The following is a 458,422-nucleotide window of genomic DNA, read 5'->3' on the forward strand; positions in this document are numbered from 1 at the left end:
TCCTGACTGCCGTGCCCTTCAGCCCGGTCAGCGGTCCGCGCTTGCTGGCGGCGAAGGTCGAGGACGGTTTCGAACTGCTGAAAAGCCTGCCGGGCTATTTGCAGATCGAAGAACTGTCCAGCGCGCACATCAATTTCACCGATCCGTTTACCGATGCTGCGATGGCCGAGCAACCGGGTTGGCTGCAGCGCATCGGCTGTCAATATCACTGGCAGAACCGTGGTTACCGCGACTTTAAGGACTTCCTCGACGCCCTCAGCTCACGCAAGCGCAAGCAGATGCGCAAGGAACGCGAGCAGGTGGCGGGGCAGGGCTTCGAGTTCGAGTGGCTGGAGGGGCGTGAGCTGGACGAGGCACAGTGGGATTTCGTGTACGCCTGCTATGCCAACACCTACGCGGTGCGGCGTCAGGCGCCGTACCTGACGCGGGAGTTCTTCAGCCTGCTGGCCGAACGTATGCCCGAAGCGATTCGCGTGGTCTTGGCCAACCAGGGCTCCCGGCCGGTGGCGATGGCGTTCAGTGTGGTCGGTGGCGACAGTTTCTACGGGCGTTATTGGGGCTGCCTGGCCGAGTTTGATCGGCTGCATTTCGAGACGTGTTTTTATCAGGGCATGGATTACGCGATTGCCCATGGCATCCAGCGTTTCGATGCCGGGGCGCAGGGCGAGCACAAGTTGATTCGCGGCTTCGAACCGGTGATCACCCATTCCTGGCATTACCTGCGCCATCCGGGGTTGAAGGCAGCGGTAAAAGATTTCCTGCAACAGGAACGCGCCGGCATCCTCGCCTATGCCGAAGAAGCGAAAACCGCCTTGCCCTATCGCCAAACCTGACCATGATCGTTCCCACGCTCTGCGTGGGAATGCAGGCCGTGACGCTCCGCATCACTGGACGCGGAGCGTCCCTTGAGGCGTTCCCACGCGGAGCGTGGGAACGATCATATCGCGCGATCAATCGATGCCGACAAAGCCTCCGGTCTGGTGTGCCCACAAGCGCGCATACAAGCCGCGATGGGCGAGCAGTTCGGCGTGGGTGCCGCTCTCGGCGATCTTGCCGTTTTCCAGCACCACGAGGCGATCCATGCGCGCGATGGTCGAGAGACGGTGGGCGATGGCGATCACGGTTTTGCCCTGCATCAAGGTCTCGAGGCTTTCCTGGATCGCCGCTTCGACTTCCGAATCCAGTGCAGAGGTGGCTTCGTCCATGATCAGGATCGGCGCGTCCTTGAGCAGCACCCGCGCGATCGCGATGCGCTGGCGCTGACCACCCGACAGTTTCACCCCGCGCTCACCGACATGCGCGTCGAAACCGGTGCGGCCTTCAGCGTCGGACAGCAGTGGAATGAACTCATCGGCGCGAGCCTTGTGCACCGCCTCCCACAGTTCAGCGTCGGTGGCGTCGGGTTTGCCGTAAAGCAAGTTGTCGCGGATCGAGCGGTGCAACAGCGAGGTGTCCTGAGTGATCATGCCGATCCGCGCACGCAGGCTTTCCTGGCCGACTTCGGCAATGTTCTGCCCATCGATCAGGATGCGCCCGCCCTCGACGTCGTACAGGCGCAGCAACAGGTTGACCAAGGTTGATTTGCCGGCGCCGGACGGGCCGATCAAGCCGATTTTTTCCCCCGGTTTTATCGTCAGATTGAGGTCGCCGATGATGCCTTTCTTCTTGCCGTAGTGAAAATCCACGTGCTCGAAACGCACTTCGCCCGAGGCCACGGCCAGCGGTTTGGCCTGCTCGCGGTCGGTGACGCTGACCGGTTGCGAAATGGTGCGCAGACCGTCCTGGACCATGCCGATGTTTTCGAAAATGCCGGTGACCACCCACATGATCCAGCCGGACATGTTGACGATACGAATCACCAGGCCGGTGGCCAGGGCAATCGCGCCGACGGTGATCAGCGACTGCGTCCACAGCCACAATGCCAGCGCGGTGGTGCCGACAATCAGCAGGCCGTTCATCGCGGTGATCGCCACGTCCATGCTGGTCACCACGCGACCGGCCATCTGCGCTTTGACGGTCTGTTCCTCGATCGCTTCCTTGGCGTAGTGCTGTTCGAAGTTGGTGTGAGCGAACAGTTTCAGCGTGGCGATGTTGGTGTAGCCGTCGACGATACGTCCCATCAATTTCGAGCGCGCGTCAGAGGCTTCCACCGAACGCTCTTTCACGCGCGGCACGAAGTAATACAGTGCGCCGATGTAGGCGACGATCCAGGTCAGCAACGGGATCATCAGGCGCCAGTCGGCCTCGGCGAACAGCACCAGCGAGCTGATCGCATAGATCACCACGTGCCACAGCGCGTCCACCGCTTGCACGGCGGAATCGCGCAGCGAGTTGCCGGTCTGCATGATGCGCTGGGCGATGCGCCCGGCGAAGTCGTTCTGGAAGAAATTCAGGCTCTGCTTGAGCACGTAGCTGTGGTTCTGCCAGCGGATCATGCTGGTCATGCCGGGGCTCAGGGTCTGATGCACCAGCAGGTCGTGCAGAGCAAAGAAGATCGGTCGCAGCACCAGAGCGACCACCAGCATCCAGGTCAATTCGAGGGCGTGGTCGCTGAAGAAGTTCGGGTTGGGCGTGCCTTGGGCCAGATCGATGATGCGGCTCAGGTAACTGAACAGCGCAACCTCAATCAATGAGGCAAACAGGCCGATGACGAGCAGGGCGGCGAAACTCGGCCAGACCTGCTTCAGGTAGTAGATATAGAAGGGCCAGACACGGTCCGGCGGGGACGCCGTCGGGGCGTCGCGGAAGATATCGATCAGTTGTTCGAAACGGCGATAGAGCATCAGATAACCGCCCGGAATCCGGGCTCTCCTTTTATCAGTGCGAGCGGCGCAGGCTCAGCCCGGCGCCGCTCTATATGCCCGGCGAAACTCAGTCGATGCGCTTGGCCGACTTGATGATCACAGGGTCGACAGGCACGTTTTGCATGCCGCTTTTGGTGGTGGTCTGCGAGTTGACGATGACGTCTACGACATCCATGCCCTTGACCACTTTGGCGAACACCGCGTAACCGGCGTCACGGCCCGGATCGAGGAATGCGTTGTCGGCAACGTTGATGAAGAACTGGCTGGTCGCCGAATCAGGGTTGGAAGTACGCGCCATCGACAGGGTGCCGCGAACGTTGTGCAGGCCATTGCTGGCTTCGTTCTTGATCGGCGCCTTGGTGTCTTTCTGTTGCATCTGCTGGGTGAAGCCGCCGCCCTGAGCCATGAAGCCCGGGATCACGCGGTGGAAAATGGTGTTGTTGTAGAAACCGCTGTCGACGTATTCAAGGAAGTTCTTCGTGCTGATCGGTGCCTTGACCGGGTCCAGTTCGATTTCGATCTGGCCGTTGGTGGTGTCCAGCAGCACGTGGGGCGCCTTGGCCGGGGTAGCAGCCATCAGGTTGGCGGCAAACAGTACGGAGCCGGCGGCGAGGGCGAGTTTTTTCAGCATGGGTCAGTGATCCTGAGAGTGAAGGTCGGCTGTGGCGAGAAAATCCAGCAGCGTTTGATTGAAGCGTTCGGGTTGATCGAGCGGGGTGGCATGGCGCGAGTCGTCAATGACCACCAGCCGCGCATCCGGCAGCAGTTTTACATAGGTTTCTTTTAACGCCACCGGTGTGTAATCACGGTCGGCGCTGATGACGAGCGTTGGACAGGACACCCGGGAAAGTCGTTCCTGAACGCCCCAGCCCACGATCGCATCGAAGCTGGCGAGATAAGCACGTTTGTCGTTTTTTGCCCAGCGTTCGGCCATTTTCCGTCGCAGATCGGCCTGTTCCGGCTTGGGGAAAAGTTTGCTGCCGAGGGCTTTGCCGATGGTTTCCAGGCTGAGCAGGCGCATCAGGCTCCAGCGTTTGAACCACTGCCAGTAGTCGTCGCGGCTGCGCAATTTGACTTGTGGCGCGCTGTTGACGATGGTCAGGCTCTTGAGCACCTGCGGCTGATCGACGGCCAGCTGAAAACCGATCATCCCGCCCATCGACAGCCCGACGTAGTGCACCGGGCCGAGGCGCAGGTGCTCGATCAAGGCCAGCAGGTCGGCGCTGAACCCGGCAATGCTGTAGCGCTCGCGGGGTTTGTCCGAGCGCCCGTGGCCGCGAATGTCCGGGACGATCACCCGGTAGTGCGCGGCCAGCGCCGGGATCTGCATTTCCCAGTCCAGGGTGCTCGAGCCGAGCCCGTGAACCAGCAGCAACGGCGCACCGTGGCCATATTCCTCGTAGTGCAGGTTGCAACCTTCGTGCTCGAAATACGCCATCGGTGAACTCCGTGTCAGGCTTGTTCAGGTGCGGCAAACGGTGCGTCCAGCGGCAAGGTGTCGAAGGTGCGCAGCAGTTCGATGAGGATCTGCGTGGCCGGGCCCAGGGGTTTGTCCTTGTTCGAATACAGATAAAAGCTCGAATTGCGGCTGCCGCCTCGATCCAACGGTAGCAGCTTGAGCGAACCATCCTTCAATTCGCGGTCGATCATGTGTCGCGGTAGCCAGGCAAAACCCAGGCCGCTGCTGACAAAGGTCGCGGCGGTGGCAAGGCTGCCGACGGTCCAGCGCTGCTCGGCGCCGAGCCAGCCGACATCGCGCGGCTGCTGGCGGCCGGAGTCGCGGATCACCACTTGCATCTGGGTTTCCAGATCCTGAAAGCTCAGCTCGCGATTGAGCCGATGCAGCGGGTGATCAGGATGGGCGACGGCGACGAACTCGACATCGCTCAACTCCGCACCCAGGTAGCCCGGAATGCTCAGGCCGGTGATCGCCAGGTCCGCCACGCCTTCGAGCAGCACTTCCTCGACCCCCGACAACACTTCCTCGCGCAAACGCACGCGGCAGCCGCGACTCTGCGGCATGAACGCGGTCAGCGCGCGGACGATCCGCGCGCTCGGGTAGGCCGCATCCACCACCAGCCGCACTTCCGCTTCCCAGCCTTGCTCCATGTGATGGGCGAGGTCTTCGAGTTGGCTGGCCTGTTTGACCAATTGCCGCGAACGGCGCAACAACACGCCGCCGGCCTCGGTGAGCACAGCTTTGCGCCCGTCGATGCGCAGCAACGGCACGCCGAGCTGATCCTGCATGCGGGCGACGGTGTAGCTGACCGACGATTGCGAACGGTGCAGGGCCTCGGCGGCCTGGGCGAATCCGCCGTGGTCGACCACGGCCTGCAATGTTCGCCATTGATCAAGGGTCACGCGGGGCGCTTTCATCAATAGCTCCTCTTGTCCTAAGCTGGCCGTCCCTCATGGAGACTGCCGAATGAAAAAATTCTGTTGTGTGGTGCTGGCGCTGCTGCCGTTGACCGCGTTTGCCTATCCGATCGATGTGCAAAAGGATCTCAACGGCATGAAGATCGACTACGAGACTTACGACACGGACAACGACATCGGCTCGATCCGCGTGGCCAACTACGGTGATGTCGACGCGACCTGCCGTGCGGTGTTCAGCAACGGCCCGGAAGCACCGCGCACGCGCAGCATCGATGTCCCGGCCGGCAAGCATAAAAACGCCACGGCCAAGTTCACCCGCGAGATCATCAAGCTGCGCATCAAACTGACCTGCACCCCGAAATAACGCTATTACCCTGTGGGAGCGAGCCTGCTCGCGAAGACGGAGTGTCATCCAGAGATGATGTGACTGACATTCCGCTTTCGCGAGCAGGCTCGCTCCCACAGGGGATATGGGTCTACCTTATAAACGAATTTATCGATGGATTACAGCGGATATTTGCGCTTTTTCATCGATTCAACTCTGTTTAACCTTCACTCCATCGACTTACAACATTCTCGGATGGAGGCTACACACCATGTCCCGCGTTCTGATCATCGAAAGCAGTGCCCGCCAGCAAGACTCGGTTTCCCGTCAACTGACCCAGACCTTCATCGCTCAGTGGAAAGCCGCGCACCCTGCCGATCAGATCACCGTGCGTGACCTCGCCGCCAACCCGGTGCCGCATCTGGACGCCAACTTGCTGGGCGGCTGGATGAAGCCCGCCGAACAGCGCAACGACAGCGAACAGGCGTCGCTGGACCGCTCCAACCAATTGACTGATGAGCTGCTCGCCGCCGACGTGCTGGTGATGGCTGCACCGATGTACAACTTTGCGATCCCGAGCACGCTCAAGGCCTGGCTTGACCATGTGCTGCGTGCCGGGGTGACCTTCAAGTACACCGAAACCGGCCCGCAAGGTCTGCTCAGCGGCAAGCGCGCCTTTGTTCTGACTGCTCGCGGTGGTGTGTATGCCGGTGGTCCTGCGGATCATCAGGAACCGTACCTGCGTCAGGTGATGGGTTTCATCGGGATCAACGACGTGACCTTTATCCATGCCGAGGGCATGAACCTGGGCGGTGACTTCCAGGAGAAGGGCCTGAATCAGGCCAACGCCAAATTGTCTCAGGTCGCTTGATCGGTTAATCGCCAGATAATCGCCGATTGTTTAAGTGACCTGGCGCAACCCCTTCAAGGTTCCACGCGCATCGAACCTCCCTTTGCACTTTTGCTCCTGAGTGCTGTAGCCCGATTGAACGCTTTAGCGAGATCGGGCTTTTTTTTGTCTGGGTTTTCTTGGCGGCCTTTGGGCCGACCAGGCTCTTGGGGTTTTGGGTGAATATCCGTTACTGCGGTGTTGCGGCTGGCGGTTCCGCTCTTACAGCGGGTTACTTTGGCAAACGCCCCAAAGTAACCAAAGGTCTGTGCCCCAACGTTCGGCCCGCTCGCTGGGGCTCGGGGTTCCTTCGCTGCGGGATCGATCCGGGCGCAGCGGCTCCGGTTTGCTTCGCTGCACCTCCTTCCGCTGTGTCTGGCTGCGCCAGACGGTCGCTGCGCTCCCACGCCCGGATCAATCCCTCCGCTCAGCCTGCCGACGGGGCGGGTGGATCAAGATCAAGAGCGGTACTCGAGCTTGCGCTCATTGTGTTGAGTGGTGGAGGGCCGGTTTTTGGCTTCTTTGGATTCGATGCGGTATTTCATGTCGGCGTAGCTTGTCCAACCACCTCGGTCAGTCCCCTCTCCCTCCGGGAGAGGGCCAGGGTGAGGGGCTTTTGATTCCGGCGCCGTTTGCTGTTGGAGCCCATCCGAAAAACCGCTATCGTCGCCGCCATTCGATTTTCGAGGCGAGCATGGGCTATCTACTTTTTGTCACGCTGATCCAGGCGTTTTCCTTCAGTCTGATCGGCGAATACCTGGCTGGGCATGTCGACAGTTACTTTGCGGTGCTGGTCCGTGTGGTGTTGGCCGGGCTGGTGTTTATTCCGTTGACGCGCTGGCGTTCGGTGGAGCCGGCGTTCATGCGTGGCATGTTGCTCATCGGCGCGTTGCAGTTCGGGGTGACTTACGTCTGCCTGTACCTGAGCTTCCGCGTGCTGACGGTGCCGGAGGTGTTGCTGTTCACCATTCTCACGCCGCTGCACGTGACGTTGATCGAAGACGCGCTGAACCGCCGCTTCAACCCGTGGGCGTTGATAGCTGCGCTGGTAGCAGTCGGGGGTGCGGCGGTGATTCGCTTCGACAGCATCAGTCCCGACTTCTTCATGGGCTTCCTGCTGCTGCAACTGGCCAACTTCACTTATGCCGCCGGGCAGGTCCTGTACAAGCATCTGGTGGCGAAGCATCCGAGTGACCTGCCGCATTACCGCCGCTTCGGTTATTTCTACTTGGGCGCATTGGCGGTTGTGCTGCCAGCGTTCCTGTTGTTCGGCAAGTCGAACTTCCTGCCGGAAGCGCCGCTGCAATGGGCGGTGTTGCTGTTTCTCGGACTGGTGTCGACGGCGCTGGGTCTGTACTGGTGGAACAAGGGCGCGTGCATGGTCAACGGCGGTACCCTGGCGGTGATGAACAACCTGCATGTGCCGGTGGGATTGTTGTTGAATCTGCTGATCTGGAATCAGCATGAGGAACTGGGGCGGTTGTTCCTTGGCGGGGGTGTGATTCTGGCAGCGGTGTGGATCAGTCGGTTGGGCATTAAACGCACTGCGTAACCCGTGTAGGAGCTGCCGAAGGCTGCGATCTTTTGATCTTGAACATCAGAAGATCGCAGCCTTCGGCAGCTCCTACATGTGATTAGTAAGTTACATCAGGTGTTTTTCCGGCTCGGGAATACTCGCCGAGCCCGACACCGCTGGCAGCAAGCCTGCGCGCAAATCCCCGCCACTCGGCTGTTGATACAGGCTCAACCCGAACTCCGGCAGCACCGCCAGCAGGTAATCGAAAATATCCCCCTGAATCCGCTCGTAATCGGCCCACACCGTGGTGCGGGTGAAGCAGTAGATTTCCAGCGGAATGCCCTGCGCGGTGGTTTGCATCTGCCGGACCATGCAGGTCATGTTCGGCTGAATCTCCGGATGACTCTTCAGATACGCCAGCGCATAGGCGCGGAAGGTGCCGATATTGGTCATGCGGCGGCGGTTGGCCGACATCGCCGCGACATTGCCCTGGGCCTCATTCCAGGCCTTGAGCTCGGCTTTCTTGCGGCCCATGTAGTCGGTCAGCAGGTGCACCTGCGAAAGCTTTTCTTCCTCGTCGTCGCGGATGAAGCGCACGCCGCTGGCATCGATGAACAGGCTGCGTTTGATCCGCCGACCGCCGGACTGCTGCATGCCGCGCCAGTTCTTGAATGACTCGGACATCAGGCGCCAGGTCGGGATCGAGACGATCGTCTTGTCGAAGTTCTGCACTTTGACCGTGTGCAACGTGATGTCGACCACGTCGCCATCGGCGCCGACTTGCGGCATCTCGATCCAGTCGCCGACCCGCAGCATGTCGTTGCTGGTCAGTTGCACGCTGGCAACGAACGACAGCAGGGTGTCCTTGTAGACCAACAGAATCACTGCCGACATCGCACCCAGACCGGACAATAGCAACAGCGGCGAGCGGTCGATCAGAGTGGCGACGATGATGATCGCGCCGAACACGTACAAAACCATTTTCGCCAGTTGCACGTAGCCTTTGATCGAGCGTGTACGCGCATGCTCGGTGCGCGCGTAGATGTCGAGCAGGGCGTTGAGCAGGGCGCTGACCGCCAGCAGCAGGAACAGAATGGTGAAGGCCAGCGCGACGTTGCCGAGGAAATTCATCGCGGTTTTGCTCAGCTCCGGCACCAGGTGCAGGCCGAACTGGATCACCAGCGACGGCGTCATCTGCGCCAGCCGTTGAAACACCTTGTTGTGGCGAAAGTCGTTGATCCAGTGCAACGCCGGTTGGCGGCCGAGCATGCGGCTGGCGTGCAGGATCAGGTAACGCGCCACTCGCCCGAGCACCAGCGCGATGACCAGCAGCACCAGCAGCGCCAGTCCCGATTGCAGAAGTGGGTGCTCTTCGAGCGTGCCCCAGAGGCCTTGGGCTTTGAGCCAGAGCTGTTTGATATCCATGAGCGAAACGTTTCTTCTGTAAGACGCGAGGGCCGATTAGAGCATTTAAGACGCTGTGTATTGCAGCGAGTGACAAATCGGGCAACAAAAAAACCACTGATTGTCGGCGTTTGCACAAAGAAACTCGGCCTGAGCGCTCGAAACCGGTAACCTATGCAGCTGTTTTTTTGCATATCTTCGAGGTAGCACCCGTGTTTTCCCAATTCGCCCTGCACGAACGCCTGCTCAAAGCCGTGGCCGAGCTGAAATTTGTCGAGCCAACGCCAGTGCAAGCCGCGGCCATCCCGCTGGCGCTCCAGGGGCGTGATCTGCGGGTGACGGCGCAAACCGGCAGCGGCAAAACCGCCGCTTTCGTCCTGCCGATCCTCAATCGCCTGATCGGCCCGGCGAAGATCCGCGTCAGCATCAAGACGCTGATCCTGCTGCCAACCCGTGAGCTGGCCCAGCAGACTTTGAAGGAAGTCGAACGCTTCTCGCAGTTCACCTTCATCAAGTCCGGCCTGATCACTGGCGGCGAAGACTTCAAAGTCCAGGCCGCCATGCTGCGCAAAGTGCCGGACATCCTCATCGGCACCCCGGGGCGGATGATCGAGCAGCTCAACGCCGGCAACCTCGACCTGAAAGAAGTTGAAGTGCTGGTCCTCGACGAAGCCGACCGCATGCTCGACATGGGTTTCGCCGAAGACGTGCAGCGTCTGGTCGATGAGTGCCCGAACCGTCAGCAGACCATGCTGTTCTCCGCCACCACCGGCGGTTCCGGCCTGCGCGAAATGATCGCCAAGGTCCTGAACAACCCTGAGCACCTGCAGCTCAACGCGGTCAGCCAGCTCAACTCGACGACTCGTCAGCAAATCATCACCGCCGACCACAATCAGCACAAAGAGCAGATTGTGAACTGGCTGTTGGCCAACGAGACCTACCAGAAGGCCATCGTCTTCACCAACACTCGCGCCATGGCCGACCGCATCTACGGCCGCCTCGTGGCCCAGGAATACAAGGCGTTCGTGCTGCACGGCGAGAAAGACCAGAAGGATCGCAAACTGGCGATCGATCGACTGAAACAGGGCGGCGTAAAGATCCTCGTCGCGACTGACGTTGCGGCCCGTGGTCTGGACGTCGACGGTCTGGATCTGGTGATCAACTTCGACATGCCACGCAGCGGCGACGAGTACGTACACCGCATCGGTCGTACCGGCCGCGCCGGCAACGATGGCCTGGCGATCTCGCTGATCTGCCACGGCGACTGGAACCTGATGTCGAGCATCGAGCGCTACCTGAAGCAAAGCTTCGAGCGCCGCACCATCAAGGAAGTCAAAGGCACCTACGGCGGGCCGAAAAAGGTCAAGGCCTCGGGCAAAGCCGTCGGCGTGAAGAAGAAAAAGACCGACGCCAAGGGCGACAAGAAGAAAACCGCCGCCAAGACGCCGACCAAGCGCAAGAGCGTCAACCGTCCAAAGCCGGATTCTCTGGTGAGCAGCGACGGCATGGCCCCGCTCAAGCGTCGCAAGCCAGCAGAACCTGCGGCTGAGTAAGCTTTAGAACGCGCATAAAAAAACCGGACAATGTCCGGTTTTTTTTCGTCCTCAACTGTCGGCTTTTTTCTCCGCCGATCCCAGTTCCTTCAGACGCTGATCGATCAACTGGCACTTGTCCGGCAGATCGGCGCTGGCCGTGCCCAGATCCATTTTCTGCAACTCGGCGTTAATCTCCTTGGCTTTTTCCGGATTCTGCTCGGTGAGCTTTGAGACTTCCTTGGCCAGTTGTTCGCGTTTGATCGTCGCCTCTTCCGGCGTGCAAGCCCAGACGGGCAGGGCGCAGGCGAGAGTGGCGGCGAGGGAGAGCTTGATCAGGATTTTCATGGGCAGGCCTCAGTTCCGGTTAAGGCGGGTTAACCGGTTGAGGGCTGAAGCGTGGCAAAAGTTCAGTAAGCTTCGCAGGAGGAATGCGGATCAAAGTCCACAGCTACGTTTCAGCTAATTGCAAGATAGCTTTCAACGCGGCCTCTCGCGTCGGCAGCTTGATCTCGCCTTCACAAGCAGACGGAACGAAACCTTCAAGACGCAAACTCGCTGCGAAGTTGGCTTTGCGATGCTTGGCAAACCAGATTTTTTTGGTTTCTAAACTGAGCTTTTGCATTGGCGCCTGTCCATGTCAGAACCTCGTATTATAGCGGACGCACATCCGCAGAGCCCTGTCGGCTTAATACGGCACAAACGATACAGCGTTGAACAACATTTCGACGTGCGTGCCAAATTCCCAACCAGACATTGTTCTCCTTGGGAGCGAGCCTGCTCGCGAAACAGGCGACACGTTAGCACCGCCTTGTCGTGTAATCGTTTTTCGCGAGCAGGCTCGCTCCCACAGGTCCTCGTGTGTTTTCTCCACAGTGAACTCAAGATCGCTGCTCACCATGACAGCAACCCGACTTCGGCACACCGTCATACCGATCATGATGTCGCACCCATTCCATGATCTCGTCTTCATTCCTGCCCTTGGGCGTCAGATCAAGGTAGTGGTAAGCGCCGACCAGCATGTCCAGACCGCGTGCGTACGTTGAATAGGTGTGAAAAATCTCGCTTTCGTCATTGCGATAAAACACGCTCAGCCCCGGCATTTCTTCCTCGGCGCTGTCGGTTTTTTCGTAATTGTAGGTAGCCTTGCCCTCGGCGACGTCTTCAGCCCGGGCGCAGACGCCGAAGTCGTAATTGAAATCGCAACCTTCTGACGAGACCCAGTCGAATTTCCAGTCCATGCGTTGTTTGAACGCCTGAAACTCGCGCAACGGCGCGTGGGAAACGGCGACAACTGCGACGTCGTGGTGGGCCAGGTGCTGGTTGGCGCCATCAATGTGGTCACTGAGGAACGAGCAGCCCTGGCAGCCTTGCTCCCAGTCTTTGGCAAACATGAAGTGATAGATGACCAACTGGCTGTTGTTGCCGAACAGGTCATTGAGCTTCAGTTCGCCGTTCGGACCTTGGAAGTGATAGTCCTTGTCGACTTTCACCCACGGCAGGGCGCGGCGCTCGGCGCTGAGGCGATCGCGTTCCCGGGTGAAGGCTTTTTCGCGGGCCAGATGCTGTTGACGGGCGGCGAGCCATTCTTCGCGTGATACCACCGGATGGTTTGCAACGTTCATGACCATGTCTCCTGCGGGTTGAACCGGCTGTTTCAGACTAGTCGTTTAACCAGCGAGAGAATCGACAGACCGCCGGTCGGTCGCCGCGAAGATATGCGGCTGAACGGCTGCGCAGCGCTTGGGTCACAACCTTTGAAAGCGGCACAAATCACCCGCACCGGAGGTTGAACCAGGATGACAACTTATAACTGGGATTTGATTGAACGTTTGCTGCATGAAGTGCAGAACAGTGCTGGACAGAGCTTCGCTCCCCGCGCTTATGCCGAAGCCTACGCGGCCGAGAAAGCCAGCGCCGGCGAGCCGATCGAGAATCTCGACCATTTGAAAACGCTGGCCTGTGAGTATGAAAGTCTGCTGCTTGACCGTGGTTATATCGAGCCGCGTCCGGATCATGAAGGCAGTACCGGCAACAATTTCATTCTGACGCAGCGCGGTTCCAGCCTGCTGAGCCTGATCGACAGCAGCATCCCCGGCAACGACCACCCGCGTCAGGTGCTGGATGAGCAGGAGGATGCGCTGGATGAGGTGACATTTGATGAAGTCGCTTCAAAGGCTCAAATCGCCTGAGCCAGCGAAATCTCCCTGTGGGAGCGAGCCTGCTCGCGAATACGGTCTGTCAGTGACATTGAACTGTCTGATACACCGCTTTCGCGAGCAGGCTCGCTCCCACATTGGATTTCAGTAATCTCAAGGTTTCTGAGCGGCCTTCAGGCATTTCAGGTCATTGAAGTCCTTGCGCACTCTCTCGATTTTCTTCAACAAGCGCTCACGCTGTTGCGGTGTGCTCTGCGCCATCAGATCGACAAACAGCGAGCGTGCCTGGGCTTCAGTGTTGGCGTAGGCCTTGCGGTAATCTGCTGTCCATAAGCGCTCGCGGTTGACCAGAAGCGTCTCGATGCGTTGTGGGAATTCGGGGCTTTGGCGTTGCGCAACGGCGGCACTGAACTGTTGCTGCCAGTGCGCGCGGTTGGCGATCCATTGGGTGTTCTGGTCGCCCAAGGCATTGGTCCAGGCCACGACGCGTTGTTTCTGTGAATCACTGAGCGGTCCTAGCCAATCGTTCAGGCGTTTTTCCATGCGCTCGCCGCGTTCCTTGATCTGTTGGGCCAACGGCGGTTTCACGTATTCCTGCTGACGTTTGCGCAAATCCTTGGCAAACGCGTCGTTCATTTCTGCCACCTGTCTATCGTCCAGACCTTCTAGCAACTCGATGGCCGAAGGGGTGATTTCCCGGGCGGTTTCGGCAATGGCCTGCTTGGCTTCGGCGGTGCGCTCCTGCAGGGCGGCGTCGCTGACCTGATTGCTCTCGACCATGGCCTGCAATCGGTCCAGCCAGTCGAGGTAACCCGGTAACTGCGTGGTGCAGTGCCAGCTCAGGTGTTCTTTGAGCCGGTCGTTGAACCAGTCTTTCTGCTCGCCGTTCATGTCCACGTAGTCACTCAGCGACCATGGAATAATCACGTCGAGGTTACGGTAGGCCAGGCCCACGCGGCTGCAAGCGCCGAGGGCGAGGGTGAAGATGAGCAGGGCGGCAATCTGTTTGAACCAGCGAGACATGGGCAAATCCTTGCGAGAGCCTGGCGTCGGAAATCTGATTCTTATGTGATGCAGGATGCGCGCGGCAGTTCAGCCGATCAATAGAACGTGCGTACAGCCTTGAGGGTGACGAGGCCGTCGCACTCGCTGTTGTGCCCGGAATAGGCCGAGCAATCGCTGCCGCTGAGGCTGGAATTGCTGTAGATCAGATCGAGATCGACACCCATGAATGGTCGCGACAGCTTCACCGACCAATCGGTGAAACTGCTGACATAACCACCGTCCACCGCCACCGGTGTGTTCAGTTGATGGGTGGTGTATTTCATGCTCACGCCGATGCCGAACGGCTGATTGCCAGTGAGGTCGGCAAACAAGGTGTTGTTCTGTTTATCCGGGTCGTTGCTCAATGCGATGCCGAAGCGACTGCCGAGCAGAGTCAGACCGCCGAACAGCTCCTGGCTGTCGAGGGTGTCCACGCGGGGGTAGCTGTAATGGATCATCCCGACTTCGTAGCCGAGCACCTGATCGAAAGGTTGCTTGAAGCCGACGTAGGAATCGATCTCGAGGTTCTTGCCGGGGCTGATGCCCATGCTCGGCGCGTACTGGCCGAAATACACGCCGCTGTCGTGGCTCAGGTCGAGGCCGCCGTGAAACGAGCCGACCGCCGCCGGCTTGACCAGTCCCTGGGCCATGCTGCGGCTGGGCGTGGTGCCGAGCTTGAGATCGAAGTCACCCAGTTCACCCTGAAAAACCTGCGCGTGCGCGGTCGCGCCTGACAGCAGGCTGACGAACAATAAACAGGGAAATGGGCGCATGCGTCACTCCATGAACCGCGAGCGCAGGACGATGGCCTGCTGAAACGCTTGATCTAGACGCGTGCAAGGATACCGGCGAATGCCCGGCATTGATGGCCGTTCGTCGATTTTCGGAGATTTTTGTTTAAAGCGAAGGGGTATTGCGCGGTGCCAGTCCAGGCGCTTCGAAGCTCAAAGCGCCTCTGGACGGGGTAAAACCGGTGTTACTTCTTGCCCAGGCTGATCTGCTTGGACGGGCCGAATGTCTGGCCACTGACGCCTTTGGCAATTTGCTGGATCTCGCCGCCGGACTTGAGGAATGCTGCGATCTGATCGTTGATCGATTCGCTGGTTTCAACGGCTGGAGCTGGCTTTGCTTTGCTGGTGGATGCTTTTACACGCATGGCGGCCATTAACCTTTAGAAAAGTAACTCGGCCAGGCATCGTACAGGAATAACTTGACAATAGCTTGGTAAATATCCCCCGGAATAACCAAGCCCAGCGCTGCATTATTGCCTGATCGACACTGTTAATTTTTAGCTAACTCCCTGTTTTAAATAAGAACATCGAATCGGCGTGAGGCAATTGTGCGCAGCCGTAAGCCGCCCGGCCGGACTGACGAGCGGCACCTCACCGGGCAGTGATCAAGCAAAATCAACAGGTTGACGCAGATTTTCCGCTGCGAGGATCTGTCGCCCGACGTTTGCGGCAAAAACGGGTAGAATGCCGCCCACGTATTGAGGGTTTCGGAAATGGCTTTAGTCGGGCGTTACAACAGTTTGCAAGTGGTTAAACACACTAACTTCGGTTTATATCTGGACGGCGGTGCCGACGGCGAAATTCTTTTGCCCAACCGTTATATCCCCAAAGATATTCCCAGCGAAGATGAAGACTGGCTCAACGTATTCATCTATCTGGACAGCGAAGACAAACTTCTCGCCACTACGGAAAAACCCAAAGTTCAGGTCGGCGAATTTGCCAGCCTGAAAGTGGTTGAAGTCAACAGCATCGGCGTGTTCCTCGACTGGGGGCTGCCGAAAGATCTGTTGCTGCCGTACTCGGAAGAAAAGCGCCAGATGACTGCTGGCGAATACTGCGTGGTGCACGTCTACCTCGACAAACACACGCGCCGCATCACCGCCACCGCGCGCCTCGATCGTTACCTGGACAAGACCCCGGCCACCTACAGCTCGGGCCAGGAAGTTGATCTGCTGGTGGCCGAAGCCACCGACATGGGCTTCAAGGCGATCATCAACAACAAGCACTGGGGCCTGATCCACAAGAACGAGATCTTCAAGTTCATGCGTTCGGGCATGCGCGAGAAAGGCTTCATCAAGGAAGTGCGTGCCGACGGCAAGATCAGCCTGAGCCTGCAACCGGTCGGCCAGGAAGCGGCGAGCAGTCTGAGTTCGAAGATCCTCGGTAAGTTGCGCGAAAACGACGGCACCCTGGCGGTCAGTGACAAGAGTGATCCGGCGTTGATCAGCAGCCTGTTCGGCGTCAGCAAGGGTAACTTCAAGAAAGCCATCGGCTCGCTGTACAAGGAAGGCAAGATCGTCATCCACGCCGATCGCATTGAACTAACCTGACTCACCGCAGGCCCATGGTAGGAGCTGCCGAAGGCTGCGATCTTTTGATCTTGATCTTGAAAATCGGCGGCTCCCACATCTAAAGGGGTGAGCCAATGAAAAAGGCGCTGATCGCATACGTCTCGACGCTACTGACGTTTCTGCTGCTCGATGGCATCTGGCTCGGGCTGCTGATGGCGCCGACCTATCGCGAACTTCTCGGTTCGCTGATGCTGGATAAACCGCTGCTGTTGCCCGCAGCGGTTTTTTATTGCCTGTACGTTATTGGCTGCGTGGTATTCGTGGTCTTGCCGGCGCTGAGCTGGCAGCGAGCGGCGAAGCTGGGTGCGCTGTTGGGGCTGGTGGCGTACGGCACTTATGACCTGACCAATTGGGCGACATTGCGCGACTGGTCGGTGCAGGTGAGTTTGATGGACTGGGCGTGGGGGACAGTGGCGACGGCGGTTGCCTGCACGGTGGGTTATCTGGTGGCGAAGCGGTTTGCCTGAGTTGATCCGGCAGTTGTGTTGGCAATGCTGCCTCTTCGCGAGCAGGCTCGCTCCCACATGTTCACCGAACCCTCTGTGGGAGCGGGCTTGCCCGCGAATGACGGCGCAGCCGTCAACCATTCAGCGCTGACGCCACTGACCAAATAAAGGTCTTTTCCAGACGGCTTTTTCCGCGCATCTGATTGATAATCCCCGACACTGTTTTCTGACCATTGGATGGCCTGCCATGTTGTGTGTGTTCGAGGTGTTGCGGTGAGTGCCGAGCGGCGCAATGCCGACGGTTTTGCCCTGCAAGTGATGATCGGCCTGTGCCTGATCTGGGGTGTGCAGCAAGTCCTGATCAAATGGGCGGCGACTGACATCGCGCCGGTGATGCAAGCGGCGGGGCGCTCGGGGATTTCTGCGTTGCTGGTCGGTTTGCTGATCTGCTGGAAGGGCGGTTGGGATCAGGTCGGCAGCACCTGGCGCGGCGGCTTGCTGGCCGGTGCGCTGTTTGGTCTGGAGTTCCTGTTCATCGCCGAAGGCCTGCAACTGACCACCGCCGCGCATATGTCGGTGTTCTTGTATACCGCGCCGATCTTCACCGCACTCGGCGTGCATTTCCTGCTCGCCAGCGAGCGGTTGCGCCCGTTGCAATGGCTGGGGATTCTCCTGGCTTTCATCGGCATTGCGATTGCCTTCGCCGGCGGTGTGTCGTGGGACAACCTTGATCGGCGCATGCTGCTGGGCGATGCCTTCGGCGTATTGGCCGGCGCTTGTTGGGGCGCGACCACCGTGGTGGTGCGCGCCTCGCGACTGTCGGAAGCGCCGGTGACGCTGACCCTGTTCTATCAGTTGCTGGTCGGTTTCCTCGGTCTGCTGTTGATCGCGCTGTTCAGCGGCCAGATCACCCACGTCAGCCTGACTACCGTGGCGGTGGCCAGTGTGCTGTTCCAAGGGCTGGTGGTGTCGTTCTTCAGCTACCTGGTGTGGTTCTGGCTGCTGCGCCGTTATCTGGCGGCCAACCTTGCGGTGTTCTCGTTCATGACGCCGTTGTTCGGCGTGACCTTCGGCGTGCTGCTGCTCGGCGAACAGTTGAGCCTGAACTTCGTCATCGGCGCCGTGCTGGTGCTGCTCGGCATCACTTTCGTCAGCGCCGAGCAGTGGCTGCGTCGGCGTTTGCGCAAGGCGCTGGGCCAGTAGCCTTGGCCTGCATCGCCAGCGCGCCGGCCAGCAACAGGCCGGCACCGGCGATCAGCAGCGCCGGCTGCAAACCGCCGCTGAAATGGCTGCTCAGCGCCGCCAGCAGCGGGCCGCTCAGTTGGCCGACAGCGAAGCACGCCGTGAGCATCCCGGCGTTGCGCTGAGTGGCGTGGGGCGCCAGCTCTCGCGAACGCTGCATGACCAGTTGCATGCACGCCAGAAACGGCGTGCCGCAGAGGATCACCCCCAACGCCAAGCCGACGCCGCTGCCCAGCAGACAGGCGAACACTCCGGCCGCTTGCAGCCACAGCGTCGCCATCAGCCAGTGCCGCGTGGTCTCGGGATCATGCCGACGCAAGCTCACCAGCCACACACCGATCGCCGCGCCGAGGCCAAAACACGGCCAGAACAGATCTGCCTGCCACTGGCCATGAAACTGCGCGTTGGCCATTTGCGCCAGAAACGTCGCCGGAATGATGTAGCCGATGCCGTACAGCGCATACACCAGCGCCAGTCGGCCAATGCCTCGATTCGCTGTTTTCACATGCATTGTCGCTGGCCTCGCTGCCGCCGTGGGCTGCGGTAACAACCGCCAGACGCCGAGCATCATCAGCAGCGCAGCCGCCGCGTAAATCAGCCACAGGGTTGCCGATGTCTGCTGCAATCGATGTGAGACCAGCGCCAGCAAGCCTGTGAGAAAAATCCCCAGACCCGGCCCGGCAAAAACCAGAGCACCCCAGCGCGGGCGACCCGCTGCCGCCGCCAGCGGCTGGCTGAGCGAAGTAATCATCACCAGCACCCAGGCACTCGCCACCCCGGTGCCAAAGCGCAACAGCAGGTGCGACCAGAAACCGCTGGCCCAGAACGACGCCAGTGTCAGCAGCACGCACAGCCACAGCCCGCCATGCAGCCGTCGCTGCACCTGCTGCGGCCGCTGCGCGAACATCGCATCCACAGCACCAAGCAGATAGCCGAGGTAGTTGGCCGCCGCGATCAGCCCGGCGGCGGTGAGGTCGATCTGCCCTTCGCTGAGCAGGTGCGGCATCTGTGGCGTCAGGGCGAAACGGCCGATGCCCATGGCCATCATCAGGGCAACGAAACAGGCGGATAAACGTATCAGCGGCGACATGGTCGGGCTTCCTTCAAGGCAGCAATGACCGTCAGGCTAGGATCGATTGACTTTCTTTAAAATTGAATAATAGTGAGTAACTTGTTCTGTTCAGGAGAAGATTGTGGAATTCAGCCAGCTGCGGATATTTCAGGCGGTCGCCGAGGAAGGCTCGATCACCCGCGCCGCCGAGCGCCTGCATCGGGTGCCATCAAATCTGTCAACGCGGCTGAAACAGCTTGAGGAGCAACTGGGCGTTGAGCTGTTCGTCCGCGAACGGCAGCGTTTGCAGTTGTCGCCGGCGGGCAAGGTGCTGCTCGACTACACCGGCAAACTGTTTGCCCTGCGCGATCAGGCCAGTGCGGCGGTGATGGGCGGGCAACCGGCCGGGGATTTCGTGCTGGGCACCATGTACAGCACGGCGGCGATCCATCTGCCGGCGCTGCTGGCGCGTTATCACAAGCAATACCCGACAGTGAATTTGCAGGTGCAATCGGCACCGACCGGCGAATTGCTCGAAGGTTTGCTCACCGGCCGCCTCGACGCGGCATTGGTCGACGGACCGCTGCAACTGGCCGGGCTTGATGGCGTGCCGTTGTGCGAGGAACGGCTGGTGCTGATCACTGAAATCGACCATCCACCGGTGCACAGCGCGCGCGACGTGGAAGGGCGTTCGGTATTCACCTTCCGTCAGGGCTGTTCCTATCGCATGCGCCTGGAGGCATGGTTCTCTCACTACCATGCAGCAATGGGTCGGCCGATGGAGATCGAGTCGTATCAGGGCATGCTCGCCTGTGTGATTGCCGGCAGTGGTGTGGCGTTGATGGCCGAGTCGATGTTGGCCAGCCTGCCGGGTCGCGAAAGCGTCGCCGTGCATCCGTTGGCCGAGCCGTTCGCGGGTGCGACAACGTGGCTCATGTGGCGCAAGGGTATGGCCGGGGCCAACCTGAATGCCTGGATTGACGTGCAGCAAGCGGTCTATCCCGTGGCTTTGCATGAAGTGCGGGAAACCGCGTGAACCAATCGCAACAGATTCTGTTCAATTCAGTAACAGATCATTGCGGATTTGGCCGAGCATTGCGTAGGACTTCGGACTATTATCAGTGCGAAGCGGCCTCAGAATTCCGGCCGCTCAGCACCACCCTGAAGGGGGCATGACGATGAAAGAGAAAATCCAGAACTGGCTGCACGATTTGGGAGTTGCCCTCGGTTTGATCGAACCGCCTCTGCAACCGGTACCGATTCGCACGGACGACGAACAGCGTCGGCGCCAGCCACGTCGCCGTTAATACCTCCGATCAGAGATTTCAAGATCGCAGCCGTCGGCAGTTTCTACAAATGGTAGGAGCTGCCGAAGGCTGCGATCTTTTGCTTTTCGCCAAGCGAAAAAAACGGGTGTGGCTACCGACGCCACACCCGCTGAAGAAAACATCACCTCGTTACAGTCGATTCACACCGCAGTGGCCACGGTCGCCGGGCGCGGCGAGAACAGGCTGACCAGTACAAAGCTAACCAGGCTGACACCCAGGCTGTAATAGATCGGCGTGTTCGCGTCCATGCCGTCCTTGACCATGAACACCAGCGCAGTGATAAAGCCCAGCGTCATGGCGCTGATCGCCCCGGCAGTAGTCGCACGCTTCCAGAAAATCGCCCCCATCAGCGGAATCAGCATGCCGCCGACCAAAAGGTTGTAAGCCAGGGTCAACGCGCTGATCACGTCATTGACGACCAGAGCAATGCCCAACACCGCGATCCCCGTCAGCAGAGTAAACAGACGGCTGACCGCGACATTGGACTGTTTGCCACCGCGCAGTTTCGGCAGCAGGTCTTCGGTCAGGGTGGTGGACGCGGCGAGCAGGCCGGCGCTGGCGGTGGACATCATCGCCGCCAGTGCGGCAGCGATCACCAGGCCACGGATGCCGTCGGGCAGCGAGACTTTGACGATGGCGGCGAACGCGTTGTTGACGTTGTCCAGATCCGGAATCAGCACATGCGCAGCCATGCCGATCAAGGCGCAGACCAGACCGTAAATGATGCAGTAGATCCCGGCCGAGGTGCCTGCGTACTTGGCGACCTTTTCGCTTTTGGCGGTGAACACCCGCTGCCAGATGTCCTGGCCGATCAGGATGCCGAAAAAGTAGATCATGAAGTAGGTAATGATCGTGTCCCAGCCGATGCTGGTGAAGTTGAAGCTGGCCGCTGGCAGTTGCGCGACCAGTTGGTCCCAGCCGCCTACGCGGTACAGGCAGATCGGCAACAACACGAACATCAGGCCCACCGTCTGGATGCCGAACTGGACGATGTCCGTCAGGGTCAGCGACCACATGCCGCCGATCGTTGAATAAGTCACCACGATACCGCCGCCCAGCAGTACGGAAATCCAGAAGGGCAGACCGAACAACACTTGCAGCACGGTGCCGATCGCCAGAATCGAGGTCACGCCGATCATCAGCGCGTAAGCGAGCATGATCGTCGCACTGGCGGTGCGCGCCATCGGGTTGTAGCGCTTCTCCAGGACCTGGGTGACGGTGAATACCTTGAGTTTCAGTAAGGGTTTGGCGAGGAACAGGTTCAGCGCGACGATGCCGCAGCCCAGTGCCGCGCACAGCCAGAAACCGGAAATACCATGCACGTAGCCCAGACGGACCGTGCCGACGGTGGACGCGCCGCCGAGTACGGTTGCTGCCATGGTGCCCATGTACAGCGACGGCCCCAGGTTACGCCCGGCAACCAGATAGTCTTCGTGGGTCTTGGCCTTGCGCATGCCGTAGTAGCCGAGAATCAGCATCGCAGCGGCATAAATGAGTACGACGAATAAATCCAAAGCCATGATGGCGTGTCTCCGATTGTCTTTTTTATGGTCAAGCAAATGGGGTCTGCAGGGCTTCCTGTGGGAGCGAGCCTGCTCGCGAAGGCGGTCTGTCAGTCACACCAATGTTGGATGTGCTGAAGTCTTCGCGAGCAGGCTCGCTCCCACAGGGTTTTGCGTTTATTCAGGCGGCCTGACGTAGTTCGGGTTTTATGGCGGCTTCACTGCGCACATCCGTTGGCCCAAACACCTCCCGAGGCTCAGGAAACAAGCGCAGCAGCGTCAGATACACCACCGACGCCAGGCCCAATGTCACCGGTAAGCTGATGTCGATGCCACCGGCCAGTTCGCCCAGCGGGCCAACGAACTGCCCCGGCAGGTTGACGAAGCACAGGCCGACCAGCGCACTCGGAATCCACGCCCCCAGACCGCGCCAGTTCCAGCCGTGGTTGAACCAGTAGCGTCCGCCCTGTTCGCCGCGGGTGAACACTTGCAGGTCATCCGGGCAGTAGAAGCCGCGCCGTACCACCAGGCCGATGATCATGATCACCATCCATGGGGTGGTGCAGGTGATGATCAGCACGGCGAAGGTCGACACGCTCTGCACCAGGTTCGCCGCAAAACGGCCGATGAAGATGAAGGCGATCGACAGCACGCCAATCAGCAAGGTCGCCTTGACCCGGGAGAGCACGCGCGGGAACACGCTGGACATGTCCAGCCCGGTGCCATACAGCGACGTGGTGCCGGTGGACATGCCGCCAATCACCGCAATCAGGCACACCGGCAGGAAGAACCAGCTCGGCGACACGGCCAGCAAGCCGCCGACATAGTTGTTCGCGGCGATGTAGTCCGGTGCCTTGATCGCGACGATGGTGGCGGTGGCGAGGCCGAACAGGAATGGGATCAACGTTGCCAGTTGCGCGGCGATCACCGCCAGCATGATCCGGCCCTTCGGCGTCTCACGCGGGATATAGCGCGACCAGTCGCCGAGGAACGCACCGAAGGAAATCGGGTTGCTCATCGCCACCAGCGCCGCGCCGATGAATGCCGCCCAGAACCCGGCCTGCCCCAGCGCCACGCTGCCGGCGTACTGGCTGTCGAAAGCGGGGGCGAAGGCGAAGATGCCGAGCAGGAACAACAGGCTCGCGGCCCACACGGCGATGCGGTTGACCCACAGCATGATGCGGAAACCGTAGATGCACACGGTCAGCACCAGCAGCGCGAACAGACCGTAGGCCAGGCCCAGGGTCAGGTCGGTTTCCGGCAAATCGACGAGGCGTTTGGCGCCGCCGACCAGCGCATCACCCGAGCTCCACACTGACAGCGAGAAGAACGCGATCGCCGTCAGCAACGACAGGAACGACCCGACAATCCGCCCGTGCACGCCGAAGTGCGCACCGGAAGACACGGCGTTGTTGGTGCCGTTGAGCGGGCCGAACAGACCCATCGGCGCGAGGATCAGCGCACCGACCACCACACCCAGGACAATCGCCCAGACACCGGCCTGAAACGACAGGCCGAAGAGCACCGGGAAACTGCCGAGCACAGCGGTGGCAAACGTATTGGCGCCGCCGAAGATCAAGCGAAACAGGTCGCTGGGTCGGGCGTCGCGCTCATGATCCGGGATCTGTTCGACCCCGTTTGTTTCGATGCTGCTAAGGCTTTTTTCGTTGTTGTTGTTATTCATGATCTGCTCCGATCATCAGGCGCGCTCATCGTGCGTGAGCGTCACCATTGGCTAAGGGGGTGGCAGCCCTTCCGGCATTGCGGACAAATGTTCGTGACAGGCCAGCCATAGGCCTTGTTGTTCTACGCTCGACGCTTGTCTTCTGAAAACAATCGTCTCGCGCTCCTGGCTGAAATGTTGCTCCCCTTGCATGCGCAGCTCGGTGGCCACGTCATGGATGAAAACCGCCACGTCACCCTGCAGGCTGACAAAGGCGTTGCTCGAGGTGCACGACAGCACCTCGAAACCCTCCTCGGCGCGCCAGCGGTCCCACAACGCCTGATAGGCATCGCGCGACAGCAACGGCTGGTCGAGGGTGTAGAAAACGAAGCTGGCATCGGTGCTGAATGCGCCGAAGTAAGCTTCGCGATCGTTACGCGCAAACGCGGCGACCAACTCGGCGGCCGCGTGCAAAACCTGATCACGTGCGTGCATGACCCGACCCTCAGCGATGAACCACGCCAGGCAGTACGCAGAGCATTTCGTACAGCAGGTTGGCGGCCAGCAGCGAGGTGTTGCCGGTGGTGTCGTAAGCGGGCGAGACTTCTACCAGATCGCAGCCGATCAGGTCGAGGCCCTGACAGCCACGGACGATTTCAATCGCTTGAATGGTGGTCAGGCCGCCGATTTCCGGGGTGCCGGTGCCGGGCGCCCAGGCCGGGTCGATGCCGTCGATGTCGAAACTCAGATACACCGGACCGCCACCGACCTTCTCGCGCACTTCGGCCATCAACGGCGCCAGCGACTTGTGCCAGCACTCTTCGGCTTGAACGACGCGGAAGCCCTGATCGCGGCTCCAGTTGAAGTCGTCAGCGGTGTAACCCTGGGCACGCAAACCGATCTGCACCACGCGATCGCAATCGAGCAGACCTTCTTCGACGGCACGACGGAACGTGGTGCCGTGGGCGATCTTCTCGCCGAACATGTGATCGTTGACGTCAGCGTGGGCATCGATGTGTACCAGGCCAACCTTGCCGTGCTTTTTATGAATCGCCCGCAGGATCGGCAGGGTGATGGTGTGGTCGCCACCCAGCGTCATCGGGATAACGTTGTGCTCGAGGATGTTGTCGTAGGCTTCTTCGATGATGCGCACGGCGTCGAGCAGGTTGAAGGTGTTGATCGCCACGTCACCGATGTCGGCAACCGACAGCGAGTCGAACGGCGCGGCGCCGGTGGCCATGTTGTACGGGCGGATCATCACCGATTCGGTGCGGATGTCGCGCGGCCCGAAGCGCGTGCCGGGGCGCAGCGAAGTGCCGATGTCCAGCGGCACGCCAACGAAGGCAGCGTCGAGGCCGGCTGCGGTCGGTACATGGGGAAGTCGGAGCATGGTGGCGATGCCGCCGAAGCGCGGCATTTCATTGCCGCCCAGTGGTTGGTGAAGAATCTTGTCCACGGGTAGGGCCTCATCGTCTTTGTTTTATTTATGCCGGCGCGCCGTTGAGCACAGGTTCGGACGCCGCTGTGGGGCCGATCATGCGAAATGTAGTGACGGGGAAGAATCGCTACGGGCAAAAACTTAGTTCAGATTTTTCTAAACTAATGGGAGAGGTGGGATTAGACTTTGGTGGGTTCGAATGAAGTGTAGGGCTGAAGATTGTTGCCCTCACCCCATCCCTCTCCCAGAGGGAGAGGGGGCCGACCGAGTTGTTGGCGGAATCTGCATCGACCTGAAAAATCGAGTCGAACTCAGGATTTGAAAGCCATGGAGATCGGCTCCCTCTCCCTCGGGGAGAGGGCTGGGGTGAGGGGCTTTTCCCACATACACACAGTTGCAAAGCCCGGAGTAGACATGGCCAACGCTTTACCCGACCTGAAACTCCTGCGCATCTTCGTCAGCGTCGTGCGCCATCAGGGTTTTGCCAACGCGCAGCAGGAACTCAACCTGTCGACCTCGGCGATCAGCACTTACATGAGCCAGCTCGAAACCGCGCTCGGTCTGGTGCTGTGCCATCGCGGGCGCGGTGGCTTCAGCCTGACCAGCAAGGGCGAGCTGTTCCATCAGGAAACCCTGCGCCTGCTCGCCGAGCTTGAAGGCTTCGAGCAATACGCCGCCGCGCTGAAGGGCGAACTGCGCGGCACGCTCAACCTTGGCGTGATCGATTCCACGGTCAGCGACAAGGCCCTGCCGTTTGCCGAAGCCATCGGCGCCTACAGCCAGGAACACCCGGCGGTGCATCTGCACCTGTCGGTGATGAGCCCTTATGAATTGCAACTCGGCGTGCAGGACAATCGCCTCGATCTGGCCATCGGTGCGTTTTCCACGCGCATGAGCGGTCTGGTCTACATGCCGCTGTACCGCGAGCAGCACTGGCTGTATTGCAGCAGTCGTCACCCGTTGTTCAACGAGCGGCGCATCCCCGAGCAGGTCATCACTCAGCAACGAATGGTCGGGCGCGGTTACTGGAGTCAGGCGGAACTGGCCCGGCACGGTTTCAAACACAGTGCCGCGACCGTGGAAAGTATGGAAGCGCAGCTGATTCTGGTGCTCTCCGGCGCCTACATCGGTTATCTGCCGGAGCACTACGCGCAGGCCTGGGCCGACAAGGGCGATCTGCGCGTTCTGCTGCCGGCGACCTTCGGTTATCAGGCGCCGTTTTCGATGATCATGCGCAGGGGCCGCAGCCGCGAGCCGCTGATCCAGACCTTCCGCGATTTGCTCAAAGCGCAGCTCAATCAGGCTTGAGAAAAAAATGTCCCGACCACAATGCCCGCGCTGCCTTCGCCCCCAGACCCATTGCCTGTGCCCATTGATTCCGCACCTCGATAGCCGCACCCGGGTGTTGCTGCTGCAGCATCCGAGCGAGGTCAGCCACGCGCTCAATACCGCGCGGCTCGCGGCGCTGGGGCTGAGCAATGCCGAGCTGATTGTCGGCGAGGTATTCGAAGATTTGCCGAAACTGTTGAACCAGCCGGGTTATCAGGCGCGTTTGCTGTTCCCGGCTGACGATGCGCAGTCGTTGCAGGTTTACGCGCCAAATGATCAGCCAATGTTGCTGGTCGTCCCGGACGGCACCTGGCGCAAAGCGCGCAAGATGCTTCACCTCAATCCGCTGCTGGCAGCACTGCCACGGGTGACCCTGGCCGAGGGCGGCGTGTCGCGCTATCGCCTGCGCAAGGCACCGGGGCCGGGGGCGTTATCGACTATCGAGGCGATCGTCCAGGCGCTGGAAACCCTCGAAGCACCGACGACGTTTGCGCCGTTACTGAAACCGTTTGAAGCGCTGATCGAAGGGCAGATTGCGGCGATGGGGGAGGAGACCTTTCAGCGTAACCATGGCGACAAATGATCATTGTCTGTGCGGGCCTCTTCGCGAGCAGGCTCGCTCCCACAGGGGAATGCATACCAATTGTGGGAGCGAGCCTGCTCGCGAAAGCGCCAGATCAATCACCGCAATTCAAAGATCACTAGCGCTCACGCATCGCCTCGGTCCGCGCTTTCAGCACGGGTTTGAGCAGGTAATCCAAAACGCTTTTCTCGCCGGTAATGATGTCCACCGTCGCCACCATCCCCGGGATGATCAGCAGCGGTTTGACATCGCCGCCCAGGTGATTCTTGTCGGTGCGCACCTGAATTAGATAGAAGCTGTTGCCCTTGTCATCGGTGATCGTATCGGCGCCGATCAGCTCGAGTTTGGCGCTCAGCCCGCCGTAAATCGTGTAGTCGTAAGCGCTGAACTTGACCATGGCTTTCTGGCCCGGATGCAGGAACGCGACGTCTTGCGGGCGGACCTTGGCTTCGATCAGCAGGTTGTCTTCCAGCGGCACGATTTCGACCATGTCGCTGCCCGGCTGAACTACGCCGCCGATGGTGTTGACCTTCATCTGCTTGATCACGCCACGCACCGGCGACGTCACCGTAGTGCGGCTGACGCGATCGTCGATGGCGATGCTCGACGCGGTGATTTTCGACAGGTCGGTGCGTTTCTCATTCAGCTCTTTGGCGGCCTCGGAACGGAAGGTCTGCTCGGATTCGTCGATCTTGCTGCGGATCTCGGCGATCGCCGATTCGGCGCGGGGAATCGCCAGCGTGGTGGCGTTCAGCGAACCACGGATCTCCACCGCGCTGCGCCTGAGCCGGAGGATTTCCACTGGTGACACGGCGCCGGTTTTTACCAGCGGTTCGGACATGTTCATCTCTTGTTGCAGCAGCGCCAGGCTCGAGCTGAACTGGCCTTGCTTGGAACGAAACTCGGCCAGTTCCTGGGTTTTCTGCCGCAATTGTTCGCTGAGGGTGCGCTGTTCGCTGGCCAAGCGGCGTTGGCGTTGCTCGTACAGCGAGCGCTCGTCCTCGGCGACTTGCGGCGCCTTGGCGATGACTTCAGCGGAGAGTTTGAAGGGGCGTCCCTCGGCCTCGGCTGACAGCCGTTCAACCTGTGCGGTCAGCGCGTAACGGTCGGCCTCGCTCTCGCCCTTGTTCGAGCGAAAGCGCGTGTCATCCAGACGCAGCAGGGTGTCGCCCTTGCCGACCATCTGGCCTTCGCGAACGAAAATCTCGGTGACGATACCGCCCTCAAGGTTCTGGATCACCTGGACCTTGCTCGACGGAATCGCTTTGCCTTCGCCCATGGTCACTTCTTCGAGCACGGCAAATTTGGCCCAGACCAGGGCGGCGATCAGCAGCGCTGCCGCCAGCCACACGGTGATCCGCGATTTGCGCGGCGAATCCTGCAACGCCGCGCCGGCGGTTTCCGGCATGAACTCGGCTTCGGCGCTTTTGCCGAAGCTGTCGAAGTAGCCGCGCTTGTTGCTATCGGAAGAAGCAGGCATGGCGTAACTCCTAGACCGCCGCCGAGCCGACACGGCCCTTGCGCAGCGCTTCGATGACTGCTTCTTTCGGGCCGTCAGCGACGACCCGGCCGTTGTCCAGCACCAGCAACCGGTCCACCAGGCTCAGCATTGAGGTGCGGTGGGTGACCAGCAGCAGGGTTTTGCCTTGCACCCAGCCATGCAGTTTCTGCCGCAGCGCATCTTCGCTGCTGTTGTCCATGGCGCTGGTGGGTTCGTCGAGCAGCATGATCGGTGGATCGAGCAGTAACGCGCGCGCCAGCAACACCGCCTGGCGTTGGCCGCCGGATAACAGTTGCCCGCGTTCGCCCACCGGTCGGTCGAAGCCTTGCGGGTGTTGCCGGGCCAGTTCGGTGACGCCAGTCAGTTCGGCGACTTCGAGCATGCGTGAGTCGCTGATGTAACGCGCGCCCAGGGTCAGGTTGTCGCGCAGGCTGCCAGCCAGCAGCGGCAGGTCGTGGGCGACATAACCGATCTGCTGGCGCAGGTCAGCTACGTCCAGTTGGCGCAGGTCGAGGCCGTCGAGCAGCAGTTGGCCTTCCTCAGCTTCATAAAAGCCCATGACCAGCCGCGCCAACGTGCTTTTGCCCGAACCGCTGCGGCCGATGATACCGACCCGCTCGCCGGCTTTCAGGCTGAAGCTGACCTCGCTCAGCGCCGGCGCATTCTGGCCGTTGTAGTGAAACGTCACGCCGCTGACGTCGAGGGCGCCTTGCAGCTGCGTGCGTTCCAGTGGCCGTTGTTTGCCGTCGCGTTCCTGCGGCAGGGCCATCAGCGCATCGGTGCTTTTCATGGTCAGTTGCGCTTGCTGGTAGCGGGTGATCAGCCCGGCGATCTGGCCGAGCGGGGCGAGCACGCGGCTGCCGAGCATGTAAGTGGCAACCAGCGCGCCGACGCTGAGGTTGCCGGCAATGATGCTGTAGACCCCGGCAACAATCGTCGCCATCCCGGAAAACTGCTGGATGAACAGCGTGCCGTTGGTGGCCAGCGCCGACAGGTTGCGCGCGTGGCTGTCGAGGCGGGTGAGGGCGCCGTGGGTGCTTTCCCATTTGTGCTGACGCTCGCTTTCGGCGCCGCAGGCCTTGAGGGTTTCCAGGCCGCCGAGGGTTTCGATCAGCACCGCCTGACGCTCCGCGCCGAGGCTCAGGCTTTTTTGCACGGTGTCACGCAGGCGCACCTGAATCACCATGGCGAAGATGATGGTGATCGGAAACGCCAGCAGTGGAATCACCACCAGCCAGCCGCCGAGCAGGCCGATCACCACCAGCATCAACACCACAAAGGGCAAGTCGATCAGGCTGGTCAGGGTCACGGCAGTGAGAAATTCACGCAGGCCCTGGAAGTCGTGAATGCTCTGGGCAAAGCCGCCAATGGTCGCCGGCCGCGCTTTCATCGACATGCCGGTGATGCGCTCGAACAACGTCGCCGAGAGGATCACGTCGGTTTTCTTGCCGGCGGTGTCGAGCAGATGCGCACGGACCACGCGCAGCACCAGTTCAAAACCGGTGCCGATCAGCAAACCGATCGACAGCACCCACAGCGTCGAGGTCGCCTGATTGGGCACCACGCGATCGTAGGTCTGCATGACGAACAGCGGCACCATCAGGCCGAGCAAATTGATCAGGAAACTGGCGAGGATCGCATCGCTGTACAGCCATTTCGACAGTTTGAGAGTGTCGCGAAACCACGCATTTACCCGTGGCACCAGCGGCGCGCGCAGGTCTTCGAGTTCGTGACGCGGACGGGCGAACAAGGCCTGGCCGCTGTAGTGTTCGCCAAGCTCTTCGCGGCTCACCCATTGCTCGCCGCCGTCGGCTTCGCTGGGCAGCAGCAGGGCTTTGCCATCCTCGCCAAACCGCCGCAGCACAGCGGTGCGGCCGTCGTTGAGCAGCAGCAGGATCGGCAGGTTCAGCGGTGAAATGTCTTTCAGGTCACGGCGCAACAACCGCGCCTGTAATCCGGCCCGCGCTGCTGCGCGGGGCAGCAGATCGAGGCTCAGGCGTTGTTTGTTCAGGGGCAGCCCGGCGCTCAGGCTGGCACGACTGACCGTGGCGCCATGCAGTTTGCAGAGGATCAGCAGACCGTCGAGTAACGGATCGTCGAAGCTCAGGCGCGGATCGACCCCGGTGGCGCCGGGTTCCATGCTGGTCATAGTGATTGCCTCTGTTGAACGGGCTCGGTTATCGGATCGTTCCCACGCTCTGCGTGGGAATGCAGCCCGTGACGCTCCGCGTCACTGGACGCGGAGCGTCCCTTGAGGCATTCCCACGCAGAGCGTGGGAACGATCAGGGCAAAGTCAGTTCCTGCACCGTTTATTTCAGTTCCGGCAGGCGCGCCTGGTTTTTCACTTCGGTCGTGGCAATCGCATCAGCCGGCAGCACCACGCGTTGCTTGCTCAGCAACTGGCCCATGTTCGCCAGCACGCGATACATCGAGTATTCCTCGGTGTAGCGGATTTCGGTGTAGCGACGGTTGGCGTTGTACAGCTCGTTTTCGCTGTCGAGCAGGTCGAGCAGGGTGCGTTGGCCGAGGCCGAACTGGTCCTGATAAGCGGCGCGCACGCGTTTGGTGGTTTCGGCGTATTCGCGGGCCGTCGGCGTCTGCTTCTTGGCGTTCTCCATGGCGTTCCAGGCCAGGCGAATGTTCTCGTTGAGCTGACGCAGGGCGTTGTTGCGGATGTCCATCGCCTGGTTGATGTCGTGGGCATTCGCGGCCAGACGTGCCTTGTCGCTGCCGCCACGGAACAGGTTGTAGTTCATCACCACACCGACACGCCATTCGTTGTCGTGGCCTTCGTCGCCCTGCACGTTGTTGTTCGCGCCCACTGCCGCTTCCGCGTCGAAGCGCGGGTAGAACGGCGACTTGGCCACTTCGTACTGGCTCTCTGCGGACTGCACGTCAGCCTGGGCCGATTTCAGGTACGGGTTGTTGTCGACCATGCTTTGCTGCGCTTCACGCAGGTCCGGCGGCATCTCACCGCGAGTCGAGGCCGGGGTTTCCAGTTCATCGGGCATGCGTCCGACCACGCTGTAGAAATTCGATTCGGCGTCGGCCAGATCGACTTCGGCGGTGTCGAGGTTGTTCTGCGCCAGTGCACGACGGGCAACCGATTGATCGGAGTCTGCAGTGCTGCCGATGCCGCGCTCGGTGCGCAGGCCGATCTGATCGTTGACGCGCAAGTGCGCCTGCAAATTGTTCTTCGCCAGCGTCACCAGTTCACGCCGCTTGAGCACTTCGAGGTAGACCTCGATGGTGCGCAGGGCCAGATCCTGCGCGGTGCCTTGCGCGTAGTAGGCGCGCGAGTTGGACACGCCCTTGGTGCGCTCGACCTCGTTGGCGGTGTTGAAACCGTCAAAGATCATCTGCCGCAAGCGCAGCTCCGACTGGGTGTAATTGAGGATTTCGGTGTTGTGGTTACCGAAAGCGCGGGTGTTGGTGTTGTCGCTGTAGCCGCGCCCGTAGGCGGCGTTCAGATCGACCGACGGATAAAACCCGCCCTTGGCCACTTTCACCTGTTCATCCGCTGACAGGCGGGCGTCCACGCGCGAAGCCAGTTCCGGGTGAGTGGCGATGGTGCTTTGAATCGCCTCGGTGAGGTTCATCGCCTGGGCTTGGGAAGTGCAAGCCATGGCCAGCAAAACCGCGCTGCAGAGGGGGGTTAAAACGCGCATGGGTGCATCTCCCTGGATCTCAATGTTGTGTTACCGTCGCCAAATATTTGACGTAAATTTTGGGTATAAGCGTTTCACTCTTGTAACAACAGAGCTAAGAACATCCTAGAGCGTAGCTAAGAAAAAATTTTCATAAGGTTTATTCCAAAAAAAACTTATGCGGTTTTTCAAAAGCAGCACATTGTTCAGCTCGAAAGCCTTTGTTTTATGCGCTTTAGGGAGCTCGAAAAGGCTTGAGGAAAGTTCCATTCACTTTGCGAGACACTGCGAAGTACTGCTGAAGGGGAGGGACGCGTAACGGCGAATGAGCGACAGATTTTTGTCACTCGGGTGATTCACCACCGTTACGTAGCGCTAGTGGGTCGGCGGATTGAACAGGGTTGGCAAGTGCTTGATAGCGCTGACAATTCACCTCAAGCCGGGCCTGCGAAACGAACTGTCGAGGGTGCGAGCGTCGCCCCCGGCAACCCGATTGAGCCATGGGCTGCTTCGCGAACCTGTGCCGACGGTGGTCGGCAGCGGAGGATTTCACATGGCAGCGCTCATCGGTACGGTCACAAAAGTCATTGGTCAGGTGTTCGCTCAAGCGAGCGACGGCATCAAGCGTCCGTTGTTCGAAGGCGATCGTTTGTACGCCGGCGATCAACTGATCACCGGCGCGGAAGGCGCGGTGGCAGTGAAACTGCAAAACGGCGAGGAATTGACCCTCGGTCGGGGCAGCAGCATCACCATGACCGAGCAATTGCTGGCCGACCAGGCTGTGCCGGTGAACGTCGACGAAGCGCAGACCCCAAGCCAGGCGCAACTGACCGATGTCGAGCAGATCCAGAAAGCCATTGCCGCCGGTGAAGACCCAAGCAAAACTGCCGAAGCCACTGCGGCCGGCCCCAACGCACCCACCGGCAATACCGGTGAACTGGGCGGCGGGCACAGTTTCGTTCTACTGACCGAAGTCGGCGGCCGGGTCGATCCGATCATCGGTTTCCCCACTGCCGGTTTCAATGGCATTCCCGAATTTCCCGAGTATCGTCGCGACGCGGACATCGACAATGGCGACGACACGCCAGCGCCGGTCGTGGTGCCACCGCCACCGGTGAACAACCCGGTCATCCTGAACGGCCTCGACGCGGCGGGCGGCGAGCTGAACCTCAATGAAGCCAATCTGCCTGACGGTACAGCGGCCAATCCAGGCGCGCTGACGCAAAGTGGCAACTTCACGGTCTCGGCAGCGGATGGTTTGAACAGCCTGAGCATCGGCGGCATCAACGTGATTGTTGGCGGCGTGCCGATTGGCTTTCCCCAGTCGATCACCACGCAACTGGGCAACACCCTGACCATTACCGGTTACAATGCGGCCACTGGCACAGTCAGCTACAGCTACACCCTCAACGGCAACGAGACCCACGCGGCCGGCGACGGCGTGAACAATCTCAGCGAACAGTTCACCGTAATCGCCACCGACAGCAATGGCGACAGCGCCACCGGCACCCTCGACGTGAACATCACCGACGACGTGCCCAAAGCGTTTGACGACGCCAACGGCATTGCCTCGGAAACCTTGCTGACCCTGACCGGCAATGTCCTCACCAATGACATACAAGGCGCCGACCGCGTACCCACCGGTCCAGTCACGCCCGGTACTTTCACCGGTACTTACGGCACCTTGGTTCTGAACGCCGACGGCACCTACACCTACACCCTGAACACCAGCGATGCCGATTTCAAAGCCTTGACCGGTGGCGGCAACGGCACAGAGACCTTCGCCTACACCATCACTGATGCCGACGGCGATTCCAGCACTGCCAATCTGGTTCTGCAGATCCACAACAACGACGATCCAGTCACCATCGACGGCCTGAACGTCGCCGGTGGCGAGTTGACGGTTTACGAGAAAAATCTCGGCGACGGCAGCGCCCCGGACACTGGCGCGCTGACGCAGAACGGCACCTTCACCATCACTGCACTGGACGGCGTCACCACGCTGACTGTCGGTGGAATTGCCGTGGTGACCAACGGCGTCGCCGCAGGCTTCCCGCAATCGATCACCACGCCACTGGGCAGCACGCTGACCATCACCGGTTTCAACGCTGCAACCGGCGTAGTCAGTTACAGCTACACCCTGGCCGACAACGAAGCGCATCCGAACGCCAACGGCGCGAATAATCTGCCTGAGCAGTTCGCGGTCACGGTAGTCGATGACAACGGCACGACAGCCAACGGCACGCTGGATGTGAACATCGTCGACGACCTGCCGAAAGCCAACGATGACAGCAATGGCACTGCCTCAGAAAGCCAACTGACGCTGACTGGCAATGTCCTCACCAACGACATACAAGGCGCCGACCGCGTACCCACCGGTCCAGTCACGGCCGGTACATTTACTGGTACTTACGGCACCTTGGTTCTAAACGCCGACGGCACTTACACCTACACCCTGAACACCAGCGATGCCGATTTCAAAGCCTTGACCGGCGGCGGTAACGGCACAGAGACCTTCGCCTACACCATCACTGATGCCGACGGCGATTCCAGCACTGCCAATCTGGTTCTGCAGATCCACAACAACGACGATCCAGTAATCATCGATGGCCTGAACGTCGCCGGCGGCGAGCTGACGGTTTACGAGAAATATCTCGGCGACGGCAGCGCCCCGGACACTGGCGCGCTGACGCAGAACGGCACGTTCACCATCACTGCACTGGACGGCGTCACCACGCTGACCGTTGGCGGCATCGCCGTAGTGACCAACGGCGTCGCCGCAGGCTTCCCGCAATCGATCACCACGCCACTGGGCAGCACGCTGACCATCACTGGTTTCAACGCTGCAACCGGCGTGGTCAGTTACAGCTATTCCCTGGCCGACAATGAAGCGCATCCGAACGCCAACGGCGCGAATAATCTGCCAGAGCAGTTCGCGGTTACGGTAGTCGATGACAACGGCACGACAGCCAACGGCACGCTGGATGTGAACATCGTCGACGACCTGCCGAAAGCCAACGATGACAGCAACGGTACCGCCTCGGAAAGCCAACTGACCCTGACCGGCAACGTCCTGACCAACGACGTGCAAGGCGCCGACCGCGTACCGACAGGCCCGGTTACGCCCGGCACGTTCACCGGTACTTATGGCACGTTGATGCTGAACGCCGACGGCACCTACACCTACACGCTCAATACCAGCGATGCCGATTTCAAAGCCTTGACCGGCGGCGGTAACGGCACGGAAACCTTCGCCTACACCATCACCGATGCCGACGGCGATACCAGCACTGCCAACCTCGTTCTGCAGATTCACAACAACGACGACCCGGTGCTGCTCAACGGCCTCGACGTCAACGGTGGCGAACTCACCGTCTACGAAAAAAACCTCAGCGACGGCACCAGCCCCAACACCCCGGCGCTGACCCAGAACGGCACTTTCACCGTCAGTGCTCTCGATGGTCTGCAGACCCTCACGGTTGGCGGCATCGCGGTGATCACCAACGGCATGGCCGCAGGTTTCCCGCAATCGGTGATCACACCGCTGGGCAGCACCTTGACCATCAGCGGTTATGATCCGGCGACCGGCGTGGTCAGCTACAGCTACACCCTGGCCGACAACGAAGCCCATCCAACCGCCAACGGCGCCAACAGCCTCACCGAGAACTTCGACGTCGTCGCGACGGACACCGATGGCAGTACCGCCAGCGGCCAGATCAACGTCAATATCGTCGATGATTTGCCGACCGCGCATGCGGACGCGGCTTCGGTGGCGGAGGGCGGTACCGTCAGCGGTAACGTACTCAACAACGATGTCGGCGGCGCGGATGGCCCGGCGGTTACCGGCGCAGTGGTCGGCGTGCGTGTCGGTGCCGACACTTCGACGTCGGCCATCGGCGGGCTCAATTCGCAGATCAACGGCACCTACGGTTACCTCACGCTTGATGCCAACGGCAACGCCGTTTATCACAGCAATCCGAACACGGTGAACGGCCCGGGCGCGGTGGATGTGTTCACCTACACCGTGCGCGATGCCGACGGTGACGAAAGCACCACGACCATCACCATCGATGTCTACAACAGCTGCCTGAAAGCGGTCAGCGACACCGATGTCACCGTCTACGAAAAAGCCCTCGACCTGAACCAGGATGGCCAGGATCTGGCAGCGGGCAGCGTGGTCGGCAGCGATCCGAACAGCACTGGCGAAACCGCTTCCGGCACCCTGGTCGGCTCGGTCACTGGTGCGGTCGGAGCGATCAGCTATGCACTGGTCGGCAGCGCCACCGGTAATTACGGGCAGATCGTCCTCAATGCCAATGGCACTTATACCTACACCCTGACTTCGCCTGCGACCACCACGCCGCACGCCGACGATGGCGCCAACAGCCTGAGCGAAACATTCACCTATCAGGCCACCGATTCGCTGGGCAATGTCGTCACCAGCACGATCTTTGTGAGCATCGTCGATGACGTGCCGAAGGCGCTGAATGACAGCAATGCCGACAACGTGACCGAAGCCCAGTTGACCCTGACCGGCAACGTCCTCGACAACGACGTGCAGGGCGCCGACCGCGTCGCCAGCGGCCCGGTAACCGCCGGTACTTTCACCGGCACTTACGGCACCCTGGTGCTCAATGCCAACGGCACTTATACCTACACGCTTGACGCCAACGACGCCGACTTCAAAAACCTCCATGGCGGCGGCAACGGCACGGAAAACTTCGCCTACACCATCACCGATGCCGACGGCGACACCAGCACCGCCAACCTGGTGCTGAACATCCACAACAATGACGATCCGGTGTGCCTCGACGGCCTCGATGTGAAGGGCGGCGAAATCACTGTTTACGAGAAAAACCTCAGCGACGGCAGCAACCCCGACACCTCGGCGCTGACCCGGAGCGGTAGCTTCACCGTGACCGCCCTCGATGGCCTGCAAACCCTCACGGTCGGCGGCATCGCCGTAATCAGCAATGGCGTCGCCGCCGGTTTGCCGCAATCGGTGGTCTCGCCACTGGGCAGCACCTTCACCATCACCGGTTACGATCCGGCCACCGGCGTGGTCAGTTACAGCTACACCCTGGTCGACAACGAAGCTCATCCGAACGCCAACGGTGCCAACAGCCTCAGCGAGAGCTTCGACGTGGTCGCCACTGATACCGATGGCAGTACCGCCAGCGGTCAGATCAACGTCAATATCGTCGACGATTTGCCGACTGCCAACGCCGATACCGGCTCGGTAGCGGAGGGCGGCACGGTCAATGTCAGTGTGCTCGGCAATGACCTCAGCGGCGCCGATGGTGCCGCAACGGTGGTCGGCGTGCGCGCCGGCAGCAACACCGCGACATCAGCCAGCGGCGGGCTCAACAGCAACATCAACGGCAACTACGGCTACCTGACCCTCGACGCGGCGGGCAATGCGGTTTACCACAGCAACCCGAACTCGGTGAGCCCGCCGGGCGCGACCGACACGTTCACCTACACCATCCGTGACAGCGATGGCGATGAAAGCACCACGACGCTGACCATCAACGTCGCCGACAGCAAACTGGTCGCCTCGGTCGATCAGGATGTGACGGTCTATGAAAAAGCCCTCGACCTGAACAAGGATGGCCAGGATCTCGCCCCCGGCACAGTCACCGGCAGCGAACCGGGCAATACCGGTGAAACCGCCAGCGGCACGCTGGTCGGTTCGGTCAGTGGCGGCAGCGGCGCGATCACTTACACCCTGGTCGGCAACGCCACCGGTAGCTACGGGCAACTGCTGCTCAACGCTGACGGCACCTACACCTACACGCTGACCTCGGCGCCGAAAACCGCGCCGAACGCCAACGACGGGCCGAACACCCTCAGCGAAACGTTCACCTACAAAGCCACCGATGCACTGGGCAACAGCACCACCAGCACCCTCGTGGTCAACATCGTCGACGACATACCGAAAGCCGTTGCCTCGGATCGCTCGGTAACCGCAGTGGAGATCGATTCGAACATTCTCATCGTCCTCGACATCTCCGGCAGTATGGCTGATGCCTCTGGCGTGCCGGGCCTGTCGCGGCTGGCACTGGCCAAGCAGGCCATTGGTGCCTTGCTCGACAAGTACGATGATCTGGGCGATGTGAAAGTGCAGCTGGTGACGTTCAGCAGCAATGCCGCCGACCGCACCACCGTGTGGGTGGATGTCGCCACCGCCAAGACACTCCTCGCCGGTCTCAACGCTGGCGGCGGCACCAACTACGATGCTGCCGTAGCAGTGATGCAGACCGCGTTCAACACCTCCGGCAAACTCACCGGGGCACAGAACGTCGGCTACTTCTTCTCTGACGGCAAGCCCAACGAGGGCGACATCGGCACGGCTGACGAAGCCGCGCTGAAAAACTTCCTCGACGCCAACAACATCAAGAACTACGCCATTGGTCTGGGCAGTGGCGTGAGCAACGCCAACCTCGATCCGCTGGCCTACGATGGCATCAACCACACCAATACCAATGCGGTGGTGGTCACCGATCTCAATCAGCTCAACTCGGTATTGTCCGGCACCGTGCAGGGCGCGCCGGTCACCGGTTCGCTGCTGGGCGAGGGCGGTTCGTTCGGCGCCGATGGCGGTTTCATCAAGTCGATCGTGGTCGACGGCACCACCTACACCTACGATCCGAAAGCCCTCAGTGGCCAGGGTTCGTTGACCGCGAGCGGCGGCGCCAATCACGGCACCTTCAACACCGCCAACAACAGCGTCAGCATTGCCACCAACAACAGCGGCACGCTGGTGGTCAATCTTGATACCGGCGAATACAGCTACACCTCGCAGAAAACCACCGCAGTGGTGATCACCGAAAACATCGGCTTCACCGTCAGCGACAACGACGGCGATCTGGCCAGCTCCACCCTGACGGTGAAAGTGATCCCCAACGCGCCACCGGTGGCGATGGACGATCACGTCATCACCAACGTGCTGTCGGGCAATATCGTGGTGCCGGGCGAGCTGTTGCTGGCCAATGACACCGATCCGAACGGCGACACCCTCAACGCCACACCCACCAGTTTCAATACCGGTTGGGTGTCGAAAGCGGCGGACTTCACCGGCAGCGGCCTGATCGGCTTCACTGGGCAGACCAATAACGCAGCCAACCAGAATCTGGCCAATGTGCGCAGCGCCTTCAGCGCCAATGCCGCGACCATGACCGCCGTGCTGGTGGTCAGCGGTTATCTGGGCATGGTGAGCAACAGCAATGCCAACGATGAAGACCGCATTACCGTCAATCTGCGTCAGGGCGAAACCCTCAATCTGGATCACAATCTGGGTGCCGGTAAGATCAGCATGGAGTATTCGCTCAATGGCGGTGCCTGGATGGCGCTGGCGGATGGCCAGACCCTCAGCGCCTCGGCGGACGGCGTCTACCAGATTCACATCACCAACATTGGTAATGGTGGCGGCAACCCGAATGCGGCGGAGAACTACCAGCTGACCATGACCCTCAACTACGCCGCGGCCCACGACATCACGCCGGACTACCACGGCACTTACGCCGCCAACGACAACCACGGCGGCAGCGACACGGCCAACGTCAGCATCAGCTATCAGGACGGCCACACCCTGACCGGCACTGCTGGCGACGATGTGTTGGTGGCGGGCAGCGGCAACAACGTGATCAATGCCGGCGACGGCAACGACGTACTCACGGCAGGCTCCGGCAATAACGAAATGCACGGCGACGCTGGCAACGACTTGCTCTACAGCGGCGCGGGCAACGATCTGCTCGACGGCGGCACTGGCAGCGACACCGCCAGCTACGCCCACGCCACAGCCGCCGTCACCGTCAATCTCGGCCTGCTGGGTGCGCAGAACACCCTCGGCGCCGGTACCGATACGCTGACCGGCATCGAAAACCTGCTCGGCTCCAACTTCAACGACAGCCTCACCGGCGACGGCAACAACAACGTGATCAACGGTGGCCTCGGCAACGACTTCCTCAATGGCGGCGCTGGCGATGACTTACTGATTGGTGGCATGGGCAACAATACGCTGACGGGCGGGGCAGGGGCCGACACCTTCCAGTGGCTCAAGGGCAACAGCGGCCATGACCTGATTACCGATTTCACCCCCGGCACCGACAGGCTCGATCTGTCGCAACTGCTGCAAGGCGAAAACGCCAGCACCGCGTCGCTGGACGACTATCTGCACTTCACCGTCAGCGGCAGCGGCGCCTCGGTGATGACCAGCATCGACGTCAGCGCCATGGCCGGCGCCGCGCCGAACCAGACCATCGACCTGGCCGGCGTCAACCTCGCCAGCCACTACGGGGTGACCCCGGGCGCCGGCGGCATGATTGCCAGCGGTCACGACACAGCGACGATCATCAGCGGCATGCTCAATGATCATTCGTTGAAGGTGGATACGGTCTGAGCTGAGGTCTGAAACAACAAAACCCGCCGCCCCGGTTGAATCGGGACGGCGGGTTTTGTCTTTCTGCAGAGAAGTGTTGTCTGTGAATCGGATTTCGCGAGCAGACTTACCCGTAAATGGGATAGATACACCATGGCGCCCATCGGGCATTCAGGTCCGGATGGCAAACAATTCCGCCATTGGCATGCGCATATATCGACCGCGAGTTGCTCGGGCAGCCGCCTTCATCGCACATCCGGTATATGCCCCCAGCGGCTATTGGCCAATAAGGATCGGGTCCATATACCACTTGCATTGTGTGCAGTGCACCACCCATGGGTAGTGAGCCCGGAATGCTGTATCGCCAGTTGAGCGCCTCTTGGTGTGTCATGCCGTAGCCGCCGATAGCCAACTGATAAACATTCGTCACACTGACGTAATAAGAAAATGAGCTGAATCGGTCCTGTACGGTAATGTACGTATTGCCGTTACGTATGCCCGTGACTTTCCCGTTGCCGTCGACATAAGCCACGTTCGGATTACTGCTTCTGTAGGTGATCGGGTGGACGCCTGTAGACGGGACGGCGGCGCGGATTTGGGTATTGTTTGGAAAATCTGCACTGTGAGTGTGGCGCCATGCATAAACTCTCAGTCCTGACAGGGCCATGGCGCTGTTGTTGACTTGCAGCGCTGTGCGCAGCGTGAACGAGCGTAAAGGAGAGAGAAGACCGTCGCCATAGAGTGCTCGAATCTGCACGACTGTCAGTACATCGACAACGAGCCCCTTCAATAGCGTCGAAAATTTCCCTTCCTTGTCTGTGGTCAATGTCTCTATCGACTTGCCATTCACCAGAACTTCAACCTGCTGTTCTACGCTCGCAGTTCCCTCGACCGTGACATTCGGATCAACCGTCAGGTCGGTATGCGGAATCTCCCTGTTCTGCGAGTCCTTAATCAGTGTGATGACCGGCTGCAGCTCAACCAGAGATTCGATCTGATAGGTCTGGTGGGGAAATTCCACTGGATTGCCGCGCAACCCCAGGCGCACGGAAAATATCAATGTCGCCGTACTGCCGCTTTTGAGATTTTTCAACACTTCCAGCGTCGGCGTTGACAGTTCCCGTATCAGCCCGGCGCTGGTGACGCTCGCCTCCGCGTTCATGATGACGTGGCGAACAGGGTTGTCTTTGCTGTCGATGCCGATCAGCACCAGCGTCATGCTCTGGCCCGGCCGTTGTCCGTGCCAGAGGTTGACCGCCAATTTGTCTGCGCTGGTCAGTTTTTTTACGTCCAGGATTGCGTTATCAATGCCAATGATTCGCGGTCTCGGAAACCTGGGATCCTGATCAGCGATCAGTTTGAAAGAAATCTCAGTTTCCGGAGAAGATCCGATTTTCTTGCCGTCCTGATTCAGGTTGAATTTGAATCGCACGGTTTCACCGTGAAGCGCCACGATCAGGCGCCTGTCGAACGGAAAGCGGGCTTGTTTGGCCGAATCAAGCTCTACCAGCGGGAAGCGATCAAATCCCAGAGGCAGTGGTGTGCATACCAGACGGACTTTTTCGGTCGTGGCATCGAGATACTCCACGAGCATGCTCGGCAGCGCTGCCAAGGGATCAAGCGGATTAGTGAAAGGCGATACCAGTGAGGGCGGCGTGAGGACAAGCTCCTTGGGATCGCCGATCTTCAACTGCGCGATATCGGAAAAGACTTCACTTTCGCCGGGATTGGTGATGGTGGCCTGCACGGCCAGTCTCGCGCTGGCGTAGGGCTTGATGTACTCGTTCTCGGCCTCGAAAACGATGGGCTTTGAAGGATCCGTTACAAGCTGTCCCCAAGTAAACCGTACCAACTTGCCGTTGATGTCTGTGGTCTGCCAATGCAGCTTGACCTCTGCCCCTTGTTTCAAGGGCCAGAAACTGGCGACATTTATAAAGGCTTTGGCAGTGTCGACTGCCAGCTCACCTTCCACCAGTGGGGTGACCTCCGGTGCTCCCAGTGGCAAGGATTTACCCGCAACGGTGACGTCAGCAGGTTTGGAAAGTTTGGACTGACCTGCTCTGGTCAGAATATAAGTTGCCCGTAAACTTCCACCTATCACATTTTGAATGCGGAAATTTTCCACGGGAAAGTTCAGTGTCTTGCTGTCTACGGTCACCGTTAAAGAATAGGTATGAGTGACTGGCACGTTGTTTCGGGTGAATCCTTCCAGTGTCAGGGCGATCACATCGTTGATCGCAAAACTGCCCGTCAGGAGAATGTTCGTCGGGCCGCCTGCAAGCCAGTCATGGTGTATTACGTCGTCGGCATCGGACTGCTCGAAAATCGGCGCGGTCAGCAGAGTTATTACGGGCTTGAACGGCAGAATGAGCGGTTCCGAAAAACCACTGGAGTTCTCGACAATGTCATAAACGCTCCAGCGCACCACCAGATTGCTGGTTTGTTGCAATTTGCCGAGCAAGTCAGGCGTCAGCTTGAAAACGATGTCGGCCGAGTCGTCGGTCACGACGAAGTCCAGCCGCAGCGAACCAAATGTCAGCACGACCGTATCGCCGATCTGCTGATTGAAGTAATGCTTGACCGTGACTTCCATGCCCTCTTTGATGACGTTCTGATCGACGATACTTTCCGATGCGATTGGCAGCTTGAGGCCCTGATTGGAAGGCTTGCCGCCGTCAATGTCCGCTTCGCCCGGAGCGGGATGTTTGAACCAGAGTTGTGAGTGTGGCGATTCCCCCGGGTTGCCGCTCAGTCTCGTGACCTTAATCCAGCAATCCAGCCTGACGTCGGTAAACGGCAGGAATTTCTCCTCGAGGGTTTCAGCTGTAATGTCAAAAAGTACGGTTTTAGGGGTCTTTCCATCGGCCTCAAAATCGTCCTCTGTAAGGGCGAAATCAATCACGGACGAAGGGGTGGTGACATCGGGTCTATCGAGGAAGACTTCGATACGGTCACCGAGGGCTTGAGACAGATACGCCGGGAGACTGAAGCCCAATCCGTTAATGTTCTGAGCAATCATGGCGATGTTGATACCGTAGCTCTGGTCAGTTTGCAGCTTGTGCAGAAGTGGTTGCGGCGGATAGAGGGCCAGCACACCGATACCGGAACGCGGCGCAGGAGGGAATATCAGGTATTGTGAGCTGGTCATGAATTTTCGCCTTCCATACGGGGCGCTTACCTGGGCTGTCAGCGCCGATACGGAAGAATTAAGCATGCGACGTTAAAGCGCGCACCTGTCAACTCTGACAGGTGCGGACGGATATCGGATGAACGGTTGTGCCGCCGACGGTGGAGCAATCAGCGTTTTTTCAAGGTCTTCTGCCGCACAATATAAACCGTCACCAACACCGCACTGGTCAGCATGAACCCACGCGCCCAAACCAACGGCACCAGATAACACGAGAACAGAATGCTCACCCACATCAGGCCGATCGCGTAGACCTTGCCTTTGAGCGGGATGCCGTTGCCTTCGAGGTAGTCGCGAATCCATGGCCCCAGCCGTGGATGTTCGACCAGCCAGCGATAGAAGCGCGGAGAGCTGCGCGCGAAGCAGGCCGCGGCGAGCAGGAGGAAGGGGGTGGTGGGCAGGACCGGCAGGAAGATGCCGATCACCCCCAATGCGACGCTGAGCCAGCCGATGGCCAGCAGGACGTAGCGCAACATCAGGGGGCGGTTGCCTATGGGGTTGTCCATAGGCCGGTTCTTAGTGATGACGAGGCTTGAGGATCGCCGGTTTTTCGTCGGGGGCCTGGCACAGCAGATACAGCGCGGTCAGGGCTTCCGGGATCTGAACGATCATGTCGTCCATCAGGTTGGCGTCCTTGGCGATGTCTTCGAACTCAGGCTGCTCGTCGAACAGGCCGGAACCGACCATGATCGGCAGGAGCATTTCGCTGACTTCTTCTTCGGCGGTTTCGAACCAGGCCGCTTCACGCAGGAACACGCCTTCCATGAAACCGATGCACCAGCCGCGCAGTTCGGAATCGTCCGGCTCTTCGCCCAGATCCAGTTCGCACGGCAATTCGAATTCTTCATCCGAGGCCAGTTGGCGAGCGATGTGTGCTTTGAGGCCGATCAGTGTGGCTTCGATTTCGGCACGCTGGGCTTCGTCGGCGTAATGCGGCTCTTCGGCGAACAGCGCGTCGATCCACTCGCGCTCCGGAACGTCTTCGCAGCAGATAGACAGCGCGGTCAGGTAACCGTGGGCGGCGACGTAATCCAGCGCCTCGTCGTGCAGCTCGTCGGCATCGAGGAAGACTTGCAGGCGGGTCAGTTGCTCAGCGAAGGACATTACGGGGCTACCTTGGGGAATAAACAATGCGGGAATTCTAGGCTTTCTTGCGCGCTCTAGCCAGCCGCTTGGCAGATTTGCCGTAATTGCCGGACGGTATACAAAGCCATGTGGGAGCGAGCCTGCTCGCGAAGGCGGCATGTCAGGCACTGTTACATTGACTGACCGATTGCTTTCGAGTGCAGGCTCGCTCCCACAAGGGCTTTTTGTGTGTCGGTCGGGCGGTGTCTTCTCAGCGGCACCCTGTGCGGCGAAGGCCTCGGGTATACTGCCGCGTTTTGCGATCCCTGCTGGCGCTGCGCTGGTCATGCAATGTGTTCTTACGTTTTGTTTAAGCAGCCGAAGCTGCTCTGAACCAGCCTGAGCAGGGATGTATCGGTAGATTTTTGGAGTTTTTATGCTCGAACAGGCTCAACGCGTCCTCAAGGACATCTTCGGCTACGACAGTTTCCGTGGCCGTCAGGGTGCGATCATTGAGCGCGTGGCCAGCGGCGGTGATGCGCTGGTGCTGATGCCTACCGGTGGCGGCAAGTCGTTGTGCTTCCAGGTGCCGGCACTGTTGCGCGAGGGCCTGGCGGTGGTCGTTTCGCCGTTGATCGCGCTGATGGACGATCAGGTCGCCACCCTTGAAGAACTGGGCGTCGCCGCCGCTGCGCTGAACTCCACGCTGAGTGCCGAGCAGCAGCGTGATCTCGCCCTGCGGATCAAGCGCGGCGAAGTGAAAATGCTCTATCTCGCGCCCGAGCGTCTGGTGCAGCCACGCATGCTGGCGTTCCTGCAAAGCCTGGAAATCGCCCTGTTCGCCATCGACGAAGCGCATTGCGTATCGCAATGGGGCCACGATTTCCGTCGCGAATACCTGCAACTGGGTCAATTGGCCGAGCTGTTCCCCAACGTTCCGCGCATTGCCCTCACCGCGACCGCCGACAAGCGCACCCGCGAAGAAATTGTCGATCGCCTGCACCTGCAGAACGCCGAGCGCTTTCTGTCGAGTTTCGACCGCCCGAACATCTTCTATCGCATCGTGCCCAAGGAGCAGCCGCGCAAACAGTTGCTGGCGTTCCTCGCCGAGCGGCGCAGCGATGCCGGCATCGTTTACTGCCTGTCGCGCAAGAAGGTCGAAGAAGTTGCGGCGTTCCTCAGCGAGCAGGGCTTCCCGGCGCTGCCGTATCACGCCGGTCTGCCCAACGATCTGCGCGCCTATCACCAGAAGCGCTTCCTCAACGAGGAAGGCCTGATCATGGTCGCCACCGTGGCGTTCGGCATGGGCATCGACAAGCCCAACGTACGCTTTGTCGCGCACCTCGATCTGCCGAAATCTCTCGAGGCGTATTACCAGGAAACCGGGCGCGGCGGCCGTGACGGGCTGCCGGCGGATGCGTGGATGGCCTACGGTCTGCAAGACGTGGTGATGCTCAAGCAGATGCTGCAGAACTCCGAAGGCGACGAGCGGCACAAGCGTCTGGAGCAGCACAAGCTCGACGCCATGCTCTCGCTGTGCGAAGAAACCCGCTGCCGCCGGCAGGCGTTGCTGGCCTATTTCGATGAAGACATGCCTGAGCCGTGCGGGCATTGCGACAACTGTGTCGACGGCGTGCAGACCTGGGACGCCACCGAACCTGCTCGTCAGGCCTTGTCGGCGATTTTCCGCACCGGCCAGCGCTATGGCGTCGGTCATCTGGTCGACGTGTTGCTGGGCAAGGACAACGAAAAGGTGCGCAGCTTCGGCCATCAGCATTTGTCGGTGTTCGGCGTTGGCAAGGCGTTGAGCGAGAGCGAGTGGCGCTCGCTGTTCCGCCAGCTGGTGGCGCGTGGGTTGGCCGATGTCGATCACGAGGGTTATGGCGGTCTGCGTCTTAATGACAGTTGCCGGCCGCTGCTGAAAGGCGAAGTGAAGCTGGAACTGCGCCGCGACCTGAAACCGCAAGTCACCGCGAAAACGGGCAGCAAGAGCCAGGCCAGCCAACTGGTGCGCGGCGAGGAACGCGAACAGTGGGAAGCCTTGCGCGCACTGCGGCGCAAATTGGCCGAAGAACACGGCGTGCCGCCGTACGTCATCTTCCCCGACTCGACGTTGTTGGAAATGCTCCGCAGCCAGCCGACGTCTCTGGCGGAAATGGCCCGGGTCAGCGGCGTCGGTGCACGCAAGCTGGAGCGCTATGGCGAAGCCTTCCTCGAAGTGCTCGGCGGCGAGGCGGAGGCGCCGAAGGTGGTCGCCGATGTCCGTCACGAGCTGATCACCCTGGCCCGCGCCGGCATGACCCCGCTGCAGATCGCCGGGCAGTTGCAGTGCTCGGAGAAGAACGTCTACGCCATGCTCGCCGAAGCCATCGGCAAGCAGCAGTTGTCGCTGGAGCAGGCGCTGGATTTGCCTGAGGAATTGATGGGCGAAGTGCAGGACGCGTTTCTCGATGGCGAGGGCGAGTTGCCGTCCGTCGCCGAAGTCGCCGAGTTGTTCGCCGGACGTGTTCCTGAAGGCGTGCTTTATTGCGTGCGGGCGGCGTTGCAGTCTGAATTCGAGATGTAATCTGGCCGTTCCCTAACCCCAGTCCTCTCCCACAGGGAGAGGGAGCCGACCGCGGTGTCTGGCGGCAGACTCGACCTGCAAAACCGAGTCGATTATGGATTCAGCGAGCGCTGTCGGGTCGGCGAATTTTCAAAGCATCCCCCGCTCAGTTCCCTCTCCCTCTGGGAGAGGGCTAGGGTGAGGGATGCTTTTGATCTTCGCGCAGTTGTAACGATTCAGTACAGAGCCACTCTTGCCTATAACTGCCGCCCATGCTTAGCTGACTAATAATTAGATTTTCCGTATTTTCAGTCTAACCGTGAGTGTTTTATGCCGTTAACCGATCAACATCGCTTTGGTATGCAACTGGCCCAGATGTCCCGTGGCTGGCGTGCCGAACTGGATCGTCGCCTCGCCGGGCTGGGCCTGTCGCAGGCGCGCTGGCTGGTGCTGCTGCATCTGGCGCGTTTTGAAGAGGCGCCGACCCAACGCGAACTGGCGCAGAGTGTCGGCGTCGAAGGCCCGACCCTGGCGCGCTTGCTCGATAGTCTGGAGAACCAGGGACTGGTGCAACGCCAGTCCGTGATGGAAGACCGCCGGGCGAAAAAAATCGTGCTCTGCGCACCTGCCTTGCCCTTGATCGAACAAATCGAAACCATTGCCACGCAACTGCGCCACGAATTGTTCGAGGGCGTCGATGAGGCGGATTTGAAGGTGTGCATGCGCGTACACGGTCACATCCTGGCCAACCTGGAAAAATCTTGAGGCACATCCCGGCAGCGATTTTTTGAGAGATCGCGCTGAGCGGACTATAAGAACTACTGGGCAATATCGTGTTCGTACCGGATGTGCGAACGCATAGAAACCGGTTTTGCTTATTTAAGGGATGCTCATGCTCGCAAGTCGGCACGTGCTGCGCGGGGGCGCCAAATGGCTGCTGCTCGCTGGCGTTTTCAGCTATTCGACCTGGTCGATGGCGTTGGGGTTGGGCGAAATCACTGTTCACTCAGCCCTCAATCAGCCGTTCAAGGCCGACATCGCGCTGGTCGATGTCGGCACGTTGACGCAAAACGATCTCTCGGCCAGCCTGGCTTCGGCGGATGAGTTCGGCCGGGCGGGCGTCGAGCGGGTGTTCTTTCTCAATGACCTCAAGTTCACTCCGATCCTGCGCGGCAGCCGCCAGATGATCCGGGTGACGTCCGGCAAACCGGTCAACGAACCTTTCCTGAATTTTCTCGTGCAGCTCGATCAGCCCAACGGCCGTCTGCTGCGCGAGTACACGGTGCTGATCGACCCGCCGGGTTCGCCGGGCATTGTGCCCGCCACCGACGAGCCGGATCCGCGCCCGCAATCTTCTGAGTTTCCAACCGTCGAACCGGTTACCGCACCGCCCCAGGCTGCCCAAGGCAAACGCCCTGCGACGCCTGTGCCGCCAACGCCGGCGCCGCCTGCCAATGATGCGCAGGCCGAGCAACTGGCCGCCAGCGTGCTGCTCACCCAGCAACTGCAAAAGACCCTCGACGAACAGAACCTCAGGCTGCAAGAGCAGCAAGTGCAAATAGCCGACGGCAAGAAGCAGATTGAAGATTTGCAAACCCGCTTGGCCGAAGTGCAGAAAGCACCGCCACCGCCCGTGGTCGCTCCGGTTCCGGCCGCTGTTTCAGCCCCGGTCGAGGCGGCAGACGATGGCGTGAACTGGCCGCTGCTCGGCGGACTTCTATTGCTGCTGGGCGTGCTGGCTGCGTTGCTCATACGTCGCCGTCAGCAAGGTTCGACCGCAGATGGCACGCCGATGCCGCTATTGCCTGTGAGCGCCGAAGACAACGTTGATGAGCCTGAACTTCAACAATCTGTCGGTGCGCACGCGGCCGCCGATCATCGCGACGAACCCGGTGCCGGCGACGTGCTGGAGGCTGTGGGCATCTATCTGGCCTACGGCCGGCTCAGCGAAGCCGCCGGGCTGCTGCGCGATGCCTTGCACAAGGAGCCTGAACGCACCGATCTCGGTTTGCAGTTGCTGGAGGTTCTTGGGCGCCAGGGTGACAGCGCCGCTTACGAACAGCAGGAAAACCGCCTGCGTGCGCTTGGCGTCGATGAGCGCGAACTGATTGAAACCCGCGCTCGCCATCCCAAACTGGCAGGCGCCGCACCGGCGGCATTTGCAGCAACGCCAATCGCGCCTGAGCTGCCCGTGGCCACGGCAGCGACCGCAGCTGCGCCGCTTGCATCGTCGCCCGGCGCTCTCGAGGATGATTTCGAATTGAATCTGGGCGAGCTGTCGATGGATTCAAATTGGGATCTGAACGACAGCCGCACCGATTCCGCCGCTCCGCCAATCGATGATCCAGAGCTGGGCACTAGCTTGTCAGTGCTGCCTGTCGATTTTGACCTGCCACAGGCTGCATCTGCTGAAGAAGCCGAACTTGAATGGATACCCGAACCCGACGCCCAGCCGCTCGACGATGACTTTCTCAATGAGTTCGGCGATCCCGAGCCGTCGCTGGTGCTGGAACCTTTGGATCTGCAACCACCCGAGTCCACCGACATCGAGTCCGCCGGCAAGCTCGAACAGGCACAAACCTGCATCGACGATGGCGACATCGACAGTGCGATCGCGCTGCTCAATGAATTGCTCAGGGAAGGGGATGAGCCGTTGAAGCAGACGGCAAGGACGTTGTTGGCGGGGATTCGCTGAGCGCCAACGGATTTCGCGTTCATCCGAGACCGCTTTCGCGAGCAGGCTCGCTCCCACAATGGAATGCGCTCTCCCTGTGGGAGCGAGCCTGCTCGCGAAGGCGTCAGATCGGCCAACACCGTCTCAGGTCAGAACGTCTGCCCCAGATTCAGATAAACCGCCTGCTCATCCGCATCATTCAACCCATACGTGAAGTTCAACGGCCCCAGCGGCGTGTCGAAGCCGATAAACACACTCGCGGCGTTGATGTAGCCGCTGTCGAACTCATTGTCATTGTTCCACGCCCGACCGCGCTCCAGCGAGGCGCCGGCGTACAGCGGGAAGTCCAGCGGCAGGTACGAGCGCGGCGTCAGGCGGCGGTAGTACACGGCGCGCATCAGGCTGACATTCTGCCCGGACAGCGCATCCTCACGGAATCCTGACAACTGCCGCGCGCCGCCGAGCAGGAAGCTTGAGGTCACCACATTGGCATCGTCCAGCGTCCGGCCGTAGCGCCCGCCGAGTATCAGCGTATCCGGCCCGTGGCTCATGGCCTTGTCGAAATTCAATTCCCACTGGCGATAGCGATTGTCTGAACCCAGGCCCGGTTCGAACTGGGCAAACGTCAGGCTGACGTCCTTGCCCTCGTGCGGAAAGTAGACGTTGTCCAGCGAGTCGTAGGAATACTTCACGGTATAGAAGCCTTCGTTGAAACTCTCGCTCGGCAGATCCTGATCGCCGATGCGTACGTCAGCTTTGCCCCAGGCCTGGCCGACGCCGAGTCGCACTTCACCGTTGTTGCCGATCTGCCGGCCGAGGTTGAGGCCGAAGCCGTAACGCTCGACGCGATACTGGGCGATCGGATCGTTATCCAGCACCGAGTCAACGTTCTGCGCCTCGAACGACCCGTAGGGCGCGACGAAGTAACGCGAGCCGACGTCCAGCGGCTGATAGAACTCGCTGTACAGCTCCTGCTTGTCGCCGATCTGCGCGCGGGTCAGCCATTCCGCACCGAGGCGGTTGATGCCGTTGACGCGATAACTGGCACCAAGGTTGAAAGCACTGTCGCCGCGCATGTCGTCCGACAGATTCAGGCCGACCCGCAAGTAATCGGTGCCGCTGCGCTTGCCGCTGGCACTGATGACCAAGGTGTGATCCTGGCCTTTGTGCACCACGCGGTAACGCACTTGATCGAAGTAATCGAGGCCGTACAGCGTGCCCATGTCCGAATGCAGGCGGCCCAGGTCCAGCGGCGCTCCGATCGGTTGGCGGATGTAATAGCGAATCACGTCATCGTCGACCTTCGAGTCATTTTCGACGCGGATCGCGGTGATGATCGGCGTGCGCTGGCCCGGCTGACGGGCGGCGTTCAGTTCCGCGTCCTGGGTTTGAGTCGGCTTGAGTTGCGCCAGCCGCGCATCGAGGATCCGCGTGGCGCGGTAACCGGCGTCGATCATCTCCTGAGCCTTGCCGAAATCGGTCACGCCGAACGCGGCCAGCGCAGGCTGGATCAACACGTCATTGGCATGCAGAGTCGCCAGTTGTTCCTCGGAATTGCGCCGGGTCATCAGAGTGATCGACTGATTGAGCACATCGACTACTGTGGTCAGTTGCTTGCGGTTGCGCAGCGGCGTGCCGATATCGACGACGATGGCGATGTCGACGCCCATTTCCCGCGCGACATCCAGCGGGATGTTGTCGGTCATGCCGCCGTCCACCAGCAGGCGCCCATCGAGCTCGACCGGGGCGAACACCGCCGGGATCGACATGCTCGCGCGGATCACTTGCGGCAGGTGGCCTTTGCGAAACACCACTTTTTCACCATTGGCGATGTCGGTGGTCACGGCCCGAAACGGGATCGGCAGTTTGTCGAAGTCGCGGGTGTCGCTGGTGTGCGCCAACAGGCTTTCCAGCAACAGTGCGAGGTTCTGGCCCTGAATTACCCCCAATGGCAGGCCGAGACTGCCGTCGTCGCGGAAGCTGAGTTTCTGCTTCACCAGAAAATCGCGGTCGTCCTGCTTGCGTCGAAATGGCACGTCCTCACGCGGCGGCGCGTCGGACAGCGCCGCTTGCCAGTCGATGCTCAGGGCGAGTTTTTCCAGTTCGTCGATCTTGTAGCCCGAGGCGTACAGGCCGCCGACTACCGCGCCCATGCTGGTGCCAGCAATGGCGTCGATCCTGATGCCTTGTTCTTCCAGCGCCTTGAGCACGCCGATGTGCGCCAGCCCGCGCGCAGCACCGCCGGACAGCACCAGGCCGACTTTCGGTCGTGGCGCTTCACTGGCGTGAACCAGCAGGGGAAGGAAACCAAGCAGCAGGCAAAACAGCAAACGGCGCATTGTGAGTCTCGGGGCAAGCGGTAAAGCCGGCTATTATAGCGGCGCCCTCTGTCTCAGGAGTTTCAGCGATCATGACCGTCGCCAAAGCCGAAGTTGTCATCACTTATTGCACTCAATGCCAGTGGCTGCTGCGCGCGGCGTGGCTGGCCCAGGAACTGCTCAGCACCTTCGCTGACGACCTGGGCAAAGTGTCGTTGGTGCCGGGCACCGGTGGGGTGTTTCACATCACTTGTGCGGGTGTGCAGATCTGGGAGCGCAAGGCCGACGGTGGTTTTCCCGAGGCCAAGGTATTGAAGCAGCGAGTGCGCGATCAGATCGATCCTGACCGCGACCTCGGCCACAACGACCGCACTCAGTGAGAGGCGGCCTCGGCGGCGACGGTTTTCTTGTCGGCATGGCCTGACATCCGCGCCGATACAACGATGGCAACAATGATCAGCGCGCCGCCAATCAACATCTTCGGCGTCGGGTTTTCATTGAACAGCAGCCAGGCGATGGTGATGCCGTAGACCGGTTCCATGGCGAACACCACCGCCGCCGTGCGCGCCTTGATCACCGCCAGACTGGCGACGAACAGGCTGTGGGCGACGCCGGTACAGAACACCCCGAGCAGGGCGATCCACAACCAGTCCAGCGCTTGAACCTGACTCAACTGCGGCGCCGCGACCGGCAACAGACACAAAGCCACGACGACGTTCTGGCACAACGCCGCCTGCACCGCCGGAATGCGCCCGGAGCTGGCGCGGTTGGTCAGCGACAGCAGGGAAAACAGCAGGCCGGACAACACTGCCCATAGCAAGCCGACGGTCGCGCCACTGCCCAGATCGAATGCGGGCGTCACCAGCACCAGACCGATGCTGACCAATACCACCAGGACGATTTCATTGGCACGGATGCGTTCGCGGAAGATCAGTCCTTCGAGAATCACCGTGAACGCCGGGAAACTGGCAAAGCCCAAGGTGGCGATGGCCACCCCGGCGATCTTCACCGATACGAAAAAACTCACCCAGTGCCCAGCCAGTAACACGCCGCTGAGGGCGAGGCGCCGCCAGTCCACGGCTTGAAGTTTCTGCCAACCATGCTGGCTGAAGAAACGGGCGAAAAATGCCAGTGCGAGCACGGCGAAAGCCGCACGTCCAAATACGATCACAGCAGGGGATGCGGCAGCGAGTTTGCCGAACACACCGGTCAGGCCAAACATCAAAGCGCCGATATGCAGAGCGCCGAGGGCGGTACGCGGAGTCATTGCATTCCTTTTTTCAGGTTCAACTTCATGGGGCCATTGAACCGCGTCTCGGCCTACAAGTCTGTCGGCAGGCTATCGTCTTTTGTCGTAGGAATCGCGCCGGAGATGTCCGGGCGACGAGCCGAACTCACGTAGGACTGCGGCCGAGAACGCACTTTGCGAGCTGTAACCGACGCGACTGGCTACTTCACCAATCGGTAATGCAGTGTCGCGCAGCAGTTGCACCGCGAGATGCAGGCGTCGACTGCGGATGTAATCCATCGGCGTCTGTCCGCATTCGGCCATGAACCGAGCGTGCAGGCGCGCACTGGACAACCCGGCCACGCGCGCCAGGTCGGCCACTTGCAGCGGATAGCCGGCGTATTGCTCGATGTGCGCATCCAGCGCGGCGTAGGGCAAGCGACGCGCGCGGAGTTCGGCAGGTTGCGCGTGATTGAGACTGGCCAGCAGCAACACTGCGCCTTGCTGCGCGATCAACGGATCGCTGACCGGACTGTTCGCCAGCCAGCTGACCAATTGACTCTGCCCCGAGTCCAGCGACAGCCGCCCCGGATGATCGAGCAAGCGCCGACTGGCCTCGGCATGCGCGCCCAGCGACTCCTGCACCCATTGCCCTTCAGGGATGTCGAGCACCAGGCAGCTGCTGCCTTGGGGACTGTCGCAGGCATGATGAGCGCCGGACGGAACCACCACAACACTCTGCTGACGCACTTGGCTGCCACAGCCCTCGACCTCGAAATCCAGCGCACCGGACAGCCCGAACACCAACTGCGGGTGCTCGTGGCTGTGCACAATCAAGTCGTGGGTGTACTGACGCAGGGTGAGGATCGGTCGCATGGCAGGTTGTCTCCGAAGTGGCCCTCAGTCTACACCGCCGTACGCCGGATGCGCTGTCACACGACTGACTCACGCTTGTCACGGTCGATTAACCCGGCGCGCGCAAGCTGGCGAAAACATCGCAGAGGGTTGCCCATGACCAGCGCCGAGCTCGCCCGACCCAGTCGCAAACAACGGGTGCGAACCCTGTGGATCTCCGATGTGCACCTGGGCACCCGGGATTGCCAGGCCGAGCACTTGTCGCAATTTCTCAAGGGCTACCACGCCGACAAGGTCTATCTGGTCGGTGACATCATCGACGGCTGGAAACTGCGCAGCGGCATGTACTGGCCGCAAGCCCACACCAACGTCATCCGCCGCCTGCTGACCATGAGCAAGCGCGGCACCGAGGTGATCTATGTCACCGGCAACCATGACGAATTCCTGCGGCGCTATTCGAAACTGATTCTGGGCAATATCCAGTTGGTCGACGAAGTGGTGCATGTCACCGCCGATGGCCGGCATTTGCTGGTGATTCACGGCGATCAGTTCGACGTGATCACCCGCTATCACCGCTGGCTGGCGTTTCTCGGCGACTCCGCCTACGAATTCACCCTGACCCTCAACCGCTGGCTCAATCACTGGCGCGCCCGCTATGGCTACGGTTACTGGTCGCTGTCGGCGTACCTGAAACACAAGGTCAAGACCGCCGTCAGTTTCATCAGCGACTTTGAAGAAGCCATCGCCCACGAGTGCGTGAAGCGCGAACTGCATGGCGTGGTTTGCGGGCATATACACCATGCCGAGATTCGTAAGGTGGGGGAGGTGGACTACCTCAATTGTGGCGACTGGGTCGAATCGTGCACCGCGTTGATCGAGCATTGGGACGGCACGATCGAGTTGTATCGACTGGCGGATGCGCAGGCGCGAGAGGCGGAGTTGAAAGCTGCCAAAGTTGCCGAGATCGCCTGAGCCAAAGATCACCCTGTGGGAGCGAGCCTGCTCGCGAAGGCGTAGTGTCAGACAAAGCTTATGTGCCTGATACAGCGCTTTCGCGAGCAGGCTCGCTCCCACATGTGTTCTCAGGCCGGGCTGTGTTCTTGCATCGCAGCCTGGTAGATCGAGTTCTTCGGCTGCGCAAACAGCCTTTCCATCATCGGCTCGAAGAAACTCAGCGGCAGCGTGTCATACGCCGGATCAAACGCCGCCGCGTCGTATTTGGCGCAGAATTCGGCCGTGGCCTGGAACTGCGGATGGTCCTTGAACTGCTCGCGCAAATGCCGATCCATGCCCAGATGATGAAAGAAGTAATAGCCCTGAAAGATGCCGTGCTTCTCCACCATCCACAGATTTTCCGCACTCACGAACGGCTTGAGAATCGCTGCGGCGATGTCCGGATGGTTGTACGAACCGAGGGTGTCGCCAATGTCGTGCAACAGTGCGCAGACCACGTATTCCTCGTCACGCCCGTCGCGAAAGGCGCGGGTCGCAGTTTGCAACGAGTGGGTCAGGCGATCCACCGGGAAACCGCCGAAGTCGCCCTCAAGCAGCTTCAGATGCGCGAGGATCCGCGACGGCAGTTGTCTGGCATAGGCACTGAAGTCGGCGGCGATGATCGCCCAGTCTTCCTCGGTGCCATCCTTCATATGGGTGAAGCGAGCATGGGCATTCATGGGTGGACCCTCATTCAGAACGCCACGCGACCGAGAATCATGTCGCGGTACATGACGAAATCGCCGAGCAGGCTGTACAACGGATGCTGAAACGTCGCCGGGCGGTTTTTTTCAAAAAAGAAGTGGCCGATCCAGGCAAAGCTGTAACCGGCCAGAGGCAGGGCCAGCAACAGCAGCCAGGCGCTTTTGGCGATGCTGAGCGCGAGAATGAAGATGACCAGAGACGTGCCGATGAAATGCAGACGACGGCAGGTGCTGTTGCTGTGCTCGGCGAGGTAATAGGGGTAGAACTCGGCGAAGCTGTTGAACCGCTTGATGTTTTCCACGACCGCGCTCTCTGTGGTGATTGTCCTGGCGACAAGTTGTTCGGCGGGGAGCTTATTTGAGTCTAGAGTGATCATTGGCGTGGGCCAGTGACAATCGGCGCCACTTTAGTATCCTTCGCAAATAGGGCGGTTATCTGCAGCCCGTCATGTAAAAGAATAACAACCATGAGCGAACGAACGACTTCTGCAAGCTGGGCGATGGGGATTGTCAAAGCACTGGAGATGGACGGCCTGGATTGCCGGGTTCTGTTCAGGCAACTGGGGCTGGATTTCAGCGCCCTTGAAGATCCGGATGCACGCTTCCCGCAAGACTCCATGACCCGGCTCTGGCAGCGCGCGGTCGAGGTGTCCGGCAACCCGGCGATCGGCCTGAACATGGGCAAAGTGGTGCGCCCGGCCTCGTTTCATGTCGCCGGCTACGCGCTGATGTCGAGCAATACCCTGGCTGAAGGCTTCCAGCGTCTGGTGCGCTATCAACGCATCATTGCCGAAAGCGCCGACTTGAGCTTTCGCTTGCTCGATGAAGGTTACGCGCTGATTCTCACCGTGCACGGCGATCATCTGCCGCCGACCCGGCAGAGTGCCGAAGCGTCACTGGCCTGTGCACTGGCGCTGTGCGGCTGGCTGACCGGGCGCCCGCTGCACCCGGTCAAAGTGTTGGTTCAGGGCAATCAGCCGACAAACCTGCAACCTTATAAAGAAGCCTTTCACGCACCGCTGGTGTTCAACGCGCCTTACGATGCGTTGATCTTCGAACGTGCCGATATGGAGGCGCCGCTGCCGACAGCCAACGAAGCCATGGCGCTGTTGCATGACCGTTTTGCCGGGGAATATCTGGCGCGGTTTTCCGAGAGTCGCGTGACGCACCGGGCACGCCAGGTGCTGTGTCGTTTGCTGCCCCAGGGCGAGCCCAAGCGCGACACCGTGGCGCAGACGCTGCACCTGTCGCAGCGCACTTTGCAGCGGCGCTTGCAGGAGGAGGGCACCAGTTTTCAGCAGTTGCTCGACGACACCCGCCGTGAACTGGCCGAACAATATCTGGCGCAACCGAGCATGACCTTGCTGGAAATCGCCTACCTGTTGGGCTTTGCCGACCCGAGCAACTTCTTCCGCGCTTTTCGCCGCTGGTTCGACACCACGCCCGGCGAGTACCGCTTGCGCCTGACGCGGGTGCCGGACGCGGTCAATGACGCCAGAAGGCCGGAATACACAGCACAAACACCGTAATGATCTCCAGTCGGCCGAGCAGCATGCCGAACGACAGAATCCATTTCGCCGCATCCGGCAGGGTCGCGAAGTTGCCGGCCGGGCCGATGGTTTCGCCCAGACCCGGGCCGACGCCGGACACGGTGCTGGCGGCGCCGGTCAGTGCGGTCATCCAGTCGACTCCGAGCAGCGACAGCAGCAGCGCGATCACGCAGATGGTGATGGCGAAGAAGAACGAGAAAGTCAGGATCGAACGGACGATCTCTTCGTCGAGGCGGTGACCGTTGTACTTCTGCTTGATCACCGCGCGCGGGTGGATCAGCTGATTGAGGTTGGCCTTGAGCAGGATGTAGGCGACCTGAAAACGGAAAATCTTGATCCCGCCCGCCGTCGAACCTGAGCAGCCGCCGACAAAACCCAGATAGAAAAACAGCATCAGCGAGAAGTTGCCCCACAGGCTGTAGTCACCTAGGGCAAAACCGGTGGTGGTGACTACCGAGGTCACGTTCAGCGCCACATGCCGCAGCGCTTCCAGCCAATGCAGCTTGGTGGTCCACCAATACCAGGTGCCGAGCACCAGCCAGGTCACCAGCAACATCGCCAGCAAACCCTGCACCTGTTGATCCCTGATCAACGCACGGCGGTTGCCGCGCAGCGTCGCCACGTAGAGGGTGAACGGCAGGCTGCCGAGGATCATGATGACAATCGCCACCCAATGAACTGCCGGTTGCGTCCACTTGGCCAGCGACTGGTCAGAGGTCGAGAAACCACCGGTGGAAATCGCCGACATCGCATGATTGATCGCATCGAACGGGCTCATCCCCGCCCACCAGAACGCCAGGCTGCCGAGAATGGTGATACCGACGTAGGCCGCCACAATCAACCGCGCCACCATGTGCGAGCGCGGCATGACCTTTTCCGAGCGGTCCGAGGATTCGGTCTGGAACAGGCGCATGCCACCGATGCGCAGCAGCGGCAGAATCGCCACCGCCATGCCGATAAAGCCGATGCCGCCGATCCAGTGCAGCAGCGACCGCCACATCAGAATCCCCGGCGACATGTTGTCCAGGCCGTTGAGCACCGTGGAACCGGTGGCGGTGATGCCGGACATGCTTTCGAAGAACGAGTCGGTGTAGCTGATGTGCTGGGTCAGCAGAAACGGCAGCGCGGCGAAAATGCACACTACCAGCCAGCTGCTGACCGTCAGCAGGTACATGTCGCGCGGGCGCAGGTGAATGTGTTCCGGTCTGCCGGGGATCACCAGAGCGAGGCCGGCGATAAAGGTGATCATGCTCGCCCAGAGGAACGACGGCAGGTCGCTGGTGCGCTCGAAAATCACCAGCGTGGCCATCGGCACGACCATGGCCACAGCCAGCGTGATCAGGAAGATGCCGATGATAAAACCAATGATCCGTAAGGTCGGCAACGCCATGAAATCCGCTCGGGCTGATTGAACAAGGGCGCCATTCTACCTGCGGGGCAAGGCATGTAAACCGGCAGGCGCTGCGCAGTTGCAGCTAGAATAGCTGCACATTTTTCAAAGGAGGTGGCCGATGCAGGCTCTCGACGCGTTGCTCAACCGTGTTTCCGTTCCCCGCCTGGTCGAACCGGCCCCTACTGCCGAGCAGCGCGAAGCCCTGTTCGGCGCGGCCTTGCGTGCCCCGGATCACGGGCATTTGCAGCCTTACCGCTTTTTGACCGTCGAAGGCGCGGCGCGTGAGCAAATGGGCGAGTTGCTGGCCGAGGCGGCCCGCCAGCAGGGCGGCGAAGTCACCGACGCGATGATCGACAAGGCGCGCAACGGCCCACTGCGCGCGCCGCTGGTGGTTGTGGTCATCGCGAAATTGCAGGAACACGTGAAATACCCGAAGGCCGAGCAACTGCTCACGGCCGGCTGTGCGGCCCACGGGATTTTGCTCGCGGCGTATGCGCAGGGGATTGGCGCGGTGTGGCGCACCGGGGATCTGGCGTACTCCAAGCATGTGGCCGAAGGCCTGGGGCTGGTGGAAGGCGAGGAGGTGATCGCGTTCCTCTATCTCGGCACGCCGCAGAAAGAGCCGCGCGTGGCGGAGAAGGTTGATCTGGCTGAGTTCGTCAGCGCCTGGCCAGGTAAGGTCTGAAGATCAAAAGCCCCTCACCCTAACCCTCTCCCAGAGGGAGAGGGGACTGATTGGGGGATGCTTTGGAATTACACCGACCTGAGCGTCCTTCGCTGAATCCAGCGTCGGGATACCGGACGTCTGGTTTCTGCGAATCCATAAGGTCGATGCACAACGGCAGACAACTCACCCCAACCCTCTCCCTCCGGGAGAGGGTTGGGGTGAGGGGCTTTTTCAGGGCTGGACCACGACTCCCGGTACCAGCGGCAATTCCAGACTCGCCACAAAGCCGCCCTGCGGATGATTGGCCAGCGTCAGCGTGCCGCCATGCCGTTCTGCCGCGCGTTTGGCGATCGCCAGCCCCAGGCCATGCCCGGCAGCGGTCTGCCCCGGCGCCCGGTAGAACGGCTCGCCCAACTGACTCAGATGTTCGGTCTGCACCCCCGGCCCGTGGTCGCGCACGCTGATGACAATCCGCTCTCCCTGCCGCGCAGCCTGCAATTCGATTGGCTGATCGCTCGGGTTGAAGCGCTGGGCGTTGCGCAGCAGATTATCCACGGCGCGCTCGATCATCGTCGGCCAGCCTTTGAGATTCAGTTGTGACTCAGCTTGCAGGCGTACGGTCTGCTCGGGAGAGCCCAACTGCGCATCCTTTTGCAGTGTGGCGAGCAACGCATTCAGGTCGACTTCTTCAGCGCTGGCATTGTCGGCATCGACTCGCGCCAGCACCAGAATTTCACTGATCAACGCCTCCAGCCGATCGCATTCGCGGGTCAGGCGTGGCCACAGTTTTTCGCGCTCTTCAGGGTTGGCGCGCTCGGCCAAAGCCAACGCGATGCGCAGGCGCGCCAGTGGTGAGCGCAGTTCATGGGAGACATCGCGCAGCAACTGGCGCTGACTGCCGATCAGGCTTTGCAGGCGCGCGCCCATCCGGTTGAAATCGGTGGCCAGCACGCCGAATTCGTCGCGGCGGTTGGCGAGTTTCGCCAGACTGTTCTGCTGATAAGTCGTCTGCCCCAGATCATGCACCGCGCCGCGCAAGCGACTGAGCGGGCGGGTGATGGAGAAAGTCACGAGCAAACTGAACAGGGTCAGCACCACCAGCGCAATACCCAGCGCACTCAGTGGCCAGAGCAGACTTTCGCGGTGCCAGGCGTCGAGTTCCGGGTGCGGGATGCGGTAGATGAACAGGTAGGTGTCACCGGTTTTTTCGCTGGTGATTTCGTCGGTCAGGCGCCGCCACGGCAGGCGGCGATCGTCGTTGTTCTGCCGCGCCTCGAATGCTGCGGCGCGGCGCGGGAAGGTGCCACGCACCACCGGATCGCCGGTTTCGTTGAGCACCTGAACGTCGATGTGATACTGGCGTTTACGTTGTTCGAGGATGTCCTGGGCGGCTTCTTCGCCTTGGGTTTCGTAAGTCTGCGTCCATTCCGCCGCCAGCGTGTTGAGGCCGGGATGGCGGCTGAGAATCCATGCGTCCTGATTGAGCATGTGCCCGAGCAGAATCGACAGCCCGGCTACCAGAGCGATGGCCAGCCAGAAGCTCGCAAGAATCCGCCAGAACAGTGAACGCACAGAAAATCCTCAAAAAACACACCGTTCAAATGTGGGAGCGAGCCTGCTCGCGAAGGCGTAGTGTCAGTCAATCCATCGCTGGCTGATACACCGCCTTCGCGAGCAGGCTCGCTCCCACATTCGATTTGAATGGAACAGGCCCGACGAGGTAAGTCGTCGGGCCCAGGGTCAAGCCATTATTGCGCCTTTGGTGCCTGCTGCGCTTTCCAGGCCTTGAACTCGGCCCATTCGGCGCGGCGTTCGGCGCGTTTCTTCTGGATTTCGTCGAACTGCTTCTGTTGCTCGGGTTTGAGCAGTGCGCGGACATCGGACTCGGCTTTCTTGTGGTTGGCCGCGATCTCGTCCTTCATGGCTTTCTGGTCGGCCGGCGAGAGTTTTTCCAGGTACTTGTCGACCACCTGCTTACGCTCGTGCATCTGCTCGCCCATGATCTTGCGAATCTGCTCGCGTTGTTCGCGGGTCAGGTCGAGCTGGCTGTACGGACCTTTGCCGTGCATGCCGCCGTGCATCTGACCGCCGTGGCGCGGGCCATCCAGCGGACCACCCAGCGGACCGCCATCCTGCGGCATGGCCATGGCCACGGTTGGCAGAGCGGCAGCGAACATCAGAGCGATAAGAGTCTTGCGCATGGTGTATCTCCTTGTCTCGTTCCCGGTACGTTCCGGATGAGTGCAGATTACGCAGATCAAGGTCAACGGCGGTCAGCGCAGCGTAAAGCTTCGGTAAAGACGTTTCGTGCCCGGCCTTACACATATCCAGTGCAGGAGGTGCTGAAGGCTGCGATCTGATCGTTCCCACGCTCTGCGTAGGAATGCAGCCGAGGACGCTCTGCGTCCTGCAGCCTGAAGATCGCCGCCTTGGGCAGCTCGTACACGGAACAAGATGGTTTTACAGGCTGTAGTAGTAACCACGGCTACGCAGCGCGACGATGCGTGGGCGGCCGTCGGGGTGGGGGCCGATTTTTTTGCGCAGGTTGCTGACGTGCATGTCGAGGCTGCGGTCGTACAGGGTCAGCTTGCGGCCGAGGGCCAGTTGCGCCAGTTCCTGTTTGTCCAGCGGCTCGCCCGGCTGTTTGAGCAGGGCTTCGAGCAGGCGGCTTTCGGAGACGGTCAGGGTCAGTTCTTTTTCGTCGATGCTGACCACGCCGCGCACCGGGCTGAAACTCAGGTCGCCCAGCTCGAGCTGCGTCGAAACGGCTGCCGGGTGGCTGCGGCGCAACACGGCACGCAGGCGCGCGGTCAGTTCGCGGGGGTCGCAGGGTTTGGCCAGGTAATCGTCGGCGCCCAGTTCGAGGCCGAGGATGCGGTCCAGCGGTTCGCCACGCGCTGATAGCATCAGCACCGGGAGGTCGGCGTGGTCGTTGCGCAATTGCTTGAGCAGTTCCAGACCGCTGCCGTCGGGCAGCATCACGTCCAGCACTACCGCCGCCGGGGCGGTTTCGGCCAACGCCTTGCGGGCGCTCTGGCCGTCGTGGCAGGCGCGCACCTGGAAGCCTTCCTGGCTCAACCAGCTACTCAGGAGTTCGCACAACTCCTGGTCATCATCAATCAATAACAGCTCGCTCATGACTCACTCAATTTAGCCATTGCCGACGTTTTCGGCTTGCACCGCTGGCAAAGATACCGCAGAGCAGCGCCAATAGCGCTACCCCGGCGCCAGTGACGAACCACTGCTGTTGATCGGTCAGCAAACGCGGCAGCGGGCTGGCCTGGGCTTCCTTGAGTTGCAGCTTCAGACGCTGGTTCTCCTGGCGCAGCCGGGCGAGCTGGGCGCTTTCGCGAGTGTTGTCGGCATTTTGCAGTTGTTTGTTCAGTTCTTCGCGCTGCTGTTCACTGGCCTTGAGCCGCTGCTGCAGCTCGGTGATCTGGCTGCCGGCGCTCAATGACAATGGCGTGGAGCTGCCGCCTTCGGTGGTTTCCTCACCATGGGCGGGGGCCATGATCGACAACGTGAGCAACATCAGACACAACGGACCCTTGCGCATCGCGACACCTGTTTCCAAATGGATATTGGGCAGGTTGTCGGCAGGCAAACGAGAATAATGAGCGATTGAGAGCGCGATGAACCGAGAAGGTTCATCGCGTGGCAGGACTTAAGGCAGGACTTGCTTGAACGGCTTGACGATCACATTGGCGTAAACGCCAGCGGCGATGTACGGGTCGGCATCGGCCCAGGCCTGAGCGGCGCTGAGGGAGTCGAACTCGGCGACGATCAGGCTGCCGGTGAACCCCGCTGCGCCCGGATCATTGCTGTCGACCGCCGGGTGCGGGCCGGCCAGCACGATGCGGCCTTCGCCCTTGAGCGCTTGCAGGCGTTCCAGATGCGCCGGGCGCGCGGACAGGCGAGCTTCGAGCGAGTTGGCAACGTCGGTGGCAATGATGGCGTAGAGCATGTCAGTCCTCGGTTTTTGGCGTTGTGGTATCGGTGTCATGCAGATGGCGCGACAGGTAAACGCCCTGTGCGACCAGGAACAGCACGGTCATGCCCAGGCTGCCGAACACCTTGAAGTCGACCCAGATGCTCTGAAAGGTGAAAGCGACGAACAGGTTGGCGGCGCCGCAGAACAGGAAGAACGCGATCCAGGCGATGTTCAGGCGGGTCCAGACCGGGTCGGGCAGGGTCAGCGCGTGACCCATGATGCGTTTGATCAGCAGGCGATCGCCGATGAAGTGGCTACCGATGAACGCCGCAGCGAACAGCCAGTTGACCACCGGCGCTTTCCATTTCAGGAAGGTTTCGCTGTGGAAGGCCAGCGTCAGGCTGCCGAATACCAGACAGGCGATCAGCGTCAGCCACTGGCTCTTTTCCAGCTTGCGCTGCTTGATGAACAGCGCGCCGTACACCACCAGGGAGCTGATGATCAGCATCGCCGTGGCGCTGTAGATACCGCCTACGGTCACTTGCTGGCCGGCAATGTCGACGACCCGTGGATCAAGTTTGTAGACGATGAAGAACAGCAGAAGCGGGATGAAATCGATGAATTGTTTCACAGTGAGAGCCAGAAGCTGGATGTGGCGGCATAATAACAAACATATGGGCGCGCGATAGCGCCAGCTGATTTGAGGTTACAACTCCCCGTGAATGTTGATTTGCACTGCCACAGCACGGCCTCCGACGGCGCCCTGGCGCCTGCGGTTCTGGTTGCGCGAGCGTTCGAAAACGGCGTGCGAGTCCTGGCGTTGACCGACCACGACACTCTTGAGGGGCTCGCCGAGGCGCGTACTGCCGCCACCGAGTTGGGCATGCAACTGGTCAATGGCGTCGAATTGTCCTGCACCTGGGGCGGGGCGACCATTCACGTATTGGGCTACGGTTTCGACGTCAACGCTGCGCCGTTGGTCGAAGCGATCGCCAAATTGCACGATGGCCGCTGGCTGCGGTCCGAAGAAATAAGCCGCAAGCTCGCACTCAAGGGGATGCCCGGTGCCCTCGACGGCGCCCGGCAGATCCAGCAGGAACTGGGCGACAGCGGCAATGCGCCGGCCCGGCCGCATTTCGCTGACTGGATGGTGCGTGAAGGTTATGTAAAGGATCGCGCCGAGGCGTTCCGCAAATGGCTCGGCGCCGGCAAACTCGGCGACGTCAAACTGCACTGGCCGACGCTGGAAGACACTGTCGGCACCCTGCGCGCCGCCGGTGCCTGGGTCAGCCTGGCGCATCCCTGGCACTACGATTTCACCCGTAGCAAGCGCCGAAAGCTGATTGCCGACTATATTCAAGCAGGCGGGCATGCTATCGAGGTGGTCAATGGCCATCAGCCCGCAGAACAGGTGGGCAGCCTGGCGATCCTTGCCCGTGAGTTCGGTCTGCTGGTCAGCGCCGGCAGTGACTTCCATGGCCCTGGCGGCTGGTCCGAGATCGGCCAGTACCGGCCGGTTCCCGAGGACCTTCCACCCCTGTGGTGTCGGTTCAAACATGACACAGATATTGCCGCCGTCTGAACAGGTAGAGAATGTGAGTCAATTTTTCCAGATACATCCGGAAAACCCGCAAGCGCGCCTGATCAAACAGGCGGTCGAGATCATCCGCAAAGGCGGGGTGGTGATTTATCCCACGGACTCGTCCTACGCCATTGGTTGCCAGATCGGCGACAAGACCGCCATCGAGCGTGTGCGACGCCTGCGTCAGCTCGATGAAAAGCACAACTTCGCGCTGATCTGCAGCGACCTGTCGCAACTGGGCAATTACGCCAAGATCGACACCGGCACCTTCCGCATTCTCAAGGCGCACCTGCCGGGGCCTTACACCTTTATTCTCAACGCCACCCGCGAAGTGCCGCGCCTGTTGCTGCATCCGAAAAAACGCACCATCGGTCTGCGCGTGCCGAGCCATCCGATCGCGCTGGCGCTGCTGGCCGAACTCGGCGAGCCGCTGATGAGCGTGACGCTGATCATGCCCGGCGATGAAGACCCGCTCAGCGATCCTTACGAAATGCGCCAGTTGCTTGAGCATCAGGTCGATCTGATCATCGACGGCGGTTTTGGCGGTATCAAGGCCTCGACGGTGATTGACCTGACTGGCGACGACCCGGAAGTGGTCCGCGTCGGTTGCGGCGATCCGACGCCGTTCATGGTCGAGGCCTGAATGTCCGCAGTGGAAACCGTGGTCGATCCCCAGGCCAGCGCTCAGCAGGAACTGCCGTTCGCGATGGTCTATGGCCAAGCGGTCATGGAAATGCCGCTGGACCTGTACATCCCGCCGGATGCGCTGGAAGTTTTTCTTGAAGCCTTCGAAGGCCCGCTCGACCTGCTGCTGTATCTGATCCGCAAACAGAACATCAACATCCTCGACATCCCGGTGGCGGAAATCACCCGCCAGTACATGGGCTATGTCGAGTTGATGCAATCGGTGCGCTTGGAACTGGCTGCCGAATATCTGGTGATGGCGGCGATGCTCGCCGAGATCAAGTCGCGCATGCTTCTGCCGCGCGCTGAAACCGTCGAAGATGAAGAAGACGACCCGCGTGCTGAACTGATCCGCCGCTTGCAGGAATACGAGCGCTTCAAGGCTGCTGCCGAAGGTATCGATGGGCTGAGTCGGGTGGGCCGCGATGTGATCGTGCCCAAGCTCGACGCCCCGGAAGCGCGGGCGCGCAAGCTGTTGCCCGACGTCGCGCTGGAAGAGATTCTGATGTGCATGGCCGAGGTGCTGCGCCGTGGCGACATGTTCGAAAGCCACCAGGTCAGTCGCGAAGCGCTGTCCACCCGCGAACGCATGAGCGATGTGCTGGAACGGCTCAAGGGCGGCGGCTTCGTGCCGTTTGTCGAGCTGTTCACCGCTGAAGAAGGCCGCCTGGGTGTGGTGGTGACCTTCATGGCGATCCTTGAACTGGTCAAGGAATCCTTGGTCGAGCTGGTGCAGAATGAGCCGTTCGCCGCGATCCACGTGCGAGCCCGAGCCGAATAACGAGTCCCTGTATGAACCTGACTGAACCCCGCGAGCTGGCGTCCCTGCTTGAAGCCTTTCTGTTGGCCTCGGGAAAGCCGCAATCCCTTGAGCGCCTGTATGAACTGTTTGAAGAAGGCGAGCGGCCGGAGCCGGCGGTCTTCAAGAAAGCCCTGACCCTGCTCGGCAAGTCCTGCGAGGGCCGCGCCTTTGAACTCAAGGAAGTCTCGTCGGGCTATCGTTTGCAGATCCGCGAGAAGTTTTCACCGTGGGTCGGCCGTCTCTGGGAAGAGCGCCCGCAGCGCTATTCCCGTGCGTTGCTGGAGACCATCGCGCTGATCGCCTATCGCCAGCCGATCACCCGTGGCGAGATCGAAGACGTGCGTGGCGTGGCGGTCAACAGCAACATCGTCAAGACCTTGCTCGAGCGTGAGTGGATCCGCGTCGTCGGCTATCGCGACGTGCCGGGCAAACCGGCTATGTTCGCCACGACCAAGGCGTTTCTCGACCACTTCAACCTGAAAAACCTTGAAGATCTGCCGCCGCTGGCCGAGCTGCGCGAGATGGAAGCCGAACCGGTGCTCGACTTCGACGACGCGCCGGTGCCGCAGAGTCTGCAGGAACTGGCCGACGCCAGCGCCGAGCCGGAGGAGGAGAAGGAAGAAACCAGTTTCCATTCCCTGCTGCTGGAGCTGGACAGCATGGAAGAGGGCATCAAAACCGATTTCGACGATTTGCTGCGCGATGCGGTGGATGGCGAAGCGCCGGTGTCTGAGCCTGAGATCATCGCGCCGGTTGTTGAAGCTGAAGTTGAACTTGAAGCGGCGCCTGACGCCGAACCGGAAGAAGACATTCTCGGTGTCGCCGAGGCCCGCGAGAAGCTCCTGGCCGCTGTCGCCGCCCTCGAACAGCCTGAACCGGAACTCAGCGAAGAAGAAGCCGAAGCCCGCGCACTGGCCGAGGCGATCGAAGCCGAACGGCGCGAGTTCGACGATTGATCCGGATCCTTGTGGGAGCGGGCTTGCCCGCGATAGCGGTGGGTCAGATCCAATGATGTTGACTGACACTCCGCTATCGCGGGCAAGCCCGCTCCCACAGGGTGAAATGTCGTTCTGGAGATTGCGATGAGCTCAACCAAAGACCCCTGCATCAGCCTCTGCAAATTCTCCGACGACATCTGCCTGGGTTGCGGTCGCAGCAAGCGCGAGATCAAGGCCTGGAAGAAGCTCGACAAGGACGACAAACGCACGGTGCTGGCCGAAGCCGCGCTGCGCCTGATCAAACTCGGTGGTGCCGGTCGGCGGAAAAAGAAATAACCGGCAATCGATCAGCTAGTCTCTGATGCGCGATGGCGCACATCCGCGTATGATTCGCGACCCTTCGCCGATCCCTTCGGCCTGGACCCAGTTTTCAATACTTCAGGCGCCGCCTGAACAGACCACACCGGGAGGTGCCCAGATGAGTGACATCAATCAGAAAGACGACCAGGAAATCGGCCCAGCAGGCGAAAAGCTGCAGAAGGTCCTCGCCCGTATCGGCGTCGGCTCGCGCCGTGACGTGGAATCCTGGATCAGCCAGGGCCGGATCAAGGTCAATGGCAAAGACGCCACCCTCGGCCTGCGCGTCGACATGCACGACGCTATCACCATCGATGGCAAAGTGATCAAGCGCGAAGAGGCCGCCGAATCGGTGCGCCGCGTGATCATGTACAACAAGCCCGACGGCGAAATCTGCACCCGTGATGACCCGGAAGGCCGTCCGACCGTGTTCGACAAGCTGCCGCGTCCGAAAGAAGGCCGCTGGATCAACATCGGCCGTCTCGACATCAACACCACCGGTCTGCTGATGTTCACCACTGACGGTGAGCTGGCCAACCGTCTGATGCACCCGTCCTACGAGATGGACCGCGAGTACGCCGTGCGTGTACGCGGTGAAGTCGACGACGAGATGATCGAACGCCTGAAGGCCGGCGTGGTGCTGGAAGACGGTCCGGCGCGTTTCACCGACATTCAACAGGCGCCGGGCGGTGAGGGTTTCAACCACTGGTACCACTGCGTGGTCATGGAAGGGCGCAACCGTGAAGTGCGTCGTCTGTGGGAATCGCAGGGTCTGGTGGTCAGCCGTCTGAAGCGCGTGCGTTTCGGTCCGGTGTTCCTCAACTCCGACCTGCCGATGGGCCGCTGGCGCGAAATGAGCCAGTACGAAGTCGACGTCCTCAGCGCCGAAGTCGGCCTGACGCCGGTGGCAATGCCGCAGCTGAACGCCAAGAGCAAGGACAAGCTCGAACGCATGCAGCGCAAATCGTCGCGGCCGATGGCCAAGACCGAGCGCGTGCGTACTCTGCGTCCGGCCGCTGGCGCACCGACCGCGCCGCGCCCGAGCCGTGAGCCGCAGATCGAAGGCGAGCGCCCAGGTCGCAAGCCGGTTGCCCGTGATGGCGAGCGCGCACCGCGTCCGGCCAATGGCCGTACTGAGCGTGGCGAACGCGGCGCTCCTGCCGGTCGCGGTACGCCAGTGGCGGATCGTCCAGCCGACACCACCAACAAGCGCCCGGCCAAACCGGCGCCGAAGCGTCCGGGGATCAAACTGGTCGACGGCGACAAGCCCTCGGGCAAGCGTCGCGGCGCACCGGCTGGTTCCGGTCAGCGCCCGGGTTTCGGTCGCAAAAAGCCGGAATAAGGCAGCTGTGAGTTACTAGCTGCAAGCTGCAAGTTGAAGCAAAAACGCCAACCTTAGGGTTGGCGTTTTTTTTCGTCTGGCGAAACTCATGTAGCGTCTGATTGGGCCTCTTCGCGAGCAGGCTCGCTCCCACATTGGAGTTGCGTCGAACATAAATCCCTGTGGGAGCGAGCCTGCTCGCGAAGGCGTCAGTCGCCTAAAACACAAATCGGCCATCGAAAACCGGCTTGTCATCCAGCGCCAACACCCCGCCAGAAAAGATCAGGTCCAGGTGATGACTGCCCTTGGCGCCACCGCCCAATCCGAGATGCAACCCACAATGCCGCTCCTCAAACCCGGCATTGCGCGCATACAGATCCTTCACGCCTTCGTTTGTGCCAATCCCCAACTCCTCAATCCGCCGGTTCGACGGGTTGGCATCCAGGTACTTGTTGAAGTCATGCTCAAGCCCCGGCACGTCGGTGGCGATGCGGCTGATGGTCGAGTTCTCGATCCACAGCTCCAGCGGTGATTCCAGCACGCCGTACTTGCGCGCGAACGGGATGGTGCTGAGGAAGGTGCCCTTGAACTTCACGTGGCCATTGATGGCTTCGCTATGGGTGGCGATTTCGCCGGGGGCGAGGTCGAAGTTGCCGACGCCATTGATGTCGGTCCACTTCTTGATGCTGCTCATCGGCGTTTCGAACCATGAGCCGTGGTCATCCTTGAAACTCAGCGTGGTCGCTTGGGACATGCGCTGGATCAGGTGACTGTTGAGCCCGGCGATGCGTTGCGGGGTGATGCTGAAGGTGTCGTAGAAATAGTCGCCGTAATCCTTGAACAGCAGCGACTTCTTCCAGTTTTCCGCCATCACCGCTTGCAGTGCGCGGACGAACTCCGGGCCGTCTGGGCGCGGGTTGGGCAGGGTGGAAGAGTCGTAGAAGAAAATGTACAGATCGCTGTCGGCAATTGCCTCGGACAGCGCTGTGGTGCTTTCCAGGTCCAGACGCCGGGCGCTGAACTCAAAGCGCGGATGCTCGCCGGCCTGTTCGGCAATGGCGCCGGTCAGGGCTTCGTAATCGGCGGTGTGGCCCAGCATGACCTTCGCCGAGTCGAGGCCGGCGAGGGCAGGGTGATGTTCGAGGTAGTAAAGGAAATGCGAGATGGCGCGGGGCTTGTCCATGAATCCTCCCTGACTGACCGGGGAATGAAGCGGCAGGCACGACCGGCCGGACCGTGCCTGCCCGGGATGTCTTACAGAGGCCACATCGCCGTGCCGAACGGAACCACCGCGTCGGCTTGCATCATTTCCACAGCGGCCTCATGGGTTGGCGCTTCAAACCATTCGTCCAGTTGCAGTTCGGTATCCAAGTCTTTTTCCAGTGCTTGCATGGTCGATCTCCTAGAGAATTTCACGGTTTATGACTGACCGGTCGACGTGGCCGGTGAGACGTGAAAAACCTAGTTGAGGCTTTTTCGTAATGCAAAATTTTATCCATTTAATTTTTAAATAGACTTTTTGTTCTGTTTTTCAGGATCGGTTTTCTTATTTGAAAACAAAAAACTAGGCAGGCGAAATTGATAGCCAGCTAGCTACCGTCAATATGCAGACGTCCTTCGGAAATTTCTGATTCGGAAAATATTCGTTACGCATTGTAAACAAAACGTGACGAAAAGACCCCGCCGGAGCGGTGATTTCCCGCTTCCGCATTGGTTGTAAGGAAAAGCTTCCGTAAGCCGGGAGAACAGCTGCCGCGCAAGGCTCTGGCGCGCTTGTTTCCAGTGTTCAGGCAGGGTGTGATGCGCCCCATGCCTGTCGTGCAGGCGAATAACAAGAAGGAGGCGCAATGAACGCCGCGACTGATTTCCACTTCTCCCCGTGGGACGGTTTTTTCCTCGTCCCCGTCGATGGCCTGCAAAGGCCTGACTCATATTTTGCAGCCGCTCGGCACTGTCGAGGCGGACACGTGCAATCCCGGCAACCGACACGCTGATCAGGCGGGTCTGGCAGCAGGGGGTTAGCGGTGTACAATGCGCCGCGTTTTAACTGTGACCCTCTGCGTAATCGCAAAAATCTCGAGGCTATCCGCCTTGTTCACTCCGCCGCGCCACAAGCGTGCCGGGTTCGATTTCGTCACAGATAAAAACAAACAGGTGACGCATGACCGTTGTAAATGAGCTGAACTCCTGGTGCCTGCGCTGGGGTTTGATCGGGGCTGCCTGAAATCGCAACCTTGCAGCAACGTCTACTGAACATCATCAAACCTTGCGTGAGACCTTTTTCATGAGTGGACAACCCTCGCAAACAGGCGAGCTTAAACGCGGCCTGAAAAATCGCCATATTCAACTGATCGCCCTCGGTGGCGCGATCGGTACCGGATTGTTCCTCGGTTCTGCCGGGGTACTGAAATCCGCCGGCCCGTCGATGATCCTCGGCTACGCCATTTGCGGCTTCATCGCCTTCATGATCATGCGCCAGCTCGGCGAAATGATCGTCGAAGAGCCGGTGGCCGGTTCCTTCAGCCACTTCGCCCACAAATACTGGGGCGGTTTCGCCGGTTTCCTCTCGGGCTGGAACTGCTGGATTCTGTACATTCTGGTGGGCATGTCCGAGCTGACAGCGGTCGGCAAGTACATCCATTACTGGGCGCCGGACATCCCGACCTGGGTCTCCGCTGCTGCATTCTTCGTGCTGATCAACGCGATCAACCTGGCCAACGTCAAAGTCTTCGGTGAAGCCGAATTCTGGTTTGCGATCATCAAGGTCGTGGCCATCGTCGGCATGATCGCCCTGGGCAGCTACCTGCTGGTCAGCGGCCATGGCGGCCCGCAAGCCTCGGTCTCCAACCTGTGGTCCCACGGCGGTTTCTTCCCCAATGGGGTGAGCGGTCTGGTGATGGCCATGGCGATCATCATGTTCTCCTTCGGCGGTCTGGAAATGCTCGGTTTCACCGCCGCTGAAGCCGACAAGCCGAAAACCGTGATTCCGAAAGCGATCAACCAGGTGATCTACCGCATCCTGATTTTCTACATCGGCGCGCTGGTGATCCTGCTGTCGCTGACTCCTTGGGACAGCCTGCTGGAAACGCTCAACGCCTCGGGCGATTCCTACAGCGGCAGCCCGTTCGTACAAGTGTTCTCGATGCTCGGCAGCAACACCGCCGCGCACATCCTCAACTTCGTCGTGCTGACCGCCGCGCTGTCGGTATACAACAGCGGCACCTACTGCAACAGCCGCATGCTGCTGGGCATGGCCGAGCAGGGCGATGCGCCGAAAGGTCTGGCGAAGATCGACAAGCGCGGCGTGCCGGTGCGTTCGATTCTGGCTTCGGCGGCAGTGACGCTGGTTGCCGTGTTGCTCAACTACCTGATTCCGCAGCACGCGCTGGAACTGCTGATGTCGCTGGTGGTTGCGACGCTGGTGATCAACTGGGCGATGATCAGCTACTCGCACTTCAAGTTCCGCCAGCACATGAACCAGACCAGACAGACGCCGCTGTTCAAGGCGCTGTGGTACCCGTACGGCAACTTCGTCTGCCTGGCGTTCGTGGTGTTCATCCTCGGCGTGATGCTGCTGATCCCGGGGATTCAGATCTCGGTGTACGCGATTCCGGTGTGGGTGGTGTTCATGTGGGTTTGCTACCTGATCAAGAACAAGCGCAGTGCCCAGCAGGCGCTGCCAGTGATCGCCAAGTAACCGCTCAAGCAGAAACAGCAAACCCGGCCAAGTGCCGGGTTTGTTGTTTTGAAATGGAAAAATCTGGCATCACACCGAACCCTGGTGGAGCGAGCCTGCTCGCGAAAGCGGTCCATCAGAAACATCTGCATCGACTGACACACCGCCTTCGCGAGCAGGCTCGCTCCCACAGAGGTTGAGTGAATCGGGTTATCCTGCACGCTCTGATTACGGACGCTTTTCCATGCTGGTGATTTCCAACAACGTGCATCTGCCGGATGCCGAGATCGAATTGACCGCCATCCGCGCGCAAGGCGCCGGTGGGCAGAATGTCAACAAGGTCTCCAGCGCCATGCACTTGCGCTTCGACATTCCCAACTCGTCTTTGCCGGAGTTCTACAAGGAACGCCTGCTGGCACTGCGTGACAGTCGTATCACCAGCGACGGCGTGCTGATCATCAAGGCGCAGCAATACCGAACCCAGGAAGCCAACCGCGCCGATGCGCTGGAGCGGCTGGTCGAGCTGATTCTCAGCGCCACCAAAGTGGAAAAGAAACGCCGCCCGACCAAGCCGACCCTCGGCTCGAAGAAGCGTCGGCTGGAGTCGAAAACCAAGCGCGGCAGTATCAAGGCCGGGCGCGGCAAAGTGGATTTTTAAGCCTCGCGGTATTTTGCCGTGTGCCTATACAGATAGACACTCAAGCCAAGTCCGCTCAACGCAGCGAAGGCTGCGAACAGGAAGATCGAAGCAAAACCGAATCCTGCTGCGATCGCCCCGGCCAGCGGCCCGGTGATCCCCAGCGACAAATCAATGAACAGTGAATAGGCACCGACCGCCGCGCCACGGCTCGAGGCCGGCACCAGATTCACCGCCTCCACGCCCAGCGCCGGGAACACCAGCGAGAAGCCGAAACCGCTCAGCGCCGCGCCCGCCAGTGCCCAATGCGCATCCGGCGCGATCCACAGCAACAACAAACCCAACGTTTCCACCGACAGGCAGGCAATCGCCACGCGGAATCCGCCGAGGCGGTTGATCAGGTTGCCGAACAGCAGCCGCGCGCCGATGAAGCTGGCGCCGAACAGGCTCAGGCACAGCACCGCGTTGTCCCAGTGCTGGGTCGCGTAGTACAGGGTGATGAAAGTGGCGATGGTGCCGAAGCCGATCGAGCCCAGCGCGAGCCCGCAGCCGTGGGGGAAGACTTTGCCCAGCACATGCATGAACGGCAGGCGTTCACCGGCGACGATCGGCGCAGCGGTCTTCGGCCATGCCAGCGCCAGACCGAGCAGGGCGAGGAGGATGATGCTCACGCCCATGCTCCACAGCCCCAATCTGCTTACCAGCCACACACCGAACGGCGCGCCGATCGCCAGGGCGCCGTAACTGGCGATGCCGTTCCAGGAAATCACTTTCGCCGTATTCGCCGCGCCGACCCGGCCGATGCCCCAGCCAATCGAACCGGAACCGACCAGGCTTTCCGCGCTGCCCAACACCAGACGGCCAATCAACAGACTGATCAGGCTCACCAGCGGCAGGTTCGGCGTCCACGCGGAAATCAGCATGAACACACCGCTCAAGCCGCAACCAGCGAGGCCAATCATCACTGCGCGTTTACTGCCCTGGTTGTCGATGATCTTGCCGGCATACGGGCGGCTGAGCAGGGTGGCAAGGTATTGCACGCTGATCACCAGCCCGGCGATCACGGCGCCGAAACCAAGGTCACTGTGGACATAGCCCGGCAACACGGCGAGCGGGATGCCGATGTTCAGGTAACCGATGAAGGTGAAAAGGACGATGGAGACTACTTGCAGCGTAACCGTCAGCGGACGCTGGGGCTCGGGTATAGACGACATGGGTAACGATCCACGGGAGCAGCAGATTAGATAGGCTGCTCATGATACCGGCGTGAACCGCTCAAGGGCGGGGAAAAGTAAAACTATTTGCCGGGTGGCGCTTTCAGGATTTCGCCGGGGCGACCAGTTGCGTGGTGACGAGGGCGGCGAGGGCGTTTTCTTCGCTGCCGAAACGTTCGAGCAGGGCAGCTTGTTTCTCGGGCGAGAGGCGATTCCAGATCTCGATCATTTTCTCGGTGGCGCCGATCAGCACGGCAGCTTGGCTTTCGGAGAATTCGTCGGTCATGGCGGGCTCGGGTTTCAGGCAGTGTGGAAAGCGCATGTTAGCGCTTTCCACACGGTCTGTACGGCGGGTCTTACTCTTCGCTGTCGGCTTTGCGGCTGTCAGCGGCTTCTTGCGGCTCGGGCTTTTCAGCACCGGCGTGTTGCGGGGTCGTCTGCTCAGGTACGTGCAGGCTTGGGAAGGGGAGATTGGGAATCTCGTGCATGGGTGCGCTCCTCGCTAAGTCTGTTGATAGATCAGGTGCTCCGCGCTTTACAAAGCCTGCGCAGGATACAGCAGGAAAAATGACAATCAGACTTTTAATTCAAATTAATGCGACAGATGGCCGCAGGGCGCGAGATCAACCGAAAACTAAATGTGGGAACGGGCCCTGTGGTGAGGGGATTTATCCCCGCTGGGCTGCGAAGCGGCCCCAGACCCTGCATACGCGGAATGTCTGACACTCCGCGAGCAACAGTGTACGACTGCTGCGCAGCCGGGCGGGGATAAATCCCCTCGCCACAAGGGCCCGCTCCGACCGGGTTGTGTACTGCAAAAACTATTTGCAGGCGTCAGCGATCGCGTCAGCGAGCATTGCGAGGCGGGTGGCGTCAATGCCGGCGACGTTCGCGCGGCCGGAGCTGACCATGTACACGCTGTGCCGCTCGCGCAGGGTTTTCACCTGTTCCGGCGACAGGCCGGTGTAGGAGAACATCCCGCGTTGCACCCCGATGTGTGCGAAACGCTCGCGCAAACCGTGGGGTTCCAGCGCTTCGACCAGACCGCTGCGCAGCTGGGCGATCCGCAGACGCATCGCTTCCACTTCATCGGCCCAGCGCGCTTTCAGCTCTGGATCGGCGAGGATGGTCGCGACTACCGCCGCGCCGTGATCCGGCGGCGTCGACCACAGGTTGCGGGCGATATTGGCCAGTTGGCTGCGGATGTCGATGAGCTTGTCGGCGCTGGTCGCGCAGACGATCAGCGTACCGGTACGGTCGCGATACAGGCCGAAGTTCTTCGAGCAGGAACTGGTGATCAGCAGCTCCGGCACTTGCGCCGCGAACAACCGGGTCGACCACGCGTCCTGCTCCAGGCCATCGCCAAAACCCTGATAAGCAAAGTCGATCAGCGGCAGCAGATCGCGGCTGCGCACCACTTCAAGCACGCGCTGCCAGTCGTCATGGCTCAGGTCGAAACCGGTCGGGTTGTGGCAGCACGCATGCAGCAGCACCACGTCGCCCTTCGGCACTTCCTTGAGCACGGCGAGCATCGCTTCGACGTCGAGGCGATTGTCACTGCCCACATAGGGGTAGTGGCTGACCTTGACCTTGGCGGCGGCGAAAATGGTTTCGTGAATCGGCCAGGTCGGGTTGCTCAACCACACGCCTTTGCCCGGCAGGCATTGCGCGATGAAGTCGGCAGCCAGACGCAGGGCGCCGGTGCCGCCCGGGGTCTGGGTGGCGCCGGCGCGTTGTTCGGTGATCAGTTGTGAGTCGGCACCGAGCACCAGCTCATTGATGACCTTGCCGAACAACGGGTTGCCGTGGCCACCAATGTAGGTTTTGGTGTCCTGGCTTTCGACCAGTCGCGCTTCGGCGATTTTCACCGCTTCGGGAATCGGCGTCAGGCCCTGGGCATCCTTGTAGACGCCAACGCCGAGGTCGAACTTGCGCGGATTGGCATCCTGCGCATAGGCCTCCATCAAACCGAGAATCGGGTCGCCGGGAACCCGGCCGATGGCGTCGAAGTGCATCACTTGCGTCCTTCTGCGGTCTTCGCTACTTCGTCAGTGCGCGCGGCCATGATGAAGTCGTTGCGGTGCAGGCCTTTGATCGAGTGGCTCCACCAGGTCACGGTGACTTTGCCCCACTCGGTCAGCAGGCCCGGGTGGTGACCTTCGGCCTCGGAGATCTCGCCGACGGCGTTGGTGAACGCCAGCGCGTGTTTGAAGTTCTTGAACAGGAAAACTTTCTCCAACTGCATGATGCCGTCGCGTACTTCGATGTTCCAGTCAGGGATCTGCTTGATCAGGATCGGCAGCTCTTCGTCGCTGACTTGTGGCGCATCGGCGCGGCAGGCTTCGCAGTGGGCTTGGTTCAAAGTCGACATGGTGTATTCCTGAAAACGAGTGTGTTTTTTATTAAAGCGCGTGTGCCGCCAATGCCGTCACGCTAAAGCAAAGTGGCGGCGACGGACAGACGCAATTGTCAGCAAAAGTCGCGGTTCAGGCGGCTTTGGGTTTCGGCGGAAATTTCGGCGCGTGCAAGCCCAGCTGCATGCCCTGACGGACCATGGCCATGATGTCTTCATGGGCCACATCGAACAGGCGCTTGAGATTGGGCAGGACGAAGTACAACGGTTGCAGAATGTCGATGCGATACGGCGTGCGCATGGCTTCCAGTGGATCGAAGAACTGATGCTCAGGCTCGTCCGACAGGCAGTAAACGGTTTCTTTCGGCGAGGACAGAATTCCGCCACCGTAGATGCGCTTGCCGTGCGGGGTGTCGACCAGGCCGAATTCGATGGTCATCCAGTACAACCGGGCCAGATACACGCGCTCTTCCTTGGTCGCCTGCAGGCCGAGCTTGCCGTAGGTGTGGGTGAATTCAGCGAAGTAGGGGTTGGTCAGTAGCGGGCAGTGGCCGAAGATCTCGTGAAAGATGTCGGGCTCTTGCAGATAGTCGAGTTCTTCGCGGGTACGTATGAAGGTGGCGACGGGGAATTGCTTGCTGGCAAGCAACTCGAAAAACGTCTGGAAGGGAATCAGCGCCGGCACCCGGGCAACCTGCCAGCCGGTGGTCTCGCCGAGGACTTTGTTGATCTCGGCCAGTTGCGGGATGCGGTCGTGGGGCAAACCGAGTTTTTCGATACCGTCCAGATATTCCTGGCACGCACGACCTTCAATCACCTTCAACTGGCGAGTGATCAGCGTGTTCCACACCGCATGTTCTTCGGCGGGGTAGTCGATAAAACCTTGCGCATCGGGCTCGCGAGCCACGTATTGCGTCTGCTTCATGCTGCTCTCCTGCTAGGAAATTCGTTTTTGTTATGTCCAGCGATGGCTAAAGGAATACCCGAGAGTGACAGGGCGTGCAGCATGTTGACCGGTGTGTGCGTAGGAAAATTCTGCGTATTTCGTAAAGTTATCGTTACGCTTTGTCGGGTAATGCGCATTTACGCTGATTGGCGGGTTTGAAAAGGGTCGGGGCTGTCACATAATCTTGACAACTATCTGCGTGCCTCGACAGAAACATCTGCCCCGGGCGCGCCACAGAACCCTGTGGGAGCGAGCCTGCTCGCGAAAGCGGTCTGTCTGACACATCGATACGGGATGTGCTGGCGCCTTCGCGAGCAGGCTCGCTCCCACAAGGACATGTGTTTACCTCTCAAACCTGTCGGGCCTTTTTCTATGCGCATCAAAGTCCACTGCCAGAACCGCATCGGCATCCTGCGCGACATTCTCAATCTGCTGGTGGCGTACGGGATCAACGTCGCTCGCGGCGAGGTGGGTGGTGAGCATGGCAATGCGATCTACCTGCACTGCCCGAACCTGATCAACATCCAGTTTCAGGCGTTGCGCCCCAAGTTCGAGGCAATCGGCGGGGTGTTCGGGGTCAAGCGCGTCGGGCTGATGCCCAGCGAGCGCCGGCACATGGAACTGAATGCGTTGCTCGGCGCGCTGGAGTTTCCGGTGCTGTCGATCGACATGGGCGGTTCGATCGTTGCGGCCAATCGCGCGGCGGCGCAGTTGCTCGGGGTGCGTGTCGATGAAGTGCCGGGGATTCCGCTGTCGCGCTACGCCGAGGATTTCGATTTGCCGGAATTGGTGCGCGCCAACAAATCGCGAATCAACGGCATGCGGGTCAAGGTCAAGGGCGACATCTTTCTCGCCGACATCGCGCCGCTGCAATCGGAACACGACGACAGCGAGGCCATGGCCGGCGCCGTGCTGACGCTGCACCGCGCCGATCGGGTCGGCGAGCGAATCTACAATGTGCGCAAGCAGGAACTGCGCGGGTTCGACAGCATCTTTCAAAGCTCGAAAGTCATGGCCGCTGTGGTCCGCGAAGCGCGGCGCATGGCGCCGCTGGATGCGCCGCTATTAATAGAAGGCGAAACCGGCACTGGCAAGGAATTGCTGGCGCGCGCCTGCCACCTCGCCAGCCCGCGCGGACAGTCACCGTTGATGGCGCTCAACTGCGCCGGACTGCCGGAGTCGATGGCCGAGACCGAGTTGTTCGGCTACGGCCCCGGCGCCTTCGAAGGTGCGCGGGCCGAAGGCAAGCTTGGCCTGCTCGAATTGACCGCTGGCGGCACGCTGTTTCTCGATGGCGTCGGCGAGATGAGTCCGCGTTTGCAGGTCAAATTGCTGCGCTTTCTTCAGGACGGTTGCTTCCGTCGCGTCGGCAGTGATGAAGAGGTGTATCTGGACGTGCGGGTGATCTGCGCGACGCAGGTGGACTTGTCCGAATTGTGCGCGCGCGGTGAGTTTCGTCAGGATCTCTATCACCGCTTGAACGTGCTGTCGCTGCACATCCCGCCGCTGCGCGAGTGCCTCGACGGTCTGACGCCGCTGGTTGAACACTTTCTCGACCAGGCCAGTCGGCAGATCGGTTGTCCGCTGCCGAAACTGGCCCCGGCGGCAATGGATCGCCTCAGCCATTACCACTGGCCGGGCAATGTGCGGCAACTGGAGAACGTACTGTTCCAGGCGGTTTCCCTGTGCGACGGCGGCACGGTCAAGGCCGAACATATTCGCCTGCCGGATTATGGCGTGCGTCAGCCGCTTGGCGATTTTTCCCTCGACGGAAGTCTGGACGAGATCGTCGGGCGCTTCGAGAAAGCGGTGCTGGAACGGCTGTATTCCGAGCATCCAAGCAGTCGGCAGTTGGGCAAGCGACTCGGTGTTTCGCACACCACCATTGCCAACAAGCTGCGTGAGTATGAGGTTGGCAAAACCTCCGAAAGCTAAATAGAGCCTTTGTGGCGAGGGGATTTATCCCCGATGGGCGGCGAAGCCGCCCCGCTTTTTCTTCCCGGCGACCTCATTTGCAGGCTTGGCGACTGCTGCGCAGCCGAACGGGGATAAATCCCCTCGCCACAGGATCTCCATCCCCCGCCGAACTCAGGATTGCCACTAACCGGCATGACACCGCCGGTTTTTCGTCTTCGACCCATTTCAGATTCCCCCTCCGATCCCCCCAAGTCCCCTGTTTACCGGGCCTTCGCCCGCCAATAAAAAGTTGGTCTGCAAATTGCTTATGGCTGAGCAGTACAGCGGTGGGCGGCAAACGTCCGGCATGCAGAGGAAACACTGTGGACAAGTACCTTTATGTGGCAATGACCGGCGCCAGCCAGAACGCACTGGCGCAGCGGGCGCATGCCAACAACCTGGCGAACATTTCCACCAACGGCTTTCAGCGCGACCTCGAGCAGGCGCGTTCGATGCCGGTATTCGGCGACAGCTTTCCGGCGCGCGCGTTTGCCATGAGCGAACGTCCCGCCACCGACTTCACGCCGGGCTCACTGGTGCAGACCGGACGTGAACTCGACGTCGCGGTATCCGGCAACGGTTTCATCGCCGTGCAAAACCCCAGCGGCGGCGAAAGCTACGTGCGTACCGGCAGCCTCAACATCGACGCCCTCGGCGTACTGCGCGCCGGCAACGGCATGCCGGTGATCGGTAACGGCGGCCCGATCGCCGTGCCGCCCGAGCAGCAGGTGGAAGTCGGCGAAGACGGCACCATCAGCATTCGCGCAATGGGCGAAGGCCCCCGCGTCATGGCCGAAGTCGACCGGATCAAGCTGGTCAACCCGGACATCAAGAACATGAACAAAGGTCTCGACGGTTCGATTTACACCAAGGACGGCCAGCCGGCGCAAGCCGACGCCAACGTCAAACTGGTCTCGGGTTTCCTTGAGTCGAGCAACGTCAATGCCGTGGAAGAAATGACTTCGGTGCTGGCCCTGGCCAAGCAGTTCGAGTTGCACGTCAAGATGATGAACACCGCCAAAGACGACGACCAGGCCATGGCTCGGGTCTTGCAGATCAGCTAATTATCAGAACGTCGCGCCGTAAAACAGGCGCACGAGGAGAATCGAATGCTTCCGGCTCTATGGGTTGCCAAAACCGGTCTGTCCGCCCAGGACACCAACCTGACCACCATTTCCAACAACCTGGCGAACGTTTCGACCACGGGTTTCAAGCGTGACCGTGCCGAGTTCCAGGACTTGCTCTATCAGATCAAGCGTCAGCCAGGCGCCCAGTCGACCCAGGACAGCGAACTGCCGTCGGGTCTGCAAGTGGGTACCGGTGTGCGCATTGTCGGCACCCAGAAAAACTTCACCGCCGGCAGCCTGCAAACCACCGAGCAGCCGCTGGACATGGCCATCGACGGTCGCGGTTTCTTCCAGATCCTGCAGCCGGACGGCACCACGTCCTACACCCGTGACGGTACTTTCCACCTCGACTCCAATGGCCAGATCGTCAACGCCAGCGGTTTCGCGCTGGAACCGGCGATCATCATCCCGAACGATGCGCAGACCTTCACTGTTGGCCGTGACGGCACCGTGTCGATCACCATCGCCGGCAACCCGGCCTCGCAAGTGATCGGCAACCTGCAGACCGCCGACTTCATCAACCCGGCCGGTCTGCAAGCAGTGGGCAACAACCTGTTCCTGGAAACCGCTGCTTCCGGCGCGCCGCAGATCGGCACCCCGGGCCTGAACGGTTTCGGTACCACGCTGCAGAACACCCTGGAAACCTCGAACGTCAGCACCGTTGAAGAGATGGTCAACATGATCACCACTCAACGCGCCTACGAGATGAACTCCAAGGTGATCTCCACCGCCGACCAGATGCTCTCGTTCGTAACGCAGAATCTGTAATCCAGTCTTTGGGGCGGCCTGAGGTCGCCAGCAACACCGTGAGGTAGGGTCATGAAGCGCTTTGTATCTGTTCTGGCATTGAGTGGGGTCGTCTCGCTCGCGGGCTGCGTCGCCCCGACGCCCAAGCCCAATGACCCTTACTACGCCCCGGTGTTGCCGCGCACACCGTTGCCGGCGGCTGCCAATAACGGCTCGATCTATCAGGCCGGCTTCGAGCAGAACCTGTACAGCGACCGCAAGGCGTTCCGGGTCGGTGACATCATCACCATCACCCTGAACGAGCGCACCCAGGCGAGCAAGAACGCCAACTCGCAGATGGACAAGAACAGCGATAACTCGATTGGTCTGACCTCGTTGTTCGGCTCCAGCCTGACCACCAACAACCCGATCGGTGGTGGCGACCTGAGCCTCAACGCCGGCTACAGCGCCGACCGTTCGACCAAGGGTGATGCCAAGTCCGGGCAGAGCAACAGCCTGACCGGCTCCATCACCGTGACCGTGGCCGACGTGCTGCCCAACGGCATCATCGCCGTGCGTGGCGAGAAGTGGCTGACGCTCAATACCGGTGATGAACTGGTGCGCATCGCCGGCATGGTCCGCGCCGATGACATCGCGACCGACAACACCGTGTCGTCGACCCGTGTCGCCGATGCACGCATCACCTACTCGGGTACCGGCGCGTTTGCCGATACGAGTCAGCCAGGCTGGTTCGACCGTTTCTTCCTCAGCCCGCTGTTCCCTTTCTAGGTGGCTACGTTGAATCTGAAAAGTCTTATGGTGGCCGCGTTGTTGATGTCTGCGGCGTTCACCGCACACGCCGAGCGGCTGAAAGACATCGCCAGCATTTCCGGCGTGCGCTCCAACCAGTTGATCGGTTACGGCCTGGTGGTCGGGCTTAACGGCACCGGTGACCAGACGACGCAGACCCCGTTCACCCTGCAGACCTTCAACAACATGCTCTCGCAGTTCGGCATCAAGGTGCCGCCGGGATCGGGCAACGTGCAGTTGAAGAACGTCGCGGCGGTGTCGGTGAGTGCCGATCTGCCAGCGTTTGCCAAGCCAGGTCAGCAGGTCGACATCACCGTGTCTTCGATCGGTAACTCCAAGAGCCTGCGTGGCGGCACCTTGCTGCTGACGCCGCTCAAGGGTATCGACGGCAACGTCTATGCGATCGCTCAGGGCAACCTCGTGGTTGGCGGTTTCGACGCTGAAGGCCGCGATGGTTCGAAGATCACCGTCAACGTTCCGTCGGCCGGTCGCATCCCTGGCGGTGCGTCGGTGGAACGTGCGGTGCCGAGCGGTTTCAACCAGGGCAACAGCCTGACGCTGAACCTCAACCGCTCCGACTTCACCACCGCCAAGCGCATCGTCGACAAGGTCAACGACATGCTCGGCCCTGGCGTCGCCCAAGCCATCGACGGCGGTTCGGTGCGGGTCACTGCGCCACTGGATCCGAGCCAGCGCGTCGACTACCTGTCGATCCTGGAGAACCTCGAAATCGATCCGGGGCAAGCGGTGGCAAAAGTCATCATCAACTCGCGTACCGGCACCATCGTCATCGGCCAGAACGTGAAAGTGTCGCCAGCCGCCGTGACCCACGGCAGCCTGACCGTGACCATCACCGAAGACCCGATCGTCAGCCAGCCTGGCCCGCTGTCCAACGGCCAGACTGCCGTGGTGCCGCGCTCGCGGGTGAATGCCGAACAGGAAGCCAAACCGATGTTCAAGTTCGGCCCGGGCACCACCCTCGACGAGATCGTCCGTGCGGTGAACCAGGTCGGCGCAGCACCGGGTGACCTGATGGCGATTCTCGAAGCTCTGAAGCAGGCCGGCGCATTGCAAGCCGACCTGATCGTGATCTGAGGCCGGCCACCATGGATATGCGCAAAAGCGGTCTGGTCAGCAGCAGCGATTCGGGTTCCTACTCCGACCTCAATCGTCTGAACCAGCTCAAGGTCGGCGACAAGAACAGCGACGAAAACATGCGCAAGGTTGCGCAGGAATTCGAGTCGCTGTTCCTCGGCGAAATGCTCAAGTCGATGCGCTCGGCCACCGAAGCGCTTGGTCAGGACAACCCGCTGAACACGCCGGCGGCCAAGCAGTATCAGGAAATGTACGACCAGCAACTGGCGGTTTCCATGTCCCGCGAGGGCGGTGGTATCGGTCTGGCCGATGTGCTGATCCGGCAGATGTCGAAGAACAAACCGATGGCGCCGGGCGAGGCTGCAGCCGCGTCCGCCGCCAAGCAGCAGGAAGCGCTGGCCAAGGCCGCCGCCGTACCGACGCCGATTGCCGCTGGCACCGTCGCCACCGGTCCGCTGTCCCGCGTCAACGGCGAGCGTCCGTTGTGGGCATCGCGCTCGGTGCATGCGCCGAACAACACCGATATTTCCCATCGCAACGACATGGCGCTGATCAACCAGCGGCGTCTGGCGCTGCCGCCGAAACTGGCCGACCGGTTGCTCGCCGGTCTGGTGCCGTCGGCGCCGAGCGCGGCCACTGCCAGCACTGCGGCGGCAGCGACCAACGCCTTGCCGCAACGGGCTGCGACTACCGCCGTCACAGGCTCCGGCGCGTTGTACAACGGTGACTGGCTGGCCCGTGCCGAAGAGCAGAAAGCTGCCGGCGGGCAGATGCAGGTTTACGGCCGCGCCATGGCGCAGATTCCGCTGGCACCGGCGAAGAAGGCCTTCAGTTCCGCCGACGAATTCGTCAACACCATGCTGCCGATGGCCAAGGAAGCCGCTGACCGCATCGGCGTCGATCCGCGTTATCTGGTGGCGCAAGCGGCACTGGAAACCGGCTGGGGCAAATCGGTCATGCGCGCTCAGGATGGCAGCAGCAGCCACAACCTGTTCGGCATCAAGGCGAGCAGCAACTGGAAGGGCGATTCGGCCCGCGCGATCACCAGCGAGTTCCGCAATGGCGCGATGGTCAAGGAGACGGCCGAGTTCCGTTCCTATGCCTCGTACAAGGACAGCTTCCACGATCTGGTGACGTTGCTGCAGAGCAACAATCGCTATCAAGAAGTGCTGAAGTCGGCCGATAACCCAGAACAGTTTGTACGCGAGTTGCAGAAGGCCGGTTACGCCACCGACCCGAACTACGCGACGAAGATTTCGCAAATTGCCAAGCAGATGAACAGTTTTGAAAACTACGCTGCGGCGGGTGTCTCCACCACGCCTTTATAAGGCACCAGGTAATAAGGTCTGAACCATGAGTTTGCTCAATATCGGGATGTCGGGACTGTCGGCCAGCCAGTCCTCTCTGGCTACGACAGGCAACAACATTGCCAACGTCGACACCGCCGGTTATTCACGTCAGCAAACCGTGCAGGGCACCAAGTCCTCGCAGCAGTACGGCAGCGTTTTCATCGGCACGGGCACGACCCTGGCCGACGTGCGCCGGGTGTACAACTCGTATCTGGAATCGCAGCTGCACACCGCGACGTCGCTGGACAGCGAATCGGCTGCCTTCCTCAAGCAGGCGACGCCGCTGGACGCGATGCTGTCGGACACCAACACTGGCCTGACCGGTGTACTGCAGAAATTCTTCACCTCGATGCAGGGCGTATCGACGTCGGCCACCGATGACACTTCGCGTCAGTCGGTGCTGACCGGTGCACAGGCGCTGACCAGCCGTTTCAATACCCTGGCCAAGCAGCTCAACGATCAGAACACCACGATCAACGGCAGCCTCGGCGACATGACTGCCCAGGTGAACAAGCTCGCCACGGCGATCGCCAATCTCAATCAGAAGATCGGCGAAATCTCCACCAGCGGCGGGGCGCCGAACGACCTGCTCGACAGCCGTAACGAAGCCGTGCGTCAGCTCTCCGAGCTGACCGGTGCGCAAGTCGTCGAGCGCGGCACCAGCTTCGACATTTATGTCGGCAGCGGCCAGCCGCTGGTCATCGGCAACACCACCAACAGCCTGAGCATGGTCGCGAGCAAGACCGACCCTTCGCGCATGTCGATCCAGATGGATCGCGGTTCGAGCACCATCGACATCACTTCGGTGATCAGCGGCGGCGAAATCGGCGGTCTGCTGACCTATCGCAAGGAAGTCCTCGACCCATCGCTCAACGAGCTCGGTCGCGTGGCCCTGGTGATTGCCGATCAGATCAACAGCCAGCAAGCCCAGGGCATCGACAAGAACGGTGACTTCGGTGCGGCGATTTTCAACAACATCAACAGTGCCGCCCTGATCAGTCAGCGCAGCATTGCGAAGGATGGCAACAGCGCCGGTTCGGGCAACCTCGATGTGACCATCAAGGACACCGGCAAGCTGACCACCAGCGATTATCAGGTGACCTTCACCAGCGCTACCGATTACACCGTCAAACGTTCCGACGGCACCGATCTGGGCGCATTCAGCACAACGACCAATCCGCCGCCAGTGATCGACGGTTTCACCCTGGCCTTGAATGGCGGCGCGCTGAGCGCGGGTGACTCGTTCAAAATCACGCCGACCCGCAACGCGGCGGCGAGCATTCAGACCGTGCTCAGTGATCCGAAGAAAATCGCTGCGGCAGGTCCGCTGACCGGCGTCGCCAGCGCCAACGGTCTGGGCACGTACACCCAGCCGACGCTCAGCAATAAGATCGACATCTACAACCCGACCGCCCAGGCTGACATGCAGGCGGCGCTGAAGAATTCGACACCGGTCAAACTGGTGTTCGGCGCAGCCAGCGGTGGCAGCCAGTCGTACAACCTGGTCGACGCCAAGGGCGCGACCATCGGCACCGGCACCATCGTGCCTGGCCAGTCGAACACGCTGAATTTGAAAGTCGGCATCGTCGATGCCAGCGGCAACCCGGTGATGGACACTACCGTCACGCCGAACGTGCAGAAGACCTTCACCGTGCAGACCACCGTGGGCGGCACGCCGAAAACCGGCGAGACCTTCACCATGAACCTGACCGGTGCGGCGTCTTCGGACAACCGCAACGCCCAGGCACTGGTCGCGTTGCAAACCAAACAGACCGTGGACACCGGTTCGGCGAGCAAGGGCATCAGCCTGACCGACGCCTACAACACCCTGGTGACCAACGTCGGTACCAAGACCGCCCAAGGCAAGTCCGACAGCGCCGCGACCACGGCGATTCTGGAGAACGCCAAGGGTGCCCGCGATTCGCTTTCCGGGGTCAACCTGGACGAAGAAACCGGCAACCTGGTCAAGTACCAGCAGTACTACACAGCGTCTTCGCAGATCATCAAAGCTGCGCAGGAAACTTTCGCCACGCTGATCAACAGCCTTTAAGGAGTCGTAATTCATGCGCATTTCCACCGCCCAGTATTACGGAACGCAAGCTTCGGATTATCAGCGTAACTTCAACAAGGCCGTTGCCACCGCGAGCGAGGCGAGCAGCCTGCAGCGCATCAACACCGCCGCCGATGATCCGATCGGTGCCGGGCGCTTGCTGCAATTGGGCCAGCAGGCGGCGATGCTCGATCAGTACAAGACCAACGTTAACACCACTAAAAGCGCCTTGACCGTGCAGGAGTCCACTCTGGATTCGATCACCACGGCGTTGGCGCGAGCCAAAGAGCTGGCCTTGGCCGCGAACAACGGCACCATCACCGACAAGGACCGCCAGGCATACGCCTCGGAACTGGGTGAGATCCAACAGCAAGTGCTGGGCCTGATGAACGCCAAGGATGCCAACGGCAACTACCTGTTCTCCGGTTCGAAAACCGATACCGCGCCGTATTCGAAGAATTCTGACGGCACGTTCAGCTACAACGGCGACCAGACCACCATCGATCTGGGCATCGGCGACGGCATGACCGTGGGTACCAACACCACCGGTTGGGACGCGTTCCAGCAGACCATCAACACCGGCCGCACCAACACCAAAATGACTGCGCCAGCTGTGGATGACGGCCGTGTCGTGCTGTCCAACGGCACCGTCGGCACTGCCGCCACCTACGACGCCAAGTTCACCGCCGGGCAGCCGTATACCATCGATTTCGTCAGCAGCACCCAGCTGAAAATCACCGATGCCTTGGGTAACGATGTGACTGCCGAGGCCAGCCAGAATGGCCTGATCAGCAACAGCACCGGCGCCAACCAGACTGTCAGCTTCCGTGGCGTCGACCTCAAGCTGAACGTCAACCTGAAGGCCGGCGATACCAATCCGGACGCCGTTATCGCAGGGCACAGTTTTCAGCTGTCGGCCTCGCCGGACTCGTTCACCACCACGCGTAATCCGGGTAACCCGTCGACCAGCGTGATCACCGGTTCGACCATCACCGATCAGGCAGCCTACACCGCAGCGTTCCCGCAGGGCGGCGCGGTGCTCAAGTTCACCAGCGCCACCGATTTCGATCTGTATGCCGCGCCGGTGACGGCCGACAGCAAGCCGGTTTCCTCGGGCACGGTTGCCGGCGGTAACGCCACCGCTGCCGGTGTGACTTTCGCCCTGGGCAGCGCGCCGGCCGCTGGTGATCAGTTCTCGATCCAGCCGAACAATCATCAGACCCAGAACGTGCTCGACACTCTGGGCCAGATGATCACCGCGCTGAATACGCCAGTCGACGGTGACCCGGTTGCCAAGCAGAAATTGCAGGGCGCGATGGAGGCAGGCCTCGGCAACATCGATGCCGCTTCCAACCAGATCGGCACCGCAGTCACCACCATTGGTGCGCGCGGCCAGGCGCTGGACATGCAGACCATCACCAACGACAGCCTGACCACGGCGAACAGCACCACCCAGGGTTCGATCCGTGATTCCGATCCGGCTGAAGTCATGACCCGTCTGACGCTGCAACAGACCATGCTGCAAGCCGCGCAACTGGCGTTCAGCAAGATCAGTCAGTTGGGTCTGTTCAACAAGATCTGATGGTTGGCGGGCGCGTGCGCGCCCGCTGACGTTGTCCCTCTGTTAATGATTTTTTGCGGTATCAAGGGCTCGTTTTTGCGAGCGGGCTCGTACCGCCTGTGAGCCCACCGTGAATTCACTCCCCCTCGTCAGCATTGCCATCCCTGCGTTCAATCCGCGCTTTTTCGAGCGGGCATTGAACAGCGCCGTCAGCCAGACATACGCGCCTCTTGAGATCATTGTCTGCGACGACAGTCGTGGTCATGAGATCGAAGGGATTGTCAGCGCTGTGGCCGAGCGCTCGGGTGTTGCCGTGCGCTATGTGCGCAACCCGCGCACACTGGGCCTGGTCGGCAATCTCAAGGCGTGCCTTGATCAGGCGCAGGGTGAATTCGTCAAGTTCATGTGTGACGACGACCATCTCTATGCCGCCTGCATCGAGCAGCAGGCGCACGAGATGTTGCGTGAGGAAGTCAGCCTGGTGCTGGCTCAGCGGCTGTTCTGGGACGCCGACGACATCATTCTGCCGGCGCGCCTGGAAAACACTTCGTTGTCACCGGCCAGCGGTCTGTTCAAGGGTGACGACCTGCTGGGCATCTTCGAAAAATTTCCGGTCAATGTGCTGGGCGGTTTCTCCAGCGCCTTGTTTCGTCGTTCGGACCTCGTCGACTTGTTGCCGGCGCTGACTCAGGACGGCCACTGCTTTGTCGCCACCCTGGATTTCGCCTTGTACGTATGCCTGCTGCGGCGCGGCAATCTGGCGATGTCGAACACCGTGCTCAGTGCCGAGCGGCTGTATCCGGAGCGCTTGAGTGCTCAGCAGCCGATGAAAGACGCGGTCGAGGTCGAGCGCGAGTGGATTCTGCAAATGCTCAAGGCGCGCAGCGGCGAGTCGGCGCCAGCGCCGGGTTGGGTGCGCTATGTCCCGCTGACCAAGGCTGACGTAATGCCGCGCGTCTGGGAAGAGCTGCCCCTGAGCCGTACGCTGGGTACCAAGCAGAGTCGCCAGGAGTGGTGCGTCGGCATCGATAGCTGGAGCTTCGCCGAACTCTACGCGCACTGGCTGCAGTGCCGCAGTCTCACTGAAGGGCAGCGCAAGTTACTGCCGGAAACTCTGGCCGCCTGGCCACAACAGCCGCGAATAGTGCCGATCGTCATTGATGCCCAGGGCAGTCGCGATGGAGTCGAGCGCACGCTTGAGGCGCTTGCTCGGCAGGACTATGCCCCTGAACTGATTCTGGTGCTGTCCGCTTCCTGTAACGAGGCGACGCTGGATGGCCGCGTATTCCACATGCCACTGGAAGGTGACGGGCTGGGTCAGATCAACGCGTTGTTGCCCCAACTGGAGGGCGCCGACTGGTTTTACCTGTTGCAGGCCGGTGACCGGCTGATGGTGCCGGCCTTGCTGGTCATGGCTGACCGGATTGCGCACTCGCCGTCGCTCGGTTGCGTGTACAGCGATGAAGGCGGTCTGCGCGATGGTGAGTCCGTGGAACCCGCCTTCAAACCCGATTTCAACCTTGATCTGATGCGCAGCTACCCGTATGTCGGGCGCGCCTTGGCGTTCAAGCGCGAACGCTTTCTGGCGCTGGGTGGTTTTGACACGACGTTCACCGAACTGGCTCCTCACGACATGCTGTGGCGCATGGTCGAAAGCGACGGCACCCAAGTGATCGGGCATGTCGCCGAAGTTCTGCTGGAGTCGCCATTCGATCTGTCGCGGTGGTTGGCCGAGCCAGGCGTCATCGAACAGAACCCTCGTGTGCTCGAAGCGCATCTGCAACGCATTGGCGTTGCCCATGAAATCCGCCGTGGCAGTTGCCAATTGCTCAATCGTGTCGACTATCGGCACGCGCGCCGTCCGCTTGTGTCGATCATCATCGTCACCCGGGATCAGACCGCTGCCTTGCAGCGGTGTGTCGAGACCGTGCTGGAAAAAACTGCCTACGCCGAATACGAACTGCTGCTGGTCGACAACGGCAGCGAAACCGCTGAGGCCAGAGCATGGCTGGACGGCATCGCGCAATTGGGTGGCGACCGGATCCGCGTGCTGACGTACCCGCAGCCGGACAACATGGCTGCCCTGCACAATTTTGCCGTGACCAAGGCTCGTGGCGAATATGTGCTGCTGCTCAATACCTTTGCGGTGATTACCCACGCCGACTGGCTGGACGAACTGCTCAATCATGCGCAGCGCCCGGAAGTCGGCGTGGTCGGCGCCAAGTTGTTCAACCCGGATGGTTATGTGCTGCATGCCGGCATGATTCTGGGGATGCAGGGCGCGGTCGGGCTGCCATTTTATGGACAGTCGCTGCAGTCGGACGGTTATATGTTCCGGCTCCAGGCCGCCCACGATCTGAGTGCGGTCGGCGGTGATTGCCTGATGGTACGCAAGACGGTTTTCGAGGCGGTGGCAGGGCTTGATGAAGAGGATTTGAAGCAGGCGCTGAACGTGGTGGATCTGTGCCTGCGCATCGGCCAGGAAGGCTACCTGGTAGTGTGGACGCCTTATGCCTTGCTGGCTCAGGGCGTGCGCCCGACTGTCGAGTCGACAGCTGAGCAAGGCCAGCAACATTTGCACGAGCAGGAGATCTTCTACAAGCGCTGGCTGCCGCGCATTGCCCGCGATCCGGCCTTCAATGTCAACCTGTCCTTGCAGGGCGTCGGCGCGACGAGTTTCAGCCTTGAGCCGGGCCTGCGTACGGGGTGGACTGCTTTTTCCAGGCCGCAATTGCCCAACGTACTCGCCGTGCCGATCAATGCCTCAGCGATTGGCCATTACCGCATGAGTCAGCCGCTGATAGAGCTGGAAGCGGCGAACCGGGCCGAAGGGTGTATTCGTTACGGCTTGCCGTCGATCATTGAAATCGAGCGTCAGTCGCCGGATGTCATCGTCCTGCAAGGGCGCTATTCCCAGGGCGCGATCGATGAAATCCCGCCGCTGAAAAAATTCTGCCATGCCCGGCGCATCTTCGAGCTGGATGACTATGTGATTGATGTTCCGCATCGCAATGCGCATATCCGCAACATGCCCAGCAAGCAGGAAATGGAACGGATGGTGCGCCAGGCGATCAGCCTGTGCGACCGCGTGGTGGTGTCGACTCAACCACTGGCCAACGCGTTGTCGGACATGCACCACGACATTCGCGTAGTCCCCAACATGCTTGCGCAAAACCTCTGGACCGGTTTGCGGGGTCAGCGCCGCACCTCGAAAAAACCTCGCGTGGGTTGGGGCGGAGGCACCAGCCACCATGGCGATCTGGCGGTGATTGCCGATGTCGTGCGTGAGCTGGCCAACGAAGTCGACTGGGTATTCTTTGGCATGTGCCCGGATGACCTGCGTCCGTACATGCACGAGTTCCACGGTGTGATTCCTCTGGACGTCTATCCGGCCAAGCTGGCCAGTCTGAACCTCGACCTGGCCCTGGCACCGCTGGAGTTTCACATTTTCAATGACTGCAAGAGCAATCTGCGTTTGCTGGAATACGGCGCCTGCGGTTACCCGGTCATCTGCACTGATACCGAAGCCTATCAGGGCTATCTGCCGTGCACGCGGGTGAAGACCAACAGCACTGATGAGTGGCTGCAGGCGATTCGCATGCATCTGGCCGACCCTGACGCCAGTTATCGCATGGGTGACGAGCTGCACGAGGTGGTCATGCGCGATTATGTGTTGCGTGGTGACAATCTGCGGTATTGGGAGAATGGCTGGCTGGCGGATTGATCGTTTATATAGGTGGCTTTTTGGGGTTGCCTTTTCTTTGGGGCCTTGGCGGCCTTTGGGCCGACCAGGCTGTTGGGGTTTTGGGTGTAGATCCGTTTCTGCGGGTGTTGCTGATTACGGTTCCGCCCTTACGGCGGGTCACCTTTTTCAAACGCCAAAAAGGTAACCCAAAAGGCTTGCTCCTGCGTTCGGCCCTCGCAGGCTCGGGTTCCTTCGCTGCGGGACTGATCCGGGCGCAGCGGCTCCGGTTTGCTTCGCTGCACCTCCTTCCGCTGTGTTCGACTTCGTCGAACGGTCGCTACGCTCCCACGCCCGGATCAATCCCTCCACTCAGCCTTCCGACGTCGCCAGTGGATCAAGATCAAAAGCGGTACTCGAGCTTGCGCTCATTGTTGAGTGGGGCGGCTTCGCCGCGGGCAGCTGCGCTGCTTTGATTTGATTTGCTTTGCTTTGCTTTGCTTTGCTTTGCTTTGCTTTGCTTTGCTTTGCTTTGCTTTGCTTTTGCACTTGCTTTTGCACTTGCTTTTGCACTTGCTTTTGTGGGAGCGAGCCTGCTCGCGAAGGCGGCCTGACCGCCGACCCATTTCTTGCTGGACGCACGCGATCCAACTGTTGGAATTGGCGAAGGCTCGGGCTGCGATCGGACGATCTTTTGCTTTGGCTTTTGATCTCTTGCCCCTCCACGCCCTCAGCCCGTCCGTCATTCTGTTGCCACTTCCATCGAAGCCTCTATCAGCTATCTCCCAAAACCCGGCTACGAGCTGGCGCGTTTCCTGCAAGTGCCCCGCAAATCGCCATAAAACGAGCGCTCGCGGTGTTTCCTCCTGCGCCCGTAGCGGCAGAAGGTTTGGCCAGAAGGCCTGCGACGCTCAAAAAAGCAGTGCGCAGCCCGGTGACGTACGAGAGGGGAGACGATGAAGGCAGTAATTTTGGCGGGTGGCCTCGGCACGCGCATCAGTGAAGAGTCGCACCTCAAGCCCAAGCCGATGATCGAGATTGGCGGCAAGCCAATTCTCTGGCACATCATGAAGCAGTATTCCGCCCACGGGATCCACGACTTCGTCATTTGCCTGGGCTACAAGGGCTACGCGATCAAGGACTTCTTCGCCAACTACTTCCTGCATACATCCGACGTCACTTTCGACATGCGCAACAACCGCATGGACGTCCATCAGAACTACAGCGAGCCGTGGAGTGTGACCCTCATCGATACCGGCGAGGAAACCATGACCGGTGGCCGTCTGTTGCGTGCCGCGCGTTATCTCAAGGATGAAGAGGCGTTCTGCTTCACCTATGGCGATGGCGTTTCCGACATCAATATTGCTGAGCTGGTCGACTATCACAAGGCTCACGGCCGCCTGGCGACCGTCACTGCGGTGCAGCCGCCAGGTCGTTACGGCGCGCTTGAACGGCAAGGTGACCAGGTGCTGGGTTTCACTGAAAAACCTCGTGGTGACGGTGGCTGGATCAATGGCGGTTTCTTCGTGCTGTCGCCAAAAGTGCTGCCCTACATCAGCGATGACAGCACCACCTGGGAAGCCGAGCCGTTGGCCCGTCTGGCTCAGGACGAACAACTGAAAGCCTTCGAGCACGAAGGTTTCTGGCATCCGATGGACACCCTGCGCGACAAGAACCATCTCGAAGCGCTGTGGCAGAGCGGGGAGGCCCCATGGAAGCAATGGGCCTGAGTGCGGAGTTCTGGCGTGGCAAGCGCGTCCTGGTCACCGGACACACTGGATTCAAAGGCAGTTGGCTGACCCTTTGGCTGCAAAGCCTCGGCGCGCAGGTCAGCGGTTTTTCGCTGGATCCGTCGACCGAGCCGAGCCTGTTCGAACTGGCGCGCGTGCACGAAGGCATCAATGATCAACGCGGCGATCTGCGTGACCTCGGCGCCTTGCTGGAAATCATCGCCGAGACCGAACCTGAAATCGTCCTGCATCTGGCGGCGCAGCCCTTGGTGCGCGAGGGCTATCGCGATCCGCTCGGCACCTATTCAAGCAATGTCATGGGCACGCTGAACCTGCTTGAAGCGATTCGTCAGGTCGGCGGCGTGCGCGCCTGCGTGCTGGTCACTACCGACAAGGTCTACGCCAACAAGGAATGGCTGTGGCCGTACCGCGAAGACGAAGCCCTCGGTGGCCACGATCCTTACAGCAGCAGCAAGGCCTGCTGCGAGTTGCTCGCGCAGTCGTATGCCGCGTCGTTCTTCCCGGCGGACAAACATGCCGAGCATGGTTTGGCCCTGGCGACCGCACGCGCCGGCAATGTGCTGGGCGGCGGTGACTTTGCCCCGGAGCGACTGATTCCCGACGTGCTCAAAGCCTGGAGTGCCGACGAGCCGGTGACCCTGCGTTACCCGCAAGCCGTGCGCCCATGGCAGCACGCCCTTGAACCGCTGGCGGGTTACCTGCAATTGGCCGCAGGCCTTTATGAGCGAGGTCCGGAGTATGCCGGCGCGTGGAACTTCGGCCCCGGTGAGGCGGACATGTGCAGCGTCGGCGAAGTCGTCGAATTGCTCGCCAGCCGCTGGCCGCAGGCACCTGGCTTGCGTATCGAAAAAAGCGAACTGCATGAAGCCGGCCTGCTGCGCCTGGACAGCAGCCGTGCGCGGCAGTTGCTGGGTTGGCAAGCGCGCTGGACCTTGCAGCAATGCCTGGCCCAGACCCTCGATTGGCACTTGGCGTGGCAGAACGGCGATGACATGCGCGCTGTAACTCTGGGCCAATTGAATCTGTACCGAGGCGCGCTGTGAGCGAGTTTTCCCTGAAAGCGTTGCCATTGGCCGGTCTGTTCAGCGTTCAGCACAAACGTTTCGAAGATCAGCGCGGGCACTTCGCCCGGTTGTTCTGCGAGGGCAGCCTGAGTGCGTTTGGCAGCGCTTTCCACATCCGCCAGATCAACCATTCCTGCACCCGCGAGAAGGGCAGTGTGCGTGGCCTGCATTATCAAAATGCCAACGCACCGGAAGCCAAACTGATCACGTGCCTGCGCGGTGAGGTCTGGGATGTGGCGGTGGATCTGCGCCCGGACTCGGAGACGTTTTTGCACTGGCACGCCGAGCACTTGAAGGCGGGCGATGGCCGCAGCCTGTTGATTCCGGCCGGTTTCGCTCATGGCTTTCAGACGCTCACCGACGACGCCGAATTGCTCTATCTGCACAGCGCCGATTACGCGCCGGAGCACGAGGGCGGCTTGTCGGTGAACGATCCTCGGCTGGCGATTGCCTGGCCGTTGCCTGTCAATAATTTGTCAGCGCGCGATTCCAGCCATCCCGCGCTCGATCAACACTTTGCTGGAGTGCGTCTATGAATTGCCGTGGGTGCGCCGCACCGCTGAATCTGCCGCTGATCGACCTCGGTACTTCGCCGCCGTCCAACGCCTACGTGCATGCCGATCGTCTGGAACAGGCCGAGCAATGGGTCCCGCTCAAAGTCGCGGTGTGCCAGCAATGCTGGCTGGTGCAGACCGAGGATTACACCAGTGCCGACAGCCTGTTCGATGCCGAGTACGCCTACTTCAGTTCGTTCTCCAGCACTTGGCTGAATCACGCCGAGCGTTATGTCGCCGAGATGAGTGAGCGCTTCGGGCTTAACGCCGACAGTCGTGTCGTCGAGGTCGCCGCCAACGACGGTTACCTGCTGCAATACGTCGCCGCGCGCGGGATCCCGTGCCTGGGCGTCGAGCCGACTCGCAGTACCGCACAGGCTGCACGCGAGAAAGGCCTGGAAATTCGCGAGCTGTTCTTCGGCCGCGACACCGCCACGCAATTGCGCAACGAAGGCTGGAGCGCCGACCTGATGGCGGCCAACAACGTGCTCGCCCATGTGCCGGACATCAACGATTTCCTCGCCGGCTTCGCGACGCTGCTCAAGCCGACCGGCGTCGCCACTTTCGAGTTTCCGCAACTGCTGACGCTGATGGCTGGCGCGCAGTTCGACACGCTGTATCACGAACATTATTCCTACCTGTCGCTGACCGCCGTGCAGACCCTGTGCGAGCGCAATGGCCTGGAAGTGTTCGACGTCAGCCAGTTGAGCACTCACGGCGGCTCGCTGCGCGTATTCGTGCAGCGCAAGGACGGCCAGCGCCGCGCTGTTCTCCCGGCAGTTCAGCAACAACTGCAGGCCGAACTCGCTGCCGGGATAAAAACCCCTGATTACTACGCGACCCTCGCGCCTGCTGCCGAACGCATCAAACATGACCTGCTGCGCTTCTTGTTGCAGGCCAAAGCCGACGGCAAACGTGTGGTCGGTTACGGCGCGGCGGCCAAGGGCAATACCTTGCTCAACTACGCCGGAGTCAAAGCGGATCTGCTGTCCTGGGTGGCCGATGCCAACCCGCACAAACAGGGCAAGTTCTTGCCGGGCAGTCGCATCCCGATTGTTGCGCCAGCGCAGATCGACATTGAGCAACCGGACTACGTGCTGGTGCTGCCCTGGAACCTGCTGCACGAAGTCAGTCAGCAACTGGCGCAGGTGCGTCAGTGGGACGGGCGCTTCGTCATCGCCGTGCCTGAGTTGAAAGTGCTGTGAAAGTTCTGGTCACTGGCGCCACAGGCTTTGTCGGTCGGCATCTGGTTGCTGCATTGCTTGAGCGCGGCTGCGAAGTCCGCGCGGTGGCGCGCAACGCAGAAACCGCGCAGGGCATGCCATGGATCAACCACGTCGAATTCGTCGCGGCAGACATTCACGCTGCCGACCTGAATGTCGTCGCGCTGACCGAAGGCATCGACGCGCTGGCGCATCTGGCCTGGCCGGGGTTGCCGAACTATCGGGCGCTGTTTCATTTCGAGCACAACCTGATGGCCGATTACCGCTTTATCAAAAACGCGATAGAGGCGGGCGTGTCGCAGGTGCTGGTGACCGGCACCTGCTTCGAATACGGCATGCAGAGCGGTCCGCTCAGCGAGTCAACCGAGCCACGGCCGAGCAATCCCTACGGTCTGGCCAAACATACGCTGCACCTGTTTCTGCAGAATTTGCAGCAGGAGCAACCGTTCACCCTGCAATGGGCGCGCTTGTTCTATCTGCACGGCGAAGGGCAGAACCCCAACAGCCTGTTGGCCGCGCTGGACCGGGCAATCGATAGCGGCGAGGCGTCGTTCAACATGTCGGCCGGTGAGCAGTTGCGAGATTTCCTCGCGATTGAAACCGCCGCGAGTCATCTCGCCGCGATCCTCCATCAGCGCGAGTTCGACGGCGTGATCAACTGCGCCAGCGGCCATCCGGTGTCGGTGCGTGCGCTGGTCGAACAGCGCTTGCGTGAGCGTGGCGCAACCCTGGCTCTGAACCTCGGCCATTACCCGTATCCGACCCACGAACCGCTGGCGTTCTGGGCCGTCACCGAGCGCTTGCAACAGTTATTGGGAGAGTCGCCATGAGGCACGAGTTGTACCGGGCCACCGGCCTGCCGGTATTGCAGAACCGCACTTTCGCCGATGCCGAATCGGCGCGGGCCTCGGCCAGCGCCGACATGCTGCTGGTTCAGGACGAGCGCAGCGGTCTGGTTTTCAACGCCGCGTTCGATGCCGACAAGCTCAGTTATGACGCCGACTATCAGAACGAGCAGGCGCACTCCGGCCAGTTCCAGCAACACCTGCGCGATGTCGAAGGCATCATCGGCAAGCACTTCAAGGGCCAGGAGCTGATCGAGGTCGGCTGCGGCAAGGGCTACTTTCTCGAGCTGCTCAAAAGCCTTGGCTATTCGATTACCGGCATCGACCCGGCTTATGAAGGCGAAAACCCCGAGGTGATCAAGGCCCCGTTTACGCGCGGCCTCGGCCTGGCGGCAGATGCCATTGTGCTGCGTCATGTGCTGGAGCACATCGAAGACCCGGTGAGCTTTCTGGCCGTGATCGCCGAGGCCAATCAGGGCGGGCAGATCTATATCGAAGTGCCGTGCCTGGACTGGATCCTCGAGCACAAGGCCTGGTTCGACCTGTTCTACGAACACGTCAATTATTTCCGCCTCGATGACCTGCGCCGGATGTTCGGCACGGTGCACGAGGCCGGGCATCTGTTCGGCGGCCAATATCTGTACATCGTCGCTGATCTGTCGACGTTGCGCCTGATACCCGAACAACCGGTGCCGCGCCTGACTCTGCCTGAAGATTTCAGCGCCAGCCTCGACCGCGCTGTGCAGATCATCCGCTCGGCGCCTGCGCAGGGTTCGGCGATCTGGGGTGCCTCGTCCAAAGGCGTGATCTATTCGCTGTACCTGCAACGCGCCGGCGTTGCGGTCGATCGCGTAGTCGATATCAACCCGGCCAAGCAGGGGCGTTATCTGCCGCTGAGCGGTGCGCGCGTGTCCTCGCCGCAAGAGGCCATGGATGCGCTGCCGGAAGGCGCGCACCTGTTTGTGATGAATTCCAATTACCTCGAAGAGATCAAGCGGATGACCGGTGGACGCTACGTCTATCACGCCGTCGACAGCGCTTCGTTTCAGTGACCCTTGAGATGACCAACATGACCGACAACAGCATCAACCAAGCCTTCGAAGCCGAGTGCCGCGAGCAGATCGCCCAGCAAGGTGACGACCCGAAACTGACCGGCCTGGCCCGGGATTTCTTCAACGAATCGGCCAAGCACAAATACAGCTACCACTTCTCGTGGATGGGCCGCCCGATCATCCAGCTGCCGCAAGACATGATGGCCATGCAGGAGATCATCTGGCAGGTCAAGCCGGACCTGGTTATCGAGTGCGGCATTGCCCACGGCGGTTCGATCATCTACTACGCCTCGCTGCTCGAGCTGCAAGGCCACGGCGAAGTGCTCGGCATCGACCTCGACATTCGTCCGCACAACCGTGAAGCCATCGAAAGCCACCCGATGGCCAAGCGCATCAAGATGATCGAAGGCTCAAGCATCGACCCGGCCATTGCCGCTCAGGTGCAGGCCGCCGCCAAAGGCAAGAAAGTCATTCTGGTCCTCGACTCCAATCACACCCACGATCACGTGCTCGAAGAGCTGCGCCTCTACGCGCCGCTGGTGTCGGTCGACAGCTATTGCGTGGTCATGGACACCGTGGTTGAAGACATGCCGGCCGATTTCTTCCCGGATCGTCCATGGGGCCCGGGCGACAACCCGAAAACCGCCGTGTGGAAGTACCTGGAAGAGAACCAGGACTTCGAAATCGACCAGCAATTGCAGAACAAACTGCTGATCACCGTGGCGCCGGACGGCTACCTGCGTCGCGTTCGTTAATTCGCAACATTTACCCAGAGTTGTTTCGGCGAGTCGCCGGTTGTGGAGAGAAGTTATGCAAGGCAAGTACAGTTCTGAACTGACGCTACCGCTAGATGAGCTGTTGACGGTGGTGCTCATTACCCACAACCGACCGGCGTTCCTGCGTCGGGCTGTGAAGTATTACAGCGACTTGCCCTGCAAGATCATGGTGCTCGACTCCTCGCCGGAACGTCCGGAAGGCGATTTTTCCGCCGTCGATTACCATCATGTGCCGCAATTCGCGTACTGGGGGATGCAGGCCAAACTGGCCTATGGTGTCGAGCAACTGACCACGCCGTACATGGTGCTGGCGGCCGATGACGACTTCATCCTGCATGATTCATTGGCCGAATCCGTGGGTTTCCTGCAGGTCAATCCGGATTACGGCATGTGCCACGGCTACTGCCTGATGTACCTGACGCTGGCCGGTGGCGTCAGCTACTACCGCCGCGACAAAAAGGTCCAGGAAGACTACTGCTCTGAACAGGCTCAGGAGCGGGTCATCGATTACATGAGCCAGTACATCCCGCCGTTCTATGCGGTGACCCGTACTGATCTGATGAAGACCTGGCACTCGGCATTGCCACCCGGCACCAGCTTCCAGTGGCAGGAAATCGGCCATGTCTATTTCCTGCTGGCCAGTGCCAAAGCACGGATTCTGCCGATCCCTTATGTGGTTCGGGAGATCAACTACGGTGCCTCCGAGCACAGCACCGAGGTGTATCACTCGCTGACTTACGTCGATGCCAAATCGGTCGCCGAGCGTGAAGCCTTTGCCGAGTTCCTTGCCGCGCTGCCAACCCAGATCAAAGGGCTGAACGCCGAGCAGGGCAAAGCGCTTGCCCTGCAAAGCTTCGAGGCAATGGTCGACAGCCTGCAATCGAATCGAGCGCTGACCGCGGAACTGATCATCCAGTCCACCTGGAATCAGGAGCTCAAGTACCCGGATCGTCGTTTCGGGCCTTTGCAGTACGTGGAAATGCCGTTCTACAACGAGGCATTTTTCGACCGCCTGGCGCAGTTCGAATTCATGCTGCACGCCATGCCGGCGGGGCGCATCCAGCTTGAAGGCCTGGAGGGCGTCTGGACCCGTCAGGCGCACTTGCTGCAAGCACGCAACAACGACACGCCGGAAAGCGTTCTCGACCGTTTGTGGCAGGCTCACGATCTCAATGCGTTCAATCGCACCGTGGTCAAGCGGCTGGCGGCTCAACTGACATCGATGGGCCAAGCCGAAGAGGCGCAAGCGATGCAGGCCTGGATCGAGCGTCTCGAAGCGTTGACCGTCGATGACCATCATGCGGTCATGGACAAGATGCAGTCCGGTCGCCTGCTCAACTGGCTGGCCGCACGTGCGCCCGGCGCTCACCTCGAGGCAATCGGCCAACATCTGGCGGTGAATGGCGGCGGGCCGCAGTTCGGCATTTTTCTGCTGGATCTGGACGACGACATCGACAAGCTTCAGGTGTCTCTCGACAGCTTGCTGGAAGGGCAGTGCAAGGCCTTCCGCATTGTCGTGTTCACCACCGGCGAAGCGCCCGCCGCGACCACGGCGCAGAACACCCTGCATTTTGTCCGAGTGACCGCGGGCAATCTGATCGACAAGCTCAATCAAAGCGCTCGTCAATCGCCGTGTGACTGGCTGCTGTTGGCTGAAGCCGGTGATGAGTTCACTGCCAGCGGATTGTTGCGCGCCAGCCTGGAGTTGATGAACGCCGGCGATTGCCGCGCGGTATCCACCGACGAAATCCAGCGTCAGGAAAACGGTGCCCTGACCGACGTATTCCGGCCGGGCTTCAACCTTGATCTGCTGCTGAGCCTGCCAACGCTGATGGCGCGGCACTGGCTGGTACGGCGCGATGCGCTGGTCGAAATCGGCGGCTATCGCGCTGATTTCAGTCAGGCACTGGAGCTCGATGTGCTGCTGCGTCTTATCGAAGAACACGGCCTCAACAGCCTGGCTCACCTCGACGAGCCGCTATTGATCAGCCAGGCACCAGAGCTGGTCGAGAATGCTGACGAGCGCCTGGCGCTGCTGCGCCATTTGGGCAATCGCGGTTACAAGGGCAAAGTGACGTCAGCGGTCCCGGGGGTTTACCAGATCGACTACCACCACAGTGATCGTCCGCTGGTGTCGATCATTATTCCGGCGGGCAGCGATCTGGCGGTGCTGCAACGTTGCCTTGAAGGTGTGTTGCTGCGTACCCGTTACCATCACTATGAAGTGCTGATCGCCGCCACTGCGGATCAGACGGCTGAGATCAATGACTGGCTCGGGACTTACAAGCACTCCAGAGTGCAGGTGCTGCGTACTGATCGGACGTTGAGCGCAGCAGGATTATTCAACGCGGGCAGTCGTCAGGCGCGTGGCGAGTACCTGGTGCTGCTCGCCGCCGATGCGGAAGTGGTCAATCCGAACTGGCTCGACTCTTTGCTCAACCATGCTCTGCGTCCGGAGGTCGGCGTGGTCGGGCCAAAACTGATCGACCGTGATCGCAAGATCAGCCAGGCGGGATTGATCCTGGGCATGAATGGCGGGGTCGATTCGCCCTTCGTCGGTGAAGATCACGATGCCGACGGTTACCTGCACCGCTTGGCGGTGGAACAGAACTACTCGGCGGTATCGAGCGTGTGCCTGATGGTCCGCAAAGAGTTGTACGAGGCGCTCGGCGGTCTGGACGAAAGCACATTTGCCGAAGGCTTCAGCGATGTCGATCTGTGCCTGAGCGCCGGGCAAGCCGGTTATCTGACGGTATGGACTCCGGCGGTGCAAGTCATCCATCAGGGCGGTATGCCTGACGCCCCGCAAGCGCTGCTGGCCCTGCGCGAAAAATGGCCGGCGGCATTCGTTCAGGATCAGGCCTACAACGCGAACCTGAGCCTGAAGGGCAAAGGCTTCGTGCTCGATGACAATGCTTCACTGGACTGGGCACAGTTGCTCGCTTAAGCCTGGCGACAGGGACGGAATTGAAAAAATGTTCAACGGTAAATCGATCTTCATCTCCGGCGGCACCGGCTCGTTCGGGCGCAACTTCATCCGTCGCTTGCTGGAGCAATACCAGCCCAAGCGTGTGGTGGTGTTCTCCCGCGACGAGCTGAAACAGTACGAGATGCAGCAGACCTTCAATGCGCCGTGCATGCGTTATTTCATCGGTGACGTGCGTGACGCCGACCGCTTGCGTCAGGCCATGCGCGGCATCGATTACGTGGTGCATGCCGCCGCGCTAAAGCAGGTGCCGGCGGCGGAATACAACCCGACCGAATGCATCCGCACCAACGTCAACGGCGCGGAAAACATCATCGCCGCTGCGATCGATAACGGCGTAAAGAAAGTCGTCGCGCTGTCCACCGACAAGGCGGCCAGCCCGATCAATCTGTACGGCGCGACCAAGTTGCTCTCGGACAAATTGTTCGTCGCCGCCAACAACATTGCCGGCGAGCAGCAGACCCGTTTCGCCGTGGTGCGCTACGGCAACGTCGCCGGTTCGCGCGGCTCGGTAGTGCCGTTCTTCAGCAAGCTGATCGCTGACGGCGCGCAAGAATTGCCGATCACCGACGAGCGCATGACGCGGTTCTGGATCACCCTCGACCACGGCGTACAGTTCGTGCTCGACAGCTTTGCGCGGATGCACGGCGGCGAAGTGTTCGTGCCGAAGATTCCGTCGATCCGCATCGTCGATCTGGCGCGCGGCATGGCTGAACATCTGCCGCACAAGAACGTCGGCATCCGTCCCGGCGAGAAGCTGCATGAGTTGATGGTGCCGCTGGACGATGCGCGCATGACTCTGGAGTTTGAAGACCATTACACGATTCAGCCGTCGATTCGTTTTACCAGCGTCGACGTCGATTTTGCCGTCGATAAACTTGGCGAACGTGGGCGTGCGGTGGGCGAGGATTTCGAGTATCGCTCGGACACCAACCCGCATTTCCTTTCAGTGGGGCAGATCGCCGATCTGCACGCGAAGCTGTCGGTATGATTCCTTACGGTCGGCAGAGCCTTGATCAGGCGGACATCGATGCGGTGGTCGAGGTGCTGCAATCGGACTGGCTGACCCAGGGGCCGACCATCGAGCGCTTCGAGCAGGCCATGGCCGCGCGCTGTCAGGCGGATTTCGCCGTGGCGGTGTGCAATGCAACGGCGGCGCTGCACATTGCTTGTCTGGCCGCTGACCTGGGGCCGGGCGATCGCTTGTGGACCTCGCCAAACACCTTTCTTGCCTCGGCCAATTGCGGGCGTTATTGCGGCGCTGATGTTGATTTCGTCGACATCGATCCGCTGACCTGGAACCTCGATGCCTTTGCCCTTGAAGCAAAGCTCGAACAGGCCGAACGCGATGGCACGCTGCCGAAAGTCCTCGTCGCCGTCGCGTTCTCCGGGCAGAGCTGCGATATGCGCAAGATTGCCGACCTGGCGGTGCGCTACAACTTCACCGTGATCGAAGACGCCTCGCACGCGGTGGGCGCCAGCTACGCCGGGCGTCCAGTCGGTTGTGGCGACTTCGCGGCGATGACGGTGTTCAGTTTTCACCCGGTGAAAATCATTACCAGCGCCGAAGGCGGCATGGTCCTGACCAATCGCCCGGTGCTGGCCGAACGTCTTCGACGCCTGCGCAGCCACGGCATGACCCGCGATCCCGAGCACATGACCGAGCCGAGCCACGGGGCGTGGTATTACCAGCAGATCGAGCTGGGTTTCAATTACCGGATCACCGATCTGCAGGCGGCGCTGGGTCTGTCGCAAATGCGCAAGCTGGATGAGTTTGTCGCACGTCGCCGGGAACTGGCCGCACGTTACGATCAGTTGCTTGCCTACCTGCCGCTGACCTTGCCGAGCGCGCAGCCCGAGGCCGAATCAGCGTGGCATTTGTACGTGGTGCGCTTGCAGACCGAGCGCTGCAACCTCAGTCATCGCCAGGTGTTCGAAGGTTTGCGCGCCGCCAGCATCGGCGTGAATCTGCACTATATTCCTGTGCATCTGCAGCCGTACTATCGCGAGCTGGGTTTTGCCGAGGGCGACTTTCCCGAGGCTGAGCGCTATTACGCCGAGGCGATCAGCTTGCCGCTGTTCCCTTTGCTCAGCGAGGCACAACAGGATCAGGTGGTCGAGCAACTGCGTCGGCTGCTGCTTGAGGAGTAAGGCACCGTGAGCTGCGTCGCGATCATCCCCGCCCGTGGTGGCAGCAAGCGCATCCCGCGCAAGAATCTCAAACCGTTCGACGGCGTACCGATGATCGTCCGCTCGATTCGCACGGCGCTGGAGTCAGGGCTGTTCGAGATGGTTGCAGTCAGCACTGACGATGAGGAAATTGCCGACGTAGCGCGGGCAAATGGCGCCGAGGTGCCGTTCATGCGACCGGCTGATCTTGCCGATGATTTCACCGGCACCGCTGCGGTGATCGTGCATGCCTTGCAGCAATTGCCGACGTTCGATTACGCCTGCTGCGTGTACGCGACCGCGCCGTTGTTGCAGGCGCGTTATCTGCGTCAGGGTCTGGATTTGCTCAAGCAGCATCCGCACAAGTCGTTTGCCTTTTCGGTGTGCGGCTTCGGTTTCCCGGTGCAGCGCGCACTGACCCTCGACGAGGAGGGCGCCTTGATGTCGCTTTATCCGGAATATCGCACCACCCGTTCGCAGGATCTGCCCGAAGCGTTTCAGGATGCCGGGCAGTTTTACTGGGGCCGCAGCGAAGCGTGGTTGCGCGGCGAGACGCTGTTCTCGCCAGCGAGTCTGCCGGTGATCCTGCCGCGTCATCTGGTCCAGGACATCGACACCCCCGAGGACTGGAAACGCGCCGAATACCTTTACGCGGCGCTCAAGGCCGGCGGAGAACTGCAATGAGGGTGCTGATCCGCGCCGACGCCTCGCCAACCATCGGCAGCGGCCACATTGCCCGCTGCGTGACTCTGGCGCGGGTGCTGCGCGGGCAGGGCAGTCATGTCGCATTCGCCTGTCGGCGTTTGCCCGGGCATCGACTCGAAGCCTTGAGTGCCGAGGGCTTCGAGACCTTTGCGCTGCCCGAGCGCTATCGTGACGAAGACCCGCTGCAGGCTATCGAATCGATGTTGCCGTGGCAGTTCGATATTGATGCACTGGGCCTGCTGCTGGACGGGCAGGCACCGTTCGACTGGATCATCACCGACCATTACGGCCTCGATCATCACTGGCAAACCGCCGCCCGGCGCTGGGCGCATCGAATCGCCGCCGTGGATGATCTGGCCACGCGGCGTTACAGCGTCGATCTGCTGCTCAATCAGAACCTCTCGGGCTTGAGTGAAAACTACGCGGCGCTGCTGCCGCCAGGCTGTCGCACCTTGCTCGGCCCGCGCTACGCCATGCTGCGCGAAGAATTCAACTGCGATGCCATCGAGATCAAACCGAAGGCCCGGCGTGTGCTGGTGAATTTCGGCGGTTTCGACGCGGCGAGGCAGACTCATCATGCGATGCTGGCGCTGGCTGATTTCACTGAGTTGCAGGTGGACTTCGTCGCTGGCGCCGACAACCCGGCGTGGACGCAGATGCAAGCGTTGGCCGAGACGCGACCGAACTGGCGCCTGCACAGTTTCGTCAGCGATTTCCATCAGCGCATGACTGAGGCCGATCTGTTTATCGGCGCCGGCGGTGGCACCAGTTGGGAGCGCGCGGCGTTGGGTTTGCCGACGATCTGCATCGCCGTGGCGAACAATCAGCAGGCCAACGGCGAAGTCATGGCCGCTGCCGGTGCGCATGTGTTCATGGGCGGCCGCGAGCAGGTCAGCGTCGAGCAGTTGCGTGATGCGGTCGGCTTCGTCGTGAACAATCATTTTCTACGCCGCAGCCTCGCCGAGCGCTCGCGGCAACTGGTCGACGGGCGCGGTGCCGCACGCGTCGCGGCGGCGCTGGCCGGCGCGGTGCTGAAACTGCGCCCGGCAACCCAGGACGATGCGCAGTTGCTGTTCGATGGACGCAATGCCGAAGCAGTGCGGCGCTGGTCGCTGGAAACCGGCGTTATCGATTGGGTGCAGCATCTGCACTGGCTGACGGCGAGTCTGCGCAATCCGCAGCGGCTGCTGCTGATTGCCGAGGCGGACGACGGCCCGGTCGGGGTGCTGCGTTACGACTTGCGCGGGTTTGAAGCCGAAGTCTCGATTTATCTGCTGGAGGGGCGCTTCGGCCTCGGTTGGGGCCGGGCAGTGCTCAGCCGTGGCGAAGCGTTTGTCGCTGCGCACTGGCCGCAATTGACACGCATCACTGCGCGAGTCATGCCCGCCAATCAGTCTTCATTGAAAGTTTTTCGCGACGCCGGATTCATCCAGGAAACCTGTGCGTTCAGCCGTGTTTTGAAGGATCACCCGCATGTCTAGTTTCAAGATTGGCCACCACACCATTGGTGCCGATGCGCCGCCGTTCATCATTGCCGAGATGAGCGGCAACCATAACCAGTCTCTCGACGTCGCTTTGCAAATCGTCGAGGCGGCGGCCAAGGCGGGAGCGCATGCCTTGAAGCTGCAAACCTACACCGCCGAAACCATGACCCTGGATTTGGCTGAAGGTGAATTCTTCATCAAGGATCCGGGCAGTCTGTGGGCCGGCACGTCGCTCTACGATCTCTACGAAAAAGCCCACACACCGTGGGAGTGGCACGCGCCGATTTTTGCTCGGGCCAAGGAGTTTGGGATGCTCGCGTTCTCGACGCCGTTCGATGACAGCGCGGTGGATTTTCTCGAAAGCCTTGAAGTGCCGGCGTACAAGATTGCCAGTTTTGAAAACACCGATCTGCCGTTGATCCGTCGAGTGGCAGCGACCGGCAAACCACTGATCATCTCCACCGGCATGGCCAGCATCGCCGAACTGGATGAAACCGTGCGTGCCGCCCGCGAGGCCGGCTGCAAGGATCTGGTGTTGCTCAAGTGCACCAGCACTTATCCGGCCACGCCACTCAACAGCAATGTGCGCACGATCCCGCATCTGCGCGAGCTGTTTGGTTGCGAGGTGGGGCTGTCAGATCATTCGATGGGCGTTGGCGTGTCGGTGGCGGCGGTGGCGCTGGGCGCGACGGTGGTGGAGAAACACTTCACCCTTGATCGTTCGGCCGGTGGTGTCGACGCGAGTTTTTCCCTTGAGCCTGCGGAGCTGGCCAGTCTGGTCGTCGAAACAGAGCGTGCCTGGCAGGCCATGGGCCAGGTGCATTACGGCGTCACCGAGGCCGAGCGCAAGTCGCTGGTCTATCGCCGTTCGCTGTATGTCACCGCTGACATGGCTGCCGGTGAAGCCTTTACCGGGGACAATCTGCGCGCCATTCGTCCCGGCCTCGGCCTGCCGCCCAAGCACACCGATGCCGTCCTCGGACGCCGCGCGCGCACCGCAATCAAGCGTGGCACGCCGTTGGATTGGTCGCTGATCGAATAAGCCAATCTGCCATCGATTCGGCAAAATAGCGTGACCTGCGAGTCATAACGCGCATCTTCACTGTATTGTATTGACCGGGGAGATGGCGCCTGGCCCGTTTTGCGGTTCCAGTGATAGCCCTTTGCGCTTCCCGTGGCTGCCCGTTGTGGCGGCCGTTTTCTGTTTGTCGGCGCCCCTCGAATCCTTGCGAGCGGTGGTTTTGGGCTGTTTTTTATTGGGAAGCCGTAATGATTGGCATAAAAAGCATTGCGAGCTACGTTCCTGTAGCCGGCGTGGACAATTACGCACAAGGTGCAAAATTCGAGAAGGATGAAGAGTTCATCCTGGGCAAGATTGGTTCGGCGTTCCTGCCGCGCAAAGACGCTGAGCAGGAAACTTCTGACCTGTGCGTGGAAGCGGCCAATGCGCTGTTTGCCAGCAATCCTGAACTGAAGCGTGAATCGATCGACGCGTTGATTGTCGTCACCCAGAACGGTGATGAAGAAGGCCTGCCGCACACAGCAGCAATCGTCCAGGACAAACTCGGCCTGCCGACCAATGTCGCAGCGTTCGATATCTCGTTGGGCTGCTCCGGTTATGTTTACGGCATCTACGCGATCAAGGGCTTCATGGAAGCCGCCGGCCTGAAGAATGGCCTGCTGATCACCGCTGACCCGTACTCGAAAATCGTTGACCCGGAAGACCGCAACACCACCATGTTGTTTGGCGATGCCGCCACCGCCACCTGGATGGGCGAAAACCCGACCTGGGCGCTGGGCAAGGCCAAGTTCGGCACCGACGGTTCCGGCGCACCGCATTTGAAAGTCAGCAACGGCGTGTTCTTCATGAATGGTCGTCAGGTCTTCAACTTCGCTCTGCTGAAAGTCCCGGCGCACTTGCACGAGTTGCTCGACGATTCCAATCTCAAGGCCGATGACATCGACGCATTCTGCATTCACCAGGGCAGCGCGGCGATTGTCGACGCCGTGGCGCGACGCTTCGAAGGCGAACCGGAGAAGTTCATCAAGGACATGGTCGAGACCGGCAACACCGTGTCGTCGAGCATTCCGCTGCTGCTGGAAAAACACGTCCTCGACTCTGACTGGCAGCGCGTTGCGCTGAGCGGTTTTGGTGTCGGTCTGTCGTGGGGCTCGGCGATCATCTATCGTCCGTAAGCCGCAGCAAAAACCTCTGATACAAAAATAGCGTTCAAGGTTAACCTTGAACGCTATTTTTTTGCCCGAGAAGGAGCGCGAGGCGCCATGAGCGAGTTTTTCCAAGCCAATGCCGAGGTGTTGCAACGGCGCTGGCCGGCGCTGTTCGAGCGATTGATGGCTGAAGACAGCGCGTCCGTGCAGGCCGAACTCGTGCAAGGACTGGGCTCGACGCTGAGCGTCGATGGCATTCAGCTCACCAGTCGCCATGATCGTCTGCATGAGGCGCAAATCCAGGCGGCGAGCCTGCCGGAAAAACCGCATGTTCACGTCTATGGCACTGGCCTCGGCGATTTGCCCGGTGTGCTGCTTGAGCGCGCAGGGCTGGAGCGTCTTTACGTGCACATTCTCAACGGCGCGCTGTTCGCGCTGGTACTGCAACTGCTCGATCAGCGCCAATGGCTGGAGGATCCTCGGGTCGAACTGTTTTACGCCGGTGATCACCCTGACTTCTTCACGCCATTCTTTGCCTTGCCGGCCGAGATGCTGCTGGCCGATGACTTCAATGCAAAGGTCCGCGACCGGCTGATCAATGAAGTACACCTGACATTCAACAATCGCGATTTCGATCCGCAGTCGCCAGAAATCCAGCAACGCTTGCAGGAATGTCTGCCGGTGCTGCTTGGCGATGACGATGTCGCGCAGTTATTCGGTAGCTGCGCCGGGCGCGAAGTCTACGTGATCGCCACCGGGCCGACACTGGAGCAGCATTTCGAACGTCTGGCGGCGATCCGTCAGCTTGCTGAGCGGCCGTTGTTCATCTGCGTTGATACGGCCTATCGGCCATTGCGTGAGCACGGCATCGAGCCTGATCTGGTGGTGAGCATCGATCAGCGCATCGGCTTTCGGCATCTGCCGTGCGAGGCGTCCGAGAACATTGCGCTGGTGTACTTGCCGATGAGCGATCCGCAGGTATTGAAGGCATGGAAGGGCAAGCGTTATGGCGGCTATTCGGCCAGCCCGATCTACAGCGACCTGCGAGAACAGTATCCACGTGGTGAGCTGCACGTCGGCGGTAGCGTGATCCATCCGGCGGTGGATCTCGCGGTAAAAATGGGCGCGAGCCGAATCACTCTGTTTGGCGCTGACTTCGCTTTCCCGATGAACAAGACCCACGCCGGTTGGGACGACGGCGATTTAGGCCCGCCGCTGGCCCAGGCGCGGCACTGGGTGCGCGATGGTCATGGTCAGCGCGTCAGCACTCAGCTGAATTTTCGCGGCTATCTATGTGTGCTTGAGCGTTATATCGCCGCGCATCCGCAGGTCGAGTTTCTCAACAGCAGCCGCGCCGGTGCATCGATTGCCGGGACCGCTTTCAATCCGGAGTTCGTGCAATGAGTGCGCTGAGTCAGTGTCAGGATCAGTGCCGCCAGTGTGCCGCTTTGTTTCGCCTTGGGCGCGATGTTGAAGCGGCGCTGACGATGGTCGATGTGTTCGAACAGGCCCAGCAATCTCTGTCGTCTGCCTCAGTGGATATCCAGCAAGCGTGGGCACAGGTGCTCACGCAAATGCTCGACTGTCAGGAGCGCCAGGACTGGTTGGGCCTGGCTGACTATATGGAATACGAACTGGTCGAATTGCTGGAAAGTGCCAGGCGCTGAACCGCTGCGCAGCGCTGGCCCGCGGCTTTGCGTTACAGGCGGTTTTATGACGTCATTTTTTCGCGCTGGATGTGCTGCTAAGTCTTTGTTTTCTCGGGGGTGGCGTGGTGATGGCAAAATTTTTTCAAAAAGCCCTCAAGCAACCTGCAAACCCGACGATAACTATTACGAAGGTTCTCTAGGCCATACCCGGCGGTTGCCAGGGCCGGAAGCCGCAGTACCCAACCAACGAGGAATTCGTCATGGCTTTAACAGTAAACACCAACACCACATCGTTGAACGTTCAGAAAAACCTGAACCGCGCTTCCGACGCTCTGTCCACCTCGATGCAGCGCCTGTCTTCCGGCCTGAAAATCAACAGCGCCAAAGACGACGCCGCTGGCCTGCAGATCTCCAACCGTATGTCCTCGCAGATCCGCGGTAACACCCAGGCCATCCAGAACGCCAACGACGGTATCTCCGTTGCCCAGACCGCTGAAGGCGCTCTGCAAGCTTCGACCGACATCCTGCAGCGTATGCGTGAACTGGCTGTTAAAGCTCGTAACGGTACCAACGGCACCGCTGACCAGACCGCTACCAACGCTGAATTCGCTCAGATGTCTGACGAAATCACCCGTATCTCGGCTGCTACCAACCTGAACGGCAAAAACCTGCTGGACGGTTCGGCTGGTACTGTGACCCTGCAAGTTGGCGCAAACACCGGTTCGGCTAACCACATCGACCTGGTACTGAGCTCCAAGTTCGACGCCGTCAGCCTGTCGGTAGGTAGCGGTACTGTAGTTCTGACCGGTACTTCGGGTACTGGTGCTGGTTCTGCTTCGCAGAACATCGACAACGCGATCACTGCAATCGACGCCGCTATCGCTGCAATCGGTGCAACCCGTGCCAGCCTGGGTGCTTCGCAAAACCGTCTGACCAGCACCATCTCCAACCTGCAGAACATCACTGAAAACACCACCGCTGCTCAGGGTCGTGTACAGGACACCGACTTCGCCGCAGAAACTGCTAACCTGACCAAGCAGCAGACTCTGCAGCAAGCTTCGACCTCCGTACTGGCTCAAGCCAACCAACTGCCTTCCGCTGTACTGAAGCTGCTTCAGTAATCCGGAACAAGTTTAGGCGGGGGAGTGCGCTTGTCGTGCTCTCTCGCTTTTTTACGTTAAGAGGTGATGGGCATGGACATGAGCGTAAAGCTTAACGTGTCTTATCCGGCTCCCAAGCCAGTGACACCGGTTGCTGACAAACCGTCAGAGCTGCCTAAAGTCCAAAAGACTGAAGCACCGGTCGCTGCCAAGGATCAGGATTCGGACGGCGCCAAGTTGAAGCTGGCGGTGCAAGAGATCGAAAAGTTCGTCCAGTCGATCAAGCGTAATCTGGAGTTCTCGATTGACGAGCATTCCGGCAAGGTCATCGTCAAGGTGATCGCGAGCGAGACGGGTGAAGTCGTTCGACAGATTCCTTCCGCCGAAGCCCTCAAACTGGCCGACAGCCTCGCCAATGCAAGTCATGTATTGTTCGACGCCAAGGTCTGATAAATGGCATGAATAGTGTTTGTTCGTTCTCAGGACGCGTGTAACGGTCAAAAGAATGGCAGCAATCTGAAGGGAGATGCACATGGCAAGTCCAATTTTACCGGGTTCCGGACTGGGTTCCGGCCTGGACATCGGCGCGATCGTGACCGCGCTGGTCAACGCCGACAAGTCTGCCAAGCAGACGCAGATCGATACCGCGACCAAAAGCAACAGCCTGAAGATTTCCGGCGTTGGTTCGCTGAAAAGTGCACTGGCGGCCTATCAGAAAGCGATGGGTGATCTGAACAAGGCAACAAGCCCGGCGTTTGCCGGTTTTACTGCAACCTCGGATACGCCAACTGTCGTCGGTGCCACTTCGGATAAAACCGCCGTGCCGGGTACTTACAGCGTAGTCGTGAAAAACCTGGCCACCGGCTCCAAAGTTGCCAGTGCCGCCTTTGCCGGCGGGGCCGCCAGTGCCATTCCGAGTGGTACTCTGAAAATCAGTCAGAATGGCATTGATTACAATGTCGCGATTCCGGCCAATGCCACCTTGCAGTCCACGCGCGATGCGATCAACACCGCGCAGTCCAGCAATGGCATTTCCGCGAACATCGTGACTGACAGTACCGGCGCCTCGCGTCTGGTACTGAGCTCCAACAAGACGGGCGCCGGCATGGACCTGCAGGTCAGCGGTATCGCCGGTCTCGAGATCGATGGCACCCAGAAGATGGGTGACAGTCCTGCGGCAGGGGCATCCGGTGCGGTCGGTGATGTGGCCAAGGACGCGAGCCTGACCATCGACGGACTGGCCGTTACCAGCAAGACCAACACCGTCACCGGTGCGATCAGCGGCATGACGCTGAATCTGGTCACTGCGAGTCCCGTCGTGGGCGGCGTGCCAACGCCGGCTACTGTATCGGTTGCGACCAATACCGCCGGCATCCAGACATCGCTGCAATCGTTCATCGATTCCTATAACACCCTGAAGAAAACCATCGACACCTTGTCCAAGGCAACGCCGGATGCCGATGGCAATCTGACCGTTTCGGCGGCGTTCACTGGTGACGCTCTGCCGCGTTCGTTGATGGCGGACGTGCGCGCTCAGTTGACAGATCCAGGGGCGGGCGGAGCAGGCCAATTGTCCGTGCTTTCACAGATGGGTGTGTTGACTGACAGTAAAACCGGTTTGCTGACGCTCGATACTGCAGTGTTCAACAAGCGTATGGAAATCCCAGGCATGGCTGGCCAGGTTCAGCAGCTCTTCAGCGGCACCGACGCCAAGAATGGTCTGTTGGCGCGTATGACTGCGGCGGTTGATCCGTACGTCAAGACCGGTGGGCTGCTGGATCAGCGCAGCTCCAACTTGGCGAGTCTGACGAGCGGCTTGCAGAAGCAGCAGGCGGCGCTGGATCTGCGGGTTGCCAACCTGACGTCGACATTGACCGCCAAGTACAACGCCATGGACTTGCTGGTAGGGCAGATGAAGGCAACGGCGAGCAACATCACGTCGTTCTTCAGCTCGCTGAACGCTCAGCAGTCGGCGAAGTAACAGTCAGTAACGACAAAAACCCGGCTACGCTTTATCGGCGTGCGCCGGGTTTTTGTCTTTTGATCTAAAGTTTTCGGGCCGGTTGGCGATACACTGGTTATACGAGTCAACGTGGCAATGAGGTAGAACATGAACCCGATGTTAGCCCTTCGGCAGTACCAGAAAGTCGGCGCCCATGCGCAGACGTCCGAAGCGAGCCCGCACCGCCTGGTGCAAATGTTGATGGAAGGTGGCCTGGCCCGGATTGCGCAGGCCAAGGGCGCCATTGAGCGCAAGGATATTCCCGGCAAGTGCACGGCGATCAGCAAGGCCATCGGCATTGTCAGTGGCCTGCGTGAAGGTCTCGACCTTGAAAACAATGCAGAGGCACTGGCCGATCTGGATGGCCTGTACATCTACATGATGAAGCGCCTCGCCGAGGCGAACATCAGCAGCGATCCCCGTGTACTCGACGAAGTCGCCGGCCTGCTGACCACGGTCAAAGAAGGTTGGGACGCCATCGCGCCCGTGCCGGCTCCGCAGTTCTGAAGGAGATCACCATGAGTCTTGTATTGCAGCGAATTGCCGATACCCGTGAAGCGTTGGTCGGAGCATTGGCCGAACGAAACTGGGAAGCCATCGGCGAGCTGGATCTGGCTTGCCGTTCCTGCATGGAAGACGTCATGGCGGAAGCTTCGCTGGACGAAGTTGCGTTGCGCGATAACCTTGAAGAGCTGCTATTCGTCTACAAAGAGCTTCTCGAGGTGGCAATGGGCGAGCGGCAGGCGATAGCCAACGAGATGTCGCAGATCACCCAAGCGCAAAAGGCTGCAAAGGTTTACCATCTGTTTGGTTGATTAACCGTCAGTTGAACCAGAGATGTGCGCCATAAATTTGACTGTGCACGGTTTTTTGACTTAACTAGTGGCTATTATCAGATTTAGGGCGTCTACAGGCACAAGGTGTCCTGCAAGCGTCTCGCTTGCCCCATTTTTCGGGCATTGAGTTGACTAGGGAAGTTGCTATTGCATGTGGCGTGAAACCAAAATTCTGCTGATCGATGACGATAGCGTCCGCCGCCGCGACCTGGCGGTGATTCTAAATTTTCTTGGCGAAGAAAATTTACCCTGCGGCAGCCATGACTGGCAGCAGGCAGTCGGCTCTTTGTCGTCTAGTCGTGAAGTCATTTGCGTACTGATCGGGACCGTTAATGCTCCTGGCGCGCTTTTGGGCTTGCTAAAGACACTCGCAACCTGGGATGAGTTCCTTCCGGTTTTGTTAATGGGCGATAATTCTTCCGTTGACCTGCCTGAAGACCAGCGTCGTCGCGTGCTGTCAACCCTGGAAATGCCGCCCAGCTACAGCAAATTGCTCGATTCGCTGCATCGCGCCCAGGTCTATCGCGAAATGTACGACCAGGCCCGCGAGCGCGGCCGTCATCGCGAACCCAATCTTTTCCGCAGTCTTGTCGGCACCAGCCGTGCGATTCAGCACGTCCGGCAGATGATGCAGCAAGTGGCCGACACCGACGCCAGCGTGCTGATCCTCGGCGAGTCCGGCACCGGCAAGGAAGTGGTCGCGCGCAACCTGCACTATCACTCCAAACGCCGCGACGCGCCATTCGTGCCGGTCAACTGCGGGGCGATCCCGGCAGAGCTGCTGGAAAGCGAACTGTTCGGCCACGAGAAGGGCGCCTTCACGGGCGCGATCACCAGCCGTGCCGGGCGCTTTGAGCTGGCCAATGGCGGCACGCTGTTTCTCGACGAAATCGGCGACATGCCGCTGCCGATGCAGGTCAAGCTGCTGCGCGTATTGCAAGAGCGCACCTTCGAACGCGTGGGCAGCAACAAGACCCAGAGCGTCGACGTGCGCATCATTGCCGCAACGCACAAGAATCTCGAAAGCATGATCGAGATCGGCTCGTTCCGCGAAGACCTCTACTATCGCCTGAACGTGTTCCCGATCGAAATGGCGCCACTGCGTGAGCGCGTCGAAGACATCCCGCTGCTGATGAACGAACTGATCTCGCGCATGGAGCACGAGAAGCGCGGTTCGATCCGTTTCAACTCGGCGGCGATCATGTCGCTGTGCCGTCACGGCTGGCCGGGCAACGTCCGCGAACTCGCCAACCTGGTCGAGCGCATGGCGATCATGCACCCGTACGGGGTGATCGGCGTGGTCGAGTTGCCGAAGAAATTCCGCTACGTCGACGACGAAGACGAGCAGATGGTCGACAGCCTGCGCAGCGATCTGGAAGAACGCGTGGCCATCAACGGCCATACGCCGGACTTCAGCGCCAACGCGTTGCTGCCGCCGGAAGGTCTCGACCTCAAAGACTACCTCGGTGGCCTGGAGCAGGGCCTGATTCAGCAAGCGCTGGACGATGCCAATGGCATTGTCGCCCGTGCCGCTGAGCGTCTGCGCATCCGTCGCACAACCTTGGTCGAGAAGATGCGCAAGTACGGCATGAGCCGGGCCGGAGGAGACGAACAGGCGGATGATTGACGCCTGTTTTTCAAGCGCTTCATTTATAAGCGGTTTTTTTTAGGCACGGGTATTGCTACAGCCCTCGCAACGTTCCGTTTCACTGACGGTCAGCCAAGCGAGAGAGCCCAATGCCCCAAGCCGCCCAGATCTCTTCTGCCTCCAATATCGTGGGGCAACCCTCGTCCGTAGAGCAGGCAAGTCGTCAGGGACTTGAGCAGGCCTTCCAGCTGTTCAACCAGATGTCGAGCCAGCTGACCGACTCCTACAGCCTGCTCGAAGCGCGGGTCACCGAACTCAAGGGTGAGCTGGCCGTGGTCAGCGCCCAGCGCATGCAGGAACTGGCGGAAAAAGAACGCCTGGCCAATCGCCTGCAAAACCTCCTCGACCTGTTGCCCGGCGGCGTCATCGTCATCGACGGCCACGGTCTGGTGCGCGAAGCCAATCCGGCCGCGATCGATCTGCTCGGCTCGCCACTCGAGGGCGAACTCTGGCGCCATGTGATTGCACGCTGCTTCGCTCCCCGTGAAGACGACGGTCATGAAATCTCCTTGAAAAACGGTCGACGCCTGTCGATTTCCACCCGCTCGCTGGATGCCGAGCCGGGGCAGTTGGTGCTGCTCAACGACTTGACGGAAACACGTCATCTGCAAGACCAGTTGGCGCGCCACGAACGTTTGTCATCGCTGGGGCGCATGGTTGCCTCGCTGGCCCACCAGATTCGAACACCGCTGTCCGCCGCTTTGCTCTACGCCAGTCATTTGACTGAACAGCAACTGCCAGTGGAAACCCAGCAACGCTTTGCCGGCCGCTTGAAAGAGCGTCTGCACGAACTCGAACATCAAGTGCGCGACATGCTGGTGTTCGCTCGCGGTGAATTGCCGCTGACCGACCGCCTCACGCCCGGTGCCTTGATGCAGTCGCTGCAGGCTGCGGCGCTGACCCATGTGCAGGACCTGCCGATCCGCTGGCAGTGCGACAGCCATGCCGGTGAGCTGCTGTGCAACCGCGACACACTGGTCGGGGCATTACTGAATCTGATTGAAAACGCCATTCAGGCCAGCGCCGGCGAAGCGCGCCTGAAAGTGCATTGCTACACCAGAGGCAACACCCTGCGTCTGTGTGTCAGCGACAGCGGCAGCGGCATTGAGCCGACAGTTTTGGCGCGCCTCGGCGAGCCTTTTTTTACTACCAAAGTCACCGGCACCGGCCTCGGCCTGACCGTGGTCAAAGCGGTGGCCCGTGCGCATCAGGGAGAATTGACCCTGCGCTCGCGAGTCGGGCGCGGCACCTGCGCGCAGTTCAGCCTGCCACTGTTTTCCGCTGCACAGGGAGTTGAATAAACGTCATGGGCATCAAGGTGTTGCTGGTCGAGGATGACCGTTCGTTGCGCGAAGCGCTGGCCGATACGCTGCTCCTCGCCGGCCACGACTATCACGCCGTCGGCAGCGCCGAAGAAGCGCTGACGGCGGTCGCGCAGCAAGCTTTCAGCCTGGTGGTCAGCGACGTCAACATGCCGGGCATGGACGGTCATCAATTGCTTGCGTTGCTGCGCGCACGCCAGCCGCAATTGCCGGTACTGCTGATGACCGCCCATGGCGCGGTCGAGCGTGCGGTCGATGCGATGCGCCAAGGCGCGGCGGATTATCTGGTCAAGCCGTTTGAGCCCAAGGCATTGCTCGATCTGGTGGCGCGGCATGCGCTGGGCTGCATTGATGCAGGCGAAGCGGAAGGCCCCGTCGCCGTTGAACCGGCCAGTGCGCAGTTGCTTGAGTTGGCCGCACGGGTTGCGCGCAGTGATTCGACTGTCCTCATTTCCGGCGAGTCCGGCACCGGTAAAGAAGTGCTGGCGCGCTATATCCACCAGCAATCGCGACGGGCGAGCCAGCCGTTTATTGCGATCAACTGCGCGGCGATCCCCGACAACATGCTCGAAGCAACACTGTTCGGCCATGAGAAGGGCTCGTTCACCGGCGCCATCGCCTCGCAGGCCGGCAAGTTCGAGCAAGCGGACGGCGGCACCATTCTGCTCGATGAAATTTCCGAAATGCCCCTGGGTCTGCAAGCCAAGTTGCTGCGCGTCCTGCAAGAGCGGGAAGTGGAGCGAGTGGGCGCGCGCAAGCCGATCAGTCTGGATATTCGCGTGGTCGCCACGACCAATCGTGATCTGGCCGGCGAGGTGGCGGCGGGGCGTTTTCGCGAAGACCTGTTTTACCGCTTGTCGGTTTTCCCCTTGGCCTGGCGTCCACTTCGCGAGCGCACTGCCGATATCCTGCCGCTGGCGGAAAAATTGTTGGCCAAACACGTCAATAAAATGAAGCACGCAGCAGCGAAGCTGTCCCCCGAAGCTCAAGCTTGCCTGACCGCGTACCCGTGGCCGGGCAACGTGCGGGAGCTGGACAACGCCATTCAGCGCGCGTTGATTCTGCAGCAGGGCGGTTTGATTCAGCCGCAGGATTTCTGCCTGAGCGGTGCGGTGACATTTGCGCCGTTGCCGATCACGGCACCGGTGATCCGCGAGGTGGAAATCGAGGCGGATTCTTCCGGCGCGCTGGGCGATGACCTGCGCCGCCGGGAGTTTCAGATGATCATCGACACCCTGCGCGCCGAGCGTGGCCGCCGTAAGGAAGCTGCCGAAAAGCTCGGCATCAGCCCGCGCACCCTGCGCTACAAACTGGCGCAAATGCGCGATGCCGGGATGGATGTCGAAGGTTATCTGTTCGCCACCTGATCGATGCTGCAAAACATTCCAGATGCTTTTCTCAGGAGGGTGCCCACTAGCTGGCACCCTTGTTGCTAATACCTGTGTACCCGCCGAGTGAGTGTCAAAAAATTGCGGGCCGCCCAAGAGAGTAGACCATGAGCCAAGGTATTGAATTTAATCGGTTGATGATGGACATGCAGGCCATGAAAGTGGATGCCATGTCTGCGCGTAAATCGACTGCCGCTGTCCCTGAAATCGCGGGCAGCAGCTTTTCCGACATGCTCGGTCAGGCGATCAATAAAGTCAGCGATACCCAGCAGGCGTCGACTCAACTGGCCAACGCGTTCGAGATCGGCAAGAGCGGTGTCGACCTGACTGACGTCATGATTGCGTCGCAAAAAGCCAGCGTGTCGTTCCAGGCTCTGACCCAGGTGCGCAACAAGCTGGTCCAGGCTTACCAAGACATCATGCAGATGCCGGTTTAAGGGCGAAATAAGTCATGGCAGAAGCAGTCGCTGATAACGTTCCGGCCAAGGCCACCCCGATCGACGGCAAACCGCCGCTGTTCGGCCTGTCCTTTCTGGAAAACCTTTCCCAGATGACCGTGCTGCGTCAGGTCGGCCTGTTGGTCGGTCTGGCAGCGAGCGTGGCGATTGGCTTTGCCGTGGTGCTGTGGTCGCAGCAGCCGGATTACCGTCCACTGTACGGCAGCCTTGCCGGCATGGACGCCAAGCAGGTCATGGAAACCCTGGCCGCCGCTGACATCCCTTACAACGTAGAACCCAATTCCGGCGCCTTGCTGGTCAAGGCCGACGACCTGTCCCGTGCGCGGATGAAACTCGCTGCCGCTGGTGTCACTCCCAGCGACGGCAACATCGGTTTCGAAATCCTCGACAAGGAACAGGGTCTGGGCACCAGCCAGTTCATGGAAGCGACCCGTTATCGTCGCGGCCTCGAAGGCGAACTGGCGCGGACCATCTCCAGCCTGAACAACGTCAAGGGTGCACGCGTGCACCTGGCGATTCCGAAGAGTTCGGTGTTCGTCCGTGACGAGCGCAAACCAAGCGCTTCGGTACTGGTCGAGCTGTACAGCGGGCGTTCGCTGGAGCCGGGTCAGGTGGTGGCGATCATCAACCTGGTGGCGACTTCCGTGCCCGAGTTGAGCAAATCGCAGATCACCGTCGTCGATCAGAAGGGCAACCTGCTCTCCGATCAGGCGGAGAACTCGGAAATGACCATGGCCGGCAAGCAGTTCGATTACAGCCGCCGCATGGAAAGCATGCTCACCCAGCGCGTGCACAACATTCTGCAACCGGTACTGGGCAACGATCGCTACAAGGCTGAAGTCTCCGCCGACGTCGATTTCAGTGCCGTCGAATCGACCGCCGAGCAGTTCAACCCGGACCAACCGGCGTTGCGCAGCGAGCAGTCGGTCAACGAACAACGCACCGCCAGCAATGGCCCGCAAGGTGTGCCGGGTGCCCTGAGCAACCAGCCGCCGGCGCCTGCCTCGGCGCCGCAGACCACCGGTGGCACCGCCGCACCGGCCGGGATGATCCAGCCGGGTCAGCCACTGGTTGACGCCAACGGTCAGCAGATCATGGACCCGGCCACCGGCCAGCCGATGCTCGCGCCGTACCCGGCGGACAAGCGTCAACAATCGACCAAGAACTTCGAACTCGACCGTTCGATCAGCCACACCAAGCAGCAGCAGGGCCGTCTCAATCGCCTGTCGGTGTCGGTGGTGGTCGACGATCAGGTCAAGATCAACCCGGCCAACGGCGAAACCAGCCGTGCGCCGTGGAGCGCCGACGAATTGGCGCGCTTCACCCGTCTGGTGCAGGACGCCGTCGGTTTCGACGCCAGCCGTGGCGACAGCGTCAGCGTGATCAACATGCCGTTCTCCGCCGAGCGCGGCGAAGTGATTGCCGATATTCCGTTCTACTCCCAGCCTTGGTTCTGGGACATCGTCAAACAAGTGCTGGGTGTGCTGTTCATCCTCGTACTGGTGTTTGGTGTGCTGCGTCCGGTGCTCAACAACATCACCGGCGGTGGCAAAGGCAAGGAGCTGGCCGGTCTGGGCAGCGACGTGGAACTCGGTGGCATGGGCGGCCTGGACGGCGAACTGGCCAACGACCGCGTGAGCCTCGGTGGTCCGCAGAGCATTCTGTTGCCGAGCCCGAGCGAGGGTTATGACGCGCAGCTGAATGCAATCAAGAGTCTGGTAGCTGAAGACCCGGGTCGCGTGGCTCAGGTCGTGAAAGAGTGGATTAACGCAGATGAGTGATAACAGAGCCGCCACCGTCAAACTGACCAAGGTCGACAAAGCCGCGATTCTGCTGCTGTCCCTGGGTTCGACCGATGCTGCGCAAGTGCTGCGCCACATGGGACCCAAAGAGGTTCAGCGCGTCGGCGTGGCCATGGCGCAGATGGGCAACGTCCATCGCGAACAGGTCGAGCAGGTGATGAGCGAGTTCGTCGACATCGTCGGCGATCAGACCAGCCTCGGCGTCGGATCCGACGACTACGTACGCAAGATGCTCACCCAGGCCCTGGGCGAAGACAAGGCCAACGGCCTGATCGACCGCATCCTGCTCGGTGGCAACACCAGCGGCCTCGACAGCCTGAAATGGATGGAGCCGCGCGCAGTCGCTGACGTCATCCGTTACGAACACCCGCAGATCCAGGCAATCGTGGTCGCGTACCTCGACCCGGATCAGGCCGGTGAAGTGCTCGGCAACTTCGACCATAAAGTGCGTCTGGACATCATCCTGCGCGTCTCGTCGTTGAACACCGTGCAACCGGCCGCCTTGAAAGAACTCAACCAGATTCTCGAGAAACAGTTCTCCGGCAACTCGAACGCCTCGCGCACCACCCTGGGTGGCATCAAGCGTGCGGCCGACATCATGAACTTCCTCGACAGCTCGATCGAAGGCCAGCTCATGGACTCGATCCGCGAAGTCGACGAAGACCTGTCCGGTCAGATCGAAGACCTCATGTTCGTGTTCAACAACCTTGCCGACGTCGACGACCGTGGCATTCAGGCGCTGTTGCGCGAAGTCTCTTCCGATGTGCTGGTGCTGGCCCTCAAGGGCTCGGACGAGGGCGTCAAGGAAAAGATCTTCAAGAACATGTCCAAGCGTGCCGCCGAACTGTTGCGCGACGACCTCGAGGCGAAAGGCCCGGTGCGCGTCAGCGATGTCGAAACCGCGCAGAAGGAAATTCTCACCATTGCCCGTCGCATGGCCGAAGCCGGCGAGATCGTGCTCGGTGGCAAGGGCGGCGAGGAAATGATCTAAGCCCATGGATAAGCCTGACGAGTCTGTGACGGATCTGATCCGCGCCCGCGATGTTCGTGGTTTCGAATCCTGGGCGCTGCCCAGCTTCGACCCGCCGAAACCGGAACCCGAGCCGGAGCCGGAACCCGAACCGCCGGAAATGGAAGAAGTGCCGCTGGAAGAAGTCCAGCCACTGACCCTGGAAGAACTCGAAAGCATCCGTCAGGAGGCTTACAACGAGGGCTTCGCCATTGGTGAAAAGGAAGGTTTTCACAGCACCACGCTGAAGGTGCGTCAGGAGGCTGAAACAGCGCTGGCGGCGAAAATCGCCAGCCTTGAGCTGCTGATGGCCAACCTGTTCGAACCGATCGCCGAGCAAGACACCCAGATTGAAAAGTCGCTGGTCGACCTCGTGCAGCACATCACCAAACAAGTGATCAAGCGCGAACTGGCCATCGACTCGACACAGATCGAACACGTCATGCGCGATGCCCTCAAGCTGTTGCCGCTGGGCGTGGAAAACGTGCGCCTGTACGTTAATCCGCAGGATTTCGCCCAGGTCAAAGCCCTGCGCGAACGCCACGAAGAAAGCTGGCGCATCGTCGAGGACGAGTCGCTGTTGCCGGGCGGTTGCCGGGTTGAAACCGAGCACAGCCGAATCGACGCCAGCGTCGAGTCACGGGTGACCCAGGTCATGGCCAAGCTGTTCGACCAATTGCATGAGCAGGCTCTGCATCCGGCAGCGCCTGACTTGAGTCTGGACATTCCTGAAGACACCCCAGCGGCTGTCGACTCTGACGAGCCGCGCGCGGACGCCAGCGATGCGCCTTGAACGCACCAGCTTCGCCAAGCGCCTGAGCACCTACGCCGAGGCCACCGAGATTGCCGGCGCGCCGATCCTTGAAGGTCGGCTGCTGCGCATGGTTGGCCTGACCCTCGAAGCCGAAGGCCTGCGCGCCGCCATGGGCACCCGCTGCATGGTGATCAATGACGACAGCTACCATCCGTCTCAGGTGGAAGCGGAAGTCATGGGTTTTTCCGGCAGCAAAGTCTTTCTGATGCCGGTCGGCAGCGTCGCCGGCATTGCCCCGGGCGCTCGTGTGGTGCCGCTGGCCGACACCGGTCGTTTGCCGATGGGCATGAGCATGCTCGGCCGTGTTCTTGACGGTGCCGGCCGCGCGCTGGACGGCAAGGGTGGCATGAAGGCCGAAGACTGGGTGCCGATGGACGGCCCGACCATCAACCCGCTCAACCGTGATCCGATCAGCGTACCGCTGGATGTCGGCATCCGTTGCATCAACGGTTTGCTGACGGTCGGCCGTGGCCAGCGTCTGGGTCTGTTCGCCGGTACCGGTGTCGGTAAATCGGTGCTGTTGGGCATGATGACCCGCTTCACCGAAGCCGACATCATCGTCGTCGGCCTGATCGGTGAGCGTGGCCGCGAAGTTAAGGAATTCATCGAGCACATCCTCGGTGAAGAGGGCCTCAAACGCTCGGTAGTGGTTGCCTCGCCAGCAGACGATGCACCGCTGATGCGTATGCGCGCGGCGATGTATTGCACGCGCATCGCCGAGTATTTCCGCGACAAGGGCAAGAACGTGCTGCTGCTGATGGACTCGCTGACCCGTTTCGCCCAGGCCCAGCGCGAAATCGCGCTGGCCATCGGCGAACCGCCAGCAACCAAGGGCTATCCGCCCTCGGTGTTCGCCAAGCTGCCGAAACTGGTGGAGCGCGCCGGTAACGCGGAGAAGGGCGGTGGCTCGATCACGGCGTTCTACACCGTACTGTCCGAAGGCGACGACCAGCAGGACCCGATTGCCGACTCGGCGCGTGGCGTGCTCGACGGCCACATCGTCCTGTCGCGGCGCCTGGCCGAGGAAGGCCACTATCCGGCGATCGACATCGAAGCGTCGATCAGCCGGGTGATGCCGGCGGTGGTTTCGCCGGATCACATGCAGCGCGCGCAGTATTTCAAGCAGCTTTGGTCGCGCTATCAGCAGAGCCGTGATTTGATCAGCGTCGGTGCCTATGTGGCCGGTGGTGATCGCGAGACCGATCTGGCGATTTCCCTGCAGCCGCAATTGGTCAGGTATCAGCGCCAGGGCCTCAACGACAAAATCAATCTGGGTGAAAGCCAGGCCTATCTGGAAACCCTGTTCGCCCCTGCGGCGGGCGGGTAACCGGCCATGGCCGTCAGCCGCGCTGCGCGCCTGGCACCGGTGGTGGACATGGCCGAGAAGGCCGAGAAAGCCGCCGTGCAGCGCCTCGCCTACTTTCAGGGCCAGGTCAAAGTTGCCGAAAGCAAACTGGCCGACCTCAATGCCTTTCGTCTGGATTACTCGCAGCAGTGGATCGTGCGCGGCAGCACCGGCGTGACCGGGCAATGGCTGCTGGGTTTTCAGGGCTTTCTGGCGCAACTCGACACCGCCGTCGACCAGCAACGGCAGAGCCTGGTCTGGCACCAGAACAAGCTCGACAAGGCGCGTGAAGAGTGGCAACAGGCATTCGCCCGCGTCGAGGGCTTGCGCAAACTGGTGCAGCGCTATCGTGATGAAGCGCAACGCCTGGAAGACAAGCGGGAGCAGAAGCTGCTCGATGAACTGTCGCAGCGGTTGCCAAGGCGTGATGCCTTCTAAACCTCACCGCCAAACCCTGTGGGAGCGAGCCTGCTCGCGAAAGCGCCGTGTCAGTCAATCCTGTAGTCAACTGACAGAATGCCTTCGCGAGCAGGCTCGCTCCCACACTTGTTCCACTGTTGCGCCTTGCCCCAACCCTATCCAGGTGCTAAACCTTGTACAGGTTCGTCAATGACAAGGAAGCCAGTCAATGTCAGTCGTTACAGAAGTCTCTCCAGACCAGAAAAAGCTCACGATCGCCGTCAAAGGCCGGTTCGATTTCGGTCGCCATCAGGAATTTCGCGAGTCGTATGAACGGCTCCCACACAAACCCGAATCCATCGTGGTCGATCTCAAAGAGGCCACTTACCTCGACAGCTCCGCGCTGGGCATGTTGCTTCTGCTGCGTGATCACGCCGGTGGCGACAATTCGGATATCCGCGTCGTCAACAGCAGCTCCGATGTGAAGAAAATCCTCGCGATTTCCAACTTCGACAAACTCTTCGACATCAGTTGACGCCCATGCAGGCGCAAGAGCCGCTGACTATTCTTATCGCCGAAGACAGTGCCGCCGACCGGCTGCTGCTGTCCACCATTGTCCGCCGTCAAGGTCATCAAGTGCTGACGGCGGCCAATGGTGCGGAGGCGGTCGAATGCTTCCAGCAGCAAGAACCCGATCTGGTGTTGATGGACGCGCTGATGCCGGTAATGGACGGCTTCGAAGCGGCGCGGCAGATCAAGGCGCTGGCGGGTGAAGCGTTGGTGCCGATCATCTTCCTCACCTCGCTGACCGAGAGTGAAGCGCTGGCCAGTTGTCTAGAGGCTGGCGGTGACGATTTTCTGGCGAAGCCGTACAACCAGGTGATCCTTGCCGCCAAAATCAAGGCGATGGATCGCTTGCGGCGCCTTCAGGCAACGGTCCTGCAGCAGCGTGATCTGATCGCAAAACATCATGACTATCTACTGAACGAACAACGCGTGGCCAAAGCGGTGTTCGACAAGGTCGCACATTCCGGTTGCCTGAGTGCGCCGAACATCCGTTACCTGCAATCGCCATATGCGCTGTTCAACGGTGACTTGTTGCTGGCGGCGTACACGCCTGCCGGTGACATGCACGTCATGCTCGGCGATTTCACCGGGCATGGCTTGCCGGCAGCGGTGGGGGCGATGCCGCTGGCCGAAGTGTTTTATGGGATGACCGCCAAGGGCTATGGCCTGGCCGAAACCCTGCGCGAGATGAACGCCAAGCTCAAGCGCATCCTGCCGGTGGACATGTTCTGCTGTGCCACCTTGCTCAGTCTGAGTTTCCAGAGCCGTTCGGTGGAGGTGTGGAACGGCGGCATGCCCGACGGTTACTTGCACCGCATGGCCAGCGGCGAGCGTGTGCCCTTGCCGGCGCGGCATTTGCCCCTTGGGATTCTCAGCGCGCAAGCCTTCGATGACCGTACGGATGTGTATCCGATGGCCGTCGATGATCGAGTGTTTCTGTTATCGGACGGCGTGATCGATACCTGCGATGCCAATGACCAGTTGTTCGGCGTCGAACGCTTGCAGCAGGTGTTTGCGGCGAACCGTGAGCCGGATCGGTTATTCGAGGATATCGAACAGGCGTTGCGCGATTTTCGCGGACAGGCCCGTGATGACGTAAGCATGGTCGAAGTCAGTCTGCTTGAGTCGGCGCAGGCCCACGGCGCAGCGCCGGTGTATTCCGACAGTGGCCAGTCGTGCCCGCTGGACTGGTCGGCCAGTTTCGAGTTTCGCGGCGCCACGCTCAGGCGCTTCAATCCATTGCCGTTCCTCTTGCAGTTGCTGCTTGAGGTGCATGGCCTGCGCGCGCAAAGCGGGGCGCTGTACAGCGTGCTCGCCGAGTTGTATTCCAATGGCCTGGAGCATGGCGTGCTCGGGCTGGACTCGAGCCTCAAACGCGATGCGGCAGGTTTCGCCCGCTACTATGAAATGCGCGCGGCGCGGATGGAGGCGCTGCAAGACGGTTTCGTGCGCGTGCATCTGCAGGTGCAACCGCAAGGCGAGGGTGGGCGGCTGGTCATTCGTGTCGATGACAGTGGCAAGGGGTTTGATGTGGCGCGGGTCATGGAAAGGCCCGTGGATAACGTCCGCTTGTCGGGACGCGGCATCGGTCTGGTCCGGCAACTGGGGCGCAACGCCAGTTGGTCGGACCAAGGTCGTAGTGCCAGCGTGGAGTTTTTCTGGGAGATTGAGGCATAATCCGCCCATTCTTGATCAAGGAGTGAGCAAGTGACAGACCCACATGTAAATCGCGAAGTCCTCGATACTTTGCGCGAGGTGATGGAGGACGGCTATACGGAATTGCTGGAGACTTTTCTGGCAGATTCGCAAAGCCGCCTGCACGAGTTGCAGGACAGCACCAGCGCCAAAGCGCTTTCCGATGTAGCGCATAGCTTCAAGGGCAGCGCCAGCAACATGGGCGCGGTTCGACTGGCCGAGTTGTGCCAGGACCTGGAGTCGAATGCGAAGGACAAAAGCCCGGAAGCGCTCGCTCAGCTAGTCGCCGATATCCATTCTGAATTCGCCGAAGTACGTCCGGTGTACGAAAGCGAAAAGCACCACGCCCACATCCACTAAAGCTGCCGTCCGGCGCTTTTCGCAAGTGTCTGGCCAAACTGGCCCGGCACTTGCAGTCAACTTGCTCAACTGTACCTACGATCCCAGTGCAGCGGAGACCGTGTCATGCCTGCGACCCCCAACATTCTTCTTCATACCGCCGCTCAGGCCAAGGCGCAAGCCGCCTCTGCCAAATCGTCGGCAATGGCCGCAGACGCCGGGGACAAGGCCTCCAGCTTCGCCAAAGTGTTTGCCGATCAGGCGCCGGCCAAGCCCGCCGTGAGCGCTGACAATTCAGTCAGGCCGGCACGCGATAAGGTCGCGGACAGCAGCGGCAAAAAGGATATCGGCAAAGATCAATCTGCCGCGCCCCAGCCAGCAGTTGCCGATAGCGGCAAAGCGTTGCCTGCCGACAAAGCGGCGGCGAGCGACGACGCGACTGCCACTGCCGATGACACCGCTGAAACCATACAACCCCCTGTGGCCGATGCCGCGCCTGTAGACCCGGCCCTTGATCCGGCCTTGGCGCAAGTCGTTCAGCCGTTGGTGGCAGCGCCTGTGGTGCAAACGCCAACAGTCGCCACGCCAGCCCAGCCGGAAACCGAAACGCCTGCACTGGCGGTCGTGTCGGGCATGGTCAAAGATCCGGCGGCAACCGACAGCGATTTCGATCCATCGGCCGACCCGCTCGACTCGATGCCGGCCGTGCGCATGGCGATGGAGCAGGGCGGGCATATTTCCGCCGCCAGTCAGGCGCAACCGAAAGCCACGCCTGCTCAAGCTCAGGCTGACGGTGAATTGACCGCCGCGCAGAACTTTGCCGCCGGCATGGCCAGCATGCTCGACGTGCAGGCCGACAAGGACAGCACCAGTCAGGGCGGCGAACAAGCTTTCAGCGGGCTGATCGACGATGGTCTGAAGGATCTGAAATCGGCTACCAGCGACACTCGCGTCGATGACTTCGCCAACCGTCTGGCGGCACTGACCCAGGCCGCTACGCCGAAAACCGCTAATGCGCTGCCGGTGAATCAGCCGATCGCCATGCACCAGAGCGGCTGGACCGAAGAAGTGGTCAACCGCGTCATGTACCTGTCCAGCGTCAACCTGAAGGCCGCCGACATTCAGTTGCAGCCGGCGGAGCTTGGGCGTCTGGATATCCGCGTGAACATGGTTCCCGATCAGCAGACCCAGGTCACCTTCATGAGCGCACACCCAAGCGTGCGTGAAGCGCTCGACAGCCAGATGCACCGCCTGCGCGACATGTTCAACCAGCAGGGCATGGGCCAGGTGGATGTCAATGTCGCCGACCAGAACCGTGGCTGGCAGGGGCAGCAAGGTCAGGAACAGGCGCAGCAGGGGCAGAGTGGCCGGACCAGCGCTGCGGGTGGCCGCTTGGATTCGGCGGATGAGGAATTGGCACCGGCTACTGTCGCTGAAGTGGCGGCGCAGACTACCAGCGTAATTGGCAGCAGCGCGGTCGACTATTACGCCTGAGCAAATCAAGAGCCCCCTCACCCTAGCCCTCTCCCAGAGGGAGAGGGGACCGATTGGGGAATCTTGAAGAACTACGCCGACCTGAACGAGCATCGCTGAATCCGTTCGACATTCGGCGACCTGTTGATTCCCGCCCTGAACTTGCAATCACCTCGGTTGTGCAGGTCGATGTCCAGCCCCATTACATCTCGGTCGGCCCCCTCTCCCTCAGGGAGAGGGCTGGGGTGAGGGTGCTTTTGACTTTAGCGTCGTTCTCGACCTCCGACACTTCTGGCATAACACTTGCTCTTGCCTTGCCGTACGACTGTGAAACCCCCGATTAGTGACGGATTATTGGCATGGCGAAGAGCGAAGCTGCAGCAGTAAAAGACCCCGCAACCAAAGGCAAACTCAAGCTGATCATCGTGATCGTGCTGGCGTTGCTGGTGGCCATTGGTGCATCCGTCGGGGCGACCTGGTTCTTCATGCACGGCGCGCAAAGCAAGCCTGCCGAGGCCGCTGAAGCAGCGCCGGTCGGCAAGCAGGCGGCGATTTTCGAGCCGATGGCGCCGGCCTTCGTGGCCAACTACAACCAGAACGGCCGTCAGCGCTACATGCAGGTGAGCATCACCATGCTGGCGCGGAATCAGGCCGATCTGGACGCGCTCAAAGTGCACATGCCGGTTATCCGCAACAACCTGGTAATGCTCTTCTCCGGTCAGGATTTCGCCACACTGGCGACCCCGGTCGGCCAGGAGATGTTGCGCCAGAAGGCCACCGCCAGCGTCCAGGAAGTGGCGCAGAAAGAACTGGGCAAAGTGGTCATCGAACAGTTGCTTTTCACTAATTTCGTACTGCAGTAGGAACACGACATGGCCGTGCAGGATCTGCTGTCCCAGGATGAAATCGATGCGCTGCTGCATGGCGTCGATGATGGTCTGGTACAGACCGATAATGCTGCCGAACCCGGCAGTGTCAAAAGCTACGACCTGACCAGCCAGGATCGCATCGTCCGTGGACGCATGCCGACGCTGGAAATGATCAACGAGCGCTTTGCCCGCTACACCCGCATCAGCATGTTCAACATGCTGCGCCGCTCGGCGGACGTGGCTGTCGGTGGCGTGCAGGTGATGAAGTTCGGCGAATACGTGCACTCGCTGTACGTGCCGACCAGCCTCAACCTGGTCAAGATCAAACCGCTGCGCGGCACCGCGCTGTTCATCCTCGACGCCAAACTGGTGTTCAAGCTGGTGGACAACTTCTTCGGTGGTGACGGCCGTCACGCCAAGATCGAAGGGCGTGAGTTCACCCCGACCGAGTTGCGCGTAGTGCGCATGGTGCTCGAGCAGGCTTTCGTCGATCTGAAAGAAGCCTGGCAGGCGATCATGGAAGTCAATTTCGAGTACATCAACTCGGAAGTGAACCCGGCCATGGCCAACATCGTCGGCCCGAGCGAAGCAATTGTGGTCTCCACCTTCCACATCGAACTCGATGGCGGTGGCGGCGATCTGCACGTGACCATGCCGTACTCGATGATCGAGCCAGTGCGCGAGATGCTCGACGCCGGTTTCCAGTCCGACCTCGACGATCAGGACGAGCGCTGGGTCAACGCCCTGCGCCAGGACGTGCTCGATGTCGACGTGCCGATCGGCGCCACCGTGGCCCGCCGCCAGTTGAAGCTGCGCGACATCCTGCACATGCAACCGGGGGATGTGATCCCGGTCGAGATGCCGGAAGACATGATCATGCGCGCCAACGGCGTGCCGGCCTTCAAGGTCAAGATGGGCTCGCACAAAGGCAACCTCGCGTTGCAGGTGATCGAGCCGATCGAGCGTCGCTGAGGCGGCGCTTTCCACCCCCGTATTTAACCGAATTGTTGCCCGCCGAGGACACATGATGAACGACGATATGAACGCGCAGGACGACCAGGCACTGGCCGATGAATGGGCTGCGGCCCTGGAAGAAACCGGTGATGCCGGCCAGGCTGACATCGATGCACTGCTGGCCGCCGACGCCGGCACTTCCAGCTCCAACCGTCTGCCGATGGAAGAGTTCGGCAGCGTGCCGAAGAACAACGATCCGGTGACCCTCGACGGTCCGAACCTGGACGTGATCCTCGACATTCCGGTGTCGATCTCGATGGAAGTCGGCAGTACCGACATCAACATCCGCAACCTGCTGCAACTCAACCAGGGTTCGGTGATCGAGCTTGATCGTCTGGCCGGTGAGCCGCTCGACGTGCTGGTCAACGGCACCTTGATCGCCCACGGCGAAGTAGTGGTGGTCAACGAGAAGTTCGGCATCCGTCTGACCGACGTGATCAGCCCAAGCGAACGCATCAAGAAGCTGCGCTGAGTGAAAAGGTTTCTTTGGGTGCTGCTGGCATGGCCGTTGAGCGTGCTGGCTGCCGAGCCGGGCGCAACCACTGCCGCGCCTGCCGCCACCGCGCCAATGGTCAACAGCGGCGTGGCCGGTCAGTTAACGCAACTGGTGTTCGGTTTGCTGCTGGTGCTGGGTTTGATCTTTTTCCTCGCCTGGCTGTTGCGCCGCGTGCAGCAGGCGGGGCCAGCGGGCAAGGGCCAGGTAATCGAGCTGATCGGCTCACGCGCGCTCGGTCCGCGTGACCGCTTGATGCTGGTGCAGGTCGGCAACGAGCAGATTCTGCTCGGCCTCAGCCCCGGCACCATCACCGCGCTGCACGTGCTCAAAGAGCCGGTCGAAGTCCCCACCGCCAGTGAAAAAGCGACGCCGGAATTTGCTCAGCATCTGCTGAAGATTCTTGGCAAGGACCAAAAGGATACGAAGTAATGGGTGCGCTCCGCATCGTCTTGACGCTGGTCTTGTTGCTGGCCGCGCCGCTGGCGTTCGCCGCCGATCCGTTGTCTATCCCGGCGATCACGCTGGGCACTAATGCCGACGGCGCGCAGGAATATTCGGTCAGTCTGCAGATCCTGCTGATCATGACCGCGCTGAGCTTTATTCCAGCGGCGGTCATCCTGATGACCAGCTTCACGCGGATCATCATCGTCTTCTCGATCCTGCGTCAGGCCCTCGGCCTGCAACAGACGCCGTCGAACCAGATCCTCACCGGCATGGCGCTGTTCCTGACGCTGTTCATCATGGCGCCGGTGTTCGACCGGGTGAACAACGACGCGCTGCAACCGTATCTGGCGGAAACCCTCACCGCCCAGCAAGCGGTGGAAAAGGCTCAGGTGCCGATCAAGGACTTCATGCTCGCGCAGACCCGCACCAGCGATCTGGAGCTGTTCATGCGCCTGTCCAAGCGCACCGACATTGCCAGCCCGGATCAGGCGCCGTTGACCATTCTGGTGCCGGCGTTCGTGACTTCCGAGCTTAAAACCGCCTTCCAGATCGGCTTCATGATCTTCATTCCGTTCCTGATCATCGACCTCGTCGTGGCGAGCGTGCTGATGGCCATGGGTATGATGATGCTCTCGCCGCTGATCATTTCGCTGCCGTTCAAGATCATGCTGTTCGTGCTGGTCGATGGCTGGGCGCTGATCATCGGTACTCTGGCCAGCAGTTTTGGAGGTGTTTCGCCATGACGCCGGAAGTCGCGGTCGATATCTTTCGTGAAGCCCTGTGGCTGACCACCATGATGGTCGCCATCCTGGTGGTGCCGAGCCTTCTGGTCGGCCTGCTGGTGTCGATGTTCCAGGCCGCCACGCAGATCAACGAACAGACCCTGAGCTTCCTGCCGCGTCTGCTGGTGATGCTGGTGACCCTGATCATCGGCGGTCCGTGGATCGTGCAGACGTTCATGGAATACATCATCCAGCTGTACAAAAACATTCCGATGGTCATCGGCTAAGCCATGCAATCGCTGCTTCAGCTGACCGACACCCAGATCAGCACCTGGGTGGCGTCGTTCATGTTGCCGCTGTTTCGCGTGGCGTCGATGCTGATGGTCATGCCGGTGTTCGGCACCACCCTGATTCCGCGCCGCGTGCGCCTGTATTTCGCCGTGGCGATCACCGTGGTCATCACCCCGGCGCTGCCGCCGATGCCCGCCGTCAGCCCGCTGGATCTCAGCGGCCTGCTGCTGATCGGCGAGCAGATTCTGGTCGGCGCCGTGCTCGGCTTTTCCCTGCAATTGTTCTTCCAAGCCTTCGCCGTCGCCGGGCAGATTGTCGCGGTGCAGATGGGCATGGGCTTCGCCTCGATGATCGACCCTACCAACGGCGTTTCGGTGGCGGTGATCGGGCAGTTTTTCACCATGCTGGTGACGCTGCTGTTCCTGTCAATGAACGGCCATCTGGTGGTATTCGAAGTCCTCACTGAAAGCTTCACCACGCTGCCGGTCGGCGGCGGTTTGATGGTCGCGCATTACTGGGAACTGGCCGGCAAACTCGGCTGGGTCCTCGGCGCCGCATTGCTGCTGGTGTTGCCGGCCGTCACCGCACTGTTGGTGGTCAACATCGCCTTCGGCGTGATGACCCGCGCCGCGCCGCAACTGAACATCTTCTCGATCGGTTTTCCGCTGACCCTGGTGCTCGGCCTGTTCATCGTCTGGGTCGGTCTTGCGGACATTCTCAACCAGTATCAACCGCTGGCCAGCGAGGCCTTGCAGTTGCTACGCGAACTGGCACGGGCGCGCTGAGTCATGGCAGAGAGCGAAAGCGGTCAGGACAAAACGGAAGACCCCACGGAGAAACGCAAAAAGGACTCCCGTGAGAAGGGTGAAATCGCCCGTTCCAAAGAGCTCAACACCCTGGCCGTGATGATGGCCGGCGCCTCTGCGCTGCTGATTTTCGGCGGCATGCTTGCGCAAGAAATGATGGACGTGATGCGCCTGAACTTCACCCTGTCCCGCGAAGTGGTCATGGATCAGGGCGCCATGGGCCGTTTTCTGTTGGAGTCAGGGTTGATCGCCTTGCTGGCGATTCAGCCGGTGATGATAACCCTGTTGCTCGCCGCCATCATCGGGCCAATCTCCCTTGGTGGCTGGCTGTTCGCGGCAAGTTCGCTGGCACCCAAATTCAGCCGGATGAACCCGGCCGCCGGCCTCAAACGGATGTTCTCGTTCAAGGCTGTGGTTGAACTGCTCAAGGCATTGGCGAAGTTTCTGATCACCTTGGGCGTGGCGCTGTTGGTGTTGTCCGCCGACGTCGACGACTTGCTGCGCATCGCCCACGAACCACTGGATATGGCGATCATTCACAGCGTCTTGCTGGTGGGCTGGAGCACGCTGTGGCTGGCCTGCGGTCTGATCATCATCGCCGCCGTCGACGTGCCGGTGCAGATCTGGGAGAGCATGAAGAAGCTCAAGATGACCAAGCAGGAAGTGCGCGACGAACACAAGGACCAGGAAGGCCGCCCCGAGGTCAAGCAACGCATTCGCCAGACCCAGCGCGAAATGTCCCAGCGACGGATGATGGCGGCGATTCCCGAAGCCGACGTGGTCATCACCAACCCGACCCACTACGCGGTCGCGCTCAAGTACGACTCGGAGAAGGGCGGCGCACCGGTGCTGCTGGCCAAGGGCAGCGACTTCATCGCCCTGAAAATCCGCGAAATCGCAGTGGCCAACAACGTCATGCTGCTCGAGTCGCCTGCGCTGGCGCGCTCGATCTATTACTCAACTGAGCTTGAGCAGGAAATTCCCGGTGGACTGTATCTGGCGGTGGCGCAGGTATTAGCCTACGTCTACCAGATCCGCCAACACCAGGCGGGCAAGGGCAAGCGGCCGGACCCGTTGAAGGATGATTTGCCGATTCCGCCTGATTTGCGTCGGGATTCCTGACGTTGCTGCGCAGCCTTTTGTCTGAGATTCCCCTTTACTGTCAACTCTGACAGGTGCAGTCGCCGTGATTTTGCAGTTTGATGCAAGATGCAGCTGCGTACTGGCGCGGTCAGGCGAGCGAGTGCAAGGGAGCACGACGATGAAAGGTATTTTCAGCAGCTACGATGAAAAAACCGGCAAAGGCACCATCACGCCGAAGCCGACTGGACGATGCCTTTCCTTTGCCGAAGCCACGGGTTTTTTTCTGACTGCCAAAGAGTACCGATTCAGCGTTCCATTGGCTGAGGCCTTGCAGGCGAAGATCAAAGTGGGCGGCGAAGTCGAGTTCGAATTGCCCAGAACCAAAAATGGGAAAGTGAAAATCCTTCGGTATTTAGCAACCGATCGCAAAGCCCCGAAACGAAAAAACGCCGCCCTTATTCAACGATGCGGCGTTTTCTTATGCCTGAAGACATGCATCGGCTACCGGGTCGCTTTCGCGAGCAGGCTCGCTCCCACAGGTCCGTCGTCTAGACAAAAGGTTTGTGATCGACGCCAATCTCTGTGGGAGCGAGCCTGCTCGCGAAGACGTCAGCCTCCACAGCGCTTTACTCAAGCTCGTCAAAAATCCCTGCTACTGCGGCAACTCCAGATTCTCCAGCACATGACTCACCGCCCGACTCACCGCCAGCTCGCCGAGCACAATTAGTTGCGCGATTCCCAGCAGGGTTCTGCGCTGTGATGCGGATTGAGGTTGGCGAAGTCATTGGTGATGGTTCTGGCCGAGGCAAGGCTGTCGCAGCCGTTGGCCAGCAGGTCTTCACTTTTGGCGTCGGCGGTAACGGCATACAAGGCGATCGCCGCTCCTGCGTCAAACTCATTCCGGTAACAAGCACCAACCATGTGCTTGGGAGTTGTTGCCGGTGAAGCAGGAAATTGTCCAGGCATTTGGATTATTGGTTACTACCGAAAGGTAGTGCCCAGCGCCGCATCCATCAGTTCGGCATAACCAGCCGCCTGCGCTGGACACCAGTGGCCTGAATTTGACTTTAAGAACATCGATGGCTGCATTCGAAACGGGTGATCCACCTATCGAATTCATCCAATTAATGGCTGCACCGATGCTGTAGGTATGGGTAGGTGTCATAACAAGGCGAGTAACATTCTGCACTCTGACGGGGAACGAAACTTCTCGTTGCGTGCTGTTTTCTCGTACCGTAATAGTCGCACTGCCGTTTTTGCAGCCGCTGACCAGTCCGTTGCTGTCGACTGTCGCTACATCTGTAGAACTGGAGAAATAGGCATAGTCACCATCGCCAGAGGTTGGTGAGCGCGTTTGGGTTGTTCCGGGTGCTGGAGTTCCGGTCAGAGCAAGAAAGTCAGCATTGATGTTCAGACCATTAAGCTCCATGAGGACGGTTTCTATGGTGAAAGGATGTAATGCCTTGACGGTATAAATACGCGACGGCAGAACTACCGCCTTAGCGGCATCGGCGACCCCATCAAGGTTTACTTTCACGGTTGTCGTCTGCTTCGTCCCGTCCTTGAGAGCCTTGAGCCATTCAATTGGCGCTTCCACTGACAAGCCGTTCGCTGATTCATTGAACTCTCCCGACCTCACATGCTTGCTGACGGCATTGCCATTCTTGTCAAAGCCGGCACACGTTACCCAAATCGGTTGTCTTGGTTCGAACAGCGGCCATCGCGCCGCAAGAATTCGTGCTTCTGGTGAGAGTTCTGTGGTGTTCAGTACGTCGCCGGTATTGCCGGCAATGTCAGGCGTCGGCAAACGCGGGTCTCCATCGGCGATTTTCATAACATCAAAATTGGCAGAAGGTGATTCGTAGGCCGGTACCCCAGCGCGAATCAAATCCCACCGAAACTCAATCGCCTTGCCATGCGAAGCCGCCAGAAACGCAGCGCTCAATGAAATCTCTGCAATCCCACCAACAAAATCCACCACCGGAAACGGCGGCGCACCGGCCGGCGCGTTCACCTGGACGAATTGAGCCTTATCGTCTTTCTCTGCTGCGAAGCCTGTTATCTGAAGCTTCACTCCATCCGGATTAGCCAAAACGTCAATCGGCACTGTGGGCGGGTTCAAGGTCGGGGGTGGCAGGTCAAGTTGCAGGCCAATGACGGTATACACCTGATCCGGAAACCGCGTGGCGCTAGCGAAGTCATTGCTCTTGTCCTCCGATACCCAGAATTCCAGTTTCAACAGCGATCCTTCTTTCAATTCTTTCAGAAAAGCTATGAGCAGCGGTTTATCCCAGAACCCCTGACTGACCCAGGTCGCATTCACCTTGTGGGTGTCACCATTCCAGAATTGCAGGACGTGCGCCGAGCCGTCGGGTTTCTGGCCGGTGAGCTTCAACCACACCTGCTGACCGACCTGGATTCCCGTCCAGTCGCGTGCTCGTAGCGTGGCGTCCTGGCCCCTCAGTGCGGCCACGTCGAGCATGCCGTCCACGGCCTCAGCGATTATCGGCGAGTTGTACACCTTCTGATTGGCGGTGATAGTGATCGGGGTCGTCGCCGACTCATTGTTGTTGGTCAATTGATCGCGCACCCTGGCGAAGACCGAATGGGTGCCGTCGCCAATCAACTGCAATTCGGCAGCCGTCAGGGTATGGGTGATCGGGCTTGTGGGGTTGGGAAATGTGATGCTCCAGGTGCCTATGGTGAGCGTGACCGTGTCGTGAGACCGTGGGTAACCGACGGTGATCGTGATGACTGCCGTCTGCCCCGGTGCGACGCTGGGTGGATGGCTGACGGTGACGGTAGGCGCCGGGTTGTTGTAGAGCAGCTTGAGTGTGGGTGAGTCAGCGTCGTTACCGCTGGCTCGGGTCACTCTGTAGTGGACATCGTTGACACCGTTTGTGAACCAGCTCGCCGGCACGCGCAAAAGAATGCGTTCCTGCTCCTCACCGGGATAGATGGTTTTGCTGATGCCGGTGCTGACTCCGTTGACAAAAATAGTCACGACGTCATAAGCCGCCATGACCCAGTTCCGCAAGCCGGTTATGGGGTCGATGACAAGTTCTACCCCAGATGGAGTGAATGCCGAGAGAGGAAGGCCACCATCGGCAGTACCTGGAGGCAGCACCGGTGTTATCCATTGCGGGGGGTACACGGGATACAAGGCCAGGGCAGCGTTGGCTTCGGTTGAATGGACTTGAACGCTCATTCTGTTCTCCAGGAACAATGGCAGGCAAGGTTCATCACAACGCAGAACGAGGCGCCCGTCACCTGTCAGATCTGACAGGTGGGGACGGTTTTCCGACCAATGGTATCGCTGAAGGGGTGGGCGCTCCTGCACCGCCGAGAGGCCTAGCTCGCGCAAGCTGCACTCGACAGGATCTTCAGCCGCTGCAAGATTTGCATCCAAGAAGATCAAAATGTGGGAGCGCGCTTGCTCGCCAAAAGGCCGGCTCTCTCACTCGAATCACTCAGCCGAACCGCATCATCCAGGCAACTCCAGATTATCCAGCACCCGATTTACCGCCAGTTCCCCGAGCATGATCAGTTGCGCAATCCCCATCAGCGTTCGGCGCTGCGATGGTTTGACCAGCCCGGCGAATTCCTGGGCGATGGTTTTGGCCGAGGCGAGGGTTTCGCAGGCGTTGGCCAGGAGGTCTTCGTTTTTGGTGTCGGCGGTGACGGCGTACATGGCGCGGGGGCTGAAGGGTGGTGGGGTCGAGCCGGGTGGGCAGAGGTAGTGGTCGAGGGCGCGATCGGCGGCTTCGTGGAGTTTTTTTGAATCGAGGGATTCGTAGGGGGAGGTGGGGTCGGATTCGGGCGGGTTGGGTGTTGGTTTGATCATGGTGAAGCTCCTTTGAAATGGAGCCGCGACAACCTGTCGCTAAACAGGGAGGGTGGCGGCTGTACGCGGGTTAGCGAACCGGTCAAAGGCACCCGGCAGACCCGAAGGTCTCCCGCATACAGCCACCATGACGAAATCGCGAAAATACAGATCCGCAACGAAGCCTGGAACGCTGATGCACCTTTGACTTGAGTTCGAGTCGCTAAACCCGATCGCTGATTCGTCAGCGACCGGACCACGATAGAACTCGACCCCAAAGCGCACAAGCCGGCGGATTCTGGCTTGGCTGTAGGCAATGGCGCAAGGATTTGTAGCCTTGAGACCGTGTCTGCAGGTGTCTTTTAAACAGCTTCGTTTAAATCGAAAAAAATGCGCCGCATTCGAAGGCCTCTTCGCGAGCAGGCTCGCTCCCACAGGGGCCGTATTCCAAATGTCCGATTGGGAATGCATGTCAAACTGTGGGAGCGAGCCTGCTCGCGAAGGGGCCAGCCCAATCAGCCGATAAATCCCAAGTAAAACCGCTCTATTTCATTCCCCGGCAAAAGTTGGAAAGCTTCTTGCAGTAGCCGCCCTGCGCCCGTTCGGGGCGTCAAAAGTTTGCTTTAAAGGAACGGGGAAAACCGGTGGATCGCACTCAGTTATTCAATACAGCACGCACCAACGTTGCCGACCTCAGTCGAGGCAATCTGGGCGTGCCGTTGTTGCTGCTGGTCATGCTGGCGATGATGATGTTGCCGGTGCCGCCGTTCCTGCTCGACGTCTTCTTTACCTTCAACATTGCCCTGTCCATCGTCGTCCTGCTGGTCTGCGTGTATGCGCTGCGGCCGCTGGATTTCGCCGTGTTCCCGACGATTCTGCTGGTGGCGACGCTGCTGCGACTGGCCTTGAACGTGGCCTCGACGCGGGTGGTGATGCTCCACGGTCAGGACGGCCACGCCGCTGCCGGTAAGGTGATTCAGGCCTTCGGTGAGGTGGTGATCGGCGGTAACTACGTGGTCGGTATCGTGGTCTTCGCGATCCTCATGATCATCAACTTCGTCGTGGTGACCAAGGGTGCCGGGCGGATTTCCGAGGTGAGCGCGCGTTTCACCCTCGATGCGATGCCCGGCAAACAAATGGCGATCGACGCCGACCTCAACGCCGGTTTGATTGACCAGAACCAGGCCAAATCGCGCCGTCAGGAAGTCGCCCAGGAGGCGGAGTTCTACGGTTCGATGGACGGTGCCAGCAAGTTCGTCCGTGGTGACGCCATCGCCGGCCTGCTGATTCTGTTCATCAACCTCATCGGCGGCATGGCCGTGGGTATCTTCCAGCACGGCATGAGCTTCGGCGATGCGGGCAAAGTTTACGCCTTGCTGACCATCGGTGACGGTTTAGTGGCGCAATTGCCATCACTGTTGTTATCTACAGCAGCGGCGATCATGGTGACCCGTGCTTCCGGCTCGGAAGACATGGGCAAGCAGATCAACCGCCAGATGTTCGCCTCGCCGAAAGCGCTGGCCGTGGCCGCTGGTTTGATGGCGGTGATGGGTCTGGTGCCGGGCATGCCGCACTTCTCCTTCCTGAGCATGGCCGCGCTGGCTGCGGGCGGCGCGTACCTGTTCTGGAAAAAGCAGAACGTTGCCAAGGTTGTCGCGCTGGAAGAGGTCAAGCGTCAGCAGGAACTGCTGCCGTCGCCAGCCCGCGCCATGGAAACCAAAGAGCTGGGCTGGGACGACGTGACGCCGATCGACATGATCGGCCTGGAAGTCGGCTATCGCCTGATTCCGCTGGTGGACCGCAATCAGGGTGGGCAATTGCTCGCGCGGATCAAGGGTGTGCGCAAGAAGCTCTCGCAGGATCTGGGCTTTTTGATGCCGACCGTGCACATCCGCGACAACCTCGATCTGGCGCCGAGCGCTTACCGCCTGACGCTGATGGGCGTGATTCTCGCCGAGGCCGAGATCTACCCGGACCGCGAACTGGCGATCAACCCCGGCCAGGTGTACGGCTCGCTCAACGGGATCAACGCCAAAGATCCGGCTTTCGGCCTGGAGGCGGTGTGGATCGAAATCAGCCAGCGCGCCCAGGCGCAATCGCTCGGCTACACCGTGGTTGACGCCAGCACCGTGGTCGCCACGCACTTGAACCAGATTCTGTACAAGCACTCCAGTGAGCTGATCGGCCACGAGGAAGTGCAGCAACTCATGCAATTGCTGGCCAAGAGCTCGCCGAAACTGGCGGAAGAGCTGGTGCCGGGCGTGGTTTCGCTGTCGCAGTTGCTCAAGGTCCTGCAAGCGCTGCTCGCCGAGCACGTGCCGGTGCGCGACATTCGCAGCATCGCCGAAGCGATCGCGAACAACGCTGCCAAGAGTCAAGATACCGCCGCGTTGGTCGCCGCTGTGCGGGTCGGCGTATCCCGTGCAATCGTCCAAAGCATTGTAGGCACTGAGTCCGAGCTGCCTGTAATCACATTGGAACCAAGGTTGGAACAGATATTGCTCAATAGTCTGCAGAAGGCAGGACAAGGCTCGGAAGAGGGCGTTCTGCTGGAGCCGAGCATGGCCGAGAAGCTGCAGCGTTCGTTGATCGAAGCGGCCCAGCGTCAGGAAATGCAAGGCCAACCGGTGATCCTGCTGGTAGCAGGCCCGATTCGCGCGATGCTCTCGCGTTTCGGCCGCCTCGCAGTGCCAGGGCTGCATGTACTGGCCTACCAGGAAGTACCGGACAACAAGCAAGTGACCATCGTTGCGACAGTAGGGCCCAACGGCTGAGGTAGTGGTTTATGCAAGTTAAGCGTTTTTTCGCCGCCGATATGCGTCAGGCCATGAAGCTGGTTCGCGATGAGCTGGGCGCTGATGCCGCCATCATCGGCAACCGCCGCATCGCCGGCGGCGTCGAGTTGACGGCGGCTCTGGATTACAAATTGTCGGCGCTGGCGCCACGGGTTCCGAACATGGAACTCGAAGACGAGCTGCGCAAGACCCAGTCGCGCATCGTCACTGCCCAGGCCGAGCTGAGCCTGCGTGGCGAAGCCGACGGCAACACCAATCAGCAATTGTTCGCCGGGCTACCATTGACCGCAGGCCTGCCGCTGACCGCTGCCGAACCGCTGAGCGAGCCGACCTACGCCGCACCGATGCGCCCGGCCGCAGCCCCTGCGCAGGCCTCCGCGGGTGTCGATCCGCGTGCACTGGATTCGATGCGTTTTGAATTGAACAGCCTGCGCGAGCTGATGGAAGTGCAGCTCGGCACCCTGGCCTGGAATCAGCTGCAAGGCAGCCGTCCGGCCCAGGCCAATCTGTATCGCCGTCTGCAGCGCATCGGCCTGTCCGGCCCGCTGTCGCGCGATCTGTTGGCGATGATCACCGATATCGAAGAACCCCGTCAGGCCTGGCGCATGCTGCTGGCGCACCTGGCGCGGATGATTGCCGTACCGGAAGTCGAGCCGCTGGAAGAGGGCGGTGTGATTGCCATGGTCGGCCCCGCCGGCATGGGCAAGACCACCACGCTGGCCAAGCTCGCCGCGCGTTATGTGCTCAAGTACGGCGCGCAGAACGTTGCACTGGTAAGCATGGACAGCTTCCGCATCGGCGCGCAGGAACAATTGAAAACCCTCGGGCGCATCCTCAACGTGCCGGTAACGCACGTCGATCCGGGTCAGTCGCTGGTGCAGGCATTGGATCCACTGCTACGCAAACGCGTGGTTTTGATCGATACTGCCGGCCTGCAAGCCAGTGATCCGGCGTTGCGCATGCAGCTTGAGAGCCTGGCCGGGCGTGGCATTCGCTCAAAAAATTATCTGGTCCTGGCAACCACCAGCCAGAAACAGGTTCTAACCGCCGCTTATCACAGTTACAAGCGTTGCGGGCTGGCCGGCTGCATCCTGACTAAACTGGATGAAACGGCCAGTCTCGGCGAAGTGTTGAGCCTGGCGATCAGTCATGAATTGCCGGTCGCGTACCTGACCGATGGCCCACGGATTCCGGATGATCTGCATCTGCCGCGTCGTCATCAATTGGTCAGCCGCGCCGTCAGCGTGCAAATGCAGGAAGAACCCAGCGAAGAAGCCATGGCTGACATGTTCGCTGATATCTATCACAGCCCGACCAAGCAGGTTGGCTGAGGTAATCATGAACAGTTTTTGTACCTACATCGATGGTCTGCCACGCATTGTTCCGATCAGGAACGCGCAGCCAGTAATGTGGCCTCCGTCTATGCAAGACAAGGTAAAGAAATAACATGGGCAGCATGCATCCCGTACAGGTGATCGCGGTGACCGGCGGCAAAGGTGGCGTCGGCAAGACTAACGTGTCAGTGAACTTGTCGCTGGCGCTGGCAGAGCTTGGCCGTCGGGTCATGCTGCTGGACGCCGACCTGGGCCTGGCGAACGTCGACGTTCTGCTGGGGCTGACACCCAAGCGCACACTGGCCGACGTTATCGAAGGCCGTTGCGAACTGCGCGACGTGCTGTTGCAAGGCCCGGGCGGGATTCGCATCGTGCCGGCGGCCTCCGGCACGCAGAGCATGGTGCACCTGAGCCCGGCGCAACACGCCGGCCTGATCCAGGCGTTCAGCGACATCGGCGACAATCTCGACGTGCTGGTGATCGACACCGCTGCGGGTATTGGTGACTCGGTAGTCAGTTTCGTACGCGCCGCGCAAGAGGTGTTGCTGGTGGTCTGCGACGAGCCGACTTCGATCACCGACGCTTACGCGCTGATCAAGTTGCTCAACCGCGATTACGGCATGAACCGCTTCCGCGTGCTGGCCAACATGGCGCAGAGCCCGCAGGAAGGGCGCAACCTGTTCGCCAAGTTGACCAAGGTCACGGATCGCTTCCTCGACGTCGCCCTACAATACGTCGGCGCCGTGCCATACGACGAAAGCGTGCGCAAGGCAGTGCAGAAGCAGCGCGCCGTCTACGAAGCCTTTCCCCGTTCCAAGTGCGCACTGGCCTTCAAGGCCATCGCCCAGAAGGTCGATACCTGGCCGCTGCCCGCCAACCCGCGCGGGCATCTGGAATTTTTCGTCGAGCGTCTCGTGCAGCAAACCGCAGGGCCTGTGATATGACCGCCAGTGGCATGAATCTTTACAAAAAGTCGGCGCGTGACGCGCAATACGAATTGATCGAGCGCTACGCGCCGCTGGTCAAGCGCATTGCCTATCACTTGCTGGCGCGCCTGCCGGCCAGCGTGCAGGTCGAAGACCTGATCCAGGCCGGGATGATCGGTTTGCTGGAAGTCTCGACCAAATACGACGCCAGCAAAGGCGCCAGTTTCGAAACGTACGCGGGCATTCGAATCCGCGGCGCGATGCTCGATGAAGTGCGCAAAGGGGATTGGGCACCACGCTCGGTTCACCGTAATACCAGGATGGTCAGCGACGCGATTCGCTCGATTGAAGCTAAAACCGGCCGTGACGCTAAAGATCACGAGGTTGCGGCCGAACTCCAATTGAGTCTCGACGATTACTACGGGATTCTGAATGACACCTTGGGCAGTCGCCTGTTCAGTTTCGACGACCTGTTGCAGGACGGCGAACACGAAGGGCTGCACGAGGATGGCGCCAGTGCTCATATGGAGCCGTCACGCGATCTGGAAGATGAACGCTTCCAGGCGGCGCTGGCGGACGCGATTGCCAATTTGCCGGAGCGTGAGCGACTGGTGTTGGCGCTGTACTACGACGAAGAGCTGAACCTCAAGGAAATCGGTGAAGTCCTTGGCGTCAGTGAATCGCGGGTCAGCCAGTTACACAGCCAGTGCGCGGCCCGTCTGCGGGGGCGTTTGGGGGAGTGGCGAGCGCGCTGAAGGCAGTGTGGGGACACTGCGAAACGAGGCTGGTGCGGTGATGAACGGCGCCGGTCTCGATCCGTTGTGCTCCAGACAAACTTTAAGTGCTGCGCCGATTGATTGAAGTGGCGCGTCCAGGTGCTGGGCGCGTTTAAGACTGCTTGGAGGTCGAATTGAACAAAGACATGAAAATCCTCATCGTTGATGACTTCTCAACGATGCGGCGGATCATCAAGAACCTGCTGCGCGATCTTGGGTTCACCAACACCGTCGAGGCCGACGATGGCACCACTGCCATTCCGGTGCTCAACAGCGGCAGCATCGACTTTCTGGTAACGGACTGGAACATGCCGGGCATGACCGGTATCGACCTGCTGCGTCACGTGCGCGCCGATGAAAAACTCAAGCACCTCCCGGTGTTGATGGTGACTGCTGAAGCCAAGCGCGAGCAGATCATCGAGGCCGCTCAGGCCGGTGTGAACGGTTACGTAGTCAAACCTTTCACGGCTCAAGCGTTGAAAGACAAAATCGAGAAGATTTTCGAACGCATCGGCTGATGAATGCGCGGGGGAGCTATGGAGCATAACGAATCATCACAGGGCGATTTCGAATCGACCCTGAAAAAACACGCGGTCGAACTGGTCGAGAGCCTTGAAAAAGGCAAGTTCGGCGACGCGGTGCAACTGATCCATGAGCTCAATCAGACCCGTGACCGCGGCCTGTATCAGGAAGTGGGCAAGCTCACACGTGAACTGCACAGTGCGATCGTCAATTTCCAGATCGATCCGCACATGCCGCAGGCCGAGGAAGTGTCGCAAATCACCGACGCCACCGAACGCCTGGGCTATGTGGTCAAGCTGACGGAAGCCGCGGCCAACCGCACCATGGATCTGGTGGAAAGCGCCACCCCGGTGGTCAACAGTCTGGCTGATGAAGCGCAGACGTTGAGCGCCGATTGGGGCCGCTTCATGCGTCGCGAGGTCGGGGCTGAAGAGTTCCGTGAACTGGCGCGCCGGGTCGACGGTTTTCTGTCACGCAGCAGCACGGACAACCGTGCGGTGTCGAGCAACCTCAACGACATCCTGCTGGCTCAGGATTACCAGGACCTCACAGGTCAAGTGATCAAGCGTGTGACCCAACTGGTCACCGAAGTCGAAAGCAATCTGCTCAAACTCGTGCTCATGGCCAGTCAGGTCGACCGCTTTGCGGGCATCGAACATGACCGCGCCGCAATGCTTGCTGAAAAAGATCCACAAAAACATCTCTCGCAGGGTGAAGGTCCGCAGATTCATGCCGATAAACGAGAAGACGTTGTGTCCGGTCAGGACGATGTGGACGATTTGTTATCCAGCCTTGGATTCTAGAGTTTCGGAATTCGGGTTTTTTGGGTTTTTAGACCTGTAGGAGCACCCCATTAATGAGCTTCGGCGCCGATGAAGAGATCCTTCAGGATTTCCTGGTTGAGGCCGGCGAGATTCTTGAGCAACTGTCCGAACAACTGGTCGAGCTGGAAAGCCGCCCGGATGATGCAGATCTGCTCAATGCAATTTTTCGCGGTTTCCACACTGTAAAAGGGGGCGCCGGCTTCCTTCAGCTCAATGAGCTGGTGGAGTGCTGTCACATCGCCGAAAACGTGTTCGACATCCTGCGCAAGGGTGAGCGTCGCGTTGATGCAGAACTGATGGACGTGGTGCTCGAAGCACTGGACGCAGTGAACAGCATGTTCAGCGAAGTCCGTGAGCGTGCACCGATCACCGCTGCCACGCCGGAACTGTTGGCCGCGCTGGCGCGTCTGGCCGAACCGCAATCGGCGGATGAAGCCCCGGCTTCGCCGGTTGCCGAGATGATCGAAGACCTGGTTGTTGAAAGCGACTCCTCGGAGGACATCACCGATAACGAATTCGAACAACTGCTGGACTCGCTGAATGCCGTCAAGGCCCAGGCTGAGGCTCCGGCCGCTGCTGTGGCGCCCGCGCCGGTTGCCGACACGGCGGCCAGCGATGAAATCACCGACGCCGAATTTGAATCGCTGCTCGATCAGCTGCACGGCAAGGGCCAGTTTGCTGTCGATGCGGTCGCTCCGGCGGCACCAGCAGCGCCGGCTGCTCCGGCCGCGCCTGCTGCTGGCGACAGCTCGGACATCACCGACGACGAATTCGAAGCCTTGCTCGATCAGTTGCACGGCAAGGGCAACTTCGCCGTTGACGCGCTGGAATCGGCCATCGCTTCGGCCCCGTCAGCACCTGCTGCACCGGCAGCCGCTGCGGCCGGCAGTGACCTGATCAGCGATCACGAATTCGAATCGCTGCTCGACGAACTGCACGGCAAAGGCAAGTTTGACGCCAGCGCTGCGACTGCCGGCTCCGTGTCGAGCGTCGCCACGCCAGCGGCGAAAGCTCCGGCTGCCGCTGCTGCGCCGAAGCCTGCCGCCAAGCCTGAACCGAAAGCCGAGGCGCCGAAACCGGCCGCCGCTGCTGCACCGGCTCCGGCCCGCGCGCCAGCTGCTGCCCCGGCAGAAAAGCCGGCCAGCGAAGCGGAAACCACCGTGCGCGTCGACACCGCGCGGCTCGACGAGATCATGAACATGGTCGGCGAGCTGGTGCTGGTGCGTAACCGTCTGGTGCGTCTGGGCCTCAACAGCGGCGACGAAGCCATGTCCAAGGCCGTGTCGAACCTCGACGTGGTCACCGCTGACCTGCAGACCGCCGTGATGAAAACGCGGATGCAGCCGATCAAGAAGGTCTTCGGGCGCTTCCCGCGTCTGGTTCGCGACCTCGCGCGTCAGCTCAAGAAAGAGATCAACCTGGAACTGGTGGGCGAAGAAACCGACCTCGACAAAAACCTTGTCGAGGCCCTCGCCGACCCGCTGGTCCACTTGGTGCGCAACGCCGTCGACCACGGCATCGAGTCGCCGGAAGAACGCGAAGCATCGGGCAAGGCCCGTGGCGGTCGCGTGGTGCTGGCGGCCGAGCAGGAAGGCGACCACATCCTGCTGTCGATCTCCGACGACGGCAAAGGCATGGACCCGAACGTCCTGCGTTCGATCGCGGTAAAACGCGGTGTGATGGACAAGGACGCCGCCGATCGCCTGAGCGATACCGAGTGCTACAACCTGATTTTCGCCCCGGGTTTCTCGACCAAGACCGAGATCTCCGACGTGTCCGGCCGTGGTGTCGGCATGGACGTGGTGAAGACCAAGATTTCCCAGCTCAACGGTTCGATCAACATCTACTCGACCAAGGGCCAAGGCTCGAAGATCGTCATCAAGGTGCCGCTGACCCTGGCGATCATGCCGACGCTGATGGTCATGCTGGGCAATCAGGCGTTTGCGTTCCCGCTGGTCAACGTCAACGAAATCTTCCACCTCGACCTGTCGACCACCAACGTCGTCGACGGTCAGGAAGTGGTGATCGTGCGCGACAAGGCGCTGCCATTGTTCTACCTCAAGCGCTGGCTGGTCAGCTCCGCCGCTCACGAAGAGCAGCGCGAAGGCCATGTGGTGATTCTTTCGGTGGGCACTCAGCGCATCGGCTTCGTCGTCGATCAACTGGTCGGCCAGGAAGAAGTGGTCATCAAGCCATTGGGCAAAATGCTCCAGGGAACTCCGGGCATGTCCGGCGCCACCATCACCGGTGACGGCCGCATTGCGCTGATTCTCGATGTTCCAAGCATGCTCAAGCGTTACGCCACAAAGCGTATTTGAATCCGGGGTGGCGGCGCGATGACGCGCCGCTGCACCTAATGGAGTGTTTATGGCAGTCAAAGTCCTGGTGGTGGACGATTCGGGTTTTTTCCGCCGCCGCGTCTCGGAAATTCTTTCGGCGGATCCGAGCATCCAGGTGGTCGGTACGGCCACCAACGGTAAAGAGGCGATCGATCAGGCCATGGCCCTCAAGCCTGACGTGATCACCATGGACTACGAGATGCCGATGATGGACGGCATCACGGCAGTGCGGCACATCATGCAGCGCTGCCCGACCCCGGTGTTGATGTTCTCCTCGCTTACGCATGAAGGCGCGCGGGTAACCCTCGATGCGCTGGACGCCGGCGCGGTGGATTTCCTGCCGAAGAATTTCGAAGACATCTCGCGCAACCCCGAGAAGGTCAAGCAGCTGCTGTGCGAGAAAGTCCACAGCATCTCGCGCAGCAATCGTCGTTTCAGTGCCTACAGCGCGCCGGCTCCCGCCGCTGCGCCAGCGCCGACGCCTGCTCCGGCAGCGTCGAGCTACGGCAGCCACACGAGCCACAGCAGCCCTGTCCCGGCACGTCCGGCACCTGCGCCTGCGCCTGCCCGTGCATCCGCTGCCAGCGCTTCGTCGCCGGCTCCGAAACGCAAAGCCTACAAACTGGTTGCCATCGGCACCTCGACGGGTGGCCCGGTCGCGCTGCAACGCGTACTGACGCAGTTGCCGGCGAACTTCCCGGCGCCGATCGTGCTGATCCAGCACATGCCGGCGGCGTTCACCAAAGCGTTTGCCGAACGTCTCGACAAGCTCTGCCGTATCAGCGTCAAGGAAGCCGAGGATGGCGACATCCTGCGTCCGGGCCTGGCGCTGCTGGCGCCGGGTGGCAAGCAGATGATGATCGACGGCCGTGGCGCGGTGAAGATTCTGCCGGGTGACGAGCGTCTGAATTACAAGCCGTGCGTGGATATCACTTTCGGTTCTGCAGCCAAGTCCTACGGCGACAAAGTTCTGGCAGTCGTGCTGACCGGCATGGGCGCCGACGGCCGCGAAGGCGCGCGTCTGCTCAAGCAGGGCGGCAGTTCGGTGTGGGCGCAGGACGAAGCTAGCTGCGTGATCTACGGCATGCCGATGGCCATCGTCAAAGCCGATCTGGCTGACGCGGTGTATGGTCTGGACGACATCGGCAAGCACATCGTCGAGGCGTGTATCTGATGGATGTTCTCAGCCTAATCGGCCTCATCATGGCGTTCGTCGCCATCATCGGCGGCAACTACCTTGAAGGCGGTCACCTTGGCGCGCTGGCCAACGGCCCGGCGGCGTTGATCGTACTGGGCGGCACGGTCGGTGCCGCGCTGCTGCAATCACCGATGAGCGCGTTCAAGCGCGCCATGCAGATTCTCGGCTGGATCTTCTTTCCGCCGCGTGTCGACCTGGCCGGCGGCATCGACCGCGTGGTCAATTGGAGCCTGACGGCGCGCAAGGAGGGCCTGCTCGGCCTCGAAGGCGTGGCCGACGCCGAACCTGACAGCTACTCGCGCAAAGGTCTGCAACTGCTGGTCGACGGCGCCGAGCCGGAAGCCATTCGCAGCATTCTCGAAGTGGATTTCTACACTCAGGAATCCCGCGACATCGAAGCGGCCAAGGTGTTCGAAAGCATGGGCGGCTACGCGCCGACCATCGGCATCATCGGTGCGGTGATGGGCCTGATCCACGTGATGGGCAACCTCGCCGATCCGTCGCAACTGGGTAACGGGATTGCCGTGGCGTTCGTCGCGACCATCTACGGCGTGGCCAGTGCCAACCTGATCCTCTTGCCGGTCGCGGCCAAGCTCAAGTCCATCGCGTTGCGGCAGTCGCGTTATCGCGAAATGTTGCTGGAAGGAATTCTGTCGATCGCCGAAGGTGAAAACCCTCGTTCCATTGAGTTGAAGCTGCAAGGCTTCATGGACTAAGGGAATAACCTCATGGCTCGTCGTCGCCACCAGGAAGAACACGTCAATCACGAGCGCTGGCTCGTGTCCTACGCGGATTTCATCACTTTGCTGTTCGCGTTTTTCGTGGTGATGTACTCGATCTCGTCGATCAACGAAGGCAAATACAAAGTCATTTCCGAAGCGCTGATCGGCGTGTTTACCGACTCCGATCGCTCGCTCAAGCCGATTCCGATCGGCGACGAACGACCGAAAACCGTGACCCCGGCCAAGCCGCTGGTCAAGGATGCCGAACAGGTCGACGCCGGTATTTCCGGGGCCAGCGATCCGCTGAAAAGCATCGCCGATGACATCAGTGCCGCCTTCGGTGACTTGATCAGCTCCAACCAGATGACCGTGCGCGGCAACGAGTTGTGGGTCGAGATCGAGCTCAATTCCAGCCTGTTGTTTGGCAGCGGCGATGCCATGCCGAGCGACATCGCGTTCAACATCATCGACAAGGTCGCGGCGATCCTCAAACCGTTCGATAACCCGATCCACGTCGAAGGCTTCACCGACGATCAACCGATCCGCACCGCGCAGTACCCGACCAACTGGGAACTGTCCTCGGCGCGCTCGGCGAGCATCGTGCGCATGCTCGCCATGCAGGGCGTAAACCCTGGGCGACTGGCGTCGGTGGGCTACGGCGAATTCCAGCCGGTGGCCAATAACGCCACGGTCGAAGGCCGGGCGAAGAACCGTCGAGTGGTGCTGGTGGTGTCGCGCAATCTCGATGTGCGCCGCAGCCTGACGGGCACCGGAACCGCCAATGCGCAACCGGACGCGGCGTTGAAGCGCGCTGGCACACAAACTGCACCGACCCCGGTCAAGACGCCGGGACGCGAGAGTGCCGTCAATTCTCCGTCGCCCGCATTAACACGCTGAAGCATGTCTCGGCCAATCAACCTGGCCGGGAGGAACGAACTGAATGAGAGTCTGGGCAGTCGCCAATCAAAAGGGTGGTGTTGGTAAAACCACATCCTCCATCGCTTTAGCCGGATTGCTGGCCGAGGCGGGCAAGCGCGTGGTTGTGGTCGATCTCGACCCGCACGGCTCGATGACCAGCTATTTCGGTTACGACCCCGACAGCCTGGAGCACAGCAACTACGATCTGTTTCTGCACAAGGGCAGCGTGCCGCAAGGCCTGCCGGGGCAGTTGCTGTTGTCGACCAGCGACGAACGCATTTCCCTGCTGCCATCGAGCACCGCACTGGCCACCCTTGAGCGGCAGTCGCCGGGGCAGAGTGGCCTGGGTCTGGTGATCGCCAAGAGTCTGGCGCAACTGTGGCAGGACTTCGATTACGCGATCATCGACAGCCCGCCGTTGCTCGGTGTGCTGATGGTCAACGCTCTCGCGGCGAGCCAGCAACTGGTGATCCCGGTGCAGACCGAGCACTTGGCCGTGAAAGGTCTGGAGCGCATGGTCAACACCCTGGCGATGATCAATCGCTCGCGCAAACAACCGCTGCCGTTCAGCATCGTGCCGACCCTGTTCGACCGCCGCACGCAGGCGTCGATGGGCACCTTGCGCGTGCTGCGTGACAAATTTCCCGACGACATCTGGCACGGCTACATCCCGGTCGATACCCGTCTGCGCGACGCCAGCCGGGCCGGCGTCACGCCTTCGCAATTCGACGGCAAGAGCCGTGGCGTGCTGGCCTACCGCGCACTGCTCAAGCACCTGCTCGCGCAGCAACTTGTTCCGCAGGTGGCCTGAGCATGATCTTTATTCGCTTGCCCGAACCCTGTGGGAGCGAGCCTGCTCGCGAAGCAGACGACGCGGTTTCCCTGCCTGGCGTTGATCACCGATGAACCGCCCAGTGAAACTCACGTCACGTCCGCAACAGGCCTTGCAGTCCTATCTGGAAGACCTGTTGCTCGACCTGCCCGAGGACTTGCCTGCGCCGGTCGAAGCGCCGCCGCCAGTCGTCGAACAGGCGCAGCCTGAAGTGGTGGAAAGCACCGAGGCCATGGACGAGTTCCAGGCAGCGGTGCTGGAGGAGCAGGCCCGCGATGCGCAGAAATCCGTCGCTCCGATTGCCGCGCCCGCTGCTGCCCCCGTGGCCAAAGCGCCAGTCGCGCTGATCGACGAACCGCGCGCGCCGCTGTCGACCTTGGCGCCGCTGCTGCAAACACAATTATTGACCGTGCCGGAACCCGAGCCGGAGCCAGAGCCCGCGCCGCCAGTGGCGGAACCGCAGGTGCTGGTCCCGCCGCTGGTCGAAGTGCACCTGCCACCGAACAACCCGCCGCCACCGGTCGAACCCGATGGCCGTCCGGCCTGGGCTGCCGATGCTTTCGAATGCTTGCTGTTCGACGTTGCCGGGCTGACCCTGGCGGTGCCGCTGGTGTGCCTCGGCTCGATCTATTCGCTGGCCGGCCACGAGCTGACGCCGCTGTTTGGTCAGCCGGAGTGGTTCCTCGGCATTCTGCCGAGCCAGGCTGGCAACCTGAAAGTTCTGGACACCGCGCGCTGGGTCATGCCGGATCGTTACCGCGATGACTTCCGTCAGGGCCTGCAATACGTGATTTCGGTACAAGGTTACGAGTGGGGGCTGGCAGTGCATCAGGTCAGCCGCTCGTTGCGCCTGGACCCGAATGAAATCAAATGGAGAAGTCACCGGGGTCAGCGGCCATGGCTCGCCGGCACCGTGATCGAGCACATGTGTGCATTGCTTGACGTATCCGCACTGGCCGAGTTGATCGCCAGCGGCGGGGCAAAGCACTTGAGTGGCAACAAGCCGCTACATAAACCGACATAGCAGCCGACATAACAATCAGGCGATGGCATTTTCCAATGCCACCACACAGAACACACACCGCCCGGGGCGGTTTTTTCGAGGGGTCAGGGTATGAGTAGTCAGGCGTCGAATGCAAAAGGTTCTGAAGATCCGATCCTGCAATGGGTGACCTTCAAACTGGATAACGAAACCTACGGCATCAACGTGATGCGCGTGCAGGAAGTGCTGCGCTACACCGAGATCGCGCCGGTACCGGGTGCGCCAAGCTACGTGCTGGGCATCATCAACCTGCGCGGTAACGTGGTCACCGTGATCGACACCCGTCAGCGCTTCGGCCTGCACAGCGGCGAGATCAGCGACAACACCCGTATCGTCATCATCGAAGCCGACAAGCAAGTCGTTGGCATCATGGTCGACAGCGTGGCCGAAGTGGTTTACCTGCGTCAGTCGGAAATCGAAACCGCGCCGAACGTCGGTAACGAAGAATCGGCCAAGTTCATTCAGGGCGTGTGCAACAAGAACAACGAACTGCTGATTCTGGTCGAGCTGGACAAGATGATGAGCGAAGAAGAATGGTCGGAACTGGAGAGCATCTGATTTGATTCTCGAGGTTGCGGTAATTGTTCTGTTCCTGTTCTGGGCCGGCACGCTGGCGATGTTCGTCTCGTACATCAAGGCGCAGCGAGTGATCGCTGCACAGCAGGCCCAGGGTGATGCGCTGCGTGATCAGCGCATCAAGGAACTGGCCAAACGCGTCGACGACTACCAGAACGGCAACGTGCGCATGGGCGAGGCCCTGCACGAGTTGCGCGCGGTGGTAAGCCCGTTGCCGGACAAGATCGTTGCACTGGAACAACGCGACCCGTCGAGCCTGTCATTCGCCCAGGCGGCGAAACTGGTGGGCATGGGCGCCAGCGTCGATGAACTGACTCAGTCGTGCGGCTTGACCCAGGCTGAGGCGGAGTTGATGCGCAAGTTGCACAAGGGCAGCTAGGGGCTTCAAGCTTCAAGCGGCAAGCAAGATCAAAAGATCGCATCGGAGGCAGCGCCTGCATAAATCTCGTGTAAGCGCTGTCGAAGGCTGCGATCTTTTTTCTCGATTGCATCGCAGGCATAGCGATCCGCAGTTGTCCGGATCAGCTCGCCGAAGTTTTTGTGTAACTGATCAGTTGATACAGGGCTTTCTGCTCACCGTTACCGCCGAAGTCGGCGTTGCCCCAGGCCACTACCCGACGATCTGCCCTGAGTGCCACGAAGGTATCGCCTCCTCCGTACACAGCACGCACGTCAGTGAGCAAATGGGCAACTGCGCTGGTATCGCCGCCGCCGTTCTCTCTTCCCCACGCAACTGCCACGCCGTTGCTGCGCAATGCTACGACCGCGTCTTGGTTGGCATTAATGGCGACAATGTCTCTCAACTGGCGAATGTCTGGCGGAATGTTAACGATATCGCTGGGGAGGGTAGCCCAAGCGTGCACTGAGCCATCCCCGCACAGCACGACAAATCCGGATCCGGAGCCTATGACGTGGACGATGTCGTTGCGACTGGCAATCTCTTCTGGAATGGCCGGCATATGTCCCCATACGACCAGTGCGCCATTGCTTCTGCGTGCTGCAAAAGCTGAGCTGTTACTGGCCAGGTCGACGATATCTCTCAGCGCTGCGATGTCCGACGGCACTTGGCCTCCAAGCGATTCATGCCCCCATGCGCGCACTTGGCCATTGTCGCTCAGTACTGCGAAAGCATGAGTCGAGCAAGCCAGTCTGGTTATGTCGGTGAGCAACGCGATATCGTCCGGCAGCTGCGCTGAATGGTCATGATAGCCCCAACAGACGACGTTGCCAGTGCTGCGCAGCGCGGCGAAACCATACTGGCCACCCGACGCTTGCATGATATCGGTCAAATCGGCGATTTCGGGCGGAAGTGCGCCTCCCATCTCGGGCATGCCCCATGCGACAAGCTTGCGCGATTCAAGAAGGGCTACGAAAACATAAGTGCTTCCCGACACCGCGACAACCGTATTCAGCTGTGCGATATCTTCGGGGACGGTCCCGCTGGGCTGAAGTCCCCAAGCGAGGACATTGCCTTGCGCGCGCCGAATCGCAAAGGCTCTCATCCCCGCCGACAACTCTACGACGTCGTGCGCTTCTCTTACCGGTTCCGGCAAAGTGCCGCCGCCATCGACGTGACCCCATGCATGGACTGCCCGGCTGTCCAAAACAGCGCACAGGGCGAATGATGTACCGATAATGTTTGACGGGTTCAGGGTTATCCGTTTCTTGCCCGACCAGACGACCAGTTCCTCATAAGGCCGGACATCGAAAAATTCGCTACCAGTGGCTGGCTGCTTGTCTCCAACATACTGCCACGTGACGTTCAACGGTTTGAGCGTTGAGGCGTCCAGCGCTACAAGTCGCCAGCTGCGCGTGTAGAAGTTGCCAAGACCACCCCGATTGCCGCGTGCGCCCATGACCAGCAGTCCGCCTTCAGCGTTTATCTTCAGGGGCAATTCATCTTTCTCGTTTGGCATGGAATCAATCCCTCAAGATTGTGGACCTGCGGGCAACCTGGTCAGGTCTGGTCCGTAATCAAGCGCTGCGGGATCGGGCATGCGCTACTGTCAGACCTGACAGTAGCGACAAACGGTATATGGCAGGGCGCAGAAGAGACTGCGACTGCGGCTCAGTAGTCATCCCCGCGCGCGGTGATGTCCTTCTCGACCATCGGCGCGTTCGGGTCTTGTCCTTCGGGGAATTTGCCCTTCAGATTCCAGGCAAACGCGATGATCTCGGCGATGGTGCGATAGAGCTCTTCGGGAATGCTGTCGCCCAGTTCCATCCGCGCCAGCAGGCGCACCAGTTCGGCGTTCTCGTAGATCGGCACTTCGTAATCGCGAGCGATACGCAGGATTTCTTCGGCCAGTTCTTCGTCGCCCTTGGCGGTGAGCGTCGGGGCGTGGTTGCCGTCATATTTGAGGGCGATAGCCTGGCGTGGAGCAGTGGAATCGTTCATGCGGTTTCGTCGACCCAGCGGTGTTCGAGGCGGGTTTGGTTGCCTTGCGGCGGGGTGCCGTGGTGGCAGTCGAGGTCGCCGACGTTGAGCCCGGAATCGAGCAAGCGCTGGCGCAAGGCAAACAGATTGTTTTCGATCAGGTCGGCGGTGTACGGCCGCTCAGCCCACAGCTGGCTGGACAGGCTGCCGGCGATCAGTTGCGCCTGAATCTGCATCGGCCCGAGCGGTTCCAGATCGAAGGCCAGATCGACGCGCCACAGTTGCTGTTTGGCTTCGCGTTCATCGCGGCGTTCATGCGGCTGCGGCTCCCGCTCCGGCGCTTCTTCACGCTGGAATTTGACCTGCAGCGGCACGATGTCCTGCAGGTTGCGCATCGGGATTTCCAGCTGCCAGGTGCTGAGCAGGCGGCCATCGTCGGTGACGCCGGTCTGTTCCAGGCTCGACAACTGATGGCTTTGCAGACGCGACACCGCTGCGGCGGCGAGGCGCAGCAGTTGTTCGAGATCACCTTCGCCTTCCAGTTTCGCCAGCAGTCGTTCGGGCAACGGGAAGCTGCTCGGCACCGGTTTGGCGCTGACCTGGCCGAGGGTGCCGAGGGCGTTCCGGACGAAACTCGGCAGTGCCTGGGCCAGGGTATTGGCGGCGATGATCGCATTGAAATTGGTGTTGCTCGGCAGGCCCGGAGTCAGTTGCGCGATCAGTTTTAGCAGGTCGGCTTTCATGTCCGGGGCGAGAGTCGGGTTTTGTCCGCCGAGCAATTTCGCTTCGAGGAACGCGCCGCTGTTGGCCAGGGCCAGCGCCACGCCTTTGGCGGTGCTCATTTGCTGTACGTCCGGCAGGCTGGCAAGCAGCTTGTCGACCACCGCGCGCAGATCGGCCGAAGTCTGATCGCTGGATGGCGGCAGGTTCTGCAACATCTTCAGCAGGCCATCGAGCGAGCCCTGACGACTTTGCTGACCGAGCAATTGCTGACTCACCGCCAGTTGTTCCTGGCGGCTGCTCAGCGGCACGAATTTGAGGGTTTGCGCATCCTGCACCTGCGCCGACAACAAGGTGCCGATGCGCAGCGGTTGCGGGCTGTCGACGGTCAAGGTGCTGCCGCTCAATGCGGTGTTGAGCAGAGTGACCATCGAGCGAAATACCGCCGCTTGCCCCGGCGTCTGCGGCAGGGCCTGCGAGGTCACGACTTTGCCTTGCAGCAGGGTGCCGGCGGGCAATTGCGCGGTATCGATGCGGGTCAGGGTGGCGACGCTGCTGGCAATCGCTTGTTGTACGGTGATCGCCAGATTGCCGGCCGAGGGCTGAGTGATCGCCAGGTTGGTGCCCTGTGGCAACGGCAGGTTGCTGCTGGCCTGCACGGTGGTCTGGCGACCGCTGTCGAGGGTCACTTTGAGCAGCAATTCAAAGGTCTGATCAGCCTGCTTGAGCGACAACACCTCGGCCTTGGCGCTTTGCCCCGCGCCGATCAAGCCCTCGACCGGCGTCAGCAGCTTGAGCAGTTCACCCGTCTGCGGGCGAGCGCTCGCCGGCACGGTGGGCGGCAGCGGGAGGATGTTCATTTCGCCTGTCATACGCGGACACAACCTGAGGAAATTGCGCTCTTGAGAGTAAGGCACGGCATGTATAATGCCGCGCGTCGTGCGCTTCGTTCAAAAAACCTGGCAATTGTTTGATCCAGCTCGCCAGATCGAGCGATCAAAGCATCTATGCTGCATCTCTTTAACGGCCGCTCTAGAGCCGACTTGAACCGTATAAGGCCCGTGATCCCTTGACCAGTCCTGTCCTGCAAACCGTTGCCCTGGCGTGTGAACGCGATCTGCGGCTGCTTTTCGAAAACCTCGAATTGCGCCTGGCCAGTGGTGACATGGTGCAGATCAGCGGCCCCAACGGCAGCGGCAAGACCAGTCTTTTACGTCTGCTCGCCGGTTTGATGCAACCCACCGACGGCCAGGTGCTGCTCAACGGTCAGCCGCTGACCGAGCAACGCAGCGAACTGGCGCGAAACCTGTTGTGGATCGGCCACGCTGCCGGGATCAAGGATCTGCTCACTCCCGAAGAAAACCTGTCGTGGCTGTGCGCCCTGCATCATCCCGCCGAACGCGAGGCGATCTGGCAGGCGCTGGCAGCGGTAGGATTGCGCGGTTTCGAAGACGTTCCCTGCCACAGCCTTTCCGCCGGTCAACAGCGCCGTGTGGCGCTGGCGCGGTTGTATCTGGACAGCCCGCCGTTGTGGATTCTCGATGAACCTTTCACCGCGCTGGACAAGCAGGGTGTCGCTCAGTTGGAAGAGCATCTGGCCGGCCACTGCGAACGCGGCGGTCTGGTGGTGCTGACCACCCACCACACCCTGAGCCGCATGCCGGCCGGTTATCGCGACATCGATCTGGGGAAATGGGCGGTATGAGTGTCTTCGGCCTGCTGCTTGCCCGCGAATCGCGCCTGCTGTTCCGCCGCCCGGCGGAGCTGGCCAATCCGCTGATTTTCTTTGCCATCGTCATTGCCCTTTTCCCGCTGGCCGTCGGCCCGGAAACTCAAGTCTTGCAAAACCTGTCCCCGGGGTTAGTCTGGGTGGCGGCGTTGTTGTCGGTCCTGCTTTCGCTGGACGGATTGTTTCGCAGTGACTTCGAAGACGGCTCGCTGGAACAGTGGGTCCTTTCGTCGCACCCGCTGCCGCTTCTGGTCCTGGCCAAGGTGCTGGCACACTGGCTGTTCTCCGGTCTGGCACTGGTGCTGCTGTCGCCGGTGCTGGCGTTGATGCTCGGTTTGCCGGCCGCGTGCCTGCCGGTGCTGCTGTTGTCGCTGCTGTTGGGCACGCCAGTGTTGAGCCTGCTCGGTGCAGTCGGTGCTGCGCTGACGGTCGGCCTGAAGCGCGGCGGGCTGTTGCTGGCGCTGCTGATTCTGCCGTTGTACATCCCGGTGTTGATCCTTGGCAGTGGCGCGTTGCAAGCGGCGTTGCAAGGCATGCCGGCGACCGGATACTTGTTGTGGATGGCCAGCCTCACAGCGCTGGCGATCACCCTGACACCCTTTGCAATAGCCGCTGGCCTGAAGATCAGCGTCGGCGAATAATAATGAGGCCTGGTCAAAAATTGACCACTTCTTCCAGAAGAAAGGCATGACCCTCTGCCAGCTCGCGATGATGAGCGGCAACCGTGACGGAAACAGTATGAACTGGACCTGGTTTCACAAGCTCGGCTCGCCCAAGTGGTTCTACGGCATCAGCGGCAAGTTCCTGCCGTGGTTGAGCATTGCAGCGTTGCTGCTGATCGGCGTTGGCGTGGTCTGGGGCCTGGCGTTCGCGCCGCCGGATTACCAGCAAGGCAACAGCTTTCGCATCATCTATATCCACGTGCCAGCGGCGATGCTCGCCCAGTCGATCTACGTGATGCTCGCGGTGTGCGGCGTAGTCGGGCTGGTGTGGAAGATGAAACTGGCCGACGTCGCTTTGCAATGCGCCGCACCGATCGGTGCGTGGATGACCGCCGTGGCGCTGGTCACCGGGGCCATCTGGGGCAAACCAACCTGGGGCTCGTGGTGGGTGTGGGATGCGCGCCTGACCTCAATGCTGATTCTGCTGTTTCTGTATTTCGGCGTGATCGCGCTGGGCAATGCCATCAGCAACCGCGACAGCGCCGCCAAGGCCTGCGCGGTGCTGGCGATCGTTGGCGTGATCAACATTCCGATCATCAAATACTCGGTGGAGTGGTGGAACACCCTGCACCAGGGCGCGACGTTCACCCTCACGGAAAAACCGGCGATGCCAGCGGAAATGTGGCTGCCGCTGCTGCTGACGGTGCTGGGTTTCTACTGCTTCTTCGGCGCCGTGCTGTTGCTGCGCATGCGGCTGGAAGTGCTCAAGCGCGAGGCCCGCGCCAGTTGGGTGAAGACCGAAGTGCAGCAGAGTCTGGAGGCGGCGCGATGAGTTTTGCTTCATTCGGCGATTTTCTCGCCATGGGCCATCACGGCCTGTATGTCTGGTCGGCCTACGGCATCTGCCTGACGGTGCTGGCCCTCAACGTGGTGGCGCCGATTGCGGCGCGTAAGCGTTATCTGCAACAAGAGGCGCGTCGGCTGCGCCGGGAGAACGGCAAGTGAATGCGCTGCGCAAAAAACGTCTGATCATCATTCTGGCGATTCTGGTCGGAGTGGGCGCTGCTGTCGGCCTGGCCCTGAGCGCGTTGCAGGAAAACATCAATCTGTTTTACACGCCGACGCAAATCGCCAACGGCGAAGCGCCGCAGGACACGCGCATCCGCGCCGGCGGCATGGTCGAGGCCGGTTCGCTGCAACGCTCCAAGGATTCGCTGGACGTCAAATTCGTCGTCACCGATTTCAACAAATCCGTGACCATCGCCTATCGCGGCATCCTCCCGGATCTGTTCCGCGAAGGGCAGGGCATCGTCGCTCTCGGCAAGCTCAACGCCGATGGCGTGGTGGTCGCCGATGAAGTGCTGGCCAAGCACGACGAGAAGTACATGCCGCCGGAAGTGACCAAAGCGCTGAAGGACAGCGGTCAATCCGCACCGACGCCTGTGAAGGAGGGTTGATCGATGGCTGCTGCACTGTTTATTCCCGAGCTGGGCCATTTGGCGATGATCCTCGCGCTGTGTTTTGCACTGGTCCAAGCGCTGGTGCCGATGCTCGGTGCGTGGCGCGGCGACCGCTTGTGGATGAGCCTGGCGCAACCGGCTGCGTGGGGCCAGTTTGCCTTTCTGCTGTTTGCCTTTGGCTGCCTGACCTATGCGTTCATGACCGACGATTTCTCGGTCGGCTACGTGGCGATGAACTCCAACAGCGCGCTGCCGTGGTACTACAAATTCAGTGCGGTGTGGGGCGCCCACGAAGGTTCCCTGCTGCTGTGGGCGTTGATCCTCGGCGGCTGGACCTTCGCCGTGTCGGTGTTCTCCCGACAGTTGCCACAAGTCATGCTCGCCCGGGTACTGGCGGTGATGGGCATGATCAGCACCGGTTTCCTGCTGTTCCTGATTCTTACCTCGAACCCGTTTTCGCGGATCCTGCCGCAGATTCCCGCCGACGGTCGCGACCTCAATCCTTTGCTGCAGGACATTGGCCTGATCGTGCATCCGCCGATGCTGTACATGGGCTATGTCGGTTTCTCCGTGGCGTTCGCGTTTGCCATCGCCGCGCTGCTCGGCGGGCGTCTCGATGCGGCGTGGGCGCGCTGGTCGCGGCCATGGACCATCGTCGCCTGGGCCTTCCTCGGCATCGGCATCACCCTCGGTTCGTGGTGGGCGTATTACGAACTCGGCTGGGGCGGCTGGTGGTTCTGGGACCCGGTGGAAAATGCCTCGTTCATGCCATGGCTGGTCGGCACCGCGTTGATTCACTCGTTGGCGGTCACCGAGAAACGCGGCGTGTTCAAGAGCTGGACGGTGTTGCTGGCGATTGCCGCTTTTTCGTTGAGCCTGCTCGGCACCTTCCTCGTCCGCTCGGGCGTGCTGACTTCGGTGCATGCCTTCGCTTCGGATCCCGAGCGCGGTGTGTTCATCCTGATTTTCCTGCTGTTCGTGGTGGGCGGTTCGCTGACCCTTTTCGCCCTGCGCGCGCCAGTGGTGAAAAGTCAGGTCGGGTTCAATCTTTGGTCACGGGAAACCTTGCTGCTGGGCAACAACCTGGTGCTGGTCGTCGCTGCATCGATGATCCTCCTTGGCACTTTGTATCCGCTGATTCTTGATGCCATCAGCGGCGCCAAACTGTCGGTCGGCCCACCATACTTCAATGCGTTGTTCATTCCGTTGATGGCGTTGCTGATGCTGGTCATGGCGATCGGCGTGATCGTGCGCTGGAAGGACACACCAGTGAAATGGCTGGCGAGCATGCTCACTCCGGTGCTGCTCGGCAGCGTCGCATTGGCCGTGGTGGCCGGCGTGGCTTATGGCGATTTCAACTGGGCAGTGATTGCGACGTTCCTGCTGGCGGCGTGGGTGTTGCTCGCCGGCGTGCGCGATCTGTTCGACAAGACTCGCCACAAAGGCCTGATCAAAGGTTTGCCGACGCTGACCCGCAGCTATTGGGGCATGCAGATCGCTCACCTCGGCATCGCGGTGTGCGCGCTGGGCGTAGTGTTGTCGAGCCAGAACAGTGCCGAGCGCGACCTGCGTCTGGCGCCGGGCGAGTCGATGGATCTGGCCGGCTATCAATTCGTCTTCGAGGGCGCGAAGCATTTCGAAGGGCCGAATTTCACCTCGGACAAAGGCACCATCCGCGTCATTCGTGACGGCGAGGAAATCAGCGTGCTGCACCCGGAAAAGCGTCTGTACACCGTGCAGAACTCGGTGATGACCGAAGCCGGGATCGATGCCGGTTTCACTCGCGATCTCTACGTCGCCCTCGGCGAGCCGCTGGATAACGGCGCCTGGGCCGTGCGCGTTCACGTCAAACCGTTCGTGCGCTGGATCTGGTTCGGCGGCTTGCTGACCGGATTGGGTGGTTTGCTGGCGGCGCTGGATCGGCGTTATCGGGTCAAGGTGAAAAGCAAAGTGCGCGAAGCGCTGGGCATGACGGGAGCGGCGGCATGAGGCGTTGGTTGATGTTGTTGCCGTTGGCGATTTTTCTGCTGGTGGCGGTGTTTCTCTATCGCGGCTTGTACCTGGATCCGGCGGAGCTGCCGTCGGCGATGATCAACAAGCCATTCCCGGAGTTTTCCCTGCCGAGTGTGCAGGGTGACAAGACGCTGACCAAGGCCGACATTCTCGGCAAACCGGCGCTGGTCAATGTCTGGGGCACCTGGTGCATTTCCTGCCGGGTCGAGCATCCGGTGCTGAACAAACTTGCCGAGCGCGGCGTGGTGATCTACGGCATCAACTACAAGGACACCAATGCCGACGCCTTGAAATGGCTGGCCGAGTTCCACAATCCGTATGCGCTGGATATTCGTGACGACGAGGGTTCGCTGGGCCTCAACCTCGGTGTCTACGGCGCGCCGGAAACCTTCTTTATCGACGCCAAAGGCATCATCCGCGACAAGTTCGTCGGGGTGATCGACGAGCAGGTCTGGCGCGAAAAACTCGCGGCCAAGTATCAGGCGCTGGTCGATGAGGCCAAGCCATGAAGCGTTTTCTCGCTGCGGTCGTGTTGGGTTTGAGCCTGGCCGGTGTCGCCCACGCGGCCATCGATACCTACGAATTTGCCAAAGAGGGCGACCGCGAGCGTTTTCGCGAACTGACCAAGGAACTGCGCTGCCCCAAGTGCCAGAACCAGGACATTGCCGACTCCAACGCGCCGATCGCCGCCGACCTGCGCAAGGAGATTTTCCGCATGCTCGGCGAGGGCAAGGACAATCAGCAGATCATCGACTTCATGGTCGATCGCTACGGTGATTTCGTCCGCTACAAACCGGCGCTCAATGCCAAGACCGCGCTGCTGTGGTTCGGCCCGGCCGCTCTGCTGCTCGGTGGTTTCGTGGTGATCGTGCTGATCGTGCGCAGGCGTCGCGGGCAACGCGCCGAAACGCCGTCATCGCTGTCTGCCGAAGAACGTCAGCGCCTCGACCAACTGTTGGATAAAAACCAAGAATGATTGATTTCTGGCTCGCCGCAGGGCTGTTGCTTCTGGTCGCCCTGAGTTTTCTGCTGATCCCGGTACTGCGCGAACGCCGCGCTCAGCGGGAAGAAGATCGCACCGCGTTGAACGTCGCGCTGTACCAGGAACGGGTTGCCGAGCTGCAAGCGCAGCAGGCCGAAGGCGTGCTCGACGCCGCGCAACTGGACAGCGGCCGCGCAGAAGCCGCGCGTGAATTGCTCGCTGACACCGAAGGCGTCACCGCACCGCGTGTCTCCCGCCTGGGCAAGCCGTTGCCGCTGCTGGCCGCCGTGTTGGTACCGGTGCTGGGTCTCGGTCTGTACCTGCATTTCGGCGCCGCCGACAAGGTCGAACTGACCCGCGAATTCGCTCAGGCACCGCAGTCGATGGAAGAGATGACCCAGCGTCTGGAACGTGCGGTCGCCGCACAACCGGATTCCGCTGAAGGTCTGTATTTCCTCGGCCGTACCTACATGGCTCAGGACCGTCCGGCAGACGCGGCGAAGATGTTCGAACGCGCCGCCAACCTCGCCGGTCGCCAGCCGGAACTGCTCGGCCAGTGGGCGCAGGCGCAGTATTTTGCTGACGGTAAAAAGTGGTCGGAGCAGATTCAGAAACTGACCGACGAAGCGCTGAAGGCCGATCCGAAGGAAGTTACCAGCCTCGGCCTGCTCGGCATCGCCGCGTTCGAAGGCGAGCGTTATCAGGAGGCCATCGACTACTGGAATCGCCTGCTCGCGCAACTGCCGCCGGATGACAACTCTCGCGCTGCGCTGCAAGGCGGCATCGAGCGTGCCGCCGAACGCCTGAAAGCCAGCGGCGGCAAAGTTGCCCAGGCACCGGCGCCGAAAGCGGCATTGCTGACAGTCAGCGTTGATCTGGCCAGCGAACTCAAGAGCAAGGTGCAACCGGGCGACAGCGTGTTCATCTTCGCCCGCGCCACTTCTGGCCCACCGGCGCCGCTGGCGGCCAAACGCCTGACCGTCGCCGACCTGCCGGTGACCGTCGAACTGGGCGATGCCGACGCGATGATGCCGCAGTTGAAACTGTCCAACTTCCCTGAAGTCCAACTGGTTGCGCGCATCTCACGAGCCGGTCAACCGACTGCCGGTGAGTGGATCGGTCGCAGCGGCCCAGTGGCCAGCAGCACCACCGCGCCACAAAAACTGACTATCGACAGCCCGGACAAGTAACCGGACCCAACAGGAAAGCACCGCCATGCACACCATCGCCCGCATCACAGTCCTCACACTGGCCCTGGGCTTGAGTGCATGTGCGGTACAACGCCCGGAACCGACCACCAGCCTGCCGCCAATCCCGCCCTCGCAGCCAAGCCCGACCCCGTCGACCTCGCCGAGCCCCGGCAAGAGCATCCCGGCCAAACCCGCCAAGCCCGTGCCCCGCACCTCGGCCAGCTTCGCCCCGCCACCGGGCGGCAACAGCCACTGGGACCAGAAGCTCGGCGTCTACGTGCTCGACGACCAGACCAACACCTTCTACCGCCAGCGCACCTACTACCGCTGGAACAACGGCTGGAGCCGCTCGGTCAGCCCCAACGGCCCGTGGGAAGACACCAACATCCACGGCGTCCCGCCGGGGTTGGGCAAGAAATTCGGGCAGTAAGAGAAACGGCGATCTTGGGATCGCCGTTTTTTTTGCGTCTGATTTTCAGAGAATCGCACGATAGTTACCTAACGCCTTTACCGACTCGACCAATCCTTGCCGTTGGAGAAAGCCGAGATATTTGTCCACCTCCACATTGGGCGTTTTCAATTGCCGTCGCTGGCTTTGAGCCGCAGCGACGACGGCAGCCGAATCAAGATGGAAAAGGTTTTCCACAAACTCATCCGGGTGCTGAGCTTCAATGCCGTATGGCGCGAGGTGACGGGTGGGGAAATCTTTCAGGTTGAACGTCACTATTACATCGGCACCGCATCGGATTGCGGCCGCTAGAACATGGCGATCGTTCTCATCAGGCAGTGTCAGGCCTGACACCAAGTCTTCATAGCCATCGATACACGCGTCTGGAATGGCCAGGTCCATCAATTGCGATGTGCGATCGAGTTGTTCGAGGGTCAGGTCGGACCTGTTCTTCAATAAGTTACGCTTCCATTCGTGGTGTATTTCCTGAGTCCAGCGAGCCCGATACAGCCCTGACAACGCGAGCCACATCAGGAAATCTTTTAAAGGGGCCGGATATAAAACGCATGCATCGTACACAGCAGTGAAAGAGGAATGCCTCACTCGTATCCTGTCCTTAGCGCCTGTGCCTGCTCCGCGAGAAGCATCATTGCCTGCTCGCTGGCGGTGTCTCGCCGGGTTTTATATTCCATCAGATCAGCAAAACGCACACGTCGGTGCTTGCCTGTTTTGTGGTAGGAAATCTCACCGCTCTCCAGCAGTTTGATCATGTGCGGACGTGAGACGTTGAGCAGATCGGCAGCTTCCTGCGTGGTCAGCTCCGCGTGGATCGGTACCACCTTCACAGCGTTGCCCTGCGCCAGCGCCGCCAGGATATCGCTCAGCAAGCGCAACGCCGATGTTGGCAGCTCGACGCTGTGGGCTTCGTTCTGTTCATCAAAAATCTGGATTCGCTGAGTTTCAAAAGCGGTTGTGAGGAAGGCGCTCAGGGCGCGCTGGCCTGCAATCGCGGCTTTGACCTCTCGTTCGACAGGCAGATTGATGGCAGATGGAGTAGCGGTGGTCATAAGACTGTTCCAGCATTCTATGGAAGGATGTGTCGACGTTATTCGAATTAAACGAAATTCGCAATAAACGAAACTGGTGCAGGAATACTTTGTAAAACTACCAACCATCACCCCGTCCCATTCTGTGCTTGAGTAAAGATAACTCTAGAGTTACTTTTAATGGGCCAGGCCAAGGAGGCGGTTGGTGCAGAGCAGGCTATTGATGAAGGAGCTGGAGGAGGCGGGCTGGACGCTGGATCGGGTTGCGGGCAGTCATTACATCTTCACTCATCGTTACAACCCGAACACGATTGCCGTCCCGCATCCTAAAAAGGATTTACCGTTGGGGACAGTCAAAAGCATTCGGCGGCGCGCGGGGTTATTCAGCCCGCCAACCCGTCATGAAGGAGATCCGTAATGCAATATCCCATCTGCATCGAGTGGGGTGACGAGAACACTGCCATCGGTATTCAGATCCCCGATATTCCCGGCGCAGTCACGGCCGGGGACAGCTTTGAGGAGGCCTACAACGCGGCCGTGGAAGTGGCTCACCTCATGCTGCAGGAGATCGCGGCGGCCGGTCAGGCGATTCCGATGCCGACCTCGGCAGCGGCGCATCGCAATCATCCGGATTTTGCCGAGATGGGCTGGGGCATGCTGGAGCTGGATATCTCGCCGTACTTGGGCAAGACCGAAAAGGTCAACGTTACGCTGCCCGGCTATGTGATTCAGCGTATTGATCGCTATGTACGCGAGCATAACGTCAAAAGCCGCTCCTCGTTTCTGGCGGATGCGGCGATGGAGAAACTGGTTCGGTATTGAAGGTACGTCCAATTGTGGGAGCGAGCCTGCTCGCGAAGGCGTCAGGTCAGGCACTGATCTATGGCTGACACACCGCCTTCGCGAGCAGGCTCGCTCCCACTATGACATCGCGTCAGGACGCGACTTTTCGCTGCGCCAGCGCAGCGTTTTGCGATGCACTCAAAAACCGCAACAACGCCAGCAACGGAAACACGCTGCCGACAATCACGATCCACAACCAGCCGCCATGCTCGTACACCGCGCTGGCCACCGACGAGCCGAAGGCGCCGCCGATGAAGATGCTGGTCATGTACAGCGCGTTCAAACGGCCACGACTTTTCGCGTCCAGCGAGTACACCGCGCGTTGGCCGAGGACCATGTTCATCTGCACGCAGAAGTCCAGCACCACGCCGGTCACGGCCAGGCCGATGACGCTATAGGCCGGGTGAATGAAGGCGGGCAGGAAGCTCAGGCTGGCGAAGAGCATGGCCAGTAGCGAGGCGATGCGTGTGTGACCGGCATCAGCGAGGCGGCCGCTGATTGGCGCGGCGATGGCACCGATGGCGCCGACCAGGGCGAAGATGGCGATTTCGCTTTGCGACAGGCCATGGTTGCGTGCAAGTTCCAGTGGCACGGCGGTCCAGAACAGGCTGAACGTGGCAAACATGCAGCCCTGATAAAACGCCCGCTGACGCAGCACCGGTTGCTGGCGCAGCAGCGTCCACAGCGAGCCGATCAATTGGCCATAAGTAGCGCTGTGATCTGGCTGGCGCTTGGGCACGGTCAGCGCCAGCACCACGCTGATAGCCGCCATCAATGCTGCGGCGATCATGAACATGGCGCGCCAGCCGAGGTGATCGGCGACCACGCTCGACACCGGTCGCGCCAACAGAATACCCAGCAGCAAACCGCCCATGATCCCGCCCACCACGCGACCACGGGACTCTTCCGGCGCCAGATGCGCGGCCAGCGGAATCAGGATCTGCACCGACACCGAGCTGAAGCCGACCAGCAGCGAGATCAGCAGAAATACGTTCGGCTGTTCAGTGAACGCGGCGCCAAGCAGACTGGCGATCGCCACGACCGTGGTGATGATCATCAGCCGACGGTTCTCCAGCAGATCCCCCAGCGGCACCAGAAAGAACAGGCCCAACGCATAGCCGATCTGCGTCAGCGAGACGATGAAACTGGCCATGGTGTCGGAGAGGCCGATGTCCGGCGCGATCAGGCCAATAATCGGTTGTGCGTAGTAGATGTTGGCAACGATGGCGCCGCAGCAGAACGCGAACAGCAGGACCATGCCTCGGGTCATTGCGTGAGGAGTGGTGGTCATAGGGGATCTCGGGTCGGGCACAGTAAGGCGGAGAGGCTAATGGACAAACCGAACTAGCAGAAGTGGCGTTCAGTTGATATCAGTTATCAGCTTGCGTAATGACGGCCACGGCCATTCAAGGCGAAACTTGCGTCCGACCGTTGGAGGTCGAGTATACGTTCACTTACATCCTGCGCCATAGCGTGCTTATTTTTGCATCGGCTGGTTCTACATTCATGACTGGAAGGTTGCGATGTTTAGTCAGCAGCTTCGCCACAATGCACGATTGTCTTAATCAGCCTGCTGGGTGCGAGCGAGCGTACACCGCGGGTAGCACGCTGGCAACGCAATCGATCTCGGCGGGGAAGGGGGAAGACCCCGCCGATGTGATGGGTTAAGACTCAATTGTTTAATTCGTCGTTTGTAGGTAACCAAAAGGTTTCATTTTGTATACGTTGTTATTGGAGGTCATTGATTTCAAAGTTATTAACTAGGGCTCGCCCTTCCTTGACGTTCTTTTCGTATTTGTCCTGTTCATCTTTTTGGTTTTTTAGAGCTGTAGCGAGGCGTTCGTGACCATAGGGCGCATTTTTCGATAGCATTATTCCACGGTTTAACCAATCTATTGATTCAGTGTAGAAACCCTTGTTGTTGAACATGTTTCCGACGTTGAATAGTATCCATGAGGTTTTTGATTGTGACACTTCTACTGCTTTTTTGCATGCTGACATGGCTTTGTCATACAGGTCTAGGTTCAAACAGGCATTACTAAGGTAACCCCAGTAGTTCGCGTTCGAATCCTCTCTGTTGACGAGCGCGCTAAATAAGCTAAGCGCTTCTTTTTTATAGTTGGTTTCTTGGAAGGCCAGCGCTAGTGAATAAGTTATTGAGGTGTCTGAAGGATTTTCCCTATATGATTTGTACAGTGTTTTAAGTGATTCTTTGTTGTTATCTGAGTTTTTTAGTAGGGCGGCGAGCTTGATTGCGAGATTTGGTGTTGTACTGAGCGTTGAGTTTGAGATTGTCGAAATTGCTTCTTCGTAGAGCCCTTCATTCTCATAGCAATGGGCTAAAGATTCTATAATGACTGCGTTTTCTGGAGCGCGCTCAAAAGCCTTCGACGCGAGTTCCGTCGCTATTTTTGAATACCCCGACCAGATAAAAATCTTAGGAATCAAACTCTGGATGCTATCGAAATTATGACTGGAGTTAAAGATTTTGATAAGTTCTTCTTTTGCGCCTTTTAATTCCAGGGATAGGTCGGCATAGGTGCTCCATGTCTTGTATTCTAATTGTTTTTCACCGCTACTTGTCTTTATTAGTTTTTCAAGTTTGTTTTTCGCTAGTTTGTAGTTTTCTATGGCGAAGTCAGCCACCCAGTCGTCTATAGTTTCTTCCTTGTTTTCAGTGTTAACGGTATTTTTTGTTGCATCGATTGGGTGAAGATTCCCAAGTTTTTTTATCTGTATTCGGATTTGATTACATGCAGCTCCGGTAGCGGCAGAAAGGTTTTTGTCTGAACGATTTGGTGAATATTTTCCTGGGGTTATACCAAGCAAGTCTGTTGGAATGTGTAGCTCTGTATCTTCCGGAGTTATAAAGAAAACTCGCTCCCTTCCGAGTTTTCCAATAAAAAGTCCAAGTTCGAAAATGACATTATCTCTTGCGGTTTTGTTTGTGTTTTCTCTTATTGTTGTAATGTCATCAGGTGTGAATAGGAATACACCGAAGTCAGCGCTGCTCATTGAATCAGACAGAGAGTCCATCGTGCTCTTTGAAAGCTCAAAAATACCTTGCGTCCAGACTGTTGCTTCTGCCTCATGATTGAGGTTTTGCTGGACTGCATAAGCGACTTCCAGTCCCTCCACTGAAGACCCTATAAATAGTTTGGGTTTCATCCTTGTTCGTCTCCTAAGTTTTTCCGTAAGCAGTACCACATCCGTCTATTCTTTGTGGTAAGCAACCATATTGGTTTTCTCTGGTTACAGCAATAACCTATTAGTCAAAAGCTCTCATTGGTTTCTAATTCGATAGTTGCTGCTTCACAAAAAAACGTCAAGTCTACGATGCTAGAACCTATTGTACGTGAGGGGGTCGAGTTATGAAGGGATCGGTAGGACCCCGAGAGGTTGTTGAGATATGTGTGATCTAGATAGATTGAACCGCTGCTCCGTAATGGAATTAGCCGCTTTGGGATGCGCACAGTGTGTTTACTCGACAGTGAGTGCATGACAATCGCTGAACAGGGGGCGGGCCACAGTCCCGAGGCAGGTGGCCCTTGCGATAGAAACTGTTTTCTATAAAAAAGACGACCTGCTCAGGTCGTCTTTTTCATTTCAGATCAAGACTTACTGCCCGCTGTAAATCTGATCGAACACGCCACCATCATTGAAGTGGGTTTTCTGCACCGTGCGCCAGTCACCAAAGGTCTTCTCCACCGAAAGGAAGTCGACTTTCGGGAAACGGTCGGTGTACTTCGCCAGCACCGCCGGGTCACGCGGACGCAGATAGTTGGCCGCCGCAATTTCCTGACCTTCCGGCGACCACAGGTACTTCAGATACTCATCAGCCGCAGCGCGCGAGCCTTTCTTGTCGACCACTTTATCGACCACCGAAACCGGTGGCTCGGCTTCTGCGGAGACGCTTGGGTAGATCACTTCGAACTGATCGCGACCGAACTCGCGAGCGATCATTTCCGCTTCGTTTTCGAAGGTCACCAGCACGTCGCCGATCTGGTTGGTCATGAACGTGGTGGTGGCGGCGCGGCCACCGGTATCGAGCACCGGCGCCTGCTTGAACAGCTTGCCGACGAAATCCTTGGCCTTGTTCTCGTCGCCACCGTTTTTCAGCACATAGCCCCAGGCCGACAGGTAGGTGTAGCGGCCGTTACCGGAAGTTTTCGGGTTCGGCACGATGACCTGAACGCCGTCCTTGAGCAGGTCCGGCCAGTCTTTCAAGGCTTTCGGGTTGCCCTTGCGGACGATGAACACCGTCGCCGAGGTAAACGGTGCGCTGTTGTTCGGCAGGCGCGTGACCCAGTTGTCCGGCACCAGTTTGCCGTTGTCGGCGAGGGCGTTGATGTCGGTGGCCATGTTCATGGTAATGACGTCAGCCGGCAGGCCGTCGATCACCGAACGCGCCTGCTTGCTCGAGCCGCCGAAGGACATCTGCACGGTGATGTTTTCGTTGTGCTCGGCTTGCCAGTGCTTCTGGAACGCAGTGTTGTAGTCCTTGTAGAAATCGCGCATCACGTCGTAGGAAACGTTGAGCAGCGTTGGTGCGGCCTGAGCGATGTTGGCCAAGGCCAGGCCAGCGGCGAGAAGTGAGGCGCCAAAGAGTTTTTTCACTGCGCATTCCTTGTTCTGTGGGGGTGTTATGCCAAAAATGAAGCCATTTGCCAGCGACTATAACGGGCAGCGCATAGTCGCTTAAAGATTAAAAAGCTCTGTGCTTATTCCACTTTCTTGAACAGCTGACTGCCGCAGCGCGAACAGAACGCTGCGCTCTGTTCATGGCTCTTTTTCTGACAGCCCGGGCAGTCATGTTGCAGCTGTTCGCCGCGCATGGCATTGGCCAGTTCTGCGGTAAAAATCCCCGTGGGTACGGCGATGATCGAGTAACCGGTGATCATCACCAGCGAGGAAATCACCTGGCCCAGCGGCGTCTTCGGCACGATGTCGCCGAAGCCCACAGTGGTCAAGGTCACGATTGCCCAATAGATGCCTTTGGGAATGCTGGTGAAGCCATGTTCCGGGCCTTCGATCACGTACATCAGCGTGCCGAACACTGTCACCAGCGTGCACACGCTGACCAGAAACACGACGATTTTCTGCTTGCTGCCACGCAGCGCCGACATCAGATAGTTGGCTTGCTTGAGATACGGGCTGAGCTTGAGCACACGGAAAATCCGCAGCATCCGAATGATGCGGATGATCAGCAGATACTGCGCATCGCTGTAATACAGGGCGAGGATGCCCGGCACGATCGCCAGCAGATCCACCAGGCCATAAAAGCTGAAGGCATAGCGCAGCGGCTTGGGCGAGCAGTACAGACGCAGGATGTATTCGCCGAGGAAGATCGCCGTGAAGCCCCACTCGATATAGGCCAGAACGTCGGCGTAATTACGGTGGATGCTGTCGATACTGTCGAGCATCACGATCACCAGACTGGCGAGGATGATCAACAGCAGGATGCCGTCGAAGCGACGCCCGGCCGGGGTGTCGCTCTGGAAAATCATGACGTAAAGCCGTTCGCGCCAATTGTTGCTGCTGTCCATGGATAACGCCTGAATCGAAGATCAGCGCAGCCTAGGGTGATTCTCCCCGTGAGCGCAAGACTCATGCGCGAGCGAAGCTTTGCCAAGCATTTGAATGCCAGCCCGGATCAACCAGCAGGCGAGGATGAACGGCGCGGTCAGCGTGGCCAGCCCGAGGGCGGCAAACAGCGGCGTCACCAGCAAGGCCAGGACAATGGCGAGCAGCGGCAGCCACGGATTTTGTCGCTGAGCGCTGAAGGCGAGGGCGGCGAGTACAGCGTTGTAGCCACCGAGCCCGAGCAGTGCGGCGGACGTGTCGTGGTGCAGCAGACTCGAGCCGAGGCCGATCGCCGACGCCAGCAGCGCCCAGCAGAACGCGCGGCGATCGGCGAGCAGCAAGCCGCTGGCGATCAAGGCCCCGGCCAATGGATGGTCGAGAAACATCACCTGGCCGAATCCGCGCAGTTCAGCGGCCAGCAGATTTGTCGTGTTCAGGTCGACCGATGCCGCCGGCGCGGACGGCTCGGCGAACATCAGCAGCACCCAGCTGAGCGCCACGAACGGCGAGGTATACGCCGGTATGGCGCGACTGCGGTACACGTGTTTGAGCCATTGCTGAGTAAGCATCGCGCTCAAGCCACCGGCTGCAAGAATCAACTGCGGCAGCAGTGGCGACCAAGGGAAATACAGGCTCAGCAGCAGGCCGAGCAGCACGCCGTTGTAGCTGAACAACCCGGCCTGGCGATCGGCCTTGGCGTAGTTGCGCCGCTGCGCGGTGAGCAGACCGGCAACGCCACCGAGCAGCGCCCCGGCGAACAGCACCGGCGCCGTCAGCAGAATCGCCAACAGACACAGCAGGCCGCACAGCGGATGGCGCTGGAAGAAAATCTGACTGAAACCGTTGAGCAAAGCCTCGGCCCAGTCGGGGCAGTGGGTGTTGAAGTGATTGGCAGGCATGTTGAGAAAATCTGGGCAGTTGGAACATCAAAAGGTCTTGCAAGTCACTGTGGCGAGGGGATTTAGCGAAACGTCGCACCGCCCCGTTCGGCTGCGCAGCAGTCGTCGCTTTTGAGGGTGTGACGGTTTCCACAGAGAAACCGCATTCTCCGATGGGGGGCCGCTTCGCAGCCCAACGGGAATAAATCCCCTCGCCACAAGGTTATGCACCCACTTTTAGGGTGGGTTAAATCAACGTCTCGATGCGCAGCGAATTGGTCGACCCCGGCTGCCCGAACGGCACGCCAGCGGTGATCAGCAGCGTATCGCCACGCTCGGCCATGCCTTGCGCCTGAGCAATCTCCAGTGCGGTCGAGCAGACTTCGTCGACCTGACGCAGGCGATCGTTGACCACCGAATGAATGCCCCACGCTACGCTCAAGCGCCGCGCCGTTTGCAGGTTCGGCGTCAGATTGAGGATCGGTGCTTTCGGCCGTTCCCGGGATGCGCGCAGCGTCGAGGCGCCGGACTCGCTGTAATTGACCAGCACCGCCACCGGCAGCACGTTGCTGATCCGGCGGATCGCACAGCTGATCGCATCGGAAACCGTCGCCTCGGCTTTCGGTCGGCTGACGTCAAGCTGGGTCTGATAATCCGGGCCGTTCTCAACTTGACGGATGATCTTGCTCATCATCTGCACGGCTTCCAGCGGGTATTCGCCGGACGCGGTCTCCGCCGAGAGCATCACCGCATCGGCGCCTTCGGCCACGGCGTTGGCGACGTCAGTCACCTCGGCACGGGTTGGGGCAGGGGAGAAGCGCATTGACTCGAGCATCTGCGTCGCCACCACCACCGGTTTGCCCAGCGCGCGGCAGGTGGTGATGATGTTTTTCTGAATCTGCGGCACGCTCTCCGCCGGCACTTCCACACCAAGATCGCCGCGCGCGACCATGATCGCGTCGCTCAACTCAGCAATCTCACGCAATTGCTCGACCGCCGAAGGCTTCTCGATTTTCGCCATCAGAAACGCCTTGTCGCCGATCAATGCGCGGGCTTCGACAATGTCCTGCGGGCGCTGTACGAACGACAGCGCGACCCAGTCCACACCCAATTCCAGGCCGAAGCTCAGATCGCGGCGATCCTTGGCGGTCAGCGGGCTCAGGTCGAGCACCGCTTGCGGCACATTCACGCCTTTGCGATCGGACAGTTCGCCGCCGTTGAGTACGGTGGTGTCGATCGCATCGGCGTACTTGGTGACCACGCGCAGACGCAGCTTGCCGTCGTCGAGCAGCAGATCCATGCCGGCTTCCAGCGCGGCAATGATTTCCGGATGCGGCAGGTTGACCCGGCGCTCATCGCCCGGTGTCGCATCGAGATCCAAGCGGAACGCCTGACCGCGATGCAACTGCACCTTGCCGTCAGCGAACTTGCCCACACGCAGTTTCGGCCCTTGCAGGTCCATCAGAATGCCCAGCGGATAGTTGAGCTGGCGCTCGACTTCGCGGATCCATTGATAGCGCTTGGCGTGGTCGGCGTGATCGCCATGGCTGAAATTCAGCCGGAAGATGTTGACCCCGGCCTCGACCAGCTCGCGGATGTCGTCGATACCGTCGACCGCAGGGCCGAGGGTGGCGAGGATTTTGACCTTTTTATCAGGCGTCATGATTTGCAGTTCTCAAGGATCAGAATGGCGCGGAAGTCGTTGACGTTAGTGCGGGTCGGCTCGGTGACGATCAGCGCATCGAGCGCCTGGAAGTAGCCATAGCCGTTGTTGTTATCCAGGTCGTCGCTGGCGCTCAGACCCAGTGCGGCGGCGCGGGCGTAGCTGTCCGGGGTCATGATCGCGCCGGCGTTGTCTTCCGAGCCGTCGATGCCATCGGTGTCGCCGGCCAGCGCGTAGACGCCGGGCTGGCCCTTGAGGCTGTCGGTCAGGCTGAGGAGGAATTCGGCGTTACGCCCGCCACGGCCATTGCCGCGCACGGTTACCGTGGTCTCACCGCCAGAAAGAATCACGCACGGCGCCGCCAGTGGCTGGCCGTGATTGATGATCTGTCGGGCGATGCCGGCGTGGACTTTCGCCACTTCGCGGGATTCGCCTTCGAGGTCGCCGAGAATCAAGGTGCTGAAACCGGCGTGACGGCACTTCACCGCCGCTGCGTCCAGCGACTGCTGCGGGCGGGCGATCAACTGGAAATGACTGCGCGCCAGACTCGGATCGCCGGGTTTGACGGTTTCCGATTCCGGGCTTTGCAGCCAGGTACGCACGGAGGCGGGAATGTCGATGCCGTAGCGTTTGATGATCGCCAGCGCCTCGGCCGAAGTGCTCGGGTCGGCCACGGTCGGCCCGGACGCGATGACGGTGGCGAGGTCGCCCGGCACATCGGAGATCGCGTAGGTGTAAACCGTCGCTGGCCAGCAAGCCTTGCCGAGGCGGCCGCCCTTGATCGCCGAGAGGTGCTTGCGCACGCAGTTCATCTCGCCGATGGTCGCGCCGGATTTGAGCAGGGCTTTGTTGATCGCCTGCTTGTCAGCGAGGGTAATGCCTTCGGCTGGCAGGGCGAGCAGGGCAGAGCCGCCGCCGGAGAGCAGGAAGATCACGCGGTCGTCTTCAGTGAGGTTGCTGACCAGCTCCAGCACGCGTTTGGCCACGGCCAGCCCGGCCGCATCCGGCACCGGGTGTGCGGCTTCGACCACTTCGATTTTTTCGCACGGGGCGCCGTGGCCGTAGCGGGTCACCACCAGGCCGGTGACTTCACCCTCCCAGCAGCGCTCGACCACTTGCGCCATGGCGGCAGCGGCTTTGCCGGCGCCGATGACGATCAACCGACCGGTGCGATCGGCAGGCAAATGGGCTTCGAGGACTTGGTTCGGATGGGCCGCGTCGATGGCTGTGGCAAACAGCTCGCGCAGCAGTTGTTGCGGATCGACCGACATGGCGGGCTCCCGGAATTCTTGTTATTCGAAAGGGCAACTCGGAACCCTTGTGGGAGCGAGCCTGCTCGCGAACGCGGCATGTCAGCCAACATGGATGTTGGATGTGAAGCCGCTTTCGCGAGCAGGCTCGCTCCCACAGGGTTTTGTGCAGGGTTTATTTATTGTCGCGAATCGAGAAATTGGCCATGTGTTCCAGGCCCTTGATCAGCGCCGAGTGGTCCCAGTTGCTGCCGCCGATGGCCGCGCAGGTGCTGAATACCTGCTGGGCATTGGCGGTGTTCGGCAGGTTGATGTTCAGCTCCTTGGCGCCTTGCAGGGCCAGGTTCAGGTCCTTCTGGTGCAGGCTGATGCGGAAGCCCGGGTCGAAGGTGCCTTTGATCATGCGCTCGCCGTGCACTTCGAGGATCTTCGAAGAAGCGAAACCGCCCATCAGCGCTTCACGCACCTTGGCCGGATCGGCACCGTTTTTCGAGGCGAACAGCAGGGCTTCGGCAACGGCCTGGATGTTCAGCGCAACGATGATCTGGTTCGCGACTTTGGCGGTCTGACCATCGCCATTGCCACCAACCAGGGTGATGTTCTTGCCCATGGCCTGGAACAGCGGCAGGGCGCGTTCGAAGGCATCGGCGTCGCCACCGACCATGATGCTCAGGGTTGCGGCCTTGGCGCCGACTTCACCGCCGGAAACCGGAGCGTCGAGGTACTGCGCGCCTTTTTCGTTGATCTTCGCCGCGAAAGCTTTGGTGGCGGTCGGCGAAATCGAGCTCATGTCGATGACTACTTTGCCCTTGCCGATACCGGCCGCGACGCCGTCGGCGCGGAACAGCACGTCATCGACCTGCGGGGTATCCGGAACCATGACGATGATGAATTCGGCTTCCTGCGCCACTTCGCGCGGATTGGCCAGGGCGACAGCGCCAGCGGCGACCAGATCGGCCGGGGCCGCGTCGTGGTGTTGCGACAGGAACAGGCTGTGACCGGCTTTCTGCAGGTTCGCCGCCATTGGGTGGCCCATGATGCCGGTGCCGATGAATCCGATTTTAGCCATGAGAAAATCCTCTTGTTTTTTTCGTGCTCAAGCAAATAGGGGAGCTGCTTTTCATGTGGGAGCGAGCCTGCTCGCGAATGCGGTGGAACATTCAATATCCGTGTTGACTGAACCACCGCATTCGCGAGCAGGCTCGCTCCCACTGGGGATTTGCTGTGTTTCTTAGATTGCGTTGTGTGATTTCAACCAACCCAGGCCCGCTTCGGTGGTGGTCAGCGGTTTGTATTCGCAACCCACCCAACCCTGATAACCGATGCGATCAAGGTGTTCGAACAGGAAGCGGTAGTTGATCTCACCAGTGCCCGGCTCGTTGCGCCCCGGGTTGTCCGCGAGTTGCACGTGGTTGATCTCGCCCAGGTGCGATTGCAGGGTGCGGGCCAGATCGCCTTCCATGATTTGCATGTGATAGATGTCGTATTGCAGGAACAGATTGGCGCTGCCGACCTGCTCGCGAATCGACAGGGCCTGCGCCGTGTTGTTCAGGTAGAAGCCGGGAATGTCGCGGGTGTTGATCGCTTCCATCACCAGTTTGATGCCCACCGCTTGCAGCTTGTCGGCGGCGTATTTGAGGTTGGCGACGAAGGTCTTTTCCACGGTGGCATCGTCAACGCCTTGCGGGCGGATGCCGGCCAAGCAGTTGACCTGGGTGTTGCCCAGCACTTGTGCGTAGGCGATCGCCAGATCGACCCCGGCGCGGAACTCTTCGACCCGATCCGGCAGGCAGGCGATGCCACGCTCGCCCTTGGCCCAGTCACCGGCCGGCAGGTTGAACAGCACTTGGGTCAGCCCGTTGGCCTCGAGTTTTGCCTTGATTTCAGCCGAGCTGAAGTCGTACGGGAACAGGTATTCCACGCCACTGAAACCGGCCTTGGCGGCGGCGTCGAATCGGGCAAGGAAATCCTGTTCGGTGAACAGCATGGACAGGTTGGCTGCGAAACGCGGCATGGTGGTCTCCCGTAAATCTTGTGAGGATCCCCTGGGGGAGCGAGCTGTGGCGAGGGGATTTATCCCCGTTCGGCTGCGAAGCAGTCGTAAACCATTGTATGCGGTGTACCTGATACGCCGCGGTTTCAGGTTTTGAGGCCGCTTCGCGCCCTAACGGGGATAAATCCCCTCACCACACAGGCTCGCTCCCGCAGGGAGAGCGGTCAGCAGTTAATCAAGCAACGAAATCGCCGTCGGCGCGTCATTGCCGACCAGTGCCAAGTCTTCGAACTCGTTGACCGCGTTGATCTCGGTACCCATGGAGATGTTGGTCACACGCTCCAGAATGATCTCGACGATCACCGGTACCTTGAACTCTTCGATCATTTGTTCGGCCTTGCGCAGGGCTGGGGCGATTTCCGACGGTTCGAACACACGCAGCGCCTTGCAGCCGAGACCCTCGGCGACTGCGATGTGGTCAACCCCGTAACCGTTGAGTTCCGGCGCATTCAGGTTATCGAAGGACAGCTGCACGCAGTAGTCCATTTCGAACCCGCGCTGGGCCTGACGGATCAGGCCCAGGTACGAGTTGTTCACCACGACGTGGATGTATGGCAGTTTGAACTGAGCGCCGACCGCCAGTTCTTCGATCATGAACTGGAAATCATAGTCCCCCGACAGGGCCACGACTTTGCGGTTCGGATCGGCTTTCACCACGCCCAGCGCCGCCGGAATGGTCCAGCCCAACGGGCCGGCCTGACCACAGTTGATCCAGTGACGCGGTTTGTAGACGTGCAGGAACTGCGCGCCGGCAATCTGCGACAGACCAATGGTGCTGACGTAGCAGGTGTCCTTGCCGAACACCTGGTTCATTTCTTCATAAACGCGCTGCGGTTTGACCGGCACGTTGTCGAAGTGGGTCTTGCGATGCAGGCTGGCCTTGCGCTGCTGGCAATCCTGCAGCCAGGCACTGCGGTTCTTCAGCTTGCCGGCGGCTTGCCATTCACGGGCCACTTCGATGAACACGGTCAGCGCTGCCGCGGCGTCGGAAACGATGCCCAAGTCCGGGGTGAACACACGACCGATCTGCGTGCCTTCGATGTCAACGTGAATGAACTTGCGACCTTCGGTGTACACGTCAACCGAACCGGTATGGCGGTTGGCCCAACGGTTACCAATGCCCAGCACCACGTCGGATTTGAGCATCGTCGCGTTGCCGTAACGGTGCGAAGTCTGCAGACCGACCATGCCGACCATCAGCGGGTGGTCGTCAGGGATGGTGCCCCAGCCCATCAGGGTCGGGATGACCGGGATGCCGGTCAGCTCGGCGAACTCGACCAGCAGATCGCTGGCGTCGGCGTTGATGATGCCGCCGCCGGCCACCAGCAATGGACGCTCGGCCTGATCCAGCAGCGCCAGCGCCTTCTCGACCTGCACGCGGGTTGCGGTCGGTTTGGCCAATGGCAGCGGTTGGTAAGCGTCGATGTCGAATTCGATCTCGGCCATCTGCACGTCGAACGGCAGGTCGATCAGTACAGGGCCTGGACGGCCGGAGCGCATTTCATAAAAGGCTTTCTGGAACGCGTAAGGCACCTGGCCCGGCTCCAGAACCGTGGTTGCCCACTTGGTCACTGGCTTGACGATGCTGGTGATGTCGACAGCCTGGAAATCTTCCTTGTGCATCCGGGCGCGGGGTGCTTGACCGGTGATGCAGAGGATTGGAATCGAGTCGGCCGAGGCGCTGTAGAGCCCGGTGACCATGTCGGTACCGGCCGGGCCGGACGTGCCGATGCACACGCCGATGTTGCCGGCCTTGGTGCGGGTGTAGCCCTCGGCCATGTGCGAGGCGCCTTCAACGTGGCGAGCAAGGACGTGATCGATGCCACCGACCTTCTGCAAGGCGGAGTACAGCGGGTTGATCGCTGCGCCCGGGATGCCAAAAGCGGTATCAACCCCTTCACGGCGCATCACCAGAACGGCGGCTTCGATTGCTCTCATTTTGCTCATGGTTTTGTGCCTCTTTACGTTTTGTAATTGTATACAAGTGGCTTTGCGCAGAGTGTATTCACGGCGGACGGCGCAGGTCAATCCATTTTCTCAAGCGCCTGTTTCATTCGTCGGAAGCCCGCTGCGCTGTGGCTTTTCGTCGCATGTGGCGCTTTTCGAGAATTATTGTATACAAAAAAATAACTCATTGTGTTCTATTTGTGTCATCGGACTGCGGCACAAACGCGCGGTCCCACGACTTTCCCTATAACAAAATGAGGACGGCACCATGAGCGCTTTAACCTTGAAAGTCGCAGTCAACCTGGTCAGCGAAGCCATCAACGCAGGACGCGGCATCAACGCCGCACCGTTGACCATCGCGGTACTCGATAACGGCGGCCACCTGATCGCCCTGCAACGTGAAGATGGCGCTAGCCTGCTGCGCCCGGACATCGCCATCGGCAAAGCCTGGGGCGCCATCGCCTTGGGTAAAGGCTCACGCCTGCTCGCCCAGGACGCCCAACAACGCCCGGCGTTTTTTTCTTCGTTGAACAGCATGGGGCAGGGCAGCGTAGTGCCGGCTCCGGGTGGGGTGTTGATTCGAAATCAGGCGGGTGAAGTGCTGGGCGCGATCGGGATCAGTGGGGATTTGTCGGATGTGGATGAGCAGGTGGCGATCAGAGCGGTGGAAGCGCTGGATTTGAGGGCAGATGGTGGGGTGGTTGGTTGAATGTCAGTGTCTGAATAACCGCTTTCGCGAGCAGGCTCGCTCCCCCATTGGATCAGGGTTGGACACAAAATGTCTGAACACCTGAAGCCCACTGTGGGAGCGAGCCTGCTCGCGAATACGATCTGCGCTACACATCTTGCTAAAAGTCTGACGCTCCCTTTGCCATCTCCACGGCTAGCCTTCTCATGATCAACATATGAGAAGGCAACGGAATGCCGGGTTTATCTGCTTCACATCGCTTGCGCATCGGACGCTATTCAGAACACAACCGCATTTACCTTCTGACCGCCAATACCGCCGGGAGAGAACCTGTATTCAGCGATTTCTTCCTCGGCAGATTGCTTGTAAGCCAATTCAGGGCAGCTGAGGAAGCGGGATTGGCCAATTCTCTGGCTTGGGTCGTAATGCCAGATCATTTTCACTGGCTGATTGAATTGAAGAGTGGCTCGCTCGGCGAATTGATGCAGCGAACTAAATCCCTCAGCACCAAAGCGGTAAAGCTTTCGACCGGTAGAAAGTCCAGCCTTTGGCAACCTGGCTTCCATGACCGGGCACTGCGTAAAGAGGAGAATCTGGTGAAGATGGCTCGGTATGTCATTGCCAACCCATTGCGGGCAGGGCTGGTCAAAAGCCTTGGCGACTATCCGTTGTGGGATTCGATCTGGTTATGAGTTGAGGTCTGCGGTGCAGCTATTCGCGAGCAGGCTCGCTCCCACAGTGGATCTGGGTTGGACACAAAATGTCTGGACACCACAACCCCTGTGGGAGCGAGCCTGCTCGCGAAGCGGTTCCCCCGATCTCACCGATCCGGCTCACACCCCTTCAACACCAACCGGATAATCGTCTGCGCCGCCGCTTCATAATCGGCTTCATCAAGCTTGTCTTTCCCGGTCACCGCGGAAATCTGCCAGTCGAAGTCGGCGTAGGTCTGGGTCGCGGCCCAGATGCTGAACATCAGGTGGTTGGGATCGATCGGGGCGATCTGGCCGCGGTCGATCCAGCTCTGGATGCAGGCGATGTTGTGTTTGGCCTGGGCGTTGAGCTGCTCGACAAGATCAGCGCTCAGGTGCGGGGCGCCGTGCATGATTTCGCTGGCGAACACCTTGGAGGCGTAGGGCAGGTCGCGGGAGATGCGGATCTTTGAGCGGATGTAGCCGCTCAGCACCTCGCTCGGCACACCGTCCGGGTTGAACGGGGTCGAGGCCTGCAGAATCGGCTCGATGATGCTTTCCAGCACCTCGCGATAGAGGTTTTCCTTGGATTTGAAGTAGTAGTAGACGTTGGGCTTGGGCAATCCCGCCTTGGCGGCGATGTCGCTGGTTTTGGTCGCCGCGAAGCCCTTGTCGGCAAACTCTTCGCTGGCGGCGCGCAGGATCAGTTCTTTGTTACGCTCGCGGATTGTGCTCATAAACCCGGTGGTTCCTTGCCTGTTCTGGCGGTGGCGCATGGTAGCACCGGCCTTGAGCGGCGCTCAACAATGCAGCCTGTGGCCGGCGGTCGCGTTATGCTTGGCAACATTCATACACAGAAGGAAACAGGATTCATGGCAGGAAGCAGTTTGCTGGTGCTGATCGATGACATCGCCACCGTTCTGGATGACGTTGCGTTGATGACCAAGATGGCCGCGAAGAAGACCGCCGGGGTGCTCGGTGATGATCTGGCGCTCAATGCCCAGCAGGTATCGGGCGTGCGCGCCGAGCGGGAAATTCCCGTGGTCTGGGCGGTGGCCAAGGGCTCGTTCGTCAACAAACTGATCCTCGTGCCGTCGGCGCTGGCAATCAGCGCCTTTGTGCCTTGGCTGGTGACGCCGCTGTTGATGGTCGGCGGCGCGTACCTGTGTTTCGAGGGTTTTGAAAAACTCGCGCACAAGTTTCTGCACAGCAAAGAGGAAGACGAGGCAGAACACGCACAGTTGACCGAAGCAGTGGCCGATCCGGCGACCGATCTGGTGGCGTACGAAAAGGACAAGATCAAAGGCGCGATCCGCACCGACTTCATTCTCTCGGCAGAAATCATTGCGATCACCCTCGGCACCGTGGCAGATGCCTCGCTGACTCAGCAAGTGGTCGTCATGTCCGGCATCGCCATTGTCATGACCGTGGGCGTTTACGGTTTGGTGGCGGGCATCGTCAAACTCGACGACCTGGGGCTGTGGCTGACGCAGAAACCCGGGCAGATGGCGAAAAAGATCGGCGGCGGCATTCTCAGCGCCGCGCCGTACATGATGAAAACCCTGTCGGTGGTTGGCACGGCAGCGATGTTCCTGGTCGGCGGCGGCATCCTGACCCATGGCGTGCCGGTGCTGCATCACTGGATCGAAGGTGTCGGCGCAGCGGCGGGCAGTGCCGGGTTTGCCGTACCGATGCTGCTCAATGGTGTTGCGGGGATTATTGCCGGTGCTGTGGTGTTGGCGGTGGTTTCGGTCGTAGGCAAGATCTGGAAAGCGCTGAAGGGTTAATCAGCAACACATAACAAATGTGGGAGCGAGCCTGCTCGCGAATGCGGTAGTTCAGTCAACATCGATGTTGACTGAAACTCCGCGTTCGCGAGCAGGCTCGCTCCCACAGTGTTTTGCGCCAGCCGATTTACTCGGCGATCTGCAACTTGCGCGCTTCGGTGTACACGTACCGCACTTTCTCGTACTCGAACGGCGAGTTCATCTGGCCGTAGCGGAAGCTGGTCTGGTAGCGCTTGTCGATCGCACGCAAGGCCCAGACTTCCGGGTGGTTGGAGCTGACTTCCGCGACGTTGAGGAAGTTGATCGCGGTGTCGGAGGTGTAATCCACGGCCAGACCTGCGGTGTCGCGGATGTTCGACGGGCCGAAGATCGGCAGTACGAAGTAGGCGCCGCCCGGTACGCCATAGAAGCCCAGAGTCTGCCCGAAGTCCTCGTTCTGGCGCGGCAGGCCCATGGCGGTTGCCGGATCCCACAGGCCGGCGATGCCGATCGTGGTGTTGAGCAGCAGGCGCGCGGTGGTTTCCATCGAGCGCTGGCCCTTGAACTGCAACAGGCTGTTGACCAGGTTCGGCACGTCACCAATGTTGTTGAAGAAGTTGCTCACCCCGGTACGCAGGAAGCTTGGGGTGATGTAGCGATAGCCATCGACTACCGGCAGGAACACCCACTGGTCGAAGCGGTAGTTGAAGTGATAGACCCGGCGGTTCCACGATTCCAGTGGGTCATAGACGTTCAGCGCATTGAGCGTGGAGCGTTCGAATTCGCGCTGATCCAGGCCCGGGTTGAACTTGAGTTTGGTCAGCGGCTGCTTGAAGCCGTCGCTGTCGACCACCACCGGTGCATCGGCTTTACTGTTGTCGGCCTGGGCCACGCCTGCACAGAGGAACGCTGCAATCAGCAGGAGATATTTAGCCACGGAAGAACTCCAGCATGGCGTCGCTGTTGACGCGGTAGTTAAGGTTGCCGCAGTGGCCGCCCAGTGGATAAACGGTCAGGCGATCACCGAAGGTTTTCCGCAGGAAGCCCAGGTCGCCAGGGCCGAGGATGACGTCGTCGGCGTTGTGCATGACGGCGATTTTCGGGCTGTCGTGCAGGTAGTCCTTGAGCGCATACAGGCTGACCTGGTCGATCAGTTGCAGCAGGCTGCCGCCGTCGGTGCGTGCGCGCCACATCGGAATAACCTGTTCGGTGATGTAGCAGTCGAAATCGCATTGCAGCGCACGCTTGAGGAACGGCGTGAGGCTGGTGCCTTCGGTGATCGGGAATTTCGGCGGGGTAATCAGACCGCGACGGTTGACCAGGTCCGAGGTGTAGGCAATGTCGGCTGCCGAGAAGCGGAACGACGTGCCGATGAGCATGGCCATCTGCTCGTTGGTCAGGTGCTGCTTGGACTGCTGGAAGTCATACAGCAGCGCATCGTTGAGATCGATGTAGCCTTTCTGCTGGAAGTAACGGGTCAGCTTGGTCAGTACCAGTTCATAGAACGTGGTGCTGTTGTTGATGCCCTTGACCTCGGTCTGTACCAGCTTGTCGAGGTTGGTCACCGAGGTGTAGAGGTTGACCGGCGGGTTGAGCAGCAGGACTTTCTTGAAGTTGAAGCTGCGGCGCGTTTCGTCCAGATGCGCGACGAACGCGGCATCGAGGGCGCCGAGGCTGTAGCCGGTCAGGTAATACTCGGTGACCGGCAGCTTCGGGTTCTGCGCCCGCACGGCCTGCATCACCCGGTACATGTCTTCGGCATCTTCCTTGGTCACGCCCGGCGTGGCGAAACGCGAGGCGGCGCTGATGAAGTCGAAGCTGGTCGGCGAGGACAACTGCACGACGTGGTAGCCGGCCTTGTAATACAGCTTTTTCAGGTATTCGTTGAGCGTGCTGTCAAAGCGCGCGCCGGTGCCGGCAATCAGGAAGATAAGCGGCGCCGGTTTGTCCTGCGTGGCGATGCGGTAAGTGAGTTTCTTCACTGCCCAGAAATTGTCCGGCAGTTGGAATTCACGCTCCGGGCGCAGGGTGAGGCTGCGGTCCGATTGATTGATGTCGTCGTCCAGCGGCAGCTCCGGACGCAGGTCCGGTGGTGTCGTGGCGATCGTCGCCTCGAACGGGTTGGTCAGCGGGTAGCCATAGCTGGCGGCGTCGATATCCACCGCCAGCGCGGACGCACTCAAGATAAGGCCGCTGAACAGCGCGGCGAAGCGCAAGGAACGGAGCATGACTAGATCCCTTAGAGGAAGGTGCCGATTGAAGTTCGCAGGCTATGACCACCGGCCGTGCGCCAAAGTGCCATGCTGCGGCACCAAACAGGCGGAATTCGGGGTAATAGTAGCTGGACGATACACGTTGCAAGGGCTCGCTGAACAGTTAACAGTTGTTAGTGCTTGCGAATGCCGGTCGGCAGATTAAGCTGGCCGCCGATTTCCGCAGATTGGAGTGCTCCATGTCCCGCCGCTTGCCCGTTATTGTGCTGCTCGTTTTGTTGCCGCTGTGGCTGGCCGGCAGTTATGCCGCGCGCTATGGCTTCATGGAAGACGGGCAGTGGGTGGGCATCTGTGTCGACGACGCCGGCCGTTGGGAATGCGTGGTGCGGTCGAACCTCGGGCTGATGATTCATTTCAAGGTGCTGGGCTGGGCGGCGGTGGGCGCGGCGGTATTGGCGTTTGTATTGCCTGGACGGGCAGGGTGGTGGCTGGGGGTGCTGGCGCTGGTGTTCGGCCTGCCGGCGCTGGCGTTGTACAACACCACATTAGCGGTATTTGCGGTGGTGATTGCCGGATTGCGCCTGGTCCGCGAGTCCCGCAGCGCCTGACAGTCAGTCATCGCGGGCAAGCCCGCTCCCACAGGGATTGAGGTGAACACAACATTTGTGTGCAGCAGAAATCCTGTGGGAGCTGGCTTGCCAGCGATGGCGATTTCGAAAGCGCTGAAATCAGGCCTTGCGAACCCGCAGACAGCGCCACAACGCCACCACCATCAATCCACTGACCAGCGCCCAGCCCCACGCCTGCTGATTCAGCATCCCTTCCTGATACAACTGCGGTGCAATCCCCGCGCCAACGATAAAGGTCAGCAGAGCAACCTCCCGACGCGGCACGCTTACCGGGCGGCACAGGTAGACCAGCGCCGGGAGGACGAACGCCATGCTGGCGAAACTGCGATAGCGCGGGTCGAAGACCATTTCCAGCATCATCACCGCCGCGGCAAAACCGGCCGCCGCGATCAGCCAGCCGGCGCGACGCTCGAGCAAATCGAAGGCTCGCGCGCGCCAACCGCTGCGTGCGCTCAACGTCAGCGCGGCATGCGCGAGCACCAACAGATTCAACCCGGTCAGCAAGCCGACCCACAGCCATTCACCGGCAAACCGTGTGGTCAATCGAGCCAGATCGCCCCAGGCGCCAATCGAGCACGCTGCGACCGCGCCCAGCAGCGGTAGCAGCAACGCCGAACGAGTGGTGCGCACGCGTCCACCAAGGATCAGCGTGCCGAGGAAAATCAAAGCACCGACTGCCAGCCATTCTTTCCAGTACGGCACATTGCTCACCGGTCCGGCGAGCACGCCTTTGTCCTGTCGATCCGCATCGAACAGCCCCCAGTAGCCGCCGACCGCGCCTTCACTGCCGCGCTTCCACGGTTGATCAAAGGCTTCGATCAGGTTGTAACGCCAGCCTTCCTGCTCGGCCATCGCCACGAATCCACGAATGAATTTCGCCTCGTTGACCCGGCTCGGCACGGCGGTTTCGCGCTGGCGGCCTTCGCTGGGCCAACCGGTTTCGCCGATCATCACGTCCTTGGGCGCGAACTTGTTGCCGAACACCTGACGTACATCCGCCACATGCCGCAGCGCCACGTCGATATTCGACGGATCGTCTTCCCAGTACGGCAGCAGGTGGATGGTCAGAAAATCCACAGCCGGCGCGACTTCCGGGTGCTTGAGCCAGAATTCCCAAACATCGGCGTAGGTCACCGGTTGCTTGACCTGGCTTTTTACCTTGTTGATCAGCCGGGCCAGTTGCGCGCCAGTGACCTCTTTGCGCAGCAGCGCTTCGTTGCCGACGATTACGGCGGTGACCACGTCGGGGTTGGCATTGGCCGATTTGATCAGCAGGTCGACTTCCTGCTCGGTATCGACGGGGTTGCTATTGACCCAGGCGCCGATCATCAACTTCAGACCGTGCTTGCGCGCCAGATCGGGCAGGGCGTCGAGGCCGGTCATCGAGTAGGTGCGGATGCATTCAAAGCGCGTCGCCAGCAGCGCGAGGTCGGCGTCCATGCGCTCGGGGCGCAATTTGAACGGCACGTCGAACGGCGATTGGTCTTTGTCGAACGGTGTGTAGGAGGCGCATTGCAACTTGTGCGTCGGCGTCGCGGCGTCCGGCAGGATCACCGGTTGGCCGAGGCCATACCAGAAACCGCTAAGGGCCAGGAGCCCGAGCAGGCAGGCGAACAGATAAGGCAGAAAAGGAAATCGGTACGTTGCGGACATGGTCAGGCCGAGTGGCTGCAAAGCGACGCATGTTACCTGCATTTATAGAAGGGCTGGTGGCTTGCAGGCGTTGTCCATGCAAAGTTCGGGCGGATTGTCTGGCGTCAATTAATCTCGCTTGATTAATGGCTTTCTGATGTCGTTTCTCGCTGCCTTGAGGTCGCTGACAGAGCAGGTCGCCGGCCGCTTGAGGTTGATGATCAAACCATCAGTACCCTTTTTGAAAAATCGGCTGATGTTCGGTGTGTGAGGTCCGGCGTGATGGGGGCGCTGTGCACCATAACAATACGTTGACGATGCCCGGCATCCGTCGGGCGCAGCATTTCGGGGAAGTAAACGATGAAGATGCGACGACTTTTAGGCGCAGGTGCCGCTTTGGCGCTTGCGATGAGTTCCACTTTCGCCAACGCTGAAAAACAGACCCTGAACATCGGTTACGTTGACGGCTGGTCCGACAGCGTCGCGACCACCCACGTGGCGGCCGAAGTGATCAAACAGAAGCTCGGTTATGACGTGAAGCTGCAAGCCGTCGCCACCGGGATCATGTGGCAGGGCGTGGCCACCGGCAAACTCGATGCGATGCTCTCGGCCTGGCTACCCGTGACCCACGGTGACTATTGGACGAAAAACAAGGATCAGGTCGTCGATTACGGCCCGAACTTCAAGGACGCGAAGATCGGCCTGATCGTGCCGGAGTACGTCAAAGCCAAATCGATCGAAGACCTGAAAACCGACGATACCTTCAAAAACCGCATTGTCGGCATCGACGCCGGTTCAGGCGTAATGCTCAAGACCGATCAGGCGATCAAGGATTACGGTCTGGACAAGTACAGCCTCAAGGCCAGTTCCGGCGCCGGCATGATTGCCGAGCTGACCCGCGCCGAGAAGAAAAACGAATCCATCGCTGTCACCGGTTGGGTGCCGCACTGGATGTTCGCCAAGTGGAAACTGCGCTTCCTCGACGACCCGAAAGGCGTGTATGGCCAGGCTGAAACCGTGAACAGCATCGGCAGCAAAGGCCTGGACGCCAAGGCGCCGGAAGTGGCCAAGTTCCTGAAAAACTTCCAGTGGGCGTCGAAAGACGAAATCGGCGAGGTCATGCTGGCGATCCAGGACGGCGCCAAGCCTGATGCAGCCGCCAAGGACTGGGTGGCCAAACACCCGGATCGTGTAGCTGACTGGACCAAATGATTTAAATCTCGCCACACCCCTGTGGGAGCGAGCCTGCTCGCGAATGCAATCTGTCAGTTGATGCAATATCGACTGATACGACGCCTTCGCGAGCAGGCTCGCTCCCACAGTTTTTTTCTGTGTACCGGAAAATGGCTAAAACATCATGGCCATCTACTACTAAGGTCGTCTGGAACCTCTCTCGCAGCCGCATACATTAGCTACGTTCCAACAATAATTTGTGCTGCGAGGATAAAAACAATGAACGACAGCATTTACCTCTCGATTCAAAACAGTCCCCGATTCAAGGAGCTGGTTCAGAAACGGGAACGATTCGCCTGGATTCTCTCGGCAATCATGCTTGGGCTCTACTCCGCATTCATCCTGCTGATCGCATACGGGCCGCACGTGCTCGGGGCGAAACTCAGTCCTGAATCCTCGATCACCTGGGGCATCCCGATCGGTGTCGGTCTGATCATTTCAGCCTTCGTCCTGACCGGCATCTACGTGCGCCGCGCCAATGGCGAGTTCGACGACCTGAACAATGCGATTCTCAAGGAGGCTCAGCAATGATCCGGCGTCTACTGGCTTTATTGAGTGTTGCGGCTTTCGCGCCGAGTGTCTGGGCGGCTGACGCATTGACGGGGGAGGTGGCCAAACAGCCGCTGAACATCCCGGCGATCCTGATGTTCGTGGCCTTCGTCGGCGCGACTTTATACATCACCTACTGGGCTTCAAAGAAAAACAACTCGGCCGCCGACTACTATGCGGCGGGCGGCAAGATCACCGGTTTCCAGAACGGCCTGGCGATTGCCGGCGACTACATGTCGGCGGCGTCTTTCCTGGGGATTTCCGCGCTGGTGTTCACCTCCGGCTATGACGGCCTGATCTACTCGATCGGCTTCCTGGTGGGCTGGCCGATCATTCTGTTCCTGATCGCCGAACGCCTGCGCAACCTGGGTAAATACACCTTTGCCGACGTGGCGTCGTACCGCCTCGGGCAAACCCAGATCCGCACCCTGTCCGCCTGCGGCTCGCTGGTGGTGGTGGCGTTCTACCTGATCGCGCAAATGGTCGGTGCCGGCAAGCTGATCCAGCTGCTGTTCGGCCTCGATTACCACGTTGCGGTGATCCTGGTCGGCGTGCTGATGTGCATGTACGTGCTGTTCGGCGGCATGCTCGCGACCACTTGGGTGCAGATCATCAAGGCAGTGCTGCTGCTGTCCGGTGCCTCGTTCATGGCGCTGATGGTGATGAAGCATGTGGGCTTCGACTTCAACACACTGTTCTCCGAAGCGATCAAGGTTCACGCCAAGGGCGAAGCGATCATGAGCCCCGGCGGTCTGGTGAAGGATCCGATCTCGGCATTCTCGCTGGGTCTGGCGCTGATGTTCGGCACCGCTGGCCTGCCGCATATTCTGATGCGCTTCTTCACCGTGAGTGACGCAAAAGAAGCGCGCAAGAGCGTGCTGTACGCTACCGGTTTCATTGGCTACTTCTACATCCTGACCTTCATCATCGGCTTCGGAGCGATCCTGCTGGTCAGCACCAACCCGGCCTTCAAAGATGCAGCGGGCGCCTTGCTCGGCGGCAACAACATGGCGGCGGTGCACCTGGCCAACGCGGTGGGCGGCAGCATCTTCCTAGGCTTCATCTCGGCAGTGGCGTTTGCAACCATTCTGGCTGTGGTAGCCGGTCTGACGCTGGCGGGTGCTTCGGCGGTTTCTCACGACCTGTACGCCAGTGTGATCAAGAAGGGCAAGGCCAACGAGAAAGATGAGATTCGCGTGTCGAAGATCACCACCATCGCCCTGGCGGTGCTGGCGATTGGTCTGGGCATTCTGTTCGAAAGCCAGAACATTGCGTTCATGGTCGGCCTGGCGTTCTCCATCGCGGCGAGCTGCAACTTCCCTGTGCTGCTGCTTTCGATGTACTGGAAGAAGCTGACCACTCGTGGCGCGATGATTGGTGGCTGGCTGGGTCTGGTCAGTGCTGTTGGTCTGATGATCCTCGGCCCGACCATCTGGGTGCAGATTCTGCATCACGAGAAGGCGATCTTCCCTTACGAATATCCGGCGCTGTTCTCGATGATGATTGCGTTCATCGGGATCTGGTTCTTCTCGATTACCGACAAGTCGGCGGCTGCGGATAACGAGCGGGCGCTGTTCTTCCCGCAGTTTGTGCGTTCGCAGACCGGGTTGGGGGCGAGTGGGGCGGTTTCGCACTAAGAGATCAGTTGTAAGCTGCAAGCTGCAAGAAAACGCCCTGATTGAGAGATTGGGGCGTTTTTTTTTGTGGGCGGTTATTGGTTGGTTTGGTGTGTATATCCGTTGCTGCGGTAACGGCTGCTTAGGGTTTCGCCCTTACGGCGAGTCACCTTTTTCAAACGCCAAAAAGGTAACCCAAAAGGCTTGCTCCTGCGTTCGGCCCTCGCAGGCTCGGGTCCCTTCGCTGCGGGATCGATCCGGGCGCAGCGGCTCCGGTTTGCTTCGCTGCACCTCCTTCCGCTGTGTCTGGCTGCGCCAGACGGTCGCTGCGCTCCCACGCCCGGATCAATCCCTCCACTCAGCCTTCCGACGTCGCCCGTGGATCAAGATCAAAAGCACTCGAGCTTGCGCTCATTGTTGAGTGGTTAGAAGCGTCGCATGGCTTGAGATTTTCGGTGGATTCGCCCCTCACCCCAGCCCTCTCCCGAGGGAGAGGGAGCCGATTTGTGTGGTGTTCAAAACCTGCATTCGACTCGGTATCGCAAGTCGGCGTGTTTCGCCCAAACACCTCGGTCAGTTCCCTCTCCCTCTGGGAGAGGGCTAGGGTGAGGGGCTCTTGATCTGGCTTTGGCTTTTGCTTTTGATCTTTTGCCCCTTCGGCAGGCTTCGTTACGGGATCGATCCGGGGGTGGGAGCGTAGCGACCGTACGACGTAGTCGTACACAGCGAGTGTAGGTGCAGCGAAGCCAACCGGAGCCGCTGCGCCCGGATCGGTCCCGTAACGAAGGTACCCCGAGCCCTAGCGAGCGGGCCGTACGCCGGGGCAAAGCCTTTTGGGTTACCTTTTCGGCGTTTGGAAAAGGTGACTCGCTGTAAGAGCGAAACCGCCAGCGGCAGCACCCGCAGCAACGGATATGCCCCCAAAATCCAAGAACCAGTCGGCCCGAAGGCCGCTGAAACCACAAACAAAAACGGCCTCTATATAAGAGGCCGTTCCTGACACACCACTAAACCATCACAAAAAAGAAAAACCCTTATTTGCGATCTTCCAGCTTGGTAATGTCACGCGACTCGTAACCGGTGTACAGCTGGCGCGGACGGCCAATCTTGTACGGGCTCGAAAGCATTTCTTTCCAGTGCGAAATCCAGCCCACAGTACGCGCCAGGGCGAAAATCACCGTGAACATGCTGGTTGGAATGCCGATCGCCTTGAGGATGATCCCCGAATAGAAGTCGACGTTCGGGTACAGCGAGCGCTCGATGAAGTACGGGTCGGTCAACGCGATCTCTTCCAGGCGCATGGCCAGTTCGAGTTGCGGATCGTTGTTGATGCCCAGTTCCTTCAGCACTTCGTCGCAGGTCTGCTTCATGACAGTCGCGCGAGGGTCGCGGTTCTTGTAGACGCGGTGACCGAAGCCCATCAACTTGAACGGATCGTTCTTGTCCTTGGCTTTGGCGATGAACTTGTCGATGTTCGACACATCGCCAATCTCGTCGAGCATGGTCAGCACGGCTTCGTTCGCACCGCCGTGGGCAGGACCCCACAGTGCGGCGATACCGGCGGCGATGCAGGCGAACGGGTTGGCACCCGAAGAGCCGGCCAGACGCACGGTGGAGGTCGAAGCGTTCTGCTCGTGGTCGGCGTGGAGGATGAAGATCCGGTCCATGGCCTTGGCGAGTACCGGGCTGATCGGTTTGATCTCGCACGGGGTGTTGAACATCATGTGCAGGAAGTTTTCCGCGTAAGTCAGATCGTTGCGCGGGTACATCATGGGTTGGCCCATGGAGTACTTGTAAACCATCGCTGCCAGGGTCGGCATCTTCGCAACCAGACGGATCGCGGAAATTTCGCGATGCTGCGGGTTATTGATGTCCAGGGAGTCGTGGTAGAAGGCCGAGAGGGCGCCGACTACACCGCACATGACGGCCATCGGGTGGGCGTCGCGACGGAAACCGTTGAAGAAGGTTTTCAGCTGCTCGTGAACCATGGTGTGGTTCTTCACGGTGCTGACGAACTGGGCCTTCTGTTCTGCGGTCGGCAATTCGCCGTTGAGCAGCAGGTAGCAGGTTTCCAGGTAGTCCGACTTTTCAGCCAGCTGTTCGATCGGGTAGCCGCGGTGCAACAAAATGCCGTTGTCGCCGTCGATATAGGTAATTTTCGATTCGCACGAAGCGGTCGACATGAAACCCGGGTCGAAAGTGAAGCGGCCCGTGGCCGTCAGGCCCCGAACATCGATTACATCGGGACCAACGGTGCCGGTTAAAATGGGCAGCTCGACGGGGGCTGCGCCCTCGATGATCAACTGCGCTTTTTTGTCAGCCATGTGGCCTCCTATTTATGCTTGAACCATCAGACAGACCCCCCACGCAGGGCCCGCACCACTATAGTGAGATAAATTCGAATGTCAATTTGCCTAAAGTCTTGCTCCAGAAGGCTTTAAGCCGACTTTTTCCTCGAAATTGCCTGCCATTTACGCCTTTTATGCAACTTGTGCAATCCGCTATTGGGGGTAGGTGAACGCGTTGTCATTAGTAGCCTAACTGTCTATACTCGGCCACCGACCGCCAAGGGCTTTTGGGCTTGCTTTCATTGGGGGTCGCATCCCTGGGTGGTGGTTACCTGACCAGTGCACTCCCCAACAACTTTGCCCTGATTGTTAGGGGCTCTTCAGTGTGAAAAAAAAGCCGTGAAAAGCCAACGACCTGTAAACCTAGACCTAAGGACCATCAAACTCCCAGTCACTGCTTACACGTCCATTCTTCACCGTATCTCCGGTGTCATCCTCTTCGTGTGCCTTGCCATCATGCTTTACGCATTGGACAAGTCGCTGAGCTCCGAGGAAGGCTTCGGTCAGGTGAAAGCGTGTCTGACCAGTCCGCTAGCCAAGCTAGTGATTTGGGGCATCCTGTCCGCTCTGCTGTATCACCTGGTAGCCGGTGTGCGCCACTTGATCATGGACATGGGCATCGGTGAGACGCTGGAAGGCGGCAAACTGGGCTCGAAAATCGTTATCGCCGTTTCCGTGGTGGTAATCGTTCTGGCAGGAGTCTGGATATGGTAACTAACGTCACTAACCTGTCGCGTTCGGGCCTCTATGACTGGATGGCACAGCGTGTGTCTGCGGTCGTTCTCGCGGCTTACTTCATCTTTCTGATCGGATACATCGTCGCCAACCCTGGCCTCGAGTATGCCCAGTGGCATGAACTGTTCGCTCACAACGGAATGCGTATTTTCAGCCTGCTGGCCCTTGTTGCTCTGGGCGCTCACGCCTGGGTCGGCATGTGGACCATCGCGACCGACTACCTGACGCCAATGGCGTTCGGCAAGTCCGCAACGGCGATACGTTTCCTTTTCCAGGCAGTATGCGGCGTTGCGATGTTCGCTTACTTCGTCTGGGGTGTGCAGATTCTCTGGGGTATCTGATTCATGGCTAACATTCCAACGATTTCTTTCGACGCCATCATTATTGGTGGTGGCGGTGCCGGCATGCGCGCTGCGCTGCAGCTGGCACAGGGCGGCCACAAGACTGCGGTGATCACCAAGGTTTTCCCGACCCGTTCGCACACTGTGTCCGCACAGGGCGGCATCACGTGCGCCATCGCTTCCGCCGACCCGAACGATGACTGGCGCTGGCACATGTACGATACCGTCAAGGGTTCCGACTACATCGGTGACCAGGACGCTATCGAATACATGTGTCAGGAAGGCCCTGCCGCTGTTTTCGAGCTGGACCACATGGGTCTGCCGTTCTCGCGTACCGAGCAAGGCCGCATCTACCAGCGTCCATTCGGTGGCCAGTCCAAGGATTACGGCAAGGGCGGTCAGGCTGCACGTACCTGCGCTGCATCCGACCGTACCGGTCACGCGCTGCTGCACACCCTTTATCAGGGCAACCTGAAAGCCGGCACTACGTTCCTCAACGAGTACTACGCTGTTGATCTGGTGAAAAACCAGGAAGGCGAATTCGTTGGTGTGATCGCGATCTGCATCGAAACCGGCGAAACCTCCTACATTCGTGCCAAGGCCACGGTTCTGGCCACTGGCGGTGCAGGCCGTATCTACGCGTCCACCACCAACGCCCTGATCAACACCGGTGACGGCGTCGGCATGGCTCTGCGTGCTGGCGTGCCGGTACAAGACATCGAAATGTGGCAGTTCCACCCGACCGGCATTGCCGGCGCCGGTGTACTGGTTACCGAAGGTTGCCGTGGTGAAGGTGGTTACCTGATCAACAAGCACGGTGAGCGTTTCATGGAGCGTTATGCTCCGAACGCGAAAGACCTTGCAGGTCGTGACGTGGTTGCCCGTTCGATGGTTAAGGAAATCATCGCCGGCAACGGTTGCGGTCCGAATGGCGACCACGTAATGCTCAAACTCGACCACCTGGGCGAGGAAGTGCTGCACAGCCGTCTGCCAGGCATCTGCGAACTGTCGAAGACCTTCGCCCACGTTGACCCGGTCGTTGCTCCGGTTCCGGTTGTGCCGACCTGCCACTACATGATGGGCGGCGTTGCCACCAACATTCATGGCCAGGCGATCACCCAGAACGCCGAAGGTCAGGACCAGATCATCCCTGGCCTGTTCGCGGTAGGCGAAGTGGCTTGCGTATCGGTACACGGTGCGAACCGTCTGGGCGGCAACTCGCTGCTCGACCTGGTGGTCTTCGGTCGCGCTGCCGGCCTGCACCTGGAAAAAGCGTTGACCGATGGCATCGAATACGACGACGCTACCGAGTCCGACATCGAAGCTGCACTGTCGCGTCTGAACGCGCTGAATAACCGTACCGACGGTGAAGACGTTGCCACCCTGCGTCGCGAGCTGCAAAGCTGCATGCAGAACTACTTCGGTGTATTCCGTACCGGCGAATACATGCAGAAGGGCATCGCTCAGCTGGCCGATCTGCGCAAGCGTATCGCCAACGTGAAGATCAACGACAAGTCGCAAGCGTTCAACACTGCACGTATCGAAGCGCTGGAACTGCAGAACCTGCTGGAAGTGGCTGAAGCTACCGCTATCGCGGCCGAAGTACGTAAAGAGTCCCGCGGCGCTCACGCCCGTGAAGACTTCGAAGACCGTGATGACGAAAACTGGCTGTGCCACACCCTGTACTTCCCGGGTGACAAGCGCGTCACCAAGCGTGCCGTGAACTTCTCGCCGAAGACTGTTCCGACTTTCGAACCTAAAGTCCGGACTTATTAAGGGTGACCGCCATGTTGCAAGTCAGTGTTTATCGCTACAACCCTGATCAGGACGCTGCGCCGTTCATGCAGGATTTCCAGGTCGATACCGGTGGTAAAGACCTGATGGTGCTGGACGTGCTGGCCCTGATCAAAGAGCAGGACGAAGGTTTCTCCTATCGTCGCTCCTGCCGTGAAGGCGTCTGCGGCTCCGACGGCATGAACATCAACGGCAAGAACGGTCTGGCCTGCATCACGCCGCTGTCTGCCGTTGTAAAAGGCAACAAGCTGATCGTTCGTCCGCTGCCAGGTTTGCCGGTTATCCGTGACCTGGTCGTCGATATGAGCATCTTCTACAAGCAATACGAGAAGGTGAAGCCTTACCTGCAGAACGACACGCCGGCTCCGGCCATCGAGCGTCTGCAGTCGCCAGAAGAGCGCGAAAAGCTCGACGGTCTGTACGAGTGCATCCTGTGCGCCTGCTGCTCGACCTCTTGCCCGTCCTTCTGGTGGAACCCGGACAAGTTCCTGGGTCCTGCTGCGCTGCTGCAAGCCTACCGCTTCCTGGCAGACAGTCGCGACACCAAGACCAGCGAGCGTCTGGCTTCACTTGACGACCCGTTCAGCGTTTTCCGCTGCCGGGGCATCATGAACTGCGTCAACGTATGTCCGAAAGGCCTGAACCCGACTAAGGCCATCGGTCACATCCGTAACATGCTGCTTTCGAGCGGCGTGTGATTCAGCTGCTGTAACCGTTGCACCGTAGAGGCTGTGGCGCGGGCTTCAACCCGCGTCATGGCTATAACCAGAGCAGTAGCCATAAGCTGCAGCTCTTCTTTTGAAGAAATGAGACAAGCAGGGGCATCCGGGCTGGTACCCGGACTATCAGTGTGATCCTAGGTGGCTTGTTTTAGTCGCTGCATTCGGACTTCTGCAAGTTTGCTCGGTGTCGACACCGATGGTGTTCCCCTAACCGAGGGTGACCAAGCATGCAAGAAAGCGTGATGCAGCGCATGTGGAACAGCGCCTACCTTTCAGGTGGAAACGCTGCCTATGTGGAAGAGCTTTATGAGCTCTACCTGCACGACCCTAACGCTGTGCCAGAAGAGTGGCGCACCTACTTTCAGAAGTTGCCAGCCGACGGCAACTCTGCCACTGATGTTTCGCACTCGACGATTCGCGATCATTTCGTGCTGCTGGCAAAGAACCAGCGCCGCGCCCAACCGGTTTCCGCCGGCAGCGTGAGCAGTGAGCACGAGAAGAAGCAAGTTGAAGTGCTGCGATTGATCCAGGCCTACCGTATGCGTGGCCACCAGGCAGCCCAGCTTGACCCGCTGGGGCTGTGGCAGCGTCCTGCACCTGCAGACCTGTCGATCAATCATTACGGCTTGACCAATGCCGATCTTGATACGACCTTCCGTGCCGGCGACCTGTTCATCGGCAAAGAGGAAGCGAGCCTACGCGAAATTCACGAAGCGTTGCAGCAGACATATTGCCGCACCATCGGCGCTGAATTCACGCACATCACCGATTCCGAGCAGCGCCAGTGGTTTCAGCAGCGTCTGGAAAGCGTGCGTGGCCGTCCGACGTACTCCGCCGACATCAAGAGCCACCTGCTTGAGCGCGTGACTGCCGGTGAAGGCCTGGAAAAATACCTCGGTACCAAATACCCGGGCACCAAGCGTTTCGGTCTGGAAGGCGGCGAAAGCCTGATTCCGATGCTCGACGAACTGATCCAGCGTTCCGGCTCGTACGGTACCAAGGAAGTCGTCATCGGCATGGCCCACCGTGGCCGTCTGAACGTTCTGGTCAACACCTTCGGCAAGAACCCGCGCGAGCTGTTCGACGAGTTCGAAGGCAAGAAGAAGGTCGAGCTGGGTTCCGGTGACGTTAAATACCACCAGGGCTTCTCGTCCAACGTGATGACCACCGGCGGTGAAGTTCACCTCGCCATGGCGTTCAACCCGTCCCACCTGGAAATCGTTTCCCCGGTGGTTGAAGGTTCGGTGCGCGCCCGTCAGGACCGTCGCAACGACCTGACCGGTGAGAAAGTTCTGCCGATCTCCATCCACGGTGACGCGGCATTCGCCGGTCAGGGCGTGGTCATGGAAACCTTCCAGATGTCGCAGACCCGCGGTTTCAAGACCGGCGGTACCGTGCACATCGTGATCAACAACCAGGTCGGTTTCACCATCAGCAACCCGCTGGACTCGCGTTCCACCGAGTACGCCACCGACGTCGCCAAGATGATCCAGGCGCCGATCCTCCATGTGAATGGCGATGATCCGGAAGCCGTGCTGTTCGTGACCCAACTGGCCATCGACTACCGCATGCAGTTCAAGCGTGACGTGGTGATCGATCTGGTCTGCTACCGTCGTCGCGGCCACAACGAGGCCGACGAACCAAGCGGCACCCAGCCACTGATGTATCAGCAGATCACCAAGCAGCGCACCACCCGTGAGCTGTACGCTGATCGCCTGACCCAGGCCGGTGTGCTCGACGCTGAACGTGTGCAGGCCAAGGTCGACGAATACCGCAACGCGCTGGACAACGGTCTGCACGTGGTGAAATCGCTGGTCAAAGAGCCGAACAAGGAACTGTTCGTCGACTGGCGTCCGTACCTGGGCCACGCCTGGACCGCGCGTCACGACACGCGTTTCGATCTCAAGACCCTGCAGGAACTGTCCGCCAAGCTGCTGGAAATTCCGGAAGGCTTCGTCGTTCAGCGCCAGGTCGCGAAGATCTACGAAGACCGTCAGAAGATGCAAGCCGGCGGCCTGCCGATCAACTGGGGTTACGCTGAAACCATGGCGTACGCGACCCTCGCGTTCGAAGGTCACCCGATCCGCATGACCGGTCAGGACATCGGCCGCGGTACGTTCTCGCACCGTCACGCTGTGTTGCACAACCAGAAAGACGCGGGCACCTACATTCCGCTGCAGAACCTGTACGAAGGTCAGCCACGTTTCGACCTGTACGACTCGTTCCTCTCGGAAGAAGCGGTACTGGCATTCGAATACGGTTACTCGACCACCACGCCAAACGCGCTGGTGATCTGGGAAGCCCAGTTCGGCGACTTCGCCAACGGTGCTCAGGTCGTGATCGACCAGTTCATCACCAGCGGCGAGCACAAGTGGGGCCGTCTCTGCGGTCTGACCATGCTGCTGCCACACGGTTACGAAGGCCAAGGCCCTGAGCACAGCTCGGCTCGTCTTGAGCGTTACCTGCAGCTGTGCGCCGAGCACAACATTCAGGTGTGCATGCCGACCACGCCAGCGCAGATCTACCACTTGCTGCGTCGTCAGGTGATCCGTCCGCTGCGCAAGCCGCTGGTCGTGCTGACGCCGAAGTCGCTGCTGCGCCACAAGCTGGCCATCTCGACGCTGGAAGATCTGGCCGAAGGTTCGTTCCAGACCGTGATCCCGGAAATCGATGCACTGGACCCGAAAAAGGTCGAGCGCGTGGTTCTGTGCAGCGGCAAGGTCTACTACGACCTGCTGGAAAAACGCCGTGCCGAAGGCCGCGAAGATATCGCCATCGTGCGTATCGAGCAGCTGTATCCGTTCCCTGAGGACGACTTGAAAGAAGTCCTGGCTCCGTACACCAACGTCAAACACGCCGTTTGGTGTCAGGAAGAGCCGATGAACCAGGGTGCCTGGTACTGCAGCCAGCATCACTTGCGTCGCAGCATCGCCAACCTCGACAAGACTCTCGTACTTGAGTACGCGGGCCGTGAGGCTTCGGCTGCGCCAGCTTGTGGTTACGCATCGATGCACGCCGAGCAGCAGGAAAAACTGCTGCAAGATGCTTTCACTGTTTAACGCCTTCGCGCTGACTGAAACCGAATTTTAAGGACCCACAGATAATGGCTATCGAAATCAAAGCCCCGTCATTCCCGGAATCGGTTGCCGATGGCACCGTTGCCACCTGGCACAAGAAACCAGGTGAGGCCGTCAAGCGTGACGACCTGATCGTCGACATCGAAACCGACAAAGTCGTGCTCGAAGTGTTGGCTGAAGCAGACGGCGTGCTGGGCGCAATCGTTGCCGAAGAGGGCGCTACCGTTCTGTCGAACCAGGTCCTGGGCTCGATCGAAGAGGGCGGCGCTGCTGCTGCCGCTCCTGCCGCCGCTGCCGCTCCTGCCGCCGCTGCCGCTCCGGCCGCTACTGCCGCTGCCGCACCAGCTGCTGCCGATGGCGAAGATGACCCGATCGCCGCTCCTGCCGCGCGCAAGCTGGCTGAAGAGAACGGCATCAACATCGCTTCCGTTGCCGGCACCGGCAAGGGCGGTCGTGTGACCAAGGAAGACGTGGTAGCAGCAGTTGCTGCCAAGAAAGCCGCTCCGGCTGCCGCACCTGCCAAGGCTGCTGCTCCTTCGGCTGCTGCGCCTGTGTTCGCTGCCGGCGACCGCATCGAGAAGCGCGTACCGATGACTCGCGTACGTGCCACCGTGGCCAAGCGTCTGGTTGAAGCCCAGTCGAACATGGCGATGCTGACCACGTTCAACGAAGTCGACATGACCGAAGTCATGGCGCTGCGTTCGAAGTACAAGGACCTGTTCGAGAAGTCCCACAACGGCGTACGCCTGGGCTTCATGTCGTTCTTCGTGAAAGCGGCCACTGAAGCGCTGAAACGCTTCCCGGCTGTCAACGCGTCGATCGACGGCGGCGACATCGTTTACCACGGCTACGCAGACATCGGCGTTGCCGTTTCCAGCGACCGTGGCCTGGTGGTACCGGTTCTGCGTAACGCCGAGCTGATGAGCCTGGCTGAAATCGAAGGCGGCATCGCAACATTTGGCAAGAAAGCCCGTGACGGCAAACTGTCGATGGACGAGATGACCGGTGGTACCTTCACCATCACCAACGGTGGTACCTTCGGTTCGATGATGTCGACGCCGATCGTCAACCCGCCGCAGGCAGCGATTCTGGGCATGCACAACATCATCCAGCGTCCGATGGCCATCAACGGTCAGGTCGTGATCCGTCCGATGATGTACCTGGCTCTGTCCTACGATCACCGCCTGATCGATGGCAAAGAAGCTGTGACCTTCCTGGTGACCATCAAGAACCTGCTGGAAGATCCGGCTCGTCTGTTGCTGGATATCTAAAAAGCAGCTGCAAGCTTTCAGCTACAAGCCTCAAGCTCAAGGCGAGCGGGTGGGCTTGCAGCTTGAAGCTTGCGGCTTGTAGCTTTATTGCTAAAGAGGATTTTTTGAATGTCGCAGAAATTTGACGTAGTAGTGATCGGTGCCGGCCCTGGTGGCTATGTAGCGGCCATCAAGGCTGCTCAGTTGGGCCTGACCACTGCCTGCATCGAGAAGTACACCGACGCAGAGGGCAAGCAAGCCCTGGGCGGTACCTGCCTGAACGTAGGTTGCATTCCTTCCAAGGCGCTGCTCGACAGCTCGTGGAAATACAAGGAAGCCAAAGAGAGCTTCAACGTTCACGGTATCTCGACCGGCGAAGTCAAAATGGACGTCGCTGCGATGGTTGGCCGCAAGGCTGGCATCGTCAAGAACCTGACCGGCGGCGTTGCCACCCTGTTCAAGGCCAACGGCGTTACTTCGATCCAGGGCCACGGCAAGCTGCTGGCCGGCAAGAAAGTCGAAGTCACCAAGCCGGACGGTTCGGTTGAAGTCATCGAAGCGGAAAACGTCATTCTCGCGCCAGGTTCGCGTCCGATCGACATTCCACCGGCTCCGGTTGACCAGAAAGTCATCGTCGATTCGACTGGCGCTCTGGAATTCCAGTCCGTACCTAAACGTCTGGGCGTGATCGGCGCTGGCGTGATCGGTCTGGAACTGGGTTCGGTATGGTCGCGTCTGGGGGCAGAAGTGACTGTGCTCGAAGCACTGGACACTTTCCTGATGGCAGCGGACACCGCTGTTTCCAAGGAAGCGCTGAAAACCCTGACCAAACAGGGTCTGGACATCAAGCTGGGCGCTCGCGTTACCGGTTCGAAAGTCAACGGCGAAGAAGTCGTCGTCAACTACACCGATGCCAACGGCGAACAGACCATCACTTTCGACAAGCTGATCGTAGCCGTTGGTCGCCGTCCGGTGACCACTGATCTGCTGTCTGCCGACTGCGGCGTGGAAATCGACGAGCGCGGTTTCATCGCGGTCGATGACCATTGCGTCACAGCTGTGCCGGGCGTCTTCGCCATCGGTGACGTGGTTCGCGGCATGATGCTGGCCCACAAGGCTTCGGAAGAAGGCATCATGGTTGTCGAGCGCATCAAGGGCCACAAGGCTCAGATGAACTATGATTTGATCCCTTCGGTTATTTATACTCACCCGGAAATCGCGTGGGTTGGCAAAACCGAGCAGGCGCTGAAGGCCGAAGGCGTTGAAGTCAACGTCGGCACCTTCCCGTTCGCCGCTTCCGGCCGTGCCATGGCTGCCAACGATACCGGTGGTTTCGTCAAGGTCATCGCCGATGCCAAGACCGACCGCGTATTGGGCGTGCACGTGATTGGCCCGAGCGCTGCAGAACTGGTTCAGCAGGGCGCGATCGGTATGGAATTCGGCACCAGCGCTGAAGACCTGGGCATGATGGTTTTCTCCCATCCGACCCTGTCCGAAGCCTTGCACGAAGCTGCTCTGGCAGTGAATGGCGGCGCCATTCACATTGCCAACCGCAAGAAGCGTTAAGACATAATAAGAAACCACGGCGGCAACGGCCCGTCGTGAGCCTTGCGAGCAAGACTCACCGCGGAATGTCCGCCGGACGCAGTCTTGCGTAGCCCAGCTACGCAAGCAGCAGTCACAGGTGGCGCGGCACTCAAACGAGCGCAGCGCCGAATGCGCAGTACCTAACGAAGACGGTAAAAAGCATGAATCTTCACGAGTATCAGGGTAAGCAGCTGTTCGCTGAATACGGCCTGCCAGTTTCCACTGGTTACGCAGTAGACACCCCGGAAGCAGCAGCAGAAGCTTGCGACAAAATCGGCGGCAACGAGTGGGTCGTCAAAGCCCAGGTTCACGCCGGTGGTCGCGGTAAAGCGGGCGGCGTAAAGCTGGTTCGCAGCAAAGAAGACGCCAAAGCCTTCGCACAGCAGTGGCTGGGCAAGCGTCTGGTGACTTACCAGACTGACGCCAATGGCCAGCCAGTCACCAAGATCCTGGTTGAATCGTGCACTGATATCGCTAAAGAGCTGTACCTGGGCGCTGTCGTTGACCGTTCGAGCCGTCGCATCGTGTTCATGGCTTCCACCGAAGGTGGCGTGGACATCGAGAAAATCGCTCACGACACTCCAGAAAAAATTCTCAAGGCCACTATCGATCCACTGGTTGGCGCTCAGCCATCCCAGGGTCGCGAGCTGGCATTCCAGCTGGGTCTGGAAGGCAAGCAGGTCACTCAGTTCGCCAAGATCTTCGTAGGTCTGGCCAAGCTGTTCAAAGACCACGACCTGGCTCTGCTGGAAGTAAACCCGCTGGTGATCAAGGCTGACGGCGATCTGCACTGCCTCGACGCGAAGATCAACATCGACGCCAACGCCATGTACCGTCAGCCTAAGCTGAAGGCTTTCCACGATCCGTCGCAGGACGATCCGCGCGAAGCGCACGCTGCCAAGTTCGAACTGAACTACGTAGCGCTGGAAGGCAACATCGGTTGCATGGTCAACGGTGCCGGTCTGGCCATGGGCACCATGGACATCGTCAACCTGCATGGCGGCAAGCCAGCCAACTTCCTCGACGTAGGTGGTGGCGCTACCAAGGAACGCGTTACTGAAGCGTTCAAGATCATCCTGTCCGACCAGAACGTCGCGGCAGTACTGGTCAACATCTTCGGCGGCATCGTTCGCTGCGACATGATTGCCGAAGGCATCATCGGCGCCGTGAAAGAAGTCGGCGTGAAAATCCCGGTTGTTGTTCGCCTTGAAGGCAACAACGCTGAGCTGGGCGCTAAAGTACTGGCAGAAAGCGGTTTGAACATCATCGCTGCTACCAGCCTGACCGACGCTGCTCAACAAGTTGTCAAAGCTGCGGAGGGCAAATAATGAGCGTCCTGATCAATAAAGACACCAAAGTTATCTGCCAGGGTATTACCGGTTCGCAAGGTAGTTTCCACACCCAGCAAGCCATCGAATACGGCACCAAGATGGTTGGTGGCGTAACTCCGGGCAAGGGCGGCACCGAGCACCTGGGTCTGCCAGTGTTCAACACCGTAAAAGACGCAGTAGCTGCCACTGGCGCTACCGCCAGCGTGATCTACGTTCCGGCTCCGTTCTGCAAGGACTCGATCCTGGAAGCGGCATTCGGCGGCATCAAGCTGATCGTCTGCATCACCGAAGGCATTCCTACCCTGGACATGCTGGACGCCAAAGTTAAGTGCGACGAGCTGGGCGTAGTCCTGATCGGCCCTAACTGCCCAGGCGTGATCACCCCAGGCGAATGCAAGATCGGCATCATGCCAGGTCACATTCACTTGCCAGGCAAGGTCGGTATCGTTTCGCGTTCCGGCACCCTGACCTACGAAGCTGTGAAGCAGACCACTGACGCCGGTTTCGGTCAGTCGACTTGCGTCGGCATCGGCGGTGACCCGATCCCGGGTTCGAACTTCATCGACATCCTGAAGCTGTTCCAGGAAGACCCGAAGACCGAGGCGATCGTGATGATCGGCGAGATCGGCGGTTCGGCTGAAGAAGAAGCGGCTGCCTACATCAAGGCTAACGTGACCAAGCCGGTTGTTTCCTACATCGCTGGTGTGACTGCTCCTCCGGGCAAGCGCATGGGCCATGCTGGCGCAATCATCTCTGGCGGCAAAGGCACTGCAGACGAGAAATTCGCTGCGCTGCAAGACGCAGGCGTAAAAACCGTGCGTTCGCTGGCAGACATCGGCAAGGCCCTGGCCGAGCTGACTGGCTGGGAAGTGAAGAAGTAAGCTTCGGCTGACTTTTTAGCTCCAGCAACAAAGGCCACCTTCGGGTGGCCTTTGTCGTTTCTGGCGTATGAGAATTTTGAGAGCTGTTGTGGCGAGGGGATTTATCCCCGCTGGGCTGCGAAGCGGCCCCCATGCTAGCGACCATGATCAGTCAGGCAGTTCCAGCTCGGATTCTTTGGGACTGCTGCGCAGTCCAACGGGGATAAATCCCCTCGCCACAGGTTCGTTGTGATGAATACAGGTTCTCTGTATGAAAAATAGATATGTAAACGCGACACTGAAACGTCGCGTATCGGATAGTTCGCCCTCTAACAGTGCGTTTGTCAGCCAAATTCGTTAGGCTGGCCGCCATTTTTGCGTCCGCCGCCCACAAGGCAGCTACGCGCTTTAAGGGTCAGTCCCATACGGATCGACAGCATTTCCCTAATCCAACAGGGCAATCCCCCTCTAAATTCCGATTTCAGTAGTGTGGTATTACCTTAATGAAAGTTTTGAAAGGTCAGGACATCCTGGCACTTGGTTTTATGACGTTTGCCCTGTTTGTCGGGGCCGGTAACATCATTTTCCCGCCGATCGTCGGCTTGCAGGCCGGACCTCACGTCTGGATGGCCGCACTGGGTTTCCTGATTACCGCCGTTGGTTTGCCGGTGGTCACCGTGGTGGCGCTGGCCAAGGTCGGCGGTGCGATGGATGCGTTGAGCAGCCCTATCGGCAAGATCGCTGGCGGTATCCTCGCGGCGGCATGCTACCTGGCCGTGGGTCCGCTGTTCGCCACCCCGCGTACCGCGACCGTATCCTTCGAGGTAGGTCTGGCGCCATTGACCGGCGAAAGCCCGCTGGCGCTGTTCCTCTACAGCTCGGTGTACTTCCTGCTGGTGTTCTTCATTTCGCTCTACCCTGGGCGGTTGCTGGATACCGTTGGCCGCTTCCTCGCACCGCTGAAAATCATTGCGCTGGCAGTACTGGGCATCGCCGCGTTCGCCTTGCCGGCGGGTGACATCGGTCACGGCACACCGGAATATGTGGCGGCACCGTTTTCTCAGGGCTTCATCAATGGTTACCTGACCATGGATACCCTCGGCGCACTGGTATTCGGCATCGTTATCGTCAACGCGATCCGCTCCCGTGGCGTCGAGTCGCCGGCGCTGATCACCCGTTACGCGATCATTGCCGGGCTGATTGCCGGCGTGGGTCTGGCACTGGTCTACGTCAGCCTGTTCCGCCTCGGTTCCGGCAGCCATGAAGTCGCGGTCGGCGCCACCAACGGCGCGGCGGTGTTGCATGCCTACGTGCAACACACCTTCGGTTCGCTGGGTAGCGGTTTCCTTGCGGTGCTGATCTCGCTGGCGTGTCTGGTCACGGCGGTCGGTCTGACCTGTGCCTGTGCTGAATACTTCAGCCGTGTGCTGCCACTGTCCTACAAGACGCTGGTGATTATCCTCGCGGCGTTCTCGCTGCTGGTCTCCAACCTCGGTCTGACCAAGCTCATTGCTTTCTCGATTCCGGTACTCACCGCGATCTACCCGCCGTGCATCGTTCTGGTCGCACTGAGCTTCTGCAAGGATTTCTGGCATGAGCACGGGCGCATTCTTGGCCCGGTGATGCTGGTTTCCTTCGTTTTCGGCACCATCGACGCCCTGAAAGGCGCTGGTCTGGCCGACTGGATGCCAACTCAGCTGACCCATCTGCCGCTGAGCGAGCAAGGGCTGGCATGGCTGGTGCCATGCGTGATGACCCTGGTGGTCGCCGTGGTCTGTGATCGCCTGCTGGGCAAGCGCAGCGAAGTCACTGCCTGACGTGATGTGACCCGCCACAAGCGGGTCAGGCACGGTTAAACAGAAATGCCCCGTATCAATCGATACGGGGCATTTTTTATCAGAGCTGATAATCCTCAACCCAGATAACGTACGACCAGAGCTCCCACATTGACGTTGTCGCTGTCACGGCTCAGGAGTATTCGCTTGTCGGGCTGCACTGCCACCGAGATCCATTGCATACCGGGCCCCATAGAGTGAGTAACGTATCCCTTGCCGTCCCCAAAGGTTGTGTCCAGTTCACCCGTTGCCAGATAGCGGCAGGCAAGCATTTGCTCCCTGGTTATTTGCCCTGTACTCCCCACCACAACCAAACCATCCTCAGGTTCCCCACTTAGATCGAACAAAGTGCAACCGTCGGTTAATCCAAGATCAGTGACAACAGGCTTACCCTGATTGAATGCGAGATTTGGTCTACCGTTCGGGTTGTACGCGGCCATCATTGCTTTGCGTCCTTTCCCCCAAACGTCGTTGGGGGATGTGTCGACCTGGCCAGCAACAAAGAAGCTGCCGTCAGCACGTAACATCAGGCTTCGTACGCTGACCGGGTAATCCGATGGAATGTAGACGGTCCCGGTGCCATCATCGCCGAAGTCTTTATGGGGCGTTCCATCGACGTTCAGGCGCACAATCTTCCCTTCTCCAGCCCTCGAACCTGCAACTGTGATTACTCCATCCTCTGCTACTGAAATCGAAGCAATGCCCATTGCAAGATCCAGCCAGCCTTTGTTGTTGAAAGCGGTATCGAAATCTCCATTCTGATCAAGTCTGAACAGTCGGTCGCTTTGACCGACGAGTATTTTTTCATCAGCAGTCAGTACTAACCTGGTTCTGGATTGCGACGTGATGGAAGCTTCCGGTTTTGGCAATTGCGATTCGGACTGTGGCAGGAAAGGGACGTAAACCGTCCCATCGGGACCGAAATCGCGATCTCTTTCACCATCAGCGAAGAATCTGGCAAGCGCAAATCGGGTTCCTTGGTCCTCATCATATTGATACCCAAAAAGCAGCGCCTTGCCGTCTTTATAAAGACAGGCGCCAGTTCCGCTGGCTTGTCCCGAACCTGTAAACGTACCTACGATCAAACCGTTTTCGTTGAAGCCAGTATCGTTAGTACCGTCCGCGAGTAATTGCGCCAAATGAAAACTGACTTTGCCCTCTACAACAGTTTGTCCCACGAGAAGGATCTTTCCATCCGGGCGCAAGCCTGCGATTTTCAAAGCCTGGCTTCCCGTAGCAAATGACTCGGCGTACCCCCGGTTGCCAAACGTTGTGTCAATGGGCAGCGCAGCGTTCAAAGGTCTCATGCTCAAATCCTTGTCTGATAGGGGAGCGGTCAGTGTTCCCGTTTGAGAAAACGACCTTATGCCTCGCCATACCCTCGGCGCTACTGTCAGAGTTGACAGGTATAAGCCTCTGAAAACTGATAGCTGCGGTCTATTTTGAATAAATTTGACTCTTCAATGAGCGTGTCTTTTTACGAGCCAACACGTCGAAACGAAGGGTTCCCTCCATCATTCCTCTTGCTCAGGACAACGAATGTCGTTCATCCAAGCCAATCTGATCCACTTGCTCGCCGCCGTCTGGTTTGTCGTCTGCTGGGGCGGTTACACCCGTTATGCCACCTGGAAGGCCCGTGATACGGCGTGTCTGGCCAGCGTGTTGCACCTGTACCGCGAAGACTGGATGCGCCGCATGCTGCTGCGTGACAACCGCATCGCCGATGCCAGCGTGATCGGCAATCTGGAACGCAACGCGTCGTTCTTCGCCTCCAGCACGCTGATCATCCTCGCCGGTATCCTCACCGTGCTCGGTGCGTCCGACCGAGCCGTGTCGTTGTTGGCGGATATTCCGATGGTGCAGCAGGCGTCGCAGGGCATGTCGGAGATCAAGTTGCTGTGTCTGGCACTGGTGTTCGTCTATGCGTTCTTTACTTTCAGCTGGTGCATGCGCCAATACAACTTCGCTGCGATTCTGGTCGGTTCAGCGCCGATGATCGGTGAGCGCCAAGTGACTGAACAAGAACGCAAGGCGTTCGCTTCGCGGGCGGCGCGGGTGATTTCGATGGCGGCCAACCAGTTCAACTTCGGCCTGCGTTCTTATTACTTCGGCATGAGTATGCTGGCGTGGTTCGTCAGCCCGTGGCTGTTCATGATCATGAGCGCGGGAGTCGTGGTGGTTTTGTATCGCCGCGAGTTTCATTCCGACGTTCTCGATGTCATGGTCTATACCCCTACAGAGGCGCCCGTCCCTGAGGCGAACAAAGAGGCTGTTTGATGAGTATTCCGTTCTGGTGTGTGTTTATCAGTGCTTTATTGATCTATGTGGCGCGTATGCCGGTGGCCAAGGCCATGAAAGAGCAGGGCGGGTATGACAATCACTTGCCGCGGCAGCAGCAGGCGCAGTTGACTGGCTTCGGTGCGAGGGCGCTGGCGGCCCATCAGAACAGCATCGAAGCCTTCATCCTCTTCGCCGTCGGCGTGCTGATGGCGCATACCACGCAAACCGCGGGTTGGCTGATCGATGCGCTGGCGATCATCTTCGTGATCTCGCGGATTTTCTATCTGTGGTTCTATCTGGCCGATCTGGCGAAGTTGCGCAGCCTGATGTGGCTAGTTGGCTTCATCTGTTCGTTGTTGCTGATGATTAGTCCGACTTTTAGAACCGTGTTGCTATAACCGGTAAATCGCAGGCAAAAGAAAACCCGCACTTGGCGGGTTTTCCTTTCACACCACAAAGCTTATTGCTTTTTGGCGGCTTCTTCTTGAGCAGCGGCGTTCGATTCAGCCTGAGCTTTGGCAGCTTCGGCGTTTTCCTTTGCTGCGTCGTTCACTTTATCCTGAGCTTTGTTCATGTCTTGCTGAGCTTGCTCAGCATGTTGGTTTGCATCTTGAGCTTTGTCCTCGGATTTTTTATCGCAGGCAGCGAGACCGAGGGAAGCGGTCAACATCAAGGCAATAGCTAAAGTCTTACGCATGGGGTGTATCTCCTTATGGAAAATAACTACTGGCCTTAAGAACTCGGCGCTACGGGTTAAGTTCCTCAATTGTTTCAGATATATAAGTTTGTTTTATCACGGAACTTTTGCCGCTTTTCTCACTACTGGCACAAGGCCCAAACGCGAGTAATTATCACATGGTCGAAAACCCCGTTTTTGAGCGCGCGACGCGCTTTTTATCGGCATTGCGCCACTGTCAGGTCCTCGGTCTGCAGGTGCACAGTGCCTCCAGCGAAGGGCTGACGGTGATCCTGCCGTACAGCGAAAAAATCGTCGGCAATCCCGAAACCGGAGTCATCCACGGCGGTGCCATCACTTCATTGATGGACACTGCATGCGGCATGTCGACCCTGTGCGTGCTGCCAGAGTTCGAAGTCTGTCCGACCCTCGATCTGCGCATCGACTACATGCACGCCGCTGAATCGAACAAAGCGGTGTACGGATTTGCCCAGTGCTACCGCGTCACCACCGACGTGATCTTTGCCCGTGGTTTTGCCTACCAGGACGATCCCGAGCAACCGATTGCCCACGTCGTCGGCACATTCATGCGCATGGGTATCGGTCTGAAGGGCAGCAAGGGGGTCGCGGGCGCGATCAAGGGAGCGAGCCAATGAGCAACGATCTCAGGGAGCAGCTGCAGCAGGCCCACGCGCAGGGCGATTACGCGCCGCTGCTGGCATTGATTCCCTATGCCGGGCTGATCGGTATCGAGTGCTCGCGAGTCGGCGATGAGTTGCTGTTCAAGCTGCCGGCGAACAAGGACAACATTGGTAACCCTTTATTGCCGGCGATCCATGGCGGGGTGATTGCCGGCTTCATGGAGCTGGCCGCGGCCCTGCATCTGCTGATTTTTACCGGCACGCCGGGCGTGCCGAAGATCATCGATTTTTCCCTCGATTACCTGCGCGCCGGGCAGTTTCGCGACACGTGGGCCAGGTGTCAGGTCTGCCGTCAGGGGCGTCGCGTGGCCAACGTTGCGGTCACGGCGTGGCAGAGTACCGAGGGCGAACCGATCGCCACCGCCCGCGCGCACTTCAAAATTGATGAGCCCTTGAAATCCTGAACAGCGCCCCCAACTCAGATGACAACCCGCCGCAGACCATTTCGGGTCGCGGCCACTGCCATCTGATTGGAGTTTGATGACCATGAGTGTGGAAACTCAAAAGGAAACCCTGGGCTTCCAGACCGAGGTAAAGCAGCTGCTGCACCTCATGATCCATTCGCTGTATTCGAATAAGGAAATTTTCCTTCGCGAATTGATCTCGAACGCCTCTGACGCTGTCGACAAGCTGCGCTTCGAAGCCCTGGCCAAGCCTGAGTTGCTCGAAGGTGGCGCTGACCTGAAAATCCGTGTGAGCTTCGACAAGGACGCCAAGACCGTCACCCTCGAAGACAACGGTATCGGTATGAACCGTGACGATGTGATCACCCACCTGGGTACCATCGCCAAATCCGGCACCGCCGATTTCATGAAAAACCTGTCCGGCGATCAGAAGAAAGATTCGCACCTGATCGGCCAGTTCGGTGTCGGCTTCTATTCGGCCTTTATCGTCGCCGACAAGGTTGATGTATACAGCCGTCGCGCCGGCACTGCCGCCAGCGAAGGCGTGCACTGGTCGTCGAAAGGCGAGGGCGAGTTCGAAGTCGCCACCATCGACAAGCCAGAGCGCGGTACCCGCATCGTCCTGCACCTGAAATCCGGTGAAGACGAATTCGCGGATGGCTGGCGTCTGCGCAACATCATCAAGAAGTACTCCGACCACATCGCTTTGCCGATCGAACTGCCGAAGGAAGTCACTCCGGCCGAAGGCGAAGAGGCTCCGGCCGTTGAATGGGAAACCGTCAACCGTGCCAGCGCCCTGTGGACCCGTCCGCGCACTGAAGTCAAAGACGAGGAATACCAGGAGTTCTACAAACACATCGCTCACGACTTTGAGAATCCGTTGTCGTGGAGCCACAACAAGGTTGAAGGCAAGCTTGAGTACAGCTCGCTGCTGTACGTGCCGGCCCGCGCGCCGTTCGACCTGTACCAGCGTGAAGCGCCGAAGGGCCTGAAGCTGTACGTGCAGCGTGTGTTTGTAATGGATCAGGCCGAGTCGTTCCTGCCGCTGTACCTGCGCTTCATCAAAGGCGTGGTCGATTCCAACGACCTGTCGCTGAACGTGTCGCGTGAGATCCTGCAGAAAGACCCGATCATCGATTCGATGAAAACCGCGCTGACCAAGCGTGTGCTCGACATGCTGGAAAAACTGGCGAAGAACGAACCTGAGCAATACAAGGGCTTCTGGAAAAACTTCGGTCAGGTCATGAAAGAAGGCCCGGCAGAAGATTTCGCCAACAAAGAGAAAATTGCCGGTCTGCTGCGTTTCGCATCGACCCAGGGCGACGACGGCGAGCAGGTTGTCGGTCTGGCTGACTACCTGGCCCGCGCCAAGGAAGGTCAGGACAAGATCTACTACCTCACCGGCGAAACCTACGCGCAGGTCAAGAACAGCCCGCACCTGGAAGTCTTCCGCAAGAAAGGCATCGAAGTGCTGCTGCTCACCGATCGCATCGACGAGTGGCTGATGAGCTACCTCAGCGAATTCGACGGCAAGACTTTTGTCGACGTGGCGCGCGGTGACCTCGATCTGGGCAATCTGGACTCGGAAGAGGACAAGAAAGCCGCTGAAGAAGTCGCCAAGTCCAAAGAGGGTCTGGTCGAGCGCCTGAAAACTGCGCTGGGTGATTCCGTGGCTGAAGTTCGCGTATCCCATCGTCTGACCGACTCGCCGGCCATTCTGGCTATCGGCGAACAGGACCTGGGTCTGCAAATGCGCCAGATTCTCGAGGCCAGCGGGCAGAAAGTCCCGGATTCGAAGCCGATTTTCGAATTCAACCCGAGCCACCCGCTGATCGAGAAACTTGATGGCGAGCAGAGCGAAGAGCGTTTTGGCGATCTGTCGCACATCCTCTTCGATCAGGCCGCCCTGGCGGCGGGCGACAGCTTGAAGGATCCGGCCGCTTATGTGCGCCGGCTGAACAAGCTGCTGGTTGAACTGTCGGTTTGATCACGTTGTAGGAAAAACCCGCTTCGGCGGGTTTTTTCATTCTGGTGTTTACACAATCAGGAGTCAGAAATGAGCCAAGTCACTGTACGTTCCGTGGTCTATCAGATTGACGGCCAGACCTACGAAGGTCGCCTGGCGTTCGACGCCGAGCACAAGGGCGCGCGCCCGGGTTTGCTGATGGCGCCGAACTGGATGGGCGTCAGCGCCGGTGCTGAAGACATTGCCAAAACGGTGGCGGCCGAGGGCTACGTGGTGCTGATCGCGGATGTCTACGGCCAGAGCGTACGTCCGCAGAACGCTGATGAGGCGCTGGCAGCAATGATGCCGCTCAAGGACGACCGCGCGCTGTTGCGCAAACGTCTGCAAGTGGCTTTCGAGCAATTGCAGAGCCAGGGCGAAGCCACGGTGGATACTTCGAAACTGGCGGTGTTCGGTTTCTGCTTCGGTGGTTGCTGTGCGCTGGACCTGGCCCGCACCGGCGCGCCGGTAAAAGCGGCGGTGTCGTTCCACGGCACGCTGGATTCGCCGAACCCGGCGGATGCGCAGAACATCAAGGGCTCGGTGCTGGTGCTGCATGGCGCGTCCGATCCATTGGTGCCGAAAGAGCAACTGCCAGCGTTCGAAGATGAAATGAACGCGGCGAAAGTCGACTGGCAACTGCTGAGCTACGGCGGCGCGGTGCACTCGTTTACCGATCCGCACGCCAATGTGCCGGGCAAGATGATGTACGACGAAAAGACCGCCAAGCGCGCGTTCAAGTCGATGCATGATTTGCTGGATGAAGTGTTCAACGGTTAAAAGCGAAAAGCCCCTCACCCTAGCCCTCTCCCGGAGGGAGAGGGGACTGATTGGGGGTTGCTCGGGAGTGGCGTCGACCTGAACGTGAATAGGCGAATCCATAATCGCCGAGACTTTTCAGGTCGATGTATAACGCAAGACGCCTCGGTCGGCTCCCTCTCCCTCTGGGATAGGCGACTGATTGAGGGTTGCTCGGGAGTGACGTCGACCTGAACTTGAATAGGCGAATCCATAATCGCCGGGATTTTTCAGGTCGATGTATAACGCAAGACGCCTCGGTCGGCTCCCTATCCCTCTGGGATAGGGGACTGATTGGGGGTTGCTCGGGAGTGGCGTCGACCTGAAGGTGAATAGGCGAATCCATAATCGCCGAGACTTTTCAGGTCGATGTATAACGCAAGACGCCTCGGTCGGCTCCCTCTCCCTCTGGGAGAGGGCTGGGGTGAGGGTAAGCGGCCTAGCGCGGTAGTTCGATCCGCTCGACTTCCCCCGGCACCGTCGGCCAATCCCCGGCCGCCCACTTGCGCCGTGCCTCATCAATCGCCGCCGGATCGCTTGCAACAAAATTCCAGTTGATCCGTCTCGGCCCATCCAGCGCCGCGCCGCCGAACACCACGGCGTGTACATCGGTTTCGGCAAACAGGCTCATCTCTTCGCCAACCGGCAACACCACCAGCGCATGCGGCTCGATCGCCTCGCCATTCAACTGCGCATCCCCGCTCAACACATACACCGCGCGTTCTTCATGCTCGGCCGGAATCAGCAATGTGGTCGCGGTCTGCATCTTCACTTCCGCATACAACGTAGGAGAAAGCACCGGGACCGGCGATTCCAGGCAAAAGCCTGACCCGGCAATCATGCGAATCTGCACGCCGAGGTTATCGCTGACCGGCAACGTCGCTGCCGGGTGATGACTGTAATGCCCCGGGCCTTCTTCGTGTGCCTTGGGCGAGGCCAGCCAGACTTGCAGGCCGTGCAGGGTGAAGGTCTCGGCAAGCAGTGGCGCAGGCGTACGCTCGACGTGGGCGATGGCGCTACCAGCGGTCATCCAGCTGACATCGCCGGCACCGACCACCTGATCGGAGCCCAGACTGTCCTTGTGCTGCAATTGCCCTTCGAACAGATAGGTAAGTGTCGACAGGCCAATGTGCGGATGCTGTCGGATATCCATGCCTTTACCCGTCGGATAAATCGTCTCGAGCATGTGGTCGAAAAACACGAAAGGTCCGACATTGCGGCATTTGGCTGACGGCAGCGGGCGCAGGATCGGCTGGCCTTCGACGTCTTCGGCGCGCGGGCGGATGATCAGGAGTGGCGTGTCCATGGTGCATTCCAGGCTGAGCGGGTGATGCCAGAAGCATAACCCGCCGCTGGCATCAGGAGGATTATTGGCTGTCGAAGCCTTGTGGTGCGTGAGTTTCGATGCTGACTTCACTGGTGGTCATCAGCTTGTGGATCGGGCAGCGATCGGCCACACGCAGCAGTTCCTCGCGCTGGGCGTCAGTCAGCACGCCTTTGAGCGTCAGGGTGACATGCAGGGTGTATTTGCCTTTCTGTTCCTGGCTGTTGTCGCGCTTCACTTCGACTCCCACGCCGGTCAGCGGGATGTCTTTTTTCTTCGCATACATCTTCACGGTCAGCGCTTTACAGGCGCCAAGGGCGGCGTCGAAGTAGTCGTGTGGCTCTGGCGCGGTGCCTTCACCCCCGGCGGCTTTCGGTACATCGGCAAACAATTCGTGGTCGTCGATCTGGACGGTGTGACGAAAACCTTCGGCAGAGACGGTATTGACGGTAACAGTCATGGAAACCTCACAGGCGGCAGGAAAAATCGTTCGATCAAAACAGACCTTGCAGTTATAGAGCATTCCCGGCAGTGGGCGTTCCGCTTTTCGGCAGGGATGAACCCTTGTCGTTCGGGCGCGGTCTAGGCTATGCCCATCTGCCGGAGATTACTTGTGTCCTTGTCTCGTCTGAGTCTTGCCTGTCTGCTGCTGTTCGCTGGCAGCGCCAGTGCCCGCGAATACACCTACAGCGATGCGCACCTGCATTACGTGGATTTTTTCCAGGAAAGCGCCGGCATGCAGAAATTGCTCACGGCCATGAAGGACAATTCCATCGAGCACGTCATGATTTCCGGCATTCCCGTGGCGAAGAAATGGCACGAAGACGAACCCAAGCGTCCGCGCTACTACGCCGGCGATGACGCCGATGCCTATTGGTACAGCGCCACTGACGTGATCGTTGCCGACGCGGTGGAAAAGCTCGCGCCGGAGCAGCGCCAGTACTTTCATCCGTTCCTGTCCGGCTTCAATCCCAATGACAAGAATTCCGCCGCGCACATCCAGCGCATGCTCGACCTGTATCCGGGGTTGTGGCAGGGCATCGGCGAGGTGTTCACCCGGCACGATGACCTGACGGCGCTGACCTCCGGCGACACGCCCCGAGCCAACAACGAGGCAATGACCAAGATCTATCACCTCGCTGCGGAAAACGATCTGCCGGTGATGCTGCATTCCAACATCACTTCCAAGCGTGAGAAAAATCCGCTGTACCTGAAGGAAGTCGAAGAGCCGCTGCGCAACCATCCGCACACGCGATTCATCTGGGCGCATGCCGGCACCAGCGCCGAGATCCATCGGCATCAGACCCAGTTGCCGTTTCTCCTGCCAACCCTGACGCGCATGCTTGAGGCTTATCCGAATCTGTTTATCGACCTGTCGTGGAGCATGCTCACGCCGTATCTGCTGGACGAGCAGGGCAAGCCGCGCGCCGAATGGCTGGCGCTGGTGGAAAAGTATCCCGAGCGCTTCATGCTCGGCTCTGACGTGGTAGGACGGTTCAACAAGCTTGGTCAGGAAATGCACAGCTACAAGCCGTTTCTCGATGCGCTGCCGGAAGGGGTGGCGCGCAAAGTCGCGCGCGATAACTTCCTGGCAATATTGCCGCGCAACACAGAAAAATCCGCTGCTCCGCGCTGAAACGTCAAAGCCATGAGTTCGGACTAGCCGCTCGTCTGCCTATCGCTTTTTCGTCTTACGCAATTTCACGGCAATGCCGATACCTTCTAAAGCAACCCGCTGCAGGCTGATGCAGCGCTTTTGGAAGGAGCCAGAGTGATGAATATCCGTAGTCTCAATATTGCCCCGCGCGCCGGTCTCGGTTTCGGCCTGCTGGCCCTGATGGTGTTTGCCCTCGGCGCGTTCGCCTTGCTGCAAATGTCGAACATGCGAGCGCAGTCCGATGAAGTCGACAACAACTGGCTGCCAAGCGTGATGGCGGTGGGGGAGATGAGTCAGGACATGCTGCGTCTGCGTGCGCTGACCATGCGCCTGTTGCTCAACCGTGACCCCAAGGCACTGGAGCAGAATGTCGCCAAGCTCGACGAACTGCGCAGTGGCTTGAGCGAAGCGCAGCAGCGTTATGATGGTCTGATCGTGCTGCCTGAAGAGCGCGTATTGTTCGAACGCTTCAAGGGCACCGAGCACAAATACCTTGAGCTTCAGGCACAAGTTCTACAGCTGTCGGCGCAGAATCGGGTCGCTGAGGCTGCGACGATTCTCAATGATCAGATGAGCCCGCTGGCCGATGAAATCGCCGCCACTTTGCGTGAGCTGGTCGAGTTGAATAAACAGAATGCCGGTCTGGCCACTGAGGCCGCGCGGCTGGTGTTCAAGCAATCGCGGCTATGGGTCGCAGTAATGATCGCCATGGCTGCGCTGATTACTGTCGGCCTGGCGTTGCTGCTGACGCGCAGCATTGTCGTGCCATTGTCGCAATCGCTCAGCGTGGCCGAGGTGGTGGCCGGTGGGGATTTGACCGGTGACATTCACATCACTGGCAAAGACGAGCCGGCGCGTCTGCTGCAAGCGTTGAAAAGCATGCAGCACAATCTGCGCGACACGATCCGGCGCATCTCCGAGTCGTCAACGCAGTTGGCCTCGGCAGCCGAAGAACTCAGCAGTGTCACCGAAGACGCCACTCGCGGCCTGCATCAGCAGAGCCAGGAAATCGAACAGGCCGCCACTGCGGTCAACCAGATGACAGCAGCGGTGGAAGAGGTGGCGAACAACGCCGTGGCCACGTCCGAAGCCTCCCGCGAGTCCGACCGCATCGCCCGGCAAGGGCGCGAGCAAGTGCAGCAGACGGTGACGTCGATCGAGTTTCTCGCTGGCGATGTCACCAATAATGCCGCGCAGGTCGAGGCGCTGGCGCAAAAGGTTCATGGCATCAGCAAAGTGCTGGACGTGATTCGCTCGATCGCTGAACAAACCAATCTGCTCGCCCTCAACGCCGCGATCGAAGCCGCGCGCGCCGGTGATGCCGGGCGTGGCTTTGCAGTAGTGGCAGATGAAGTGCGGGCGCTGGCGCATCGCACCCAGCAGTCGACCCAGGAAATCGAGCAAATGATCGGCGGGATCCAGCAGGGCACCGATTCAGCGGTCAGTTCGATGCAGCAAAGCAACTCAAGGGCGCGCTCGACCCTCGAGCTGGCGAAGAGCGCAGGCTCGGCCCTGGAGGAAATCGCCTCGGCGTTTACCTTGATCAACGAGCGCAATCTGGTCATCGCCAGCGCCTCGGAACAGCAGGCAGCGGTGGCGCGGGAGGTGGATCGCAACCTGATGAATATTCGTGATCTGGCGATGCAGACATCGGCTGGGGCCAATCAGACCAGTGCGGCGAGTCAGGAGTTGTCGAAGTTGGCGGTGGATCTGAACGGGATGGTGGCGCGGTTTTCGGTGTGAGTTTGACCTTCAAAAGCCCCTCACCCTAACCCTCTCCCGGAGGGAGAGGGGACTAATCGTGCGATGCTTTGGAATCCATATTCGACTCGGTTTCTCAGGTCGATGGTTAGCGGCAGACACCTCGGTCGGCTCCCTCTCCCTCGGGAGAGGGCTGGGGTGAGGGGTAGGGCCGCCGCGCAGTATCATCGAACAGATAAACAAAAGCCCCGCATTCGCGGGGCTCTCTGTTCTTGCGACGGATCAGCTGCCTTTGACAGTCTTACCGTTGACCGTACCGTCCTGGAGCATGATGTTGTACTCCTTGCCGTCAGTCTCGACCTGTTGCAGGCGCACCAACAGGTAATCCCAATCCTTGGCGAACCACAGCACGGTGATGCGCTTGCTTTGCGTCGGGTCGCGCACGCGCTCGACCTTGATCGCATCGATCTGGCCGGCCTTGGTGTCGACCTTTTCCGAACCCAGCACGCGGAAGTCGTAGGTATCGACTTCGCCATCATCAACCACCTGATAGCTCATGCTTTTCTTGCCGGCGGCAACGTCGTGCTGCAGCGCCAGTTGATAGGTCGACTTGTCGACCATGCCACGGTTCAGCGGGATCTTCACCGCGTCGCCACGGTCGGTGCCGGTCACCAGTTTATTGGCCCAGTCGAAGTCCAGATCAGCTTTTTTCGCTTTGCCCAGACCACCACGTTCAAAGTGGTAGGACTGCGGCAGCAGGGTGTCCTTGTCCAGCTTCAGGGTGCTTTCTTCAGTCAGGCTGGCGATCATCATCGAGGCCTTGAAGCTGAGCTTCCAGACGCCGTCGGCTTCCTTGGTCAGGCTGCGTTCGGCGGTGCCGCTCATGGGCAGCTGCTTCCAGTCGGCGGTGTAGCTGGCGGAGAACGGTTGAAGGTCCGCTGCCTGCGCGAAGGGCAGGGCGAGCAGAGCGCAAGCGAAGAGCAGGGCGCGACGCATAATATCTCCTAGTGTCGAATCAAGTGGCCGCTGGCGGCGAGTGGCTGACCGTCGAGTAAAGCACCCTGGTCACCGAGTGTCAGCCTGCCTTCGGCAAACCAGCGTACTGCCATCGGATAGATCAGGTGTTCCTGGGCGTGGACTCGTTGCGCCAGACTCTGCGGCGTGTCGTGCAACTCTACCGGTAATACTGCTTGTACGACCAGTGGTCCGCCATCGAGTTCCTCGGTGACGAAGTGCACGGAGCAGCCATGTTCCGTATCGCCGGCCTCCAGCGCGCGCTGATGAGTGTGTAACCCTTTGTATTTGGGCAGCAGCGACGGATGGATGTTGAGCAGGCGACCCTGGTAGTGACGCACGAAATCAGCGCTGAGAATGCGCATGAAGCCGGCCAGCACCACGAGTTCGGGGTTGAATTGGTCGATCAGTTCGATCAGCGCGGCATCGAAGGCCTCGCGGCCCTCGAATGCCTTGTGATCCAGCGAGCGGGTGGCGATACCCGCGTCGCGGGCGCGTTGCAGGCCGTAGGCGTCGGCGCGGTTGGAAATCACCGCAGCGATGCGGACCGGGCTGTCGCCGGTCCGCGTGCTGTCGATCAGAGCCTGCAAGTTACTGCCGGTGCCGGACAACAGCACCACGACATCACAGGGCTTTGGCATCAGTGAGCCTTGAGGTTCTTCAGCTCGACCTGCGCAGCGCCTTCGGCGGCCACGGCGATCTGACCGATGACCCAAGGCTGCTCGCCGGCGTCACGCAGGGTGTTCAGGGCCACTTCGACGTGCTCCTGAGCCACGCAGATGACCATGCCGACGCCGCAGTTGAGCACGCGGTGCATTTCGGTTTCATCAACGTTGCCTTTCTCTTGCAGCCAGTCGAATACGGCCGGGCGAGTCCAGCTGGCCACGTCAACCAATGCTTGCGCGCCTTTTGGCAACACGCGCGGGATGTTGTCGAGCAGGCCGCCACCAGTGATGTGGGCCATGGCCTTCACAGCGCCAGTGTCCTTGATCAGCTTGAGCAGTGGCTTGACGTAGATGCGGGTCGGGGCCATCAGCAGATCGGTCAGCGGTTTGCCGTCGAGCTGGGTGTTTTCGATGTCGGCGCCGGAGACTTCGATGATCTTGCGGATCAGCGAGTAGCCGTTGGAGTGCGGGCCGGACGATGGCAGGGCGATCAGGGCGTCACCGGTGGCGACTTTCGAGCCGTCGATGATTTCCGCTTTTTCCACGACGCCGACGCAGAAGCCGGCCAGGTCGTAGTCTTCGCCTTCGTACATGCCTGGCATTTCAGCGGTTTCGCCGCCGACCAGCGAGCAACCCGACAGTTCGCAGCCAGCGCCGATGCCAGTGACAACCTGGGCAGCGGTGTCGACATTCAGTTTGCCGGTGGCGTAGTAGTCGAGGAAGAACAGCGGCTCGGCGCCGCACACCACCAGATCGTTGACGCACATGGCGACCAGGTCGATGCCGATGCTGTCGTGCTTGTTCAGGTTCAGCGCCAGACGCAGCTTGGTGCCGACGCCGTCGGTGCCGGAGACCAGCACCGGCTGCTTGTAGCCGGCCGGGATTTCGCAGAGGGCGCCGAAACCGCCCAGGCCGCCCATGACTTCCGGGCGCGCAGTGCGCTTGGCGACGCTCTTGATGCGTTCGACCAATGCTTCACCGGCGTCGATGTCTACACCGGCGTCCTTGTAGCTCAGGGAGGGTTGCTTGCTCATGATCCAGGCCTTTAGGGGAGGGGATTCAGGGGGTAACGACCGAGTTCAGCGGGAACATCGAACTCGATGGGCGATCGCCTCACGCGAGTTTCGAGGGGCCCGGCTGTTGCCGGTCTGCGAAGGCGCGCGATTTTATCAGGCTTGAGGGGCAGCGGCCATCCTCGCACCGACGGGCAGGGCCATATCGGCGGAAATTTTTTGCAATCGCAGGGTATGACTGCCTGTATAAGGTGTGGCGATTAACCGTCTATCGTTAGGACTGTGCAAAAACTTACCGCCACCGTGTGAATGTTTTGCAAGAGGTGGGGGTCACAGCCTTGCTCAAACGGTTCACGCGGCGTGTTCCAGCCGCTCCTGTCGACGGGAATTTTCCATGCGTTTTTGTAAATTGTTATTTGTAGGCTGCCTGACGCTGGTCAGCCTGGCGAGCCATGCCGAAAACCTCAAAGGTCTGTATCAGGTGCGTCAGCCGGTCAACGGCCAGGCGCCGGAAGAGCGCGATCGCGCCACGCAGGCGGCGCTCGATACCTTGGTGCTGCGCCTGACCGGCGACCCGAAAGCCGCGCAGAGCCCGGGGCTGGCGCCGATCCGCAAGGATCCGCAGCAGATCATCAGCCAGTTCGGTTTCGATGCCGGGCCACCGGAAGTGCTGAAAGTCGATTTCGATCCGGCAACCACCGAGCAGGCCTTGCGCCGGGCCGGGTTGCCGGTGTGGGGCGCCAGTCGACCGTCGATCCTCGGCTGGTGGCTGAACGATTCAACTGAAGGTGCGAGCCTGGTCGGTGACGGTCAAACCGCAGCCTCAGCATTGCGCACGGCCGCACAACATCGCGGTTTGCCACTGCGCTTGCCGCTGGCTGATCTCAGCGAGCAATTGGTTGCCACCGCACCCGCGCTGGAAAGCGCTGACCCCGCGCCCTTGCGCAGTGCTTCGGAGCGCTACAACGCCGACGCCTTGCTGGCGGTGCATGCGCGCGAAGAGGGCGGACAGTGGCAGGCAAAATGGCGCTTGTGGCTCGGTGATCAGAAAGAGGCCGGCAGCGTGCAGGGCGCCGATCAGGCTGCGGTTGCCGATGCGGTGATGCTGGCGGTGGCCGAGCGTCTGGCGCCGCGATTCGTCGCCAAACCCGGCGCATCGGGTCAGCAGACCCTGGAAGTGCAGGGCATGAATCTGGAGCATTATGCGGCGCTGCTGCGGTTACTCGAACCCTTCGGCGTGCGTCTGCAAAGCGTGCAGGGCGATCGGATCGTCTATCGGGTCAATGGCAGCGCCGATCAGTTGCGCGCGCAATTGTCGCTGGCGAAGTTGCAGGAGCTGCCGGCCGAAGCGCCGGCCCCGGTGGCGCCTGCCCAGCCAGCGGCGGATGGTACGCCTGCGGTTGCAGCGCCAGCCCCGGCAGCGGCGGCACCGTCGTTGCGGTTTCGCTGGTAAGTCTTTCCTTATATAGAAGCATCAGGAGTGGTAAATGGCCGATACGCGGCGTTGGTTCTGGCTCGGTGGGGTAGTCCTGCTTTGCGCGTTTGTATGGTTGCTGCATCCGATCCTCACGCCGTTTCTGGTCGCGTTGTTGCTGGCTTATCTGTTCGATCCGCTGGTGGATCGTCTGGAGCGGCTCGGGCTGTCGCGAACTTGGGGCGTGATTGCCGTGTTTGCCTTGTTCACCTTGATCGTCACGGCGTTGCTGCTGGTGCTGGTACCAATGCTCGCCAAGCAGTTGCTGCGTTTGTACGAGCTGGCGCCGCAGATGCTCGACTGGTTGCAGCACACCGCTGTGCCGTGGGCGCAAGCGAAACTGGGGCTGTCGGACGGCTTCTGGAAGTTCGATAAAGTCAAAGCTGCGATCAGCGAGCACATGGGCCAGACCACCGACATCGTCGGCGTGGTGCTGAGTCAGGCGACGGCGTCGAGCCTGGCGCTGATCGGCTGGTTGGCGAATCTGGTGCTGATTCCGGTGGTGAGCTTCTATCTGTTGCGCGACTGGGACGTGATGATGGGCAAGATCCGCAGCCTGTTGCCCCGTGATCGCGAAGAGCGCGTGGTTGCGCTGGCGGGTGAGTGCCACGAAGTGCTCGGCGCGTTTGTGCGCGGGCAGTTGCTGGTGATGGTTGCGTTGGGGGTGATTTACGCGGCTGGCCTGATGATCGTCGGTCTGGAGCTGGGGCTGTTGATCGGCTTGATTGCCGGGCTCGCGGCGATTGTGCCGTACATGGGTTTTGTCATCGGCATCGGCGCGGCATTGATCGCCGGGTTGTTCCAGTTCGGTGGCGATCTGTACCCGATGGTCGGGATCGTCGCAGTGTTCATGGTCGGTCAGGCGCTGGAAGGCATGGTGCTGACGCCGCTGCTGGTCGGGGATCGGATCGGCCTGCACCCGGTGGCGGTGATCTTCGCGATCCTCGCGGGTGGCGAGCTGTTCGGTTTTACCGGCGTGCTGCTGGCGTTGCCAGTGGCGGCGGTGATCATGGTGCTGGTGCGTCATGTCCACGACTTGTATAAGGACTCCGGGATCTACAGCGGCGTTGACGAACCTGAGCTGTGATGGCGCGGGCGGCCCGGCGCTTGGCCGGGCTGCCGCGTTTCGTTCGAGCGAGGGCGCCAGAGAATCTGTCATCAAACCGCTGCGTCAACGCAAACCTTTGATTTTGCTTGGGGTCTGTCGCATTGTGCGCTCAGCCTCACGGGTATAAACTTCGCCAACTTTACACAGAGGCCACTAACGGTTCCTTTGAGAACTGTTCAGTCAGCATGAAACCGATTCAGCTGCCCCTAGGTGTGCGTCTGCGTGACGACGCCACCTTCATCAACTACTACCCAGGCGCCAATGCCGCTGCACTCGGCTATGTCGAGCGTCTCTGCGAAGCCGACGCCGGGTGGACGGAGAGCCTGATCTACCTGTGGGGCAAGCACGGCGTCGGGCGCACGCATCTGTTGCAGGCCGCGTGCCTGCGCTTCGAGCAGATGGGCGAACCGTCGGTGTATCTGCCGCTGGCCGAGTTGATGGACCGCGGCGTGGAAATCCTCGACAACCTTGAGCAGTACGAACTGGTCTGTCTGGATGACTTGCAGGTGATTGCCGGCAAGGCCGACTGGGAAGAGGCGATGTTTCATCTGTTCAATCGTCTGCGTGACAGCGGCCGGCGCCTGCTGATCGCCGCGTCCACTTCGCCGCGCGAATTGCCAGTGAAGCTGGCCGACCTGAAATCGCGCCTGACCCTGGCGCTGATCTTCCAGATGCGCCCACTCTCCGATGAAGACAAATTGCGTGCGCTGCAATTGCGCGCATCCCGTCGCGGTCTGCACCTGACCGATGAAGTCGGGCACTTCATTCTCACTCGCGGCACGCGGAGCATGAGCGCGCTGTTCGATCTCCTCGAGCAGCTTGATCAGGCGTCCCTGCAAGCGCAACGCAAGCTGACCATTCCCTTCCTCAAGGAAACTCTGGGCTGGTAGTAGTGGGCTTTTGCCAGCTTTCAGGCGCCAGAAAACCTCCGTGCCTGCGGCGATTGAGCGGCCTGGCGGATTAAGCGCTTAGATGTAAACGCGAAACCGGGAAGTCACATAAAGTTCGATTGAATTTGCAAATGAGGACGATAGCGGGCATAGTCTCGGCTTCTTTACAACTATCAGCCACGGTCGTGCCCATGCTAAAGCGCTTCGCACCCCTCGTGCCTCTCGCACTCGTTACCCTGTTATTCGGTTGTGCTGCTCATTCTCCGGTTCAAGAGCCGCCGCAACAGGTCAAGAATTCTGCTACCGCCCAGTCTTCCGTTATTTACCAGGAAGAGCTGGACACCGAAAAAGAACTCAACCAGTTCAACGGCAGCAAGCCTTATCAGCTTCCTGTACTGGCTGACAGCATCCTCGAACGCGGTATGTCCCTGATCGGTACTCGTTACCGTTTCGGCGGTACTTCTGAAGCCGGTTTCGATTGCAGCGGTTTCATCGGTTACCTGTTCCGCGAAGAGGCGGGCATGAACCTGCCGCGCTCCACTCGCGAAATGATCAACGTCGATGCGCCGCTGGTTTCGCGCAGCAACCTTGAGCCGGGTGATCTGCTGTTCTTCGCCACCAATGGTCGTCGCGGTCGTGTCAGTCACGCCGGCATCTACTTGGGTGACAACCAGTTCATTCACTCCAGCAGTCGTCGCAGCGGCGGTGTTCGCATCGACAGCCTGGGTGACAGCTACTGGAGCAAGACTTTCATCGAAGCCAAGCGTGCACTCGCCATGGCGCCGACCGTTGTCACCGCTCGCAAGTAACCTGCATGTCGCTGCGTTCGCGGCGACAAAACGGCACGGCAACGGAGTAGACCTAAACTTTACAAGGTGAAGTTAAAGTCTTACTTGAAGTTTGCCGCGTAGCCGCTAGAATCCTGAATCTATATTGATGGCAAACCGCCTGCGTGATGATGCAGGCGGTTTTGTTTCTGTCCATTCGGCAGAGAAAGCCGCAGCCAGATCAGGATGTTCTGCTTATGACGATGTCGGCCCGCCTCACCTTGATCCTTTGCGCCGCGCTGCTCAGCGCCTGCGCCAGCCGCACACCGCCGCCAGCCCCCGTGGTTCGCGCGCCGATCGTGTTCGCTCCCTCCCAGGCTTTTTCCCCCGTTGCTGAAGACGTGTTGTTCCGTGCCCTCGGCCTGGTCGGTACGCCGTATCGCTGGGGCGGCAACACGCCAGATTCCGGTTTCGATTGCAGTGGTCTGATCGGTTTCGTATACCGGGACGCGGCGGGAATTTCGCTGCCACGCTCGACCCGCGAAATGATCGTCATGCAGGCGCCGAATGTCGGCAAGGAAGGCCTGCAGACCGGCGACCTGATCTTCTTCGCCACCAATGGCGGCTCGCAGGTCAGTCACGCGGGGATTTACGTCGGCGAGGGGCGCTTCGTGCATGCGCCGGCCACGGGCGGCACGGTCAAGCTCGATAGCCTGTCGAAGGCGTATTGGCAGAAGGCGTATCTGAGCGCCAAGCGGGTGTTGCAGCCGGGGCAGCTGGCGCATAACCCCTAGTGCGTATGCATAACTAAATGTGGGAGCGAGCCTGCTCGCGAAGGCGGAGTGTCAGTCGACAATGATTTGACTGATAAACCGCTTTCGCGAGCAGGCTCGCTCCCACTTTTTTTGCGTTGCGCTTAGCTTATTTGCTGGCCGACACGCGCCACACTTTGTTCCCGACATCATCCGCCACCAGCAAGCCGCCTTGCTGATCGATGACCACGCCAACTGGGCGGCCCAGCGCGTTCTCGTCCTTGTCGAGGAAACCGGTCAGCACATCCACCGGCTGCCCGGTCGGCTTGCCGCCAGTAAACGGCACGAAAATCACCTTGTAGCCACTGTGCGGTTTGCGGTTCCACGAGCCGTGCTGGCCAATGAATGCGCCTTCCTTGAATTGCGCCGGCAAGCGGTTGCCATCGGCGAAGGTCAGGCCCAGCGAAGCGGTGTGCGGACCGACCGCGTAATCCGGAGCGATGGCCTTGGCCACCAGATCAGGATTCTGCGGTTTGACCCGCACATCGACGTGCTGGCCGTAGTAGCTGAACGGCCAGCCATAGAAGCCGCCGTCCTTGACCGAGGTGATGTAGTCCGGCACCAGATCGCTGCCGATTTCGTCACGCTCGTTGACTGCTGTCCACAATGCGCCGCTGGTAGGTTCCCAGGCGAGGCCGTTGGGGTTGCGGATACCCGAGGCGAAGATCCGGTGATTGCCGGTCGCACGATCCACTTCCCAGATCGCCGCGCGGCCTTCTTCCTGATCCAGGCCGTTTTCGCCGACGTTACTGTTCGAGCCGACGGTGACGTAGAGCTTGTTGCCGTCCTTGCTGGCGATGACGTTTTTGGTCCAGTGGTGATTCAGCGTGCCGCCGGGCAAGTCGACGACTTTGATCGGTTGGGTCTTGATCTCGGTGGCGCCCGGCTCGTAGTTGAAGCGCAGCAGGCGGTCGGTGTCGGCAACGTACAAATCGTTGCCGACCAGCGTCATGCCAAACGGCGAATTGAGGTTCTGCAGGAACACCGTGCGGGTTTCTGCGACGCCGTCGTGGTCGGCATCACGCAGCAGGGTGATGCGGTTCGGGCTGGGCACGCCGGCGCCGGCCTTGCCCATGACTTTCTTCATCACCCAGCCACGAATGCCTTTGCTGTCATCGGGCTTGGGCGGCGCGTTGGTTTCCGCCACCAACACATCGCCGTTGGGCAGTACATAGAGCCAGCGCGGGTGATCGAGGCCTTCGGCAAACGCCGCGACCTGGGTGCCGGCCGCTGCGGTCGGTTTCGCGCCGTCCGGCCAGCCCACCGCCGGGGCGATGTTCACTGTCGGGATCAGCGTCTTGTTCGGTTCGGGCAGTTTCGGTGACGGACCGGTGCCGTCGGAGACTTGCAGGCTGGAGGTTTCACCGCAGGCAGCGAGCCCGCCAGCGACGGCGATGATAAGAGCGAGTGGGGCCTTGCGCATTGCTGATCTTCCCTATGAATGCATTCCTAAACATAGAGGAGGGCGCAGGCCCGATGGTTCAACTGCTCAGCCGCGGGCTTCCTTGAACAGCACGGCGATGCCCGGATGATAGTTGCCCGCGTCGCTGTGCAATTTGCGATAGGCGTAGGGGAAATACCAGGCCACGGCGCAGGTGTGTTCCTTTTGCAGGTCGTCAACCATGTCCTGCAATTCTTCGGGGCTGGCGCTGTGCTGAGGTTTTTGCGGAGCAACAAAGAGGCAGCCGAGCTTGAGATCGCTGGCGTAGCTGATGCGCTTGGCATCAACGGTGATGTCGAGCAGGGCCTGGGTCAGGTTGAGGTTGTTGACCCGTGGCCAGCGTTGCGTGGCCTGAATGAACGCACGGTCTTCGGCGCCGGCAATCAGCAGGTCGGCGCGAGCATTGCGTTCGCCTTCTTCGTTCTGTTTGCGCGTGGCCGTGTCGTTCAGCGTGACCATTTCAGTCATCCACGCCGCTGCCGCGAGCAGGCCCAGATTGGCTTTCTCGTCGTGCCAATATGGCGTGTCGTTGTCGCCGCGAACGGTGTTGTAGCGATCGATACAGTCAAACCAGCGTTCCAGCAACGGGCGCAGGAATTCCAGGCGCGGGTTGCTGATGATCATGCCTTGCATCGTCGTCATCCTTATTGTTGTAGTGGGCTTTTTGGAAAAAAAGCATGGCTCTTTGATATCACTTGTCACAGTCTGGCACAAGATTGCCGCTGCACAATTGATCAGCGGCAGTTATTCGCGCGCAAAGCGCCTCTTCAATTGACGCTCCACCCCCAACCCTCTAACCTTCGCCGCTTGTTTCAGGTGCTCTGTGGCCCCGCGTCGACAGAGTGAAACAGGGAAGCCGGTGAGGGTGGTCTTCAAGCGAAGCCACGACGATCCCGGCGCTGCCCCCGCAACGGTAAATGAGTGAAAACTGCGCCTTGAGCCACTGCCTCGAAAGAAGCGGGAAGGCGCGCAGTCCGGCGAAACGCCGCTCATGAGCCCGGAGACCGGCCTGATCCATCTCAGCGGCATCACGGTGGGCGATGCCAGGCTTTTTGCCGTCTATTCTTGTGCCTGCCCGCCGTTATCCAGCCTCAACGGAGAGCTCCCCCCCATGACTGATTCCCCCGAGCGTGACGAGCGCCATCTGGCGCGCATGCAGCGCAAGAAAGCCGTGATCGACGAACGCATTGCCAACTCGCCCGACGAATGTGGCCTGGTGCTGGTGCTGACCGGCAACGGCAAAGGCAAGAGCAGCTCGGCATTCGGCATGCTCGCCCGCGCCATGGGCCACGGCATGCAGTGCGGCGTGGTGCAGTTCATCAAGGGCCGCAACAGCACTGGCGAAGAATTGTTTTTCCGCCGCTTTCCCGAGCAGGTGCGTTTCCACGTCATGGGCGAAGGCTTCACCTGGGAAACCCAGGATCGCCAACGTGACATCGCCGCGGCGACCGCCGCTTGGGAAGTCTCGCGCGAATTGTTGCGCGACCCTTCGATCGGTCTGGTGGTGCTCGACGAATTGAACATCGCCCTCAAGCACGGCTACCTCGATCTCGATCAGGTGCTCAGCGATTTGCAGGCGCGTCCGCCGATGCAGCACGTGGTGGTCACCGGTCGCGGCGCCAAGCCGGAAATGATCGAGATGGGCGACACGGTCACCGAGATGGGCATGCTCAAGCACGCCTTCCAGGCCGGGATCAAAGCGCAGAAAGGCGTCGAACTTTGAAGCAACCACGTCACTGCCCGGCGGTGTTGATCGCCGCTCCGGCCTCCGGTCAGGGCAAGACCACCGTCACCGCTGCACTCGCCCGTTTGCATCGCAATCAGGGGCGCAAGGTGCGCGTGTTCAAGTGCGGGCCGGACTTTCTCGACCCGATGATCCTCGAGCGCGCCAGCGGTGCGCCGGTGTATCAACTGGACATGTGGATGGTCGGCGAGCAGGAAAGTCGCCGCCTGTTGTGGGAAGCCGCCGCCGAGGCTGATCTGATTCTGATCGAGGGCGTGATGGGCCTGTTCGACGGCAAGCCATCCAGCGCTGATCTGGCGCGCCACTTCGGTGTGCCGGTGCTCGGCGTGATCGATGGCACCGCCATGGCGCAGACCTTTGGCGCCTTGGCGCTGGGCCTGGCGAAGTATCAGCCGGACTTGCCGTTCGCTGGCGTGCTGGCCAACCGCGTCGGCACCTTGCGCCATGCGCAATTGCTCGAAGGCAGCCTCACCGAAGGTCTGCGCTGGTACGGCGCGCTGTCCCGCGAGACCGGCATCGAATTGCCGAGCCGCCACCTCGGTCTGGTCCAGGCCAGCGAATTGAATGATCTGGATCTGCGTCTCGACGCGGCCGCCGATGCGCTGGCCAGCAGTTGCCAAGTCGCGCTGCCCCCCGCCGTTGAATTCGCCGCGCCTGACGTCATCGCCGCCGAGCCTCTATTAAAAGGTGTGCGCATCGCCGTCGCCCGTGATGAAGCCTTTGCCTTCACCTATGGCGCCAGTCTCGATCTGCTGCGGGCGATGGGCGCCGAGCTGCACTTTTTCTCGCCGATCCGCGACACCCGATTGCCCGAGGCGGACAGCCTGTATCTGCCGGGCGGCTATCCAGAGTTGCATCACGTCGCGCTGGCGCAAAACTCGTCAATGCTGGCGGCAATCCGCGCGCACCACGCGGCGGGCAAGCCGTTGCTCGCCGAGTGTGGCGGCATGCTTTATCTACTGGATTCGCTGACCGACGTGCAAGGCACCCGTGCTGAGCTGGTCGGTTTGCTCAGGGGCGAGGCGGTGATGCAGAAGCGTCTGGCGGCGCTGGCGTTGCAGGCGGTTGAGCTGCCGGAAGGGGAGTTGCGTGGGCATACCTATCATCATTCGCTGACCACCACCGAGCTGACGCCGATTGCCCGTGGGCTGAGTCCCAATGGCGGGCGCGGCGCTGAGGCGGTTTATCGAGAAGGGCGGATGACGGCGTCGTACGTGCACTTTTATTTCCCGTCGAATCCGACTGCGATTGCGGCATTGTTTGCGCCAGATCGTCAGGTCGCCTTCGCGAGCAGGCTTGCTCCCACAATGGATGACCTGAACCCTGTGGGAGCGAGCCTGCTCGCGAAAGGGCCATGACCGACAACACATTTTCCGAAGCCGAACGCGCAGCGGTCTACAAGGCCATCGCCGAACGCCGCGACATGCGCCACTTCACCGGCGGCAGCGTCGAACCGCAGCTGCTGCGCCGTCTGCTCGAGGCCGCTCATCAAGCGCCGAGCGTCGGCCTGATGCAGCCGTGGCGCTTCATCCGTATAAGCGATCGTGCTCTGCGCGGGCAGATCCGCGATCTGGTGGAAGAAGAGCGCATCCGCACCGCCGAAGCCCTTGGCGAGCGCAGCGATGAGTTCATGCAGCTCAAGGTCGAAGGCATCAACGATTGCGCTGAGGTGCTGGTCGCGGCGCTGATGGACGATCGCGAAAAGCACATTTTCGGTCGGCGCACGTTGCCGGAAATGGACATGGCCTCGTTGTCCTGCGCGATCCAGAATCTGTGGCTGGCCTCCCGCGCTGAAGGCCTGGGCATGGGCTGGGTCTCGCTGTTCGAACCGCAAGCGTTGGCGGATTTGCTCAAGTTGCCGGCCGGTGCCAAGCCGCTGGCGGTGTTGTGTCTCGGCCCGGTCAAGGAATTCTATCCGGCGCCGATGCTGGTGCTTGAAGGCTGGGCGCAGGCGCGACCGCTGAACGAGTTGCTTTACGAAAATTATTGGGGAGTGAGTCAATGAGTGTGGCGTTGCTGAGTGTCGCCGCGGTAGCGCTGGATGCGCTGCTCGGTGAACCGAAACGCTGGCATCCGCTGGTGGCGTTCGGCAATTTTGCCGGGCGCATCGAGCAACGCTTCAACGCCGGCGGTCGTGGCTGGCGCAGCCATGGCGTGACTGCGTGGGTTATCGCGGTACTGCCGCTGACCTTGCTCGCCACAGCATTCTCCTGGGCGCCCTATGTCGGCTGGATCGTCGAGATTCTCGCGCTGTATTGCGCCCTCGGCATGCGCAGCCTCGGCGAGCATGTCGCGCCGGTCGCGGCTGCGTTACGCGCCGATGATCTGGACGAGGCACGCAAGCGCGTCGGTTATCTGGTCAGCCGCCAGACCAATGAACTGGACAGCAACGCCGTGGCCCGCGCCGCCACCGAGTCGGTATTGGAGAACGGCAGCGATGCGGTGTTCGCTGCGCTGTTCTGGTTTGTCGTTGCCGGAGCGCCGGGCGTGGTCCTGTATCGCTTGAGCAATACCCTCGATGCGATGTGGGGTTATCGCAACGAACGCTTCGAGCGTTTCGGCTGGGCGGCGGCGAAAATCGACGACGTGTTGAACTACATTCCTGCGCGTCTGGTGGCGTTGACCTACGCGCTGCTCGGCAAAACCCGACTCGCGCTCAAATGCTGGCGCACCCAGGCGCCGCAGTGGGACAGCCCCAACGCCGGCCCGGTCATGGCGGCCGGTGCCGGTGCGCTGGGCGTCGAGTTGGGTGGTCCGGCGATCTATCACGGCGAACTGCATGAGCGCCCGCAACTGGGCGAAGGTGCGCCGGCCGATGCTGATTCCATCGAGCGTGGCTGGCAATTGGTCCAGCGCGGCGTATGGTTGTGGCTGCTGATGCTTTGCCTGGGGGCGGAATTTTATGCTTGAGCACGGTGGCCGGCTGCGCAAGGCTGCATTCGATTACGGGATTGCCGAAGCCGACTGGCTTGACCTGTCCAGCGGCCTCGCGCCATGGCCGTTCCCGATCCCGGAGATCCCGCTACGCGCCTGGGCGCGCTTGCCGGAAACCGATGACGGACTGGAACAGGCCGCCTGCGATTATTACGGCGCCGCGCAGGTGCTACCGGTCGCCGGCTCGCAAATGGCTATCCAGTTGCTGCCGCGTCTGCGCCGGGCCGGCAAGGTCGGCGTGTTGTCGCCGTGCTATGCCGAGCATGCCGAAGCCTGGCGGCGCAGCGGTTACATCGTCCGTGAAGTGCTCGAGCAGGAAGTCGAGTTCTTTCTCGACAGTCTCGATGTGCTGGTGGTAGTCAATCCGAACAATCCGACCGGCCTCAGCCTGACCCCGGCACGCCTGCTCGACTGGCATGCGCGGCTGGCGCAACGCGGCGGCTGGCTGGTGGTCGACGAAGCATTCATGGACAACACACCGCAACTGAGCCTGGCGCCCTATGCGCATCAGGTCGGGCTGGTGGTGTTGCGTTCGTTCGGCAAGTTTTTCGGTCTGGCCGGGGTGCGCCTCGGTTTCGTTCTGGCCGAACGCAAGTTGCTCAAACTGCTCGCCGAACAGGTCGGGCCGTGGGCGGTGAGCGGGCCGACGCGGGTACTCGGTACGGCGTGCCTGCAAGACACCGAGGGTCACACCCGTCAGCGGATTCGTAGCGATGAAGCGAGCGAACGGCTGGCGGCGCTGCTGACCCGTTGCGGTTTTGCACCGCAGGGTGGCTGCGCGCTGTTTCAGTGGCTGATCACCGAGCACGCCGAAGCGCTGCACGAATTCCTCGCCCGGCGCGGCATCCTCCTGCGCCTGTTCAGCCACAACAGCAGTGTGCGTTTCGGCCTGCCAGCGGATGCCGCGCAAGAGATGCGTCTCGAACAGGCTTTGCAAGCTTTCACCAAGGACAATCCATGACCACTCTGATGGTGCAAGGCACCACGTCCGATGCCGGCAAAAGCACTTTGGTAACGGCGTTGTGCCGCTGGGCCACCCGCCAGGGCGTGGCGGTGGTGCCGTTCAAGCCGCAGAACATGGCGCTCAACAGCGCAGTGACCGCTGACGGCGGCGAGATCGGCCGCGCGCAGGCAGTGCAGGCGCAAGCGGCCGGTCTTGAACCGCATACCGATATGAATCCGGTATTGCTCAAGCCCAACAGCGACACCGGCGCGCAAGTGATCATTCATGGCCGCGCGGTGACGACGATGAACGCCGTCGCCTATCACGATTACAAGGCCATCGCGATGCAAGCGGTGCTCGCTTCCCATGCGCGGCTCAGCGCGGCGTATCCGTTGGTGATGGTCGAAGGCGCCGGTTCGCCGGCGGAGATCAATCTGCGCGCCGGCGACATTGCCAACATGGGCTTTGCCGAAGCGGTGGATTGCCCGGTGCTGCTGATCGCCGACATCAATCGCGGCGGCGTGTTTGCGCATTTGGTCGGCACGCTGGAATTGCTTTCACCGAGCGAGCAGGCGCGGGTCAAAGGCTTCATCATCAACCGCTTTCGTGGCGATATCGCCTTGTTGCAACCGGGCCTCGACTGGCTGGAACAGCGCACCGGCAAACCGGTGGTCGGCGTCCTGCCCTACGTGATGGACCTGCACCTTGAAGCCGAGGACGGCATCGACCAACGCCAGACCGACAAGGCCGAACAGGTCTTGAAAGTGGTGGTGCCGGTGCTGCCGCGCATCAGCAATCACACCGATTTCGACCCGCTGCGTCTGCATCCGCAGGTGGATCTGCAATTTGTCGGCCCGGGGCAGGCGATTCCCGCCGCCGACCTGATCATCCTGCCGGGCTCGAAAAGCGTGCGCAGTGATCTGGCTTATCTGCGCGCCAACGGCTGGGACGCTGCGATCAATCGGCATCTGCGCTACGGCGGCAAGGTGCTGGGGATTTGCGGCGGTCTGCAGATGCTCGGTGAGCAAGTACACGATCCGCTTGGGCTGGAAGGCGCTGCCGGCTCCAGCGCCGGTCTGGGGCTGCTGGCGTTCGAAACCCAACTCGAAGCCGAGAAGCAATTGCGCAACGTGCGCGGGCGGCTGGCGTTGGAAAGCGCCGCAGTCAGCGGTTACGAAATACATGCTGGCGTAACCAGCGGGCCGGCGCTGGAGAATCCGGCGGTGCATTTGGACGACGGTCGTTGCGATGGTGCGCAAAGTGCCGATGGCCAGGTGTTCGGCACCTATCTGCATGGCTTGTTCGAATCCCCCGAGGCGAGCGCGGCGTTGCTGCGCTGGGCCGGGCTGAGTGATGTACAAGAGGTCGATTACCACGGCTTGCGCGAACGCGATATCGAACGGCTGGCAGATCTGGTGGCGAAGCATCTGGATACCGGGCTGTTGCGTCAGCTCTGCGGGATTTGAGTTGTCTGGACTGGCCTCTTCGCGAGCAGGCTCGCTCCCACAGGGAGACGCGATCAACGGTGGGAGCGAGCCTGCTCGCGAAGGGGCCGTTTGTCTCACCACACATTTTTGGATGAACCCATGCTCCAACTGATCCTCGGCGGCGCCCGCTCCGGCAAGAGTCGTCTGGCGGAAAAACTCGCCAGCGACAGCCATCTGGTGGTCACCTACATCGCCACCAGCCAACCGCTCGACGGCGAAATGAACCAGCGCGTCGCCCATCACCGCGCGCGCCGCCCGGTCGAATGGGCGTTGATCGAAGAGCCACTGGAACTGGCCCGCGTGCTGCGCGAATCCGCCGGCGCCGAGCGCTGCCTGCTGGTCGATTGCCTGACCCTGTGGCTGACCAATCTGCTCATGCTCGACGACACCGAACGTCTCGCCGCCGAGCGTGAAGCGCTGCTCGATTGCCTGGCGTCGTTGCCGGGCGAAATCATTTTTGTCAGCAACGAGACCGGAATGGGTGTCGTGCCGCTGGGCGAATTGACCCGCCGCTATGTCGATGAAGCCGGTTGGCTGCATCAAGCTCTGGCCGAGCGCTGTCAGCGAGTTGTCCTGACCGTCGCCGGCCTGCCCCTGACTTTGAAAGGACCTGCGTTATGAGCCCGACCTGGTGGCTGAACCCGTGCAAAACCGTGAACTCGGACATCATCGCGCAAGCGACCGAGCGCCAGCAGCAACTGACCAAACCGGCCGGTTCGTTGGGGCGCCTTGAATCGGTGGCCGTGCAACTGGCCGGTCTGCAAGGTCAGCTCAAGCCAACGCTGGATCAAGTCTGGATCGCGATTTTCGCTGGCGACCATGGCGTGGTAGCCGAAGGCGTATCGGCTTATCCGCAGGAAGTCACCGGGCAGATGCTGCTCAACTTTGTCAGCGGCGGCGCGGCGATCAGCGTGCTGGCGCGTCAGCTCGGCGCGCAGCTGGAAGTGGTCGATCTGGGTACGGTGAATCCGGCGCTGAATCTGCCCGGCGTTCGCCATCTGAACATTGGCGCGGGAACGGCGAACTTCGCTCAGAGCGCAGCGATGACTCGGGCGCAGGGCGAATCGGCCTTGCAGGCGGGTCGCGACAGCGTCTTGCGCGCGAAAGCCGCCGGCACCCAGTTGTTCATCGGCGGCGAGATGGGCATCGGCAATACCACGGCGGCCAGTGCGCTGGCCTGTGCCTTGCTCGATTGCCCGGTGGCGCACCTGACCGGCCCCGGTACCGGGCTGAATGCCGCTGGCGTCAGCCACAAGGCGCAAGTCATCGAACGCGCGCTGGCGCTGCATGCCGCACAGCGTGGCGATGCCTTGCAGACGTTGTTCAATCTTGGCGGTTTCGAGATTGCCGCGTTGGTTGGCGCCTATCTGGCCTGCGCGCAGGAAGGCATCGCGGTGCTGGTCGACGGTTTTATCTGCACGGTCGCCGCGCTGGTCGCGGTGCGCTTGAATCCGGCCTGTCGCGAGTGGCTGTTGTTCGGCCATCGCGGTGCCGAGCCGGGCCATCGCCATGTGCTGGAAACCTTGAGCGCCGAGCCGCTGCTCGAGCTCGGCCTGCGCCTGGGCGAGGGCAGTGGCGCAGCGTTGGCGGTGCCGTTGTTGCGCCTGGCGTGTGACCTGCACGGACAAATGGCGACGTTCGCCGAAGCGGCCGTGGCGGATCGCCCGGCATGAGCCTGCGCCTGGATCTGCTGCGCCACGGCGAAACGGAACTGGGCGGCGGCTTGCGCGGCAGCCTCGACGATGCGCTGACCGCAAACGGCTGGACGCAGATGCGTGCTGCGGTGGTCGAAGGCGGGCCGTGGGATCGCATTGTCAGTTCGCCATTGCAGCGCTGCGCGCGCTTCGCTGCTGAACTCGGCGAGCAACTGAACCTGTCCGTGCATCTGGACAAGGATCTGCAAGAGCTGCATTTCGGCGCGTGGGAAGGGCAGAGCGCGGCGGCGTTGATGGAAACGGACGCCGAAGCGCTGGGGCTGTTCTGGGCTGATCCCTATGGCTTCACGCCACCGCAAGGCGAGCCGGTCAGCGCGTTTTCCGCGCGGGTGTTGGCGGCGGTCGCGCGGTTGCAGGCGGCTTACGCCGGCGAACGGATTCTGCTGGTCAGCCACGGCGGCGTGATGCGTTTGTTGCTGGCGCAGGCCCGAGGTTTGCCCCGCGAGCAACTGCTCAATGTCGAAGTCGGCCACGGCGCGCTGTTTGCGCTGACGGTCGAGGCTGACGGCGCGCTCAAGGAAGGTCACTGAGATGTTACCGCTGTGGATCGCCTTGCAGTTTCTCAGCAGCCTGCCGATTCGCCTGCCGGGCATGCCCGAGCCGCAACAGCTTGGCCGTTCGCTGCTGTTTTATCCGCTGGTGGGATTGCTGTTCGGGTTGATCCTCTATGCGTTGAATCTGTTGTTGGCCAGCGCGCCGATGTTGCTCCATGCGGCGCTGTTGCTGACCGTGTGGGTATTGCTCAGCGGCGTGCTGCATCTCGATGGCTTGGCGGACAGCGCCGATGCCTGGCTCGGGGGTTTTGGTGATCGTGAACGTACGCTGACGATCATGAAAGATCCGCGCAGCGGGCCGATCGCGGTGGTCACGCTGGTGCTGGTGTTGTTGCTGAAATTCGCCGCGCTGCTGGCGCTGATCGAGCAAGCGCATACCCTGGCGCTGATCATCGTCCCGGTGCTCGGGCGGGCGGCGCTGTTGGTGTTGTTTCTGACTACGCCGTATGTGCGTGCGGGTGGCTTGGGTCAGGCGCTGGCCGATCATCTGCCGCGCAAAGCGGGGTGGTGGGTGCTGGGGTTGAGTGCGCTGGGCTGCGTGTTGATCGCGGGTATCGGCGCGGTGCTGATTTCGCTGGTTGGGTTTGTCTGGCTGCGGCGATTGATGATGCGGCGGTTGGGTGGGACTACCGGGGATACGGCAGGGGCGTTGCTGGAATTGCTGGAGATGGGGGTGTTGGTGGGGCTCGCTTTGGTCTGAAGGATTTGCGTAGATGATGCCGGCCCCTTCGCGAGCAGGCTCGCTCCCACCTTCGAAATGCAATCCCCTGTGGGAGCGAGCCTGCTCGCGAAGGCGGCCTCACCGGCAACAATGATGTTCAGAGTAAACTCATCTGTAACTTGATTTAACACACTCGCGGGTATATACACGCATCATGCTTCCTTCTCAGTGTTTGTGCACCAACCTGCGTCGCGCCGCGCGTGGCGTCAGCAGGCATTACGACGGCGCTCTCGATGGCTTCGGGATCAACGTTGCCCAGTATTCTCTGCTGTGCAATCTGCAGCGGCTGGAGCAACCGAGCATTTCCGAACTGGCTGAGGCCATGGGCCTGGATCGCAGCACGCTCGGACGCAATCTACGTGTGCTGGAGGGCGAAGGTCTGGTGGCGCTGGCCGAAGGCGAGGACATGCGCAACCGCATCGTGCGCCTCACTGAAACCGGCGTGCAGCGCCTGGCAGCGGCATTGCCGGCGTGGGAAGCGGCGCAACAGCGGCTGATCGACCGTCTCGGTGCCGAGAAGCGCGAAACCTTGCTCAAACTGCTCGACGAACTGGCCTGACGGCGGTTTTTTCGCGCTCAAGCGGGTATATACCCGTGACTGGAGAATAACAATGACATCGATGTGGCGTACGTGCGGTTGGGTGTTGCTGGGGAGTGCGCTGATCCTGGCGTTGTCATTGGGCGTGCGCCACGGGTTCGGTCTGTTCCTGTCGCCGATGAGCGCGCAGTTCGGCTGGGGTCGCGAAGTGTTTGCCTTCGCCATCGCCCTGCAAAACCTGATCTGGGGCCTGGCGCAGCCGTTCACCGGCGCCCTGGCCGACCGCTTCGGCGCGGCGAAAGTGGTGCTGGTCGGTGGGATCCTCTACGCGGCGGGCCTGGTGTGCATGGGCCTGTCTGATTCGGCAGTGACTCTGTCACTCAGTGCCGGTCTGCTGATCGGTATCGGTCTTTCGGGCACTTCGTTTTCGGTCATTCTTGGTGTTGTGGGTCGCGCTGTGCCGCCAGAGAAACGCAGCATGGGCATGGGTATCGCCAGTGCTGCCGGTTCGTTCGGCCAGTTCGCCATGTTGCCGGGCACGCTCGGGTTGATCGGCTGGCTCGGCTGGTCGGCGGCGCTGTTGGTGTTGGGCCTGCTGGTGGCGATGATTGTGCCGCTGGTGAGCATGCTCAAGGACAAACCACTGCCGGTTCTCGGCCATGAACAAACCCTCTCCGAAGCGCTGCGTGAGGCCTGCTCGCATTCGGGATTCTGGCTGCTGGCGTTCGGCTTTTTTGTCTGCGGGTTTCAAGTGGTGTTCATTGGCGTGCACTTGCCAGCGTATCTAGTGGATCAGCATCTGCCCGCCAGTGTCGGCACCACGGTGCTGGCATTGATCGGGCTGTTCAACATTTTCGGCACTTACACCGCTGGTTGGCTCGGTGGCCGCATGTCGAAACCGCGGCTGCTGACGGCGTTGTATCTGCTGCGCGCGGTGGTGATCGTGCTGTTCCTGTGGTTGCCGGTGACGACCACCACAGCGTATCTGTTCGGCATGGCCATGGGCTTCCTGTGGCTGTCGACGGTGCCGTTGACCAACGGTACGGTGGCAACCTTGTTCGGCGTGCGCAATTTGTCCATGCTCGGTGGCATCGTCTTTCTGTTCCATCAGCTCGGTTCGTTCCTTGGTGGCTGGCTGGGCGGGGTGGTGTACGACCGAACCGGGAGTTATGACTTGATCTGGCAAGTGGCGGTTCTCTTGAGCCTGCTCGCGGCGGCGCTGAACTGGCCGGTGCGCGAGCGTCCGGTGGCGCGCCTGCAAGCTGCGGCGAGCGCAGCATGAGCCGGATCTGCGCGCGATTCGCGCTGACCGCACTGGCTGCAGCGCTGTTGGCGCTGGTGTGGTGGGGCTGGCAACGCGGCGGTCTGGCGCTGATGCAGTTGGGCATGAGCATTTGCTAGATCGCAGCGTGGCGAGTAACGTCGAAGCCTGATGAATGCCCAAGGAAGTTCGACATGTTGATGCGCTGGTGTGCTGTTCCCGCGTTGCTGATGGCGTTGACTGGCCTGGCCCAGGCCGCCGATTGTCCTGAGCTGCTGCAAGGCTCGCTGCCCAAGCTGCGCGCCAAGGAATCCATCGATCTGTGCAAGCAGTACGCCGACAAACCGCTGGTGGTGGTCAATACCGCCAGCTTCTGCGGTTTCGCCCCGCAGTTCGAAGGCCTCGAGGCGCTGAACAAGCGCTATAAGGATCAGGGGCTGGAAATGCTTGGCGTGCCGTCGAATGACTTCAAGCAGGAGTCCAAGGACAGCGCGGAAACCGCCAAGGTCTGCTACGCCAACTATGGCGTGACCTTCAACATGACCGAGCCGCAGAAGGTCCGCGGCGATGACGCCACGCATCTGTTTCAGGTGCTGGCCGCGCAGAGCAATGCGCCGAAGTGGAACTTCTACAAGTATGTGGTCGACCGGCAGGGCAAGGTCGTGGCGAGTTTTTCCAGCTTGACCAAACCGGATGACCCCGAGTTTATCGCCGCGATCGAAAAGGCAATTGCCTCCAAACCGCTGAAGCCTTGATGGTCCTGTAGGAGCTGACGAGTGCAACGAGGCTGCGATCTTTTGTTCTTGAAATTCCAGGATCAAAAGATCGCAGCCTCGTTGCACTCGTCAGCTCCTACCGGTTTGTTCGATGCCCAGGCATGAAAAAGCCCCGCCTCTGTAAAGAGAGCGGGGCTTTTTCTTGGGCGAGGGGTTAGCCTCGCCACGGTGCATCAGAAGCGGTATGTCGCGCCGACACCGAAGCCGTTTGCCGAGTTTTCATACTTGGCATCGTAAGTCTGGCCACGCGCGTTTTCGTTGCGGATGTTGACCGACTCTTCTTTCAGGTACGAGTACGCGACGTCGATGGTCAGGTCGTCGGTCGGGCTCCAGCCGGCACCGATACTGAAGATGGTGCGGTCGCCAGTCGGGATACGCGGCGAGCGGTCTTCGTTATTGGTTGGCGACTGGTCGAAGGTCAGACCGGTACGCAGGACCCATTCCTTGTTCAACTGGTACGAGGTACCCACGGCATAGGCCCAGGAGTCATGCCAGTTCTGGTCTTCGTTGATCGAACCGAACTGACCGGCCAGCAGAGGCTGCACGCCGGAGTTCTTCACGGTGATCTTGTCCAGTTGGCTCCAGCGGGTCCAGGTGGTGCCGGCGTAGACGTTCCAGCGATCGTTGATCGCCTGGGTGACCGACAGGTCCACGGATTCCGGCGTGGTGATCTTCAACGAAGCGTCGTACTTCTGGTTGGCGCCAACGCCCACCAGCGCCAGAGCGTTGTAGTTGACCTTGGTGTCGCCTTCGAGCTTGTAGTCGACCTTGGAGTGATAGGTCAGGCCGACACGGGTGGTGTCGGTGGCCTGGACCAGCAAGCCGACGTTGTAGCCCAGCGCGGTGTCGTCACCCTTGATCTTGACCTTGCCGTCCGGCAGTGCCTGGGTGATCGACAGGTTGGATTCCAGCGAGCCGTCGATACGGTTGATGGTCGGGCCGAAACCGATCGACACCTTGTCGTTGAAGGCGTAGCTGACGGTTGGCTGGAAAGTGATGACTTGCACTTCGGACTTGCTGCCGAAGTAACGACCGGCGAAGCCGTTTTCGTAATCCGTGATCAGGCCGAACGGTACGTACACACCGAGGCCGAATGCCCAGTGATCATCGATCGGTTTTACATAGAAGCCCATCGGTACGGCAGTGAGGGGCACCATGTCGCCCTTGTTGCTGCCGCCATTAGGGCTGGAGCTGGTATCGCTGATATCGGTATGCGCGTCGACCAGGGCGACGCCGCCGGTGACTTGTTCGCGCTTGATGCGCGCCATGCCGGCCGGGTTGCCATAAACAGTGCTTGCGTCGTCGGCAGAAGAAGATCGCCCGGCAAAACCAGTCCCCATCCCACTGATGCTTTGTTCGTTGAGGGCAAAACCTGCCGCGAAGATTTGTGTGGAGGCAAGGGTAACGGCGAGGCTAAGGGTGGTTTTGAGCATGACTTTTTTCATTATTAGAACTCCTGGTGATCACCGGGGCGAAAATTACCAACATTTTCGTCCCAGCGCTATAGCTTGTAAGCCTTGAGTTAGAGCGGTTTTGTAGGACAATCCGACCAAAATGGCGACTTGTTGCGAGAACTTGTGAAACCGCCCGGTCAGCAAGCGACCTGATTCAACGGTGAAACACAGGTTTGCCAGGCATAGGTGAAGTCGCGCAAACGGCCTTGCGGTTGAAAGGTCTGGCGCCAGATGCGCGCCATGCCGAGCAGGTCGGTCGGAGCGGGGAGGATGGGGTTCTGTTCTTCTACCAGCAGCCAGGCGATGGCCGTGGCGTAACGCAGATTGACGGTCAGTTCCAGATGCGGGCCGCTAAGGAATGCATGCTGACTGGCGAGGCCGCGCACCAGGCTGGCGCGCTCCGGGTCGAGCGCCAGATAATCGTCCCAGAGCGCCTGATGGCGATGCTCGGCAATCCGGTAGAGGCCGTGGCCACGGCGGTCGTGCAGGGCAGAGCCGAGGGCGGATTGGCTGGCAGCGATACCCAGCAGCAGGGATTCGGCGGTTGCGCAGTGGCGTCCCAGATAGATCAATGTGGGACGGATCACATAGCGGCACAGTTCGCTGGCAGCGATACCCATAACACCCTCGGTTCTTATTGTTGAGGGCGAGTCCTGAAGGGGCTTTGGCAGCAGTGGATCGAATCAGGCTCGCCGCAAGCGGGTCAAGCCGCTTGAGTTGAAGTGTAGTGTCATATTCAGCTTGTAAAGGCCTGTTTTTAAAATATTTCCGCCATCGCATCCCGGGCGTTAGATCGGAACATGCTTAGAAGCGTTGCGCTGAAAGTGAAATATCAGGCAATAAAAAGCCCCGCTTTTCAGCAGGGCTTTGCTTTTGCAGCCTGTCCGGCTTTCAGGCAACCAGTGCCTGACGGGTACGCTCGATCACGGCCTGCAGCGGTTCGGCGCTGGAGTATTGATCGGGGTACAGACGCTCGCTGTGACGAGCGATACCGTGTTCATTGACTACGGTGAAGCTGAAGCAGCCTTTGCGAGCGGCCATGATCAGGCAGTTCATTGGAGCAAAAGCGTTGGTTAGGGTGCGAATGGCATCCTGAGTCTGGATTTGAGTAGACATAGTTATTAGGTGTTCCTACAAATGACACGGATAAGAACCGTGCAACGTTAAAACGTTCCAGTAACGTTGATCACCATTGATCGAACGAAGAACCCGACTGGAACAAAGCAGCCAGTTTGAAGCGCTGATAAGTGAGCGCGCTTGGGCTGGCAGGTAGGTACTTAGGAGGACAGGCATCACAGCGAGGGCAAAGGTTCTGGGCCCGGGGTGAAGATCCTGATCAATTTGCAGGTTGGTTCGGTCAGAGTAAGTGTTCTTGGCAACGCCCTTTGTTTTCGTTCAAAGGCAGCGTCGTCACAAGAGTTACCTGGAAACCATCGAGGGGTCGTTCCCGCTTTTTTCGGCAGTGTCTTCCTGTTGGAAGTTGACCGTGGGAGATGTTCGACCGGAATTGACTTTCAGCTTGGTACTAACGCCGCGGATAGTAACGGATTCGTTCGGGCGAAGCAAACCCCATGACGAAAAAAGCTTCGCACGGAATGTTCGTGTCACACCGTCCGTCGGCGTGCATGCTTTTCGCAGAGCCTTTCGGGCGTTCGCAGCTGCGCAAAATGACCCGAAAAAGCGCACGTATATAACCGGCGCACAGGTACTTGTGCACATTAGTTGCGCAGAGCGTAACGCAACTGTCACATCGATCCTGACTCCAGTCGCTGCCTGTATCAAAAGTTTAAGTCAATGAAAAATATCGTCTTTTTTTGTTGGTGAAAAAATCGTCAGTTTGACTGCGAGCCCCATTCCATAAGGCTTTGCGAGGATCACAGAGCGGTTGTCCACTGACTTATCCACAGCTTCTGTGGATTGTCCCTAGCGCTTGCTCTAGGACGGGCGTGCCGGGTTTTTTTTCGACTTTACCTGTAAGAAAAAGAGAGTAAAGTGGCGCGCCTTCCGATCTGTCCCGCAGTGCTTTATGAAGTTTCGCTCAGTATCAGACTCTGTTACCTCCAATCCGACCTCTGTTACCGCTCCCAAGCGTTTTTCCGTACGTGTGGCTGAGTGGCTGCTAGATGCGCCGCGCCTGAGCGACAGCCCCAGCGCCAAACACCTCGCGGGCCGCCTGCTCAAGCAACCGGCCCGTGAAGGTGTAGTCGCTGCGCAAAGCCGTCTCGGCCAATTGATCTGCCGTGAGTGCGGCAATGCCCGTGACCGGCGTATCGGCCAGGAGCTGCTGCGTCAGGCCGCCCGCGCCGGCGACCGTCGCGCACAGCAGGAACTCGGTCTGATCGAAGACTGAGCTGTCCAAGCCCAGACACCTTGGTTAACCTTCAGGCTTTATCCGATTGGCAGGAGTCGCTATGGCTATGGACTTGACCAGCATATTGCTTGGTCTTGCGGCAGCAGGGGTGCCGCTGCTGGCGCTGGCTTGGCAACTGCAACGCCGGGCCAGCAATGCCCAGGCCGATCTGGCCTTGCTCGAAGAGCGCCTGGCCATGGCGCAACTGGCCCAGGACGGCCTCACCGCGCAGCTTGAAGCGAGCCGCGACGAGATCGCCGACCTCGGCCAGGCCAACGCTGCCAAACAGGCAGACCTCGCCGCCCTGCGCCGCGAAGTTGAATTGCTGCAGATCGAGCGCGATGACGCCCGCGATGCCTCCCACGCCTGGAACCTCGAACGCGCCAACAAGGACGCTGAGTTGCGCCGCCTCGACGCCCACGCTGCCTCGCTGAGTGCCGAACTGCGAGAGCAACAGGAAAGCCATCAACAACGTCTCAACGACCTGCAAGGCTCGCGTGATGAGCTGCGTGCGCAGTTCGCCGAGCTGGCCGGCAAGATCTTCGATGAGCGTGAGCAGCGCTTTGCCGAAACCAGCCAGCAGCGGCTCGGGCAGTTGCTCGATCCGTTGAAAGAGCGCATTCAGTCCTTTGAAAAACGCGTGGAAGAAAGCTATCAGGCCGAAGCCCGCGAGCGCTTCTCGCTGGCCAAGGAGCTGGAGCGTTTGCAGGCATTGAATCTGCGTCTGAGCGACGAAGCGACCAACCTGACTCGCGCGCTCAAGGGCCAGAAAACCCAAGGCAATTGGGGCGAACTGATCCTCGAGCGCGTTCTTGAGCATGCAGGTCTGGAGAAGGGCCGCGAGTATCAGACTCAGGTCAATCTCAAAGGCCCGGACGGTGAGCGTTTCCAGCCCGATGTAATCATTTATCTGCCCGGCGACAAGCAAGTCGTGGTCGACTCGAAAGTCAGCCTCACCGCGTATCAACAGTATGTTGCGGCAGATGACGACACGTTGGGGCAGATCGCGATTAAGCAGCACGTGTTGTCGCTGCGCAATCATGTCAAAGGTTTGGCCGGCAAGGATTACAAGCGCCTGGAAGGCCTGCACAGCCTCGATTTCGTCTTGCTGTTCGTGCCGATCGAAGCGGCATTTTCCGCTGCGTTGCAGGCTGAGCCGTCGCTGTTTCAGGATGCTTTCGACCGCAATATCGTGATCGTCAGTCCGACTACGCTGTTGGCCACGCTGCGGGTGATCGACAGTCTGTGGAAGCAGGAGCGCCAGAGCCAGAACGCCCGGGAAATCGCCGAGCGCGCGGGTTGGCTGTATGACAAGTTCGTGTTGTTTATTCAGGATCTGGACGAAGTGGGCAATCGTCTGCAGCAACTGGACAAGGCTTACAGCTCAGCGCGCAACAAGCTGACAGAGGGGCGCGGTAATCTGGTCAGCCGCAGTGAGCAGTTGAAGTTGCTCGGTGCGCGGGCGAGCAAGAGCTTGCCGGCGGATTTGCTGGAGCGGGCGATGACTGATGTTGATGGGTTGGTTGAGTTGCCTGAGTAGGCGTCGTTTTTTGGGCTGATTTTGGGGGCATATCCGTTGCTGCGGTCGTGGCGGCTGGCGGTTTCGCCCTTACGGCGAGTCACCTTTTTCAAACGCCAAAAAGGTAACCCAAAAGGCTTGCTCCTACGTTCGGCCCTCGCAGGCTCGGGTCCCTTCGCTCCGGGATCGATCCGGGCGCAGCGGCTACGGTTTGCTTCGCTGCACCTCCTTCCGCTGTGTCTGGCTGCGCCAGACGGTCGCTGCGCTCCCTCGCCCGGATCAATCCCTCCACTCAGCCTTCCGACGTCGCCGGTGGATCAAGATCAAAAGCGTTACTCGAGCTTGCGCTCATTGTTGAGTGGGGCGGCTTCGCCGCGGGCAGCTGCGCTGCCTTGCTTTTGCTTTTGTGGGAGCGAGCCTGCTCGCGAAGGCAATCTGCCGACCAACCATTTCACTCAGATATCGACGGTCCAACTGTAGGAGCTGCCGAAGGCTGCGATCTTTTGCTCTTGCTCTTGCTCTTGCTCTTGCTCTTGCTCTTGCTCTTGCTCTTGCTCTTGCTCTTGCTCTTGCTCTTGCTCTTGCTGTTCTGTGGGAGCGAGCCTGCTCGCGAAGGCGTCTGCAAGGTCACCTTCTACAACGGCAAATACCGACTCAGCAGTGCCCGCAACGCTGCCGGCTTCACCGGTTTGGCCAGATAATCAAGCCCCGCCGCATGCACTTGCGCTACGGTCTCCGGGCGTCCATCCGCGCTGATTACCACGCCGGGTACCGGCTCGCCCAGGCGCGTGCGCAACCACGCCATCAGCTCTGTGCCGGTATCGCCGTGGTCGAGGTGATAGTCGACCAGCGCCAGTTGCGGCCGCACACCTTCATTCAATATCGCTGCGCATTCTTCGCGATTGCGCGCCGTCCACACCTGGCAGCCCCAGCGGCTCAACAGGCTGTTCATGCCGATCAGGATGCTGTCTTCGTTATCGATGCACAGCACCTGCGCGCCGCTGAGCATTTTGCTGTTCGGTTCGACCGAGGCGCTCGCCGCAGGTGTTTGCGTGCGCGCCAGCGGTACCGTCACGCTGAATACACTGCCGCGCCCCGGCCAGGAACGAACGCGCAAGGTATGCCCGAGCACGCGGCACAAGCCGTCAGCGATCGCCAGACCCAGGCCCAGACCTTTTTCGGCGCGGGTCTGGTGGCTGTCGAGGCGTTTGAATTCTTCGAAAATCACTTGTTGTTTGTCTTCCGGAATCCCCGGGCCGCGATCCCAGACTTCCAGACATAACTCGCCACTGCGCCGACGCACGCCCAGCAGCACCGGGCCTTTGGCATAGCGGAAAGCGTTGGTGAGGAAGTTTTGCAGGATTCGCCGCAGCAGTTTGATGTCGCTGTCGATGCGCAATTGACTGCCGCGCACCCGGAACGTGAGCTTTTGCTCTTGGGCCAGCGCCTTGAACTCCGCGCCTAGGGTGTCGAACAGTTCATTGACGACGAACGCTTTGCGGTCCGGGTTGATCTTGCCGTTTTCCAGGCGCGAGATGTCCAGTAGATCGCTGATCAGGTCTTCCGCCGAACGCAACGAGCTGTCGAGGTGTTGCACCAGCTGCTGCGCCTCTGCGCTCAAGCCTTCGTTCTGGTGGGAGAGGGCGGCGGAGAACAGTCGCGCGGCGTTCAGCGGTTGCATCAAGTCGTGGCTGACGGCGGCGAGGAAGCGGGTTTTCGACTGGTTGGCCGCCTCGGCATTGCCCTTGGCTTCGGTGAGCGCGACGTTGAGTTGCGACAGTTCCTGGGTGCGCTCGCTGACCCGTTGCTCGAGCCCTTCGTTCGCCTCGGTCAGCGCCTGTTCGGCTTCGCGGAACGCGGTAATGTCGGTGAAGCTCATGACAAATCCGCCGCCGGGCATCGGGTTGCCGATCAGCTCGATCACCCGGCCATTGGGAAACAGCCGTTCGGAAGTGTGCGCGCGGCCCTGACGCATCCAGTGCAAGCGTCGCGCGACGTGCACTTCCGCTTCGCCGGGGCCGCACAAACCGCGTTCGGCGTTGTAGCGAATGATGTCGGCAATCGGCCGGCCGACGCTGATCAGGCCGTCGGGGTAGTTGAACAGCTCCAGATAACGCCGGTTCCACGCCACCAGTTTCAGCGACTGGTCGACCACGCTGATGCCCTGGGTGATGTTCTCGATCGCGCCTTGCAGCAGCGCTCGGTTGAACTGCAGCACTTCCGAGGCTTCGTCAGCGATTCGGACTACGTCCTCCAGCTGCATTTCCCGACCTTCGATGGCGGCTTTTACTACAGCGCGCGTCGAAGAAGCGCCGAGGACACCGGCCAGCAAACGTTCGGTATGGGCGATCCATTCACTGTCGGCGTTCTGGTTGGGGTTGAAACCCTTGCCCTGACGGTAGGCGAAGCGAATGAAGCTCTGCCGCGCGCGTTCTTCGCCGACGAAACGCGCCGCCAGTTGCAGCAGATCGTCGATCTGCACCGCCAGCATTGAACGAGCATTAGGCCGCGCGCTGATTTCCTGACCGATAAAACGCCCGGCCTGCCAGTGTTCCGAAACCCGCGTGCGCGAGAGCACCGAGACCCAGGCGAACAGGGTGAAATTACCCGCCAGCGACAACACCACGCCTTGGGTCAGCGGCGTAATCGGCAGGTTCAGCGGATTACTATGCAGCCACGCCAACCCCGGAAAACTCGCCAGCGACCAGCCGAGACTGTGCGCGGCAATCGGCAGTACCAGCGTGTAAAACCACAGAAACGTGCCGGTGGCGAGGCCGGCGAACACGCCCCGGCGGTTGGCCTGTTTCCAGTACAGCGCGCCAAGCATCGCCGGCGCCAGTTGCGTTACCGCCGCGAAAGCGATCTGGCCGATGGTCGCCAGGCTCGCGGTCGAGCCAAGCAAGCGATAACTGACGTAGGCCAGCAGCAGAATCACCACGATGCTCACGCGGCGCACCGAGAGCATCCACTGGCGGAACACTTCGAACGGGCGCTCGGCGTTGTTGCGGCGCAACAGCCACGGCAACAGCATGTCGTTGGAAACCATGGTCGACAGTGCGACGCTGGCGACAATCACCATGCCGGTCGCTGCCGATGCGCCACCGATAAACGCCAGCATCGCCAGCGCCGGATGGGCCTGGGCCAGCGGCAGGCTGATCACGAACGAGTCGGGCAGTACATCGCTGGGCAGCATCATCTGACCGGCAAGGGCGATCGGTACTACAAACAATGCGGCCAAAGCCAGATAGGCGGGGAACACCCATTTCGCCAGACGCAGATCCTGCGGGTCGATGTTCTCCACCACGGTGACGTGAAATTGCCGGGGCAGGCAAATGATCGCCATCATCGCCACGCCGGTCTGCACCACCATCGATGGCCAATTAATCGTTTCCTTCCAGTACGCCTCAAGGCGCGGGGCGAGCATCGCCTGATTGAACAGGTCGTCGAAACCGTCATACAGGCCGTACGTGACGAAGGCGCCGACGGCGAGAAAGGCGAACAGCTTGACCAGCGATTCGAAGGCAATCGCCAGCACCATGCCACGGTGGTGTTCGGTGGCGTCGAGGTTGCGCGTACCGAAAACGATGGTGAACAGGGCTAGCACCAGCGACACGATCAGCGCCGTGTCCTGGGCGCGGGTGCCCATGGCATCGGCGCCGGCGCCGATCAGCAGGTTCACGCCAAGGACAATGCCTTTGAGTTGCAGGGCAATATAGGGCAACACGCCGACCAGACAGATCAGCGCCACAACCACCGCCAGCGATTGTGATTTGCCGTAGCGCGCGGCGATGAAGTCGGCGATGGAGGTGATGTTCTCCTGTTTGCTGATCATCACCATTTTCTGCAGGACCCACGGCGCGCCGACCAGCAGCAGGATCGGCCCGAGGTAGATCGGCAGGAATGACCACAGTTGTTCCGCCGCCTGACCGACCGCGCCGAAGAACGTCCAACTGGTGCAGTAAACCGCCAGCGACAGGCTGTACACCCAAGCGCGCACCCGTGGCGGCAACGGCGTGCTGCGACGGTCGCCGTAGAAGGCGATGGCGAACATGATGGCCATATAGGCCAGGGCAACGACGGCGATCAGCCCGGTGGACAACGACATGCAGCACTCCCGACAAAAGACTCCCCGGCACTCCTGCCCGGGCGGACAGTCTCGCACGCGCGCGGCGGTTAGTCAGTGTCGACCAAGGTCGTGGCGTGGCGGGGTGTCGCAGGCGGGGTACCGGGTGGTTTTTGTGGTGCCCGGGCGGGCCTCTTCGCGAGCAGGCTCGCTCCCACTTTCTGGAATGCATTCCCTTGTGGGAGCGAGCCTGCTCGCGAAGGCGTCAGTCCTGCCGCAATGCAATATCGATCAACCGATGCAACTCATCCACCTCCAGCGCCGTGGCCGAAAACAGAATCCGGAACACCACCGGCGCCACCATCAGATTGATCAAGCGATCGACACTCGGTGTGTTTTCATCCGGATAGCGATCGACAATGGTCTGCAACTGCGCACCAATGATCGCCACGCAATAGCCCGGCGTAGCGCTGGCCTGCACATCGCGCATCATGTTGCGCCCGACTTCCGAACTCATCTCGTCGAGATATTGCTCGGCCCAGGCGCGGATATCGCCGCGCAGGCTGCCAGTGTTCGCCGGTTCGCTGTCCGGGCGCATGCGGGCGAGGGCGACGTCGGCGAGTAATGCCGCCAGATCACCCCAGCGGCGGTAGATCGTCGACGGCGTAACCCCTGCGCGGGCGGCAATCTGCGGGACGGTCACGGTGGAACGTTCCTGCTCTTGCAGCAGCGCGTTGACAGCCGAATGAATCGACTCTTGTACCCGGGCACTGCGGCCCCCGGGGCGTAAACCTTCTTTAATAGCCATGCGGCAGACCTTAACACAAAGAATTTGCTTTAAGCGCTGGGCGGTAGCACACTGCGCAAAAGCAAAAAATTAGCTTTTGCGGAGTATGCCCATGACCAGCCCCTTAAATAGTGTCGCTTCCCACCAGTCGAGCTTGTGGTTTCTGGCGATCACCTTACTCAGTTTTCTCGCCGCTTCCACCGCGCCGACGCCGTTGTATCACTTGTATCAGGATCAGCTGCATTTCTCGGCAGCGATGTTGACGCTGATCTTCGCCGTTTACGCTTTCAGTCTGTTGGCGGCGTTGCTGACGGTTGGTTCGCTTTCCGACCATCTCGGACGCAAACCGGTGATCTTCAGTGCAGTGCTGCTCAATGCGCTGGCGATGCTGCTGTTCATTTATGCCGACAGCGTGTCGTGGTTGATCAGCGCACGGGTGCTGCAAGGTTTCGCCACCGGCATGGCCACTGCCGTATTGAGTGCAACGCTGCTCGACACCGATCGTCAGCAGGGGCCGCTGATCAACAGTGTCGCGCCGTTACTCGGGATGGCTTTGGGCGGTTTGGGCTGTGGCTTGCTGGCAGAATTCGCACCAGCGCCGTTGCAGCTGACCTATTGGTTACTGTTGGCACTGTTTGTGTTGCAAGGCGTGTATGTCTGGCGCCTGCCGGAAAGTGTCTCGCGGCAAGGTGGGGCGCTGGCGTCGTTGCGGCCGACCCTGCACGTGCCGGTGCAAGCGCGTTCAACGTTGTGGCGAGTGCTGCCGCTGAACACCGCAACCTGGGCGCTCGGAGGTTTTTATGCCTCGCTGGCACCGTCGTTGGTGCGCACGGCCACTGGCTCTACCTCCAATCTGATCGGCGGCGCTACGGTCGCGGCGCTCACCGTGACCGGTGCGTTGATGATTTTCATGATGCGCAATCGTCCGGCCGCTCAGGCGTTGCGGCTGGGTGCGAGCTTGCTGCCGATCGGGCTGGTCCTGATCCTCCTCGGCGTGCATGGCGCCAGTCTGTCGCTGTTTTTCTTCGGCACCCTGGTCGCCGGTTGCGGCTTCGGTTCCGGTTTCCTCGGTGCGGTGCGCAGTCTGGTGTCGCTGGCTTTGCCGCATGAACGAGCCGGGTTGATGTCGGCTTATTACGTGCTCAGTTATCTGGCGTTCTGTTTGCCGGCATTGCTTGCCGGGCACCTGGCGCGCAGTTTCGGGTTGCTGGCGACCACTGATGGTTACGGCGTTGTATTGATCGTGCTGGCCGTGGCTGCGCTGCTGCTCAGTCTGCGTCCGCAGACAGGCAGAGTTTGCAGCGCTCCTTAAGCGCGTGTAGATACTTATCTGCAAAACAGATAACAGTTAGAGATATTACCCGTTATATCGATATTCGATTCGGATCTACCATGGACTCAACCTCACCAGAGGACAGGAGTTCATGATGATCTGCCCCAACAGTGTCACCCCCGGCTATAGACCTTTCAGCCAGCTGCAGCATCCGCGCGAAGTGATCCGCCAGTTCACGCCGAACTGGTTCGCCGCGACCATGGGCACCGGTGTGCTGGCATTGGCGCTGGCCCAGTTGCCGCTGGCCATTCCCGGATTGCGCGCTGTGGCCGAAGGGCTGTGGTTGTTCAACATTCTGTTATTCACGCTGTTTACCATTGCCTACGCCGCGCGCTGGATTTTGTTCTTCGACGAGGCGCGGCGGATTTTCGGCCATTCGACTGTATCGATGTTCTTCGGCACCATTCCCATGGGCCTGGCGACGATCATCAACGGCTTTCTGTTGTTCGGGCTGCCGCGTTGGGGCGACGGTGTCATCCAGCTCGTTGAAGTGTTGTGGTGGATCGATGTAGCGATGTCGCTGGCCTGCGGTGTGTTGATTCCGTACATGATGTTTACCCGTCAGGAACACAGCATCGATCAGATGACTGCGGTCTGGTTGCTGCCGGTGGTGGCGGCGGAAGTGGCAGCGGCCAGCGGCGGTTTGCTCGCCCCGCATCTGACCGACGCCCATGCGCAACTCGTCGTACTGACCACCAGCTATGTGCTCTGGGCTTTCTCCCTGCCGGTGGCGTTCAGCATTCTGACCATCCTGTTGTTGCGTATGGCCTTGCACAAACTGCCCCACGAAAACATGGCCGCGTCGAGCTGGCTCGCCCTCGGTCCGATCGGCACCGGTGCGCTGGGCATGTTGCTGTTGGGCGGTGAGGCGCCAGCGATTTTTGCCGCCAATGGCCTGGCTGGCGTCGGTGAAATCGCTTCGGGCCTGGGCCTGGTGGCGGGGATCACCCTGTGGGGTTTTGGTCTGTGGTGGATGTTGATGGCACTGTTGATCACCGTGCGTTATCTGCGTGACGGCATTCCGTTCAACCTCGGCTGGTGGGGCTTCACCTTCCCATTGGGCGTGTATTCGCTGGCGACGCTGAAGCTGGCAAGCGTCCTCGGCCTCATGTTTTTCAGTGTGTTCGGTACGGCGCTGGTGATTTTGTTGGCGGCAATGTGGCTGATCGTCGGCAAGCGCACCGTGCAGGGCGCGTGGCGTGGCGAGCTGTTTGTCTCGCCGTGTATTGCAGGTTTGAAGAAATAATCCGAAAAGTTTAGGTAAGGTGTGGCCTGGATCGTGGTGCGGGATTCCAATAACAAGCACCCAGGCCTCACTACCTAACATCAGGAAACACGGAAGATGAGTCACCCCTCACAGTTCAACCTGTTGCGCACCCGGCGCTTTTTGCCCTTCTTTATTACCCAGTCGCTCGGCGCGTTTAACGACAACGTGTTCAAGCAGTCGTTGATCCTCGCCATCCTCTATCGGTTGACCATCGAGGGCGATCGCTCGATCTGGGTCAACCTCTGCGCGCTGCTGTTTATCCTGCCGTTTTTCCTGTTCTCGGCGCTGGCCGGGCAGTTCGGGGAAAAATTCGCCAAGGACGCGCTGATCCGTCTGATCAAACTCGCGGAAATCGCCATCATGGCCGTAGGATCGATCGGCTTTCTCTTCGATCATCTGTCGTTGATGCTGGTGGCGCTGTTCGCCATGGGCACGCACTCGGCGCTGTTCGGCCCGGTAAAGTATTCGATCCTGCCGCAGGCCTTGCGCGACGATGAACTGGTCGGCGGCAACGGTCTGGTGGAAATGGGCACGTTTCTGGCGATTCTCGCCGGGACCATCGGCGCCGGGATCATGATGTCGACCGAGCACTACGCGCCAGTAGTCTCCGCCGCGATCGTCGGCATTGCCGTGCTGGGTTATCTGGCCAGCCGCAGCATTCCGCGCGCGGCGGCCTCGTCGCCGGAAATGCGCCTGAACTGGAATATCTTCAGTCAGTCCTGGGCGACGTTGAAACTCGGTCTGGGCCAGACGCCTGCGGTGTCGCGCTCGATTGTCGGCAACTCGTGGTTCTGGTTCGTCGGGGCAATCTATCTGACGCAGATCCCGGCCTACGCCAAGGAATGGATGCACGGTGACGAAACCGTGGTCACGCTGATCCTGACCGTGTTCTCGGTGGGCATCGCGCTGGGTTCGATGCTCTGCGAGAAGCTCTCAGGGCGCAAAGTCGAGATCGGTCTGGTGCCGTTTGGCTCGTTTGGCCTGACCGTGTTCGGCCTGTTGCTGTGGTGGCATTCCGGTGGGATCCCGGACAGCGTCACCGGCCATAGCTGGATTGCGGTGCTGGGCTTCGTTCACACCTGGGCGGTGTTGATCGACATCCTTGGCCTCGGCATTTTCGGTGGCTTCTATATTGTCCCGCTGTACGCACTGATCCAGTCGCGTACGGCTGAAAACGAACGGGCGCGGGTGATTGCCGCCAACAACATTCTCAACGCGTTGTTCATGGTGGTGTCGGCGATTGTTTCGATTGTTTTGCTGAGCGTCGCCAAGCTGTCGATCCCGCAACTGTTCCTGGTGGTGTCGCTGCTGAACATCGGCGTCAACGCCTACATCTTCAAGATCGTTCCGGAATTCAGCATGCGCTTCATGATCTGGCTGCTCAGCCATTCCATGTACCGCGTCGAGCACCGCAACCTTGAAGCGATCCCGGACGAGGGCGCGGCGCTGCTGGTGTGCAACCATGTGTCGTTCGTCGACGCCTTGCTGATCGGCGGGGCGGTGCGTAGGCCGATTCGCTTTGTCATGTACTACAAGATCTACAACTTGCCGGTGCTGAACTTCATCTTTCGCACGGCGGGCGCTATTCCGATTGCCGGACGCCAGGAAGATATCCAGATCTACGAAAAAGCCTTTACCCGCATCGCTCAGTATTTGAGGGACGGTGAGCTGGTGTGTATTTTCCCGGAAGGCAAATTGACCGCCGATGGCGAGATCAACGAGTTTCGCGGCGGCGTGACGCGGATTCTCGAAGAGACCCCGGTGCCGGTGATTCCGCTGGCGCTGCAAGGATTGTGGGGGAGTTTCTTCAGTCGCGATCCGAACAAGGGCTTGTTCCATCGCTTGTGGTCGCGGGTGACGCTGGTGGCGGGGCCGGCTATTACCGAAGGGACCGAGCCGGCGAAGTTGCAGGTGTTGGTGGGGGAGTTGCGCGGATCCGTCAGATAGTTGTTGACTGGACGGCCCTCATCGCTGGCAAGCCAGCTCCCACAGGTTCGATGGTGTACACCAATCTTGTGGGAGCTGGCTTGCCAGCGATGGGGCTGGTGGCTTAAGCGCTGACCTTGAGCCCGATCAAACCGGTGACGATCAACGCCACACTGGCCAGCCGAATCAATGCCATCGACTCGCCGAACAAAATGATCCCGGCGATCACCGTGCCCACCGCACCTACGCCGGTCCAGATCGCATACGCCGTACCCAATGGCAATTCCTTCATCGCCAGACCGAGCAAACCAAGGCTGATGGCCATGGCGGCAACGGTGAGGGCGGTGGGAAGCGGGCGGGTGAAGCCGTCGGTGTATTTCAGGCCGACGGCCCAGCCGACTTCGAACAGGCCGGCGCAAAACAGAATGATCCAGGACATGCAGGACCTCCATCGATTGACGGGGTCGTCCCCAGATGAATGACTCGATCGAGCCGCAGGGTCGTCCCCGCGTTGCGCAATATAGTGACGAGCATTAACCCGGGGATCAAGTTTTCAGCCTCAGTCGACAGCCCGTTGCGCGAGGTTGTCGCGGTCTTCCTTCTCGCTCATGCGCCGGAAGTACGTCGACAGCAGCGCCCCGGAGATATTGTGCCAGACGCTGAACAGCGCGCTCGGCACCGCCGCCAGTGGCGAAAAGTGCGCACTGGCCAATGCCGCGCCCAGTCCCGAATTCTGCATGCCGACCTCCAGTGCCAGCGACTTGCGCTGAGCCAGAGGCAAGCCGAACAGGCGTCCGGTGAAGTAGCCGAGCAGATAACCGAAGCTGTTGTGCAGCATCACCACGGCCATGATCAGCAGGCCGGACTCGGCGATTTTCGCCTGACTGGCCGCCACCACGGCGGTGACGATAATCACGATGCTGACCACCGATACCAGCGGCAACACATCCACCGCATGCCGCACCTTGTCGCCGAGCAGACGCTGCGCGACCACGCCGAGAACGATCGGCAACAGCACCACTTGCAGGATCGACCAGAACAGCTCCATGAACGATACCGGCAGCCACGCCGAGGCCAACAGCCAGATCAGTGCCGGGGTCAGCAGTGGGGCGAGGAGGGTAGTGACCGCGGCAATCGCCACTGAAAGCGCCAGATCACCGCGTGCCAGCCAGGTCATCACGTTCGAAGAGGTGCCGCTCGGGCAGCAACCGACCAGAATCACCCCGACGGCGATTTCCGGCGGCAGGTGGAACACCTGGCAGAGCAACCACGCCACACCGGGCATGATCACGAAATGCGCAACCACGCCCAGCGCCACCCGCCACGGATGGCGAGCGACGGCAGCGAAGTCGTCGAGCTTGAGGGTCAGGCCCATGCCGAACATCACCAGACCCAGCAGCGGTACGATCGCGCTTTTCAGGCCGATGAACCACGCCGGTTGCAGGAAGGCCACGACGGCGAATATCAGAACCCAGTAAGCGAAGGTATTGCCGACAAAGCGGCTGAGTGCAGCCAGTGCGCGCATGGCTTGATCCTTATTATTGGTTACACCACAAAACATTGTGGGAGCGAGCCTGCTCGCGAAAGCGGTGAGCCAGATACATTAATGTTGCTGGCGCACCGCATTCGCGAGCAGGCTCGCTCCCACAGGTTAGATGCTCGTCAGAGTCAGATCCCCTGCGGCATCTCTTCCCCACCCAACGCTTCAACCAGCGCCGGCAGGAAGTCGCCGAAGGTCAGCATCATCAGGGTGAAGCTGGCATCCAGTTGGCCCAGGGCTTCATCACCACCGTCCTGTTCCGCCTGATCCTGCAGCAGATCCTCGAATTTCAGGCGCTTGACGGTCATCTTGTCGTCGAGCATGAACGACAGTTTGTCCTGCCAGGCCAGCGACAGCTGAGTGACGACTTTGCCGGTGCTCAGGTGCAGCTGGATTTCCTCGCTGGTCAGGTCCTGACGCTTGCAACGGACGATGCCGCCGTCTTCGTGGGTATCGCGCAGTTCGCACTCGTCCAGTACATAAAAATCGTCGGCGGCTTTCTGCGTGGTGACCCACTCGGTCATCACCGCAGTCGGTGCCATTTTCACGGTCAATGGACGCACGGGCAGGGTGCCGATCACTTCGCGCAGCGTCGACAGCAGGTCTTCGGCGCGTTTCGGGCTGGCCGAGTTGACCAGGATCAGGCCCTGTTTCGGCGCGATCGCGGCGAAGGTCGACGAACGACGGATGAACGCGCGCGGCAGAAACGCCTGGATAATTTCATCCTTGATCTGGTCGCGTTCCTTCTTATAGACCTTGCGCATCTGCTCGGCTTCGATCTCTTCGACCTTTTCCTTGACCGCGTCACGCACGACGCTGCCCGGCAGAATGCGTTCTTCCTTGCGCGCAGAGATCAGCAGGAAATCGCCGCTGACGTGCACCAGCGGCGCATCTTCGCCCTTGCCGAACGGTGCAACGAAACCGTAAGTGGTCAGCTCCTGGCTTGCACACGGCCGCGCCAGTTTGGTCGCCAGTGCAGTTTCCAGCGCCTCGGCATCGACAGGCAGGTCTTGGGTCAGGCGATAGATCAGCAGGTTCTTGAACCACATGGGGCGAGTCACTCCTTTATACAAAGGGGGGCATTATTGTCTTCGCCGGGGCATAGGCCAACCCTTCTCTAAGCCTTTGGAAGGCCTCGGAAAATTATTTAAAAAAGTGCTTGCCAGAGGTTGGGGTGCTCCGTAGAATGCGCGCCACACCGAAGCGAAGGGTGATTAGCTCAGCTGGGAGAGCGTCTGCCTTACAAGCAGAATGTCGGCGGTTCGATCCCGTCATCACCCACCATTCGTTTCAAGTGTTTAGCGCAGCGGTAGTTCAGTCGGTTAGAATACCGGCCTGTCACGCCGGGGGTCGCGGGTTCGAGTCCCGTCCGCTGCGCCATATTCGGTAACCTGGACCACTGAACGCCAGGTAACCACGGAAAAACCCGCTGAGGCGGGTTTTTTTCTGTCTCAAGGTTGTACCCGCGGGATGTATCGTTTCACCGGTTTTCAGATTTTTTTGAAAAATATTCAATTAAATCAACACTTTACGAAAACTTGTGGCATAATGCGCCCCGTAACGAAGCGAAGGGTGATTAGCTCAGCTGGGAGAGCGTCTGCCTTACAAGCAGAATGTCGGCGGTTCGATCCCGTCATCACCCACCATTCGTTTCAAGCGTTTCGCGCAGCGGTAGTTCAGTCGGTTAGAATACCGGCCTGTCACGCCGGGGGTCGCGGGTTCGAGTCCCGTCCGCTGCGCCATATTCGGTATCTGGAACTGAACGCCAGACACCACAAAAAGCCCGCCTTGTGCGGGCTTTTTGCTGTCTGCGATTTATGAAATCGCCGCGCTACTGCGCCGCATTGCGGGCATGCCGATAATCGCTCACCGCCTCGTACACTGCCTTGCGCAAGCGATTGATCCCGCCAATCGGCCGATGCGCGTCGATGCCGAACCACGGGTTGAACGACAGGTTGTCGCATTGCAGATTCAGCGCCGGCGTATCGAAGTCCTGCGCGGGCAGGGTGATCCGCGCCACCGTTGCAAACGGCGCATCCTGCTCACGCCACTCAATGCTGGTGTTTTCGATCGGCATGTACTTGTTCGCGTCCTGGCGCTGGATCTGCAGGGCAAAACACGCCGGCACCCGATCCGTGGATAACTGTTGATTCAGTGCACTGCGCAGAAAATTCGGCAAGTCGTGATTCTGTTTGGGCAAGGTATACGCCGGGCAACGCTCCGGATCCGGCACGACGCGGAATTTCGCATTGGCCTCACCGAACTTGTAGGGTGATACCGAGAAATATGTAGTCTCGGTCGGACTGTCCGGCGGCGCTGACAGGGTTGCCAACGCGATGAATAGATGACGGACCTGCCAGGTGCGCGGATCCCACGTCGGAAAAAACGCCATGACCTTCTTGCCGTCAGCCTGCGCCGCTACATTCTGACGATACTCGGCGACATCGCTGACAAAGAAATTCGGATGGCTGAACATCACGAAATCCTGTTCATGCTGGTCCTGGCGGTTGCCGAGCAGTTGCTTGCCAGGAACCTCGAACAGCTTGATTGCCATCCCGCGCGCGTCGCGAATGCTGTCGAATTGCGGGTAGGCATTACCGTTGGACAACCGGATCAGCGCCTGCCAGGTCTTGCCCGGCTCGCTGAACACCCCCTGCCGCAGCGATTGCGCCAGTTCCGGTAACACTTGCACTTGCGCCTTCACGCAGCCATGCGCCTTGGCGTGGGCATCGCGCAGATAACGCGTGCTTTCGCGATGCTGGTCGACGATGCGCACAGCGGTTTGAATGATGTCCTGGGTCATCGCCGCTTCGCCTGGTGGAATCTGTTCCTGCGCCGACACCGGCCCACGATGCTGCCAAGCGAACCACGCGGCGGCGATGGCCCAGCCGAGCAGGCCGATGATCAGCAGGATCAGCAGCGTCTTGCCAAGCAAACGCCCCAACCAGAGCCAGAAGCGCGCCAGTGGCGGCAGTTCTTTTTTGAATGTCGGCATGATCATGGCAACTGCGCCTCCAGTGGTCCGCCCAGTACTTTCAGATATTCGAGCAGCGCCCAGCGCTCCTCGGGTTGCAGGAGGCGGCCGATCACCCCGTTGCCGCGCGCGCCGGCGCGGAATTCGTGGCCGCTGTTGTGGTTGCCGCTGATGCGCGTGTCGAACAGAAAACCGTTGGTGAAAGGTTCGGTGCGATAGCCGAGGTGGCGCGGGTCGTATTCGAGCGTGCCTTTATAGAAGGTGGTGGCGCGCTCATCCTGCGGTGACAGCAACTGATAGATGCTTGGCACCGAACCGTTGTGCAGAAACGGCGCAGTCGCCCATACGCCGGCCAGCGGCCGGGCCTTGTAAGCGACTTTCTCGCGCACGCCGATCGGCAGGCCGAAACCATCCATGCGCGGTTTTTCTTCCGGCGTGATCTGCGCGTCGCGATAGGCACGGTTTTCCACGAACGCGGTGACGTAAGCCAGGCCCTTGGCCACCGACAATTGGCTCAGATCAAGCGGCGCTTTAGGTTCGGGGTGCAGTCTGACGTCCATTTTTTCCAACTCTTTGACATCCCATTGCAGCGCGCTCAGGTCGAAACGATGGCTGGCAACGTTGTTGGCCGCATTCGGATCGGTACCGATCACCTCCACGGGAATCATGTGCAAGTGCTGCACCCAACGTTCGCCTTCCTGCGATTGGCGCGGGACATGGCAGCCGGCGCAGTTTTCCGCGAACAGCGCGCGGCCTTTGGCGGCCAGCGGCTTGTCGATCGCACCGAACAGATCTTCCGGCCAGGTCGGCGGCTTCAACTGCTGCAAGGTTTCTTCGATGGCGTGCAGATCGCGCACGCGCACGCTGGAGGGGTAGCGCTCAGCACCTTGCAGCGGCTGGCCGTTGCCGTCGAAGAAATTCAATGTGGCTCCGACGCCGAGCGCTTCGCCGATATTGCGCGCCATCGGCTGCTGGGCCGAGCCATTCCACTGCACCCAGTCGAACGTCCACATGTCCCACAGCTGCGGATAATCCACCGGGGCATCGGCTACGCGGTAGTTGGCAGGGGAAATCGCATCGCCAAACGTCGCGTTGGCAATCCGGCCGAACGCATCGGTGCGCCCCGGGCCTTCCTCGGTCGGGTACAGGCCGCGATGGGTGTCGTTCCACGCCACTTTGATGAAGGTGTTCAGCGAGGTCTTGAACTCGCTGCGCAATTGTTCGCGGCGCGCTTCGTAATCATCTCCGAGCACCTGGCGGGCGAAGCGCTCGAACTTCCACGGGTTGTAGTAAGTCGAGGCGAGACTGGCGACCAGGGCCTGTCCGAAACTGCCACCGCGCAACGTAGGAACGCTGGAAGGCAGCACGTGCTGTGCGCTGCCGCCATCGATACGTACGGCCTGGCCTTTGATGCGCAACTCGCCGGTGTGGCAAGCGGCGCAGGTGATGTCCAGATAATGCTCCGAGGCGTTGCCGGGATTCTCGTGCCGGGCAAAACCGACGGGAAGGTTGCCGGGGTTGTTCGCGCTCGCTTTCTGCTGCGGGTCGACCAGGAAGCCGAAACGGGCGAGATATTCAGGGGAGGCGAAGCGCTGCTCGGAGAAGGGCAATTCCAATGCCTGGAACCACTCGTAACGCAGGCCTTTGACTTGCGTTCCTTGCGGCGTGAAGTAGTAGGTCTGCCGTTCCTCTTCGCTCCATTGATCCAGGTAACGTACCTGTTGCGGCGGGGTGTAGAAGGGCAATTTCGGGCTGGCGACGTAATAGACGATCACCGCGAGGGCGATTATCGCCAGCACGATCACCAGAGTGAGAACGCGGAATAGAAGGCGCAAGTTAAACATCCTTGTCGAATTGTTGCGCTGTTATGCCTGAGCCATGACTGCTGGGCAAGTGGCCATTACGCCAGACGCTGAGGCAAGCTCCGATGACGCTTGTCGTCCGTGGATGACAGAAGCTTCATCCAGCCGTTGCCCAAATGCGTTTTAATCCCTGAACTTATCGGAAGATTCCTGCTCTCATGCCGGTAGCCATTGGTCGTGGCGGCCTGATAAGCTCGCGGCTTTACTCGATTGCCCATTCGGCGCATGAACAAGGAAATAGCATGAAACAGCATCGGTTGGCGGCGGCGGTAGCCCTGGTTAGCCTGGTACTCGCGGGTTGTGACTCGCAGACCAGCGTAGAGCTGAAAACCCCGGCGCAAAAAGCTTCCTACGGCATCGGCCTGAACATGGGCAAAAGCCTTGCCCAGGAAGGCATGGATGATCTGGACTCCAAAGCGGTAGCCCAGGGCATCGAAGATGCCGTTGGCAAGAAAGAACAGAAGCTGAAAGATGAAGAACTGGTCGAAGCCTTCGCCTCGCTGCAAAAGCGTGCTGAAGAGCGTATGGCCAAGATGAGTGAAGAGTCGGCAGCCGCCGGCAAGAAATTCCTCGAAGAAAACGGCAAGAAAGCCGGTGTGACCACCACCGCTTCCGGCCTGCAGTACGAAGTAGTGAAGAAAGCCGACGGCCCACAGCCTAAGCCGACCGACGTCGTAACTGTTCACTACACCGGCAAGCTGACCAACGGCACCGTGTTCGACAGCTCCGTAGAGCGCGGCAGCCCGATCGATCTGCCAGTCAGTGGCGTGATCCCGGGTTGGGTTGAAGGTCTGCAACTGATGCACGTTGGCGAGAAGTACAAACTGTACATCCCTAGCGATCTGGCTTACGGCGCTCAGTCGCCAAGCCCGGCAATCCCGGCCAACTCGGTTCTGGTTTTCGACCTGGAACTGCTGGCCATCAAGGATCCAGCCAAAGAAGACGCCGCTGCCAAGTAACACGCAACGGCTCGAAAACAACGCCTCGCACATGCGGGGCGTTGTTGCATCTGCAGGTCAGGGAAGGTAAACAGAGCGAACTGACAGCGATCAGCACAGTCATAGCTTTGAGGCTGCCCGCGCTAGACGCCCTGAGCTGCCAAGTCAATGAAATATTGGGCTTTTTTATGTGAGTAAAAAACGCCCGATCTGAGCGCAGCCCTTATGAAACGGGGCTCTCAGCGCTGAAATGCAGCTCTGTTCACAAGGTTATCCACAATTTGTGTGGATAACATTTCAACGGGAAGAATAGATGAAAGCTCCGTGGAATTTCGCTCGATTCCTGCCGTTGGCCGGTCGCCTGCTGGCCCGTGGACGCTTGCCGACCCTGTTGTTTGCCGTGGCCAGCAAAGGCGCCGCGCAAGGCAATCGCCTGGGCAAACTCAAGGATGATCTGCGCTTGCTGCAGTCGCTGTGCCTGGCCTACTGGCGTGGCGAGTATCGCGCGATCAGTGCCAAGTCGCTGATTTCGGTGGTGGCCGGCCTGATGTATTTCCTCAGCCCGGTGGATGCCATTCCGGATTTCATTCCCATGTTCGGCATGCTCGATGACATCGCTGTCCTCGCCTGGCTGATGAAAACCCTCGATGATGAGCTCAACGCCTTTCGTCTGTGGCGCAAGCGCCAGCAACCGGAGAAGCTGGCGGTGGTTGAACGCCTCCCTGATACCCCTGAACAATTGCAGCTGCAAGGCCCGAAAAAGCCCTGACTGACGAAGACTGCCTACAGATAGATACCACTCGCGACCTTGGCCGCTGTTAGGATTACACTTCTAGGGAAAAGTGCCGACTCGCTAAGTGGTGTTGTCCTACGGGGTAGTCATGGATATTCAGATAATTGCACGCGATGGCGAACCCGAATACGCGGTTCTGCCGTGGGCTCAATATCAGGCTTTACTGAAAGCAGCAGGGATCAACGCAACACCGGTGCAGCAGCCAGCAGCGCCGCTCGCCGCCTCGCCGGAGCCGATTCTTCCGGGTCTGGATCAATTACGCAGTTTGCGCGAAGGGAAGGGCATCGCCATCGAGGCGCTGGCCCGCACGGTAGGTATCAGCCCGTCTTATCTGGCCATGATCGAAAGTGGTGAGCGTCAGCCCGACGCCGCGATTCGCCGCAGCCTGGCCTGGGAACTGACGGTGCCGGGTTGGAGGGACGAATCGTGAGCGTACGAATCAGCCGTCAACATTGGGACGGATTGCTGGGGGAACTGGACCAGGCGCGTCGTCAGCGCCATCTTCTCACTTATCGAGCCTTGCTTGAGCGTTTGCAGCTGCCGACGCCGGCGATGCAGACACTGACGGCTGCGCTGGAGCATCTGGCCGCACTGGACGCCAAAGCCGAGCAGCCGTTGCGCAGTTCGCTGGTCATCAGTCAGGGCGCCAGTCGTTTGCCGCGTACCGGTTTTTTTGAATGTGTCGAGCGTCTGGGGCGCTTTTCCGGGCCTTCGGATGGCGTTGCAGCGGCGTCCTGGCATGCGTCGGAAGTGGTGCGCGTCTTCGAATACGAATACCCGGAATCGGCGGAGGCCTGAGTGTTTCTGCGCCTCAAGGCGCGGGCCGGTTACTGGCTGGCCCGCAGGCTGTTTCATTGGTCGTGGTTCGTTCGCCAGCCGCGTGGCTGGCGCTGGCTCGAAGGCCAGTTTGCACGCATGGCCAACCTCGGCGATGTCGGTGCGCAAAGCTTTTATGGGCACATTCTGACTTTTCGCGGCGTCGGGTTAGGCGCGCGTGAAGAAGGCGTGCGCTTACTGCGTCTGGCGGCGTTGGCTGGTGATGGTAAAGCGGCGTATCAAGTCGGCGTGATCAGCCTCGCCGGTACCCCGAGCAAGGCGCCGGATCCCGCTGAGGCCGCTCGTTGGTGGAGCATGGCCGCCGAAGCCGGCCACCCGTTGGCCGAGCTTAAGCTGCAACAGCTGATGGCTGGTGATTCAACGCAGTAATTCCATGTATGTCTTCTAAGTAAACGCGGCGTGAGGTTTTCCTCACGCCGCGTTTACGTTTTTGCCTGCACGTTTTTCGCTGGATGTTGGATTGCAGATTAGTCCTACATCCTTTGCCTACTCGCCTGACTTCTTTCCTTTCTGATCCCCCGCACAGTTCCCGCGACTAATTTCTTGCGCGAGGGACCGCTCATGCTTCAGCCCGTTTTTCAGCCCACCTTGTCTGCCTGCGTGTGTTGATGGAAGCCATCGCTCGCATCGAGCAGGAACTCGACAGTTTCCCGCAAACGCTCAGCCTCTACCGCAAACAGCTCGATCACTGGCTCAGTCGCAGGGTGGACCAGATCAGCGAGGCAGCAGACCTGCCATCGCTGGTGGGCATGGAGCGGATCATCCGCTTCGGCGATAGCCGCACGGCGGTCAGTAGCAGCGACGAGGAGTTTTCTTCCAGCGTTGTCCAGTGCCCGCAGGGCGGGCTCATGCAGATCGAGAGCAAGTTCGAATCGGTCTACGACATCCCGCTGGGCAACATTTCCGTCGATGTGGTCGACGTGGATAGCGGCAAAACCAGCCCGGTCACCCTTGATCAGCAGGGCAAGGCTGAATTCAGAGGCGAAGAGGGCAAGTTCTACCGCGTTCTTGTGCACAGCGCTGTCACCTCCAATCAAGTCGCGAAGCTGTTCGAATCCTATGACGGTTTGACCGGCGAGCTGGACGGCTGGCTGCGTAGCGAGTGGCAAGGTTTCAAGCCGCAGTGGTCACAGTCGGTAGCGGCCGCAGCCAGCAACGGCATGCTCGCCGGCAGTTGGGCGGCCATCGAGGGGGTATGGGACAGCCTCGGACTGCTCTCGGAAATTCTTCAGGAACCCGGCAAGTTCGCCGAGCGTTTGGGCAGTGGCGCGGCTGAGCTGATCGAGCTGGCACAGACCGCGCCAAATCTCATGGAAAAGCTGCAGTTGCTGGTCAGTGACGAAGCGGCGATGTGCTTGCTGCTGCGGTCGGCAAGCCTGTGGCTGGACATGCTGCCGCCCAGCGAGATTGCCGGCAAATCTGCTGAAGTGGCGTCGATGATGATCGTGCAACTGATCATCGATGTGTTGATCAGCGTGGTGCTGACGTTTGTCGGAGCGGGGGCGGGGATCGCTTATCTGACGCTGCGTCTGGCTGACCGTGCAACGCAGCTGTTCAACGTCGCCAAGCGTCTGGTCAAGGCGCTGTTCAGCATCGTCAGCGCCTTCATTGAATACGTCGACCGCTACAAAGCCGTTGCCGCGCGGGGCATCGCCGCCGGGGTGAAAAAGGGCCGGATGCAATTGCGCTGGGATGCCAAGCGCAACGCCATGTTGAAGAAAGACGAGCCCCACGACGACGTCCCCGACCAGGCGAAAAACCCCAACGGCGATGCCGCCGACTGCGTCCCCAATACCTGCAAAAACGGCTGCCCGGTGTCGATGGTCACCGGCGAGGAACTGCTGACCCTGACCGACGCGGTGCTCGATGGCGTGCTGCCCTTCGAGTTCACCCGCTTGTACCGCAGCAGCGCGGTCGAGATCGACATCGGCCTGGGTTTTGGCTGGAGCCACACGCTGGCCCATCGCCTGTCCTTCGACGGCGATGGCGTGATCTGGATCGACCACGAAAACCGCCGCACTCGTTTTCCCCTGCCCAACGTCGCGCGCCCAGCGATTCACAACAGCCTGTCGCGGGCGGCGATCTTTCTCGGTGATGAACCGGAAGAACTGATCCTCGCCCTAGCCGGGGAAAACGCGCGCTTCTACCACTTTCGCGCCGGCCGGCTGACCGCAATCAGCGACGTCTACGGCAATCGTCTGACCCTGCAACGCGATCGCTCCGACCGCATTCAGCGTCTGGACAACGGCGCCGGCCGCGCCCTGCTGTTGCGTTATGACCGCGCGCAACTGGTGGCGATCGATTATCAGGTGTTCGTCCAAGGCGAGTGGACCACCGAGCAAACCCTCGCCACCTACAGCTTCGATGCCCGGCAACGCCTGCTGACCGCGACCAACGCGGTCGGCGACAGCGAACGCTACGACTACGACGACCATCACGTCATCCTCCAGCGCCAGCTGACCGGCGGCGCGAGCTTCTTCTGGGAGTGGCAGCGCGAGGGCAAAGCGGCGCGCTGCGTGAGGCACTGGGCTTCGTTCTCGCAGATGAACACCCGTTACGTCTGGAACGATGACGACGCCAGCGTGACCGTGCATTACGTCGACGGTACCGAAGAAGTCTACGTCCACGACGAGCGCGCGCGACTGGTGCGCCAGGTTGCGGCCGATGGCGGCGAGCAGCTCAAGGCTTATGACCAGCAGGGGCGATTGATCGCCGAGCAGGATGCGTTGGGCGCGGTCACCGAATATCGCTACGACGAACTCGGACGGCTGATCGCGCTGATTCCGCCGGACGATGCACCAACGTCCTACGAGTACCGCAACGGCTTTCTCTACAAGCGTTGCCGTGGTGATGCGGTGTGGATCTACCGGCGCAACGCTGAAGGCGCCGTTACCGAAGCGGTCGATCCCCACGGCCAGGTCACCCATTACTACTACAACCTGCGCGGGCAATTGCTGTCGCTGCGTTATCCGGACAGCAGCCGCCACCGTTGGGTGTGGAACGAGCTCGGCCAGCTCATCGAAGAAACCCTGCCCGATGGCGGCGTGCGGCGCTTTTCCTACGATGCGCTGGGACGGCGGATTACCACCCATGACGAATTTGGTGTTGTCAGTCGTCAGCAGTGGGACGCGGCCGGCCGACTGATCCTGACGACTTCTCCTACGGGAAGCACGCGCGCCTACAGCTACGGCGCCTACGGCCAGATCACCGCTGAGCGCGACGAGCTCGGGCGCATCACCCGCTACGAATATGACGACGACCTGCATCTGGTCTCGCGGCGGATCAACCCCGACGGCACCCGCGTGCAGTACCGCTATGACCATGCGCGGCTGTTGCTGACCGAAATTGAAAACGAATCGGGCGAAAAATACCGACTGGATTACACGCCGACCGGATTGATCCGACAGGAAACCGGGTTTGATGGGCGGCGCACGGCTTACGTCTACGACCTCAATGGTCATTTGCTGGAGAAGACCGAGTTTGGTGATTTCGGCCCCAGTCTGGTCACCCACTATGAGCGCGACAAGGCCGGGCGTTTGCTGGTCAAAACCCTGCCCGATGGGCTCAAAGTCCGCTACGACTATGATCGCCTCGGGCGCTTGGTTGCCGTTGATGACGGGCAAAACCATCCGCTGGCCTTCGAGTATGACCGTCAGGACCGGCTGATCACCGAGCATCAGGGCTGGGGCACCTTGCGCTACGCCTATGACGCCTGCGGTCAGCTCAAACGCCTGCGTCTGCCGGACAACAGCAAGCTCGATTATCACTACGCCAAGGGCGGTGCGCTGTCAGCCATCGACCTCAACGGCACGCCGCTGACCCGGCATGTGTATCAGTCCGGTCGCGAACAGCAACGCCAGCAAGGTCTGCTGCTCAGCGAATACTCCTACGACGATCAGGGCCGCTTGCTTGCCCACGCTGTAGGTCATCGCCACGCTTCGCTGTACCGCCGCGATTATGCCTACAGCGCCAACGGCAATCTCGAGCACATCGCCGACAGCCGCCACGGCCAGCGCACCTACGGCTACGACGCCCTCGACCGGTTGATCCGCGTACGTCACTCGCGCGACGAACTGCCCGAATCCTTCGCCCACGACCCGGCGGGCAACCTGCTGATGCAGGACCGCCCCGGTCCCGCGCAGATCAAGGGCAACCGCCTGCTGATGCAAGGCGACCGCCATTACGACTACGACGCCTTCGGCAACCTGATCCGCGAACGCCGAGGCCACGGCCAGACCCTGGTCACCGAATACCGCTACGACTGCCAGCACCGCCTGATCGGCCTGACCCGCCCCGACGGCCAGACCGCCACTTATCAATACGACGCCTTCGGTCGCCGCATCCGCAAAACAATCGACGGCGCCGTCACCGAGTTCTTCTGGCAAGGCGAACACCTCGTCGCCGAAAGCAGCGCCACGCAATACCGCAGCTTCCTCTACGAACCCGGCACCTTCCGCCCGTTGGCGATGCTCGACGGCAAAGGCCCGAAAAAAGCCTGCCCGTTCTACTACCAACTCGACCACCTCGGCACCCCGCAGGAACTCACCGACTACAGCGGCGAAATCGTCTGGTCCGCGCAATACGACGCCTACGGCAAAGTCGCCGCTGTGACCTTGGCCGGCGAAGACTACCTCGACCAACCGCTGCGTTTTCAGGGGCAGTACTTCGATGTTGAAAGTGGCCTGCATTACAACCGCCATCGGTATTACGACCCGAGATTGGGGCGGTATCTGACACCGGATCCGGTGAAGCTCGCGGGTGGGTTGAATCAGTACCAGTACGTGCCGAATCCGACGGGGTGGGTGGATCCGTTGGGGTTGACGTCCAATTGCCCGCCGCCGAAGAAGCCTGGGTGTGAGGTTCCGGGTGGGATTGGTGGGGCTAAAGTGGATGATGGTGAACCTGCGCTGCCGAAGATGACGGCTCAGGAGCGTCGGGCGAGGATTGATGAATTAGCTGAAGAAAACGCATACCGACGTTTGCATGAAATGGAGAATCCACAAAATGGAGAGCATTTTCTGGAAAAGCACGGCGCCCAAACAACACTACGGTCGCAATTTGAAAGGATCATGACAGGAAAAAATCCAACGACTGGCGTTATAGAGACCTACACCGGTGGATCACACCATGGAGAACCTAAAATTCCAAGCGCGGCTACTCATTTTTTCAGCCATAGAGATCAGCTGAACGCTATCTATAGAGCAAAACTTATATTCCGTCAGACTAATCTTCAAACATCTAGAAGGCCTATGGACATGGGAAAGATAATTGGGGAAGGTTATACCAGAGACGGCATTTATGGGCAGCAAAGGAAAGCCGTGGTTATTCTGAGAGCTAATGGCGATACCGTGACTTCATATGCGGATTTTGAATGATGAAAAAAACGTATGAAATTGTAGATATAAAAAACTTATTGTTTGTTTTTGATATAGAAAATACTACTGATGTCGAGAGGGAGCGATTAATAGTTGAAAAAAATGTAAACGATTCGCGTCAGTTAAAAGAGCTTTTCGATACTGTGTTAAGGCCTGAATTTTGTGAATACACAGATGCAGAACAAGAATCGCTAATAAATACTGTCGAACATTTTTTGGAGAGAAACGACAATTTCGACCGTGTATTTAACCGAATGACAACTTATTTTGACGAAGAAATTACCGATAGGTCTAGTTTTATGAGACTTCTATTGGAGTGCTTAACAAGGTATCGGGATGAAACGGGCTGTGGCTAAAAATCTGCATTCTGGAGTGGCGCCTGGCAAGTAAGCACGCACTCTACTACGTCGAGTTTAACCGACTAACTGTGATGCCTTTGGAGACGCAGTAGGATCGAGCAAATACACACTAAACCCCACAACCCCCTTCGCATGATGCTTAGCCTGCGAAGCCATCTCCGCAAGCTGGCTGGCATCAAGCGCTGCACAAGCTTCAGGTCGCAAATGCACCACCCCGATCGATAACGACAACAACGCAAACTCCTGCCGCACACCCTGGCGATTCGGCGCAATAAAACATCCCGCCTCAAGGTGTTCAGGCCGATAGAAGCGGCGGCATTGGCTTTGGAAATCGTCGAGCAGTTGGTTGAGGCGTTTGCGCCAGTCTTCGGGGCCGAGGACGAGGAGGAAGTCGTCGCCGCCTATGTGACCGACAAAGTCGCGGGTGGGGTCGATGCGTTCGTTGAGGCATTGCGCGAGGCAGAGCAGGACTTCGTCGCCGCGACCGTAGCCGTAGATGTCGTTGAAGGGTTTGAAGCTGTCAATGTCGACGTAGCAGATGATCGATTCGCGGGCCTGTTGCAGCAGGCGGGTGAGGCACTGCTGGATCGGTACGTTGCCCGGCAGCAGGGTGAGGGGATTGGCGTAGCGCGCCTGCTGGATTTTCAGTTCGGTGATCAGTTTCAGCACGTCGATCACTCGGCCGAGGCCTAGATAACCGCCGTTGAGGGTGATGATGAAGTCTTCTTCGATGCGCTGGCGGGCGCGGCTGGTGATCAGGCGGCTGACTTGCTGCAGCGACTGGCTGATTTCCACGGCGAGGAAATCATCGTTCATCAGGCGGCTGATCGGTTTGCGCGCGAACAGATCGGTGGCAAACGGTTTGAGCAGTGCGTCCGACAGCGAGTGGCGATGGACGATGCCGCAGGGCTGGCCTTGTTCGTCGAGCACCGCGAGCGAATTGAGGTTGGCCTGGCGGCGAAAGGCTTCCAGTACCGTCGCGGTGGGCGTATCGCGTTGCACGGCGGGCTGGTCGTTGAGCAGGGCGCTGAGGTCGCTGCCTTCGTCATTCAGTGCGACGGCGCTGCTGTCGTGTTTGGGCATCATCGCGCGAGCGTCGCGGGACGGATGTTCCTGAGGGCGGCCGAGCAGGTAGCCCTGCACCAGGTCGACGCCCATTTCAGTCAGCACCGCGAGTTCTTCCGGTAGCTCGATGCCCTCGGCGATGACTTGCGCGCGCGAGGCTTTGGCAATTTGCAGAATCGAACCGACAAACTCTCTTTTCAACGCATCCTGATGAATGCCATCAATGAAGTGCCGGTCGATCTTCACGTAATCCGGACGCAATTCCGACCACAGGCGCAGGCTCGAATACCCTGCGCCCAAGTCGTCCAGCGCAATGGAAAAACCCATCGCCCGGTAGTGATACAGGGCGGTTTGCAGCAACTGGAAGTCATCGATTGGCGTCTGCTCGGTGAGCTCGATGACCACTTGGCTCGGCGCAATGCCCAAGTCCTGCAGCAGTTGCAACGTACGCCCGGGTTGGTGCGCGGCTTCGAGCAAGGATTCTGGAGACACGTTAAGGAACAGCTTGCCCGGCAGTTGCTGCTCATTGAACCGTCGGCAGGCGCTTTGTCGGCAGGCGATTTCCAGTTCACTCAATCGACCAGCCTGTCGCGCCACGGCGAACAGGGCAATCGGAGAGTGAAGAGGGCTGTTGGACGGGCCACGGGTGAGGGCTTCGTAACCGAGAATGCGGCGTTCGGAAAGACAGATGATCGGCTGGAACAGGCTGTGTAAACCGCTTTGAGTCAGGATCGAGCTCAAGGCGCTCAGCTGTTCGGTCGTGGTCATGGCAGTCTCTGGCGATAAAAAAAGGACCGGGAGCGCTTGCTCCCGGTCCTTTATTGCACGACAGAATGATGACTGTTTGATGACGATCCGGGGATCGTCAGCACTAAATTGCCATCACTTACTTCTTGGCCACCTGATTGCTCAGTTTCAGGTAATCCAGCAGTACGCGCCCGGTTTCGCTCAGGTAGGCATCGTCTTCCGGTTTGACCTTGTCCGGCTCGGCAGCGGCCAGTGCGTCTTCGTCTTCTTTCTTCAGCTCTTTGAGCGGTTCTTCGCCTTTGGCCTTGCGACGGATGTTCTCCATCGCCAGTTGCTTGGCGTCGATGTCGGCGTGCTGGGCACGACGATCGGCTTCGTTGAGGCTGACGGTTTTTTCTTCCATCAGTTTCTGCGCCAGGGCCAGCTTGTCGCGGATGAACACGAACTCGGCATCCTTGTTGGTGCGCGAGTCATGTTCGGACTTCAACTGGGCGAGGAACGGCTTGAACGGATCGGCCGCCGGCTTGATCGCCGCGCGAATGGTGTCCCACGGCATGGCTTCCGGCAGGGCGCTTTCGCCAATTTCCTTGGTGTCGATCAGCGACGGGTAGTCGATGTCCGGCAGCACGCCCTGATGCTGGGTGCTCTGCCCGGAGACGCGGTAGAACTTGGCCAGGGTCAGTTTCAGTTCGCCATGGTTCAGCGGCTGAATGGTTTGCACGGTGCCTTTACCGAAAGTCTGGCCGCCGATGATCAGCGCGCGGTGGTAGTCCTGCATGGCGCCGGCGAAGATCTCCGAGGCCGAGGCGGACAGGCGGTTGACCAGCAGCGCCATCGGGCCTTTGTAGAACGCGCCCGGGTTTTCATCTTCGAGCACGTCGACACGGCCGTCGGCGTTACGCACGAGTACGGTCGGACCTTTGTCGATGAACAGGCTGGTCAGCTCGGTGGCTTCCTGCAGGGAGCCGCCGCCGTTGTTGCGCAGGTCGATCACCACGCCGTCGACTTTGTCCTTCTGCAGCTCGGTCAGCAGCTTCTTGACGTCGCGAGTGGTGCTCTTGTAGTCCGGATCGCCGGCACGGAATGCCTTGAAGTCGAGGTAGAAGGCCGGGATCTCGATCACGCCAAGTTTGTAGTCCTTGCCGTCCTGTTTCAGGCTGAGAATCGACTTCTTCACGGCCTGATCTTCGAGCTTCACCGCTTCACGGGTGATCGGCACGATCTTGGTGGTCTGGTCGTTCGGCGCATTGCTCGCCGGAATGACTTCCAGACGCACCACGGTGCCTTTAGGACCGCGAATCAATTTGACCACTTCGTCCAGACGCCAGCCGACCACGTCGACCATTTCCTTGTTGCCCTGGGCAACGCCGATGATCTTGTCGGCCGGAGCGACCTGCTTGGTCTTGTCCGCCGGGCCTGCCGGCACCAGACGCACGACCTTCACTTGATCGTTGTCGCTCTGCAACACGGCACCGATGCCCTCGAGGGACAGACTCATGTTGATGTCGAAGTTTTCCGCGTTATCCGGCGACAGATAGTTGGTGTGCGGGTCGTAGGACATGGCGAAGGTGTTGATGTACGCCTGGAAAATGTCCTCGGCACGGGTCTGGTCGAGGCGCGCCAGCTGATTCTTGTAGCGCTTGGTCAGGGTTTCCTGGATCTGCTTCGGGTCTTTGCCGGCGATCTTCTGGCGCAGCACTTCGTCCTTGACGCGTTTGCGCCAGAGGTCGTCGAGTTCCGCGGTGGACTTGAGCCAAGGCGCGTCCTTGCGATCGATCAGCAAGGTCTCCTTGGTGTTGAAGTCCATCTTGTCGACGCCTTTGTTCAGCTCGGCAAGGGCGAAGTCCAGACGCGCTTTGACGCGGTCCAGATAGCGCTTGTAGATGGTGAACCCGGCGTTGAGGTCGCCGCTTTTGAGGAAGTCGTCGAACTGGGTCTTCCACTTGTCGAATTCGGCGATGTCGCTGGCCATGAAATAGCTGCGCGACGGGTCGAGCAGCTTGATGTAGCTGTCGTAGATGATCACCGAGCGCGCATCATCGAGCGGCGGCTTGCTGTAGTGGTGACGCTTGAGCAACTCGACGACGTTCAGGCTGGCGATGACTTCATCGCGATCAGGCTGCAACTTGTCCCAGCTGTTGGCTGCGAATGTGGTGCCCGACACCGGCAACAGGCCGATACCGATGAAAAGAGCGAGGGCGGTGCTGGGGAGCAGATGCTTCATGCTGATTCGACGCGGGGACAATTGATAACGCATATTAGGCCGTCTTTGAAGTCGCCGGTTCTTTGAGAGCCGGTCGCATAATGCAAAAAGCCCGGCGCTACAGCTTCGGGCTCAGTCCAGACTCACTATGGAGGCAGTGTGAAGGCATTGCAAGGCGTTGAAGGTCAAGTGGCATGGGTTGAAGAGCCGAGTCCGACGTGCGATGTAGGACAAGTCCGCATCCGGGTGGCGGCAGCCGGCCTCAATCGCGCCGATTTATTACAGAAAGCAGGGCTTTATCCGCCACCACCCGGGGCCAGCCAAGTGCTTGGTCTTGAGTGCTCCGGGGTGATCAGCGAGGTCGGCGCGGGCTCGTCCTGGCAGGTTGGCGACCGGGTTTGCGCCTTGTTGGCCGGGGGCGGCATGGCTGAAGAGGTGGTCGTCGACGGACGGCATGTACTGCCCGTGCCCGAAGGTGTTTCGCTGATCGAGGCGGCGGCATTGCCCGAGGTGTACGCCACCGTCTGGCTGAATGTGTTTCAACTTGCAGCGCTGAAACCCGGTGAGAAAATTCTCCTGCACGCCGGCGCAAGTGGAATCGGTTCAGCCGCCATTCAGCTGTGCAAAGCCTTCGGTAACCCTTGCTGGGTCAGCGTCGGTTCCGCCGAACGCCTGGCTTACTGCGAAGCATTGGGTGCGCAGGGCGGCGTGGTGCGCACCGATGAAATTGAAAGTCTGCGCGACTTCGGGCCGTTCGATGTGATTCTCGACCCGGTGGGCGGCAATTATGCGGCGCTGAACCTCAAGCTGATGGCGCTGGACGGACGTTGGGTGCTGATCGGTTTGATGGGCGGGCGCGAGGCGAAGATGGATCTGGCGCAGGTGTTGGCCAAGCGTGTGCAACTGCTCGGTTCGACGTTGCGCAGCCGTAGCGATCAATTCAAGGCCGATCTGCTCAGTGATCTGGGCCAGCATGTGTGGCCGCTGTTTGCCGAGGGCCGCTTGCGTCCGCAATTGGCCAGAGCCTTTGCGGTGAAGGATGCCGAAGCAGCGTTTGCCGAACTGGCGAGCAATACGGTGGCGGGCAAGTTGGTGTTGGTGATCAATGAGGGTTTGAGCTGACAGCAAAGCAAGGTCAAAAGATCGCAGCCTTCGGCAGCTCCTACAGAGGCACGCATTCCAAAAGTAGGAGCTGCCGAAGGCTGCGATCTTTTGCTTTTATTTCCAGAGGTGGATCGGCCAGCCGGATTTTTCCGCGTGCTCGAGTAGCACCGGATCCGGATTGACCACGTGTGGAAAATCCACTTTCAACAGCAGCGGCAAGTCATTGCGCGAATCGGAATAGAAACTCGCGCCCTCGAGGTTTTCTTCTTCGGCGTCCAGCCATTCCAGCAGGCGAGTGATCTTGCCTTCGCGGTAGGTCAACGTGCCCACGGTATGGCCGCTGTAAACGCCGTGCGCGACTTCCAGTTCAATCCCTAGAATCTCGTCGATGCCGAGTCGATCGGCAATCGGTCTGACCAGGTGCGTGCCCGACGCCGAGATCACCAGAATCCGGTCGCCGGCCTTGCGGTGCGCGGCGATGGTTTTGGTCGCGTCGCTGAAGATGATCGGTTCGATAAAGTCTTCAACCCACGGCCCGACCAGGTGCTCGACTTCTTCTGGCGTACGGCCGATCAGCGGTTCGAGGCTGAACGCCATGTAATCTTCCATGCGTAATTTGCCATGGCTGTAGGCGTCCATCAGTTCGTTGTTCTTGCGCATGAACGACTCGGGATCGACCCAGCCCAGGCGCCCCATCTGCTCGCTCCAGAGGGTGGCGCAGTCGCCGTGGATCAACGTTTCGTCCAGATCAAAAATTGCCAGGGCCATCAGTGCAGTTCTCTCTTCAACGTCAGCAAAGTCATCAGGCTACCTCACACAGGGCCGTCGGATCGATGGAAAGTGCCAGGCGTTGTCCGTCGGGATGCAGATCGGCGGCGGAGCGGTTGAGTACGTCGACCACCAGTTCCACCCCGCGCGCTTCGACGCGATAGCGAATGACGTTGCCGAGCAGGCTGTGGCTGCGGATCTGCGCGTCGAGTTCGCCGTCAAGGCTCAGTTCGATGGCTTCCGGGCGGATGGCGATGCGATGGTTGACCGGCCGTTGCAACAGCTTCGAGGCGGCATCTGCGTCGAGCAGGTTGTAGTTGCCGATGAAGCCGGCGGCGAATACATCGACCGGAGCGGTGTAGAGGGTTTCGGCGTCGCCGCTCTGGACGATCTTTCCCTGGTTCATCAGGAAAATCCGGTCCGACATGGTCAGCGCTTCTTCCTGATCGTGGGTGACGAAGATCGTGGTCAGGCCGAGTTCGCGCTGGATCTGACGAATCTGTTCGCGCAGGTGTTTGCGAATCCGTGCGTCGAGCGCCGACAGCGGCTCATCCAGCAGCAACAAGCGCGGGCGGGTCACCAGCGACCGGGCGAGGGCGACACGTTGGCACTGCCCACCTGACAGTTGATGCGGATAGCGGCTGGCGAAGTCGTGCAGTTCAACCAGTTTCAACACTTCAGAGACGCGCTTGTGGCTGTCATCGGCGTTGACCTTTTGCATGCGCAGGCCGAAGGCGACGTTCTGTTCGACGGTCATGTTGGGGAATAGCGCGTAGCTTTGAAAGACCATACCGATGCCACGTTTCTGTGGGCTCAACGGCACGAGGTCGACACCGTCGAGGAGGATCTTGCCGCCATCCACCGGGGTCAGGCCGGCGATGCAACGCAGCAAAGTCGACTTGCCGCACCCGGACGGGCCGAGCAGGGTGACGAACTCGCCTTTGTTGATTTCGCAATCGATGTCGCTGAACACCGTGGTGCCGGCATAACTTTTCTGCAGGTGTTGGACGCTGACGTAGCTCATTCGCTTTTGTCCTTGTTCAAGATGTTGGCGATCCAGGTCAGGACCAGCACGAAAAAGAAATACGAAATGACCAGCGCACTGGTGAAGTGACCGCTGCTGTTGCGCATGTTGTTCAGGTACACCTGCAAGGTTTCGTAGCGGGTGCCGACGAGAATGTTGGCGAACACGAACTCACCGAAGAGGAACGAGAAAGACAGTAGCAGCGCCACCATCAGGCCTTTGCGCAAGTTCGGCAGCACCACCAGAAACGCCGCTTGAAAGGTGCTGGCGCCGAGCAGTTGCGCGGCGTCCATCAGGTCGCGCAGGTTGATCGCTTGCAGGTTGTTGGTGATCGCGCGGTACATGAACGGCAGCGCTACGGTGAAGTAGCAGCCGATCAGAATCCACGGTGTGCCGACCATCGCCATCGGCCCGGAACCGTAGAGCTGCAGCAGCCCCACCGAGGACACCACCGGCGGCACCGCGAAGGGCAGCAGGATGAGGATGTTCATCAGCGCATCGAGTTTCGGAAAGTAGTAATGCACGACAAACAGCAGCGGCAGGATCAGCACCACCGATAACACCAGCGCGCCGACACAGACGATCAGCGACTGCCCGAATGCGTGGAGAAAGCGCGGATCGCTCCACAACTGGATGTACCACTTGAAGGTGAAGCCGCTCGGCAGAATGGTCGCCGACCAACTGCTGGCGATCGAATAGACCAGCGTGCCCAGCAGCGGCAACAACAGGATGGCGAACAGCAGATAGACCACGACGCGGTGGTAGAGGCCGGCCGGGCCGGATTCAGCGCGAGACATGGTAGCTCCTCTTCAACAGCAATTGATGCACGACGGTGACAATGGTCATCAGCGCCACGAGCACCACCGCCAGCGCGCTGGCCAGGTTCGGGTCAAGGGAAATGTCGCCGGAGACCATCGCCGCAATACGGATCGGCAGAACGTTGAAGTTGCCGGTGGTCAGCGCATAAACCGTGGCGTAGGCGCCGAGGGCGTTGGCCAGCAGGATCACGAACGTGCCGAGCAACGCCGGGGTCAACACCGGCAGGCCGATGTGCCGCCAGAACTGCCAGCCGTTGGCGCCGAGCAGTGCGGCGGACTCGCGCCAGTCTTCACGCAGAGCGTCGAAAGCCGGATAGAGCAGCAGCACGCCGAGGGGAATCTGGAAATAGGTGTAGAGGATGATCAGGCCGGTTTTCGAATACAGGTTGAAGTCCTGAATGATCCCCGACTGCTTGAGCATGATGGTGATGCTGCCGTTGAAACCGAGCAGGATGATGAACGCGAACGCCAGCGGCACGCCGGCAAAATTGCTGGTCATGTTGGCGAAGGCATTCACGAAGTTGCGCAGCTTCGAATCGACGCGGCGTAGTGAATACGCACCAAGCACGGCGATGATGATGCCGAATACGCTCGACCAGAAACTGATCTCCAGGCTGTACTGGATTGCCTGCCGATAGAACTTCGAACCGAAGATCTTGCTGAAATTGGCCAGGCCCCAGCCGGACTCTTCCGATTGCAGGCTGTTGATCATCACCCAGACCAGCGGGGCGATTTCGAAAACGATAAAGAACAGCGCGAAGGGCACCAGACACAGCGCCGCGAGCCATTTGCCGCGATTCATGGCATTCACTTGAGCAGCTCCCGGCACACAGGTTTGTCGTGGGGCACGCCGAGCAGCTCGCAAACCGTGCCGCAGAGCTCGGTCTGCTTCGGTGTGACATCAGGGTTGAGGCTGAACGCCTCGCCGAGGACGAACAGCGGCACCTGACGTTCTTCCGCCAGCAGGCCGTTGTGCGAGCGATCGTTGTTCATGCCGTGGTCGGCGGTCACCAGCACCTGATAACCAGCGTCGAGCCAGCTCTGCAGATAGTCGGCGAGGATGACGTCAGCCGAGCGCGCGCTGTTGCGGTATTGCGCGCTGTCGAGGCCGTGCTTGTGCCCGGCGTCGTCGATGTTCATCGGGTGGATCAGGAGGAAATCCGGCGCATGACGCAGGCGCAGGTTCTCCGCGTCGGCGAACAGGTGCGAATCCGGATAATGGTCGTTCCAGTAGAAATGCCCGTGCTGGATCGGCAATGTCGGATCGTCGGTGTGGCGGTCGCGCGCGGCCACGAACGGTGAGCGGTTATACAACTCGCTGACCCAGTGATACGCCGCAGCGGCGGTTTTCAGCCCGGCATCGCGGGCGTAGTGATAGATGCTGCGCTGGTTGGACAAGCGCGAGACATTGTTGTGGACGATGCCGCTGCCGATCGGTGGCACGCCGGTGAGGATACATTCGTAAAGCGGTCGGGACAGGGCGGGCAATTCGCACTCCAGTTGATAGAGCGCCGCGCGTCCTGCGCCAACATAAGCCTGCAGATGCCCCATGGCGTGACACGCAACCTCGTAGTTGAGGCCGTCGAGCACGACAAGGATGACGTTGTGCTTCATAGGGGCAAGAACTCCGAAAACAAATCTGGAACCAATCTGTGTCGGAGCTGCCGGACGCTGCGATCTTTCGATGTTGCTTTTAAAGGGCAAGATCAAAAGATCGCAGCCTTCGGCAGCTCCTACAGATGAAGGATTACTTCATCTCTACGATGACTTCTTCGTTCCACTGCTGCGGCAGGGCTTTGGAGGTCTTTTCCCACGCGTCGGCGTCCTTGACTGGCGTAACGTTTTTGTATTGCTCGTTCGGCAGCAGTTTGGCTTTCACGTCTTCCGGCAGTTGCAGGTGTTCGGCGCGGATCGGCCGGGCGTTGCCGCGGGCGAGGTTGGTCTGGCCGGCGTCGCTGAAGATATATTCGCGCGTCAGCTTGGCGGCATTGGGGTTTTTCGCGTACTTGTTGATGATCGTGGTGTAGCCGGAAATCACCGAGCCGTCGGATGGAATCAGCACTACGTAATCATCCGGGTTGGCCATCTTGGCTTTGTAGCTCAGGCCATTGAAGTCCCAGACCACGCCGACTTCAATCTCGCCTTTTTCCATAGTGGCGATGGTCGGGTTGGCCATCGACAGACGACCCTGTTTGGCGAGGTCGGCGAACAACAGCAGTGCAGGCTTGATGTTTTTCTCGTCACCGCCATTGGCCAGTGCGGCAGCGAGGACACCGTTGGCGGCCTGGGCAGCAGTGCTCACGTCGCCGATGGAGACTTTGTATTTACCGGTTTTCAGGTCAGCCCATTTGGTCGGCACGTCGGAGCCGTTCAGCAGCTTCTTGTTGACGATGAAGGCGATGGTGCCGGTGTAGGCCAGTGCCCAGTTGCCGTCCTTGTCCTTGGCCCAGTCCGGAATCTGATCCCAAGTGCTTGGCTTGTACGGTTGCACCACGCCTTGCTTGACCGCGATCGGGCCGAAGGCAGCACCGACGTCGCCGATATCGGCGGTGGCGTTGTCTTTTTCAGCTGCGAATTTGGCGATTTCCTGGGCCGAGCTCATGTCGGTGTCGATGTGTTTCAGGCCGTATTTCTTGGCCAGGTCTTCCCAGGTGCCTTTCCAGTTGGCCCAGTCATCGGGCATGCCGACGCTGTTGACGGCGCCTTCCGCTTTCGCAGCGGCTTCGAGGGTTTTCAGATCGGTGTCGGCCGCCATGGCGGCGCTGCACATTGCAATGGTCGAGCCTAACAGTGTTGCCAGGAAAAGCTGTTTCATTCCGAAGCTCCTTGGTCGTGTTCAACGCTGCGATTGCGGTTGTGTTGGTCTAGGTCAGCAATACCTGAGCCAATTTAGGCGGGCTGGATGACATTTTGATGTCGATGGCCTTATGGCTGATCTTTTCTCCGCCCGGGATTGGCCGTTGCCAAACAAGCGTAGACCATGACGCAGGCCCGATAAGCAAGGGACTTGGCCGATGTATTGCAAGCCGTGAAAACGACCGTTGGGTAGTTTTGTCATCTGTCGGTCATCTGCACTGCCTAGGCTTGCAACACACGAAAGCGCTCTGAGCAGCGCCCGGATTTGCCCTGAAACAGTGCTGGTCTAGTCCAGATAGGTAACGTTGATGCGCGATGAGGCAACGAAAGCGGTGACAGCGATTGGCCAGGTGCTGCAGGAGCAGATCGATCATGGTTTGCTGGGGGCCGGGAGCAAGTTGCCCGCTGAACGCAAGCTCAGCGAGTTGTTCGGGACGACGCGGATCACTGTGCGTGAAGCGCTGTTGCAATTGGAGGCGCAAGGGCAGATTTATCGTGAGGAGCGGCGCGGCTGGTTCGTGTCGCCGCCGCGTCTGGCGTACAACCTGATGCAGCGCAGTCATTTTCACGCGATGGTCAGTGCGCAGGGGCGTGAGCCGTCGACCGAGGTGATTTCGGCGCGGTTGCAGCCGGCGTCGGCGGCGGTGTGTGCGTGGTTGCAGCTGCCGGCGTTGTCGAGCGTGATCCAGATTTGCCGCTCGCGGCGGATTGATGGCCGACTGGTGTTGTATGTCGAGCACTACCTGAATCCGCAGTTTTTTCCGGGGATTCTTGAGTTTGATTTGAATCAGTCGATCACTGAGTTGTATGCGCGGCATTTCGATTTGCACTATGGGCGGGTGCGGTTTGAGATTGTGCCTACGTCTTTATCTGTCGATGCGGCGGCGGCTTTGCGGGTGTCGGTGGGGAGTCCGGGATTGAGGATTGCTCGGGTCAATTATGATCAGCATGGGCGGCTGATTGATTGTGATCTGGAGTTTTGGCGGCATGATGCGATTCACGTAGGGGTTGATGTGGTTTGATCTTTTTTGACCTTGGCGGCCTTTGGGCCGACCAGGTTTTGGGGGTTTGGGTGAATATCCGTTGCTGCGGTAACGGCTTCTTATGGTTCCGCCCTTACGGCGGGTCACTTTTTCAAACGCCGGAATGCCGGCCCAGCAAAAAGTAACCAAAAGGCTGCGCCCTGACGTTCGGCCCGCTCGCTGGGGCTCGGGATTCCTTCGCTGCGGGATCGATCCTGGCGCAGCGGCTCCGGTTTGCTTCGCTGCACCTACACTCGCTGTGTACGACTGCGTCGTACGGTCGCTGCGCTCCCACGCCCGGATCAATCCCTCCACTCAGCCTGCCGACGGGCTCCGAGATCAAGATCAAAAGCGGTGCTCGAGCTAACGCTCATCGTGTGTAGGAGCTGCCGAAGGCTGCGATCTTTTGTTTTTGCTTTCGCTTTTCTGTGGGAAGCGAGCCTGCTCGCGAAGGCGGCCTGTCAGCCGACCAATCTCTGTCGGATGTACTTAATCCCTGTGGGAGCGAGTCTGCTCGCGAAAGCGCCCCCACAGTCACCCCTTCCTACTTGCCCACCGCCGCATTCCCATACAGATAATCCGTCGCCAACGACGCCAGTGTCCTCACCCCAACCACCAGCGCCGACTCATCCACAAAGAACCCCGGATTGTGATTCGGCGCGGCTTTGCTCATGTCCTGGTCCCTCGGGGTCACTCCAAGAAACACAAACAGTCCCGGCGCTTCCTTGGCGAAGAACGAGAAATCTTCCGCCCCACCCACCAGCGGTCCCTGCACCACATCATCCTTGGCCGCCCACTTCAATGTCGGCAGCATTTTCTCGGTTAGTGCAGGGTTGTTAATCGTCGGGTCGTATTTTTCGATGATGGTGACGTCGGCTTTGGCGCCGCCGCTTTCGGCGATTTTCTCGATGGTCTGGCGTACGTCGCTGTGCAGTTTCTGGCGGATGCCGTAGTCGTAGGAGCGGATGGTGCCGGTCATGTCGAGTGATTCGGGGATGATGTTGTAGCGGGTGCCGCCGTTGATGGTGCCGATGCTGACCACCGACGGGTAAGAGGAAATGTCGGTGCGGCGGCTCACCACGGTTTGCAGGCCGACGATGGTTTGCGCGCCGACGGTGATCGGATCGATGCCGTCCCAGGGGCGGCCGGCGTGGGTTTGTTTGCCGTGGATCTTGATGCGCAGGTCGTCGGAGCTGGCCAGGGTCGGGCCGGGGCGGTAGGCGATCTGGCCGGCGGGGACGCCGGCCCAGACGTGCAGCCCGAACACTGCGTCTGGTTTCAGCGATTTCATTACGCCTTCCTCGACCATCATCTTCGCGCCCCAGGTGTTTTTGCCGTCGGGAATGAAGTCGCTCGGGCCTTCCTCGGCGGGCTGGAAGTAGAACACCACGGTGCCGGGCAGGGTGTCGCGCATGCCGGTCAGAATTTTCGCTGCGCTGAGCAGGATTGCGGTGTGGGCGTCGTGGCCGCAGGCGTGCATGACGTCGACTTCCTTGTCGAGATACGTGCCTTTGGCTTTCGAAGCGAACGGCAAGTCGGAGATTTCCTTGACCGGCAGCGCGTCCATGTCGGCGCGCAGGGCCACGGTCGGGCCGGGCAGGGCGCCTTTGAGAATGGCGACCACGCCGGTGCGGGCGACGCCGGTTTTCACTTCCAGACCCATGGCTTGCAGCTGTTTGGCGACCAGTTCAGCGGTGCGTTTTTCGGTGTTGCCGAGCTCCGGATGAGCGTGAAGGTCGCGGCGGGTTTCCAGCAGCTCCGGTTCGAGCTTCTGCGCCTGCTCGGCGATGCGTGTGCGGGCGCTGTCCATCGTCTCGGCGCTGGCGTGGCTGGCGACCAGGGTGAGCAAAAGGGTCTGGGCAATGCGCGTCAGTTGCATGGGCTTCTCCTTGATTATTGTTGTTGGCTTCCTTGCCTGTGACAAAGGCTTTGCACGCAAGTGCGATCGGGTCCGGAAAGCGCTATGCGCTCCGACAGATTTACGTTTGAGCATAAGTTATCAGCGAAAACTCCTACCGCTTTATCAGTTCCGTCCGGCGTGACAGATAAAACGCGGGCGATAACCATGTACCGCACCGCACAACATCTATTTCCATAAATTTCTCCAGGTGCCGGTCACGTTATTGGCTGTTTGAGGGTAACGGGTCAGTGCGACAAAACTATTGTCCATGGAGGACTTATAAATGCAGCGTAATGGAATAACGCTTCCGCCGATTGTTGTGCGTCCGGATAAACAAGATGAATATTTACATTATTTAGGTGCAGGGGACGGCTCGGGACCAGGCATTAACTTTGCGCCGTTGGGTGAAATACTCGATATGGAAAGTATCTATAAAGATACTTCCAGGAATATTGCTCAGGTCATTGAAAATGAACTGGCAGAAGCGCGGGCAGCAGGTGATCAAAGTGTCTTGCCGCCTTTGGATGCGCTGGCGCGGGAGATGCAATTCAGGGATTCCCTGATCGCCAGGAAGTTTGGTGCGCTTTTGGTGGCCAAGGACGTGGCCATCGAACGTTTCGGCCACGCCCAGGTTGAAACCTTTTTCAACGGAGGCCGCTTACCGCAAGTCAATCGGCGAAGCGCCAGCGTCAGCGTACGGCAGGCTTATAGCGCTCTGTTCAACGCCAAGTTACTGGTTGAAGGCATTGGCGTGTTGAACAGCCAGTCGGCCACGGTCAAGGGCATGATTGCCGTGGTGCAAGCGCAGGAAGCCGAGCGGATCGCTCAGGAGCAGGCGCGGTTGGCGGCGGAATACGCCAGGCAGGTTGCACAGGAACAGGCCCGCGTCGCTCAAGAGCAGGCGCGGCGGCAGGCGGAGGAGCTGGCGCGGCAGGCCGCGGCCGATGAAATCAGGCGGCTCGAAGAGGAACAGGCCCGTTTGGCGGCTGAGGCACTAGAGCGCAAGCGTGCCGAGGAACAGGCAGCGCTTGAGGCTGAGGCCGAAGCACACAGGGTTGCTGAGGAAAAGCGCCGGCAGGACACCTCCGGTGGGCACAGTAGCCTGTTGCGCTTTCAGGGCAATACCAGCCACGCCCAACTGGTATTTGCGACGTCCGCTGGTGCGGTCGCGATTGCCGACAACCTGATGGCGGGTTTTACCGCTTCGATTCGCGCGGCGGTGGCCGGTTTATCGGAGGTGGCTGCCGGCACGGCGTCCGGTCTGATGGTGGGGGTAAGTGCGTTTGTCTACTCCCCGGTGTTGGGCAATGGAGAGTTGCCTGAACGCTTTCTGCTCAGCCTCCCACTGGCAGATCTGCTGCCCGGTCAACTGCCTGATCTGGACAGGCTGGCAAGCGAAAGAGCACGACTGAATCTGCCGGTACGTTTGAGCGCCCGGCCGCTGACGGGCTCTCTCGCCGAACTGCTTGTCGTTCCGGTAGCGGGGACAAAACGGCCTTCCGGCGTTCGCGTGGTTGCAGCTGGTTTCAACGCAGGGAACAACACTTACAGCGCGACCCTCACTGACATCCCGCCGACAACCGCGGTCTGGACTCCCGCAGTAACGCCGGCAGACAGTTCAACGCTGTTCCCCATCGAGAATCCGTCCCCACCGCGATATATCGGCGGCAACCTCGTGCCGATTGAAGGACGGATCGACGCTCACCCAGGGCGGGGCAGCATTCGTTTCGACGACTTCATTCTGGTCTTCCCGTCGGAATCGGGCCTGCCACCGCAGTACGTCATGTTCCGGGATCGACGCAATGATCCAGGGGTGGCGAGTGGTCATGGAGCGCCGGTTGCGGGTGGATGGCTGGAGGCGGCTACGCAAGGTGAGGGGGCGGCAATTCCCTCAAAAATTGCAGATCAATTGCGAGGCAAGAATTTCAAGGATTTCAGGGCATTCAGGGAGACTTTCTGGAAAGCGGTGAGCGCTGATGCGGAACTGGCGATGTCGTTTGATCCAGGTAGTCTCAGTGCAATGAGCAAAGGCCGATCACCGTATGTGAAAGCGGGCGATCGGGTTGGTAAACGAGTGAAGTTTGAGTTGCACCACGTCTCATCGTTATCGGATGGTGGGCAGTTGTACGATATTGACAACCTGCGGTTGCTAACTCCGAAACAGCATTTGGCAGTTCATAAGGGAGGCGAGTAATGAAAAAATTAATGATCAATGAAATGTCCGAAGAGCAATTCTTGCATTTCGTACAAAAGATATACCAATCGGATTACGCGACTGAGAAGGGGCAAACCTCAGCTGTAATGGAGTTTGAACGACTGAGCGAACATCCAGCGGGTTCCGATTTGATCTACTACCCTGAATCGGGGAAAAGCGGTCCGGAAAATATTGTGGCGGAAGTCAAAAGGTGGCGGGCCGCCGAAGGAAAACCTGGTTTCAAAGCCAGATAAAACTAGCTCCCTATTGGTATTACCTGCCAATAGGGGGCCATCTCTGTTCAGCTTTCCTTTTTGATTTCCACCCCAGGCGTAATCACCTGCACACTCATCCTTGGCGTCGCCAGATCCAGCCCCGCCTCATCCAGTTGCCTTTTCAGCGACAAATTGAACGCCCGGGAAACTTCCCACTGCTTGATCGGCGCAGTCTTGAACCGTGCGCGCAAAATCGCGCTGCCGGACTCGAAACTTTCCACACCCTGAATCTCCAGCGGCGACCAAATATTGCGGCGCTGCAACGGATCGCTGCGCATCTTCTGGCCGACGTCGCGCATCAGTTTGATCGCGTCGTCGATTTCCATGTTGTATGGCACGGCGACGCGGAAGATCGCGTAGCCGAATTCCCGCGAGTAGTTCTTGATGCTTTTGATTTCGCTGAACGGGATGGTGTGGACGATGCCGTCGATATCGCGCAGGCGTACGGTGCGGATGGTCAGGCCTTCGACGGTGCCGAGGTGGCCGCCAACGTCGACGTAGTCGTCGATGGCCAGCGAGTCTTCGATGATGATGAACAGGCCGGTGATCAGGTCAGCGACCAGCGACTGCGCGCCGAAGCCGATGGCCAGACCGATCACGCCGGCACCGGCCAGCAGCGGTGTGACGTTCATGCCCATGTTCGCCAACGCGACGATCAGCGCGATGATGAAAATCGCCACGAACAGCACGTTGCGGATCAGCGGCATCATCGTCTGCGCCCGTGCATTCGCCAGGCCTTTGCGCGAGCGGGTGAGGGCGTGGTGCACGGCGGTGTCGGCGAGGATCCAGATCAGCCAGGAGAAAATCAGCGTGCCGATCAGGCTGAACAGTTTGACGCTGATGTCATGGCCATCGCCTTCGGCGAACGCGATCAGCGAATGGCCCCAGACGCGCAGGCCCAGTTCGATGAAGATCAGCCACACCAGCAAATGCGTCAGGGTGTAGAAGAAGTTTTTCAGTCGCTCCGAATACAGCGCATGGCGTTTCGGCCCGCGTTGCGGTTTCAGCGAATGTCGGCGCACGAGGCCGTTGATAACCATGCACAACACCAGCAGCACCGTGCAGATCAGCGACTGGCGCAGCGCGGTGCTGGTGTCGCCGGCGGAGACAAACGTGGCGAACAGCGAGATGCCGACCAGCACCAGTGCCGGCACGTACCAGAAGGTGCCGAGGATCTCGATGGTGTCGCTGAGGGCGCGGCGGGTCAGGCGGCGTGACAGCGGTTGGTTGCGGATCAGGTGCGCGATCGGTCGGCGGAATCGCAGGATGAACAGGCCGGTCGACAGCGCAGCGAGGACATTGGCCGTGGTCGCGGCGGTGTGCGCCAGATGTACGCCCAGGCTCTCGACCAGACGCGGATCGCTCAGCGCTTCACCAAACGCGGCGAAGCTGCCGATCAGCCACAGCGGCCGAAACGCCTGATGACGCAGGATGTACAGCGCGCGATGGCGGTGCGGGCCGTCGAGCAGGGAGAAGGCGATCACGCAGATCGCCGAGAAACAGGTGCCGACCACCAAGGCATAGGCCAGCACCATCGCCAGGCTTTTGCCCAGGGAAGACGGCAGCACGTAGCTCATGTACACCGTCATTACCAACGCGATCAGCCACGGCCCGAGCTTGCGCAGGGCAAAGCGCAGCATGTCGAGGGCCTTGGGGTGTTGCGGCAGTTCTTCGGTGAGGCCGAAGCGCAGACGCACGCGGTGGCTGAGCCAGATCAGCGCGGCGGCGAGCAGGCTCCAGACCATCAGGATCACTGCGAAACCGAAGATGATCGGCAGCCATTCATTGGCCGGCAGCAGCTTGCTGGTCAGTTCGTCCTTGGCCAGATCGAATTCGTTGGACCAGCGGGTAATCGGGCTGTCGGCGCCGGAAAACTGCTTTTCGAAGTTGGCGAGGGTGCCGCCGATCAGGCCCAGCACGCCTTCTTCGGGGGTGGCCTGCGCTTTTTTCGTGGCGTCGCGCAGCTTCTTCAGATCGCTGAGCAACTGCGCGCGTTGCTTGTCGTTTTCCAGCGACTTGATCACTTCGTCCAGCGACTGGCCAAGGGGTTCTACGGCTTCAGGCTGCGGTTTGGAAGTGTTGAGCAGGCCGGGCAGACCGACCGCTTGGGCGGGCGCCAGCGGCAGCAGCGTCATCAGGCAGACAAGCAGCAGACCGGGCAAAGCAAAAAGACGAGCGAACACCAGAAGACAACCTCGCGATAGGCGGATGCGCTGGAGTGTACGAGGCCCTTTGGCTCAATGCGAGCCGGGCGCGGTCATTCGTTGAGTTTGGCGAGGATCTTGTAGACCACCGTGGCGAGGATCATCAGCATGCCGATCCACATGGCGAACACCCCGGCGTTCTTGTCGCGGAAGTTGAAGCCGATGGCCAGCAGGATCATTCCGCTGAGGATGGGAATGAGCATGGCGTGGAAGGAGGACATCGAGATCATGAAGACTGCCTTGTCTGTGGGGGATGTTTGCAGTCTAGGCGGGTTTTCGAGGCGGGGTGTGATGTGGCTCAGGAATGCATCAGGCCGGGAGGATTCTGCTGTCTGCACAGGCGATTTCGCGAGCAGGCTCGCTCCCACAGGTTGATTTGCATTCCAAGGGGAGATGACTGGCTCCCACAATGAAATGCAGTTCAATTGTGGGAGCGAGCCTGCTCGCGAAGCTTTTCAGCCTTTATGGCAATTCGCGACTGGCATAGAACGCACTGAGCACTTTGACCAGATGCGCCAGGTCATGGCTGCCGCACAGCTCGCGAATCGAATGCATGGCGAAGGTCGGCAGGCCGATGTCGACGGTGCGCACGCCCAGATGGCTGGCGGTGATCGGGCCGATGGTCGAGCCGCAGCCCATGTCGCTGCGCACCACGAAGCTTTGCACCGGGACTTCTTCGGCCATGCACAGGTGGCGGAAGAAACCGGCGGTTTCGCTGTTGGTGGCGTAGCGCTGGTTGCTGTTGACCTTGATCACCGGGCCGGCGTTGAGTTTCGGGCCGTGGTTGGCGTCGTGCTTGTCCGCGTAGTTGGGATGCACGCCGTGGGCGTTGTCGGCGGAGACCAGCAGGGATTTCTGAATAGTGCGCACGAACTCGTCGCCTTCTGGCAGCAGGCGGCGCAGAGTCTGTTCGAGCATCGGGCCGTCGGCACCGCACGCCGAGCACGAGCCGACTTCTTCGTGGTCGTTACAGACCAGCACGCAGGTCTCGTCGGTTTCGGCGGTGAGCAACGCTTGCAGGCCGGCGTAGCACGACAGCAGGTTGTCCAGACGCGCACCGGCAATGAAATCGCCGTTCAGGCCGATCACCGCAGCGCTTTGCGTGTCGTAGAAACTCAGCTCGTAATCCAGCACCACGTCGGCGTTCAAACCGTGTTCGCGGGCCAGTTGGTCGGTGAGCACGGCGCGGAAATCGACGCGCTCGTCACCGGCGAATTGCGCCAGGATCGGCGGTAGTTCGGTCTGCGCGTTGATCGCCCAGCCCTGGTTGGCTTCACGGTTGAGGTGAATGGCCAGGTTGGGAATGATCGCGATGGGTGCCTTGAAGTCGATCAACTGACTCTCGACCTTGCCGTCACGGCGGAAGGTCACGCGGCCGGCCAGCGACAGATCGCGGTCGAACCATGGCGCCAGCAGCGCGCCGCCGTAGACTTCGACGCCCAGTTGCCAGAAGCCCTGACGTTGCAGTTCCGGTTGCGGCTTGACCCGCAGGCACGGGCTGTCGGTGTGAGCGCCGACCAGACGGATACCGTCGTGCAGTGGCGAGTTGCGGCCCATTTTGATCGCGACGATGGAGGAGTCGTTACGGGTGACGTAATAGCGGCCGTTGGCCTCGGTGGACCATGGCTCGCGCTCGTCGAGGCGCACATAACCGGCGGCCTCCAGACGCTGAACGAGGCTGGCGGTGGCGTGGAACGGGGTAGGGGAGGCCTTGAGAAAGTCGATCAGGCCCTGGTTCAACTCTGCGCGCATAAGAAACTCCAGACAGCAATGGGCGGCAGTTTAACGCATCACTCAGCGCCATTGGGCAAGTGGTTTGCGCAAGCACGCTCAGGAGTGCTGATCGATGCGCTTGCGCAGGTAGGCAATGATGGCTTGTTGATCATCCTTTCTGGCGGGTTTCGGCAGGTGCTTCGGCCAGCCCTTGCCGCTGCCGAAGAAGGCCTTTTGCGTGACGCTGTCCCAACGCAGGATTTCCCGCGACGCCGATTCCCACCATTCGTGACGGCAGATCTCGTAATACGGATGGGCAGGTGCAGCACTGCCGAACAGCAACGCCCGGCCGACTTTCTTCATGCCGCCGCGCTTTTTGCGCAGCTTCCACTTGATGCGCAGGCGCTCCCAGGTTGAGGGAACGGGTTTGCTGCGCGGAACCTCGTTGCACAGCTCTGGCAGTTCGAGGTGGAAGGCCTCGCCGTAACGGGCGAAAAAATGTTTCTGCATGGCGTGGAAGAAGTTCTTGTCGGCGAAGTAGTGATAGATGAATTTCTTCGCTTCCTGGATCGGCTGGTCGCGCATGGCAAAAGACAGTGCAATCTGTTCGATCGTATGGATGTCGAACGGGTCCTGCGTCCACTCATCGATCAGCCGGATCGACTTGTCCAGCAGCGCTGAATCGCCATCGGTGATGCCGCACAAGCCGCTGTTGTAGAGCTTGAAGCTGTTCGTCGACGAGATGCCGTGGACTTGCAGGCAGCGCGCGAGTTTTTCGTAGTCCGCCCGGTTACAGACGTAACTCCAGTCATATTCGAAGCGGTCCATCACGTAACGGCCGGGCGTGATCATGCTGAACAGCCGGTGCGGCGAACCGAGAAACAGCGTATCGGTGTCGACAAACAGGGTTTTTTCGGCAAGCGTCAGGCCCAGCGCAATGGCGCACGCTTTGCGGCGGTGGTGGTAGCCGTTCTCGCCCTGCCACTGGATCAGGGTCTGCTCGCTCAAAGGGACGGTATCGACCGGCCAGCCGGCATAGTCCTGCGGACGATCGGTCAGCACTCGGATGCACAACGATTCATCTGGCTGCAGCTGTGCAAGGGCGGTGAGGATGCTGAATTTTGCCTCGCGCCGATAAACGTCTTTGTCGCCATAGATCAGGTAGAGCAGCTGGTGCGGTACTTTTTCCAGGGGGGGGAAGGCTTCGCGCATAAGCGGCTCCATACGGCGGGGGGCGCGAGTTTACCGTATTGCTCCGCTGATTTGCAGGCCGGACACTTGCTTCAAAGTGTTGCCAGGGAGGGCGTCAACCAGTGATCAATCTGCCAGAGAGGAAGACTTCACGGCGTTGCTTGCGACCGACGTATTCATGTTTGCTCAACTGATAGACAGCCTCGAACCTGTCTCTCGATAAGCCAGGCAGTGCACTGAGGTATTGATCTACCAGGCGATCGTAGGCGGCTTCGGTGATGAATTTGTAGATATCCCGACGATAGAAGAAGCCGAGTTGAAAACCGAGTGTTTCACTTGCGTGCGCGGTCGGGCCTGCGAAGCAGTTTTCAAAGTCGATGGCTTTGAGTGGCCTTTGCGTTTGCTCGGGCACCATGATGTTGCCCACCCAGAAATCCATGTGGGTGATGTTCTTGCTGGCGAGCGAGCTGAGCAGTTGAAACGCGTCGAGGATAAAGGCTTCGATGTTTTCGGGATTGCGTCTGATGCACTCGGCCCCATCCATATGGCCTTCGAGCAGGTGAGTCAGCAGGAAGAACTCCTCGGTCAGGCCGAGTCTGCTGCGGGTATAGCCATAGCCCTTCAGTGGAGGCATCTCCACGCCCCGGCGCTGAGCTTCGAGGGAATTCATCAGCTCTTCAAGAGGCCAGTCGAAGCGCCCGTTGCGTTGCGGTTTGTTCAGGCTCACCCGCACCTTTGCCTTGAACGTGTCCAATGGCTGGACCTTGGCAAATAGTGGTGTTTCACAGGACGATAACGGTGCGCTGGCTCGGGTCAGTTTGTGCGCGCGGCGTTTTTTAATGAGCTGCTCCAGGGCCTGGCGTGCCTGGATGCTGGGTGCTTCGCTCAAGTGCAGGGTCGTGTTACCGAATGCGTAGATGATCGGGTATTCGGATTGAAGTGTTTTGCTGCAGAACACGGAAAAGGCCTCCTGCCTGATATCGAAGTGCCATGATTTTATATTTGATTACAATTTTATGACAGTTCTTTACGTCAATCTATTGCCGGTGGATTTTTGGCAGGACAAAAAAAGCCCTTCACCAGGAAGGGCTTCCAAAGTATTCACGCAATTCAGAACGGAGCCGGGCACTCGAAGCGCAGGCGCTCGCCGGTCTGCGGATGAGTGAAGCTGAGCATGCTCGCGTGCAGGCACAGACGCGGCCAGGCCGCCAGCGCTTGCTCGTGGGCGTAGAGTCCGTCACCGAGCAACGGATGGCCGATCGACAACATGTGCACGCGCAATTGATGCGAGCGGCCGGTAATCGGTGTCAGTTCGACACGGCACCAGTCGCCGCAACGTTCCAGCACCTTCCAGAAGGTCAGCGCATGCTTGCCGAATTCGTGATCGACGACATGCCGTGGCTTGGTCGGTGGGTCGTAGCGCAGGGGCAGATCGATGCTGCCGCTGTCCAGCTCCGGCTGACCCCAGGCCAAAGCGGTGTAGGCTTTTTCGGTTTCGCGATCGTGAAACTGCCGCGACAGTTCGCGATGGGTGTCGGCGTCACGGGCCAGCAGGATGATCCCGGAGGTTTCCCAGTCCAGGCGATGAACGATGCGCGCTTCCGGGTAGCCGTTTTCCTGCAGGCGGGTAATCAGGCAATCCTTGTTGTCGTCTGCGCGGCCGGGCACCGAGAGCAGCAGGGTCGGTTTGTCGACCACCAGTACGGCGGCGTCCTCGTGGATGATGCGGATGTTGGACAGCGGCATTAAAACAGCCTCGTAACAAATGCCAACGGCGGCTCGGGACTGCTGATAACTCTGTAGGAGCTGCCGAAGGCTGCGATCTTTTGACTTTGAAGATCAAAAGATCGCAGCCTTCGGCAGCTCCTACACGAGCATCAACAGCCCGAGCCGCCGTAGCGACTGCCAAATCGACTCAGCGATCGGGCAGGGTGATGTTGAGTTCCAGAATCGAGCAACTGCCCTGGCTTTCCAGTGCAACATGTACGTCGTCGTTGCCGATGTTGACGTACTTGCGGATCACGTCGACCAGTTCCTTCTGCAAGGCTGGCAGGTAATCCGGCGTGCTGCGCTGGCCGCGCTCATGCGCCACGATGATCTGTAGACGCTCTTTCGCTACCGAGGCGGTACTTGGCTTTTTGTTGGCACGAAAGAAGTCAAAAAGGTTCATTACCTACCTCCAAACAGGCGCTCGAAGAATCCCTTCTTCTCGACATCGAGGAATCGGTGGGCTTTTTCTTTGCCCAGCAGGCGGTCGACGGTATCGCTGTAAGCCTGACCGGCATCGCTCTGGTCGTCGAGAATCACTGGCACGCCCTGGTTGGAAGCCTTGAGTACCGCCTGGGATTCCGGGATGACGCCGAGCAGGGTCACCGAGAGGATCTCCTTGACGTCTTCAACGCCAAGCATCTCGCCCTTTTCAACCCGCTCCGGGTGGTAGCGAGTGATCAGCAGGTGTTCCTTGATCGGGTCTTCGCCACGTTCGGCGCGGCGCGATTTGCTCGCCAGCAGGCCGAGCATGCGGTCCGAGTCACGTACCGAGGAGACTTCCGGGTTGGTCACGACGATCGCTTCATCGGCGAAATACATGGCCAGGTGCGCACCTTTCTCGATGCCCGCCGGGGAATCGCAGACGACGAACTCGAATTGTTCCTTGAGCTCCATCAGGACTTTTTCCACGCCTTCGACGGTCAGCGCGTCTTTGTCGCGGGTCTGGCTGGCCGCCAGTACGTAGAGGTTTTCCAGGCGCTTGTCTTTGATCAGTGCCTGTTGCAGGTTGGCTTCGCCGTTTACCACGTTGACGAAGTCATACACCACGCGGCGCTCGCAACCCATGATCAGGTCGAGGTTACGCAAGCCCACGTCGAAGTCGACGATCACTGTTTTGTGGCCGCGCAGAGCGAGACCGGTACCGATAGCGGCGCTGGTGGTGGTCTTACCCACACCACCCTTGCCGGATGTAACCACGAGAATCTTGGCCAAGGTGTTTCACCCCTAAGGAAGAAGGACTGTTCAGCCCCTGAAAAACATCTCTTGAAAACTACTGCAGTCGGACAGCCTTGGCTGGAATTTGGCTTTGGGCCTTTTTCCTACTTCGTTTGAGCCGTTTTCGCTACGTTTTAGAGATGCTTGGAAAATGCGGCAGTATCCGTTAAAGCCGAATGATGTTCAACACGTCGCCTGACAGGCTGACCTGGACGCCCGAGCCCCACATCGGATCGCGACGCAAATCCTCGGAGACCTTGTAATGACCGGCGATGGAGATCAGTTCAGCGCTCAATTGCTGACAGAAAATCCGTGCCTTGGTGTCACCTTTGACGCCGGCCAGCGCACGGCCGCGCATCGGGCCGTATACATGGATGTTGCCATCGGCGAGAAGTTCCGCCCCCGGACTGACCGATGAGACCACGACCAGATCGCCACCCTGGGCATATATCTGCTGGCCACCACGTACTGGCGTGGTGATTACGCGGGTCGGTTTGACGGTCGGCTCAGGCGGCTTTTCCGGCTTCTTTTTGACTTCGGCTTCCGGCGTCTCCAGCGGACGCTCGCGGGCGCCGGAGGGCGGTAGCACGGGGATGTCGATGGCGATGGCGGCGGCGATGTCTTCGATGCGGCTGGCGCGAATGGCCAGGGTACGCAGACCGTGCTGACGGCAGACGCGCATCAGCCCCGGCAGGTCAACCGCGCCCTGATTCGGCGGCAGTTTGTCCAGAGCCAGAACCAGCGGTGCATTGCTGAAAAAATTCGGCGCCTGGGCGACTTTGGCGGCCAATTGCCGATCGAGGCTTTCGAGGTCGTTACGGGCCAGTTCCAGCACAGTGATGGCCAGCATGCTGCCCTTGAGCTGGAATACGGGATCTTGGTCTAACGGGTCGGTTTGGCTCATGTCGGCATACAACGGCTTGTCACTAAAAGTGCCGAGACTTATAACGAGAACGCCCGCGAGCCGCAAGCCGGGTCGAACGATGTAGAATGCGCGGCCACTGTATTTACGGAAGCTTTAATGGATCGCCCGCGTTTTCGAAAAGCATATCTTGCTCCGCGCTTCTGGCCGCTCTGGTGCGGCCTGGGGCTTTTGTGGCTGATCGTGCAGTTGCCGTATCCGGCGCTGCTGACCATCGGTCGAGTTTTGGGCGCGTTGATGTATCGCGTCGCCAGCGACCGGCGAACCATCGCCCGGCGCAATCTTGAGTTGTGCTTCCCGGAAAAATCCGCCGCTGAGCGCAAACGCCTGCTCAAGGAAAACTTCGCCTCCACCGGCATCGCCTTCTTCGAGATGGCGATGAGCTGGTGGTGGTCGCGCGAGCGTCTGGCGAAACTGGCCCACGTCGAAGGCCTTGAACATCTGCAGAAAGCCCAGCGCGAAGGCAAAGGCGTGATCCTCATGGCCGCGCATTTCACCACCCTGGAAATCGGCGCGGCGCTGCTCGGCCAGCAGCACACCATAGACGGCATGTACCGCGAACACAAAAACCCCTTGTTCGACTTCGTCCAGCGCCGTGGCCGCGAGCGGCACAATCTCGATTCGCTGGCGGTGGAGCGCGATGACGTGCGCGGCATGCTCAAACTGCTGCGCTCGGGACGGGCGATCTGGTATGCGCCGGATCAGGATTACGGCGCCAAGCAGAGCATCTTCGTGCCGCTGTTCGGCATTCAGGCCGCCACCGTCACTGCGACGACCAAGTTTGCACGGCTGGGCAAAGCGCTGGTGGTGCCGTTCACTCAGGAACGTCTGGCCGACGGCAGTGGTTATCGCCTGGTGATCCATCCGCCGCTCGAAGATTTCCCCGGCGAAAGCGAGGAGGCCGATTGCATCCGCATCAATCAGTGGGTCGAGAGTGCTTTACGTGCCTGCCCCGAGCAGTATCTGTGGGCGCATCGGCGCTTCAAGAGTCGCCCACCGGGTGAGCCGAAACTTTATCCCAAGCGTCGTTGATTAGCCGATCTGACAAGCACCGTGGAGTGTTGCGATGAGTCCTGCTGAACCGGTCACAGGTTTGATTCTTTCCGGCGGCGGGGCCCGGGCGGCTTATCAGGTCGGGGTGCTGGCGGCGATTGCCGAGTTGCTGCCGGTCGGTGCGGACAATCCGTTTCCGGTGATCGTCGGCACCTCGGCCGGGGCGATCAATGCGGTCAGCCTGGCCAGTGGTGCCATGGATTTTCGCGCTGCCATCGAACGCCTGACCCAGTTCTGGCAGGGCTTTCGCAGCCACCGCGTGTTGCGCAGCGACTGGCCGGGCGTGATCCATCAGGCCAGCCGTTTCGTCAGCCACAGCCTGCTCGGCCTCGGTCGGCAGATGCCGGTGGCGTTGCTCAACAGTTCGCCGCTGCGCGAGCTGCTCGAGGAAAAACTGCACCTGCCCGGCATCGCCGAATCCATCGCGCGCAAGCAATTGCACGCGGTAGCGGTGACCGCGTTCGGCTACGAATCGGGGCAAGCGGTGACGTTCTATCAGGGCGGCGGCACCATCGACGCCTGGCTGCGGCACCGCCGTATTGGCGTGCCGACGCAATTGTCGGTCGATCACCTGTTGGCCAGTTCGGCGATTCCGCTGTTGTTCGCGCCAGTGAAAATCGGCGAGGAATATTTCGGTGACGGCGCAGTGCGCCAGTCGGCGCCGATCAGCCCGGCGCTGCATCTGGGGGCCAGTCGCGTGCTGGTGGTGGGCGTCAGCGGCAACCCGCGCGGCGTCGATCCGCAGCAGCCGCTGGAGCGCGCCTACAGCGGCCAGCAACCGACTCTGGCGCAGATTGGCGGGCACATGCTCAACAGCACGTTCATCGACAGTCTGGAGAGCGATATCGAGTTGCTGCAGCGTCTGAATCAGTTCAGTCATTTGCTCCCGGCCGGCACACCTACTCGTGCGCTGGGTGTGGCGCCGGTGGAAGTGCTGGTGATTGCGCCAAGTCAGCCGATCGACGAAATCGCCGCGCGGCATCGCCAGGAGTTACCGGCGGCGTTGCGCCTGTTTCTGCGCGGGCCGGGGGCGACGAAGACGAGCGGGGCGGGGGTGCTCAGTTATCTGCTGTTCGAGGCGGGGTATTGCAGCGAGTTGATCGAGTTGGGACGGCGGGATGCGTTGGCCAAGCGCGAGGAGCTGTGCCGGTTTTTGCGGATATCTGAAGCGGTGGCTCCTGCCTGAAATCTGCGGTGAGGCCTTCGCGAGCAGGCTCGCTCCCACATTGGAACTCGGTCTGAATGTGGGAGCGAGCCTGCTCGCGAAGCTTTTAGGGTCAGAAGTGGAACTTGACCAGGAAGCTCGTGGTGCTCTGATCGGTCTTGAAGTACTGGCTGTCCTTGATCCCGTACTTGTCCGACCAGTAGTCGTACTCGACACCGACATACAACTGCTTCTCGCCGAAATTCAGCGCCTTGCCCAGGTCGTATTTGACCTGCGGGTTGAAGTGCAGGTTGGCGTGGTAGTCGCCCTTGGAATTGGAGTCGTTGTCGACCACCCAGTCCATGAAGCCGTCGATGAGGATGTTCGATTTGCCCACCGGGATGGTGTAGGACCACACCGGGGTGATCTGCCAGACATTGTCACCGGCGCGTGCGCCCTGGGTGTGACGCTGGTAGAAGTTCAGCTGGAAGTAATCGAAGCCTGGAATCGCCAGGTCGAAGCCCGGACCGATCAGGTACGACTCGGTATCGCCTTCACCGAACTCGTAGGTCATGGCCAGCAGCACGTCAGTCACCGGACCAAAGGCCAGTTTCTGATCGAAGATCTTGCCGAATGACAGGCGCGGGCTGAGCTCGCCGTAGTAGGTGTTGGAGCCGACGCCGCCATCATCCTTGCCGTTGTAGAAGATCTTGTCGATGAACAGGAAGTTGTCCCCATACTTCCAGGCATCGGCGTGCTCGAAGGTCACGGTCTGCTGAATGCGCGGGTTGACCTGGAAGTCCTTGCCATACAGGTAGGTCAGGCTGTTGTTCTGCCACTGCAGCAGGCCTTCGGCCATCGCCTGGCCGCCGGCGAACATCGATCCGGCCAGCATCAGGCTGGTGCACATACGTTTCATTCGGTTGCTCCCAAAGTAGGTGTTCCACGTTATTTTTTTAAGATCGGCGCTCTGATGTGGCGCCTTTTTTCGTACCGCAAATTTCATCCGATCGGTCAGCTTTGAATGCTGGTAGCAAAAGCTGCGCCAAGGCTTTTGAAAAACCAAAAAACGCCCGTTCGGCTGCTGAAAAACAGTCGACGAGCGTGTTTTCGGGATGCCTCAGGACTGACCGCAGCCGGGATAAGTTGGCTTTTCGGTCAGAAATTGAATTCAGGCTTTTTTTTAGAGCGAATTCGGAAGGCCGCGGAGAATACTGACTCCTCGGCCAACGCTCAAGTGCCCCGCAACAGAGCACCGACGGCAGGCATGGCGCACGGTTGCGGGCCATCTCAGAAGTGCACCTTCAGCAGCAGGCTGGCGGTGTTCTGGTTGGTATCGAACGCGTGGCTGTTTTCAATGCCGTATTTGTTCTTCCAGTAGCTGTACTCGGTGCCGACGTATACCTGTTTCTGGCTCCAGCCCATGGCTTTGCCGAGGTCGTATTTGATCTGCGGATTGATGTGCAGGTTGGCGTGGTAGGTGCCGCGCGAGTTTTCGTCGTTGTCGACGACCCAGTCGAGGTAGCCGTCGATCAGCACATCGGAATTGCCCAGCGCAAAGCTGTAGGACCACGCGGGGGTGATCTGCCAGACACCATCGCCGGGCCGCGGGCCTTCGGTCTGGCGGCGGAAAATGTTCAGGGTGACGTAGTTGAAGCCGGGCACTTTCAGGTCGAAGCCGGGGCCGATCAGATAGGCCTCCGTTTCGCCTTCGCCGTACTCGTAGGTCATCGCCAACAGCACATCCTTGATCGGGCCGAACTCGATCTTGCGGTCGAGGATCTTGCCGAAGGACAGACGCGGGGTGAACTCGCCGTAGAAAGTATGCGGCCCTTTGTTCGGGTCTTCCTTGCCGTTGTAGAAGATCTTGTCGACGAACAGAAAGTTGTCGCCGTACTTCCACTTGTCGGCGTGCTCGAAGGTGACCGTCTGCTGATACGAGGGGTTGATCGCGAAATTCTTGCCGTATAGATAGCTGAGGCTGTTGCTCTGCCACAGCAGCAGATCGCCGGCCATGGCCTGACTCGCGGCCAGCAGGCCGCCACTCAACAGAACGTTGCTTTGCGTGCGGATCATCTGTTGCTCCCTGTTGTTTTTATTGTTTGAGGCACAAGCAGTTGCGTAGTCCCTGTGGGAGCGAGCCTGCTCGCGAAGCGGTTGTGTCAGTCGCCATCAATGTTGAATGACACAGCGCTTTCGCGAGCAGGCTCGCTCCCACAGGTGGTGTGGTGGTTTCAATCAGTGAGCATGGCAATCATTGATCGCCGCACGCTCCTTGCCGCCGAGGATGTTGAACAGCAGGTTCAGCGTCAGCGCGCTGAGGGTGGCCATGGCGATGCCGCTGTGGGTGATCGGGCTCATCCACATGGGCAAGTGGGCGAAGAATTCCGGACGCACCACCGGGATCAGGCCCATGCCGATGCTCACCGCGACCAGCAACTGATTGCGGCGGTCACCGATGTCCGCCTCTTGCAGGATCTTGATGCCAGTGGCGGCGACCATGCCGAACATCGCAATTGCCGCGCCGCCCAGCACCGCCGGTGGAATCGATGCCACCAGAAACGCCGCTTTCGGCAACAGGCTGAGGACGATCAGCAGGCCGCCGGCAACGATGGTCACCGAACGGCAGCGCACGCCGGTCATCTGCACCAGGCCGATGTTCTGCGCGAACGAGGAGTGGGTGAAGGTGTTGAAGAAACCGGCGAAAAACGACGCGCCGGCATCGCACAACAAGCCACGACGGAGCATGCGCGGGCAGACTTCCTGGCCGGTGATCTTGCCCAGCGCGAGAAACATCCCGGTGGACTCGACGAAGATGATCACCACCACCAGACACATCGACAGAATCGGCGCCAGCTCGAACTTGGGCATGCCGAAATGCAACGGGGTGACGAACTGAATCCACGGTGCGCTGGCCATGCCGCTGAGGTCGACCATGCCGATCACGCCGCACAATACATAGCCCAGGCACATGCCGATCAGTACCGAAATATTGACCCAGAATCCGCGCATGAAGCGGTGAACCAACAGAATGGTCGCCAGCACCAGCGCAGCGATGGCCAGATAAATCGGCGAACCGAATTGCGCGGCGTCGACACCGCCACCGGCCCAGTTCACGGCCACGGGGAACAGCGATAAACCGATCGAGGTGATGACCGTGCCGGTCACCAGTGGCGGGAAGAAACGCACGACCTTGGACATGAACGGCGCGATCAGCATGCCGAAGAAACCGGCAGCGATGGTTGCACCGAAGATGCCTTGCAGACCGATGCCGGGCATACCAGCCATGGCCACCATGCTGCCGACCGCAGCGAAACTGGCGCCCATCATCACCGGCATGCGAATGCCCATCGGGCCGATGCCGAGCGACTGCACGATAGTGGCGATGCCGGCGACGAGCAGGTCGGCGTTGATCAGGAAGGCGATTTCTTCACGACTCAGGCCAGCGGCCTGTCCAATGATCAGCGGCACCGCGATGGCACCGCCGTACATCAGCAGAACATGTTGCAGACCGACCAGGATCAGTTGCAAAAGGGGCAAACGCTGAATGGCGGGTGCGTCGGGGATGCGCGCTTTGGACAGCTCGGACATGCAACACCTCGGATCTTTTTTATTCTTGTGATTAACAGCTGCCGGGTTGCTTGCAGCTGTTTCTTTGCATCAGGCAGACCGCGGAGCGGCCATTCGCGGGCAAGCCCGCTCCCACACAGGCTATGCAAAACCCTGTGGGAGCTGGCTTGCCAGCGATGCTTTTAACGATTAATTGGTTTGCGCTCCCTGGGCAATCCAGGCACCGATCAGGTCACGTTCCTGCTGGGTCATCTGGGTGATGTTGCCCAGCGGCATGATCTGCGTGGTGATGGCTTGCGCCTGAATGCGCGCGGCGTTCTGGCGGATCTGCTCGGGGGTGTCGAACATCACACCGGCCGGGGCTGCGCTGAACAACGGGCTGGTCGGCTTGGACGAATGGCACACCGTGCAACGCTCTTGAATCACGTTGTGCACCTTGTCGAAACCGGGGCCGGCATTCGAGGCTTGCGCGGGTGCCGCCGCAGGGGCTGCGGGTGCCGCAGGTTGCGCCGCTTCGGCCGGTTTCGCGCCACCGCCCAGTGCCGTTTCCGGCAGCGGTTGGTACTCGATTTTCGCCGGTGCCTTGGCCACTTCAGGTGCGCTCGACATCGGCGCCGGGCCAGTGACGTAGGCCAGGCAGATCATGCCCACCGCTGCCACCGGCAGGGTCCAGGCAAACTTGTGGCTGTCGTGACGGGTGTTGAAGTAGTGACGCACCAATACCGCCAACACCGCGATCCCGGCGAGGATCAACCAGTTGTACTGGCTGCCGTAAGTGCTCGGGAAGTGGTTGCTGATCATGATGAACAGCACTGGCAGGGTGAAGTAGTTGTTGTGACGCGAACGCAGCAGACCCTTGGCCGGCAGGGCCGGATCCGGCGTGCGGTTCTCGGCGATCGCCGCGACCAGTGCCCGTTGCGCCGGCATGATGATGCGGAACACGTTGCCGACCATGATGGTGCCGATGATCGCGCCGACGTGCAGGTACGCACCCCGACCGCTGAACACTTTGCTGAAGCCATAGGCGGCGGCAATGATCAGCACGAACAGGATGAAGCCGAGCAGGGCGGGTTTCTTGCCCAGGGCCGAATCGCAGAGGAAGTCGTAGACAAACCAGCCGACGATCAGCGAGCCGATACCGATGGCCACGCCTTCAGGACCGCTGAGGCCACTGCCCGGTGCCACGAGGTAGAGCACCGGATTGGAGTAGAACACCACGCACAGCAGCGCGATCCCCGACATCCAGGTGAAGTAGGCTTCCCACTTGAACCAGTGCAGGTTGTCCGGCATGGACGGTGGGGCCAGTTTGTATTTTTCCAGGTGGTAGATGCCGCCGCCGTGGATCGCCCACAGATCACCGGCCAGACCGGTTTTCGGGTTGACGCGGTTGAGGTTGTTCTCCAGCCAGACGAAGTAGAACGACGCGCCGATCCAGGCCACGCCAGTGATCATGTGAACCCAGCGCACGCTCAGGTTCAGCCATTCCAACAGATGTGCTTCCACAGTCTTTACCTCTCGCCTGTCACTCTTGTTGTCGAGTGATCAGACCTTCTCTTATTGGTGGGGGGCGAGGATCAACCGCTCATCCTCTTTGAAAAAATGCTCATCGCAGTTATTGCCTGTGCCACTGCGATCAACCACCAGGAAGTCATCCCGCTTTTCGATCGTCAGCACCGGGTGGTGCCAAACGCCGCGATGGTAATTGATGCCCTGCCTGCCGTTGGTGACGAAGGCGCGGACCAAGCCTGATACAGGTTCATCGCCAACTGGCGCGACCACGATCAGAAAGGGGTTGCCGAGCAGCGGTATGAAAGCCTGGCTGCCCAGCGGATGGCGTTCCAGCATGCAAACGGTCAGCGGCATGTCCTGCGCGTCGGCGCGGAAAATGCTGATGATCGCGTTGTCCTCAGGCGTAGCGGTTTCGACCGTCGCCAGTTTGTGGAAGCGCATGGTCGAACCGTTGTTGATCATGAAGTGATCGCTGCCGTCGGTTTCGATCACGTCACCGAAAGGGGCGAAGGCTTCTTTGGTCAGCGGTTCAATCGTCAGTGTGCGCATGCTGTTCTTCTTATCCGAATTCTGTGTTGTTAGAACTATCGCCATCGCGGGCAAGCCCGCTCCCACTGTGATCTGTGGCATTCACAAAACCTGTGGGAGCTGGCTTGCCAGCGATTGGTTTCAACCTTGTTTAGCGACCTTGCCCAATACACGCAGGCGACTCACGCCACCATCCGGGAACACGTTCAGGCGGATGTGGGTGATCGGGCCGAGTGCCTTGATCTGCTCGACGAAGGTGTGTTCGGCGTGCATTTCAAGCTTCTGGCTTGGCAGCAGTTCGCGCCAGAACAGCGACTGGGTTTCGATCTGGCTGTCGGTGCCGCCCTTGACGAAGGCGCCCTGGATCGAGCAGGTGTCCGGGTAGTTGCCTTTGAAGTGCAGGGTGTCGACGACGATCTTCTCGATCTCGCCTGGATGACCCAGGGCGACGATTACCCAGTCATTGCCCGGCGTGCGACGACGTGCGGTTTCCCAGCCGTCGCCCATGTTGATGCCGCGGCCCGGGTTGAGGATGTTGCTCATGCGGCCGAAGTGTTCGTCGGAGCAGGCGAGGGCGCGGCCACCGTTAAGGGCTGCGGCCAGATCGACCTGCTCGTTGTCGCCCACAGCGGACCAGTCGCGGAACGGAATGCCGTATACGCGCAGACGGGCAACACCACCGTCCGGGTAGATGTTGAAGCGCAGGTGGCTGAACGCTTTGTCGTTGCTGATTTCGTGGTAGTGGTGGCTGTTGCCCTGCAACTCGACGGCCGACAGCACTTCGGTCCACTGGGTGTTTTCATCCGGCTCGCCCGAGGCCAGGAAGCACGCTTCCAGCGAGGCCGACGGCGGATAGTTGCCGGTGAAGAATGAAGTGTCGATGTCCACGCCTTTGATCGAGCCCGGTACGCCCAGACGGATCACCGCGCTGTCGTAACCTTCGAAGCGCTTGCGGCGCGACTCCCAGCCGTCCATCCACTTGCCGTTGTCATCGAACACGCCCTCCTTCCATACGGCCGGGGTCGGTTGGAACAGACGATTGGCGTCTGCGAACCAGTCATCGGTGACCGAAATGATCTTGGTGCCCAGACGGGCGTCGGCCAGGTTGACGTATTTTTCGAAAGGTACGGCGTAAGCTTTCATTCTTCTTGTCTGCCTTTGATAAGTTGGCTGGGGATGCTCGCAGGGCCCTGGGCGTTTGCGCGTTCATTCACGCTCGGGCCAGGCTTGCTAAAGAGTCAGTAAACGGAACAGGGCAATCTTGTTGATCTCCGCCAGCGCGCATTTGAACTCGGCTTCCACCGAATTGTTGATGCGCGTTTCGAACGCCGCGAGGATCTGATGCCGGTTGCTGCCTTTTACCGCCATGATGAAGGGAAACTTGAACTTGGCTTTGTAGGCGTCGTTCAGCTCGGTGAAGCGCTGGAACTCTTCGGCCGTGCATTGGTGAATACCGGCGCCAGCCTGTTCATTGGTGCTGGCTTCGGTCAGTTGGCCCTGGACGGCAGCTTTGCCGGCCAGGTCCGGGTGAGCGTTGATCAGGGCCAGCTGGCTGGCATGATCGGCGCTCAACAGGATATCGCTCATGCGCTGGTGCAGGGTTTCGATCTCGTCGATCGAAGCGTCCGCACCGAGGTCGTAGGCCTTTTCGGCCACCCATGGCGAATGTTCGTAGATGTCGGCGAAGGCTTTGACGAAAGCGTCGCGGCTCAGGGTCGACGGTTGCAGGGTTTGAAAGCGGCTCATTTTGCAGTCCCTTGGTACGGGTGGGTTTGCTGCCAGTGGCGTGCGATGTCGACGCGACGGCTGAACCACACCTGTTCATGACTTTTGGCGTATTCGATAAAGCGCTTGAGCGAAGCGAGGCGACCAGGACGGCCGATCAGGCGGCAGTGCAGACCGATCGAAAGCATTTTCGGTGCCTCGGCACCTTCGGCGTAAAGCACGTCGAATGCGTCTTTGAGGTATTCGAAGAAATCGTCACCCTTGTTGAAACCCTGCACTTGCGTGAAGCGCATGTCGTTGGTGTCGAGGGTGTAGGGGATCACCAGATGCGGCTTGCCGGTCGGGTTGTTCGGTTCCCAGTAGGGCAGGTCATCGTCGTAGGTATCGCAGTCGTAGAGGAAACCGCCTTCTTCCATGACCAGGCGACGGGTATTCGGCCCGGTACGGCCGGTGTACCAGCCCAGCGGACGCTCGCCGGTCAGTTCGGTGAGGATGCGGATCGCTTCGAGCATGTGCTCGCGTTCCTGCGCTTCGTCCATGTACTGGTAGTCGATCCAGCGGTAGCCGTGGCTGCAGATTTCGTGGCCGGCCTCGACCATCGCACGGATCACGTCCGGGTGACGCTGGGCGGCCATGGCCACGGCGAAGATGGTCAGCGGAATATCGAATTCCTTGAACAGCTTCAAAATGCGCCAGACGCCGGCACGGCTGCCATACTCGTAAAGCGATTCCATGCTCATGTTGCGCGCGCCCTGCAGCGGCTGGGCAGCGACCATTTCCGACAGGAAGGCTTCGGATTCCTTGTCGCCGTGCAGAACATTGCGCTCGCCACCTTCTTCGTAATTGAGCACGAAGGACAGGGCGATCCGGGCATTGCCCGGCCAGTGTGGGTGAGGAGGGTTACTGCCGTAACCGATCAGGTCGCGTGGGTAGTCAGCGCTCACTGCAGTCTTCCTTCTTGTACGTTGACAGATTGGTGTGGCGGCCTGGCAGGCTGGCGTCACAGCGATGGGCTGATTGTATACAACTTTATTTACATTTTGTAAGCCTGAATTTTCGCATTTTTCACCGGCTGTCATCTTTTGCTGTTAATGGTTCCGGCCTGCAAGAAACCTGCCTGACCAGTCAGCTAATGAATAGAAGGTTCAATGATCAGGCGCTTTGCCTGCGAATTGGCGATTAAGGCCCGGATGGCGGGGGGGAAGCGAAAAATGTCGTTTTTATTGTGTACAATTTTTTTGAAAAGTGTCTTAATCAGTCGCTCGCCGCAGCGTTTCGTGCTCCGAAACGGTGCGGTCTCCTTTTCAACTGACTTCGGGAGGCGCGAAGTCTGACCGCTTGTTGCGGCCGGGCGCGCAGAATCAATGGGACGTTTGACAACACACGTTTTGGACGCTGCACACGGTTGCCCGGGCAGCTCGATCAAGGTCGAGCTGTACCGCGTTGAAGGATCGCACCTGGAATTGGTCGCCAGTGCGACAACCAACAGCGATGGCCGGGTCGATGCGCCGTTGCTGCAAGGCGATGATTACCGCACCGGGGTTTATCAGGTGCAGTTCCATGCTGGCGATTACTACCGCGCCCGGGGCGTGCAACTGCCCGAGCCGGCGTTTCTCGATGTCGTCGTATTGCGTTTCGGCATCTCCGCCGAGCAGGACCACTATCACGTGCCCCTGCTGATTTCGCCTTACAGCTATTCCACGTATCGGGGCAGCTGACCCCCAAGCAGCTGCCCCCACCGGGAAGCGACTGCGCATATAGCTTCTTTGGTCTTTCGCCCGCTCACACTGCGGGCTTTTTTTATGCCTGTTTACAGCTCATCTGCCGGTGCAGGCGGGTAGCGGCTCAGCGCTCGCGGATAATGAATACCGAATCTGGCGTGGACGCGACCTTCAATACGCCCCCGATCAGCCATACCACTTTGTTCTGCGCGGCTGCATCGGTCAGTGCCTTGAAGGCGTCCTGACCGATTCTGGCGGGCAAGCCCGGTTCCGCCAGTTCGTTGCCAGGCACATGAGTCAGGCCGGCCTGACTGATCGCACCCAGTTTCAAAAAGAAGATCTGATCGTGACCGGCTCGTTTGAAGACCAGCGTCAGCATTCTGTGCTCATAAGTCAGTGGAAACAGCTCGTAACCACAGCCGACCAGCAACGCGCCGAGCAATCGCCGCAGATTCAGATCCGAGGGATAGGTCTTGTAATGATTCCAGGCAGAGGGGAAATGCTGCGGATCGAAGCTCAGGCGTTGCAATTCGCTGTCGGTCTGGGAAGGCATCGGAATAAGCCGTTTGCTTCCCAGGTCGATGTCCGGTGCAACGGCCAGCATGTTCAGCGGGTCGGCAAAATCTGGAGCTGTGGAAAACGGCAGTTGTTTCCACTGATGCAGAACGGCCTGGACATTGATCAATCCGGTGCCGGTAATCGTCTCGGAGTGATCGGCGAGTTCGAACAACCTGCGGGCGACGGCCCTTGCTGTTGCTTCAGAGAAATCGGGGAACGCGCGAGCGACGGACGTTGATATCGGCTCTTCAAAAAAGCGTTTGCCCGGATGGACCTCACCCGGATCACTGCCGATGCGAAAAGTCGCTACCGGCTGTCGCTCGGGCATGTTTATCAGCATGCTTTCGAAAGTATTGAAATCTGTCGGGACAAACTCGGGATGACATACGAAATACACTTTGGGTGTCGTGTTCGAGCCGACAGGGACGATTGGATAATGCAGCCAGCCAAGCTGTACAGATTCGATGTGCACAGGTTTGTTCAGGTGCCCCCAGGGCAGCCAGAAATACGGGGTCAGCTCCTCAGGCGCAGTCGTGGCTTTCGACGCGGTTAGCGTTTCTGTGGCCTCGGCAAGTCGTGGACGCTTGCTCGGGCCGGGTAATGCGTTGTCGGACTGGCTGGCTTCGGGCTTGGTACCTGATGGCTTCGTCCCGGGTGTTTTTCGCCGCCAGAACACGGTGCCGGGGATTTGCTCGAAGAAAACGTCGGGTGCATTGGTCGTTGAGGCAAACGCTTGTTGATATTCACCGTCCTGGTTTTTGCGCACCATGACGGTGCCGTCTACCGTGGTTACGAAGGTCTGCCTGAGTCTGTTGTAACGAAGGCCTTCTGTCGCCATTTCCGGCTTGGTCAACGTCATGGCGTCGGCCGGCGAGATGTATGAGGGCAAGTGTGGTGTGGAGGACGCAGGCCGGTTGGAGGGCCTCTCGGGCCGCTGGATTTGCCAGATCGCCTGACCCTCGGTTCGCGTCAGAGGCAGACCGGGCACGCCGGGCGCGAAGGTCAGTGGCACATGGTAGTTGCCTTGCCCGTCCTGCTCGACGACAAACTGGCCTTCATTGGCGATTTGAGCGTAGGTGCGCTGATCCGGTCCAGTGAACAAGCCATCGTTCTGCGTCACCGGCACCAATTCGTGGAAACGCTCTTGCGGCCAGGCGATTGCGTTCCGAGTGGCGCTGAAATCATGCGCTGCATCTGGCAACGCTTGAAGGCTGACCGTGGGCACTGCGTTGGCTGCGGCAGAGGTGGCTGGCGCTTGGCTGATCGCCGGCGAATCGATGCCCAGGAGCAGGGCGTCAGGCATGTCCAGGCCCACATTTTTGACGAGGGGCGGTGATCCGGGGTGTGTGGCATCGGGCGAATCGGGCGATTTTATGGTCGGGATTTTTTTGGGTGATTTGGCCATGGGAAATACTCGGAAAAAGAGCGCGCAGACGCGTGCGGGTGCCGCGTAGACAGTACGCTGATAAAAAAAGGGTGTTTGTTGACGGGTTACCGCGAATTACGCGGGAGGCACTTTCATCAGCGAAACAGGGCGGAAAATGTTGGTCTGGTGACTGCAGCGATTCACTACTCTTAACGCAGACTTTTCGATGCGGGATTTGTCGGCACGCAATACCCAGCCATGGGCGGCCAGGTTGTAGCCCACGCGTGCGGTTTCGTCGTTGACGCAGATAACGTTCCAGACTTTGACTTCGTCGTTGGCCAATGCGGCAAGATATGGCGGGAGCGCTTTTGAGGCGTCTGGCTCTTCGAAAAAACGTGCATCAAGCCCATCCAGATAAATGCGATCAAAGACCAGATCGACCGTGTGCACAACTCCACCGGTGGTAATAACGCGGATTTGATCTATCAGATCTTCGCTTCCATAGACCGGCAGATAAAAAGTGGTGGTGCCGATGGAGAGCCGGTTTTCTTCCAGCCTTATTTCGACCTTGCCGAGCTGCGTTGCATCAAGTTCCCAAGTGGATGAATAGGGCAGGCGAACTTTGGCATCGGCAAGTGCGCCGGGAGTCGAGAGTTTGATGGTCATGTCCGGGAGTACGTGGATGAGATAACTCGAACCCTCTCCTTCGTAGTTGTCCATGTCGGTTTGCACGGCCAGTCGAATCGGCGTTGCGCAAACTCTTGTACGGCCCATCGGTTCAGCTGCTTTTTCAGCCAGATTGTGAAAGTAACGCTGAGAGCGAACCTCGAGCGGCAGTTTCATCTGGGTCACCCAATCCCGCGATACCGTGAAATCCGTAAAGGCAGGTGCGATTTCGGTTTGCGCTGTAAGCTCGGCATCTGCAACGACACCGTCCTTGAAAATCAATACGTAACGGCTGAACGGACGAACAGCCATGGTGCGCAGGATTTTCGTAATATTGTCGTGATCGTCTTCGTTACGCGCAGCGGAGTAATAATTGAGCTTGATGCTTTTCGCGCCGAAGTGATAGACGAGATGGCAACCAACAGTCAGGTGATATGACTTGGGTTTGTCCGAGAAAAAATGCGCCTCCGCTTTTGTCAGCTCGTCGCTGCGGAAATCCAGATATATCCGGGTAATGACATCAGAACGTAAAACTGCGTAAAAAGTGGTTGTCTTGCCGGTTCTCGGGACGTAATAGGCAGCGGGTTTGCGGTGGCGGATCCAGCATTCCGCTGCATAAATAATGATCGGGTTTACCGGTTTTCCACGTTTGAGGAAAATTTCGGTTATTTCTACGGTGTGGCCGTCCGGGATTGTGTCTGGCAGATCAAGTCTGAAATGGAAATCATCGCTGGTTACGAAAACCAGGTTTTTGTTGCTCAACTTTCTAGTGTGTTCGGTGTTCGTATAAACGTCATGAATGGTCAACACGTTTTTGAGGTGGTCAGACGTTTCGAAACCTGAGCGGATGACCAGGTCGTTACCCTCGATATCAAAGGATTCAATCAACTCCTTGCGCCAGTTCATGACGATGTAGCTGGTCTGTTCACCATCATCGACAATGGAAAAACGGCCAGCCACATGCGCAATGTAATATTGATCGGTGCCGGCGCCTCCCGACGCTTTTGCTCTTTCGTGGGAGAGAAATATCTGGTCGTCCCCAGCGCCAGCTTCAATGCTGTCGCTGCCCCGGGATTTGATGATGTTGTTTTGCGCGGAGCCCGTTACCACGCTTGCCGCGCGATGGACTGTCTCAACGTTTTCGATGCTGTCCAGCAAACTGTGCAGGATAGATATCCGGTTATTGTCGGCATCGACATCGCTCGTGATGATCTGCAATGTTCCAGCCAGCAGATCTACGTCATAGCCAGTTCTGTTGGTATTTCGGGAGGAGTAGCTGCCGCCGAGTACCAGTGTGTCATTTCCTGCGCCGCCGCTCAGCGTCGAATGATCTGCGACATGGCGACCCCTTTCAAGGAAGTCCGCTGCGTTCTCAAACAGGAACTGGTCATTTTCTTCGCCCCCCGAAAGTTGTTTTTTTCCTGACTTGTAATGGAAGGTGTTGGGTTTTTTTTCTACCCCTTTGATCGAGTCGTTGCCCTCGCTGATGAACCAGAGAACGTTCTTGCCCTCTGCGGCGACCCCCAACTCCGCGCCGGGTGTATCTTTTGTAACCCCTGCGCGTGCATCAATGATGTCATCGGTGCCTACCACTTCAGGGACATTGACCGATTCCCACGCATCCTGTTTGGTCCACCAGTTTCGTTTCCAGACCCGCGTTGGTTTCAGACGCACATCGAACTTGCCGTTGACGATGGCTTCGGTGGTCTCTTTCAAGGGGCCATCGAGCAGCGTTCTGGCGGACTTTTTCAGTTGCAGAGAGTGCTGCAACAGCGTCTTTGCCTTGATATAGCGGTTTTGAACGCTTTGATCGACCTCCATCATGCAGAACGAAAACCAACCGCTACGCCACCGTTCATCGACAGTCAATTCAATGTAGTCATCTATATCGTCAACGATACGCACCGCACCGTAGACCTGTGAGCCGATGGCGAGGATCGCGCCGGCTGCAAGTCCGACAGGGCCGGCAAACGAGAACCCGGCCATCGCGGCGGACCCGAGGATGACAGTCATGGCTGCACTGGTAATGCTCAGGCCAGCGCTGACGTAATGATCCATCGCTTCTTTGCCGGTGGCATTCTGAGCGGCGTTCATCGACCTCACGGCGGTAAAGATGTCGAAGGGCAGCGTCAGCATGCCGCCGACCAACCCTCCCGATCGACCCAATCTGAGTGCAAAGCGGGTTTTGGCGAAGTCCCGATAAGCACTTTGCCCGGCTGTGAGCATCTGCGTGGCTATCTTGCTCACCGCGACATCGGCCGCGATGGAGCCCAGCTCCGATACAATGCCTGCGCTGTTTATCGCTATTTCAGCAGTGTTTTCGGCTTTGATCGCATCGACAACGCCGCGAATTCCCATAAAGATGCCGAAGCCCTGGATGCCCACGCTGGAGCCCAGCGTCGCGTAACTTTTGGTCAATGCGGCCCAGCGGGGATGATGTTTGGGGACGTGCACGTGTTGCAGATCAAGCGACTGTGCGGCACTCAGAAGTTTGACAAGTTTGTCGCGGTAATTGCCGGATACAGTATCTGCAGCACTCTCCCTCAGGAGCCGGGGAGCGGTGAGCGGGCGCTGGCTGGCCATTTCAAACAGGAGCGTGGGCAACAAGTAGCTATCGCTGCCCGTTGAAGTTTTCAGGTAGTGTTCAACTTTATTGGCGTCGAACTGCAGGCTATTGATAAAAGAGCGTTTGGGGCGGCGAAAGAAACTGTTCTCGCCATTCAACGGATGACCATCAATGGTCGCGCCTAATCCGTCGAGTGCAGTACGGGTAATCGAAATGTCGCCAATTTCGAAAGGGCCGAAAACTTCGTCCACCATTTGCAACTGACTCGATTTTTCGTTAGTTCGGCTCTGATCGATGGTTGAGGGCTTGTATTCGTTGGCTTCATAGCCCAGATCCATGATTATTACGGTATCGGAAACAGGTTGCAGGTCCGCATGTATTGAAGGGTCGGTTTGTGCTGTTGCTTCGCTTATCAGTGTGGCCATTAGAACTTCCTTGTTCCGGCAATTGTCGTTAAGGCGAAGAATATTACGTTGGCTTTTCCAGAGCTGTATATCGGGGGGTTGTTGCTATCTATTGCATATCAAAGATTGAATGTTGTTCGAGTTGAATTGATTCAAAACAACACATCATCCCGCCCGAGGTCCGTTCCGGCAGGATGATCAATAGTGGCGCTTTTCAGTGGCTGCCAAGCAACGACGCGGCGCCAGCACCACCAAATAGTCCGGCACTGACCCGATTGAACCAACTCTGGCCTTTGCCGCTGCGCAGATAACGTGCGGCGCCATGGGCGCCCAGGCCATAGGCCAGCTTGCAGCACAGATCGAGCACTACCCAGGTCGCGATCATGATCAGCAATTGCGGCAGAAAAGGTTGCTCAGCGCGGAGGAACTGCGGCAGAAACGCGGCGAAAAACAGGATGTCCTTCGGATTGCTCGCACCCAGTACAAAGGCGCGTCCGAACAATGTGCGAAAGCGCGGCACCGGTGCAGCCTCAGGTACTTCGGCGCCCGTCGATGGCTGCCGCGACTGCTGCCAGCTCTGCCAGGCGAGGTAGAACAGGTACAGCGCACCGACTATTTTCAGTGCGCTGAACAACTGCTCCGAAGCCATTAGCAATGCGCCGAGGCCAAGTGCCGACGCGCTGAGCAGGCAGATCGAGGCGATCACGCCACCCAGGAACGCGGGGTACGACCGGCGCAAACCGTAATTCAGACTGTTGCTGATCATCAGCAATGACAGCGGTCCCGGGATCAGGATCACCACCAGCGCAGCGCCACTGAACAGCAGCCAGGTTTCCAGACTCATCGTATTGCTCCTTTGTTGTTATCGAGATGTGCAAAAGCCCCACCGGTGAGGGTGAGGCTGGTTTGAAGCCTGAACCGCGCAACGTTTACAGGAAGATGAACTTGGCGATGAAGATCGCGCAGAGCACCCACAGGCTGACGGAAATTTCCTTGTACTTGCCGGTGCCAGCCTTCAACGCGACGTAAGTGATGAAGCCCAGCGCGATGCCGTCGGCGACCGAAAAGGTCAGCGGCATCATGATCGCCGTGACGATCGCCGGAATGGCGTCGGTCGCTTCGTCCCATTCGATGTGGGCCATACCGCCCATCATCAACATCGCCACGTAGATCAGTGCACCTGCCGTGGCATAAGCGGGAATCATGCCAGCCAGCGGTGCGAAAAACATGGCCGCTATAAATAGCACACCCACGGTAACTGCGATAAGACCAGTCCGACCACCAGCGGCCACGCCAGCGGCACTTTCCACGTAACTTGTCACAGGTGGAACCCCCACCACGGCGCCGAATACGCTGGATGCGCTGTCAGCCTTCATGGCTCGGGAAAGATTCTCGATGCGACCGTCAGCGGCGACAAGGTTGGCGCGCTGGGCCACGCCCATCAGCGTACCGGCGGTGTCGAACATGTGCACGAAGAGGAAGGCGAGCACCACGCTGATCATGCTGACGTTGAACACGCCGGCGACATTCATTGCCATCCAGGTCGGTGCCAGGCTCGGCGGCGCGGACATGATGCCCTCGTAGTGCACCAGACCCAGGCCCCAGCCGGCGAGCGTGACGGTGATGATGCTGATCAGGATCGCACCGAACACACGGTGGTAACTGAGGATCGCGATCATCAGGAAGCAGATCGCGGCGAGCAGCGGGCCAGGTTCACGCAGCGAACCCAGCTTGATCAGCGTCGCCGGGCTGTCGACGACGATACCGGCCGTCTTCAGACCGATCAGGCCCAGAAACAGACCGACACCGGCGCCCATCGCGAACCGCAGGCTGACCGGGATACTGTTGAGCAGCCACTCGCGGATCCGCGAAAAGGTCAGGAACATGAACAGCACGCCCGAGACAAACACCGCGCCGAGGGCGGTTTCCCAGTTGTAGCCCATGGTGCCGACCACGGTGTAGGTGAAGAAGGCGTTGAGGCCCATGCCCGGTGCAAGCCCTACCGGCCAATTGGCATAGAGCCCCATCAACAGGCAACCGAGCGCAGCGGCGATGCAGGTGGCGACGAAGGCCGCACCGTGGTCGATGCCGGCATCGGCCATGATGTTCGGGTTGACGAAAATGATGTAAGCCATGGTGATGAAGGTTGTCAGACCGGCAATCAGCTCGGTCTTCACCGTGGTGCCATGCAAGCTGAGTTTGAACAGACGCTCCAGCAGGCCATTGCGTAATGGCGGCGTGAGCTCGAGCGGCGGTGCTTCGGATTTGCGGCTTTCCACAGCGAGTACTCCTCAAGAGTTTTATTGTTATTTCCAGGGCCGGACCCATGAGGGGTGGCAGCGGCCCTTTGAGGCATACGCGAATTTGTTGACCGTATAGTCAGGAACTCGCACGCAGTGGATTATGCTTTTGTGTACAAATAAAGCAAATATTGTTTTGGTTTTTGTTGCCGATTTTTTTGCCGATAGGGATATATGACTATCAGGATGGCTTCGCGAGCAGGCTCGCTCACACAGGAGAATGCGTTCCAATGTGGGAGCGAGCCTGCTCGCGAAGAGGGCGGTCCTGTCAATCCAGATGCGGCTGATTCCCCCCAAGCGCCAGATTCACCGCCAACCACCCATTCACCGCCGCTTCCCCAGCCTCGGCAAATACCCGCTCGAGCAATTTCACCTGCTCACGGCGCAGCGCTTGCTCGAACTTCGCGCCTTCCGCCGTCAACTCAAGCAGGCGCTTACGCTTGTCCGTCTGCGAAGCGACGCTGTCGACCAGGTGCATCTCCTGCAACTGGCGCAGTGGCATGTTCAGCGCCTGTTTGCTCACGCCGAGTAAAGCGAGCAACTCTTTCACGCTGAGGTTCGGATAGCGCGCGATGAAAAACACGATGCGCTGATGCACCCGCGAGAGGCCGCGACGCTCGAGCATTTCATCAGCCTTGGCAGTGAATGCCTGATAGCCGAAGAAAAACGCTTCCATGGCCTGTTGCTGAGTAGAGGGGTTCTTAAGGTCAAGCATATTGACGTACTCGCTCAAGCTGTCGTAATTTCAGTCAACAAGTTTGACTCATTTCCTGCATGCCTTGCTACGGTGATCTCTATGGCTTTTTCCGAACGTGTCTCGCGCCTGAAAAGTTCTTTGATCCGAGAAATCCTCGCGGCGGCCCAGCGTCCGGAGGTCATGTCGTTCGCCGGCGGTTTGCCCGCTGAGGCGATGTTGCCGAAGGTGGAGTGGGACGAGATGCCGTTATCGCTGGGTCAGTACGGCATGAGCGAAGGCGAGCCGGCCTTGCGCGAAGCTTTGGCGGCAGAGGCGAGGGCGCTGGGCCTCGAGTGCGATGCGAGTCAGGTGCTGGTGGTCAGTGGTTCCCAGCAAACTCTGGATCTGGCGGCAAAACTGTATATCGACAAGGGCACGGAAATTTTGCTGGAGGCGCCGACTTATCTGGCCGCGCTGCAAATTTTCCAGCTGTTCGGCGCCGATTGCCTGACCGTGCCGCAGGAAGCGGACGGCCCCAACCTCGCGCAATTGCGTAATCGTTTAGAACAGCATCGCCCGGCGTTTATCTACCTGATCCCGACGTTCCAGAATCCATCCGCCGTGCGCTACAGCGAGGCCAAGCGCGCAGCGGTTGCGGCATTGCTCGATGAATTTGGCGTCACACTGATCGAAGACGAGCCATACCGCGAACTGACTTTCGATGGTGGCAGCGCAAAATCGATTGCGGCGCGCCTGAACAAAGCCAGCTGGATCTACACCGGCACCGTGTCGAAAACCTTGCTCCCGGGTTTACGTGTTGGCTACTTGATCGCCAGTGCGGATCTGTTCCCGCACCTGCTCAAGCTCAAGCAATCGGCGGATCTGCACACCAATCGCATCGGGCAGTGGCAGGCGCTGCAATGGATCGGCTCGCAGAAGTATCAACAGCATTTGAGCGAGTTGCGGGATTTCTATCGGCAGCGGCGAGATGCGTTTCAACTGGCGCTGGAAATGCATTTTACCGATCTGGCTGAGTGGAACATGCCCCAGGGCGGGCTGTTCTTCTGGCTGACGCTGAAGCAACCGCTGGATACGCGCACTTTGCTCAATGAGGCGTTGGCCAATGATGTGGCATTCATGCCCGGTGAACCGTTCTTTCCCGAGCCGGACAAGCATCATGGGCATTTGCGCTTGAACTTCAGCCACATTGATCCGTCGCGGCTGGATGAGGGGTTGAAGCGGTTGGCGGCGGTGGTGCGGCGGGCGCAGATGGAAAGGGCGGCCTAGCAAAAACGCCGGCTTAAGGGCCGGCGTTGTCAGTGCGGGCCTCTTCGCGAGCAGGCTCGCTCCCACAAAATGGAATGCGTTTCAAGGGTGGGAGCGAGCGCGCTCGCGAAGGCGGCTATCGCTCCAACCCGTTAACATCAGACCGCCGCAAACCGCTTATCCAAATAATCAATAATCACCTTGGATTCATACATCCAGGTTGTCTGCCCGTTCTCTTCAATTCGCAGGCAAGGCACTTTGATTCGGCCACCCTGTTCCAGCAGGGTCTGGCGATCCTGCTCGTTGTTCTTCGCGTCTTTCAGCGCCACCGGCACATTCAGGCGATGCAGGGCGCGGCGGGTTTTCACGCAGAACGGGCAGGCGTGAAATTGGTACAGGGTCAGATCTTTCGCGGCAGCGTCGACTTGTGCCTGAGCAGCAGCGGGGCGTTTTGTCTTGCCCGGGCGGGTGATGAAATCGATGAAGATAACCAGTTGGCCGAGGCCGACACGAAGCGCTTTGACGAACACGTTGAAAGCCTCACGGTGCAAATGAAGAAGGCGCGCAGCTTACCCGATTTTTCACGGGCGAAAAAAAACCGGCGATCAACGCCGGCTCTTTTCTGTTGCGAATTACTTGATGAGGCTGAGGAATTCGCTACGGGTTGCCGCGTTTTCACGGAATTCACCGAGCATCACCGAAGTGATCATCGACGAATTCTGCTTTTCGACGCCGCGCATCATCATGCACATGTGCTTGGCTTCGATCACCACGGCCACGCCCAGCGCGCCGGTGACTTGCTGCACCGCATCGGCGATCTGGCGGCTGAGGTTTTCCTGAATCTGCAGGCGGCGCGCGTACATATCGACGATCCGCGCAACCTTCGACAGGCCCAGCACTTTGCCGCTCGGGATATAGGCGACATGCGCCTTGCCGATGAACGGCAGCAAGTGGTGTTCGCACAACGAATACAGCTCGATGTCCTTGACCAGCACCATTTCGCTGTTGTCGGAGCTGAACAGGGCACCGTTGGTGACCTCTTCGAGCGTCTGTGCATAACCGCGGCAGAGGTACTGCATGGCTTTGGCGGCACGCTTTGGCGTGTCGAGCAGGCCCTCGCGGGAGACGTCCTCGCCCAATTGGCCGAGAATCGCGGTGTAATTCTGTTCCAGGGACATGAAACTACCTGTGGGGATTTTCGCAAAGGGCAAGGGTACGGTGGCGGACACAACCCTGCAAGTTCGGTGTGATGGCTTTATTCGTCGCGGCCTTCCATCATCGTCCGTTTCAGCATCACATAAACCGCGCCGGCGCCGCCGTGACGGGCCTGGCAGGAGCAAAAGCCGAGGACTTGGGCGTGCTGGCGCAGCCAGGTGTTGACATGGCTTTTGAGCATTGGCCGCTTGCCATCGAGGCGCACGGCCTTGCCGTGAGTCACGCGCACGCAGCGGATTTCGAACTTGGTCGCTTCGGCGAGAAAGGCCCAAAGCGTCTCCCGGGCCTTTTCCACGCTCATGCCGTGCAGGTCGAGGCTGCCTTCGAACGGGATCTGCCCGACCTTGAGCTTGCGCATCTGGCTTTCCTGCACGCCGTCGCGGGACCACATCAGTTCGTCTTCCGGGCCGACGTCGATCACGAACTGGTCGGACAAGCCATCAATGATAGTGGTGTCGCTGCGCACGGTGGCGGACTGACGCAGCTTGGCAATTTGCGCGCGGTCAGCCTTGGGTTTGCCGGTGTCGGCGCGGTCGTGCTTGATCGGCTTGACGCCCTGGATCGCACTTTTGAACAGAGAAAAATCGTCGTCTTGCATGTCAGCCTCCGCGAAGGGCGGCCAGTTTACCCAAGTCGACAGAAAACGGCCCGGCAAAAAGCCAGGCCGTTGGGTCAGTCGTGTTTTTTCATCAGATGCGGGGCCATGTTCAGTTCCCGCGATTGCCGTGCGCGACGGCGGCAGCGGCGCCACAGGGCAACGCCGAAATACAGAAACAGCAAGCCGACGGCGAGCATGATTGCCGAGCCCAGCGGTGACGCGTTCAGGTCACCCAGCGCCGGCGGGCGGCCGAGCAGGCTGGCTGCCCCGGCCATCGCCAGCAGCACGCCGAACGTAGCCAGAATGGCCGAGATCGCCGCGCCAAATCGAAAACGCCAGTTGCTTTGGCCTTTGGGCCGCAAACGGCGTGCGTCAAATCCATCGGATAACTTCATTCCGACCTTCCTCAATGGTATCGGCCCTTCGACCGGGAGTTGACCGGGTTGTTCCTGAGGCTATGGCATTTGCGGCAAATCAGCGGATATAGCGGATGAGCGGCGCCAACGCACCGCTCGCAAGGGCAGGATCAGATCAGGTCCTGAGTCTTGGCCAGCGTGGCGAAGTTGTCGGCCATGATCGCCATTTCCGCTTCCTGCACGCGTTCGGCGCTGAGTACACCGCCCTTGAACGGCAGATCGCGTGTCGCGCAGGCGTCTTCGACCAGGGTGCAGCGGAAACCGAGATTCTTCGCCGCGCGCACGGTGGTGCTGACGCTGGAGTGACTCATGAAACCGCAAACGATCAGGTCCAGCGAGCCGAGGTTCTGCAGGCGCTCGAGCAGTTCGGTGCCATGGAACGCGCTCGGCAGCAGTTTGCCGATAATGGTTTCATCACCCTGTGGTTCCAGACCAGGGATGAACTCGCCACGTTCGCCCTGCGGGTCGAACAGGCCACCCACGGTGCCGAGATGACGCACGTGCACGATCGGCCGACCGGCGGCACGGGCTGCGGCAACCACTTGTTTGATGTTCGCGACGGCCGCGTCCATGCCGCTCAGGGCCAGCGGGCCACTGAGGTATTCCTTCTGGGCATCGATGATGACCACGGTGGCATGGCTCAGTGTGGCCGCTGCGTAACCGCGGCCGCTGAGTTGAAACATCGTTTTTGGAACGGACATTCTGGGGCTCCTCGGGGTGGGGCTTTTGCGACATTGTCCTCTGGCTGAGCGGTTCTGTGAATCGCTACCATCGTAGGCGCCGTCGTTCTTGGCCTGCAGCCTTGTCAAGTTACACGTTCCGTTCAATGCCTGATGCAAAAAAAAGAAAACTCCTACCGGAACCGCGTGGTTTTTCCTGCGTCGTCGTCGCGCGTTTTGGCTGCTAGAATCGCCAGTCGTTTTTTCTGGAGTTCTACGCCGTGATCACTTCCCGACTTCGTACCCTGCGCGACCACATCCGTTGGGCCGTCAGCCGCTTCCATGGGGAGGATCTGTTTTTCGGTCATGGCACCGACAACGCCTGGGACGAGGCGCGCCAGCTGGTGCTGGGCGCTTTGCACCTGCCTTGGGAAATCGCCGACAGCTATCTTGATTGCGCGCTGGAAGATGACGAACTGGTGAATCTGCAGCGCTTGCTCAAGCGCCGCATCGAGGATCGCGTTCCCACCGCCTATCTGCTCGGCGAGGCGTGGTTCTGCGGCATGTCGTTCATCGTCGACCCGCGCGTGTTGATCCCGCGTTCGCCGATTGGTGAACTGATCGAAAACCGCTTTGCGCCATGGATCGGCAACGAACCGGCGCGGATTCTCGACCTGTGCACTGGCTCCGGCTGCATCGGCATTGCTTGCGCTTACGAATTCCAGAATGCCGAGGTAGTGCTCGCGGACCTGTCGTTCGAGGCGCTGGAAGTGGCCAATCAGAACATCGAGCGCCATGGCGTCGATGAGCGCGTCTACACGGTGCAGGGTGATGGCTTCGATGGCTTGCCGGGTCAGCGTTTCGACCTGATCGTGTCGAACCCGCCCTACGTCGATGCGGAAGATTTCGCCGACATGCCGGACGAGTATCAGCACGAGCCTGAACTCGGTCTGGCCTGCGGTGATGATGGTCTGAATCTGGTCCGGCGCATGCTCGCCGAAGCGGCGGATCACCTGACCGAGAAAGGTTTGTTGATTGTCGAGGTGGGCAACAGCCAGGTGCACGTCGAGGCGTTGTACCCGGAAGTCGATTTCGCCTGGCTGGAGTTCCAGCGTGGTGGGCATGGCGTGTTCATGCTCACAGCCGAGCAGTGCCGCGCGCATCAGGCCCTGTTCGCCTCCCGCGTCTAAGGTTGTGACAGATCGTTCCCACGCTCCGCGTGGGAATGCATCAATGGACGCTCTGCGTCCGCTTTTGGGACGCGGAGCGTCCCGGGCTGCATTCCCACGCAGAGCATGGGAACGATCAGTACGCGCTCAAGCCCTCAGCGGTGCGTAGCAATCCAGATCAACAACCCCGCCTGAAACACCGCAAATGCCACCAGGCACGTAATGGTGAAACGCAGCCCGGCGTCTTCACGCTTGAACTTGCTGACTTTTTCTTCCTGCTTCTTCAGTTTCACTTCCTGCTCGGCCAGGTTCTGTTCGGCCTGCTGGAGCATCTGCGCGGCTTCAAGAATTTCGACGATCTGCAGCTTTTCGCTGTTCCAGTCACCGAGCAGATCACCGACCTGCACGGCCTTGATGCTGCCTTTCAAATGCTGGGCATCGGCGTAAGCCACATCGAAACCGTGCACGCGCAGGAAATGGTCGCGGCGCAAGCGAGTGTCTTCGTTGAGCGCGTCCTTGTTGTTCAGGTCCATGCCGTCGACGGTGTAGCCGGGCCAGCGTTTTTTCGCCCAATTGATGCCTTGCGCAGCCATGAAGCGGCCGATACCGCGATTCAGCGGTTCAATCTGCAAGCCGCTATCGGGACCGAAGCTCACCCGTTTGCTCGCGTGGTCGACCCACACATCCAGATGATTCTGCTCTTTGCGCACGCGCTGGTTGGGCAGCTTGATCGCCATGCGCATCAGGCTGCGCTCTTTGCTGTTGCGCTCGGCGTAACCGAATTCGACAAAGCGCAACGGCCGGCCGCCGGTATTGCGGTCGGTCTGCAGCGGCGCCAGGCGGAGCATCTTGTGGTGCTCGGCCTGAACGTCCGCCCACGGCAGTTCGACCGCTGGCGATGCGTCTTTTTCAGCGCTGGTGTCGGGTGAAGTCTGGGTTTCAGTCATAACGGCGAGATCCTGTCCAAGCCCTGCTTGCCGCCAGACGTTGCGCTGGCGACAAAGGCTTATCGGCCGTTTTCTGTGAGGCTGGAGGGTAAAACGCAGTTAACTTGCACGAATTCCGTCAATAAATTCGATGACGGCGGCGCCCAGTTCGGCGGCCAGGGGCAAATTCGGGTCCTTGTAGGAGGCCAATTGCCGCTTCATGTCGTTGTGGACGATGCGCAGCACGTGATTCATACCGTCGATCACCGTCAGTTGCGCTTCCGGTTTCGCCGCCTTGAGCAGCTTCGCGTCCTCGGTGCCGACCTGAATGTCGTTGCTGCCCTGGACAATCAGCGCCGGCATTTTCAACTGGGCAAAGGCCTGCGCCGGGTCCTGACGGAACAGCGAAATCAGGTACGGCTGCACGCTCGGGCGAAAGATCACCTGCAACGGCTGCGGCACGTTGTCATCGGTATGGCCGGCCTTGAGGCTGTCGAGCAGTTCGTTGCTGCGCAGCATCAGTGGCGGCGGCAGGCTGCGCGCCAACTGTTCGCGGATTACCTGATCGACCGGGCGCGCGCTGCCGGACAGCGAGATCACCGCCGCTGCGTCCAGCTTCGGCGCGGCGAGGCTGGCAATCAGCGCGCCTTCGCTGTGGCCGAGCAGAATCAGTTTGCCGAAACGCGGATCGGCCTTGAGCTTCTGCCCCCACGCCACGGCGTCCGCCGCATAGCCTTCTACAGACAAATCACGTTCATCGGGAGCGGCCGCCAGGCTTGCCGCAACGCCACGCTTGTCGTAGCGCACGCTGGCGATGTTGTGTTTGGCCAGCACCCAGGCCAAGCGCTTGAGGCTGTCATTGCGTCCGCCGTCGGGGTTGTTTCCATCGCGATCTGTAGGACCTGAGCCAGAAATCATCAGAACAATCGGCACCGGGCTGTCGGACTTGGGCAGCAACAGCGAACCGAAAAGTTCGCCGCTGCCGGTGTCCAGAGTGACCGGGCGCTGTAGGACTGTCGCTTGGGCAAAGCCGGTAAAGAGGGTAAGACTCAAGATCAGAACTCGCAGCATCATCACGCCATCATTGGTCAAGGTGCCGGTTGGACTCGCCAGCACCACTAAGGTTCGAGGATGAACTACTCGGTTAGCCTGCGTATACTGGCGCGCATCAAGAATTCGGGTTTGATTTCACGGAGCGTCCTGCATGTCCGGCAATACCTACGGCAAGTTGTTCACTGTCACCACCGCTGGCGAAAGCCATGGTCCGGCGTTGGTCGCCATTGTCGACGGCTGCCCGCCGGGCCTGGAGATTTCCCTGGAAGATCTGCAGCGCGACCTCGATCGCCGCAAGCCTGGCACCAGCCGCCACACCACCCAGCGCCAGGAAGCCGATGAAGTCGAAATCCTCTCCGGCGTGTTCGAGGGTCGCACCACCGGTTGCTCGATCGGCCTGCTGATTCGCAATACCGACCAGAAGTCCAAGGACTACTCGGCGATCAAGGACCTGTTCCGCCCGGCTCACGCCGACTACACCTATCACCATAAATACGGCGAACGCGATTATCGCGGCGGTGGCCGCAGTTCCGCGCGGGAAACCGCCATGCGCGTGGCGGCCGGTGCGATCGCCAAGAAGTATCTGGCCAGTCAGGGCATCGTCATTCGCGGTTACATGAGCCAGCTCGGCCCGATCGAAATTCCGTTCAAGACCTGGGATTCGGTCGAAGAAAACGCCTTTTTCAGTCCTGACCCGGACAAGGTCCCGGAGCTGGAAGCGTACATGGACCAGTTGCGCCGCGATCAGGACTCGGTCGGGGCGAAGATCACCGTGGTCGCCGAAGGCGTGATGCCGGGTCTTGGCGAACCGATTTTCGACCGCCTCGACGCCGAACTGGCCCACGCGCTGATGAGCATCAACGCGGTCAAAGGCGTGGAGATCGGCGCCGGGTTCGCCTGTGTCGCCCAGCGTGGTACCGAACACCGCGATGAACTGACGCCGGAAGGATTCCTCAGCAACAACGCCGGCGGCATCCTCGGCGGTATCTCGTCCGGCCAGCCAATCGTTGCGCATCTGGCATTGAAACCGACCTCGAGCATCACCACCCCGGGCCGCTCGATCGACGTGAATGGCAACCCGGTCGATGTGATCACCAAGGGGCGTCACGACCCATGCGTCGGCATCCGCGCGACGCCGATCGCCGAAGCGATGATGGCCATCGTGCTGATGGATCACCTGCTGCGCCACCGTGGGCAGAACGCCGATGTGCGCGTGAGCACGCCGGTGCTGGGCCAGCTCTGATGGCCGCGCTCAAAGCCGTCGCGGCATAACCGGCGTGGCGGCGCTTCCTTACTGGCGGTTGTCCAGTTTCTATCTGTTCTATTTCGCCTTGCTCGGATCGACAGCGCCATTTCTGGCGCTGTACTTCGATCACCTCGGCTTCAGCGCCGCACGCATCGGCGAGCTGGTGGCGATTCCGATGCTGATGCGCTGCGTGGCGCCGAACATCTGGGGCTGGCTCGGCGATTACACCGGCAGGCGTCTGGCCATCGTGCGCTTCGGTGCGGTGTGCACGTTGCTGACCTTTTCGCTGATTCTCGTCAGCCAGACCTACGCCTGGCTGGCGATGGTCATGGCCCTGCATGCGTTCTTCTGGCACGCGGTGCTGCCGCAGTTCGAAGTCATCACCCTCGCGCATTTGCAGGGGCAGACCTCGCGTTACAGCCAGATTCGCCTGTGGGGCTCGATCGGTTTCATCATCACTGTGGTAGTGCTGGGGCGGCTGTTCGAATGGCTGAGTCTGGACATCTACCCGGCGGCACTGATGCTGATCATGGCCGGTATCGTTCTCAGCAGCCTGTGGGTGCCGAATGCGCAGCCCGCGCAAGGCAATCGGCCGACGGGTGAGGGCTTCCTCAAGCAATTGCGTCATCCCGGCGTGCTGGCGTTTTATGCTTGCGTCGCGCTGATGCAGGTCAGCCACGGGCCGTATTACACCTTTCTGACTTTGCACCTTGAACGCCTCGGTTACAGCCGTGGCGTCATCGGCATGCTCTGGGCCGTGGGTGTGGTGGCGGAAGTGCTGATGTTCATGGCCATGAGTCGCATTCTGGCGCGCTTTTCCCTGCGCCGGGTGCTGCTGGCGAGCTTCCTTCTGGCGGCGTTGCGTTGGGTGCTGCTCGGTTCGTTTGCGGAGTTTCTCTGGGTGTTGTTGTTTGCCCAGGTGTTGCATGCAGCGACATTCGGCAGCTTTCATGCGGCTGCCATCGCTTTCGTGCAACGTAGTTTCGGCGCCCGCCAGCAAGGCCAGGGCCAGGCGCTGTATGCGGCACTGGCCGGCACCGGCGGGGCGCTCGGCGCGCTGTATTCCGGCTACAGCTGGAATGCCCTCGGCGCAACATTGACCTTTAGTATTGCCAGTCTCGCAGCGCTTGCCGCTGCCGTTATCATTGCCACATGTATGCAAGAGGACAGGCCATGAGCCTTAGTCGTGAACAGCTCGCCCAGCAGATCGTTGACGCCGGGCGTTTTCTATATGGCCGTGGCTGGTCGCCAGCTACCAGCAGCAACTATTCGACACGCCTGTCGCCGAGCGAAGCGCTGTTGACCGTATCGGGCAAGCACAAGGGCCAGTTGGGTGTGGATGACGTGCTCGCTACCGATCTGTCCGGCAATAGCCTGGAGCCGGGCAAGCAACCCTCCGCCGAAACCTTGTTGCACACCCAGCTCTACAGTTGGCGCGCGGAAATCGGCGCGGTGTTGCACACCCACTCGGTGAACGCCACGGTGCTGTCGCGGCTGACCCCGGAAGATTTCATCGAGTTCGAAGACTACGAACTGCAAAAAGCCTTCAGCGGTATTTCCACCCATGAATCACGGGTGCGTGTGCCGATTTTCGACAACGATCAGGACATTGCGCGCCTCGCCGCCAAGGTGCAGCCTTGGCTCGACGCCCATCCCGATTGCGTCGGTTATCTGATTCGCGGCCATGGTCTCTACACATGGGGCGCGCAGATGAGCGACGCGCTGCGGCAGATCGAGGCTTTTGAATTCCTGTTTGAATGCGAGTTGAAAACCCGCAGCGTCATGAACCGCCAAGGCTGAGTTCATCTGAAACAGCCTGTTTGCCTGATGCCATGCGGCGCCCGACCGGTCTTCAAGAGCCGGACGGCGCCGCCGCTACCGAGGAATTGCCCATGAGCAGCCTGTCCGTTTATCACGTTTCCAGCCCTGAGATTCCCAATAAGGTGCTGACCCATTTCGAAGATATCGCCTCGACGCTGGCCGAGCAGGGCGTGCGTTTCGACCGCTGGCAGGCCGCCGCGAAGATTCAGCCCGGCGCCAGTCAGGAAGAGGTCATCAGCGCTTATAAAGAGCAGATCGACAAACTGATGACTGAGCGCGGTTACATTACGGTCGATGTGATCAGCCTCAACAGTGATCATCCGCAAAAAGCCGAGCTGCGCGCCAAGTTCCTCGAAGAGCACCGCCATGGCGAAGACGAAGTGCGATTTTTCGTCGCCGGTCGTGGCTTGTTTACCCTGCATATCGACGATTACGTCTATGCCGTGCTTTGCGAGAAAAATGATCTGATCTCGGTTCCCGCCGGCACCAAGCACTGGTTCGACATGGGCGAGCATCCGCATTTCGTAGCGATTCGTCTGTTCAACAACCCGGAAGGCTGGGTTGCCAATTTCACCGGCGAAGACATCGCCGGTCGTTTCCCGCGTCTGGAGGACTGAAACCGTGTCGATCAAAGCCATCCTCACCGACATCGAAGGCACCACCAGCGCGGTGAGTTTCGTCTTCGACGTACTGTTTCCCTACGCCGCCGAACACTTGCCCGACTTTGTGCGCCAGACCGCATCGCGTGCCGATGTCGCCGAACAGCTTGACGCCGTGCGCCGAGACAGCAATGAGCCGCAGGCCGATGTTGAACGGGTTGTTGAAATCCTCTTGAGCTGGATCGCTGAAGACCGCAAAGCCACGACGCTCAAGGCGTTGCAAGGCATGGTCTGGGCGCAGGGCTATCAGGCCGGGCAGTTGAAGGGGCATGTCTATCCTGATGCCGTTGAAGCGCTGCAACGTTGGCATGCGGCCGGTTATCAACTGTTTGTTTACTCGTCCGGCTCGATCCAGGCGCAGAAGCTGATCTTCGGTTGCTCCGAGGCGGGAGATCTGACACCGCTGTTCAGCGGCTATTTCGACACCACATCAGGGCCGAAGCGTGAGGCGCAGTCCTACCGCAACATTCAGCAGGCAGTGGGTGTTGAAGCCGATGAAATCCTGTTCTTGTCGGACATCGTCGAAGAGCTCGACGCTGCCCAGTCAGCCGGCATGAAAACCTGTGGCCTGGCGCGTGAAGGCGGAGAGTTGGCAGGACACGTGACGGTGGACAGCTTTACCGGGATCGAACCGGAAGCGTTCTGACCATTACACAAATCCCTGTAGGAGCTGTCGAGTGAAACGAGGCTGCGATCTTTCGATTTAGGCATGAAATCAAGATCAAAACATCGCAGCGTATCGCAGCTCCTACAAAAATCATGCGCACAAAAAACAGGCCGTGAAGCGCATGCTCCACGGCCTGTTTTTGTTTAAAGCCAATTACAGCGAGTGATAGGTCGGCAGAGCAAAACGCTGCTGGCTCTGCAGCATCGCAATTTGCGGCAGCTCGCTGGCTTGTTCGGCCAGGTCGCGGCGGATCGCGCTGATCGCCCACGACAGTTGGTCACCGGCATGCAGTTGCTGATACGAGAGGGCGCGTTTGAAGACTTTGCCGTCGCTGCTACGCAGAGTGAGCAGGATGCCACCGTCAGGACGCGGGGCAGTGCTGACTTCGTAGTTGGAGAACAGCGATGTAAATTTTTCTTGAATCAGGCTCATGTCATCAGCTCCGTATGTACTTGAATGGCAAGCATGCGGAGGTAGTTGCAGCGTTTGTGCCAGCATTGCTTCGAATAAAATCCCTTTTAAATCAACAAGTTGAAGACATTGCATTTTGCAGGCGTCGTGCAATCTGCATGAATGGCCATCGTGCATCCTGCATTTTGCGTGATTTTTCTCCGTACAACGGAACCAAACGTCCGTACCAGAATCCGCTCTTCCCCGTAGGCGCGGCGGGATACAAATCATTGCAAAAACCGCGTGTACAGCCCCGCGAGCACTGACGTACTTTCCTTCTCGACCCACGATGTAAACGCGTCGGTCGCAGTCATTACCCGATAACAAGAACAGCGGTCTGCACGTCAAGATCGAACGGGGAGCTTTCATGCGTCACGCACCAAGCGACACGATTACCTGGGGCATGATGCTCCGCAAACTGCCGATAATCGCCAAGGCCATCCCCCGGGTGGTCAAAGGCATGAAAGTGGCCAACGTTACGGATCCGACCCAAACGTGTGGCCTGGGCTGGACGTTCGAGCAGGCGACGCTGCGCAATCCCGATGGTGTGGCGTTATTGCAGGGCGACGTGGCGTTGACCTACACACAGGTCAACCAGTGGGCCAATCGCATTGCGCATTATCTGAGCGAGCAAGGTATCGGCAAAGGCGATGTGGTCGCGGTGTTCATCGAGAACCGTGCGGAATTACTGGTGACAATCCTGGCGCTGGCCAAGCTCGGCGCGGTCAGTGCGCTGCTCAACACCTCATTGATGCGCGACACGCTTGTTCACAGCATCAATCTGGTTGCGCCTGCGGCCATCGTGGTCGGGGAAGAACTGACCGCTGCCTATGCCGGCGTGCGTGATCAGGTAGCGATCGCAGCGCCCCGCACCTGGTTTGTCGCTGATCAGGACACATACAGCCACCCGGGCATCGCGCCCGAGGATTACGTCAATCTGATCAGCGCCAGTGCTGACGCCAGCAGCGATAACCCGCCGAGCAGCGCGCAAGTATTCTTCGACGATCCGTGTTTCTACATCTACACCTCCGGCACCACCGGTCTGCCCAAGGCCGGGGTTTTCAAGCACGGACGGTGGATGCGCAGTTCGGCGAGCTTCGGCATGATCGCCCTCGATATGCGCCCGGATGATGTCGTTTACTGCACCTTGCCGCTGTATCACGCCACAGGTCTGTGCGTGTGTTGGGGATCGGCGATCAACGGCGCCTCGGGTTTCGCCATCCGCCGCAAATTCAGCGCCAGCCAGTTCTGGAATGATGTGCGCCGCTATCGCGCGACCACCATCGGCTATGTTGGCGAATTGTGCCGCTACCTGGTCGAGCAACCGGTCAGCGTCGATGACAGCCGTCACGATGTGCGCAAGATGATCGGCAATGGCCTGCGTCCTGGTGCTTGGGCCGAGTTCAAATCACGTTTTGCGGTGGAGCATATCTGTGAGCTGTACGCGGCCAGCGACGGCAACATCGGTTTCACCAACATCCTCAATTTCGACAACACCGTCGGGTTTTCGCTGATGGCCTGGGAACTGGTCGCTTACGACCATGACAGTGGCGAACCGTTGCGCGGCGAAGATGGTTTCATGCGCAAGGTCGGCAAGGGCGAGCAAGGCCTGCTGCTGGCGCGGATCGACGACAAAGCGCCGCTGGACGGTTACACCGATCCGCAGAAAACCGCGCGCGTCGTCCTCCACGATGTGTTCAACAAGGGCGATCGCTTTTTCAACACCGGCGACCTGCTGCGCAACATCGGTTTCGGCCATGCTCAATTTGTTGATCGCCTCGGCGATACGTATCGCTGGAAGGGTGAAAACGTGTCGACCACCGAAGTCGAAAACCTGTTGCTGCAACATCCATTGATTGCTGAAGCTGTGGCCTACGGTGTCGAAATCCCCAACACCAACGGGCGCGCCGGAATGGCCGCCATCACTCCTGCGGAATCCTTGGCCACGCTGGATTTCGCTGAATTGCTGAGTTTCGTCCGGCAACGTATGCCGGCTTATGCCGTGCCGTTGTTCCTGCGGGTGAAAGTGAAAATGGAAACCACCGGGACCTTCAAATACCAGAAGACTCGCCTGAAAACGGAAGGCTTTGACCCCGGGCTTACGGGCGATGATCCGATCTTCGCCTGGTTGCCCGGCAGCGAAACTTACGTGCATGTCAGTGAGCAAATCCTCGCTGAAATTCAACAAGGCAAACATCGGTATTGAGCGTGGCTATCGGGACGCTCGGAAAAAACCGAGTGACAGGCACCGTCGCGCTCGGGAAACTGTCGGCTTTCCGATAGACCGAAATGGAGTGCCACATGTCTGACCAAAGCCGCCAGATGACCCCTGAGGAAGCTGCCGAATTCACCGAGCAGGTTTTCAACAAGGCGCGCGACGGTGATGCCGAGATGCTTGATCGCCTTGTCTCCGCCGGACTGCCGGTGAACCTGAAAAACAGCAAGGGCGACACCCTGTTGATGCTCGCCAGCTACTACGGCCATGTTGATGCGGTGAAGGTTCTGCTCAAACACAAAGCCGATCCGGAAATGCGTAATGGCAACGGCCAGAGCCCGATTGCCGGCGCTGCGTTCAAAGGCGATCTGGCGGTGGTCAAGGCGCTGGTCGAGGCGGGCGCCGAGATTGAAGGTTCTTCCTTCGACGGCCGCACGGCGCTGATGATGGCGGCGATGTTCAACCGCGTTGAAATCGTCGATTACCTGATCGGCCAGGGTGCTGACCCGAGAGCCAAGGACGCCAATGGCGTGACCGCGCTGGATGCGGCGCGGACCATGGGTGCAGTCGATACCACTGCGCAGCTGGAAAAGTTGTTGGCCTGATAAACGATCAAAAAATCGCAGCCTGCGGCAGCTCCTACACTTGATGCGTTCGCCAAGTGAACGCAGGACCTGTAGGAGCTGCCGAAGGCTGCGATCTTTTGCTTTTCTGCGCTATTCTTCGCGCCCGAAATTCTACTGTCACTACAGGATCCGCCCTCATGAAAGCCGCACTCGTCGAACTCATCAGCAAAATCAGCTCCGGCTGCATGGGCGAGGACGAGATCCTGAAAGTGGCCGACGAAGCCGCGCAGGCCTACGCCGATGCCAATGCTTTTCTGGCCGCCAATCCGGACATCAACTACGACGACACATTCCCGATCCCGCTGGGTGAGTGGGTAGTGGTCGGCAGCCTGCCGGAAACTGTGCTGTTCCAGGCCGATACCTATGTCGATCTGTTCGCACAAATCGTTGCTTCGTTTGGCCCCGGCGTGGATTTCAACCTCAAGCCCAAACAACTGGCCAAGACCGAAGCACTGACCGCACTCAACCGCATCCAGGTGCAGATGAGCAGCCTGAACAAGGAAAACGGCGGTTACACGTTGATGAACTTCAGCCAGTTGCTCGACGATGAATTGCAAATGGTCCTGGTCTACGGCAACGACGTGCCCCGCGTGCTGGAGTTGTGCGCCGAGGTCGGCATCGCCGCTGCGCCGGCACTGGAAGCCTTGAAGGTCGCTGTTCACGTCTGAACGCAATAAAAGGGAACCCTGCGCGCGACCGTCTATCCTAAAAGTGCATGCCACTATTCTGGAGCGACACCATGGGTTCCACGTTCAACGGTCTGATTGGCCTGATCATCCTTGCCCTCGATATCTGGGCCATCATCAATGTGCTCAAAAGCGGCGCCTCCACCGGGATGAAAATCGTCTGGGTGTTGCTGATTATCCTCCTGCCGGTGCTGGGCCTGATCATCTGGGCTATTGCCGGGCCACGGGGTAACGTCCGGATCTGAGCTGATTTTCGATCACACGGTCATCCCTGTGGGAGCGAGCCTGCTCGCGAAGACGTTGTGTCAGTCGCCATCACCGGCAACTGATACTCCGCTTTCGCGAGCAGGCTCGCTCCCACAGTGGTTTGCGCTGGTAAAAAACAACCGGAGGTTCGACCTGTCATCTTCGGCAACGTAGAATGCGCGCCTTTCCCGGGCAATCGTCCCCACGATGGCGCCCGCGCATTTATCGGAGCACTTGACCATGACCGTTACCAAGACCAGCGAGTACCTGGAAACCCTCTACGAAGGCTACGGCCAGCGTTTTCGCATGGAAAAACTGCTGCACGAAGTGCGCACCGAACACCAGCATCTGGTGATCTTCCAGAACCCGCGCATGGGCCGGGTGATGGCGCTGGACGGCGTGATCCAGACCACCGAAGCCGACGAATTCATCTACCACGAAATGCTCACCCACGTGCCGATCCTTGCCCACGGCACCGCCAAGCGCGTGCTGATCATTGGCGGCGGTGACGGCGGCATGTTGCGCGAAGTGACCAAGCACGCCGGCGTCGAACACATCACCATGGTCGAAATCGACGGCACCGTGGTCGACATGTGCAAGGAATTCCTGCCGAACCATTCCGCCGGTGCCTACGATGATCCGCGCCTGAACCTGGTGATCGATGACGGCATGCGTTTCGTCGCCACCACCACTGAAAAATTCGACGTGATCATCTCCGACTCCACCGACCCGATCGGCCCGGGCGAAGTGCTGTTCTCGGAGAACTTCTACCAGGCGTGCCACCGCTGCCTGAACGAAGGCGGCATCCTCGTGACTCAGAACGGCACGCCGTTCATGCAAATCGACGAAGTCAAAACCACCGCCGGTCGCCTGCGCAGCCTGTTCCCGGACTGGCACTTCTACCAGGCCGCCGTGCCGACCTACATCGGCGGCTCGATGACCTTCGCCTGGGGCTCGACCAACCCGGCCTACCGCAAGCTCAGCCGTGAAACCCTGCAACAGCGCTTCATCGGCAGCGGCATCGTCACCCGTTACTACAATCCGGAAATCCACATCGGCGCGTTCGCCTTGCCGCAATACGTGCTGCAAGCGGTCAACAAGCCAAGCAACGACTGATCACTCTGAAGTCGCTCTGCAAGGGAGCTTTTGTGGCGAGGGGATCTATCCCCGTTGGGATGCGCAGCATCCGTGAACCGGCCTGCGCGGTGTCTCCGTTAAACCGCAATGGACGGCATTACGACTGCTGCGCAGCCGAACGGGGATAAATCCCCTCGCCACAGAGTCCGCCCTATCGATCGGATGGTTATTTTCACCGTTGGCGGCTGTAATCCTTTTGAACCAACTATCGCGGAAAAAAGTCGAGATAGAGGTAAGCCCATTTACGGGTTGATCGAGGAGGCACTGATGCAAAAGTGGAAAGTCACTTTCGTGGATGATCACGGCGAAATTGTTGATGAAGTCTTCGAACGTGAGGAATGCCCGTCCGATGATGAAGCCGCGCGGCTGATCAAGGAGCGGCTTCTTCCGGTCGCCGCCCAGCTGGATCTCAACGATCTGGAAGGGCGCACCGCCGATGCCGGGGTGAAAAACCTCAAGACCCAGAACGGCATCGAAATCCTCAGCATCACCCCTGTCTGAACACTTCCTGTCATCTCGTAAACCAGGCCTTGGCAGCGGCGCTCTCTTGGGGCTACTCTGCAAGCGAGATCAGCGAATGGATCGCTAAGGTCTGGTCTTGTCAGCTACATGCTTGTTTCCCGCGCGCAACCACGTTGCCGTAGTACTTAGGCCAAAAGGCCCGGGGCGGGAATACGGAAAGTCTATCCATCAATCGAGGGGGACGATTCATGAGCACAGCCTATCAAGAAGACATCAGCAGCAACGTTCTGCGCCGCATGAAAGAAGGCGGCTTCGATTTTTCCCGGTTCCATCCCATCGAGTTCTACGCGATTTTCCCGGACGAGGAGCGGGCGCGCAGGGCAGCAGGCAAATTTCGCGGTGAATCCATCAATGCCCAGGTCAGTGCGCGCGACGACGGCGCCTGGTCGCTGGAATTGAGCAAAGTGATGTACGCAACCTATGACGACATCGGCGATTTCGAGCAAGGCTTTTCTGCCGTGGTCGAACCGCTGGGCGGCATTATCGAGGGTTGGGGCGTGAAGCAGGAGGTGCGCAATCGTTACCGGTTGAATTGATATTGCGCATTGTTTGTCGGGCAACGGCTGACCTTCGGGTCGGCCGTTGTCGTTTCTGGCTTCTGCACATCGCAGTGGCAAAACCCTGAAACAAGAATCCAGGGCAAAAAAAAGCCACCGGAGAGGGTGGCTAAAAGGGAAGACGCGTATGCAATAAAGTCCCGTCGGGACGGGGCTGCCAAGGCAGTTCAGATCAGTTGAGCTGTCTACTTCGCGGCGGCTTGCCGGGGAAGTTTTGCAGCGAATGCGCGGATTATCCGCAGTCGCGGCCGGGCAGTGAAATCAACTCTGACTATGCTGGTGATAGGCGATGCAGTGCGTCGCAATGAAGCGGGGGCAATCGGGCCGGGGCATTTGCCGCACAGGAATGGTGCGCAGCGTTCGGCGTGGATCTACAACCGATTGAAATCAAAGCGTTTATGCCGATGGCACGGGCCTTGCGAAGGCCTGTATGTCCGGAGTGACAAGGAGTACGGCATGATCCGCACCTATTTTGACGAGATGTACGATGCCGGCGGCCTGGTCCGCCCGCATTACCGGGAATTTGCCCGCTGGCTGGCCGAGACGCCCGACGAGCTGCTCGCGCAGCGCCGCCGCGAGGCCGATCTGTTGTTTCACCGGGCCGGGATCACCTTCACGCTCTATGGCGACGAGCAGGGCACCGAGCGCCTGATTCCGTTCGACACCATTCCCCGCAGCATTCCGGCCAGTGAATGGCGGATTGTCGAGCGCGGCTGCATCCAGCGGGTCAAGGCGTTGAATATGTTTCTCGCCGACCTCTACCACGAGCAGCGCATCATCAAGGCCGGGATTATTCCCGCCGAACAGGTGCTGGCCAACGAGCAATACCAATTGGCGATGCAAGGTCTGGATCTGCACCGCGATATCTATTCGCACATCTCCGGCGTCGATCTGGTGCGCGATGGCGATGGCACTTATTACGTTCTCGAAGACAACCTGCGCACACCCAGTGGCGTCAGCTACATGCTCGAAGACCGCAAGATGATGATGCGCCTGTTCCCCGAACTGTTCGCCGCCCAGCGCATTGCCCCGATCGATCACTATCCCAATCTGCTGCTCGACACTCTCAAAAGCTCGAGCCCGATCGACAATCCCAGCGTGGTGGTGCTGACGCCGGGACGCTTCAACAGCGCGTTCTTCGAACATGCGTTTCTGGCGCGGGAAATGGGCGTTGAACTGGTGGAAGGCGCAGATCTGTTCGTGCGTGACGACAAGGTGTTCATGCGCACCACCGATGGCCCGAAAGCGGTCGACGTGATCTATCGCCGCCTCGACGATGCCTTCCTCGATCCTCTGGCATTCAACCCGGACTCGATGCTCGGTGTGCCGGGGCTGCTGTCGTCCTATCGCTCCGGCAACGTGGTGCTGGCCAACGCCATCGGCACCGGTGTGGCCGACGATAAATCGGTGTACCCGTTTGTCACCGACATGATCCGTTTCTACCTCGACGAAGAACCGATTCTGAAAAACGTGCCGACCTGGCAATGCCGCAACCCGTCCGAACTGTCCCACGTGTTGGCCAATCTTGCGGATTTGGTCGTCAAGGAAACCCAGGGCTCCGGCGGTTACGGGATGCTGGTCGGACCGGCCGCGACGACGGCGGAAATCGATGCCTTTCGCGAGCGCATCAAAGCCAAACCCCATGCCTACATTGCGCAGCCGACGCTGTCGCTGTCGACCTGTCCGACCTTTGTCGAAAACGGCATCGCGCCGCGCCATATCGACTTGCGTCCGTTCGTGCTGTCCGGCCGCGAAACCCGTGTGGTGCCTGGCGGTTTGACCCGTGTCGCGTTGCGTGAAGGCTCCCTGGTGGTGAACTCCTCCCAGGGCGGCGGGACCAAGGACACCTGGGTAGTCGAGGATTGAAGGAAGCTTGCCATGTTAAGTAGAACTGCCTCGGATCTGTACTGGATGTCGCGTTACCTGGAGCGTGCGGAGAATCTCGCGCGCATGCTCGACATCAGTTATTCGCTGTCGCTGATGCCGCAGGACGGGCGCGGCGACGGTCTGCACGAACTCGCCATGCCGTTGCTGATCACCGGCACCTTGGACGATTACCTTGAACGCCACGGCGACCTGCACGCAGAGCGCCTGCTGCATTTCTTCGCACTGGATGCGGCCAACCCGGCCAGTATCTACAGCTGCCTTTTTGCAGCGCGGGCCAGTGCCCATGCCGTGCGCGGGCGAATCACTGCGGACATGTGGGAAAACATCAACGCGACCTGGCTGGAAATTCGTGGCATCGCCGAGCAGGGCCTGAGTCGTTATGGCATGAGCCGTTTCTGCGAATGGATCAAGGAGCGTTCGCACCTGTTTCGCGGCGCCTCTTACGGCACGATCATGCGCAACGACGCGTTTCGCTTTATTCGTCTGGGCACGTTTATCGAGCGCGCGGACAACACGCTGCGCCTGCTTGATGCCCGTTACGAAATGGCCGGCGATCAGGCCGAAGCAGTCAGCGACGGCACGGCGCACGCCTATTACCAATGGAGTGCGCTGCTGCGCGCCTTGTCCTCATTCGAGGCCTACACCGAAATCTACCGCGACGCGCCCGGCGCCCGGCATGTCGCCGAATTGCTGCTGTTGCGCGCCGATGTGCCGCGTTCGCTGCGTGCCTGTACAGAAGAGATTGACCAGATCCTCGCGCAACTGCCCGGCGCCAACGGCCGCCCGGCACAACGCCTGGCGGCGGAAATGGACGCGCGCCTGCGTTACACCGGCATCAACGAAATTCTCGAAGAAGGCCTGCACGCCTGGCTGACCGAATTCATCCCGCTGGTGCGCCAGTTGGGCAACGCCATTCACAGTTCCTATCTGGAGGCTGCATGAGACTTTCCATAAGCCACGAGACCACCTATCACTACGAAGATCAGGTGCGCGCGAGCATCCAGTACCTGCGCCTGACACCCCACGACAGCGAGCGTCAGCATGTCCTCAGTTGGCAACTCGACCTGCCGCGTCCGGTGCGTGCGCAGCTCGATCCGTTTGGCAACATCCTGCATGTGCTGACCATGGACGAGCCCCACGAAGCGATCATCATTGGCGCCCGGGGTCAGGTCGATATCGACGAATTGCGCGAGGCCGAACATGAGAGCCAGTCGGCGCTGCCGTTCCTGCGCTTCACGCGCCTGACCGAAGCCGACGAAGCCTTGCGCGAGTTTGCCGCGAAGAACTGCAAGCAACGGCGTGATCGCACCGCGCTGATCGACTTGATGCACGGTCTGAATCAGCACATGAGCTACACGCCGGGCTCCACCGAAGTCGACACCAGCGCCGCCGAAGCTTTCGCCGGTCGGGCCGGGGTCTGTCAGGATCATGCCCACGCCTTTCTAGCCTGCGCGCGCAGTCTCGGCGTGCCGTCGCGTTACGTGTCGGGTTATCTGTACAGCGAAGATTGCGAGCATCTCGCCAGTCATGCCTGGGCGGAAGCGTGGCTGGATGACGCTTGGTACAGCTTCGACGTGACCAACCAGCTGGCGCGCCCGGAGCGACACCTGAAGCTGGCGGTGGGCCTGGATTATCTCGATGCCTGCCCGGTCCGTGGCATGCGCCGGGGCGGTGGCTGCGAGCAGATGCATGCGAAGGTGTTCGTCTCGCCGACGCCGGTTATTTCCGTGCAGCAGCAATAGCTCGACGCACGCAAAAATCATGTGGGAGCGAGCCTGCTCGCGAAAGCGGTTCATCAGCCAGCCAATCAGCGTCTGACACTCAGCCTTCGCGAGCAGGCTCGCTCCCACAAGGGGACTGCATCAAGGCTTGGCTTTGCGCCCGGCCATATGCTTGAGATAGCCCACCAGCATTTCAAGATCTGTATCCGGCAATACCTCAGCAGAAAACCCCGGCATCTTCGCCTGCGGCCACTGACGCAAACTCTGCGGATCGCGGATGTAGCGCTTCAAGAAATTCGCCCCGAAATACTCGGTCGGGCTATACGGAATATTCAGATCCGGACCGAACTGCGCGTCTCCGGCACCATTCAACCGATGACAGGCCAGGCAATTTTTCTGAAACAGGGCAAAACCCTGGTTCACCGGATCATCGGCCTTCAAGGCAGGATCGGGCAGCAGGGCAGGAAAGCGTTGGGCCACCGGCGCCATCAGCTTGATACTGGCGACTTCGAACGGCCACTGCTCGGGGCTGATATTGCCCGCCTGCGGATCGGTCCAGACCAGATAGAACGGCCCGGCGCTGTGCTTGCCGGCTGACAGCGGTGGCCACGGCTGCGCCGGATCCTCGATCGCCAGCCATGCCCGCGCGCCGTCCTTGTTCAGCAATGGCGCAGCGGCCAGCTCTGCGGCAAAGCCGTCCAGCGCCACCGCTTGCAAGTGATCCTCCGGCTTGACCCCCTTCAGCAATGCGGCCAGAGGCACAGCCTGATAAGTCATGTCCTTCTTGTAGGAAACATCATTGTTGATCGTGAGAGTTTGCAGCTGAGGATGTTTGAGCAGCTCTTCGGTCTGCCAGGTGCGGCTGTTTGCGCCCAACTGCAGATCCAGTTGTGCGGCAGCCAAGGGCAAGCTCAGTAGCAAGGCACCGAGCGCAATGAGGGTTTTCAAATGATCGCCGTCCATGTCGTGGTAGTGCGCAAAGGTTGGCACAACCGCGCTGGCCCGGGTAGCGGGCCAGTCACATTTTCAACGGCGACATACAGCACGCGACGTTTGAATCAGCCGATGACCTTGGTCAGATTCGGCAAGATCAACAACAGCGTCGTGGCGAAAAGAATGAGTCCTGCTTGACGTACTTTCGGTTGTTTGAACATGGCTTGACCGCCTTTATTGTTATTTCCTGATGCGTGCCTGACTGCATTTCCCTGACGGCACGCGTTGCACTTCCTGTTGAAGCACGCCCGTCTCGGCAAAACCCGACGACGATGGCGTACATGTTCACCTTAGAGCCCGCGTCACTCTTCGCTTAGATCCATTTCATATGGGGATCTTGAAAAAAGCTTTTAAAACGGCATGAGGCGTATTGCCAGCTTCTTTGCCGCCCGCTGGCTAGACAACTCGACGACCTGAACCGGTTCACCTGAGGTCCGATGACCGTCCGTCTGAGCGTGTGCGTCAAGCGCTTTGAGCAATGTGGTCATTGCTTGCCAGTCGGCGCAGGGCGAAAGTGAAGTGACAATAAATCAGGTTCGAGGACGTCATGACTGAAGCTTTGATTTTCGATGCGTTACGCACTCCGCGTGGCAAAGGCAAGACCGATGGCGCGCTGCACAGCGTGAAGCCGGTCAACCTGGTGGCGGGTTTGCTGAGCGCTTTGCAGGCGCGCACCGCGCTGGATACCAGTCAGGTCGATGACGTCGTCCTCGGCTGCGTCACGCCGATCGGCGATCAAGGTTCGGACATCGCCAAGACGGCGGTGCAAGTGGCCGACTGGGACGTCAGCGTCGCCGGTGTGCAGATCAACCGTTTCTGCGCTTCGGGTCTGGAAGCGGTGAATCTTGGCGCGATGAAAGTGCGCTCGGGTTTCGAGGATCTGGTGGTGGTTGGCGGCGTCGAGTCGATGTCGCGGGTGCCAATGGGCAGCGATGGCGGCGCCTGGGCACTGGACCCGCAGACCAACCTGCACAGCCATTTCACCCCGCAAGGCGTCGGCGCCGATCTGATCGCCACCCTCGAAGGCTTCAGCCGGCAGGATGTCGATGCCTACGCACTGCACTCCCAGCAAAAAGCCGCACGAGCGCGGGCCGACGGCTCGTTCAACAAGTCGCTGGTGCCGGTGCAGGATCAGAACGGCATCATCCTGCTTGACCACGATGAGTTCATCCGCGCCGAGTCTACCCTCGAGGGCCTGGGCAAGCTCAAGCCGAGTTTCGAAATGATCGGGCAAATGGGCTTCGACGCCACGGCGTTGCGGGTCTACAGCCATGTCGAGCGGATCAACCACGTGCACACGCCGGGCAACAGTTCCGGGATTGTCGACGGTGCGGCGCTGATGCTCATCGGCTCCGAAGCCAAGGGCCGCGCGCTGGGGCTGCAGCCACGCGCGCGTATCGTCGCCACGGCCGTCACCAGCACAGATCCGACCATCATGCTCACCGGCCCAGCGCCGGCGACCCGCAAAGCCTTGGCCAAGGCCGGACTGCGCGTGGAGGACATCGATCTGTTCGAGGTCAACGAAGCGTTTGCTTCGGTGGTGTTGAAATTCATCAAGGACATGGCCGTCGACCCGGGCAAGGTCAACGTCAACGGCGGCTCGATCGCCATGGGCCACCCGCTGGGCGCCACCGGTTGCGCGATCCTCGGCACCCTGCTTGATGAACTGGAAGCGCGCAACTTGCGCTACGGCCTGGCGACGCTGTGTGTCGGCGGCGGCATGGGCATTGCCACCATCATCGAACGCCTCTGAGCCCCGACTTCAAGGAACCCTGTTATGAGCGAAGCCATTCGTTACGAAAAAGGCCAGGACGCTATCGTCGTGCTGACCATGGACATGCCGGGCCAGAGCGCCAACACCATGAACGCCGTGTATCGCGAGGCCATGGCCGCTTGCGTTGCTCGTTTGTCAGCGGAGAAGGACAGCATCGCCGGAGTGATCATCACCTCCGCGAAGAAAACCTTTTTTGCCGGCGGCGACCTCAATGAATTGATCAAGGTCGGCAAACCCGAAGCCAAAGCTTTCTACGACATGGTGCTGACCCTCAAGGCGCAATTGCGCAGCCTGGAAACCCTCGGCAAACCGGTGGTCGCGGCGATCAACGGCGCTGCGTTGGGCGGCGGCTGGGAGATCTGTCTGGCCTGCCACCACCGCATTGCTGTTGATGACGCCTCGGTGCAACTCGGTCTTCCGGAAGTGACCCTGGGCCTGTTGCCGGGCGGCGGCGGGGTGGTGCGCATGGTGCGCATGCTCGGTATCGAAAAAGCCCTGCCGTACTTGCTTGAAGGCAAGAAGGTGCGCCCGCAACAGGCGCTGCGGGCCGGGCTGATTGATGACCTGGCAGCGAATCGCGATGAGCTGCTGGCCAAGGCGCGCGCGTGGATTCTCGCCAATCCGACGGCAGTGCAGCGCTGGGACGTGAAGGGTTACCAGATTCCTGGCGGCACGCCATCGAGCCCGAAAGTGGCGCAGATGCTGGCGATTGCGCCGTCGATCCTGCGCGCGAAAACTCAAGGCACCCTGCCGGCGCCGGAGAAGATTCTATGCGCGGCGGTGGAGGGCGCTCAGGTCGATTTCGACACCGCGCACCTGATCGAAACCCGCTACTTCACCGAGCTGACGACCGGGCAGATTTCGAAAAACCTGATCGGCACGTTCTGGTTCCAGTTGAACGAAATCAACGCCGGCGGTTCCAGGCCGCAAGGTTTTGCGCCCTATAAAACCCGGAAAGTCGGTGTGCTCGGCGCCGGAATGATGGGCGCGGGCATCGCGTTTGTCAGCGCTTCGGCCGGTATCGAAGTCGTCCTCAAGGACATCAATCTCGCTGCTGCCGAGAAAGGTAAGGCGCATTCAGCTTCGCTGCTGGATAAAAAAGTTGCCCGTGGCCAGCTGACTGTCGAGCAGCGCGAGGCGGTGCTGGCGCGCATCGTTGCGAGCGAAAGCGATGCCGATCTGGCCGGTTGCGATCTGATCATCGAAGCGGTGTTCGAGGATCGCCAGCTCAAAGCCAAGGTATCTGCCGCCGCGCAACAGGTGGTGGGTGGCGACGCTGTCATCGCCTCCAACACATCGACCCTGCCGATCACCGGCCTGGCGACGGCCGTGCCCGATCAAAGCAAATTCATCGGCCTGCATTTCTTCAGTCCGGTGGAAAAAATGCCGCTGGTGGAAATCATCAAGGGCGCGCAGACCAGCGACGAAACTCTCGCTCGCGGTTTCGACTTCGTTCTGCAAATCAAGAAAACTCCGATCGTGGTCAATGACAGTCGCGGCTTCTTTACCTCGCGGGTTTTCGGCACATTCACCAACGAGGGCATCGCCATGCTCGGCGAGGGTGTCAGTGCGCCGATGATCGAGACCGAAGCGCGCAAGGCCGGGATGCCGGTCGGGCCGCTGGCAATCTCCGACGAAGTTTCCCTCAGCCTGATGAGCCATATCCGTCAACAGACGGCCAAGGACCTACAGGCTGAAGGGAAACCGCTGATTGAGCACCCGGCCTTCGCCGTGATTGACTTGATGCTCAATGAATTCAAGCGACCGGGCAAAGCTGCCGGAGGCGGTTTTTATGAGTATCCAGCGGGCTCGCAGAAGCATTTGTGGCCGGAGCTGAAAGCGCGCTTCGAGAAGGCCGACGGACAGATCTCTGCGAAGGATGTGCGTGATCGTCTGTTGTTTGTGCAGGCCATCGAAACCGTGCGTTGCGTGGAGGAGGGCGTGCTGACCTCGACGGCGGATGCCAACGTCGGTTCCATCTTCGGCATCGGTTTCGCCGCGTGGACCGGCGGGGCGCTGCAGTTCATCAACCAGTATGGCCTGGAGGACTTCATCGCCCGCGCGCAGTATCTGGCCGAGCAATACGGCGAGCGTTTTACCCCGCCAGCGCTGCTGCTGGACAAAGCGGCGAAAGGTGAAATGTTCTAGGGCTGGCGAGCATTTCGGGGCTTGCCTTGGCCGGGTGTTTCAGGGCAGGCTCTGGGGTGTTCATTATTCCCATCACGTGTCAGGTATTTTTTATGTCGCTGCGCATCTGCATTCTCGAAACCGACATCCTGCGGCCCGAATTGATTGACCAATATCAGGGCTATGGGCAGATGTTCCAGCGCCTGTTCTCGCAGCAACCGATCGCCGCTGATTTCACTGTCTATAACGTGGTGAAAGGGGATTACCCAAGTGACGACGAGACTTTCGATGCGTACCTGGTCACTGGCAGCAAGGCCGATTCGTTCGGCACGGATCCGTGGATCCAGACCCTCAAGACCTACCTTTTGAATCGCTACGAACGCGGCGACAAACTGCTCGGCGTGTGCTTCGGCCACCAATTGCTGGCGCTACTGCTTGGTGGCAAGAGTGAGCGTGCGTCCCAAGGCTGGGGCGTCGGCACTCACAGCTATCAGCTGGCAGCTAAGGCACCGTGGATGAGCCCGGCGCGCGAAGAGCTGACACTGCTGATCAGTCATCAGGATCAGGTAACCGAGCTTCCGGAAAACGCCACGGTCATCGCCTCCAGCGATTTCTGCCCGTTCGCGGCGTATCACATCAACGATCAAGTGCTGTGCTTCCAGGGTCACCCGGAATTCATTCACGATTACTCCCGCGCGCTGCTCGATCTGCGCCAGGAAGCGCTGGGCCCGCAGATTTACAGCAAAGGCATGGCCAGCCTTGAGCAGGAACATCATGGCGCTACGGTTGCGGAGTGGATGATGCGGTTCGTGGCGCACAAGCCAGAAGCTGCTCAACGCTAAAAGGCTCTGCTCCCACAATCCCTGTGGGAGCGAGCCTGCTCGCGAATCTCCGGGGCAACGCGGTCCCGGCTACAGCCACCCGGACCGCTTGAAGCTCGCCCACAAACTCACACACCCCACCGCAATAAACCCCAGCACTGCAAAATAACCGTAGTGCCAGGTCAACTCGGGCATGTTCTGGAAATTCATCCCGTAGATCCCCGCTACCGCAGTCGGGAACGCCAGAATCGCCGCCCACGCTGCAAACTTGCGCTGCACCACGCTCTGCCGTGATGCCTCAAGCAACACGCCAATCTCGATGGTCTGGCTGGCAATGTCCGCCAGCGTGGTCAGGTCTTCCATCTGCCGCGTTACATGAATCTGCACATCGCGAAAGTATGGGCGCATGTTCTTGTCGATGAACGGGAAACTGAGCTTTTGCAGCTCCTCGCCGATCTCCACCATCGGTGCCGCGTACCGACGCAAGCGCACCACATCGCGGCGCAGACCGTGCAGCTTCTGGATGTCGCGCTCGTTGAGCGCGCTGCACAGCACATTGCGCTCCAGCTCATCGATCTCGGCGTGGATCGCTTCGCCCACCGGCTGATAGTTTTCGATAACGAAATCGAGCAGCGCATACAGGACGAAATCTTCCCCGTGCTCGAGCAACAGCGGACGCGCCTCACAGCGTTGACGCACATAGGCGTACGACGCGGAATGGCCGTTGCGTGCGGTAATGATGTAACCCCTGCCGGCGAAGATATGCGTTTCGATGAATTGCAAAAAGCCGTTTTCGCGAACCGGTGAGTAGGTGACGATAAACAGAGCGTCACCAAAGGTTTCCAGTTTTGGTCGGCTGTGTTTTTCCAGCGCGTCTTCGATGGCCAGTTCATGCAGGTTGAACTGTCGTTGCAGGTTGGATAATTCCTGTGCGTCCGGTTCTTCCAGACCGATCCAGACGAAATGGCCGGGTTTGGCGGCCCAGGCAGCACCTTCGTCCAGCGCAATATTGGTGACTTTCTTACCCTCGCTGTACACCGCAGCAGCAACAACTCGACCCATGGTGGTGATTCACTTCTTCTTGGCAGATGGCAGGGAAACTAGGCTTCAGCTTAGCCGTGTCGCTGCTTGAGAGTCAGTGAAACTTCTACAGTTCACCCGGCAAAAGAAAACCCGCACGGGGCGGGTTTGGTTTCACGCGGCTTGCAGTTGCCGATCCATCGACTCGATGCACTCGCGCATCTGCTCGCGGCATCGCTCGATGAGCATGGGCATGTCGTCCATGGTCATTCCGACTGTAGGAATCGCCGGCAAGGAACGTATGAGAACGTTGCCGCTGCGCCAGCGATTCAGGCGCATGTGTTTGATATAGCTGCTCACGCACACCGGAACGATCGGCACGCCGGCGGCAATTGCCATCTGGAACGCGCCTTTCTTGAACGGCAACAAATCTTCACCGAGGTTGCGGGTGCCCTCCGGGAATACCCAGATCGAGGTGTCTTCGTTCTGCAAGGTGTGGGTCGTCGTCAGCATCGACTGCCGCGCCTTGTGCGCATTGCCACGGTCGATCAACACATTGCCGGCCAGCCAGAACAACTGGCCGAACAACGGCACCCACTTCAGGCTTTTCTTGCCGATACACACGGTGCGGCGGGGGACGACATTGCCGAACACGAACAGATCGTAGTTAGACTGATGGTTGGCAATGATCACGCAACTGTCGGGCTTGTTCATCAAGCCGTTGACCTCGGACCTGACCCGCAAACGCAAGATACACATCGCCGGCAAAGCGTAGAGGCGGGCGCACAGTCGACTGTTGTCCGGGTTGAACGGGCGGCACAATCCAAGGATCACGCCGAGCACGCCGGCCAGAATAAAGTGCAGGCCCATCAACAACATACGAAACACAAACAGCATTTTTGCAGGCCCACCGGGACAAAAGGTGGCGCAGTGTACGGATGTGCACTGTTTTCGGCAATTGCCGCTATAGAGTCCGGAGATGGCCGATGTTTAAGCGCATGTTTCAGCATTGCCTGTCAGGCGCGTCCTAGAGCTTTCAGCGAATCTTCAACGCTGAACGTAAGAAAAAGCCCGACCAAGGTCGGGCTATTCTCTTACCGGCAGATTTTGGACGAGTCAGCCCAGATGTTGCTGATCCTGCAGGATCGCGTCGTCGAGAGTGTCCAGCAGTTGCTTGCGCACTTTGAGCTTGGTGTTCTTGTGCGCCAGCATGTTGATCTTGTTCAACTGACGCGCGGCAGCCAGCGCGGCGCCCTGCAATTCTTCGGCAGTGACGACTTTGTCGAGGAAGCCCGCATCAACGGCACTTTGCGGATCGAACATCTCGCCATTGATTACCGAGCGATGGAAAGCCGAACGCCGCAAGCGGTCGCGTGCCAGCTCAATACCGGCGTGGTGCATGGTCATGCCAATCTGCACTTCGTTCAGGCCGATGCTGTACGGGCCATCGACACCGATGCGGTAATCGGCGGACAACAGCAGGAAAGCGCCCTTGGCCACGGCGTGCCCCGGGCAAGCAACGATCACCGGGAACGGGTGAGAGAGCAGGCGGCGGGCCAGGGTCGAACCGGCCGTCACCAGCGCAACGGCTTCTTTCGGGCCGGCGGTCATCACCTTGAGGTCATAACCACCGGAGAGAATCCCCGGCTGCCCGGTAATGATCACCACGGCGCGATCCGCCACCGCCTGATCCAGCGCCGCATTAAACGCCGCAATCACGTCCGGAGAAATCGCGTTGACCTTGCCATTGTTCAGGGTCAGGGTCGCGATACCGTCTTCGAGGTGGTAGGCAATCAACTCGCTCATGACGCTATTCCTTATTAGAAAGATGGGCAGACGTTACCCACCGCCGCAGGCCAGGTAAAGCGCCGTGACTGACCTGCCAGTCACCGTTTTGCGCTTCGGCCAGCGCGCCACGCGTGTTGCCCCCTATAAAGGAAGCGCGTCGATAACCTGAGATTGGCGGGTTTGCCATCGCTCCTCTCGGATGAAAGCATCGCGCTCTCTTAAGCGCATGAAAATTCTGAAAAAAAGTTTGCCATCGGAAAAGCTTTCGACTACATTAGCGCGCCTCGACAGACAGAACATGTCTGCAGAGATACGGTGAAGTGTCCGAGTGGCTTAAGGAGCACGCCTGGAAAGTGTGTATACAGGAAACTGTATCGAGAGTTCGAATCTCTCCTTCACCGCCAAATTTGAAACGACTAAACCCCTGAAAACTTAGAGTTTTCAGGGGTTTTGCGTTTCTGAAAGCCAAAAAAGTGAATATCAAAAATAACCCGACTCAGTGTCGGTTTGTTTGTGCCTTGGATGGATGCGCCAAGCGCACAGCTCCCTTGAGCCCTTCACCTTTTCTCGCCAAGAATATCCGTGCTGATATAGCGGTGTCCCAATTCTGGTACTCGGAAAAGAGCACTGACTGCTGGAAACGGAAAAGTCGCTCTTCCTCACACAACTCGCAGAATTCGCCTACAACCGTGCGTTGAGTCTCTCGTTATCCTGATGCAGTACCAGTCTGCAGCGATCCCATCAGGAAATACGTTTTCCGCAGAAAGCAGGCTTTCTCCTCGTAATTGCGGTTTGACCCAGTTGCCCTATTATCGCGGTATCATGATCTAATACCATGAACAACAAACAGCTCGGCACGCTTAAACTATTTTTTCAAGGCCGGTCCCAAATAACTTGGAGTGGGTTCGTATGGAATCCCTCTTCGGCGCAGTAGGCGCCCAGACCATCGAAGGCAGCGGTTCTATAGTGCGTTTTGAATTGAACGGTGTGGTCGTGACGTTTCACCGGCCCCACCCAGACAAAGAAGCGAAGCCCTATCAGGTGCGCGACGCTCGGGCTTTCCTTGAGCAAGCAGGAGTCATCCCGTGAATGTAATGAACTACAACGGCTATGCCGCCCGGATTGAATACAGCGACGAAGACGGCCTCTTTGTCGGCCACATCGCCGGTATCAAGGACGTCGTTGGATTCCATGGAGAGTCGGTGGCAGAACTGCGAAACGCGTTTCAGGAGGCCGTGACTGATTATCTCGAAACCTGCGCCAGGCTCGGTCGCGAACCGCAGAAACCCTATTCGGGAAATCTGAGCCTGCGTTTGGCACCAGCGCTGCATGCAACTGTCGCTGTAAAGGCGCAGCTTGCTCACAAGAGCATCAATCAATGGGTTGCAGACGTGCTCGATCGTGAAGTCCACGCGTAGCCGCGAAACCCAATTTCGGCAGCAGTTGTACAAAACCCTGTCACCCGTCGAAATCTCCTACACGTCTCATTGACCCCCGAACCGTCCCGAGTTTACTGTATGTGCATACAGTAAACTCACTATCAGGTTCGTATCATGAGCGTCACCATCCTCGGCCCTTTGTCAGGCGCGGGCGAACAGCTTGCGCTGTATTCGTTTCGGATTCCCGCCGGTTTTCCTTCGCCGGCGGCTGATCACATTGAAAAGCACATCTCTCTGGACGAGGTTTTTGATATTCGTGCACCGCACGTTTATCTGGCGAAGATCGAAGGCGAGAGCATGCAGGACGCCGGGATATTTTGCGGTGATCTGGTGATCGTCGACCGCAGCTTGAATGCCGAGCACGGCGATATCGTCATCGCCGGTCTCAACTCCGAACCTGTCTGCAAGCGCCTGCACATGCGCGATAACACGATCATTCTTCTTTCGGCCAACAGCAAATACCCGCCTCGCTATGTGATGGAAGGGGATGAGCTGGTGATCTGGGGCGTGGTGACTTACAGCGTGCGCGACCATGGCAAACCGTGAGCAGGTCTTCGCGCTGATCGATTGCAACAGCTTCTATGCCAGCTGTGAGCGAGTTTTCCGGCCCGATCTGGCGAAGACGCCGATTGTCGTGCTGAGCAATAACGATGGCTGCGTGATCGCGCGCAGCTACGATGCCAAACCTTTTGTGAAAATGGGCGCGCCGTACTTTCAGATTCGTGATGATCTGCGCCGCCACGGCATTCAGGTGTTCAGCAGTAATTACGCGTTGTACGGCGACATGAGCGAACGGGTGATGACGATCATCGAATCCATGGTGCCGGCGGTCGAGGTTTACAGCATTGATGAGGCGTTCGCCGATCTCAGCGGCATTCCTGGGGACCTGACAGGTTTTGGCCGAACCATTCGCTCTGCCGTTTATAAGCGCACCGGCATCCCGGTCGGCGTCGGCATCGCCCCCACGAAAACGCTGGCCAAGCTCGCCAACCACACCGCGAAACGCCTGCAAGCGCATACCGGCGGCGTGGTCGACATCTGCGATCCGTCCAAACGCGACTGGGTGCTGCGCAATACCGATGTCGGTGAAGTGTGGGGCGTCGGACGGCGGATGAAAGCTCATCTGGAAAGCATGCAAATCAGAAGTGCGATGGACCTGGCGAAGGCCGATCCGTGGACACTGCGGCGCAAGTTCAGCGTGGTGATCGAGAAGACCGCGCGCGAACTGGGCGGCACATCCTGTCTGGAACTGTCGGAAACAGAACCGCCGAAGCAGGAAATTTGCAGCAGCCGCATGTTTGGCAACCGTTTGACTACCATCGAGCCGATCAAGGAAGCCGTTGCTACTTATGTGCATCGAGCGGCGGAAAAGCTGCGTGCGCAGAGTTCGCTGTGCAAAAAGATCCGCGTGAGTATCCGCACCGGCATGTTCAATCCGGAAGAGGCGAAGTACGCCAATGGCGCGCTGATCGAGTTGCCTTATCCGACCAATGATGTGCGATTGCTGAGCAAGGTGGCGAGCGAGGCGGTTGATCGATTGTTCCGGCCGGGCTTCAAGTACAGCAAGGCTGAAGTGTTATTGATGGATCTTCGGCAGCCCGGAGAGTTTACCGAAGACTTGTTTGCCCAGTCGCAACCGCAGACGGCGGAGAAGGTGATGGGGGTGCTCGACCAGATCAATCAGCGCTGGGGGCATGGAACGTTGCGAGCGGGGAGTGTGCCGGCGGATCCGGCCTGGGGCATGCGGCGGGAGATGATGAGTTCGAGTTTTACGACGAAGCTGGATCAATTGTGGGTGGTTAAATCCAATTGAGGCACGGGCCAGATCTGGTGCCGCGTTACAATCGCCGCCTTCACTTTTGCAGTAAAAGGACGACTTTCATGATCATTTCCACCACTCATTCCGTCGAGGGGCGGCAGATCACGGCCTATCTGGACATCGTCAGCGCCGAGTCTGTGCAGGGCGTCAACGTGATCCGCGATATGTTTGCGGGCATGCGCGACTTTTTTGGCGGGCGTTCGCAGACGTTGGAGCGGGCTCTTAAAGAAGCACGTATTCAGGCCACCGACGAACTGAAGGATCGGGCGCGGGCATTGCAGGCTGACGCGGTGGTCGGCGTGGACTTCGAGATCAGCATGCCGGCAGGCAAGGGCGGCATGGTAGTGGTGTTCGTCACCGGAACTGCTGTCAAGCTGCGCTGATTATTGTGTTCAAGGCAAAGCCCACTCGCACAACGAGTGGGCTTTTTCGCGTCAATCAGCCTTGAGGTTTGAGCAACACAGCACCTCTTGCGTCATAGGTCAGCGGTGTCCCGTCAGTCTGCGCCGATGGCGCTGGCTCGCTGGGATGGTAGACGACGCCCGGCTGCAGAAGCGGTTTGTCCGGGTATTTGATGGTGATTTCACCCGAGGCGATCTTTTCCTTGAGTTTTTCCGCGCCGGCCTTGCCGGCAGCGATCTGCTCGTCCGTGAGTTTTACGACTGGCATGTTCGGGAATCCATTGATCTGCATGTTCTCTCCTTGAGAATCATTTGTAGGAATAAGGGCAGCGGCCGTTCGATGGAAATCTTTAGCGAATGATCGTTCACGACGCTTTTTTCCATTCGTCGGTGATCAGCCTTTCTGAACGGCAAGTCCAGTAGTGACCAGCTAGTCTCAAAAGCGCTGAGGGGCGATATTTTCCAGGCAAAACTGTTTTGTCGGTGTCGACCCGGTTGCGTAGGGGAGAGTCTATGTCAGGTCCATTTATCGAAGATGATGGCGCTGAGTTTTCATTCAACAACTGTGTGCGCTGCGGTCAATCGGAGTATCAGTCGGGGTTTGGCGAGGATCCGGTGAGCATCGGCAAAATCAAATCCACGGCCCCAAAAGGGCCGAAAGCGAAATTCCTGCCCAAGGTCACGGCAAGGACCAGAAAGTGATTTCATCCTGCACCCCGTCACTGAACGGGGTTTTTTATGTGCGCAAGAATAGGGGTTTGAAATCTCTGGCAGGCATTGACATTAATGTCGGTTTTTTTTCACAAACTTTTCACGTTGGCCAACGTAGTGTGAAGCCATCCGTTAGAAAGCAAGTCTCCAGCCCGTCTCCCCAGCGGGCTTTTTTTTGCCCGGCATAAAACCTTTTCCACGATTGCGGTCCAATCGACGCTGCCGCCCGCGTCTGGACTTTCCTGGGCCGAGCGCATTAAATCCCGCTCCTTTTCGTCATCCCGTTTATTTGAGGTTTTCGTCATGCGTTTAACACTGCCTGCTCTGGTTCTTGGCCTTCTGGTTGCTCAAGGTGCGATGGCTGCCGGTGATGGCACCGCGGCGCTGGGCGGTGGCCTGGGTGGCGCGCTGGGTAACGTGGTCGGTCAGAAAATGGGCGGCAGCACCGGCGCCGTAATTGGCGCTGGCGTTGCGGGCGCAGCGGGCAGCGCAGTCGCAGCACGCAAGGGTAGCCGCACCAAAGCGGCGATCGGCGGCGGTGTCGGTGCAGCCGGTGGTTCGGTGATCGGCAACAGCTTGGGCGGCCGCAACGGCGCCACCATCGGTGCAGGTCTGGGCGGCGCGGCCGGCGGCGCAGTCGGCAGCAACCTGGGCAAAGGTCACAAGCGCCACTGAGACTGATGGCCTGTCAGAAAAAGCCCGACTCGATGTCGGGCTTTTTCATGGCTGAACGTTTCGTCCGAAATCATCTCCAATCTGCATACGCCCCGCTTGGGCGGACTGTCCCGATTCGGGAACTGCGAGGTTCATATGCGATTGTCATTATCTGCACTGTTTTTTGGCTTGGTCGTGGCGCAGGGCGCGATGGCGGCCGGAGACGGCACCGCTGCCGTAGGCGGTGGTCTCGGCGGTGCGCTGGGTAATGTGGTTGGCGGACAACTTGGCGGCAGCACGGGCGCAGCGGTCGGCGCAGGTGTTGGCGGCGCGGCGGGCAGTGCCGTCGGCGCGAACAAACGCAACCGCACCGAAGCCGCGATTGGCGGCGGTCTTGGCGCAGCAGGCGGCTCGGTCGTCGGCAACAGCCTCGGCGGCTCCACCGGCTCCGCCATTGGCGCGGGCCTGGGCGGCGCAGCAGGCGGCGCGGTAGGTAACAATCTTGGCGACGACGACGGCGGATCTCATTCCGGCGGCCACAAGCACAAGAACAAACACAAAAATAAACATCGCTGATTGATCAACGAAAACCCGGCCTGGCGCCGGGTTTTTTGTGTCTGGCCGTCAGGCGGAGGAACGATTGGCGATAGGGCTTTTCGAAAGTGATACATCCCACACGCTCAAGAGGTGCGCCATGACTCCCGAAACCGAAGGCAAAGAAGAGAAGGGCCCGAGTGGATTGCCGTTTATCAATGATCCGGGGAATGAAGATCCCGGCTCGCTGATGGATGATGCGACGGTGCCGTTGAATGATGCGGATGAGGCGGATATGGAGTATGAGGAGGATGGGGATGAGCAGTGAGAGTGTTCTTGGTGAATGGAGATTTTGAATATTGGTTTAAAGGGCCTGAGTCCACAGGCCCTCTTTGTGGTCGTGTTTAGGTCGTTTCTTTCGAGTCGGCCCAGATATATAGATTACTTATGGCTGAAATTTTTTTGATTTTTTTTAGATTGATGTATTCGGCGAATTCTTTTTCGATAGTTTCTTCGTTGCAATACTTTCTATGCTTAGATGGTCGTTCACAAGCAAAGTTGTATAAGCGCCAAGTGTCGAATCCATTGATTTCACCATTAGGTCCATAGTCAAAATCTACGGTTCCTGTCGATAGATTGATGCGGCAGCCAATGCCGTGCAATTCATATTTAACGCCTCGAGTGACTCTCCCGCATCGCTTGATCGCCTTGGTATACCAGAGCTTTCGAATATCTCGAGTGCCAAATTTTCTTTCAAGTATCAACGTGCTGGAATCTACCATGGAGATAAAATCATTTATCAGGGTCTCCAGATTTTCACTTTGATCACTCATCTTCTTCTCCGGTGCTCCAATCTGTCGAAGCCTACATTATTTGCTGACTCTAATATATCTTCAATGCTTCTTAGAGATCCTTCGTACGCTTTCAGATTTGTTATGAGTTTAATCGTCACATTGGTCGAAGTTTGTCGTGCAGCTGCTGCGCGGTGGTGTCCATCCAGAATATATAAACTGCCGTTATGTTCTAGAACGTCAATGGGGCGTACTGAATTGAATCCGTCACGCATTTTGTCCTTATACCCATCTACTGTCCTAGTTGAGGTCTTACCCGCGATTGCATGTACTCGTTTCAGAGTGTTTGGATCTATATTGTGAGCAATGGCCGGTAGGTCCGGCTCCCCCTCATCAACCTTAACCCTATCACTCGCCCCCGGCACCTCACACCTAGGCTTATTCGGCGGAGGGCAGTTGGACGTCAACCCCAACGGATCCACCCACCCCGTCGGATTCGGCACGTACTGGTACTGATTCAACCCACCCGCGAGCTTCACCGGGTCCGGCGTCAAATACCGCCCCAATCTCGGGTCGTAATACCGATGGCGGTTGTAATGCAGCCCACTTTCAACATCGAAATACTGCCCCTGAAAACGCAGCGGTTGGTCGAGGTAGTCTTCGCCGGCGAGGGTGACGGCGGCGACTTTGCCGTAGGCGTCGTATTGCGCGGACCAGACGATTTCGCCGCTGTAGTCGGTGAGTTCCTGCGGGGTGCCGAGGTGGTCGAGTTGGTAGTAGAACGGGCAGGCTTTTTTCGGGCCTTTGCCGTCGAGCATCGCCAACGGGCGGAAGGTGCCGGGTTCGTAGAGGAAGCTGCGGTATTGCGTGGCGCTGCTTTCGGCGACGAGGTGTTCGCCTTGCCAGAAGAACTCGGTGACGGCGCCGTCGATTGTTTTGCGGATGCGGCGACCGAAGGCGTCGTATTGATAAGTGGCGGTCTGGCCGTCGGGGCGGGTCAGGCCGATCAGGCGGTGCTGGCAGTCGTAGCGGTATTCGGTGACCAGGGTCTGGCCGTGGCCTCGGCGTTCGCGGATCAGGTTGCCGAAGGCGTCGTAGTCGTAATGGCGGTCGCCTTGCATCAGCAGGCGGTTGCCCTTGATCTGCGCGGGACCGGGGCGGTCCTGCATCAGCAGGTTGCCCGCCGGGTCGTGGGCGAAGGATTCGGGCAGTTCGTCGCGTGAGTGACGTACGCGGATCAACCGGTCGAGGGCGTCGTAGCCATAAGTACGCTGGCCGTGGCGGCTGTCGGCAATGTGCTCGAGATTGCCGTTGGCGCTGTAGGCATAATCGCGGCGGTACAGCGAGGCGTGGCGATGGCCTACAGCGTGGGCGAGCAAGCGGCCCTGATCGTCGTAGGAGTATTCGCTGAGCAGCAAACCTTGCTGGCGTTGCTGTTCGCGACCGGACTGATACACATGCCGGGTCAGCGGCGTGCCGTTGAGGTCGATGGCTGACAGCGCACCGCCCTTGGCGTAGTGATAATCGAGCTTGCTGTTGTCCGGCAGACGCAGGCGTTTGAGCTGACCGCAGGCGTCATAGGCGTAGCGCAAGGTGCCCCAGCCCTGATGCTCGGTGATCAGCCGGTCCTGACGGTCATACTCGAAGGCCAGCGGATGGTTTTGCCCGTCATCAACGGCAACCAAGCGCCCGAGGCGATCATAGTCGTAGCGGACTTTGAGCCCATCGGGCAGGGTTTTGACCAGCAAACGCCCGGCCTTGTCGCGCTCATAGTGGGTGACCAGACTGGGGCCGAAATCACCAAACTCGGTCTTCTCCAGCAAATGACCATTGAGGTCGTAGACGTAAGCCGTGCGCCGCCCATCAAACCCGGTTTCCTGTCGGATCAATCCGGTCGGCGTGTAATCCAGTCGGTATTTTTCGCCCGATTCGTTTTCAATTTCGGTCAGCAACAGCCGCGCATGGTCATAGCGGTACTGCACGCGGGTGCCGTCGGGGTTGATCCGCCGCGAGACCAGATGCAGGTCGTCGTCATATTCGTAGCGGGTGATGCGCCCGAGCTCGTCGCGCTCAGCGGTGATCTGGCCGTAGGCGCCGTAGCTGTAGGCGCGCGTGCTTCCCGTAGGAGAAGTCGTCAGGATCAGTCGGCCGGCCGCGTCCCACTGCTGACGACTGACAACACCAAATTCGTCATGGGTGGTAATCCGCCGTCCCAGCGCATCGTAGGAAAAGCGCCGCACGCCGCCATCGGGCAGGGTTTCTTCGATGAGCTGGCCGAGCTCGTTCCACACCCAACGGTGGCGGCTGCTGTCCGGATAACGCAGCGACAGCAATTGCCCGCGCAGGTTGTAGTAGTAATGGGTGACCTGGCCGGCGGGATCGACCGCTTCGGTGACGGCGCCTTCAGCGTTGCGCCGATAGATCCACACCGCATCACCACGGCAACGCTTGTAGAGAAAGCCGTTGCGGTACTCGTAGGACGTTGGTGCATCGTCCGGCGGAATCAGCGCGATCAGCCGTCCGACCTCGTCGTAGCGGTATTCGGTAACCGCGCCCAACGCATCCTGCTCGGCGATCAAGCGCCCCTGCTGGTCATAGGCCTTGAGCTGCTCGCCACCATCGGCCGCGACCTGCCGTACCAGCCGCGCGCGCTCGTCGTGGACGTAGACTTCTTCGGTGCCGTCGACGTAATGCACGGTCACGCTGGCGTCTTCATCGTTCCAGACGTAACGGGTGTTCATCTGCGAGAACGACGCCCAGTGCCTCACACAGCGGGCGGCTTTGCCCTCGCGCTGCCACTCCCAGAAGAAGCTCGCACCGCCGGTCAACTGGCGCTGGAGGATGACGTGGTGGTCGTCGTAGTCGTAGCGCTCGCTGTCGCCGACCGCGTTGGTCGCGATCAGCAGGCGTTGCCGGGCATCGAAGCTGTAGGTGGCGAGGTTTTGCTCGGTGATCCACTCGCCCTGGACGAACACCTGATAATCGATCGCCACCAGTTGCGCGCGGTCATAACGCAACAGCAGGGCGCGGCCGGCGCCGTTGTCCAGACGCTGAATGCGGTCGGAGCGATCGCGTTGCAGGGTCAGACGATTGCCGTAGACATCGCTGATCGCCGTCAGCCGGCCGGCGCGAAAGTGGTAGAACCGCGCGCTGTCGCCGGCCAACGCCAGGATCAATTCTTCCGGCTCAGCACCGAGAAAAATCGCCGCCCGCGACAGGCTGTTGTGGATCGCCGGGCGCGCGACATTGGGCAGGGGAAAACGGGTGCGGCGGTTTTCGTGGTCGATCCAGATCACGCCATCGCCGTCGAAGGCCAGGCGATGGGCCAGCGTGTGGCTCCAGCCGAAACCCAGGCCGATGTCGATCTCGACTGCGCTGCTGCGGTACAAGCGGGTGAACTCGAAGGGCAGCACGCCATCAAGCACCGCGTCGGTCAGGGTCAGCAGTTCTTCGCCGGTGACCATCGACACCGGGCAGCCGTTTTTGCAGGTATTGGGGACGCAGTCGGCGGCATCGCCGTTGGGGTTTTTCGCTTGATCGGGGACGTCGTCGTGGGGCTCGTGGCGCTCAAGGCGCGCCATGCCCTGGGATTTTTCCCGCGCGAGCGGCGCCGGATTCGGCACGCGGAGCACCACCGCGTCGGCCTGACGAATGTTCAGCGGAATCGATGGCGTCGGCTTCAGCTCCACTTCGCGGGCATGGAACATCAGCGGCTTCAGCGTGCTCGCGTGCTGTTTGAGTTCCGGTGTCGAAGTCAGCTCAGCCAGACGCAAGGCTGAGGCGGCCAGCCACTCCCGCGCCCTTGGCGATTTGATCTTCGCCAGGACCTTGCTGCTCAAACGCAGCGATACGCCGGCACCGCCCGCCACGCGCATCAACAGGAAGCTGATCAGCAACTCGGTGCGAACTTCGGCCACCACCTCGGCGAGGTATTGCGGCGGCAGCATTTTTAGCCAACTGGTGAACGCGGCCAGATGAATGAACAACAACGGCTCGTCGCTGAGCATCAACAAGGCGTTGGCGATCGCTTCGTTTGAAGCGGCAAGCAGCGCCTCGAGTTCGACTTCGCTCAGGTATTCGAGGAGCTTTGCGCTGTGCTCCTGCAGATCGGCAAGTAGGGCGAACAGCTGTTGAATGTCATCCCAGACGCCATTCAGGGCTTTTTCCAGGCCGCGCCAATCGGCCCGCTGCAACTGCCCGTAACGATCAAGAAAACCGGCGCTGGAAAACTCCGTCCACTGCGGCTGGAAGCCTGTCCATTCGCTGCGCAGCCAGCCTTCAAGGCCGGCAATGACCCCTTCATATGAGGCATACAGGGCGCGGACATGGGCGGAGGAAACGTTGGGAAAGAAGGTGACGCGATAGCGCTGGCCGCGCATGCAATCGGTCACCTCGAGGATCCCGCTCGGGCCAATGGTGTAGCGCTTTGGTTCGCCGAAGGTCAGCACGCCGTCGACGTCGCTGAGCAGCGGTTCGAGGGTCACCGGGGTGTCGCCGATCGGCACGAAGCGCGCTGCTTCAAACAGATGCACCAGGGTCAGCGGCCCGCTGGCCGGACACATGACCACCGATGAGCTGACAGGTGCGCGCGAAGTGATCGGCGCGCTCAGTTGTACGTCATTGCCAACCTTGAACACCTGCTCGATGTCCAGCGCCGTCCCGGTCCAGAACTGCTCGGCCCAGGCGTCGTAGTTGTTCAGGCACAGGCGGAACTCGTCGATCAGCGCTTCAAAATCTGGCTGCTTCGGATTCAGGGCGGCCACCACCAGCAGTCCGATGCTGTTGTTCAGGGCCAGGAGCTGATCGGGTTGAAACATTCGCAGTCGCTCGCGCAGATGAAGAAACGGGAGCGCGGACTTTGCGGGGGATCAAAAAGGAAAGAAGTCGGGGAAGTAGGCAGTGTCTGTAGGAGTTTTCGCTAAATGCGAAAAGGCGTCGATGGCATTGCCCGTTGCTCAATGTCCATCGGCCTCGCTATGCTGCTGAACCCATTAATCAGATCCGCGTTGCGGCACGTTGCCTGTCGCCCGGGATGTCTTTGTTAACGGATCCGATGATGAATGCACCGCTGAAGACGTTCGGCCCGATCAAGGCCGTGATTTTCGATATGGACGGTTTGCTGCTCGACACCGAGGGCATTTACACCGAGGTCACCTCGCTGATTGCCGGGCGCTACGGGAAAACCTTCGACTGGAGCGTCAAGCAGAACATCATTGGTCGCGGTGCCAATGATCTGGCCAACTACGTGGTGCAGGCGTTGGAGTTACCGATCACTCCGGAAGAATTTCTGCAGATCCGCGAGCCGCTGATGCGCGAGCGTTTCCCCAAGGCGCAAGCGATGCCGGGGGCCGAAGCGCTGGTGCGTCACCTCAAGGCGCACAACATCCCGATCGCAGTCGGCACCAGTTCGTCGCGCCAGTCGTTCGGGCAGAAAACCACCTTGCACCGTGAGTGGTTTGCGCTGTTCGATTTCATCGTCACGGCGGACGATCCGGAAGTCGGCGCGGCCAAACCGGCGCCGGATATCTTCCTCACCGCCGCCCGGCGCCTGGGCATCGCGCCCGGGGATTGTCTGGTGTTCGAGGATTCGCCGTTCGGCGTCACCGCCGCGAAAGCGGCAGGCATGACCGCAATCGCCATCCCCGACGCAGCGATGGCTGATGAGAAATATGCTCACGCTGACGGCATTATCCGCTCGCTGAAAGCATTTATGCCCAGCGCCTTTGGCTTGCCGACGCTGGAACTGGCTTGACCGTCCGCACAAAAACGCCGTCCTTCTTGTAAAGAAGGGCGGCGTTTTTCTTGCCGGTCTGTCAGGCGCCGAAACCACCGTCGATGGTCAGGCTGGCACCGGTGATGTAACCGGCTTCCGGCCCGGCCAGGTAGGCGACGAAGCTGGCGATTTCATCGGCGGTGCCGTAACGACCGACGGCCATCAGCGGGATCAGGCTGTCGGCGAATTCGCCATGGGCCGGGTTCATATCGGTGTCGACCGGCCCAGGTTGCACGTTGTTGATGGTGATGCCGCGAGGGCCGAGATCGCGGGCAAGGCCTTTGGTCAGGCCGACCAGTGCCGATTTGCTCATCGCGTAGACACCGCCACCGCCGAAGGGCATGCGGTCGGCGTTGGTGCTGCCGATGTTGATGATCCGCGAGCCTTCGCCCATGTGTTTCGCCGCTTCCTGCGAAGCGATGAACACGCTGCGCACGTTGATGGCCAGGGTCTGATCGAAGTCTTCGAGTTTGAAGTCTTCCAGCGGCGCGATGGCCAGTACGCCGGCGTTGTTGACCAGAATGTCCAGGCGTCCAAACGCTTCGACGGTGGCGCTGACGGCGTGGCGAATCGCGCTGGCATCGGCGCTGTCTGCCTTGATCGCCAAGGCTTTACCGCCGTTGCCGGTGATGCTGTTCTGCAGTTCTTCAGCTTTGGCGGCGGAGCTGACGTAGGTGAAAGCGACAGCGGCGCCTTCAGCGGCCAGACGTTTGACGATGGCCGCGCCGATGCCGCGCGAACCGCCTTGAATCAGAGCGACTTTGCCGCTGAGGTGTTGAGTGGTCATGTTCGATCTCCAAGTGTTCAAGGCGGAATGCCTTGGTGTTGGTGCCGAGTATCGGCCTGGCATCGACAACCGTGTAGACCATGATTGCTATAGTCTGTGTAAACCAGAAGTTTATAGTGGCGATCATGGAAACGTTCAGCAGTATCGAATGCTTTGTGCGCAGCGCCGAAGTCGGCAGCTTTGCCGAAGCCGCGCGACGCTTGAGCCTGACCCCGGCGGCGGTGGGCAAGAGCGTGGCGAAACTGGAGGCGCGGCTTGGCGTGCGGCTGTTCCAGCGTAGTACCCGCAGCCTGACGTTGACCGAAGCGGGGCAGCTGTTTTTGAATGAAGTCGGCGCCAGCCTGACCACCATCCAGAATGCCGTGGCCAATCTGGCCAGTGCCGGCGGGCAACCGGCCGGCACGCTGAAAGTCAGCATGGGCACGGTGTTCGGTCGTCTGTATATCGTGCCGCTGCTCGGTGAGTTCTTGCGGCGCTATCCGGCGATCAACCCGGACTGGCATTTCGATAACCGCCAGGTCGACCTGATCGGGCAGGGCTTCGACGCAGCGATTGGCGGCGGCTTTGAACTGCCACAAGGCGTGGTTGCGCGCAGGCTGACACCGGCGCATCGGGTGTTGGTGGCATCAGAGGACTATCTGCAAAAACATGCGCCGATCAGCCATCCCGATGACCTTAGGCAACACGACGGCATTCTGATTCGCTCACCGCAGACCGGGCGCGTGCGTTCCTGGCAACTGACTCACCGCGATCAGCAACACAGTCCGCTGACATTGCGGACGCGGATGACCATGAGTGATTCCGAGGCGGCGTGCGCGACGGCGATGCAAGGTTTGGGCATTGCGCTGGTGAGCATGCCGTTTGCGGTGCCGTATCTTCAGGCAGGGACGTTACAGCGAGTGCTGCCGGACTGGTTTGTCGATGACGGCAACATTTCGATCTATTACGCCGAGCACAAATTGTTGCCGGGCAAGACCCGGGCGTTTGTGGATTTCGTGATTGAACAGTTTGCTGAGCAGGGGTTGGCGCGGCGGTTTAGTGCTAGTTGAGTAGGGCTTGGGACCGAGTCGTTTGCATTCGCGAGCAGGCTCGCTCCCACAGGGAGACGCGGTGCAAATGTGGGAGCGAGCCTGCTCGCGAAAAGGGCAACTCGGTCTATCGAGCAAAGCGCTCCGCCCAACCAACAATGTTCTTCGGCCGTGGCGTCGCATAAGTGCGCACCTTGGACGTCGACAACTTCAAACGCACCAGCGACTCGGCAATCGTCACCGCCGCTGTCACGCCATCCACCACCGGCACGCCGGTGCGCCGGCGGATCTGCTCGTCCAGCCCGGCCATACCGCCGCAGCCCAGGCAAATCACCTCTGCCTTGTCCTGGGTCACCGCCAGTTCGGCCTGCTGCACGATCGCTTCCAGTGCGCGCTGCGGTTCATGTTCCAGCTCCAGAACCGCCAGACCACTGGCGCGCACCGAGGCACAGCGATCCCACAAGCCGGACAATTTCAGCCGATCCTCGATCAGCGGCACGGTGCGATCCAGCGTGGTCACCACCGAGTAGGCATGGCCGAGAAACATCGCGGTGCTGGCCGCCGCGTCAGTGATATCTACCACTGGCACGTTGAGCAGTTCCTGCAAACCTTCGCGGCCATGTTCGCCGTAGCCGGCCTGGATCACCGCATCGAAGGGTTGATCGTAAGACATCACTCGATCCATAACGGCGATGGCGGCCAGGTAGCTTTCGAAATTGCCTTCAATCGATTCGGCGCCGAAGTACGGCGTCAGGCCGACGATTTCGGTACCGGGCGAAGCGACGGCCTGCGCCGAGCGGGCGATGGCGTCGGTGATGGATTCGGTGGTGTTGACGTTGACCACGAGAATACGCATGGAAAATCCTTATTGCGGGCAGTGGTGCGGCCCGAAAACCGGGCCGCGAAGGGATCAGTGGCTGACGTTATCCACAGCGATGCATTCACCGCTGACTTCGGCGTAATGGGTCTGGCGCTTGGCGATGATCAGGTAAAGCATGCCGGCGATGCCGGCACCGATCAGCCAGGAGAACGGCGAGACGCTGTGGAAACCGGGCACCAATGCCAGGACGATGGCGATCAGCGCCGCAGGAATAAACGCCGCCACCGCGCGGAAATTGATGCCGCGGCTGTAGTAATAAGCGCCGTTGGGGTCTTCGCTGTAGAGCTGCGGCACATTGATCCGGCCTTTGCGGATCAGCCAGTAGTCGACCATGATCACCCCGTACAGCGGGCCGAGCAGGGCGCCGAGGCCCGACAGGAAATACACGATCACCAGCGGGCTGTTGTAGAGGTTCCACGGCAGGATGAGCACGGCGATGGTCGCGCTGATCAATCCGGCGCGGCGGAAGGTCAGGTACTTCGGCGCCAGGTTGCTGAGGACGAACGCCGGGGCGACGAAGTTGGCCATGATGTTCACCGCAACGGTGACGATCAGAAAAGCCAGGCAGCCGAGCACCAGAAAGAACGTGTTGGGGATCGAAGCGATGATCTCGGTCGGGCTTTCGATGATCCGCCCGTTGATCTGGAACTGCGCGCCACAGAGCAGCACGGTAATCGCGGCGAATACCAGAATGTTCACCGGCAAGCCCCAGAAATTTCCTACCTTGATGGTTTTGCGGCACGGCGAAGAACGGGCGAAGTCGCAGAAATTGAGGATCAGCGTGCCGTAGATCGCCAGCCACAACGCGCCACCAGCAAAAATGTTGCGCCACATCTCGCCCCCGGTCAGCGGCTCGCGGATCGACCAGGCAATGGTCGCGTTGGCCTGGAAGTACATCCACCCGGCGAGCGCAGCTACGGTCAGCAGAATCACCGGCCCGGCAAATGCCTCGTAACGGCGCACCATCTCCATGCCGTAGGCGAGGATCGCCAGTTGCACCAGCCAGATTGCTACAAAGCACACCCAGCCCAGACTGGACAGGCCCAGAATTGAGTCGTGATCGTATTCGGCAAAGCCGGGATGGACGGCGGTCAGCAGGACGCGGAATACCACCGAGGCGAGGTACGTCTGAATACCGAACCAGGCGATGGCGATAACCGCCCTGATCAATGCAGGAATTTGCGCACCGTGGATGCCGAAACTGATCCGGCTGATCACCGGGAACGGCACCCCGGTTTTCTGTCCCATGTACCCGGACAGGTTCATGAAGAAGTACACCAGCGCCGCGCCGATCCCCAGCGACAACAGAATCTGCCAGCCGCCCAGACCCAGTGCATACAAGCCGATGGCGAACGAGTAGTTGGCGATGTTGTGCACGTCATTCGTCCACAGGGCGAAGATGCTGTACCGGCCCCAACGTCGGCCTTCGGCTTTGGTCGGCGCCAGATCGCTGTTGTGCAGACGCGGGCTCAGTTGCAGCGGCTCGCTCAGTCCGTCATCGGGTAACGGTTGATCGAGCGTGGAGGAGGGCAGATTCAGCGCGATGTTATTCGAAAGACTTGTACGCATTCCGGCAGGCTCCTGACGTTCACTCCCGCGATGACTGTGCATGAGCGCTCAGGCTCGACAAATCTTCGTCGCGACGGTGAAGGCATCACTGGTTACGGGGCATCTGCAGCCTGTACGGCATAGGGCGCTTCAGGCTTGCGGATCGAAAGTGAGCATGTTTTGCGGTTTTGTATACAAAACATGTATGCGATAAAGCCAGATTTATGCCAGTTATGAATCTATGGGCAGCCACGTTCATTTCGAATAGTTATCGATGCAGCATAAGTCGCTGAAAAACCGGCGATATAAATTGATCGATTGGACAGGAATTTTTTTCAGGGGAGGGAGTTTGCAGAGGGGCTAGCAGATGGGGATTCTGCTGGGGAGTGTAACTTTTCAGGGCGTCAGAACTGAAAGTGCACACATAAATGGCACCGATGGTGACAACCTTGTGTACACCTTTTGCGTGCCTGGCACATATCAATGTGGGAGCGAGCCTGCTCGCGAATGCGGTGGATCAGGCAACTGAAACGTTGACTGGAACTGCGCTTTCGCGAGCAGGCTCGCTCCCACAGGTCTTTCTATAAATGGGGGATCAGACCTTGCTCTTGCTGATGATATTCCCCGCATGCAACCCGCATTCTTTCTGCGTGGCTTCTTCCCACCACCAGCGGCCTTCACGCTCGTGCTGGTTCGGCAGCACCGGGCGGGTGCAGGGTTCGCAGCCGATGCTGATGAAGCCGCGTTCGTGCAGGCTGTTGTAGGGCAGTTCGAGCATGCGGATGTAACCCCAGATCTCCTCGCTGGTCATCTGCGCCAACGGGTTGAACTTGTACAGGGTGCGTTCCGGTGTCGAGAACGCCGTGTCGATTTCCAGCACCGCCACAGCGCTGCGGGTGCCCGGGCTCTGGTCGCGGCGCTGGCCGGTGGCCCAGGCTTTGACGTCGGACAGCTTACGGCGCAGCGGCTCGATCTTGCGGATACCGCAGCATTCGCCGTGGCCGTCCTTGTAGAAACTGAACAGGCCTTTTTCCTTCACGAACGGTTCGAGTTTCGTGTAGTCCGGCGAGACGATTTCAATATCGATCTTGTAGTGCTCGCGCACCTGCTCGATGAAACGGTAAGTCTCCGGATGCAGGCGGCCGGTGTCGAGGCTGAAGACTTTGACGTTCTTGTTCAGCTTCCACGCCATGTCCACCAGCACCACGTCCTCGGCGCCGCTGAAAGATATCCACAAGTCATCGCCGAACTCGGCGAAGGCGAGCTTGAGGATGTCCTGGGCGGATTTGTTGGCATAGGTCGTGGCGAGTTCCACGACGTCGAACGTTGGGCTCATCAGGTCGGCTTCCTACAGGTCAGTGGCGCTCGGGCGCTCTATAGGGGGCCGATGGTAACAAAAAGCTGCCGCGGCCGGGGCGTCCTCTGCGTTGCGCGCCTCGGGTGCAGACGCTAGAGTTCGGCCTCGCTTGACTCAAATAATCACTATAAACGGGAGTGTCTTGTGGAAATTGCTTGCCTGGATCTTGAAGGGGTACTGGTACCGGAAATCTGGATCGCCTTCGCCGAAAAAACCGGAATCGACGCCCTCAAGGCCACCACCCGGGACATTCCCGATTACGACGTATTGATGAAGCAGCGTTTGCGCATCCTCGACGAGCACGGCCTCAAGCTCTCGGATATTCAGGAAGTGATCGCCACGCTCAAACCGCTGGACGGCGCGGTGGAGTTCGTCAACTGGCTGCGCGAGCGCTTTCAGGTGGTGATTCTCTCGGACACCTTTTATGAGTTTTCACAGCCACTGATGCGCCAGCTGGGCTTCCCGACTCTGCTTTGCCATCGCTTGATCACTGACGAAAGCGGGCGGGTGACCAGCTATCAACTGCGTCAGAAAGATCCCAAGCGTCAGTCGGTGCTGGCGTTCAAGAGCCTGTACTACCGGGTGATCGCGGCGGGGGATTCGTACAACGACACGACCATGCTCGGCGAGGCGGATGCGGGGATTCTGTTTCATGCGCCGGACAACGTGATTCGCGAGTTTCCGCAGTTCCCGGCGGTGCATACGTTTGAAGAGCTGAAGCAGGAATTTCTCAAGGCCTCTAATAGAGAGCTGAGTTTGTAGTCGTCTAGAAGGACGTCTTCGCGAGCAGGCTCGCTCCCACAAGAAAATGCATTGATGATCGTTCCCACGCTCGGCGTGGGAATGCCTCAACGGACGCTCCGCGTTCGGCTTTGGATGGGACGCGGAGCGTCCCGGGCTGCATTCCCACGCGGAGCGTGGGAACGATCATTCCTCAGAGGTTTTGCAGGGTTTCCAAGAGAATTCTGACTTTGGTCATCGACTCCTGATATTCCGCCTGCCAGTCCGAATCGGCGACGATCCCGCCGCCGCCCCAGCAGCACACCTGGCCATCCTTGACCAACAGACTGCGAATAGCGATGGAGCTGTCCATCTCACCGCGCACGTCCAGGTACAGCAACGATCCGCAATACAAACCGCGCCGGGTCGGCTCCAGCTCGTCGATGATCTGCATCGCCCGTATCTTCGGTGCGCCGGTGATCGAGCCGCCGGGGAAACTGCCGGCGATCAGGTCGAGCGCATCACGATCCGCCGCCAGTTCACCGGTCACGCTGCTGACCAGATGATGCACATTCGGATAGCTCTCCAGACTGAATAGCTCCGGCACGCGCACCGAGCCGATGCGGCAGGTGCGCCCGAGGTCGTTGCGCAGCAGGTCGACGATCATCAGGTTTTCCGCGCGATCCTTGGGGCTGGCCAGCAGTTCGGCGGCATTGGCGGCGTCTTCGGCTGGAGTCACGCCGCGAGGGCGAGTGCCCTTGATCGGTCGGGTTTCGACCTGACGCTGGCTGACTCTGACGAAACGTTCCGGTGACAGACTCAGCACCGCACCGCCGTCGGGCAGGCTTTGGAACCCGGAGAACGGCGTCGGGCAGGCCTGACGCAAAGCGCAGTAAGCCAGCCACGGATCGCCCTGGCATTCAGCACGAAAGCGTTGCGCGAAGTTGACCTGATAACAGTCGCCAGCCTGGATATAGTCCTGAATGCGTTCGAACGCCTGACGGTAATCGTCGGCCGAAATATCAGCGGCCATCGGGGCGCTCAGTTTGAAGGGCGCCAGCGCGTCAACTTGAGGCTGAGTGAACAGCGCGACCAATCGCTGCCGTTCACTGTCGACAAGCGAGGGATGAAAGACCAGTTGGCTGGTTTGCGCGTGGTGATCACTGATCAGCGCCCAGTCGTACAGGCCAAAACGCGCATCGGGCAGTTGCAGGTCATCCAGCGCCTGACTCGGCAGGTTTTCCAGATGCCGGCCGAAGTCGTAGCTCAAATAACCGATCAGTCCGCCGGCGAACGGCAATTGGTACCCGGCAGGCAATTGTGCTTCGCCCAAGCGGCTGAGATTGTCACGCAGGCGCTGGAGGAAATGCGCGCCGCTCTCGTCCGGCAACACCGCCAGTTGTTCCAGCGGCCAAGCGCTGAGCAAGTCATAACGGCCGCGTTCAGCGCTCGGCCGGCCGCTGTCGAGCAGCACGGCGCCGGGTGCGTTGCGAATGGCCGCGAAATAGTCGGCCGGATTGGCGCGGTAGGGCAGTGGGTGTACGGAGCAGGTCAGCATGGGCGGGGCAGATCGGCCGTTGAGGCGGGGTGGGGATTGTAGTCCTCTGCGCTGCCAGATCAAAGTCAAAAGCCTCCCCCTCACCCCAACCCTCTCCCCCAAGGGGGCGAGGGGGAAAGGGAGCAGATCGGGGGCTTTTCAAAACTTGGGTTCGGCTCGATATCTTGGGGGAGGGAGCCGATCTTCATGCTTTTCAAAGCTTGAGTTCGACTCAAGACGTTCAGGTCGGCGTACCTCCAACATCCACCTCGGTCAGTCCCCTCTCCCTTTGGGAGAGGGTTAGGGTGAGGGGCTCTTGAGCTTTTAGCCTTCGACAGCTGGAATATGCCCAAACATCTCCTGGGTAAACGCCACCCGCTCTTCAACCGACTCCGTCACGCCCCGCGCCTTCAGCTCTTCCAGCCGCGCTTCAACCGCGTGGGTACGCAAGGTCAGGCCGCAATCGTTGGCGATCTGAATGTTCAGCCCCGGCCGCGCATTCAGCTCGAGGATCAGCGGGCCTTTTTCCTGATCGAGCACCATGTCCACGCCGATATAACCCAGCCCACACAACTCATAGCAGCCGGCGGCGAGTTTCATGAAACCGTCCCAGTAGGGCAGTTGCACGCCATCCACCGCGTTGGTGGTGTCAGGGTGTTTGGTGATGATGTTGTTCAGCCAGGTGCCGCGCAGCGTAAGGCCGGTGGCCAGATCGACGCCGACGCCAATGGCGCCCTGGTGCAGGTTGGCCTTGCCGCCGGACTGGCGGGTCGGCAGACGCAACATCGCCATCACCGGGTAACCCATCAGTACGATGATGCGGATGTCCGGCACGCCTTCGTAGCTGATGCTCTTGAAGATCTGATCCGGGGTCACGCGGTATTCGATCAGTGCGCGGTCGCGGTGGCCGCCCAGCGAGTACAGGCCGGTGAGGATGCTGGAGATGTGATGCTCCAGCTCTTCGTGGGCGAGGATCTTGCCCGACACCGTGCGATAACGGCCTTCGAAGCGGTCGGCGATGACGATGATGCCGTCGCCACCCGCGCCCTGCGCCGGTTTGATCACGAAGTCGCTGCGCCCGCCGATGATCTCGTCGAGCTTGTCGATTTCCTTCTCGGTGGAGATCACCCCGTACAGCTCCGGCACGTGAATGCCGGCGGCGATGGCGCGTTCCTTGGTGAGGATCTTGTCATCGACGATCGGGTACAGGCTGCGCTTGTTGTACTTGAGCACGTAGTCCGCGTTTCGGCGGTTGATGCCCATGATGCCGCGCGCCTCGAGGGCCTTCCACGTCTTCCAGAAACCGAACATCAGACGTCAGCCTTCTTCAGGAAGGCCTTGAAACGTACTAGTTCGGTCAGGCGGTAGCCGCGATAGCGACCCATCGCCAGCATGAAACCGACCAGAATCAGCAGGATCGCCGGGAAGGTAAATACGAAGTACACCAGCTCCGGCACGGTCATGATCAGGTGCGCCAGGGAGGCGGCGAACAGCGTGCCGATGGCGACTTTCAGCGCATGGTTGGCGCCGCGTTCTTCCCAGGTGATCGACAGACGTTCGATGGTCATGGTCAGAATCACCATCGGGAACAGCGCCACCGACAAGCCGCGCTCAAGGCCAAGCTTGTGGCTGAACAGACTGATCGCCGCAATCAACACCACCACGAACGTCAGCACCACCGACAGGCGCGGCAGCATTTGCAGCTTCAGATGTTCGAGATACGAGCGCAGCGACAGGCCCAGCGCGGTGATCACTGTGAACAGCAGGATGCCGAAGCCCAGCTGCGTTTCGCGGAAGGCGAGGGCGATCAGCACCGGGGTGAATGTGCCGAGGGTCTGCAGGCCGACCAGGTTGCGCAGGATCAGGATCACCAGCACACCGATCGGGATCATCACCATGATCATGAAGGTCTGCTGGGTCTGCAGCGGCAAGCCGTACAGCGAGTAATCGAGGAAGTTGGCGTCAGTGTTTTCGTCGGTCAGCTTGGCCAGACGAATCGCGTTCATCTCGCTGTTGTTCAAGCTGAAGGTCACGTTGGCTTTCTTGCCGCCGTCGACGGTGATCAGGTTTTCGTCGCCGGTCCACCACAGCAGGCGATCGGTCGGCAGGCCTTGCTCACCGGTTTCCGGGTTGAAGTACAGCCAGTCGTTGCCGTTGAAGCTGCGCAGCCACAGTTCGGGAGTCTGAGGCTGATCGGCGACGAGGCGGATGGTGTGGACTTTTTCTACCGGAACGTGGGCAATCGACAGCAGCAGTTCGACGATCTTGGCTTTGTGCGAAGTCGACGGATCGCCGGCCAGCAGCAATTTGACGTTGTCGTCGTTGACGTTGTTGACGCGCTTGATCGCCTCGCCAATAAAGGTTTCGACGTCGGCCGAATGTTGGCGGATCGGCGCGAGCAGGGCTTCGGCGGCGATTTTTTCCGGGCCTTCGATGACCATGCTGTCACGGAAGGTCGGGCCTTTGACCTTGGATTTTTCCGCGGTGTAGCGCTTGGTCAGCACCAGACGGTAATACAGCGTCTGGTTGCCCTTGGCGCGACGGGCCGACCAGGTCACCTTGCGGTTGCCGTCGATGCGGTTGACCGCGACGCCGTAGTTATTGGAGATGAAGCTTTCGTTGAGGCTCACGTAATCGCGGCTCAACGGCGGCACGAACATCTGGATCTTCACCGGATCCTTGGTGCTGGCGACGAACTCGACCTTGGCGTCGATGTTCCACAGGTCGTCGGTGGCGTCTTCGGTCACCGGGATGCCGAGCACGAAAATCTGATAGGCCGTAACCGAAACGCCCAGCAGCACCAGCACGGCGATCAGGATTTTCAGGTGGAAGGTTAGAGAACGCATGGAAATTACTCGGCGGTGTGAGCGGCGATGGTGCAGGCAGGTTTGCCGGCAGCGTATTTAAGACTGGGGTCGACCAGCGCGTCGAAGCGTTTCAGCGCCTCGGAGCCGATCAAAAGCGGGTATTGGAACGCACTTCGGTCGGTGAGGTTCACTTCGATGCTGCGCAATGCCGAACCCATGCAGATATCCAGTTCGATAACCGGGCGGGCGGTGTACTGCTTGCCTTCTTCCGGATCGTAATCGCCGGCGCGGCGCTTGATCTTGCTGACTCGCGCCAGTGGCCGTTCGATGGGGTGCGAATGCGCGGTGTCGATGGCCAGGTAGAAGCGTACCCAGGATTCACCGTTGCGTTTGAAGCGTTTGATGTCGCGGGCACTCAGCGAGGCGGTTTTCGCCCCGGTGTCGAGTTTGGCCGCAACTTCGAGATTGATGCCGTCAAGCGAAGCGTATTCGTTGAGGCCGTACACGGTTTTTTCCCCCGCGGCGGCGAGGCCGGGCAGGCAAAACAGAGCAAAAAAGGTGGGGAAAGGCTTGAGTCTCATAAATCCTGGTGCGCAGCGTTCCGTTATCGGTTCAGGTGCCCGCGCAACCGTGCGCAAGCCCCCGCGTGTGCCTGGCAGCTTTTTATGGCAAGCCGTACAAAAGACCCGCAAATGCGGGCGGCATTCTAGCACGGTGGTTTTATGGCGCCAGCGCTTGCGCCGACCCAAAACCTGCAAGGGGTGCCACCCTTGTGGGAGCGAGCCTGCTCGCGAATGCGCTGTGTCATTCGATGCAGAAGCCGACTGACCTGCCGCCTTCGCGAGCAGGCTCGCTCCCACAGTAATAGATGATCGATTGGCAGCGGTTATTAGACGATTGTCGACAATACCTATTTATCCTTTGACTCATCTGGCCAGATTGGCTAGTTTTTGCCGCATTGGATTTAAAGGTGTCGACAATCATGCTGGATCAACTCGATCCCCCGGTCATCAGTGGCGACGATTCCGAGACGCTGTCGGAAAACGTCTTCCGGCGTATCCAGGCCGCAATCGTCAAAGGCGAAATCGCCCCGGGCAGCAAGATCTCCGAGCCGGAGCTGGCGCGCACCTATGGCATCAGCCGGGGGCCGCTGCGTGAGGCGATCCATCGTCTGGAAGGGCAGCGCTTGCTGGTGCGCGTGCCGCACGTCGGTGCGCGGGTGGTCTCGCTCAGCCATGCCGAATTGATCGAACTCTATGAAATCCGTGAATCCCTTGAAGGCATGGCCTGCCGCCTCGCCGCCGAGCGCATGAGCGTCGAGGAAATCGACGAACTGCGCCGGGTCCTGGAAACCCACGAGCGCGATGCGGCGTTTCAGGCCGGCGTCGGTTACTACCAGCAGGAAGGCGATTTCGACTTTCATTACCGGATCATCCAGGGCAGCGGCAATCGCACGCTGACGCAGATGCTCTGCGGCGAGCTGTATCAATTGGTGCGCATGTACCGCATCCAGTTTTCCACCACGCCGAATCGCCCGCACCAGGCCTTCGCCGAACACCACCGCATTCTCGATGCCATCGCCGACCGTGACGGCGAACTCGCGGAATTGTTGATGCGCCGCCACATCGGCGCCTCGAAACGCAACATCGCCCGTCACTACGAGGACGGCGCCCACAACAAGACAGCCACTGAACGAGGTGATGCATGACTTCCAACCTGAACACGCCGGGCCAGCGCTTCCGCGATGCGGTCGCCAGCGAGCATCCTTTGCAAGTGGTCGGCGCGATCAACGCCAACCACGCGCTGCTGGCCAAACGCGCCGGTTTCAAGGCGATCTACCTGTCCGGTGGCGGTGTAGCCGCAGGTTCTCTGGGCGTGCCGGACCTGGGCATCACCGGGCTGGACGACGTGCTCACCGACGTGCGCCGCATCACTGATGTCTGCGACCTGCCGCTGCTGGTGGATGTCGACACCGGTTTCGGCTCGTCGGCGTTCAACGTCGCGCGTACGGTCAAGTCGATGATCAAGTTCGGCGCGGCGGCGATTCACATCGAGGACCAGGTTGGCGCCAAGCGCTGCGGCCATCGCCCCAATAAAGAAATTGTCAGCCAGCAGGAAATGGTCGATCGCATCAAAGCCGCCGTCGATGCCCGTACCGATGACAGCTTCGTGATCATGGCGCGTACCGACGCACTGGCGGTGGAAGGTCTGGAGTCGGCACTCGATCGTGCGGCGGCGTGCATCGAGGCCGGCGCTGACATGATTTTCCCTGAGGCGATTACCGAGCTGGACATGTACAAGCTGTTCGCCAACCGCGTGAAAGCGCCGATCCTGGCCAACATCACCGAGTTCGGCGCAACGCCGCTGTACACCACCGAACAACTGGCCGGCGCCGACGTTTCTCTGGTGCTGTATCCGCTGTCGGCATTCCGCGCGATGAACAAGGCGGCGGAAAATGTCTACACGGCGATCCGCCGCGATGGCACGCAACAGAATGTCATCGACACCATGCAGACTCGCATGGAGCTCTACGATCGTATTGATTACCACACGTTCGAGCAGAAGCTCGATGCGTTGTTTGCACAGAAAAAAGGCTGAACAAAACCCTGTGGGAGCGAGCCTGCTCGCGAAAGCGGTGGATCAGGCAATGTCAAAGTGACTGACACGACGCTTTCGCGAGCAGGCTCGCTCCCACAAGTTTCCCCATACAAATTCAAGAAGATTGGAGAACACAATGGCCGAAGCAAAAGTACTCAGTGGCGCCGGGCTCCGTGGCCAGGTTGCCGGGCAAACCGCACTGTCCACCGTGGGCCAGGCCGGTGCCGGGCTGACCTATCGCGGCTACGACGTGCGTGAACTGGCCGCCGACGCGCAATTTGAAGAAGTCGCGTATCTGCTGCTGTACGGCGAACTGCCGACCAAAGCGCAACTGGCCGACTATCAAAGCAAACTGAGCAAGCTGCGCGACCTGCCGCAAGCGCTCAAGGAAGTGCTTGAGCGCATCCCGGCTGACGCGCATCCGATGGACGTCATGCGTACCGGTTGCTCATTCCTCGGCAACATCGAACCGGAGAAGGACTTCGCCGAACAGCGCGACAAGACCGACCGCCTGCTCGCCGCTTTCCCGGCGATCATGTGCTACTGGTATCGCTTCAGCCACGACGGCAAGCGCATCGACTGCGTCAGCGACGAGCCGACCATTGGCGGCCACTTCCTGCATTTGCTGCATGGCAAGAAGCCGAGCGAACTGCACGTCAAAGTCATGAACGTGTCGCTGATCCTCTACGCCGAACACGAATTCAATGCCTCGACCTTCACCGCGCGGGTTTGCGCCTCGACCCTTTCCGATCTGTATTCCTGCGTAACAGCGGCAATCGGTTCGCTGCGCGGTCCATTGCACGGCGGCGCCAACGAAGCTGCGATGGAAATGATCGAGCGCTTCTCGTCGCCGGAAGAGGCGATCAAAGGCACCCTCGGCATGCTCGAGCGCAAGGACAAGATCATGGGCTTCGGCCACGCGATCTATAAGGACAGCGACCCGCGCAACGAGGTGATCAAGGGCTGGTCGAAAAAACTCGCGGACGAGGTCGGCGACAAGGTGTTGTTCCCCGTCTCCGAAGCCATCGACAAGACCATGTGGGAACAGAAGAAACTGTTCCCGAATGCCGACTTCTACCATGCCTCGGCGTACCACTTCATGGGCATCCCGACCAAGCTGTTCACGCCGATCTTCGTCTGCTCGCGCCTGACCGGCTGGGCCGCGCACGTGTTCGAACAACGCGCCAACAACCGCATCATCCGCCCAAGCGCCGAGTACACCGGCGTCGAACAGCGCAAGTTCGTGCCAATCGAACGTCGCTGAAATGGTGGGCTGACCCGGAACCAGAGAACACCGCTAGACCCTGTGGGAGCGAGCCTGCTCGCGAAGACGGACTGACATTCAACATTGATGTCGACTGATATACCGCTTTCGCGAGCAGGCTCGCTCCCACAGTGGACGGTGTGTAACTCAGGTTTCTGGCCCACCCTTTGCAATCACCGTGACCCGAGTCCTGACCCGATGAACACAGAATTCCGCAAGAACCTGCCCGGCACGCCGCTGGATTACTTCGACACCCGCGCGGCGGTCGAGGCGATTGCGCCTGGCAGCTACGACACCCTGCCGTACACCTCCCGCGTGCTGGCGGAAAACCTCGTGCGTCGCTGCGACCCGGCCACGCTTACCGATTCGCTCAAGCAACTGATCGAACGCAAGCGCGATCTCGATTTCCCGTGGTTCCCGGCGCGGGTGGTCTGCCATGACATCCTCGGCCAGACCGCGCTGGTCGACCTCGCCGGTCTGCGTGACGCCATCGCTTTGCAGGGTGGTGACCCGGCGCAGGTCAACCCGGTGGTGCCGACGCAACTGATCGTCGACCACTCGCTGGCCGTCGAGGCGGGCGGTTTCGATGCCCAGGCCTTCGAGAAGAACCGCGCCATCGAAGATCGCCGCAACGAAGACCGTTTCCACTTCATCAACTGGACCAAAAAGGCCTTCAAGAACGTCGATGTGATCCCGCCGGGCAACGGCATCATGCACCAGATCAACCTGGAGAAAATGTCCCCGGTGATTCAGGTGCGCGAAGGCGTGGCGTTCCCCGACACTTGCGTCGGCACCGACAGCCACACGCCACACGTCGATGCGCTGGGTGTGATTGCCATCGGCGTCGGCGGCCTCGAAGCCGAGAGCGTGATGCTCGGTCGCGCGTCGTGGATGCGCCTGCCGGAAAGCGTTGGCGTCGAACTGACCGGCAAGTTGCAACCGGGCATCACCGCCACCGACATGGTCCTGGCTTTGACCGAGTACCTGCGTAAACAGAAAGTCGTCGGCGCGTGGCTGGAATTCTTCGGTGAAGGTGCAGCAGCGCTGACCCTCGGCGACCGCGCGACCATTTCCAACATGGCCCCGGAATACGGCGCCACGGCAGCGATGTTCTACATCGATCAGCAGACCATCGATTACCTGAAACTGACCGGTCGTGAAGACCAGCAAGTGCAACTGGTCGAGCAATACGCCAAGTTGACCGGCCTGTGGGCTGACAGCCTGAAAGGCGCGCAATATGAGCGCGGCCTGACTTTTGATCTGTCCTCGGTGGTGCGCAATATGGCCGGCCCGAGCAACCCGCACGCCCGCGTTGCGGTATCGGATCTGGCGGCCAAAGGCATCTCCGGGCAGTGGGATGACGTACCGGGGCAAATGCCCGACGGCGCGGTGATCATCGCCGCGATCACCAGTTGCACCAACACCAGCAACCCGCGCAACGTCATCGCCGCTGGCCTGTTGGCGCGCAATGCCAACAAGCTCGGCCTGACCCGCAAGCCGTGGGTCAAATCTTCGCTGGCGCCGGGCTCGAAAACCGTGGCGCTGTACCTCGATGAAGCGGGGCTGACCACCGAACTGGAGCAGCTCGGTTTCGGCGTTGTGGCATTTGCCTGCACCACTTGCAACGGCATGTCCGGCGCCCTCGATCCGCTGATCCAGCAAGAGATCATCGACCGCGATCTGTACGCGACCGCGGTGCTTTCCGGCAACCGCAACTTCGACGGCCGCATTCACCCGTACGCCAAACAGGCATTCCTCGCCTCGCCGCCGCTGGTGGTTGCCTACGCGATCGCCGGGACCATCCGTTTCGATATCGAGAAGGATGTGCTGGGCGTGGTCGATGGCCGGGAAATCCGCCTCAAGGACATCTGGCCGAGCGATGAAGAAATCGATGCGGTGGTGAAGTCGTCGGTCAAGCCTGAGCAGTTCCGTCAGGTCTACATTCCGATGTTCGCCGTGCATGAAGACACCGGGCCGAAAGTCGCGCCGCTGTACGACTGGCGCGAGATGAGCACCTACATCCGCCGTCCGCCGTACTGGGAAGGCGCACTGGCCGGCGCCCGTCCGCTGAAGGGCATGCGCCCATTGGCGGTGCTGCCGGACAACATCACCACCGACCACCTGTCGCCATCGAACGCGATCATGCTCGACAGCGCCGCCGGCGAATACCTGGCAAAAATGGGCCTGCCGGAAGAGGACTTCAACTCCTACGCCACCCACCGTGGCGACCACCTGACCGCACAGCGCGCGACGTTCGCCAACCCGAAGCTGTTCAACGAAATGGTCGTGGAAAACGGCAAGGTCAAGCAGGGTTCGCTGGCGCGTGTCGAGCCGGAAGGCCAGGTCATGCGCATGTGGGAAGCCATCGAAATCTACATGCAGCGCAAGCAGCCGCTGATCATCATCGCTGGCGCTGACTACGGCCAGGGTTCGTCCCGCGACTGGGCGGCGAAAGGCGTGCGCCTGGCCGGCGTCGAGGCGATTGCCGCTGAAGGTTTCGAACGCATTCACCGCACCAACCTGGTGGGCATGGGCGTGTTGCCGCTGGAATTCAAACCCGGCACCAACCGCCACACCCTGGCCATTGATGGCAGCGAAACCTATGACGTGATCGGCGAGCGCAAACCGCGTGCGGATCTGACGCTGGTGATTCATCGCAAGAATGGCGAGCGTGTCGAAGTGCCGGTGACCTGCCGTCTCGATACCGCTGAAGAAGTGTCGATCTACGAGGCCGGCGGCGTGTTGCAGCGCTTCGCGCAGGACTTCCTCGAAGGCTCGGCGGTAGCCGTCTAAATCAACTTGTGGGCGTGGGATTCTCAAGTCCCATGCCTTCGGTAAGGAGCACCATGGCTCACGCACCACAAATAAAAATCCCTGCGACTTACATGCGCGGCGGCACCAGCAAAGGCGTGTTCTTCAGCCTCAAGGATCTGCCCGAAGCAGCGCAGGTCCCAGGACCGGCGCGCGACGCTTTGTTGCTGCGAGTGATCGGCAGCCCCGATCCCTACGACAAGCAAATCGACGGCATGGGCGGCGCGACGTCGAGCACCAGCAAAACCGTGATCCTGTCGAAAAGCACCCGCGCCGATCACGACGTCGATTACCTGTTCGGCCAAGTGTCGATCGACAAGCCGTTCGTCGACTGGAGCGGCAACTGCGGCAACCTTTCGGCGGCGGTCGGTTCGTTCGCCATCAGCAACGGTCTGGTCGACGTCAGCCGCATTCCGCACAACGGCGTGGCGGTGGTGCGCGTGTGGCAGGCCAACATCGGCAAGACAATCGTCGCCCACGTGCCGATCACCAACGGCGAAGTGAAGGAAACCGGTGATTTCGAACTCGACGGCGTGACCTTTCCGGCGGCGGAAGTGCAGGTTGAATTCATGGATCCGGCGGCGGAAGAAGAGGGCGGCGGTGGCTCGATGTTCCCCACCGGCAATCTGGTCGATGAGCTTGAGGTCCCGGGTGTCGGCACGTTCAAGGCGACCATGATCAACGCCGGGATCCCGACGATATTCGTCAACGCCGAAGACATTGGCTACACCGGCACCGAACTCCAGGGCGCGATCAACGGCGATCCAAAAGCGCTGCTGATGTTCGAGACGATTCGTGCTTACGGTGCGTTGCGCATGGGCCTGATCGCCAATCTGGAAGAAGCCGCCAAGCGGCAACACACGCCGAAAGTTGCGTTCGTCGCCAAGCCTGCGGATTACGTGGCGTCGAGTGGTAAAGCGATTGCCGCCAGTGACGTCGATCTGTTGGTGCGCGCGTTGTCGATGGGCAAACTGCACCACGCGATGATGGGCACGGCAGCGGTGGCGATCGGCACGGCGGCGGCGATTTCCGGCACGTTGGTCAATCTTGCGGCGGGTGGCATTGAACGCAACGCGGTGCGTTTCGGGCATCCGTCGGGGACATTGCGCGTGGGCGCTGAGGCGACGCTGGAGAACGGCGAGTGGGTGGTGAAGAAAGCCATCATGAGCCGCAGTGCACGCGTTCTCATGGAAGGTTACGTCCGCGTGCCCGGCGATTGCTTTTAAGCGACAGCAATATCCTTGTGGGAGCGAGCCTGCTCGCGAAAGCGATGCATCAGACATGCAAAGGTTGACTGACACTCAGCCTTCGCGAGCAGGCTCGCTCCCACAGTGGATTGCATTTCAATCATAAGAAATCGTTAGCCCTGAACCGAGGTCCCATCAACGAACCACTTTACGAGTGAATCGAACATGAGCGCCAACGTCGACCTGAACAACCGTCCCGATTACGACGCAGTCCTGCAGGACATCGCCGACTACGTCCTCACCTTCAAGCCCGAATCCGCCGAAGCGCTGAACACCGCGCGCAACTGCCTGATCGACACGCTGGGCTGCGGTCTGCTGGCCCTGCGTTTCCCCGAATGCACGAAACATCTCGGCCCGATCGTCGAAGGCACGGTTGTACCGTTCGGCGCACGAGTGCCGGGCACCAGTTATCGCCTCGATCCGGTCAAGGCCGCGTGGGACATCGGCTGCATCGTCCGTTGGCTCGATTACAACGACACCTGGCTTGCCGCCGAATGGGGGCATCCATCGGACAACCTCGGTGCCATCCTCGCCGTAGCCGATCACCTGTCGCAGAAACGCGTCGCCCACGGTGAGGCGCCGCTGACGGTTCGTGATGTGCTGGAAGCGATGATCATGGCCCACGAGATTCAAGGCGTGATCGCTCTGGAAAACTCCTTCAACCGGGTTGGACTCGACCACGTCATTCTGGTGAAAGTCGCCTCGACCGCCGTCAGCGCCAGACTGATGGGTGCCAATCGCGAGCAGATGCTGTCGGCGCTGTCCCATGCCTTCGCCGACGGTCAGGCGCTGCGCACCTATCGTCACGCGCCGAACGCCGGCTCGCGCAAATCCTGGGCGGCGGGGGATGCGGCGAGTCGCGGCGTAAGGCTGGCCGACATCGCCATGCGCGGCGAGATGGGCATTCCCGGAGTTTTGAGCGCGAAGCAGTGGGGCTTCTATGACGTTTCGTTCAGCCACACCAACAACGATCTGGCGCTGAAACCCGCGGACAAACGCGCTTTCAGCTTCTCCCGGCCGTTCGGCAGTTACGTGATGGAAAACGTGCTGTTCAAGATCAGTTTCCCCGCCGAATTCCATGCGCAGACGGCATGCGAGGCGGCGGTGACCTTGCATCCGCAGGTGCGCAATCGCCTGCATGAGATCGACCGCATCGTCATCACCACCCATGAATCGGCGATCCGCATCATTTCCAAGGTCGGCCCGCTGGCCAATGCCGCCGACCGCGACCACTGCCTGCAATACATGACCGCCGTGCCGCTGGCATTCGGCAATCTGGTGGCGGAGCACTACGAAGACGACTTCCACAAGGCGCACCCGATCATCGATGTGCTGCGCGAGAAAATGGTCATCGTCGAAGAACCGCGTTTCACTCGCGAATACCTTGAGCCCGACAAACGCTCGATTGCCAATGCCGTGCAGGTGTTTTTCAAGGACGGCAGCAGCACCGATAACGTGCTGGTGGAGTACCCGATCGGCCATCGCCGCCGCCGCGCCGAAGGTATTCCGTTGCTGGAGGACAAGTTCAAGGCCAATCTGGCCACGCGGTTTGCCGAGCAGCGTTGCGCGGAGATTTTTGCGCTCTGTGAGGATCAGGCGCGGCTTGAAGCCACAGCGGTGAATCGATTCATCGATCTGTTTGTGCTCTGACAGACCGCGTTATCGTTCTTCGCGGGCAAGCCCGCTCCCACAGGGAATTGTGATGAACACAGAAATTGTGAACGCCTTCAGAACCTGTGGGAGCGGGCTTGCCCGCGATAGCGTCAGATCAGGCACCGCAAACCTACTTGAACCGCCGCTCAACGCCTTTTTCCACGAGAATCTTCGCCGAAATCTCTTCCACCGAGAAATGCGTGGAATTGATATGCGGAATGTTCTCGCGGCGGAACAGGTTCTCCACTTCGCGCACTTCGAATTCGCACTGGGCGTAGCTCGAATAACGGCTGTTGGGCTTGCGCTCGTTGCGAATCGCAGTGAGGCGGTCCGGGTCGATGGTCAGGCCGAACAGCTTGTGCTGATGGGCGCGCAGGGCCGTCGGCAGGGTCAGGCGCTCCATGTCGTCTTCGGTCAGCGGATAGTTGGCCGCGCGGATACCGAACTGCATGGCCATGTACAGACACGTCGGCGTTTTGCCGCATCGCGACACGCCCACTAGTATCAGATCGGCTTTGTCGTAATAGTGGGTGCGCGCGCCGTCATCGTTGTCGAGGGCGAAGTTCACCGCCTCGATGCGCTCCATGTAATTGGAGTTGTGCCCAATGGAATGGGACTTGCCGACGGTGTAGGAAGAATGCTCGGTAAGCTCCTGTTCGAGCGGCGCGAGGAAGGTCGAGAAAATGTCGATCATGAAACCATTGGACGTTGCGAGAATCTCACGAATGTCCTGATTGACGATGGTGTCGAAGATGATCGGCCGAAAGCCGTCGGTTTCAGCGGCTTTGTTGATTTGTTGTACCATGGCCCGCGCTTTTTCCACGCTGTCGATGTAGGGCCGCGTGAATTTGCTGAAGGTAATGTTTTCGAACTGCGCCAACAGGCTTTGACCCAGGGTTTCGGCGGTAATGCCGGTGCCATCGGAGATGAAGAAAGCAGATCGTTTCATTTGCACCTTGGGCCTTAAGCTGATGAGCATTTCTGGATATGATAGGCGCGATTTGCCGGCCGCCATTGGCCCGCATTCTCACTTATTTTCCAGGTCCAGGCCATACAACCGGCCAAGGCTCCCCCGGGCCGCCGGTTTCTGAGCTTTTCCAACACAGTTAGTGGAGAGATCACCTTGGTAGAGTACGTAGTTTCCCTCGATAAGCTCGGCAAACACGATGTTGAGCATGTGGGGGGCAAGAACGCATCCCTGGGCGAGATGATCAGTAACCTGGCAGGCGCCGGTGTTTCGGTCCCCGGCGGCTTCGCCACGACGGCTCAGGCCTATCGTGACTTCCTCGAACTGAGCGGCCTGAACGAGCAGATCCACAAGGCCCTCGACGCGCTTGACGTCGACGACGTCAATGCCCTGGCCAAGACCGGCGCGCAGATCCGCCAATGGATCATGGACGCCGAATTCCCGGAAAAACTCAACACCGAGATCCGCACCGCGTTCGCCGCGCTGTCGGCGGGCAACCCTGACGTAGCCGTGGCCGTGCGTTCTTCTGCTACCGCCGAAGACCTGCCGGACGCCTCGTTCGCCGGTCAGCAGGAAACCTTCCTGAACATCCGTGGTGTGGAAAACGTAATCCGCGCCGCCAAAGAGGTGTTCGCTTCGCTGTTCAACGACCGTGCGATTTCCTACCGCGTGCACCAGGGCTTCGACCACAAACTGGTCGCCCTGTCGGCTGGCGTGCAGCGCATGGTGCGTTCGGAAACCGGCACCGCCGGCGTGATGTTCACCCTCGATACCGAATCGGGTTTCCGTGACGTGGTGTTCATCACCGGCGCTTACGGCCTGGGCGAAACCGTCGTACAAGGCGCGGTCAACCCGGATGAGTTCTACGTACACAAAGGCACGCTGGAGGCCGGTCGTCCGGCGATCCTGCGTCGCAATCTGGGCAGCAAAGCCATCAAGATGATCTACGGCGACGAGGCCAAGGCCGGTCGTTCGGTCAAGACCGTCGATGTCGACAAGGCCGAGCGCGCGCGTTTCTGCCTGACCGACGCCGAAGTCAGCGAGCTGGCCAAGCAGGCGATGATCATCGAGAAGCACTACGGCTGCCCGATGGACATCGAGTGGGCCAAGGACGGTGACGACGGCAAGCTGTACATCGTGCAAGCGCGTCCGGAAACCGTGAAAAGCCGCACCCAGGCCAACGTCATGGAACGTTACCTGCTGAAAGAAACCGGCACCGTGCTGGTGGAAGGCCGGGCGATCGGCCAGCGCATCGGCGCCGGCAAAGTACGGATCATCAAAGACGTCTCGGAAATGGACAAGGTCCAGCCGGGCGACGTGCTGGTTTCCGACATGACCGACCCGGACTGGGAACCGGTGATGAAGCGCGCCAGCGCCATCGTCACCAACCGTGGCGGGCGTACCTGCCACGCGGCGATCATCGCCCGTGAGCTGGGCATCCCGGCGGTGGTAGGTTGCGGCAACGCCACCCAGCTGCTGAAGGATGGCCAGGGCGTGACCGTATCCTGCGCCGAAGGCGACACCGGCTACATTTTCGAAGGCGAACTGGGCTTCGACATCAAGAAGAACTCCGTCGACGCCATGCCGGAGCTGCCGTTCAAGATCATGATGAACGTCGGCAACCCGGACCGCGCCTTCGACTTCGCCCAATTGCCGAACGCCGGCGTTGGTCTGGCGCGTCTGGAATTCATCATCAACCGCATGATCGGCGTGCACCCGAAAGCGCTGTTGAACTACGACGGCCTGCCGCAGGAAATCAAGGATAGCGTCGACAAGCGCATTGCCGGTTACAGCGACCCGGTCGACTTCTACGTCGACAAACTGGTGGAAGGCATCAGCACCCTGGCTGCAGCGTTCACGCCGAAAAAAGTCATCGTGCGTCTGTCGGACTTCAAGTCCAACGAATACGCCAACCTGATCGGCGGCAAGCTCTACGAGCCGGAAGAAGAAAACCCGATGCTGGGCTTCCGTGGCGCTTCGCGTTACATCAGCGAATCGTTCCGCGACTGCTTCGAACTCGAATGCCGCGCGCTGAAACGCGTGCGCAACGAGATGGGCCTGACCAACGTGGAAATCATGGTGCCGTTCGTCCGTACTCTCGGCGAAGCCAGCCAGGTGGTCGATCTGCTCGCCGAGAACGGCTTGAAGCGTGGCGAGAACGGTCTACGCGTAATCATGATGTGCGAACTGCCATCCAACGCGATTCTGGCTGAGGAATTCCTCGAATTCTTCGACGGTTTCTCGATCGGCTCCAACGACCTGACCCAACTGACGCTGGGTCTGGACCGTGACTCGGGGATCATCGCGCACCTGTTCGACGAACGTAATCCAGCGGTCAAGAAGCTGTTGGCCAACGCCATTCAGGCCTGCAACAAGGCTGGCAAGTACATCGGCATCTGCGGTCAGGGTCCTTCGGACCACCCGGATCTGGCCAAGTGGCTGATGGAACAGGGCATCGAGAGCGTGTCGCTGAACCCGGACACCGTGCTGGAAACCTGGTTCTTCCTCGCCGAAGGTCAGGCACAGGCTTGATCAACATGTGAACGGGCCGCGCCCCCTGTAGGAGCGAGCCTGCTCGCGAAGACGGAGCAACATTCACCATGGATGTTGATTGATACACCGCTTTCGCGAGCTGGCTCGCTCCCACAGGGGCCGGGCCTTGAGATTGAAGTAGGGCGGGCTCCATCGGATGCCGCCCTTTTTTGTGCAAGAGCATTATGCAAAGCAGCAGCAACCTGTTTCCTGTCGCGCTGATCAGCGCCGAGCGGCGCGGCGATCTGAGCGAAGACGTCTATCGATTGAAACCCGGCAACAGCCCGGACTGGTCCGTAGAGATCGCCGTCACCCGCCTGGGCATGGCCGATGACACGGCGCCACGCGGCGTGCCGGTGATTCTGTTGCACGGCAGCTTTTCCAATCGGCGCTTCTGGTTTTCCCCCAAAGGCCTCGGGCTCGGCGCGTATCTGACGCGGCTGGGCTTCGACGTGTGGATTCCGGAAATGCGCGGTCACGGCCTGTCCCAGCGCAACGAAGACTATCGGCGCAACCGCGTGGCCGATTATGCCCGTTACGATCTGCCGGCGATTGCCGCGTTCGTGCGTGAGCAAAGCGGACAGATCCCGCACTGGATCGGCCATTCGCTGGGCGGCATCACCCTGGCAGCAGCGCTCGGCGGCGAGTATCTCGGCGAACCGGCCGTGGCCTCGGCGGCGTTTTTCGGCACCCAGGTCAGCCGCACCTATTGGCCACTGAAGATTCCACCGGTGGAGTGGGGCGGGCGCTTTATTCTCAAGCGTTTCGCGCAGTTGTCCGGCTCACGCCTCAAACGCGGTCCGGAAGACGAACCGATCGGCCTGGCCATCGAAAGCATGCGCTGGTACGGCTTGTTCGGTCGCTTCGGCGACAAGGACAAGGACTGGTGGGCCGGACTTGCCGAGGTTCAGGTACCGGTGCTGGCGGTGACGGCAGCGGGCGATCATCAGGATCCGGCGTGGGCCTGCCGCAAGCTGTTCGAGCAGATCGGCTCAGAGTGCAAGCAGTTCATCAACCTGGGCCGCGAGCAGGGCTTCTCGGATAATTTCGGCCATGTCGAAATGCTGGTGAGCAAAGCTGCGCAGGCTGAAGTGTGGCCGCTGGTGGCGCGCTGGTTGAAGGATCAGCAGACACCGTTGCTTGCGCAGCCAGCGAATCTGGCCTCCGCAGTGTGAGGGGCGTTCCGTTCAGCCTGGCTTGCGGCTAAGATATGACGCATTGTGCGGTTCTGGTCATATTTCGTGACTGTTTAGCTATTACGTTTCAGGGTTTGTTCAGGTTGCGTCAGCGACCATGGCATGGACTAAGGTAAACAGCGACCGCCGGAACTCGTCTCATCAGAATGCGGCATCCCTTGATCGTCTTCCTTGTTACAGGAGTTTTTCGATGGAACATTACCTTACGCCTGACCTGTGCGACGCCTACCCGGAGCTGGTGCAGGTGCTGGAACCGATGTTCAGCAATTTCGGCGGCCGGGATTCCTTCGGCGGCGAAATCGTGACCATCAAGTGCTTCGAAGACAATTCGCTGGTCAAGGAGCAAGCCGAACTCAACGGCAAAGGCAAAGTGCTGGTGGTTGATGGCGGCGGTTCGCTGCGCCGCGCCCTGCTGGGCGACATGATCGCCGCCAAGGCCGCGCAGAACGGCTGGGAAGGGCTGGTGATCTACGGTTGCATCCGTGACGTCGACGTCATTGCCCAGACCGATCTCGGCGTGCAGGCGCTGGCCAGTCACCCGATGAAAACCGACAAGCGCGGCATTGGCGACCTCAACGTCCCGGTGACTTTCGCCGGTGTGACGTTTCACCCGGGCCAGTACATTTATGCGGACAACAACGGCGTGATCGTTTCGCCGACTCCGCTGAAAATGCCTGAATAAGGTTTTCGACAAGGGATGCGGATGTTCGAGGAAGAAAACGCGCAATGGGGGCTGGTACATGCCCTGGTACTGGACGGCAAGGGCGGTGCGCGTTCGATAGCCCGGACTGAGCTCGACGATTTGCAGCTGCAGGCCCATGAAAGCCTGTGGCTGCACTGGGATCGCAGCCATCCGCAGACCCAAACCTGGCTGCGCAAATCCAGCGGGCTCAACGAATTCACCTGCGATCTGCTGCTGGAAGAGAACACCCGCCCGCGTCTGTTGCCATTGCCCGACTCCGAGCTGCTGCTGTTTCTGCGCGGGGTCAATCTCAACCCGGGCGCCGAGCCGGAAGACATGGTCTCGGTGCGGATTTTTGCCTCCGCTCAGCGCGTGATTTCCCTGCGCTTGCGTCCGTTGCGCGCTACAGATGAGTTGCTGGCGCTGCTGGGGGAGGGCAAAGGTCCGAAAACGTCTTCTGAATTGATGCTGTATCTGGCGCAGTTCCTCACCAATAAAGTGCAGGATCTGGTCACGTGCCTGTCGGAAGTGGTCGATGAAGAGGAAGAAAAACTCGACGCCGACGAACGGTATACGCCCGAGCACGGGGCGATTTTGCACATCCGCCGTAGAGCGGCCGGGCTGAAGCGTTTTCTTGCGCCACAGCGGGATATTTTCGGACAGCTGACGCGGATAAAATTGCCGTGGTTCGTCGAAGACGACGCCGACTACTGGAACGAATTGAACAACAGCCTGACCCGTTATCTGGAAGAGCTCGAATTGACTCGAGAGCGTGTGGGGCTTGTGCTGGAGGCCGAAGACCGGCGTTTGAGCGTGCACATGAATCGCACCATGTACCGCTTCGGCATCATTACCTGCATCTTTTTGCCGATGAGTTTCATCACCGGTCTGCTGGGCATCAATGTCGGCGGTATTCCGTTTGCCGAAAGCCCGTATGGTTTCCTGATTGCCTGCCTGACGGTACTCGCCCTGGCGTTCGGTCAGTGGTGGTTGTTCCGTCGATTGCGCTGGGTGTGAACATGGCGTATGTGACCCGAGTAAAACTGCCCGCGTCTTTCACAGACATCACGAGAGGTGCGTATGCACGATCCGTTTGAACAGTCTTTGCGCGACATGCTCAACGCTTCGCCGTCCAGCCGCGACGACGATGCCTGCCTGGGCCGCGTACTCAAAACCGCCAACCGCCAGGTCGGCGCCGGTGATCTGTTCAGCCTGCTGGGCCGCTGGCTGCCCGCGCTGATGATCGCCCTGAACAATGGCTCGGCGCATGTCTCGCCGGTTTCCCGTCTTCGTAAAACCACTGCTCGCACTGCTGATAAGGCTGATTGAATATGGAACTTGATCTCTGGACTCAGAGCCTCGTCACTGCAATGACTGCGTTGTGGACCAAAGTCGCTAACTTCATTCCGAACCTGTTCGGCGCACTGGTTGTGCTGCTGTTGGGTTTCGTCGTGGCCAAGCTGCTCGACACCTTGCTCTCCAAATTGCTCGCAAAACTGGGCCTTGATCGCCTGATGGGCGGTACCGGGCTGACCAAGCTGATGTCGCGCGCCGGGCTGCAAGTGCCGATCTCGACGCTGATCGGTAAAATTGTCTACTGGTTCGTTCTGCTGATTTTTCTGGTTTCTGCGGCAGAATCCCTTGGCCTCGAGCGAGTTTCAGCTACGCTGGACATGCTGGCGTTGTATCTGCCGAAAGTATTCGGCGCCGCGCTGGTGCTGCTGGTCGGTGTCCTGCTGGCGCAACTGGCCAACGGGCTGGTGCGCGGCGCAGCAGAAGGCGTAGGGCTGGACTACGCTTCCGGGTTGGGACGGATCGCGCAGGGGCTGGTGATCATCATCAGCATCTCGGTGGCGATCAGCCAGCTCGAGGTCAAGACCGACCTGCTGAACCATGTAATTGTCATCGTTTTGATTACCGTTGGTCTGGCAGTTGCGCTGGCCATGGGTTTGGGAAGCCGGGAAATCGCCGGTCAGATTCTTGCGGGAATCTATGTGCGTGAGCTGTATGAGGTTGGGCAACAAGTGCGTGTTGGCGAGGTCGAAGGCCAGATCGAAGAGATCGGCACGGTTAAAACCACATTGCTGACCGATGAGGGTGAGCTAGTCTCTCTCTCCAATCGGATCCTGCTGGAACAGCATGTGAGTAGCCGCTAAACCGGCAAACCCTGCTAATGTATGCCGCCGCAAAATGCCAGCCAAGGCTGGTTGTGGCGGACATTGACCTGACTGTCGGCACGACTTGTTTTGAATAAAGCCCAACCGCTATCCACGCGCTACGACCCCCGCGAGCTCTCTGATGAGGAGTTGGTCGCGCGCTCGCATACCGAGCTGTTTCACGTAACGCGCGCCTACGAAGAGTTGATGCGGCGTTACCAGCGAACATTATTTAACGTCTGCGCGAGATATCTTGGGAACGATCGCGACGCAGACGATGTCTGTCAGGAAGTGATGCTGAAGGTGCTGTACGGCCTGAAGAACTTCGAGGGGAAATCGAAGTTCAAAACCTGGCTTTACAGCATCACTTACAACGAATGCATCACGCAGTATCGGAAGGAACGGCGTAAGCGTCGCTTGATGGACGCTCTCAGTCTGGACCCTCTTGAAGAAGCGTCTGAAGAAAAGGCGCCGAAGCCGGAGGAGAAGGGTGGGCTTGATCGCTGGCTGGTGTATGTGAATCCGATTGACCGCGAAATTCTGGTGCTACGATTTGTCGCAGAGCTGGAGTTTCAGGAGATCGCAGACATCATGCACATGGGTTTGAGTGCGACAAAAATGCGTTACAAACGCGCTCTAGATAAATTGCGTGAGAAATTTGCAGGCATTGCTGAAACTTAGTTCAGCGCAAATATCTCTTACGTGTAGGCAAGTTCTGATAGACTTGCCGCCGAGTTGTCCCCCGGTTTGCGGGACTGCTTCACAATCACCAGATGGGGATTTAACGGATGAAACTGAAAAACACCTTGGGCTTGGCCATTGGTTCTCTGATTGCCGCCACTTCGTTCGGCGCTCTGGCACAAGGCCAAGGCGCAGTTGAAATCGAAGGCTTCGCTAAGAAAGAACAATTCGACAGCGCTCGTAACTTCAAGAACAACGGCAACCTGTTCGGCGGTTCGATCGGTTACTTCCTGACCGACGACGTTGAACTGCGTCTGGGCTACGACGAAGTGCACAACGTACGTGCCGACGATGGCAAGAACGTCAAAGGCGCTAACACCGCTCTGGACGCTCTGTACCACTTCAACAACCCAGGCGACATGATTCGTCCATACGTTTCGGCCGGTTTCTCTGACCAGAGCATCGACCAGAACGGTTCGAACGGTCGTAACCGTTCCACCTTCGCCAACGTTGGCGGCGGTGCCAAGCTGTACTTCACCGAGAACTTCTACGCCCGTGCCGGCGTTGAAGCTCAGTACAACATCGACCAGGGCGACACCGAGTGGGCTCCTAGCGTCGGTATCGGTGTGAACTTCGGTGGCGGCTCCAAGCCAGCTGCTGCTCCAGTTCCAGCACCTGCTGAAGTCTGCTCCGACAGCGACAACGATGGCGTTTGCGACAACGTTGACAAGTGCCCGGACACCCCAGCCAACGTAACCGTTGACGCTGATGGCTGCCCAGCAGTTGCTGAAGTTGTTCGTGTTGAGCTGGACGTGAAATTCGACTTCGACAAGTCGGTAGTCAAGCCTAACAGCTACGGCGACATCAAAAACCTGGCTGACTTCATGAAGCAGTACCCATCCACCACCACTACTGTTGAAGGTCACACTGACTCCGTCGGTCCTGACGCTTACAACCAGAAACTGTCCGAGCGTCGTGCAAACGCCGTTAAGCAAGTTCTGACCAACCAGTACGGTGTTGAATCGTCCCGCGTTCAGTCTGTTGGCTACGGCGAATCCCGCCCAGTTGCTGACAACAAAACTGAAGCTGGCCGCGCTGTAAACCGTCGCGTAGAAGCGCAGGTTGAAGCTCAAGCTAAGTAATTAGCTGCCGCTGATGGAAAAGCCCGGCTCAGGCCGGGCTTTTCTTTGTCTGCGATTTGGCTTCGCCGCTTAAAGCGCCTGCGCGTTGTACGCCGTCCCGGAGCTACCGAAGGCTGCGATCTTTTGCTCTTGAGCAACAGCCGCCACCGCACCAATCACCAGAATCGCCGGACTTTTCAACTCAAACGCCGACGCATCCTCAGCCATCGCAGTCAGATCACTGCGACATTCACGCTGATGCGCCAAAGAAGCGTTTTCGATCATCGCCACCGGCGTATGCGCCGCCATCCCTCCCGCCAGCAGCTGATCACGAATCTCGCCCAGCTTGGCCACGCCCATGTAAACCACCAGCGTCGTTCCGCCTTGCGCCAACGCCTGCCAGTTCAACTGGCTGTCATCCTGAGTGTGCGCAGTCACCAGCGTTACCCCGCGCGCGACGCCACGCAACGTCAGCGGAATATCGCACTGCGTCGCCCCGGCCAGCCCGGCGGTAATGCCATTGACCAATTCCACTTCAACCCCGCGCTCGCGCAACCACTGCGCTTCTTCGCCACCGCGGCCGAAAATGCACGGATCGCCGCCCTTCAGGCGCACTACGCATTTGCCCTGGCGTGAATAACGCAGCATCAGCCGATGAATGAATGCCTGTGGCGTCGAACGGCAGCCGCCGCGCTTGCCAACGGGAATAACCCGCGCAGTCGGGCAGTGTTCCAGCACGGCGTCGTTGACCAGATCATCGATCATCACCACATCGGCCTCGCGCAATGCACGCACCGCTTTGAGCGTCAGCAACTCCGGATCGCCAGGGCCTGCGCCCACCAGCCAGACTTTCGCATTCATGGTGTTGTCCTCGTTAAATGACCGCGACCGGCCGCGCTTCGGCAGCCAGCAGACGCTTGATTTCCGGCACGCAGGAACCGCATTGCGTGCCGCATCGGAGATTGTTTTTCAGGCCTTGCAGATCCAGGCCCTGGCGAATGCCGGCGCAGACTGCGTTGAGGCTGACGTTTTCGCAATTGCACAAGGTCTTGTCGGTGGCGATCGCTCCGACAGTGCCCGGCGGCGCGCTCATCGGCGCGAGCAGCCAGCGCCGCAGTTGTTGGTCGGCACGGCCCTCCAGCCACAGGCTTTGCAGCCAGTGTTGCGCCAGGGTTTCGCCGGCGAGGCGAATCGCAGTGATACGGCCGTTTTCGATACGCACCCGCTTGCCGATGGCTCGGCGAGGGTCGTCGTAGGCCAGAACCGGGCCATCCAGCAGCGAGAGGCACTGGTCGATCTCGCCCAGCAGCTGTGGATCGGGCGCCTCAGCGTGTGCAGCACGTATCAGCAACGCTGGCCGCTCACGCCCGACAAGGCTGAGGCTGACGTAGGAAAACGCCTCGCACAGCGGTCGTAGCGTCTCGAAATGCCGCTGAACATCACCCTCGATCAAGGCGAACAGTTGCCACGGCAGGTTGACTGCCTCCAGACGCACGCCGCTGTGCTTGAGCTCCGGTTGTTTGGACAGCGGATCAAACGCCGACAAGGTCAGCGTGTTGACGCCGCCCTTGAGATAGCGATCGCCCCAGTGCATCGGCAGGAACGCCTGGCCCGGACGCACGCTGTCGTCGCTGCCGACCGCAACAATCACCGCGCCACGGCGGCTTTTCAGATTAACCAGATCACCGGGCTGCAAGCGGTGCCGACGCATTTCGTCAGGGTGCAGGCTCAGCACGGCTTCGCTGACGTGGCCGAACAATTGCGCGGCGGTGCCGGTGCGGCTCATGCCGTGCCACTGGTCACGCAGGCGACCGGTGATCAAAGTCAGCGGGAAGCGCGCGTCGCGTTGTTCCTTGGCGGCGCGGTACGGATCGGCAATGAATTGCGCGCGGCCGCTGGCCGTAGGAAAGACGCCGTCTTCGTAGAGTCGTGTGGTGCCTTGCCGGGCGCCGGCAGGGAAGGGCCATTGCTGCGGACCGATCTCGTCGATCAAGGCATGACTGATTCCGCACAGATCCAGGTCTCGCCCTTGGGTCAGCGCTTTGAATTCATCAAACAACTGCGAAGGCTGATCGAAAGCGAAAAGACTTGGCTGCCGAGGACGCAGACGTTTCTCCAGACGCTGTGCGAAATCCACCGTGATCGCCCAGTCCGGCCGCGCTTCGCCCGGTGCGACAACCGCTTTGCGCACGTGGGAAATGCGCCGTTCGGAGTTGGTCACCGAACCTTCTTTCTCGCCCCAACTGGCGGCGGGTAACAGCAGGTCGGCAAATGCAGCGGTTTCGGTGGTGCGAAAGGCTTCCTGCAACACTACAAAAGGGCAGGCCTCAAGCGCTGCGCGGACTGCGCTCTGATCAGGCATCGATTGCGCCGGGTTGGTACAGGCGATCCACAGTGCTTTGATTTTGCCGCTGCGCAGGTTTTCGAACAGTTCGATGGCGCTAAGGCCCGGCGTCTCGGGCAAGCTCTCCACGCCCCAGTACGCCGCCACTTCGGCGCGATGTTCCGGGTTGGCGGCATCGCGATGGCCCGGTAGCAGATTGGACAGACTGCCGGTTTCCCGCCCGCCCATGGCATTTGGCTGACCCGTCAGGGAGAAAGGTCCAGCACCTGGCCGGCCAATTTGCCCGGTGGCCAGGTGCAGATTGATCAGCGCACTGTTTTTTGCGCTGCCGGCGGTGGACTGATTCAGGCCCATGCACCACAGCGACAGGAAGCTCGGCGCAGTGCCGACCCATTCTGCGCATTGCTGCAGTTGCTCGATGCTGATGCCGCACAGTTGCGAAACCATTTGCGGCGTGTAATCGCGGACCAGGGTTTTAAGATCGGCGAGGCCTTCGGTGTGCGCCTTGATGAAATCGCGATCAATCCAGTCTTCCCACAACAGCAGATGCAAAATCCCATGGAACAAAGCGACATCGGTGCCCGGAAGAATCGCCAGATGCAGGTCAGCCAAATCGCAGGTATCGGTACGACGCGGGTCGATCACGATGACTTTCATCTGCGGGCGACGGGATTTGGCTTCCTCCAGTCGACGGAAAAGTACCGGATGTGCGTAGGCCATGCTACTGCCGACGATCATCACGCAGTCGCTCAGCTCCAGATCCTCATAACTGCACGGCGGGGCATCTGCGCCGAGGCTGCGTTTGTAGCCGACCACCGCCGAGGACATGCACAGCCGCGAATTGCTGTCGATGTTGTTGGTGCCGACCAGCGCCCGCGCCAGTTTGTTGAAGGCGTAGTAGTCCTCGGTGAGCAACTGTCCGGAGATGTAGAACGCCACGCTGTCCGGGCCGTGCTCGGCGATGGTTTCGGCGAACACGTTGGTCGCGTGGTCGAGGGCGGTATCCCAGTCAGTACGGCCGCGCGCCAGGCCTTTGCCCAGGCGCAGTTCCGGGTACAAGGCGCGGGCGGCGAGGTCGCCGGTCAGGTGCAGCGTCGAGCCTTTGCTGCACAGTTTGCCGAAGTTGGCCGGGTGCGCCGGATCGCCGCTGACGCCGAGGATGCGCTCGCCGTCATGCTCGATCAGTACGCCGCAGCCGACCCCGCAGTAACAGCAGGTCGAGGCGGTCGTCTGGCGGTTCATCAGATGGCGTCCCGCAGGGCCAGTTGCACCCGGCCATTCTCGACCCGCGCCGGATGATGGTGGGCGCAGCCGATGTCCGGCGCCTGGGCTTCGCCGGTTTCGAGGTCGATCTGCCAGTTATGCAGCGGGCAGGCCACGCGCTTGCCATAGATCAGGCCCTGCGACAGCGGCCCGCCCTTGTGCGGGCAGCGGTCATCGAGTGCGAAAACCTCGTCGTCGCTTGTACGAAAAATCGCGATGTCTCCTTTCGGCCCGGCAATGATCCGCGAACCGAGGGCGTTGATCTCTTCCAGCGCACAGATATCGAGCCAGTTCATGCCGGCACCTCCAGGTTTTTCACGGGGATCACGTCGAATTCTTTCTTCAGTTGCGGCTGCGCCAGGCGCTCTTTCCATGGGTCCTGTTCGAACGACAGGGAGAATTGCAGCCGCTCGTTGAGGGCCTTGCGCCGCTCGGCGTCTTCGAGCACGTTCTTCTTGATGTGCTCCATGCCGACCCGTTGCAGGTAATGCACGGTGCGTTCGAGGTAGAAGGCTTCCTCGCGGTAGAGCTGCAGGAACGCGCCGTTGTATTCGCGGACTTCCTCGGCAGTTTTCAGTTTGACGAAGAACTCGGCGACTTCGGTCTTGATCCCGCCGTTGCCACCGATGTACATCTCCCAGCCGGAGTCGACGCCGATAATTCCTACGTCCTTGATGCCCGCTTCCGAGCAGTTGCGTGGGCAACCGGACACCGCCAGCTTCACCTTGTGCGGCGACCACATGTTGAACAGGTCGTGCTCGAGCTCGATGCCCAGTTGCGTCGAGTTCTGCGTGCCGAAACGGCAGAACTCGCTGCCAACGCAGGTTTTCACCGTGCGGATGGATTTGCCGTAGGCGTGGCCGGACGGCATGTCGAGGTCTCTCCAGACGCCGGGCAGATCCTGCTTCTTGATCCCCAGCAAGTCGATGCGCTGACCGCCGGTGACCTTGACCATCGGCACGTTGTACTTGTCGGCCACATCGGCGATCCGCCGCAGTTCCGATGGGTTGGTCACGCCGCCCCACATGCGCGGCACCACCGAATAGGTGCCGTCCTTCTGAATGTTGGCGTGGGCGCGTTCGTTGATCAGACGCGATTGCGGGTCGTCCTTGGCCTCGCCCGGCCAGGTGGAAATCAGGTAGTAGTTGAGCGCCGGGCGACAGGTCGCGCAGCCATTCGGTGTGCGCCAGTTCAGGTAACTCATGGTCTCGGCGATGGTCAGCAGGTGTTCCTGACGGATCGCCTGACGAATCTGCCCGTGGTTGAGATCGCTGCAACCGCAGATGGCTTTTTCGCTTTTCGGTTTGACGTCCGCCGCGCCACCCACGGTGTTAATCAGGATCTGCTCGACCAGCCCGGCGCAGGAGCCGCAGGAGCTGGCAGCCTTGGTGTGTTTCTTCACTTCGTCGACGCTGAACAGGCCGTGTTCCTGAATCGCCTTGACGATGGTGCCCTTGCAGACACCGTTGCAGCCACACACTTCGGCGCTGTCGGCCATGACCATGGCTTTGTCCTGGCCCTGATGTCCTACGTCGCCTAGGGCGTTTTCGCCGAACATGAGGTGATCGCGGATCTCGCCGATGGCGTGATTCTCACGAATCTGCCGGAAATACCAACCGCCATCTGCCGTATCGCCGTACAGACAGGCGCCGACCAGCACGTCATCCTTGATCACCAGTTTTTTGTACACGCCGCCGATAGGGTCGGAGAGGGTGATGGTCTCGGTGCCTTCGCCGCCCATGAAATCGCCGGCGGAGAACAGGTCGATGCCGGTGACTTTCAATTTGGTTGAAGTCACCGAGCCCTGATAGCGAGCGAAACCCAGTTGCGCGAGGTGATTGGCGCAGACCTTGGCTTGTTCGAACAGCGGCGCAACGAGGCCGTAGGCAATGCCGCGATGGCTGGCGCATTCGCCGATTGCGTAGATGCGCGGGTCGTAGGTTTGCAGGGTGTCGTTGACCAGAATCCCGCGATTGCACGGAATGCCGGCCTTTTCTGCCAGTTCAGTGTTGGGACGGATGCCGGCGGCCATTACCACCAGATCGGCAGGGATGATGTCGCCGTTCTTGAACTGCACCGAGCCGACCCGGCCATTGCCGGCGTCGTGCAGGGCTTGGGTCTGTTCGCACAGGCGAAAATGCAGGCCACGGGATTCCAGCGCCGATTGCAGAAGCTGGCCGCTGGTCTTGTCCAGTTGCCGCTCCAGCAGCCATTCGCCGAGGTGCACCACGGTCACGTGCATGCCGCGCAGCATCAGGCCGTTGGCCGCTTCGAGGCCGAGCAGACCGCCGCCGATGACCACGGCGTGCTTGTGGGTCCTGGCGGTGTCGATCATGGCCTGGGTGTCGGCGATGTCGCGATAACCGATCACGCCCTGCAAGGTGTTGCCGGGGATTGGCAGAATGAATGGGGTCGAGCCGGTGGCGATCAATAGACGGTCATACTCGGCCTCGGTGCCGTCCTCGGCGATTACCCGGCGCTTGACCCGGTCGATCTCCACCACTTTGCGGTTGAGCAGCAACTTGATGTTGTTTTCCAGGTACCAGTCGAGGTCGTTCAGCACGATCTCTTCGAAGGTCTGCTCACCGGCCAGCACCGGCGACAGCAGGATGCGGTTGTAGTTGGTGTGCGGTTCGGCGCCGAAGACGGTGATGTCGTAGAGCTCGTCGCTCAGCTTGAGCAGTTCTTCCAGGGTTCGGACCCCGGCCATGCCATTGCCGATCATCACTAGTTTGAGTTTTTTCATCAGGTTCTCCGGGAGCTGCGGCTGGCCTCTGGTGGGCCGTCGGGCCTTGCTCGACAAATTTCGCGCAAACAAAAAAAGGCGTCCCGCTAGTTGCCTAGCGAGGACGCCTTTGTCCTGGTCCCGTTCTCTCGGGAAGCGCAGCCTTCGTCGTTGAAGGTTGGGCTTTATGTATGGTGAAAAGGGTAATGCAGTGGTTGTGCCAACTTGTTATGGCGCCGCAATTGCTGGTTTTTTTGCCCGATTGGAGCTGGCTCGATGCACTTTCTCGAGGCGTGTTGCGCTTTTTTGGAGCGCAGGATCAAAAGATCGCGGCCTTCGGCAGCTCCTACAGGTGTACGCAACCAACTGTAGGAGCTGCCGAAGGCTGCGATCTTTTCAGGGCTGATGAAACAACAGAACCAGCAGCACCACATTCCCCAGCAATGCCACCAAAGCCATGGTCCGCCAGACCTTCAACGGCTCCCGCTCCAACAAAGGCCGGGGCCGCACACTCAAACTTTGCCGCTCACCCTGTTCCAGCACCAGCAGCCACTCTTCAGCGGTTTCGAAGCGTTGCTGCGGATCGGCGGCAACGCCACGTTCCAGACTTTGCGCCAGCCATTCCGGCAAGTCCGGGCGATAGCGACTGGCACTCACCGGCACGCCGAATCGGGGCCGCTGGAATGCTTCTATTTCGCCGTAGGGAAAATGCCCGGTGAGCAGATAATAGAGAGTGACGCCGACAGAATACAAATCCTGCTGCGCACTTGGCGACTCGCCGCGAAACGCTTCCGGGGCGATGAAACTAGGCGTTCCCGGCAGGGTCGACGGCGCGTCCTCCGACAATCCCGGGCAATAAGCCAGGCCGAAATCTAGCAGGCGCAGTTCGCCGTCATCCCCCAGCAGCAGGTTTTCCGGTTTGATGTCGCGGTGCAGAATCTGCCGCCGATGCAGCAGCCCGACCGCGCGCAATAGCCGTTCGGCGATGTCCTGCCACTGCGCCAAAGGCAACGGGCCGCTGTGTTGAAACACGTCGGCCAGCGTCGTCCCCGCGTATTCGCGCATGACGTAATACAAATGCTGACGCTGAGTGCAGGCATGGATTTGTGGAAAATGCCGGCCGGCCACGCGCTTGAGGAACCATTCTTCCGACAGCAGCGCCTGCCCGGCTTGCGGATCGTCGGCCAGGCGCGCCGGTAAGGTCTTCAACAGCCAAGGCTGGCCCTGACTATCGAGCACGCGATACAGCAATGATTGCTGGCTCTGGCCGATGATGCCTTGCACCTGCCAGCCTTCAAACGCTTGCCCGGGTTTCAGCGTTGGCGGCAGTGGCCATTGCTGCAATTGCACCAGCGCATCGCCAATGCTCGCTTCGCCCAGCGCATCGACGCGCACCAGCAGGGCACTGGCGTTGTCCTGACTGCCGGCCAGATGCGCGGCGTTGACCAAGGTTTGCGCCGCGCTGTGCAGATCCACTTGATCGCGCAGAATCGCGGCGATCGCGGTATCGCCCAAGGTCGACCAGACGCCGTCGCTGAGCAGCACGAAGCTTTCGCCCTCACGCAGTTCGCCGTCGAGGAAATCCAGGACCAGATGCTGATCGAGCCCGAGCGCACGCTTGAGCACGTGTTGCATGCCCGGTTGCTCCCAGACGTGATCCTCGCTGATGCGCTGCAAGCGCTCGGCGTGCCAGCGATAGACCCGGCAATCGCCGACGTGGGCGAGGGTGAAGCGTCGACCGCGCATCACCAGCGCGCTGACTGTGGTCAGCAGCGGTTGCCCGCCGCCGTTGGCCTGCAGCCAGCGATTTTGCGCGAGCAGCAGGCGATCCAGCGCCTGGGCCACGCTCCAGGTTTCCGGCGTGGCAAAGTAGTCCAGCGCCAGGGCCTGCAAGGTCGAACGCGCGGCGAGGCCGCCATCGGCGCACTGGCTGACGCCGTCGGCGATGGCGAAAAGATAACCCTTGCTCACCGCCAGTGCCGGCGCCGGTGTCACTGAACGCAGGGCGTCCTGATTCTCCGCGCGCGGGCCGGTGGCGCTGGCTTCGGCGAAACTCAGCTGCAGGGCCATTGAGGCCTCAGACCCGCGCCGCTGTCACCGCCGCCGAGCCCCAGGTGGTTCTCCAGCGACGCTTGACGCCGTGCAGGCCAAACCATGCCAGCACGCCGAGGCTGGCGAACAACCACAGCGCCAATTGATAACTGCCGGTGCTTTGCTTGATCGCGCCCATACCGGCCGCGAGGGCGAAGCCGCCGATGCCGCCGGCCATGCCGATCAGCCCGGTCATCACGCCGATCTCCAGACGAAAACGCTGCGGCACCAATTGGAAAACCGCACCGTTGCCGGCGCCCAAGCCGAGCATGGTGCAGACGAAAAGCGCCAGCGCCGCGTAAGAGCTTGGCAGATTGAAGCCCACCGCTGCGATGCAGATGGCAGCGACGGTGTACATCGCCAGCAAGGTGCGGATGCCGCCGAAGCGATCGGCCAGCGCGCCACCCAGTGGCCGCATCAGGCTGCCGCCGAACACGCAGGCAGCGGTGTAGTAGCCGGCGGTCACCGGGCTCAGACCGTATTGATCGTTGAAGTAACCGGGCAGGGCGCTGGCCAGGCCGATGAAGCCGCCGAAGGTGACGCTGTAGAAAAACATGAACCACCAGCTGTCGCGATCACCGAGGGCCTTGAAGTAGTCGGCCATGGCTTTCGGTTTTGGCCGCTGCGGGGCGTTTTTTGCCAACAGGGCGAATAGCACCAAAGTCAGGACCAGCGGGATCAGGGCAAACCCGAAGACATTGCTCCAGCCGAACGCGGCGGCAATCACTGGCGCCAGCAGCGCGGCGAACACGGTGCCGGAGTTGCCGGCGCCGGCGATGCCCATGGCTTTGCCTTGATGTTCTGGTGGATACCACTGCGAGGCCAGCGGCAGGGCCACGGCAAACGACGCGCCGGCCATGCCGAGGAACAGGCCGAGGATCAGCGCCTGTTCATAACTGTGGATGCCCAGTTTCCAGGCGCCGAACAGCGCGCAGATGACGATGACCTGGCCGATCAGCCCGGCGGTCTTCGGCGACAAGCGATCAGCGAGCATGCCCATGGCGAAGCGCAACACCGCGCCGGCCAGAATCGGCGTGGCGACGACAAGTCCGCGTTGCTGGGTGGTCAGGTGCAGGTCGGCGGCAATCTGCACCGCCAGCGGGCCGAGCAGGTACCAGACCATGAAGCTCAGGTCGAAATACAGGAAGGCCGCGAACAGGGTCGGGGTATGGCCGGATTTCCAGAAGCTTGAATTCATCGCGCACCTCGGCTGAAAAGAGTCTCGAAAGGAGTCATGCACAGCAGGTGGAGCGCCTCACGGCCGCACCACCGGCCCCGTTCTGTGGGGCCAAAACGCAAAAACGCCGCTACCTGATTCGCCGGGGGGCGAACGGGGTGAGCGACGTCTTTGTCGTAGGTGGGGCAACCGCCGTTGGTTACCTGTGCGGTTTACTTAGCGAGATTTGTGCCAACAGCTGAAAAGCAAAAGCCCCTCACCCTAGCCCTCTCCCAGAGGGAGAGGGAACCGAGCGGGGGATGGCCGAATCATTTGCCGATCTGAACGATTTCGAGTGAATCCATAATCGACTCGGTCGTTCAGGTCGGCGGACAGCGCCAGACAACGCGGTCGGTCCCCTCTCCCTCCGGGAGAGGGCTAGGGTGAGGGGCTCTTGATTTGCAGCGAAAACTTCAGCCCAGCAACTCGCTCATGGCAATGATCTGCTCCGCCACCTGAATCAGCTTCTGCTGGCGGCTCATCGCCTGGCGGCGCATCAGCGTATAGGCCTCTTCCTCGTTGCAGTCCTTCATCTTCATCAGCAAACCCTTGGCCAGTTCAATGCGCTTGCGCTCGGCCAGTTGCTGATCGCGCGCCTGCAATTGCGCGCGCAAGGCCTGGTCACTCTCGAAGCGCGCCATCGCCACGTCGAGAATCGGCTGCAACCGTTGTGCGTGAATGCCTTCGACGATGTAGGCACTGACCCCGGACTTGATCGCCTGACGCATCACCCCCGGGTCATGTTCGTCGGTAAACATCACGATCGGCCGGGGCTGGTCGCGGCTGACCAGTACCACTTGCTCCATCACATCGCGGCTCGGTGACTCGGTATCGATCAGGATCACGTCCGGGCGCACCGTTTCGACGCGCGCCGGCAGGTCGATGGTCAGGCCGGACTCGTCGATTACCTCGAAGCCGGCCTCGGTCAGCGCCGCTTTCAGGCGTCCGACTTTTTTCGCGGTGTCGTTGATCAGCAGAATGCGCAACATGTTCGCGGTCTCCTGTCAGCGCTGGGCGAGAAGGGGGGCGGTGTCGCTCAGGGCATGCAGCTTGAAACTGCGCGCATAGCCCGCCGGGTCGCTGCCGTCCCAGACCTTGCCGTCGAGCAACTGGCTGCTGCGCAGGTCTGCGTACGAAGTCGCAACGCCGACCGCGCTGGCGGCCTCGCGATACAGATCCAGACGCTGAACCTGACGGGCGACGGCCAGATAATCCGGATCCTCGCGCAACAGACCCCAGCGACGAAACTGGGTCATGAACCACATGCCGTCGGAGAGGTACGGCAGATTGACCTCGCCACCGCCGTGAAAACGCAGCGCATGCGAGTCCTGCCAGCGATTGCCGAGGCCGTCGGCGTAATCCCCCATGAAACGCGGCTCGATGCACGGGGTGGGGGTGTCGAGGTATTCGGCGGCGCTGAGCAATTGCGCGGTGCTGCGGCGGTTCTCCGGGCTTTCTTCGATGAAGCGGCTGGCCTCAAGGATGGCCATGACCAGCGCCCGCGCGGTGTTGGGGTATTGCTCGACAAATTCCCGGGTGCAACCGAGGACTTTTTCCGGGTGGTCGGGCCAGATGCTCTGGCTGGTCGCCAGGGTGAAGCCGAAATCCTGCTGCACGGCGCTCGCCGCCCACGGTTCGCCGACGCAAAAACCGTCGATGCGCCCGGCTTGCAGGTGCGCAACCATTTGCGGTGGCGGCACCACCACGCTGTCGACGTCCTGCAACGGATGAATGCCCTGGCTCGCCAGCCAGTAATAAAGCCACATCGCATGGGTGCCGGTGGGGAAGGTCTGGGCGAAGGTCAGTTTTGCGCGGCTTTGGTGCACGTGCCGATCGAGCGCTTCAGGACTGTTCACGCCAGCCTGCTGCAAACCATGGGACAGGTTCAGGCTCTGGCCATTCTGGTTCAGGCCCATCAGCACTGCCATGTCGGTCGGGGCGACGCCGCCGATGCCCAGGTGCACCGCATAAATCAGCCCGTACAGACTGTGCGCGGCATCCAGTTCGCCGCTGACCAGTTTGTCGCGCAGGTTGGCCCATGACGCCTGACGCTTGAGGTTCAGGGTCAGGCCGTAGGGCTGGGCGAAGCCCTGGGTGGCGGCGACCACCACCGAGGCGCAGTCGCTCAGCGCCATGAAGCCGAGATTGATCGCGCTCTTTTCCGGCGCATCGCTGCCATTGACCCAGGCCAGAGGCCCCAAGGACGTTTCGTTCATACGCTACCTCAAAAAAAACGTCGTCCCGGATTCTGCACAGGCAAAACCCGGGGACGACGCCATTGTCCTGGCCTGCGCGCCGTCATTGGTCGGCAGACTGATGAGCGGGGTGGTGCAAGGCATATGCCAGTCGCCTGATTCGCGCAGGCGCCTCGCGCCGGGGGACGATGCCCGGCTATAATCGCCGCCTCTTTTCGCCGCCCGAGTCATTGCCGCCCATGTACACCCTGGCCCGTCAGCTGTTGTTCAAACTTTCCCCGGAAACCTCCCACGATCTGTCGCTGGATCTGATCGGCGCGGGTGGGCGTTTGGGCCTCAACGGCTTGCTGTGCAAGGCTCCGGCGAAAATGCCGGTGACCGTCATGGGCCTGCAGTTCCCGAACCCGGTAGGGCTGGCGGCAGGTCTGGACAAGAACGGCGCGGCCATCGACGGCTTTGCGCAACTGGGTTTCGGTTTTGTCGAGATCGGCACCGTGACCCCGCGTCCGCAGCCGGGCAACCCGAAACCACGCATCTTCCGCCTGCCGGAAGCCGAGGCGATCATCAACCGCATGGGCTTCAACAACCTCGGTGTGGACAACCTGCTGGCGCGGGTCGCTGCGGCGAAATACCAGGGCGTGCTGGGCATCAACATCGGCAAGAACTTCGATACCCCGGTCGAGCGCGCGGTGGATGATTACCTGATCTGCCTGGACAAGGTCTACGCCCACGCCAGTTACATCACGGTCAACGTCAGCTCGCCGAATACCCCGGGCCTGCGCAGCCTGCAGTTCGGCGACTCGCTCAAACAATTGCTCGCGGACTTGGCCACGCGCCGCGCCGAACTGGCCCTGCGTCACGGCAAGCATGTGCCGCTGGCGATCAAGATCGCGCCGGACATGACCGACGAAGAAACTGCGCAGGTTGCCCAAGCCTTGATCGAAACCGGCATGGATGCGGTGATCGCCACCAATACGACTTTGAGCCGTGTCGGCGTCGAAGGCATGGAGCATGGTGACGAGGCGGGCGGTCTGTCGGGTGCGCCGGTGCGTGAAAAGAGCACCCATACCGTGAAGGTGCTGGCGGGCGAATTGGCCGGGCGTTTGCCGATCATTGCTGCGGGCGGGATTACCGAGGGCAAACACGCGGCGGAGAAAATTACTGCTGGCGCGAGCCTGGTGCAGATCTATTCGGGCTTCATCTACAAAGGCCCGGCGCTGATTCGTGAATCGGTAGACGCCATCGCCGCGTTGCGCTGAGGATTGCCGAGGACTTGTCGGAGCCTTTGTGGCGAGGGGATTTATCCCCGCTGGGCTGCTCAGCAGCCCCAAAGCCTTGCACATTGATACGCCAGGTAAATTGAAATTCGGACTTCGCGACTGCTGCGCAGCCGAGCGGGGATAAATCCCCTCGCCACGTGGATCCCGGTTAACCCTTTTTGCAGGCATAAAAAAGGGCTCCTCGAAGGAGCCCCTGGGCCGTAGCCCGCCGTCCGGGAGGGACGTGCGTGGTTAATTCAATGCAAATTCAGATTGTCGTGTCGGAATAAATGCCCTGTGTCAGCCGACGGCGTGAAGTTCGTTGAGTCTGTGGATTCCCGCAGTGCCGGTCATACCGTCCCAGTTGTCGCCGCGTCCTTCTCGCCAGCCGTTGATCCAGGCTTGACGTACCGACGGTAGAGTAAATGGGCAAAGCTCACGGGATTTGCCACCAACGCCATATTGATATCCGCGCAAAAATGCTCTTTCCAACGGATCACGCTTAAGTCTTCTCATAGGGTGTTTCCCTCACTTGTTGACTGTAGTGTCGCGTTGACCTCAATTGAGGTCTGGCAGAAAAAACCTGCCATCGTGCGGCTCGCTGCCGGCGTGGCGAGCCAAGGTGTTGACGCCGTTGCGACGTCAACCTGTGTTCAGTTCTAACCAATGAGTCACACCGAGGGAATGATCGTTTTGTCATAAGCACGTAACGTAAAGGATGCTATGGCGATAAGTAACCGCGTATTTATTCAACGTTCATTGCGCAAACCCCGGTATGATCGGCGCCCCGCTGACTCAGGGGGTTAATCCTTTAGTGAGAATGACCCACGTTTGCGCTTGGGTAATATTCGACGAAGGGTCGCTTTCAGTCTTTTTGTTTCACCAACTTTTTTATCTGTCCCGGCATCTAAGCTCTTTTAACCCGAGCAGCGGGGATGGAACGGCACACTTTGTGCCACGCGGGCGCTCTTTCAGAAAAGCGCCTGATTGAAAACCGGGTCGGCAATGCGTTGCCCGCCCACTAGCCAAAGGCTCTGGAATTACCATGTCCGATCGTTTCGAACTCTTCCTCACTTGCCCCAAAGGCCTTGAAGGCCTGCTCATCGAGGAAGCCGTCGGGCTTGGCCTTGAAGAAGCGCGCGAGCACACCTCCGCCGTGCGTGGCATGGCGACCATGGAAACCGCTTATCGCCTGTGCCTCTGGTCGCGTTTGGCCAACCGTGTGTTGCTGGTGCTCAAGCGTTTCCCGATGAAGGACGCCGAAGACCTCTACCACGGCGTGCTCGACATCGACTGGCAGGATCACATGCTCAGCGACGGCACCCTGGCCGTCGAATTCAGCGGCCACGGCTCGGGCATCGACAACACCCACTTCGGCGCGCTGAAAGTCAAAGATGCCATCGTCGACAAACTGCGCACGCCACAGGGCGATCGTCCATCCATCGACAAACTCAACCCGGACCTGCGCATTCACCTGCGACTGGATCGCGGCGAAGCGATTCTGTCCCTCGACCTGTCCGGCCACAGCCTGCACCAGCGTGGCTATCGCTTGCAGCAGGGCGCGGCGCCGCTGAAGGAAAACCTCGCGGCGGCAATCCTCATCCGTTCCGGCTGGCCGCGAATTGCCGCCGAAGGTGGCGCACTGGCTGACCCGATGTGCGGTGTCGGTACGTTTCTCGTCGAAGCGGGGATGATTGCCGCCGACATGGCGCCGAACCTGCGTCGCGAGCAGTGGGGCTTTACTGCGTGGCTCGGTCATGTGCCGGCACTGTGGAAAAAACTCCACGAAGAAGCCGTCGAGCGTGCCGCCGCCGGTCTGGCCAAACCGCCGCTGTGGATTCGCGGTTACGAAGCCGATCCACGACTGATTCAGCCAGGCCGCAATAACGTTGAGCGCGCCGGCCTCAGCGAGTGGATCAAGATTTACCAGGGCGAAGTGGCGACCTTCGAGCCGCGCCCGGATCAGAATCAGAAAGGCCTGGTGATCTGCAACCCGCCGTACGGCGAGCGTCTCGGTGACGAAGCCAGCCTGCTGTATCTCTACCAGAACCTCGGCGAGCGTCTGCGTCAGGCCTGCCTGAACTGGGAAGCGGCGGTGTTCACCGGCGCCCCGGATCTGGGCAAGCGCATGGGCATTCGCAGCCATAAACAGTATTCGTTCTGGAACGGCGCGCTGCCGTGCAAACTGCTGCTGATCAAGGTTCTGCCGGATCAGTTCGTCACTGGCGAACGCCGCACTCCGGAACAGCGCCAGGCCGAGCGCGAGCAAGCGGCTTACGACCAGACCCCGGACGAGCCGCAAGAGCGCAAGTTCAACAAGAACGGCAACCCGATCAAGCCGACGCCAGCCCCGGCGCCAGTGATCGAACAGCCGCGCCTGAGCGAAGGCGGGCAGATGTTTGCCAATCGCTTGCAGAAAAATCTCAAGGCAATGGGCAAGTGGGTCAAGCGCGAAGGCATCGATTGCTACCGCGTTTACGATGCCGACATGCCGGAATACGCAATGGCCATCGACCTGTACCACGACTGGGTGCACGTTCAGGAATACGCCGCGCCGAAATCCATCGACCCGGAAAAAGCCTCGGCGCGCATGTTCGACGCTTTGGCGGCCATCCCGCAGGCATTGAACGTCGACAAGAACCGCGTGGTGGTCAAGCGCCGCGAGCGGCAGAGCGGCACCAAGCAGTACGAGCGTCAGGCTGCGCAGGGCAAGTTCGTCGAGGTCAATGAAGGTGGCGTGAAGTTGCTGGTCAACCTCACCGATTACCTCGACACCGGCCTGTTCCTCGATCACCGGCCGATGCGCATGCGCATTCAGAAAGAGGCGGCCGGCAAACGCTTCCTCAATCTGTTTTGCTACACCGCGACCGCCAGCGTGCACGCGGCCAAGGGCGGCGCGCGCAGCACCACCAGCGTCGACCTGTCGAAAACCTATCTGGACTGGGCGCGGCGCAACCTGTCGTTGAACGGTTTCTCGGACAAGAATCGTCTGGAGCAGGGTGATGTGATGTCGTGGCTGGAAAGCAGCCGTGACGAATACGACCTGATCTTCATCGACCCGCCGACGTTCTCCAACTCCAAGCGCATGGAAGGCATCTTCGACGTACAGCGCGATCAGGTGCAGTTGATCGACTTGGCGATGGCGCGGCTGGCACCGGGTGGCGTGCTGTATTTCTCCAACAACTTCCGCAAGTTCCAGTTGGAGGAAAACCTCGCCGAGCGTTATGCGGTCGAGGAAATCAGTGCGCAGACCATTGATCCGGATTTCGCCCGCAATACCAAGATCCACCGCGCCTGGAAAATCACGGCTCGTTGACGCTTTCACTGGTTGGATCCACAGAGCCTTGATTTTTAACGGCTCGGTGGATCCAGCGGTGCTGGCTAAATTAGTGGCTAATAGCTATAACTCACACACCGCCAATGGGGTTTTCCCGTGAATCTGGCGGAGTGAGTCGTGCTTATGCCGTTGCACCCCGTGCGCCCGAAAATCCTCGGTTTCATCAGTGAAGACGTCTCAGCCTGGCTGGTCGCTTTGCTGGTGTTGCTTGCCGGCGGGATTCTCACCGGGCTGCTCGCGTGGGGCACCTTCAACCAGTTTCAGCAACAATCGCGTCAGCGCTTTCAACTGCTGGCCAACGAACGCTACAGCCGTATCGCCGAACGTTTTCAGGACCAGGAGCAACGTCTCGATAGTCTGCGCCGGTTCTTCGCCAACTCCGAATCGGTGTCCCGCGCCGAATTCGACGGCTACTCCCGCCCTTTATTGCTGCGCACCCAAGCCTATACCTATGCCCCGAGAGTCAGTGGTGCCGAACGCGCCGCGTTCGAACAGCAGGTGCGTGACGAAGGCCTGAGCAACTTCACCATTCGCGAGCTCGACGCCAATGGCGAGCTGCAACTGGCGGCAGCGCGCGACGCATATGTGCCGGTGCTGTACACCCAGACCCAAAGCCGATTGGCGCCACCACTGGGTTATGACTTGCTCGCCCAACCCTTGCGCCGCGAAACCCTGCAACGCGCCGACCAGCTCGGCAGCATGGCGGTGTCGCAACCCATGCATCTTGTCGGGATTGAGCCGTCCTACGCGCGTGGGGTGTTGCTACTGGCGCCGGTCAGTCGCGCCGGAGAATCGCAGCCGTTCGGCTATGTGATGGCGGTGATCAGCATGCGCCAGTTGCTCGCCGACGGTTTGCCCGATGCCCTGCACGATTACCTGTCGGTGCGCATTCTCGACCTGTCGACCCAGGATCAGCACGAGGCGCTGTTCGAATCGAGCAACGAGGCGGTGCCCGGCGATCTGGCGGCGACGCGCTTGCTGCGCATGGCCGACCACGACTATCAGGTCGATATCCTTCCGAGCGAGGCGTTCATGCAGGCCAACCATTCGTCGGTGGGCAGCGTGATCATTCTTGGCGGCTTGCTCAGCGCATTGCTCAGCGCCTTGCTTTACGTGCTGGTCAGCCAGCGCCAGCGCGCGGTGCGGCTGGTCGAGGTGCGCACCCAGGAATTGCACGAGCGCGAGCAGGAACTGCGCGGCACCCACGGTCAGTTGCGCGGCGTGCTGAATGCCGCCACTCAGGTCGCGATCATCGCCACCGACCTGCGCGGCGTGATCAACACCTTCAACCCCGGCGCCGAGCAAATGCTCGGCTACAGCAGCGCCGAAGTGGTCGGGCGCATGACCCTGGAGAACCTGCATTTGCCACGGGAACTGGCGGCGCGTTCGGCCGAGTTGAGTGCGCGCTACGGCAAAAACATTCCGACTTGCCACGCGATGCTGGTCGAGGGCGGCGAAGTCGGCGGCCACGAGGCACGCGAATGGACACTGGTGCGCAGCGATGGCAGTCACCTGCCGGTGAACATGCTCGCCACCCCGGTGCTTGACGAGCAAGGCCTGTGGGTCGGTCATCTGGCGATCTGCATCGACATCACCGAACGCAAGCGAGTGCACGAGGTGCTGGCAGCACGCGACACATTGCTGAAGAAGCTCAGCGCCCATGTTCCCGGTGGCATCTACCAATTCAAGATGGAATTCGACGGACGCTTCAGCGTGATCTACGCCAGCGATGGCATCCGCGAAATCTACGAGCTGGAGCCGGATGTGCTGCTGCTCGACTCCGAGGCGATCTTCAGTCGTATCCACCCCCAGGATGCGATTCGCGTGCGCAGCTCGATCCGCGAATCGGCGGAAAACCTCAGCCCGTGGCGCGAGGAATACCGCGTGCAACTGCCTGAACGCGGCCTGCGCTGGGTGCGCGGCGAGGCGACGCCTGAAGAACTGCCGGGCGGCGGGGTGCTGTGGCACGGTTACATCTCGGATATCTCCGATCTCAAGCGCGTGGAAGAAGAATTGCGCGCGTTGTCGATCACCGATTCGCTGACCGGCATACACAACCGCCGCTATTTCCAGGAACGCCTGACCACCGAAATGGCCCGGGTCGAGCGTGGCGGCGGTGAGTTGTCGGTGATCATGCTCGACATCGACCACTTCAAACGCATCAACGATCAGTTCGGCCACGCTGTCGGCGACCGCGTGCTGCAAGCAGTTTGCGAACGGATCGGCCATCGCCTGCGCCGCACCGACGTGTTCTGCCGTCTGGGCGGCGAAGAGTTCATGGTGCTGTGCCCGGACATCGACGGCGAACACGCCTACATGCTGGCGAGGGAATTGTGGGAAGGTTTGCGCGGCGCGCCGGTGGACGTGGTCGGCGTAGTCACCGCCAGTTTCGGCATCGCCAGTTGGCGCCCGGGGGAGGGCGCGGATGCGCTGTTGCTGCGCGCTGACTCAGGGGTTTACGCAGCGAAGCAGAATGGCCGGGATCGGGTTGAGCGGGAGATGAGCTGAGCCGCTGATGCTCGATACACCACAAACCTGTGGGAGCTGGCTTGCCAGCGATAGGGTTATTCCAGTCAGCATATTCGGTGACTGACAGTCCGCTATCGCTGGCAAGCCAGCTCCCACAGGGTTTTGTGGTGTGGCTTGGATTGGGTTACAGCACCGAAGCGGTCTGCGGCAGTTTCGGCTGTTTGTACAGATCCAGCAGCACCTGATCGAGCACCGACGAGGCGCCGAACGGGGCCTTGTCGTTGAGGATCGCCACCACCGCCCAGGTATTGCCATTCACATCACGACTGAAACCGGCGATCGCGCGCACGGTGTTCAGGGTGCCGGTCTTGACGTGGGCTTCGCCGCGCATCGCCGTGGTTTTCAGACGTTTGCGCATGGTGCCGTCGGTGCCGGCAATCGGCAGCGAGCTGATGTATTCGGCGGCGTACGGGCTGTGCCAGGCGGCCTGCAGCATGTTGGCCATTTCCCGCGCACTGACCCGCTCGGCCCGCGACAGACCAGAACCATTCTCCATCACCAGATGCGGCGCGGTGATGCCTTTCTTCGCCAGCCACTGACGTACCACGCGCTGCGCTGCCCGGGCGTCGTCACCGTCGGCATCGTTGCGGAAACGCTGGCCAAGGCTGAGGAACAGCTGCTGGGCCATGGTGTTGTTACTGTATTTGTTGATGTCGCGGATGATCTCGGCCAGATCCGGCGAGTACGCACGGGCAAGCAGTTTGGCGCTGCTCGGCGTCGGCGCCAGACGATCCTTGCCCTGAATGCTGCCACCCAGTTCCTTCCAGATCGCCCGCACGGCGCCGGCGGTGTAGGTCGCGTGGTCGAGCAGCGACAGGTAAGTCTGCGAGCTGCAGCCTTCGCCCAACTGGCCGCCAACGGTCACGGTCACGCTGCCATCGGCCTGCGGCACCGGGTTGTAGCGCACGCCGCCGGTGCATTGCTTGGACGGCAGGGCTTTGACGGCGTTTTCGATGCGGATGTTCGCGATCGGCGGCTCCACGGAAATCAACACGCGGCCACCGTCATTGCGCGCAACAAAGCGCAGGGCCTTGAGGTTGACCAGCAGCGAGTCGGGCTTGACCAGGAACGGCTTGTTGTCGTCGTTGCCGTCATCGTTGAATTCCGGCAATTGCGGCTGCACGAAGAAGTTGCGGTCGAGGATCAGGTCGCCGGTGATCTGCGTCACGCCGTTGGCGCGCAGGTCGCGCATCAACAGCCAGAGTTTCTCCATGTTCAGCTTCGGGTCACCGCCACCCTTGAGGTAGAGGTTGCCGTTGAGAATGCCGCCGCTCAGGTCGCCGTCGGTGTAGAACTCGGTTTTCCACTGATGGTTGGGGCCGAGCATTTCCAGCGCCGCGTAAGTGGTGACCAGTTTCATCGTCGAGGCCGGGTTGACCGAGACGTCGGCGTTGAACACGGTCGGCGTGCCCGGACCGTCGAGCGGCACCATCACCAGCGACAGCGCGGTGGGCTGCAGCTTGCTGGCCTTGAGGGCTTTTTCGACGTTCGGGGTTAGGGAAGTGTTGATGGTGGCAGCGGAGACAGGCAAGGCCAGAGGCAGAAGAAGGCCGGCGAGAAACAGTGGACGCAACGATTTGATCATATGCAATAAAACCCTGCAAAAGAGGGGAAAAAAGAGGAGGACATGGATGAAAAGGCCCTCAGTGGTCATGAAAGTGTCGGCATTATGCCCCAAGCTGTAACAGCTTGTGCCGTGTCAGGCCCGGGCAATCGCTTATTTTTTTACGGGCGGTCGGCCGCAGCGGCCAGAGAGTCGGGCAATCGCTGGCTTAAACTGGTAAAGTGCCGGCCGTTATTACTTAAGAGGATTGTTCCAATGGCGACTAACCGTTCCCAGCGTCTGCGCAAAAAACTGTGCGTTGATGAATTTCAAGAGCTGGGTTTCGAACTGAACCTGGACTTCAAAGAAGACTTGTCCGAAGAAGCCATTGACGCTTTCCTCGAAGCATTCATCAAAGAAGCCATGGAAGCCAACGGTCTGGGTTATGTTGGCGGCGACGACTTCGGTCTGGTGTGCCTGCAGAAGCGTGGCTCGGTCAACGAAGAGCAGCGCGCTGCCGTTGAAGCCTGGCTGAAAAACCGCTCCGAGCTGACCAAGTACGAAGTCAGCCCGCTGCTGGATGTGTGGTATCCGGAAAAGCCGATCAACGCGGCTAAGTGATACTGAAAAAAACGGCGACCTGAGGGTCGCCGTTTTTTTTCGTCTGGTGTTTAGGTGATACGGCTTGGATTTGATGGTGGACTCGCCCCTCACCCCAGCCCTCTCCCGAGGGAGAGGGAGCCGATCTGTGGGCTTTTCGGGATGTGAGTTCGACTTGATATCCCTCGTCGGCGTATATCTTCCGAGCACCTTGGTCAGTCCCCTCTCCCTTTGGGAGAGGGTTAGGGTGAGGGGCTTTTGATCTTAAGCTCTGCGCCAATTCAAAATCACCAACGTCAAAACCCCCGCCACGATCCCCCAAAACGCCGAACCAATGGAAAACAGCGTCAGCCCGGACGCCGTGACCATAAAGGTGATCAACGCCGCTTCCCGTTCCTTCACCTCGCTCATGGCAATGCTCAAGCCATTGATGATCGAGCCGAACAACGCCAGCGCAGCAATCGACAGCACCAGTTCTTTCGGCAACGCCGCAAACAATGCCGCCAACGTCGCGCCGAACACCCCGGCAATCCCGTAGAACACCCCGCACCACACCGCGGCGGTGTAGCGCTTGTTGCGATCTTCGTGGGCATGCGGGCCGGTGCAGATCGCTGCGCTGATGGCCGCGAGGTTGATGCCGTGGGAGCCGAACGGCGCCAGCAACAGCGAGGCGATGCCGGTGGTAGTGATCAGCGGCGAGGCCGGGACGTTATAGCCATCGGCACGCAGCACGGCGATGCCGGGCATGTTCTGCGAGGTCATCGCCACCACGAACAGCGGAATGCCGATGCTGATGGTTGCGGCCAGGGAGAAGTGCGGCGTGGTCCACACCGGGGTGGCCACTTCCAGATGAAAGCCGCTGAAATCAAGCAGCCCCATGAAGCCCGACAGCGCGGTGCCGATCAGCAGCGCTGCGAGCACCGCATAGCGTGGCGACAGGCGCTTGACCACCAGATAAGTGAAGAACATTCCCAGCACCAGCCCGGTACGGTGTTGCGCGGCGACGAAGATTTCGCTGCCGATCTTGAACAGAATCCCTGCCAGCAAGGCCGCCGCCAAAGAGGCCGGGATCTTTTTTACCAGCCGTTCGAAGCTGCCGGTCAGGCCGCAGATCGTCACCAGCACCGCGCACGTGATGTAGGCGCCGATCGCCTCGCCGTAACTGACGCCGCCCAGGCTGGTGATCAGCAACGCCGCGCCGGGGGTCGACCAGGCGATGGTGATCGGTGTGCGATAGCGCAGCGACAGACCGATCGAACATACGGCCATGCCAATCGAAATCGCCCAGATCCACGAAGAAATCTGCCCGCTGCTCAGGCCGGCCGCTTGCCCGGCCTGGAACATCAGCACCAGCGAACTGGTGTAGCCGGTCATCATCGCGATGAAACCGGCGACGATGGCGGAAGGCGAGGTGTCGGCAAGAGGGCGCAGGCGGGCGTGGGTAGCGTCGGTCATGACGGCGGTGTTCCTTATACCAATGGAGATGTCCGCCACAACACAGAACCTCTGTGGGAGCGAGCCTGCTCGCGAAAGCGCTATGTCAGTCAACATTCATAGTGAATGTGAAATGGCTTTCGCGAGCAGGCTCGCTCCCACGGGGGATTGCGGTCATGCAGCGGATTCTGCGATCAAGCCTAAACTCAAACCTGACAAACCGTTGCAATACAGCCGCAGGCGCAAACAGCCGTACAGTCGTGTTGCCACCATTCATTGTGTACAATCGCGCTGTTTTTTACGCGATACTTGCCAGCGACCTACTGTGCCGTATTACAGTCACGGTCTATTCGCCGCAGTTTTCCCGACTCGAGTGCCCATGAACGAACAGTTGCAACCCCTCAAGAAACAACCGCGAGCAGGCAAAGCCGGTCGCAGCGGAACCCAGGACGATATTGTCTACGCGCATATCTTCGAGGCCATCCTCGAACAGCGTCTGGCGCCCGGTACCAAGTTGAGCGAAGAGGCGCTGGGGGAAATCTTCGGGGTCAGCCGCACCATCATTCGCCGCGCGCTGTCGCGTCTGGCCCATGAAGGCGTGGTGCTGTTGCGGCCGAATCGTGGCGCCGTCGTCGCCAGCCCGAGTGTTGAAGAAGCGCGTCAAGTGTTCCTCGCCCGCCGTCTGGTCGAGCGTGCGATCACTGAATTGGCCGTGCAGCACGCCACGGCCGAGCAGATCGCCGAATTGCGGCAGATGGTCAACGATGAGCGCGACAGTTTCTCGCGCGGCGATCGCGGTGCCGGTATTCGTCTGTCGGGCGAATTCCACCTGAAACTGGCGGAAGCGGCGATGAACGCACCGTTGATCAGCTTCCAGCGCAGCCTGGTTTCGCAGACCTCGCTGATCATCGCCCAGTATGAAAGCGGCAACCGCTCGCACTGCTCGTACGATGAACACACGCAGTTGATCGACGCCATTGAAAAGCGCGACGGTGAACTGGCGGTGAACCTGATGATGCATCACATGGATCACATCGACAGCAAGCTCAACCTCGACGAGGAAGGCGCGTCGGATGATCTGCATGCGGTGTTCTCGCACTTGTTGCAGACCAAGAAGCCGGGGCGTCCAGCGGCCAAGCTCTAAGCTGAAACCGAGTCGCGGCTTTCGCGAGCAGGCTCGCTCCCACAGGGGAATGCATTTCAAAGGTGGGAGCGAGCCTGCTCGCGAAGACAACCTGACCGGCAACAAAAATCCTCCGTGGTAAACACCACCGGGGATGATCGTTCCCACGCTCTGCGTGGGAACGCCTCTAGGGACGCTCCGCGTCCAGTGACGCGGAGCGTCACGGGCTGCATTCCCACGCAGAGCGTGGGAACGATCAGTGCGAAGAGGTTAGCGCTGATGCACCAGCGCCCCCGCCGCATACGTCTGCGCCACCGTGCGGTCATCCCCCAGCGTCATCAGTACAAACAACGTCTCGGCAATGTTATTCGACTGCTTCAAGCGATAACTCAGCAGCGGCGTGGCGTTGTAATCCAGTACCAGGAAGTCGGCATCGGAGCCCGGTTGCAGATTGCCGATCCTGTCTTCCAGACGCAGCGCCCGCGCACCACCCAGGGTTGCCAGATACAGCGACTTGAACGGGCTCAACCGCGCACCCTGTAACTGCATGACCTTGTAGGCTTCGTTGAGGGTTTGCAGCAGGGAGAAACTGGTGCCGCCGCCGACGTCGGTGCCGAGGCCGACATTGAGCTTGTGCTTCTCGGCCATCGGCAAATTGAACAGGCCGCTGCCGAGGAACAGGTTCGAGGTCGGGCAGAACGAGATCGCCGAGCCGGTTTCCGCCAGTCGCGCGCATTCTTCGTCACACAGGTGCACGCCGTGGGCGAATACCGAGCGTTCGCCGAGCAACTGGTAATGATCGTAGACGTCGAGGTAGCCCTTGCGCTCCGGGAACAGCTCCTTGACCCACTCGATTTCCTTGAGGTTTTCGCTGATGTGGGTCTGCATGTACAGATCCGGGTATTCAGTCAGCAGTTGCCCGGCGAGGGTCAGTTGTTCCGGGGTGCTGGTGGGGGCGAAGCGCGGTGTCACCGCATAGTGCAATCGGCCCTTGCCGTGCCAGCGCTCGATCAGCGCCTTGCTGTCGACGTAACTGGATTCGGCGGTATCGACCAGATAGTCCGGGGCATTGCGGTCCATCATCACCTTGCCGGCGATCATGCGCAGATCAAGCTTTTCCGCCGCTTCAAAAAACGAATTGACTGACTGCGGGTGCACGCTGCCGAACACCAGCGCCGTGGTGGTGCCGTTGCGCAGCAGTTCCTTGATGAAAATATCGGCCACTTCGTCGGCGTGAGCCTTGTCGCCAAACTGGCTTTCGCAGGGAAAGGTGTAGGTGTTCAGCCAGTCGAGCAGTTGCTCGCCGTAGGAGCCGACCATGCCGGTCTGCGGCAGGTGAATGTGTGTGTCGATAAAGCCCGGGGTGATCAGCGCATCCTGATAATGGTTGATCTCGATATCTGCCGGCAGGGTTGGCAGCAGTTCGCTGGCGTGGCCGAGGGCACTGATCTTGCCGTCGTCGACCACCAGCAGGCCGTCCTCGAAATATTCATAAGAGGCTTCGATGCCGACTTCGGCAGGGTCGGCAATGCTGTGCAGAATGGCGGCGCGGTAGGCTTTGCGAGTCAGAGGCATGAGGGTTCTCTAATCAGTTTGAGGCTTTGAGTTTGGCGGACTGGCTGCGGCGCGAGGCGGGCAGCAGTCGGGCAATCGGTTCGGCGCGGGCGCTGTGCTGGCCGAAATTGGCGTTGTAAGTGGCGATGATTTCGCCGGCGATGGAGATGGCGATTTCCACAGGCAGTTTGCCTTTGACTTCGCCGATGCCCATCGGGCAGCGCATGCGCTGCACCACGCTCGGGTCGAAACCACGATCACGCAGACGGTGTTCGAATTTGGCGCGTTTGGTTTTCGAGCCGATCAGGCCGAACCAAGTGAAATCGTTACGCTTGAGAATCGCCGCGGTCAGCTCCAGATCGAGCTGATGGTTGTGGGTCATGACGATGCAGTAGCTGCCGGCGGGCAGATCATCGACTTCGTCCACTGGCTCTTCGCTGACGATTTTACGCACGCCGTGAGGGATGTGTTCAGGGAACTCGGCCTCGCGCGAATCGATCCAGCGCACCCGGCAGGGCAGGCTGGCCAGCAGCGGCACGAGGGCGCGACCAACATGGCCGGCACCGAACACGGCAATCTGCGCCTGCACCTGGCCCATCGGTTCGAACAGCAACACCGTAGCGCCACCGCAGCACTGGCCGAGACTGGCACCGAGGCTGAAGCGCTCCAGATGGGTGTCCTGCTTGCCGCTGGCGAGCATTTCGCGGGCGATCTGCATGGCTTTGAATTCCAGATGCCCACCACCGATGGTGTCGAACAGGCGGTCGGCACTGACGACCATTTTCGAGCCGGCGTTGCGTGGCGTCGAGCCAAGTTCTTCGATGATCGTCACCAGCACACAGGGCTCGCCCTGATTCTGCAGGTCGGCGAGGGCGTCGATCCAGTTGTACATACACACCTCTCAGATCGTTCCCACGCTCTGCGTGGGAATGCATCACTGGACGCTCCGCGTCCGCTGTTCAGGATGCGACGCAGAGCGTCGCGGGCTGCATTCCCACGCAGAGCGTGGGAACGATCATCAAACAACCGCGGTTTCAGCTTCGACAGCCTTCACCGCTTTGAGCTGACGCATCTGCTCGCAACCCCACAACACCCGCTCCGGCGTGGCTGGCGCGTCGATTTTCGGCTGATGCTGATAATCACCGAGACTCGCCACCGCGTCCTTGATTGCGCACCACGCGGCGATCCCGAGCATGAACGGCGGTTCACCGACAGCTTTGGAATGGAACACCGTGTCTTCCGGGTTCTTGCGGTTTTCCACCAGTTTCACCCGCAGATCCAGCGGCATGTCGGCCACCGCCGGGATCTTGTAGCTGGCCGGGCCGTTGGTCATCAGCTTGCCCTTGTTGTTCCAGACCAGCTCTTCCATGGTCAGCCAGCCCATGCCCTGGACGAAACCGCCCTCGACCTGACCGATGTCGATCGACGGGTTCAGCGAGGCGCCGACGTCGTGCAGGATGTCGGTGCGCAGCATCTTGTACTCGCCGGTCAGGGTGTCGACGATCACTTCGCAGCAGGCTGCGCCGAAAGCGAAGTAATAGAACGGACGGCCCCGCGCCTGACTGCGGTCGTAGTAGATTTTCGGGGTCTTGTAGAAGCCAGTGCTCGACAGCGAGACCTGATTGAAATACGCCTGCTGGATCAGCGCTTCGAACGTCAGGATCTGCTCGCGCACCCGCACGTGGCCGTTGCGGAATTCGACGTCTTCTTCGCTGACCTTGTAGTGCCGCGCGGCGAATTCGACCAGGCGTTGCTTGATGGTCTGTGCTGCGTTCTGCGCGGCTTTGCCGTTCAGGTCCGCACCGCTGGAAGCAGCGGTCGGAGAGGTGTTGGGCACTTTGTCGGTGTTGGTTGCAGTGATCTGCACACGATCGATGTCGACCTGGAACACTTCCGCCACGACCTGAGCGACTTTGGTGTTCAGGCCCTGGCCCATTTCCGTACCGCCGTGGTTCAGGTGGATGCTGCCGTCGGTGTAGATGTGGATCAGCGCACCGGCCTGATTGAGGAAACTGGCGGTGAAGGAAATGCCGAATTTCACCGGCGTCAGCGCCAGGCCTTTTTTCAGGATCGGGCTGTTGGCGTTGTAGCGACGGATCGCTTCGCGGCGCTCGGCGTACTGGCTGCTTTCTTCCAGTTCGGCGGTCATCTCTTCGAGCATGTTGTGCTCGACGGTCTGGTAGTAGTGGGTGACGTTGCGCTCGGTTTTGCCGTAGTAGTTGGCCTTGCGCACCGCCAGCGGGTCGAGCTTCAGGTGCCGGGCAATCGCGTCCATCACTTCTTCGATGGCGACCATGCCTTGCGGGCCGCCGAAGCCGCGATAAGCGGTGTTCGACGCTGTGTTGGTTTTGCAACGGTGACCGTTGATGGTTGCATCGCCGAGATAGTAAGAGTTGTCCGAGTGGAACATCGCGCGGTCAACGATCGAGGCGGACAAGTCCGGCGAGCAGCCGCAGTTGCCGGCCAGCTCCATGTTGATCCCGTGCAGACGGCCGCTGCTGTCGAAGCCGACGTCGTATTCAACGTAGAACGGGTGGCGCTTGCCGGTCATCAGCATGTCTTCGACACGCGGCAGGCGCATCTTGGTCGGTTGGCCGGTGAGGTGCGCGACCACCGCGCACAGGCACGCCGGGCTCGCGGCCTGGGTTTCCTTGCCGCCGAAACCACCGCCCATGCGGCGCATGTCGACGACGATCTTGTTCATCGACACGTCGAGCACTTCGGCGACCAGTTTTTGCACTTCGGTCGGGTTCTGCGTCGAGCAGTAGACGATCATGCCGCCGTCTTCAGTAGGCATCACCGAGGAGATCTGTGTCTCCAGATAGAAGTGCTCCTGGCCGCCGATGTGCAGCGTGCCCTGAATGCGGTGTTCAGCCGTGGCTAGTGCAGAGGCCGAGTCGCCGCGCTGATGGGTGTGGCTGTCGAGCACGAAGTGGCGTTTGCGCAGGGCGTCGACCACGTCGAGCACCGGTTCGAGGTCTTCGTATTCGATGATTGCGGCCATCGCTGCTTTGCGCGCGGTCTCCAGATCTTTCGCTGCGACTGCCAGCACTGGCTGGCCGACGAACTGCACGTCATCGATGGCCAGCAGCGGGTCACCCGGCATCAGCGGGCCGATGTCCTTCAGGCCCGGCACGTCTTCGTGGGTGATGACAATGCGCACGCCTTCGAAGGCGTAGCACGGCGACGTGTCGATGCTGAGGATTTTCGCGTGGGCGCGGTCCGACAGGCGCGCATACAGGTGCAATTGGTTGGGGAATTCCAGGCGATCATCGATGTACTGCGCTTCACCGGATACATGCTTGGCGGCGCTGTCGTGCTTGACGCTGCGACCGACACCGGTGGTCAGGTCCTGGGCGAACAGTTCGGCCAATTCAGCTTGAGTCTTCTCTACGGCGTGATGGTTAGACATAAGCGGTCACCCGAGTCTCGATGTGCGGTGTTTGCAGTTCGATGAAGTATTTGCGCAGCAGATTCTGCGCGCTGAGCAGGCGATATTCCTTGCTGGCGCGGAAGTCCGAGAGTGGCGTGAAGTCTTCGGCCAGCGCGGCGCAGGCGCGTTCGATCACGGCGTTGTTGAACGGCTGACCGAGCAGCACGGCTTCGCAATGCGCGGCGCGTTTCGGAATCGCCGCCATGCCGCCGAAGGCCACCCGGGCGTCGCTGATCACGCCGTTTTCCACACGCAGATTGAACGCAGCACAGACGGCGGAGATGTCGTCGTCCAGACGCTTCGACACTTTATAGGCGCGGAACAGCTGCTCGGCGCTGGCGCGCGGGACGATGATTTTTTCGATGAACTCGCTTTCCTGCCGCGCCGTGACGCGATAGTCGATGAAGTAATCTTCCAGGTTCAAGGTGCGGCGGGTTTCGCCTTTGCACAGCACGATCTGCGCGCCGAGGGCGATCAGCAGCGGTGGCGAGTCACCGATCGGCGAGGCGTTGCCGATGTTGCCGCCGAGGGTGCCTTGGTTGCGGATCTGCAACGAGGCGAAGCGGTGCAGCAGTTCGCCGAAGTCCGGGTACTCGGCATTCAACGCCTCGTAGCAGTCGGAGAGGGCAGTGGCGGCGCCGATTTCGATGCGGTCATCGAAGGTTTCGATGCGCTTCATTTCGGCGACGTTGCCGACATAGATCATCACCGGCAGGGTGCGGTGGAACTGGGTGACTTCCAGCGCCAGATCGGTGCCGCCGGCGAGCAGCCGCGCTTGTGGATAAGCGTCGTAGAGGTCGGCCAGATCGGCCACGGTCAGCGGCACCAGGCAGCGTTTGTCGCCGCTGTTGAGTTCACCGATATCGGTCGGCGCGATAGCCTTGAGGCGGGCGATGGTTTCGGCTTCGCGGGCGTCGAACTGATCCGCTGGCTTGCCGAGGCAGGATTGTTCGGCTGCGGCGAGAATAGGCCGGTAGCCGGTGCAGCGGCAGAGGTTGCCGGCCAGTGCTTCGTGGGCCTTGGCCTGATCCGGCGCATCGCTGTTCTTTTGCAGGGCGAACAACGACATCACAAAACCGGGGGTGCAGAAGCCGCACTGCGAACCGTGGCACTCGACCATGGCTTTCTGCACGCTGTGCAGTTCGCCCTTGTGCTTGAGGTCTTCGACGCTGATCAGTTGTTTGCCGTGCAACGACGAAACGAAGGTCAGGCACGAGTTGAGGCTGCGATAGCGAATGTGTTCACGCCCGCTGTCATCGGTCTGCAACTCGCCAACCACCACGGTGCAGGCGCCGCAGTCGCCACTGGCGCAACCTTCTTTGGTGCCGGGCTTGCCCACGTGTTCGCGCAGGTAATTGAGCACAGTCAGATTCGGGTCCAGGGCGTGCTCGCTACGGAGTTCCTGGTTAAGTAAAAACTGGATCACGGAAGGCCTCGCAGACTCATTATTGTTGTTAACCGACGTGAACCGAATTTAGCAGGTCTGACTTTTCGGTCAATGGTTTTCTGACTTAAGGGTCAGGAAAATACGTTTCGTCGATCAGCAGCGTGTCTATTCAGTATTGACCTTCATCGGTCACCGCGCTTTTTTGCGGGATTCGTGCCAAAAACCGCTGAGTGGGCACTCCGCCATGACCGTGCATTTGCGCTACACTGCGCCGCTTGTGCAGATCGATAGAGTTTGAAGGACAACCATGACGTTCAAGGCGCCGGACAGCCTCGCCGAGCAAATCGCTCACCACCTCGCCGAACGCATCATTCGTGGCGAAATGAAGCCGGGAGAGCGCATCCAGGAACAGAAGGTCACGCTGGCGCTCAACGTCAGCCGCGGTTCGGTCCGCGAAGCCTTGCTGATCCTCGAGCGCCGTCACCTGATCGCGATCCTGCCGCGTCGTGGCGCCCACGTTACCGAGCTGACGCCGCACAAGGTGCAGAGCCTGTGCACGCTGATGAGCGAGCTGTACATCCTGCTCGGCAATTCCGTGGCCAACGGCTGGCAAGTGCAGTCGGACATGGCGCCGTTCGTGCAGATCCAGCAGCGCCTGACCGCCAATTACGAACGCGGCGATATCCGCAGCTTCGTCGATGACAGCTTCGCGGTGATGCGCGCCGCCTATCCGTTTGCCAACAATCCGTACCTGCAAGAAACCGTCGAGAACCTCCAGCCGGCGATGAGCCGTGCGTATTTCCTCGCCCTCGAACAGCGCAAGGCGGAAATGAGCGAATTCCTCGAACTGTTCGAACGCTTGCTCGCTGCCGTACTCGCCCGTGATTTGCCGCAGATCCGCATCGTGCTCACGGCGTATGCCCAGCGCAGCTGCGATCTAGTGGTGTCTGCGCTGACGGTTGCCTGAGCGTGCGGCTGAAGTGCATCAAACTGGCGGGGTTCAAATCCTTCGTCGACCCGACCACGGTGAACTTCCCCAGTAACATGGCGGCGGTCGTCGGGCCGAACGGTTGCGGCAAGTCGAACATCATCGACGCCGTGCGCTGGGTGATGGGCGAAAGTTCGGCGAAGAACCTCCGTGGCGAGTCGATGACCGATGTCATCTTCAACGGCTCGACCAGCCGCAAACCGGTGAGCCAGGCCAGCATCGAGCTGGTGTTCGACAACTCCGACGGCACGCTGCTCGGCGAATACGCCGCCTACGCGGAAATTTCCATCCGCCGCAAAGTCACCCGCGACAGCCAGACCACCTATTACCTCAACGGCACCAAATGCCGTCGGCGCGACATCACCGATATTTTCCTCGGCACCGGCCTCGGTCCGCGCAGCTACTCGATCATCGAACAGGGGATGATCTCCAAGCTGATCGAATCCAAGCCGGAAGACCTGCGCAATTTCATCGAAGAAGCGGCGGGCATCTCCAAGTACAAGGAGCGTCGCCGTGAGACTGAAAACCGCATCCGCCGTACCCACGAGAACCTCGCCCGTCTGACCGACCTGCGCGACGAGCTGGAGCGCCAGCTCGAACGTCTGCACCGTCAGGCCGAGGCGGCGAAAAAGTATCAGGAACTCAAGGCCGAAGAGCGTCAGCTCAAGGCGCAACTGTCGGCGCTGCGCTGGCAGGACCTCAACGAGCAGGTCGGCCAGCGCGAGTCGATCATCGGCAACCAGGAAGTCAGCTTCGAAGCGCTGGTCGCTGAACAGCGTAACGCTGACGCCGCCATCGAACGCCTGCGTGACGGTCACCACGACCTGTCCGAACGCTTCAATCTGGTGCAGGGCCGCTTCTATTCGGTCGGCGGCGACATCGCCCGGGTCGAGCAGAGCATCCAGCACGGCCAGCAGCGTTTGCGTCAGTTGCAGGACGATCTGAAAGAAGCCGAGCGCGCGCGTCTGGAAACCGAATCGCACCTGGGCCACGACCGCACGTTGCTGCTGACCCTCGGCGAAGAACTGGACATGCTCACCCCCGAGCAGGAAGTCACCAGCGCCGCCGCCGAGGAAGCCGCTGCGGCCCTCGAAGAAGCCGAAACCACTATGCACGGCTGGCAGGAGCAGTGGGACGCTTTCAACCTGACCGCTGCCGAACCGCGCCGTCAGGCTGAAGTCCAGCAATCGCGGATCCAGCAGCTGGAAAGCAGCATGGAGCGTCTGGCTGACCGACAGAAGCGCCTCGCTGAAGAGCGCGGGTTGCTGTCCGCCGACCCGGAAGACGCGGCGATCATGGCGCTCAATGAGCAGCTCGCCGAGTCCGAAGCGACTCTCGAAGATTTGCAGACCAGCGAAGAAGCGCAGGTCGAAAAGCTCGAACAACTGCGTCAGGAATTGCAGCAGGCGTTGACCGCCCAGCAGCAGGCGCAGGGCGATCTGCAGCGGCTCAACGGGCGTTTGGCATCGCTGGAAGCCTTGCAGCAGGCCGCGCTCGATCCCGGCACTGGCACTGCTGAATGGTTGAAGGAACACAACCTCGCCGAGCGTCCGCGTCTGGCCGAGGGCCTGAAGGTCGAGGCGGGTTGGGAGCTGGCGGTGGAAACCGTGCTTGGCGCCGATCTGCAAGCGGTGTTGGTCGACGACTTCAGCGGTTTTGATTTGTCCGGTTTCACCCAAGGCGACTTGCGTCTGCTCAGCCCGGCCAGCGATGGCGTGCGAGTGGCGGGCAGCCTGTTGGATAAAGTCGAGGCGCAGATCGATCTGTCGCCGTGGCTTGGTCAGGTCAAACCAGTCGACAGCCTTGAACAGGCACTGGCCTTGCGCGGTCAGTTGAGCGCCGGGCAGAGCCTGATCAGCCGCGATGGCTATTGGGTGGGTCGACACTTTTTACGCGTACGTCGCGCCAGCGAAGCGGAAAGCGGCATGCTCGCCCGTGGCCAGGAAATCGAAGACTTGCAGCTTGAACGCGAAGAGCGCGAAGCCACCGTCGAGGCCATGGAAACCCGCCTGCAAACCTTGCGCGCGCAACAGCGCCAGCAGGAAAACGGCCGCGAACATCTGCGCCGCTTGCTGCAGGACGAAGCGCGCCAGCAAGGCGAACTGAAAGCGCAGTTGTCCGCCGGTAAGGCCAAAGCCGAACAGCTGACATTGCGCCGCACCCGTCTCGATGAAGAACTGGTCGAACTCGCCGAACAGCGCGAGCTTGAGCACGAACAGGTCGGCGAAGCGCGCATGCAATTGCAGGAAGCGCTGGACGCCATGGCGCTCGACACCGAGCAGCGCGAGTTGCTGCTGGCCCAGCGCGACAGCCTGCGCGAGCGCCTTGATCGCGTGCGTCAGGAAGCCCGGCAGCACAAGGATCACGCCCATCAATTGGCCGTGCGTCTCGGCTCGCTGCGTGCCCAGCACGATTCCACCCGGCAGGCGCTGGAGCGTCTGGAAATGCAGGCCGAACGCCTGACTGAAAAGCGCGAACAGTTGAGTCTGAATCTGGAGGAGGGCGAGGCACCGCTGGAAGAGTTGCGCCTCAAGCTCGAAGAGTTGCTCGACAAGCGCATGACCGTCGATGAAGAACTCAAGACTGCGCAGATCGCCCTGGAAGACGCCGATCGTGAATTGCGCGACGCGGAAAAACGCCGCACCCAGGCCGAGCAGCAATCGCAGTTGATTCGCGGCCAGCTCGAACAACAGCGCATGGAATGGCAGGCGCTGACCGTACGGCGCAAGGCTTTGCAGGATCAACTGCTCGAAGATGGCTACGATCTCAACGGTGTGCTCGCCACATTGACGGCGCAAGCCAGTGAACGCGAGGCCGAAGAAGAACTCGAACGCATCAACGCGCGGATTCAGCGCCTGGGTGCGATCAACCTCGCGGCCATCGATGAATACACGCAACAATCGGAGCGTAAACGTTATCTGGATGCGCAGGACGCCGATCTGGTCGAGGCGCTGGAGACCCTGGAAAACGTCATCCGCAAGATCGACAAGGAAACCCGCAACCGTTTCAAAGATACCTTTGATCAGATCAACGGCGGTTTGCAGGCACTTTTCCCGAAAGTTTTCGGTGGCGGGCGCGCGTATTTGGAACTGACGGGCGAAGATCTACTCGATACAGGGGTGACGATCATGGCGCAGCCGCCCGGGAAGAAGAACAGCACCATCCATTTGCTCTCCGGCGGCGAAAAGGCCCTGACTGCACTGGCCCTGGTTTTTGCCATCTTCAAGTTGAACCCGGCGCCGTTCTGCATGCTCGATGAGGTTGACGCGCCACTGGATGACGCTAACGTTGGACGCTACGCACGCCTGGTCAAAGAGATGTCGCAGACCGTGCAGTTCATCTACATCACCCACAACAAGATCGCCATGGAAATGGCCGAACAGTTGATGGGCGTGACGATGCATGAGCCGGGCTGCTCGCGACTGGTGGCGGTGGATGTCGAGGAGGCGATGGCGATGGTGGATGCCTGAGTCGGTGTGATGTCGGAATAGTTTTGGAGGTCTGTAGGACTTTTTACTGACATCGGCTGGATGGCCAATCGACATATTCGCGCAAGCCAAATGAGACAGACGGTGTAAAGTTGTCTTTGGTCGTGCTAGTTTAATGTCAATTTTTCGTATACGTGGGCAAAACGCCTGTCAGAACATAGAGTTGGCGCCACGTTTTAAAGCGGTTTACGCAGTGTAAACCCCTTATTTTTCAGCATTTTTTATAGAGGCACGGGATTACATGGAAATCGGTCTGCGCGAGTGGCTGATCGTCATCGGCATCATTGTGATAGCCGGTATTCTTTTCGATGGCTGGCGCCGTATGCGCGGCGGCAAGGGAAAGCTGAAATTCCGTCTCGACCGGAGCCTGTCCAATCTGCCGGACGAGGACACCAGCGCCGAGCTGTTGGGCCCGGCCCGCGTCCTGGATACGCACAAAGAGCCGCAACTGGACGAGCACGATCTGCCGTCGGTGAGCATGCCCAACCGCGAAGCCCGCGAGCCGCGTGAATCCGGTTCGAAACGTGCCAAGCGCGGCAGCAACGGCCCGGCGCAGGGCGACTTGAACCTCGACCTCGATCTGGACGGCGGCCCGAGCTTCAGCAGCCGTGACGACGATTTCGCCGAAGACAGTAAGCCTGCAGCGGCCGTGGCGGAAAAAGATCAGCCGCAAGCCGAAGAAGTCCTGGTGATCAGCGTGATCTGCCGCGACCCGGCCGGCTTCAAAGGCCCGGCGCTGTTGCAGAACATTCTCGAAAGCGGCCTGCGTTTCGGCGAGATGGACATTTTTCACCGCCACGAAAGCATGGCCGGCAACGGCGAAGTGCTGTTCTCCATGGCCAACGCGGTCAAGCCGGGTATCTTCGATCTGGACGACATTGACCACTTCAGCACCCCGGCGGTGAGCTTCTTCCTCGGTCTGCCAGGCCCGCGTCATCCGAAGCAGGCCTTCGACGTGATGGTCGCGGCAGCCCGCAAGCTGTCCCAGGAATTGAACGGCGAATTGAAAGACGATCAGCGCAGCGTACTGACCGCGCAGACGATTGAGCATTACCGTCAGCGCATCGTCGAATTCGAACGCCGCGCATTGACCCAGAAGCGCTAAGGCCAGATCAAAAGATCGCAGCCTTCGGCAGCTCCTACAGAGGATCGCGATACTGTAGGAGCTGACGAGTGCAACGAGGCTGCGATCTTCTGGCCCCGCCGCCGATAATGGAATAAAACTGGAGCAGCCTCGGCTGCTCTTTTGCTTTATGAGAGAACACCCATGACCGCCGCCAAAACCCGCATTCTAGAGCTGCGCGCTGAGCTGGATCAGCACAACTATCGCTATCACGTTCTCGACGAGCCGAGCATTCCCGATGCCGAATACGACCGCTTGTTTCACGAGCTCAAGGCACTGGAAGCGGCCAACCCGGAACTGATCACCAGCGATTCGCCGACCCAGCGCGTCGGTAGCATGGCGTTGACTGCGTTCACTCAGGTGCGTCACGAAATCCCGATGCTCAGCCTCGGCAACGCCTTCGAAGAATCCGACATGCGCGAGTTCGATCGCCGCGTCAACGAAGGCCTCGACGTGCCGGCCGGCGATCTGTTTGGTGGCGGCGCGGCGGTGGAATACAGCTGCGAGCCGAAGCTTGATGGCCTGGCGGTCAGCCTGCTGTATCAGGATGGTCTGCTGGTGCGCGGCGCCACCCGTGGCGATGGCACCACCGGCGAAGACATCAGCGTCAACGTGCGCACTGTGCGCAATATTCCGCTGAAGCTGCATGGCGAAGGCTGGCCGGCGACGCTGGAAGTGCGCGGTGAAGTGTTCATGTCCAAGGCCGGTTTCGAGCGCCTCAATGCTTCGCAGCTGGAAATCGGCGGCAAGACCTTTGCCAACCCGCGCAACGCGGCAGCAGGCAGCCTGCGCCAGCTCGATTCGAAGATCACCGCCAATCGTCCGCTGGAATTCTGTTGCTACGGCATTGGCCAGGTGTCCCACGATATTGCCGACACCCACATCGGAAACCTCAAGCAGTTGCAGAAGTGGGGCATGCCGATCAGTCACGAACTGAAGCTGGCCAAGGGCATCGACGAGTGTCTTGAGTATTACCGCGACATCGGCGCGCGCCGTGACTCGCTGGCCTATGAAATCGACGGCGTGGTGTTCAAGGTCAACAGCATTGCCGACCAGCGTGAACTGGGCTTCCGCGCCCGCGAGCCGCGCTGGGCGATCGCACACAAATTCCCGGCGATGGAAGAACTCACCGAGCTGCTCGACGTGGAATTCCAGGTCGGCCGCACCGGTGCGGTAACTCCCGTGGCGCGCCTGAAACCGGTGAAAGTCGCCGGCGTCACCGTGGCCAACGCCACGTTGCACAACATGGACGAAGTCGCGCGGCTGGGCCTGATGATCGGCGACACGGTGATCATTCGCCGCGCCGGCGATGTGATTCCGCAAGTGGTGCAAGTGATCACCGAGCGTCGCCCCGATGACGCGCGCCCGGTGGCCATTCCTGAAAGTTGCCCGGTGTGCGGCTCCCACGTTGAACGCACGCAACTGGTCAAGCGCAGCAAGGGCAAGGAAACCTTCAGCGAAGGCGCGGTGTATCGCTGCGTCGGCCGACTGGCCTGCGGTGCGCAACTGAAACAGGCGATCATTCACTTCGTCTCGCGCCGGGCCATGGACATCGAAGGCTTGGGCGACAAGAGCGTCGAACAACTGGTCGACGAAGGCCTGGTCAGCTCGCCGGCCGATCTGTATGCGCTGAAGTTCGACGACATCGTCGATCTGGAAGGCTTCGCCGAGGTATCGAGCAACAAGCTTCTCAAAGCCATCGAAGACAGCAAGCAACCGAGCCTGGCACGTTTCATCTACGCCCTCGGCATTCCCGATGTCGGCGAAGAGACGGCGAAGGTGCTGGCGCGCTCGCTGGGTTCGCTGGAGCGCGTGCAACAGGCCTTGCCGCATGTGCTGACCTACCTGCCGGATGTCGGCCTGGAAGTGGCGCACGAGATTCACAGTTTCTTTGAGGATGCGCACAACCAGCAGGTCATCAGCGAATTGCTCGGCCATGGTTTGCAGATTCAGGATCAGGGCGAGTTGGGCGCCGAATTCGCCGCCAGTACCACGTTGGGCGGCTTGCTCGACAAACTGCACATTCCTTTCGTCGGCCCCGGTGGTGCGCAGAAACTCGCCGATCGCTTCGGTTCGCTGGAAGCGGTGATGAACGCTGACTGGCTGGACATGCGCCAGGCATTGCCGGAGAAGCAGGCCAACTCGGTACGCGAGTTCTTCGCCTCGCCTGAGCATCGGCAACTGGCCGAGCGGGCCGAGCAGCAGTTGCGCGATTTCGGCATGCATTGGCAGAGCGAGAAGAAAGTCGTCGAAGGTCTGCCGCTGTCCGGGGAAACCTGGGTGCTGACCGGCAAGGTCGAACTGATGAGCCGGGATGTGGCCAAGGATCATCTCGAAAGCCTGGGTGCCAAGGTCGCCGGTTCGGTGTCGGCGAAAACCCATTGCGTGGTCGCAGGCCCGGGTGCCGGCTCGAAACTGACCAAGGCCAACGAGCTGGGTGTGAAGGTCATGGACGAGGAAGCGTTTATCGCCTTCCTCAAAACCCACGGCGTCCCTGTCTGACCGGACGAACCCCTGTGGCGAGGGGATTTATTCCTGTCCCGATGGACACCTGTGGCGAGGGGATTTATCCCCGCTGGGTTGCGCAGCGACCCCAAAACCCTGCGACCGATCATTTCATTTGTATCGCGTGTACGGTTTTTTGCGACTGCTGCGCAGTCGAGCGGGGATAAATCCCCTCACCACAATGCTGCTATCACTCGGCTGCGCGGTTATGGGTGGGAACGATGTTGTCTTCAGGATGATCTAGTCTTGGCCAGTCCCAGGGAGAGATCGCCATGCACCGTTTTTTCGAGCAGCTCAGTTCCCGCATCATCGCGCCGTTCGTGGCCGGATCCTCGCGCAACAGCAAAGTCTGGCCGTGCCGTTGCGGCCAGTCGCTGTTCTTTCGCAACAGTCAGTGCCTGGCCTGTAACGCCTTGCTCGGCTATCAACCTGAACAAAGTCGCCTGACCTCGCTGCAGCCGGGGCCGGAAGAGGGCACCTGGGCGCTCGACGCCGATCCCGACGCCGGACTGTTCCGCCGTTGCGCCAACCTCGACATGCCCGCCGCGTGCAACTGGCTGCTGCCGGCCAACGATCACGACACCTTGTGCATCGCTTGCAGCCTCAACCGCACCATTCCCGACCTGTCCGTCGCGGAAAATCCCGAACGCTGGCGCAAGGTCGAAATCGCCAAGCGTCGACTGGTCGCGCAACTGATCACCCTCGGCTTGCCGGTCATCCCGAAAACCACGGATGAAGAAACTGGGCTGGCGTTCGACTTCATCGGCGTCGACCTGGAAGGCAACGCGCCGATGACCGGCCACGCCAATGGCCTGATCACCCTCGATATCAAAGAGGCCGACGACGCGCACCGTGAACAGGTCAGGGCGGCGATGCACGAACCTTACCGCACGCTGCTCGGGCATTTTCGCCATGAGGTCGGCCACTACTACTGGGATCGCCTCATCGCCAACGGCCCTTGGCTGGAGGCGTTCCGTAACCTGTTCGGCGACGAGCGCGCCAGTTACGCCGAGGCGCTGGACCGGCATTACCAGCAAGGCGCACCGCTGGACTGGCCGCAGCACTACGTCAGTGCCTACGCGACCATGCACCCGTGGGAAGACTGGGCGGAAACCTGGGCGCACTACCTGCACATGATGGACGCCGTGGATACTGCGCTGGGCTTCGGCATGAGCGCGCGGGAAATGGACTTTGACTATCAGCCGTTTCCGACCAGCACCCTGTACGACCCGGAGCACCCCGGCGGTGGCGCTTTCCTGTCATTCGTCAATGCGTGGATCGAGCTGGCGGGCATGCTCAACGAACTGTCGCGCAGCATGGGCCAGCCGGATTTCTATCCGTTCGTACTGCCGGCAGCGGCGATCGCCAAGCTGCACTTCATTCATCTGGTGATCCAGGATGCGGGCGGTCGCGCAGACGAAGTCCTGGCCCTGTAGAAGCTGGCGCAGGCTGCGATCTTTTGGCGTCACCGCATGTCCTTGAACCTGTTGGTATTTTTTATCTGCAACCAACGGTTGTAACTTCATCTCAGACAGGTACAATGGCGCGGCTCGCCGACAGGCAAGCGTCGTTATGGTGACCCCATCGGTCCCCCCGCAACGATTACCCGTGAACCTGGTCAGATCCGGAAGGAAGCAGCCACAGCGGGAACATTGTGTGCCGGGGTGTGGCTGGTGGGGGCACCACCTTAACGAACCAGCCAAGGCTTCAGAGAGAACTGCATGGGTTTCGCCCACTGCGGTTTTTTTATGCCTGCGATTTGGCTAGTGGCGTTGCTCCGCCATCAGAAACGCGCGGATCAGCAGCGCAGCGTCCCGGTGCCCGTGCGGCTGTCGACAGCGAACAGTGGCATACTCCCCCGCCTGGCAACGAGAGGTAAGGCAAGTGGGTGAAATTGACGATCTGACCCGGGAAAAGCTGCGCGAATGGCAGTTGCGTCGTCTGGAAGTCAAAGCACAGATGCAGGATCAGCCCGCGCGCACGCTGGAACTGTCGCGAGTGCTCGACCTGATGGATGAAGAACACGCTGCGATTCTGGCGGCATCTGCTGTTTTCAACGCGGCAGAAGAGCCTGAACAGTCGGTCCCGGTGGAGGCACAATCGGCGATCGTCGAGCACGCATCAGACTCGCTGACCGCAAAGTACGACCTGCAGCTGCAAGCCACCGCGCAAAACCCTGAACACCTGCGCAGACTGCTCGAAATGGCGCTCTACGAAGTGCAGGCGCAGATCGATGCGGCGGCGGTGGCCAGCGGCACTGAACGACGCGGCATGTCCGGCACGCTCGGCGGTTACTCCTTCGAGCTGCGCATCAGCCCCGAGGCCGGCAGTGAAGGAAACTTGCCGCAGTCCCATGAAATGCCCGACGAGAATGACCAGGACTGATCTGGTGTTGTATTAAGGCCCAGGCGGCGAGGTTGTATGCACCCGGAACATTTTGATTTGGCCACCCCGGTATTTCTGCCCATCACCCATGATGTGTGTACGGCGCTGTTGCAGCCCGAGGGTGACGCGACACTCGCCAACCTGAGCGACCCGGAACTGGCGGCGGTGCTGGTCATCCAGAACCTTGCCCAGGCCACGGAAAAGGACCTGAGTGCCAGCGCAGCGGAGAAAATTCTCGCCAGACTCATTGACTGGTCTGTCACCTCCCGGCGCTCCGGATCTGCGGGACTGCTTGCAGAGGCGCGGCGTCTTTTCGATTCGCGCAAATTGTATTTCGGCCTCAATGCGCTCAAAGGCCTGAACCTGCGCTTTCTCATGGCCGATGAAGTCGCCGCACAGGAATATCTGTTGCCCGGCGGGCAGTGGGATGTGGACTACAAAATTCGCCATCAGCAACAGAACAATCCGTTCAGCCAGCAAATGGTCACGCCACGCGAGCGCGAGCACTGGTTAAGCGCGGCGCAGGACAAGCTGCTGCGAACCTTCCGTGCCAACCTCGACGAAGACCTGCACGTGCAGGGTTATGCGGGCATCGGCAAGAGTTACATGCTCAGCGCGCTGATCGAATGCCTGCGCTCGAAACGCACCCTGGTACTGGCGCGCACCCCGGCGAAACTGGCGACGTTGCGCAAGCACATCGTGCAGGTGCACGACACGGAAATTGGCCAGACCTTCTACGATTTTGCCCAGGCCCAGTTGCTTGGCCCCCGATCGCACATGGCCAGGACGCCAGCGCGGATCCCGAGCAGGCAGGCGCTGGCGCAGGAACTGAATATGTTCGGCTTTCGCCACCACGATGGGCAGGGCACTCTGGAGGTTTGTCTGCGCGTGCTGGAGCTGTATTGCGCCTCAAGAGATCACACGCTATCCGCCAGGCACCTGCCGCATTTTCAGCAGCCGTTGACCGGCGCAGACTCACAGGCGCTGCTGGAATATTCCAGTCGCCTGTGGGTATATCTCGAGGCCAATCCGTCGTGGGCCAGCCAGAGCGGTTTTCCGACGTTGCTCATGATCAAGCGCGCCAGTCTGGCCGGTTGCCGCGTGCCGCCGCGCTACACCCATGTGATCATCGACGAAAGCCAGGACGTGCCGGCGTCGCTGCTGCAAATCATCGAGCGCGGGCAGCAGGTACTGATCACCCTCGGCGATGAGTATCAGCAGGCCACGGGCGAGGCGCCCAAGCGCAAGCGTGAAGTTCGTCAGAGCGATATCTGCTATTCGGTGCGTTCGGGGCGCAATGTCGAGCGCCTGGTCAATCCGCTGATCTCGCGCCACACGCACAAGAGCAAAGTGCCGTTCGAAGGCGCTCGTCACGCCGACGTCGATATCGAGTACTACCCGCAAGCCTTCGTGCCGCCCGAAGGTTGCGTGGTGCTGACCGCGTCACCCTGGGACACGATGATGTGGGCCATCCATCTGCACGACTCCAGTTGCGCCTTCAGTTTTCCCGACCGGGAAGCGCAGGACGACATCAAGCATTTCATGACCACCGCCATCGAGCTGTTCCGCCGCGATTTCTACAACGCCGGGTCCAGCGAGAAAGGACCGCACCCGTATTTCAGCGACATGGCTGATTGGCAGCAGGTGCGCGCCGCCAACCAGTTCGATGAAGCTTTCTTGTGGATCGAGGCGCAGTTGCAAAACGGCTTCATGATTGCCGACCTGACTCGCCTGAGCCAAAAGATCATCGAGCCAGGCAAAGCCTGCCTGTTGATGATGGCCGAGCGGGCTGGCGGCATGGAGTTCAAGCGCGTGCTGTTGACCCGGACGTTGCTCAGTAACGAGAAATTCAAGGATGCCTACGAGTTCGATCAGCGCATCTGTGCCGTGTACATCGCCGTGTCCCGTGCCCGGCAGCAGCTCTATCTGCCTTACGACGTGGTCGAGTGGATCGATTATCACCACAGCCGCGAGCCGAAATTCCGCGAGTCGCACGGTTATTGACCCGGCCAACCCTGTGGGAGCTAGGGTGTGGTTGAAGAGGCGCCGGTGTACAACCGGATAATGTCGTCGATCTCGCCGGACATTTTCATGCGCAGCAGCGTGCGCAGGATCCGCTGCACCGGCACGTTCGGGTCGTTCCTCACATAGCAGCCGATATTCTGTTCCTGCAGCACCGCGACCCCCTGCAACTGCTGCTCCGGCAGCAGGCGTTGATTGATCCAGTCCAGGGTCCACTGATTGCTCACCGCATAGCGGTATCGCCCGGCCAGCAGCTTTTCCAGTACCTGCTCCTGATTGCGCGCGTCTTCGCGTTGCAACTGATCAGCGTCGAACAGCGGTTGCAGGGTAGGGTAGCTGTAACCGAGGACGGTGCCGATGGCCTGGCGCGGCAGCCGGGCGGGATCGATCTGCGCCGGTTGTTCCTTGCGGCTGATCAGCAGGTCGCGCTGAAACCACAACGGCACGCTCCAGATGTAATCGCCGGACTGATTCGGCAGCCACGACTGTGCGGCATAGCAGCGCACGTCGATGTCGCCGTGCTCCATGGCGCTCTGTACCCGCGCGCGCGGCAGGACGACGAATTGCGCTGGCGCGCCAACCTGGGTCGCCAGGCTGAGCAGGGCGTCGTGCAGGATGCCCTGGGTCGGTCTGCCGCCTTGCAGTTGCACCATCGGCATCGCCCAACTGTCCGGCACGGCGAAGCGCAACGGCGCTTGCGCTGCCATCGCGTTGAGGCTGATACCCAGCAATGCCGCCACCGCCCACCGCATAGACGCTCCGGTAATTCCTCGTCCCGAGCTGATAAAAGCCTCTGCTGAAGCAGCTTAGCCATATTAGACGAGGACACCGGATGCAATTTTGCCCTTGCTCCGCTAGCATTAGCCGCTTCTGCTTCCTTCGCTGCGACGGTTTTCGATGAGTTATCAGGTTCTTGCACGTAAATGGCGTCCGCGCTCGTTCCGCGAAATGGTCGGCCAGACCCATGTGCTCAAGGCTCTGATCAATGCCTTGGACAGCCAACGGCTGCACCACGCCTACCTGTTCACCGGGACGCGCGGGGTCGGCAAGACCACCATCGCGCGGATTATTGCCAAGTGCCTGAACTGCGAGACAGGTATCACCTCCAGCCCCTGCGGCGAGTGTTCGGTATGCCGCGAGATCGATGAAGGCCGTTTTGTCGACCTCATCGAGATCGACGCCGCCAGCCGCACCAAGGTCGAAGATACCCGCGAACTGCTCGATAACGTGCAGTACGCGCCAAGCCGTGGGCGCTTCAAGGTCTACCTGATCGACGAAGTGCACATGCTTTCCAGCCATTCCTTCAATGCGCTGTTGAAAACCCTCGAAGAGCCGCCGCCCTACGTCAAGTTCATCCTGGCGACCACCGATCCGCAGAAACTTCCGGCAACGATTCTTTCGCGCTGCCTGCAGTTCTCCCTGAAGAACATGACGCCCGAGCGTGTGGTCGAGCATTTGACCCACGTGCTCACGGCGGAGAACGTACCGTTCGAAGACGATGCACTGTGGCTGCTCGGTCGCGCTGCTGACGGCTCGATGCGCGACGCCATGAGCCTGACCGATCAGGCCATCGCGTTCGGTGAAGGCAAGGTCCTCGCGACCGACGTGCGGGCCATGCTCGGCACGCTGGATCACGGTCAGGTCTATGACGTGCTGCATTCGCTGATCGAGGGCGATGCCAAGGCGCTGCTCGAAGCCGTGCGGCATCTGGCCGAGCAAGGTCCGGACTGGAACGGCGTGCTCTCGGAAATTCTCAACGTGCTGCACCGCGTGGCCATCGCTCAGGCGTTGCCGGAAGGCGTCGACAATGGCCACGGCGACCGTGATCGCGTATTGGCCCTGGCCCAGGCGTTGCCGGCCGAAGACGTGCAGTTCTATTACCAGATGGGCCTGATCGGTCGTCGCGATTTGCCGCTGGCGCCGGACCCGCGTGGCGGTTTCGAGATGGTCTTGCTGCGGATGCTCGCGTTCCGACCGGCGGATACGGCGGACGCGCCGAGGCAACCGCTAAAGCCAGTGGGGATCAGCCAGGCCACAGTTGATTCCGCAAACTCAGTGGCTGCCGCGCCGAAGCCTGCGCCGGTGGTCGCTGCGGCTGCTGCGCCAGCACCCGCGCCCGCGCCCGCACCAGTAGCAGCGCCGGCTGCCGAGCCAGAACCGGATGTGCCGGTTGTCGAAGCGCACCCGGAGCCTGAGCCAGTCGCCGTCGAAACCGTGGTCGATCTGCCATGGAACGACCCGGTGGAAGCCGAGGCCGAGCCGGCGCCAGTTCAGCAACCCGCCGTCGAACCGGTGCTGGAAACCGCCGGCGAGCAGCCTGAACTGCCGCCGATGCCGCTGCCGACCCCGGACAGCGTGGTCCCGGATGCGCCGGAGTGGGCCGCTGCGCCAATTCCCGAGCCGTCCGTCGCCGACGTCGATGCCGCTACGCCGGGCATGGACATGGACGACGAACCGCCGCTGGATGAAGACTACATCGAGCCGGACATGGATTCGGCCTACAGCTACCTCGACGAACTGGCCAGCGAACACGCCGCCGATCCGGAGCCTGAGCCCGAGCCGGAACCTGCCGCCGCGCCGGCCACCGGCCTGGCCCTGCAATGGCTGGAGCTGTTCCCGAAGCTGCCGATTTCCGGCATGACCGGCAGCATCGCCGCCAACTGCACATTGATTGCGGTCGATGGCGATCACTGGCTGATGCACCTCGATCCGGCTCACAGCGCCCTGTTCAACGCCACGCAACAGCGTCGTCTCAACGACGCGTTGAACCAGTTCCACGGGCGCACGCTGACCCTGACCATCGAGCTGATCAAGCCCGAGCAGGAAACCCCGGCCCAGGCCGCCTCGCGCCGCCGCGCCAATCGCCAGCGTGAGGCGGAGGAATCGATCCACGGTGATCCGTTCATCCAGCAGATGGTTCAGCAGTTCGGCGCGGTGGTGCGAAGCGATACTATTGAACCTGTCGACGCCTTGGTCACCCAAGGCTAATAACTGAAGGTGCTCGGCCAAGATGGCCGGGCGCTGTTTTATCCAAGTACGTTTGAGGTGATTCCCATGATGAAAGGTGGCATGGCCGGCCTGATGAAGCAGGCGCAGCAGATGCAGGAAAAAATGGCCAAGATGCAGGAAGAACTGGCCAACGCCGAAGTCACCGGCAAGGCCGGCGGCGACATGGTCACCGTGGTGATGACCGGTCGTCACGACGTTAAAAGCGTGAGCATCGACCCAAGCCTGGTCGAAGGCCTGAGCGAAGACGACAAAGAGATGCTGGAAGCCGTGGTCGCCGCCGCCGTCAACGACGCCGTGCGCAAGATCGAAGCCAACAGCCAGGAAAAAATGGGCAGCATGACCGCCGGCATGAACCTGCCGGCGGGTATGAAGCTGCCGTTCTGATTCGCCATTGCGCGGCAGATGAGCTACACAAAATGCCAGGCATTGTGCCTGGCATTTTTGTTTCTGCCTGATGGGCATGTGCCGCAGACTGACGCTTTCGCGAGCAGGCTCGCTCCCACAGGGATTGCATTTCCAAGTGTGGGAGCGAGCCTGCTCGCGAATGAAGTCACCTCGGCACAACTGAAGAAACATCGAACACACCACCGCTACCAAGGTCTGCTCCCTATACACCGAATTCCCCATTCACAGGAGACGCTGACATGTCCGACCCTCTCACCCTCAATCAACGCTTCGTCCTCGCCTCGCGCCCGAGCGGCGCGCCGACCCCGGAGAATTTCCGTCTGGAGCGCGAGGCGCTGCCGGACCTGCAGGACGGTCAGGTATTGCTGAAAACCCTGTACCTGTCGCTCGACCCTTACATGCGCGGGCGCATGAGCGACGCTCCGTCCTACGCTGCGCCAGTGCAAATCGGCGAAGTCATGACCGGTGGTGCGGTCAGCCGGGTCGAGCAGTCCAATCATCCGAAATTCCACGTAGGTGATCTGGTGGTTGGCGCCACCGGTTGGCAGAGCCACAGCATCAGCGACGGTCGCAACATCATGCCGATCCCGGCCGGCCTGCCGAGCCCGTCGATGGCCCTCGGCGTACTGGGCATGCCGGGCATGACCGCGTACATGGGCCTGATGGACATCGGCCAGCCGAAAGAGGGCGAAACCCTGGTAGTGGCTGCAGCGTCCGGTGCCGTCGGCTCGGTGGTCGGGCAAGTGGCGAAGATCAAAGGCCTGCGCGCGGTCGGCGTGGCTGGTGGTGCCGAGAAGTGCAAATACGTGGTCGAGGAGCTGGGTTTTGATGCCTGCATCGACCACAAGGCCGATGACTTTGCCGAGCAACTGGCCAAGGCCTGCCCCAACGGCATCGACATTTATTATGAGAACGTCGGCGGCCATGTCTTCGATGCCGTCGTGCCGTTGCTCAACCCCAAGGCGCGCATCCCGTTGTGCGGCCTGATCGCCGGCTACAACGCCGCCGAGGCGCCGACCGGCCCGGATCGTCTGCCGATGCTGCAACGCACTTTGCTCACCAAGCGTGTGCGGATTCAGGGCTTCATCGTCTTCGACGATTACGGTGATCGTCAGCCGGAATTCATCAGCCACATGGTGCCGTGGGTACGCGACGGCAAGGTGAAGTTCCGCGAGGACGTGGTCGAAGGCCTGGAGCAGGCACCCGAGGCGTTCATCGGTCTGCTGGAAGGGCGCAACTTCGGCAAACTGGTGGTCCGGGTCGCCCAGGACTGAGGATTTGACGCTGGCCAGAGGCGCGGGTATAAACCGCGTCTCGTTGTTTAGTCGGACTGTTTACCCATGAGCTTCAGCCCTTTGATTCGCCAACTGATCGACGCTCTGCGCACCTTGCCAGGCGTGGGTCAGAAAACCGCTCAGCGCATGGCGTTGCAGTTGCTCGAACGTGATCGCAGCGGCGGTACGCGTCTGGCCCAGGCCTTGAGCCAGGCCATGGAAGGCGTTGGCCATTGCCGCCAGTGCCGCACGCTGACCGAAGACGACCTCTGCCCGCAATGCGCCGACCCGCGCCGCGATGACACGCTGCTCTGCGTGGTCGAAGGGCCGATGGACGTTTATGCGGTGGAGCAGACCGGCTTCCGTGGCCGCTATTTCGTGCTCAAGGGGCACTTGTCGCCGCTGGATGGCCTGGGGCCGGAAGCGATCGGTATTCCGCAATTGATGGCGCGGATTGAAGAGGCGGGGACCTTTACCGAAGTCATCCTCGCCACCAACCCGACGGTGGAAGGCGAGGCGACGGCGCACTACATCGCGCAGTTGCTCAACAACAAAGGCCTGGTCGCCTCGCGGATTGCCCATGGCGTGCCGCTGGGCGGTGAGCTGGAGCTGGTCGATGGCGGCACGCTGGCGCATTCGTTTGCGGGGCGTAAACCTATCTCCCTGTAAGTCTCTATCGCCCTTTCGGGCCACATCGCTGGCAAGCCAGCTCCCACAGTGTTGGATGTGACCCACAGCATATGTGTCCACACCGAACCCTGTGGGAGCTGGCTTGCCAGCGATGGCCGCGCCGCGGTCCATCTGATTCGCACAATTTCATTGATAACCAAGCAAGCGCTCGGTTAACGTCGGCGAACCCTTCCGTGGAGCTCGCCCATGCCTGCCTTTCAGGAATACTTCGACCCCAGCCACCAATTGGTCCGCGACAGCGTCAGACGTTTTGTCGAACGTGAGATCCTGCCGGACATTGATCAGTGGGAAGAAGCCGAAAGCTTTCCCCGTGAGCTGTACCTCAAGGCCGGTGCGGCAGGCATTCTCGGCCTCGGTTATCCCGAAGCGCTTGGCGGCAGCCATGAAGGTGATCTGTTCGCCAAGGTCGCCGCCAGTGAAGAGCTGATGCGCTGCGGCTCTGGCGGCCTGGTAGCGGGGCTGGGTTCGCTGGATATCGGCCTGCCGCCTATCGTCAAATGGGCGCGGCCTGAAGTGCGAGAGCGGGTCGTCCCCCAAGTGCTCAGCGGCGAAAAGATCAGCGCCTTGGCGGTTACCGAACCCGGCGGCGGTTCCGACGTCGCCAACCTGCAAACCCGCGCCGTGCGTGACGGCGACTTCTACCGGGTCAGCGGCAGCAAGACCTTTATCACCAGCGGCGTTCGCGCGGATTTCTACACCGTCGCGGTGCGCACCGGTGCGCCGGGGTTTGGCGGCATCAGTTTGTTGCTGATCGAGAAGGGCGCGCCGGGGTTCAGTGTCGGTAGGCAGTTGAAGAAAATGGGCTGGTGGGCGTCGGACACGGCTGAATTGTTCTTCGACGATTGCCGCGTGCCTGTAGGAAACCTCATCGGCGCCGAGAACATGGGCTTCGCCTGCATCATGGGCAATTTTCAGAGCGAACGCCTGGCGCTGGCGCTGATGGCCAACATGACGGCGCAATTGGCGCTGGAGGAGAGCCTGAAGTGGGCGCGCGAGCGTGAGGCATTTGGCAAACCCATCGGCAAGTTTCAGGTGATCAAGCATCGCCTCGCCGAAATGGCCACGGCGCTGGAAGTGTCGCGGGAGTTCACTTACCGGCAAGCGGCAAAAATGGCGGCGGGGCAGAGCGTGATCAAGGAGATTTCCATGGCGAAGAACTTCGCCACCGACACCTCGGACCGGATCACCACCGAAGCCGTGCAGATCCTTGGCGGGCTCGGTTACATGCGTGAAAGCCTGGTGGAGCGGCTGTATCGGGATAATCGCATTCTGTCGATTGGCGGCGGAACGCGGGAAGTGATGAACGAAATCATCAGCAAGCAGATGGGGCTCTAAGTCCTGCGGTGTAGCTGCCGGCCCCTTCGCGAGCAGGCTCGCTCCCACAGTTGAAATGCATTCCCCTGTGGGAGCGAGCCTGCTCGCGAAAGCGGCCTGTCAGACGCTGCTTATTTATCAGTCAACGCAAACTGCGTCAGGCAGAACGTCGGAATGCCCATGTCCTGCAAGCGCTGCGAGCCTTGCAGCTCTGGCAGGTCAATGATCGCCGCCGCTTCATGTACCCGCGCGCCCATGCGGCGAATCAGGTTGGCTGCTGCGATCAGCGTGCCGCCGGTAGCGATCAGGTCATCGAACATCACCACCGAATCGCCTTCACACAGGCTGTCGGCGTGCACTTCCAGAAACGCTTCGCCGTACTCGGTCGCATAACCTTCGGCCAGTACGTCCGCCGGCAGTTTGCCTTGCTTGCGGAACAGCACCAGCGGCTTGTTCAACTGATAGGCCAGTACCGAACCGATCAGAAAACCACGGGCATCCATGGCGCCGATGTGGGTGAAGTCGGCTTCGACGTAGCGATGGGCGAAGCTGTCCATCACCAGGCGCAGGGCCGTCGGCGACTGGAACAGCGGGGTGATGTCGCGAAAGATCACGCCCGGTTTCGGGAAGTCGATCACGGGGCGGATCAGGGATTTGATGTCGAAGGAGTCGAAGACCATCGGGGTGTCCTGGCAGGGCTGCAAACGGCGCAGTATACCCGCGGCTGAAACGATTCGCTCAACCGCGGGTCGTGATCAGCCTTCGATCGAACCGCCGGCCAACGCGCACAGCTGGATCGGGTCGAGGATGTGGATTTCTTTGCCCTCGGCGGCGATCAATTCGTTCTGCTGAAAACGGGTGAACACCCGCGACACGGTTTCCACCGCCAGGCCCAGATAGTTACCGATTTCATTGCGCGACATGCTCAGGCGGAACTGGTTGGCCGAGAAGCCGCGAGCGCGGAAGCGTGCCGACAGGTTGACCAGGAAAGTAGCGATGCGCTCGTCAGCGGTTTTCTTCGACAGCAGCAGCATCATTTGCTGGTCGTCACGAATCTCGCGGCTCATCACCCGCATCAACTGGCGGCGCAGTTGCGGCAATTGCAGCGCGAGTTCATCAAGGCGCTCGAAGGGGATTTCGCAAACCGAAGTGGTTTCCAGCGCCTGGGCCGAGACCGGGTGTTTTTCGGTGTCCATGCCCGACAGTCCTACCAGTTCGCTCGGCAGGTGGAAACCGGTCAGTTGTTCTTCGCCGGCATCGCTCAGGCTGAAAGTCTTCAGGGCACCAGAGCGGACTGCATAAACGGAATCAAAGGTGTCGCCCTGGCGGAACAGGAATTCGCCTTTCTTCAGCGGGCGGCCGCGTTTAACGATTTCGTCGAGCGCATCCATGTCTTCCAGATTCAGAGAAAGTGGCAGGCAGAGCGGGGCCAGGCTGCAATCCTTGCAGTGGGCCTGGTTTTGAGCGCGCAGTTTGACTGGCTCGGACATTTCTTCAATCCTTGTGGGAAAACACACATAAGCCGTAAGGGTAACCCACGGGAGGACATTCAGGCCAGCACGTGGCGGCGTTGTCCTACAGACATAAAGCCGCAGCACCGGCGGCCGATAACCAAATATCAGTACTCATCCAAGGAAGGCCCCGATGACCGCCATTGGTACGCTAAGCCCCGGCAGCAGCGGCGTTGCTGCTTCGCCGGAGATGGCCAGCACCGACGCTGCAATCGATCGCGATGAAGACTTGGCGCACACGGCAACCCCGACCTTGGTCGAGGGCGTCAAAGTGTCGCTCTCCGGCGCGGCCATCGCCAAATCCGCCGCTGTCGGCGGCGAAAACAGTGACATCGACAACAGTGGCTTGCCGGAGAACATCCAGCAGTTGCTGAAGATGATTCGCAAGATCCAAAAAGAAATCATCGAGAAAAAAGCGCGCATGGCGGCGGTCATGTCAGACAGAACCCTATCCACCGAGGAAAAGATCAACAAGCTCGCCGCACTGCGGGGCGCCATCGCCGCCCTCAACAGTGGCCTGATCACCGCCAACCTCGCCCTGTCGAAAGTCATGAACCAGTCGGCGCTCAATCCTGACCAGAACCTCAAAGTCGGCTCGTTGCTGACCAAGCCTTAAATCACCCGCGAGAAACGCTGGCGGTTCTGCTGCTCCAGGTACGCATCGAAAACCATGCACACCGAGCGCACCAGCAATCGGCCCGCTGGCAACACCTCGATGCGCTCGCGCTCGAGTCTGATCAGGCCATCCTCGGCCATGCCTTGCAACTGCGGCCAGAGCGCGCCGAAATAGCCTTGAAAATCGATGTTGAACTGCTGCTCGATCTCGGCGAACTCGAGTTTGAAATTGCAGATCAGCTGCTGAATCACTGCGCGGCGCAAGCGGTCGTCGGCGTTGCACACCAGGCCGCGACTGGTCGCCAGCTGCGCGCTGGCCAGGCTGTTCTGATAGGCAGTGAGGTCGCTGCTGTTCTGGCAGTACAGATCGCCGATCTGGCTGATCGCCGACACGCCCAGGCCAATCAGGTCGCAATGGCCGTGGGTGGTGTAACCCTGGAAGTTGCGTTGCAGGGTGTGCTCTTCCTGGGCAATCGCCAGTTCGTCATCAGGCAGGGCGAAGTGGTCCATGCCGATGTAGCGGTAGCCGGCAGCGGTCAGTTGCTCGATGGTGCGCTGGAGCATTTCCAGCTTGTGCGCCGGGCTCGGCAGTTCGCTGCTGTTGATTCGCCGCTGGGGCATGAAGCGTTCCGGCAGGTGCGCATAGTTGAACACCGACAGGCGATCCGGTTGCAGGCTGATCACTTCCTCGACGGTGCGAGCGAAATTGTCGGGCGTCTGCTTGGGCAGGCCATAAATCAGATCGATGTTGATCGAGCGAAATTGCAGGGTTCGCGCCGCATCGATCACCGCGCGGGTTTCTTCCAGGCTTTGCAGGCGATTGACCGCGCGCTGCACCGCCGGGTCAAGATCCTGCAGGCCAATGCTGACCCGGTTGAAACCCAATTCACGCAACAGGCCCATGGTCGACCAGTCGGCTTCGCGCGGGTCGATTTCAATGCCGTAATCGCCCGAGTCATCGTTGAGCAAATTGAAATGCTTGCGCAGGTGCGCCATCAGCTGGCGCAATTCGTCGTGGCTGAGAAAGGTCGGTGTGCCGCCACCGAAATGCAGCTGCTCGACGGTTTGCGCCGGGTCGAGGTGGCAGGCAATCAACTGGATTTCCTGCTCAAGCCGTTGCAGATACGGCTGCGCGCGACCGCGATCCTTGGTGATGACCTTATTGCAGGCGCAGTAGTAGCAAATGTTCGCGCAGAACGGCACATGCACGTACAGCGACAACGGCCGCTGGGCCTTACGGCTGTCGCGCAGGGCGTGGAACAGGTCGAAAGTGCCGACCTGACCGTGAAATTGCACGGCGGTCGGATATGAGGTGTAGCGTGGCCCCGCCAGATCGTAGCGGCGGATCAGATCAGAGTCCCAACGAATGGCGTCGAGCATGCGGGCATTCCCCCGGATAGGCTGGCAGTGTGGCGAGTCTAGGGGAGGGCGTTACAGGGCATCTTGATTTGCATCAACGGCGAGGATTTGTGTTGTTCGTGCGGGCGTCTTCGCGAGCAGGCTCGCTCCCACATTGGATTTGCAGCGTACTCAAGACCTGTGGGAGCGAGCCTGCTCGCGAAGGCCGCGCCACACATTTAATGGCCCATAAGCCAATGCTGATGCGGGCCGGGAAGGGTCCACAGGCCAAACAGGATCACCAGCAAGCCACCCGCCATGCGCACGCTGCGTTTGCGCAGGATCGCCGTAACCCGCTCAGCCGCCAGCCCGGTGGCGAGCAGCACCGGCCAGGTGCCGAGGCCAAACGCAAGCATGAGCAATGCACTGTCCAGCGCATTACCCTGACTCGCGCTCCACAGCAAGGTGCTGTAAACCAGTCCGCACGGCAGCCAGCCCCACAGCGCACCGAGCAGCAAGGCACGCGGCAGGCTGGAAACCGGCAGCAAGCGATTCGCCACCGGTTGAATAAAGCGCCACAAACCACGCCCTACAGCTTCGATACGCGTCAACCCGCTCCACCAACCGGCCAGATACAAACCCATGGCGATCAGCAGCAACCCGGCCAGCACACGCATGAACAGCGCCGCCGGGCTGTTGGCGACGGCCCAGCCGGCGAGACCGATGAGCAATCCCGCCGTGGCATAACTGAGAATCCGCCCGAGGTTATACGCCAGCAACAGACGAAAGCGCCGGCTGCGCTGCTCTTTGGGAATCGCCAGGGTCAGCGCGCCCATCAGGCCGCCGCACATACCCAGACAGTGGCCGCCTCCGAGCAGGCCGAGGATCAGCGCCGAGACCAGCAGGGGCGCCAGTTCAAGCATGGGGCGGCGCCTTGTCGTCCGGTTTGCCGGCGTTGGCTTCGTCCACCGCAGCGGTGTGGTTGGGATCCTGATCGTCAAACAGGATGCTGTGCGCCGGGCCGTCGAGGTCGTCGTACTGGCCGCTGTCCACCGCCCAGAAGAAGATGTACACGGCGATGGCGACGATCAGCAAGGCAGCGGGAATCATCACGTAGAGAGCTGGCATGGGTAACTCCAGGCTCGCGCGGCTCAGGCCGGCAGCGGGCGGGTTTGGGTCGGGCTGCCGGCGGCCGGCGCGCTCGGCAGGCGAGTCAGGCGCAGGGCGTTGAGCACCACGGTCAGCGAACTGATCGACATACCGACCGCCGCCCACACCGGTGTGATCCAGCCGAGGGCGGCGAACGGCAACATGAGGCCATTGTACAGCGCCGCCCACAGCAGGTTTTCGATGATTACCCGGCGCGTGCGTCGCGCCAGCGTGAAGGCTTGCACCAGAGCGTCAAGGCGATTGGACAGCAACACTGCATCGGCGCTGGTTTTCGCCAGATCGGTGGCCGAGCCCATGGCCACGCTGATATCGGCCGCGGCCAGCACCGGCACGTCGTTGACGCCGTCGCCGAGCATCAGCACCTTGCGCCCTTCCTTGTGCAGTTGTTGCAGCACTTGCAGTTTGTCATCCGGGCGCAAGCCGCCACGGGCCTCGTCGATGCCCAGTTCGGCGGCGACACTGGCGACCATCGGCGAACTGTCGCCGGACAACAGCAAGGTGCGCCAGCCCCGCGCTTTGCAGGCCGCGAGCAGGGCGGGGGCATCGTCGCGCAGGCGATCGTCGAGGACGAACCATGCCAGCGGCCCCTGAGTGTCGGCGAGCAGCAACCATTGTCCGGCCTCATCAGGCATTGTTGGCAGTGCCGCGCCGCTCAGGGCACAGGCGAACGGCGCCTGACCGATGCGCAAGCGTTGCTCACCGACCACGCCTTCCAAGCCCAGGCCTGGTGTGCTGTGCACGTCCTCGGCGGCCAGCGGCGCACGCCCGAAAGCGCGGGCGATCGGGTGTTCCGAGCGGTTTTCCAGCGCAGCGGCAAGGCTCAGGCATTGTTCGCTGTCGAGCGCGCCGAGCGGGCGAATCGAGCGCAGCACCAAGCGACCTTCAGTGAGCGTGCCGGTCTTGTCGAAAATCACCGTGTCGATCTGGTTCAAGCCTTCCAGCACATGGCCGCGGGTCAGCAGCAGGCCGAGTTTGTGCAGGGTGCCGGTGGCGGCGGTGAGCGCGGTCGGCGTCGCCAGTGACAGCGCGCACGGGCAGGTCGCCACCAGCATGGCGAGGACGATCCAGAACGCCCGCGCTGAGTCCAGTTGCCACCACAGCACGCCGATCACTGCTGCGGCAATCAGCGACAGCAGCAGGAACCATTGCGCGGCGCGGTCGGCGATTTCTGCCAGACGCGGTTTCTCCGCCTGAGCGCGGTCGAGCAGGCGCACGATCGCGGAGAGACGCGTGTCCTGTCCCAGCGCCTGCACTTCGACGGTCAATGCGCCTTCGACATTGAGCGTGCCCGCAGTTACTGCATCGCCGAGCGTGCGTGGCTGTGGCAGGTATTCGCCAGTCAGCAGCGATTCGTCGATGCTCGACTGACCGTCGATGATCTTGCCGTCAGCCGGCAGAATCGAGCCCGGCTGCACCAGAATCCGCTCGCCCACGCGCAACTCGCTGAGCAGGATGCGTTCGCTCTGGCCATCGCTATCCAGGCGCAGGCACGAGGCCGGTAACAGATTGACCAGTTGCGCGGTGGCAGCAGCGGTGCGTTCGCGGGCGCGGCGTTCCAGATAGCGTCCGGCAAGCAGAAACAGCGCGAACATGCCGACAGCATCGAAGTACAGCTCGCCGACCCCGGTGATCGATGTCCAGATCCCGGCGATGTAAGCGCTGCCGATCGCCAGTGAAACAGAAACGTCCATGGTCAGGTGGCGCGTACGCAAATCGCGCATCGCGCCTTTGAAGAACGGCGCGCAGCTGTAGAACACGATGGGTGTGGTCAGAAACAGCGCGACCCAGCGCAGGATCGTGTGCAGCTCGGGACTGAGGTCGATGTTGAATTCCGGCCAGGTGGCCATGGTCGCCATCATCGCCTGAAACCACAGCAACCCGGCGACGCCGAGCTGGCGCAGGGCCAGGCGATTCTCGCTGGCCAGCTGTTCGCTGGCGCGGTCGGCCTGGTACGGGTGGGGGGCGTAACCGATGTGGCGCAGCTCGGCGAGGATCTGGCTCAGCGGCAATTGTGCGTCGGCCCAGCGCACATGCAGGCGATGGTTGGACAGGTTCAACCGCGCTTCGGCGACGGCGGGCAGGGTGCGCAGGTGTTTCTCGATCAGCCAGCCGCAGGCGGCGCAACTGATGCCTTCCATCAACAGCGTGGTTTCAGCCAGATCGCCTTCGTGGCGCACGAAGGGCTGCTGCACGTCGGCGCGGTCGTACAGCGCCAGTTCATCAGTCAGTTGCACCGGCAGCGCTTCGGGATTGGCCGACGCTTCGCTGCGATGCTGGTAATAGCTTTCCAGACCACCGGCGACGATGGCTTCGGCTACCGCCTGACAGCCCGGGCAGCAGAACTCGCGGGCCTGCCCGAGGACGACGGCGGTGAAGCGGCTGCCGGACGGGACGGGCAGGGCGCAGTGGTAGCAGGGGATTGGGGTGGTCATGGCATTGATGAGGGTGTGAGCCCTTGCATTGGGGGTGTTCGCTTGCCCTCACCCCAGCCCTCTCCCGGAGGGAGAGGGAGCCGATCGATGTGAGCCTGAAGAGCGGCTTCAGTCGCCGACATTGTCACTGTCATACGCCCCGCTTCCAAGCAACCGAGATCAGTCCCCTCTCCCTCCGGGAGAGGGCTAGGGTGAGGGGCTCTTGATTTTGATTCACTTCTTCAGATCTTCGGCACCCTGCAATGGCTCATCACCCAGCAGCAGTTCCTTGTCATGACTGACCAGCTCTTCTTCAAACATGCGCCACACGTGCTCGTCCTGGCTGCCAAGCAACTCGACAAACCGTCGCCCTTCAACCTTGTCGCTTAGCTGGCCGATGTAGCGCCCGCTCTCGCTGCCACTGCGGGTCAGAACGATCTTGCGATCCTTCTCCGGCTGGGTTGGCGAGATCAGGTTCAGCTCCAGCGTTTGCGGCTGGCTTTCACCGTTCAAGCGCAAGTCGACTTCCCCGGTCACATCATCCAGATGCACCGCTGCACGCAGCTTCAGGGTTTGCGCCAGCAGCTCGCGATCCAATGAACGGTTGATGCCTTTGCCCGCCTCGTAGTAGTTGTCGTTGACCAAGTTGTCCGGGTTGTTCACCGCGATGGTCACCATGGACAGGGTCAAGGCCACCGAGCAGGCCAGAATCGCGATGATGATCCACGGCCAGAGGTGCTTGTACCAGGGACTTGCGGCGTTTGCAGCGGGCATGTTCAAAATTCTCTCAACGGATTTGTGGGCCGATGAATCGGCTCTTGGCTTCAACGTGGACGCTGTCGTCATCGGCGTCCTTGAGGATGAATTTCACCTCGTTGGTGCTCGATGGCAGTTGTTCCGGTGCGCTGGACAATTCGACCGGCATGCTGACGATATCCCCGGCGGCAACCTTGATCTCGCGCTTGCCTTGCAGGCGCAGGTCCGGCAGACCCTCGGCTTGCAGCAGGTAAGTGTGGTCGCGCTGATCCTTGTTCATGATCTTCAGGCTGTAGACGTTCTCGATCCGGCCTTCGGCGTTTTCGCGGTACAGCACGCGGTCTTTGCTGACGTCGAAGCCGACCAGTGAACGCATGAAGAACGCAGCGACCAACAGGCTGATCATCGCCAGCAGCACCACGGCGTAGCCGATCAGGCGCGGTCGCAGTTTATGGGTTTTCTGCCCGGAGAGGTTGTGTTCGGTGGTGTAGCTGATCAGCCCGCGCGGGTAATCCATCTTGTCCATGATGCTGTCGCAAGCGTCGATGCACGCAGCGCAGCCGATGCACTCGATCTGCAGGCCATCGCGGATGTCGATGCCGGTCGGGCAGACCTGCACGCACATCGTGCAGTCGATGCAGTCACCCAGCCCCAGCGCCTTGTAGTCGATGCCTTTCTTGCGTGGGCCACGACTTTCGCCACGGCGCGGGTCGTAGGAAACGATCAGCGTGTCCTTGTCGAACATCACGCTCTGGAAGCGCGCATACGGGCACATGTAGATGCACACCTGCTCACGCAACCAACCGGCATTGCCGTACGTGGCGAGGGTGAAAAAACCGACCCAGAAATACGACCAGCCATCAGCCTGGCCGGTGAAGAACTCGATGACCAGTTCGCGGATCGGCGAGAAGTAGCCGACAAAGGTCATGCCGGTGACGAAACCGATCAGCAGCCACAGCGAGTGCTTGGCCAGCTTGCGCAAGAATTTGTTGGCGCTCATCGGCGCCTTGTCGAGCTTGATGCGCTGATTGCGGTCGCCTTCAGTGACCTTTTCACACCACATGAAAATCCACGTCCATACGCTCTGCGGGCAGGTGTAACCGCACCAGACGCGCCCGGCATAGACGGTGATGAAGAACAGGCCGAATGCAGCAATGATCAACAGGCCCGAAAGCAGAATGAAATCCTGTGGCCAGAAGGTCGCGCCAAAGATAAAGAACTTGCGCTCCGGCAGGTTCCACCAAACCGCCTGGTGACCGCCCCAGTTCAGCCACACCGTGCCGAAATACAGCAGAAACAACGCCGCACCGCCGAGCATCCGCAGATTGCGGAACAGGCCGGTGAAGGCGCGGGTGTAGATTTTTTCTCGTGAGGCATAAAGATCGACGCTGTTGTTCGCGTTCTTGCTCGGTGGCGTGACGTCGTGTACCGGAATCTGATTGCTCATCATTGCATCCCACGGCAGTGGAAAAATGCCTCGGTCGATACGTGCCAACCGAGGTCAAAAAGGCTGTTGCAGTAGCGCGATGATACGCCTGCCGCTCTGGCTCAAGGGTGCGACCTTTGGTCGCGTTGGGTAAAAAATGCGGATGGTGTAGCGATTGCGCAAAAGCCTGACGCAGATCAATTGACTTGTTGAGTATGGACGGTTTTGCCGAAGTGGCTAGTTCATCCTTTCAATTGCTTGTTCACTCACTGCCGTTGATTTCGCAAGTTGAATAACACCCGTGATTGTTTTCATTCTGGCGACAAGTAAGGCCGGACGCTACGGGTTTCTATTGATTGGTATGTTGTAAGTTGGTGGGTCTGAAATATATTCACTCGATTGTTGTTGGTGAAGGCTTTGAAGTTTTCGCTGTATTCGAATAAGTTCTGTTCGCGCGAAACTTCTTTTGCGTATCGAAAATTAATTGAAATGGAATTTCAAGCATGGCTTTGAATAAATTCATGAGCACCTTTATGGGTGCTTGTCTGGTAGCTTCGGCTATTACCGCTCAGGCTACAACTGGCATGCCGAAACATATGGTCTTTACTTCGGATACTCAATATCCATGGACAGACAAGACCGATATCCGCGAGCCCGAATCGGATTCAGAATTCACGGCGCGCTCGAAATGGCTGATTGAAACCCAACTTGCAAGCATTGCCGAATTCAGAAATCTACACGGCTCCCAAGCGCAGGTTCCTTTGATGATCAATGGCGATATAACCGCTTTTGGTCATGGCTGGCAGCGCTCGTTCATGAAGGATTCGCTGAACAGGCACTTCAAGGGTGAATATCTTTACGGCTTGGGCAATCACGACTATGAAAACAATGTTGATGATTGCTTTACCAATAACTGTGCTGCAGGAAGTATTGTCGAGTTCAAAGAACATCATGAGGGTAAAGTCGATAACTTTGATCTGAAAATCACGGACGGTTTTCTGAGCAAGACGTATGCCGGTAGTCTCGCCTATTCGAAAAATATCGGCGAAGTGCATATGGTTCAGCTCAATAACGAGCCGACCTACACTACCCGGATTGCTCATCCGTTGAACCCGACGACGTTCGAAATCAACGACGCACTGGACTGGCTCGAGACCGATCTGCGACTGGCGCGAGCGTCGGGCTACGCCATCATTATCAATATGCATAAACCCTTGCGGCATCAAGGCAGCCCCGAGCAAAAGAAGCGTTTCCATGACATGGTCAACAAGTACCAGGTGACGGCCATTTTCGCCGGCCACCTGCATACCGAGGGAGGAAGTTCCTACTGGGAGGGCAGCGTCCCCATGTATCTCAGCGGAAGCACCTCTCAGCAAACCTACCTGACTGCGAATTTCACCGAGGATCGCAAGCAGTTGCAGGTCTATCTGGTGAAGAACAACCAGTGGCGTGAGCGGACGCTGATCGATACCACGGTTGTGCATTCAATCTTTGCCCAACGCCCATGAAAAAAGCCCCGCCGGTGATAAGGCGGGGTGTTCAGCACTCAGTTATTGGCAGCGATCCATGGGTTGATCAGATTGACGCCGCTGAGTTGAAAGTCCGCAATGTTGCGAGTTACCAGCGTAAGCCCGTGCACAAGCGCGGTGGCGGCGATCAAGGCGTCGCATTCACTGCTGCGGTCGGGAACATGCAATCGTGCGCACCGGGTGGCGACGTTGGTATCGACCGGCAGGATTCTTCCAGAGAACGCCGGTTTGACGTGGTGTTCCAGCCAGTTGCGCAGCAGCTGGCCTTGTGAAGGGTCACGACGTTCGATACGCAGGACGCCCGTTTCCAGTTCCAGCACAGTGATTGCGGATAGATACAGGCTGGCTGGGGAAACGCTGTTTGCCCATTTCACCACATGCTTGTCGGCTTGGTTTTTCCGCAGCTCGGAAACTACATTAGTATCCAGTAGAAACATCAGGAAAGGTCCACGCTGCGAGGATTGATGACAGCGCGCTCGGGTTCGAATTCGATTTCAAGCGCTTTCGGCATCGCCAGCAGCTCAACGATGCTGGTCTCGCAACCGGTCAGTTTCTGGTACTCCTCGATGCTGAGCAATACGTGGGCAGGCCTGCCTCGGTCAGTAATGATTACTGGACCTTGACGAGTGGCTTTTTTGGCTGCACTGGTGTCCTGATTGAACTCGCGGCTGGAAATAGTGGTGATGGCCATCATGTTTGGCCTCCAGAAATTCTGATGTAGGAACGTTACTATTTTGAGATTTTCCCCGCAATCGGAAAGGCAGGTCGGGGACGATCGGTTTGTCAATTTCATAAGGCACCGGCGAAGGCGCCTCTCGCCAAGGCGCGAGGCGCTGGATACAGGGCGTAAATTCGGTGTTTTTGCTGCCCTTGTCAGAGCAATCTACCGCCGCCGAGGCCGTCGAGTCCGCCACCGTGGCCGGGGCTGTTCATGGTTTGCTGCGATACCTTGAGTAACGGTTTCACAGGTGTTCGTTCGAACCCTGCCCTGTGGGTAGAGCCGGGTTGAGGCTGATTTTGCAGTGTGCTTTGGTGATCTTTCGACATTGGGGCTTCATCCTTGAAGTGGACCCGATAGGCTTATCGGGCGAAAAAACCTACCGTGCATCGCAGCTCAGGTCCATTGAGCAAGCGTTTCGAATCATGAATGCGAGCATGCAAAAAGGCCCCGCCAATTCCCATTGGCGGGGCCTTTTTTGCTTCAAGCGTTGGCCTTAATCAGCCTTCGCCTCCGGTGTTTTTTCACCATGGGACAAACTGTAAACATACGCCGCCAGCAGGTGCACCTTGTCATTGCCCTGCAGTTGTTCCTGCGCAGGCATCTGGCCCTGACGACCGTAACGGATGGTCTGCTGCAGTTGCGCGAAGCTTGAGCCGTAGATGAATGCGCCCGGATGGGTCAGGTCAGGCGCACCCATGGCCGGCGTGCCTTTGCCGGCAGGGCCGTGGCAAGCCACGCAGTTGGCGGCGAAGAGTTTCTGGCCGTTGGCCGGGTCGGCCTTGGTGCCTTCCGGCAATTTACGGCCGTCGAGATTGGTCACCACGTAAGCAGCCACATCGGCCACGCCTTGCTCACCGATCACTTCCGCCCACGCCGGCATCACCGCGTGGCGGCCGCCCATGATGGTGGTCTTGATGGTTTCCGGCTCACCGCCCCAGCGCCAGTCGGCGTCGGTCAGGTTGGGGAAGCCGTAGGCGCCCTTGGCGTCGGAACCGTGGCACACCGAGCAGTTGGACGCGAACAGACGGCCGCCCATCTTCAGTGCTTGCGGATCCTTGGCGACTTCTTCGATCGGCATCGCCGCGAACTTGGCGAAAATCGGACCGAAGCGAGCGTCCGAACGGGCCATTTCCTTTTCCCACTCGTGGACGCCGGTCCAGCCGGTCTGGCCGTTAGCGAACGCGGTCTGTTTCTCGGTATCCAGATAGTTGTAGCCCGGCAGCAGACCTTTCCAGTTGCCCAGACCCGGGTACAGCACCAGATAACCCAGGGCAAAAATGATGGTGCCGACGAACAGCATGAACCACCATTTCGGCAGCGGGTTGTCGTACTCCTCGATCCCGTCGAAGGAGTGGCCGACCGTCTCGTCCGTCTGTTCGCTGCGCTGGCCCTTGCGGGTCGACAGCAGCAGCCAGGTCAGGGCGAAGATCGTACCGAGACTGAGGACTGTGACGTACAGACTCCAGAATGTAGTCATTCTTTGTTACTCCTAGAAGCTTGCTCGACGTGCTTGATGGCTTCGGGATCATCGGCAAAAGGCAGCATGGTCGCGTCGTCAAACTCTGACTTGCGCTTGGGGCTGAACACCCACAAGGCCAGACCGATGAAGGCCACCATCACGACAACGGTGCCCAGGCCTCGAATCATCCCGATATCCATCAGATTCACCGTTTGCTTTTGATGATGGTGCCCAGGCCTTGCAGATAGGCCACCAGCGCGTCCATTTCGGTTTTGCCCTTCACGGCATCCTGTGCACCGGCGATGTCTTCGTCGGTGTACGGCACGCCGAGGGTGCGCAAGACTTCCATTTTTTTCGCGGTTTCCTTGCCGTCGAGCTTGTTTTCCACGAGGAACGGGTAAGCCGGCATTTTCGACTCGGGGACCACGTTGCGCGGGTTGTACAAGTGCGCACGTTGCCAGTCATCGGAGTAACGACCGCCCACACGGGCCAGATCCGGGCCGGTACGTTTGGAACCCCACAGGAACGGGTGGTCCCAGACGCTTTCACCGGCGACCGAATAGTGGCCATAGCGTTCAGTTTCAGCGCGGAACGGGCGGATCATCTGCGAGTGGCAGCCGACACAACCGTTGGCGATGTACACGTCGCGGCCTTCCAGTTCCAGCGCCGAGCGCGGCTTCATGCCCTCGACCGGCTTGTTGGTGACGTCCTGGAAGAACAGCGGAACAATTTGGGTCAGGCCACCGACGCTGACGGCGATGACCATGAAGAAGGCCAGCAGGCCAATATTCTTCTCGACAGCTTCATGCTTCATCAGTGAGCTCCAACGACGGCAATCTTGGCGGCGGCTTCGGCTTCAACCGGATCCGACGCACGGACAGTGCGGTACACGTTGTAAGCCATCAGCAGCATGCCGCTGGCAAAGAAAGCACCGCCCAGCGCACGGACGATGAAGCCCGGGTGGCTGGCCTGCAGCGCTTCGACGAACGAGTAGGTGAGGGTGCCGTCATCGTTGATTGCACGCCACATCAGGCCCTGGGTGATGCCGTTGACCCACATCGAAGCGATGTAGAGCACGGTGCCGATGGTGGCGAGCCAGAAGTGCGCATTGATCAGCCCGGTGCTGTGCATCTGCGCCCGGCCGAACAGTTTCGGGATCATGTGGTAGATCGCGCCGATCGAGATCATCGCTACCCAACCGAGGGCGCCGGCGTGTACGTGGCCGATGGTCCAGTCGGTGTAGTGCGAGAGCGAGTTTACGGTCTTGATCGCCATCATCGGCCCTTCGAAGGTCGACATGCCGTAGAACGCCAGCGATACCACGAGGAAGCGCAGGATCGGGTCGGTGCGCAATTTATGCCAGGCGCCCGACAGGGTCATCATGCCGTTGATCATGCCGCCCCAGCTTGGCGCCAGGAGGATGATCGACATCGCCATGCCCAGCGATTGTGCCCAGTCCGGCAGGGCGGTGTAGTGCAGGTGGTGCGGGCCGGCCCAGATGTACAGGGTGATCAGCGCCCAGAAGTGCACGATCGACAGACGATAGGAGTAGATCGGGCGTTCGGCCTGTTTCGGCACAAAGTAGTACATCATCCCGAGGAAACCGGTGGTCAGGAAGAAGCCCACCGCGTTGTGGCCATACCACCACTGGATCATCGCGTCAGTGGCGCCGGAGTAGGCCGAGTACGACTTGAACAGGCTGACCGGCAGCGACATGTGGTTGACGATGTGCAGCATCGCGGTGACCACGATGAACGCGCCGTAGAACCAGTTGCCCACATAGATGTGCTTGGTTTTGCGCTTGGTGATGGTGCCGAAGAACACCAGACCGTAAGTGACCCAGACAATCGCCAGCAGAATCGCGATCGGCCATTCCAGTTCGGCGTATTCCTTGGTGGTGGTGTAACCCAGCGGCAAGGTGATGATGGCGCCGACGATGACCGCTTGCCAGCCCCAGAAGGTGAAGGCCGCGAGGCTGTCGGAAATCAGTCGCGTCTGGCAGGTTCGCTGCACGACATAGTAGGAAGTGGCAAACAGTGCACAACCGCCGAAGGCGAAAATCACCAGGTTTGTGTGCAACGGGCGCAAGCGTCCAAAGCTCGTCCACGGCAGACCGAAGTTCAGTTCCGGCCAGACCAGTTGCGAGGCGATGAAGACACCGAGCCCCATGCCAAGGATCCCCCAGACCACCGTCATGATGGCGAACTGGCGGACTACCTTATAGTTATAAGCAGTCGGACTGATTGCTGTGCTCATTCTAAGGTTCCACGGTTTGGGTATTTTTATAGGGATAAAATCGGCCGCAAGTATGTATAAAGCAGGGGGTCATTGCAACGCGCCATGACCTGGGTCAATGCTTTCCAACGCTGATTCTGCGGCCTTTCCATGCGCCGCGTAGGGTCAAAAATGGCCTCTGACAAAATGTCGCAGTGTGCGTAAAAAGCTCGCAATTCGGATCGCCGTCAACGGTGCCCGTTCACAGGTCGTGATCGGGAAATTGCGGGCAATCGGCGCAACAGCCGTTATCTACCTGCGTTTGCGGCGAATCCATCAACCGGTTCACGGCGCGCATCGTTCGGGATTGATCTGGAAACTGACTTCAGCCGGTCCGCTTCGATGAAGCGTAGACCCGAATCCGGGGTTCCGAAAGGAGAGGATCCAAGGGGTGCGACAATGCGTCGCAAAGGGGCGGGAAACTGCCGCAGCGAGAAAGCTGCGGCAGTGGTGTGCGCAATTGCTATTTCTTGTTGTCTTCAGTTATCAGTTTTTCTGTGTTCAATCCGTGGCTCAGGCTGTACACATAAGCGGCAAGCAATTGCACTTTATCGTTGCCCAGCAATTCGTTCTGCGCTGGCATATGCCCCTGACGACCATGGCGGATGGTCTGTTCCAGTTGGGTCAGGCTGGTGCCATAAATGAAGCCGGCCGGATGGGTCAGGTTTGGCGCGCCCATCGCCGCAGTGCCCTGGCCGGTGACGCCATGACAGGCAACGCAAGTGGTACTGAACGCTTGCTGCCCGGCTTGCAGATCTGCCTTGCTGTCGGCAGGTAGCGGCAGGCCCGCCAGTTCGTGGCGCACATACGCGGCAACGTTTTTCACCCCGGCCTCACCGAGCACTTCGCCCCAGGCCGGCATCGCCGCCATGCGGCCGCCCATGATGGTGGTCTTGATCGTCTCGGCATCGCCGCCCCAGCGCCAGTCGCTGTCGGCGAGGTTAGGGAAGCCGAACGCGCCCTTGGCATCTGAGCCGTGGCACACCGAGCAATTGGAGGCGAACAGACGACCGCCCATTTTCAGCGCCTGCGGATCCTTGGCCACTTCTTCCAGCGGCATCGCCGCGAATTTGGCGAAGATCGGTCCGAACCGGGCGTCCGCCTTGTTCATTTCCTTTTCCCATTCGTGCACGCCGGTCCAGCCATCCTCATAGCCGGGCAGGATGCCTTTCCAGTTGCCCAGGCCCGGATAGAGAATCAGATAACCCACCGAGAACACCAGCGTGCCGGCGAACAGCATGAACCACCACTGCGGCAGCGGGTTGTCGTACTCCTCGATGCCGTCGAAGCTGTGGCCCATGGTCTGGTCGACACTGCCCTTGGTCTCGCCCCGGCGGGTGCCGATCAGCAGCCAGGTCAGGCCGATCAGGCTGCCAATGGTCAGTACGCAGATCCACGTACTCCAGAAGGTGGTCATGGCCGGGTACTCCTTGTTTCAGGGGCTGAAATTGTTTCGGGTAGTGGTTCGTCGGCGAACGGCAGCAGGCGTGCTTCGGCGAATTCCGGGGTGCGCTTGCGGTTGAACACCCACAAGGTCAAACCGACGAAGGCGACGAACACCACGACCGTGCCGAGGCCGCGAATCAGGCCTGCACTCATTTCAATGACCATGGCTCACCTCTTGCTCTTGATTGCAGTGCCGAGCACTTGCAGATAGGAAACGAGGGCGTCCATTTCGGTTTTGCCCTTGAGGCTGGCGACTGCGCCGCTGATGTCGTCATCGGTATACGGCACGCCGAGGGTACGCATGGTTTTGAGCTTGGTTTCGGTGTGGCTGCTGTCGACCGCTTGGGTGACCAGCCACGGGTAGGCCGGCATCTTCGACTCCGGCACGACGTTGCGCGGGTTGTACAAGTGCGCGCGGTGCCAGTCATCCGAGTAACGCGCGCCGACCCGGGCCAGATCCGGACCGGTACGTTTCGAGCCCCACAGGAACGGGTGATCCCAAACGCTTTCGCCCGCAACCGAGTAGTGCCCGTAGCGTTCGGTTTCGGCGCGGAACGGACGGATCATCTGCGAGTGGCAACCGACGCAGCCTTCGCGGATGTAGATGTCGCGACCTTCCAGTTGCAGCGCGGTATAGGGCTTCATGCCCTCCACCGGTTTGTTGGTGACGTCCTGGAAGAACAGCGGGACGATCTGGGTCAGGCCGCCAATGCTCACGGCGAACACCATCAGCAGCATCAGCAGGCCGACGTTCTTTTCAATCGTTTCGTGTTTCATGGCGGACTCCTCAGGCCATCTGCGCGGCAGCGACGACGTCGGCAGGCTGCGAGGCCCGCACGGTGCGCCAGGTGTTGTAAGCCATCAGCAACATGCCGCTGAGGAAAATCGCCCCGCCGATCAGTCGCACGACAAAGCCCGGATGGCTGGCCACCAGGGTTTCGACGAAGGAATACGTCAGCGTGCCGTCCTCGTTGACCGCGCGCCACATCAGGCCCTGGGCGATGCCGTTGACCCACATCGAGGCGATGTAGAGCACGGTGCCAATGGTCGCCAGCCAGAAGTGCGCATTGATCAGGCCGACGCTGTGCATCTGCGCTTTGCCGAAGATTTTCGGGATCATGTGGTACAGCGCGCCGATCGAGATCATCGCCACCCAGCCGAGTGCGCCGGCGTGTACGTGGCCGATGGTCCAGTCGGTGTAGTGGGAGAGGGCGTTGACAGTCTTGATGGCCATCATCGGACCTTCGAAGGTCGACATGCCGTAGAACGCCAGCGACACCACGAGGAAGCGCAGGATCGGGTCGCTGCGCAACTTATGCCAGGCGCCGGAGAGGGTCATCATGCCGTTGATCATGCCGCCCCAGCTCGGTGCCAGCAGGATCAGCGACATCACCATGCCCAGTGACTGTGCCCAGTCCGGCAGCGCGGTGTAGTGCAAGTGGTGCGGGCCGGCCCAGATGTACAGGGTGATCAAGGCCCAGAAGTGTACGATCGACAGGCGATACGAATACACCGGACGTTCGGCCTGTTTCGGCACGAAGTAATACATCATCCCGAGGAAACCGGCGGTGAGGAAAAATCCCACAGCGTTGTGGCCGTACCACCACTGCACCATCGCGTCGGTTGCACCGGCGTACACCGAGTAGGACTTGGTGAAACTCACCGGCAACTCAAGGTTGTTGACGATGTGGAGGATCGCCACGGTGATGATGAACGCGCCGAAGAACCAGTTGCCCACATAAATGTGTTTGGTTTTGCGCTGCATGATCGTGCCGAAGAACACGATCGCGTAGGCGACCCAGACGATGGTGATCAGGATGTCGATCGGCCATTCCAGTTCGGCGTATTCCTTGGAGCTGGTGTAACCCAGCGGCAGGCTGATCGCCGCCAGCAGGATCACCAGTTGCCAGCCCCAGAAGCAGAACGCGGCGATTTGCGGCGCAAACAATTGCGTTTGGCAGGTGCGTTGCACCGAGTAGAAGGAGCTGGCGAACAGCGCGCAGCCACCAAAGGCGAAGATCACCGCGTTGGTGTGCAGCGGGCGCAGACGGCCGAAACTGGTCCAGGGCAAATTGAAGTTGAGTTCCGGCCAGACCAATTGCGCCGCGAGAAAAACCCCGAGGCCCATGCCGACGATGCCCCACACCACCGTCATAATGGCGAATTGGCGGACCACCTTGTAGTTGTAGGCGGTACTGATAGAAGTGTTCATGGTTCCCCATCCACGGTTCAGCCGAAGTGAGCGCGCAAACGGCGCGAATCCTTCGCCTGGAGTTATAGGCAGACTAAAAGCGAGGCAAGCATGGACAAACAGCACAAGGCCAGTATTGACGGGGATCAATGGGCGCAGTGTGTGCTCGATCATGGGTGGCTTTGGGATGCCGCTGTTGGTGAGGCTTCGGCAACGCTGATTCTGGCGCACGGGGCGGGGGCGCCGATGGATAGCGAGTGGATGAACGACATGGCTGGGCGCCTTGCCGGGCTTGGGGTCAACGTGTTGCGCTTTGAGTTTCCCTATATGGCGCAGCGGCGGGTGGATGGGGTTAAGCGGCCGCCGAATCCTGCTGGCAAGTTGCAGGAATGTTGGCGGGAGGTGTTTGCGGTTGTGCGGCGTCATGTCGCTGGGCCGTTGGCGATTGGCGGCAAGTCGATGGGCGGGCGGATGGCGAGTCTGGTGGCGGATGAGTTGGGGGTGGATGCGTTGGTATGTCTGGGGTATCCGTTTTATGCGGTGGGGAAGCCGGAGAAACCGCGGGTTGAGCATTTGGCTTCGTTGCGCACGCGGGCGTTGATTGTGCAGGGAGAGCGGGACGCTCTGGGGAATCGCGAGGCGGTTGAGGGCTATTCGTTAGCGCCGGGGATTGAGGTGTTTTGGTTGGTGGCGGGGGATCATGATTTGAAGCCGCTCAAGGCTTCTGGCTTTGCGCATTCCGATCATTTGGCGGGTGCTGCGCAGAAGGTGGCTGAATTTCTCGGTGACTGATTTTGAGCCGGGCCGGGATTTTGCGTTGCATGAAGACCTGCTCCCTTTCCCTTCGCCATCTTTGGGGTGAGGGGGTAGTTGTTGATCTTGCTTTTGGGGGCATATCCGTTGCTTCGGGAGCTGCGGCTGGCGGTTTCGCCTGACGGCGACTTACTTTTTTACAAGCGCCAAAAAAAGTAAGCAAAAAACGCTAGCTCCTGCGTTCGGCCCTCGCAAGCTCGGGTCCCTTCGCTCCGGGATCGATCCGGGCGCAGCGGCTCCGGTTTGCTTCGCTGCACCTCCTTCCGCTGTGTCTGGCTGCGCCAGACGGTCGCTGCGCTCCCACGCCCGGATCAATCCCTCCACTCAGCCTTCCGACGTCGCCGGTGGATCAAGATCAAGAGCACTCGAGCTTGCGCTCATTGTTGAGTGGGGCGGCTTCGCCGCGGGCAGCCGCGCTGCCTTGCTTTTCTGTGGGAGCGAGCCTGCTCGCGAAGGCGGCCTGACAGCCGACCTGATTCTTCCTGATGTACACCGCGCTCCTTGGAGAAGTGAGCCAGCTCGCGATGGCGGTCTCCCAGTCGACCAATCTCTACCGTTTGGACCAAATCCCTGTGGGAGCTGGCTTGCCAGCGATGGCAGCCTCCAAGCCGACCAATCCCCCACTGATGTACCCGATCCAAATGTGGGAGCGAGCCTGCTCGCGAAAGCTCCCTTCCAGACGACATCAAACCACCTGCCTGTCAGAGGCAATCTCTGAACTTAAACATCATCAAATACCAATGTTTAAACTACACGACCCGTTACGCCATCCCGGCTACAACTCCTTGCGCCATTGCCTACGCCTACGCCAGAATCCGCCGGCTTACGCGTCTAGGCGGCGGGCTATATCGTTTGTCTGTCACTGAGAAACAGTGATGGGGTTTGGTAGCCCGCGTCGAAACCGTTGTATAGCGTCACCGTATGCAGTCCCGTTTCGGGGCTCGACTTTTATGGTGGGCATGCGTGGGGCTCCTTTGTGAGCGCCGGGTTTCCTGTTTCGACCGGTCTACCAACCTGCGTATGACCACCACCTTTCGTTTGGTAGCGAGGGTGTTGGCTCCCAATATTCGAAACCGGAGTACGCCCATGTTCAAAGTCACCCCCAACCCGCCACCCCCCCACGACCGCGCTCTCGATCCGCAAAAAATCCAGGAAGCCACCGACCGCGCCCTCGATTACTACCTCAAACCCGAAGATCTGGCAGCTCCACCAAGCTCTCCAAAATATCGCCCGATCTATGTCGTGGACCCCACGCTGGATGACGAAACCCTGTTGATCGAAGCCTGCGAGTCGCTTTCATACGCGCATGCCATGGCCGGTAACATCGCCAACTCGATAGGCGGCCCGGAACGCAAACCACTGCTGGCGCTGCAACAGGTGATCATGCTCAACGAACTGTTGGTCAATCGACTGCTGGACAAGCTGAAGTTGCCTCAATAATTTCATTGGCTGTTATGGCCTCTTCGCGAGCAGGCTCGCTCCCACAGGGGATTGGTGTCTGGCACCTAATCTGTGATCAGCGCAGATCCAGTGTGGGAGTGAGCCTGTTCGCGAAGCGCCATACGGCTAAAAGGGCGGGGATGCAATCTGATCGAAACGTTGTCGCGAAAAATCACAAATCATCCCTAAGCAAGTTGAAAGTACCTATAGGCTGCGTTCGGTATCCATGGCTTTTGAACTTTGCTTCAAATGTACCTTTAGCAATCCCCTTGGTGGGATGGATGTCGATAGTGACCGTGGCTTCATCAGCATCAACATAAGTAAATCCATAAAACCCAGAGGGTCCAGGTGACGAGTGGCCGTGCTGGAATGTCAGCCCGTCTTCCAACGTATAAGTTTTATGGAACGGGGCGTCACTGGTATAGGGGATCGAGAAAGAGTAGAGAAAGATGTTCTTCTCCTCCAGCGTTCCTGTAGATCCTGAGATTGACCAGCTCTTTTCGCCCGTCGGAATAAAATGACGTAGCTCAAAAGAAATTATAGTGGCCGTGGTTTCAGGGTTGGTGCCGAATTGCCAAGTGAAGACATTAGACTGTTTTGCAATGGCACCTGGTTTTGGGATGAGGATGCTATGTTTGCTCATTTTTTTAGCTCCTTGGTCATATCGTGATAATGAAAACCATCTGTTCAACGATTTATAGATATGCCCCTGAAACTTGAATGTCTACTGTAAGACCTGACAGTAAACATACGCTGTGTTCTGTGGATTTCCGCCAGGATTTCCGAATGTGCAGCGCAAAACTTTCTGATGAAGTTCAATATTAGATGTTTCGGTTTGGCAGGCGGCGCAATGGATGACTGAACTACTCAAGCGCAGTCTCAACCTACTCAAATCCTATTGAGTAGTTCATTGACACAACAAAAAACCCGGAAAGCTCACGCCATCCGGGTTTTTTCATTCCAGCCTTCCAATCAGCGGTTAAACCGCGCCACCAACGAATACTGCGTGTTGGCCGTCTTCGTCAGTTCTTCACTGAGCAACGCCGAGTTGTGCGCTTGTTCCGAGGTCTGATCCGCCAACTCCGAGATATTGCTGATGTTACGGCTGATCTCTTCAGCCACGGCACTTTGCTCTTCGGTCGCGGCGGCGATCTGGGTGGTCATGTCGGTGATGTTGGCCACCGCTTCGCTGATGCCGACCAGTGCCTGATCCGCTTCCAGTACCCGTGCAACGCCTTCTTCAGCCTGGCGATGCCCGGCTTCCATGGTTTGCACGGCGCTGGAGGCAGTCTGCTGCAACTTGGCGATCAGGGCGTGAATCTGCCCGGTGGATTCGCTGGTGCGTTGCGCCAGT

412 protein-coding genes, 5 tRNA genes, 1 other RNA gene, 1 pseudogene and 1 riboswitch (2 of these 420 cut by a window edge) are annotated in these 458,422 nt (G+C 60.0%); of the genes and pseudogenes, 243 read left to right on the top strand and 176 right to left on the bottom strand.

All coding sequences use genetic code 11. The annotated features are described in order from the left end of the window. Positions 1–833: the 3' portion of a GNAT family N-acetyltransferase gene (locus tag AB9L16_RS06445; protein WP_375123258.1), read on the top strand. The gene continues 292 nt to the left of window position 1, outside the view; the window shows 833 of its 1,125 coding nt (coding positions 293–1,125); its start codon lies beyond the left edge, outside the window; its stop codon occupies positions 831–833. 117 nt (positions 834–950) lie between these two features. Here the strand turns inward: AB9L16_RS06445 and AB9L16_RS06450 are convergent, their stop codons facing one another. The 4 genes from AB9L16_RS06450 to AB9L16_RS06465 all read right to left on the bottom strand — a co-directional run bounded on the left by AB9L16_RS06450 (position 951) and on the right by AB9L16_RS06465 (position 5,180). Beyond that, positions 951–2,783 carry an ABC transporter ATP-binding protein gene (locus AB9L16_RS06450; protein WP_256809402.1) on the bottom strand — a complete coding sequence of 611 codons (1,833 nt, stop codon included), beginning with the start codon at positions 2,781–2,783 and terminating at the stop codon, positions 951–953. Between the two features lie 88 nt (positions 2,784–2,871). Continuing rightward, positions 2,872–3,435 (bottom strand): peptidylprolyl isomerase, encoded by a 564-nt coding sequence (locus tag AB9L16_RS06455; protein ID WP_095180667.1) that lies wholly within the window; start codon positions 3,433–3,435, stop codon positions 2,872–2,874. Between the two features lie 3 nt (positions 3,436–3,438). Continuing rightward, a complete protein-coding gene (locus tag AB9L16_RS06460; protein ID WP_375123259.1) occupies positions 3,439–4,242 on the bottom strand; it encodes an alpha/beta fold hydrolase in 804 nt (267 codons plus the stop codon). 14 nt (positions 4,243–4,256) lie between these two features. Further along, positions 4,257–5,180, bottom strand: a complete 924-nt coding sequence (locus tag AB9L16_RS06465; protein WP_016771199.1) for a LysR family transcriptional regulator — start codon at positions 5,178–5,180, stop codon at positions 4,257–4,259. 49 nt (positions 5,181–5,229) lie between these two features. Between AB9L16_RS06465 and AB9L16_RS06470 the strand changes: the two genes are divergently transcribed. The 3 genes from AB9L16_RS06470 to AB9L16_RS06480 all read left to right on the top strand — a co-directional run bounded on the left by AB9L16_RS06470 (position 5,230) and on the right by AB9L16_RS06480 (position 7,946). Then, entirely contained in the window at positions 5,230–5,544 is a 315-nt protein-coding gene (locus tag AB9L16_RS06470; RefSeq protein ID WP_016771198.1) for a hypothetical protein, read from the top strand. 232 nt (positions 5,545–5,776) lie between these two features. Next, positions 5,777–6,376: an FMN-dependent NADH-azoreductase gene (locus AB9L16_RS06475; protein ID WP_041478822.1), complete on the top strand. Its 600-nt coding sequence runs from the start codon at positions 5,777–5,779 to the stop codon at positions 6,374–6,376. 712 nt (positions 6,377–7,088) lie between these two features. Next, a complete protein-coding gene (locus AB9L16_RS06480) occupies positions 7,089–7,946 on the top strand; it encodes a carboxylate/amino acid/amine transporter (RefSeq protein ID WP_122882071.1) in 858 nt (285 codons plus the stop codon). 90 nt (positions 7,947–8,036) lie between these two features. Here the strand turns inward: AB9L16_RS06480 and AB9L16_RS06485 are convergent, their stop codons facing one another. Further along, positions 8,037–9,335 carry a mechanosensitive ion channel family protein gene (locus tag AB9L16_RS06485; protein ID WP_375123260.1) on the bottom strand — a complete coding sequence of 433 codons (1,299 nt, stop codon included), beginning with the start codon at positions 9,333–9,335 and terminating at the stop codon, positions 8,037–8,039. A gap of 191 nt (positions 9,336–9,526) precedes the next feature. On the opposite strand from AB9L16_RS06485, the gene AB9L16_RS06490 reads away from it, so the two are divergent. Continuing rightward, positions 9,527–10,867 (top strand): DEAD/DEAH box helicase, encoded by a 1,341-nt coding sequence (locus tag AB9L16_RS06490; protein ID WP_024012040.1) that lies wholly within the window; start codon positions 9,527–9,529, stop codon positions 10,865–10,867. Positions 10,868–10,918: 51 nt separating this feature from the next. On the opposite strand, the gene AB9L16_RS06495 is transcribed toward AB9L16_RS06490, so the two are convergent. From AB9L16_RS06495 to AB9L16_RS06505, 3 genes are all read right to left on the bottom strand, one after another. After that, positions 10,919–11,194: a hypothetical protein gene (locus tag AB9L16_RS06495; RefSeq protein ID WP_041478956.1), complete on the bottom strand. Its 276-nt coding sequence runs from the start codon at positions 11,192–11,194 to the stop codon at positions 10,919–10,921. A gap of 103 nt (positions 11,195–11,297) precedes the next feature. Further along, on the bottom strand, positions 11,298–11,471 hold the full coding sequence (locus AB9L16_RS06500; RefSeq protein WP_110645024.1) for a YhfG family protein: 174 nt from the start codon (positions 11,469–11,471) through the stop codon (positions 11,298–11,300). Between the two features lie 256 nt (positions 11,472–11,727). After that, positions 11,728–12,471: a thioredoxin family protein gene (locus tag AB9L16_RS06505; RefSeq protein WP_236167950.1), complete on the bottom strand. Its 744-nt coding sequence runs from the start codon at positions 12,469–12,471 to the stop codon at positions 11,728–11,730. A 174-nt stretch (positions 12,472–12,645) separates the two neighbouring features. Between AB9L16_RS06505 and AB9L16_RS06510 the strand changes: the two genes are divergently transcribed. Then, positions 12,646–13,038 (top strand): transcriptional regulator, encoded by a 393-nt coding sequence (locus AB9L16_RS06510; RefSeq protein ID WP_095180673.1) that lies wholly within the window; start codon positions 12,646–12,648, stop codon positions 13,036–13,038. 120 nt (positions 13,039–13,158) lie between these two features. Here AB9L16_RS06510 and AB9L16_RS06515 read toward each other — a convergent pair whose 3' ends face one another. From AB9L16_RS06515 to AB9L16_RS06525, 3 genes are all read right to left on the bottom strand, one after another. Beyond that, positions 13,159–14,028: a DUF6279 family lipoprotein gene (locus tag AB9L16_RS06515; protein ID WP_375123261.1), complete on the bottom strand. Its 870-nt coding sequence runs from the start codon at positions 14,026–14,028 to the stop codon at positions 13,159–13,161. A gap of 77 nt (positions 14,029–14,105) precedes the next feature. Continuing rightward, on the bottom strand, positions 14,106–14,822 hold the full coding sequence (locus AB9L16_RS06520) for a TorF family putative porin (protein ID WP_150742422.1): 717 nt from the start codon (positions 14,820–14,822) through the stop codon (positions 14,106–14,108). Between the two features lie 203 nt (positions 14,823–15,025). Next, entirely contained in the window at positions 15,026–15,214 is a 189-nt protein-coding gene (locus AB9L16_RS06525; RefSeq protein ID WP_016985943.1) for a hypothetical protein, read from the bottom strand. 339 nt (positions 15,215–15,553) lie between these two features. Between AB9L16_RS06525 and AB9L16_RS06530 the strand changes: the two genes are divergently transcribed. The 3 genes from AB9L16_RS06530 (at position 15,554) to AB9L16_RS06540 (ending at position 18,060) form a co-directional block, all read left to right on the top strand. Beyond that, entirely contained in the window at positions 15,554–16,390 is an 837-nt protein-coding gene (locus AB9L16_RS06530; protein ID WP_375123262.1) for a S1 RNA-binding domain-containing protein, read from the top strand. Positions 16,391–16,485: 95 nt separating this feature from the next. Further along, positions 16,486–16,878 carry a DUF2177 family protein gene (locus AB9L16_RS06535; RefSeq protein ID WP_150636587.1) on the top strand — a complete coding sequence of 131 codons (393 nt, stop codon included), beginning with the start codon at positions 16,486–16,488 and terminating at the stop codon, positions 16,876–16,878. A gap of 252 nt (positions 16,879–17,130) precedes the next feature. Further along, positions 17,131–18,060: a DMT family transporter gene (locus tag AB9L16_RS06540; RefSeq protein WP_024012047.1), complete on the top strand. Its 930-nt coding sequence runs from the start codon at positions 17,131–17,133 to the stop codon at positions 18,058–18,060. On the opposite strand, the gene AB9L16_RS06545 is transcribed toward AB9L16_RS06540, so the two are convergent. Continuing rightward, positions 18,008–19,189, bottom strand: a complete 1,182-nt coding sequence (locus AB9L16_RS06545) for an MFS transporter (protein WP_375123263.1) — start codon at positions 19,187–19,189, stop codon at positions 18,008–18,010. The genes AB9L16_RS06540 and AB9L16_RS06545 overlap by 53 nt on opposite strands. Before the next feature lie 103 nt (positions 19,190–19,292). Here AB9L16_RS06545 and AB9L16_RS06550 point away from each other — a divergent pair, with 103 nt between their 5' ends. After that, positions 19,293–20,186, top strand: a complete 894-nt coding sequence (locus AB9L16_RS06550) for a LysR family transcriptional regulator (RefSeq protein ID WP_041478964.1) — start codon at positions 19,293–19,295, stop codon at positions 20,184–20,186. A 142-nt stretch (positions 20,187–20,328) separates the two neighbouring features. Next, the gene (locus AB9L16_RS06555; RefSeq protein WP_003184145.1) at positions 20,329–20,457 is read left to right on the top strand and encodes a PA1414 family protein; all 129 of its coding nucleotides are present in this window, start codon (positions 20,329–20,331) and stop codon (positions 20,455–20,457) included. 161 nt (positions 20,458–20,618) lie between these two features. Here AB9L16_RS06555 and AB9L16_RS06560 read toward each other — a convergent pair whose 3' ends face one another. The 4 genes from AB9L16_RS06560 to speB all read right to left on the bottom strand — a co-directional run bounded on the left by AB9L16_RS06560 (position 20,619) and on the right by speB (position 25,099). Next, positions 20,619–21,998 carry a sodium:solute symporter gene (locus AB9L16_RS06560; protein ID WP_071174740.1) on the bottom strand — a complete coding sequence of 460 codons (1,380 nt, stop codon included), beginning with the start codon at positions 21,996–21,998 and terminating at the stop codon, positions 20,619–20,621. A gap of 163 nt (positions 21,999–22,161) precedes the next feature. Further along, positions 22,162–23,664 (bottom strand): cytosine permease, encoded by a 1,503-nt coding sequence (locus AB9L16_RS06565; RefSeq protein ID WP_073472863.1) that lies wholly within the window; start codon positions 23,662–23,664, stop codon positions 22,162–22,164. A 51-nt stretch (positions 23,665–23,715) separates the two neighbouring features. After that, on the bottom strand, positions 23,716–24,138 hold the full coding sequence (locus AB9L16_RS06570) for a YybH family protein (RefSeq protein ID WP_375123264.1): 423 nt from the start codon (positions 24,136–24,138) through the stop codon (positions 23,716–23,718). A 10-nt stretch (positions 24,139–24,148) separates the two neighbouring features. Next, positions 24,149–25,099, bottom strand: coding sequence for an agmatinase (speB, locus tag AB9L16_RS06575; RefSeq protein WP_003222717.1), 951 nt, complete (start codon positions 25,097–25,099; stop codon positions 24,149–24,151). A 396-nt stretch (positions 25,100–25,495) separates the two neighbouring features. Between speB and AB9L16_RS06580 the strand changes: the two genes are divergently transcribed. Together AB9L16_RS06580 and AB9L16_RS06585 are read left to right on the top strand one after the other, a co-directional pair. Beyond that, positions 25,496–26,389 (top strand): LysR family transcriptional regulator, encoded by an 894-nt coding sequence (locus AB9L16_RS06580; protein ID WP_095180681.1) that lies wholly within the window; start codon positions 25,496–25,498, stop codon positions 26,387–26,389. A 7-nt stretch (positions 26,390–26,396) separates the two neighbouring features. After that, positions 26,397–26,993, top strand: a complete 597-nt coding sequence (locus tag AB9L16_RS06585; RefSeq protein WP_375123265.1) for a tRNA-uridine aminocarboxypropyltransferase — start codon at positions 26,397–26,399, stop codon at positions 26,991–26,993. A 118-nt stretch (positions 26,994–27,111) separates the two neighbouring features. Here the strand turns inward: AB9L16_RS06585 and AB9L16_RS06590 are convergent, their stop codons facing one another. The 3 genes from AB9L16_RS06590 to AB9L16_RS06600 form a co-directional block, all read right to left on the bottom strand. Next, a complete protein-coding gene (locus tag AB9L16_RS06590) occupies positions 27,112–28,473 on the bottom strand; it encodes an HlyD family type I secretion periplasmic adaptor subunit (RefSeq protein ID WP_039761043.1) in 1,362 nt (453 codons plus the stop codon). A gap of 10 nt (positions 28,474–28,483) precedes the next feature. Beyond that, a complete protein-coding gene (locus tag AB9L16_RS06595; RefSeq protein ID WP_150742428.1) occupies positions 28,484–30,643 on the bottom strand; it encodes a type I secretion system permease/ATPase in 2,160 nt (719 codons plus the stop codon). A gap of 161 nt (positions 30,644–30,804) precedes the next feature. After that, complete coding sequence (locus AB9L16_RS06600; RefSeq protein ID WP_016771146.1) at positions 30,805–32,163, bottom strand: TolC family outer membrane protein; 1,359 nt, start codon at positions 32,161–32,163, stop codon at positions 30,805–30,807. A gap of 532 nt (positions 32,164–32,695) precedes the next feature. On the opposite strand from AB9L16_RS06600, the gene AB9L16_RS06605 reads away from it, so the two are divergent. Further along, positions 32,696–40,543 carry a retention module-containing protein gene (locus AB9L16_RS06605; protein ID WP_375123266.1) on the top strand — a complete coding sequence of 2,616 codons (7,848 nt, stop codon included), beginning with the start codon at positions 32,696–32,698 and terminating at the stop codon, positions 40,541–40,543. A gap of 106 nt (positions 40,544–40,649) precedes the next feature. Here AB9L16_RS06605 and AB9L16_RS06610 read toward each other — a convergent pair whose 3' ends face one another. The 3 genes from AB9L16_RS06610 to AB9L16_RS06620 form a co-directional block, all read right to left on the bottom strand. Continuing rightward, on the bottom strand, positions 40,650–43,670 hold the full coding sequence (locus AB9L16_RS06610; RefSeq protein WP_375123267.1) for an Ig domain-containing protein: 3,021 nt from the start codon (positions 43,668–43,670) through the stop codon (positions 40,650–40,652). 149 nt (positions 43,671–43,819) lie between these two features. Continuing rightward, positions 43,820–44,215: a YbaN family protein gene (locus AB9L16_RS06615; RefSeq protein ID WP_056783699.1), complete on the bottom strand. Its 396-nt coding sequence runs from the start codon at positions 44,213–44,215 to the stop codon at positions 43,820–43,822. A gap of 10 nt (positions 44,216–44,225) precedes the next feature. Then, positions 44,226–44,813: a YecA family protein gene (locus AB9L16_RS06620; RefSeq protein WP_150636607.1), complete on the bottom strand. Its 588-nt coding sequence runs from the start codon at positions 44,811–44,813 to the stop codon at positions 44,226–44,228. 397 nt (positions 44,814–45,210) lie between these two features. Here AB9L16_RS06620 and recQ point away from each other — a divergent pair, with 397 nt between their 5' ends. The 3 genes from recQ (at position 45,211) to AB9L16_RS06635 (ending at position 50,014) form a co-directional block, all read left to right on the top strand. Then, complete coding sequence (gene recQ / locus AB9L16_RS06625; RefSeq protein WP_024012058.1) at positions 45,211–47,340, top strand: DNA helicase RecQ; 2,130 nt, start codon at positions 45,211–45,213, stop codon at positions 47,338–47,340. A gap of 309 nt (positions 47,341–47,649) precedes the next feature. Then, the gene (locus tag AB9L16_RS06630; RefSeq protein WP_016771142.1) at positions 47,650–48,084 is read left to right on the top strand and encodes a MarR family transcriptional regulator; all 435 of its coding nucleotides are present in this window, start codon (positions 47,650–47,652) and stop codon (positions 48,082–48,084) included. A gap of 127 nt (positions 48,085–48,211) precedes the next feature. Beyond that, positions 48,212–50,014: a FimV/HubP family polar landmark protein gene (locus AB9L16_RS06635; protein WP_252868982.1), complete on the top strand. Its 1,803-nt coding sequence runs from the start codon at positions 48,212–48,214 to the stop codon at positions 50,012–50,014. 128 nt (positions 50,015–50,142) lie between these two features. Here the strand turns inward: AB9L16_RS06635 and AB9L16_RS06640 are convergent, their stop codons facing one another. Beyond that, on the bottom strand, positions 50,143–52,332 hold the full coding sequence (locus AB9L16_RS06640; protein WP_310214889.1) for a patatin-like phospholipase family protein: 2,190 nt from the start codon (positions 52,330–52,332) through the stop codon (positions 50,143–50,145). Positions 52,333–52,403: 71 nt separating this feature from the next. Here AB9L16_RS06640 and AB9L16_RS06645 point away from each other — a divergent pair, with 71 nt between their 5' ends. Then, on the top strand, positions 52,404–52,691 hold the full coding sequence (locus AB9L16_RS06645; protein WP_016771139.1) for a SelT/SelW/SelH family protein: 288 nt from the start codon (positions 52,404–52,406) through the stop codon (positions 52,689–52,691). Here the strand turns inward: AB9L16_RS06645 and AB9L16_RS06650 are convergent. After that, positions 52,685–53,578, bottom strand: coding sequence for a DMT family transporter (locus AB9L16_RS06650; RefSeq protein ID WP_375123268.1), 894 nt, complete (start codon positions 53,576–53,578; stop codon positions 52,685–52,687). The two genes, AB9L16_RS06645 and AB9L16_RS06650, sit on opposite strands and share 7 nt — an antisense overlap. A 72-nt stretch (positions 53,579–53,650) precedes the next feature. Beyond that, a complete protein-coding gene (locus AB9L16_RS06655) occupies positions 53,651–54,415 on the bottom strand; it encodes an AraC family transcriptional regulator (RefSeq protein ID WP_305382426.1) in 765 nt (254 codons plus the stop codon). A 135-nt stretch (positions 54,416–54,550) separates the two neighbouring features. On the opposite strand from AB9L16_RS06655, the gene AB9L16_RS06660 reads away from it, so the two are divergent. Beyond that, a complete protein-coding gene (locus tag AB9L16_RS06660) occupies positions 54,551–55,366 on the top strand; it encodes a UDP-2,3-diacylglucosamine diphosphatase (RefSeq protein WP_263218106.1) in 816 nt (271 codons plus the stop codon). Between the two features lie 110 nt (positions 55,367–55,476). Here the strand turns inward: AB9L16_RS06660 and AB9L16_RS06665 are convergent, their stop codons facing one another. Both AB9L16_RS06665 and AB9L16_RS06670 read right to left on the bottom strand, forming a co-directional pair. Then, positions 55,477–56,067: an HD domain-containing protein gene (locus tag AB9L16_RS06665; RefSeq protein ID WP_375123269.1), complete on the bottom strand. Its 591-nt coding sequence runs from the start codon at positions 56,065–56,067 to the stop codon at positions 55,477–55,479. A gap of 14 nt (positions 56,068–56,081) precedes the next feature. Continuing rightward, complete coding sequence (locus tag AB9L16_RS06670) at positions 56,082–56,393, bottom strand: Mpo1-like protein (RefSeq protein ID WP_375123270.1); 312 nt, start codon at positions 56,391–56,393, stop codon at positions 56,082–56,084. A 165-nt stretch (positions 56,394–56,558) separates the two neighbouring features. Here AB9L16_RS06670 and AB9L16_RS06675 point away from each other — a divergent pair, with 165 nt between their 5' ends. Continuing rightward, positions 56,559–57,620 carry an AraC family transcriptional regulator gene (locus AB9L16_RS06675; protein WP_315434967.1) on the top strand — a complete coding sequence of 354 codons (1,062 nt, stop codon included), beginning with the start codon at positions 56,559–56,561 and terminating at the stop codon, positions 57,618–57,620. Here AB9L16_RS06675 and AB9L16_RS06680 read toward each other — a convergent pair. Beyond that, positions 57,577–59,031, bottom strand: a complete 1,455-nt coding sequence (locus AB9L16_RS06680) for a TrkH family potassium uptake protein (protein WP_150636617.1) — start codon at positions 59,029–59,031, stop codon at positions 57,577–57,579. The genes AB9L16_RS06675 and AB9L16_RS06680 overlap by 44 nt on opposite strands. Before the next feature lie 121 nt (positions 59,032–59,152). Here AB9L16_RS06680 and AB9L16_RS06685 point away from each other — a divergent pair, with 121 nt between their 5' ends. Then, positions 59,153–59,719 carry a nitroreductase family protein gene (locus tag AB9L16_RS06685; RefSeq protein ID WP_056783730.1) on the top strand — a complete coding sequence of 189 codons (567 nt, stop codon included), beginning with the start codon at positions 59,153–59,155 and terminating at the stop codon, positions 59,717–59,719. Between the two features lie 213 nt (positions 59,720–59,932). On the opposite strand, the gene AB9L16_RS06690 is transcribed toward AB9L16_RS06685, so the two are convergent. The 6 genes from AB9L16_RS06690 to AB9L16_RS06715 form a co-directional block, all read right to left on the bottom strand. After that, a complete protein-coding gene (locus AB9L16_RS06690) occupies positions 59,933–61,273 on the bottom strand; it encodes a HAMP domain-containing sensor histidine kinase (protein WP_315434968.1) in 1,341 nt (446 codons plus the stop codon). A 176-nt stretch (positions 61,274–61,449) separates the two neighbouring features. Next, positions 61,450–61,902 (bottom strand): Spy/CpxP family protein refolding chaperone, encoded by a 453-nt coding sequence (locus AB9L16_RS06695; RefSeq protein ID WP_310214903.1) that lies wholly within the window; start codon positions 61,900–61,902, stop codon positions 61,450–61,452. Between the two features lie 259 nt (positions 61,903–62,161). Beyond that, positions 62,162–62,839 (bottom strand): response regulator transcription factor, encoded by a 678-nt coding sequence (locus tag AB9L16_RS06700; protein ID WP_016771129.1) that lies wholly within the window; start codon positions 62,837–62,839, stop codon positions 62,162–62,164. A gap of 7 nt (positions 62,840–62,846) precedes the next feature. Beyond that, entirely contained in the window at positions 62,847–63,257 is a 411-nt protein-coding gene (locus tag AB9L16_RS06705; protein WP_039761083.1) for a translation initiation factor 2, read from the bottom strand. 108 nt (positions 63,258–63,365) lie between these two features. Further along, complete coding sequence (locus tag AB9L16_RS06710; RefSeq protein ID WP_016771127.1) at positions 63,366–63,665, bottom strand: YciI family protein; 300 nt, start codon at positions 63,663–63,665, stop codon at positions 63,366–63,368. A 1-nt stretch (position 63,666) separates the two neighbouring features. Then, on the bottom strand, positions 63,667–64,263 hold the full coding sequence (locus tag AB9L16_RS06715; RefSeq protein WP_024012071.1) for a septation protein A: 597 nt from the start codon (positions 64,261–64,263) through the stop codon (positions 63,667–63,669). 87 nt (positions 64,264–64,350) lie between these two features. Here AB9L16_RS06715 and AB9L16_RS06720 point away from each other — a divergent pair, with 87 nt between their 5' ends. The 6 genes from AB9L16_RS06720 (at position 64,351) to rluB (ending at position 69,337) form a co-directional block, all read left to right on the top strand. Next, positions 64,351–65,214: a PHP domain-containing protein gene (locus AB9L16_RS06720; RefSeq protein ID WP_039761090.1), complete on the top strand. Its 864-nt coding sequence runs from the start codon at positions 64,351–64,353 to the stop codon at positions 65,212–65,214. Positions 65,215–65,227: 13 nt separating this feature from the next. Then, the gene (locus AB9L16_RS06725; protein WP_016771124.1) at positions 65,228–65,857 is read left to right on the top strand and encodes an L-threonylcarbamoyladenylate synthase; all 630 of its coding nucleotides are present in this window, start codon (positions 65,228–65,230) and stop codon (positions 65,855–65,857) included. Positions 65,858–65,980: 123 nt separating this feature from the next. Further along, a complete protein-coding gene (locus AB9L16_RS06730; protein ID WP_172828192.1) occupies positions 65,981–66,679 on the top strand; it encodes a ScpA family protein in 699 nt (232 codons plus the stop codon). A gap of 11 nt (positions 66,680–66,690) precedes the next feature. Further along, positions 66,691–67,656: an SMC-Scp complex subunit ScpB gene (scpB, locus tag AB9L16_RS06735; RefSeq protein WP_252879630.1), complete on the top strand. Its 966-nt coding sequence runs from the start codon at positions 66,691–66,693 to the stop codon at positions 67,654–67,656. 126 nt (positions 67,657–67,782) lie between these two features. Then, complete coding sequence (locus AB9L16_RS06740; protein ID WP_016771121.1) at positions 67,783–67,974, top strand: DUF1289 domain-containing protein; 192 nt, start codon at positions 67,783–67,785, stop codon at positions 67,972–67,974. Between the two features lie 142 nt (positions 67,975–68,116). After that, a complete protein-coding gene (rluB, locus tag AB9L16_RS06745) occupies positions 68,117–69,337 on the top strand; it encodes a 23S rRNA pseudouridine(2605) synthase RluB (RefSeq protein WP_041478987.1) in 1,221 nt (406 codons plus the stop codon). A gap of 196 nt (positions 69,338–69,533) precedes the next feature. Here the strand turns inward: rluB and AB9L16_RS06750 are convergent, their stop codons facing one another. Continuing rightward, positions 69,534–70,499 (bottom strand): leucyl aminopeptidase, encoded by a 966-nt coding sequence (locus AB9L16_RS06750; protein WP_252885551.1) that lies wholly within the window; start codon positions 70,497–70,499, stop codon positions 69,534–69,536. 71 nt (positions 70,500–70,570) lie between these two features. Beyond that, the gene (locus tag AB9L16_RS06755; protein ID WP_003222780.1) at positions 70,571–70,708 is read right to left on the bottom strand and encodes a hypothetical protein; all 138 of its coding nucleotides are present in this window, start codon (positions 70,706–70,708) and stop codon (positions 70,571–70,573) included. A gap of 892 nt (positions 70,709–71,600) precedes the next feature. Here AB9L16_RS06755 and AB9L16_RS06760 point away from each other — a divergent pair. Next, positions 71,601–73,013, top strand: coding sequence for an amino acid permease (locus AB9L16_RS06760; RefSeq protein WP_375123271.1), 1,413 nt, complete (start codon positions 71,601–71,603; stop codon positions 73,011–73,013). Between the two features lie 223 nt (positions 73,014–73,236). Then, on the top strand, positions 73,237–73,650 hold the full coding sequence (gene arfB, locus AB9L16_RS06765) for an alternative ribosome rescue aminoacyl-tRNA hydrolase ArfB (RefSeq protein ID WP_016771119.1): 414 nt from the start codon (positions 73,237–73,239) through the stop codon (positions 73,648–73,650). Here the strand turns inward: arfB and AB9L16_RS06770 are convergent. From AB9L16_RS06770 to phhA, 6 genes are all read right to left on the bottom strand, one after another. Further along, positions 73,647–74,834 carry an MFS transporter gene (locus AB9L16_RS06770; protein WP_375123757.1) on the bottom strand — a complete coding sequence of 396 codons (1,188 nt, stop codon included), beginning with the start codon at positions 74,832–74,834 and terminating at the stop codon, positions 73,647–73,649. The two genes, arfB and AB9L16_RS06770, sit on opposite strands and share 4 nt — an antisense overlap. Before the next feature lie 112 nt (positions 74,835–74,946). Next, positions 74,947–75,129, bottom strand: a complete 183-nt coding sequence (locus AB9L16_RS06775) for a hypothetical protein (protein ID WP_039761215.1) — start codon at positions 75,127–75,129, stop codon at positions 74,947–74,949. A gap of 70 nt (positions 75,130–75,199) precedes the next feature. After that, positions 75,200–75,331: a hypothetical protein gene (locus AB9L16_RS06780; protein WP_016771117.1), complete on the bottom strand. Its 132-nt coding sequence runs from the start codon at positions 75,329–75,331 to the stop codon at positions 75,200–75,202. Positions 75,332–75,664: 333 nt separating this feature from the next. Beyond that, complete coding sequence (locus AB9L16_RS06785) at positions 75,665–76,858, bottom strand: amino acid aminotransferase (RefSeq protein ID WP_375123272.1); 1,194 nt, start codon at positions 76,856–76,858, stop codon at positions 75,665–75,667. Further along, a complete protein-coding gene (locus tag AB9L16_RS06790) occupies positions 76,858–77,214 on the bottom strand; it encodes a 4a-hydroxytetrahydrobiopterin dehydratase (RefSeq protein ID WP_016771115.1) in 357 nt (118 codons plus the stop codon). Before AB9L16_RS06790 ends, AB9L16_RS06785 begins: the two co-directional genes overlap by 1 nt. A 115-nt stretch (positions 77,215–77,329) precedes the next feature. After that, positions 77,330–78,121, bottom strand: a complete 792-nt coding sequence (gene phhA, locus AB9L16_RS06795; RefSeq protein WP_130926714.1) for a phenylalanine 4-monooxygenase — start codon at positions 78,119–78,121, stop codon at positions 77,330–77,332. A 393-nt stretch (positions 78,122–78,514) separates the two neighbouring features. Here phhA and AB9L16_RS06800 point away from each other — a divergent pair, with 393 nt between their 5' ends. The 9 genes from AB9L16_RS06800 to AB9L16_RS06840 all read left to right on the top strand — a co-directional run bounded on the left by AB9L16_RS06800 (position 78,515) and on the right by AB9L16_RS06840 (position 92,540). Continuing rightward, positions 78,515–80,077, top strand: coding sequence for a sigma-54-dependent phenylalanine hydroxylase transcriptional regulator PhhR (locus tag AB9L16_RS06800; RefSeq protein WP_016771113.1), 1,563 nt, complete (start codon positions 78,515–78,517; stop codon positions 80,075–80,077). A 344-nt stretch (positions 80,078–80,421) separates the two neighbouring features. Then, complete coding sequence (locus tag AB9L16_RS06805; RefSeq protein WP_016771112.1) at positions 80,422–81,162, top strand: flagellar basal body rod protein FlgF; 741 nt, start codon at positions 80,422–80,424, stop codon at positions 81,160–81,162. A 45-nt stretch (positions 81,163–81,207) separates the two neighbouring features. Continuing rightward, a complete protein-coding gene (gene flgG, locus AB9L16_RS06810) occupies positions 81,208–81,993 on the top strand; it encodes a flagellar basal-body rod protein FlgG (protein WP_016771111.1) in 786 nt (261 codons plus the stop codon). Positions 81,994–82,044: 51 nt separating this feature from the next. Then, complete coding sequence (gene flgH / locus AB9L16_RS06815; RefSeq protein WP_016771110.1) at positions 82,045–82,740, top strand: flagellar basal body L-ring protein FlgH; 696 nt, start codon at positions 82,045–82,047, stop codon at positions 82,738–82,740. Between the two features lie 27 nt (positions 82,741–82,767). Then, the gene (locus AB9L16_RS06820) at positions 82,768–83,856 is read left to right on the top strand and encodes a flagellar basal body P-ring protein FlgI (RefSeq protein ID WP_024012083.1); all 1,089 of its coding nucleotides are present in this window, start codon (positions 82,768–82,770) and stop codon (positions 83,854–83,856) included. Between the two features lie 11 nt (positions 83,857–83,867). After that, positions 83,868–85,184, top strand: coding sequence for a flagellar assembly peptidoglycan hydrolase FlgJ (gene flgJ / locus AB9L16_RS06825; RefSeq protein ID WP_056783752.1), 1,317 nt, complete (start codon positions 83,868–83,870; stop codon positions 85,182–85,184). A gap of 25 nt (positions 85,185–85,209) precedes the next feature. Next, the gene (flgK, locus tag AB9L16_RS06830) at positions 85,210–87,255 is read left to right on the top strand and encodes a flagellar hook-associated protein FlgK (RefSeq protein ID WP_041478993.1); all 2,046 of its coding nucleotides are present in this window, start codon (positions 85,210–85,212) and stop codon (positions 87,253–87,255) included. A 13-nt stretch (positions 87,256–87,268) separates the two neighbouring features. Further along, positions 87,269–88,837 carry a flagellar hook-associated protein 3 gene (locus AB9L16_RS06835; RefSeq protein ID WP_150636629.1) on the top strand — a complete coding sequence of 523 codons (1,569 nt, stop codon included), beginning with the start codon at positions 87,269–87,271 and terminating at the stop codon, positions 88,835–88,837. A 109-nt stretch (positions 88,838–88,946) separates the two neighbouring features. Then, positions 88,947–92,540, top strand: a complete 3,594-nt coding sequence (locus AB9L16_RS06840; RefSeq protein ID WP_375123273.1) for a glycosyltransferase — start codon at positions 88,947–88,949, stop codon at positions 92,538–92,540. A gap of 330 nt (positions 92,541–92,870) precedes the next feature. On the opposite strand, the gene AB9L16_RS06845 is transcribed toward AB9L16_RS06840, so the two are convergent. Continuing rightward, entirely contained in the window at positions 92,871–93,059 is a 189-nt protein-coding gene (locus AB9L16_RS06845) for a hypothetical protein (protein WP_375123274.1), read from the bottom strand. Positions 93,060–93,454: 395 nt separating this feature from the next. Here AB9L16_RS06845 and rfbF point away from each other — a divergent pair, with 395 nt between their 5' ends. From rfbF to AB9L16_RS07060, 43 genes are all read left to right on the top strand, one after another. After that, positions 93,455–94,228, top strand: coding sequence for a glucose-1-phosphate cytidylyltransferase (rfbF, locus tag AB9L16_RS06850; RefSeq protein WP_041478997.1), 774 nt, complete (start codon positions 93,455–93,457; stop codon positions 94,226–94,228). Further along, positions 94,210–95,292, top strand: coding sequence for a CDP-glucose 4,6-dehydratase (gene rfbG, locus AB9L16_RS06855; RefSeq protein ID WP_150742453.1), 1,083 nt, complete (start codon positions 94,210–94,212; stop codon positions 95,290–95,292). The genes rfbF and rfbG overlap by 19 nt, the downstream gene beginning before the upstream one ends. Further along, on the top strand, positions 95,289–95,849 hold the full coding sequence (locus tag AB9L16_RS06860) for a dTDP-4-dehydrorhamnose 3,5-epimerase (protein WP_315435237.1): 561 nt from the start codon (positions 95,289–95,291) through the stop codon (positions 95,847–95,849). Before rfbG ends, AB9L16_RS06860 begins: the two co-directional genes overlap by 4 nt. Next, positions 95,846–97,072, top strand: coding sequence for a class I SAM-dependent methyltransferase (locus AB9L16_RS06865; RefSeq protein ID WP_315435238.1), 1,227 nt, complete (start codon positions 95,846–95,848; stop codon positions 97,070–97,072). Before AB9L16_RS06860 ends, AB9L16_RS06865 begins: the two co-directional genes overlap by 4 nt. Further along, positions 97,069–97,920 carry an NAD-dependent epimerase/dehydratase family protein gene (locus AB9L16_RS06870; protein ID WP_375123275.1) on the top strand — a complete coding sequence of 284 codons (852 nt, stop codon included), beginning with the start codon at positions 97,069–97,071 and terminating at the stop codon, positions 97,918–97,920. Before AB9L16_RS06865 ends, AB9L16_RS06870 begins: the two co-directional genes overlap by 4 nt. Then, entirely contained in the window at positions 97,917–98,987 is a 1,071-nt protein-coding gene (locus tag AB9L16_RS06875) for a class I SAM-dependent methyltransferase (protein ID WP_252887498.1), read from the top strand. The genes AB9L16_RS06870 and AB9L16_RS06875 overlap by 4 nt, the downstream gene beginning before the upstream one ends. A gap of 17 nt (positions 98,988–99,004) precedes the next feature. Further along, entirely contained in the window at positions 99,005–99,742 is a 738-nt protein-coding gene (locus AB9L16_RS06880) for a cephalosporin hydroxylase family protein (RefSeq protein ID WP_038860482.1), read from the top strand. 55 nt (positions 99,743–99,797) lie between these two features. Further along, the gene (locus tag AB9L16_RS06885; protein WP_375123276.1) at positions 99,798–102,710 is read left to right on the top strand and encodes a TIGR00180 family glycosyltransferase; all 2,913 of its coding nucleotides are present in this window, start codon (positions 99,798–99,800) and stop codon (positions 102,708–102,710) included. A gap of 28 nt (positions 102,711–102,738) precedes the next feature. Further along, a complete protein-coding gene (pseB, locus tag AB9L16_RS06890) occupies positions 102,739–103,740 on the top strand; it encodes a UDP-N-acetylglucosamine 4,6-dehydratase (inverting) (protein ID WP_041479004.1) in 1,002 nt (333 codons plus the stop codon). After that, a complete protein-coding gene (gene pseC, locus AB9L16_RS06895) occupies positions 103,737–104,900 on the top strand; it encodes a UDP-4-amino-4,6-dideoxy-N-acetyl-beta-L-altrosamine transaminase (RefSeq protein WP_375123277.1) in 1,164 nt (387 codons plus the stop codon). The genes pseB and pseC overlap by 4 nt, the downstream gene beginning before the upstream one ends. A 6-nt stretch (positions 104,901–104,906) precedes the next feature. Beyond that, complete coding sequence (gene pseF, locus AB9L16_RS06900; protein ID WP_375123278.1) at positions 104,907–105,602, top strand: pseudaminic acid cytidylyltransferase; 696 nt, start codon at positions 104,907–104,909, stop codon at positions 105,600–105,602. Continuing rightward, positions 105,599–107,104, top strand: coding sequence for a UDP-2,4-diacetamido-2,4,6-trideoxy-beta-L-altropyranose hydrolase (gene pseG / locus AB9L16_RS06905; protein ID WP_375123279.1), 1,506 nt, complete (start codon positions 105,599–105,601; stop codon positions 107,102–107,104). The genes pseF and pseG overlap by 4 nt, the downstream gene beginning before the upstream one ends. Continuing rightward, the gene (pseI, locus tag AB9L16_RS06910; RefSeq protein ID WP_375123280.1) at positions 107,097–108,149 is read left to right on the top strand and encodes a pseudaminic acid synthase; all 1,053 of its coding nucleotides are present in this window, start codon (positions 107,097–107,099) and stop codon (positions 108,147–108,149) included. Before pseG ends, pseI begins: the two co-directional genes overlap by 8 nt. 227 nt (positions 108,150–108,376) lie before the next feature. Next, complete coding sequence (locus tag AB9L16_RS06915) at positions 108,377–109,303, top strand: ketoacyl-ACP synthase III (protein WP_016771093.1); 927 nt, start codon at positions 108,377–108,379, stop codon at positions 109,301–109,303. Between the two features lie 87 nt (positions 109,304–109,390). After that, a complete protein-coding gene (locus AB9L16_RS06920) occupies positions 109,391–110,680 on the top strand; it encodes a motility associated factor glycosyltransferase family protein (RefSeq protein WP_375123281.1) in 1,290 nt (429 codons plus the stop codon). Then, entirely contained in the window at positions 110,677–110,943 is a 267-nt protein-coding gene (locus AB9L16_RS06925) for a hypothetical protein (protein WP_375123282.1), read from the top strand. Before AB9L16_RS06920 ends, AB9L16_RS06925 begins: the two co-directional genes overlap by 4 nt. Positions 110,944–111,185: 242 nt before the next feature. After that, positions 111,186–112,046, top strand: coding sequence for a flagellin domain-containing protein (locus AB9L16_RS06930; protein WP_016771090.1), 861 nt, complete (start codon positions 111,186–111,188; stop codon positions 112,044–112,046). Positions 112,047–112,118: 72 nt separating this feature from the next. Further along, on the top strand, positions 112,119–112,475 hold the full coding sequence (locus AB9L16_RS06935; protein ID WP_041479011.1) for a flagellar protein FlaG: 357 nt from the start codon (positions 112,119–112,121) through the stop codon (positions 112,473–112,475). An 82-nt stretch (positions 112,476–112,557) separates the two neighbouring features. Further along, entirely contained in the window at positions 112,558–114,006 is a 1,449-nt protein-coding gene (gene fliD / locus AB9L16_RS06940; protein ID WP_095180716.1) for a flagellar filament capping protein FliD, read from the top strand. A 129-nt stretch (positions 114,007–114,135) separates the two neighbouring features. Next, positions 114,136–114,534, top strand: coding sequence for a flagellar export chaperone FliS (gene fliS, locus AB9L16_RS06945; protein WP_041479013.1), 399 nt, complete (start codon positions 114,136–114,138; stop codon positions 114,532–114,534). Between the two features lie 11 nt (positions 114,535–114,545). After that, on the top strand, positions 114,546–114,842 hold the full coding sequence (locus AB9L16_RS06950) for a hypothetical protein (protein ID WP_016771085.1): 297 nt from the start codon (positions 114,546–114,548) through the stop codon (positions 114,840–114,842). A gap of 172 nt (positions 114,843–115,014) precedes the next feature. Beyond that, positions 115,015–116,490, top strand: a complete 1,476-nt coding sequence (locus tag AB9L16_RS06955; RefSeq protein WP_041479014.1) for a sigma-54 dependent transcriptional regulator — start codon at positions 115,015–115,017, stop codon at positions 116,488–116,490. 110 nt (positions 116,491–116,600) lie between these two features. Next, positions 116,601–117,812, top strand: coding sequence for a PAS domain-containing sensor histidine kinase (locus AB9L16_RS06960; RefSeq protein ID WP_375123283.1), 1,212 nt, complete (start codon positions 116,601–116,603; stop codon positions 117,810–117,812). 5 nt (positions 117,813–117,817) lie between these two features. Further along, positions 117,818–119,200 (top strand): sigma-54 dependent transcriptional regulator, encoded by a 1,383-nt coding sequence (locus tag AB9L16_RS06965; protein WP_252869006.1) that lies wholly within the window; start codon positions 117,818–117,820, stop codon positions 119,198–119,200. Positions 119,201–119,328: 128 nt separating this feature from the next. Then, a complete protein-coding gene (gene fliE / locus AB9L16_RS06970) occupies positions 119,329–119,658 on the top strand; it encodes a flagellar hook-basal body complex protein FliE (RefSeq protein ID WP_016771081.1) in 330 nt (109 codons plus the stop codon). A gap of 14 nt (positions 119,659–119,672) precedes the next feature. Continuing rightward, the gene (gene fliF / locus AB9L16_RS06975) at positions 119,673–121,460 is read left to right on the top strand and encodes a flagellar basal-body MS-ring/collar protein FliF (protein WP_071171439.1); all 1,788 of its coding nucleotides are present in this window, start codon (positions 119,673–119,675) and stop codon (positions 121,458–121,460) included. Continuing rightward, a complete protein-coding gene (fliG, locus tag AB9L16_RS06980; protein ID WP_016771079.1) occupies positions 121,453–122,472 on the top strand; it encodes a flagellar motor switch protein FliG in 1,020 nt (339 codons plus the stop codon). The genes fliF and fliG overlap by 8 nt, the downstream gene beginning before the upstream one ends. Positions 122,473–122,476: 4 nt before the next feature. Next, complete coding sequence (fliH, locus tag AB9L16_RS06985) at positions 122,477–123,283, top strand: flagellar assembly protein FliH (RefSeq protein ID WP_280035920.1); 807 nt, start codon at positions 122,477–122,479, stop codon at positions 123,281–123,283. Further along, positions 123,273–124,631: a flagellar protein export ATPase FliI gene (gene fliI / locus AB9L16_RS06990; RefSeq protein ID WP_016771077.1), complete on the top strand. Its 1,359-nt coding sequence runs from the start codon at positions 123,273–123,275 to the stop codon at positions 124,629–124,631. The genes fliH and fliI overlap by 11 nt, the downstream gene beginning before the upstream one ends. A gap of 6 nt (positions 124,632–124,637) precedes the next feature. Beyond that, entirely contained in the window at positions 124,638–125,087 is a 450-nt protein-coding gene (gene fliJ / locus AB9L16_RS06995; RefSeq protein WP_016771076.1) for a flagellar export protein FliJ, read from the top strand. A 190-nt stretch (positions 125,088–125,277) separates the two neighbouring features. Next, the gene (locus AB9L16_RS07000; RefSeq protein ID WP_056783805.1) at positions 125,278–125,583 is read left to right on the top strand and encodes an STAS domain-containing protein; all 306 of its coding nucleotides are present in this window, start codon (positions 125,278–125,280) and stop codon (positions 125,581–125,583) included. A gap of 5 nt (positions 125,584–125,588) precedes the next feature. Further along, positions 125,589–127,292 (top strand): SpoIIE family protein phosphatase, encoded by a 1,704-nt coding sequence (locus tag AB9L16_RS07005; protein WP_375123284.1) that lies wholly within the window; start codon positions 125,589–125,591, stop codon positions 127,290–127,292. Between the two features lie 30 nt (positions 127,293–127,322). Continuing rightward, positions 127,323–127,670, top strand: coding sequence for an Hpt domain-containing protein (locus tag AB9L16_RS07010; protein WP_041479021.1), 348 nt, complete (start codon positions 127,323–127,325; stop codon positions 127,668–127,670). Between the two features lie 105 nt (positions 127,671–127,775). After that, positions 127,776–129,143 (top strand): flagellar hook-length control protein FliK, encoded by a 1,368-nt coding sequence (locus AB9L16_RS07015; protein ID WP_375123285.1) that lies wholly within the window; start codon positions 127,776–127,778, stop codon positions 129,141–129,143. Between the two features lie 338 nt (positions 129,144–129,481). Next, on the top strand, positions 129,482–129,985 hold the full coding sequence (gene fliL / locus AB9L16_RS07020) for a flagellar basal body-associated protein FliL (RefSeq protein ID WP_016771071.1): 504 nt from the start codon (positions 129,482–129,484) through the stop codon (positions 129,983–129,985). A gap of 9 nt (positions 129,986–129,994) precedes the next feature. Beyond that, a complete protein-coding gene (gene fliM, locus AB9L16_RS07025) occupies positions 129,995–130,963 on the top strand; it encodes a flagellar motor switch protein FliM (RefSeq protein ID WP_003222890.1) in 969 nt (322 codons plus the stop codon). A gap of 55 nt (positions 130,964–131,018) precedes the next feature. After that, entirely contained in the window at positions 131,019–131,477 is a 459-nt protein-coding gene (gene fliN, locus AB9L16_RS07030; RefSeq protein ID WP_016771070.1) for a flagellar motor switch protein FliN, read from the top strand. Then, positions 131,478–131,930 carry a flagellar biosynthetic protein FliO gene (gene fliO, locus AB9L16_RS07035; protein WP_016771069.1) on the top strand — a complete coding sequence of 151 codons (453 nt, stop codon included), beginning with the start codon at positions 131,478–131,480 and terminating at the stop codon, positions 131,928–131,930. Then, positions 131,930–132,688 carry a flagellar type III secretion system pore protein FliP gene (fliP, locus tag AB9L16_RS07040; protein ID WP_016771068.1) on the top strand — a complete coding sequence of 253 codons (759 nt, stop codon included), beginning with the start codon at positions 131,930–131,932 and terminating at the stop codon, positions 132,686–132,688. Before fliO ends, fliP begins: the two co-directional genes overlap by 1 nt. Further along, positions 132,685–132,954, top strand: a complete 270-nt coding sequence (fliQ, locus tag AB9L16_RS07045; RefSeq protein ID WP_016771067.1) for a flagellar biosynthesis protein FliQ — start codon at positions 132,685–132,687, stop codon at positions 132,952–132,954. Before fliP ends, fliQ begins: the two co-directional genes overlap by 4 nt. A gap of 3 nt (positions 132,955–132,957) precedes the next feature. Then, positions 132,958–133,743, top strand: coding sequence for a flagellar biosynthetic protein FliR (gene fliR / locus AB9L16_RS07050; protein WP_073472764.1), 786 nt, complete (start codon positions 132,958–132,960; stop codon positions 133,741–133,743). Positions 133,744–133,746: 3 nt separating this feature from the next. Beyond that, positions 133,747–134,886, top strand: a complete 1,140-nt coding sequence (gene flhB / locus AB9L16_RS07055) for a flagellar biosynthesis protein FlhB (protein WP_016771065.1) — start codon at positions 133,747–133,749, stop codon at positions 134,884–134,886. A 139-nt stretch (positions 134,887–135,025) separates the two neighbouring features. After that, positions 135,026–135,574: a hypothetical protein gene (locus tag AB9L16_RS07060; RefSeq protein WP_375123788.1), complete on the top strand. Its 549-nt coding sequence runs from the start codon at positions 135,026–135,028 to the stop codon at positions 135,572–135,574. Here the strand turns inward: AB9L16_RS07060 and AB9L16_RS07065 are convergent. The 3 genes and pseudogenes from AB9L16_RS07065 to AB9L16_RS07075 all read right to left on the bottom strand — a co-directional run. Further along, positions 135,500–135,717 (bottom strand): annotated as a pseudogene (locus tag AB9L16_RS07065) (DUF6124 family protein); the annotation flags it as partial. The gene AB9L16_RS07060 and the pseudogene AB9L16_RS07065 overlap by 75 nt on opposite strands. Before the next feature lie 25 nt (positions 135,718–135,742). Further along, the gene (locus AB9L16_RS07070) at positions 135,743–138,055 is read right to left on the bottom strand and encodes an Ig-like domain-containing protein (protein WP_375123286.1); all 2,313 of its coding nucleotides are present in this window, start codon (positions 138,053–138,055) and stop codon (positions 135,743–135,745) included. A gap of 276 nt (positions 138,056–138,331) precedes the next feature. Then, on the bottom strand, positions 138,332–138,691 hold the full coding sequence (locus AB9L16_RS07075; protein WP_217850644.1) for a DUF6124 family protein: 360 nt from the start codon (positions 138,689–138,691) through the stop codon (positions 138,332–138,334). 623 nt (positions 138,692–139,314) lie between these two features. Between AB9L16_RS07075 and flhA the strand changes: the two genes are divergently transcribed. From flhA to AB9L16_RS07145, 14 genes are all read left to right on the top strand, one after another. Further along, positions 139,315–141,444, top strand: a complete 2,130-nt coding sequence (gene flhA, locus AB9L16_RS07080) for a flagellar biosynthesis protein FlhA (RefSeq protein ID WP_016771062.1) — start codon at positions 139,315–139,317, stop codon at positions 141,442–141,444. An 11-nt stretch (positions 141,445–141,455) separates the two neighbouring features. Beyond that, positions 141,456–142,796: a flagellar biosynthesis protein FlhF gene (gene flhF / locus AB9L16_RS07085; protein WP_323621760.1), complete on the top strand. Its 1,341-nt coding sequence runs from the start codon at positions 141,456–141,458 to the stop codon at positions 142,794–142,796. Between the two features lie 116 nt (positions 142,797–142,912). Then, positions 142,913–143,743 (top strand): flagellar synthesis regulator FleN, encoded by an 831-nt coding sequence (gene fleN / locus AB9L16_RS07090; RefSeq protein WP_016771060.1) that lies wholly within the window; start codon positions 142,913–142,915, stop codon positions 143,741–143,743. Beyond that, on the top strand, positions 143,740–144,480 hold the full coding sequence (fliA, locus tag AB9L16_RS07095; protein ID WP_016771059.1) for an RNA polymerase sigma factor FliA: 741 nt from the start codon (positions 143,740–143,742) through the stop codon (positions 144,478–144,480). Before fleN ends, fliA begins: the two co-directional genes overlap by 4 nt. Before the next feature lie 167 nt (positions 144,481–144,647). After that, positions 144,648–145,019: a chemotaxis response regulator CheY gene (locus tag AB9L16_RS07100; RefSeq protein ID WP_024012118.1), complete on the top strand. Its 372-nt coding sequence runs from the start codon at positions 144,648–144,650 to the stop codon at positions 145,017–145,019. An 18-nt stretch (positions 145,020–145,037) separates the two neighbouring features. Beyond that, on the top strand, positions 145,038–145,826 hold the full coding sequence (locus AB9L16_RS07105; protein ID WP_016771058.1) for a protein phosphatase CheZ: 789 nt from the start codon (positions 145,038–145,040) through the stop codon (positions 145,824–145,826). A 53-nt stretch (positions 145,827–145,879) separates the two neighbouring features. Beyond that, positions 145,880–148,165 carry a chemotaxis protein CheA gene (locus AB9L16_RS07110; RefSeq protein WP_353188656.1) on the top strand — a complete coding sequence of 762 codons (2,286 nt, stop codon included), beginning with the start codon at positions 145,880–145,882 and terminating at the stop codon, positions 148,163–148,165. Between the two features lie 49 nt (positions 148,166–148,214). Beyond that, on the top strand, positions 148,215–149,360 hold the full coding sequence (locus AB9L16_RS07115; RefSeq protein WP_056783833.1) for a chemotaxis response regulator protein-glutamate methylesterase: 1,146 nt from the start codon (positions 148,215–148,217) through the stop codon (positions 149,358–149,360). After that, the gene (locus tag AB9L16_RS07120) at positions 149,360–150,100 is read left to right on the top strand and encodes a flagellar motor protein (protein WP_016771055.1); all 741 of its coding nucleotides are present in this window, start codon (positions 149,360–149,362) and stop codon (positions 150,098–150,100) included. Before AB9L16_RS07115 ends, AB9L16_RS07120 begins: the two co-directional genes overlap by 1 nt. Before the next feature lie 12 nt (positions 150,101–150,112). After that, on the top strand, positions 150,113–151,003 hold the full coding sequence (motD, locus tag AB9L16_RS07125; RefSeq protein ID WP_016771054.1) for a flagellar motor protein MotD: 891 nt from the start codon (positions 150,113–150,115) through the stop codon (positions 151,001–151,003). A gap of 43 nt (positions 151,004–151,046) precedes the next feature. Further along, the gene (locus tag AB9L16_RS07130; protein WP_024012121.1) at positions 151,047–151,835 is read left to right on the top strand and encodes a ParA family protein; all 789 of its coding nucleotides are present in this window, start codon (positions 151,047–151,049) and stop codon (positions 151,833–151,835) included. Between the two features lie 91 nt (positions 151,836–151,926). Then, the gene (locus tag AB9L16_RS07135) at positions 151,927–152,880 is read left to right on the top strand and encodes a CheW domain-containing protein (RefSeq protein WP_056783836.1); all 954 of its coding nucleotides are present in this window, start codon (positions 151,927–151,929) and stop codon (positions 152,878–152,880) included. Between the two features lie 90 nt (positions 152,881–152,970). Then, positions 152,971–153,456 carry a chemotaxis protein CheW gene (locus AB9L16_RS07140; protein WP_016771050.1) on the top strand — a complete coding sequence of 162 codons (486 nt, stop codon included), beginning with the start codon at positions 152,971–152,973 and terminating at the stop codon, positions 153,454–153,456. Position 153,457: 1 nt separating this feature from the next. Next, positions 153,458–153,853, top strand: a complete 396-nt coding sequence (locus tag AB9L16_RS07145; RefSeq protein ID WP_016771049.1) for a DUF2802 domain-containing protein — start codon at positions 153,458–153,460, stop codon at positions 153,851–153,853. A 142-nt stretch (positions 153,854–153,995) separates the two neighbouring features. Here the strand turns inward: AB9L16_RS07145 and AB9L16_RS07150 are convergent, their stop codons facing one another. The 3 genes from AB9L16_RS07150 to AB9L16_RS07160 all read right to left on the bottom strand — a co-directional run bounded on the left by AB9L16_RS07150 (position 153,996) and on the right by AB9L16_RS07160 (position 157,443). After that, on the bottom strand, positions 153,996–155,390 hold the full coding sequence (locus AB9L16_RS07150) for an RCC1 domain-containing protein (protein ID WP_375123287.1): 1,395 nt from the start codon (positions 155,388–155,390) through the stop codon (positions 153,996–153,998). A gap of 152 nt (positions 155,391–155,542) precedes the next feature. Beyond that, complete coding sequence (locus AB9L16_RS07155) at positions 155,543–155,872, bottom strand: EscU/YscU/HrcU family type III secretion system export apparatus switch protein (protein WP_041479625.1); 330 nt, start codon at positions 155,870–155,872, stop codon at positions 155,543–155,545. Further along, complete coding sequence (locus AB9L16_RS07160; RefSeq protein WP_375123288.1) at positions 155,869–157,443, bottom strand: flagellar hook-length control protein FliK; 1,575 nt, start codon at positions 157,441–157,443, stop codon at positions 155,869–155,871. The genes AB9L16_RS07155 and AB9L16_RS07160 overlap by 4 nt, the downstream gene beginning before the upstream one ends. A 197-nt stretch (positions 157,444–157,640) precedes the next feature. Between AB9L16_RS07160 and ccmA the strand changes: the two genes are divergently transcribed. From ccmA to AB9L16_RS07210, 10 genes are all read left to right on the top strand, one after another. Beyond that, positions 157,641–158,276 carry a cytochrome c biogenesis heme-transporting ATPase CcmA gene (gene ccmA, locus AB9L16_RS07165; RefSeq protein WP_073472746.1) on the top strand — a complete coding sequence of 212 codons (636 nt, stop codon included), beginning with the start codon at positions 157,641–157,643 and terminating at the stop codon, positions 158,274–158,276. After that, on the top strand, positions 158,273–158,941 hold the full coding sequence (ccmB, locus tag AB9L16_RS07170; RefSeq protein ID WP_252869015.1) for a heme exporter protein CcmB: 669 nt from the start codon (positions 158,273–158,275) through the stop codon (positions 158,939–158,941). Before ccmA ends, ccmB begins: the two co-directional genes overlap by 4 nt. Positions 158,942–159,038: 97 nt before the next feature. Next, complete coding sequence (locus AB9L16_RS07175) at positions 159,039–159,794, top strand: heme ABC transporter permease (protein WP_038860475.1); 756 nt, start codon at positions 159,039–159,041, stop codon at positions 159,792–159,794. Continuing rightward, positions 159,791–159,967 carry a heme exporter protein CcmD gene (gene ccmD, locus AB9L16_RS07180; protein ID WP_071171457.1) on the top strand — a complete coding sequence of 59 codons (177 nt, stop codon included), beginning with the start codon at positions 159,791–159,793 and terminating at the stop codon, positions 159,965–159,967. Before AB9L16_RS07175 ends, ccmD begins: the two co-directional genes overlap by 4 nt. Further along, a complete protein-coding gene (ccmE, locus tag AB9L16_RS07185; protein WP_016771044.1) occupies positions 159,964–160,419 on the top strand; it encodes a cytochrome c maturation protein CcmE in 456 nt (151 codons plus the stop codon). The genes ccmD and ccmE overlap by 4 nt, the downstream gene beginning before the upstream one ends. 3 nt (positions 160,420–160,422) lie before the next feature. After that, the gene (locus AB9L16_RS07190) at positions 160,423–162,411 is read left to right on the top strand and encodes a heme lyase CcmF/NrfE family subunit (protein WP_056783848.1); all 1,989 of its coding nucleotides are present in this window, start codon (positions 160,423–160,425) and stop codon (positions 162,409–162,411) included. Further along, positions 162,408–162,944 (top strand): DsbE family thiol:disulfide interchange protein, encoded by a 537-nt coding sequence (locus tag AB9L16_RS07195; RefSeq protein ID WP_016771042.1) that lies wholly within the window; start codon positions 162,408–162,410, stop codon positions 162,942–162,944. The genes AB9L16_RS07190 and AB9L16_RS07195 overlap by 4 nt, the downstream gene beginning before the upstream one ends. Beyond that, on the top strand, positions 162,941–163,411 hold the full coding sequence (locus tag AB9L16_RS07200) for a cytochrome c-type biogenesis protein (protein ID WP_041479621.1): 471 nt from the start codon (positions 162,941–162,943) through the stop codon (positions 163,409–163,411). Before AB9L16_RS07195 ends, AB9L16_RS07200 begins: the two co-directional genes overlap by 4 nt. Then, entirely contained in the window at positions 163,408–164,607 is a 1,200-nt protein-coding gene (gene ccmI, locus AB9L16_RS07205; RefSeq protein WP_150741296.1) for a c-type cytochrome biogenesis protein CcmI, read from the top strand. Before AB9L16_RS07200 ends, ccmI begins: the two co-directional genes overlap by 4 nt. A 25-nt stretch (positions 164,608–164,632) precedes the next feature. Then, positions 164,633–165,037, top strand: a complete 405-nt coding sequence (locus AB9L16_RS07210) for a hypothetical protein (protein ID WP_016771039.1) — start codon at positions 164,633–164,635, stop codon at positions 165,035–165,037. 45 nt (positions 165,038–165,082) lie between these two features. Here AB9L16_RS07210 and AB9L16_RS07215 read toward each other — a convergent pair whose 3' ends face one another. Further along, positions 165,083–165,658, bottom strand: coding sequence for a PIN domain-containing protein (locus tag AB9L16_RS07215; protein ID WP_375123289.1), 576 nt, complete (start codon positions 165,656–165,658; stop codon positions 165,083–165,085). Continuing rightward, entirely contained in the window at positions 165,655–166,122 is a 468-nt protein-coding gene (locus AB9L16_RS07220) for a helix-turn-helix domain-containing protein (protein ID WP_056783858.1), read from the bottom strand. The genes AB9L16_RS07215 and AB9L16_RS07220 overlap by 4 nt, the downstream gene beginning before the upstream one ends. A 184-nt stretch (positions 166,123–166,306) precedes the next feature. Here AB9L16_RS07220 and AB9L16_RS07225 point away from each other — a divergent pair, with 184 nt between their 5' ends. Next, positions 166,307–166,519 carry a type II toxin-antitoxin system HicA family toxin gene (locus AB9L16_RS07225; protein ID WP_041479616.1) on the top strand — a complete coding sequence of 71 codons (213 nt, stop codon included), beginning with the start codon at positions 166,307–166,309 and terminating at the stop codon, positions 166,517–166,519. Beyond that, positions 166,519–166,923 (top strand): type II toxin-antitoxin system HicB family antitoxin, encoded by a 405-nt coding sequence (locus AB9L16_RS07230; protein WP_016771035.1) that lies wholly within the window; start codon positions 166,519–166,521, stop codon positions 166,921–166,923. The genes AB9L16_RS07225 and AB9L16_RS07230 overlap by 1 nt, the downstream gene beginning before the upstream one ends. A 112-nt stretch (positions 166,924–167,035) precedes the next feature. Here the strand turns inward: AB9L16_RS07230 and AB9L16_RS07235 are convergent, their stop codons facing one another. The 10 genes from AB9L16_RS07235 to gcl form a co-directional block, all read right to left on the bottom strand. Next, entirely contained in the window at positions 167,036–168,235 is a 1,200-nt protein-coding gene (locus tag AB9L16_RS07235) for an MFS transporter (RefSeq protein ID WP_122611605.1), read from the bottom strand. Between the two features lie 437 nt (positions 168,236–168,672). Continuing rightward, positions 168,673–170,112, bottom strand: coding sequence for a TIR domain-containing protein (locus AB9L16_RS07240; protein ID WP_375123290.1), 1,440 nt, complete (start codon positions 170,110–170,112; stop codon positions 168,673–168,675). 450 nt (positions 170,113–170,562) lie between these two features. Continuing rightward, on the bottom strand, positions 170,563–171,561 hold the full coding sequence (locus AB9L16_RS07245) for a sulfate ABC transporter substrate-binding protein (protein ID WP_016771033.1): 999 nt from the start codon (positions 171,559–171,561) through the stop codon (positions 170,563–170,565). 104 nt (positions 171,562–171,665) lie between these two features. Next, positions 171,666–172,490, bottom strand: coding sequence for an ion transporter (locus AB9L16_RS07250; RefSeq protein ID WP_041479613.1), 825 nt, complete (start codon positions 172,488–172,490; stop codon positions 171,666–171,668). A 21-nt stretch (positions 172,491–172,511) separates the two neighbouring features. Next, entirely contained in the window at positions 172,512–173,426 is a 915-nt protein-coding gene (locus tag AB9L16_RS07255) for an urea transporter (protein WP_375123291.1), read from the bottom strand. A gap of 226 nt (positions 173,427–173,652) precedes the next feature. Continuing rightward, a complete protein-coding gene (pyk, locus tag AB9L16_RS07260; protein WP_065615110.1) occupies positions 173,653–175,068 on the bottom strand; it encodes a pyruvate kinase in 1,416 nt (471 codons plus the stop codon). Then, positions 175,065–176,339, bottom strand: coding sequence for a glycerate kinase (locus AB9L16_RS07265; RefSeq protein WP_375123292.1), 1,275 nt, complete (start codon positions 176,337–176,339; stop codon positions 175,065–175,067). The genes pyk and AB9L16_RS07265 overlap by 4 nt, the downstream gene beginning before the upstream one ends. 154 nt (positions 176,340–176,493) lie before the next feature. Further along, complete coding sequence (locus AB9L16_RS07270) at positions 176,494–177,387, bottom strand: 2-hydroxy-3-oxopropionate reductase (protein WP_016771028.1); 894 nt, start codon at positions 177,385–177,387, stop codon at positions 176,494–176,496. A gap of 162 nt (positions 177,388–177,549) precedes the next feature. Next, positions 177,550–178,332, bottom strand: a complete 783-nt coding sequence (gene hyi / locus AB9L16_RS07275; RefSeq protein WP_056783872.1) for a hydroxypyruvate isomerase — start codon at positions 178,330–178,332, stop codon at positions 177,550–177,552. A gap of 210 nt (positions 178,333–178,542) precedes the next feature. Continuing rightward, a complete protein-coding gene (gcl, locus tag AB9L16_RS07280; protein ID WP_042607573.1) occupies positions 178,543–180,318 on the bottom strand; it encodes a glyoxylate carboligase in 1,776 nt (591 codons plus the stop codon). Positions 180,319–180,586: 268 nt separating this feature from the next. Between gcl and AB9L16_RS07285 the strand changes: the two genes are divergently transcribed. Beyond that, the gene (locus AB9L16_RS07285) at positions 180,587–181,027 is read left to right on the top strand and encodes a heme-binding protein (protein ID WP_041479606.1); all 441 of its coding nucleotides are present in this window, start codon (positions 180,587–180,589) and stop codon (positions 181,025–181,027) included. Positions 181,028–181,239: 212 nt separating this feature from the next. Beyond that, positions 181,240–181,698 (top strand): transposase, encoded by a 459-nt coding sequence (locus AB9L16_RS07290; RefSeq protein WP_310215022.1) that lies wholly within the window; start codon positions 181,240–181,242, stop codon positions 181,696–181,698. Positions 181,699–181,826: 128 nt separating this feature from the next. Here the strand turns inward: AB9L16_RS07290 and AB9L16_RS07295 are convergent, their stop codons facing one another. Further along, positions 181,827–182,435, bottom strand: a complete 609-nt coding sequence (locus tag AB9L16_RS07295; protein WP_041479604.1) for a TetR/AcrR family transcriptional regulator — start codon at positions 182,433–182,435, stop codon at positions 181,827–181,829. Positions 182,436–182,570: 135 nt separating this feature from the next. Here AB9L16_RS07295 and AB9L16_RS07300 point away from each other — a divergent pair, with 135 nt between their 5' ends. Next, the gene (locus tag AB9L16_RS07300) at positions 182,571–183,485 is read left to right on the top strand and encodes a DUF808 domain-containing protein (RefSeq protein WP_375123293.1); all 915 of its coding nucleotides are present in this window, start codon (positions 182,571–182,573) and stop codon (positions 183,483–183,485) included. Positions 183,486–183,612: 127 nt separating this feature from the next. On the opposite strand, the gene AB9L16_RS07305 is transcribed toward AB9L16_RS07300, so the two are convergent. Together AB9L16_RS07305 and AB9L16_RS07310 are read right to left on the bottom strand one after the other, a co-directional pair. Next, positions 183,613–184,401, bottom strand: a complete 789-nt coding sequence (locus tag AB9L16_RS07305) for a VacJ family lipoprotein (protein ID WP_375123294.1) — start codon at positions 184,399–184,401, stop codon at positions 183,613–183,615. Then, complete coding sequence (locus tag AB9L16_RS07310; RefSeq protein ID WP_258707793.1) at positions 184,394–185,692, bottom strand: serine/threonine protein kinase; 1,299 nt, start codon at positions 185,690–185,692, stop codon at positions 184,394–184,396. The genes AB9L16_RS07305 and AB9L16_RS07310 overlap by 8 nt, the downstream gene beginning before the upstream one ends. A 224-nt stretch (positions 185,693–185,916) precedes the next feature. Here AB9L16_RS07310 and AB9L16_RS07315 point away from each other — a divergent pair, with 224 nt between their 5' ends. Then, on the top strand, positions 185,917–186,285 hold the full coding sequence (locus AB9L16_RS07315; RefSeq protein ID WP_375123295.1) for a hypothetical protein: 369 nt from the start codon (positions 185,917–185,919) through the stop codon (positions 186,283–186,285). 120 nt (positions 186,286–186,405) lie between these two features. Here AB9L16_RS07315 and AB9L16_RS07320 read toward each other — a convergent pair whose 3' ends face one another. After that, positions 186,406–188,001, bottom strand: coding sequence for a beta (1-6) glucans synthase (locus tag AB9L16_RS07320; RefSeq protein ID WP_375123296.1), 1,596 nt, complete (start codon positions 187,999–188,001; stop codon positions 186,406–186,408). Between the two features lie 297 nt (positions 188,002–188,298). On the opposite strand from AB9L16_RS07320, the gene AB9L16_RS07325 reads away from it, so the two are divergent. The 3 genes from AB9L16_RS07325 (at position 188,299) to AB9L16_RS07335 (ending at position 191,357) form a co-directional block, all read left to right on the top strand. Then, entirely contained in the window at positions 188,299–189,150 is an 852-nt protein-coding gene (locus AB9L16_RS07325) for a glycine betaine ABC transporter substrate-binding protein (RefSeq protein WP_041479599.1), read from the top strand. A gap of 240 nt (positions 189,151–189,390) precedes the next feature. Further along, positions 189,391–189,702, top strand: a complete 312-nt coding sequence (locus tag AB9L16_RS07330; protein WP_016771016.1) for a DUF485 domain-containing protein — start codon at positions 189,391–189,393, stop codon at positions 189,700–189,702. After that, positions 189,699–191,357: a cation acetate symporter gene (locus AB9L16_RS07335; RefSeq protein ID WP_016771015.1), complete on the top strand. Its 1,659-nt coding sequence runs from the start codon at positions 189,699–189,701 to the stop codon at positions 191,355–191,357. Before AB9L16_RS07330 ends, AB9L16_RS07335 begins: the two co-directional genes overlap by 4 nt. A 1,013-nt stretch (positions 191,358–192,370) precedes the next feature. On the opposite strand, the gene gltA is transcribed toward AB9L16_RS07335, so the two are convergent. After that, a complete protein-coding gene (gene gltA, locus AB9L16_RS07340; protein ID WP_003222994.1) occupies positions 192,371–193,660 on the bottom strand; it encodes a citrate synthase in 1,290 nt (429 codons plus the stop codon). Positions 193,661–194,023: 363 nt separating this feature from the next. On the opposite strand from gltA, the gene sdhC reads away from it, so the two are divergent. From sdhC to brnQ, 10 genes are all read left to right on the top strand, one after another. Continuing rightward, a complete protein-coding gene (gene sdhC / locus AB9L16_RS07345; RefSeq protein WP_016773673.1) occupies positions 194,024–194,398 on the top strand; it encodes a succinate dehydrogenase, cytochrome b556 subunit in 375 nt (124 codons plus the stop codon). After that, the gene (gene sdhD, locus AB9L16_RS07350; RefSeq protein WP_008049683.1) at positions 194,392–194,760 is read left to right on the top strand and encodes a succinate dehydrogenase, hydrophobic membrane anchor protein; all 369 of its coding nucleotides are present in this window, start codon (positions 194,392–194,394) and stop codon (positions 194,758–194,760) included. The genes sdhC and sdhD overlap by 7 nt, the downstream gene beginning before the upstream one ends. A 3-nt stretch (positions 194,761–194,763) precedes the next feature. Continuing rightward, complete coding sequence (gene sdhA / locus AB9L16_RS07355; RefSeq protein WP_024012149.1) at positions 194,764–196,536, top strand: succinate dehydrogenase flavoprotein subunit; 1,773 nt, start codon at positions 194,764–194,766, stop codon at positions 196,534–196,536. 11 nt (positions 196,537–196,547) lie between these two features. Further along, complete coding sequence (locus tag AB9L16_RS07360) at positions 196,548–197,252, top strand: succinate dehydrogenase iron-sulfur subunit (RefSeq protein WP_016773675.1); 705 nt, start codon at positions 196,548–196,550, stop codon at positions 197,250–197,252. A 251-nt stretch (positions 197,253–197,503) separates the two neighbouring features. Beyond that, on the top strand, positions 197,504–200,335 hold the full coding sequence (locus AB9L16_RS07365) for a 2-oxoglutarate dehydrogenase E1 component (RefSeq protein WP_076566671.1): 2,832 nt from the start codon (positions 197,504–197,506) through the stop codon (positions 200,333–200,335). A gap of 44 nt (positions 200,336–200,379) precedes the next feature. Further along, entirely contained in the window at positions 200,380–201,624 is a 1,245-nt protein-coding gene (gene odhB / locus AB9L16_RS07370; RefSeq protein WP_071171473.1) for a 2-oxoglutarate dehydrogenase complex dihydrolipoyllysine-residue succinyltransferase, read from the top strand. Between the two features lie 108 nt (positions 201,625–201,732). Then, the gene (lpdA, locus tag AB9L16_RS07375; RefSeq protein ID WP_016773678.1) at positions 201,733–203,169 is read left to right on the top strand and encodes a dihydrolipoyl dehydrogenase; all 1,437 of its coding nucleotides are present in this window, start codon (positions 201,733–201,735) and stop codon (positions 203,167–203,169) included. A gap of 182 nt (positions 203,170–203,351) precedes the next feature. After that, positions 203,352–204,518 (top strand): ADP-forming succinate--CoA ligase subunit beta, encoded by a 1,167-nt coding sequence (sucC, locus tag AB9L16_RS07380; protein WP_016773679.1) that lies wholly within the window; start codon positions 203,352–203,354, stop codon positions 204,516–204,518. Then, complete coding sequence (gene sucD, locus AB9L16_RS07385; protein WP_016773680.1) at positions 204,518–205,402, top strand: succinate--CoA ligase subunit alpha; 885 nt, start codon at positions 204,518–204,520, stop codon at positions 205,400–205,402. The genes sucC and sucD overlap by 1 nt, the downstream gene beginning before the upstream one ends. 482 nt (positions 205,403–205,884) lie before the next feature. Next, the gene (brnQ, locus tag AB9L16_RS07390; RefSeq protein WP_016773681.1) at positions 205,885–207,198 is read left to right on the top strand and encodes a branched-chain amino acid transport system II carrier protein; all 1,314 of its coding nucleotides are present in this window, start codon (positions 205,885–205,887) and stop codon (positions 207,196–207,198) included. A gap of 95 nt (positions 207,199–207,293) precedes the next feature. Here brnQ and AB9L16_RS07395 read toward each other — a convergent pair whose 3' ends face one another. Continuing rightward, positions 207,294–208,523, bottom strand: a complete 1,230-nt coding sequence (locus tag AB9L16_RS07395) for a hypothetical protein (protein ID WP_236169133.1) — start codon at positions 208,521–208,523, stop codon at positions 207,294–207,296. Positions 208,524–208,755: 232 nt separating this feature from the next. Here AB9L16_RS07395 and AB9L16_RS07400 point away from each other — a divergent pair, with 232 nt between their 5' ends. Together AB9L16_RS07400 and AB9L16_RS07405 are read left to right on the top strand one after the other, a co-directional pair. Then, positions 208,756–209,493: a DUF599 domain-containing protein gene (locus tag AB9L16_RS07400; protein ID WP_016773682.1), complete on the top strand. Its 738-nt coding sequence runs from the start codon at positions 208,756–208,758 to the stop codon at positions 209,491–209,493. Continuing rightward, positions 209,493–209,894, top strand: coding sequence for an MAPEG family protein (locus tag AB9L16_RS07405; RefSeq protein WP_056783897.1), 402 nt, complete (start codon positions 209,493–209,495; stop codon positions 209,892–209,894). The genes AB9L16_RS07400 and AB9L16_RS07405 overlap by 1 nt, the downstream gene beginning before the upstream one ends. A gap of 62 nt (positions 209,895–209,956) precedes the next feature. On the opposite strand, the gene AB9L16_RS07410 is transcribed toward AB9L16_RS07405, so the two are convergent. Beyond that, positions 209,957–210,193 (bottom strand): hypothetical protein, encoded by a 237-nt coding sequence (locus AB9L16_RS07410; RefSeq protein ID WP_007959016.1) that lies wholly within the window; start codon positions 210,191–210,193, stop codon positions 209,957–209,959. 158 nt (positions 210,194–210,351) lie between these two features. On the opposite strand from AB9L16_RS07410, the gene AB9L16_RS07415 reads away from it, so the two are divergent. From AB9L16_RS07415 to AB9L16_RS07430, 4 genes are all read left to right on the top strand, one after another. Next, positions 210,352–210,828 carry a PaaI family thioesterase gene (locus AB9L16_RS07415; protein ID WP_375123297.1) on the top strand — a complete coding sequence of 159 codons (477 nt, stop codon included), beginning with the start codon at positions 210,352–210,354 and terminating at the stop codon, positions 210,826–210,828. Further along, positions 210,825–211,277, top strand: a complete 453-nt coding sequence (locus tag AB9L16_RS07420) for a PaaI family thioesterase (protein ID WP_042607592.1) — start codon at positions 210,825–210,827, stop codon at positions 211,275–211,277. Before AB9L16_RS07415 ends, AB9L16_RS07420 begins: the two co-directional genes overlap by 4 nt. A gap of 82 nt (positions 211,278–211,359) precedes the next feature. Continuing rightward, positions 211,360–213,264, top strand: coding sequence for a molecular chaperone HtpG (gene htpG / locus AB9L16_RS07425; RefSeq protein WP_071171478.1), 1,905 nt, complete (start codon positions 211,360–211,362; stop codon positions 213,262–213,264). Between the two features lie 69 nt (positions 213,265–213,333). Beyond that, positions 213,334–214,062: a dienelactone hydrolase family protein gene (locus AB9L16_RS07430; protein ID WP_375123298.1), complete on the top strand. Its 729-nt coding sequence runs from the start codon at positions 213,334–213,336 to the stop codon at positions 214,060–214,062. A gap of 457 nt (positions 214,063–214,519) precedes the next feature. On the opposite strand, the gene AB9L16_RS07435 is transcribed toward AB9L16_RS07430, so the two are convergent. Both AB9L16_RS07435 and AB9L16_RS07440 read right to left on the bottom strand, forming a co-directional pair. Further along, positions 214,520–215,386, bottom strand: coding sequence for a pirin family protein (locus AB9L16_RS07435; RefSeq protein ID WP_095180750.1), 867 nt, complete (start codon positions 215,384–215,386; stop codon positions 214,520–214,522). 61 nt (positions 215,387–215,447) lie between these two features. Continuing rightward, positions 215,448–215,864: an OsmC family protein gene (locus tag AB9L16_RS07440; RefSeq protein WP_252869027.1), complete on the bottom strand. Its 417-nt coding sequence runs from the start codon at positions 215,862–215,864 to the stop codon at positions 215,448–215,450. Positions 215,865–215,993: 129 nt separating this feature from the next. Between AB9L16_RS07440 and AB9L16_RS07445 the strand changes: the two genes are divergently transcribed. Continuing rightward, positions 215,994–217,040, top strand: coding sequence for an amidohydrolase family protein (locus AB9L16_RS07445; protein WP_375123299.1), 1,047 nt, complete (start codon positions 215,994–215,996; stop codon positions 217,038–217,040). Between the two features lie 138 nt (positions 217,041–217,178). After that, on the top strand, positions 217,179–218,804 hold the full coding sequence (locus tag AB9L16_RS07450) for a methyl-accepting chemotaxis protein (protein WP_150741313.1): 1,626 nt from the start codon (positions 217,179–217,181) through the stop codon (positions 218,802–218,804). Positions 218,805–219,044: 240 nt separating this feature from the next. Here AB9L16_RS07450 and AB9L16_RS07455 read toward each other — a convergent pair whose 3' ends face one another. Genes AB9L16_RS07455 through purM form a run of 3 tightly spaced genes read right to left on the bottom strand, consistent with a single transcriptional unit; the run spans position 219,045 to position 221,475 of the window. Continuing rightward, positions 219,045–219,758, bottom strand: a complete 714-nt coding sequence (locus tag AB9L16_RS07455) for a DUF3108 domain-containing protein (RefSeq protein ID WP_056783915.1) — start codon at positions 219,756–219,758, stop codon at positions 219,045–219,047. A gap of 8 nt (positions 219,759–219,766) precedes the next feature. After that, positions 219,767–220,417 carry a phosphoribosylglycinamide formyltransferase gene (gene purN, locus AB9L16_RS07460; protein WP_150741314.1) on the bottom strand — a complete coding sequence of 217 codons (651 nt, stop codon included), beginning with the start codon at positions 220,415–220,417 and terminating at the stop codon, positions 219,767–219,769. Beyond that, positions 220,417–221,475 (bottom strand): phosphoribosylformylglycinamidine cyclo-ligase, encoded by a 1,059-nt coding sequence (gene purM, locus AB9L16_RS07465; RefSeq protein ID WP_375123300.1) that lies wholly within the window; start codon positions 221,473–221,475, stop codon positions 220,417–220,419. The genes purN and purM overlap by 1 nt, the downstream gene beginning before the upstream one ends. A 373-nt stretch (positions 221,476–221,848) precedes the next feature. Here purM and AB9L16_RS07470 point away from each other — a divergent pair, with 373 nt between their 5' ends. From AB9L16_RS07470 to AB9L16_RS07490, 5 genes are all read left to right on the top strand, one after another. Further along, positions 221,849–222,907, top strand: a complete 1,059-nt coding sequence (locus AB9L16_RS07470) for a DUF2066 domain-containing protein (RefSeq protein ID WP_375123301.1) — start codon at positions 221,849–221,851, stop codon at positions 222,905–222,907. Between the two features lie 34 nt (positions 222,908–222,941). Beyond that, complete coding sequence (locus AB9L16_RS07475; RefSeq protein ID WP_016773697.1) at positions 222,942–224,015, top strand: AI-2E family transporter; 1,074 nt, start codon at positions 222,942–222,944, stop codon at positions 224,013–224,015. Between the two features lie 206 nt (positions 224,016–224,221). Then, positions 224,222–224,926: a DnaA regulatory inactivator Hda gene (gene hda / locus AB9L16_RS07480; RefSeq protein ID WP_375123302.1), complete on the top strand. Its 705-nt coding sequence runs from the start codon at positions 224,222–224,224 to the stop codon at positions 224,924–224,926. A gap of 191 nt (positions 224,927–225,117) precedes the next feature. After that, positions 225,118–225,735 (top strand): C40 family peptidase, encoded by a 618-nt coding sequence (locus AB9L16_RS07485; protein ID WP_016773699.1) that lies wholly within the window; start codon positions 225,118–225,120, stop codon positions 225,733–225,735. 215 nt (positions 225,736–225,950) lie between these two features. Beyond that, complete coding sequence (locus AB9L16_RS07490; protein WP_041479547.1) at positions 225,951–226,487, top strand: C40 family peptidase; 537 nt, start codon at positions 225,951–225,953, stop codon at positions 226,485–226,487. A gap of 127 nt (positions 226,488–226,614) precedes the next feature. Here the strand turns inward: AB9L16_RS07490 and AB9L16_RS07495 are convergent, their stop codons facing one another. Both AB9L16_RS07495 and AB9L16_RS07500 read right to left on the bottom strand, forming a co-directional pair. Further along, entirely contained in the window at positions 226,615–227,928 is a 1,314-nt protein-coding gene (locus AB9L16_RS07495) for a PQQ-dependent sugar dehydrogenase (protein ID WP_375123303.1), read from the bottom strand. A 66-nt stretch (positions 227,929–227,994) separates the two neighbouring features. Further along, positions 227,995–228,579, bottom strand: coding sequence for a hypothetical protein (locus AB9L16_RS07500; protein WP_122691592.1), 585 nt, complete (start codon positions 228,577–228,579; stop codon positions 227,995–227,997). A 164-nt stretch (positions 228,580–228,743) separates the two neighbouring features. Then, positions 228,744–228,974, top strand: a riboswitch (cobalamin riboswitch). 83 nt (positions 228,975–229,057) lie between these two features. On the opposite strand from AB9L16_RS07500, the gene cobO reads away from it, so the two are divergent. The 14 genes from cobO to AB9L16_RS07570 all read left to right on the top strand — a co-directional run bounded on the left by cobO (position 229,058) and on the right by AB9L16_RS07570 (position 240,598). Continuing rightward, positions 229,058–229,669: a cob(I)yrinic acid a,c-diamide adenosyltransferase gene (gene cobO / locus AB9L16_RS07505; protein WP_016773703.1), complete on the top strand. Its 612-nt coding sequence runs from the start codon at positions 229,058–229,060 to the stop codon at positions 229,667–229,669. Further along, entirely contained in the window at positions 229,666–231,048 is a 1,383-nt protein-coding gene (locus AB9L16_RS07510) for a cobyrinate a,c-diamide synthase (RefSeq protein WP_375123304.1), read from the top strand. The genes cobO and AB9L16_RS07510 overlap by 4 nt, the downstream gene beginning before the upstream one ends. After that, positions 231,045–231,695 (top strand): 5,6-dimethylbenzimidazole synthase, encoded by a 651-nt coding sequence (bluB, locus tag AB9L16_RS07515; protein ID WP_024012169.1) that lies wholly within the window; start codon positions 231,045–231,047, stop codon positions 231,693–231,695. The genes AB9L16_RS07510 and bluB overlap by 4 nt, the downstream gene beginning before the upstream one ends. Then, complete coding sequence (gene cbiB, locus AB9L16_RS07520; protein ID WP_375123305.1) at positions 231,692–232,600, top strand: adenosylcobinamide-phosphate synthase CbiB; 909 nt, start codon at positions 231,692–231,694, stop codon at positions 232,598–232,600. Before bluB ends, cbiB begins: the two co-directional genes overlap by 4 nt. Then, positions 232,593–233,585 carry a threonine-phosphate decarboxylase CobD gene (gene cobD, locus AB9L16_RS07525; protein ID WP_375123306.1) on the top strand — a complete coding sequence of 331 codons (993 nt, stop codon included), beginning with the start codon at positions 232,593–232,595 and terminating at the stop codon, positions 233,583–233,585. The genes cbiB and cobD overlap by 8 nt, the downstream gene beginning before the upstream one ends. Further along, the gene (locus AB9L16_RS07530; RefSeq protein ID WP_375123307.1) at positions 233,582–235,033 is read left to right on the top strand and encodes a cobyric acid synthase; all 1,452 of its coding nucleotides are present in this window, start codon (positions 233,582–233,584) and stop codon (positions 235,031–235,033) included. Before cobD ends, AB9L16_RS07530 begins: the two co-directional genes overlap by 4 nt. 120 nt (positions 235,034–235,153) lie before the next feature. After that, complete coding sequence (cobU, locus tag AB9L16_RS07535; RefSeq protein ID WP_375123308.1) at positions 235,154–235,675, top strand: bifunctional adenosylcobinamide kinase/adenosylcobinamide-phosphate guanylyltransferase; 522 nt, start codon at positions 235,154–235,156, stop codon at positions 235,673–235,675. Beyond that, entirely contained in the window at positions 235,672–236,727 is a 1,056-nt protein-coding gene (gene cobT / locus AB9L16_RS07540) for a nicotinate-nucleotide--dimethylbenzimidazole phosphoribosyltransferase (protein ID WP_375123309.1), read from the top strand. Before cobU ends, cobT begins: the two co-directional genes overlap by 4 nt. Further along, the gene (cobC, locus tag AB9L16_RS07545) at positions 236,724–237,299 is read left to right on the top strand and encodes an alpha-ribazole phosphatase family protein (protein WP_056783946.1); all 576 of its coding nucleotides are present in this window, start codon (positions 236,724–236,726) and stop codon (positions 237,297–237,299) included. Before cobT ends, cobC begins: the two co-directional genes overlap by 4 nt. Before the next feature lies 1 nt (position 237,300). Then, a complete protein-coding gene (locus tag AB9L16_RS07550) occupies positions 237,301–238,023 on the top strand; it encodes an adenosylcobinamide-GDP ribazoletransferase (protein WP_375123310.1) in 723 nt (240 codons plus the stop codon). 175 nt (positions 238,024–238,198) lie between these two features. Continuing rightward, positions 238,199–238,603: a MarR family winged helix-turn-helix transcriptional regulator gene (locus AB9L16_RS07555; RefSeq protein ID WP_016773714.1), complete on the top strand. Its 405-nt coding sequence runs from the start codon at positions 238,199–238,201 to the stop codon at positions 238,601–238,603. Between the two features lie 52 nt (positions 238,604–238,655). Continuing rightward, the gene (locus AB9L16_RS07560; protein WP_056783951.1) at positions 238,656–239,864 is read left to right on the top strand and encodes an MFS transporter; all 1,209 of its coding nucleotides are present in this window, start codon (positions 238,656–238,658) and stop codon (positions 239,862–239,864) included. After that, positions 239,861–239,983: a hypothetical protein gene (locus tag AB9L16_RS07565; RefSeq protein ID WP_256584315.1), complete on the top strand. Its 123-nt coding sequence runs from the start codon at positions 239,861–239,863 to the stop codon at positions 239,981–239,983. The genes AB9L16_RS07560 and AB9L16_RS07565 overlap by 4 nt, the downstream gene beginning before the upstream one ends. A 54-nt stretch (positions 239,984–240,037) precedes the next feature. Continuing rightward, positions 240,038–240,598: a glutathione peroxidase gene (locus tag AB9L16_RS07570; RefSeq protein WP_041479535.1), complete on the top strand. Its 561-nt coding sequence runs from the start codon at positions 240,038–240,040 to the stop codon at positions 240,596–240,598. 194 nt (positions 240,599–240,792) lie between these two features. Here AB9L16_RS07570 and AB9L16_RS07575 read toward each other — a convergent pair whose 3' ends face one another. The 3 genes from AB9L16_RS07575 to AB9L16_RS07585 all read right to left on the bottom strand — a co-directional run bounded on the left by AB9L16_RS07575 (position 240,793) and on the right by AB9L16_RS07585 (position 243,189). Next, the gene (locus AB9L16_RS07575; protein WP_056783953.1) at positions 240,793–242,064 is read right to left on the bottom strand and encodes an OmpP1/FadL family transporter; all 1,272 of its coding nucleotides are present in this window, start codon (positions 242,062–242,064) and stop codon (positions 240,793–240,795) included. 146 nt (positions 242,065–242,210) lie between these two features. Beyond that, a complete protein-coding gene (locus AB9L16_RS07580) occupies positions 242,211–242,693 on the bottom strand; it encodes a hypothetical protein (protein WP_073472662.1) in 483 nt (160 codons plus the stop codon). 271 nt (positions 242,694–242,964) lie between these two features. Next, positions 242,965–243,189, bottom strand: a complete 225-nt coding sequence (locus AB9L16_RS07585) for a hypothetical protein (RefSeq protein WP_016773719.1) — start codon at positions 243,187–243,189, stop codon at positions 242,965–242,967. A gap of 910 nt (positions 243,190–244,099) precedes the next feature. Here AB9L16_RS07585 and AB9L16_RS07590 point away from each other — a divergent pair. Next, entirely contained in the window at positions 244,100–244,423 is a 324-nt protein-coding gene (locus AB9L16_RS07590; RefSeq protein ID WP_024012181.1) for a hypothetical protein, read from the top strand. 175 nt (positions 244,424–244,598) lie between these two features. Then, positions 244,599–245,963 (top strand): DNA recombination protein RmuC, encoded by a 1,365-nt coding sequence (gene rmuC, locus AB9L16_RS07595; RefSeq protein WP_163012219.1) that lies wholly within the window; start codon positions 244,599–244,601, stop codon positions 245,961–245,963. Positions 245,964–246,576: 613 nt separating this feature from the next. Here the strand turns inward: rmuC and AB9L16_RS07600 are convergent. Together AB9L16_RS07600 and AB9L16_RS07605 are read right to left on the bottom strand one after the other, a co-directional pair. Next, a complete protein-coding gene (locus AB9L16_RS07600) occupies positions 246,577–250,047 on the bottom strand; it encodes a NahK/ErcS family hybrid sensor histidine kinase/response regulator (protein WP_375123311.1) in 3,471 nt (1,156 codons plus the stop codon). Positions 250,048–250,270: 223 nt separating this feature from the next. Further along, positions 250,271–250,813 carry a TetR/AcrR family transcriptional regulator C-terminal ligand-binding domain-containing protein gene (locus tag AB9L16_RS07605; RefSeq protein WP_375123312.1) on the bottom strand — a complete coding sequence of 181 codons (543 nt, stop codon included), beginning with the start codon at positions 250,811–250,813 and terminating at the stop codon, positions 250,271–250,273. A 91-nt stretch (positions 250,814–250,904) separates the two neighbouring features. Here AB9L16_RS07605 and AB9L16_RS07610 point away from each other — a divergent pair, with 91 nt between their 5' ends. The 3 genes from AB9L16_RS07610 to AB9L16_RS07620 all read left to right on the top strand — a co-directional run bounded on the left by AB9L16_RS07610 (position 250,905) and on the right by AB9L16_RS07620 (position 255,339). Then, the gene (locus AB9L16_RS07610; RefSeq protein ID WP_375123313.1) at positions 250,905–252,104 is read left to right on the top strand and encodes an MFS transporter; all 1,200 of its coding nucleotides are present in this window, start codon (positions 250,905–250,907) and stop codon (positions 252,102–252,104) included. Between the two features lie 115 nt (positions 252,105–252,219). Beyond that, positions 252,220–253,371, top strand: coding sequence for a TDT family transporter (locus AB9L16_RS07615; protein WP_375123314.1), 1,152 nt, complete (start codon positions 252,220–252,222; stop codon positions 253,369–253,371). Positions 253,372–253,467: 96 nt separating this feature from the next. Beyond that, a complete protein-coding gene (locus tag AB9L16_RS07620) occupies positions 253,468–255,339 on the top strand; it encodes an MFS transporter (RefSeq protein ID WP_252869040.1) in 1,872 nt (623 codons plus the stop codon). 103 nt (positions 255,340–255,442) lie between these two features. Here the strand turns inward: AB9L16_RS07620 and sugE are convergent, their stop codons facing one another. From sugE to rdgC, 3 genes are all read right to left on the bottom strand, one after another. Beyond that, entirely contained in the window at positions 255,443–255,757 is a 315-nt protein-coding gene (sugE, locus tag AB9L16_RS07625) for a quaternary ammonium compound efflux SMR transporter SugE (RefSeq protein ID WP_041479526.1), read from the bottom strand. Between the two features lie 120 nt (positions 255,758–255,877). Next, positions 255,878–256,843 (bottom strand): bile acid:sodium symporter family protein, encoded by a 966-nt coding sequence (locus AB9L16_RS07630; RefSeq protein ID WP_130900882.1) that lies wholly within the window; start codon positions 256,841–256,843, stop codon positions 255,878–255,880. A 143-nt stretch (positions 256,844–256,986) separates the two neighbouring features. Continuing rightward, on the bottom strand, positions 256,987–257,907 hold the full coding sequence (gene rdgC / locus AB9L16_RS07635; protein ID WP_024012190.1) for a recombination-associated protein RdgC: 921 nt from the start codon (positions 257,905–257,907) through the stop codon (positions 256,987–256,989). Between the two features lie 159 nt (positions 257,908–258,066). On the opposite strand from rdgC, the gene AB9L16_RS07640 reads away from it, so the two are divergent. From AB9L16_RS07640 to AB9L16_RS07655, 4 genes are all read left to right on the top strand, one after another. Beyond that, positions 258,067–258,142 (top strand) — tRNA-Val (locus tag AB9L16_RS07640). Positions 258,143–258,161: 19 nt separating this feature from the next. Then, a tRNA-Asp gene (locus tag AB9L16_RS07645) sits at positions 258,162–258,238 on the top strand. Positions 258,239–258,428: 190 nt separating this feature from the next. Next, positions 258,429–258,504 (top strand) — tRNA-Val (locus AB9L16_RS07650). 19 nt (positions 258,505–258,523) lie between these two features. Continuing rightward, positions 258,524–258,600: transfer RNA gene (locus AB9L16_RS07655), tRNA-Asp, on the top strand. A gap of 89 nt (positions 258,601–258,689) precedes the next feature. Here the strand turns inward: AB9L16_RS07655 and AB9L16_RS07660 are convergent. Both AB9L16_RS07660 and AB9L16_RS07665 read right to left on the bottom strand, forming a co-directional pair. After that, positions 258,690–259,859, bottom strand: a complete 1,170-nt coding sequence (locus AB9L16_RS07660; RefSeq protein WP_375123315.1) for a catalase family protein — start codon at positions 259,857–259,859, stop codon at positions 258,690–258,692. Next, positions 259,856–261,667 (bottom strand): di-heme-cytochrome C peroxidase, encoded by a 1,812-nt coding sequence (locus AB9L16_RS07665; RefSeq protein ID WP_150636749.1) that lies wholly within the window; start codon positions 261,665–261,667, stop codon positions 259,856–259,858. Before AB9L16_RS07665 ends, AB9L16_RS07660 begins: the two co-directional genes overlap by 4 nt. Positions 261,668–261,936: 269 nt before the next feature. On the opposite strand from AB9L16_RS07665, the gene AB9L16_RS07670 reads away from it, so the two are divergent. The 7 genes from AB9L16_RS07670 to AB9L16_RS07700 all read left to right on the top strand — a co-directional run bounded on the left by AB9L16_RS07670 (position 261,937) and on the right by AB9L16_RS07700 (position 269,993). Beyond that, entirely contained in the window at positions 261,937–262,653 is a 717-nt protein-coding gene (locus tag AB9L16_RS07670; protein WP_016773732.1) for an FKBP-type peptidyl-prolyl cis-trans isomerase, read from the top strand. Positions 262,654–262,945: 292 nt separating this feature from the next. Continuing rightward, the gene (locus tag AB9L16_RS07675; protein WP_016773733.1) at positions 262,946–263,401 is read left to right on the top strand and encodes a YkvA family protein; all 456 of its coding nucleotides are present in this window, start codon (positions 262,946–262,948) and stop codon (positions 263,399–263,401) included. Positions 263,402–263,513: 112 nt separating this feature from the next. After that, positions 263,514–263,855: a helix-turn-helix domain-containing protein gene (locus AB9L16_RS07680; protein ID WP_056783977.1), complete on the top strand. Its 342-nt coding sequence runs from the start codon at positions 263,514–263,516 to the stop codon at positions 263,853–263,855. Then, positions 263,852–264,223 (top strand): hypothetical protein, encoded by a 372-nt coding sequence (locus tag AB9L16_RS07685; RefSeq protein WP_003223109.1) that lies wholly within the window; start codon positions 263,852–263,854, stop codon positions 264,221–264,223. Before AB9L16_RS07680 ends, AB9L16_RS07685 begins: the two co-directional genes overlap by 4 nt. After that, positions 264,224–264,631, top strand: a complete 408-nt coding sequence (locus tag AB9L16_RS07690; protein WP_076566754.1) for a sel1 repeat family protein — start codon at positions 264,224–264,226, stop codon at positions 264,629–264,631. It begins immediately after the preceding gene. Positions 264,632–264,870: 239 nt separating this feature from the next. Next, positions 264,871–269,637: an RHS repeat-associated core domain-containing protein gene (locus AB9L16_RS07695; RefSeq protein WP_375123316.1), complete on the top strand. Its 4,767-nt coding sequence runs from the start codon at positions 264,871–264,873 to the stop codon at positions 269,635–269,637. Continuing rightward, positions 269,637–269,993 (top strand): hypothetical protein, encoded by a 357-nt coding sequence (locus AB9L16_RS07700; protein WP_252887537.1) that lies wholly within the window; start codon positions 269,637–269,639, stop codon positions 269,991–269,993. Before AB9L16_RS07695 ends, AB9L16_RS07700 begins: the two co-directional genes overlap by 1 nt. A gap of 57 nt (positions 269,994–270,050) precedes the next feature. Here the strand turns inward: AB9L16_RS07700 and AB9L16_RS07705 are convergent, their stop codons facing one another. Together AB9L16_RS07705 and AB9L16_RS07710 are read right to left on the bottom strand one after the other, a co-directional pair. Then, on the bottom strand, positions 270,051–271,829 hold the full coding sequence (locus AB9L16_RS07705) for a bifunctional diguanylate cyclase/phosphodiesterase (protein ID WP_375123317.1): 1,779 nt from the start codon (positions 271,827–271,829) through the stop codon (positions 270,051–270,053). Positions 271,830–271,947: 118 nt separating this feature from the next. Further along, positions 271,948–274,032: a carboxy terminal-processing peptidase gene (locus AB9L16_RS07710; protein ID WP_177434207.1), complete on the bottom strand. Its 2,085-nt coding sequence runs from the start codon at positions 274,030–274,032 to the stop codon at positions 271,948–271,950. Positions 274,033–274,170: 138 nt separating this feature from the next. On the opposite strand from AB9L16_RS07710, the gene AB9L16_RS07715 reads away from it, so the two are divergent. Continuing rightward, the gene (locus AB9L16_RS07715; RefSeq protein WP_150638745.1) at positions 274,171–275,133 is read left to right on the top strand and encodes a zinc-binding dehydrogenase; all 963 of its coding nucleotides are present in this window, start codon (positions 274,171–274,173) and stop codon (positions 275,131–275,133) included. A 96-nt stretch (positions 275,134–275,229) separates the two neighbouring features. On the opposite strand, the gene AB9L16_RS07720 is transcribed toward AB9L16_RS07715, so the two are convergent. The 6 genes from AB9L16_RS07720 to AB9L16_RS07745 form a co-directional block, all read right to left on the bottom strand. Next, positions 275,230–275,883: an HAD family phosphatase gene (locus tag AB9L16_RS07720; protein ID WP_095180777.1), complete on the bottom strand. Its 654-nt coding sequence runs from the start codon at positions 275,881–275,883 to the stop codon at positions 275,230–275,232. A gap of 34 nt (positions 275,884–275,917) precedes the next feature. After that, on the bottom strand, positions 275,918–276,907 hold the full coding sequence (locus AB9L16_RS07725) for an ABC transporter ATP-binding protein (RefSeq protein WP_073472631.1): 990 nt from the start codon (positions 276,905–276,907) through the stop codon (positions 275,918–275,920). Further along, entirely contained in the window at positions 276,904–277,704 is an 801-nt protein-coding gene (locus AB9L16_RS07730; RefSeq protein ID WP_016773742.1) for an ABC transporter permease, read from the bottom strand. Before AB9L16_RS07730 ends, AB9L16_RS07725 begins: the two co-directional genes overlap by 4 nt. Beyond that, positions 277,691–278,527 (bottom strand): ABC transporter permease subunit, encoded by an 837-nt coding sequence (locus AB9L16_RS07735; RefSeq protein ID WP_161984092.1) that lies wholly within the window; start codon positions 278,525–278,527, stop codon positions 277,691–277,693. The genes AB9L16_RS07730 and AB9L16_RS07735 overlap by 14 nt, the downstream gene beginning before the upstream one ends. Before the next feature lie 5 nt (positions 278,528–278,532). Then, a complete protein-coding gene (locus tag AB9L16_RS07740; protein WP_243241646.1) occupies positions 278,533–279,339 on the bottom strand; it encodes an alkaline phosphatase family protein in 807 nt (268 codons plus the stop codon). Positions 279,340–279,472: 133 nt separating this feature from the next. Next, a complete protein-coding gene (locus tag AB9L16_RS07745) occupies positions 279,473–280,540 on the bottom strand; it encodes an ABC transporter substrate-binding protein (protein ID WP_150638735.1) in 1,068 nt (355 codons plus the stop codon). Positions 280,541–280,889: 349 nt separating this feature from the next. On the opposite strand from AB9L16_RS07745, the gene phnR reads away from it, so the two are divergent. Beyond that, positions 280,890–281,603 carry a phosphonate utilization transcriptional regulator PhnR gene (gene phnR / locus AB9L16_RS07750; RefSeq protein WP_236169468.1) on the top strand — a complete coding sequence of 238 codons (714 nt, stop codon included), beginning with the start codon at positions 280,890–280,892 and terminating at the stop codon, positions 281,601–281,603. Positions 281,604–282,147: 544 nt separating this feature from the next. Here phnR and AB9L16_RS07755 read toward each other — a convergent pair. Next, positions 282,148–283,482: an amidohydrolase gene (locus AB9L16_RS07755; protein WP_375123318.1), complete on the bottom strand. Its 1,335-nt coding sequence runs from the start codon at positions 283,480–283,482 to the stop codon at positions 282,148–282,150. Between the two features lie 304 nt (positions 283,483–283,786). Here AB9L16_RS07755 and AB9L16_RS07760 point away from each other — a divergent pair, with 304 nt between their 5' ends. Next, entirely contained in the window at positions 283,787–285,697 is a 1,911-nt protein-coding gene (locus AB9L16_RS07760) for an S-type pyocin domain-containing protein (protein WP_375123319.1), read from the top strand. Next, entirely contained in the window at positions 285,697–285,951 is a 255-nt protein-coding gene (locus tag AB9L16_RS07765) for a bacteriocin immunity protein (protein ID WP_076566779.1), read from the top strand. Before AB9L16_RS07760 ends, AB9L16_RS07765 begins: the two co-directional genes overlap by 1 nt. 47 nt (positions 285,952–285,998) lie before the next feature. On the opposite strand, the gene AB9L16_RS07770 is transcribed toward AB9L16_RS07765, so the two are convergent. From AB9L16_RS07770 to minC, 9 genes are all read right to left on the bottom strand, one after another. Beyond that, positions 285,999–288,155, bottom strand: a complete 2,157-nt coding sequence (locus tag AB9L16_RS07770) for a mechanosensitive ion channel family protein (RefSeq protein ID WP_375123320.1) — start codon at positions 288,153–288,155, stop codon at positions 285,999–286,001. A 74-nt stretch (positions 288,156–288,229) separates the two neighbouring features. Next, positions 288,230–288,406, bottom strand: a complete 177-nt coding sequence (locus AB9L16_RS07775; protein WP_016773747.1) for a hypothetical protein — start codon at positions 288,404–288,406, stop codon at positions 288,230–288,232. 232 nt (positions 288,407–288,638) lie between these two features. After that, on the bottom strand, positions 288,639–289,928 hold the full coding sequence (locus tag AB9L16_RS07780) for a M18 family aminopeptidase (protein ID WP_016773748.1): 1,290 nt from the start codon (positions 289,926–289,928) through the stop codon (positions 288,639–288,641). 78 nt (positions 289,929–290,006) lie between these two features. Then, the gene (locus AB9L16_RS07785; RefSeq protein WP_375123321.1) at positions 290,007–291,101 is read right to left on the bottom strand and encodes a hypothetical protein; all 1,095 of its coding nucleotides are present in this window, start codon (positions 291,099–291,101) and stop codon (positions 290,007–290,009) included. Between the two features lie 94 nt (positions 291,102–291,195). After that, complete coding sequence (locus AB9L16_RS07790) at positions 291,196–292,038, bottom strand: hypothetical protein (RefSeq protein WP_056784015.1); 843 nt, start codon at positions 292,036–292,038, stop codon at positions 291,196–291,198. Between the two features lie 152 nt (positions 292,039–292,190). Continuing rightward, entirely contained in the window at positions 292,191–292,826 is a 636-nt protein-coding gene (locus AB9L16_RS07795) for an RluA family pseudouridine synthase (protein WP_024012204.1), read from the bottom strand. A 169-nt stretch (positions 292,827–292,995) separates the two neighbouring features. Beyond that, positions 292,996–293,250 (bottom strand): cell division topological specificity factor MinE, encoded by a 255-nt coding sequence (gene minE, locus AB9L16_RS07800; RefSeq protein ID WP_003223146.1) that lies wholly within the window; start codon positions 293,248–293,250, stop codon positions 292,996–292,998. After that, complete coding sequence (minD, locus tag AB9L16_RS07805) at positions 293,250–294,062, bottom strand: septum site-determining protein MinD (protein ID WP_007913953.1); 813 nt, start codon at positions 294,060–294,062, stop codon at positions 293,250–293,252. Before minD ends, minE begins: the two co-directional genes overlap by 1 nt. A 169-nt stretch (positions 294,063–294,231) precedes the next feature. Beyond that, entirely contained in the window at positions 294,232–294,969 is a 738-nt protein-coding gene (gene minC, locus AB9L16_RS07810) for a septum site-determining protein MinC (protein WP_041479318.1), read from the bottom strand. A gap of 117 nt (positions 294,970–295,086) precedes the next feature. On the opposite strand from minC, the gene AB9L16_RS07815 reads away from it, so the two are divergent. Continuing rightward, positions 295,087–296,019 (top strand): lipid A biosynthesis lauroyl acyltransferase, encoded by a 933-nt coding sequence (locus tag AB9L16_RS07815; RefSeq protein WP_041479319.1) that lies wholly within the window; start codon positions 295,087–295,089, stop codon positions 296,017–296,019. Between the two features lie 34 nt (positions 296,020–296,053). After that, positions 296,054–297,226 carry a patatin-like phospholipase family protein gene (locus AB9L16_RS07820; protein WP_041479321.1) on the top strand — a complete coding sequence of 391 codons (1,173 nt, stop codon included), beginning with the start codon at positions 296,054–296,056 and terminating at the stop codon, positions 297,224–297,226. Between the two features lie 91 nt (positions 297,227–297,317). Here AB9L16_RS07820 and AB9L16_RS07825 read toward each other — a convergent pair whose 3' ends face one another. From AB9L16_RS07825 to puuE, 8 genes are all read right to left on the bottom strand, one after another. After that, positions 297,318–298,103, bottom strand: a complete 786-nt coding sequence (locus AB9L16_RS07825; protein WP_056784020.1) for an outer membrane protein OmpK — start codon at positions 298,101–298,103, stop codon at positions 297,318–297,320. Positions 298,104–298,474: 371 nt separating this feature from the next. Beyond that, positions 298,475–299,260: an outer membrane protein OmpK gene (locus AB9L16_RS07830; protein ID WP_041479324.1), complete on the bottom strand. Its 786-nt coding sequence runs from the start codon at positions 299,258–299,260 to the stop codon at positions 298,475–298,477. A 162-nt stretch (positions 299,261–299,422) separates the two neighbouring features. Then, entirely contained in the window at positions 299,423–300,775 is a 1,353-nt protein-coding gene (locus AB9L16_RS07835; protein WP_042608508.1) for a nucleobase:cation symporter-2 family protein, read from the bottom strand. Between the two features lie 168 nt (positions 300,776–300,943). After that, positions 300,944–302,257, bottom strand: coding sequence for a urate hydroxylase PuuD (locus tag AB9L16_RS07840; RefSeq protein WP_236169474.1), 1,314 nt, complete (start codon positions 302,255–302,257; stop codon positions 300,944–300,946). 51 nt (positions 302,258–302,308) lie between these two features. Next, on the bottom strand, positions 302,309–302,812 hold the full coding sequence (locus tag AB9L16_RS07845; protein WP_016773758.1) for an ureidoglycolate lyase: 504 nt from the start codon (positions 302,810–302,812) through the stop codon (positions 302,309–302,311). A 120-nt stretch (positions 302,813–302,932) separates the two neighbouring features. After that, the gene (gene alc / locus AB9L16_RS07850) at positions 302,933–303,934 is read right to left on the bottom strand and encodes an allantoicase (protein ID WP_122611965.1); all 1,002 of its coding nucleotides are present in this window, start codon (positions 303,932–303,934) and stop codon (positions 302,933–302,935) included. Positions 303,935–304,021: 87 nt separating this feature from the next. Continuing rightward, positions 304,022–304,537, bottom strand: a complete 516-nt coding sequence (uraD, locus tag AB9L16_RS07855; RefSeq protein WP_016773760.1) for a 2-oxo-4-hydroxy-4-carboxy-5-ureidoimidazoline decarboxylase — start codon at positions 304,535–304,537, stop codon at positions 304,022–304,024. Next, positions 304,534–305,460: an allantoinase PuuE gene (puuE, locus tag AB9L16_RS07860; RefSeq protein WP_150638729.1), complete on the bottom strand. Its 927-nt coding sequence runs from the start codon at positions 305,458–305,460 to the stop codon at positions 304,534–304,536. Before puuE ends, uraD begins: the two co-directional genes overlap by 4 nt. A 420-nt stretch (positions 305,461–305,880) precedes the next feature. On the opposite strand from puuE, the gene uraH reads away from it, so the two are divergent. Next, positions 305,881–306,234 (top strand): hydroxyisourate hydrolase, encoded by a 354-nt coding sequence (gene uraH / locus AB9L16_RS07865; protein WP_007944445.1) that lies wholly within the window; start codon positions 305,881–305,883, stop codon positions 306,232–306,234. 127 nt (positions 306,235–306,361) lie between these two features. On the opposite strand, the gene AB9L16_RS07870 is transcribed toward uraH, so the two are convergent. From AB9L16_RS07870 to AB9L16_RS07890, 5 genes are all read right to left on the bottom strand, one after another. After that, positions 306,362–308,200 (bottom strand): hypothetical protein, encoded by a 1,839-nt coding sequence (locus AB9L16_RS07870; protein ID WP_375123322.1) that lies wholly within the window; start codon positions 308,198–308,200, stop codon positions 306,362–306,364. A gap of 96 nt (positions 308,201–308,296) precedes the next feature. Then, positions 308,297–311,818, bottom strand: a complete 3,522-nt coding sequence (locus AB9L16_RS07875) for a calcium-binding protein (RefSeq protein WP_375123323.1) — start codon at positions 311,816–311,818, stop codon at positions 308,297–308,299. Positions 311,819–312,011: 193 nt separating this feature from the next. Next, on the bottom strand, positions 312,012–312,641 hold the full coding sequence (locus tag AB9L16_RS07880; RefSeq protein WP_041479336.1) for a LysE family translocator: 630 nt from the start codon (positions 312,639–312,641) through the stop codon (positions 312,012–312,014). 85 nt (positions 312,642–312,726) lie between these two features. Then, positions 312,727–314,076 carry an NCS2 family permease gene (locus AB9L16_RS07885; RefSeq protein WP_375123324.1) on the bottom strand — a complete coding sequence of 450 codons (1,350 nt, stop codon included), beginning with the start codon at positions 314,074–314,076 and terminating at the stop codon, positions 312,727–312,729. 289 nt (positions 314,077–314,365) lie between these two features. Beyond that, complete coding sequence (locus AB9L16_RS07890; protein ID WP_041479388.1) at positions 314,366–314,812, bottom strand: MarR family winged helix-turn-helix transcriptional regulator; 447 nt, start codon at positions 314,810–314,812, stop codon at positions 314,366–314,368. Positions 314,813–314,893: 81 nt separating this feature from the next. Between AB9L16_RS07890 and AB9L16_RS07895 the strand changes: the two genes are divergently transcribed. Continuing rightward, a complete protein-coding gene (locus tag AB9L16_RS07895) occupies positions 314,894–316,060 on the top strand; it encodes a PLP-dependent aminotransferase family protein (protein WP_375123325.1) in 1,167 nt (388 codons plus the stop codon). Between the two features lie 137 nt (positions 316,061–316,197). Here the strand turns inward: AB9L16_RS07895 and AB9L16_RS07900 are convergent, their stop codons facing one another. From AB9L16_RS07900 to AB9L16_RS07920, 5 genes are all read right to left on the bottom strand, one after another. After that, positions 316,198–316,569, bottom strand: a complete 372-nt coding sequence (locus AB9L16_RS07900) for a glutathione S-transferase N-terminal domain-containing protein (RefSeq protein ID WP_041479340.1) — start codon at positions 316,567–316,569, stop codon at positions 316,198–316,200. A gap of 102 nt (positions 316,570–316,671) precedes the next feature. Then, positions 316,672–317,217 carry a GTP cyclohydrolase I FolE gene (folE, locus tag AB9L16_RS07905; RefSeq protein ID WP_011062625.1) on the bottom strand — a complete coding sequence of 182 codons (546 nt, stop codon included), beginning with the start codon at positions 317,215–317,217 and terminating at the stop codon, positions 316,672–316,674. Between the two features lie 77 nt (positions 317,218–317,294). After that, entirely contained in the window at positions 317,295–317,852 is a 558-nt protein-coding gene (locus AB9L16_RS07910) for a Smr/MutS family protein (protein ID WP_375123326.1), read from the bottom strand. Positions 317,853–317,926: 74 nt separating this feature from the next. Continuing rightward, positions 317,927–318,247, bottom strand: coding sequence for a hypothetical protein (locus AB9L16_RS07915; protein ID WP_041479344.1), 321 nt, complete (start codon positions 318,245–318,247; stop codon positions 317,927–317,929). Positions 318,248–318,378: 131 nt separating this feature from the next. Then, entirely contained in the window at positions 318,379–318,969 is a 591-nt protein-coding gene (locus AB9L16_RS07920) for a cysteine hydrolase family protein (protein WP_016773772.1), read from the bottom strand. A gap of 239 nt (positions 318,970–319,208) precedes the next feature. On the opposite strand from AB9L16_RS07920, the gene prmB reads away from it, so the two are divergent. Then, complete coding sequence (gene prmB / locus AB9L16_RS07925; RefSeq protein ID WP_016773773.1) at positions 319,209–320,117, top strand: 50S ribosomal protein L3 N(5)-glutamine methyltransferase; 909 nt, start codon at positions 319,209–319,211, stop codon at positions 320,115–320,117. A 134-nt stretch (positions 320,118–320,251) separates the two neighbouring features. Here prmB and AB9L16_RS07930 read toward each other — a convergent pair whose 3' ends face one another. Then, entirely contained in the window at positions 320,252–321,043 is a 792-nt protein-coding gene (locus AB9L16_RS07930) for a hypothetical protein (RefSeq protein WP_056784049.1), read from the bottom strand. 99 nt (positions 321,044–321,142) lie between these two features. After that, a complete protein-coding gene (locus tag AB9L16_RS07935; RefSeq protein ID WP_056786766.1) occupies positions 321,143–322,096 on the bottom strand; it encodes an alpha/beta hydrolase in 954 nt (317 codons plus the stop codon). A 130-nt stretch (positions 322,097–322,226) separates the two neighbouring features. Here AB9L16_RS07935 and aroC point away from each other — a divergent pair, with 130 nt between their 5' ends. The 5 genes from aroC (at position 322,227) to mtnC (ending at position 326,447) form a co-directional block, all read left to right on the top strand. After that, positions 322,227–323,318 (top strand): chorismate synthase, encoded by a 1,092-nt coding sequence (gene aroC, locus AB9L16_RS07940; RefSeq protein WP_024012223.1) that lies wholly within the window; start codon positions 322,227–322,229, stop codon positions 323,316–323,318. A 34-nt stretch (positions 323,319–323,352) separates the two neighbouring features. Beyond that, positions 323,353–324,498: an MFS transporter gene (locus AB9L16_RS07945; protein WP_375123327.1), complete on the top strand. Its 1,146-nt coding sequence runs from the start codon at positions 323,353–323,355 to the stop codon at positions 324,496–324,498. After that, the gene (locus AB9L16_RS07950; protein WP_323621567.1) at positions 324,495–325,121 is read left to right on the top strand and encodes a methylthioribulose 1-phosphate dehydratase; all 627 of its coding nucleotides are present in this window, start codon (positions 324,495–324,497) and stop codon (positions 325,119–325,121) included. Before AB9L16_RS07945 ends, AB9L16_RS07950 begins: the two co-directional genes overlap by 4 nt. Before the next feature lie 92 nt (positions 325,122–325,213). Then, positions 325,214–325,759 carry an acireductone dioxygenase gene (locus AB9L16_RS07955; protein WP_038861971.1) on the top strand — a complete coding sequence of 182 codons (546 nt, stop codon included), beginning with the start codon at positions 325,214–325,216 and terminating at the stop codon, positions 325,757–325,759. 4 nt (positions 325,760–325,763) lie between these two features. Continuing rightward, positions 325,764–326,447, top strand: a complete 684-nt coding sequence (gene mtnC / locus AB9L16_RS07960; RefSeq protein ID WP_375123328.1) for an acireductone synthase — start codon at positions 325,764–325,766, stop codon at positions 326,445–326,447. Between the two features lie 174 nt (positions 326,448–326,621). Here mtnC and AB9L16_RS07965 read toward each other — a convergent pair whose 3' ends face one another. Beyond that, entirely contained in the window at positions 326,622–326,900 is a 279-nt protein-coding gene (locus tag AB9L16_RS07965; RefSeq protein ID WP_016773780.1) for a DUF3509 domain-containing protein, read from the bottom strand. A gap of 385 nt (positions 326,901–327,285) precedes the next feature. Between AB9L16_RS07965 and AB9L16_RS07970 the strand changes: the two genes are divergently transcribed. From AB9L16_RS07970 to AB9L16_RS08015, 10 genes are all read left to right on the top strand, one after another. Beyond that, positions 327,286–329,124: a long-chain-acyl-CoA synthetase gene (locus tag AB9L16_RS07970; RefSeq protein ID WP_375123329.1), complete on the top strand. Its 1,839-nt coding sequence runs from the start codon at positions 327,286–327,288 to the stop codon at positions 329,122–329,124. 95 nt (positions 329,125–329,219) lie between these two features. Next, on the top strand, positions 329,220–329,738 hold the full coding sequence (locus AB9L16_RS07975; RefSeq protein WP_150741359.1) for an ankyrin repeat domain-containing protein: 519 nt from the start codon (positions 329,220–329,222) through the stop codon (positions 329,736–329,738). Positions 329,739–329,896: 158 nt separating this feature from the next. Next, a complete protein-coding gene (locus AB9L16_RS07980) occupies positions 329,897–330,427 on the top strand; it encodes a hypothetical protein (protein WP_056784060.1) in 531 nt (176 codons plus the stop codon). 71 nt (positions 330,428–330,498) lie between these two features. Then, a complete protein-coding gene (locus AB9L16_RS07985; RefSeq protein ID WP_016773784.1) occupies positions 330,499–330,690 on the top strand; it encodes a PLDc N-terminal domain-containing protein in 192 nt (63 codons plus the stop codon). 241 nt (positions 330,691–330,931) lie between these two features. Continuing rightward, positions 330,932–331,807 (top strand): polyamine aminopropyltransferase, encoded by an 876-nt coding sequence (gene speE / locus AB9L16_RS07990; RefSeq protein ID WP_016773785.1) that lies wholly within the window; start codon positions 330,932–330,934, stop codon positions 331,805–331,807. A gap of 288 nt (positions 331,808–332,095) precedes the next feature. Beyond that, positions 332,096–332,329, top strand: coding sequence for a hypothetical protein (locus AB9L16_RS07995; RefSeq protein WP_236169486.1), 234 nt, complete (start codon positions 332,096–332,098; stop codon positions 332,327–332,329). A 209-nt stretch (positions 332,330–332,538) separates the two neighbouring features. Then, the gene (locus AB9L16_RS08000; protein WP_003223226.1) at positions 332,539–332,886 is read left to right on the top strand and encodes a ribonuclease E inhibitor RraB; all 348 of its coding nucleotides are present in this window, start codon (positions 332,539–332,541) and stop codon (positions 332,884–332,886) included. 477 nt (positions 332,887–333,363) lie between these two features. Further along, on the top strand, positions 333,364–334,773 hold the full coding sequence (locus AB9L16_RS08005; protein WP_041479359.1) for a circularly permuted type 2 ATP-grasp protein: 1,410 nt from the start codon (positions 333,364–333,366) through the stop codon (positions 334,771–334,773). A 12-nt stretch (positions 334,774–334,785) separates the two neighbouring features. Continuing rightward, complete coding sequence (locus AB9L16_RS08010; RefSeq protein WP_375123330.1) at positions 334,786–335,736, top strand: alpha-E domain-containing protein; 951 nt, start codon at positions 334,786–334,788, stop codon at positions 335,734–335,736. Then, positions 335,733–336,536: a transglutaminase family protein gene (locus tag AB9L16_RS08015; protein ID WP_056784068.1), complete on the top strand. Its 804-nt coding sequence runs from the start codon at positions 335,733–335,735 to the stop codon at positions 336,534–336,536. Before AB9L16_RS08010 ends, AB9L16_RS08015 begins: the two co-directional genes overlap by 4 nt. Positions 336,537–336,656: 120 nt before the next feature. Here AB9L16_RS08015 and AB9L16_RS08020 read toward each other — a convergent pair whose 3' ends face one another. Continuing rightward, the gene (locus AB9L16_RS08020; RefSeq protein WP_375123758.1) at positions 336,657–337,478 is read right to left on the bottom strand and encodes a c-type cytochrome; all 822 of its coding nucleotides are present in this window, start codon (positions 337,476–337,478) and stop codon (positions 336,657–336,659) included. 577 nt (positions 337,479–338,055) lie between these two features. Between AB9L16_RS08020 and AB9L16_RS08025 the strand changes: the two genes are divergently transcribed. The 3 genes from AB9L16_RS08025 (at position 338,056) to AB9L16_RS08035 (ending at position 342,251) form a co-directional block, all read left to right on the top strand. Further along, positions 338,056–339,261 (top strand): acetyl-CoA C-acetyltransferase, encoded by a 1,206-nt coding sequence (locus AB9L16_RS08025; RefSeq protein WP_375123331.1) that lies wholly within the window; start codon positions 338,056–338,058, stop codon positions 339,259–339,261. A 24-nt stretch (positions 339,262–339,285) separates the two neighbouring features. Continuing rightward, positions 339,286–341,430: a 3-hydroxyacyl-CoA dehydrogenase NAD-binding domain-containing protein gene (locus tag AB9L16_RS08030; protein WP_375123332.1), complete on the top strand. Its 2,145-nt coding sequence runs from the start codon at positions 339,286–339,288 to the stop codon at positions 341,428–341,430. 92 nt (positions 341,431–341,522) lie between these two features. Beyond that, positions 341,523–342,251, top strand: coding sequence for an amidotransferase (locus AB9L16_RS08035; protein ID WP_375123333.1), 729 nt, complete (start codon positions 341,523–341,525; stop codon positions 342,249–342,251). A 69-nt stretch (positions 342,252–342,320) separates the two neighbouring features. Here AB9L16_RS08035 and AB9L16_RS08040 read toward each other — a convergent pair whose 3' ends face one another. The 3 genes from AB9L16_RS08040 to AB9L16_RS08050 all read right to left on the bottom strand — a co-directional run bounded on the left by AB9L16_RS08040 (position 342,321) and on the right by AB9L16_RS08050 (position 345,056). After that, positions 342,321–343,292, bottom strand: a complete 972-nt coding sequence (locus AB9L16_RS08040) for a magnesium and cobalt transport protein CorA (protein WP_375123334.1) — start codon at positions 343,290–343,292, stop codon at positions 342,321–342,323. A 132-nt stretch (positions 343,293–343,424) separates the two neighbouring features. Then, the gene (locus tag AB9L16_RS08045; protein WP_252869066.1) at positions 343,425–344,147 is read right to left on the bottom strand and encodes a 1-acylglycerol-3-phosphate O-acyltransferase; all 723 of its coding nucleotides are present in this window, start codon (positions 344,145–344,147) and stop codon (positions 343,425–343,427) included. Between the two features lie 219 nt (positions 344,148–344,366). After that, positions 344,367–345,056 (bottom strand): crotonase/enoyl-CoA hydratase family protein, encoded by a 690-nt coding sequence (locus AB9L16_RS08050; RefSeq protein ID WP_122087889.1) that lies wholly within the window; start codon positions 345,054–345,056, stop codon positions 344,367–344,369. Between the two features lie 296 nt (positions 345,057–345,352). On the opposite strand from AB9L16_RS08050, the gene AB9L16_RS08055 reads away from it, so the two are divergent. From AB9L16_RS08055 to AB9L16_RS08080, 6 genes are all read left to right on the top strand, one after another. Beyond that, positions 345,353–345,442 (top strand) — tRNA-Ser (locus AB9L16_RS08055). Positions 345,443–345,947: 505 nt separating this feature from the next. Then, positions 345,948–346,127 carry a type II toxin-antitoxin system HicA family toxin gene (locus AB9L16_RS08060; protein WP_375123335.1) on the top strand — a complete coding sequence of 60 codons (180 nt, stop codon included), beginning with the start codon at positions 345,948–345,950 and terminating at the stop codon, positions 346,125–346,127. After that, positions 346,124–346,456: a type II toxin-antitoxin system HicB family antitoxin gene (locus tag AB9L16_RS08065; RefSeq protein ID WP_256811932.1), complete on the top strand. Its 333-nt coding sequence runs from the start codon at positions 346,124–346,126 to the stop codon at positions 346,454–346,456. The genes AB9L16_RS08060 and AB9L16_RS08065 overlap by 4 nt, the downstream gene beginning before the upstream one ends. A gap of 135 nt (positions 346,457–346,591) precedes the next feature. Next, positions 346,592–347,023: a LexA family transcriptional regulator gene (locus AB9L16_RS08070; RefSeq protein WP_256811933.1), complete on the top strand. Its 432-nt coding sequence runs from the start codon at positions 346,592–346,594 to the stop codon at positions 347,021–347,023. Further along, positions 347,010–348,290 carry a Y-family DNA polymerase gene (locus AB9L16_RS08075; protein WP_056784092.1) on the top strand — a complete coding sequence of 427 codons (1,281 nt, stop codon included), beginning with the start codon at positions 347,010–347,012 and terminating at the stop codon, positions 348,288–348,290. Before AB9L16_RS08070 ends, AB9L16_RS08075 begins: the two co-directional genes overlap by 14 nt. A 68-nt stretch (positions 348,291–348,358) precedes the next feature. Continuing rightward, positions 348,359–348,679, top strand: a complete 321-nt coding sequence (locus AB9L16_RS08080; RefSeq protein WP_016773801.1) for a YbjQ family protein — start codon at positions 348,359–348,361, stop codon at positions 348,677–348,679. A gap of 55 nt (positions 348,680–348,734) precedes the next feature. Here AB9L16_RS08080 and AB9L16_RS08085 read toward each other — a convergent pair whose 3' ends face one another. After that, positions 348,735–348,989 carry a hypothetical protein gene (locus AB9L16_RS08085; protein ID WP_256811939.1) on the bottom strand — a complete coding sequence of 85 codons (255 nt, stop codon included), beginning with the start codon at positions 348,987–348,989 and terminating at the stop codon, positions 348,735–348,737. A 221-nt stretch (positions 348,990–349,210) separates the two neighbouring features. Here AB9L16_RS08085 and AB9L16_RS08090 point away from each other — a divergent pair, with 221 nt between their 5' ends. The 4 genes from AB9L16_RS08090 to AB9L16_RS08105 all read left to right on the top strand — a co-directional run bounded on the left by AB9L16_RS08090 (position 349,211) and on the right by AB9L16_RS08105 (position 350,924). Beyond that, the gene (locus tag AB9L16_RS08090) at positions 349,211–349,399 is read left to right on the top strand and encodes a hypothetical protein (RefSeq protein ID WP_024012286.1); all 189 of its coding nucleotides are present in this window, start codon (positions 349,211–349,213) and stop codon (positions 349,397–349,399) included. Between the two features lie 312 nt (positions 349,400–349,711). Continuing rightward, complete coding sequence (locus AB9L16_RS08095; protein WP_123418714.1) at positions 349,712–350,083, top strand: bacteriocin; 372 nt, start codon at positions 349,712–349,714, stop codon at positions 350,081–350,083. A gap of 135 nt (positions 350,084–350,218) precedes the next feature. Continuing rightward, entirely contained in the window at positions 350,219–350,638 is a 420-nt protein-coding gene (locus tag AB9L16_RS08100; protein WP_024012287.1) for a YMGG-like glycine zipper-containing protein, read from the top strand. 118 nt (positions 350,639–350,756) lie between these two features. Then, complete coding sequence (locus AB9L16_RS08105) at positions 350,757–350,924, top strand: hypothetical protein (RefSeq protein ID WP_016773805.1); 168 nt, start codon at positions 350,757–350,759, stop codon at positions 350,922–350,924. Positions 350,925–351,000: 76 nt separating this feature from the next. Here the strand turns inward: AB9L16_RS08105 and AB9L16_RS08110 are convergent, their stop codons facing one another. Both AB9L16_RS08110 and AB9L16_RS08115 read right to left on the bottom strand, forming a co-directional pair. Continuing rightward, positions 351,001–351,429: a DUF6896 domain-containing protein gene (locus tag AB9L16_RS08110; protein WP_056784098.1), complete on the bottom strand. Its 429-nt coding sequence runs from the start codon at positions 351,427–351,429 to the stop codon at positions 351,001–351,003. After that, entirely contained in the window at positions 351,426–356,204 is a 4,779-nt protein-coding gene (locus tag AB9L16_RS08115) for an RHS repeat-associated core domain-containing protein (protein WP_375123336.1), read from the bottom strand. The genes AB9L16_RS08110 and AB9L16_RS08115 overlap by 4 nt, the downstream gene beginning before the upstream one ends. A gap of 239 nt (positions 356,205–356,443) precedes the next feature. On the opposite strand from AB9L16_RS08115, the gene AB9L16_RS08120 reads away from it, so the two are divergent. Continuing rightward, on the top strand, positions 356,444–357,139 hold the full coding sequence (locus tag AB9L16_RS08120) for an HAD-IA family hydrolase (protein WP_056784114.1): 696 nt from the start codon (positions 356,444–356,446) through the stop codon (positions 357,137–357,139). A 61-nt stretch (positions 357,140–357,200) separates the two neighbouring features. Here the strand turns inward: AB9L16_RS08120 and AB9L16_RS08125 are convergent, their stop codons facing one another. Beyond that, positions 357,201–357,947 carry a 3-oxoacyl-ACP reductase family protein gene (locus AB9L16_RS08125; protein ID WP_056784118.1) on the bottom strand — a complete coding sequence of 249 codons (747 nt, stop codon included), beginning with the start codon at positions 357,945–357,947 and terminating at the stop codon, positions 357,201–357,203. Positions 357,948–358,072: 125 nt separating this feature from the next. On the opposite strand from AB9L16_RS08125, the gene AB9L16_RS08130 reads away from it, so the two are divergent. After that, on the top strand, positions 358,073–358,996 hold the full coding sequence (locus tag AB9L16_RS08130) for a LysR family transcriptional regulator (RefSeq protein WP_375123337.1): 924 nt from the start codon (positions 358,073–358,075) through the stop codon (positions 358,994–358,996). A 106-nt stretch (positions 358,997–359,102) separates the two neighbouring features. Here AB9L16_RS08130 and AB9L16_RS08135 read toward each other — a convergent pair whose 3' ends face one another. The 3 genes from AB9L16_RS08135 to AB9L16_RS08145 all read right to left on the bottom strand — a co-directional run bounded on the left by AB9L16_RS08135 (position 359,103) and on the right by AB9L16_RS08145 (position 362,739). Beyond that, positions 359,103–359,831: an aspartate/glutamate racemase family protein gene (locus AB9L16_RS08135; protein WP_041479158.1), complete on the bottom strand. Its 729-nt coding sequence runs from the start codon at positions 359,829–359,831 to the stop codon at positions 359,103–359,105. 54 nt (positions 359,832–359,885) lie between these two features. Next, entirely contained in the window at positions 359,886–361,424 is a 1,539-nt protein-coding gene (locus tag AB9L16_RS08140; RefSeq protein WP_375123338.1) for an NCS1 family nucleobase:cation symporter-1, read from the bottom strand. Between the two features lie 574 nt (positions 361,425–361,998). Next, complete coding sequence (locus AB9L16_RS08145) at positions 361,999–362,739, bottom strand: phosphoadenylyl-sulfate reductase (protein WP_041479156.1); 741 nt, start codon at positions 362,737–362,739, stop codon at positions 361,999–362,001. A 165-nt stretch (positions 362,740–362,904) separates the two neighbouring features. On the opposite strand from AB9L16_RS08145, the gene thrH reads away from it, so the two are divergent. After that, positions 362,905–363,522: a bifunctional phosphoserine phosphatase/homoserine phosphotransferase ThrH gene (gene thrH / locus AB9L16_RS08150; RefSeq protein WP_252869072.1), complete on the top strand. Its 618-nt coding sequence runs from the start codon at positions 362,905–362,907 to the stop codon at positions 363,520–363,522. A 172-nt stretch (positions 363,523–363,694) separates the two neighbouring features. On the opposite strand, the gene pabB is transcribed toward thrH, so the two are convergent. The 4 genes from pabB to AB9L16_RS08170 all read right to left on the bottom strand — a co-directional run bounded on the left by pabB (position 363,695) and on the right by AB9L16_RS08170 (position 368,405). Further along, entirely contained in the window at positions 363,695–365,038 is a 1,344-nt protein-coding gene (gene pabB / locus AB9L16_RS08155) for an aminodeoxychorismate synthase component I (protein ID WP_375123339.1), read from the bottom strand. A 303-nt stretch (positions 365,039–365,341) separates the two neighbouring features. Then, the gene (locus AB9L16_RS08160; RefSeq protein WP_056784132.1) at positions 365,342–366,328 is read right to left on the bottom strand and encodes an alpha-L-glutamate ligase-like protein; all 987 of its coding nucleotides are present in this window, start codon (positions 366,326–366,328) and stop codon (positions 365,342–365,344) included. Beyond that, on the bottom strand, positions 366,328–367,863 hold the full coding sequence (locus tag AB9L16_RS08165; RefSeq protein WP_125927626.1) for an inactive transglutaminase family protein: 1,536 nt from the start codon (positions 367,861–367,863) through the stop codon (positions 366,328–366,330). Before AB9L16_RS08165 ends, AB9L16_RS08160 begins: the two co-directional genes overlap by 1 nt. A 5-nt stretch (positions 367,864–367,868) precedes the next feature. After that, positions 367,869–368,405 (bottom strand): ATP-dependent zinc protease, encoded by a 537-nt coding sequence (locus tag AB9L16_RS08170; RefSeq protein WP_041479149.1) that lies wholly within the window; start codon positions 368,403–368,405, stop codon positions 367,869–367,871. A gap of 404 nt (positions 368,406–368,809) precedes the next feature. Here AB9L16_RS08170 and AB9L16_RS08175 point away from each other — a divergent pair, with 404 nt between their 5' ends. From AB9L16_RS08175 to prpD, 6 genes are all read left to right on the top strand, one after another. Continuing rightward, on the top strand, positions 368,810–369,532 hold the full coding sequence (locus tag AB9L16_RS08175) for a GntR family transcriptional regulator (protein WP_177180867.1): 723 nt from the start codon (positions 368,810–368,812) through the stop codon (positions 369,530–369,532). Continuing rightward, positions 369,529–370,422, top strand: a complete 894-nt coding sequence (gene prpB, locus AB9L16_RS08180) for a methylisocitrate lyase (RefSeq protein WP_024012298.1) — start codon at positions 369,529–369,531, stop codon at positions 370,420–370,422. The genes AB9L16_RS08175 and prpB overlap by 4 nt, the downstream gene beginning before the upstream one ends. Positions 370,423–370,558: 136 nt before the next feature. Further along, positions 370,559–371,686, top strand: a complete 1,128-nt coding sequence (gene prpC / locus AB9L16_RS08185) for a 2-methylcitrate synthase (protein WP_122750984.1) — start codon at positions 370,559–370,561, stop codon at positions 371,684–371,686. A 198-nt stretch (positions 371,687–371,884) separates the two neighbouring features. Continuing rightward, the gene (gene acnD / locus AB9L16_RS08190; RefSeq protein ID WP_375123340.1) at positions 371,885–374,479 is read left to right on the top strand and encodes a Fe/S-dependent 2-methylisocitrate dehydratase AcnD; all 2,595 of its coding nucleotides are present in this window, start codon (positions 371,885–371,887) and stop codon (positions 374,477–374,479) included. Positions 374,480–374,532: 53 nt separating this feature from the next. Continuing rightward, on the top strand, positions 374,533–375,723 hold the full coding sequence (gene prpF / locus AB9L16_RS08195; protein WP_375123341.1) for a 2-methylaconitate cis-trans isomerase PrpF: 1,191 nt from the start codon (positions 374,533–374,535) through the stop codon (positions 375,721–375,723). 186 nt (positions 375,724–375,909) lie between these two features. Beyond that, positions 375,910–377,394 carry a 2-methylcitrate dehydratase gene (prpD, locus tag AB9L16_RS08200; protein ID WP_095180839.1) on the top strand — a complete coding sequence of 495 codons (1,485 nt, stop codon included), beginning with the start codon at positions 375,910–375,912 and terminating at the stop codon, positions 377,392–377,394. A 133-nt stretch (positions 377,395–377,527) separates the two neighbouring features. Here prpD and AB9L16_RS08205 read toward each other — a convergent pair whose 3' ends face one another. Then, positions 377,528–378,346, bottom strand: a complete 819-nt coding sequence (locus tag AB9L16_RS08205) for a pyruvate, water dikinase regulatory protein (RefSeq protein ID WP_016773826.1) — start codon at positions 378,344–378,346, stop codon at positions 377,528–377,530. A 174-nt stretch (positions 378,347–378,520) separates the two neighbouring features. Between AB9L16_RS08205 and ppsA the strand changes: the two genes are divergently transcribed. The 8 genes from ppsA to AB9L16_RS08245 all read left to right on the top strand — a co-directional run bounded on the left by ppsA (position 378,521) and on the right by AB9L16_RS08245 (position 386,753). Further along, a complete protein-coding gene (gene ppsA / locus AB9L16_RS08210) occupies positions 378,521–380,896 on the top strand; it encodes a phosphoenolpyruvate synthase (protein WP_056784146.1) in 2,376 nt (791 codons plus the stop codon). Between the two features lie 185 nt (positions 380,897–381,081). Continuing rightward, entirely contained in the window at positions 381,082–382,071 is a 990-nt protein-coding gene (locus tag AB9L16_RS08215; RefSeq protein ID WP_252877761.1) for an alpha/beta fold hydrolase, read from the top strand. Between the two features lie 211 nt (positions 382,072–382,282). Further along, positions 382,283–382,774: a ribonuclease E activity regulator RraA gene (rraA, locus tag AB9L16_RS08220; RefSeq protein WP_039762996.1), complete on the top strand. Its 492-nt coding sequence runs from the start codon at positions 382,283–382,285 to the stop codon at positions 382,772–382,774. 21 nt (positions 382,775–382,795) lie between these two features. After that, positions 382,796–383,791: a zinc transporter ZntB gene (locus tag AB9L16_RS08225; RefSeq protein WP_016773830.1), complete on the top strand. Its 996-nt coding sequence runs from the start codon at positions 382,796–382,798 to the stop codon at positions 383,789–383,791. Positions 383,792–383,854: 63 nt separating this feature from the next. Next, positions 383,855–384,103, top strand: a complete 249-nt coding sequence (locus tag AB9L16_RS08230) for a hypothetical protein (protein WP_003223293.1) — start codon at positions 383,855–383,857, stop codon at positions 384,101–384,103. Positions 384,104–384,105: 2 nt separating this feature from the next. Further along, positions 384,106–384,930 carry a mechanosensitive ion channel domain-containing protein gene (locus AB9L16_RS08235; protein ID WP_016773831.1) on the top strand — a complete coding sequence of 275 codons (825 nt, stop codon included), beginning with the start codon at positions 384,106–384,108 and terminating at the stop codon, positions 384,928–384,930. Between the two features lie 90 nt (positions 384,931–385,020). After that, positions 385,021–385,611 carry an RNA polymerase sigma factor SigX gene (gene sigX, locus AB9L16_RS08240; RefSeq protein WP_016773832.1) on the top strand — a complete coding sequence of 197 codons (591 nt, stop codon included), beginning with the start codon at positions 385,021–385,023 and terminating at the stop codon, positions 385,609–385,611. Between the two features lie 107 nt (positions 385,612–385,718). Further along, the gene (locus AB9L16_RS08245) at positions 385,719–386,753 is read left to right on the top strand and encodes an OmpA family protein (RefSeq protein ID WP_039762998.1); all 1,035 of its coding nucleotides are present in this window, start codon (positions 385,719–385,721) and stop codon (positions 386,751–386,753) included. Positions 386,754–386,822: 69 nt separating this feature from the next. On the opposite strand, the gene cobA is transcribed toward AB9L16_RS08245, so the two are convergent. The 8 genes from cobA to AB9L16_RS08285 all read right to left on the bottom strand — a co-directional run bounded on the left by cobA (position 386,823) and on the right by AB9L16_RS08285 (position 398,587). After that, positions 386,823–387,593, bottom strand: coding sequence for a uroporphyrinogen-III C-methyltransferase (gene cobA / locus AB9L16_RS08250; protein ID WP_056784150.1), 771 nt, complete (start codon positions 387,591–387,593; stop codon positions 386,823–386,825). A gap of 13 nt (positions 387,594–387,606) precedes the next feature. After that, positions 387,607–390,318 (bottom strand): molybdopterin-dependent oxidoreductase, encoded by a 2,712-nt coding sequence (locus tag AB9L16_RS08255; protein ID WP_375123342.1) that lies wholly within the window; start codon positions 390,316–390,318, stop codon positions 387,607–387,609. Then, a complete protein-coding gene (gene nirD, locus AB9L16_RS08260; RefSeq protein WP_016773836.1) occupies positions 390,318–390,635 on the bottom strand; it encodes a nitrite reductase small subunit NirD in 318 nt (105 codons plus the stop codon). Before nirD ends, AB9L16_RS08255 begins: the two co-directional genes overlap by 1 nt. Then, a complete protein-coding gene (gene nirB, locus AB9L16_RS08265) occupies positions 390,632–393,085 on the bottom strand; it encodes a nitrite reductase large subunit NirB (RefSeq protein ID WP_056784156.1) in 2,454 nt (817 codons plus the stop codon). Before nirB ends, nirD begins: the two co-directional genes overlap by 4 nt. Positions 393,086–393,460: 375 nt before the next feature. Next, the gene (locus AB9L16_RS08270) at positions 393,461–395,134 is read right to left on the bottom strand and encodes a protein kinase (protein WP_375123343.1); all 1,674 of its coding nucleotides are present in this window, start codon (positions 395,132–395,134) and stop codon (positions 393,461–393,463) included. Positions 395,135–395,141: 7 nt separating this feature from the next. Continuing rightward, positions 395,142–396,353: a NarK/NasA family nitrate transporter gene (locus AB9L16_RS08275; RefSeq protein WP_016773839.1), complete on the bottom strand. Its 1,212-nt coding sequence runs from the start codon at positions 396,351–396,353 to the stop codon at positions 395,142–395,144. 431 nt (positions 396,354–396,784) lie between these two features. Then, on the bottom strand, positions 396,785–397,360 hold the full coding sequence (locus AB9L16_RS08280; RefSeq protein ID WP_007916390.1) for an ANTAR domain-containing response regulator: 576 nt from the start codon (positions 397,358–397,360) through the stop codon (positions 396,785–396,787). 15 nt (positions 397,361–397,375) lie between these two features. After that, on the bottom strand, positions 397,376–398,587 hold the full coding sequence (locus tag AB9L16_RS08285) for a CmpA/NrtA family ABC transporter substrate-binding protein (protein WP_375123344.1): 1,212 nt from the start codon (positions 398,585–398,587) through the stop codon (positions 397,376–397,378). 218 nt (positions 398,588–398,805) lie between these two features. On the opposite strand from AB9L16_RS08285, the gene AB9L16_RS08290 reads away from it, so the two are divergent. Then, the gene (locus tag AB9L16_RS08290; RefSeq protein ID WP_375123345.1) at positions 398,806–399,825 is read left to right on the top strand and encodes a quinone-dependent dihydroorotate dehydrogenase; all 1,020 of its coding nucleotides are present in this window, start codon (positions 398,806–398,808) and stop codon (positions 399,823–399,825) included. 300 nt (positions 399,826–400,125) lie between these two features. Here the strand turns inward: AB9L16_RS08290 and rmf are convergent, their stop codons facing one another. After that, positions 400,126–400,341, bottom strand: a complete 216-nt coding sequence (gene rmf / locus AB9L16_RS08295; protein ID WP_003223300.1) for a ribosome modulation factor — start codon at positions 400,339–400,341, stop codon at positions 400,126–400,128. A 529-nt stretch (positions 400,342–400,870) separates the two neighbouring features. Between rmf and rlmKL the strand changes: the two genes are divergently transcribed. Both rlmKL and AB9L16_RS08305 read left to right on the top strand, forming a co-directional pair. After that, the gene (rlmKL, locus tag AB9L16_RS08300) at positions 400,871–403,141 is read left to right on the top strand and encodes a bifunctional 23S rRNA (guanine(2069)-N(7))-methyltransferase RlmK/23S rRNA (guanine(2445)-N(2))-methyltransferase RlmL (RefSeq protein ID WP_150741382.1); all 2,271 of its coding nucleotides are present in this window, start codon (positions 400,871–400,873) and stop codon (positions 403,139–403,141) included. 144 nt (positions 403,142–403,285) lie between these two features. After that, positions 403,286–405,670, top strand: a complete 2,385-nt coding sequence (locus AB9L16_RS08305) for a diguanylate cyclase (RefSeq protein WP_375123346.1) — start codon at positions 403,286–403,288, stop codon at positions 405,668–405,670. A gap of 145 nt (positions 405,671–405,815) precedes the next feature. On the opposite strand, the gene dacB is transcribed toward AB9L16_RS08305, so the two are convergent. Next, the gene (dacB, locus tag AB9L16_RS08310; RefSeq protein WP_375123347.1) at positions 405,816–407,276 is read right to left on the bottom strand and encodes a D-alanyl-D-alanine carboxypeptidase/D-alanyl-D-alanine-endopeptidase; all 1,461 of its coding nucleotides are present in this window, start codon (positions 407,274–407,276) and stop codon (positions 405,816–405,818) included. A 234-nt stretch (positions 407,277–407,510) separates the two neighbouring features. Between dacB and AB9L16_RS08315 the strand changes: the two genes are divergently transcribed. Continuing rightward, positions 407,511–407,855, top strand: a complete 345-nt coding sequence (locus tag AB9L16_RS08315) for a YggL family protein (RefSeq protein ID WP_016773843.1) — start codon at positions 407,511–407,513, stop codon at positions 407,853–407,855. 243 nt (positions 407,856–408,098) lie between these two features. Here the strand turns inward: AB9L16_RS08315 and AB9L16_RS08320 are convergent, their stop codons facing one another. Further along, a complete protein-coding gene (locus AB9L16_RS08320; protein WP_150635848.1) occupies positions 408,099–409,289 on the bottom strand; it encodes a benzoate/H(+) symporter BenE family transporter in 1,191 nt (396 codons plus the stop codon). 358 nt (positions 409,290–409,647) lie between these two features. Here AB9L16_RS08320 and AB9L16_RS08325 point away from each other — a divergent pair, with 358 nt between their 5' ends. Beyond that, positions 409,648–410,412 (top strand): GntR family transcriptional regulator, encoded by a 765-nt coding sequence (locus AB9L16_RS08325; protein ID WP_007918375.1) that lies wholly within the window; start codon positions 409,648–409,650, stop codon positions 410,410–410,412. A gap of 249 nt (positions 410,413–410,661) precedes the next feature. On the opposite strand, the gene guaD is transcribed toward AB9L16_RS08325, so the two are convergent. From guaD to xdhA, 4 genes are all read right to left on the bottom strand, one after another. After that, positions 410,662–411,966, bottom strand: coding sequence for a guanine deaminase (gene guaD / locus AB9L16_RS08330; RefSeq protein WP_039763011.1), 1,305 nt, complete (start codon positions 411,964–411,966; stop codon positions 410,662–410,664). A gap of 13 nt (positions 411,967–411,979) precedes the next feature. Further along, positions 411,980–412,837 carry a xanthine dehydrogenase accessory protein XdhC gene (gene xdhC / locus AB9L16_RS08335; RefSeq protein ID WP_073473987.1) on the bottom strand — a complete coding sequence of 286 codons (858 nt, stop codon included), beginning with the start codon at positions 412,835–412,837 and terminating at the stop codon, positions 411,980–411,982. Positions 412,838–412,963: 126 nt separating this feature from the next. Continuing rightward, positions 412,964–415,357 carry a xanthine dehydrogenase molybdopterin binding subunit gene (gene xdhB / locus AB9L16_RS08340; protein WP_375123348.1) on the bottom strand — a complete coding sequence of 798 codons (2,394 nt, stop codon included), beginning with the start codon at positions 415,355–415,357 and terminating at the stop codon, positions 412,964–412,966. Further along, positions 415,350–416,804, bottom strand: a complete 1,455-nt coding sequence (gene xdhA / locus AB9L16_RS08345; protein ID WP_150635842.1) for a xanthine dehydrogenase small subunit — start codon at positions 416,802–416,804, stop codon at positions 415,350–415,352. Before xdhA ends, xdhB begins: the two co-directional genes overlap by 8 nt. A 268-nt stretch (positions 416,805–417,072) precedes the next feature. On the opposite strand from xdhA, the gene AB9L16_RS08350 reads away from it, so the two are divergent. The 8 genes from AB9L16_RS08350 to AB9L16_RS08385 all read left to right on the top strand — a co-directional run bounded on the left by AB9L16_RS08350 (position 417,073) and on the right by AB9L16_RS08385 (position 429,258). Beyond that, on the top strand, positions 417,073–417,732 hold the full coding sequence (locus AB9L16_RS08350; protein ID WP_039763015.1) for a GntR family transcriptional regulator: 660 nt from the start codon (positions 417,073–417,075) through the stop codon (positions 417,730–417,732). Between the two features lie 2 nt (positions 417,733–417,734). Continuing rightward, a complete protein-coding gene (gene smc, locus AB9L16_RS08355) occupies positions 417,735–421,223 on the top strand; it encodes a chromosome segregation protein SMC (RefSeq protein ID WP_375123349.1) in 3,489 nt (1,162 codons plus the stop codon). 259 nt (positions 421,224–421,482) lie between these two features. Next, positions 421,483–422,346: a cell division protein ZipA gene (gene zipA, locus AB9L16_RS08360; RefSeq protein ID WP_305382552.1), complete on the top strand. Its 864-nt coding sequence runs from the start codon at positions 421,483–421,485 to the stop codon at positions 422,344–422,346. A 162-nt stretch (positions 422,347–422,508) separates the two neighbouring features. Further along, positions 422,509–424,866 (top strand): NAD-dependent DNA ligase LigA, encoded by a 2,358-nt coding sequence (ligA, locus tag AB9L16_RS08365; RefSeq protein ID WP_375123350.1) that lies wholly within the window; start codon positions 422,509–422,511, stop codon positions 424,864–424,866. Positions 424,867–425,141: 275 nt separating this feature from the next. Beyond that, positions 425,142–426,305, top strand: coding sequence for a putative zinc-binding metallopeptidase (locus tag AB9L16_RS08370; protein ID WP_375123351.1), 1,164 nt, complete (start codon positions 425,142–425,144; stop codon positions 426,303–426,305). Between the two features lie 146 nt (positions 426,306–426,451). Next, an RNA gene (gene ffs, locus AB9L16_RS08375) (signal recognition particle sRNA small type) lies at positions 426,452–426,548 on the top strand. A 205-nt stretch (positions 426,549–426,753) separates the two neighbouring features. Next, positions 426,754–427,254, top strand: a complete 501-nt coding sequence (locus tag AB9L16_RS08380; protein ID WP_315435804.1) for a hypothetical protein — start codon at positions 426,754–426,756, stop codon at positions 427,252–427,254. Positions 427,255–427,290: 36 nt separating this feature from the next. After that, complete coding sequence (locus tag AB9L16_RS08385; RefSeq protein ID WP_375123352.1) at positions 427,291–429,258, top strand: hypothetical protein; 1,968 nt, start codon at positions 427,291–427,293, stop codon at positions 429,256–429,258. A gap of 20 nt (positions 429,259–429,278) precedes the next feature. Here the strand turns inward: AB9L16_RS08385 and AB9L16_RS08390 are convergent, their stop codons facing one another. Then, complete coding sequence (locus AB9L16_RS08390) at positions 429,279–430,028, bottom strand: substrate-binding periplasmic protein (RefSeq protein ID WP_375123353.1); 750 nt, start codon at positions 430,026–430,028, stop codon at positions 429,279–429,281. Between the two features lie 145 nt (positions 430,029–430,173). On the opposite strand from AB9L16_RS08390, the gene dnaX reads away from it, so the two are divergent. From dnaX to AB9L16_RS08415, 5 genes are all read left to right on the top strand, one after another. Further along, the gene (gene dnaX / locus AB9L16_RS08395) at positions 430,174–432,264 is read left to right on the top strand and encodes a DNA polymerase III subunit gamma/tau (protein WP_375123354.1); all 2,091 of its coding nucleotides are present in this window, start codon (positions 430,174–430,176) and stop codon (positions 432,262–432,264) included. Positions 432,265–432,330: 66 nt separating this feature from the next. Further along, the gene (locus AB9L16_RS08400) at positions 432,331–432,669 is read left to right on the top strand and encodes a YbaB/EbfC family nucleoid-associated protein (RefSeq protein ID WP_003223337.1); all 339 of its coding nucleotides are present in this window, start codon (positions 432,331–432,333) and stop codon (positions 432,667–432,669) included. 260 nt (positions 432,670–432,929) lie between these two features. Continuing rightward, positions 432,930–433,964, top strand: a complete 1,035-nt coding sequence (locus tag AB9L16_RS08405) for an NADP-dependent oxidoreductase (RefSeq protein WP_095180857.1) — start codon at positions 432,930–432,932, stop codon at positions 433,962–433,964. 66 nt (positions 433,965–434,030) lie between these two features. Further along, positions 434,031–434,633, top strand: coding sequence for a recombination mediator RecR (gene recR / locus AB9L16_RS08410; RefSeq protein WP_016773861.1), 603 nt, complete (start codon positions 434,031–434,033; stop codon positions 434,631–434,633). A 207-nt stretch (positions 434,634–434,840) separates the two neighbouring features. Then, positions 434,841–435,989 carry an acyl-CoA dehydrogenase family protein gene (locus AB9L16_RS08415; protein ID WP_315435800.1) on the top strand — a complete coding sequence of 383 codons (1,149 nt, stop codon included), beginning with the start codon at positions 434,841–434,843 and terminating at the stop codon, positions 435,987–435,989. Between the two features lie 110 nt (positions 435,990–436,099). Here AB9L16_RS08415 and AB9L16_RS08420 read toward each other — a convergent pair whose 3' ends face one another. Together AB9L16_RS08420 and fnr are read right to left on the bottom strand one after the other, a co-directional pair. Further along, on the bottom strand, positions 436,100–436,648 hold the full coding sequence (locus AB9L16_RS08420; RefSeq protein ID WP_024012326.1) for an adenine phosphoribosyltransferase: 549 nt from the start codon (positions 436,646–436,648) through the stop codon (positions 436,100–436,102). Positions 436,649–436,723: 75 nt separating this feature from the next. Continuing rightward, positions 436,724–437,458, bottom strand: a complete 735-nt coding sequence (gene fnr, locus AB9L16_RS08425) for a fumarate/nitrate reduction transcriptional regulator Fnr (RefSeq protein WP_375123355.1) — start codon at positions 437,456–437,458, stop codon at positions 436,724–436,726. 154 nt (positions 437,459–437,612) lie between these two features. Between fnr and AB9L16_RS08430 the strand changes: the two genes are divergently transcribed. Further along, positions 437,613–438,095 (top strand): hypothetical protein, encoded by a 483-nt coding sequence (locus tag AB9L16_RS08430; RefSeq protein ID WP_375123356.1) that lies wholly within the window; start codon positions 437,613–437,615, stop codon positions 438,093–438,095. On the opposite strand, the gene hemN is transcribed toward AB9L16_RS08430, so the two are convergent. The 6 genes from hemN to ccoG form a co-directional block, all read right to left on the bottom strand. Continuing rightward, on the bottom strand, positions 438,092–439,474 hold the full coding sequence (gene hemN, locus AB9L16_RS08435; protein ID WP_252887620.1) for an oxygen-independent coproporphyrinogen III oxidase: 1,383 nt from the start codon (positions 439,472–439,474) through the stop codon (positions 438,092–438,094). The genes AB9L16_RS08430 and hemN overlap by 4 nt on opposite strands. 197 nt (positions 439,475–439,671) lie before the next feature. Continuing rightward, on the bottom strand, positions 439,672–440,355 hold the full coding sequence (locus AB9L16_RS08440; RefSeq protein WP_150635821.1) for a sulfite exporter TauE/SafE family protein: 684 nt from the start codon (positions 440,353–440,355) through the stop codon (positions 439,672–439,674). Next, the gene (gene ccoS / locus AB9L16_RS08445) at positions 440,348–440,560 is read right to left on the bottom strand and encodes a cbb3-type cytochrome oxidase assembly protein CcoS (RefSeq protein ID WP_039763029.1); all 213 of its coding nucleotides are present in this window, start codon (positions 440,558–440,560) and stop codon (positions 440,348–440,350) included. The genes AB9L16_RS08440 and ccoS overlap by 8 nt, the downstream gene beginning before the upstream one ends. 23 nt (positions 440,561–440,583) lie before the next feature. Next, positions 440,584–443,034: a heavy metal translocating P-type ATPase gene (locus tag AB9L16_RS08450; protein WP_375123357.1), complete on the bottom strand. Its 2,451-nt coding sequence runs from the start codon at positions 443,032–443,034 to the stop codon at positions 440,584–440,586. A gap of 213 nt (positions 443,035–443,247) precedes the next feature. Next, on the bottom strand, positions 443,248–443,787 hold the full coding sequence (locus AB9L16_RS08455; RefSeq protein ID WP_375123358.1) for a FixH family protein: 540 nt from the start codon (positions 443,785–443,787) through the stop codon (positions 443,248–443,250). Positions 443,788–443,800: 13 nt separating this feature from the next. Next, complete coding sequence (gene ccoG, locus AB9L16_RS08460; RefSeq protein WP_073474016.1) at positions 443,801–445,216, bottom strand: cytochrome c oxidase accessory protein CcoG; 1,416 nt, start codon at positions 445,214–445,216, stop codon at positions 443,801–443,803. 482 nt (positions 445,217–445,698) lie between these two features. On the opposite strand from ccoG, the gene AB9L16_RS08465 reads away from it, so the two are divergent. Beyond that, entirely contained in the window at positions 445,699–446,703 is a 1,005-nt protein-coding gene (locus AB9L16_RS08465) for a metallophosphoesterase family protein (protein WP_375123359.1), read from the top strand. A 38-nt stretch (positions 446,704–446,741) separates the two neighbouring features. On the opposite strand, the gene AB9L16_RS08470 is transcribed toward AB9L16_RS08465, so the two are convergent. The 10 genes from AB9L16_RS08470 to ccoN (AB9L16_RS08515) all read right to left on the bottom strand — a co-directional run bounded on the left by AB9L16_RS08470 (position 446,742) and on the right by ccoN (AB9L16_RS08515) (position 454,836). Beyond that, a complete protein-coding gene (locus AB9L16_RS08470) occupies positions 446,742–447,161 on the bottom strand; it encodes a type II toxin-antitoxin system VapC family toxin (protein ID WP_375123360.1) in 420 nt (139 codons plus the stop codon). Then, on the bottom strand, positions 447,161–447,415 hold the full coding sequence (locus AB9L16_RS08475; RefSeq protein ID WP_375123759.1) for a type II toxin-antitoxin system Phd/YefM family antitoxin: 255 nt from the start codon (positions 447,413–447,415) through the stop codon (positions 447,161–447,163). The genes AB9L16_RS08470 and AB9L16_RS08475 overlap by 1 nt, the downstream gene beginning before the upstream one ends. Before the next feature lie 523 nt (positions 447,416–447,938). After that, positions 447,939–448,922 carry a cytochrome-c oxidase, cbb3-type subunit III gene (gene ccoP / locus AB9L16_RS08480; protein WP_375123361.1) on the bottom strand — a complete coding sequence of 328 codons (984 nt, stop codon included), beginning with the start codon at positions 448,920–448,922 and terminating at the stop codon, positions 447,939–447,941. Beyond that, a complete protein-coding gene (locus AB9L16_RS08485) occupies positions 448,919–449,104 on the bottom strand; it encodes a CcoQ/FixQ family Cbb3-type cytochrome c oxidase assembly chaperone (protein WP_016775513.1) in 186 nt (61 codons plus the stop codon). The genes ccoP (AB9L16_RS08480) and AB9L16_RS08485 overlap by 4 nt, the downstream gene beginning before the upstream one ends. 5 nt (positions 449,105–449,109) lie before the next feature. Next, on the bottom strand, positions 449,110–449,718 hold the full coding sequence (gene ccoO, locus AB9L16_RS08490) for a cytochrome-c oxidase, cbb3-type subunit II (RefSeq protein ID WP_007917161.1): 609 nt from the start codon (positions 449,716–449,718) through the stop codon (positions 449,110–449,112). Next, the gene (gene ccoN / locus AB9L16_RS08495; RefSeq protein ID WP_024012334.1) at positions 449,718–451,160 is read right to left on the bottom strand and encodes a cytochrome-c oxidase, cbb3-type subunit I; all 1,443 of its coding nucleotides are present in this window, start codon (positions 451,158–451,160) and stop codon (positions 449,718–449,720) included. Before ccoN (AB9L16_RS08495) ends, ccoO (AB9L16_RS08490) begins: the two co-directional genes overlap by 1 nt. A gap of 481 nt (positions 451,161–451,641) precedes the next feature. Further along, positions 451,642–452,595, bottom strand: coding sequence for a cytochrome-c oxidase, cbb3-type subunit III (gene ccoP, locus AB9L16_RS08500; protein ID WP_375123362.1), 954 nt, complete (start codon positions 452,593–452,595; stop codon positions 451,642–451,644). Continuing rightward, entirely contained in the window at positions 452,592–452,789 is a 198-nt protein-coding gene (locus AB9L16_RS08505) for a cbb3-type cytochrome c oxidase subunit 3 (RefSeq protein ID WP_016773878.1), read from the bottom strand. Before AB9L16_RS08505 ends, ccoP (AB9L16_RS08500) begins: the two co-directional genes overlap by 4 nt. 3 nt (positions 452,790–452,792) lie before the next feature. Continuing rightward, positions 452,793–453,401, bottom strand: coding sequence for a cytochrome-c oxidase, cbb3-type subunit II (gene ccoO / locus AB9L16_RS08510; protein WP_003223389.1), 609 nt, complete (start codon positions 453,399–453,401; stop codon positions 452,793–452,795). Positions 453,402–453,411: 10 nt separating this feature from the next. Continuing rightward, positions 453,412–454,836 (bottom strand): cytochrome-c oxidase, cbb3-type subunit I, encoded by a 1,425-nt coding sequence (ccoN, locus tag AB9L16_RS08515; protein ID WP_024012337.1) that lies wholly within the window; start codon positions 454,834–454,836, stop codon positions 453,412–453,414. Between the two features lie 90 nt (positions 454,837–454,926). Between ccoN (AB9L16_RS08515) and AB9L16_RS08520 the strand changes: the two genes are divergently transcribed. Further along, positions 454,927–455,607 (top strand): alpha/beta family hydrolase, encoded by a 681-nt coding sequence (locus AB9L16_RS08520; RefSeq protein ID WP_375123363.1) that lies wholly within the window; start codon positions 454,927–454,929, stop codon positions 455,605–455,607. A 1,107-nt stretch (positions 455,608–456,714) separates the two neighbouring features. Beyond that, a complete protein-coding gene (locus AB9L16_RS08525; RefSeq protein WP_150635805.1) occupies positions 456,715–457,068 on the top strand; it encodes a DUF6124 family protein in 354 nt (117 codons plus the stop codon). A gap of 172 nt (positions 457,069–457,240) precedes the next feature. On the opposite strand, the gene AB9L16_RS08530 is transcribed toward AB9L16_RS08525, so the two are convergent. Then, a complete protein-coding gene (locus tag AB9L16_RS08530; RefSeq protein WP_052392185.1) occupies positions 457,241–457,711 on the bottom strand; it encodes a hypothetical protein in 471 nt (156 codons plus the stop codon). A gap of 329 nt (positions 457,712–458,040) precedes the next feature. After that, a protein-coding gene (locus AB9L16_RS08535; RefSeq protein WP_056784262.1) for a PAS domain-containing methyl-accepting chemotaxis protein crosses the window boundary here: on the bottom strand, positions 458,041–458,422 show its 3' end. 1,184 nt of this gene lie beyond the right edge of the window; the window shows 382 of its 1,566 coding nt (coding positions 1,185–1,566); its start codon lies beyond the right edge, outside the window; the stop codon is at positions 458,041–458,043.

This window comes from Pseudomonas sp. LW8 (assembly GCF_041956865.1).
GTDB lineage: Bacteria > Pseudomonadota > Gammaproteobacteria > Pseudomonadales > Pseudomonadaceae > Aquipseudomonas > Aquipseudomonas siliginis.

Excerpts from the sequence above, each read along its gene's own strand:
- AB9L16_RS06450 (WP_256809402.1), bottom strand. The coding sequence starts at position 2,783 with ATGCTCTATCGCCGTTTCGAACAACTGATCGATATCTTCCGCGACGCC.
- AB9L16_RS06455 (WP_095180667.1), bottom strand. The coding sequence starts at position 3,435 with ATGCTGAAAAAACTCGCCCTCGCCGCCGGCTCCGTACTGTTTGCCGCC.
- AB9L16_RS06460 (WP_375123259.1), bottom strand. The coding sequence starts at position 4,242 with ATGGCGTATTTCGAGCACGAAGGTTGCAACCTGCACTACGAGGAATAT.
- AB9L16_RS06465 (WP_016771199.1), bottom strand. The coding sequence starts at position 5,180 with ATGAAAGCGCCCCGCGTGACCCTTGATCAATGGCGAACATTGCAGGCC.
- AB9L16_RS06470 (WP_016771198.1), top strand. The coding sequence starts at position 5,230 with ATGAAAAAATTCTGTTGTGTGGTGCTGGCGCTGCTGCCGTTGACCGCG.
- AB9L16_RS06475 (WP_041478822.1), top strand. The coding sequence starts at position 5,777 with ATGTCCCGCGTTCTGATCATCGAAAGCAGTGCCCGCCAGCAAGACTCG.
- AB9L16_RS06480 (WP_122882071.1), top strand. The coding sequence starts at position 7,089 with ATGGGCTATCTACTTTTTGTCACGCTGATCCAGGCGTTTTCCTTCAGT.
- AB9L16_RS06485 (WP_375123260.1), bottom strand. The coding sequence starts at position 9,335 with ATGGATATCAAACAGCTCTGGCTCAAAGCCCAAGGCCTCTGGGGCACG.
- AB9L16_RS06495 (WP_041478956.1), bottom strand. The coding sequence starts at position 11,194 with ATGAAAATCCTGATCAAGCTCTCCCTCGCCGCCACTCTCGCCTGCGCC.
- AB9L16_RS06500 (WP_110645024.1), bottom strand. The coding sequence starts at position 11,471 with ATGCAAAAGCTCAGTTTAGAAACCAAAAAAATCTGGTTTGCCAAGCAT.
- AB9L16_RS06505 (WP_236167950.1), bottom strand. The coding sequence starts at position 12,471 with ATGAACGTTGCAAACCATCCGGTGGTATCACGCGAAGAATGGCTCGCC.
- AB9L16_RS06510 (WP_095180673.1), top strand. The coding sequence starts at position 12,646 with ATGACAACTTATAACTGGGATTTGATTGAACGTTTGCTGCATGAAGTG.
- AB9L16_RS06515 (WP_375123261.1), bottom strand. The coding sequence starts at position 14,028 with ATGTCTCGCTGGTTCAAACAGATTGCCGCCCTGCTCATCTTCACCCTC.
- AB9L16_RS06520 (WP_150742422.1), bottom strand. The coding sequence starts at position 14,822 with ATGCGCCCATTTCCCTGTTTATTGTTCGTCAGCCTGCTGTCAGGCGCG.
- AB9L16_RS06525 (WP_016985943.1), bottom strand. The coding sequence starts at position 15,214 with ATGGCCGCCATGCGTGTAAAAGCATCCACCAGCAAAGCAAAGCCAGCT.
- AB9L16_RS06530 (WP_375123262.1), top strand. The coding sequence starts at position 15,554 with ATGGCTTTAGTCGGGCGTTACAACAGTTTGCAAGTGGTTAAACACACT.
- AB9L16_RS06535 (WP_150636587.1), top strand. The coding sequence starts at position 16,486 with ATGAAAAAGGCGCTGATCGCATACGTCTCGACGCTACTGACGTTTCTG.
- AB9L16_RS06545 (WP_375123263.1), bottom strand. The coding sequence starts at position 19,189 with ATGTCGCCGCTGATACGTTTATCCGCCTGTTTCGTTGCCCTGATGATG.
- AB9L16_RS06555 (WP_003184145.1), top strand. The coding sequence starts at position 20,329 with ATGAAAGAGAAAATCCAGAACTGGCTGCACGATTTGGGAGTTGCCCTC.
- AB9L16_RS06560 (WP_071174740.1), bottom strand. The coding sequence starts at position 21,998 with ATGGCTTTGGATTTATTCGTCGTACTCATTTATGCCGCTGCGATGCTG.
- AB9L16_RS06565 (WP_073472863.1), bottom strand. The coding sequence starts at position 23,664 with ATGAATAACAACAACAACGAAAAAAGCCTTAGCAGCATCGAAACAAAC.
- AB9L16_RS06570 (WP_375123264.1), bottom strand. The coding sequence starts at position 24,138 with ATGCACGCACGTGATCAGGTTTTGCACGCGGCCGCCGAGTTGGTCGCC.
- AB9L16_RS06580 (WP_095180681.1), top strand. The coding sequence starts at position 25,496 with ATGGCCAACGCTTTACCCGACCTGAAACTCCTGCGCATCTTCGTCAGC.
- AB9L16_RS06585 (WP_375123265.1), top strand. The coding sequence starts at position 26,397 with ATGTCCCGACCACAATGCCCGCGCTGCCTTCGCCCCCAGACCCATTGC.
- AB9L16_RS06590 (WP_039761043.1), bottom strand. The coding sequence starts at position 28,473 with ATGCCTGCTTCTTCCGATAGCAACAAGCGCGGCTACTTCGACAGCTTC.
- AB9L16_RS06595 (WP_150742428.1), bottom strand. The coding sequence starts at position 30,643 with ATGACCAGCATGGAACCCGGCGCCACCGGGGTCGATCCGCGCCTGAGC.
- AB9L16_RS06600 (WP_016771146.1), bottom strand. The coding sequence starts at position 32,163 with ATGCGCGTTTTAACCCCCCTCTGCAGCGCGGTTTTGCTGGCCATGGCT.
- AB9L16_RS06605 (WP_375123266.1), top strand. The coding sequence starts at position 32,696 with ATGGCAGCGCTCATCGGTACGGTCACAAAAGTCATTGGTCAGGTGTTC.
- AB9L16_RS06610 (WP_375123267.1), bottom strand. The coding sequence starts at position 43,670 with ATGACCAGCTCACAATACCTGATATTCCCTCCTGCGCCGCGTTCCGGT.
- AB9L16_RS06615 (WP_056783699.1), bottom strand. The coding sequence starts at position 44,215 with ATGGACAACCCCATAGGCAACCGCCCCCTGATGTTGCGCTACGTCCTG.
- AB9L16_RS06620 (WP_150636607.1), bottom strand. The coding sequence starts at position 44,813 with ATGTCCTTCGCTGAGCAACTGACCCGCCTGCAAGTCTTCCTCGATGCC.
- recQ (WP_024012058.1), top strand. The coding sequence starts at position 45,211 with ATGCTCGAACAGGCTCAACGCGTCCTCAAGGACATCTTCGGCTACGAC.
- AB9L16_RS06630 (WP_016771142.1), top strand. The coding sequence starts at position 47,650 with ATGCCGTTAACCGATCAACATCGCTTTGGTATGCAACTGGCCCAGATG.
- AB9L16_RS06635 (WP_252868982.1), top strand. The coding sequence starts at position 48,212 with ATGCTCGCAAGTCGGCACGTGCTGCGCGGGGGCGCCAAATGGCTGCTG.
- AB9L16_RS06640 (WP_310214889.1), bottom strand. The coding sequence starts at position 52,332 with ATGCGCCGTTTGCTGTTTTGCCTGCTGCTTGGTTTCCTTCCCCTGCTG.
- AB9L16_RS06645 (WP_016771139.1), top strand. The coding sequence starts at position 52,404 with ATGACCGTCGCCAAAGCCGAAGTTGTCATCACTTATTGCACTCAATGC.
- AB9L16_RS06650 (WP_375123268.1), bottom strand. The coding sequence starts at position 53,578 with ATGACTCCGCGTACCGCCCTCGGCGCTCTGCATATCGGCGCTTTGATG.
- AB9L16_RS06655 (WP_305382426.1), bottom strand. The coding sequence starts at position 54,415 with ATGCGACCGATCCTCACCCTGCGTCAGTACACCCACGACTTGATTGTG.
- AB9L16_RS06660 (WP_263218106.1), top strand. The coding sequence starts at position 54,551 with ATGACCAGCGCCGAGCTCGCCCGACCCAGTCGCAAACAACGGGTGCGA.
- AB9L16_RS06665 (WP_375123269.1), bottom strand. The coding sequence starts at position 56,067 with ATGAATGCCCATGCTCGCTTCACCCATATGAAGGATGGCACCGAGGAA.
- AB9L16_RS06675 (WP_315434967.1), top strand. The coding sequence starts at position 56,559 with ATGAGCGAACGAACGACTTCTGCAAGCTGGGCGATGGGGATTGTCAAA.
- AB9L16_RS06680 (WP_150636617.1), bottom strand. The coding sequence starts at position 59,031 with ATGGCGTTGCCGACCTTACGGATCATTGGTTTTATCATCGGCATCTTC.
- AB9L16_RS06685 (WP_056783730.1), top strand. The coding sequence starts at position 59,153 with ATGCAGGCTCTCGACGCGTTGCTCAACCGTGTTTCCGTTCCCCGCCTG.
- AB9L16_RS06695 (WP_310214903.1), bottom strand. The coding sequence starts at position 61,902 with ATGCGCAAGACTCTTATCGCTCTGATGTTCGCTGCCGCTCTGCCAACC.
- AB9L16_RS06700 (WP_016771129.1), bottom strand. The coding sequence starts at position 62,839 with ATGAGCGAGCTGTTATTGATTGATGATGACCAGGAGTTGTGCGAACTC.
- AB9L16_RS06705 (WP_039761083.1), bottom strand. The coding sequence starts at position 63,257 with ATGCGCAAGGGTCCGTTGTGTCTGATGTTGCTCACGTTGTCGATCATG.
- AB9L16_RS06710 (WP_016771127.1), bottom strand. The coding sequence starts at position 63,665 with ATGCTCTACGCCATCATTGCCACCGACGTTGCCAACTCGCTCGAAGCT.
- scpB (WP_252879630.1), top strand. The coding sequence starts at position 66,691 with ATGAACCTGACTGAACCCCGCGAGCTGGCGTCCCTGCTTGAAGCCTTT.
- AB9L16_RS06740 (WP_016771121.1), top strand. The coding sequence starts at position 67,783 with ATGAGCTCAACCAAAGACCCCTGCATCAGCCTCTGCAAATTCTCCGAC.
- rluB (WP_041478987.1), top strand. The coding sequence starts at position 68,117 with ATGAGTGACATCAATCAGAAAGACGACCAGGAAATCGGCCCAGCAGGC.
- AB9L16_RS06750 (WP_252885551.1), bottom strand. The coding sequence starts at position 70,499 with ATGGACAAGCCCCGCGCCATCTCGCATTTCCTTTACTACCTCGAACAT.
- AB9L16_RS06755 (WP_003222780.1), bottom strand. The coding sequence starts at position 70,708 with ATGCAAGCACTGGAAAAAGACTTGGATACCGAACTGCAACTGGACGAA.
- AB9L16_RS06760 (WP_375123271.1), top strand. The coding sequence starts at position 71,601 with ATGAGTGGACAACCCTCGCAAACAGGCGAGCTTAAACGCGGCCTGAAA.
- arfB (WP_016771119.1), top strand. The coding sequence starts at position 73,237 with ATGCTGGTGATTTCCAACAACGTGCATCTGCCGGATGCCGAGATCGAA.
- AB9L16_RS06775 (WP_039761215.1), bottom strand. The coding sequence starts at position 75,129 with ATGACCGACGAATTCTCCGAAAGCCAAGCTGCCGTGCTGATCGGCGCC.
- AB9L16_RS06780 (WP_016771117.1), bottom strand. The coding sequence starts at position 75,331 with ATGCACGAGATTCCCAATCTCCCCTTCCCAAGCCTGCACGTACCTGAG.
- AB9L16_RS06785 (WP_375123272.1), bottom strand. The coding sequence starts at position 76,858 with ATGCACTTCGACGCCATCGGCCGGGTTCCCGGCGACCCGATTCTCGGT.
- AB9L16_RS06790 (WP_016771115.1), bottom strand. The coding sequence starts at position 77,214 with ATGTCGACTTTGAACCAAGCCCACTGCGAAGCCTGCCGCGCCGATGCG.
- phhA (WP_130926714.1), bottom strand. The coding sequence starts at position 78,121 with ATGAAGCAGACGCAATACGTGGCTCGCGAGCCCGATGCGCAAGGTTTT.
- AB9L16_RS06800 (WP_016771113.1), top strand. The coding sequence starts at position 78,515 with ATGCGCATCAAAGTCCACTGCCAGAACCGCATCGGCATCCTGCGCGAC.
- flgG (WP_016771111.1), top strand. The coding sequence starts at position 81,208 with ATGCTTCCGGCTCTATGGGTTGCCAAAACCGGTCTGTCCGCCCAGGAC.
- flgH (WP_016771110.1), top strand. The coding sequence starts at position 82,045 with ATGAAGCGCTTTGTATCTGTTCTGGCATTGAGTGGGGTCGTCTCGCTC.
- AB9L16_RS06820 (WP_024012083.1), top strand. The coding sequence starts at position 82,768 with ATGGTGGCCGCGTTGTTGATGTCTGCGGCGTTCACCGCACACGCCGAG.
- flgJ (WP_056783752.1), top strand. The coding sequence starts at position 83,868 with ATGGATATGCGCAAAAGCGGTCTGGTCAGCAGCAGCGATTCGGGTTCC.
- flgK (WP_041478993.1), top strand. The coding sequence starts at position 85,210 with ATGAGTTTGCTCAATATCGGGATGTCGGGACTGTCGGCCAGCCAGTCC.
- AB9L16_RS06835 (WP_150636629.1), top strand. The coding sequence starts at position 87,269 with ATGCGCATTTCCACCGCCCAGTATTACGGAACGCAAGCTTCGGATTAT.
- rfbF (WP_041478997.1), top strand. The coding sequence starts at position 93,455 with ATGAAGGCAGTAATTTTGGCGGGTGGCCTCGGCACGCGCATCAGTGAA.
- rfbG (WP_150742453.1), top strand. The coding sequence starts at position 94,210 with ATGGAAGCAATGGGCCTGAGTGCGGAGTTCTGGCGTGGCAAGCGCGTC.
- AB9L16_RS06865 (WP_315435238.1), top strand. The coding sequence starts at position 95,846 with ATGAATTGCCGTGGGTGCGCCGCACCGCTGAATCTGCCGCTGATCGAC.
- AB9L16_RS06875 (WP_252887498.1), top strand. The coding sequence starts at position 97,917 with ATGAGGCACGAGTTGTACCGGGCCACCGGCCTGCCGGTATTGCAGAAC.
- AB9L16_RS06880 (WP_038860482.1), top strand. The coding sequence starts at position 99,005 with ATGACCGACAACAGCATCAACCAAGCCTTCGAAGCCGAGTGCCGCGAG.
- AB9L16_RS06885 (WP_375123276.1), top strand. The coding sequence starts at position 99,798 with ATGCAAGGCAAGTACAGTTCTGAACTGACGCTACCGCTAGATGAGCTG.
- pseB (WP_041479004.1), top strand. The coding sequence starts at position 102,739 with ATGTTCAACGGTAAATCGATCTTCATCTCCGGCGGCACCGGCTCGTTC.
- pseC (WP_375123277.1), top strand. The coding sequence starts at position 103,737 with ATGATTCCTTACGGTCGGCAGAGCCTTGATCAGGCGGACATCGATGCG.
- pseG (WP_375123279.1), top strand. The coding sequence starts at position 105,599 with ATGAGGGTGCTGATCCGCGCCGACGCCTCGCCAACCATCGGCAGCGGC.
- pseI (WP_375123280.1), top strand. The coding sequence starts at position 107,097 with ATGTCTAGTTTCAAGATTGGCCACCACACCATTGGTGCCGATGCGCCG.
- AB9L16_RS06915 (WP_016771093.1), top strand. The coding sequence starts at position 108,377 with ATGATTGGCATAAAAAGCATTGCGAGCTACGTTCCTGTAGCCGGCGTG.
- AB9L16_RS06920 (WP_375123281.1), top strand. The coding sequence starts at position 109,391 with ATGAGCGAGTTTTTCCAAGCCAATGCCGAGGTGTTGCAACGGCGCTGG.
- AB9L16_RS06925 (WP_375123282.1), top strand. The coding sequence starts at position 110,677 with ATGAGTGCGCTGAGTCAGTGTCAGGATCAGTGCCGCCAGTGTGCCGCT.
- AB9L16_RS06930 (WP_016771090.1), top strand. The coding sequence starts at position 111,186 with ATGGCTTTAACAGTAAACACCAACACCACATCGTTGAACGTTCAGAAA.
- AB9L16_RS06935 (WP_041479011.1), top strand. The coding sequence starts at position 112,119 with ATGGACATGAGCGTAAAGCTTAACGTGTCTTATCCGGCTCCCAAGCCA.
- fliD (WP_095180716.1), top strand. The coding sequence starts at position 112,558 with ATGGCAAGTCCAATTTTACCGGGTTCCGGACTGGGTTCCGGCCTGGAC.
- fliS (WP_041479013.1), top strand. The coding sequence starts at position 114,136 with ATGAACCCGATGTTAGCCCTTCGGCAGTACCAGAAAGTCGGCGCCCAT.
- AB9L16_RS06950 (WP_016771085.1), top strand. The coding sequence starts at position 114,546 with ATGAGTCTTGTATTGCAGCGAATTGCCGATACCCGTGAAGCGTTGGTC.
- AB9L16_RS06955 (WP_041479014.1), top strand. The coding sequence starts at position 115,015 with ATGTGGCGTGAAACCAAAATTCTGCTGATCGATGACGATAGCGTCCGC.
- AB9L16_RS06960 (WP_375123283.1), top strand. The coding sequence starts at position 116,601 with ATGCCCCAAGCCGCCCAGATCTCTTCTGCCTCCAATATCGTGGGGCAA.
- AB9L16_RS06965 (WP_252869006.1), top strand. The coding sequence starts at position 117,818 with ATGGGCATCAAGGTGTTGCTGGTCGAGGATGACCGTTCGTTGCGCGAA.
- fliE (WP_016771081.1), top strand. The coding sequence starts at position 119,329 with ATGAGCCAAGGTATTGAATTTAATCGGTTGATGATGGACATGCAGGCC.
- fliF (WP_071171439.1), top strand. The coding sequence starts at position 119,673 with ATGGCAGAAGCAGTCGCTGATAACGTTCCGGCCAAGGCCACCCCGATC.
- fliG (WP_016771079.1), top strand. The coding sequence starts at position 121,453 with ATGAGTGATAACAGAGCCGCCACCGTCAAACTGACCAAGGTCGACAAA.
- fliH (WP_280035920.1), top strand. The coding sequence starts at position 122,477 with ATGGATAAGCCTGACGAGTCTGTGACGGATCTGATCCGCGCCCGCGAT.
- fliI (WP_016771077.1), top strand. The coding sequence starts at position 123,273 with ATGCGCCTTGAACGCACCAGCTTCGCCAAGCGCCTGAGCACCTACGCC.
- fliJ (WP_016771076.1), top strand. The coding sequence starts at position 124,638 with ATGGCCGTCAGCCGCGCTGCGCGCCTGGCACCGGTGGTGGACATGGCC.
- AB9L16_RS07000 (WP_056783805.1), top strand. The coding sequence starts at position 125,278 with ATGTCAGTCGTTACAGAAGTCTCTCCAGACCAGAAAAAGCTCACGATC.
- AB9L16_RS07005 (WP_375123284.1), top strand. The coding sequence starts at position 125,589 with ATGCAGGCGCAAGAGCCGCTGACTATTCTTATCGCCGAAGACAGTGCC.
- AB9L16_RS07015 (WP_375123285.1), top strand. The coding sequence starts at position 127,776 with ATGCCTGCGACCCCCAACATTCTTCTTCATACCGCCGCTCAGGCCAAG.
- fliL (WP_016771071.1), top strand. The coding sequence starts at position 129,482 with ATGGCGAAGAGCGAAGCTGCAGCAGTAAAAGACCCCGCAACCAAAGGC.
- fliM (WP_003222890.1), top strand. The coding sequence starts at position 129,995 with ATGGCCGTGCAGGATCTGCTGTCCCAGGATGAAATCGATGCGCTGCTG.
- fliN (WP_016771070.1), top strand. The coding sequence starts at position 131,019 with ATGAACGACGATATGAACGCGCAGGACGACCAGGCACTGGCCGATGAA.
- fliP (WP_016771068.1), top strand. The coding sequence starts at position 131,930 with ATGGGTGCGCTCCGCATCGTCTTGACGCTGGTCTTGTTGCTGGCCGCG.
- fliQ (WP_016771067.1), top strand. The coding sequence starts at position 132,685 with ATGACGCCGGAAGTCGCGGTCGATATCTTTCGTGAAGCCCTGTGGCTG.
- fliR (WP_073472764.1), top strand. The coding sequence starts at position 132,958 with ATGCAATCGCTGCTTCAGCTGACCGACACCCAGATCAGCACCTGGGTG.
- flhB (WP_016771065.1), top strand. The coding sequence starts at position 133,747 with ATGGCAGAGAGCGAAAGCGGTCAGGACAAAACGGAAGACCCCACGGAG.
- AB9L16_RS07060 (WP_375123788.1), top strand. The coding sequence starts at position 135,026 with ATGAAAGGTATTTTCAGCAGCTACGATGAAAAAACCGGCAAAGGCACC.
- AB9L16_RS07070 (WP_375123286.1), bottom strand. The coding sequence starts at position 138,055 with ATGAGCGTTCAAGTCCATTCAACCGAAGCCAACGCTGCCCTGGCCTTG.
- AB9L16_RS07075 (WP_217850644.1), bottom strand. The coding sequence starts at position 138,691 with ATGATCAAACCAACACCCAACCCGCCCGAATCCGACCCCACCTCCCCC.
- flhF (WP_323621760.1), top strand. The coding sequence starts at position 141,456 with ATGCAAGTTAAGCGTTTTTTCGCCGCCGATATGCGTCAGGCCATGAAG.
- fleN (WP_016771060.1), top strand. The coding sequence starts at position 142,913 with ATGGGCAGCATGCATCCCGTACAGGTGATCGCGGTGACCGGCGGCAAA.
- fliA (WP_016771059.1), top strand. The coding sequence starts at position 143,740 with ATGACCGCCAGTGGCATGAATCTTTACAAAAAGTCGGCGCGTGACGCG.
- AB9L16_RS07100 (WP_024012118.1), top strand. The coding sequence starts at position 144,648 with ATGAAAATCCTCATCGTTGATGACTTCTCAACGATGCGGCGGATCATC.
- AB9L16_RS07105 (WP_016771058.1), top strand. The coding sequence starts at position 145,038 with ATGGAGCATAACGAATCATCACAGGGCGATTTCGAATCGACCCTGAAA.
- AB9L16_RS07110 (WP_353188656.1), top strand. The coding sequence starts at position 145,880 with ATGAGCTTCGGCGCCGATGAAGAGATCCTTCAGGATTTCCTGGTTGAG.
- AB9L16_RS07115 (WP_056783833.1), top strand. The coding sequence starts at position 148,215 with ATGGCAGTCAAAGTCCTGGTGGTGGACGATTCGGGTTTTTTCCGCCGC.
- AB9L16_RS07120 (WP_016771055.1), top strand. The coding sequence starts at position 149,360 with ATGGATGTTCTCAGCCTAATCGGCCTCATCATGGCGTTCGTCGCCATC.
- motD (WP_016771054.1), top strand. The coding sequence starts at position 150,113 with ATGGCTCGTCGTCGCCACCAGGAAGAACACGTCAATCACGAGCGCTGG.
- AB9L16_RS07130 (WP_024012121.1), top strand. The coding sequence starts at position 151,047 with ATGAGAGTCTGGGCAGTCGCCAATCAAAAGGGTGGTGTTGGTAAAACC.
- AB9L16_RS07135 (WP_056783836.1), top strand. The coding sequence starts at position 151,927 with ATGAACCGCCCAGTGAAACTCACGTCACGTCCGCAACAGGCCTTGCAG.
- AB9L16_RS07140 (WP_016771050.1), top strand. The coding sequence starts at position 152,971 with ATGAGTAGTCAGGCGTCGAATGCAAAAGGTTCTGAAGATCCGATCCTG.
- AB9L16_RS07150 (WP_375123287.1), bottom strand. The coding sequence starts at position 155,390 with ATGCCAAACGAGAAAGATGAATTGCCCCTGAAGATAAACGCTGAAGGC.
- AB9L16_RS07155 (WP_041479625.1), bottom strand. The coding sequence starts at position 155,872 with ATGAACGATTCCACTGCTCCACGCCAGGCTATCGCCCTCAAATATGAC.
- AB9L16_RS07160 (WP_375123288.1), bottom strand. The coding sequence starts at position 157,443 with ATGACAGGCGAAATGAACATCCTCCCGCTGCCGCCCACCGTGCCGGCG.
- ccmB (WP_252869015.1), top strand. The coding sequence starts at position 158,273 with ATGAGTGTCTTCGGCCTGCTGCTTGCCCGCGAATCGCGCCTGCTGTTC.
- AB9L16_RS07175 (WP_038860475.1), top strand. The coding sequence starts at position 159,039 with ATGAACTGGACCTGGTTTCACAAGCTCGGCTCGCCCAAGTGGTTCTAC.
- ccmD (WP_071171457.1), top strand. The coding sequence starts at position 159,791 with ATGAGTTTTGCTTCATTCGGCGATTTTCTCGCCATGGGCCATCACGGC.
- AB9L16_RS07190 (WP_056783848.1), top strand. The coding sequence starts at position 160,423 with ATGGCTGCTGCACTGTTTATTCCCGAGCTGGGCCATTTGGCGATGATC.
- AB9L16_RS07195 (WP_016771042.1), top strand. The coding sequence starts at position 162,408 with ATGAGGCGTTGGTTGATGTTGTTGCCGTTGGCGATTTTTCTGCTGGTG.
- AB9L16_RS07200 (WP_041479621.1), top strand. The coding sequence starts at position 162,941 with ATGAAGCGTTTTCTCGCTGCGGTCGTGTTGGGTTTGAGCCTGGCCGGT.
- ccmI (WP_150741296.1), top strand. The coding sequence starts at position 163,408 with ATGATTGATTTCTGGCTCGCCGCAGGGCTGTTGCTTCTGGTCGCCCTG.
- AB9L16_RS07210 (WP_016771039.1), top strand. The coding sequence starts at position 164,633 with ATGCACACCATCGCCCGCATCACAGTCCTCACACTGGCCCTGGGCTTG.
- AB9L16_RS07220 (WP_056783858.1), bottom strand. The coding sequence starts at position 166,122 with ATGACCACCGCTACTCCATCTGCCATCAATCTGCCTGTCGAACGAGAG.
- AB9L16_RS07230 (WP_016771035.1), top strand. The coding sequence starts at position 166,519 with ATGCAATATCCCATCTGCATCGAGTGGGGTGACGAGAACACTGCCATC.
- AB9L16_RS07235 (WP_122611605.1), bottom strand. The coding sequence starts at position 168,235 with ATGACCACCACTCCTCACGCAATGACCCGAGGCATGGTCCTGCTGTTC.
- AB9L16_RS07240 (WP_375123290.1), bottom strand. The coding sequence starts at position 170,112 with ATGAAACCCAAACTATTTATAGGGTCTTCAGTGGAGGGACTGGAAGTC.
- AB9L16_RS07250 (WP_041479613.1), bottom strand. The coding sequence starts at position 172,490 with ATGGACAGCAGCAACAATTGGCGCGAACGGCTTTACGTCATGATTTTC.
- AB9L16_RS07255 (WP_375123291.1), bottom strand. The coding sequence starts at position 173,426 with ATGCCTGCCAATCACTTCAACACCCACTGCCCCGACTGGGCCGAGGCT.
- pyk (WP_065615110.1), bottom strand. The coding sequence starts at position 175,068 with ATGACGCCTGATAAAAAGGTCAAAATCCTCGCCACCCTCGGCCCTGCG.
- AB9L16_RS07265 (WP_375123292.1), bottom strand. The coding sequence starts at position 176,339 with ATGTCGGTCGATCCGCAACAACTGCTGCGCGAGCTGTTTGCCACAGCC.
- AB9L16_RS07270 (WP_016771028.1), bottom strand. The coding sequence starts at position 177,387 with ATGGCTAAAATCGGATTCATCGGCACCGGCATCATGGGCCACCCAATG.
- hyi (WP_056783872.1), bottom strand. The coding sequence starts at position 178,332 with ATGCCGCGTTTCGCAGCCAACCTGTCCATGCTGTTCACCGAACAGGAT.
- gcl (WP_042607573.1), bottom strand. The coding sequence starts at position 180,318 with ATGAGCAAAATGAGAGCAATCGAAGCCGCCGTTCTGGTGATGCGCCGT.
- AB9L16_RS07285 (WP_041479606.1), top strand. The coding sequence starts at position 180,587 with ATGAGCGCTTTAACCTTGAAAGTCGCAGTCAACCTGGTCAGCGAAGCC.
- AB9L16_RS07290 (WP_310215022.1), top strand. The coding sequence starts at position 181,240 with ATGCCGGGTTTATCTGCTTCACATCGCTTGCGCATCGGACGCTATTCA.
- AB9L16_RS07295 (WP_041479604.1), bottom strand. The coding sequence starts at position 182,435 with ATGAGCACAATCCGCGAGCGTAACAAAGAACTGATCCTGCGCGCCGCC.
- AB9L16_RS07300 (WP_375123293.1), top strand. The coding sequence starts at position 182,571 with ATGGCAGGAAGCAGTTTGCTGGTGCTGATCGATGACATCGCCACCGTT.
- AB9L16_RS07310 (WP_258707793.1), bottom strand. The coding sequence starts at position 185,692 with ATGCTCCGTTCCTTGCGCTTCGCCGCGCTGTTCAGCGGCCTTATCTTG.
- AB9L16_RS07315 (WP_375123295.1), top strand. The coding sequence starts at position 185,917 with ATGTCCCGCCGCTTGCCCGTTATTGTGCTGCTCGTTTTGTTGCCGCTG.
- AB9L16_RS07320 (WP_375123296.1), bottom strand. The coding sequence starts at position 188,001 with ATGCAGGTAACATGCGTCGCTTTGCAGCCACTCGGCCTGACCATGTCC.
- AB9L16_RS07325 (WP_041479599.1), top strand. The coding sequence starts at position 188,299 with ATGAAGATGCGACGACTTTTAGGCGCAGGTGCCGCTTTGGCGCTTGCG.
- AB9L16_RS07330 (WP_016771016.1), top strand. The coding sequence starts at position 189,391 with ATGAACGACAGCATTTACCTCTCGATTCAAAACAGTCCCCGATTCAAG.
- AB9L16_RS07335 (WP_016771015.1), top strand. The coding sequence starts at position 189,699 with ATGATCCGGCGTCTACTGGCTTTATTGAGTGTTGCGGCTTTCGCGCCG.
- gltA (WP_003222994.1), bottom strand. The coding sequence starts at position 193,660 with ATGGCTGACAAAAAAGCGCAGTTGATCATCGAGGGCGCAGCCCCCGTC.
- sdhD (WP_008049683.1), top strand. The coding sequence starts at position 194,392 with ATGGTAACTAACGTCACTAACCTGTCGCGTTCGGGCCTCTATGACTGG.
- sdhA (WP_024012149.1), top strand. The coding sequence starts at position 194,764 with ATGGCTAACATTCCAACGATTTCTTTCGACGCCATCATTATTGGTGGT.
- AB9L16_RS07360 (WP_016773675.1), top strand. The coding sequence starts at position 196,548 with ATGTTGCAAGTCAGTGTTTATCGCTACAACCCTGATCAGGACGCTGCG.
- AB9L16_RS07365 (WP_076566671.1), top strand. The coding sequence starts at position 197,504 with ATGCAAGAAAGCGTGATGCAGCGCATGTGGAACAGCGCCTACCTTTCA.
- odhB (WP_071171473.1), top strand. The coding sequence starts at position 200,380 with ATGGCTATCGAAATCAAAGCCCCGTCATTCCCGGAATCGGTTGCCGAT.
- lpdA (WP_016773678.1), top strand. The coding sequence starts at position 201,733 with ATGTCGCAGAAATTTGACGTAGTAGTGATCGGTGCCGGCCCTGGTGGC.
- sucC (WP_016773679.1), top strand. The coding sequence starts at position 203,352 with ATGAATCTTCACGAGTATCAGGGTAAGCAGCTGTTCGCTGAATACGGC.
- sucD (WP_016773680.1), top strand. The coding sequence starts at position 204,518 with ATGAGCGTCCTGATCAATAAAGACACCAAAGTTATCTGCCAGGGTATT.
- brnQ (WP_016773681.1), top strand. The coding sequence starts at position 205,885 with ATGAAAGTTTTGAAAGGTCAGGACATCCTGGCACTTGGTTTTATGACG.
- AB9L16_RS07395 (WP_236169133.1), bottom strand. The coding sequence starts at position 208,523 with ATGAGACCTTTGAACGCTGCGCTGCCCATTGACACAACGTTTGGCAAC.
- AB9L16_RS07400 (WP_016773682.1), top strand. The coding sequence starts at position 208,756 with ATGTCGTTCATCCAAGCCAATCTGATCCACTTGCTCGCCGCCGTCTGG.
- AB9L16_RS07405 (WP_056783897.1), top strand. The coding sequence starts at position 209,493 with ATGAGTATTCCGTTCTGGTGTGTGTTTATCAGTGCTTTATTGATCTAT.
- AB9L16_RS07410 (WP_007959016.1), bottom strand. The coding sequence starts at position 210,193 with ATGCGTAAGACTTTAGCTATTGCCTTGATGTTGACCGCTTCCCTCGGT.
- AB9L16_RS07415 (WP_375123297.1), top strand. The coding sequence starts at position 210,352 with ATGGTCGAAAACCCCGTTTTTGAGCGCGCGACGCGCTTTTTATCGGCA.
- AB9L16_RS07420 (WP_042607592.1), top strand. The coding sequence starts at position 210,825 with ATGAGCAACGATCTCAGGGAGCAGCTGCAGCAGGCCCACGCGCAGGGC.
- htpG (WP_071171478.1), top strand. The coding sequence starts at position 211,360 with ATGAGTGTGGAAACTCAAAAGGAAACCCTGGGCTTCCAGACCGAGGTA.
- AB9L16_RS07430 (WP_375123298.1), top strand. The coding sequence starts at position 213,334 with ATGAGCCAAGTCACTGTACGTTCCGTGGTCTATCAGATTGACGGCCAG.
- AB9L16_RS07435 (WP_095180750.1), bottom strand. The coding sequence starts at position 215,386 with ATGGACACGCCACTCCTGATCATCCGCCCGCGCGCCGAAGACGTCGAA.
- AB9L16_RS07440 (WP_252869027.1), bottom strand. The coding sequence starts at position 215,864 with ATGACTGTTACCGTCAATACCGTCTCTGCCGAAGGTTTTCGTCACACC.
- AB9L16_RS07445 (WP_375123299.1), top strand. The coding sequence starts at position 215,994 with ATGCCCATCTGCCGGAGATTACTTGTGTCCTTGTCTCGTCTGAGTCTT.
- AB9L16_RS07450 (WP_150741313.1), top strand. The coding sequence starts at position 217,179 with ATGAATATCCGTAGTCTCAATATTGCCCCGCGCGCCGGTCTCGGTTTC.
- AB9L16_RS07455 (WP_056783915.1), bottom strand. The coding sequence starts at position 219,758 with ATGCGTCGCGCCCTGCTCTTCGCTTGCGCTCTGCTCGCCCTGCCCTTC.
- purN (WP_150741314.1), bottom strand. The coding sequence starts at position 220,417 with ATGCCAAAGCCCTGTGATGTCGTGGTGCTGTTGTCCGGCACCGGCAGT.
- purM (WP_375123300.1), bottom strand. The coding sequence starts at position 221,475 with ATGAGCAAGCAACCCTCCCTGAGCTACAAGGACGCCGGTGTAGACATC.
- AB9L16_RS07470 (WP_375123301.1), top strand. The coding sequence starts at position 221,849 with ATGCGTTTTTGTAAATTGTTATTTGTAGGCTGCCTGACGCTGGTCAGC.
- AB9L16_RS07475 (WP_016773697.1), top strand. The coding sequence starts at position 222,942 with ATGGCCGATACGCGGCGTTGGTTCTGGCTCGGTGGGGTAGTCCTGCTT.
- hda (WP_375123302.1), top strand. The coding sequence starts at position 224,222 with ATGAAACCGATTCAGCTGCCCCTAGGTGTGCGTCTGCGTGACGACGCC.
- AB9L16_RS07485 (WP_016773699.1), top strand. The coding sequence starts at position 225,118 with ATGCTAAAGCGCTTCGCACCCCTCGTGCCTCTCGCACTCGTTACCCTG.
- AB9L16_RS07490 (WP_041479547.1), top strand. The coding sequence starts at position 225,951 with ATGACGATGTCGGCCCGCCTCACCTTGATCCTTTGCGCCGCGCTGCTC.
- AB9L16_RS07495 (WP_375123303.1), bottom strand. The coding sequence starts at position 227,928 with ATGCGCAAGGCCCCACTCGCTCTTATCATCGCCGTCGCTGGCGGGCTC.
- AB9L16_RS07500 (WP_122691592.1), bottom strand. The coding sequence starts at position 228,579 with ATGCAAGGCATGATCATCAGCAACCCGCGCCTGGAATTCCTGCGCCCG.
- cobO (WP_016773703.1), top strand. The coding sequence starts at position 229,058 with ATGACTGATTCCCCCGAGCGTGACGAGCGCCATCTGGCGCGCATGCAG.
- bluB (WP_024012169.1), top strand. The coding sequence starts at position 231,045 with ATGACCGACAACACATTTTCCGAAGCCGAACGCGCAGCGGTCTACAAG.
- cbiB (WP_375123305.1), top strand. The coding sequence starts at position 231,692 with ATGAGTGTGGCGTTGCTGAGTGTCGCCGCGGTAGCGCTGGATGCGCTG.
- cobD (WP_375123306.1), top strand. The coding sequence starts at position 232,593 with ATGCTTGAGCACGGTGGCCGGCTGCGCAAGGCTGCATTCGATTACGGG.
- AB9L16_RS07530 (WP_375123307.1), top strand. The coding sequence starts at position 233,582 with ATGACCACTCTGATGGTGCAAGGCACCACGTCCGATGCCGGCAAAAGC.
- cobU (WP_375123308.1), top strand. The coding sequence starts at position 235,154 with ATGCTCCAACTGATCCTCGGCGGCGCCCGCTCCGGCAAGAGTCGTCTG.
- cobT (WP_375123309.1), top strand. The coding sequence starts at position 235,672 with ATGAGCCCGACCTGGTGGCTGAACCCGTGCAAAACCGTGAACTCGGAC.
- cobC (WP_056783946.1), top strand. The coding sequence starts at position 236,724 with ATGAGCCTGCGCCTGGATCTGCTGCGCCACGGCGAAACGGAACTGGGC.
- AB9L16_RS07550 (WP_375123310.1), top strand. The coding sequence starts at position 237,301 with ATGTTACCGCTGTGGATCGCCTTGCAGTTTCTCAGCAGCCTGCCGATT.
- AB9L16_RS07555 (WP_016773714.1), top strand. The coding sequence starts at position 238,199 with ATGCTTCCTTCTCAGTGTTTGTGCACCAACCTGCGTCGCGCCGCGCGT.
- AB9L16_RS07560 (WP_056783951.1), top strand. The coding sequence starts at position 238,656 with ATGACATCGATGTGGCGTACGTGCGGTTGGGTGTTGCTGGGGAGTGCG.
- AB9L16_RS07565 (WP_256584315.1), top strand. The coding sequence starts at position 239,861 with ATGAGCCGGATCTGCGCGCGATTCGCGCTGACCGCACTGGCTGCAGCG.
- AB9L16_RS07570 (WP_041479535.1), top strand. The coding sequence starts at position 240,038 with ATGTTGATGCGCTGGTGTGCTGTTCCCGCGTTGCTGATGGCGTTGACT.
- AB9L16_RS07575 (WP_056783953.1), bottom strand. The coding sequence starts at position 242,064 with ATGAAAAAAGTCATGCTCAAAACCACCCTTAGCCTCGCCGTTACCCTT.
- AB9L16_RS07580 (WP_073472662.1), bottom strand. The coding sequence starts at position 242,693 with ATGGGTATCGCTGCCAGCGAACTGTGCCGCTATGTGATCCGTCCCACA.
- AB9L16_RS07585 (WP_016773719.1), bottom strand. The coding sequence starts at position 243,189 with ATGTCTACTCAAATCCAGACTCAGGATGCCATTCGCACCCTAACCAAC.
- AB9L16_RS07590 (WP_024012181.1), top strand. The coding sequence starts at position 244,100 with ATGAAGTTTCGCTCAGTATCAGACTCTGTTACCTCCAATCCGACCTCT.
- AB9L16_RS07600 (WP_375123311.1), bottom strand. The coding sequence starts at position 250,047 with ATGTCGTTGTCCACCGGGCTGATCGCCGTCGTTGCCCTGGCCTATATG.
- AB9L16_RS07605 (WP_375123312.1), bottom strand. The coding sequence starts at position 250,813 with ATGGCTATTAAAGAAGGTTTACGCCCCGGGGGCCGCAGTGCCCGGGTA.
- AB9L16_RS07610 (WP_375123313.1), top strand. The coding sequence starts at position 250,905 with ATGACCAGCCCCTTAAATAGTGTCGCTTCCCACCAGTCGAGCTTGTGG.
- AB9L16_RS07615 (WP_375123314.1), top strand. The coding sequence starts at position 252,220 with ATGATCTGCCCCAACAGTGTCACCCCCGGCTATAGACCTTTCAGCCAG.
- AB9L16_RS07620 (WP_252869040.1), top strand. The coding sequence starts at position 253,468 with ATGAGTCACCCCTCACAGTTCAACCTGTTGCGCACCCGGCGCTTTTTG.
- sugE (WP_041479526.1), bottom strand. The coding sequence starts at position 255,757 with ATGTCCTGGATCATTCTGTTTTGCGCCGGCCTGTTCGAAGTCGGCTGG.
- AB9L16_RS07630 (WP_130900882.1), bottom strand. The coding sequence starts at position 256,843 with ATGCGCGCACTGGCTGCACTCAGCCGCTTTGTCGGCAATACCTTCGCT.
- rdgC (WP_024012190.1), bottom strand. The coding sequence starts at position 257,907 with ATGTGGTTCAAGAACCTGCTGATCTATCGCCTGACCCAAGACCTGCCT.
- AB9L16_RS07660 (WP_375123315.1), bottom strand. The coding sequence starts at position 259,859 with ATGATCATGCCGACATTCAAAAAAGAACTGCCGCCACTGGCGCGCTTC.
- AB9L16_RS07670 (WP_016773732.1), top strand. The coding sequence starts at position 261,937 with ATGAAACAGCATCGGTTGGCGGCGGCGGTAGCCCTGGTTAGCCTGGTA.
- AB9L16_RS07675 (WP_016773733.1), top strand. The coding sequence starts at position 262,946 with ATGAAAGCTCCGTGGAATTTCGCTCGATTCCTGCCGTTGGCCGGTCGC.
- AB9L16_RS07680 (WP_056783977.1), top strand. The coding sequence starts at position 263,514 with ATGGATATTCAGATAATTGCACGCGATGGCGAACCCGAATACGCGGTT.
- AB9L16_RS07695 (WP_375123316.1), top strand. The coding sequence starts at position 264,871 with ATGGAAGCCATCGCTCGCATCGAGCAGGAACTCGACAGTTTCCCGCAA.
- AB9L16_RS07700 (WP_252887537.1), top strand. The coding sequence starts at position 269,637 with ATGAAAAAAACGTATGAAATTGTAGATATAAAAAACTTATTGTTTGTT.
- AB9L16_RS07705 (WP_375123317.1), bottom strand. The coding sequence starts at position 271,829 with ATGACCACGACCGAACAGCTGAGCGCCTTGAGCTCGATCCTGACTCAA.
- AB9L16_RS07710 (WP_177434207.1), bottom strand. The coding sequence starts at position 274,032 with ATGAAGCATCTGCTCCCCAGCACCGCCCTCGCTCTTTTCATCGGTATC.
- AB9L16_RS07720 (WP_095180777.1), bottom strand. The coding sequence starts at position 275,883 with ATGGCCCTGGCAATTTTTGATCTGGACGAAACGTTGATCCACGGCGAC.
- AB9L16_RS07725 (WP_073472631.1), bottom strand. The coding sequence starts at position 276,907 with ATGAGCTACGTCAGCGTCCAACACCTGCAGAAAAGTTATGCCGGCACC.
- AB9L16_RS07730 (WP_016773742.1), bottom strand. The coding sequence starts at position 277,704 with ATGTCTCGCGCTGAATCCGGCCCGGCCGGCCTCTACCACCGCGTCGTG.
- AB9L16_RS07735 (WP_161984092.1), bottom strand. The coding sequence starts at position 278,527 with ATGAATCGCGGCAAATGGCTCGCGGCGCTGTGTCTGGTGCCCTTCGCG.
- AB9L16_RS07740 (WP_243241646.1), bottom strand. The coding sequence starts at position 279,339 with ATGAAGCACAACGTCATCCTTGTCGTGCTCGACGGCCTCAACTACGAG.
- AB9L16_RS07745 (WP_150638735.1), bottom strand. The coding sequence starts at position 280,540 with ATGAAACAGCTTTTCCTGGCAACACTGTTAGGCTCGACCATTGCAATG.
- phnR (WP_236169468.1), top strand. The coding sequence starts at position 280,890 with ATGCGCGATGAGGCAACGAAAGCGGTGACAGCGATTGGCCAGGTGCTG.
- AB9L16_RS07755 (WP_375123318.1), bottom strand. The coding sequence starts at position 283,482 with ATGCAACTGACGCGCATTGCCCAGACCCTTTTGCTCACCCTGGTCGCC.
- AB9L16_RS07760 (WP_375123319.1), top strand. The coding sequence starts at position 283,787 with ATGCAGCGTAATGGAATAACGCTTCCGCCGATTGTTGTGCGTCCGGAT.
- AB9L16_RS07765 (WP_076566779.1), top strand. The coding sequence starts at position 285,697 with ATGAAAAAATTAATGATCAATGAAATGTCCGAAGAGCAATTCTTGCAT.
- AB9L16_RS07775 (WP_016773747.1), bottom strand. The coding sequence starts at position 288,406 with ATGATCTCGATGTCCTCCTTCCACGCCATGCTCATTCCCATCCTCAGC.
- AB9L16_RS07780 (WP_016773748.1), bottom strand. The coding sequence starts at position 289,928 with ATGCGCGCAGAGTTGAACCAGGGCCTGATCGACTTTCTCAAGGCCTCC.
- AB9L16_RS07785 (WP_375123321.1), bottom strand. The coding sequence starts at position 291,101 with ATGCGCGAAGCCTTCCCCCCCCTGGAAAAAGTACCGCACCAGCTGCTC.
- AB9L16_RS07795 (WP_024012204.1), bottom strand. The coding sequence starts at position 292,826 with ATGCCGCTGTCCAACATCCGCATCATCCACGAGGACGCCGCCGTACTG.
- minE (WP_003223146.1), bottom strand. The coding sequence starts at position 293,250 with ATGAACCTTTTTGACTTCTTTCGTGCCAACAAAAAGCCAAGTACCGCC.
- minC (WP_041479318.1), bottom strand. The coding sequence starts at position 294,969 with ATGAGCCAAACCGACCCGTTAGACCAAGATCCCGTATTCCAGCTCAAG.
- AB9L16_RS07815 (WP_041479319.1), top strand. The coding sequence starts at position 295,087 with ATGGATCGCCCGCGTTTTCGAAAAGCATATCTTGCTCCGCGCTTCTGG.
- AB9L16_RS07820 (WP_041479321.1), top strand. The coding sequence starts at position 296,054 with ATGAGTCCTGCTGAACCGGTCACAGGTTTGATTCTTTCCGGCGGCGGG.
- AB9L16_RS07825 (WP_056784020.1), bottom strand. The coding sequence starts at position 298,103 with ATGAAACGTATGTGCACCAGCCTGATGCTGGCCGGATCGATGTTCGCC.
- AB9L16_RS07830 (WP_041479324.1), bottom strand. The coding sequence starts at position 299,260 with ATGATCCGCACGCAAAGCAACGTTCTGTTGAGTGGCGGCCTGCTGGCC.
- AB9L16_RS07835 (WP_042608508.1), bottom strand. The coding sequence starts at position 300,775 with ATGTCCGAGCTGTCCAAAGCGCGCATCCCCGACGCACCCGCCATTCAG.
- AB9L16_RS07845 (WP_016773758.1), bottom strand. The coding sequence starts at position 302,812 with ATGCGCACACTGACGATTGAACCGCTGACCAAAGAAGCCTTCGCCCCT.
- alc (WP_122611965.1), bottom strand. The coding sequence starts at position 303,934 with ATGAAAGCTTACGCCGTACCTTTCGAAAAATACGTCAACCTGGCCGAC.
- uraD (WP_016773760.1), bottom strand. The coding sequence starts at position 304,537 with ATGAGCCGCTTTCAAACCCTGCAACCGTCGACCCTGAGCCGCGACGCT.
- uraH (WP_007944445.1), top strand. The coding sequence starts at position 305,881 with ATGGGACGTTTGACAACACACGTTTTGGACGCTGCACACGGTTGCCCG.
- AB9L16_RS07870 (WP_375123322.1), bottom strand. The coding sequence starts at position 308,200 with ATGGCCAAATCACCCAAAAAAATCCCGACCATAAAATCGCCCGATTCG.
- AB9L16_RS07875 (WP_375123323.1), bottom strand. The coding sequence starts at position 311,818 with ATGGCCACACTGATAAGCGAAGCAACAGCACAAACCGACCCTTCAATA.
- AB9L16_RS07880 (WP_041479336.1), bottom strand. The coding sequence starts at position 312,641 with ATGAGTCTGGAAACCTGGCTGCTGTTCAGTGGCGCTGCGCTGGTGGTG.
- AB9L16_RS07890 (WP_041479388.1), bottom strand. The coding sequence starts at position 314,812 with ATGCTTGACCTTAAGAACCCCTCTACTCAGCAACAGGCCATGGAAGCG.
- AB9L16_RS07895 (WP_375123325.1), top strand. The coding sequence starts at position 314,894 with ATGGCTTTTTCCGAACGTGTCTCGCGCCTGAAAAGTTCTTTGATCCGA.
- folE (WP_011062625.1), bottom strand. The coding sequence starts at position 317,217 with ATGTCCCTGGAACAGAATTACACCGCGATTCTCGGCCAATTGGGCGAG.
- AB9L16_RS07910 (WP_375123326.1), bottom strand. The coding sequence starts at position 317,852 with ATGCAAGACGACGATTTTTCTCTGTTCAAAAGTGCGATCCAGGGCGTC.
- AB9L16_RS07915 (WP_041479344.1), bottom strand. The coding sequence starts at position 318,247 with ATGAAGTTATCCGATGGATTTGACGCACGCCGTTTGCGGCCCAAAGGC.
- AB9L16_RS07920 (WP_016773772.1), bottom strand. The coding sequence starts at position 318,969 with ATGTCCGTTCCAAAAACGATGTTTCAACTCAGCGGCCGCGGTTACGCA.
- AB9L16_RS07930 (WP_056784049.1), bottom strand. The coding sequence starts at position 321,043 with ATGACTGAAACCCAGACTTCACCCGACACCAGCGCTGAAAAAGACGCA.
- AB9L16_RS07935 (WP_056786766.1), bottom strand. The coding sequence starts at position 322,096 with ATGATGCTGCGAGTTCTGATCTTGAGTCTTACCCTCTTTACCGGCTTT.
- aroC (WP_024012223.1), top strand. The coding sequence starts at position 322,227 with ATGTCCGGCAATACCTACGGCAAGTTGTTCACTGTCACCACCGCTGGC.
- AB9L16_RS07950 (WP_323621567.1), top strand. The coding sequence starts at position 324,495 with ATGAGCCTTAGTCGTGAACAGCTCGCCCAGCAGATCGTTGACGCCGGG.
- AB9L16_RS07955 (WP_038861971.1), top strand. The coding sequence starts at position 325,214 with ATGAGCAGCCTGTCCGTTTATCACGTTTCCAGCCCTGAGATTCCCAAT.
- AB9L16_RS07965 (WP_016773780.1), bottom strand. The coding sequence starts at position 326,900 with ATGAGCCTGATTCAAGAAAAATTTACATCGCTGTTCTCCAACTACGAA.
- AB9L16_RS07970 (WP_375123329.1), top strand. The coding sequence starts at position 327,286 with ATGCGTCACGCACCAAGCGACACGATTACCTGGGGCATGATGCTCCGC.
- AB9L16_RS07975 (WP_150741359.1), top strand. The coding sequence starts at position 329,220 with ATGTCTGACCAAAGCCGCCAGATGACCCCTGAGGAAGCTGCCGAATTC.
- AB9L16_RS07980 (WP_056784060.1), top strand. The coding sequence starts at position 329,897 with ATGAAAGCCGCACTCGTCGAACTCATCAGCAAAATCAGCTCCGGCTGC.
- AB9L16_RS07985 (WP_016773784.1), top strand. The coding sequence starts at position 330,499 with ATGGGTTCCACGTTCAACGGTCTGATTGGCCTGATCATCCTTGCCCTC.
- speE (WP_016773785.1), top strand. The coding sequence starts at position 330,932 with ATGACCGTTACCAAGACCAGCGAGTACCTGGAAACCCTCTACGAAGGC.
- AB9L16_RS07995 (WP_236169486.1), top strand. The coding sequence starts at position 332,096 with ATGCAAAAGTGGAAAGTCACTTTCGTGGATGATCACGGCGAAATTGTT.
- AB9L16_RS08000 (WP_003223226.1), top strand. The coding sequence starts at position 332,539 with ATGAGCACAGCCTATCAAGAAGACATCAGCAGCAACGTTCTGCGCCGC.
- AB9L16_RS08005 (WP_041479359.1), top strand. The coding sequence starts at position 333,364 with ATGATCCGCACCTATTTTGACGAGATGTACGATGCCGGCGGCCTGGTC.
- AB9L16_RS08010 (WP_375123330.1), top strand. The coding sequence starts at position 334,786 with ATGTTAAGTAGAACTGCCTCGGATCTGTACTGGATGTCGCGTTACCTG.
- AB9L16_RS08015 (WP_056784068.1), top strand. The coding sequence starts at position 335,733 with ATGAGACTTTCCATAAGCCACGAGACCACCTATCACTACGAAGATCAG.
- AB9L16_RS08020 (WP_375123758.1), bottom strand. The coding sequence starts at position 337,478 with ATGGACGGCGATCATTTGAAAACCCTCATTGCGCTCGGTGCCTTGCTA.
- AB9L16_RS08025 (WP_375123331.1), top strand. The coding sequence starts at position 338,056 with ATGACTGAAGCTTTGATTTTCGATGCGTTACGCACTCCGCGTGGCAAA.
- AB9L16_RS08030 (WP_375123332.1), top strand. The coding sequence starts at position 339,286 with ATGAGCGAAGCCATTCGTTACGAAAAAGGCCAGGACGCTATCGTCGTG.
- AB9L16_RS08035 (WP_375123333.1), top strand. The coding sequence starts at position 341,523 with ATGTCGCTGCGCATCTGCATTCTCGAAACCGACATCCTGCGGCCCGAA.
- AB9L16_RS08040 (WP_375123334.1), bottom strand. The coding sequence starts at position 343,292 with ATGGGTCGAGTTGTTGCTGCTGCGGTGTACAGCGAGGGTAAGAAAGTC.
- AB9L16_RS08045 (WP_252869066.1), bottom strand. The coding sequence starts at position 344,147 with ATGCTGTTTGTGTTTCGTATGTTGTTGATGGGCCTGCACTTTATTCTG.
- AB9L16_RS08050 (WP_122087889.1), bottom strand. The coding sequence starts at position 345,056 with ATGAGCGAGTTGATTGCCTACCACCTCGAAGACGGTATCGCGACCCTG.
- AB9L16_RS08060 (WP_375123335.1), top strand. The coding sequence starts at position 345,948 with ATGGAATCCCTCTTCGGCGCAGTAGGCGCCCAGACCATCGAAGGCAGC.
- AB9L16_RS08070 (WP_256811933.1), top strand. The coding sequence starts at position 346,592 with ATGAGCGTCACCATCCTCGGCCCTTTGTCAGGCGCGGGCGAACAGCTT.
- AB9L16_RS08075 (WP_056784092.1), top strand. The coding sequence starts at position 347,010 with ATGGCAAACCGTGAGCAGGTCTTCGCGCTGATCGATTGCAACAGCTTC.
- AB9L16_RS08080 (WP_016773801.1), top strand. The coding sequence starts at position 348,359 with ATGATCATTTCCACCACTCATTCCGTCGAGGGGCGGCAGATCACGGCC.
- AB9L16_RS08085 (WP_256811939.1), bottom strand. The coding sequence starts at position 348,989 with ATGCAGATCAATGGATTCCCGAACATGCCAGTCGTAAAACTCACGGAC.
- AB9L16_RS08090 (WP_024012286.1), top strand. The coding sequence starts at position 349,211 with ATGTCAGGTCCATTTATCGAAGATGATGGCGCTGAGTTTTCATTCAAC.
- AB9L16_RS08095 (WP_123418714.1), top strand. The coding sequence starts at position 349,712 with ATGCGTTTAACACTGCCTGCTCTGGTTCTTGGCCTTCTGGTTGCTCAA.
- AB9L16_RS08100 (WP_024012287.1), top strand. The coding sequence starts at position 350,219 with ATGCGATTGTCATTATCTGCACTGTTTTTTGGCTTGGTCGTGGCGCAG.
- AB9L16_RS08105 (WP_016773805.1), top strand. The coding sequence starts at position 350,757 with ATGACTCCCGAAACCGAAGGCAAAGAAGAGAAGGGCCCGAGTGGATTG.
- AB9L16_RS08110 (WP_056784098.1), bottom strand. The coding sequence starts at position 351,429 with ATGAGTGATCAAAGTGAAAATCTGGAGACCCTGATAAATGATTTTATC.
- AB9L16_RS08115 (WP_375123336.1), bottom strand. The coding sequence starts at position 356,204 with ATGTTTCAACCCGATCAGCTCCTGGCCCTGAACAACAGCATCGGACTG.
- AB9L16_RS08120 (WP_056784114.1), top strand. The coding sequence starts at position 356,444 with ATGAATGCACCGCTGAAGACGTTCGGCCCGATCAAGGCCGTGATTTTC.
- AB9L16_RS08125 (WP_056784118.1), bottom strand. The coding sequence starts at position 357,947 with ATGACCACTCAACACCTCAGCGGCAAAGTCGCTCTGATTCAAGGCGGT.
- AB9L16_RS08130 (WP_375123337.1), top strand. The coding sequence starts at position 358,073 with ATGGAAACGTTCAGCAGTATCGAATGCTTTGTGCGCAGCGCCGAAGTC.
- AB9L16_RS08135 (WP_041479158.1), bottom strand. The coding sequence starts at position 359,831 with ATGCGTATTCTCGTGGTCAACGTCAACACCACCGAATCCATCACCGAC.
- AB9L16_RS08140 (WP_375123338.1), bottom strand. The coding sequence starts at position 361,424 with ATGCGTACAAGTCTTTCGAATAACATCGCGCTGAATCTGCCCTCCTCC.
- AB9L16_RS08145 (WP_041479156.1), bottom strand. The coding sequence starts at position 362,739 with ATGAGCCCAACGTTCGACGTCGTGGAACTCGCCACGACCTATGCCAAC.
- pabB (WP_375123339.1), bottom strand. The coding sequence starts at position 365,038 with ATGCTGACCTGCTCCGTACACCCACTGCCCTACCGCGCCAATCCGGCC.
- AB9L16_RS08160 (WP_056784132.1), bottom strand. The coding sequence starts at position 366,328 with ATGTTCGGTTTCTGGAAGACGTGGAAGGCCCTCGAGGCGCGCGGCATC.
- AB9L16_RS08165 (WP_125927626.1), bottom strand. The coding sequence starts at position 367,863 with ATGCGTTCTCTAACCTTCCACCTGAAAATCCTGATCGCCGTGCTGGTG.
- AB9L16_RS08170 (WP_041479149.1), bottom strand. The coding sequence starts at position 368,405 with ATGAGACTCAAGCCTTTCCCCACCTTTTTTGCTCTGTTTTGCCTGCCC.
- prpB (WP_024012298.1), top strand. The coding sequence starts at position 369,529 with ATGACTTCCAACCTGAACACGCCGGGCCAGCGCTTCCGCGATGCGGTC.
- prpC (WP_122750984.1), top strand. The coding sequence starts at position 370,559 with ATGGCCGAAGCAAAAGTACTCAGTGGCGCCGGGCTCCGTGGCCAGGTT.
- acnD (WP_375123340.1), top strand. The coding sequence starts at position 371,885 with ATGAACACAGAATTCCGCAAGAACCTGCCCGGCACGCCGCTGGATTAC.
- prpF (WP_375123341.1), top strand. The coding sequence starts at position 374,533 with ATGGCTCACGCACCACAAATAAAAATCCCTGCGACTTACATGCGCGGC.
- prpD (WP_095180839.1), top strand. The coding sequence starts at position 375,910 with ATGAGCGCCAACGTCGACCTGAACAACCGTCCCGATTACGACGCAGTC.
- AB9L16_RS08205 (WP_016773826.1), bottom strand. The coding sequence starts at position 378,346 with ATGAAACGATCTGCTTTCTTCATCTCCGATGGCACCGGCATTACCGCC.
- AB9L16_RS08215 (WP_252877761.1), top strand. The coding sequence starts at position 381,082 with ATGCAAAGCAGCAGCAACCTGTTTCCTGTCGCGCTGATCAGCGCCGAG.
- rraA (WP_039762996.1), top strand. The coding sequence starts at position 382,283 with ATGGAACATTACCTTACGCCTGACCTGTGCGACGCCTACCCGGAGCTG.
- AB9L16_RS08225 (WP_016773830.1), top strand. The coding sequence starts at position 382,796 with ATGTTCGAGGAAGAAAACGCGCAATGGGGGCTGGTACATGCCCTGGTA.
- AB9L16_RS08230 (WP_003223293.1), top strand. The coding sequence starts at position 383,855 with ATGCACGATCCGTTTGAACAGTCTTTGCGCGACATGCTCAACGCTTCG.
- AB9L16_RS08235 (WP_016773831.1), top strand. The coding sequence starts at position 384,106 with ATGGAACTTGATCTCTGGACTCAGAGCCTCGTCACTGCAATGACTGCG.
- AB9L16_RS08245 (WP_039762998.1), top strand. The coding sequence starts at position 385,719 with ATGAAACTGAAAAACACCTTGGGCTTGGCCATTGGTTCTCTGATTGCC.
- cobA (WP_056784150.1), bottom strand. The coding sequence starts at position 387,593 with ATGAATGCGAAAGTCTGGCTGGTGGGCGCAGGCCCTGGCGATCCGGAG.
- AB9L16_RS08255 (WP_375123342.1), bottom strand. The coding sequence starts at position 390,318 with ATGAACCGCCAGACGACCGCCTCGACCTGCTGTTACTGCGGGGTCGGC.
- nirD (WP_016773836.1), bottom strand. The coding sequence starts at position 390,635 with ATGAACTGGCTCGATATCTGTGCGCTGGAAGAGATCAACGCCCTCGGT.
- nirB (WP_056784156.1), bottom strand. The coding sequence starts at position 393,085 with ATGAAAAAACTCAAACTAGTGATGATCGGCAATGGCATGGCCGGGGTC.
- AB9L16_RS08270 (WP_375123343.1), bottom strand. The coding sequence starts at position 395,134 with ATGGCCCTGCAGCTGAGTTTCGCCGAAGCCAGCGCCACCGGCCCGCGC.
- AB9L16_RS08275 (WP_016773839.1), bottom strand. The coding sequence starts at position 396,353 with ATGAATTCAAGCTTCTGGAAATCCGGCCATACCCCGACCCTGTTCGCG.
- AB9L16_RS08280 (WP_007916390.1), bottom strand. The coding sequence starts at position 397,360 with ATGTTGCGCATTCTGCTGATCAACGACACCGCGAAAAAAGTCGGACGC.
- AB9L16_RS08285 (WP_375123344.1), bottom strand. The coding sequence starts at position 398,587 with ATGAACGAAACGTCCTTGGGGCCTCTGGCCTGGGTCAATGGCAGCGAT.
- AB9L16_RS08290 (WP_375123345.1), top strand. The coding sequence starts at position 398,806 with ATGTACACCCTGGCCCGTCAGCTGTTGTTCAAACTTTCCCCGGAAACC.
- rmf (WP_003223300.1), bottom strand. The coding sequence starts at position 400,341 with ATGAGAAGACTTAAGCGTGATCCGTTGGAAAGAGCATTTTTGCGCGGA.
- rlmKL (WP_150741382.1), top strand. The coding sequence starts at position 400,871 with ATGTCCGATCGTTTCGAACTCTTCCTCACTTGCCCCAAAGGCCTTGAA.
- AB9L16_RS08305 (WP_375123346.1), top strand. The coding sequence starts at position 403,286 with ATGCCGTTGCACCCCGTGCGCCCGAAAATCCTCGGTTTCATCAGTGAA.
- dacB (WP_375123347.1), bottom strand. The coding sequence starts at position 407,276 with ATGATCAAATCGTTGCGTCCACTGTTTCTCGCCGGCCTTCTTCTGCCT.
- AB9L16_RS08315 (WP_016773843.1), top strand. The coding sequence starts at position 407,511 with ATGGCGACTAACCGTTCCCAGCGTCTGCGCAAAAAACTGTGCGTTGAT.
- AB9L16_RS08320 (WP_150635848.1), bottom strand. The coding sequence starts at position 409,289 with ATGACCGACGCTACCCACGCCCGCCTGCGCCCTCTTGCCGACACCTCG.
- AB9L16_RS08325 (WP_007918375.1), top strand. The coding sequence starts at position 409,648 with ATGAACGAACAGTTGCAACCCCTCAAGAAACAACCGCGAGCAGGCAAA.
- guaD (WP_039763011.1), bottom strand. The coding sequence starts at position 411,966 with ATGCCTCTGACTCGCAAAGCCTACCGCGCCGCCATTCTGCACAGCATT.
- xdhC (WP_073473987.1), bottom strand. The coding sequence starts at position 412,837 with ATGTACAACTGGATCGACGCCCTCGCCGACCTGCAGAATCAGGGCGAG.
- xdhB (WP_375123348.1), bottom strand. The coding sequence starts at position 415,357 with ATGTCTAACCATCACGCCGTAGAGAAGACTCAAGCTGAATTGGCCGAA.
- AB9L16_RS08350 (WP_039763015.1), top strand. The coding sequence starts at position 417,073 with ATGACGTTCAAGGCGCCGGACAGCCTCGCCGAGCAAATCGCTCACCAC.
- zipA (WP_305382552.1), top strand. The coding sequence starts at position 421,483 with ATGGAAATCGGTCTGCGCGAGTGGCTGATCGTCATCGGCATCATTGTG.
- ligA (WP_375123350.1), top strand. The coding sequence starts at position 422,509 with ATGACCGCCGCCAAAACCCGCATTCTAGAGCTGCGCGCTGAGCTGGAT.
- AB9L16_RS08370 (WP_375123351.1), top strand. The coding sequence starts at position 425,142 with ATGCACCGTTTTTTCGAGCAGCTCAGTTCCCGCATCATCGCGCCGTTC.
- AB9L16_RS08385 (WP_375123352.1), top strand. The coding sequence starts at position 427,291 with ATGCACCCGGAACATTTTGATTTGGCCACCCCGGTATTTCTGCCCATC.
- AB9L16_RS08390 (WP_375123353.1), bottom strand. The coding sequence starts at position 430,028 with ATGCGGTGGGCGGTGGCGGCATTGCTGGGTATCAGCCTCAACGCGATG.
- dnaX (WP_375123354.1), top strand. The coding sequence starts at position 430,174 with ATGAGTTATCAGGTTCTTGCACGTAAATGGCGTCCGCGCTCGTTCCGC.
- AB9L16_RS08400 (WP_003223337.1), top strand. The coding sequence starts at position 432,331 with ATGATGAAAGGTGGCATGGCCGGCCTGATGAAGCAGGCGCAGCAGATG.
- AB9L16_RS08405 (WP_095180857.1), top strand. The coding sequence starts at position 432,930 with ATGTCCGACCCTCTCACCCTCAATCAACGCTTCGTCCTCGCCTCGCGC.
- recR (WP_016773861.1), top strand. The coding sequence starts at position 434,031 with ATGAGCTTCAGCCCTTTGATTCGCCAACTGATCGACGCTCTGCGCACC.
- AB9L16_RS08415 (WP_315435800.1), top strand. The coding sequence starts at position 434,841 with ATGCCTGCCTTTCAGGAATACTTCGACCCCAGCCACCAATTGGTCCGC.
- AB9L16_RS08420 (WP_024012326.1), bottom strand. The coding sequence starts at position 436,648 with ATGGTCTTCGACTCCTTCGACATCAAATCCCTGATCCGCCCCGTGATC.
- fnr (WP_375123355.1), bottom strand. The coding sequence starts at position 437,458 with ATGTCCGAGCCAGTCAAACTGCGCGCTCAAAACCAGGCCCACTGCAAG.
- AB9L16_RS08430 (WP_375123356.1), top strand. The coding sequence starts at position 437,613 with ATGACCGCCATTGGTACGCTAAGCCCCGGCAGCAGCGGCGTTGCTGCT.
- hemN (WP_252887620.1), bottom strand. The coding sequence starts at position 439,474 with ATGCTCGACGCCATTCGTTGGGACTCTGATCTGATCCGCCGCTACGAT.
- AB9L16_RS08440 (WP_150635821.1), bottom strand. The coding sequence starts at position 440,355 with ATGCTTGAACTGGCGCCCCTGCTGGTCTCGGCGCTGATCCTCGGCCTG.
- ccoS (WP_039763029.1), bottom strand. The coding sequence starts at position 440,560 with ATGCCAGCTCTCTACGTGATGATTCCCGCTGCCTTGCTGATCGTCGCC.
- AB9L16_RS08450 (WP_375123357.1), bottom strand. The coding sequence starts at position 443,034 with ATGACCACCCCAATCCCCTGCTACCACTGCGCCCTGCCCGTCCCGTCC.
- AB9L16_RS08455 (WP_375123358.1), bottom strand. The coding sequence starts at position 443,787 with ATGCCCGCTGCAAACGCCGCAAGTCCCTGGTACAAGCACCTCTGGCCG.
- ccoG (WP_073474016.1), bottom strand. The coding sequence starts at position 445,216 with ATGAGCAATCAGATTCCGGTACACGACGTCACGCCACCGAGCAAGAAC.
- AB9L16_RS08465 (WP_375123359.1), top strand. The coding sequence starts at position 445,699 with ATGGCTTTGAATAAATTCATGAGCACCTTTATGGGTGCTTGTCTGGTA.
- AB9L16_RS08470 (WP_375123360.1), bottom strand. The coding sequence starts at position 447,161 with ATGTTTCTACTGGATACTAATGTAGTTTCCGAGCTGCGGAAAAACCAA.
- AB9L16_RS08475 (WP_375123759.1), bottom strand. The coding sequence starts at position 447,415 with ATGGCCATCACCACTATTTCCAGCCGCGAGTTCAATCAGGACACCAGT.
- ccoP (WP_375123361.1), bottom strand. The coding sequence starts at position 448,922 with ATGACTACATTCTGGAGTCTGTACGTCACAGTCCTCAGTCTCGGTACG.
- AB9L16_RS08485 (WP_016775513.1), bottom strand. The coding sequence starts at position 449,104 with ATGGATATCGGGATGATTCGAGGCCTGGGCACCGTTGTCGTGATGGTG.
- ccoO (WP_007917161.1), bottom strand. The coding sequence starts at position 449,718 with ATGAAGCATGAAGCTGTCGAGAAGAATATTGGCCTGCTGGCCTTCTTC.
- ccoN (WP_024012334.1), bottom strand. The coding sequence starts at position 451,160 with ATGAGCACAGCAATCAGTCCGACTGCTTATAACTATAAGGTAGTCCGC.
- ccoP (WP_375123362.1), bottom strand. The coding sequence starts at position 452,595 with ATGACCACCTTCTGGAGTACGTGGATCTGCGTACTGACCATTGGCAGC.
- AB9L16_RS08505 (WP_016773878.1), bottom strand. The coding sequence starts at position 452,789 with ATGGTCATTGAAATGAGTGCAGGCCTGATTCGCGGCCTCGGCACGGTC.
- ccoO (WP_003223389.1), bottom strand. The coding sequence starts at position 453,401 with ATGAAACACGAAACGATTGAAAAGAACGTCGGCCTGCTGATGCTGCTG.
- ccoN (WP_024012337.1), bottom strand. The coding sequence starts at position 454,836 with ATGAACACTTCTATCAGTACCGCCTACAACTACAAGGTGGTCCGCCAA.
- AB9L16_RS08520 (WP_375123363.1), top strand. The coding sequence starts at position 454,927 with ATGGACAAACAGCACAAGGCCAGTATTGACGGGGATCAATGGGCGCAG.
- AB9L16_RS08525 (WP_150635805.1), top strand. The coding sequence starts at position 456,715 with ATGTTCAAAGTCACCCCCAACCCGCCACCCCCCCACGACCGCGCTCTC.
- AB9L16_RS08530 (WP_052392185.1), bottom strand. The coding sequence starts at position 457,711 with ATGAGCAAACATAGCATCCTCATCCCAAAACCAGGTGCCATTGCAAAA.